General features: G+C 62.2%; 340 protein-coding genes, 2 tRNA genes, 1 other RNA gene, 3 pseudogenes and 2 riboswitches (1 of these 348 running past the window's edge). Of the genes and pseudogenes, 183 read left to right on the top strand and 163 right to left on the bottom strand.

Features of this window, described 5'->3' with window-relative positions:
• Positions 1-119: 119 nt before the first annotated feature.
• From ACF8FG_RS08215 to ubiE, 11 genes and pseudogenes are all read right to left on the bottom strand, one after another.
• Positions 120-833, bottom strand: a complete 714-nt coding sequence (locus ACF8FG_RS08215; RefSeq protein WP_371924162.1) for a methyl-accepting chemotaxis protein — start codon at positions 831-833, stop codon at positions 120-122.
• Between the two features lie 141 nt (positions 834-974).
• Positions 975-1,919: pseudogene (locus tag ACF8FG_RS08210) on the bottom strand (methyl-accepting chemotaxis protein); the annotation flags it as partial.
• A 218-nt stretch (positions 1,920-2,137) separates the two neighbouring features.
• Complete coding sequence (locus ACF8FG_RS08205) at positions 2,138-2,845, bottom strand: 16S rRNA (uracil(1498)-N(3))-methyltransferase (protein WP_318079930.1); 708 nt, start codon at positions 2,843-2,845, stop codon at positions 2,138-2,140.
• Positions 2,842-3,630: a twin-arginine translocase subunit TatC gene (gene tatC / locus ACF8FG_RS08200; RefSeq protein WP_010955577.1), complete on the bottom strand. Its 789-nt coding sequence runs from the start codon at positions 3,628-3,630 to the stop codon at positions 2,842-2,844. The genes ACF8FG_RS08205 and tatC overlap by 4 nt, the downstream gene beginning before the upstream one ends.
• Entirely contained in the window at positions 3,627-4,013 is a 387-nt protein-coding gene (gene tatB, locus ACF8FG_RS08195; protein WP_014592672.1) for a Sec-independent protein translocase protein TatB, read from the bottom strand. Before tatB ends, tatC begins: the two co-directional genes overlap by 4 nt.
• A gap of 3 nt (positions 4,014-4,016) precedes the next feature.
• A complete protein-coding gene (locus tag ACF8FG_RS08190; protein WP_010955575.1) occupies positions 4,017-4,289 on the bottom strand; it encodes a twin-arginine translocase TatA/TatE family subunit in 273 nt (90 codons plus the stop codon).
• A gap of 81 nt (positions 4,290-4,370) precedes the next feature.
• Positions 4,371-4,706, bottom strand: coding sequence for a phosphoribosyl-ATP diphosphatase (locus tag ACF8FG_RS08185; protein WP_003249283.1), 336 nt, complete (start codon positions 4,704-4,706; stop codon positions 4,371-4,373).
• A 1-nt stretch (position 4,707) separates the two neighbouring features.
• On the bottom strand, positions 4,708-5,100 hold the full coding sequence (hisI, locus tag ACF8FG_RS08180; protein ID WP_003249284.1) for a phosphoribosyl-AMP cyclohydrolase: 393 nt from the start codon (positions 5,098-5,100) through the stop codon (positions 4,708-4,710).
• 72 nt (positions 5,101-5,172) lie between these two features.
• Positions 5,173-6,795: a ubiquinone biosynthesis regulatory protein kinase UbiB gene (gene ubiB, locus ACF8FG_RS08175; protein ID WP_014592670.1), complete on the bottom strand. Its 1,623-nt coding sequence runs from the start codon at positions 6,793-6,795 to the stop codon at positions 5,173-5,175.
• Entirely contained in the window at positions 6,792-7,415 is a 624-nt protein-coding gene (locus tag ACF8FG_RS08170; protein ID WP_014592669.1) for an SCP2 domain-containing protein, read from the bottom strand. The genes ubiB and ACF8FG_RS08170 overlap by 4 nt, the downstream gene beginning before the upstream one ends.
• Positions 7,415-8,185, bottom strand: coding sequence for a bifunctional demethylmenaquinone methyltransferase/2-methoxy-6-polyprenyl-1,4-benzoquinol methylase UbiE (ubiE, locus tag ACF8FG_RS08165; RefSeq protein WP_004576729.1), 771 nt, complete (start codon positions 8,183-8,185; stop codon positions 7,415-7,417). Before ubiE ends, ACF8FG_RS08170 begins: the two co-directional genes overlap by 1 nt.
• A gap of 124 nt (positions 8,186-8,309) precedes the next feature.
• Here ubiE and ACF8FG_RS08160 point away from each other — a divergent pair, with 124 nt between their 5' ends.
• Positions 8,310-8,585 (top strand): polyhydroxyalkanoic acid system family protein, encoded by a 276-nt coding sequence (locus tag ACF8FG_RS08160; RefSeq protein ID WP_003249289.1) that lies wholly within the window; start codon positions 8,310-8,312, stop codon positions 8,583-8,585.
• Between the two features lie 18 nt (positions 8,586-8,603).
• Here the strand turns inward: ACF8FG_RS08160 and ACF8FG_RS08155 are convergent, their stop codons facing one another.
• On the bottom strand, positions 8,604-13,364 hold the full coding sequence (locus ACF8FG_RS08155) for a DUF6543 domain-containing protein (RefSeq protein ID WP_318077956.1): 4,761 nt from the start codon (positions 13,362-13,364) through the stop codon (positions 8,604-8,606).
• A 179-nt stretch (positions 13,365-13,543) separates the two neighbouring features.
• Here ACF8FG_RS08155 and ACF8FG_RS08150 point away from each other — a divergent pair, with 179 nt between their 5' ends.
• Together ACF8FG_RS08150 and ACF8FG_RS08145 are read left to right on the top strand one after the other, a co-directional pair.
• Entirely contained in the window at positions 13,544-13,963 is a 420-nt protein-coding gene (locus ACF8FG_RS08150) for a phasin family protein (RefSeq protein ID WP_014592667.1), read from the top strand.
• A gap of 10 nt (positions 13,964-13,973) precedes the next feature.
• On the top strand, positions 13,974-14,750 hold the full coding sequence (locus tag ACF8FG_RS08145) for a phasin family protein (RefSeq protein ID WP_019438717.1): 777 nt from the start codon (positions 13,974-13,976) through the stop codon (positions 14,748-14,750).
• A gap of 121 nt (positions 14,751-14,871) precedes the next feature.
• Here ACF8FG_RS08145 and ACF8FG_RS08140 read toward each other — a convergent pair whose 3' ends face one another.
• From ACF8FG_RS08140 to gshB, 14 genes are all read right to left on the bottom strand, one after another.
• On the bottom strand, positions 14,872-15,486 hold the full coding sequence (locus ACF8FG_RS08140) for a TetR/AcrR family transcriptional regulator (RefSeq protein WP_019437385.1): 615 nt from the start codon (positions 15,484-15,486) through the stop codon (positions 14,872-14,874).
• Between the two features lie 12 nt (positions 15,487-15,498).
• The gene (phaC, locus tag ACF8FG_RS08135; protein ID WP_023390258.1) at positions 15,499-17,181 is read right to left on the bottom strand and encodes a class II poly(R)-hydroxyalkanoic acid synthase; all 1,683 of its coding nucleotides are present in this window, start codon (positions 17,179-17,181) and stop codon (positions 15,499-15,501) included.
• Positions 17,182-17,230: 49 nt separating this feature from the next.
• Positions 17,231-18,082 carry a poly(3-hydroxyalkanoate) depolymerase gene (gene phaZ, locus ACF8FG_RS08130; RefSeq protein ID WP_014592663.1) on the bottom strand — a complete coding sequence of 284 codons (852 nt, stop codon included), beginning with the start codon at positions 18,080-18,082 and terminating at the stop codon, positions 17,231-17,233.
• Positions 18,083-18,144: 62 nt separating this feature from the next.
• On the bottom strand, positions 18,145-19,824 hold the full coding sequence (phaC, locus tag ACF8FG_RS08125; protein WP_318077960.1) for a class II poly(R)-hydroxyalkanoic acid synthase: 1,680 nt from the start codon (positions 19,822-19,824) through the stop codon (positions 18,145-18,147).
• Between the two features lie 268 nt (positions 19,825-20,092).
• On the bottom strand, positions 20,093-20,470 hold the full coding sequence (locus ACF8FG_RS08120; RefSeq protein WP_003249306.1) for a gamma-butyrobetaine hydroxylase-like domain-containing protein: 378 nt from the start codon (positions 20,468-20,470) through the stop codon (positions 20,093-20,095).
• Between the two features lie 165 nt (positions 20,471-20,635).
• Positions 20,636-21,979 carry an ATP-dependent protease ATPase subunit HslU gene (gene hslU / locus ACF8FG_RS08115; protein WP_003249308.1) on the bottom strand — a complete coding sequence of 448 codons (1,344 nt, stop codon included), beginning with the start codon at positions 21,977-21,979 and terminating at the stop codon, positions 20,636-20,638.
• 76 nt (positions 21,980-22,055) lie between these two features.
• Positions 22,056-22,586 (bottom strand): ATP-dependent protease subunit HslV, encoded by a 531-nt coding sequence (gene hslV, locus ACF8FG_RS08110; protein ID WP_003249309.1) that lies wholly within the window; start codon positions 22,584-22,586, stop codon positions 22,056-22,058.
• A 211-nt stretch (positions 22,587-22,797) separates the two neighbouring features.
• A complete protein-coding gene (locus ACF8FG_RS08105; RefSeq protein ID WP_134697814.1) occupies positions 22,798-24,069 on the bottom strand; it encodes a dihydroorotase in 1,272 nt (423 codons plus the stop codon).
• Positions 24,066-25,070, bottom strand: coding sequence for an aspartate carbamoyltransferase catalytic subunit (locus tag ACF8FG_RS08100; RefSeq protein ID WP_003249311.1), 1,005 nt, complete (start codon positions 25,068-25,070; stop codon positions 24,066-24,068). The genes ACF8FG_RS08105 and ACF8FG_RS08100 overlap by 4 nt, the downstream gene beginning before the upstream one ends.
• A gap of 12 nt (positions 25,071-25,082) precedes the next feature.
• Positions 25,083-25,601 carry a bifunctional pyr operon transcriptional regulator/uracil phosphoribosyltransferase PyrR gene (pyrR, locus tag ACF8FG_RS08095; protein WP_014592661.1) on the bottom strand — a complete coding sequence of 173 codons (519 nt, stop codon included), beginning with the start codon at positions 25,599-25,601 and terminating at the stop codon, positions 25,083-25,085.
• Positions 25,602-25,650: 49 nt separating this feature from the next.
• The gene (ruvX, locus tag ACF8FG_RS08090) at positions 25,651-26,076 is read right to left on the bottom strand and encodes a Holliday junction resolvase RuvX (protein WP_003249316.1); all 426 of its coding nucleotides are present in this window, start codon (positions 26,074-26,076) and stop codon (positions 25,651-25,653) included.
• Positions 26,076-26,645, bottom strand: a complete 570-nt coding sequence (locus ACF8FG_RS08085) for a YqgE/AlgH family protein (protein ID WP_003249318.1) — start codon at positions 26,643-26,645, stop codon at positions 26,076-26,078. The genes ruvX and ACF8FG_RS08085 overlap by 1 nt, the downstream gene beginning before the upstream one ends.
• 171 nt (positions 26,646-26,816) lie before the next feature.
• Entirely contained in the window at positions 26,817-27,722 is a 906-nt protein-coding gene (locus tag ACF8FG_RS08080) for an energy transducer TonB (RefSeq protein WP_119713225.1), read from the bottom strand.
• Positions 27,723-27,813: 91 nt separating this feature from the next.
• Positions 27,814-28,767 (bottom strand): glutathione synthase, encoded by a 954-nt coding sequence (gshB, locus tag ACF8FG_RS08075; protein WP_014592659.1) that lies wholly within the window; start codon positions 28,765-28,767, stop codon positions 27,814-27,816.
• A gap of 238 nt (positions 28,768-29,005) precedes the next feature.
• Between gshB and ACF8FG_RS08070 the strand changes: the two genes are divergently transcribed.
• The 7 genes from ACF8FG_RS08070 (at position 29,006) to ACF8FG_RS08040 (ending at position 38,687) form a co-directional block, all read left to right on the top strand.
• Positions 29,006-29,407, top strand: a complete 402-nt coding sequence (locus ACF8FG_RS08070) for a PleD family two-component system response regulator (protein ID WP_010955560.1) — start codon at positions 29,006-29,008, stop codon at positions 29,405-29,407.
• Between the two features lie 47 nt (positions 29,408-29,454).
• Positions 29,455-29,820: a twitching motility response regulator PilH gene (gene pilH / locus ACF8FG_RS08065; RefSeq protein ID WP_014592657.1), complete on the top strand. Its 366-nt coding sequence runs from the start codon at positions 29,455-29,457 to the stop codon at positions 29,818-29,820.
• Positions 29,817-30,371 (top strand): chemotaxis protein CheW, encoded by a 555-nt coding sequence (locus tag ACF8FG_RS08060; protein ID WP_010955559.1) that lies wholly within the window; start codon positions 29,817-29,819, stop codon positions 30,369-30,371. Before pilH ends, ACF8FG_RS08060 begins: the two co-directional genes overlap by 4 nt.
• Positions 30,372-30,418: 47 nt before the next feature.
• The gene (locus ACF8FG_RS08055) at positions 30,419-32,443 is read left to right on the top strand and encodes a methyl-accepting chemotaxis protein (RefSeq protein WP_223279128.1); all 2,025 of its coding nucleotides are present in this window, start codon (positions 30,419-30,421) and stop codon (positions 32,441-32,443) included.
• Positions 32,444-32,455: 12 nt separating this feature from the next.
• Positions 32,456-37,396 (top strand): Hpt domain-containing protein, encoded by a 4,941-nt coding sequence (locus ACF8FG_RS08050; protein WP_019436735.1) that lies wholly within the window; start codon positions 32,456-32,458, stop codon positions 37,394-37,396.
• The gene (locus tag ACF8FG_RS08045; RefSeq protein WP_003249336.1) at positions 37,389-37,862 is read left to right on the top strand and encodes a chemotaxis protein CheW; all 474 of its coding nucleotides are present in this window, start codon (positions 37,389-37,391) and stop codon (positions 37,860-37,862) included. Before ACF8FG_RS08050 ends, ACF8FG_RS08045 begins: the two co-directional genes overlap by 8 nt.
• Before the next feature lie 207 nt (positions 37,863-38,069).
• The gene (locus tag ACF8FG_RS08040) at positions 38,070-38,687 is read left to right on the top strand and encodes a hemolysin III family protein (protein WP_318077982.1); all 618 of its coding nucleotides are present in this window, start codon (positions 38,070-38,072) and stop codon (positions 38,685-38,687) included.
• On the opposite strand, the gene ACF8FG_RS08035 is transcribed toward ACF8FG_RS08040, so the two are convergent.
• Complete coding sequence (locus ACF8FG_RS08035) at positions 38,688-39,407, bottom strand: 16S rRNA (uracil(1498)-N(3))-methyltransferase (RefSeq protein ID WP_019436737.1); 720 nt, start codon at positions 39,405-39,407, stop codon at positions 38,688-38,690.
• Positions 39,408-39,555: 148 nt separating this feature from the next.
• Positions 39,556-40,962 (bottom strand): adenosylmethionine--8-amino-7-oxononanoate transaminase, encoded by a 1,407-nt coding sequence (locus ACF8FG_RS08030; protein WP_003249342.1) that lies wholly within the window; start codon positions 40,960-40,962, stop codon positions 39,556-39,558.
• Between the two features lie 372 nt (positions 40,963-41,334).
• Here ACF8FG_RS08030 and ACF8FG_RS08025 point away from each other — a divergent pair, with 372 nt between their 5' ends.
• The 3 genes from ACF8FG_RS08025 to ACF8FG_RS08015 all read left to right on the top strand — a co-directional run bounded on the left by ACF8FG_RS08025 (position 41,335) and on the right by ACF8FG_RS08015 (position 44,551).
• Positions 41,335-43,194 (top strand): flavin monoamine oxidase family protein, encoded by a 1,860-nt coding sequence (locus ACF8FG_RS08025; protein ID WP_014592652.1) that lies wholly within the window; start codon positions 41,335-41,337, stop codon positions 43,192-43,194.
• Between the two features lie 194 nt (positions 43,195-43,388).
• Complete coding sequence (locus ACF8FG_RS08020) at positions 43,389-43,940, top strand: cytochrome b (protein WP_014592651.1); 552 nt, start codon at positions 43,389-43,391, stop codon at positions 43,938-43,940.
• Between the two features lie 32 nt (positions 43,941-43,972).
• Entirely contained in the window at positions 43,973-44,551 is a 579-nt protein-coding gene (locus ACF8FG_RS08015; protein ID WP_003249350.1) for a YceI family protein, read from the top strand.
• A 140-nt stretch (positions 44,552-44,691) separates the two neighbouring features.
• On the opposite strand, the gene ACF8FG_RS08010 is transcribed toward ACF8FG_RS08015, so the two are convergent.
• The 5 genes from ACF8FG_RS08010 to ahcY all read right to left on the bottom strand — a co-directional run bounded on the left by ACF8FG_RS08010 (position 44,692) and on the right by ahcY (position 51,328).
• Entirely contained in the window at positions 44,692-46,572 is a 1,881-nt protein-coding gene (locus tag ACF8FG_RS08010) for a DEAD/DEAH box helicase (RefSeq protein ID WP_070384423.1), read from the bottom strand.
• Between the two features lie 218 nt (positions 46,573-46,790).
• A complete protein-coding gene (locus ACF8FG_RS08005) occupies positions 46,791-47,579 on the bottom strand; it encodes an ABC transporter substrate-binding protein (RefSeq protein ID WP_041167103.1) in 789 nt (262 codons plus the stop codon).
• A gap of 169 nt (positions 47,580-47,748) precedes the next feature.
• Complete coding sequence (locus ACF8FG_RS08000) at positions 47,749-48,825, bottom strand: hypothetical protein (RefSeq protein WP_019436744.1); 1,077 nt, start codon at positions 48,823-48,825, stop codon at positions 47,749-47,751.
• Between the two features lie 93 nt (positions 48,826-48,918).
• Positions 48,919-49,764 (bottom strand): methylenetetrahydrofolate reductase [NAD(P)H], encoded by an 846-nt coding sequence (metF, locus tag ACF8FG_RS07995; RefSeq protein ID WP_014592647.1) that lies wholly within the window; start codon positions 49,762-49,764, stop codon positions 48,919-48,921.
• A gap of 154 nt (positions 49,765-49,918) precedes the next feature.
• A complete protein-coding gene (ahcY, locus tag ACF8FG_RS07990) occupies positions 49,919-51,328 on the bottom strand; it encodes an adenosylhomocysteinase (RefSeq protein WP_014592646.1) in 1,410 nt (469 codons plus the stop codon).
• 20 nt (positions 51,329-51,348) lie between these two features.
• Positions 51,349-51,445: riboswitch (S-adenosyl-L-homocysteine riboswitch) on the bottom strand.
• Positions 51,446-51,623: 178 nt separating this feature from the next.
• Between ahcY and ACF8FG_RS07985 the strand changes: the two genes are divergently transcribed.
• A complete protein-coding gene (locus tag ACF8FG_RS07985) occupies positions 51,624-52,025 on the top strand; it encodes an acyl-CoA thioesterase (protein ID WP_003249362.1) in 402 nt (133 codons plus the stop codon).
• A 112-nt stretch (positions 52,026-52,137) separates the two neighbouring features.
• Here the strand turns inward: ACF8FG_RS07985 and ACF8FG_RS07980 are convergent, their stop codons facing one another.
• Positions 52,138-53,373 (bottom strand): sodium:proton antiporter, encoded by a 1,236-nt coding sequence (locus ACF8FG_RS07980; protein ID WP_014592645.1) that lies wholly within the window; start codon positions 53,371-53,373, stop codon positions 52,138-52,140.
• Positions 53,374-53,655: 282 nt separating this feature from the next.
• On the opposite strand from ACF8FG_RS07980, the gene ACF8FG_RS07975 reads away from it, so the two are divergent.
• On the top strand, positions 53,656-54,489 hold the full coding sequence (locus ACF8FG_RS07975) for an EamA family transporter (protein ID WP_076402332.1): 834 nt from the start codon (positions 53,656-53,658) through the stop codon (positions 54,487-54,489).
• A 28-nt stretch (positions 54,490-54,517) separates the two neighbouring features.
• The gene (locus tag ACF8FG_RS07970) at positions 54,518-54,904 is read left to right on the top strand and encodes an MAPEG family protein (RefSeq protein WP_010955544.1); all 387 of its coding nucleotides are present in this window, start codon (positions 54,518-54,520) and stop codon (positions 54,902-54,904) included.
• Between the two features lie 50 nt (positions 54,905-54,954).
• On the opposite strand, the gene ACF8FG_RS07965 is transcribed toward ACF8FG_RS07970, so the two are convergent.
• Positions 54,955-56,106: a murein transglycosylase A gene (locus ACF8FG_RS07965; RefSeq protein WP_014592643.1), complete on the bottom strand. Its 1,152-nt coding sequence runs from the start codon at positions 56,104-56,106 to the stop codon at positions 54,955-54,957.
• Between the two features lie 119 nt (positions 56,107-56,225).
• Between ACF8FG_RS07965 and ACF8FG_RS07960 the strand changes: the two genes are divergently transcribed.
• A complete protein-coding gene (locus tag ACF8FG_RS07960) occupies positions 56,226-56,684 on the top strand; it encodes a cytochrome c (protein ID WP_014592642.1) in 459 nt (152 codons plus the stop codon).
• A 188-nt stretch (positions 56,685-56,872) separates the two neighbouring features.
• Here the strand turns inward: ACF8FG_RS07960 and ACF8FG_RS07955 are convergent, their stop codons facing one another.
• From ACF8FG_RS07955 to ACF8FG_RS07940, 4 genes are all read right to left on the bottom strand, one after another.
• A complete protein-coding gene (locus tag ACF8FG_RS07955) occupies positions 56,873-57,265 on the bottom strand; it encodes a DUF1090 domain-containing protein (RefSeq protein WP_003249372.1) in 393 nt (130 codons plus the stop codon).
• A 132-nt stretch (positions 57,266-57,397) separates the two neighbouring features.
• Positions 57,398-59,098, bottom strand: coding sequence for an NAD-dependent DNA ligase LigB (gene ligB / locus ACF8FG_RS07950; RefSeq protein ID WP_318077996.1), 1,701 nt, complete (start codon positions 59,096-59,098; stop codon positions 57,398-57,400).
• A 228-nt stretch (positions 59,099-59,326) separates the two neighbouring features.
• Positions 59,327-60,517, bottom strand: a complete 1,191-nt coding sequence (metK, locus tag ACF8FG_RS07945; protein WP_003249375.1) for a methionine adenosyltransferase — start codon at positions 60,515-60,517, stop codon at positions 59,327-59,329.
• 18 nt (positions 60,518-60,535) lie between these two features.
• Complete coding sequence (locus tag ACF8FG_RS07940) at positions 60,536-61,528, bottom strand: metalloregulator ArsR/SmtB family transcription factor (RefSeq protein WP_003249377.1); 993 nt, start codon at positions 61,526-61,528, stop codon at positions 60,536-60,538.
• Between the two features lie 251 nt (positions 61,529-61,779).
• Here ACF8FG_RS07940 and tkt point away from each other — a divergent pair, with 251 nt between their 5' ends.
• The 9 genes from tkt to ACF8FG_RS07895 all read left to right on the top strand — a co-directional run bounded on the left by tkt (position 61,780) and on the right by ACF8FG_RS07895 (position 71,175).
• Entirely contained in the window at positions 61,780-63,777 is a 1,998-nt protein-coding gene (tkt, locus tag ACF8FG_RS07935) for a transketolase (RefSeq protein ID WP_318078815.1), read from the top strand.
• A 151-nt stretch (positions 63,778-63,928) separates the two neighbouring features.
• Positions 63,929-64,987 carry an erythrose-4-phosphate dehydrogenase gene (gene epd / locus ACF8FG_RS07930; RefSeq protein WP_014592639.1) on the top strand — a complete coding sequence of 353 codons (1,059 nt, stop codon included), beginning with the start codon at positions 63,929-63,931 and terminating at the stop codon, positions 64,985-64,987.
• 12 nt (positions 64,988-64,999) lie between these two features.
• On the top strand, positions 65,000-66,163 hold the full coding sequence (locus ACF8FG_RS07925) for a phosphoglycerate kinase (protein WP_014592638.1): 1,164 nt from the start codon (positions 65,000-65,002) through the stop codon (positions 66,161-66,163).
• Positions 66,163-66,414: a hypothetical protein gene (locus tag ACF8FG_RS07920; protein WP_014754651.1), complete on the top strand. Its 252-nt coding sequence runs from the start codon at positions 66,163-66,165 to the stop codon at positions 66,412-66,414. Before ACF8FG_RS07925 ends, ACF8FG_RS07920 begins: the two co-directional genes overlap by 1 nt.
• A gap of 78 nt (positions 66,415-66,492) precedes the next feature.
• On the top strand, positions 66,493-66,822 hold the full coding sequence (locus ACF8FG_RS07915; protein WP_003249387.1) for an MliC family protein: 330 nt from the start codon (positions 66,493-66,495) through the stop codon (positions 66,820-66,822).
• 100 nt (positions 66,823-66,922) lie between these two features.
• Positions 66,923-67,987: a class II fructose-bisphosphate aldolase gene (fba, locus tag ACF8FG_RS07910; RefSeq protein WP_010955535.1), complete on the top strand. Its 1,065-nt coding sequence runs from the start codon at positions 66,923-66,925 to the stop codon at positions 67,985-67,987.
• 212 nt (positions 67,988-68,199) lie between these two features.
• A complete protein-coding gene (locus ACF8FG_RS07905; RefSeq protein WP_076402329.1) occupies positions 68,200-70,326 on the top strand; it encodes a bifunctional diguanylate cyclase/phosphodiesterase in 2,127 nt (708 codons plus the stop codon).
• A gap of 39 nt (positions 70,327-70,365) precedes the next feature.
• A complete protein-coding gene (locus ACF8FG_RS07900) occupies positions 70,366-70,866 on the top strand; it encodes a M48 family metallopeptidase (protein ID WP_026031844.1) in 501 nt (166 codons plus the stop codon).
• A gap of 12 nt (positions 70,867-70,878) precedes the next feature.
• Entirely contained in the window at positions 70,879-71,175 is a 297-nt protein-coding gene (locus ACF8FG_RS07895) for a helix-turn-helix domain-containing protein (protein WP_003249396.1), read from the top strand.
• Between the two features lie 25 nt (positions 71,176-71,200).
• Here the strand turns inward: ACF8FG_RS07895 and ACF8FG_RS07890 are convergent, their stop codons facing one another.
• A complete protein-coding gene (locus ACF8FG_RS07890; protein WP_318078817.1) occupies positions 71,201-71,653 on the bottom strand; it encodes a GNAT family N-acetyltransferase in 453 nt (150 codons plus the stop codon).
• 153 nt (positions 71,654-71,806) lie between these two features.
• On the opposite strand from ACF8FG_RS07890, the gene ACF8FG_RS07885 reads away from it, so the two are divergent.
• The gene (locus ACF8FG_RS07885; RefSeq protein WP_318078819.1) at positions 71,807-72,544 is read left to right on the top strand and encodes a transporter substrate-binding domain-containing protein; all 738 of its coding nucleotides are present in this window, start codon (positions 71,807-71,809) and stop codon (positions 72,542-72,544) included.
• Positions 72,545-72,562: 18 nt separating this feature from the next.
• On the opposite strand, the gene yccS is transcribed toward ACF8FG_RS07885, so the two are convergent.
• From yccS to ACF8FG_RS07850, 7 genes are all read right to left on the bottom strand, one after another.
• On the bottom strand, positions 72,563-74,746 hold the full coding sequence (gene yccS / locus ACF8FG_RS07880; RefSeq protein WP_003249401.1) for a YccS family putative transporter: 2,184 nt from the start codon (positions 74,744-74,746) through the stop codon (positions 72,563-72,565).
• Between the two features lie 83 nt (positions 74,747-74,829).
• Positions 74,830-76,011 (bottom strand): NAD(P)/FAD-dependent oxidoreductase, encoded by a 1,182-nt coding sequence (locus ACF8FG_RS07875; RefSeq protein WP_026031845.1) that lies wholly within the window; start codon positions 76,009-76,011, stop codon positions 74,830-74,832.
• A gap of 121 nt (positions 76,012-76,132) precedes the next feature.
• On the bottom strand, positions 76,133-77,470 hold the full coding sequence (gene dbpA, locus ACF8FG_RS07870; RefSeq protein ID WP_230065385.1) for an ATP-dependent RNA helicase DbpA: 1,338 nt from the start codon (positions 77,468-77,470) through the stop codon (positions 76,133-76,135).
• A gap of 112 nt (positions 77,471-77,582) precedes the next feature.
• The gene (gene mdtD, locus ACF8FG_RS07865; protein WP_014592628.1) at positions 77,583-79,010 is read right to left on the bottom strand and encodes a multidrug transporter subunit MdtD; all 1,428 of its coding nucleotides are present in this window, start codon (positions 79,008-79,010) and stop codon (positions 77,583-77,585) included.
• A 109-nt stretch (positions 79,011-79,119) separates the two neighbouring features.
• Positions 79,120-80,439: a TldD/PmbA family protein gene (locus ACF8FG_RS07860; RefSeq protein WP_318078821.1), complete on the bottom strand. Its 1,320-nt coding sequence runs from the start codon at positions 80,437-80,439 to the stop codon at positions 79,120-79,122.
• The gene (locus tag ACF8FG_RS07855; RefSeq protein WP_014592626.1) at positions 80,439-81,881 is read right to left on the bottom strand and encodes a TldD/PmbA family protein; all 1,443 of its coding nucleotides are present in this window, start codon (positions 81,879-81,881) and stop codon (positions 80,439-80,441) included. The genes ACF8FG_RS07860 and ACF8FG_RS07855 overlap by 1 nt, the downstream gene beginning before the upstream one ends.
• Before the next feature lie 31 nt (positions 81,882-81,912).
• Positions 81,913-83,715: an acyl-CoA dehydrogenase gene (locus ACF8FG_RS07850; RefSeq protein ID WP_318078822.1), complete on the bottom strand. Its 1,803-nt coding sequence runs from the start codon at positions 83,713-83,715 to the stop codon at positions 81,913-81,915.
• Positions 83,716-83,857: 142 nt separating this feature from the next.
• Here ACF8FG_RS07850 and ACF8FG_RS07845 point away from each other — a divergent pair, with 142 nt between their 5' ends.
• Positions 83,858-84,541 carry a hypothetical protein gene (locus tag ACF8FG_RS07845; RefSeq protein ID WP_019437554.1) on the top strand — a complete coding sequence of 228 codons (684 nt, stop codon included), beginning with the start codon at positions 83,858-83,860 and terminating at the stop codon, positions 84,539-84,541.
• A gap of 533 nt (positions 84,542-85,074) precedes the next feature.
• Here the strand turns inward: ACF8FG_RS07845 and putA are convergent.
• Together putA and ACF8FG_RS07835 are read right to left on the bottom strand one after the other, a co-directional pair.
• On the bottom strand, positions 85,075-89,028 hold the full coding sequence (gene putA / locus ACF8FG_RS07840; RefSeq protein ID WP_019437555.1) for a trifunctional transcriptional regulator/proline dehydrogenase/L-glutamate gamma-semialdehyde dehydrogenase: 3,954 nt from the start codon (positions 89,026-89,028) through the stop codon (positions 85,075-85,077).
• A 64-nt stretch (positions 89,029-89,092) separates the two neighbouring features.
• Positions 89,093-89,311: a hypothetical protein gene (locus ACF8FG_RS07835; RefSeq protein WP_134697803.1), complete on the bottom strand. Its 219-nt coding sequence runs from the start codon at positions 89,309-89,311 to the stop codon at positions 89,093-89,095.
• Positions 89,312-89,383: 72 nt separating this feature from the next.
• Here ACF8FG_RS07835 and putP point away from each other — a divergent pair, with 72 nt between their 5' ends.
• From putP to ACF8FG_RS07790, 9 genes are all read left to right on the top strand, one after another.
• On the top strand, positions 89,384-90,862 hold the full coding sequence (putP, locus tag ACF8FG_RS07830) for a sodium/proline symporter PutP (RefSeq protein ID WP_041167205.1): 1,479 nt from the start codon (positions 89,384-89,386) through the stop codon (positions 90,860-90,862).
• Between the two features lie 106 nt (positions 90,863-90,968).
• Positions 90,969-91,805, top strand: a complete 837-nt coding sequence (locus ACF8FG_RS07825) for a 23S rRNA (adenine(2030)-N(6))-methyltransferase RlmJ (protein ID WP_010955521.1) — start codon at positions 90,969-90,971, stop codon at positions 91,803-91,805.
• 192 nt (positions 91,806-91,997) lie between these two features.
• On the top strand, positions 91,998-93,755 hold the full coding sequence (locus ACF8FG_RS07820) for a carbamoyltransferase (protein ID WP_003249431.1): 1,758 nt from the start codon (positions 91,998-92,000) through the stop codon (positions 93,753-93,755).
• Positions 93,739-94,869, top strand: a complete 1,131-nt coding sequence (locus ACF8FG_RS07815) for a glycosyltransferase (RefSeq protein WP_076402327.1) — start codon at positions 93,739-93,741, stop codon at positions 94,867-94,869. Before ACF8FG_RS07820 ends, ACF8FG_RS07815 begins: the two co-directional genes overlap by 17 nt.
• The gene (locus ACF8FG_RS07810; RefSeq protein WP_014592620.1) at positions 94,869-95,765 is read left to right on the top strand and encodes an antimicrobial resistance protein Mig-14; all 897 of its coding nucleotides are present in this window, start codon (positions 94,869-94,871) and stop codon (positions 95,763-95,765) included. The genes ACF8FG_RS07815 and ACF8FG_RS07810 overlap by 1 nt, the downstream gene beginning before the upstream one ends.
• Entirely contained in the window at positions 95,762-97,165 is a 1,404-nt protein-coding gene (locus ACF8FG_RS07805) for a PIG-L deacetylase family protein (RefSeq protein ID WP_070384415.1), read from the top strand. The genes ACF8FG_RS07810 and ACF8FG_RS07805 overlap by 4 nt, the downstream gene beginning before the upstream one ends.
• A 48-nt stretch (positions 97,166-97,213) precedes the next feature.
• Entirely contained in the window at positions 97,214-98,170 is a 957-nt protein-coding gene (locus ACF8FG_RS07800; RefSeq protein ID WP_003249439.1) for a glycosyltransferase, read from the top strand.
• Positions 98,171-98,235: 65 nt separating this feature from the next.
• A complete protein-coding gene (locus tag ACF8FG_RS07795; protein ID WP_010955517.1) occupies positions 98,236-99,009 on the top strand; it encodes a glycosyltransferase family 2 protein in 774 nt (257 codons plus the stop codon).
• 37 nt (positions 99,010-99,046) lie between these two features.
• A complete protein-coding gene (locus ACF8FG_RS07790) occupies positions 99,047-100,138 on the top strand; it encodes a glycosyltransferase (RefSeq protein WP_019437559.1) in 1,092 nt (363 codons plus the stop codon).
• A 3-nt stretch (positions 100,139-100,141) separates the two neighbouring features.
• Here the strand turns inward: ACF8FG_RS07790 and ACF8FG_RS07785 are convergent, their stop codons facing one another.
• Entirely contained in the window at positions 100,142-100,747 is a 606-nt protein-coding gene (locus ACF8FG_RS07785) for a toluene tolerance protein (protein ID WP_076402325.1), read from the bottom strand.
• A gap of 100 nt (positions 100,748-100,847) precedes the next feature.
• On the opposite strand from ACF8FG_RS07785, the gene ACF8FG_RS07780 reads away from it, so the two are divergent.
• From ACF8FG_RS07780 to hldE, 3 genes are all read left to right on the top strand, one after another.
• Positions 100,848-102,023 (top strand): O-antigen ligase family protein, encoded by a 1,176-nt coding sequence (locus ACF8FG_RS07780; protein ID WP_318078823.1) that lies wholly within the window; start codon positions 100,848-100,850, stop codon positions 102,021-102,023.
• Positions 102,024-102,038: 15 nt separating this feature from the next.
• Positions 102,039-103,847 (top strand): lipid A export permease/ATP-binding protein MsbA, encoded by a 1,809-nt coding sequence (gene msbA / locus ACF8FG_RS07775; RefSeq protein WP_014592614.1) that lies wholly within the window; start codon positions 102,039-102,041, stop codon positions 103,845-103,847.
• Positions 103,848-103,977: 130 nt separating this feature from the next.
• Entirely contained in the window at positions 103,978-105,399 is a 1,422-nt protein-coding gene (hldE, locus tag ACF8FG_RS07770; protein WP_003249449.1) for a bifunctional D-glycero-beta-D-manno-heptose-7-phosphate kinase/D-glycero-beta-D-manno-heptose 1-phosphate adenylyltransferase HldE, read from the top strand.
• 81 nt (positions 105,400-105,480) lie between these two features.
• On the opposite strand, the gene ACF8FG_RS07765 is transcribed toward hldE, so the two are convergent.
• From ACF8FG_RS07765 to ACF8FG_RS07750, 4 genes are all read right to left on the bottom strand, one after another.
• On the bottom strand, positions 105,481-106,449 hold the full coding sequence (locus tag ACF8FG_RS07765; protein WP_014592612.1) for a hypothetical protein: 969 nt from the start codon (positions 106,447-106,449) through the stop codon (positions 105,481-105,483).
• 58 nt (positions 106,450-106,507) lie between these two features.
• The gene (locus ACF8FG_RS07760) at positions 106,508-107,320 is read right to left on the bottom strand and encodes an aldo/keto reductase (protein WP_318078799.1); all 813 of its coding nucleotides are present in this window, start codon (positions 107,318-107,320) and stop codon (positions 106,508-106,510) included.
• Positions 107,317-108,492 (bottom strand): FAD-binding oxidoreductase, encoded by a 1,176-nt coding sequence (locus tag ACF8FG_RS07755; protein WP_014859637.1) that lies wholly within the window; start codon positions 108,490-108,492, stop codon positions 107,317-107,319. Before ACF8FG_RS07755 ends, ACF8FG_RS07760 begins: the two co-directional genes overlap by 4 nt.
• Before the next feature lie 88 nt (positions 108,493-108,580).
• Entirely contained in the window at positions 108,581-108,913 is a 333-nt protein-coding gene (locus ACF8FG_RS07750; RefSeq protein ID WP_004577390.1) for a multidrug efflux SMR transporter, read from the bottom strand.
• A gap of 86 nt (positions 108,914-108,999) precedes the next feature.
• Here ACF8FG_RS07750 and ACF8FG_RS07745 point away from each other — a divergent pair, with 86 nt between their 5' ends.
• Positions 109,000-109,890 (top strand): LysR family transcriptional regulator, encoded by an 891-nt coding sequence (locus ACF8FG_RS07745; RefSeq protein ID WP_003249460.1) that lies wholly within the window; start codon positions 109,000-109,002, stop codon positions 109,888-109,890.
• Positions 109,891-109,901: 11 nt separating this feature from the next.
• Complete coding sequence (gene waaA, locus ACF8FG_RS07740) at positions 109,902-111,173, top strand: lipid IV(A) 3-deoxy-D-manno-octulosonic acid transferase (RefSeq protein WP_070384412.1); 1,272 nt, start codon at positions 109,902-109,904, stop codon at positions 111,171-111,173.
• A gap of 114 nt (positions 111,174-111,287) precedes the next feature.
• Here the strand turns inward: waaA and ACF8FG_RS07735 are convergent, their stop codons facing one another.
• Entirely contained in the window at positions 111,288-112,721 is a 1,434-nt protein-coding gene (locus ACF8FG_RS07735) for a TolC family outer membrane protein (protein ID WP_019437565.1), read from the bottom strand.
• Between the two features lie 160 nt (positions 112,722-112,881).
• Positions 112,882-112,988: riboswitch (TPP riboswitch) on the top strand.
• A 153-nt stretch (positions 112,989-113,141) separates the two neighbouring features.
• Here ACF8FG_RS07735 and thiC point away from each other — a divergent pair.
• The gene (thiC, locus tag ACF8FG_RS07730) at positions 113,142-115,022 is read left to right on the top strand and encodes a phosphomethylpyrimidine synthase ThiC (RefSeq protein WP_019437566.1); all 1,881 of its coding nucleotides are present in this window, start codon (positions 113,142-113,144) and stop codon (positions 115,020-115,022) included.
• 144 nt (positions 115,023-115,166) lie between these two features.
• Positions 115,167-116,450 carry a putative hydroxymethylpyrimidine transporter CytX gene (gene cytX, locus ACF8FG_RS07725; RefSeq protein WP_041167102.1) on the top strand — a complete coding sequence of 428 codons (1,284 nt, stop codon included), beginning with the start codon at positions 115,167-115,169 and terminating at the stop codon, positions 116,448-116,450.
• On the opposite strand, the gene ACF8FG_RS07720 is transcribed toward cytX, so the two are convergent.
• Positions 116,419-117,165, bottom strand: a complete 747-nt coding sequence (locus tag ACF8FG_RS07720) for an RsiV family protein (RefSeq protein ID WP_019437568.1) — start codon at positions 117,163-117,165, stop codon at positions 116,419-116,421. The two genes, cytX and ACF8FG_RS07720, sit on opposite strands and share 32 nt — an antisense overlap.
• A 185-nt stretch (positions 117,166-117,350) precedes the next feature.
• Between ACF8FG_RS07720 and ACF8FG_RS07715 the strand changes: the two genes are divergently transcribed.
• From ACF8FG_RS07715 to ACF8FG_RS07675, 9 genes are all read left to right on the top strand, one after another.
• Positions 117,351-117,968: an NUDIX domain-containing protein gene (locus ACF8FG_RS07715; RefSeq protein ID WP_003249478.1), complete on the top strand. Its 618-nt coding sequence runs from the start codon at positions 117,351-117,353 to the stop codon at positions 117,966-117,968.
• The gene (locus ACF8FG_RS07710) at positions 117,959-118,411 is read left to right on the top strand and encodes a DUF1249 domain-containing protein (RefSeq protein WP_003249480.1); all 453 of its coding nucleotides are present in this window, start codon (positions 117,959-117,961) and stop codon (positions 118,409-118,411) included. Before ACF8FG_RS07715 ends, ACF8FG_RS07710 begins: the two co-directional genes overlap by 10 nt.
• An 85-nt stretch (positions 118,412-118,496) precedes the next feature.
• Positions 118,497-119,297: a 3',5'-cyclic-AMP phosphodiesterase gene (gene cpdA / locus ACF8FG_RS07705; protein WP_014592606.1), complete on the top strand. Its 801-nt coding sequence runs from the start codon at positions 118,497-118,499 to the stop codon at positions 119,295-119,297.
• A gap of 131 nt (positions 119,298-119,428) precedes the next feature.
• Entirely contained in the window at positions 119,429-120,037 is a 609-nt protein-coding gene (locus tag ACF8FG_RS07700) for a YqiA/YcfP family alpha/beta fold hydrolase (protein ID WP_003249484.1), read from the top strand.
• 35 nt (positions 120,038-120,072) lie between these two features.
• On the top strand, positions 120,073-121,977 hold the full coding sequence (parE, locus tag ACF8FG_RS07695) for a DNA topoisomerase IV subunit B (RefSeq protein WP_003249486.1): 1,905 nt from the start codon (positions 120,073-120,075) through the stop codon (positions 121,975-121,977).
• Positions 121,974-122,960 carry an esterase-like activity of phytase family protein gene (locus ACF8FG_RS07690; protein ID WP_014592604.1) on the top strand — a complete coding sequence of 329 codons (987 nt, stop codon included), beginning with the start codon at positions 121,974-121,976 and terminating at the stop codon, positions 122,958-122,960. The genes parE and ACF8FG_RS07690 overlap by 4 nt, the downstream gene beginning before the upstream one ends.
• Complete coding sequence (locus ACF8FG_RS07685) at positions 122,957-123,475, top strand: TIGR02281 family clan AA aspartic protease (protein WP_010955495.1); 519 nt, start codon at positions 122,957-122,959, stop codon at positions 123,473-123,475. The genes ACF8FG_RS07690 and ACF8FG_RS07685 overlap by 4 nt, the downstream gene beginning before the upstream one ends.
• Positions 123,476-123,485: 10 nt before the next feature.
• Positions 123,486-125,744, top strand: coding sequence for a DNA topoisomerase IV subunit A (parC, locus tag ACF8FG_RS07680; RefSeq protein ID WP_014592603.1), 2,259 nt, complete (start codon positions 123,486-123,488; stop codon positions 125,742-125,744).
• Positions 125,745-125,916: 172 nt separating this feature from the next.
• The gene (locus ACF8FG_RS07675) at positions 125,917-126,627 is read left to right on the top strand and encodes a membrane integrity-associated transporter subunit PqiC (protein ID WP_019437569.1); all 711 of its coding nucleotides are present in this window, start codon (positions 125,917-125,919) and stop codon (positions 126,625-126,627) included.
• A 262-nt stretch (positions 126,628-126,889) separates the two neighbouring features.
• Here ACF8FG_RS07675 and ACF8FG_RS07670 read toward each other — a convergent pair whose 3' ends face one another.
• Positions 126,890-128,347, bottom strand: a complete 1,458-nt coding sequence (locus tag ACF8FG_RS07670; RefSeq protein ID WP_004576414.1) for an AhpA/YtjB family protein — start codon at positions 128,345-128,347, stop codon at positions 126,890-126,892.
• A 134-nt stretch (positions 128,348-128,481) separates the two neighbouring features.
• Here ACF8FG_RS07670 and serB point away from each other — a divergent pair, with 134 nt between their 5' ends.
• Entirely contained in the window at positions 128,482-129,696 is a 1,215-nt protein-coding gene (gene serB / locus ACF8FG_RS07665; protein WP_019437570.1) for a phosphoserine phosphatase SerB, read from the top strand.
• A 76-nt stretch (positions 129,697-129,772) separates the two neighbouring features.
• Here serB and asd read toward each other — a convergent pair whose 3' ends face one another.
• The 3 genes from asd to ACF8FG_RS07650 are packed head-to-tail and all read right to left on the bottom strand — an operon-like array spanning position 129,773 to position 133,035.
• Positions 129,773-130,636 carry an archaetidylserine decarboxylase gene (gene asd, locus ACF8FG_RS07660; protein ID WP_392518677.1) on the bottom strand — a complete coding sequence of 288 codons (864 nt, stop codon included), beginning with the start codon at positions 130,634-130,636 and terminating at the stop codon, positions 129,773-129,775.
• 9 nt (positions 130,637-130,645) lie between these two features.
• On the bottom strand, positions 130,646-131,455 hold the full coding sequence (locus ACF8FG_RS07655) for a rhodanese-like domain-containing protein (RefSeq protein WP_053868173.1): 810 nt from the start codon (positions 131,453-131,455) through the stop codon (positions 130,646-130,648).
• Between the two features lie 44 nt (positions 131,456-131,499).
• On the bottom strand, positions 131,500-133,035 hold the full coding sequence (locus ACF8FG_RS07650) for an HDOD domain-containing protein (protein WP_014592601.1): 1,536 nt from the start codon (positions 133,033-133,035) through the stop codon (positions 131,500-131,502).
• 130 nt (positions 133,036-133,165) lie between these two features.
• Between ACF8FG_RS07650 and motA the strand changes: the two genes are divergently transcribed.
• Together motA and motB are read left to right on the top strand one after the other, a co-directional pair.
• A complete protein-coding gene (gene motA / locus ACF8FG_RS07645) occupies positions 133,166-134,017 on the top strand; it encodes a flagellar motor stator protein MotA (protein ID WP_003249507.1) in 852 nt (283 codons plus the stop codon).
• A gap of 3 nt (positions 134,018-134,020) precedes the next feature.
• Positions 134,021-135,061, top strand: a complete 1,041-nt coding sequence (gene motB / locus ACF8FG_RS07640) for a flagellar motor protein MotB (RefSeq protein WP_014592600.1) — start codon at positions 134,021-134,023, stop codon at positions 135,059-135,061.
• Between the two features lie 173 nt (positions 135,062-135,234).
• On the opposite strand, the gene rsgA is transcribed toward motB, so the two are convergent.
• Positions 135,235-136,266: a small ribosomal subunit biogenesis GTPase RsgA gene (gene rsgA / locus ACF8FG_RS07635; RefSeq protein WP_014592599.1), complete on the bottom strand. Its 1,032-nt coding sequence runs from the start codon at positions 136,264-136,266 to the stop codon at positions 135,235-135,237.
• Positions 136,267-136,418: 152 nt separating this feature from the next.
• Between rsgA and orn the strand changes: the two genes are divergently transcribed.
• Together orn and ACF8FG_RS07625 are read left to right on the top strand one after the other, a co-directional pair.
• Positions 136,419-136,961 carry an oligoribonuclease gene (orn, locus tag ACF8FG_RS07630; protein ID WP_003249514.1) on the top strand — a complete coding sequence of 181 codons (543 nt, stop codon included), beginning with the start codon at positions 136,419-136,421 and terminating at the stop codon, positions 136,959-136,961.
• 91 nt (positions 136,962-137,052) lie between these two features.
• Complete coding sequence (locus ACF8FG_RS07625; RefSeq protein ID WP_003249516.1) at positions 137,053-137,664, top strand: trimeric intracellular cation channel family protein; 612 nt, start codon at positions 137,053-137,055, stop codon at positions 137,662-137,664.
• A 140-nt stretch (positions 137,665-137,804) separates the two neighbouring features.
• Here ACF8FG_RS07625 and queG read toward each other — a convergent pair whose 3' ends face one another.
• Positions 137,805-138,869 (bottom strand): tRNA epoxyqueuosine(34) reductase QueG, encoded by a 1,065-nt coding sequence (gene queG / locus ACF8FG_RS07620; protein WP_014592598.1) that lies wholly within the window; start codon positions 138,867-138,869, stop codon positions 137,805-137,807.
• Positions 138,870-138,934: 65 nt separating this feature from the next.
• Between queG and ACF8FG_RS07615 the strand changes: the two genes are divergently transcribed.
• From ACF8FG_RS07615 to ACF8FG_RS07550, 14 genes and pseudogenes are all read left to right on the top strand, one after another.
• Entirely contained in the window at positions 138,935-139,795 is an 861-nt protein-coding gene (locus ACF8FG_RS07615) for an NAD(P)H-hydrate dehydratase (RefSeq protein ID WP_014592597.1), read from the top strand.
• Positions 139,783-140,256, top strand: a complete 474-nt coding sequence (tsaE, locus tag ACF8FG_RS07610) for a tRNA (adenosine(37)-N6)-threonylcarbamoyltransferase complex ATPase subunit type 1 TsaE (RefSeq protein WP_003249523.1) — start codon at positions 139,783-139,785, stop codon at positions 140,254-140,256. Before ACF8FG_RS07615 ends, tsaE begins: the two co-directional genes overlap by 13 nt.
• Positions 140,257-140,267: 11 nt before the next feature.
• Entirely contained in the window at positions 140,268-141,698 is a 1,431-nt protein-coding gene (locus ACF8FG_RS07605; RefSeq protein ID WP_014592596.1) for an N-acetylmuramoyl-L-alanine amidase, read from the top strand.
• Entirely contained in the window at positions 141,698-143,596 is a 1,899-nt protein-coding gene (mutL, locus tag ACF8FG_RS07600) for a DNA mismatch repair endonuclease MutL (protein ID WP_019437572.1), read from the top strand. Before ACF8FG_RS07605 ends, mutL begins: the two co-directional genes overlap by 1 nt.
• Before the next feature lies 1 nt (position 143,597).
• Positions 143,598-144,569, top strand: coding sequence for a tRNA (adenosine(37)-N6)-dimethylallyltransferase MiaA (gene miaA / locus ACF8FG_RS07595; RefSeq protein ID WP_014592594.1), 972 nt, complete (start codon positions 143,598-143,600; stop codon positions 144,567-144,569).
• Positions 144,570-144,663: 94 nt separating this feature from the next.
• Positions 144,664-144,924, top strand: coding sequence for an RNA chaperone Hfq (gene hfq / locus ACF8FG_RS07590; protein ID WP_003249532.1), 261 nt, complete (start codon positions 144,664-144,666; stop codon positions 144,922-144,924).
• A 12-nt stretch (positions 144,925-144,936) separates the two neighbouring features.
• Positions 144,937-146,238, top strand: coding sequence for a ribosome rescue GTPase HflX (gene hflX, locus ACF8FG_RS07585; RefSeq protein ID WP_012274456.1), 1,302 nt, complete (start codon positions 144,937-144,939; stop codon positions 146,236-146,238).
• A gap of 96 nt (positions 146,239-146,334) precedes the next feature.
• The gene (gene hflK / locus ACF8FG_RS07580; protein ID WP_014592593.1) at positions 146,335-147,516 is read left to right on the top strand and encodes an FtsH protease activity modulator HflK; all 1,182 of its coding nucleotides are present in this window, start codon (positions 146,335-146,337) and stop codon (positions 147,514-147,516) included.
• Positions 147,516-148,385 carry a protease modulator HflC gene (gene hflC, locus ACF8FG_RS07575; RefSeq protein WP_014592592.1) on the top strand — a complete coding sequence of 290 codons (870 nt, stop codon included), beginning with the start codon at positions 147,516-147,518 and terminating at the stop codon, positions 148,383-148,385. The genes hflK and hflC overlap by 1 nt, the downstream gene beginning before the upstream one ends.
• 301 nt (positions 148,386-148,686) lie before the next feature.
• Complete coding sequence (locus ACF8FG_RS07570) at positions 148,687-149,874, top strand: ATP phosphoribosyltransferase regulatory subunit (protein ID WP_318078797.1); 1,188 nt, start codon at positions 148,687-148,689, stop codon at positions 149,872-149,874.
• Between the two features lie 56 nt (positions 149,875-149,930).
• The gene (locus ACF8FG_RS07565) at positions 149,931-151,223 is read left to right on the top strand and encodes an adenylosuccinate synthase (RefSeq protein WP_003249542.1); all 1,293 of its coding nucleotides are present in this window, start codon (positions 149,931-149,933) and stop codon (positions 151,221-151,223) included.
• Between the two features lie 673 nt (positions 151,224-151,896).
• Positions 151,897-152,589: pseudogene (locus tag ACF8FG_RS07560) on the top strand (methyl-accepting chemotaxis protein); the annotation flags it as partial.
• Between the two features lie 21 nt (positions 152,590-152,610).
• A complete protein-coding gene (locus tag ACF8FG_RS07555; protein WP_371923992.1) occupies positions 152,611-153,495 on the top strand; it encodes a methyl-accepting chemotaxis protein in 885 nt (294 codons plus the stop codon).
• Positions 153,496-153,669: 174 nt separating this feature from the next.
• Positions 153,670-154,137: a DUF2867 domain-containing protein gene (locus ACF8FG_RS07550; protein ID WP_014592590.1), complete on the top strand. Its 468-nt coding sequence runs from the start codon at positions 153,670-153,672 to the stop codon at positions 154,135-154,137.
• A gap of 82 nt (positions 154,138-154,219) precedes the next feature.
• On the opposite strand, the gene ACF8FG_RS07545 is transcribed toward ACF8FG_RS07550, so the two are convergent.
• The 4 genes from ACF8FG_RS07545 to ACF8FG_RS07530 form a co-directional block, all read right to left on the bottom strand.
• Entirely contained in the window at positions 154,220-155,785 is a 1,566-nt protein-coding gene (locus tag ACF8FG_RS07545; RefSeq protein ID WP_003249548.1) for an iron ABC transporter permease, read from the bottom strand.
• Entirely contained in the window at positions 155,785-156,798 is a 1,014-nt protein-coding gene (locus tag ACF8FG_RS07540; protein WP_003249550.1) for an extracellular solute-binding protein, read from the bottom strand. Before ACF8FG_RS07540 ends, ACF8FG_RS07545 begins: the two co-directional genes overlap by 1 nt.
• A gap of 240 nt (positions 156,799-157,038) precedes the next feature.
• Positions 157,039-157,125 (bottom strand) — tRNA-Leu (locus ACF8FG_RS07535).
• An 88-nt stretch (positions 157,126-157,213) separates the two neighbouring features.
• Positions 157,214-157,300, bottom strand: a tRNA-Leu gene (locus ACF8FG_RS07530).
• A gap of 272 nt (positions 157,301-157,572) precedes the next feature.
• On the opposite strand from ACF8FG_RS07530, the gene rnr reads away from it, so the two are divergent.
• The 9 genes from rnr (at position 157,573) to ACF8FG_RS07485 (ending at position 167,712) form a co-directional block, all read left to right on the top strand.
• Positions 157,573-160,146 (top strand): ribonuclease R, encoded by a 2,574-nt coding sequence (gene rnr, locus ACF8FG_RS07525; RefSeq protein WP_003249552.1) that lies wholly within the window; start codon positions 157,573-157,575, stop codon positions 160,144-160,146.
• Positions 160,143-160,889 carry a 23S rRNA (guanosine(2251)-2'-O)-methyltransferase RlmB gene (rlmB, locus tag ACF8FG_RS07520; protein ID WP_019437577.1) on the top strand — a complete coding sequence of 249 codons (747 nt, stop codon included), beginning with the start codon at positions 160,143-160,145 and terminating at the stop codon, positions 160,887-160,889. The genes rnr and rlmB overlap by 4 nt, the downstream gene beginning before the upstream one ends.
• A gap of 289 nt (positions 160,890-161,178) precedes the next feature.
• On the top strand, positions 161,179-161,604 hold the full coding sequence (gene rpsF / locus ACF8FG_RS07515; protein WP_003249557.1) for a 30S ribosomal protein S6: 426 nt from the start codon (positions 161,179-161,181) through the stop codon (positions 161,602-161,604).
• 28 nt (positions 161,605-161,632) lie between these two features.
• Positions 161,633-161,863, top strand: coding sequence for a 30S ribosomal protein S18 (gene rpsR / locus ACF8FG_RS07510; protein WP_003249563.1), 231 nt, complete (start codon positions 161,633-161,635; stop codon positions 161,861-161,863).
• 33 nt (positions 161,864-161,896) lie between these two features.
• On the top strand, positions 161,897-162,760 hold the full coding sequence (locus ACF8FG_RS07505) for a hypothetical protein (protein WP_003249565.1): 864 nt from the start codon (positions 161,897-161,899) through the stop codon (positions 162,758-162,760).
• 20 nt (positions 162,761-162,780) lie between these two features.
• Positions 162,781-163,227, top strand: coding sequence for a 50S ribosomal protein L9 (gene rplI, locus ACF8FG_RS07500; protein WP_003249568.1), 447 nt, complete (start codon positions 162,781-162,783; stop codon positions 163,225-163,227).
• 113 nt (positions 163,228-163,340) lie between these two features.
• Positions 163,341-164,738 (top strand): replicative DNA helicase, encoded by a 1,398-nt coding sequence (dnaB, locus tag ACF8FG_RS07495; protein ID WP_010955472.1) that lies wholly within the window; start codon positions 163,341-163,343, stop codon positions 164,736-164,738.
• A 146-nt stretch (positions 164,739-164,884) separates the two neighbouring features.
• Positions 164,885-165,127, top strand: a complete 243-nt coding sequence (locus ACF8FG_RS07490) for a DUF3077 domain-containing protein (protein WP_042161673.1) — start codon at positions 164,885-164,887, stop codon at positions 165,125-165,127.
• Between the two features lie 284 nt (positions 165,128-165,411).
• Entirely contained in the window at positions 165,412-167,712 is a 2,301-nt protein-coding gene (locus ACF8FG_RS07485; RefSeq protein WP_014592586.1) for a YgiQ family radical SAM protein, read from the top strand.
• Positions 167,713-167,848: 136 nt separating this feature from the next.
• Here ACF8FG_RS07485 and ACF8FG_RS07480 read toward each other — a convergent pair whose 3' ends face one another.
• Positions 167,849-168,436 carry a TIGR00730 family Rossman fold protein gene (locus tag ACF8FG_RS07480; RefSeq protein ID WP_019438728.1) on the bottom strand — a complete coding sequence of 196 codons (588 nt, stop codon included), beginning with the start codon at positions 168,434-168,436 and terminating at the stop codon, positions 167,849-167,851.
• A gap of 348 nt (positions 168,437-168,784) precedes the next feature.
• Here ACF8FG_RS07480 and azu point away from each other — a divergent pair, with 348 nt between their 5' ends.
• Positions 168,785-169,234 carry an azurin gene (gene azu / locus ACF8FG_RS07475; RefSeq protein WP_003249580.1) on the top strand — a complete coding sequence of 150 codons (450 nt, stop codon included), beginning with the start codon at positions 168,785-168,787 and terminating at the stop codon, positions 169,232-169,234.
• Between the two features lie 111 nt (positions 169,235-169,345).
• Here azu and nadE read toward each other — a convergent pair whose 3' ends face one another.
• Both nadE and pncB read right to left on the bottom strand, forming a co-directional pair.
• The gene (gene nadE, locus ACF8FG_RS07470; RefSeq protein WP_053868172.1) at positions 169,346-170,173 is read right to left on the bottom strand and encodes an ammonia-dependent NAD(+) synthetase; all 828 of its coding nucleotides are present in this window, start codon (positions 170,171-170,173) and stop codon (positions 169,346-169,348) included.
• A 3-nt stretch (positions 170,174-170,176) separates the two neighbouring features.
• Positions 170,177-171,382 carry a nicotinate phosphoribosyltransferase gene (gene pncB / locus ACF8FG_RS07465; protein WP_014592583.1) on the bottom strand — a complete coding sequence of 402 codons (1,206 nt, stop codon included), beginning with the start codon at positions 171,380-171,382 and terminating at the stop codon, positions 170,177-170,179.
• Between the two features lie 512 nt (positions 171,383-171,894).
• On the opposite strand from pncB, the gene ACF8FG_RS07460 reads away from it, so the two are divergent.
• From ACF8FG_RS07460 to ACF8FG_RS07435, 6 genes are all read left to right on the top strand, one after another.
• A complete protein-coding gene (locus ACF8FG_RS07460; protein ID WP_003249588.1) occupies positions 171,895-173,031 on the top strand; it encodes a branched-chain amino acid ABC transporter substrate-binding protein in 1,137 nt (378 codons plus the stop codon).
• Between the two features lie 154 nt (positions 173,032-173,185).
• Positions 173,186-174,100 (top strand): branched-chain amino acid ABC transporter permease, encoded by a 915-nt coding sequence (locus ACF8FG_RS07455; protein WP_014592581.1) that lies wholly within the window; start codon positions 173,186-173,188, stop codon positions 174,098-174,100.
• Between the two features lie 2 nt (positions 174,101-174,102).
• Complete coding sequence (livM, locus tag ACF8FG_RS07450; protein ID WP_019437192.1) at positions 174,103-175,404, top strand: high-affinity branched-chain amino acid ABC transporter permease LivM; 1,302 nt, start codon at positions 174,103-174,105, stop codon at positions 175,402-175,404.
• Positions 175,401-176,276 (top strand): ATP-binding cassette domain-containing protein, encoded by an 876-nt coding sequence (locus ACF8FG_RS07445; protein WP_010955466.1) that lies wholly within the window; start codon positions 175,401-175,403, stop codon positions 176,274-176,276. The genes livM and ACF8FG_RS07445 overlap by 4 nt, the downstream gene beginning before the upstream one ends.
• Positions 176,273-176,989: an ABC transporter ATP-binding protein gene (locus ACF8FG_RS07440; RefSeq protein ID WP_004576969.1), complete on the top strand. Its 717-nt coding sequence runs from the start codon at positions 176,273-176,275 to the stop codon at positions 176,987-176,989. The genes ACF8FG_RS07445 and ACF8FG_RS07440 overlap by 4 nt, the downstream gene beginning before the upstream one ends.
• Before the next feature lie 593 nt (positions 176,990-177,582).
• Positions 177,583-178,347 (top strand): SDR family oxidoreductase, encoded by a 765-nt coding sequence (locus tag ACF8FG_RS07435; RefSeq protein WP_003249597.1) that lies wholly within the window; start codon positions 177,583-177,585, stop codon positions 178,345-178,347.
• 49 nt (positions 178,348-178,396) lie between these two features.
• On the opposite strand, the gene ACF8FG_RS07430 is transcribed toward ACF8FG_RS07435, so the two are convergent.
• The 4 genes from ACF8FG_RS07430 to ACF8FG_RS07415 form a co-directional block, all read right to left on the bottom strand.
• Positions 178,397-178,645, bottom strand: coding sequence for a hypothetical protein (locus ACF8FG_RS07430; RefSeq protein ID WP_064492504.1), 249 nt, complete (start codon positions 178,643-178,645; stop codon positions 178,397-178,399).
• Positions 178,646-178,750: 105 nt separating this feature from the next.
• On the bottom strand, positions 178,751-179,851 hold the full coding sequence (locus ACF8FG_RS07425; protein ID WP_014592577.1) for an AGE family epimerase/isomerase: 1,101 nt from the start codon (positions 179,849-179,851) through the stop codon (positions 178,751-178,753).
• A 52-nt stretch (positions 179,852-179,903) separates the two neighbouring features.
• Positions 179,904-180,539, bottom strand: a complete 636-nt coding sequence (locus tag ACF8FG_RS07420) for a TetR family transcriptional regulator (protein WP_003249603.1) — start codon at positions 180,537-180,539, stop codon at positions 179,904-179,906.
• Positions 180,540-180,661: 122 nt separating this feature from the next.
• Positions 180,662-181,159, bottom strand: a complete 498-nt coding sequence (locus ACF8FG_RS07415; RefSeq protein ID WP_039612255.1) for a hypothetical protein — start codon at positions 181,157-181,159, stop codon at positions 180,662-180,664.
• Between the two features lie 339 nt (positions 181,160-181,498).
• Between ACF8FG_RS07415 and ACF8FG_RS07410 the strand changes: the two genes are divergently transcribed.
• Positions 181,499-183,565 (top strand): AsmA family protein, encoded by a 2,067-nt coding sequence (locus ACF8FG_RS07410; RefSeq protein ID WP_392518673.1) that lies wholly within the window; start codon positions 181,499-181,501, stop codon positions 183,563-183,565.
• A 39-nt stretch (positions 183,566-183,604) separates the two neighbouring features.
• Here the strand turns inward: ACF8FG_RS07410 and ACF8FG_RS07405 are convergent, their stop codons facing one another.
• A complete protein-coding gene (locus ACF8FG_RS07405) occupies positions 183,605-184,135 on the bottom strand; it encodes a bacterioferritin (RefSeq protein ID WP_004576962.1) in 531 nt (176 codons plus the stop codon).
• A 42-nt stretch (positions 184,136-184,177) separates the two neighbouring features.
• Complete coding sequence (osmE, locus tag ACF8FG_RS07400; protein ID WP_014592574.1) at positions 184,178-184,519, bottom strand: osmotically-inducible lipoprotein OsmE; 342 nt, start codon at positions 184,517-184,519, stop codon at positions 184,178-184,180.
• A 123-nt stretch (positions 184,520-184,642) separates the two neighbouring features.
• Here osmE and ACF8FG_RS07395 point away from each other — a divergent pair, with 123 nt between their 5' ends.
• On the top strand, positions 184,643-185,533 hold the full coding sequence (locus ACF8FG_RS07395) for a triacylglycerol lipase (protein ID WP_012053841.1): 891 nt from the start codon (positions 184,643-184,645) through the stop codon (positions 185,531-185,533).
• Position 185,534: 1 nt separating this feature from the next.
• On the opposite strand, the gene ACF8FG_RS07390 is transcribed toward ACF8FG_RS07395, so the two are convergent.
• Entirely contained in the window at positions 185,535-186,416 is an 882-nt protein-coding gene (locus ACF8FG_RS07390; RefSeq protein ID WP_014592573.1) for a DMT family transporter, read from the bottom strand.
• Between the two features lie 225 nt (positions 186,417-186,641).
• On the opposite strand from ACF8FG_RS07390, the gene ACF8FG_RS07385 reads away from it, so the two are divergent.
• The 3 genes from ACF8FG_RS07385 (at position 186,642) to ACF8FG_RS07375 (ending at position 188,858) form a co-directional block, all read left to right on the top strand.
• On the top strand, positions 186,642-187,430 hold the full coding sequence (locus ACF8FG_RS07385) for a helix-turn-helix domain-containing protein (protein WP_014592572.1): 789 nt from the start codon (positions 186,642-186,644) through the stop codon (positions 187,428-187,430).
• A 63-nt stretch (positions 187,431-187,493) separates the two neighbouring features.
• Complete coding sequence (locus ACF8FG_RS07380) at positions 187,494-187,781, top strand: PsiF family protein (protein WP_014592571.1); 288 nt, start codon at positions 187,494-187,496, stop codon at positions 187,779-187,781.
• Positions 187,782-187,850: 69 nt separating this feature from the next.
• Positions 187,851-188,858 carry an AI-2E family transporter gene (locus tag ACF8FG_RS07375; protein WP_014592570.1) on the top strand — a complete coding sequence of 336 codons (1,008 nt, stop codon included), beginning with the start codon at positions 187,851-187,853 and terminating at the stop codon, positions 188,856-188,858.
• A 201-nt stretch (positions 188,859-189,059) separates the two neighbouring features.
• Here the strand turns inward: ACF8FG_RS07375 and ACF8FG_RS07370 are convergent, their stop codons facing one another.
• Positions 189,060-190,331 (bottom strand): Hsp70 family protein, encoded by a 1,272-nt coding sequence (locus tag ACF8FG_RS07370; RefSeq protein ID WP_012053839.1) that lies wholly within the window; start codon positions 190,329-190,331, stop codon positions 189,060-189,062.
• Positions 190,332-190,495: 164 nt separating this feature from the next.
• Here ACF8FG_RS07370 and cbpA point away from each other — a divergent pair, with 164 nt between their 5' ends.
• Both cbpA and ACF8FG_RS07360 read left to right on the top strand, forming a co-directional pair.
• Positions 190,496-191,455, top strand: coding sequence for a curved DNA-binding protein (gene cbpA / locus ACF8FG_RS07365; protein WP_019437188.1), 960 nt, complete (start codon positions 190,496-190,498; stop codon positions 191,453-191,455).
• A gap of 2 nt (positions 191,456-191,457) precedes the next feature.
• On the top strand, positions 191,458-191,763 hold the full coding sequence (locus ACF8FG_RS07360) for a chaperone modulator CbpM (protein WP_003249630.1): 306 nt from the start codon (positions 191,458-191,460) through the stop codon (positions 191,761-191,763).
• A gap of 142 nt (positions 191,764-191,905) precedes the next feature.
• Here the strand turns inward: ACF8FG_RS07360 and ACF8FG_RS07355 are convergent, their stop codons facing one another.
• The 17 genes from ACF8FG_RS07355 to ACF8FG_RS07275 form a co-directional block, all read right to left on the bottom strand.
• Positions 191,906-192,421: a GNAT family N-acetyltransferase gene (locus tag ACF8FG_RS07355; RefSeq protein ID WP_014592567.1), complete on the bottom strand. Its 516-nt coding sequence runs from the start codon at positions 192,419-192,421 to the stop codon at positions 191,906-191,908.
• Positions 192,422-192,452: 31 nt separating this feature from the next.
• On the bottom strand, positions 192,453-193,151 hold the full coding sequence (gene urtE, locus ACF8FG_RS07350) for an urea ABC transporter ATP-binding subunit UrtE (RefSeq protein ID WP_003249634.1): 699 nt from the start codon (positions 193,149-193,151) through the stop codon (positions 192,453-192,455).
• 153 nt (positions 193,152-193,304) lie between these two features.
• Entirely contained in the window at positions 193,305-194,162 is an 858-nt protein-coding gene (gene urtD, locus ACF8FG_RS07345; protein WP_144180699.1) for an urea ABC transporter ATP-binding protein UrtD, read from the bottom strand.
• On the bottom strand, positions 194,159-195,238 hold the full coding sequence (urtC, locus tag ACF8FG_RS07340; RefSeq protein ID WP_019437186.1) for an urea ABC transporter permease subunit UrtC: 1,080 nt from the start codon (positions 195,236-195,238) through the stop codon (positions 194,159-194,161). Before urtC ends, urtD begins: the two co-directional genes overlap by 4 nt.
• Positions 195,238-196,725, bottom strand: coding sequence for an urea ABC transporter permease subunit UrtB (gene urtB / locus ACF8FG_RS07335; RefSeq protein WP_014592563.1), 1,488 nt, complete (start codon positions 196,723-196,725; stop codon positions 195,238-195,240). Before urtB ends, urtC begins: the two co-directional genes overlap by 1 nt.
• Positions 196,726-196,851: 126 nt before the next feature.
• Positions 196,852-198,117 (bottom strand): urea ABC transporter substrate-binding protein, encoded by a 1,266-nt coding sequence (gene urtA / locus ACF8FG_RS07330; RefSeq protein WP_003249642.1) that lies wholly within the window; start codon positions 198,115-198,117, stop codon positions 196,852-196,854.
• Between the two features lie 249 nt (positions 198,118-198,366).
• Complete coding sequence (gene cycA / locus ACF8FG_RS07325; protein ID WP_014592562.1) at positions 198,367-199,773, bottom strand: D-serine/D-alanine/glycine transporter; 1,407 nt, start codon at positions 199,771-199,773, stop codon at positions 198,367-198,369.
• Between the two features lie 204 nt (positions 199,774-199,977).
• The gene (locus tag ACF8FG_RS07320) at positions 199,978-201,345 is read right to left on the bottom strand and encodes a PepSY domain-containing protein (RefSeq protein WP_144180697.1); all 1,368 of its coding nucleotides are present in this window, start codon (positions 201,343-201,345) and stop codon (positions 199,978-199,980) included.
• A 55-nt stretch (positions 201,346-201,400) separates the two neighbouring features.
• The gene (locus tag ACF8FG_RS07315; RefSeq protein ID WP_070384401.1) at positions 201,401-203,467 is read right to left on the bottom strand and encodes a TonB-dependent copper receptor; all 2,067 of its coding nucleotides are present in this window, start codon (positions 203,465-203,467) and stop codon (positions 201,401-201,403) included.
• A gap of 66 nt (positions 203,468-203,533) precedes the next feature.
• On the bottom strand, positions 203,534-203,965 hold the full coding sequence (locus tag ACF8FG_RS07310) for a DUF2946 domain-containing protein (protein WP_014754592.1): 432 nt from the start codon (positions 203,963-203,965) through the stop codon (positions 203,534-203,536).
• A gap of 22 nt (positions 203,966-203,987) precedes the next feature.
• Positions 203,988-204,473 (bottom strand): copper chaperone PCu(A)C, encoded by a 486-nt coding sequence (locus ACF8FG_RS07305; RefSeq protein ID WP_014592558.1) that lies wholly within the window; start codon positions 204,471-204,473, stop codon positions 203,988-203,990.
• Between the two features lie 47 nt (positions 204,474-204,520).
• On the bottom strand, positions 204,521-204,910 hold the full coding sequence (locus tag ACF8FG_RS07300) for a DUF2946 domain-containing protein (RefSeq protein WP_144180695.1): 390 nt from the start codon (positions 204,908-204,910) through the stop codon (positions 204,521-204,523).
• A gap of 120 nt (positions 204,911-205,030) precedes the next feature.
• On the bottom strand, positions 205,031-205,885 hold the full coding sequence (locus tag ACF8FG_RS07295; protein ID WP_014592556.1) for an SPFH domain-containing protein: 855 nt from the start codon (positions 205,883-205,885) through the stop codon (positions 205,031-205,033).
• A 26-nt stretch (positions 205,886-205,911) separates the two neighbouring features.
• Positions 205,912-206,349 (bottom strand): NfeD family protein, encoded by a 438-nt coding sequence (locus ACF8FG_RS07290; RefSeq protein WP_014592555.1) that lies wholly within the window; start codon positions 206,347-206,349, stop codon positions 205,912-205,914.
• A 128-nt stretch (positions 206,350-206,477) separates the two neighbouring features.
• Positions 206,478-207,197, bottom strand: a complete 720-nt coding sequence (locus ACF8FG_RS07285; RefSeq protein WP_014592554.1) for a cobalt-precorrin-6A reductase — start codon at positions 207,195-207,197, stop codon at positions 206,478-206,480.
• The gene (locus tag ACF8FG_RS07280; RefSeq protein WP_019437005.1) at positions 207,194-208,288 is read right to left on the bottom strand and encodes a cobalt-precorrin-5B (C(1))-methyltransferase; all 1,095 of its coding nucleotides are present in this window, start codon (positions 208,286-208,288) and stop codon (positions 207,194-207,196) included. The genes ACF8FG_RS07285 and ACF8FG_RS07280 overlap by 4 nt, the downstream gene beginning before the upstream one ends.
• Positions 208,281-209,492, bottom strand: coding sequence for a bifunctional cobalt-precorrin-7 (C(5))-methyltransferase/cobalt-precorrin-6B (C(15))-methyltransferase (locus ACF8FG_RS07275; protein ID WP_014592553.1), 1,212 nt, complete (start codon positions 209,490-209,492; stop codon positions 208,281-208,283). The genes ACF8FG_RS07280 and ACF8FG_RS07275 overlap by 8 nt, the downstream gene beginning before the upstream one ends.
• 243 nt (positions 209,493-209,735) lie before the next feature.
• Between ACF8FG_RS07275 and cobG the strand changes: the two genes are divergently transcribed.
• The 7 genes from cobG to ACF8FG_RS07240 all read left to right on the top strand — a co-directional run bounded on the left by cobG (position 209,736) and on the right by ACF8FG_RS07240 (position 216,294).
• Positions 209,736-211,067 carry a precorrin-3B synthase gene (gene cobG, locus ACF8FG_RS07270; protein ID WP_172830942.1) on the top strand — a complete coding sequence of 444 codons (1,332 nt, stop codon included), beginning with the start codon at positions 209,736-209,738 and terminating at the stop codon, positions 211,065-211,067.
• Entirely contained in the window at positions 211,060-211,686 is a 627-nt protein-coding gene (locus tag ACF8FG_RS07265; protein ID WP_014592551.1) for a precorrin-8X methylmutase, read from the top strand. The genes cobG and ACF8FG_RS07265 overlap by 8 nt, the downstream gene beginning before the upstream one ends.
• Entirely contained in the window at positions 211,686-212,417 is a 732-nt protein-coding gene (locus ACF8FG_RS07260) for a precorrin-2 C(20)-methyltransferase (RefSeq protein ID WP_144180733.1), read from the top strand. The genes ACF8FG_RS07265 and ACF8FG_RS07260 overlap by 1 nt, the downstream gene beginning before the upstream one ends.
• Complete coding sequence (gene cobJ / locus ACF8FG_RS07255) at positions 212,405-214,102, top strand: precorrin-3B C(17)-methyltransferase (RefSeq protein ID WP_144180693.1); 1,698 nt, start codon at positions 212,405-212,407, stop codon at positions 214,100-214,102. The genes ACF8FG_RS07260 and cobJ overlap by 13 nt, the downstream gene beginning before the upstream one ends.
• Positions 214,103-214,220: 118 nt before the next feature.
• On the top strand, positions 214,221-214,904 hold the full coding sequence (locus tag ACF8FG_RS07250) for a hypothetical protein (protein ID WP_014592548.1): 684 nt from the start codon (positions 214,221-214,223) through the stop codon (positions 214,902-214,904).
• 51 nt (positions 214,905-214,955) lie between these two features.
• Positions 214,956-215,645, top strand: coding sequence for a hypothetical protein (locus ACF8FG_RS07245; RefSeq protein ID WP_318077850.1), 690 nt, complete (start codon positions 214,956-214,958; stop codon positions 215,643-215,645).
• Complete coding sequence (locus tag ACF8FG_RS07240) at positions 215,638-216,294, top strand: hypothetical protein (RefSeq protein WP_014592546.1); 657 nt, start codon at positions 215,638-215,640, stop codon at positions 216,292-216,294. Before ACF8FG_RS07245 ends, ACF8FG_RS07240 begins: the two co-directional genes overlap by 8 nt.
• Positions 216,295-216,334: 40 nt before the next feature.
• Here the strand turns inward: ACF8FG_RS07240 and ACF8FG_RS07235 are convergent, their stop codons facing one another.
• The 9 genes from ACF8FG_RS07235 to ACF8FG_RS07195 all read right to left on the bottom strand — a co-directional run bounded on the left by ACF8FG_RS07235 (position 216,335) and on the right by ACF8FG_RS07195 (position 227,432).
• Entirely contained in the window at positions 216,335-216,931 is a 597-nt protein-coding gene (locus tag ACF8FG_RS07235) for a MarC family protein (protein ID WP_014592545.1), read from the bottom strand.
• Between the two features lie 75 nt (positions 216,932-217,006).
• Positions 217,007-219,778: a response regulator gene (locus tag ACF8FG_RS07230; RefSeq protein ID WP_318077852.1), complete on the bottom strand. Its 2,772-nt coding sequence runs from the start codon at positions 219,776-219,778 to the stop codon at positions 217,007-217,009.
• Between the two features lie 135 nt (positions 219,779-219,913).
• Positions 219,914-221,209, bottom strand: a complete 1,296-nt coding sequence (gene purD, locus ACF8FG_RS07225) for a phosphoribosylamine--glycine ligase (RefSeq protein ID WP_003249685.1) — start codon at positions 221,207-221,209, stop codon at positions 219,914-219,916.
• Between the two features lie 146 nt (positions 221,210-221,355).
• A complete protein-coding gene (purH, locus tag ACF8FG_RS07220; protein WP_014592543.1) occupies positions 221,356-222,963 on the bottom strand; it encodes a bifunctional phosphoribosylaminoimidazolecarboxamide formyltransferase/IMP cyclohydrolase in 1,608 nt (535 codons plus the stop codon).
• An 81-nt stretch (positions 222,964-223,044) separates the two neighbouring features.
• The gene (gene fis, locus ACF8FG_RS07215; RefSeq protein WP_012274390.1) at positions 223,045-223,365 is read right to left on the bottom strand and encodes a DNA-binding transcriptional regulator Fis; all 321 of its coding nucleotides are present in this window, start codon (positions 223,363-223,365) and stop codon (positions 223,045-223,047) included.
• Positions 223,362-224,375, bottom strand: coding sequence for a tRNA dihydrouridine synthase DusB (gene dusB / locus ACF8FG_RS07210; protein ID WP_003249695.1), 1,014 nt, complete (start codon positions 224,373-224,375; stop codon positions 223,362-223,364). The genes fis and dusB overlap by 4 nt, the downstream gene beginning before the upstream one ends.
• A gap of 207 nt (positions 224,376-224,582) precedes the next feature.
• A complete protein-coding gene (locus ACF8FG_RS07205; protein ID WP_014592542.1) occupies positions 224,583-225,938 on the bottom strand; it encodes a DUF3426 domain-containing protein in 1,356 nt (451 codons plus the stop codon).
• A gap of 43 nt (positions 225,939-225,981) precedes the next feature.
• Positions 225,982-226,860 carry a 50S ribosomal protein L11 methyltransferase gene (gene prmA / locus ACF8FG_RS07200; RefSeq protein WP_003249700.1) on the bottom strand — a complete coding sequence of 293 codons (879 nt, stop codon included), beginning with the start codon at positions 226,858-226,860 and terminating at the stop codon, positions 225,982-225,984.
• A 116-nt stretch (positions 226,861-226,976) separates the two neighbouring features.
• Positions 226,977-227,432: a MaoC family dehydratase gene (locus ACF8FG_RS07195; protein ID WP_014592541.1), complete on the bottom strand. Its 456-nt coding sequence runs from the start codon at positions 227,430-227,432 to the stop codon at positions 226,977-226,979.
• A 143-nt stretch (positions 227,433-227,575) separates the two neighbouring features.
• Between ACF8FG_RS07195 and ACF8FG_RS07190 the strand changes: the two genes are divergently transcribed.
• Genes ACF8FG_RS07190 through ACF8FG_RS07180 form a run of 3 tightly spaced genes read left to right on the top strand, consistent with a single transcriptional unit; the run spans position 227,576 to position 229,251 of the window.
• Positions 227,576-227,938 (top strand): CidA/LrgA family protein, encoded by a 363-nt coding sequence (locus tag ACF8FG_RS07190; RefSeq protein ID WP_014592540.1) that lies wholly within the window; start codon positions 227,576-227,578, stop codon positions 227,936-227,938.
• Positions 227,935-228,651 (top strand): LrgB family protein, encoded by a 717-nt coding sequence (locus tag ACF8FG_RS07185; protein ID WP_004576852.1) that lies wholly within the window; start codon positions 227,935-227,937, stop codon positions 228,649-228,651. Before ACF8FG_RS07190 ends, ACF8FG_RS07185 begins: the two co-directional genes overlap by 4 nt.
• Positions 228,652-228,660: 9 nt before the next feature.
• Positions 228,661-229,251: an LON peptidase substrate-binding domain-containing protein gene (locus tag ACF8FG_RS07180; protein WP_003249708.1), complete on the top strand. Its 591-nt coding sequence runs from the start codon at positions 228,661-228,663 to the stop codon at positions 229,249-229,251.
• Positions 229,252-229,381: 130 nt separating this feature from the next.
• On the opposite strand, the gene ACF8FG_RS07175 is transcribed toward ACF8FG_RS07180, so the two are convergent.
• Together ACF8FG_RS07175 and ACF8FG_RS07170 are read right to left on the bottom strand one after the other, a co-directional pair.
• On the bottom strand, positions 229,382-230,698 hold the full coding sequence (locus ACF8FG_RS07175; RefSeq protein WP_014592539.1) for a bifunctional DedA family/phosphatase PAP2 family protein: 1,317 nt from the start codon (positions 230,696-230,698) through the stop codon (positions 229,382-229,384).
• A 2-nt stretch (positions 230,699-230,700) separates the two neighbouring features.
• Positions 230,701-231,369, bottom strand: coding sequence for a DNA-3-methyladenine glycosylase (locus ACF8FG_RS07170; protein ID WP_010955424.1), 669 nt, complete (start codon positions 231,367-231,369; stop codon positions 230,701-230,703).
• A gap of 304 nt (positions 231,370-231,673) precedes the next feature.
• Between ACF8FG_RS07170 and ACF8FG_RS07165 the strand changes: the two genes are divergently transcribed.
• The 13 genes from ACF8FG_RS07165 (at position 231,674) to ACF8FG_RS07105 (ending at position 244,057) form a co-directional block, all read left to right on the top strand.
• Positions 231,674-232,945: a glutamate-5-semialdehyde dehydrogenase gene (locus ACF8FG_RS07165; RefSeq protein ID WP_004576854.1), complete on the top strand. Its 1,272-nt coding sequence runs from the start codon at positions 231,674-231,676 to the stop codon at positions 232,943-232,945.
• Positions 232,914-233,606: a nicotinate-nucleotide adenylyltransferase gene (gene nadD, locus ACF8FG_RS07160; protein ID WP_014592538.1), complete on the top strand. Its 693-nt coding sequence runs from the start codon at positions 232,914-232,916 to the stop codon at positions 233,604-233,606. Before ACF8FG_RS07165 ends, nadD begins: the two co-directional genes overlap by 32 nt.
• 43 nt (positions 233,607-233,649) lie before the next feature.
• Positions 233,650-234,069, top strand: coding sequence for a ribosome silencing factor (gene rsfS, locus ACF8FG_RS07155; RefSeq protein ID WP_009685825.1), 420 nt, complete (start codon positions 233,650-233,652; stop codon positions 234,067-234,069).
• Positions 234,070-234,079: 10 nt separating this feature from the next.
• Positions 234,080-234,547, top strand: a complete 468-nt coding sequence (rlmH, locus tag ACF8FG_RS07150) for a 23S rRNA (pseudouridine(1915)-N(3))-methyltransferase RlmH (protein WP_003249722.1) — start codon at positions 234,080-234,082, stop codon at positions 234,545-234,547.
• 16 nt (positions 234,548-234,563) lie between these two features.
• Positions 234,564-236,453: a penicillin-binding protein 2 gene (mrdA, locus tag ACF8FG_RS07145; protein WP_019437047.1), complete on the top strand. Its 1,890-nt coding sequence runs from the start codon at positions 234,564-234,566 to the stop codon at positions 236,451-236,453.
• Between the two features lie 38 nt (positions 236,454-236,491).
• Positions 236,492-237,595: a rod shape-determining protein RodA gene (rodA, locus tag ACF8FG_RS07140; protein WP_003249727.1), complete on the top strand. Its 1,104-nt coding sequence runs from the start codon at positions 236,492-236,494 to the stop codon at positions 237,593-237,595.
• A gap of 17 nt (positions 237,596-237,612) precedes the next feature.
• Complete coding sequence (gene mltB, locus ACF8FG_RS07135; RefSeq protein ID WP_014592536.1) at positions 237,613-238,623, top strand: lytic murein transglycosylase B; 1,011 nt, start codon at positions 237,613-237,615, stop codon at positions 238,621-238,623.
• Positions 238,623-239,624 carry a septal ring lytic transglycosylase RlpA family protein gene (locus tag ACF8FG_RS07130; protein WP_014592535.1) on the top strand — a complete coding sequence of 334 codons (1,002 nt, stop codon included), beginning with the start codon at positions 238,623-238,625 and terminating at the stop codon, positions 239,622-239,624. The genes mltB and ACF8FG_RS07130 overlap by 1 nt, the downstream gene beginning before the upstream one ends.
• Before the next feature lie 220 nt (positions 239,625-239,844).
• The gene (locus ACF8FG_RS07125) at positions 239,845-241,005 is read left to right on the top strand and encodes a D-alanyl-D-alanine carboxypeptidase family protein (RefSeq protein WP_014592534.1); all 1,161 of its coding nucleotides are present in this window, start codon (positions 239,845-239,847) and stop codon (positions 241,003-241,005) included.
• A 73-nt stretch (positions 241,006-241,078) separates the two neighbouring features.
• Positions 241,079-241,354 carry a DUF493 domain-containing protein gene (locus ACF8FG_RS07120; protein WP_003249736.1) on the top strand — a complete coding sequence of 92 codons (276 nt, stop codon included), beginning with the start codon at positions 241,079-241,081 and terminating at the stop codon, positions 241,352-241,354.
• Positions 241,354-242,001 carry a lipoyl(octanoyl) transferase LipB gene (gene lipB, locus ACF8FG_RS07115; protein ID WP_003249738.1) on the top strand — a complete coding sequence of 216 codons (648 nt, stop codon included), beginning with the start codon at positions 241,354-241,356 and terminating at the stop codon, positions 241,999-242,001. Before ACF8FG_RS07120 ends, lipB begins: the two co-directional genes overlap by 1 nt.
• Before the next feature lie 2 nt (positions 242,002-242,003).
• Positions 242,004-243,020 (top strand): lipoyl synthase, encoded by a 1,017-nt coding sequence (gene lipA, locus ACF8FG_RS07110; protein ID WP_003249742.1) that lies wholly within the window; start codon positions 242,004-242,006, stop codon positions 243,018-243,020.
• A 98-nt stretch (positions 243,021-243,118) separates the two neighbouring features.
• Complete coding sequence (locus ACF8FG_RS07105; RefSeq protein WP_392518664.1) at positions 243,119-244,057, top strand: LD-carboxypeptidase; 939 nt, start codon at positions 243,119-243,121, stop codon at positions 244,055-244,057.
• A 33-nt stretch (positions 244,058-244,090) separates the two neighbouring features.
• Here the strand turns inward: ACF8FG_RS07105 and ACF8FG_RS07100 are convergent, their stop codons facing one another.
• The 5 genes from ACF8FG_RS07100 to leuS form a co-directional block, all read right to left on the bottom strand.
• Entirely contained in the window at positions 244,091-245,407 is a 1,317-nt protein-coding gene (locus tag ACF8FG_RS07100; RefSeq protein ID WP_014592532.1) for a lytic murein transglycosylase, read from the bottom strand.
• Positions 245,408-245,467: 60 nt separating this feature from the next.
• A complete protein-coding gene (arfA, locus tag ACF8FG_RS07095; protein WP_014592531.1) occupies positions 245,468-245,632 on the bottom strand; it encodes an alternative ribosome rescue factor ArfA in 165 nt (54 codons plus the stop codon).
• A gap of 215 nt (positions 245,633-245,847) precedes the next feature.
• A complete protein-coding gene (gene holA / locus ACF8FG_RS07090) occupies positions 245,848-246,885 on the bottom strand; it encodes a DNA polymerase III subunit delta (protein ID WP_014592530.1) in 1,038 nt (345 codons plus the stop codon).
• A gap of 39 nt (positions 246,886-246,924) precedes the next feature.
• Positions 246,925-247,530 carry an LPS assembly lipoprotein LptE gene (lptE, locus tag ACF8FG_RS07085; RefSeq protein ID WP_014592529.1) on the bottom strand — a complete coding sequence of 202 codons (606 nt, stop codon included), beginning with the start codon at positions 247,528-247,530 and terminating at the stop codon, positions 246,925-246,927.
• 61 nt (positions 247,531-247,591) lie between these two features.
• Complete coding sequence (gene leuS, locus ACF8FG_RS07080; protein WP_010955412.1) at positions 247,592-250,198, bottom strand: leucine--tRNA ligase; 2,607 nt, start codon at positions 250,196-250,198, stop codon at positions 247,592-247,594.
• Positions 250,199-250,425: 227 nt separating this feature from the next.
• Here leuS and ACF8FG_RS07075 point away from each other — a divergent pair, with 227 nt between their 5' ends.
• Positions 250,426-250,740 carry a hypothetical protein gene (locus ACF8FG_RS07075; RefSeq protein ID WP_010955411.1) on the top strand — a complete coding sequence of 105 codons (315 nt, stop codon included), beginning with the start codon at positions 250,426-250,428 and terminating at the stop codon, positions 250,738-250,740.
• Between the two features lie 134 nt (positions 250,741-250,874).
• Positions 250,875-251,636, top strand: coding sequence for a YdcF family protein (locus ACF8FG_RS07070; RefSeq protein ID WP_014592528.1), 762 nt, complete (start codon positions 250,875-250,877; stop codon positions 251,634-251,636).
• Between the two features lie 146 nt (positions 251,637-251,782).
• Here the strand turns inward: ACF8FG_RS07070 and lnt are convergent, their stop codons facing one another.
• The 4 genes from lnt to ACF8FG_RS07050 are packed head-to-tail and all read right to left on the bottom strand — an operon-like array spanning position 251,783 to position 255,638.
• Complete coding sequence (gene lnt / locus ACF8FG_RS07065) at positions 251,783-253,300, bottom strand: apolipoprotein N-acyltransferase (RefSeq protein WP_110160098.1); 1,518 nt, start codon at positions 253,298-253,300, stop codon at positions 251,783-251,785.
• A gap of 8 nt (positions 253,301-253,308) precedes the next feature.
• Complete coding sequence (locus ACF8FG_RS07060; protein ID WP_003249762.1) at positions 253,309-254,148, bottom strand: HlyC/CorC family transporter; 840 nt, start codon at positions 254,146-254,148, stop codon at positions 253,309-253,311.
• Between the two features lie 25 nt (positions 254,149-254,173).
• A complete protein-coding gene (gene ybeY, locus ACF8FG_RS07055) occupies positions 254,174-254,647 on the bottom strand; it encodes an rRNA maturation RNase YbeY (protein WP_076402298.1) in 474 nt (157 codons plus the stop codon).
• Positions 254,640-255,638, bottom strand: coding sequence for a PhoH family protein (locus ACF8FG_RS07050; protein WP_014592526.1), 999 nt, complete (start codon positions 255,636-255,638; stop codon positions 254,640-254,642). Before ACF8FG_RS07050 ends, ybeY begins: the two co-directional genes overlap by 8 nt.
• A 232-nt stretch (positions 255,639-255,870) precedes the next feature.
• Here ACF8FG_RS07050 and ACF8FG_RS07045 point away from each other — a divergent pair, with 232 nt between their 5' ends.
• Positions 255,871-256,197 (top strand): DUF1820 family protein, encoded by a 327-nt coding sequence (locus ACF8FG_RS07045; protein ID WP_003249769.1) that lies wholly within the window; start codon positions 255,871-255,873, stop codon positions 256,195-256,197.
• Positions 256,198-256,200: 3 nt separating this feature from the next.
• On the opposite strand, the gene ACF8FG_RS07040 is transcribed toward ACF8FG_RS07045, so the two are convergent.
• The 4 genes from ACF8FG_RS07040 to ACF8FG_RS07025 all read right to left on the bottom strand — a co-directional run bounded on the left by ACF8FG_RS07040 (position 256,201) and on the right by ACF8FG_RS07025 (position 259,725).
• On the bottom strand, positions 256,201-256,746 hold the full coding sequence (locus ACF8FG_RS07040; protein ID WP_014592525.1) for a tetratricopeptide repeat protein: 546 nt from the start codon (positions 256,744-256,746) through the stop codon (positions 256,201-256,203).
• A gap of 244 nt (positions 256,747-256,990) precedes the next feature.
• Positions 256,991-258,274 carry a glutamate-1-semialdehyde 2,1-aminomutase gene (gene hemL / locus ACF8FG_RS07035; protein ID WP_003249773.1) on the bottom strand — a complete coding sequence of 428 codons (1,284 nt, stop codon included), beginning with the start codon at positions 258,272-258,274 and terminating at the stop codon, positions 256,991-256,993.
• Between the two features lie 16 nt (positions 258,275-258,290).
• Entirely contained in the window at positions 258,291-258,914 is a 624-nt protein-coding gene (gene thiE / locus ACF8FG_RS07030; RefSeq protein ID WP_004576913.1) for a thiamine phosphate synthase, read from the bottom strand.
• Positions 258,915-258,927: 13 nt separating this feature from the next.
• Complete coding sequence (locus ACF8FG_RS07025) at positions 258,928-259,725, bottom strand: hydroxymethylpyrimidine/phosphomethylpyrimidine kinase (protein WP_019437044.1); 798 nt, start codon at positions 259,723-259,725, stop codon at positions 258,928-258,930.
• A 265-nt stretch (positions 259,726-259,990) separates the two neighbouring features.
• On the opposite strand from ACF8FG_RS07025, the gene ACF8FG_RS07020 reads away from it, so the two are divergent.
• The 4 genes from ACF8FG_RS07020 to ACF8FG_RS07005 all read left to right on the top strand — a co-directional run bounded on the left by ACF8FG_RS07020 (position 259,991) and on the right by ACF8FG_RS07005 (position 266,051).
• Positions 259,991-261,979 (top strand): hybrid sensor histidine kinase/response regulator, encoded by a 1,989-nt coding sequence (locus tag ACF8FG_RS07020; protein ID WP_076402297.1) that lies wholly within the window; start codon positions 259,991-259,993, stop codon positions 261,977-261,979.
• Between the two features lie 211 nt (positions 261,980-262,190).
• Entirely contained in the window at positions 262,191-263,843 is a 1,653-nt protein-coding gene (locus ACF8FG_RS07015) for an acyl-CoA dehydrogenase family protein (protein ID WP_110160096.1), read from the top strand.
• Positions 263,844-263,948: 105 nt separating this feature from the next.
• Complete coding sequence (gene amn / locus ACF8FG_RS07010) at positions 263,949-265,412, top strand: AMP nucleosidase (RefSeq protein WP_014592520.1); 1,464 nt, start codon at positions 263,949-263,951, stop codon at positions 265,410-265,412.
• 6 nt (positions 265,413-265,418) lie between these two features.
• Positions 265,419-266,051, top strand: coding sequence for a pseudouridine synthase (locus tag ACF8FG_RS07005; protein ID WP_119713261.1), 633 nt, complete (start codon positions 265,419-265,421; stop codon positions 266,049-266,051).
• Between the two features lie 112 nt (positions 266,052-266,163).
• On the opposite strand, the gene ACF8FG_RS07000 is transcribed toward ACF8FG_RS07005, so the two are convergent.
• A complete protein-coding gene (locus tag ACF8FG_RS07000; protein ID WP_003249787.1) occupies positions 266,164-266,367 on the bottom strand; it encodes a DUF2788 domain-containing protein in 204 nt (67 codons plus the stop codon).
• Positions 266,368-266,421: 54 nt separating this feature from the next.
• Complete coding sequence (locus tag ACF8FG_RS06995) at positions 266,422-266,898, bottom strand: Lrp/AsnC family transcriptional regulator (RefSeq protein WP_003249795.1); 477 nt, start codon at positions 266,896-266,898, stop codon at positions 266,422-266,424.
• Between the two features lie 395 nt (positions 266,899-267,293).
• On the opposite strand from ACF8FG_RS06995, the gene ACF8FG_RS06990 reads away from it, so the two are divergent.
• Positions 267,294-268,130 carry a DUF6515 family protein gene (locus ACF8FG_RS06990; RefSeq protein WP_014592518.1) on the top strand — a complete coding sequence of 279 codons (837 nt, stop codon included), beginning with the start codon at positions 267,294-267,296 and terminating at the stop codon, positions 268,128-268,130.
• Positions 268,131-268,287: 157 nt separating this feature from the next.
• Here ACF8FG_RS06990 and ACF8FG_RS06985 read toward each other — a convergent pair whose 3' ends face one another.
• Both ACF8FG_RS06985 and ACF8FG_RS06980 read right to left on the bottom strand, forming a co-directional pair.
• Complete coding sequence (locus ACF8FG_RS06985; protein WP_019438905.1) at positions 268,288-269,160, bottom strand: cation diffusion facilitator family transporter; 873 nt, start codon at positions 269,158-269,160, stop codon at positions 268,288-268,290.
• Positions 269,161-269,182: 22 nt separating this feature from the next.
• Entirely contained in the window at positions 269,183-269,602 is a 420-nt protein-coding gene (locus ACF8FG_RS06980) for a hypothetical protein (protein ID WP_014592516.1), read from the bottom strand.
• Between the two features lie 116 nt (positions 269,603-269,718).
• On the opposite strand from ACF8FG_RS06980, the gene hrpB reads away from it, so the two are divergent.
• On the top strand, positions 269,719-272,247 hold the full coding sequence (gene hrpB / locus ACF8FG_RS06975; protein ID WP_076402294.1) for an ATP-dependent helicase HrpB: 2,529 nt from the start codon (positions 269,719-269,721) through the stop codon (positions 272,245-272,247).
• 69 nt (positions 272,248-272,316) lie between these two features.
• Here the strand turns inward: hrpB and ACF8FG_RS06970 are convergent, their stop codons facing one another.
• Together ACF8FG_RS06970 and ACF8FG_RS06965 are read right to left on the bottom strand one after the other, a co-directional pair.
• A complete protein-coding gene (locus ACF8FG_RS06970; protein ID WP_076402293.1) occupies positions 272,317-272,835 on the bottom strand; it encodes a hypothetical protein in 519 nt (172 codons plus the stop codon).
• Positions 272,836-272,921: 86 nt separating this feature from the next.
• The gene (locus tag ACF8FG_RS06965) at positions 272,922-273,578 is read right to left on the bottom strand and encodes a YciC family protein (RefSeq protein WP_076402292.1); all 657 of its coding nucleotides are present in this window, start codon (positions 273,576-273,578) and stop codon (positions 272,922-272,924) included.
• A 167-nt stretch (positions 273,579-273,745) separates the two neighbouring features.
• On the opposite strand from ACF8FG_RS06965, the gene ACF8FG_RS06960 reads away from it, so the two are divergent.
• The 5 genes from ACF8FG_RS06960 to ACF8FG_RS06940 all read left to right on the top strand — a co-directional run bounded on the left by ACF8FG_RS06960 (position 273,746) and on the right by ACF8FG_RS06940 (position 278,213).
• Positions 273,746-274,504, top strand: a complete 759-nt coding sequence (locus ACF8FG_RS06960) for a DUF2076 domain-containing protein (protein ID WP_119713262.1) — start codon at positions 273,746-273,748, stop codon at positions 274,502-274,504.
• A gap of 161 nt (positions 274,505-274,665) precedes the next feature.
• Complete coding sequence (locus ACF8FG_RS06955) at positions 274,666-275,145, top strand: NYN domain-containing protein (RefSeq protein WP_004576858.1); 480 nt, start codon at positions 274,666-274,668, stop codon at positions 275,143-275,145.
• A 9-nt stretch (positions 275,146-275,154) separates the two neighbouring features.
• On the top strand, positions 275,155-275,766 hold the full coding sequence (locus ACF8FG_RS06950; RefSeq protein WP_014592488.1) for a PolC-type DNA polymerase III: 612 nt from the start codon (positions 275,155-275,157) through the stop codon (positions 275,764-275,766).
• 139 nt (positions 275,767-275,905) lie between these two features.
• The gene (gene yedA / locus ACF8FG_RS06945; RefSeq protein WP_014592487.1) at positions 275,906-276,826 is read left to right on the top strand and encodes a drug/metabolite exporter YedA; all 921 of its coding nucleotides are present in this window, start codon (positions 275,906-275,908) and stop codon (positions 276,824-276,826) included.
• 55 nt (positions 276,827-276,881) lie between these two features.
• Positions 276,882-278,213, top strand: a complete 1,332-nt coding sequence (locus ACF8FG_RS06940; protein ID WP_104887013.1) for a DEAD/DEAH box helicase — start codon at positions 276,882-276,884, stop codon at positions 278,211-278,213.
• A 105-nt stretch (positions 278,214-278,318) separates the two neighbouring features.
• Here the strand turns inward: ACF8FG_RS06940 and ACF8FG_RS06935 are convergent, their stop codons facing one another.
• The 3 genes from ACF8FG_RS06935 to ACF8FG_RS06925 form a co-directional block, all read right to left on the bottom strand.
• Positions 278,319-279,557 carry a TIGR03862 family flavoprotein gene (locus tag ACF8FG_RS06935; RefSeq protein WP_019438913.1) on the bottom strand — a complete coding sequence of 413 codons (1,239 nt, stop codon included), beginning with the start codon at positions 279,555-279,557 and terminating at the stop codon, positions 278,319-278,321.
• Between the two features lie 148 nt (positions 279,558-279,705).
• Positions 279,706-280,620 (bottom strand): histone deacetylase, encoded by a 915-nt coding sequence (locus ACF8FG_RS06930; RefSeq protein ID WP_026031969.1) that lies wholly within the window; start codon positions 280,618-280,620, stop codon positions 279,706-279,708.
• A gap of 207 nt (positions 280,621-280,827) precedes the next feature.
• Complete coding sequence (locus tag ACF8FG_RS06925) at positions 280,828-281,514, bottom strand: histidine phosphatase family protein (RefSeq protein ID WP_070384383.1); 687 nt, start codon at positions 281,512-281,514, stop codon at positions 280,828-280,830.
• 179 nt (positions 281,515-281,693) lie between these two features.
• Between ACF8FG_RS06925 and ACF8FG_RS06920 the strand changes: the two genes are divergently transcribed.
• The 4 genes from ACF8FG_RS06920 to ACF8FG_RS06905 all read left to right on the top strand — a co-directional run bounded on the left by ACF8FG_RS06920 (position 281,694) and on the right by ACF8FG_RS06905 (position 285,044).
• Positions 281,694-282,263: a GNAT family N-acetyltransferase gene (locus ACF8FG_RS06920; protein WP_019438917.1), complete on the top strand. Its 570-nt coding sequence runs from the start codon at positions 281,694-281,696 to the stop codon at positions 282,261-282,263.
• Between the two features lie 149 nt (positions 282,264-282,412).
• Positions 282,413-283,282, top strand: coding sequence for an acyl-CoA thioesterase II (gene tesB / locus ACF8FG_RS06915; RefSeq protein WP_014859384.1), 870 nt, complete (start codon positions 282,413-282,415; stop codon positions 283,280-283,282).
• Positions 283,279-283,869: an HAD family hydrolase gene (locus tag ACF8FG_RS06910; protein ID WP_014592481.1), complete on the top strand. Its 591-nt coding sequence runs from the start codon at positions 283,279-283,281 to the stop codon at positions 283,867-283,869. Before tesB ends, ACF8FG_RS06910 begins: the two co-directional genes overlap by 4 nt.
• Positions 283,870-284,033: 164 nt before the next feature.
• On the top strand, positions 284,034-285,044 hold the full coding sequence (locus ACF8FG_RS06905) for an NAD(P)-dependent alcohol dehydrogenase (RefSeq protein ID WP_014592480.1): 1,011 nt from the start codon (positions 284,034-284,036) through the stop codon (positions 285,042-285,044).
• Between the two features lie 88 nt (positions 285,045-285,132).
• Here the strand turns inward: ACF8FG_RS06905 and ACF8FG_RS06900 are convergent, their stop codons facing one another.
• Entirely contained in the window at positions 285,133-285,834 is a 702-nt protein-coding gene (locus tag ACF8FG_RS06900; protein ID WP_003249857.1) for a FadR/GntR family transcriptional regulator, read from the bottom strand.
• A 259-nt stretch (positions 285,835-286,093) separates the two neighbouring features.
• Between ACF8FG_RS06900 and ACF8FG_RS06895 the strand changes: the two genes are divergently transcribed.
• The 25 genes from ACF8FG_RS06895 to ACF8FG_RS06775 all read left to right on the top strand — a co-directional run bounded on the left by ACF8FG_RS06895 (position 286,094) and on the right by ACF8FG_RS06775 (position 314,024).
• Complete coding sequence (locus ACF8FG_RS06895) at positions 286,094-287,446, top strand: MFS transporter (protein ID WP_070384380.1); 1,353 nt, start codon at positions 286,094-286,096, stop codon at positions 287,444-287,446.
• Between the two features lie 19 nt (positions 287,447-287,465).
• Positions 287,466-288,821, top strand: coding sequence for a glucarate dehydratase (gudD, locus tag ACF8FG_RS06890; RefSeq protein ID WP_119713264.1), 1,356 nt, complete (start codon positions 287,466-287,468; stop codon positions 288,819-288,821).
• A 770-nt stretch (positions 288,822-289,591) separates the two neighbouring features.
• On the top strand, positions 289,592-290,983 hold the full coding sequence (locus ACF8FG_RS06885; RefSeq protein WP_014592477.1) for an amino acid permease: 1,392 nt from the start codon (positions 289,592-289,594) through the stop codon (positions 290,981-290,983).
• 920 nt (positions 290,984-291,903) lie between these two features.
• On the top strand, positions 291,904-292,170 hold the full coding sequence (locus ACF8FG_RS06880; RefSeq protein ID WP_119713265.1) for a hypothetical protein: 267 nt from the start codon (positions 291,904-291,906) through the stop codon (positions 292,168-292,170).
• Positions 292,160-292,924, top strand: a complete 765-nt coding sequence (locus ACF8FG_RS06875; RefSeq protein WP_014592476.1) for a DotI/IcmL family type IV secretion protein — start codon at positions 292,160-292,162, stop codon at positions 292,922-292,924. The genes ACF8FG_RS06880 and ACF8FG_RS06875 overlap by 11 nt, the downstream gene beginning before the upstream one ends.
• A gap of 2 nt (positions 292,925-292,926) precedes the next feature.
• Positions 292,927-293,940 carry a DotH/IcmK family type IV secretion protein gene (locus tag ACF8FG_RS06870; protein WP_014592475.1) on the top strand — a complete coding sequence of 338 codons (1,014 nt, stop codon included), beginning with the start codon at positions 292,927-292,929 and terminating at the stop codon, positions 293,938-293,940.
• Entirely contained in the window at positions 293,937-295,364 is a 1,428-nt protein-coding gene (locus tag ACF8FG_RS06865) for a DotG/IcmE/VirB10 family protein (RefSeq protein ID WP_014592474.1), read from the top strand. The genes ACF8FG_RS06870 and ACF8FG_RS06865 overlap by 4 nt, the downstream gene beginning before the upstream one ends.
• Positions 295,365-295,374: 10 nt before the next feature.
• Complete coding sequence (locus tag ACF8FG_RS06860; protein ID WP_014592473.1) at positions 295,375-295,998, top strand: hypothetical protein; 624 nt, start codon at positions 295,375-295,377, stop codon at positions 295,996-295,998.
• Positions 295,999-296,013: 15 nt separating this feature from the next.
• A complete protein-coding gene (locus tag ACF8FG_RS06855) occupies positions 296,014-296,598 on the top strand; it encodes a hypothetical protein (protein ID WP_014592472.1) in 585 nt (194 codons plus the stop codon).
• A 37-nt stretch (positions 296,599-296,635) separates the two neighbouring features.
• Entirely contained in the window at positions 296,636-297,016 is a 381-nt protein-coding gene (locus tag ACF8FG_RS06850) for a hypothetical protein (protein ID WP_014592471.1), read from the top strand.
• A gap of 73 nt (positions 297,017-297,089) precedes the next feature.
• Positions 297,090-297,836: an HNH endonuclease gene (locus tag ACF8FG_RS06845; protein ID WP_014592470.1), complete on the top strand. Its 747-nt coding sequence runs from the start codon at positions 297,090-297,092 to the stop codon at positions 297,834-297,836.
• A gap of 63 nt (positions 297,837-297,899) precedes the next feature.
• Positions 297,900-300,962, top strand: coding sequence for a type IV secretion system protein IcmB/DotO (locus ACF8FG_RS06840; RefSeq protein WP_019438927.1), 3,063 nt, complete (start codon positions 297,900-297,902; stop codon positions 300,960-300,962).
• An 11-nt stretch (positions 300,963-300,973) separates the two neighbouring features.
• A complete protein-coding gene (locus ACF8FG_RS06835) occupies positions 300,974-303,925 on the top strand; it encodes a type IV secretion protein DotL (protein ID WP_318077915.1) in 2,952 nt (983 codons plus the stop codon).
• A gap of 116 nt (positions 303,926-304,041) precedes the next feature.
• Entirely contained in the window at positions 304,042-304,659 is a 618-nt protein-coding gene (locus ACF8FG_RS06830; RefSeq protein ID WP_014592467.1) for a hypothetical protein, read from the top strand.
• A gap of 2 nt (positions 304,660-304,661) precedes the next feature.
• The gene (locus ACF8FG_RS06825; protein ID WP_014592466.1) at positions 304,662-305,186 is read left to right on the top strand and encodes a transglycosylase SLT domain-containing protein; all 525 of its coding nucleotides are present in this window, start codon (positions 304,662-304,664) and stop codon (positions 305,184-305,186) included.
• An 81-nt stretch (positions 305,187-305,267) separates the two neighbouring features.
• Complete coding sequence (locus tag ACF8FG_RS06820) at positions 305,268-305,768, top strand: DotD/TraH family lipoprotein (protein ID WP_223279199.1); 501 nt, start codon at positions 305,268-305,270, stop codon at positions 305,766-305,768.
• A gap of 14 nt (positions 305,769-305,782) precedes the next feature.
• Positions 305,783-306,676, top strand: coding sequence for a type IV secretory system conjugative DNA transfer family protein (locus ACF8FG_RS06815; RefSeq protein WP_230855413.1), 894 nt, complete (start codon positions 305,783-305,785; stop codon positions 306,674-306,676).
• Positions 306,673-307,872, top strand: coding sequence for an ATPase, T2SS/T4P/T4SS family (locus ACF8FG_RS06810; protein ID WP_014592463.1), 1,200 nt, complete (start codon positions 306,673-306,675; stop codon positions 307,870-307,872). The genes ACF8FG_RS06815 and ACF8FG_RS06810 overlap by 4 nt, the downstream gene beginning before the upstream one ends.
• Positions 307,873-307,975: 103 nt before the next feature.
• Positions 307,976-308,194 carry a hypothetical protein gene (locus ACF8FG_RS06805; protein ID WP_019438931.1) on the top strand — a complete coding sequence of 73 codons (219 nt, stop codon included), beginning with the start codon at positions 307,976-307,978 and terminating at the stop codon, positions 308,192-308,194.
• 55 nt (positions 308,195-308,249) lie between these two features.
• A complete protein-coding gene (locus ACF8FG_RS06800) occupies positions 308,250-309,560 on the top strand; it encodes a hypothetical protein (protein WP_014592462.1) in 1,311 nt (436 codons plus the stop codon).
• Positions 309,561-309,693: 133 nt separating this feature from the next.
• Positions 309,694-310,662, top strand: coding sequence for a hypothetical protein (locus ACF8FG_RS06795; RefSeq protein WP_019438932.1), 969 nt, complete (start codon positions 309,694-309,696; stop codon positions 310,660-310,662).
• Between the two features lie 12 nt (positions 310,663-310,674).
• A complete protein-coding gene (locus tag ACF8FG_RS06790) occupies positions 310,675-311,469 on the top strand; it encodes a hypothetical protein (RefSeq protein WP_014592460.1) in 795 nt (264 codons plus the stop codon).
• A 249-nt stretch (positions 311,470-311,718) separates the two neighbouring features.
• A complete protein-coding gene (locus ACF8FG_RS06785; protein ID WP_026031970.1) occupies positions 311,719-312,561 on the top strand; it encodes a hypothetical protein in 843 nt (280 codons plus the stop codon).
• Between the two features lie 5 nt (positions 312,562-312,566).
• On the top strand, positions 312,567-313,139 hold the full coding sequence (locus tag ACF8FG_RS06780) for a hypothetical protein (protein ID WP_223279197.1): 573 nt from the start codon (positions 312,567-312,569) through the stop codon (positions 313,137-313,139).
• A 36-nt stretch (positions 313,140-313,175) separates the two neighbouring features.
• Positions 313,176-314,024: a hypothetical protein gene (locus tag ACF8FG_RS06775; RefSeq protein WP_014592457.1), complete on the top strand. Its 849-nt coding sequence runs from the start codon at positions 313,176-313,178 to the stop codon at positions 314,022-314,024.
• A gap of 97 nt (positions 314,025-314,121) precedes the next feature.
• Here the strand turns inward: ACF8FG_RS06775 and ACF8FG_RS06770 are convergent, their stop codons facing one another.
• Together ACF8FG_RS06770 and ACF8FG_RS06765 are read right to left on the bottom strand one after the other, a co-directional pair.
• On the bottom strand, positions 314,122-314,475 hold the full coding sequence (locus ACF8FG_RS06770; protein WP_014592456.1) for a hypothetical protein: 354 nt from the start codon (positions 314,473-314,475) through the stop codon (positions 314,122-314,124).
• 10 nt (positions 314,476-314,485) lie between these two features.
• Complete coding sequence (locus ACF8FG_RS06765; RefSeq protein ID WP_026031971.1) at positions 314,486-315,031, bottom strand: hypothetical protein; 546 nt, start codon at positions 315,029-315,031, stop codon at positions 314,486-314,488.
• 962 nt (positions 315,032-315,993) lie between these two features.
• Between ACF8FG_RS06765 and ACF8FG_RS06760 the strand changes: the two genes are divergently transcribed.
• The 5 genes from ACF8FG_RS06760 (at position 315,994) to ACF8FG_RS06740 (ending at position 322,472) form a co-directional block, all read left to right on the top strand.
• On the top strand, positions 315,994-318,978 hold the full coding sequence (locus tag ACF8FG_RS06760; protein ID WP_019438935.1) for a DotA/TraY family protein: 2,985 nt from the start codon (positions 315,994-315,996) through the stop codon (positions 318,976-318,978).
• 169 nt (positions 318,979-319,147) lie between these two features.
• A complete protein-coding gene (locus tag ACF8FG_RS06755; RefSeq protein ID WP_014592453.1) occupies positions 319,148-319,534 on the top strand; it encodes a hypothetical protein in 387 nt (128 codons plus the stop codon).
• A 90-nt stretch (positions 319,535-319,624) separates the two neighbouring features.
• Entirely contained in the window at positions 319,625-320,077 is a 453-nt protein-coding gene (locus ACF8FG_RS06750) for a hypothetical protein (protein WP_014592452.1), read from the top strand.
• Between the two features lie 28 nt (positions 320,078-320,105).
• Positions 320,106-321,929, top strand: coding sequence for a phospholipase effector Tle1 domain-containing protein (locus tag ACF8FG_RS06745; RefSeq protein WP_019438937.1), 1,824 nt, complete (start codon positions 320,106-320,108; stop codon positions 321,927-321,929).
• A gap of 111 nt (positions 321,930-322,040) precedes the next feature.
• The gene (locus ACF8FG_RS06740; protein WP_241791621.1) at positions 322,041-322,472 is read left to right on the top strand and encodes a hypothetical protein; all 432 of its coding nucleotides are present in this window, start codon (positions 322,041-322,043) and stop codon (positions 322,470-322,472) included.
• Between the two features lie 108 nt (positions 322,473-322,580).
• On the opposite strand, the gene ACF8FG_RS06735 is transcribed toward ACF8FG_RS06740, so the two are convergent.
• The gene (locus ACF8FG_RS06735) at positions 322,581-323,834 is read right to left on the bottom strand and encodes a DUF6685 family protein (RefSeq protein ID WP_119713267.1); all 1,254 of its coding nucleotides are present in this window, start codon (positions 323,832-323,834) and stop codon (positions 322,581-322,583) included.
• 38 nt (positions 323,835-323,872) lie between these two features.
• Positions 323,873-324,406: a hypothetical protein gene (locus ACF8FG_RS06730; protein ID WP_076402283.1), complete on the bottom strand. Its 534-nt coding sequence runs from the start codon at positions 324,404-324,406 to the stop codon at positions 323,873-323,875.
• Between the two features lie 291 nt (positions 324,407-324,697).
• Here ACF8FG_RS06730 and ACF8FG_RS06725 point away from each other — a divergent pair, with 291 nt between their 5' ends.
• Positions 324,698-325,189 (top strand): hypothetical protein, encoded by a 492-nt coding sequence (locus tag ACF8FG_RS06725; RefSeq protein ID WP_014592447.1) that lies wholly within the window; start codon positions 324,698-324,700, stop codon positions 325,187-325,189.
• Positions 325,186-325,839, top strand: a complete 654-nt coding sequence (locus ACF8FG_RS06720; RefSeq protein ID WP_014592446.1) for an OmpA family protein — start codon at positions 325,186-325,188, stop codon at positions 325,837-325,839. Before ACF8FG_RS06725 ends, ACF8FG_RS06720 begins: the two co-directional genes overlap by 4 nt.
• A gap of 18 nt (positions 325,840-325,857) precedes the next feature.
• Here ACF8FG_RS06720 and ACF8FG_RS06715 read toward each other — a convergent pair whose 3' ends face one another.
• Positions 325,858-326,205, bottom strand: a complete 348-nt coding sequence (locus ACF8FG_RS06715) for a hypothetical protein (protein WP_014592445.1) — start codon at positions 326,203-326,205, stop codon at positions 325,858-325,860.
• A gap of 115 nt (positions 326,206-326,320) precedes the next feature.
• Here ACF8FG_RS06715 and ACF8FG_RS06710 point away from each other — a divergent pair, with 115 nt between their 5' ends.
• Together ACF8FG_RS06710 and ACF8FG_RS06705 are read left to right on the top strand one after the other, a co-directional pair.
• The gene (locus tag ACF8FG_RS06710) at positions 326,321-326,932 is read left to right on the top strand and encodes a hypothetical protein (RefSeq protein ID WP_318077930.1); all 612 of its coding nucleotides are present in this window, start codon (positions 326,321-326,323) and stop codon (positions 326,930-326,932) included.
• A gap of 85 nt (positions 326,933-327,017) precedes the next feature.
• The gene (locus tag ACF8FG_RS06705; RefSeq protein WP_014592443.1) at positions 327,018-327,434 is read left to right on the top strand and encodes a hypothetical protein; all 417 of its coding nucleotides are present in this window, start codon (positions 327,018-327,020) and stop codon (positions 327,432-327,434) included.
• 151 nt (positions 327,435-327,585) lie between these two features.
• Here ACF8FG_RS06705 and ACF8FG_RS06700 read toward each other — a convergent pair whose 3' ends face one another.
• The 10 genes from ACF8FG_RS06700 to ACF8FG_RS06655 form a co-directional block, all read right to left on the bottom strand.
• Positions 327,586-328,014, bottom strand: a complete 429-nt coding sequence (locus ACF8FG_RS06700; RefSeq protein WP_392518650.1) for a hypothetical protein — start codon at positions 328,012-328,014, stop codon at positions 327,586-327,588.
• 15 nt (positions 328,015-328,029) lie between these two features.
• A complete protein-coding gene (locus ACF8FG_RS06695; protein WP_070384371.1) occupies positions 328,030-328,455 on the bottom strand; it encodes a hypothetical protein in 426 nt (141 codons plus the stop codon).
• 74 nt (positions 328,456-328,529) lie between these two features.
• Positions 328,530-329,918 carry a hypothetical protein gene (locus tag ACF8FG_RS06690; RefSeq protein ID WP_014592440.1) on the bottom strand — a complete coding sequence of 463 codons (1,389 nt, stop codon included), beginning with the start codon at positions 329,916-329,918 and terminating at the stop codon, positions 328,530-328,532.
• A gap of 27 nt (positions 329,919-329,945) precedes the next feature.
• A complete protein-coding gene (locus ACF8FG_RS06685) occupies positions 329,946-331,082 on the bottom strand; it encodes a M23 family metallopeptidase (RefSeq protein WP_014592439.1) in 1,137 nt (378 codons plus the stop codon).
• A gap of 13 nt (positions 331,083-331,095) precedes the next feature.
• Positions 331,096-332,271: a hypothetical protein gene (locus ACF8FG_RS06680; protein ID WP_014592438.1), complete on the bottom strand. Its 1,176-nt coding sequence runs from the start codon at positions 332,269-332,271 to the stop codon at positions 331,096-331,098.
• Between the two features lie 7 nt (positions 332,272-332,278).
• Positions 332,279-333,415 (bottom strand): hypothetical protein, encoded by a 1,137-nt coding sequence (locus ACF8FG_RS06675; protein WP_318077366.1) that lies wholly within the window; start codon positions 333,413-333,415, stop codon positions 332,279-332,281.
• Position 333,416: 1 nt separating this feature from the next.
• On the bottom strand, positions 333,417-334,172 hold the full coding sequence (locus ACF8FG_RS06670) for a hypothetical protein (RefSeq protein ID WP_014592436.1): 756 nt from the start codon (positions 334,170-334,172) through the stop codon (positions 333,417-333,419).
• 11 nt (positions 334,173-334,183) lie between these two features.
• A complete protein-coding gene (locus ACF8FG_RS06665) occupies positions 334,184-335,035 on the bottom strand; it encodes a hypothetical protein (RefSeq protein ID WP_019438943.1) in 852 nt (283 codons plus the stop codon).
• On the bottom strand, positions 335,028-335,546 hold the full coding sequence (locus ACF8FG_RS06660; protein ID WP_014592434.1) for a hypothetical protein: 519 nt from the start codon (positions 335,544-335,546) through the stop codon (positions 335,028-335,030). Before ACF8FG_RS06660 ends, ACF8FG_RS06665 begins: the two co-directional genes overlap by 8 nt.
• Before the next feature lie 350 nt (positions 335,547-335,896).
• The gene (locus tag ACF8FG_RS06655; protein ID WP_144180681.1) at positions 335,897-336,667 is read right to left on the bottom strand and encodes a nuclease-related domain-containing protein; all 771 of its coding nucleotides are present in this window, start codon (positions 336,665-336,667) and stop codon (positions 335,897-335,899) included.
• Positions 336,668-336,837: 170 nt separating this feature from the next.
• On the opposite strand from ACF8FG_RS06655, the gene ACF8FG_RS06650 reads away from it, so the two are divergent.
• Together ACF8FG_RS06650 and ACF8FG_RS06645 are read left to right on the top strand one after the other, a co-directional pair.
• On the top strand, positions 336,838-339,231 hold the full coding sequence (locus ACF8FG_RS06650; RefSeq protein WP_064490868.1) for a TonB-dependent siderophore receptor: 2,394 nt from the start codon (positions 336,838-336,840) through the stop codon (positions 339,229-339,231).
• Between the two features lie 161 nt (positions 339,232-339,392).
• Positions 339,393-340,130 (top strand): hypothetical protein, encoded by a 738-nt coding sequence (locus ACF8FG_RS06645; RefSeq protein WP_003249871.1) that lies wholly within the window; start codon positions 339,393-339,395, stop codon positions 340,128-340,130.
• A gap of 101 nt (positions 340,131-340,231) precedes the next feature.
• Here the strand turns inward: ACF8FG_RS06645 and ACF8FG_RS06640 are convergent, their stop codons facing one another.
• Complete coding sequence (locus ACF8FG_RS06640; RefSeq protein WP_014859377.1) at positions 340,232-341,107, bottom strand: WYL domain-containing protein; 876 nt, start codon at positions 341,105-341,107, stop codon at positions 340,232-340,234.
• A gap of 119 nt (positions 341,108-341,226) precedes the next feature.
• Here ACF8FG_RS06640 and ACF8FG_RS06635 point away from each other — a divergent pair, with 119 nt between their 5' ends.
• Both ACF8FG_RS06635 and ACF8FG_RS06630 read left to right on the top strand, forming a co-directional pair.
• The gene (locus ACF8FG_RS06635; RefSeq protein ID WP_134697942.1) at positions 341,227-341,487 is read left to right on the top strand and encodes a hypothetical protein; all 261 of its coding nucleotides are present in this window, start codon (positions 341,227-341,229) and stop codon (positions 341,485-341,487) included.
• 304 nt (positions 341,488-341,791) lie between these two features.
• Positions 341,792-342,472 carry an EcsC family protein gene (locus ACF8FG_RS06630; RefSeq protein WP_003249877.1) on the top strand — a complete coding sequence of 227 codons (681 nt, stop codon included), beginning with the start codon at positions 341,792-341,794 and terminating at the stop codon, positions 342,470-342,472.
• A gap of 313 nt (positions 342,473-342,785) precedes the next feature.
• Here ACF8FG_RS06630 and ACF8FG_RS06625 read toward each other — a convergent pair.
• From ACF8FG_RS06625 to ACF8FG_RS06550, 16 genes and pseudogenes are all read right to left on the bottom strand, one after another.
• Positions 342,786-342,974 (bottom strand): annotated as a pseudogene (locus ACF8FG_RS06625) (WYL domain-containing protein); the annotation flags it as partial.
• 340 nt (positions 342,975-343,314) lie between these two features.
• Positions 343,315-344,103, bottom strand: a complete 789-nt coding sequence (locus tag ACF8FG_RS06620; RefSeq protein WP_392518649.1) for a M48 family metallopeptidase — start codon at positions 344,101-344,103, stop codon at positions 343,315-343,317.
• The gene (locus tag ACF8FG_RS06615) at positions 344,100-347,375 is read right to left on the bottom strand and encodes a type I restriction endonuclease subunit R (protein WP_392518648.1); all 3,276 of its coding nucleotides are present in this window, start codon (positions 347,373-347,375) and stop codon (positions 344,100-344,102) included. Before ACF8FG_RS06615 ends, ACF8FG_RS06620 begins: the two co-directional genes overlap by 4 nt.
• Before the next feature lie 168 nt (positions 347,376-347,543).
• A complete protein-coding gene (locus tag ACF8FG_RS06610) occupies positions 347,544-348,380 on the bottom strand; it encodes an HAD family hydrolase (RefSeq protein ID WP_392518647.1) in 837 nt (278 codons plus the stop codon).
• Positions 348,380-349,585, bottom strand: coding sequence for a restriction endonuclease subunit S (locus ACF8FG_RS06605; RefSeq protein WP_392518646.1), 1,206 nt, complete (start codon positions 349,583-349,585; stop codon positions 348,380-348,382). The genes ACF8FG_RS06610 and ACF8FG_RS06605 overlap by 1 nt, the downstream gene beginning before the upstream one ends.
• Positions 349,575-351,098, bottom strand: coding sequence for a type I restriction-modification system subunit M (locus ACF8FG_RS06600; RefSeq protein WP_392518645.1), 1,524 nt, complete (start codon positions 351,096-351,098; stop codon positions 349,575-349,577). The genes ACF8FG_RS06605 and ACF8FG_RS06600 overlap by 11 nt, the downstream gene beginning before the upstream one ends.
• Positions 351,099-351,101: 3 nt before the next feature.
• Positions 351,102-351,674: a restriction endonuclease subunit S gene (locus tag ACF8FG_RS06595; protein ID WP_392518644.1), complete on the bottom strand. Its 573-nt coding sequence runs from the start codon at positions 351,672-351,674 to the stop codon at positions 351,102-351,104.
• A 46-nt stretch (positions 351,675-351,720) separates the two neighbouring features.
• Positions 351,721-352,002 (bottom strand): hypothetical protein, encoded by a 282-nt coding sequence (locus ACF8FG_RS06590; protein WP_392518643.1) that lies wholly within the window; start codon positions 352,000-352,002, stop codon positions 351,721-351,723.
• Between the two features lie 324 nt (positions 352,003-352,326).
• Complete coding sequence (locus ACF8FG_RS06585) at positions 352,327-352,617, bottom strand: hypothetical protein (RefSeq protein WP_392518642.1); 291 nt, start codon at positions 352,615-352,617, stop codon at positions 352,327-352,329.
• A complete protein-coding gene (locus ACF8FG_RS06580) occupies positions 352,614-353,591 on the bottom strand; it encodes an integrase domain-containing protein (RefSeq protein ID WP_392518641.1) in 978 nt (325 codons plus the stop codon). The genes ACF8FG_RS06585 and ACF8FG_RS06580 overlap by 4 nt, the downstream gene beginning before the upstream one ends.
• Before the next feature lie 947 nt (positions 353,592-354,538).
• Positions 354,539-355,795 (bottom strand): integrase domain-containing protein, encoded by a 1,257-nt coding sequence (locus ACF8FG_RS06575; protein ID WP_392518640.1) that lies wholly within the window; start codon positions 355,793-355,795, stop codon positions 354,539-354,541.
• A 187-nt stretch (positions 355,796-355,982) separates the two neighbouring features.
• Positions 355,983-356,374, bottom strand: a transfer-messenger RNA (tmRNA) gene (ssrA, locus tag ACF8FG_RS06570).
• A 99-nt stretch (positions 356,375-356,473) separates the two neighbouring features.
• Positions 356,474-356,761: a hypothetical protein gene (locus tag ACF8FG_RS06565; RefSeq protein WP_014592419.1), complete on the bottom strand. Its 288-nt coding sequence runs from the start codon at positions 356,759-356,761 to the stop codon at positions 356,474-356,476.
• Between the two features lie 624 nt (positions 356,762-357,385).
• Positions 357,386-360,196, bottom strand: coding sequence for an FAD-binding and (Fe-S)-binding domain-containing protein (locus ACF8FG_RS06560; RefSeq protein ID WP_318077394.1), 2,811 nt, complete (start codon positions 360,194-360,196; stop codon positions 357,386-357,388).
• A gap of 75 nt (positions 360,197-360,271) precedes the next feature.
• Positions 360,272-361,417, bottom strand: coding sequence for an FMN-dependent L-lactate dehydrogenase LldD (gene lldD, locus ACF8FG_RS06555; protein WP_119713280.1), 1,146 nt, complete (start codon positions 361,415-361,417; stop codon positions 360,272-360,274).
• Positions 361,418-361,479: 62 nt separating this feature from the next.
• A complete protein-coding gene (locus tag ACF8FG_RS06550; RefSeq protein WP_041167080.1) occupies positions 361,480-363,150 on the bottom strand; it encodes a lactate permease LctP family transporter in 1,671 nt (556 codons plus the stop codon).
• Positions 363,151-363,406: 256 nt separating this feature from the next.
• Here ACF8FG_RS06550 and ACF8FG_RS06545 point away from each other — a divergent pair, with 256 nt between their 5' ends.
• Positions 363,407-364,174, top strand: a complete 768-nt coding sequence (locus ACF8FG_RS06545) for an FCD domain-containing protein (protein WP_010955371.1) — start codon at positions 363,407-363,409, stop codon at positions 364,172-364,174.
• A 163-nt stretch (positions 364,175-364,337) separates the two neighbouring features.
• On the opposite strand, the gene smpB is transcribed toward ACF8FG_RS06545, so the two are convergent.
• The gene (smpB, locus tag ACF8FG_RS06540; RefSeq protein WP_014592415.1) at positions 364,338-364,820 is read right to left on the bottom strand and encodes an SsrA-binding protein SmpB; all 483 of its coding nucleotides are present in this window, start codon (positions 364,818-364,820) and stop codon (positions 364,338-364,340) included.
• A gap of 163 nt (positions 364,821-364,983) precedes the next feature.
• On the opposite strand from smpB, the gene ACF8FG_RS06535 reads away from it, so the two are divergent.
• A complete protein-coding gene (locus tag ACF8FG_RS06535; protein WP_014592414.1) occupies positions 364,984-365,418 on the top strand; it encodes a type II toxin-antitoxin system RatA family toxin in 435 nt (144 codons plus the stop codon).
• Positions 365,419-365,481: 63 nt separating this feature from the next.
• On the opposite strand, the gene ACF8FG_RS06530 is transcribed toward ACF8FG_RS06535, so the two are convergent.
• Entirely contained in the window at positions 365,482-366,018 is a 537-nt protein-coding gene (locus tag ACF8FG_RS06530) for an outer membrane protein assembly factor BamE (RefSeq protein ID WP_023390041.1), read from the bottom strand.
• 97 nt (positions 366,019-366,115) lie between these two features.
• On the opposite strand from ACF8FG_RS06530, the gene fur reads away from it, so the two are divergent.
• The gene (gene fur, locus ACF8FG_RS06525; protein ID WP_003249922.1) at positions 366,116-366,520 is read left to right on the top strand and encodes a ferric iron uptake transcriptional regulator; all 405 of its coding nucleotides are present in this window, start codon (positions 366,116-366,118) and stop codon (positions 366,518-366,520) included.
• Between the two features lie 189 nt (positions 366,521-366,709).
• Here fur and recN read toward each other — a convergent pair whose 3' ends face one another.
• Positions 366,710-368,383 carry a DNA repair protein RecN gene (gene recN, locus ACF8FG_RS06520; protein ID WP_318077410.1) on the bottom strand — a complete coding sequence of 558 codons (1,674 nt, stop codon included), beginning with the start codon at positions 368,381-368,383 and terminating at the stop codon, positions 366,710-366,712.
• 192 nt (positions 368,384-368,575) lie between these two features.
• Here recN and grpE point away from each other — a divergent pair, with 192 nt between their 5' ends.
• From grpE to carB, 6 genes are all read left to right on the top strand, one after another.
• Positions 368,576-369,133: a nucleotide exchange factor GrpE gene (grpE, locus tag ACF8FG_RS06515; protein ID WP_010955367.1), complete on the top strand. Its 558-nt coding sequence runs from the start codon at positions 368,576-368,578 to the stop codon at positions 369,131-369,133.
• 101 nt (positions 369,134-369,234) lie between these two features.
• Complete coding sequence (gene dnaK, locus ACF8FG_RS06510) at positions 369,235-371,160, top strand: molecular chaperone DnaK (protein ID WP_010955366.1); 1,926 nt, start codon at positions 369,235-369,237, stop codon at positions 371,158-371,160.
• Between the two features lie 197 nt (positions 371,161-371,357).
• The gene (dnaJ, locus tag ACF8FG_RS06505; protein WP_010955365.1) at positions 371,358-372,485 is read left to right on the top strand and encodes a molecular chaperone DnaJ; all 1,128 of its coding nucleotides are present in this window, start codon (positions 371,358-371,360) and stop codon (positions 372,483-372,485) included.
• A gap of 13 nt (positions 372,486-372,498) precedes the next feature.
• Positions 372,499-373,302 (top strand): 4-hydroxy-tetrahydrodipicolinate reductase, encoded by an 804-nt coding sequence (dapB, locus tag ACF8FG_RS06500; RefSeq protein WP_012053753.1) that lies wholly within the window; start codon positions 372,499-372,501, stop codon positions 373,300-373,302.
• 326 nt (positions 373,303-373,628) lie between these two features.
• The gene (gene carA, locus ACF8FG_RS06495; RefSeq protein WP_119713282.1) at positions 373,629-374,765 is read left to right on the top strand and encodes a glutamine-hydrolyzing carbamoyl-phosphate synthase small subunit; all 1,137 of its coding nucleotides are present in this window, start codon (positions 373,629-373,631) and stop codon (positions 374,763-374,765) included.
• Positions 374,766-374,870: 105 nt separating this feature from the next.
• Positions 374,871-377,166: the 5' portion of a carbamoyl-phosphate synthase large subunit gene (carB, locus tag ACF8FG_RS06490; RefSeq protein ID WP_010955363.1), read on the top strand. The gene runs 926 nt beyond the window's last position; 2,296 of the gene's 3,222 nt are visible here — the first part of the coding sequence; the start codon lies at positions 374,871-374,873; its stop codon lies off the right edge, out of view.

Below are 377,166 nucleotides of genomic sequence, written 5' to 3'. Positions count from 1 at the left end.
GGAGATTGGCCAGCAGGGCCGGCCCATTCGCGGGTAAACCCGCTCCTACGACGGCCTGTGCATGTGTAGGAGCGGGTTTTACCCGCGAAGAGGCCCGACCGGGCGACCGCTCGTTCAGATCACAGCCTGAACCGCCCAACCAACCCTTGCAAATGGGTACCCAACCGCGCCAGTTCTATGCTGGAGCTGGCGGTCTCCTCACTGGCCGCCGAGGTCTGGTCGGAAATATCACGCACATTCATCACGCTGCGGTTGATCTCCTCGGCCACCGCCGTCTGCTCCTCGGCCGCCGTGGCAATCTGCTGGTTCATCGCCTGGATCGACGACACCGTGCGGGTGATGGTTTCCAGCGAGCTGCCGGCGCGGCGGGTCAGCTCGACGCTGCTGTCGGTCAGTTGGCGGCTGTTGTCCATCACGCTGGCCACCCGTTGGGTGCCGCTTTGCAGGCCGGCAATCAACTCTTCGATCTCTTCGGTCGACTGCTGTGTGCGTTGGGCCAAGCTGCGCACTTCGTCGGCAACCACGGCAAAGCCACGCCCGGCCTCACCGGCGCGGGCGGCTTCGATTGCCGCGTTGAGGGCCAGAAGGTTGGTTTGCTGGGCCACCGATTTGATTACGTCGAGTACGCTGCCGATCTTGTCGCTTTCGGCCTTGAGCAGGTTCATCGCTTCGCTGGAGTTGACCACTTCGCTGGCCAGGCGCTCGATCTGTGCCACTGCCTCGCCCACCACGCGATCACCCTCGCGGGCCTGCTGGTCGGCCATCAAGGCGGCTTCCGAAGCCTGTTCGGCATTGCGTGCCACTTCGTGCACGGTGGCAGTCATCTGGTTCATCGCAGTCGCCACCTGGTCGGTTTCGACCTTCTGGTTGTTGACCCCGGCGCTGGTCTGTTCTGTCACCGCCGACAGCTCCTCGGCAGCGCTGGCGATCTGCGTGACGCCGTCGCCAATGCCGCCGATCAGTTCACGCAAACCTTGGGTCATGCGATGCATGCTGGCCTGCAATTGGCCCAATTCGTCGCGGCGTTGTACCTGCAGGCTCTGGGTCAGGTCTCCACTGGCCACTCGCTCTGCGGCGCGCAGTGTTTGGCGCAGCGGGATGATGATTTGCCGGGTAATGGCCCAGGCGGCCAGCAGGCCAAGGGCCAGTGCCAGCACGGTGGCAGCTGTGAGCAGTGTTTTGGCCTGCGCGGCAGCGGCATCGCGCACCTCGGTTTGCGAGGTGGTCATCATCTGGCTGGCCTGCAGCAGTACAGTGCCTTGTTCAACCATGCGTTGCAGCGCTTGCTCGCTGGCCAACTGGGCATTGCCGAACTGGGTCACCGCATCGCGGTAGCCGCCCATGGCCGTGGCGGCATCATCCAGGCTGGCAGCATGTTCGGCTGGCACTTTGGCCGGCAGTGCACGCAGCTCGGCCAAGGCCTGGTCGATGGCTTTTAGTGCCGTTTGCTGGTAATCGGCATTGCCGCTGTAGGTGTAGCCACGCACCTGGAAACGCGCTTGTTGCAGCAGGGCGCTGACGTCCACCGCGTACTGGTACTGGTTGATGTTTGCGCCTTGCAGCAGGCTACGCTGTACGTGGCCTATCAACTCCACGGCTTTATCGGCGCTGCTCCCCAGTACATCACGGCTGGCTTCGCGGCGTTGGTCGGCTTGCTTAAGCTCGTTGAATGCCTGCTGGTAGGTGCGCACTGCCTCGCGTTGCTGTTCGAGGCGTTGGCGGTCGGCGGGCTGTTCGATCTGGCCAAGCATCAGCTGCACCTGGCGGTCAAGGTTGCTCAGGGCTTTTTCCAGTTCTGCCAGCGAAGCGTCGTCGCGGCGGCGATCATACTGCTGGCGGGCGATGCGCAATTCCTGGGTGTATTGCTGGATGACAGAGATGTTTCCCAGTTTGTCGCCACGGTCGATGATGCTGTCCATGCCGTGCCAGCCGGTCAGGGTAATCGCCAAGGTCAACAGCAGCACCAGGCCGAAACCCAGCCCCAGTTTGCGATTGACGCTCACATTGCCCAGCGATTGGGCTAACCATTGATACATGTTCGACTCCCCGGCGGCTTGGCAGCACAAATAATTGTATTGTTGCCAAGGCCATCGGCCCGTGAGAGGGAAACTTGATGGGCGAAGAAGGGGTGTTTGTGTCAGAAAATACGCGAAAGCAGCGCGGTGACGGCGGTCTCCACCCGCAAGATGCGATCACCCAGCTGTACCGGCGCCAGGCCTGCCTTGCCCAGCAGGTCGATCTCGTAGGGGATCCAGCCACCCTCGGGGCCAATTGCCAGGGTAACGGCTTGTTCTACGGCGCGCGGACAGGCTGGGTAAGGGCCGGGGTGGCCGACCAGGCCTAGGGTGCCAGCGGCGATGGTGGGCAGGCGGTCTTCGACAAAAGGCTTGAAGCGCTTTTCGATGATCACCTCGGGCAGCACGGTGTCGCGCGCCTGTTCCAGGCCCAGGATCAGGTTCTCGCGAATGGTGTCGGGCTGCAGAAAGGGCGTTTGCCAGAAGCTTTTCTCGACCTTGTAGCTGTTCAGCAGGATCAGCCGCGGCACGCCCAGCGTGGCCACGGTCTGGAACAGCCGTCGCAGCATTTTTGGCCGAGGCACCGCCAGCACCAGGGTCAGCGGCAGCTTGGCCGGTGGCTGCTGGTCGAAGGCCACTTCAAGTTCGGCTTCGTGCTTTTCCAGGCGCAGCACCGTGGCCCTGCCCATCAGGCCGTTGATACGGCCCACGCGCAGGTTGTCGCCCACTGCCACGCGGTGGATTTCCTGCATATGGGTGAAGCGCCGATCAGCAAGAACGACGCGGTTGGCCGAGACGAAGTCGGCCTCTTCAAGAAGCAACAGGTTCACGGTTGGGTCGCTGGTGGCTGGTCGTTATGGTCGTCGGCGGTTTCGTCGTGGGCGCTGCGCTTGCGGATCAGGCTGCCGCACAGCACGCCGATCTCGAACAGCAGCCACATGGGCACGGCCAGCAGGGTCTGGGAGAAGATGTCCGGTGGGGTGAGGACCATGCCGACCACGAAGCAGCCGATGATCACATACGGGCGGACTTTCTTCAGATACTTCACGTCGACCACGCCGATCCACACCAGCAGCACCACCGCCACTGGGATTTCGAAGGCCACGCCAAAGGCGAAGAACAGCGTCATCACGAAGTCGAGGTAGCTTGCGATGTCGGTCATCATCGAAACGCCTTCTGGTGTAGCGCTGGCGAAGAAACCGAAGATCAGCGGGAATACCAGGAAATAGGCGAAGGCCATGCCGGCATAGAACAAGAAGATGCTCGACACCAACAGTGGAATGGCGATGCGCTTTTCATGGCGGTACAGCCCTGGCGCGATAAAACCCCAGATCTGCTGAAGGATGAACGGGATGGCCAGGAACAGCGAGACGATCATGGTCAGCTTGAACGGCGTGAGGAACGGCGAGGCCACATCGGTGGCGATCATCGTTGCATTGGCCGGCAAGTGCTCGCGCAGTGGCGCGGAAACCAGTGTGTAGATCTGCTGGGCGAAGGAGAACAGCCCGGCAAAGATCAGGAAAATGACGGCAACGCAGCGCAGCAGGCGGGTGCGCAGTTCGGTCAGGTGCGAAACCAGCGGCATTGGCTGGTCGTGTTCCGGGTTCTCGCTCATGGGGCTCGCGGCGGTTGAGGCGGTTGAGGCGGTTCAGACGGTGCGGCCGGGGCAGCGGGTGCTTCGACCGGCTTGGCTTCGAGCCCGGCAGGTGGCTGCACGCTGGCCGTGGTGACCGGCGGCTGCGCGGGTGGCGTCATTGGGTTGAGGATACGCTTGGCTTCCTCTTCCATCTGCAGGATGTGCTCGTTATGCAGTTGGCGGCGGATGTCGTCGGCGCCTATTTCGCGCTCCACTTCCATCTTGATGCTGTTGAAGCTGCGTTTGAGCCGGCCGATCCACAGCCCTGCCGTGCGCGCGGCACCCGGCAGGCGCTCGGGGCCGAGCACCAGCAGGGCGACCAGGCCGACGAGCAGCAGCTCGCTGAAACTCATGCCGAACATGGGTCAGTCTTTCCGCTGCGGCTCTTGGACCGGGTGGGCCTGGCCTTCGATGGTGTGGCCTTGCTGCGGCTGCGCGGTGTTTTGCACCGGTGGCACAGGCTGCGCAGGCGGCGGAGTCTGCTCGGCCGGCTTGGTCTCTTCTTCGTTCATGGCCTTGCGGAAGCCCTTGATCGACTCGCCCAGGTCGCTGCCGAAGTTCTTCAGCTTCTTGGTGCCGAACACCAGGACCACGACGACCAGCAGGACGATCCAGTGTTTCCAGTCAAAGATACCCATTTCGTACTCCTGAAAATTGTGTGTACAGCATATCGATGTGGCAACCCGGCGCCTGTGGGAGCGGGCGTCCCCGATAAAACATCAGGCAGATGGCTGGCGTGCGGCCTTTTCATCATGCCCGGAAAGCCCGAAGCGGCGTTCCAGTTCATCCAGCACGGCTTGCGGATGCTGGCCCAGCGCGCTGAGCATCACCAGGCTATGAAACCACAGGTCGGCGGTTTCGTAGATGACATCGCTGTAATCCTTGCTGATCTGGGCATCCTTGGCCGCAATGATCGTTTCGACCGACTCTTCGCCGAGTTTTTCAAGGATCTTGTTCAGGCCCTTGTGGTACAGGCTGGCCACGTAAGAGCTGTCAGGCGCCGCTTGCTTGCGTTCTTCAAGCACTTCGGCCAGGCGGTTGAGGGTGTCGCTCATGTCAGTGTCCTGCGCTGTAGATAGCATCCGGGTCCTTCAGAACCGGGTCGACGATTTTCCACTGGCCGTCTTCATAGACGCGGTAGAAGCAGCTTTCACGACCGGTATGGCAGGCGATATGGCCCAGTTGCTCGACCATCAGGATGATCACGTCGGCGTCACAGTCCAGGCGCAACTCATGCAGTTTTTGCACATGCCCGGATTCCTCGCCTTTGCGCCACAGCTTGCCACGCGAACGCGACCAGTAGATGGCACGCTGCTCGGCGGCGGTCAGGGCCAGCGATTCACGGTTCATCCAGGCCATCATCAGCACGCGTCCGGTCTTGTGGTCCTGGGCGATCGCCGGTACCAGGCCATCGCTGTTCCACTTGATCTCGTCCAGCCAGTCTTTCATCGTCGACTCCAAAGCGGGCCCGCTCCTGTGCCGGGCCCTTTGCGCTAGTGTGCCAGCCACAGGCGCGGCTGGCTATTGGCGCACGATCAGGTAAAGGCCCGCAGCCAGCATCAGCCAGGCGGGCCAGGCGGCCGGGGCGGCCAGGCTGGCGGTTTCGGCAGCGCCTGCGGCCAAGACTGCGCCACCGCCGAGCAGACCGGCGCCCAGCAGGCGCAGCGCCCAGCGGTCGCCCTGGCGGCGCCGTTCCGGCAATTGTGGATTGTGCAGGTGAGGCTGCGACAGGCGTTCGAGCAGGTCGCGGGTCATGCCAGCCAGGTGCGGCAGTTGCTCTACCTGACTGTGCAGGTTGCCGAACACGGCCTTGGGGCTATAGCGGTCGCGCATCCAGCGTTCGAGGTACGGCTTGGCGGTGCTCCACAGGTCCAGGTCGGGGTACAGCTGACGGCCCAGGCCTTCGATGTTGAGCAGGGTTTTCTGCAGCAATACCAGCTGTGGCTGCACTTCCATGTTGAAGCGCCGTGCAGTCTGGAACAGGCGCATCAGTACCTGCCCGAAGGAAATATCTTTTAACGGTTTCTCGAAGATCGGCTCGCAAACGGTGCGTATCGCTGCTTCGAACTCGTTGACCTTGGTGTTTGCCGGCACCCAGCCCGAGTCGATGTGCAACTGCGCCACGCGGCGGTAGTCACGCTTGAAGAAGGCAAACAGGTTGCGCGCCAGGTAGTCCTGGTCCTCGGCGGTGAGGCTGCCGACGATGCCGCAGTCGATGGCAATGTACTGCGGGCTCCACGGTTTGACCGTGCTGACGAAGATGTTGCCGGGGTGCATGTCGGCATGGAAGAAGCTGTCGCGGAACACCTGGGTGAAGAACACTTCCACGCCGCGCTCGGCCAGCAGCTTCATGTCGGTGCGCTGGTCGGCCAAGGTGGCCATGTCGGTCACCGGTACGCCGTAGATGCGCTCCATCACCAGCACCTTGGGGCGGCACAGATCCCAGTACACCTGGGGCACGTACATCAGCTCGGAGTCTTCGAAGTTGCGCCGCAGCTGGCTGGCGTTGGCAGCCTCGCGCAGCAGGTCGAGCTCGTCGTAGATGGTTTTTTCGTAATCGCCGACGATTTCCACCGGGTGCAGGCGACGGGCATCCGCCGAGGCGCGTTCGGCGGCCTTGGCGATCAGGAACAGCCAGGCCAGGTCTTGGGCGATGACCGGCTTCAGGCCCGGGCGCACCACCTTGACCACCACCTCTTCGCCGGTTTTAAGGCGTGCGGCGTGCACCTGGGCCACCGAGGCCGAGGCCAGTGGCTCGACGTCGAAGCGGCTGAACACCTCGCCGACCTTCGCACCGAGCTGTTCCTCAATCAAGGCCACGGCTTGTTTTGGGTCGAACGGTGGCACACGGTCCTGCAACAGCATCAACTCGTCGGCGATGTCGGGGGGCAGGAGATCGCGGCGGGTGGACAGCAGCTGGCCGAACTTGATGAAGATCGGCCCCAGGTCCTGCAGTGCCAGGCGCAGGCGCGCGCCACGGCTGAGTTCGGTGGGCTTGCGTGGCAGCCAGCGCCACGGCATCAACAGGCGCAGGCTGGCCAGCCACCAGGGCAGCAAGGGTTGGTCGAACAGCAGGTCATCGAGGCGGTAGCGGATCACCACACGCTGGATGCGAAAAAGACGTCGGACGGCGAGCAGCTTCATGCGTTATCGCTGGTATCAAGGGATCGGGACAGGCGCCTGAGGCGCGCTTCGAGGCGTTCTGTATCAAGCTTCAAGGCATCGAGCTCGCTGAAGGCGGCTTCGGCCTCGCGCTTGCCGACCAGGGTACGGGATTCTTCGGCCAGGTACTCGGACAGGTTCTGGCTGAAACGTGCCAGGCCTTGGCGAGTCCAGCGAGCGCGCAGGCGGATATGACCGGCCAGCATTGCCGTGGCGACCGGGCCAAGCCAGCGTTGCAGCTCGTGCTCCCAGTCCAGCTCCAGGTCCTGCAGCACACCGAACAGGTCGAGCAGTACGGCGCTGTCGCCGTGCAGTTCGACCTGCGGGCTGTGCAGCACGGCGGTCTTGTCCTTGGCCAGGGCCAGTTGCGCCAGGCTACCGGCGGGGGCGCGCAGGCTGCAGTCGACCTCGCCCTGCCAATGGGCGGCGAGCATCAGGCCCTGCTCATCGGGCAGGATGAACACCTGCAGGGCCGGTTGGCGGCAGTCGATTTCGATGACCTTGCCTTCCAGCGCGGCCAGCCGCGGCAGGGCCGTGCTGTCCAGGCGCAGGATGCGGTTCAGGCCATGTTCGACGCTGGCGAGCAGCCCGGCCAGCAACATCAGGGTTTGATTCCCCGGTGCACGGCAACGATGCCGCTGGTCATGTTGTGGTAGGTGACGCGGTCGAAACCGGCCTCGACCATCATGCTCTTCAGGGTTTCCTGGTCAGGGTGCATGCGGATCGACTCGGCCAGGTAACGGTAGCTCTCGGCGTCATTGGTGATCAGCTTGCCAGCCAGCGGCATGAAGGCGAACGAGTAGGCGTCGTAGGCCTTGGACATCAGCTTGTTGGTCGGCTTGGAGAACTCCAGGATCAACAGGCGGCCACCGGGCTTGAGCACGCGCAGCATCGAACGGATGGCGGCGTCCTTGTGGGTGACGTTGCGCAGGCCGAAAGCGATGGTCACGCAGTCGAAGTGGTTGTCCGGGAACGGCAGCTTTTCAGCGTCGGCCTGGACGAACTCGATGTTGCCGGCCACGCCACGGTCAAGCAGGCGGTCTCGGCCAACCTTGAGCATCGAATCGTTGATGTCGGCCAGCACCACTTGCCCGGTCGGCCCGACAAGACGGGAGAACTTGGCCGCCAGGTCACCGGTACCGCCGGCGATGTCCAGCACGCGGTTGCCGCTGCGCACGCCCGACAGCTCGATGGTAAAGCGCTTCCACAGGCGGTGCATGCCGCCGGAAAGCACGTCGTTCATCAGGTCGTATTTGGCTGCCACCGAGTGGAACACTTCGGCGACTTTCTTCGCTTTCTGGCTTTCAGGCACGTCCTGATAGCCGAAATGGGTGGTGGGTTCGGCGTGGTCGCCTTTGCGCTGGTCGTTCATATCGCTTCACCGAAAAAAATTACCGCCATTCTAGGGCGAACGGGCGGATTTGTCTTGGCGGGGTGTGCCAGTGGGCAGGGGCGGGCATAATGCTCATTATGTCTACATCTTCAGGAACGCCCGCATGACCCAGATCAGCGTCGAACGCAAACACTCCCTCGGCCGTGATGCCGCCCGCGCCAAGGCCGAAGCGCTGGTCGACAAGCTCAGCCGCGAGTACGACCTCAAGGCCACCTGGAACGGCGACCGCGTGGACGTTGCGCGCAGTGGCGCCAATGGCAGCGTGCACATTGGCGACGACAGCATCCGCGTCGAATTGAAGCTGGGCATGATGCTGTCGATGATGAGCGGCACCATCAAGGGTGAAATCGAGCGGGCGCTGGACAAGGCCCTGGCCTGAGCCGGCGCCGCTCTCTGGCTACTGCGGCGCGTCCGTCGGGAAAGGAATGATGCCAATTACCTGCTCTAGGTGCAGATCGCCGCGGTAGATCGCGATGCGCTCGTGTGCGTCTGCGGCCTGCTCGAGCATGGCCTTGCGGCCCCTTACGCCTGCATCCCAGAACTTGAGGTGGCCCTTGACGAAGTCATGCCCTCTCGCTTCGAGGCTGGGATAGTGAAAATGCGCCTCCCACAGTAACCGCTGTGGCGCTTGCACATCGCGAATCTCGTAGACGTCGAGGTAATCATTGGCGTGACGTAGCTGCCGGCGAATCACGGTCTGCCTGATCCGAATCCGCTTCTGCTCAGCCAGGAAGCGAAGGGCCTTGCCGTCGGGATGGCGGGTGTTCAGATACGCGTCGGTGAGCAGCCGAAGCCTTTCGTGATGGATGCGGTCTACCGCTGCCCGAAGGAGGTCGACCAAGCTGGAATCCAGTGGATTGTTCAGCGCGGTCAGTTGCTGCTGCACTTCGCGCATGTCACCTGCTGGCCATTCCAGAAAGTCGGCCAGGCTGTTGGGCTCATCGGCATAGTGCGCGGCGAAGGCAATTTTCCCATCCACCTCTGCCAGCAGGCGGTTCGCTCGTTGGCGCACCTGGGCCCGGTCACGTTGGGTGGGCCGCGCTTGCTCAGGCACGGCATGCCACACCCCGTCGCGTTGCGCGAAACTGCCCGCAGGCTCCTGGTTGAATGCACTGCGCTGGATGGCCCGGTTGCCCATTTGGTCGATTTCCACCAGCAGCGGTCGACCTCGGTCAACACGGATGACCCGGCGCCTGATCGTTGCGGGGCGATGATAGGACGCTGGCGAGGGGGGACTGATGCCGCTGTCGAGGTTGGTCAAGGTCGCGCTCAGTTGCTGCTCCGTGATCTGGGTAATGGTGGACAGTTCGCGTATGTATTCGTCCAGCACGTCAGCGACCAGCGCAGGCGAGTCCAGTGTCCTCATGTATTGGGCGCGATCCAGCACGGTACGGTATTTCTGAAGGATATCCTCAAGCAGTTCGGCTTTGACCTGGGCCGTCTCTTCGGTGGCTGCCAGCCCGTCGTGGCTCCAAACCGTTCGGCTAAATTCGATGCCGCTGAGCGGCGCGCGCATCGCAAGCAAATGCTCGGCCGTGTCCGCAGAGAGCCGGGTCTTGTCCACGGCGAGGTAGGCCAGGTCACTGAGTAGCTGGGCCCGAATGACCAGTGTCGAATACGTCCTGCGTCGAATGGTCTGGGCGAGTTTCGTGGCTTTATTGGGAAAATCGATCTTGGGGTCCTGCAGTGCTTCCGCCAGGGTCCGGTCCAGCCGCTGGCTGACGACAAGCAGGCGGCGGCTGGCGTGGCTAGAATCGCGGACCCGTTCGCGATAATCGAGGTATTGCTGTATCTGCTCGGCAGTCTCTGGAACGCGGGGCAGCCCGATGGACTGTGCGCTCAGTGCCTGGTGGTCGACCTGTTCCAGCAAGCGGCGGCACAGCAGCATATCGTTTTCGATGGCTGCACCGTACCAATTGCCGTATCGGCGTCGACTCGGGGCACGGGTGTCGAATTTGCTGAATCGTGGTTCGGCCATCTCCTTGAATACTTCGATATTCCCATGCAGTAGCGTGCTCTGCCGTTCCAGGTAGAGTGCGGATGCCCTGATTTCCGGCAAGTGGCGCAGGCGCTGGGCTTTGAGTGCCTGCTTCTGAAGCTGCAATGCTGGCGGCGGTGTAGCACGCTCATGTGCAGGTAGTGCATCGACAGCCAGGCTGTATTCCAGAGCGAGGTCGTCATAAGCCTGCAGTTGTACTTGGCTGCGTTCCATAAGTGGCGCCATCTGATTCAGCTCTTGTTGGTTCGCCGCGGCGGTTGTAGTCAACGTGTCGAACCGCTGGCGGTTTTCAGCGTTGATGGATTGCCTGTTCCTTGGCATGCCGCCAGAGAGTTTCAGATTCAAAGTCCATTGGCCATTCCAGCGCGTCAACCAAGGGCCTTTTTGGCGTTCACGACCAACGATATGGTAGCCGTCCCGGGCGCCATCCCATTGGGACACCCATTCGCTGCTGCTCGGCTCGGGGCCGATGATCTGCATGCCGTTCCAGGTCTCGATGACTTCATAGGCGCCATCGCCCAGTTTGACGTAGTAACGGCCGGCGATATTGAACAACCCACGCAAACGGCCACTTGCCAGTGGTGCGTGCCCTTCCAGTGGCTGCAAGGCTTGCAGCTGTGCCAGTGACTGGCGCTCCTGTACTGACAGGTTGCTCAGGCGCTGCTCGTCATGCCAGCCATCTACACGCGCGCGCGTGGGCTGCTGCGCCTCGACGGGGGCCTGCCACGGTTTCTCCTGTGGCTGCTCGAGCGCTGGGGGCGGGGATTCTTCCTTCGGCGCAGGGCCTGAAAAACGCAACGTAACGGCCGCTTCGCTGTTGGCAGGTGGCGTTGCGGGGCGGTGGGCAAGGAGCAAGGCCATGTTGGTGAGCAGGTCTATGGCGGCGACGATCTTATCGTCACCGCTGCGCTTGATCAGCGCCTCCACGTCTTCCCTGGCCGCCGACAGCGCCACGACCAGCCATACCAGGGTGGTCATCGGGCCATGCCAAAGCTGGGTGACGGTATTGAAGATCGCCCAGGCAGCCTCCTTCACCAAAGCCCGCACTTCCTGGGCATTGGAGACGCTGTTGCTGGCTGAGGCCAATAACATGGTCTCGATGCGGGCATTGAACAGGTGAGTGTCCAGATCATCCGTCCAGGCCTGGAACGAGGCCTGGACCGGGCGTATTAGTCGTTGCAAAAGACCGTCCAGCAGCTCGACCGGCACATTGAGCAGGTGCGTCAGCGTGGTAATGTTCGGGTGCAGGTGCGGGTGCTTGAACCCGTCGTTCTGGTAAATCGGACGCGCGTCATCGTCGAGCCAGGCCAATACGCTCTCTTGCAGTTCGCCCCTGCGGCGGATTGCGTCCATCAGCAATTCGAGGGTCGGAAACTCCTGCAACGCCCTGTCGACATAGAAGGGGCGGTACAAGACCCAGCTGCCGCTTGCCGGTATTTCGATAATGAACATCCCGTGCGCCACATCGCTTGCCGAAGCGCCAGGTGCGCAAAGAAACGCCAGGGGGGCGATGCGCAGAAGGTCCGCGCCATTGTCCATGCCCTGGCAGAACCTTAGCATTGCCTGGCTTGCCGTTTCGCTAAGCTGACGCTCGATCTTGGCCTTCAGGGTGCTGAAGCGAAGGGCGTAACGCCACTCCCTGGCATGTTGCCTGATTCGTTGGGACCTGCGCGGTTCGGCTCTTACTTGATCTTGCAGGTAAGTGGCGTAGTGACCGCCGATATCGACCTGATGAATCAGCGCCCTGATCTGCTCGATGCTTAGCCAGTCCTTCACGGGCGAGCCATCCTCGAAACTGAGCCCGGTCATCACCTCGCCAGCCTCAAGGCGCAGGCGGGAGATCGCCAGGTCGGTCAGGGATACCGTGTGCAGGAACAGGGATTGCCCTTGCGTGCCAGGGCCGATGATGGCCTGGGAGATGCGGATGTGCACTTTGTCCGGGTCGTGTACCGCCTTGTCTGGATGGCTGGCCTGCAGTTGCTCGCGCAAACGGCGAGCGGCGTAGCGACGGATATCTTCGACATCCGCCAGCGATGTCGAGCCGTTCGACTGACCTTGGTTCGCCGCCAGGTCGAGCAGTGCGGTGTGATAGGCGTAGCGGTCCTCAGCGCTGGCATTGAGCAGCCATCGCGGCGGGCTGACAGCGGGTGCGGTTCGTTCCTGCGAAGGCAGGTCGAAGAAGTAAGCTGACGGGTCGCTCACCTGGCGCAGTTGTCGCTCTAGCTCGTCGACGGTTGCCAGGCCACCAAGACGCAGGTGTCCGATGTCGTCAAGGATATCGTTCAGCAGTTGCCTGGCCTGGAAGGCGAAAGGGCGTCCGATCACCGGTGTGTGCGCCCAGGACAACGCTTCGAAGCGATAGCGTTGCGCTAGCTGCCGTTGCAGCGCAGTGGCAAAGCTGGGCAGGTCGACATGGCGACGAACCGAACCGCAGGGCTTGCATTGCAGAACCAGGTTGCGGGTGCCACTTGTAGTGATGAGCAACAGATCCGGTAGGGTGACGGTGCGTGCCTCGCCATCCGTTCCGAGCGTGACTTGTATCGCCTCGACAGCCAGGCTGTCGAATACCCCGTCGAGCAGGGCGTACATTGCAGCTTTTTCATCATCTGCAAGGCCTTGACGAGGGAGGTTCTCGAGTAATGCGGCCTTGATGGTGTGTTCCAGCCAGAGCATGCGCGAGACTTGGCTGTCTTCGTCGAGTCCGTTCCAGAAGCCGATCTGGGCTTGCTGGAAGGCGGGTATCAACGCGCCAAGCACTGTATCGAAGTCATCGTTGAGCTTCGTCAGGTCCGGGATGATTTCGGGTTGGCGGATGTTGTCCTGGCCTTGCTCCTGAATTTTAAACACATGGGGCGGGCTGATGCTCAGCTTGTCTGCGGCGCTTGGTTGCGCACGTTCCTTGGCCAGAAAATGCCTGAGAAGCTCGTCCAGCAACCCGCTCTGACGTGGGAGATCACCTGTGCTGGCCGGTGCATGCAGGATGACGAAAGGATCGAGCGATGTGATGTGAGGGTGGTTGCGGTGCAACCATGGATACCGGTCGTTGAAAATCTGGAATGCTTCTTTTGATAAAACGTCCCGCACGCTGGGTCGTTTGGAGAAACAGGCTGCCACGCTTTGCTTGAACGTCAGCCTGGGTGGGTTTGCTACAGCAGTCATGGCGTCGATGTCCGTGAGGTGAAGCCTGCGACGCTAGCGCGATGGTCAACGGGGCTTGCGGTATATAGATGCGACAACGACGACCTTAGGGTGAGGTTTCTAATTTTCTTCCCTACCTTATGCTCAAGCCCAGCCTCAATGGGCGGTTTTCCACCACTCATGAGCATGAGGTACACAGCATGGCCAAAGTGATTGTGAAGAAAAAAGACGAAGCCCTGGGCACGCTTGGCGAGGTGCGCGGCTATGCGCGCAAGATCTGGCTGGCCGGTATCGGCGCCTACGCCCGCGTTGGTCAGGAAGGCTCTGACTACTTCAAAGAGCTGGTCAGGGCGGGTGAAGGTGTCGAGACGCGCGGCAAGAAACGCATCGACAAAGAGCTCGATGCCGCCAACCACCAGCTTGACGAAGTCGGTGAAGAAGTGAGCCGCGTACGCGGCAAGGTAGAAATTCAACTCGACAAGATCGAAAAAGCTTTCGACGCACGGGTCGGTCGCGCCTTGAATCGCCTGGGTATTCCGTCTAAACATGACGTTGAGGCGTTGTCGATCAAGCTTGAACAGTTGCATGAGCTGCTTGAGCGCGTCGCGCACAAACCATAAGGAGAGCAGGATGGCTGGCAAGAAGAACACCGAAAAAGAAGGCAGCTCCTGGGTCGGCGGGATCGAGAAATACTCCCGCAAGATCTGGCTGGCGGGGCTGGGTATCTATTCGAAGATCGACCAGGACGGCCCGAAGCTGTTCGACTCGCTGGTGAAGGATGGCGAGAAGGCCGAGAAGCAGGCGAAAAAGACGGCTGAAGATGTTGCCGAGACTGCCAAGTCTTCGACCACTTCGCGGGTGTCAGGCGTGAAGGACCGTGCGCTGGGCAAGTGGAGCGAACTTGAAGAAGCCTTCGACAAGCGCCTTAACAGCGCCATCTCGCGCCTTGGCGTGCCGAGCCGCAACGAGATCAAGGCACTGCACCAGCAGGTGGACAGCCTGACCAAGCAGATCGAGAAGCTGACCGGTGCTTCGGTTACGCCGATTTCGTCGCGCGCTGCAGCAACCAAGCCGGCTGCAAGCAAGGCTGCGGCCAAGCCACTGGCCAAGGCAGCGGCAGCCAAGCCTGCGGCAAAAACGGCAGCGGCGAAACCCGCAGCCAAAACCGCAGCGGCAAAACCTGCAGCCAAGCCTGCAGCAGCCAAGCCTGCAGCAGCCAAGCCTGCGGCGAAGCCGGCAGCGGCCAAGAAACCTGCGGTGAAGAAGGCTCCGGCCAAACCGGCAGCCGCCAAGCCAGCCGCCCCAGCGGCCAGCGCTGCGCCTGCTGCGACCACAGCACCGGCACCTGCCGCCACCCCGGCCGGCAGCACGCCATCGGCACCTACCGGCACCGGTACCCTGATCTGATACCGCGTTGCCCTCTTCGCGGGCTCGCCCGCTCCCACAGGTACAGCGCAGATCCGAAAATCAGCGCAGACCCTGTGGGAGCGGGCATGCCCGCGAAGGCCCCACCACGGATCTGCTCGGCCTAGCTCTCCAGGTACTTCACTGCCAGCTGCTCCGCCGCCGCCCGGGCCTGAGCCTGCAGATGCGGGGCCACCAGCATCATCACCTGGTACACCACGATCCCCACATCCCCCTCGCGCCCCAGCACACGCTGGTAATCCAGCGAGAACATCAGCGTCAGTGTGATCTGCTCAACCAGTTGCCCCAGCGCCTGGGTATCACTCTCCACCAGCCCTTGGCTCTTGAGGCTGGCCAACAGCGCCGCCAGCGTGCGTTTGATTGCATTGATCAGGCTGCGCATGCCTCGGGCGAGCTTGGGCAGGCGCCCGGTCAGGTTGGACAGGTCCTGGAACAGGAAGCGGTACTGAGCCATGCGCTCGACGATCAAGTGCAGAAACAGCCAGTAATCCTCTGCGTCCAGCCGCACCTCCAGCGGCGGGTCCAGCAACGGCATCAACGCTTCTTCAAAACGCTCGAACAAGCCCAGTACCAAGGGCTCCTTGCCATGGAAGTGGTAGTACAGGTTGCCTGGGCTGATGCCGAGTTCGTTGGCAATTTCCAGGGTGGATACGTTGGGTTCGCCCTGCTGGTTGAACAACTGCAGGGCGCATTCAAGGATACGGTCGCGGGTTTTCATCCAGTCAGCAGCTCATCGGGTCAGCACGTAGGTGCCTGGCGCGGGGCCTAGCGGTGGATAAGTGGCGTTGCCCAGTTCAGTGCGCGGCGTCTTGAGCAGGCCGGAGCGGGCGGTGATCCACTCCAGCCACAATGGCCACCAGCTGCCTTCGCTGCGCTTGGCGTCGTGGAACCAGGCGCGTGGGTCGCTGCTCAGCTTGGGGTTGGCCAGGTAGTAGGCCTTGGGGTTGCCTGGCGGGTTGATGATGCTCTGGATATGCCCGCTGTTGGCCAGCACGAAGCGCCGCTCGCCACCCAGCAGCAAGGCCGAGCGGTACACCGCGTCCCATGGCGTGATGTGGTCGTTGCTGCCGGCCACGGTAAAGCTGTCGATATTGACCTGCTGCAGGTCGATCGGCGTACCGCACACCTCCAGCCCGGACGCGTAGGTCAAGGGGTTGAGCTTGAAAAACTCCAGCAGGTCGCCATGCAGCGCGGCGGGCAGGCGCGTGCTGTCGGCATTCCAGTACAGGATGTCGAACGCCGGCGGTGTCTTGCCGAGCAGGTAGTTATTGACCCAGTAGTTCCAGATCAGGTCGTTGGGCCGCATCCAGGCGAAGATCCGCGCCACTTCGCCACCATCCAGCACGCCGCGCTGATAAGAGCGGCGCTTGGCCGCTTCGATGGTCTGCTCATCGGCGAACAGGCTGGCCGGGCTTTCGAACTTGCTGTCCAGCAAGCTGACCAGGTACGTGGCACTGCGCACCCGGCGCAATTGCTTCTTGGCTTGCAGGTGGCCTTGCAGTGCGGCCATGGTCAGGCCGCCGGCACAGGCGCCCATCAGGTTGGGGTCGCGGTTGCCGCTGATACTGCGGCAGGCATTGAGCGCTTCCTCCAGGGCTTGCACGTAGCTGGAAAGGCCCCATTCACGGTGGCGTGGGTCGGGGTTGCGCCAGCTGACCATGAACACCTGCAAGCCGCTTTTGAGCATGTACTGGACGAAGCTGTTGGTGGCGCTGAGGTCGAAGATGTAGAACTTGTTGATCTGAGGCGGCACGACCAGCAGTGGGCGTGCGTGTTGCTTTTCGCTCATCGGCGAGTACTGGATCAGCTCCAGCAGCTCGTTGCGAAATACCACTGCGCCAGGGGTTGCGGCCAGGTTAACGCCCACTTCGAAGGCGCGCTCGTCCACCTGACGCGGCAGCCCATCGTTGTGACGCAGGTCGTCGAGCAGGTGGGCCACGCCGCGCACCAGGCTCTGGCCGCCGGTGTTGAACAGCTCCTTGACCGCCAGCGGATTGAGCAGTGAGTTGCTGGGGGCCAGCGCATCGTTGATCAGGTTGAACAGAAAGTGGGCGCGGGCTCGATCATCGTCGTTCAAATGGCTTTCATCGATCCACTGGCGTGTCTGCTTCTGCCAGGCCAGATAGGCCTGCAGGCCGCGGCGGTAGAACGGGTTCTGGCTCCAGGTCGGGTCACTGAAGCGTGCGTCACGCGGGTTCGGCTGGTAGGGCGTGTCCCCCAGCATCACCCGCCCCAGCTGCCCGCCAAGCGCCAGCAGATGATGCGCGGTATGCAGCGGGTGGCGCAGGCCGTGGCGGCCGACGTTGCGCAGCGTGGAAAGCAGGTCGCGGCCGCGCAGGCCGAGGATGGCGTTCTGCACGTTCATGCGGGTGCCGGGGAGCGTTGTCGATCCTTTGGCCGGTTTGTCTGTCATGGCAACACTCCCTCGTCTGATCCATTTCCCCTGTCAGGCCGCAGCTGTTTCACCCCCCCGAGGCCGGGCGGGGGTGCATGACCGCTCGCTGACGTTCTTCCTGCAGGAACTTCATGATGATCGGGGCGACGGCTTCGGCACGGGTGATCAGGAACAGATGGCCGTCGTCGATAATGTGTAGCTGGGCATTGGGAATACGCCAGGCCAGCAGGCGCATGTTGATCAACGGGATCAGCGGGTCGTCGTCGCCGGCCAGTACCAGGGTGGGCTGCTGGATCTTGTGCAGCCAGTGGATGCTGGTCCAGCCCAGCCCGGCGAACAGCTGCCAGTAGTAGCCCAGCTTGCCGCCGGAGCGCACCTTGGCGGCATGGTGCATGGCCAGGTCGGGGTCACGTCGGAAGCCGCCGCCATAGATCATCGGTGCAATGCGGATGACATGCGACGGCTGCACGTAACGCCGGGGGCTGGCCATCATCCACAGCACCTTGGGCTTGCCTGGCACCATTACCGCGCCAGCAGCAGTGGCGGCCAGCACCAGCTTCTTGCAGCGCTCGGGGTAATCGTGAGCAAACTGCTGGGCCAGGGCGCCGCCCCAGGAAACGCCGATGACGTTGACCTGACCGTAGTCGAGGTAGTCGAGCATCCGCGCGGTCAGTTTGGCCAGCCCGGGGAAGCGATACGGGTGGCGTGGTGTGGACGAGCCGCCGACCCCGGGCACATCGAAGGCGATGACTTCCAGGTCCTGGTCCAGTGCTTCGATGAACGGGAACACCAGCTCAAGGTTGGCGCCGATGCCATTGAAGATCAGCAACGGCGTCAGGTGCGGCTTGCCCGGGCGAACGGCGGTGCGGATTGACTGGTTGTCCAGCTGGACGGTCCTGAAAATATAGGGTTGCGGCATGCACGTGACTCTTGGGTGAAGTAAACACCGTGGCGCCCCACAGGCCGCCACGGCGCTGTAACTCAACGCTCGTGAACGTAGGTGCCTGGGGAGGCTTCGCCGGCGGTGTAGGCACGGTTGCCCAGGCGGGTCGGTGCCTTTTTCAGCGCGCCGGCGCGCTCGCCCAGCCAACTTTGCCAGTGCAACCACCAGGAGTCTGCATGCTTGGTGGCGTTTTCCTGCCAGGCCGCCGGGTCACCCGGGCGGTCGGCTCCGGTCATGAAACGTGCCTTCGGGTTGCCCGGCGGGTTGAGGATGCTCTGGATATGCCCGCTGTTGGACAGTACGAATTCGATCTTGCCGCCGAACAGATGTGCCGAGCGGTAGCATGACGGCCATGGGGTGATGTGGTCATTGGTGCCGGCGAGGCTGTAGATGTCGCATTTGACCTGTTTCAGGTCGATCGCGGTGCCGCACACTTCCAGGGCGTCGGGGCGGGTCAGCGGGTTGCTCTTGAACATTTCGATCAGGTCGCCGTGGAAGGCGGCCGGCAGGCGCGTGGTGTCGTTGTTCCAGAACAGGATGTCGAACACGGGGGGCTCATTGCCGAGCAGGTAGTTGTTTACCCAGTAGTTCCAGATCAGGTCGTTGGGGCGCATCCAGGCGAACACCTTGGCCATTTCGCTGCCTTCCAGCACGCCCGCCTGATAGGAGTGGCGCTTGGCGGCCTCCAAGGTCTGCTCGTCGACAAACAAAGCAACCTGGTTGTCCATGGTGGTGTCCAGCACGCTGACCAGCAGGGTCAGGGCGTTGACCTTGTTCTCGCCAATGGCGGCATAGTGGCCCACCAGTGCGGTACAGGTGATGCCACCGGAGCAGGCGCCGAGCATGTTCAGGTCCTTGCTGCCGGTAATCGACAGCACCGCGTCGACGGCTTCTTTCAGCGCATCGATGTAGGTGGACAGGCCCCATTCGCGCTGGGCCTTGGTCGGGTTGCGCCAGCTGATGATGAAGGTCTGCTGCTGCGAGCGCAGGCAGAAGCGCGCCAGGCTCTTTTCCGGGCTGAGGTCGAACACGTAGAACTTGTTGATCTGCGGCGGTACCACCAGCAGCGGACGGGCATGCACCTGTTCGGTGATGGGGCTGTACTGGATCAGTTCCAGCACATCGTTGCGGTACACCACCGCGCCTTCGCTGGTGCCCAGGTTCTTGCCCACTTCGAAGGCATCCATGTTCACCTGGCTGGGCATGCCGCCGTTGTTGACCATGTCCTTGGCCAGGTTGGACAGGCCATCGAGCAGGCTCTTGCCGCCGGTTTCGAAGAAGCGTTTGACCGCAGCCGGGTTGGACAGGGTATTGGTCGGCGCCATGGCCTCGGTCATCAGGTTGATGACGAACTGGCCGCGGCTGATGTCCTGGGGGGACAGGTCGCTGCTGCTCACCCAGTCCTGCAGCTCCTTGCGCCAGGCCAGGTAGGTTTGCAGGTAGCGGCGGTACAGCGGGTTGTTGCTCCAGGCCGGGTCATTGAAGCGACGGTCGTCGCTGTCCGGGGCCAGGCTGGATTTGCCCAGCAACACGTTCTTCAGCTCCAGGCCAAAGTGAGCCACATGCTTGGCGCTGTGCAGCGGTTGGCGCACGGCCTGGCGCAGCACGGTGCGTGCCGAGCTCAAAAGGTCCTTGCGGCGGATGCCGATGACCGGGTTCAGCCCCAGGGTGTTTTCCGAGGCCTGCCGCTGCAGCTCATCGTTGTTCTTGTTACTCATCTACGACGCTCCGTTGTCCTGAGACGAGTACCGGTTGCTGTGGTGGGTGCACAGCCCTGAGCCCGGTACTGCTACTCGGGTGACCAGTGATAAGGAACAGCGGTGCTGCGTGGGTTCTGACGACCTGCAAAGTCATGCAGGGAACTTGCCACACCCATTGGTTACCCGACTTTCGTGTAATGCGCAAGACAGCCCTTCACTGGGCTGTCTGCAAGTCATTCAAACAGATGAATTTAGAAAATGCGCTCTAAACCCCGCAGGCCTTGCGCTAGAGCATGAGCTTGACCACAGATTCGGCTGGGTCGCGGGATTTGCCGGCCTTGTGCAACTCGTCGAGGTATTCCGCCCACAGTTGTTCCTGGCGCAGGCACAGTTGCTCAAGGTATTCCCAGGTGAACAAGCCGCTGTCATGGCCGTCGTCGAAGGTCAGTTTCAGTGCATATTGGCCGGCAGGTTCCAGGCCACTGAGGCCAACGTTGATCTTGCCGAACTGCAGGATGGGGTTGCCGTGGCCCTGGACCTCGGCGGAGGGAGAGTGCACGCGCAGGAATTCGGCGGGCAGGTGGTAGACCTCGCCGGGCGCGTAGGTGAGGCTGAGGGTTTTGGAGGCTTTGTGCAGGTTGATGGCGGTAGGCAGGCGGGCCATGGGCAGAATCTCTCGGGAGCTGATGAAGCACAGCTTCCAGCTTATGGGGGAGGGATTCAAGGCCTCTTCGCGGGCAAGCCCGCCCCTGCACGGATCACCACAGGCCCAAGGGATGGGGTGACATGTGCAGGAGCGGGCTTGCCCGCGAAACTGTCAGAACCGGTCTTACAGGATGTAACGCGACAGGTCTTCGTTCTGTGCCAGCTCACCCAGGTGGCTGTTCACATACGCCGCGTCGATCTGGATCGGCGCTTCGTCATGGGTGCTGGCCAGGTCGCCCGCACTGAACGACACCTCTTCGAGCAAGCGCTCGAGCAGGGTGTGCAGGCGGCGAGCACCGATGTTTTCGGTCTTCTCGTTGACCTGGTAGGCAATCTCGGCCAGGCGCTTGATGCCGTCGGCGAGGAATTCGATGTTCAGGCCTTCGGTCTTCAGCAATGCCTGGTACTGCTCGGTCAGCGACGCGTGCGGCTCCTGCAGGATACGCTCGAAGTCTTCCGGGGTCAGTGCTTTCAGCTCGACACGAATCGGCAGACGGCCTTGCAGCTCGGGCACCAGGTCGCTCGGCTTGCTCAGGTGGAACGCACCCGAGGCAATGAACAGAATGTGGTCGGTCTTGACCATGCCCAGCTTGGTGTTGACGGTGCAGCCTTCGATCAGCGGCAGCAGGTCGCGCTGTACGCCTTCACGGGACACGTCGGCACCGCCAACGTTGCCACGCTTGGCAACCTTGTCGATTTCGTCGATGAACACGATACCGTGCTGTTCGACTGCTTCCAGGGCCTTGGCCTTGAGCTCTTCCTCGTTGACCAGGCGGCTCGCTTCTTCATCGCGAACCATCTTCAGCGCTTCTTTCACCTTCAGCTTGCGCGCTTTGCGCTTGCCCTTGCCCATGTTGGCAAACAGGCTCTGCAGCTGGTTGGTCATTTCTTCCATGCCGGGCGGCGCAGCAATTTCGACACCGACGGCATCGGCCACTTCAATCTCGATTTCCTTGTCGTCCAGCTGGCCTTCGCGCAGGCGCTTGCGGAACAGCTGGCGGGTGTTGGAGTCGCTGCTGGTCTGTGCGGCTTCTTCGCTGAAGCTGGTGACGCGTGCCTGGGGCAGCAGGGCGTCGAGGATGCGGTCTTCGGCGGCGTCTTCGGCGCGGTGGCGCACGCGGATGATTTCCTGCTCGCGCAGCATCTTCAGCGCGGCATCGGCCAGGTCACGGATGATCGACTCGACGTCGCGGCCCACGTAGCCCACTTCGGTGAACTTGGTGGCTTCGACCTTGAGGAACGGCGCGTTGGCCAGTTTGGCCAGCCGGCGGGCGATTTCGGTCTTGCCGACGCCGGTAGGGCCGATCATCAGGATGTTCTTGGGGGTGACTTCGGCACGCAGCTCTGCAGGGAGCTGCATACGCCGCCAGCGGTTGCGCAGGGCAATGGCCACGGCGCGCTTGGCGTCGTCCTGGCCGATGATGTGGCGGTTGAGTTCGTGGACGATCTCGCGGGGGGTCATGGACATGATCAATACGGTCCTTGGGCAGGTGAGTCAGCGTGGAAAAGCCCCTTCACCGGGAAGGGGCGCCAGAACAGCTGAATCAGTCGGCCAGGTCCTGCTCCTCGATGGTCAGGTTGTGGTTAGTGAAGACGCAGATGTCGCCGGCGATGTTCAGGGCGGTCTCGGCGATTTCGCGGGCCGAGAGGTCGGTCTTGTTCAGCAGGGCACGGGCTGCGGCCTGGGCATAGGCGCCGCCGGACCCCATGGCGATCAGGCCATCTTCGGGTTCGACCACATCACCGTTGCCGGTGATGATCAGGGATGCATCCTTGTTGGCCACGGCCAGCATGGCTTCCAGGCGGCTCAGGGAGCGGTCGGTACGCCATTCCTTGGCCAGCTCGACGGCGGCGCGTACCAGGTGACCCTGGTGTTTTTCCAGCTGACCTTCAAAGCGCTCGAACAGGGTGAAGGCGTCGGCAGTAGCGCCGGCGAAGCCCGCGATGACCTGGCCGTGGTACAGGCGGCGCACCTTCTTGGCGTTGCCTTTCATCACGGTGTTGCCAAGGGATACCTGGCCGTCGCCGCCCATGACGACTTTGCCGTTACGGCGGACAGAAACGATTGTGGTCAAGGGGAGAGTCTCCACGCAGCGGGGCGAAAGTGCCTGATGCAGACTCATATGGGGGTGGGGGGAAGGATTTCAACCGGGGGGGATGAATGGTCGCGCTTGGCGGGGTGGCTATGTGAAGGCATTCGCGGGCACGCCCGCTCCCACAGGGTTACCACATACCTTGGAATTGTGGTGATCCTGTGGGAGCGGGCGTGCCCGCGAAGCATGTTACTCAGGCCTCGTGGCAGATGTGCCCATCGACCAAGGTATAACGCACCGCGCCCGGCAGGCAGTGGCCGATGAACGGGCAGTTCTCGCCACGGGAGAACCATTGTTCGCCAGCAACGGTGGACGCTTGCGGGTCGAACAGCACCAGGTCGGCCGCGCCACCCACTTTCAGCTCACCGGCCGGCAGGCGCAGCGCGGCAGCCGGGCCGCTGCTCAGACGAGCCAGCAAGGTCGGCAGGTCGAGCAGGCCGTCCTGCACCAGGGTCATGGCCAGTGGCAGCAGCAACTCGACGCTGCTGATACCCGGCTCGGTGGCGCCGAACGGGGCCAGCTTGGCGTCGCGCTCGTGCGGCTGGTGGTGGCTGGAGATGGCCTGGATCACCCCCGACTTCACCGCCTCGCGCAACCCGTCACGGTCGGCAGCGGTGCGCAGCGGCGGCTGCACGTGGTACAGGCTGGAGAACTCGCGCAGCGACTCGTCCGTGAGGATCAGCTGGTACAGCGCTACATCGGCGGTTACCGGCAGGCCCAAGGCCTGGGCCTGGGCGATCAGCCGCGCGCCACGGGCGCTGGTGATCTGGCTGAAGTGCGCACGCACGCCGCTCTGTTCCACCAGCAGCAGGTTGCGCGCCAGGGCCACGGTTTCGGCGCTTTCCGGGATGCCCGGCAGCCCGAGGAAGCTGGCCATGGCACCTTCGTGGGCCAGGCCGCCCTGGGCCAGATCGCGGTCCTGGGAGTGGAACACCACCGTCAGATCGAAGGTGGCGGCATACTCCAGGGCGCGGGCCAGGGTACGGTTGTTGGGGATTTCCTTCAGGCCGTTGCCAAACGCTACGCAACCGGTGTCACGCAGGGCCACCAGTTCGGCCAGTTGCTCGCCCTCCAGGCCCTTGGTCAGGGCGCCGACCGGGTAGACCTTGCTGTTGGCGGCTTCGCGGGCGCGGTCAAGGATAAGTTCGGCTACCGCCGAGGTGTCCAGCACAGGCTTGGTCTGTGGCGGGCAGCACAGGCTGGTGACACCGCCGGCAACGGCAGCGCGGGTTTCACTGGCGATGTTGCCTTTACGGCTGTAACCCGGCTCGCGCAGGGACACGCCCAGGTCGACCAGGCCGGGCGCAGCGACCAGGCCATTAGCCTGGATCGTGCGGCTGGCGCTGAAACCGGCCGGTGCGGCGCCGATGGCGACAATGCGGCCGCCGTCCAGGTGCAGGTCGGTGACCTGGTCCAGGCCGCTGTTGGGGTCGATCACCCGTGCGCCGAGAATACTGATGGTCACTGGGCGTTCTCCTGGTCCAATTGACGTTGCGCGTTCTGCCCGCTCATGGCCATGGACAGCACGGCCATGCGCACGGCGATACCGTAGGTGACCTGGTTGAGGATCACCGAGTGCTTGCCATCGGCAACCGCCGACTCGATTTCCACGCCACGGTTGATCGGGCCCGGGTGCATGACGATGGCGTCAGGCTTGGCCCCGGCCAGGCGTGCAGTCGTCAGGCCGAACAGGCGGTAGAACTCGCCTTCACTGGGCAGCAGGCCACCGGCCATGCGCTCACGCTGCAGGCGCAGCATGATCACCACGTCGACGTCTTTCAGGCCTTCGGCGAGGTCGGTGTAGACCTTTACGCCGTACTGCTCGATACCGATCGGGATCAGGGTTTTCGGCCCGATCACGCGGATGTCCGGGCAACCCAGCGCTTTGAGCGCGAGCATGTCGGAACGGGCCACACGCGAGTGCAGGATGTCGCCGACGATGGCCACGGACAGGTTTTCGAAGCTGCCTTTGTGACGGCGGATGGTGAGCATGTCGAGCATGCCCTGGGTCGGGTGCGCGTGGCGGCCGTCACCGCCGTTGATCACGGCCACTTCCGGGCACACGTGCTCGGCGATGAAGTGCGCGGCGCCGGAGTCGGAGTGGCGTACGACGAACATGTCGGCGGCCATGGCTTCGAGGTTGCGCAGGGTGTCGAACAGGGTCTCGCCCTTGCTGGTCGAGGAAGTCGACACGTTCAGGCTGATCACGTCGGCCGACAGGCGCTGGGCTGCCAGCTCGAAGGTGGTACGGGTACGGGTTGAGTTCTCGAAGAACACGTTGCACACAGTCTTGCCGCGCAGCAACGGGACTTTTTTCACAGCCCGGGCACCGACTTCCAGGAAGGAGTCGGCGGTGTCGAGGATCTCGGTGAGCAGTTCGCGGGGCAAACCGTCAAGCGAGAGGAAGTGGCGCAGCTGGCCCTGATCATTGAGCTGCAGCGGGCGCTTGGCGTCGATTGGCGTCATCGCGGGGGACTCTTAAAGGGCGGAAGCGGAGGCGAGGTCCTGGCGCTCGAGGGCGAGCGGTGCGGGTCCGGTCAATTTTACCCGTTCATGGGCGCCCAGCGACAGGGTGGCGCCGAGCACGTTCGGGCGAATCGGCAGTTCGCCGGCATCCAGGTCCAGCAGGCAGACCAGGGTGACGCTGGCCGGGCGGCCGTAATCGAACAGTTCGTTGAGCGCCGCGCGGATGGTACGACCGCTCATCAGCACGTCATCCACCAGCACCAGATGCTGGCCTTCGACCTCGAACGGCAGCTCGGACGGGCGCACTTGTGGGTGCAGGCCGTTCTGGCTGAAGTCATCGCGGTAGAACGAGACGTCCAGGGTACCCATGGGGCTGGTGTCGGCCATGGCATCCTGCAGGGCCTGGGCAACCCAGACGCCGCCGGTGCGGATACCGATGTAACGGGGCTCGGTGATTGCCCGGCGCGCCAGGTGGGCACGAAGGTCGACAGCCATCTGCCGGATCAGCTCGGCGGGATTGGGTAGGCTCATTGCGGGCTCCTCGGAAGGGTGCGCCGGGTGGGCCCGGCGGCAAAGATGATCAGGTATTGGCCTCCAGCCAGCCTTGCAGCAGCAAGGCAGCGGCAATGGCATCGACCGGGTTGTCGCGGTAGCTGCCACGCTGGCCGCCACGGGCCATGCGCTCGCCTTTGGCCTCGAAGGTGGTCAGGCGCTCGTCGTGCGTGTGCACGGGCAGGTTGAAGCGGCCGTTCAGGCGGCGGGCGAACTTTTCGGCGCGGGCGCTCATTTCGCTGGGCGTGCCGTCCATGTTCAGCGGCAGGCCGACGACAATGGCATCTGGCTTCCATTCGGCAATCAGCTTTTCCACCTGGGCCCAGTCCGGTACGCCGTTCTGCGCCTTCAGGGTGCACAGTTCGCGGGCCTGGCCGGTAATCACCTGGCCGACGGCCACGCCGATCTGTTTGCTGCCATAGTCGAAGCCCAGCAGCAGGCGTAGCTCAGCCATCAGGCGTGGCCCGCCTGGCTGGTCAGCAGGTGCAGGTTGATCCCCAGGCTGGCGGCCGCAGCCTCAAGGCGCAGGTCGCTGGCCATGCCGAAGACGATTTCCGGGTCGAACGGGCAGTTCAGCCACGCGTTGTCGGCCAACTCCGCTTCCAGTTGGCCCGCTTCCCAACCGGCATAGCCCAAGGTGATCAGGCTCTGCTTCGGGCCCACCCCGGCGGCGATAGCCAGCAGTATGTCCTGTGACGTGGTCAGCGACAGCCCTTCCAGTGCCACGCTGGCCTGGAAACTGCACTCGCTGCTGTGCAGCACGAAGCCGCGGTCGGTTTGTACCGGGCCACCCTGGTAGATCGGCACCTGCAAGGTGCTGGCCGGCGGCGTTTCGTCCGGGCGCAGTTGCTCGAGGATGTCGGCCAGGCTCAGTTCCTGTGGTCGGTTGACCACCAGGCCCATGGCGCCATGCTCATTGTGCTCGACGATATACGTGAGGGTCTGGGCGAAGTTCGGATCGGCCATGTGCGGCATGGCGATCAGGAACTGGTGCTTGAGGTAGCTGGGTGCGAGGGTTTTCATGGGGGATAGTGTGGCGCCAGGTGGCGAGACTGACAAGGTGGGCTTTGTGTCGCTGGTGCCGGGCCCTTCGCGGGGATGCCCGCTCCCGACAGTACGCCACAGGCTTCATGGCCGGCGAGCAACCTGTGGGAGCGGGCGTGCCCACAAAAAGAGGCCGGCACAGGCAGAAAATCAGTTACTGGACAAACGGTCCCCACGGGCAAACCGCCAGGTACGAATGATCTCCAGCCGGTCAAACTCGGCCAGATCCCCGGTAAACGGTGCAAACGGCGCGGCCAGCCGCACGATGCGTTGCGCCGCCTGGTCCAGCACGGGCTGCCCGGATGATTCCAGTACCAGCACCTCGTACAGCGAGCCATCGCGGTTGATCGACACCATCATGCGCAAGTTGCCGTAGATTTGCTGTCGGCGTGCTTCGTCGGGGTAGTTGAGGTTACCCACGCGCTCGACCTTCTTGCGCCACTCTTCCTTGTACCAGGCGCCCTTGTCGCGCATGGTCGACGCGGCGTTCAGGCGATGGATGCGCGGGCGCTTGGCGTACATTTGCTGCTCGTTGGACAGCTCCGCCTCCAGGCTGGCGATCTGGCTGGACAGCTGCGAGCTGTCGAAGTCCGGTGCCGGTGCGGCTGGCTTGGGCTGCGCTTTGCTTTCCTTGGGTTTGGGCTCGACCTTGTGCGGCTTGGACGCCGTCGTCACCACTGCCGACTTTTTCGGGGGAGGGGGTGGGACTACCTCGGGCCTGGCCGCAGGCGGTGGGGTGATCTTGTTGATCTTGCTGTCCTGGAACGGCGCCAGCTCGGTGGTCTTGGGCACCGCTTTCTTGTCCAGGGTGCCGCTGCCTTGCTGGTTGTCCTGGGCCTGGAAGTCAGCCTTCTCGGGCGGTTTCTCGCTCTTGAAGGTGGCCAGGGTGATGTCCATGGTGTGGCGGATTTCGGCAGGCTTGACGACGGTGAAGCCGACGCCAAGGATCAGCGCCAGGTGCACCAGCGCAGCCAGGAACAGGGTGAAGCCAAGCCGGTCCGCAGGGCGAACACGGGGAGGCAGCAGGTCGGCAGGGACGTCAGCGGGGTGCGTCATCAGGTATCCAGCAACCGCAGGGCGGGGCAGCAGCTCAGTCGAATAGGACCGGCATCATACCCCACTCTACGGCTTTACTTCGCGTTGGCTGTCAGCGTGCCTTTAGCTTGCGATCAATGGCATCCATCAGCTTGCCACCGATATCGGTGTTGTAGGCGGCATCGATTTCGCGGATACAGGTGGGGCTTGTGACGTTGATTTCGGTGAGGTAGTCGCCGATCACGTCCAGGCCAACGAACAGCAGGCCCTTCTCGCGCAGCGTCGGGCCGACCTGGGCGGCGATCCAGCGGTCGCGCTCGGTCAGTGGGCGGGCTTCGCCACGCCCGCCCGCGGCCAGGTTGCCACGGGTTTCGCCGCTGGCCGGAATGCGTGCCAGGCAATAGTCCACTGGCTCGCCATCGATCATCAGGATGCGCTTGTCGCCGTCCTTGATTGCCGGCAGGTAGGCCTGCGCCATGATCTGCTGGGTGCCCAGTGCGGTCAGGGTTTCCAGGATCACCGACAGGTTGGGGTCGCCAGCCCGGTGACGGAAGATCGATGTACCGCCCATGCCATCCAGTGGCTTGAGGATCACGTCGGCATGCTTGGCGGTGAATTCGCGAATGATGTCCGGGCGGCGGCTGACCAAGGTCGGGGTGGTGCATTGCGGGAACAACGTGGCGAACATCTTCTCGTTGCAGTCGCGCAGGCTTTGCGGGCGGTTTACCACCAGTACGCCATCGTTCTCGGCCTGTTCCAGCAGGTAAGTGCTGTAGACGAACTCCATGTCGAAGGGCGGGTCCTTGCGCATCAGGATTGCGTCCAGCTCTGCCAGCGGGCTGTCCTGCTCCTCGCCCAGTTCGAACCAGCGTGCAGGGTCGGCAAACACCTTCAGCGGGCGCATGCGGGCGCGGGCCTTGCCTTCGCCCTGATACAGGTCTTGCTGTTCCATGTAGAACAGGCTCCAGCCGCGTGCCTGGGCGGCCAGCAGCATGGCCAGCGAGCTGTCCTTCTTGTAGGAGATGGACGCGATGGGGTCCATCACAATGCCGAGGCGAACGCTCATGGGGGGTCCTCTTGGCGGCAGGTGGCCGCAGTGGATCGAAAGAAAAGTGGCTCAGGGTGGCGCCGCGAACGCCGACGGTCAAGGGGCGCGGCAGATGGAATGGCCACCCGGAGTATGCTAAAAATGCAGCTGCAAGCCTTGAGCTACAAGCCTCAAGAAAAGAGCATCCATGCGCCGAGCTGCTTTCTTGCAGCTTGCCGCTTGCAACTTGCGGCTTCAATCCTACTGGTAGGCGTCTATGGAACAACCCCTGAAGGTGATGGTGATCGACGATTCCCGCACGATCCGCCGCACCGCGCAGATGTTGCTCGGTGAAGCGGGCTGCGAGGTGATCACCGCCAGCGATGGCTTCGATGCCCTGGCCAAGATCGTCGACCATCAGCCCAGTATCATTTTCGTCGATGTGTTGATGCCACGCCTGGACGGCTACCAGACCTGCGCGGTAATCAAGCACAACAGTGCCTTCAAGGACACCCCGGTTATCCTGCTGTCGTCCCGCGATGGCCTGTTTGACAAGGCCCGTGGCCGGGTGGTCGGTTCCGATCAATTCCTGACCAAGCCGTTCAGCAAGGAAGAACTGCTCGACGCGATCCGCGCCCATGTGCCCGGGTTTGCCGCACCTCAACAACACGCACCCTGACCGAGCCCCGCCATGGCGCGGTCCTACTTTCCTGATGGGGAAACAGCATGGCCCGAGTTCTGATTGTCGACGACTCGCCGACAGAGATGTACAGATTGACCGAATGGCTGGAAAAGCACGGCTACCAGGTGCTCAAGGCCAGCAACGGTGCCGACGGCGTGGCCCTGGCCCGGCAGGACAAGCCCGACGCGGTGCTGATGGACATCGTCATGCCTGGCATGAACGGCTTCCAGGCCACCCGCCAGCTCAGCAAGGACCCGGAGACCAGCGCTATTCCAGTGATCGTGGTAACCACCAAGGACCAGGAAACCGACCGTATCTGGGCCACGCGCCAGGGTGCCCGTGACTTCCTGACCAAACCGGTGGAAGAGGAGGCGCTGATCGCCAAGCTCAAAGAAGTGCTGGGGGCTTGACCACCCGCCCGCAAGGTGCGTCGCTGACCGCCTTTGAGTTGTTGCTGGACATCGACCGGCGCTGTCGCCTGCTGGTCGCCGACCAGCCGCCGCAGGACAACCGCGTGCAGCAGTGGAGCGGCATTGGTTTTCGCATTGCCGGGCAGTGGTTCGTCGCGCCCATGGGCGAAGTGGCCGAGGTGCTGCGCGAACCGCGCAGTAGCCGCGTCCCCGGCGTGCAGCCGTGGGTGTGCGGGGTGGCCAACCTGCGTGGCCGGCTGTTGCCGGTGATGGACCTGAGCTGCTTCTTCGGCCTGGGTCACGCCGCACCGGGCAAGCAGCGGCGAGTGCTGGTGCTGGATCACGACGACCTGTTCGTCGGTTTGCTGGTCGACGAGGTGCTGGGCCTTCAGCACTTTGCCCTCGATAGCCTGCAGCTGTCGCCGCCGCAGCCGCTGATCCCTGCCGCTGCACGCTTTGTGCAGGGGTATTTTCCGCGTGAACGTAACTGGGCGATCTTCAGCCCCTTCGCCCTGGCCCAGGCGCCGGGCTTTCTCGATGTGGCGTTATAGGACCTGCGAACGTGAACAAGCCTGCCACCCCCGTCACTGCCACTACCGTGAGCCCACGTACCCGCAGCATCGCGCAGATCACCGTGCTGTTCCTGATCCTGATCCTTTCGATCATCTTGCTGTTCGCCAACTTTGCTTACCTGAATACCCAATCCAACTACGACAAGCAGTACATCGGCCATGCCGGCGAGCTGCGCGTGCTGTCGCAGCGTATCGCCAAGAACGCCACCGAGGCGGCCACCGGCAAGGCCCTGGCCTTCAAGCTGCTGTCGGATGCACGCAATGATTTCGAACGGCGCTGGGGCTACCTGCGCCAGGGTGACAAGTCCACTGGCCTGCCGCCCGCGCCACCTTCGGTGCGTGACGAGATGGAATCGGTACGCCGCGACTGGGAAAACCTGCGCAAGAACACCGACATCATCCTGGCCAGCGAGCAGACCGTGCTGTCGCTGCACCAGGTGGCAGCGACCCTGGCCGAGACCGTGCCGCAGTTGCAGGTGGAATACGAAAAAGTGGTCGAGATCCTGCTGCAGAGCGGTGCCCCGGCCAATCAGGTTGCGGTGGCCCAGCGCCAGCTGTTGCTGGCCGAACGCATCCTTGGCTCGGTTAACACCGTGCTGGCCGGTGACGACAGCGCCGCCCAGGCGGCCGATGCCTTCGGCCGTGACGCCGGGCGCTTTGGCCAGGTGCTGGAGGGCATGCTCAATGGCAATGCGACAATCCAGGTCACCCGCGTCGAGGACGCCGACGCGCGTGCGCGGCTGGCCGAAATCGCAGAGTTGTTCCAGTTCGTTGCCGGTTCGGTGGATGAAATCCTCGAAACCTCGCCCGAACTGTTCCGTGTGCGGGAGGCTGCGGGCAACATCTTCAGCCTTTCGCAAACCCTGCTCGACGAAGCGTCGCACCTGGCGAACGGTTTCGAGAACCTGGCTGGCGGGCGCACCCTCGACACCGTTGGCGGCTATGTCCTGGGGCTGCTGGCGCTGGCCTCGATCATCCTCATCGGCCTGGTCATGGTGCGCACCACCAACCGACAACTGCGCGAGACCGCAGAAAAGAACGAACGCAACCAGCAGGCCATCATGCGCCTGCTCGACGAAATCGAAGAGCTGGCAGATGGCGACCTGACGGTGACCGTATCGGTGACTGAAGACTTCACCGGTGCCATTGCCGACTCGATCAACTATTCCGTGGACCAATTGCGCGACCTGGTCGCCACCATCAACCACAGTGCAGTGCAGGTTGCTGCCGCCGTGCAGGACACGCAGAACACTGCGCGGCAACTGGCCAAGGCCTCCGAGCACCAGGCTGCACAGATCAGCGAGGCGTCCGAGGCGGTGGGCGACATGGTCGAGTCGATCGACCGGGTATCGGCGCATGCCTACGAATCGGCCAAGGTGGCCGAGCGTTCGGTGGCCATCGCCAACAAGGGCAACGAGGTGGTGCACAACACCATCAACGGCATGGACAACATTCGCGAGCAGATCCAGGACACCGCCAAGCGGATCAAGCGTCTGGGCGAGTCCTCACAGGAAATCGGCGACATCGTCAGCCTGATCGACGACATTGCCGACCAGACCAACATTCTTGCCTTGAACGCCGCCATCCAGGCCTCGCTGGCCGGTGAGGCCGGCCGCGGGTTTGCCGTGGTTGCCGACGAGGTGCAGCGCCTGGCCGAGCGCTCATCGTCTGCCACCCGCCAGATCGAGGCGCTGGTGCGTACCATTCAGGCCGATACCAACGAAGCGGTGATCTCCATGGAGCAGACCACCGCCGAGGTGGTGCGTGGCGCACGCCTGGCCCAGGATGCCGGGGTGGCGCTGGCCGAGATCGAAGGGGTATCGCAGAACCTCGCCGACCTTATCCACAGCATTTCCGACGCTGCCCAGTTGCAGACCTCGTCGGCCGGGCAGATCTCCCACACCATGGCGGTGATCCAGCAGATTACCGCACAAACCTCCGCCGGCTCCGGTGCCACCGCCGACAGCATCCGCCATTTGGCCCGCATGGCCAGCGAGATGCGCCGTTCGGTGTCCGGTTTCACCCTGCCACCCCCTACCGAGCCGCGTTAAGGAATAGTGACCATGGCTTCTGCAGTAAGCCCCGAACGTCACGAAACAGTGGCGCTGGCCTGGACCAAGGCCGCCATCCTCGATTGCCTGGGCCAGGCACGGCAGGCGCTGGAGCGCTTTGCCGGCGAGACGGGCGACCTGTCGATGATGGCTTTCGTGGTCGACAACCTGCACCAGGTGCACGGCTGCCTGCGCATGCTCGAACTGCGCGGCGCCACGCGCCTGGCCGAGGAGTTGGAGCTGTTTGCCAGGGCGTTGGCCGACGGCCAGGTCAGCCCCCGGGGTGATTGCCTGGGTGCATTGTTCCGCGGCCTGGAGCAGTTGCCCTCGTACCTGGAGCGGTTGCGCGGTGCTCGCCATGACCTGCCACTGGTGATGCTGCCGTTGCTCAACCAGCTGCGCGCCTGCCGGGGGGAGGAACCGCTGGCCCAGGCCAGCCTGATGACCGGCGCCGCCCAACGCTTTGCGGGTGACGATGACCTTGCCAACCTCGACCTGTCGCTGGGCAACTGGCGTGACCAGCTGCAGGCCGGGTCGGGGCGCGATGCGCTGCGTTCAGTGGTGACTGCACTGTGCGACGACTTGATGCGCATCAAGGAGCGCCTGGACCAGTACGGCCGCGGCGACCGTCAGCACCGCGAGCAGCTCGATGCGCTGCTGGCACCGTTGCGCCACGTGGCTGACACCCTGGCGGTACTGGGCTTTCAGCAACCGCGGCGGGTGATCATCGACCAGGTGCTGGCGTTGCAGGCATTGGCTCAGGGCGAGCGGGCGGTGGACGACGCGGTGTTGATGGATGTGGCAGGGGCCCTGCTGTACGTGGAGGCCTCCCTGAACGGCATGGTCGGCCCTTTGGAGGAAAACGGCCAAGGTAGCCTGCCGGGCTCGGACCTGGCCGAGATACGCCAGCTGGTGCTGAATGAATCGCTGAACGTGTTGCAACAGGCCAAGGATCTGATCGGCGATTACCTGGAGTCCGACTGGCCGCGGCAACGCCTGCAACCCTTGCCGGGGCTGCTGCAGCAGATCCGCGGGGCACTGGCCATGTTGATGCTGCCCGCTGTGGCCGAGCTGTTTGTCGGCTGCGCAAGCTATGTGCAGCGTTGGCTGCAGCACCTGGAGGAAGAGCCGCCGATTGATGAGCTGACGCACTTGGCCGAGGCACTGAGCGCTGCCGAATGCTACCTGCAATGGCGAGCGGCAGACCCGCTGGCCGATGGTCAACCCTTTATCGAGATGGCACGGGCCAGCCTGGCGGCGCTGGGTGTGCAGTGCGCGGTGGTCGGGGCCAGCCCAGACCAGTACGGCAATGGCGATGGCATCGATGACGAGCTTCGCCAAGTGTTCCTTGACGAGGCGGGCGAACTGCTGCCGGAAATCGAGCGCCACTGGCTGCGCTGGCGTGCCGACAACCAGCAGCGCGAGGCACTGGGCGAAGTGCGTCGTGCGCTGCATACACTCAAAGGCAGCGGCCGCATGGTGCATGCCGAGGCGGTGGCTGAACTGGCCTGGGGCGCCGAGCACCTGCTGAACCGGGTGCTCGAGGGCCGCAGCGTGCTCAGCCCGGAAGGGGTTGTAGCGCTGCAGCAGGTGTTCGTTCACCTGCCTGACCTGCTGGCCGACTTTGCCGCCGGCCAGTTGCCGCAACTGACTGAAATCGAGCAATTGGCCGGGCATCTACACAGCCTGGCCGAAAACGATGCCCCGGCGGCTGCCGGTGTCGATGGCCTCGATCCGCAGTTGCTGGGCATTTTTCGCACCGAGGCGCAGGGTCATCTGGCCAGTCTTGAGGTTTATCTGCAAAGCGCCGGCGGCCACGACACGCCGGTCAGCGATGACTTGCAGCGTGCCTTGCATACACTCAAAGGCAGTGCCGCCATGGCCGGTGTGATGCCGGTCGCCGAACTGGCCACCGCCTTCGACCGCCTGGCCCGTGAATACAAGGGCCATCAGCTGCCACTGCAAATGGCCGAGATGGAGTGGCTGGAAGCTGCGCGCTCGTTGTTCCATCTGGGCTTGGCGCAACTCGATAGCACGCCCCTGGCCGCCATCCCCGGTGCCGCGGAACTGATCGAGCAGGTGGGCCAGGCCGTGGACAGCCGCCTGGCCAGCCTGCATGAAGACCCGCACCAGGCCGGCCGCAGCAAGCGTGATCCGCAGTTGGTCGCCAGCTTTCTGGCCCAGGCCATGGACATCCTGCTCGATGCAGAGACGTTGTTGTCGCGCTGGCAGCAACAGCCCGGCCAGCGTGCCGCACTGGATAACCTGCTCGACCAGATGACCACCTTGGGGCACGCCGCGCACCTGGCCGACCTGTGGCAGATGGATGAGGTGTGCGAGGCGTTGCTGGACCTGTATGGCGCGGTGGAGGAAGGCAGCCTGCCTGCCGATTCCCGCTTCTTCAGCCAGGCGCAGCGGGCCCATGAAGCGTTGCTGGACATGCTGGACGAAGTGGCGGCCGGGCAGGATATTCCACCGCGCCCGGAGCTGGTCGAAAGCCTGCGCAACCTGCTGGACCAGGCCCTGGCACCGGATGCCACCGGCCTGGTGGGCATCGATACGGTCACACCGCTGCATCCGGACATGGACCTGGCCGATACCTTGGGGTTGCCACACCCGCCGTTGCAGCCGCAGGTGGCCGAGCCGCTTGCCGAGGAGGCGGAAAGCCCTGGCGAAGAGCTGCTGGAAGTGTTCCTGGAAGAAAGCTCGGACATCGTCGAGAGCGCCGCGGCGGCTCTGGCGCGCTGGCAGGCCGACCCGCGCAGCAGCGTCGAGGTGGACAACCTGATGCGTGACCTGCACACCCTCAAAGGCGTGGCGCGCATGGTCGAAATTACCCCGATCGGCGACCTGGCCCACGAACTGGAGTTCCTCTACGAGCTGTTGGCTGCAGGTAGATTGCCGCCAAGCGCGCCGCTGTTCGCACTGCTGCAGAACTGCCACGACCGGCTGGCGCATATGCTTGACGCTGTGCGCCTGGGGCAGCCGCTGCATGCCGCTACAGCGCTGATTGACTACATTCGCAACTTCAGCAGCGCCGCACTGACAGACAGTGCCGCGGGCCAGGGGCCGCCAGAAGCTGCAACTGCCGAAGTACCGGCAGTAGCGCCAGAGCGGGCACCGGGTGACATGGTCAAGGTCGACGCCGAGCTGCTCGACGACCTGGGTAACCTGGCCGGCGAGCACTCGATCATCCGGGGGCGCATCGAGCAGCAGGTCAACGACGCGCAGTTCGCCCTTAACGAGATGGAAACCACACTCGAGCGCATGCGTGATCAGTTGCTGCGTCTGGATGTCGAGACCCAGGGGCGAATCTCCAGCCGGCAGCAGTTCGAAGGCGATGCCTATGACGACTTCGACCCGCTGGAAATGGACCGCCACTCCCAGCTGCAGCAACTGTCACGGGCCCTCTTCGAGTCTGCCTCGGACCTGCTCGACCTGAAGGAGACCCTCGCTCAGCGCGCTCAGGAGGCCTACAGCCTGCTGCAACAGCAGGCGCGGGTGAACAGCCAGTTGCAGGAGGGCCTGACGGCCACTCTGATGGTGCCGTTCGAGCGCCTGGTGCCGCGCTTGCAGCGCGTGGTGCGGCAGGTAGCCAGCGAGCTGGGCAAGCAGGTGGAATTGGTGGTTGGCAATGCCGAGGGCGAACTGGACCGCAGCGTGCTGGAACGTATGGTGGCGCCGCTGGAGCATATGCTGCGCAACGCCGTTGACCACGGCCTGGAAAGCCGCGCAATGCGCCTGGCCGCCGGCAAGCCGGAGCAGGGCACCATTCACCTGAATTTGCTGCATGAGGGCGCCGATATCGTCATCGAAATGACGGATGATGGTGCCGGCGTGCCCTTGGAGGCGGTGCGGCGCAAGGCCATCAAGCGCGGCCTGCTGGACCCGCAGGCGCAGTTGAGTGACCACGAGATCCTGCAGTTCATCCTGCGGCCAGGCTTTTCCACCGCCGAAAAGATCACCCAGATTTCCGGGCGTGGGCTGGGCATGGATGTGGTGCACGAGGAGGTCAAGCAACTGGGTGGCTCGATGAGTATCGAGTCGGCGCAGGGCAAGGGGGCGCGTTTCCTGATCCGCCTGCCGTTCACCGTGTCGATCAACCGTGCGCTGATGGTGCACCTGGGCGAAGAGCAATACGCCATTCCGCTCAATACCATCGAGGGCATCGTCCGTGTGCCACCTGCCGAGCTTGCGGCGTGCTACCAGCTGGACTCGCCCCGCTATGTCTATGCCGGCCACGAATACGAGCTGCGCTACCTGGGCGAGTTGCTGCAAGGCCTGCCGCGCCCGGCGCTGCTGGGGCAGAGCGTGCCGTTGCCGGTGCTGCTGGTGCATTCCAAGGAGCAGTCGTTCGCCATCCAGGTCGACAGCCTGTCGCCCAGCCGCGAGATCGTGGTGAAAAGCCTGGGACCGCAGTTTGCCGCGGTTGCCGGGTTATCGGGGGCGACACTGCTAGGCGATGGCCGGGTGGTGCTGATTCTTGACCTGCTGGGCCAGCTGCGCGGCCAGCAGCGACGGCTGGCCCGCCTGCCCGGTGGTGGTAGCCAACGCCAGTTGCTTGGCCCGGCACCGCGCCGTGCCTTGCTGGTGATGGTGGTGGACGATTCGGTAACCGTACGCAAGGTGACCAGCCGCCTGCTGGAGCGTCACGGCATGAGCGTGCTTACGGCCAAGGATGGTGTCGATGCCATGGCCCTGCTGGAAGAGCACCGGCCTGACGTGTTGTTGCTGGACATCGAAATGCCGCGCATGGACGGCTTCGAGGTGGCCACACGCATTCGCCGTGACGCACGGCTGAAAGACTTGCCGATCATCATGATCACCTCGCGCACCGGCCAAAAGCACCGGGACCGCGCCATGGCCATCGGCGTCAATGAATACCTGGGCAAGCCGTACCAGGAATCGCTGCTGTTGCAGAGCATCGCCCATTGGAGCCAGGCCCATGCTTGAACTGATTTCCGGCCAGCGCAGCAGCCTGACCGGGCTGTTGCTGCCGTTGGGCGACCGCACGCTGGTGTTGCCCAACGTGGCGGTGGCCGAGTTGAGCGGGCAGCGTAACCTGGTGTGCCAACACGGCGACCCCGCCTGGCACCTGGGGTGGATCGACTGGCGTCAGCAACGCCTGCCGTTGATCGGTTTCGAGGCCGCATGCGGTGGTGAGACGCCCTGCGGCGAGCGGGCTCGCGTGGTGGTGCTCAATGCGTTGGGCGATACCGGTTTGCGGTACCTGGCGCTGTTGCTGCAGGACATTCCGCGCTCGTGCAAGCTCGACAGCCAGCTTAACTACGTGGATGTGGCGCTGGGCAGGTTGGAGCTGGCAGCGGTGCAGGTGGGTGAGCAGGTGGCGCGGGTGCCGGACCTGGTCGCATTGGAAAGGCTGGTGCGTGACGCGGATCTGCAACCTGACCTTGGTTAGGATGTGAAGCGCAGGGTCTGGTGGTCTGGAGTGGGAGCGGCCTTGTGTCGCGATAGGGCTGCGCAGCAGCCCCGGCGGTTCATGCAGTGGCAATGAAAGCCTGGGGCCGCTTCGCGCCCCTTTCGCGACACAAGGCCGCTCCCACAAAGAGCGAGGTCATCAACATCACAACAGGAACCCAGCCCACCTCAGGAGGTCTGTGTTTGCATGTATTACGGTGAACGCTTCAACGCCTGGACCCACCTGGTCGGTGCTGTCCTCGCTGCTATTGGTGCCATCTGGCTGATTGTGGTCGCGGGCCTGCAAGGCGACCCGTGGAAGATCGTCAGCTTCTCCATCTACGGCGGCACGCTGCTGTTGCTGTACAGCATTTCCACCCTGTACCACAGCACCCGTGGGCGGGCGAAAGTGATCATGCGCAAGCTCGACCACCTGTCGATCTATCTGTTGATTGCCGGCAGCTACACGCCGTTTTGCCTGGTCAGCCTGCGCGGCCCTTGGGGATGGAGCCTGTTCGGCGTGGTCTGGGGGCTGGCGATCATCGGCATGTTGCAAGAGATCAAGCCGCGCTCCGAGGCGCGGATCCTGTCGATCATCATCTATGCGGTAATGGGCTGGATCGTTCTGGTGGCAGTCAAGCCACTGCTGAACTCGCTGGGCACTGCCGGCTTCGCCTGGCTGGCTGCCGGCGGCGTGTTCTACACCGTCGGCATCATCTTCTTCACCTTCGACAGCCGCTTCCGCCACTGGCATGGCATCTGGCACCTGTTCGTGATCGCTGGCAGCCTGATGCACTTCGTGGCGGTGTCGCTCTACGTGCGCTAGTTAAAAATCGCCCCACAACTGCTGTGCCACCGACAGCGCCACCACCGGTGCGGTCTCGGTGCGCAGCACGCGCGGGCCAAGGCGTGCTGCGTGGAAGCCGGCGGCTTTGGCCTGCTCGACCTCGGCTTCGCTCAGGCCGCCTTCGGGGCCGATCACGAAGGCCAGGGTGGCGGGCTTTTCATGGCTGGTGAGCGGCTCGGCCACCGGGTGCAGGACCAGCTTCAGGTCAGCCTTGGTGCTGCTCAACCATTCGGCCAGGGTCACGGGTGGGTGGATGACGGGCAAGGTAGAACGCCCGCATTGTTCACAGGCGCTGATCGCCACTTGGCGCCAGTGGGCCAGGCGCTTGTCGGCGCGTTCGTCTTTCAGGCGCACTTCGCAGCGTTCGCTGACGATCGGGGTGATTTCGTTGGCACCAAGCTCGGTGGCCTTCTGGATCGCCCAGTCCATGCGCTCGCCACGCGAGAGGCCCTGGCCCAGGTGCACATGCAGCGGTGAATCGGCCTGGCCGGCAAAAGCCTGGTCAAGGCTGACGCGGACAGTTTTCTTGCCCACCTCGAGCAACTGACCACGGTATTCCTGGCCGCTGCCATCGAACAGCTGCACGGCGTCGCCGGGGGCCATGCGCAGCACGCGGCCAATGTAATGGGCCTGGGCCTCGGGCAGGTCGTGCTCGCCAAGGCTCAGGGGGGCGTCGATGAAGAAGCGGGACAGTCTCATGGGTTTGCTCGGTAAATAGAGAGACGCAGATCCCCTGTGGGAGCGGGCGTGCCCGCGAATCAGGCGCCGCGGTGCCTGGCAAGGGCTTCGCCCTTGTTCGCGGGCTCGCCCGCTCCCACAGGAAAAGTGGTGTGGCGAATTGCCGGGCCTAGCCCGGGTCGCGGAAGTCGGGGTGGAAGTTGGCCGGTACTGCGACACTGACGCTGTCGCGGGTGGCGATATCGATGCCTTCGCTGGCCACTTCGGCAAGGAAGTCGATCTGCTCGGGGGTGATCACGTACGGCGGCAGGAAGTACACCACGCTGCCCAGCGGTCGCAGCAGGGCGCCGCGGGTCAGGGCGTGCTCGAACACCTTCAGGCCACGGCGCTCCTGCCAGGGGTAGGCCACCTTGCCTGCCTTGTCTTGAACCATTTCGATGGCCAGGGCCATGCCAGTCTGGCGTATTTCGGCAACATGAGCATGATCGGCCAAATGTGCAGTGGCTGTGGCCATGCGCGTGGCCAGGGCCTTGTTGGCCTCGATCACGTTGTCCTGCTCGAAGATATCCAGGGTCGCCAGCGCTGCAGCGCACGCCAGCGGGTTGCCGGTGTAGCTGTGCGAGTGCAGGAACGCGCGCAGTGTCGGGTAGTCGTCGTAGAACGCCTGGTACACCTTGTCGGTGGTCAGGCAGGCGGCCAGCGGCAGGTAGCCGCCGGTCAGGGCCTTGGACAGGCACAGGAAATCCGGGCGGATGCCGGCTTGCTCGCAGGCGAACATCGTGCCGGTGCGGCCGAAGCCTACGGCGATCTCGTCGTGGATAAGGTGCACGTCATAGCGGTCGCAGGCCTCGCGCAACAACTTGAGGTACACGGGGTGGTACATGCGCATGCCGCCGGCACCCTGGATCAGCGGCTCGACGATCACGGCGCTGATCGAGGCGTGGTGTTCGGCCAGGGTCTGCTCCATGGCCTGGAACATATTGCGCGAGTGCTCCTCCCAGCTCATGCCCTCGGGGCGCAGGTAGCAGTCAGGGCTTGGCACCTTGAGGGTGTCGAGCAGCAGCGCCTTGTAGGTCTCGGTGAACAGCGGCACATCACCCACCGACATGGCGGCAATGGTTTCGCCATGGTAGCTGTTGGTCAGGGTGACGAAGCGCTTCTTGTCCGGTTTGCCGATGTTCTGCCAGTAGTGGAAGCTCATCTTCAGCGCCACTTCGATGCACGACGAGCCATTGTCGGCATAGAACACACGGTCGAGACCGGCCGGGGTCATGGCGACCAGGCGTTCGGACAGCTCGATCACTGGCTGATGACTGAAACCGGCCAGGATCACGTGCTCGAGCTGGTCGACCTGGTCCTTGATGCGCTGGTTGATGCGCGGGTTGGCATGGCCGAACACGTTGACCCACCAGCTGCTTACCGCATCCAGGTAGCGTTTGCCCTCGAAGTCTTCCAGCCACACGCCTTCGCCGCGCTTGATCGGGATCAGCGGCAGCTGCTCGTGGTCTTTCATCTGGGTACAGGGGTGCCACAGGACCTTGAGGTCGCGTTGCATCCACTGATCATTGAGGCCCATGGGCACTTCTCCTGGCTTTGCGGCGTGGTTCGACCGCGTAAGCCTAAGCAATGCCGCAGGGCAGGACAACCGCTGCCGTTCAATGGCTGTGGGTGCCGGTCCATTCGAGCCTGCTGCCATGCACAGAGCAAAGCCCTGCAGGATGTGTTGCCGGAGTGAAGGCTCAGGCCTGAGGCTGTGCGAAGTCACCAGCCTCATGCAGAGGTCCCCTGCTACTGTGTGCCATAGCTACCGACAAAAATATGAGCTGCCAAAAGGACTTGATGTCACTGCGCTGGCAGGGTGCTCGGACCTGACGTATTCTTAACGCATCTTCCTGGGGCATTCCTGCCTCTCCCCGTTTCTGTAACCTCTGACTCGGAGTTCGCCGACATGGCTGCTGCTTGGGTGCGCCTGTGCGCGTTGGTATTGATTGGTGTGTCCAGCGGCGCTGCGCTGGCAAAAGACAAGACGCCCACGGCGATTGTCGTGGGGGGTGGCCTGGCAGGCCTGACGGCAGCCTACGAGCTGCAGAACAAAGGCTGGCAGGTGACCCTGCTGGAGGCCAAGGCGGGCATGGGCGGGCGTTCGGGCCTGGCCACCAGCGAGTGGATCGGCAACGCCAAGGCACAGCCGGTGCTCAACCAGTACCTCGACCGTTTCAAGCTTGAAACACTGCCGGCGCCCGAGTTCGTGCGAACCCCGGGTTACCTGATCGACGGCGAGTACTTCAGCGCCAGCGACCTGGCCACCAAGCAACCGGCCACTGCCGAGGCGCTCAAGCGTTACGAGAAAACCCTCGATGACCTGGCCCGTTCGATCGATGACCCGCTGAACCCGCAGGCAACCAGCACGCTGTTCGCCCTTGACCAGATCAACGTCTCCACCTGGCTGGACAAACTGCAACTGCCGGCCACCGCCCGTCAGTTGATCAATCAGCAGATCCGCACCCGCTACGATGAACCGTCCCGCCTGTCGCTGCTGTACTTCGCCCAGCAGAACCGCGTCTACCGCGGCGTCAGCGACCGCGACCTGCGCGCTGCGCGCCTGCCCGGTGGCAGCCCGGTGCTGGCCCAGGCTTTCGTCAAGCAGCTGAAAACCATCAAGACCAACTCTCCGGTTACCGCCATTGTCCAGGACAAGGATGGTGTCACGGTAAAAGTCGGCAGCCTCGGCTACAAGGCGGATTATCTGGTCATGGCCGTGCCCCTGCGCGCACTGGCCAAGATTCAGATGACCCCTGGCCTGGACAGCCAGCACCTGGCGGCGCTCAAGGGTACCAACTATGGTTGGCGCGACCAGATCATGCTCAAGTTCAAGAAACCCGTTTGGGAAAGCCGTGCACGCATGTCGGGCGAAATCTACAGTAACGCCGGCCTCGGCATGCTGTGGGTCGAGCCGGCGCTCAAGGGGGGGGCCAACGTGGTGATCAACCTGTCCGGCGATAACGCTCGCCTGCTGCAGGCCTTTGGTGAAAAGCAGATGGTCGACCAGGTGCTGATCCGTCTGCATGCGTTCTACCCCCAGGCCCGTGGTGCTTTCACCGGTTATGAGGTCAAGCGATACAGCGCGGACGCTGGCATGGGTGGTGCCTACCTGGCCTACGGCCCAGGGCAGATCAGTAAATACTGGCGCCTGTGGGAACGTCCGGTGCAGCGCATGATCTTTGCCGGTGAGCACACGGATGCCCTGTACCCGGGCACCCTGGAAGGCGCCCTGCGCAGTGGCCAGCGTGCGGCCAGCCAGGCACAGGACCTGTTGGCCGGCAAGTCGTTCGACCCGGCCAAGGCGCTGCCGGTTGCGGCGGCGGCAGGTGCGGTGGCCGCCAAGGAGAGCAAGGGCGGGTTCTTCTCCAATATGTTCGGCGGTTCGTCCGACAAGGGCGACAAAGCTGACAAAGCGCCGGCCAAAGCTGAGCCTAAGCAGGCCGAAGAGGCCAAGCAGGACAAGCCAGGCTTCTTCAAGCGCCTGTTCGGCGGGGCGCAAACGCCAGAGGCGAAGGCTGAGCCAATAGCCAAGGCTGAGGAAGTGGCGTCTGCACCTGCGCCCGCTCCACAGGCAGCTCCGGCTCCTGCAGCGCCTGCGCCTGTGGCCAAGGAAACGGCGGCCAAGCCTGCGGCAACCAAAGCCGCTCCCGCCAAGCATGCGCCCGCGCACAAGCCAGCCCACAAGCCTGCCGAGACGAAGAAGGCGACAGCCAAGACCGACCCAGCGAAGAAGGCTGTAACCACTACCCAGGCCAAGGCGGGCTGATTGATCGACAGTGCCGGCCTGATCGCAGCCTAAGGGCCGGCACTGCCAACTCTCCTACTATCGTTAATGTTTTCTTAATGGTCAGCTAAGAGAATAAATATCGGATTCCTCGATAATCCAAAGCAATTTTTTCCGCTTTTCTTCGATACGTTACGCGTTAGTCTGTGCATAGCTTTCACGGGGAAACACGCAACATGCAACTGCGCAATTCACCTTCTCGCTACGGCGTGGTCAGCATCATCCTGCATTGGGGCGTGGCGCTGGCAGTTTTCGGCCTGTTTGGCCTGGGCTTGTGGATGGTCGGCCTCGACTACTACAGCCCTTGGCGCAAAGCTGGCCCGGACCTGCACAAGAGCATCGGCCTGGTGCTGCTGGCGGTGATGCTGCTGCGGCTAGTCTGGCGTTTCATCAGCCCGCCACCATCGGCACCAACCAACCATGGTGCGGTCACACGCCTGGCGGCCAAGTTGGGCCACCTGGCCCTGTACCTTGGGCTGTTTGCGGTGATGGTTGCCGGTTACCTGATTTCCACCGCCGACGGCGTCGGCATTCCGGTGTTCGGCCTGTTCGAAGTGCCGGCACTGATCAGCGACCTGCCTGACCAGGCAGATGTGGCGGGTGTGGTTCATTTGTGGCTGGCTTGGGGGCTGGTGATTTTTGCCGTGCTGCATGCCCTTGCCGCGCTCAAGCATCATTTCATCGACCGTGACGCGACCCTGACTCGCATGCTGGGCCGCAAAGCTTGACTCTCAACCTCAATTACACAGGAAGGAACAGGATGTTGAAAAAGACTTTTGCCGCTCTGGCGCTCGGTACCGCTCTGCTCTCTGCTGGCCAGGCCATGGCTGCCGAGTACAAGATCGACAAGGAAGGCCAGCACGCGTTCGTTGACTGGAAAATCAGCCACCTGGGCTACAGCTTCATCCACGGTACTTTCAAGGATTTCGACGGCAACTTCAGCTGGGACAGTGCCAAGCCTGAAGCCAGCAAGATCAGTGTCGACTTGAAAACTGCCAGCCTGTGGTCGAACCACGCCGAGCGTGACAAGCACATCGCCAGCGCCGACTTCCTGGACGTGAAGAAGTACCCGGACGCCAAATTCGTCTCCACCAGCGTCAAGTCGACTGGCGACAAGACGGCTGATGTGACTGGCGACCTGACCATGCACGGTGTCACCAAACCGGTGACGTTCAAGGCTACCTTCAACGGTGAAGGCAAGGACCCATGGGGTGGTGAGCGCGCAGGCTTCAACGCCACCACGACGTTGAACCTGAACGACTTCGGCATCAAAGGCCCAGGCGCTACTTCGCAGACCCTGGACCTGGATATCAGTGTCGAAGGTGTGAAGCAGAAGTAATTTCTGCTAGCTGAAGACCGAGGGGGCCGCTTTGCGGCCCTATCACGACACAAGGCCGCTCCTGCAGAGATCAAGAAATTCTCTGCAGGCGCGGCCTTGTGTCGTGATAGGGCCGCGAAGCAGCCCCCTCGGTATTTCTCTCAGCCCTTGCGGGTCAGCAGCGCCGGGCGCTCACCGCGTGGGCGGCTTGGCAGGTCATCCAGTTGCTCAGGCGTCGGGAAGCGGTCCAGTTTGGACTCCTTGCGAATGATCACTGGCTGTTTTTCCGGCTGACGCGTGTTGCGCACGGCCGGCTCTTGCCGGGCAGCATCGTCACGCGCAGGGCGACCACGGCCACCGCCGCCATCACGACGGGCACCGCCACCGTTGTTGGCGCGGGGCGGGCGTTTTTCTCCGGCACCACTGCGTGGCTGGCCGCCATTGCGGGCTTGGCCCTGGCCGCCAGCGTTGCTGCGTTGGCTATTGCCTTGCCCCTGACCTTGGCCAGCACCACCCGGGCGGCGGTTGCGGCCCTGGTTCTTGCCCTGGTACGGGCTGACATAGTCGGCGCGGTTACCGAAGTTATCGAGCTCGTCGTCCAGGAATTCTTCCGGGTCGCGGTCTGCCGGCGGCTTCGGAACGCTGTTACTGCTGGCTTGCTGCGGGCGTGGCTTCTTGTCACGCGGCTTGCGCGGTTGCTGCTTGTCGCCGCTCTTTTCCTTGTCGTCCGGCTTGGCCGCAGCTTGCTGCCTGGCTTTGCCTTTGTCCTTGCCTTTGTCCTTGCGGCCGCCGTTGCTGTCTTTACCACCTTCGCCACGGGCTTGCTGGTTGCGGCCGCCGCGGCCGTTGTTCTGCGGGCGCTCGCGTGCTTCGGGCTTCTCGGCTTCTACCTGGCTGGCGTCGAAGCCCATCAGGTCGCCATCCGCGATGCGCTGCTTGGTCACCCGCTCGATGCTCTTGAGCAGCTTCTCTTCATCTGGCGCGACCAGGGAAATTGCTTCGCCCGAACGACCGGCACGGCCGGTACGGCCAATGCGGTGGACGTAGTCCTCCTCGACATTCGGCAGCTCGAAGTTGACAACGTGGGGCAACTGGTCGATGTCCAGGCCGCGGGCAGCGATGTCGGTGGCGACCAGTACGCGCACGCTGTTGGCCTTGAAGTCGGCCAAAGCCTTGGTGCGGGCGTTCTGGCTCTTGTTGCCGTGGATCGCGGCGGCGGTCAGGCCTTGCTTTTCCAGGTACTCGGCCAGGCGGTTGGCGCCATGCTTGGTTCGGGTGAACACCAACACCTGTTCCCAGGCGCCCAAGGTGATCAAGTGCGCCAGCAAGGCACGCTTGTGGCTGGCAGGCAGGCGATACACCCGCTGCTCGATACGCTCGACGGTGGTGTTCGGCGGGGTGACCTCGATACGCTCCGGGTTGTGCAGGAGCTTGTCGGCGAGGTCGGTGATGTCCTTGGAGAAGGTGGCCGAGAAGAGCAGGTTCTGGCGCTTGGCCGGCAGGCGGGCGAGGACCTTCTTGACGTCGTGGATGAAGCCCATGTCGAGCATGCGATCGGCTTCATCAAGTACAAGGATTTCCACGTGGGCCAGGTCGACCTTGCCTTGACCGGCCAGGTCGAGCAGGCGGCCTGGGCAGGCGACCAGCACATCAACGCCTTTGGCAATGGCCTGGATCTGCGGGTTCATGCCAACGCCGCCGAAGATGCAGGCGCTGACCAGTGGCAGGTCACGGGCATAGACCTTGAAACTGTCATGCACCTGGGCTGCCAGTTCGCGGGTCGGTGTCAGGACCAGCACGCGAGGCTGGCGTGGGCCGTGGCGCTGCGATTTGTCGGGATGGCCGGCCGGGAACAGGCGCTCGAGAATCGGCAGGGCGAAGCCGCCGGTTTTACCCGTACCTGTCTGTGCGGCAACCATCAGGTCGCGGCCTTGCAACACGGCGGGAATAGCCCGCTGTTGCACGGGGGTCGGCTGGGTGTAGCCCGCAGCCTCGATAGCGCGGACAAGAGCCTCGGAGAGACCGAGGGAAGCAAAGGACATGGGCGATCCTGTTCTCGTGTGGGCTGGGCCCGTTGGGATGTTCTGCCTGGCGCGACGGGCATCGGTGAAATGCGATCGCGTCCGGTCCAGCTGGGCTTTCACTGCACATCCGGGAAACGGAGGCTGGACGCGAAGGGGCGTCGGTACCGATCGGGATGCCTGTTGCGAGGCCGAGCGTCCGGGCGTGAGCCGGGCGGGAAGGCCCGAGTATAACAGAGCTATCGCGCTGTGCTGCTTTCCTGCTGCTCAACGGCGTTGAGAATGTTTCCAGTGTCGCTTGTATAGCGGTTGCTGATCGCTGCATAGGCCGGTTCCTGCTTGAACCGCTGCAGCTCTTCAGCAAAGGCCACGGCCAGTGCCTCGCGTCCAGGCTTGCGCACCAGGCCCAAATACTGCGCCTGGCGGCTGACTACCAGCGGCAGTTCTTCGACTTGCTGTTGCAGGCCGAGCTGGCGGAGCAGGTAATGCCCGACCCTGCGGTCGGTGATCGTCAGGTCGATACGGCCCAGCACCAGCTTGCCGAAGTTGGCTTCGTGGGTGGGTGCGGCTTCGCGCTTGAAGTGCGGGGCCTCGGTGAACTCTTTACCGTAGGCGTAGCCTGGCGATGTGCCGACGGTGAGGCCGGCGAGGTCGTCCAGGTGGGTGACGGCATGGCGGCGCGTGCGGCTTTGGAACAGGACGAATTCGACCTCCGACATGGGTTCGGAGCCGTACACCATGTAGGGTTGGCGCGCATCCGTCTGGAAGATGTCGAGAATGCCATCGGCCAGGCCCTGCTCAGCCATCGCCAAGCAGCGCTTCCAAGGCAGGAATTGCCACTCCACCTCGACGCCGAGGCGTGCGAAGACCTGGCTGGCGACTTCGTAGTCGATGCCGCGCGGTTGGCCGTTGTGCTGAAACACATAAGGTGCCCAGTCGTCGGTTACCAGGCGCAAGCGTTCGCCCAGAGCCAACGGGCTCAGGCAAACGAGCAGGAGGATCCAGAATAGACGGGCGATATGTGGCATGGCCGGAGATTACGCGCTCGGCCGGTGTACGGTAAAGGCATGCACGATCGATGTGGGAGCGGGCGTGCCCGCGAACACCGGCGAAGCCGGTGCCAACGATCGGGTTGCTCTCTTCGCGGGCACGCCCGCTCCCACAAGACCGCGCAAGGCAATGAGTTTTGCGGGCACATCAGGCTTGAGTGGTTCGCAGCAGATGCGCCTCGATATCCTTGCGCCGCTCGCCCAGCGATAGCCGTAGCCCCGGATGGCGCAGGCACTGACGCAGCCGCTCGGGCTCCACGTGGCCGTAGCGGTCATTGAGGTTTTCCAGGGCCTTGTCCCACCAGGCGGACGCACAGGCGCGATCGAACTCATTGGGGTAGGGGTAGCAGCCATAGAGCAATTCGCGGGCGAACTGGCGCTCGTGGCTTGGCAGGGTCAGGCTCAACGCCTTGTAACCCAGGCGGTGCAGGGTGGGTGGCCGCGGCAGTTGGTCGTTGACCCGCGCAACGTCGGCCAGGGCCGAGGGGCTGAGTGGGTCGTGGTCATGCTTGCGCAGCCAGGCCTGGATCTTGGCGCGGAACTGCGCCTTCCGGCTCCAGTAGTGATGGATGACATCGGTACACTCGGCCAGCTCCAGGTTGCGGTAGGCCGCTACTGCCAGGCAGAACTCCTCAAGGGTATAGGCCTCTCGAGCCAAGGGGTAGAATTCGTCCATCATGGCGATGGAGCGGTCCAGGGTGTCGGAGTTCTCGGCAGTGAGGCCGATAACGCCGGAATTGACGAGTGGCATCTGGCAGTCGGCCAGTCCCCGGGACTCGAGAATGGCCAGCAGGTTCTTGTACAACAGGCACTTCTGGTCAGCGCCGTAGCGCGTGCCGATGGCGTTGCACAGCAGGCGGTTGGGCGCCACACGGGCGAACAGATGCAACGGCGAAGTGCGGAAGAAGGTGTCGGTGTCGATCAGCACTGCAAGCGGGTGTTGCTGCAGTACCTGGCGCAACAGCACATGCTTGCTGCGAAAGTGATAACCGTGCGGGGCATTCCATGCCTGGCGCGTGGCCTCGTCCAGCAGGTGGACGGTGACGGGCAGCCTGGCGTAGGGCTGCGCATTGTCGGTGTAGACCTGGATGTCCATGGCCTCGCCGGCTGCGCTGCCTAGCTGGGCGAGGGCGCTGACGATGCTGAAGCAGGCTTCCTGATGGTAGGTTGCCGGGCCAAAAGCCAGGTATACAAGCTGTGGGCGCGAAGGTTGGGTGTGCTGCATGGCAGGCAAGACCTGTTTAACCCGAAAATGAATAAGGCTTTAGTCTATGACCAAAGCCTTAATCATTTCTTAAGCAGACTTTGCCAAAAGATTTCAGCGCGGCAGCTTCAGGTTGTTCCAGATCGCCAGGCTCGGTTCGGCCTGGTTCAAGGTATAGAAGTGGAGCCCCGGCGCGCCGCCTTGCAGCAGCTGTTCGCACATGTGGGTAATCACTTCTTCGCCGAAGGCCTGGATGCTGGCAGTGTCGTCGGCATAGGCTTCCAGCTGCTTGCGGATCCAGCGCGGGATCTCGGCGCCACAGGCATCGGAGAAGCGGGCCAGCTTGCTGTAGTTGGTGATCGGCATGATGCCCGGTACCACCGGAATGTCTACGCCCAGCTTCTGTGCACGCTCGACGAAATAGAAGTAGCTGTCGGCGTTGAAGAAGTACTGGGTGATGGCGCTGTCGGCACCGGCCTTGACCTTGTGCACAAAGTTGGCCAGATCCGCCTCGAAGTTGCGCGCCTGCGGGTGCATTTCCGGGTAGGCAGCCACTTCCAGGTGGAAGTGATCAGCGGTTTCCTGGCGGATGAACTCGACCAGGTCACTGGCATAGCGCAGTTCACCACTGGCCATGCCCATGCCCGACGGCAGGTCACCACGCAAAGCGACAATGCGTTTGATGCCGGCGGCCTTGTACTCGGCCAGCAGGGAGCGCAATTCGGCCTTGGTGTCGCCCACGCACGACAGGTGCGGCGCGGCAGGTATCTTCACTTCGCTTTCCAGCTGCAGCACGGTATTGAGCGTGCGGTCGCGGGTCGAGCCACCGGCACCGTAGGTGCAGGAGAAGAAGTCCGGGTTATAGGTGGCCAGCTGGCGGGCGACGCCCATCAGCTTTTCGTGACCGGCATCGGTCTTGGTCGGGAAGAACTCGAAACTGTAGCGGCGTTCTTGTGACATCAGGCGTTCCTCTGGCAACAAGCGTCTGGCGGCAAGCTGCAAGTAAAAGCCAGATCGGTGATGGCCGGTCTGGCTTGGGCGTCGTTCAAGATCTGTGTTTCCGGAGCTGCAAGTGGCAACGGCACGTCGCCGCTTGCAGCTTCAAGCTTGCCGCTTAGTAGCGGTAGGCGTGCGGCTTGAACGGGCCTTCGACGGTCACGCCGATGTAGTCGGCTTGCTGCTTGGTCAGCTGGGTGACCACGCCGCCGAAGCCGCGGACCATTTCCAGGGCCACTTCTTCGTCGAGTTTCTTCGGCAGCACTTCAACGGTCAGGCGCTCGGCTTTCTTTTCGGCCGGCAGGTCAGCGAACTTCTGCTCGAACAGGAAGATCTGTGCCAGAACCTGGTTGGCGAACGAGCCGTCCATGATGCGGCTTGGGTGGCCAGTGGCGTTGCCCAGGTTGACCAGGCGGCCTTCGGCCAGCAGGATCAGGTAGTCGTCGTTCTGCGGGTCGAAGCTGCCAGCGCCGGTACGGTGGATCTTGTGAACCTGCGGCTTGACCTCTTCCCAGGCCCAGTTCTTGCGCATGAAGGCGGTGTCGATCTCGTTGTCGAAGTGGCCGATGTTGCAGACTACGGCACGCTTTTTCAGGGCCTTGAGCATGTTGGCGTCGCAGACGTTGACGTTACCGGTGGTGGTCACGATCAGGTCGATCTTGCCCAGCAGGGCCTTGTCGATGCTGGCTTCGGTGCCGTCGTTGATACCGTCGATGAACGGCGAGACCAGCTCGAAGCCGTCCATGCAGGCCTGCATGGCGCAGATTGGGTCAACTTCGGAAACCTTGACGATCATGCCTTCCTGACGCAGGGACTGGGCCGAGCCCTTGCCCACGTCACCGTAGCCGATCACCAGGGCCTGCTTGCCCGACAGCAGGTGGTCGGTACCACGCTTGATGGCATCGTTCAGGCTGTGACGGCAGCCGTACTTGTTGTCGTTCTTGCTCTTGGTGACCGAGTCGTTGACGTTGATCGCCGGGACTTTCAGCTCGCCCTTGGCCAGCATGTCCAGCAGGCGGTGTACGCCGGTGGTGGTCTCTTCGGTCACGCCGTGCACGCGGTCCAGTACCTGCGGGTACTTCTTGTGCAGCAGTTCGGTCAGGTCACCACCGTCGTCGAGGATCATGTTGGCGTCCCATGGCTGGCCATCTTTCAGGATGGTCTGCTCCAGGCACCACTCGTACTCTTCTTCGGTTTCACCTTTCCAGGCGAACACCGGGATACCGGCGGCGGCGATCGAAGCGGCGGCCTGGTCTTGAGTCGAGAAAATGTTGCAGGACGACCAGCGCACTTCGGCACCCAGGGCAACCAGGGTTTCGATCAGCACGGCGGTCTGGATGGTCATGTGGATGCAGCCCAGGATCTTCGCACCCTTGAGCGGTTGCTCGGCCAGGTACTTGCGACGCAGGCCCATCAGCGCAGGCATTTCCGATTCGGCAATGATGGTTTCGCGACGGCCCCAGGCGGCCAGGGAGATGTCGGCGACTTTGTAATCGGTAAAACCAGCAGGCATGTTTGCAGCGCTCATGAGAGCCTCCATTCGTAATGTGCGAATGGGCGCCGTTGTGCGTTAAGCGCTCGCGGGAGCGAGCAACGCCCCATCCGAGCCTGACAGGCCTAGCCTGCTGCAGCGCCCCTCGGACAGGTGGCGGGCATGGCACCGCTGTGGGCAACCATGTAAAACGGCGCAGATTATAGCTGCCCCCGCCGGCTTGCCCAAGGTTTTCCGTCGATTAATCGCGACGATAGTCGATGTTCAATGGAGCGAAGGCAGCCGCTCTGCCATCATTGCTACACGTTAGCCAAGCAGGTCAGGAGTACAGATGAACTTTCACACCCGCAAGTGGGTTAAACCTGAAGATCTCAACCCCAATGGCACCCTGTTCGGTGGCAGCCTGTTGCGCTGGATCGATGAAGAGGCGGCGATCTACGCCATCGTCCAGTTGGGCAACCAGCGTGTGGTGACCAAGTACATGTCGGAAATCAACTTCGTCAGTGCTTCGCGTCAGGGTGACATCATCGAGCTGGGCATCACCGCTACCGCGTTCGGCCGCACCTCGATCACCCTCAAGTGCGAAGTGCGTAACAAGATCACCCGCAAGAGCATTCTGACTGTCGACAAGATGGTGTTCGTCAACCTGGGTGAGGATGGCTTGCCGGCAGCCCATGGGCGCACCGAGATCAAGTACGTGCAGGACCAGTTCCCGGATTCGGCAGTCGAATAGGCCCTGGTTGCCAGTGTCGGCCTCTTCGCGGGTGAACCCGCTCCTACAGGGGGACGCGAACCTGTAGGAGCGGGTTTACCCGCGAATGGGCCGCAAAGCGGCCCCGGCATTCTCAAGGCTGGGCGCTGACCTTGCGCACCACCCGCCCAATGCTCAACCCCTGCACCAGAATCGACGACAACACCACGATGTAGGTGATCGACAGCAGCAGGTCCCGTTCATCGCCCAGTGGTAGCGACAGCGCAAGTGCCACCGACACGCCACCGCGCAGGCCACCCCAGGTCAGCACCCGCACCGTGCCTTTGGGCACCGGGCGCCAGCGCCGCAGCAGCACGATCGCCGGGGCCACCGTCAGCAGGCGCGACAGCAGCACTGCCAGCGCCAGCACGCCGCCGGCCGCCAGGTGCATCCAGTTGAACGGCAGCAGCAACAGCTCCAGGCCGATCAATGCGAACAGCAGCGCATTGAGCATGTCGTCGATCAGCTCCCAGAAACCGTCCATGTAACGGCGGGTCATGTCATTCATCGCCAGGTTGCGCCCCAGGTTGCCGATGATCAGGCCTGCCACCACCATGGCGATCGGTGCCGACACATGCAGCTCGTAGCACATCGCCGAACCACCGATTACCAGCGCCAGGGTCAGCATGACTTCCACCTGGTACTGCTCGACGCTCTTGATCATGCGGTAGGTGGCGTAGCCGATCAGGCCACCGAACACCACACCGCCAATGGCCTCGCGGGCGAACAGGATCGCCGTGTCGGTCATGCTCGGTGTTTCACCCAACTGGATGATGCCCAGCAACACGGTGAATACCACAACTGCCGTGCCGTCGTTGAACAGTGACTCGCCGACGATGGTGGTTTTAAGCGGTTTGGACGCATTGGCAGTACGCAGCGCGCCAAGCACGGCAATCGGGTCGGTCGGTGAGATCAGTGCACCGAACAGCAGGCAGTAGATCAGGGGGACCTGCCAGCCGAACAGGGCAAACACCCAATGCGCCAGGTAGCCGATGACCATTGTGGCAATCAGCACGCCCAAGGTGGCCAGCAGGCCGATCGGCCAGCGGTAGCTGCGCAGGTCGCTGAGGTTGACGTGCAGAGCGCCGGCAAACAACAGAAACGCCAGCATCCAGTGCATGAGCAGATCGTTGAAGTCGATCTGGTTCATCAGCCCTTCGACGCGCTCTTCCAGGCCAGGGAAGCCGATAAGGCTCAGGCCTTGCAATATCAGGGAAAACAACAGCGCCGTAACCATCACGCCGATGGCGGGGGGCAGGCCGATGAAACGGTAGTTCACATAGGTCAGAAGTGTGGTGAGGCAGATAAACGCGGCAACTAATTCAAGCATCCCGAATCCTGTAACAGTGGCTTCCAAGTCGTTACCCGAGTGACTCGGGCAGTTCTTTGATGACCTGGCACGGGGTTCGGGGCACAGGGTTTGACCGAATTAGTCCAAATCGTTCCCGTGACAGTCTGCACTGGTTACCCTGTGGGAGCGGGCGTGCCCGCGAACACCGGCAAAGCCGGTGCCATACACCGAGTTGCATTCTTCGCGGGCATGCCCGCTCCCACAAAGCCCCCCTGAACGCTATATATTCACAGCCATGAAAAGCCATAAGGACAAGAAGGCGTGTTGGCAACATCTCTGGTGCTGGTTGCCGCCCTGCTGCATGCAACCTGGAATACCCTGATCAAATTCAGTGGCGAGCGCTTGCTGGTCATTGCCAGCATGGACACGGTAGCGCTGGCCTTCGCGGTGCTGGCGGTGCCCTTCGTGGATATTCCGCCTGCTGAAATCTGGCCCTGGTTGGTAGCTTCGGCACTGGCTGAGCAGTTGTACCGTTATCTGCTGATCCAGGCCTACCGCGTGGGCGATCTGGGGCTGGTCTATCCTCTGATGCGCGGGCTGTCACCGCTGGTGGTGCTGGGGCTGACCCTGGCCTTTGCCGGGGAGTCGCTGAGCCAGCAGCAGATCATCGGTATCCTGTTGATCCCCTGTGGCATGGCCTGCCTGTTGTGGCAGGGCGGCGGCGGTGACCGGCTACCATGGTCGATGCTGCCGGTAGTTGCCTTGATTGGCCTGTGCATTGGTTGCTACACCTGGTTCGACGGCCAGGCCGTGCGCCTGTGGGGCAAGCCGTGGGATTACCTGGTCTGGCTGACCCTGCTCAGCGCCTGGCAATTCCCGTTGTTGGCGGGCGTAGCGCGGCGGGCGCCATTCGTACTGTTCTGGCGAAGCCAGTGGCGCCTTGGGTTGGCGGTAGGGTTCTGCGTATTGTTCAGCTATGCCCTGGTGCTGTGGGCCATGCACCTGGGGTCTGTGGCCGAAGCGGCGGCACTGCGGGAGTTGAGCGTGATCCTGGTGGTGGTGCTGGGTATGCGCTACCTCAAAGAACCTTTTGGCGGGCCGAGACTCCTAGCTTGCGGGCTGGTGTTGGCCGGCATGCTGGTAATGAAGCTTTGACCTGAAGACTGAACAAGGAGTCCTGTCCATGACTGTTGCCCTGTGGTGCATCCTGATTGCGCTGCTGTTGAACCCGCTTTGTGCCTTGATCGCCAAGGCGAGCAGTGGCCGCTTCGGCCTCAAGGACAATCACGATCCGCGAGCCTTCCTCGATACCTTGTCGGGCCTGCCGCGGCGTGCTCATGCTGCGCAGCAGAATGGCTACGAAGCGTTTCCGGCATTTGCTGCGGCGGTGCTTGTGGCGGATATCGTCGGCAATGCCGAGCAGGTGACCCAGGATGTGCTGGGGGTGATGTATATCACCAGCCGCTTGCTTTACATCATCTGCTACCTGGCCGACTGGGCTGCCTTGCGGTCGCTGGTGTGGTTTGCCAGCCTGGCACTGATCGTGTCGTTCTTCGTGGTTTCCATCTGAAACCGGCTGGCCATCTTCGCGGGCAGCCCCCGCGAGGATGGCCACAACGATCACGGTACCTTGGGTACCTCAGGCAGTGGCTGGCCCTTGGGCCACAGCATCCAGATCTGCCCTTGCTGCTTCATGTTCCCGGCCAGTTCGCCGGCTTCCGGGCCGGTGCCCCAGAACAGGTCGGCACGCACTTCGCCGGTAATCGCCCCGCCGGTGTCCTGCGCGCCAACCGGTCGTACCACCGGCGAGCCGTCCGGGCGTGTGGTAGACAGCCACAACAAGCTGCCCAGGGGAATCACCTTGCGGTCGATGGCCACGCTGTAGCCGGCGGTAAGCGGTACGTTCAGCGAGCCGCGCGGGCCTTCGTTACTGTCCGGGCGGGTGCTGAAGAATACGTAGCTGGGGTTGCTGGCCAGCAGCTCTGGTACGCGCTGCGGGTTGGCCTGGGCCCAGGCATGAATGGCGCCCATGCTCACTTCTTCTTTTTTCAGCTGACCCTGCTCCACCAGCCAGCGGCCGATCGGCCGATAGGGGTGGCCGTTCTGGTCGGCGTAGCCCAGGCGCAGTTGACGACCGTCTTCCAGTTGCACCCGGCCAGACCCCTGGATCTGCAGGAATTGCAGGTCCATCGGGTCGGTCAGCCAGGCCAGCACCGGTGCCTTGACGCCGTTACGGTTGATGACTTCGGCCGTGTCGTAGGGCTTGAGCACCCGACCCTCCAGACGGCCGCGCAGGCGTTTGCCCTTCAGTTCGGGGTACACGCTGGCCAGGTCGACCACGATCATGTCATCAGGGATGCCGTAGACCGCCACATGGTTGGTTGCCGATTGGCTCAGGCTGCCTGGGTAGACCGGCTCGTAGTAGCCGGTAATCAGGCCGTTGGCATTGTTCTGTGCAGAGCGCAGGCCGTACACCTGCAGGTTCTGTTCAAGGAAGGTTCGCACTTGGGCGGCGCTGGCTGTGGCGCTGCCGGCCGCTTCGCAGGTGGCGGCCCACACCGGGTCGCGCTTGAGTTTTTCGCAGCCGTTGCGCCATGCATAAAAGCCTGCCAGCAGGTCTTCATCGCTGACGGCCGGCAAGTCTTTCCAAGTGGCCGGGGCATAGGTGGCGACAGCGTGGGGCTCGGGCTTGGCGCTCTCGCCGCCGTTGCAGCCGGCCAGCAAAGCCAGCACCGGCAGTGTCCAGGCCAGGTGGCGCAGGGCAGATTTCATGTGTGCATTCCTGTCATGAGCGAACATGAAGGTTCGCCCCTGTCTTTTATGTGGCTATTGGTGTTTGGCCCAGGGGCAGCGATACTGGCCGCCCATTTGCGTAGGCCGAAGTGAGCGTGATGTTTAAGCGATTGACCGTTGTTCTGCTGGCAGCACTTGCCCTGGGAGGGGCTCTGACGGGTTGTGACCGGGTTGACCCGAACTCGCCGCTGGGCAAACGCAAGGTGATCTTCAAGGACATGCTCAAGACCAGCGAGGACCTCGGCGGCATGCTGCGTGGCCGGTTGCCGTTCGACGGGGTGAAGTTTGCCGACGGTGCGCTGAAGCTGGACAGCCTGTCGCATCAGCCGTGGCAGCATTTTCCACAGGTGCGCGATGGTGGTGACAGCGCCGCCCGTGCCGAAGTGTGGGAGCGCCAGACGCGGTTCCATGACCTGGCCCGGCAGCTTGAGGGCGTCACCGGCGAACTGGTCGATGTCACCCGCAACCAGCCACTGGATGCTGCGCAACTGAAGGCACCGATGGACAATGTCGAGGCTGCGTGCAAGGCCTGTCATAGCGAATTTCGTAATCATTGAATGGCTGTGCTGTTCGCGCAAACCTTCGGGGCTTGTACAGATTCCTGTGGGAGCGGCCTTGTGTCGCGATAGGGCCGCTCAGCGGCCCCAGGATTTCAGCAAAAATGCATGCATAGCTGGAGCCGCCGCGCGGCCCTATCGCGACACAAGGCCGCTCCCACAAAGACCAGGCTTGCCGGCCAGATGCCTTAGCGGTCGAGATCGTCGACCGCTTCCTGCAGCTCTTTACGCGACTCGGCCAGCTTGTCCTTGCGCTTGTTGATCTTCTCGGCGTCGCCTTTCTTCTCTGCCTTCTTCAAGTCCTTTTCCCGCTGCGCCACTTCGTGACGCGCATCGAGCACCTTCTGCTCACGTTCCTTGCGCAGGCTGGCGTCGGTGCAGTTGTCCACACCGCGCAGGGCTTCCTCCAGCCCTGCCACCTGGTCGCTGTTGCCGTGGTCACGGGCAATTTTCAGCTGGTTTTCGATGGCGCTGCGCTTGGCGGCGCAACCGGTCAGGCCGGCATCGGGCTGGGCAGCCTGAGCAGTACCCGCGGCCAGGCCCAGTGTTGCGAGCAGGAAAAGAGTCGAAATACGTTTCATGAAAAGCCTCCCTAACGGGGCGGGGCAGCAAAAGTTGGGGGAAATCCTGCCTTGGTTTTGCCCATTTAGAAACCCTTGGTGAGGTTTTCTGCCGGAGTCTCGGGTTTTTCCTACGCACTATTTGGTAAAAAATCATTGCTCAATGCGCTGGGGTGGGGTCCGGAAACCTTCTATGCCGGCGTCGGCCAACTGTGCGGCAATGGCTTGCACCTCGGAGGCCGCGAAAAATTCCACAAGTTGGTGCGAGCGTTTTGCGCCGATGCCGGGCACGGTTTGCCATTGCTCGGCATTGCGTGAGGCCAGCGCCTGCCAGTCGCCAGTCAGTGGCAAATGCTTGCCAATGGGCACGCCAAGGGCGCGCAGCCACTGATCGACTGGCCGTGAGCGGGCTTCGTCGAAACTGCCCATCAGGTGTGCTGCAGTGAGCCTGCTGATGCCGGGGGCCTGCTGCAGGCGTTCGGCATCGAGTTGCAGCCAGTCGGTCATGGACGTTACCAAGCCAGCTTCGACCAGCCGACGCCATGTGCCGGGCCCGGTGCGTGGCAAGGCCAGGCCCTGTTTACCGCCAAGCCAGGTAAGTCGGGCAATGAACTGCTCATCACAGCCCTCGCTGGCCCGCCAGCAGCTGTGGGCATGATGCTGGTCGGGTGCTGGTGCGGTTATCGGTTGGCGCTCTACAGCGCGGTGCACGACGTGTTCGAGCCGCGGAATGGTCAGCCCGGCAAGGCTGATGGCCACCTGATCGCCGGGGCGAATATCCAGGCGTTGCCAGCGCGCCAGCGACCCAAGGCTGACTTGGGTAATGCGCCGGTCATCGAGGGTAACGGGTTGCACGTGAAGAACGGGCGTGACCCTGCCAGTGCGGCCGACCCGAAAGCGCACGTCGCGTACTTCGGCCAAGGCTTGTGCATAGGGGTACTTCCAGGCCGCGATCCAGTAGGGTGCCTTGGCCTGCCAGCGCTCGGCAGGTGGCCGACTGCCCTGGCGCAGGATCACACCGTCGGTGGCGAAGGGCAGAGCAGAGCGATACCAGTGCTCGCGCCAGTGTGCTGCATCCTCCAGCGTGTCGATGGCGATGCTGTAAAGCTGGCTGTCCGGAAACCCCAGCAGTGCCAGTTGGGCGAGGCGTTCGGCCTGTTGCTCGGGGCCGTGCGGCCAGCCCCACACGAACAGGCCGATAGCGTTGCCTTGTTCGCCAGTCAGTTGCTTGCGTGCGAGCAGCCCTGCCACGGTACCCCGGGCGTTGGCACTGCCGGCCTTGGCTTGTACATGATCGTTCAGGCGCAGATACAGCTCACCTTGCAAGTGCAGGTCGACCGCCTCAGGCAACTGCCGGGTGACAGCGCCGAGCTGTTTGATGTGTCGGCTCCAGTCATGGCCGTGTACACCGTCCCCCCGGCTGGTCAACTGCACCAATCGGCCCTGTTGGTAGGTGAGGGAAACGGCTACGCCGTCGACCTTGGGTTGTACCCACACGCCGGTCTTGCCGGCCATCCATCGCGCCACGGCCTGGCGGTCTGCCAGCTTGTCGACGCCGGTATGCGGTACGGGGTGGGGGACCGGGCCGCGAGCACTGGCCAGGGGAGAGGGGCTGGTGCCAACCGCGAAGCACTGCTGCAGGTGGTTCAGGCGCTCGCGGCTCTGGTCGTACAGTTCGTCGGCCACCAGAGCTATGCCCTGGCGATGGTAGTGCTCGTCCCATCGGGCAAGCGTGGCGCGCAGTTGCGCAACTTCGGCCTCGGCCTGTTGCGGGTTCCAGTGTGGGCATGAAGCAGCCCTGGCCAATGGGGTGTTCAGCACAAATAGCAGGGCGAACAACAACAGGTACGGCATGGCCTGGCATCCTTGCATGGCGGGGAAGCGCTTAGCGTAGGCGGGTGGCGGGGCGGGCGGCGCGTGCAGTTGTCAGGTGATATTTCGCTGGTGCTCGTCTCCAATCCCGAGGCGGAGCAAGAAACGAGCGCGGCGCTCGATCTCACGGGCGATGAAAATGCCGTGACAGGCACAAAAAAGCCCCTGCCGATCGCTCGGCAGGGGCTTTCGTCTGGCGCTGCAGGACGCTTACAGGCCGGCAGCGTCACGCAGCGACTGGGCGCGGTCGGTGCGCTCCCAGGTGAAGGTGGTGAAGGTGTCGTCGCCGACAGTCTTCTGCTGCGGGGTGCGGCCGAAGTGGCCGTAGGCAGCGGTTTCCTGATACATCGGGTGCAGCAGGTCGAGCATGGTGGTGATGGCGTACGGACGCAGGTCGAAGCATTCGCGCACCAGCTGGATGATCTTGTCGTCGGAGACCTTGCCGGTACCGAAGGTGTTGATCGAGATGGACGTCGGCTGGGCCACGCCAATGGCGTACGACACCTGGATCTCGCAACGCTCGGCCAGGCCGGCGGCGACGATGTTCTTGGCCACGTAGCGGCCGGCGTAGGCGGCGGAACGGTCGACCTTGGACGGGTCCTTGCCGGAGAACGCGCCACCCCCGTGACGGGCCATGCCGCCGTAAGAGTCGACGATGATCTTGCGGCCAGTCAGGCCGCAGTCACCCACCGGGCCACCGATGATGAAGTTGCCGGTCGGGTTGATGTGGTACTGGGTGCCTTTGTGCAGCAGTTCGGCCGGCAGGGTGTGCTTGACGATCAGCTCCATCACGGCTTCTTGCAAGTCTTTCTGCGAAACCTCCGGGTTGTGCTGGGTCGACAGCACAACGGCGTCGATACCGACCACTTTGCCGTTCTCGTAGCGACAGGTGACCTGCGACTTGGCATCCGGGCGCAGCCATGGCAGCAGGCCGGACTTGCGCGCCTCGGCCTGGCGTTCTACCAGACGGTGCGAGAAGCAGATCGGTGCAGGCATCAGGACTTCGGTTTCGTTGCTGGCGTAGCCGAACATCAGGCCCTGGTCACCGGCGCCCTGGTCTTCCGGCTTGGAGCGGTCCACGCCCTGGGCGATGTCTACCGACTGTTTGCCGATGATGTTCATCACGGCGCAGGTGGCGCCGTCGAAGCCGACGTCGGAGCTGTTGTAGCCGATGTCGATGATGACTTTGCGCACCAGGTCTTCCAGGTCGACCCAGGCCGAAGTGGTGACTTCGCCGGCGATGATGGCGACACCGGTCTTGACCAGGGTTTCGCAGGCTACGCGGGCGTATTTGTCCTGAGCGATGATGGCATCAAGGACGGCGTCCGAAATCTGGTCGGCGATCTTGTCCGGATGCCCTTCGGACACGGACTCGGAGGTGAAAAGGGAGTATTCGCTCATCTCGAAGGTTCCTGAAATTTACCGATGGTGTATGTCGCCAGCCGTCCGCTGAAAATGGCGGACCTGGATCTGGAAACCGTTACGCAAGCCCACGTACAGGCTGTCCGCATGGGCCAGCCCGGCAGCATTGGCCCAGCGCGCCAGGTCGTCCTGTTCGAAGCCCAGCCAGAGGTCGCCGCAGGCTTCGCGCGCCCACCCCTGGTCATGGCTGCACAGTTCGGTGACCAGCAGGCTGCCGCCTGCCTTCACCCGTTTGGCCAGCTGGCGCAAGGCCAGGGCCGGGTCGCTGAAATGGTGCAGCACCATGTTCAGCACAACGCAGTCGGCGGCCACATCCGTTGCACCCAGTGCATCGGCCAACTGCAGGTTCACGTTGTCGAGCCCTTCGCGCTGGCACACCTGGCGCGCAAGCTCGAGCATGGTAGGGCTGTTGTCCAGGGCGGTGACCTGGGCGAAGCGCCGGGCCAGGTCGGGCAGGAAGCCACCGTCGCCGGGGCCGACTTCCAGCGCGCTGGCAGCCGGGTCGAAATGCAGTTTGTCGAGCAGCGCCAGCAGGCTGTCGCGGTACTGCGGAAGGCCGGCGATCAGGTCCTGCTGGGCACGGAACTTCTCTTCCACGCGCAGGAAGAAGTCCTGGCTGGTGGCTGCCCGTCGCTGCTGGACATGGGCTATGCGCGCCTGCACATCGGGCGGCAGGGCCAGGTCGTCGACTTCTTCGAGCAGCGCCGCGTGCAGCCGGCCACCCAGGCGCAGGCCATCGGGCAGGGCACGGCGGTAGAAGATGGCATTGCCTTCGCGGCGGGTTGCCACGAGGTCGGCCTGAGCCAGCACCTTGAGGTGATGGCTCATGCCCGACTGGCCGATGTCGAAGATCTGCGCCAGCTCCAGCACGCCGAACGAGTCGTTGGCCAGGGCGCGCAATACGTTCAGGCGCAGCGCATCGCCACTGGCTTTGCACAGGGCGGCCAATGTTTCGCGTTGCTCGGGGATCGATTGCGCACGCAGATTCATGGGGCGGCAGTCTAGACAGGCATCGATGCCCTAGCAAGGCCAATATCAAAAAGTTTTGATATTGGCGATGAGCTGCAAGCCGAAAGCCACAAGTTACACGCTTTGGGGCGCCCCGAGTCGCGCTCTGCTTCTTCAGTTGCGGCTTAAAGCTGGCGCTTGGCGCTTAAATGTTTGCCCCAAGCGCCCCCAGTGGGCGAAAATGGCCGCCTTTTTCGTGACACCACCTATTCAAGCCCCCTAGGAGATCAGCGATGCCCAGCCGTCGTGAACGTGCCAACGCCATTCGTGCCCTCAGCATGGATGCCGTGCAAAAGGCCAACAGCGGCCACCCAGGTGCCCCCATGGGCATGGCGGATATCGCCGAAGTGCTTTGGCGCGACTACCTGAAGCACAACCCGAGCAACCCGAGCTTCGCCGACCGTGACCGCTTCGTGCTGTCCAACGGCCACGGTTCGATGCTGATCTACTCGCTGCTGCACCTGACCGGCTACGACGTCACCATCGATGACATCAAAGGCTTCCGCCAACTGCACAGCCGCACCCCGGGCCACCCGGAGTACGGCTACACCCCAGGCGTCGAGACCACCACCGGCCCGCTCGGCCAGGGTATCGCCAACGCCGTGGGCTTCGCCCTGGCCGAGAAAGTACTGGCTGCCCAGTTCAACCGTGACGGCCATACCATCGTCGACCACAACACCTACGTGTTCCTCGGCGACGGCTGCATGATGGAAGGTATCTCCCATGAAGTCGCCTCGCTGGCCGGCACCCTGGGCCTGAACAAGCTGATCGCCTTCTACGATGACAATGGCATCTCCATCGACGGCGAAGTGCACGGCTGGTTCACCGACAACACCCCGGCGCGCTTCGAAGCCTACAACTGGCAGGTGATCCGCAACGTCGACGGCCACGATGCCGAAGAAATCAAGATGGCCATCGAGACCGCCCGCAAGAGCGATCGCCCGACCCTGATCTGCTGCAAGACCACCATCGGTTTCGGTTCGCCGAACAAGCAGGGCAAGGAAGACTGCCACGGCGCCCCGCTGGGCAACGACGAAATCGCCCTGACCCGCCAGGCCCTGAACTGGAACCACGGCCCGTTCGAAATCCCGGCCGACATCTATGCCGAGTGGGATGCCAAGGCCGCCGGTGCCAAGGCTGAAGCCGAGTGGAACCAGCGCTTCGACGCCTACGCCAAGGCCTACCCGGAGCTGGCTGCCGAGTTCAAGCGCCGTGCCAGCGGCGAGCTGCCGGCCGACTTCAGCGAAAAGGCCCAGGCCTACATCAACGAAGTGGCTGCCAAAGGCGAAACCATCGCCAGCCGCAAGGCCAGCCAGAACGCCCTGAACGCCTTCGGCCCGCTGCTGCCCGAGTTCCTCGGCGGTTCGGCTGACCTGGCCGGCTCCAACCTGACCCTGTGGAAAGGTTGCAAGGGCGTCGAAGCCGGTGACGCCAGCGGCAACTACGTGTTCTACGGCGTGCGCGAGTTCGGCATGACCGCCATCATGAACGGCGTTGCCCTGCACGGTGGCCTGGTGCCTTACGGCGCGACCTTCCTGATGTTCATGGAATACGCCCGCAACGCCGTGCGCATGTCGGCCCTGATGAAGCAGCGCGTGATCCACGTGTACACCCACGACTCCATCGGTCTGGGCGAAGACGGCCCGACGCACCAGCCGATCGAGCAGCTGACCAGCCTGCGCAGCACCCCGAACCTGGACACCTGGCGCCCGGCCGACGCGGTGGAATCCGCCGTGTCCTGGAAAAACGCCCTGGAGCGCAAGGACGGCCCATCGGCGCTGATCTTCTCGCGCCAGAACCTGCAGCACCAGGACCGCGATGCACAGCAGATCGCCGACATCAGCCGCGGTGGCTATGTGCTCAAGGACTGCGCCGGCGAGCCCGAACTGATTCTGATCGCCACCGGTTCCGAAGTGGGTCTGGCTGTTCAGGCCTTCGACAAGCTGACCGAGCAAGGCCGCAAGGTGCGCGTGGTTTCCATGCCGTGCACCAGCGTGTTCGATGCCCAGGACGCTGCCTACAAGCAGTCCGTGCTGCCGCTGGAAGTCGGTGCGCGCATCGCCATCGAAGCTGCCCACGCCGACTTCTGGTACAAGTACGTCGGCCTGGAAGGTCGTATCATCGGCATGACCACCTACGGTGAGTCGGCGCCGGCTTCGGCTTTGTTCGAAGAGTTCGGCTTCACCCTGGAGAACATCCTCGGTACTGCCGAAGAGCTGCTGGAAGACTGATTTAAAGATCTGCGGGCGGTGTCGCCTTCATTCGCGGGCAAGCCCGCTCCCACAGAGGTTGCATGAAACCCTGTGGGAGCGGGCTTGCCCGCGAATGCCACACCGCAAATTCCGCAGGCTGACGACAATTGAACTGTCTCGTGAGCCCCGAATGCCCCACCGTCCCTACAAAGTTGCACTCAACGGTTATGGCCGTATCGGCCGCTGTGTCCTGCGCGCGCTGTTCGAGCGGGGGGCAAAGGCCGGTTTCGAGATCGTCGCGCTGAACGATCTGGCCGATCAGGCCAGCCTGGAATACCTGACACGCTTCGACTCCACCCACGGGCGTTTTCCCGGCGAGGTCAAGGTCGACGGCGACTGTCTGCACATCAATGGCGACTGCGTGAAGGTAATGCGCAGTGCCACCCCCGAAGGCATCGACTGGGCTGCGCTGGGCATCGACCTGGTGCTGGAGTGTTCCGGTGCCTATAACACCCGTGCCGATGGCCAGCGTTTTCTCGACGCCGGTGCGCCAAGGGTGCTGTTCTCGCAGCCCATGGCCAGCGAGGCCGACGTTGACGCCACGGTGGTCTATGGCATCAACCAGGCCTGCCTAACCGGCAGCGAGCGCCTGGTGTCCAACGCCTCGTGCACCACCAACTGCGGCGTGCCGCTGCTGCGTGTGCTGGATCAGGCGTTCGGCATCGAATACGTGCAGATCACCACCATTCACTCGGCGATGAACGACCAGCCGGTGATCGATGCCTATCACCACGAGGACCTGCGCCGCACGCGCTCGGCCTTCCAGTCGGTGATCCCCGTGTCCACTGGCCTGGCGCGTGGCATCGAGCGCCTGCTTCCGGAACTTGCCGGGCGAATCCAGGCCAAAGCGGTACGTGTACCGACCGTCAACGTCTCGTGCCTGGACATCACCCTGCAGACCGCCCGCGACACCAGTGCGGCCGAAGTCAACCGAGTGCTGCGCGAGGCCGCGCTGGAAGGTCCGCTTAAAGGCTTGCTGGCTTACACCGAGCTGCCGCACGCCAGCTGTGATTTCAACCATGACCCGCATTCGGCGATCGTCGATGCCAGCCAGACGCGTGTTTCCGGGCCCCGCCTGGTAAACCTGCTGGCCTGGTTCGACAACGAATGGGGTTTTGCCAACCGTATGCTCGACGTTGCCGAACACTTTCTGCACGTCGTTCACCCAACCCGCACCAAACAGCCCTGAAGGACTGCATTCATGACCGTGTTGAAGATGACCGACCTCGACCTGCAAGGTAAGCGCGTACTGATCCGCGAAGACCTCAACGTGCCTGTGAAGGACGGTGTGGTAGCCAGCGATGCGCGTATCCAGGCAGCGCTGCCGACCATCAGGCTGGCCCTGGAGAAGGGCGCAGCGGTAATGGTCTGCTCGCACCTGGGCCGCCCGACAGAAGGCGAATTCTCTGCCGAGAACAGCCTCAAGCCGGTCGCCGATTACCTGAGCAAGGCCCTGGGCCGTGACGTGCCGCTGGTTGCCGACTACCTGGACGGTGTCGCGGTACAGGCCGGTGAACTGGTGCTGTTCGAGAACGTGCGCTTCAACAAGGGCGAGAAAAAGAACGCCGACGAGCTGGCGCAGAAGTACGCTGCCCTGTGCGACGTATTCGTCATGGACGCTTTCGGCACCGCACACCGCGCCGAAGGCTCGACCCATGGCGTCGCCAAGTTCGCCAAGGTTGCCGCTGCCGGCCCATTGCTGGCAGCCGAACTGGATGCCTTGGGCAAGGCCCTGAAGGCCCCGGCCAAGCCAATGGCGGCCATCGTTGCCGGCTCCAAGGTTTCCACCAAACTGGACGTGCTGAACAGCCTGAGCAGTGTTTGCGACCAGCTGATCGTCGGTGGCGGTATTGCCAACACCTTCCTGGCCGCTGCCGGCCACCCGGTGGGCAAGTCGCTGTACGAGCCTGACCTGGTCGATACCGCCAAGGCCATTGCCGCCAAGGTCAGCGTGCCGCTGCCAGTCGACGTGGTGGTTGCCAAAGAGTTCGCCGAGAGCGCCGAAGCTACTGTCAAAGCCATTGCCGATGTAGCTGCCGACGACATGATCCTGGACATCGGCCCGCAGACCGCGGCCAACTTCGCCGAGCTGCTGAAGTCGTCGAAAACCATTCTGTGGAACGGCCCGGTTGGCGTGTTCGAATTCGATCAGTTCGGCAACGGCACCAAGGTACTGGCCAAGGCCATCGCCGACAGCGCCGCGTTTTCCATCGCCGGTGGCGGTGACACCCTGGCAGCCATCGACAAATATGGCGTCAGCAATGAAATCTCCTACATTTCTACCGGTGGTGGCGCCTTCCTCGAGTTCGTCGAGGGCAAGGTCCTGCCAGCTGTGGCAATCCTGGAAGAGCGGGCCAAGGCCTGATGACGTCGGCGCTTGGCAAAGGGAGTGGCCTGGTGGTCAAACAATTGCCTGTGATGATGCTGGCCGGTCTGCTGAGCGCTTGCGCGGGCAGCCCGGCCTCGGATGCCGACCCGGCGCAGTCGCACAAGGGCGGTTGCTACCAGTCCGAATGGCAGGCCGAGACTGTGCCGGTCATCGGCAAGCGCGTGGGCCCGGAAGGCCTGGAAAAGTACGACGAAGACCACCAGCGCAAGGCGCCGGGTTGCCCTTGATCGGGTAATAGGCAACCTGAACGTTGATTTGTGGTCTTGAGGAAGGGCTGCACAGCAGCCCCAAATCGAGGAAACTGAATGAAAGCGCTTTTGGCCGTGACGGCCCTGGCGACACTGGCAGGATGCTCACTGCTGCAGCCGACGCAACCGGCCCCGGCAGACAACTGGACCCGTTGGGTCTGCGACACCCAGGCTGAGGTGCTTTGGCGCTTCGCCGATGCGCAACGTGACCAGGTTGACGTGCGCCTTGGCGGCGGCGACCAGGTGTACCGGCTCAAGGCTGAACCGGGTGCCTCGGGTGCGCTGTACAGCGATGGCATGCTGGCCTTCCACACCAAGGGCGAAGAAGGCCTGGTGTATTGGGTGGCAACCAACGATCTGATTGGGCGGGGCTGCAAGGCACCGTGACTGGCCGGGCCGCGAGGGTGGCCCACACTACTTGAACAGCAACCGCCCCTGCGGCAGGCTTGCACGAAACAAACGACGCTTGTCGGGAGAGAGATACACAATGGCACTCATTAGCATGCGCCAGATGCTGGACCACGCCGCCGAGTTCGGCTACGGCGTACCAGCTTTCAACGTCAACAACCTCGAGCAGATGCGCGCCATCATGGAAGCGGCCGACAAGACCGACTCCCCGGTGATCGTTCAGGCTTCGGCCGGTGCCCGCAAATACGCTGGTGCGCCATTCCTGCGCCACCTGATCCTGGCTGCCATCGAAGAGTTCCCGCACATCCCGGTGTGCATGCACCAGGACCACGGTACCAGCCCTGACGTCTGCCAGCGCTCGATCCAGCTGGGCTTCAGCTCGGTCATGATGGACGGCTCGCTGGGTGAAGACGGCAAGACCCCGACCGACTACGAGTACAACGTCCGCGTTACCCAGCAGACCGTTGCCATGGCTCACGCCTGCGGCGTTTCGGTTGAAGGCGAACTGGGCTGCCTGGGTTCGCTGGAAACCGGCATGGCCGGTGAAGAAGACGGGATCGGCGCCGAAGGCGTGCTGGATCACAGCCAGATGCTGACCGACCCGGAAGAAGCCGCCGACTTCGTCAAGAAGACCCAGGTCGACGCCCTGGCGATCGCCATCGGTACCAGCCACGGTGCCTACAAGTTCACCAAGCCACCAACCGGTGACGTGCTGGCCATCGATCGTATCAAGGAAATCCACAAGCGCATCCCCAACACCCACCTGGTGATGCACGGTTCGTCCTCGGTACCGCAAGAGTGGCTGGCGATCATCAACCAGTACGGCGGCGACATCAAAGAAACCTACGGTGTACCGGTCGAAGAAATCGTTGAAGGCATCAAGCATGGCGTGCGCAAGGTCAACATCGATACCGACCTGCGTCTGGCCTCTACCGGTGCCATGCGCCGTCTGATGGCGCAGAACCCGAGCGAGTTCGACCCACGCAAGTTCTTCGGTGAAACCATCAAGGCCATGCGCGACGTGTGCATCGCACGTTATGAAGCCTTCGGCACCGCAGGCAATGCTTCGAAGATCAAGCCGATCTCTTTGGAAGGTATGTACCAGCGCTACCTGAAAGGTGAACTGGCCGCCAAGGTCAACTGATCGACAGGTAACCCTGAAAAGCCCGCAGTGATGCGGGTTTTTTTATGGGCGATGGAAACCTGTCCATATTTACGGCAGACCGACCGTTAGTCGGCTACCGTACAGTTTGACCATTGATAGCGTTCTGATTGCATTGCTTGTTGCAGCCTCAGGTCTAGAGTACTAATGGATCCAACCGTATTTTGAAGTCGGTCACATAACAGAGAAGCAGCATGGATGGCGCTCACCCTCAACAGCAGCCACTGGATGGCAGCTCAGTTCTTCTGGTGGTAGACGACTACCCCGAGAACCTCATCAGCATGCGGGCCTTGCTGGCTCGGCAGGATTGGCAAGTATTGACGGCAAGCTCTGGGATAGAAGCCTTGAGCGCGTTGCTTGAATACGAAGTCGACCTGGTGTTGATGGATGTACAGATGCCGGAAATGGACGGCTTTGAAGTCGCCCGGCTGATGCGCGGCAATCAGCGTACCCGACTGACCCCGATCATTTTCCTCACCGCCAACGAACAGTCCGAAGCGGCCGTGCTCAAAGGCTACGCCAGCGGCGCCGTGGACTACATGTTCAAACCGTTCGACCCGCAAATCCTCAAGCCCAAGGTCCAGGCGCTGCTCGACCAGCAGCGCAACCGGCGCATGCTGCAGCAGCTGAGTCGCGAGCTGGAGACGGCCAGGGCATTCAATGCGTCCATCCTGGAAAATGCCGCCGAAGGCATTCTGGTGGTTGATGCCCATGGCATCATCAGTTTTGCCAATCCGGCCATTTCCCGTTTGCTGGCGGCACCGGTGCAACACCTGCAGGGCACCCAATTGCTCGACGTTGTGCAACTGACCAGTACCAGCCTGTGGCGCGAGTCGGACTTCTACAAGGCCTACCAAGGGCGGCAGATCTTCCGCGTACACGATGCCCAACTGCGTACCCAAGGCGGTGAGCTTGTGCCGGTGGCGCTGTCCTGTGCGCCGTTGCCTGCCGACCAACAGGCGATGGTGGTGACCGTGCTGGACATGTCGGTAGTGCGTAACTTGCACCAACAGCTGGAATACCAGGCCATTACTGACCCGCTCACCGGCCTGCTCAACCGCCGTGGTTTCTACCAGGCGGCTGAAGGTGCTCTGTTGCGCAACGAGCGCTCGGACAAGGCGCAGGCGCTGATGTACATGGACCTGGATGGCTTCAAGCGCATCAACGACTCGCTCGGCCACGACGCGGGCGATCGGGTGTTGCGCTGGGTGGCCGAGCAGCTCAAGGACTGCCTGGGCAGTGAGGCCTTGCTGGCGCGTATGGGCGGCGATGAGTTCACTGCACTGTTCGACAGCTTGCCCTACCCGGAGCAGGCCGGGCGTTTTGCCGAACGGTTGCTCGAGCGTGTTTCCATCAGCCATGAGGTCGACGGGCTCGATGTGTGCCTTGGGGTCAGCATCGGCATTGCCACCTACCCGGACTGCGGCGCCAATGTTGAAGGCCTGCTGCGTTCGGCCGATGCAGCGATGTACGCAGCCAAACAAGCGGGGCGTCAGCAATACCGCTTCTACGACCAGGAACTCAACGGACGGGCGCGATCGCGATTGATGCTCGAGGACAGCGTGCGCACGGCCATCGAGCAGCAGGACTTTACCTTGGTGTACCAGCCACAGGTCGCCTTCCACGATGGTCGCCTGCGTGGTTTCGAGGCCTTGCTGCGCTGGCAGCACCCCAGCGTTGGCGATGTGCCGCCGGGGCTGTTCATCCCGTTGCTGGAAGAAGCGCGTCTGATCAACCGTCTGGCCAGCTGGATCTACCGCCAAGGGGCCGCCCAGCGGCAGGCCTGGTACGACCGGTTTCCGCCCGACCTTGTGCTCGGCATCAGCCTGAGCCGCGCGCAGTTCGTCATGCCTGGCCTGGTCGAAGAACTGCAACGGGTCATCCAGCTTTACCAGCTTGTCCCGACGCAGTTGGAGGTGGAAGTGGCGGAAACGTCGCTGATGTATAACATTGATGCGGCCGTCAAACAGACCCACCGCTTGCGTGAGCTGGGCGTGAGGGTGGCCCTGGATGACTTCGGTGCGGGTGACTGTTCGTTGCGCATGCTGCGCGACCTGCCTATCGACACACTCAAGCTCGACCGTCATCTGGTGGCGCGTCTGCCCGATTCGGCGGTAGATGCTGCGTTGGTTCGCAGCGTGATCGGCCTGTGCGCCGACTACCGTATCACGGTGATCGCCGAGGGTGTGGAGACCCCGGCGCAGGCAGCCTGGCTCAAGGCCAATGGTTGCGAATACGTTCAGGGTTTCCTGGTGGCTTATCCGATGACCGCGACTGATGCTAGCGGCTTCCCGGCAATTTTCTCCTGGCCAGGGCTGTGATTGGCTAGAATCGGCATTCGTTACGCCGAATACAGCGCCATGACCGTACTACGTTACTTGCAAGCCTACCCCCCGCACCTGCAGGAGCAGGTGCGGAAGATGATCGACAGCGACCGCCTGGGTGAATACCTGCAGCGCCGTTACCCTGACCGCCATGACGTGCAAAACGACAAGGCGTTGTATGGCTATGCCCAGGATCTGCGCCAACAGTACCTGCGAAGTGCGCCAAACCTGGACAAGGTGCTGTTCGACAGCCGCCTCGATCTGACGCATCGGGCCCTGGGTTTGAACACGGCGGTGTCGCGGGTGCAGGGCGGCAAGCTCAAGGCGAAGAAGGAAATCCGCATTGCCTCGCTGTTCAAGGAGGCCGCGCCACAGTTCTTGCGCATGATTGTTGTGCACGAGTTGGCGCACCTGCGCGAGCGAGATCACAACAAGGCGTTCTACCAGCTCTGCCAGCACATGGAGCCGGACTATCACCAACTGGAATTCGACCTGCGCGTCTACCTGACCTACCGGGAGCTGCCAGGCAACCTCTAAGGAACATGCAGCATGGAAGTGAGCAAGACCAAGAGCAGCTTCTACCGCCGCCTGTACGTGGCCTGGCTGATCGATAGCCAGACCGCGACCAGCGTGCCCGCCCTGATGGAGGCCACCGGCATGCCCCGTCGCACCGCTCAGGACACTATCGCCGCGCTGGCCGACCTGGACATCGTCTGCGAGTTCGAACAGCAGGAGGGCGCACGCAACCACGCCGGGCATTATCGCATTCATGACTGGGGGGCGATCGACAAGCAGTGGATCATCCGTCACTTGCGGCAGATCCGCGAAGTGCTGGGTTACCCCTGATGTGCAAAGCCCGCACAGGGCGGGCTCATCCCTTGCGCATTCCAATAGATGCGATGCCGTTCTCCAAAGACTCCTCGCTCACCACCGCAAACCCATGGTGGGCATAAAACGCCTGTAAATGCGCCGGAGCCGACAGATAAACCGGCACCCCCGGCCAACAATGTTCCGCCGCCTCCAGCCCCTTGAGCAGCAAGCTTTCTTCGAGCTGCAAACCTCGCGCCTGCGCTGATGTCACCACTCGTCCGATCACCACATCCCCACCTTGTGACTGCGGATCCAGCAGGCGCAGGTAGGCGACCAGCTTGTCTTCCTGCCAGGCCATGAGGTGCAGGGTATCGCCAGTCAGGTCCTGACCATCGACTTCCTGGTAGGCGTGGCGCTGCTCCACCACGAGTACTTCAGTGCGTAGCTGCAAAATGGCATAGAGCTGCTCCTTGCCGAGGTCGGTGTGGTGCTTGCAGATCCAGTCGATTGACATGGGAACGGACTCCTTGGATGGGGCTCGATCATCGCATGCTGCATGTGCTTCGGCCAAAATAGAGGCTAAATGACACTATTGGCCGCTGCCCTCGGCAACCGCTTTGTGTAATCTCACTGGCAGTGTTGCCCTCCATTGCGAAAGGACGTGAGCATGCGGCCACTGCTTTGTGTTCTGGGTTTACTGGCAACGATGCTGGCAACACCTTCCCCGGGTCACGCCAAGCTGCGCCTGGTGGCCGACAACTGGCCACCGTTCACCGATGCCAAGATGCCGGGCGGCGGCCTTGCGACCAGCATCGTTACCACGGCACTGGCGCGCGCCGGCTACGCCAGCGGCTATGAAGAGGTGCCGTGGGCGCGTGCGTTGCTGGGGGTAGGTGAAGGGCGCTACGACGTGCTGATCAACGCCTGGTACAACGACTCGCGCGCCAGTATCGGGCAGTTTTCCAACGCCTACCTGAGTAATCGTATTCGCCTGCTGCAGCGTAAGGGCGAGGCGTTTAGCTACAAGCGTCTGTCTGACCTTTATGCCTATAGCATTGCCGTAGTGCGTGATTACGCCTATTCACCGGAATTCGACAGGGATCCCCGTCTGCGCAAAGTGCCGGTGCGCAACTTTTCTTCTGCGGTACGCATGTTGGCGGCAGGGCGGGTAAGCCTGGCGGTGGAAGACGAGTACGTGGCCCGCTACAACCTGCAGCGTGAGCCGCAGGACGTGCGTGATGGGGTGATGCTGGTGGATCCGCCGCTGGGGGAGAACACCCTGCATATTCTGGTCAGCCTGAAGCACCCGGAGCGTGAGCGGATCGTCGAGCGTTTCGAGCAGGCGATAGCGGCGATGAAGGCCGATGGCAGCTATGCCCGGCTGCTGCGTCAGTATGGCTTTTGAGCACAGGCAATAAAACGATCAGGCCGGGGCATTTTCCTTGATCAGGTGTGCCGCCAGGGTCCGCAATGGCCCCAGTTGCCGGCATATCAACGCCAACTGTGTCTGCACCAACCGCTGATGCTCATCCAGATCTTCCGGCATCTGCTCCAGGGCATTGGCCAGCGCTTCTTCGGCATCACTGTGAATCGCCACCGGCAGCCGTGCGGCCAGGCCGTTGGCAATCTCGTCCAGGCTGCTGGCCAGGCTTTGCCCGGCGCCTTCGATCAACTGCTCCTGCACCTCCGCTGGCAACGCCGTGTCGCGGTGCGCGCCTAACCCCGAGAGGTAGCTGAGCAACGTGTGCGACAGCACCAGGAAACGAAAGCCAACGTCGGCCTCCTTACGGAAATGCCCTGGCTCCATCAGCATGTTGGCCAAGGTGGTGGACAGCGCCGCGTCAGCGTTGTGGGCATTGCGCCGGGCCAGGCGGTAGGCCAGGTCGTCGCGCTTGCCGTGGGCATACTGCTGCATGATCTGGCGCAGGTACACGCTGGCGCAGGCCAGGGTATTGGCCAGCGCCTTGTTCAGCCGTCGGCCCTGCCAGTCGGGCAGGAACAGGAACACCGCTAGGATGGCAATCAGGCTGCCCACCAGGGTATCGAACAGGCGTGGCAGGAACAGGCCGTAGCCATCGCCGATCTGGTTGAAGCAGAACAGCACCATCAGGGTGATCGCCGCAGTGGCCAGGGTGTAGCGGGTGGTGCGGTTGACGAAGAACACCACCCCGGCAACCACGGCGAACAACGACTGGATGACCGGGTTGGGAAACAGGTCGAACAAGGCCCAGCCCACTGTCAGGCCAACGGCAGTGCCGAAGATTCGCTGCACCAGCTTGCGCCGCGTGGCCCCGTAGTTGGGCTGGCACACGAACAGCGTGGTGAGGATGATCCAGTAGCCCTGGGTCGGGTGAATCAGGTGCACCATGCCATAGCCGATCGACAGCGCCAGCGGCAGGCGCAAGGCATGGCGGAACAACAGCGAGGTCGGTGTGAGCTGGGTGCGCAGGCGCGTCCACACGTCCTTCAGCGAGCGCGGTGAGCGGTCGAGCAGGCTGCTGTCGCTGGCGTCGGCCAGGCTATCCGGGTTGCTGGCGGCACTGAGCAGGCGGTCCAGTGTTGCCAGGTTGGCGGCGAGTGCTCGCAGCGAGCGCAACAGGCCGCGCCAGGCCGGGTTGCTCTGGATGCGCAGGTGCTCCAGCGAGGCGTTGAGGTCCTCGAGGGCTTCTGGATAACCGCTGGCCAGCACGAATGGTTGGCGCAGGCGGATCGAGCGGGCCAGTTCCTGGCAGGATGAACCCTGTTTACGCAACAGGCGCTGGCAGCGGAACATGACGTCGCTGTGGAAAAACGCCTCGGTCAGTGCGTTGTAGGGGTAGTGCGAGGCACTGACACGCTCGTGGATGTCCTGGGCCAGGAAGTACAGCTTGAGGTAGCGGCTTACCTTCGAGTTTGGCTGGCTGTTGCCTACCCGGTGCAGGATGATCTCCTTGGCTGCGTTCAGCGCGGCCACCACCTTGCCGTTCTGCTGGGCCAGTTCCAGGCGCCGTGCCTCGACGTCGAGCGTGCGGACCGGTTCAAACAGGCTGGCCTTGAGCTTGAGGTAGCTGCCCAGCTCGAAAAACAGTTTGGCCAGGCTCTGTTGTACCGGCTGGTTGGAAAACAGAGCCTGCCACAGCACCGACAGCAGCCCGTACCAAGCCGCACCTGCCACCAGCAGCAGCGGTTCGTGCCAGAAATCGGTGACCTGGCCGCCGCGCTGGTCCACACCGATCATGGTGTAGACCGCAGTGATCAAGGTGGCCGAAGCGATGGCGCCGTAGCGCTCGCCCAGCGCCCCGAGCATGGTCAGGCCAAAGGCAGCCAGGGCCAGGGCAATGACGAAGATCCAGGGGTAGGGGAACAGCAACTCGACTGCCAGTGCAGCGATGGCGAAGCACACCAGGGTAACGGCCAGGGCGCTGAGGCGGCCCTGCCAGCTGTCGTCGGTTTCGGCCAGGGCGCTGGCGATGATGCCGAGGAACAAAGGAATCAGCAGGGCCATCTCATTCTGGTACCAGCACAGGGCCAGGCTGCCGGTGAGGGCAATGGTGACCCGGATGCTGTAGCTGAACTTGTCTTGGCCCCACAGGCGACGCAGTGACTGACGGAACGAGCTCGATGACATGATGGCCTGCCAGGCGGTGAGCGAAGAATGCACTGCAGCACGGGCCAGCAAGAAGCGTTCCGTGCTGCTGAAAGGATTCTACTCTACACGAACTGCGCGGCGGCGTTCGCCGATGCCCAGGCCCACTGGAAGTTGAAACCGCCCAGGTGGCCGGTGACATCCAGCACTTCACCGATGAAGTACAACCCCGGGCTTTTCAGCGATTCCATGGTCTTGGACGACACCTCTCGGGTATCCACGCCGCCCAGGGTCACTTCGGCGGTGCGGTAGCCTTCGGTGCCGGCCGGTACTACCTGCCAGTTCGCCAGCTTTTCGGCGATTTGCGCCAGTTCCGCCGGGGTGTACTGCTTCATTGGCTTTGACTCGAACCACTGCTCGGCCAGCAAGTTGGCCAGCTTGCGGGTGAACACCTCGCCCAGCACGGTCTTCAGTTCGGCGTTGGCGCGTTCGGCCTGCATCTGTTGCAGCCAGGAAAGCGCATCGCGGTCGGGCAACAGGTTGATCTCGACGGTATCACCGGCTTCCCAGAACGAGGAGATCTGCAAGATCGCCGGGCCGCTCAGGCCGCGGTGCGTGAACAGCAGGTTTTCGCGGAAGCTGGTGCCATTGCAGCTGGCGGTGCAGTCCAGCGAGGTGCCGGACAACTCGGTGCACATCGCCTTGAGTTGGGGCTCGGTGATGGTGAATGGCACCAGCCCGGCGCGGGTTGGCAGCAGGGTGTGGCCGAACTGGCGGGCCACCTGGTAGCCGAAACCGGTGGCCCCCAGGGTCGGGATCGACAGGCCGCCGGTGGCGATGACCAGCGACTGGCAGGCGAACTGGCCGCCGCTGGTCTGCAGCAGATAGCCGCTTTCGGTCTTCTCGATCTGTTCGATGCTGGTGTGCATGCGGATCTCGGCACCGGTCTCGTCGCACTCGGCCAGCAGCATGTCGAGGATGTCGCTGGCCTTGTTGTCACAGAACAGCTGGCCGAGCTTCTTCTCGTGGTACGCCACGCCGTGCTTGCACACCAGCTCAATGAAGTCCCACTGGGTGTAGCGGGCTAGTGCCGACTTGCAGAAGTGCGCGTTGTGCGAAAGGAAGTTGGCCGGCTCGGTGTACAGGTTGGTGAAGTTGCAACGCCCGCCGCCGGACATGAGGATTTTCTTGCCTGGCTTGTTGGCGTGGTCGAGCAGCAGTACCCGGCGGCCGCGCCGGGCGCTGAGCTGGGCGCACATCAGGCCGGCGGCGCCGGCGCCAAGGATGATCACGTCGGTGGAGTGCACGGTATGAACCTTCAGATTTGAAATGCTGAACCCTGTGGGAGCGGGTTCACCCGCGATGCGATGGTGCATTCACTGCCGCATTCGCGGGTAAACCCGCTCCTACAGGGGGCTTTGCCTGGCTTTAGATAATGCGGACTTTCAGGGCGCGACCCTTGATCTTGCCGCTGTTCAGCCGCTGCATGGCCTGCTTGGCCAGCGCCCGCTCCACGGCCACAAACGCCTGGAAGTCGAAGATGGCGATTTTGCCCACTTGCTTGCCTGGGATGCCGGCATCACCGGTCAGGGCCCCCAGGATGTCGCCAGGGCGCAGCTTGTCCTTGCGGCCAGCGGCAATGCACAGTGTGGTCATTACCGGCAGCAGGGGCTCGCCGCCCTTGTTTTTCAGGCTGTCCAGCTGGTCCCAGCGCAGCGGGCTCTTCTGCAGCGCTTCGATGGCCTGGGCGCGGTGGCCTTCGGCCGGTGCCACCAGGCTGACCGCAACGCCTTTCTCGCCGGCGCGGCCGGTACGGCCCACGCGGTGTACGTGGATTTCGGCATCACGCGCCAGCTCCACGTTGATGACCATGTCCAGGCCATCGATGTCCAGGCCGCGCGCGGCCACGTCGGTAGCCACCAGCACCGAGCTGCTGCGGTTGGCGAACATGGTCAGCACCTGGTCACGGTCGCGTTGCTCCAGGTCGCCGTGCAGGGCCTGGGCGACGATGCCCTTGGCGGTCAGGTGGGCAACCACGTCCTCGCATTGCTGCTTGGTGAAGCAGAACGCTACGCACGACTGCGGGCGGTAGTGGCCAAGCACGCGGGTGACGGCTTCCAGGCGTTGCTGCGGGTCAATCTCGATGAAACGCTGCTCGATCTGGTTGTCGGTGTGCAGGCTTTCGACCTTGACCTGCTGCGGGTTGCGCATGAAGTCGGCGGCCAGTTGCTTGATGCCGGCCGGGTAGGTGGCCGAGAACAGCAGGGTCTGGCGGCGCGACGGGGTCTTGCCGATGATGCTGGCGATGGCGTCGAAGAAGCCCATGTCGAGCATGCGGTCGGCTTCGTCCAGCACCAGGGTGTTCAACCCATCCAGGACCAGGGTGCCTTTGTCCAGGTGCTGCTGGATGCGCCCTGGGGTGCCGACGATGATGTGCGCGCCGTGCTCCAGCGAAGCGATCTGTGGGCCCAGCGAAACGCCGCCGCACAGGGTCAGGATCTTGATGTTGTCCTCGGCACGGGCCAGGCGGCGCAGCTCTTTGGCCACCTGGTCGGCGAGTTCGCGGGTAGGGCAGAGCACCAACGCCTGGCAGCCGAAGTAGCGCGGGTTGATCGGGTTGAGCAGGCCGATGCCGAAGGCGGCAGTCTTGCCGCTACCGGTCTTGGCCTGGGCGATCAGGTCCTGGCCTTTGAGGATGACAGGCAGGCTCTGGGCCTGGATCGGCGTCATCGAGGCATAGCCGAGGGCCTCCAGGTTGGCCAGCATGGCAGTGGACAGCGGCAAGGTGGCAAAGGCGGTGGATTCGGTGGTCACGAGGCGGGCCTGCGGTGCGAAGCGAAAAATGCCGCATAGTCTACCAGCCTCGTGGCCATTCGCCCTACGACTCCATGTGTTGTTCCGGACGACGGGCACGCCTTCCGTCCGTCGGCGCCAGCTGCAGGAAGATCGCCGCTGCCAGCATGGCCATTACACCGATGGTGACGAAGGTCAGCTGGAACGCGCCCAGGGTGGTTTCCACGCCTTCGGCGCTGCCTGCCGCAGTAAAGCCGCCCAACAGTGCGCCGGCGCAGGCCACACCCAGGCTCAGCGACAGTTGCGCGACCACCGACAGCAGGCTGTTACCGCTGCTGGCGCTGGCGTCGTCGAGATCGATTAGCGTCACTGTGTTCATCGCAGTGAACTGCATGGAGTTCACTGCGCCCAGGAGGCCAAGTTGCACCAACAGCAGCCAATAAGGGGTCTGCTCGTCCACCAGGCCCAGGCTTGCCAGCAGGATACCCAGCAGCAAGGTATTACAGGTGAGGATGATGCGATAGCCGAACCGTTCGATCAGCGGTCGGGCAATGGATTTGGCCAGCATGGCCGCCGCCGCCAGCGGGATCATGCTCATGCCAGCCTGGGCGGGTGAGTAGCCCAGCGCGACCTGCAGCAACAACGGCACCAGGAACGGCAGCGCGCCGCTGCCCAGGCGAGCGAACAGGTTGCCGAGGATGCCGATGGCGAAGGTACGCACGCGGAACAGGCTTGGCGAGAACAGCGGCTCCGGGTCGCGCCCGGCGCGCAGCCAGTACGCGGCCAGGCAGGCCATGCCGGCGAACAGCAGCAACATTACCCGCAAGTGCGGCAGGTGCAGCTCGCCCAGGCCTTCCATGGCAATGGTGATCAGTACCATCGCTGCGCCGAACAGCAGGAAACCAGGGCCGTCGAAGGTGGTGCGCTCGGCGCCGCGCAAGTCCGGGATGAACTTCCACACGGCAATGCAGCCAAGCAGGCCGACTGGCAGGTTGAGCAGGAAGATCCAGTGCCAGCTGAGGATTTCCACCAGCCAGCCACCGACCGTTGGACCCAGCAATGGCCCGAGCAGGCCGGGGATGGTGATGAAACTCATGATCCGCACCAGCTCGCTGCGTGGGTAGGCGCGCAGCACCACCAACCGCCCGACCGGCAGCATCAGCGCACCGCCCAGGCCCTGCACTACGCGGGCGAAGATCAGGAAGCCAAGGCTGTTGGCTGCTGCGCACAGCAGCGAGCCAAAGCTGAACAGCAAGATGGCGCTGAAGAAGATGCGCTTGGTGCCGAATCGGTCGGCGATCCAGCCTGAGGCAGGGATCAGCAGGGCCACGGTGAGCATGTAGGCAATGATCACACCCTGCATGCGCAAGGGGTCTTCGGCCAACGAGCGGGCCATGGCCGGCAGTGCAGTGTTGAGGATGGTGCCGTCCAGGGACTGCATGAAGAAAGCGATGGCCACCACCCAAGGGATCCAGCGGGCGGTGACGGGGTCCAGCGGGGTGCGTTCGGGCATGACTTCCTCGTTTGTCAGTGCCGGCCCTTTCGCGGCTAAAGCCGCTCCTACAAGGGTTACGCGTTCCTTGTAGGAGCGGCTTTAGCCGCGAAGGGGCCGGCAAGTCCAGTCACAATGTCAGGGTCAGGCCTTTGACCAGTGCCCCGGGCAAATGACTCGACCCGGTACTGCGCTGTCCATAAGTACTGGTCGACAGAATCATCTCGCGCTCCTGGGTCAGGTCCTCCAGCTGGCTGCCCAGCAAGCTGTACAGGCTGTCATCGAAGCGCATGGTACTCACCGGCCCCTGGATCTGCCCGTCTTCTACCCAGAAAGTGGCGAAGCGGGTCAGCCCTGTCATGCGCGCCGCTGGCAGGTCCGAGTAGTTCAGGTACCACAGGTTGCTGACGTACAGCCCGGTGCCTAGACGCTCAAGGATCTGCGCACTGGCCAGATTGCCCGGCGCCAGGCTGAGCGCACAGGGCGACTCGTAGCCGTCGGCGCCATTGGCCTGCAGCTCGAACTCGGCTGCACTGCGTGCACTGATCAACCGCTGCCGGGCCTCGCCTTGCTGGATCAGCGGCACATCCAGGCGCGGCGCACCTTCATCGGAAAATGCCGGGCTAAGCGAGCCGCTGACCTGCTCGGTTAGACTGACCAACGGGCTAAGCCGCGCATCGCCGTTGTACAGGCGCTGCAAGGCACTGTTGCCAGTCGCCAGGGCCTGCGCGGAAAAACCGCCCCAGCACAACATGCCGGCGATCTCGTCCATCGCTGCCGGCGCCAGGAAAGCGCGGTAGCTGCCTGGCTTGAGGGTCACCGCCGGGCGCCCAAGAAAGCCCAACTGCTCCCGCGCCTGGCGCAGGCGTGCGCTGAAGTCGTCGGCGTTCCACAGCTGACCGGCATAGTTGGCTTTCACCGCTTCGCCGTTTGGGTGGAACAAGCTCCAATCGAAGTTGAAGCTGTTGGCCTGGTGCCAGCCGAACGCGCCGTACGAGCTGGCGAAGCCCCGGCAGACTGGGCCAGCGGCGTATATACCGACCAGGTCCAGGTCACCGGCATTACGCTCCAGCAGTGTCAGCACTTCGTTCAGGTCTGGCAGCGCCTGCGCTTGCTGGCTATGGCTGTGCCAGGGGCTCTCGTCCAGGCGCAGATAAGGGTCGACGGCGAGTAGCGGCAGTGTCTGGCGCAGCTGCTCCAGGGCATCCGCCAGGCGCTGGCGATCCAGCTGCGCATCGCCACTCAAGGTCACTTGCTGTTCAGCCTGGCGGCCATCGTGGATCAGCCGCAATTGCACAGTGGCCTGGCTCACTTCGCCGGCCTGGCGCACCTTGGCATGGTTGAAACGCACGAACTGCGATTGCTCGGCACTGTAACCGAGGGTGAACTGCTCGCCCGCCTGAAGGGCGGTGCGCACCTCCCCGACCAGGGTTTCGAAAGCCTGTTTCATCACGCGTCTCCTCCGAATACATCGATCTGGCGGAACACACAGGCAGGCGAGGCGTGGCCGACCCGCACCACCTGATTGGGTTCGCCCTTGCCACAGTTGGGCGTGCCCAGCACCTGGAAGGTACTGTGGTCGCCAACCGCCGACAGGTTGCGCCAGAACTGCGCGGAGATGCCGCGGTAGTTGGGGTTCTTGACGATGCCCTTGAGCTCGCCACTTTCAATCAACTGGCCCCATTCGCAGCCGAACTGGAACTTGTTGCGCGCATCGTCGATGGACCAGGATCGGTTGGTACGCATCAGGATGCCGTGCTCGATGCCTCCGATCAGTTGCTCGAAAGACTGGTCGCCCGGCTCGATGTTGAGGTTGGCCATGCGGTCGATCGGCGCGCGGTTCCAGCCGCAGGCACGGCTGTTGGCCACGCCGTCCAGGCCAGAGCGGAACTGAGACAGCGCGCCACCCAGCGGGCGCAGCAGCAGGCCGTCGCGTATCAGGAACGCTTTGCTGGCCGGGGTGCCGTCGTCGTCATGACTGTAGCTGGCCAGCTCTTCGCCAATGGTCGGGTCGAAGGTCACGTTCAGCAGGCTGGAACCGTACTGCAGGTGGCCGAAGTCGCTGGCTTTGACGAAGCTGGTGCCGGCGTAGTTGCGCTCGTCACCGAGAATGCGGTCCATCTCCAGCGGATGGCCGATGGATTCGTGAATCTGCAGCATCATCTGGTCTGGCATCAACAGCAGGTCACGCGGGCCACTGGGGGTGTTCGGCGCCAACAGCAGTTGCAGCGCTTCGTCGGCCACCCGACTGGCCGCGCCGACCAGGCCGCAGCGCTCGATGATCTCGAAACCACCCTGTTGGCCGAAGTTGTCGCGGCCCAGGCTGCGGCTTTGGCTGTCCTGGCCGTCGCTGGCGGTCACCCCCAGGCCCGGGAACAGGAAGCGCTGGGCATGGCGCAGTTCGGCGCCGGCCGAGTTCAGGTAGGTTTGCTCGACCAGGCTCAGCCCCAGGCTGGCCTGCCAGTCCACCAAACGGCTGTCCTTGGGCACGCTGGCCGATTCGGTGGCGAGCAGGCCAAGGCAGTCGGCGAGGTTGGGCACGGGTTGGTCGAAGTTGGGCGAAACATGGTCGTGGCGTGCACTGGTCACGGCTTGTTCGCGCAGGTCCAGCAGGCTGTGCCGGGCGATTTGCCGCGCCAGCGCCTCGGCTTGCTCAAGGGCGCGCTGCAGGCCAGCCTGGGACAGGTCGGCGGTGGCAGCGTAGGCCTCCACGCCATTGACCCGCACGGTGAGCATGGCGCCCTCATCCTGGCTGAAGAAGGGCGGTTCGGCAACGTTGCGTCGCACCGAAAGCGCCTGGTGCGACTGTTTCACATGGCGCAGGGAAAACAACTCGGCCGTACTGCGCAGCGCAGCAAAGCGCTGGCGCAGCAGGGCGCTGGAATCGAACATGCGGATGCCTCCGTGTACACGGTGGCTCCCCCTAGAACCACCCGTCTTGCATGCCGAGGCAGGTATCGTCGTGTGCTTCGAGCAATGCCAGCTCATTATGGCAGCCCGGTACTTCCCAGGTCAGGAAATAACGCGCGGCCTGCAGCTTGCCCTGATAGAAGTCGCGATCGGCAGGGTGACCTTTCTGCAGGCCAAGCTCGGCGTGAATGGCCTGTTCCAGCCAGCGCCAGCCGATTACGCAGTGGCCGAAGGCCTTGAGGTACAAGGCCGAGTTCGCCAGGGCGCCCGCGACCTTCCCTTGGACCATGTCGCCTAGCAGGGCCAGTGTGACGCCCTGCAGGCGGTTGACCAGTTGCTCCAGCGGCTGGCGCAGTGGGTCGAGTTCAGGGTGGTGGCTTGCACGCTCGCCGGTTGTGGCGATCAGGCGGATCAGTTGCTTGAGCCCGGCACCTTGGTTCTGGGCCAGCTTGCGACCGAGCAAGTCGAGCGACTGGATGCCTTCTGTACCCTCGTGGATCGGGTTCAGGCGGTTGTCCCGGTAGTACTGCTCTACCGGGTATTCGCGGGTGTAGCCGTGACCACCGAGAACCTGGATTGCCAGTTCATTGGCCTTGAGGCAGAACGTCGAAGGCCAGGACTTGACGACCGGGGTCAGCAGGTCGAGCAGCGCCTGCGCTTGGTTGCGCGACGTTTCGTCGTTGGCGGTCTGGGTATCGTCGAACAGGCGCGCTGCGTACAGGCCCAAGTCGAAGGCGCCTTCTACATAAGCCTTTTGTGTCAGCAGCATTCGTTTCACATCGGTGTGCGCGATGATCGGTACTGCCGGGCTGAGCGGGTCTTTGCTGTCCGGCAGCCGGCCTTGCGGTCGCTGGCGGGCGTACTCCAGCGAATACAGGTAGCCGGCGTAACCGAGCATGACCGCCCCCATGCCAACGCCGATACGTGCTTCGTTCATCATCTGGAACATGCAGGCCAGGCCTTGGTGCGGCTGGCCGACCAGGTACCCGACGCACTGGCCATTGTCGCCGAAGTTCAGGGCTGTGGAGGTGGTGCCGCGCCAGCCCATTTTGTGGAACAGCCCAGCCAGCAGCACATCGTTGCGCGGGCCGCGGCTGCCGTCCGGGTTTACGTGGTACTTGGGCACGATGAACAGCGAGATGCCCTTGACCCCGGGCGGGGCGTCCGGGAGCTTGGCCAGCACCATGTGCACGATGTTTTCCGACAGTTCGTGGTCGCCGCCGGAAATGAAGATCTTGTTGCCTTTGAGCCGGTAGCTGCCGTCGCCTGCTGGTTCGGCGCGGGTGCGTATGTCGGCCAGCGACGAGCCGGCGTGGGGTTCGGTCAGCGCCATTGTGCCGAAGTAGCGGCCGTCGATCATCGGTTGCAGGAACAGGCGCTTCTGTTCATCGGAGCCGAAGCTCTCGATCAGGTTGGCCGCACCCATGGTCAGGAACGGGTAGGCCGTGGTGCCGGCGTTGGCGGCCTGGAAGTGGGCGAAGCAGGCTTGCGAGACCAGGCTGGGCAGCTGCATGCCGCCGACCTCGAAGTCCCGGTTGGCGTTGAGGAAGCCGGCTTCGAGGAAGGCATCGACGGCGGGCTTCACTTCGGGGATCAGCTCCGCGCGGCCGTCCACGTAGCGTGGCTCGTTTTCGTCGGCCTTGCGGTTGTGCGGGGCGAAATACTTTTCGGCGATGGTGCGGGCGGTCGTCAGTGCCGCATCGAAGGTTTCACGGCTGTGCTCGGCGAAGCGCGGGCGCTGGGTCAGGGCTTCGGCGTCGAGGACTTCGTAAAGCTCGAAGGCGAGGTTGCGGGGGCTGAGCAAGGTCTCGGGCATGGTGGCGGTCCTGAGGCGGGATGCTGCGAGTGTAGGAGCGTGGTGAGACTGGGGACAGGTTAATAGGTTTGCGTGATATGGGTTGAGAACGCCGGGAAGCCTGCCGGTTATTGGTGAAACCAGCGCAAGGTCAGGTCGTGTAATGCCTGCTCGGGACAATATAGAGACGTTTCCCACATTCCCGATCGGAAATGAACTGCTGCGGATCGAATGTCAGTTGGCCTTGAATGTGCGTTTTGGTGTTCACAAGGAAACGTTTCAGATGAGTGATGCCCATCACGCTGACTTGGCTGAGGCCAACGGCAACCAGGTTCCCTTCTTCGTAGTCTCGCCCATGAAATTTGGTGTAATGACTTTCTTTACCTTGGGCTTCTACTGGGTTTATTGCTTCTATCAAAGTTGGAGTCTGCATAGAGAGAAAACGGGAGAGCGCGTAAGTCCGCTCTGGCGAAGCGCTTTTGCAGTGTTCTTCATCTATCCATTATTGAGAAGGGCAAATGACCATATTCGCGACTCAGGTAAAACTTATCCGTGGTCCATCCTGGGGCTCACGCTGGGCTATTACGGTTTTTGCGTTGTCTGGGTGGCTGCCAGCGTCGTGTTGGAAGGCCAGCTGTGGCCGGCCTATTTTGCGGGCTTAGCCATTCAGGCAGCTTGGCTGATCATTCTGGTGTTCATGCAGAAGGGCATCAATTTCAGTGCGGGTGACAAAGAAGGGAAGGCCAACAGCCGGTTCACGCTGGCAAATTGGCTTTGGATGCTGTTGGGTATTGGGCTTATGGCAGCACAGTTGTTTGCTTTGATTGCGCTTTCACCAATGGTTTGAGCAACTTTTGGCCGGAGCTCTGTCTGAGGGGAGCTCCGGATAGTCCCCGATCCACCCCGCGTTTCCACTTTCCTTGAAGACAATACGATGTTGGGGTAGGAGCCTGCTGCAAGGCTTTTTTGATAAGTCTGTCTGGACGGGTCCTTTCGCGGGAAAACCCCACAGCGGCCTGTGTCCAACCCCCAATGTGTGTCCACCAGAGCGGGTTTACCCGCGAGTACGGTGGTGGCGGCAACGGTGAACGGCGGGGGGAGATTGGCCAGCAGGGCCGGCCCTTTCGCGGGTGAACCCGCTCCTACGACGGCCTCTATCCAACTGTCCGTCACCGTGGTAGGAGCGGGTTTACCCGCGAAAGGACCGGCCCAGGCAGCCGAGAATTTCCAGGGGATAAACGGTAACAACAGAAGACACCCAGTCAGCGTTGGCATGACCACGTTCTGGTGAGCACCTGTTAGTCCAGCCCCTGCTTCAGGACATGCACGCATAAAAAAGGAGAGCCGAGGCTCTCCTTCTTCTTCAACAACCCTCAGCCATTAGCCGATGGTCATCAGGCTGGCGTTACCACCCGCCGCTGCAGTGTTCACGCTCACCGCGCGCTCGATGACCAGGCGCTCCAGCGCAATCTGGTGATCACCGCTGGACAGCCCGTGCACCCCAACGATCGCCCCGGCACGCTTGGCCACCTGCTGGCATACGCCGCGCAGCTGGTCCGAGTCGCCATGGTGGATTACTGCGTCGAACGCCACTTCATCCTTGTTCCAGTCCGCGACCAGCTTCACCTTGGCCTGCAGCTCACGCGGCAGGCGGGCGCGCAGAGCCTTGCCCGGTTCACCGTCAACCCACACCGCCGAGCTGCCAACGGCCAGTACCGCGGCGAACTGCGCCAGCAGGTCGGTTTCGTTGTCTGCCAGGCACAGTACGTGCTCCCGCGGCAGAATGGTGTAGCTGTTGCGCTCGCCGGTCGGGCCTGGCAGCAGGCGAGCGATGCCGCTCTGCGACTGGCTGGCGAACTGGCTGCACAGCGCGGCCAGGTCGGCAAGCTGGTTGTTCTCGGCCCAGGCCTTCAGGCCGTGCAGCGGCTTGATCAGCTGTTCGTGCAGGGTGCGGTCTGGCTTGCCTTCGCCGTCCTGCTGCTGGAAGTGGCGGCCAATGGCGTCGGCCGGGCGGGTCGACAGCAAGCGGTAGAGGTACAGCGGGCCGCCGGCTTTCGGGCCGGTGCCAGACAGGCCTTCACCACCGAACGGCTGCACGCCCACCACTGCACCTACAATGTTGCGGTTGACGTACATGTTGCCGGCGTTGGCGGTTTCCACCACCTTGGCGATGGTCTCGTCGATACGGGTGTGCACGCCGAGGGTCAGGCCGTAGCCGGAGTTGTTGATCTGCTCGATCAGCTGGTCCAGATTGCGGCGGTTGTAGCGCACCACGTGCAGCACGGGGCCGAAGATTTCGCGCTTCAGCTCGTCGAAGCTGTCCAGCTCGATCAGGGTTGGCATGACGAAGGTGCCGCGCTTGATCTCGGCAGCATCGGCAATCGCGACCTGGTAGACCGGGCGGCCTTTCTCGCGCATGCCCTGGATGTGCTTCTCGATGCCGGCCTTGGCTTCGGCATCGATCACCGGGCCGATGTCCACGGCCAGGCGGTCCGGGCAGCCCAGGCGGCTTTCAGCCATGGCGCCCTTGAGCATTTCGATCACGCGGTCGGCGGAGTCTTCCTGCAGGCACAGCACGCGCAGGGCCGAGCAACGCTGGCCGGCACTGTCGAAGGCCGAGGACACCACGTCGATCACGACCTGTTCGGTCAGTGCCGAGGAGTCGACGATCATCGCGTTCTGGCCGCCTGTTTCGGCGATCAGCGGGATCGGCCGGCCCTGGTTGTCCAGGCGGCCAGCGACGTTGCGCTGCAGCAGGCGGGCCACTTCTGTGGAGCCGGTGAACATCACGCCTTTGACGCGCTCGTCTCCGACCAGGCCGGCGCCGACGGTTTCACCTCGGCCCGGCAGCAACTGCAGCACGCCTTCTGGGATGCCCGCTTCCAGCAGCAGGCGCACGGCCTGGGCGGCGATCAGCGGGGTTTGCTCGGCAGGCTTGGCCAGTACCGGGTTGCCGGCAGCCAGGGCTGCGGCCACCTGGCCGGTGAAGATCGCCAGCGGGAAGTTCCACGGGCTGATGCACACCACCGGGCCCAGTGGGCGGTGGGCGTCGTTGCTGAAGTCGTTACGTGCCTGCACCGCGTAGTAGCGCAGGAAGTCCACGGCTTCACGCACTTCGGCGATGGCGTTGGCGAAGGTCTTGCCGGCCTCGCGAATGAGCAGGCCCATCAGCGGCTGGATCTCGGCCTCCATCAGGTCGGCGGTGCGCTCCAGAATGGCAGCACGCTCGGCTGGCGGGGTGGCCTGCCAGATCGGCGCGGCGTTCAGTGCGCACTGGATGGCGTTGTCCACGTCGGCAACGGTGGCCTCCTGCACATGGCCGACTACGTCGCGGTGGTCTGCCGGGTTCAGCACCGGTGCGGCAGCGCTCTCGCTGGCGGCGCAGGCCAGCAGCGGGGCAGCCTTCCAGTCATTGTGAGCGGTGGCCAGCATGGCGCAGGACAGCGATGCCAGGCGGTGTTCGTTGGCCATGTCGATGCCGGCCGAGTTGGCTCGTTCAGTGCCATACAGATCGCGCGGCAGCGGGATGCGTGGGTGCGGCAGGCCGATACTGCCTTCCTGGGTACCCATGCGCTCGATGCTGGCCACCGGGTCGGCGACCAGTTCCTGGATGGAAATCGAGTGGTCGGCGATGCGGTTGACGAACGAGGTGTTGGCGCCGTTTTCCAGCAGGCGGCGCACCAGGTAGGCCAGCAGCGTTTCATGTGTGCCGACCGGTGCATACACGCGGCACGGGCGGTTCAGCTTGCCATCGGCAATCTTGCCGACCACTTGCTCGTACAGCGGCTCGCCCATGCCGTGCAGGCACTGGAACTCGTACTGGCCCGGGTAATAGTTCTGCCCGGCAATGTGGTAGATGGCCGACAGGGTGTGGGCGTTGTGGGTGGCGAACTGCGGGTAGATGGCTTCTGGTACGGCCAGCAGCTTGCGGGCGCATGCGACGTAGGACACGTCGGTGTACACCTTGCGGGTATAGACCGGGTAGCCTTCCAGGCCTTCGACCTGGGCACGCTTGATCTCGCTGTCCCAGTAGGCGCCTTTTACCAGGCGGATCATCAGGCGGTGGCGGCTGCGCTTGGCCAGATCGATGACGTAGTCGATCACGTACGGGCAGCGCTTCTGGTAGGCCTGGATAACGAAGCCGATGCCGTTCCAGCCAGCCAGGGATGGCTCGAAGCACAGGCGTTCGAGCAGGTCCAGCGAAAGCTCCAGGCGGTCGGCTTCTTCGGCGTCGATGTTAAGGCCGATGTCGTACTGCTTGGCCAGCAGGGTCAGCGACAGCAGGCGCGGGTACAGCTCTTCCATCACGCGCTCGTACTGGGCCCGGCTGTAGCGCGGGTGCAGTGCCGACAGCTTGATCGAGATGCCTGGGCCTTCATAGATACCACGGCCATGCGAGGCCTTGCCGATCGAGTGGATGGCCTGCTCGTAGGACGCCAGGTACTTCTGCGCGTCGTGTTCGGTCAGTGCGGCTTCGCCGAGCATGTCGTAGGAGTAACGGAAGCCTTTGGCCTCGAAACGGCTGGCGTTGGCCAGGGCTTCGGCAATGGTCTCGCCGGTGACGAACTGCTCACCCATCAGGCGCATGGCCATGTCGACGCCCTTGCGGATCATCGGTTCGCCGCTCTTGCCGATGATGCGGGTGAGCGAGGAGGTGAGGCCGGTTTCGTTATGGGTGCTGACCAGCTTGCCGGTCAGCAGCAGCCCCCAGGTGGCGGCGTTGACGAACAGTGACGGGCTGTTGCCCAGGTGCGGCTGCCAGTTGCCGGTACTGATCTTGTCGCGGATCAGGGCATCACGGGTACCTTTGTCGGGGATACGCAGCAGGGCTTCGGCAAGGCACATCAGCGCCACGCCTTCCTGGGATGACAGCGAGAACTCCTGCAGCAGGCCCTGGACAATACCGGCACGGCCGCCGGCGCTTTTCTGGTTGCGCAGTTTTTCGGCAATGCCTGCGGCCAGCTTGTTGGTGGCGTCGGCCAGCGGCGCGCTCAGGCGCGCCTGCTCCAGCAGCATTGGCACCACTTCCTGCTCGGGGCGGCGGTAGGCAGCGGTGATCGCCGAGCGCAGTACCGACTGCGGCAAGATGCTTTCGGCAAATTCGAGGAAGCACTGGTGGCTGTGATCGGCCTGGATTTCACCGGCATCGTCGGCCGGGTTGCTGGCATGACCGTTGAGTTCGGTCAGGGTGGCGCCACCCTCGAGCTTCTCCAGATAGTTGAAGATCGCTTGCTTGATCAACCAGTGCGGCGTGCGGTCAATGGACTGCGCAGCTGCTTTGAGTCGCTCACGGGTCGGGTCGTCGAGTTTGACCCCAAGGGTGGTAGTCGCCATTTCTTATCCTCGTTATTGCCACGGTTGTGGCCTAAGCTGGCGTCAAGAGTATCTGTAGGACAATTCAGGTGCAACCAGGTGCAACCCGAATTTTTCGTGTGAAAGGTGCAACTCGTCCGACAGCTATTCCCATACCCTGAAAAGGGGCGCTTTCGGTGCGATTTATTCTGAAAAAGCGGTTTTTTGCTCCCGAAAGGAGCAAGAAGTGGGCTTTGTCGGAAATTGCACGGGCAGGTGCAACTTGCAAAAGAAAAATGGTTGCACCTTCTTTGCGTTGTTGCATAGCATTCGCCGCCTGGGTGCAACCGCCAACGATGTGGTTGCGCATGATAAAAACAAACGCCAGGGCACACGCATGGGCAATCCACTAACGATCACCTTCGTGATCTACATCGCAGCAATGGTGCTGATCGGCTTCGCCGCCTATCGCGCTACCAACAACCTTTCCGATTACATTCTGGGTGGTCGCAGCCTCGGTAGCGTGGTTACCGCGCTGTCTGCCGGTGCCTCCGACATGAGTGGCTGGCTGCTGATGGGCCTGCCCGGTGCCATCTACTTTGCGGGCCTGTCCGAGGCCTGGATCGCCATCGGCCTGACAGTGGGTGCCTACCTGAACTGGCTGTTTGTGGCCGGCCGGCTGCGCGTGCAGACCGAACACAACGGTGACGCGCTGACCCTGCCGGACTACTTCTCCAGCCGTTTCGAAGACAATAGCGGGCTGCTGCGTATCATTTCCGCCATCGTCATCCTGGTGTTCTTCACCATCTACTGTGCCTCCGGCATCGTGGCCGGTGCCCGTCTGTTCGAGAGCACCTTCGGCATGTCGTACGAAACCGCTTTGTGGGCTGGTGCAGCGGCGACCATCGCCTATACCTTCGTTGGTGGCTTCCTGGCGGTGAGCTGGACCGATACCGTACAGGCGTCGTTGATGATCTTCGCGCTGATCCTGACCCCGGTAATCGTGCTGATCTCCACCGGTGGCTTCGACCAGACCTTCGCCGCTATCGAGGCGGTGAACCCGGCGAACTTCGACATGCTCAAGGGTGCCACCTTCATCGGCATCATCTCGCTGATGGGCTGGGGCCTGGGTTACTTCGGCCAGCCGCATATCCTGGCGCGCTTCATGGCCGCTGATTCGGTGAAGTCGATCGCCAAGGCGCGCCGCATTTCCATGACCTGGATGATCCTGTGCCTGGCGGGTACCTGTGCCGTTGGCTTCTTCGGCATTGCCTACTTCTCGGCCCATCCTGAACTGGCAGGCCCGGTTAGCGAGAACCACGAACGTGTGTTCATCGAGCTGGCCAAGATCCTGTTCAACCCATGGATTGCGGGTGTCCTGCTGTCGGCCATCCTGGCCGCAGTCATGAGTACCCTGAGCTGCCAGCTGCTGGTGTGCTCCAGCGCCCTGACCGAAGACTTCTACAAAGCCTTCCTGCGCAAGAATGCTTCGCAGGTCGAGCTGGTGTGGGTCGGCCGTCTGATGGTGCTGGCCGTGGCCCTGATCGCCATCGCCATGGCCGCCAATCCGGAAAACCGCGTGCTGGGCCTGGTGGCCTATGCCTGGGCTGGCTTCGGTGCCGCCTTCGGCCCGGTGGTGCTGATTTCGGTGCTGTGGAAAGGCATGACCCGTAACGGTGCGCTGGCCGGTATCGTGGTGGGTGCGCTGACGGTGATCCTGTGGAAGAACTTCGACACCCTCGGGTTGTACGAAATCATCCCGGGCTTCCTGTTCGCCAGCATCGCCATTGTTCTGGTGAGCAAGCTGGGCAGCCCTTCGCAGACGATGGTCAAGCGCTTCGAAGCGGCTGATGCGGCGTATCACGCCGACAAGTAACATCCGTTGAATTGGCGGCGCCTGCTTTGCGGGTGCCGCCAATCAGCAGCCAGGCCTGACTCCGCCTGCAAGGCAAGGTAAACTTGCCGCCTTCGCAGGAGTTGCCATGAACTATCGTCACGCCTTCCACGCCGGCAACCACGCCGACGTCCTCAAACACATCGTGCTGACCCGCCTCATCGCCCTGATGTCGCGCAAGGAGCAGCCGTTCGCCTATATCGATACCCACGCAGGGCTCGGTCTGTACGACCTGCAAGGCGACCAGGCAAGCCGTACCGGCGAGTACCTGGAAGGCGTAGCCCGCCTGTGGAATCGCGATGACCTGCCGGCCATGGCCGACGACTACCTGCGCATCATCAAGCGCCTGAATGCCGATGGCGAGCTGCGCTACTACCCGGGGTCGCCCGAACTGGCCCGTCGCCTGATGCGCCAGCAGGACCGCGCCCTGCTCAACGAGAAGCACCCCGAAGACGGGCCGCTCCTCAAAGAAAACATGAAAAAAGACCCGCGCGTGACCGTGCACCTGGGTGAAGGCTGGCATGTGCCCCGGGCCTTGCTGCCGGTGCAGGAAAAGCGCGCGATCATGCTGATCGACCCGCCGTTCGAGCAGGCCGATGAGCTCAAGCGCTGCACCACTGCCATGAAAGAGGCGATCGGCCGCATGCGCCAGACTGTTGCGGCCATCTGGTACCCGATCAAGGACCAGCGCTCGCTGACCCGCTATTACCAGGACCTGACCAGCACCGGCGCGCCGAAACTGTTGCGGGTTGAGCTGTATGTGCATCACCAGGACAGCCCGCAGGGGCTGAACGGCTCTGGCCTGGCCATCGCCAACCCGCCGTGGGGGCTGGAGGATGAACTTAAGGAGCTGCTGCCATGGCTGGCCAAAGAGCTGGCACAGACCGCCGGTAGTTACCGCATGGACTGGCTGATCGCCGAGTAAACCTGTAGGCGCGGGTTTACCCGCGAACACCGGCTACGCCGGTGCCATCCACCGCGTTGCCTGCTTCGCGGGTGAACCCGCTCCTACAAGGGGGCGGTGTGCCTCCAATGTTTGCGTTATAATCCCGCCCTTTAGCCGCCATCCGCCCACGAGGCCGCTGGCGCATTTTTACCGAATGAAGAGGCTAATCCCTTGGCATTGACGATTCTTGGCCTGTCCGGCGCCCTTAGCCATGACCCTTCCGCGGCCTTGTACATTGACGGCAAGCTGATTGCCGCCGCCGAAGAAGAGCGCTTCGTGCGTGACAAGCATGCGAAGAACCGCATGCCCTACGAGTCGGCGAAGTTCTGCCTGGAACAGGCAGGCATCAAGCCGTCCGACGTCGACGTGGTAGCCATCCCGTTCGCCCCGATCAGCCTGTTCGGCAAGGCGCGGTGGCACTATGCCAAGCGCTATTGGTACGCCCCGGATCGTGCACTCGATGCCATCCTGATGGGCAACCGTCGCTACAAGCGCTATCGCAAGAAGATCGTCTGGTGCCTGGAGCAACTGGGCTTCGACCCGAAAAAGGTCAAGATCGAGCCGGTCGAGCACCACCTGGCCCACGCTTCCAGTGCTTATCATTGCTCGGGTTTCAAGGAAAAAACCGCAATCCTCGGCATTGACGGCAAGGGCGAGTACGCCACCACCTTCTTTGGTTACGGCGAAAACGGCAAGATCCACAAGATCAAGGAATTCTTCGACCCGGACTCGCTGGGTGGCCTTTACGGTGCCATCACCGAGTTCCTGGGCTTCGAAATGCTCGATGGCGAGTTCAAGGTCATGGGCATGGCGCCGTATGGCGACGCCAGCAAGTATGATTTCTCGCGTCTGGCCAGCTTCGAAAACGGCGAGTTGGTGATCAACACCGAGTACGCCAACGTTATCGGCCTGCGCCGCTATAAAGAGAAGGGCAAGGGCTTCTACTTCTCGCCAAAGCTGATCGAATGGCTGGGCCCCAAGCGCGAAGGCGACATCGCCGACGAGCCGTACATCCATTACGCCGCCAGCATGCAGGCGCTGTTCGAGAAACTGGCGCTGCAGATGATCGACCATTACCTGGGCGACACCCTGCGTGAAACCGGCAAGCTGGCCTTCGCCGGCGGCTGTGCGCTGAACGTCAAGCTCAACCAGAAGATCATCGCCCGTCCGGACGTGAAAGAGCTGTTCGTCCAGCCGGCCTCCGGTGACGCCGGGACTGCCGTTGGCGCCGCCGCCTATGTTTCCCACGCCCGTGGCGTTCCGGTCGAGAAGATGGAGCACGTCTACCTCGGCCCGTCGTACTCCAACGAGGACGTGATCGCCGCCTGCGCCCGTCACCCGAACCAGCCAAAGTGGCGCAAACTCGAGAACATGCCGCAGCAGATCGCCCAGATCATGGTCGATGGCAACCCGGTAGCCTGGTTCCAGGGCCGTATGGAGTTCGGGCCGCGTGCCCTGGGTGGCCGATCGATCATCGGTTGCCCAAGCGTGGAAGGCGTGGCTGACCGCATCAACCACCAGATCAAGTTCCGTGAACGCTGGAGACCTTTCTGCCCGTCGATGCTCGACACTGTCGCCCCGCAGATGATCAAGGTCGACCATCCCGCGCCGTTCATGACCTTCACCTTCGAAGTCGCTGAAGAGTGGAAGACCCGCGTGCCGGAAGTGGTGCATGAGGACGGCACTTCGCGTGCCCAGGTGCTCAAGCGCGAGTACAACCCGCGTTACTACGACATGATGAAGGCGCTGGAAGACCTGACTGGCAACGGTGTGTCGCTGAACACCTCGCTGAACCGTCGTGGTGAACCGATGATCTGCTCGCCGACGGATGCCCTGAACATGTTCTTCGGCTCGGACCTGCAGTACCTGATCATGGAAGACATCCTGGTTGTGAAGGACGGCGCGGCCCCGTATGACCAGCCGCTCTGAACCGCGCATCCTGCAGTTCTGCCATGGCTATGACGGGCCGTTCCTGGACTGCGCCCGTCAGTACGCCAGCCTGTTTCAGGGGCGTGGGTACCAGGTGACCACGGTGTTCCTCACTGGCGCCGCCGATGCGCAGGTGGCGGCTGGCTGTGCGTCGGACGAGGTGCTGTTCCTTGAGTTCAGTTCCAAGGCCGTGCGTGGCCTGAAACTCGGCGCCATCCGTGCATTGCGGCGCATTGCGGCCGAGCGCAATTTCGCTTTCTGCATCGCCCACCGCTTCAAGCCGATCTACGTTGCCCTGCTTGGGACCGGCCTGCCGGTGATTGGTGTGCACCATGCCTTTGGCGACTACCAGCGCAAAGGCCGCCGCCTGTTCGCGAACCTGTTCAGCAAGCGTCTGAGCCTGTTGGGTGTTTCGGACGCGGTACGTGACGATATGCGCCGTTGCTTGCCGCAGTGGCCGGCCGAACGCATCCAGACCCTGTACAACCGCATCGACATCGACGCCCTGCAAGCAGCCCTGGTGCCGCGCACTGACGCACGCCAGGCCTTGGGCCTGGATCCCCAGGCGTGGATCGTCGGCAATGTCGGGCGCCTGCACCCGGACAAGGACCAGGCCACCCTGTTGCGCGGTTTTGCCCAGGCACTGCCGGGGCTGCCGGCTGGCGCCCGCCTGGCAATTCTCGGCAAGGGGCGTCTGGAGGCGAGGCTCAAGGCGTTGGCTGCCGAGCTTGGCATTGCCGGGCAAGTCGACTTTCTTGGCCAGATACCGGATGCGCGCCGTTACTTCCAGGCGTTCGACGTGTTCGCTTTGAGTTCCGATCACGAGCCGTTCGGCATGGTCCTGCTCGAAGCGATGGTTGCCGGTGTGCCGGTGTTGGCCACGGCCTGTGGCGGAGCCCGCGAAGTGGTCGAGGGCGTTGGCGTGCTGTTCCCGCTGGGCGACGCCGCGCAGTTGGCCCAGGGCCTGCAGCACATGGCCGTACTGGATGCTGGGCAGCGCCAGGCCTGTGCCAGGCACATGCTGCAACGCCTGGGTGAGCGTTTCTCTGACCAGGCGGTGCGCGAGGCCTTCTGGCAACTCCCACAGGTGCGCGCGTTGGTGGGGCAGGCCTGATGCTCAATCGTATCCAGGCCTTCCGCGAACGCGGTTGGCAAGCTATCGATGCCAAGGCTTATGCCCAGGCGTGGGCGCGCTTTGGCGGCAGTGTCGCCACCCATCCGCTGGTTGTCGAGCAACTGGCGGACTTGGCACAGATCCCGGTGCGTTACCTGGGCTGGCACCAGGCTGGCGAGCTGAAAGCCGCCATCCCGGCCTGGGGGCGTCACCTGGCGCTGTCCAAGGACGTGCTGAAGCGTACTGGCAAGAAGGCCCTGTTCGACCTCGGTAATGCCGAGATCATTCTGCCGGCGGCGTCTGATGCCGCTGCGCCGTTGCGCCATACAATGCGTTACCTGTCCGAACTGAACCAGGGCCGCTTCAGCGGCCTCAAGGCGCAGAAGGAGCAGTTGGCCATGGCCCGGGCGCCTGAAGACCTGTCGAAGAAGTTCCGCTACAACCAGCGCCGTGAACTGCGCCTGCTGGAAGAGGCGGGTGGTGTGGTACGCCCGATCAGCGACTTCAGTGCTCAGGAAATCGCCAGCATGTACTGCGACCTGTTCCTGCGCCGCTGGGGGTTTCCGGCCACCGGTGCCGAGCGTATGGCCGATGTGCTGGAGCGCCTGCGTGAGCTGCTGATCGGCTCGGTGTTGCTGCTGGACGGTAAGCCGATTGCCATCCAGCTGGTGTACCGCGTAGAAGCGCCGGAGTGGATCAGCGTCGAGTACATCAATGGCGGCGTCGACCCTGAAACCAAGGCCTTCAGCCCAGGCAGCGTGCTGAGCTTCCTCAATACCCAGGCCGCCTGGGAAGACGCCCGGTCGCGCAACAAGCCGCTGCGGTTCTCGTTCGGCCGTGCTGATCGTGAGTACAAGGACCGCTGGTGCAACCCTGTGCCGGTGTATCAAGCGTGAGCCGCAAGCAGCAGTTGCTCAAGCGCCACCGGCGCAACAAACGCCTGGGGCTGCTGGCGGGCCTGGTTGCGCTGGTCGCCCTCGGTGTTTTCAGCTGGTGGTGGCTGCCACTGCTTCTGTTGCCGCTGCTTTGGGCTGCCCATGAGGCCTGGTTTGCCGACCACCTGTTCTATGCACCGGGTGAGGACTATGCCTACGACTTCGGCGATCAGGTGCAGCAGGTTCCTGCCAGCCTGCACGATGGCTGGCTCAAGGCTGATTGCACGTTGCAGGGCGACGAAACCCTGGTGCTTGAACTGCGGCTAAAAAGCAGCTGGTTGGGCCGCTTTCTCGATCCTCGGGTCGAGCTGCTGGCTGGCGAAAAGGCCGATCGGCAAGCGTTCGAGCGTGGCGTTGATGGCGTGCGCTTCCTTAACCTGACGGGTCTTGCTGCGCCACTGCAGGCCGGTACGTTGCGACTGCGCGGCCGGCATTGCCGGCTGCAGGGCCAGTTGCGTCTGTGGATAACCCCCTCGGTCGAGCTGCAGCAGCGCCGGGTGATGGTGATCGCGCCACATGCCGACGACGCCGAGTTGGCCGCGTATGGGTTGTACAGCCAGGCCGACGAAAGCTGGGTGGTGACCCTGACCGCCGGTGAGATAGAGGCCGAGCACTACCAGCAGATGGGCCTGGCAAAGGCCGAGGCCGCGCGCCTGAAGGGGCGCCTGCGTGCCTGGGACAGCATCGTGGTGCCGCGTTGGGCCGGCGTGCCGGAGTCGCGTTGCATACAGCTGGGCTACTTTTGCCTGCAGCTGCCTGCCATGCAGGCAGCACCCGACCAGCCGGCCGCCTCACGTGAAGCCGACCTGGCCGATATCCGCGTGTTCCGCCAGTTCAACCCGTTCCCGTTACCGGGCGACCGTGATGGCGCACCCACCTGGCACAACCTGCTGGCCGACCTGCGAGCCTTGCTGGAGCTGGCCAAACCAGAGGTGCTGGTGATGCCGCACCCGCAGCTAGACCCCCATCCGGACCATATCTGCGCTCAGGCGGCGGTATTGGAAGCCTTGCAAGGCATGACCTGGCAGCCACAAACCTTGCTGTGCTACGCCAACCACCTGCACGATAACGACCGCTGGCCGATGGGCGACAGTGGCGATGGCGTGGCTTTACCGCCGCAATTGAGCGCTGCCCAGGCCTGGGCACCCTGCAGCCTGGTACTGGACTGCGCGACTCAGCGCGATAAGGCGATGGCCCTGGGCATGATGCACGACCTGCAGCCGCCGGCACCGTTCAAGCGCCGCCTGCGCCGTCTGCTGCAACGCTGGCTTGCCGGGCGACAGCCATCGCCTTATGGGGAGAACGAATTCTTCCGCAAGGCCGTGCGCCGACACGAACTGTTCTGGCGGCGTGACCTGTAAGCACGCCCCATGGTTGACCGCGAAGGCGCAGAGCGCCCAAGGAAAGCAATGAAAGTCCTATTTCTGGTGCAGAAGGAACAGCGGGCGATTCTTGACCGCCTGTACGATGGCGTCGCGGCCAACTGCGAGTGCGACCTGCGCTGGCTGACCAGCCAGGATCAGCGCAACCTGCGCCGTTACTTCAAGCGTGAGGTGCAAGTCGAGCGCTATGACCGCATCGTGTTCTTCCTGCGTTTCAAGCAGGAGATCCGTCAGGTGGCCTTCATCCGCACTGTGCCGAACCTGGTGATTCTCGAGCACGACGCCTACCAGAACTACATCCCGTGCAAGTACACCGGCAAGTTCAGCGCTCATTATCGTCAACTGCCATGGGCACGGGTGATCAGCTCCGGCTACATGGTCAGCGAGCGCTTGCGCCAGGAAGGTTTCGACGCGGTGTTCGTGCCCAAGGGCTATGACGAGCAGTTGCTGGCCGACCAAGGGCGTGAGCGTGATATCGAACTGGCCTTTGTCGGTAGCGTCAACAGCGTGGCCTACAGCGGCCGCAAGGCACTGCTGGACGAGTTGGGGCAGGTCGAGAACCTGTTGGTAACCCGTACCAAGTCGGGCGAGGACTACTGCAACACGCTCAACCGTATTCGTTTCTTCGTCAGTGCCGATGTCGGCATGGGCGAGTACATGATCAAGAACTTCGAAGCCATGGCCTGTGGCTGTGTGCTGCTGGCATACGACCAGGGCGAGGAAGAGAACCGTGCGCTGGGCCTGCAAGACATGCACAACGTGGTGTTCTATGACAACATCCCGACCCTTCAGGAAAAGCTCCGTCGTTTGCGCGCGAACCCCGAGCTAGCCCGGCAGATTGCAGAAAATGGCCGCCATCTGGCGGTTTCCCGTTTTAGTTTCGGCGCAGTTGGACGTAGCATCGTCGACCACATGCGCCCGGCGCTCAGGCCCCACCCGCCATTGTCTGCATGGCAGCGGCTGCGTCTGAAGCTGGGCATCTAAACAAGAGCTTTCACGCCCAGGAGCGGGTTGTTGAAGGCCGATAGTCGTAATGCGGAGGGAATCCGGTGCGCTTTTCAAATGAGAGTGACGTCACGCTCGTCGTGACCAGTTGTGGGCGGTTCGATCTGCTCAAAGACACCCTTGAGAGTTTCGATCGCTACAACACCGCGCCCATTCGCGAGGTATTCATCACCGAAGACTCTGGCGACGATGCTGTGCATGCCGCTGTGCCGGCGCACTGGAAGCCGCACTGCAAGGTGTTCGTCAACCGGCCCAAACTTGGCCAGTTGCCGTCTATCGACCTGGCCTACAGCCAGGTCAAGACGCCGTACATTTTTCACTGCGAAGACGACTGGCAATTCTATCGCCAAGGCTTTGTCGAAGACTCGCAGGCCATCCTGGATGTCAGTCCAAACATCTTGCAGGTCTGGTTGCGCAGCCATGCCCACGACCTGGCCATCCACAGCCCGTACATCCACTTGGGCGATCGCCAGGTGATCGCCGGGGTGCCGTGCTATCCGCTGCTGTCCGACAAGGCTGAGTGGCAGGCGTTCTCGCTCAACCCTGGGCTGCGCCGATTGAGCGATTACCAGCGCTGTGCGCCATTTGCCGCCTATGCTGGAGAAAAGGCGCTTTCCCGTCGCTACGCTGAGTTAAATCTGACAGCGGTCACCTTGGAGGGTGATGCAGTATTGCACACTGGATTCGGCAATCACGTGACCTTGCCCATTGAAGTGGAGCGTAAGGCCAAGCGTCGTCAACGTGATCGGTTGAAGCTGGCATTGACGCTGGTTGCGGGGGCCTTGATCGGCATGGGAATCACCATTTTTGTTCAATGAAGTCGCTGTCCCACCTGACTTGAGCGGGAGAGGGCCCATGAACATCGTCAATATGATGTGGGCGGGTGGAACGCCGTACATGTCCATCCACAAGGTGCACCGGCAGGTCTTGTCGAACGCGGGTGCCGATGCCCGGATCAGTAACTGGCTGCTGCTGGGGAGCGGGCTCTGCTGTGGGCTCGGTTCGACCCGGGAATGGCATATGCCCTCACGTGCGCTCAAAGGGCGGCATTTGTGGCGCTTGCTGCGCCCGTGGCTGCGCATGCGCTTGCGCAAGGCACTGGCCGAGGCCGGGGCAGAAGTGGTGCTGCTCGATGGTATTGGCGTCGCCCGGTTGGTGCTGCCATTGTTGCAGCGCATCGGGCACGTACGTGCCAAGGTACTGTTCCATGGCAAGACGCGTCTGCATGCCAGCGATATCCGCTTGTTGCAGATGTTTCCGTCCGAGCGTCTGAGTATCGCGGCGGTATCACAGACGTTGGCCGAGTCGCTGGAGCGTGACCTGGGCAGGCCGGTGCAGACGCTGCGCATGGCGCTCGACCCGCTTGCATTCGTCGAGCCTTTGCTGAGCCGGGACCAGGCCAGGCAGGCACTGAAGTTGCCTCAGGGCGCCGAGGTGATGCTGGGTGCGGTAGGGCGATTGGTAGAGAGTAAAGGCTTCGAAATGCTGATCGAGGCATTCGCCAGGGCCAGTGCACGGCAACCGGGCTTGCAGCTGGCGATCATTGGCGAGGGGCCGCAGCATGCCGTGCTGCAGCAGCGTATCGACGCGTTGGGCCTGGCCGAGCGCGTTCATCTGCGCGGTCACCGCGAAGACCTGCAGCAGCTGTATCGGGCATTCGACTGGCTATTGGTACCTTCGCGTTCCGAAGGCCTGGGGCTGGTGGTGCAAGAGGCGGTGATGGCCGATGTACCGGTGGTGTGCAGCGACCTGGAAGTGTTTCGCGAGCAGTTGCGCGACACGGGGGGCTACCTGCCGGTTGCCGACGAAAGCGCCTGGGCTGAGGCGATTGAGCGCTGTACGGCGCTCAGTGCATCGACGATCGCCGCGAAGCAGCGCCAGGCACTGGCACCGGAGCAGGCCTGGCAGGCTTTCTGCAGCGGCTCGCAGAGCCTGTTGCGCAGCTGACCTTCAGCGTGTCAGCAAGGCTGCCTCGAAGGCGGCAAGGGGGAACCGGTCGCCCAGGTTCTCCCGCTCGATATAGCGCACCATGTGCTGCACATTTCGTCGAATCATGCGGGCCGACAGTGGCGGGCGCAGAAAGCGCATGTCGGCCACGTCGATCAAGCCCAGACGCTGGTCGGGGGTGACCACCACGTTGCCCAGGTGCAGCGAGCGGAAATAAACGCCGCTGCGGTGCAACTGACGGATCAGCTCGATCAGGCGTGGCAGGTAAGTGTCCCAGCTGAAGCCGTCATCGCGCGACATCTGCAGCAGCGTTCGCCCGGGTAGCGGGCGATACAGCACCGCAGTGCGGCCCGGCAGGTCGAGCTTGTGCTGGCTGATCACTTCGAGGGTTGGGATGCCCAGTTGCGTCAGGCGCGCGGCGTTATCGACGAAGCGCTGCGAGTAAGGACGTAGCAGTGCAGATGAAATCAGACGCTTCCTACGAAAAACCTTGAGGAAATTTCCATCTGTGAGCAGGTAGACTTTGGCGCCATGGCTGTCTGCCTCAAGCACCTGTGCGCCGAGTGTCAGCTGATCGAAGTCGACCTGGGTGAGCCGGGAGCATTGCATGAATAGAGCCTTGTCGTCTGGCGAGCAAAATGACCGGCAATAATGCCGAAAATAATGCTGTAGCACCATGGATGGTGTTTCTGATTCATCGGGGGAAAGGATGTTGTATCAAAAAAACTGGGCACAAGCGTGGTTAGGTTTGGGCCTGGTCTGGTTCCTGGCGGCGATTGCCCTGGCACCCAGCAACAAGGTTTATCAGCAAGGTCTGGTGTTGTTCTTGTGGCTGCCAACGCTGGTATTGGCCTGGTCGGCCCGAGGTGTGCTGGTGCAAGCCTGGAGGCGGCAACCGGCGCTGTGGGGGAGTGTGCTGCTGTTGTTGGCCTGGAGCGGGCTGAGCCTGGCATGGTCGCCCGCCGAGGAGCCCCTGCGCGAGCTCAAGCGCTTGCTCTACATCCTGGTATTCCTGCTGGCGTTTCCGCTGTTGGCCCAGCTTGGCCAAGCCCGCATTCGTCAGTTATTGCTGCTTGGCAGCGCGCTGCTGGCCATCGCTGCGTTGGTCTCCATCATCAAGTTCTACGGGGTGCAGCGTGCGCCCCTGCTGTTCAGGCTGGCGGGTATCGGTGAGATATCCCACCCCATCCTGGGGGCTTATGTCATTGGTTCGGCCTTGCTCTTGATGCTCTACGAGCCTCCTCGGCAACGTGGCTTGCAGTTGTTGTGGCTGGCGGCACTGGCTTGCCTGGGGGCCTTCGCCATGCTCAGCCAGAGCCGTGGTGCGGTTCTGGCACTGGTGATTACCGTGGTGATGGCGCCGTTGTGGTTCCGTGACCGCCACAGCCGGGTGTTCTCTGTTCTGGCACTGCTTGCCACCGGCCTGGCCTTTTGGGCCGTGTACGACGTTATCGCCCAACGGGGCTCGTCCTACCGGCCGGAAATTTTCCATGCCGTTCTCCAGATGATTGCCGCGCACCCTTGGACTGGTCTTGGCCTGGGGGCTGATTACGAAGTGAGCGCCGTCGGCATGCACTTCGATCACACCCACAACATGTTCACCCATGTTGCCGTTGAAATGGGCTTGCCCGGCATGTTGCTGTGGGTAATGGTGTGGCTGTTCACGCTGGGCGAAATCGTGCGCGCCCGTGGCACCCTGTTCGGCAATGTGCTGCTGGGCTTCTGGGTCTACTCGACCCTGGCCATGCAGTTCGATGCCGCCAGCCTCACCGGTACGCCACGTGCCGAATGGTTCATCAGCTGGCTGCCGGTGGGCCTTGCCATGTTGCTGCCATGGGGGCGTGCCGAAAATGACGCCTGTGGTAAAATTGCCGGTTCAACCTGAACAGCGAGCTCGATAATGGCCGAAACACCGCGACCAGCGGAGCACACCTCCAGCCTGAAGATCTACTTCCGGCTGTTGAGCTATGTGAAACCCTATGTCGGCATTTTCCTGCTGAGCATTGTCGGTTTCGTGATCTTTGCCTCGACCCAGCCAATGCTGGCCGGCATTCTCAAGTACTTCGTCGATGGGCTGAGCAACCCCGAAGCGGTATTGTTCCCCAACGTCCCCTACCTGCGTGACCTGCAATTGCTGCAGGCGGTGCCGCTGCTGATCATCCTGATCGCTGCGTGGCAGGGCCTGGGCTCGTTCCTCGGCAACTACTTCCTGGCCAAGGTCTCTCTGAGCCTGGTGCATGACCTGCGGGTGGCACTGTTCAACAAGCTGCTGGTGTTGCCCAACCGCTATTTCGACAACCACAACTCCGGGCACCTGATTTCGCGCATTACCTTCAATGTGACCATGGTCACCGGCGCCGCTACCGACGCCATCAAGGTGGTGATCCGCGAAGGCCTGACCGTGGTGTTCCTGTTTGCCTACCTGCTTTGGATGAACTGGCACCTGACCCTGGTGATGGTCGCCATCTTGCCGGTGATTGCGGTTATGGTCAGCATCGCCAGCAAGAAATTCCGCAAGCAGAGCAAGAAGATCCAGGTAGCCATGGGCGACGTCACCCACGTTGCCTCGGAAACCATCCAGGGTTACCGCGTGGTCCGTAGCTTCGGTGGCGAGGCCTACGAACAGCAGCGATTCGGCCAGGCCAGCCAGAGCAACACCGACAAGCAACTGCGCATGACCAAGACCGGCTCGCTGTACACGCCGATGCTTCAGCTGGTGATCTACAGCGCCATGGCTGCGCTGATGTTCCTGGTGCTGTTCCTGCGCGGGGACTCCACTGCTGGTGACCTGGTGGCTTATATCACCGCTGCCGGCCTGCTGCCCAAGCCGATTCGCCAGTTGTCGGAAGTCAGCTCGACCATCCAGAAGGGCCTGGCAGGTGCCGAGAGCATCTTCGAGCAACTGGACGAAGCGCCTGAAGTGGACACTGGTACGGTCGAGAAGGAACACGTGGAAGGGCGCCTGGAAGTGCGTAACCTGAGCTTCACCTACCCGGGTACCGAGCGTGAAGTGTTGAGCGATATCAGTTTTGTCGCAGAGCCCGGGCAGATGATCGCCCTGGTCGGCCGCTCCGGCAGTGGCAAGTCTACGCTTGCGGCCCTGATCCCGCGCTTCTATCACCACGACAAGGGGCAGATCCTGCTCGATGGCGTGGAGATCGAGCACTATCGCCTGCGCAACCTGCGTCGCCATGTTTCGCAAGTCACCCAGCATGTCACCCTGTTCAACGACACCGTGGCCAACAACATCGCTTATGGCGATCTGGCCGGTGCGCCGCGCGCAGACATCGAAGCCGCCGCGGCCGATGCCTATGCCAAGGAATTCGTCGACCGGCTGCCAAAGGGCTTCGATACCGAAGTGGGTGAGAACGGTGTACTGCTGTCCGGTGGCCAGCGCCAGCGTCTGGCAATTGCCCGTGCGCTGCTTAAGAACGCGCCGTTGCTGATCCTCGATGAAGCGACTTCGGCGTTGGATACCGAGTCCGAGCGGCATATCCAGGCCGCCTTGGATCACGTGATGCAAGGCCGTACCACGCTGGTGATTGCCCATCGGCTGTCGACCATCGAGAAGGCTGACCAGATCCTGGTCATGGACCAGGGCCGCCTGGTCGAGCGCGGTACTCACACCGAGCTGCTTGCGGCTAATGGCCATTATGCCCGTCTGCATGCCATGGGGCTGGATGAGCCGGCCAAGGCCGATATCACCTGAACCCTCCTTGATCGGGGCCGTCATGGCCCCGATTGTCACGGGAATTTTCCAGGGATGATCTGGCCATAAAGCCATTGACTACCCTGTGCTAATATCCTGCCCCTGTTCATTATTTCCATATGGGTTGCCCATGAAGTTGTCCATGCCGCGTTTCGATCAAGCCCCGGTACTGGTGGTCGGCGATGTCATGCTCGACCGCTACTGGCATGGCGGTACTTCGCGTATTTCGCCTGAAGCGCCAGTCCCGGTGGTCAAGGTCGATCAGATCGAGGATCGCCCCGGCGGCGCGGCCAACGTTGCCTTGAACATTGCTGCGCTGGGCGCGCCGGCTTCGCTGATCGGCGTCACCGGCCAGGATGAGGCTGCCGACAGCCTGGCCAACAGCCTGCAGGCTGCCGGTGTCCGTTCGGTGTTCCAGCGCATCGCGCACCAGCCGACTATCGTCAAGCTGCGGGTCATGAGCCGTCACCAGCAACTGCTGCGTATCGATTTCGAAGAGCCGTTCGCCACCGACCCACTGTCGCTGGGCGCGGAGGTCGACAGCCTGCTCGAAGGCGTCAAGGTGCTGGTCCTGTCCGACTACGGCAAAGGTGCACTGAAAAATCACCAGAACCTGATCCAGGCGGCGCGGGCCAAGGGCATTCCGGTGCTGGCCGACCCCAAGGGCAAGGACTTTTCCATCTACCGTGGCGCCAGCCTGATTACCCCGAACCTCAGCGAGTTCGAGACCATCGTTGGCCGTTGCGTCGATGAGGCCGAACTGGTTGCCAAGGGCTTGCAGTTGCTGCAGGACCTGGACCTGGGCGCCCTGCTGGTCACCCGTGGCGAGCATGGCATGACCCTGCTACGCGTTGGTCAGCCGGCGTTGCACCTGCCAGCGCGGGCACGCGAAGTGTTCGATGTGACCGGTGCCGGCGATACTGTCATTTCCACCCTTGCCGCGGCCATTGCCGCGGGTGAGGACCTGCCCCATGCGGTGGCCCTGGCCAACCTGGCGGCGGGCATTGTGGTCGGCAAGCTGGGTACGGCTGCCATCAGCGCCCCTGAGCTGCGCCGGGCCATCCAGCGTGAGGAAGGCTCCGAACGCGGCGTGCTGGGCCTTGAGCAACTGCTGCTGGCCATTGATGACGCTCGGGCCCACAACGAGAAGATCGTCTTTACCAATGGCTGCTTCGACATCCTGCATGCCGGGCATGTCACTTACCTGGAACAGGCGCGGGCCCAGGGTGATCGCCTGATCGTTGCGGTAAACGACGATGCTTCGGTCAGCCGCCTGAAAGGGCCGGGCCGACCGATCAACAGCGTTGACCGGCGTATGGCCGTGCTGGCCGGTTTGGGCGCGGTGGACTGGGTGATCAGTTTCCCGGAAGGCACCCCGGAAAACCTGCTGAGCCAGGTCAAGCCGGATGTGTTGGTCAAGGGTGGAGACTATGGCATCGACCAAGTGGTTGGCGCTGATATCGTCAAGGGCTATGGCGGCACCGTGAAGGTGCTGGGGCTGGTCGAGAACAGCTCGACCACGGCGATTGTCGAGAAAATTCGCAAGAACTGATCTGACCTTGGGGCCGCTGCGGCGGCCCTCTGCAGGGGCGGGTTTACCCGCTCCGGCAAGCAGGTGAAAGCTTTCGGGATGTCACTTGTTCAGCGAGGTCCGCGCCCGCTCCAGCAGCGCTCGCGCCTTGTCGCCAAAGCGTTGCAAGTGCGACGCCCGTGCGGGCTTGCTTTCCACCAAACCCTGCTGCTTCACCCAATCCTTCCAGCGTACCCGTTCATCTGCCACCACCCAGCCTTCCTGCCGGGCAAAACTTTCTGCCAGGTACAGCCCACGCGTACTCGCCGGCACCAGTTCATCCTTTTTCAGCGTGTACAGCTCGGCCAGTGGCTGGCCGTCCTTCAATGGCATCAGGTACAGGTCGGGCCGTTTGCGGTTGAGCCGCGCCACCAGCTGGTCGCCCTCCAGCCGCTCGTCAACGTGGAACAAGCTGAGTTTCTTGGCGTCACGGGGCACTTGCAGGCGCATGTCATAGATCAGCTGTAGCGAAGCGGTGGGCAGGTGCACATAGGCCCGTGGGCGCTCCAGTAGCATCAGCTTGCCGCAATGCACCGGTCGTGCGGCACCGGACTCCGGAGCCAGCACGAAGTGGGGTGTTTCGCGGTAGTGCAGGGCGGCGGCGTAGGGTACGGGCAGCCAGGTGTCGTTGAAGCGCCCGCCCAGCCAACCTTCCGGGGTTTCCAGCAGGCACTCCTCGGCCACTTCCTGTACGGCCGTGTGCAGCGGCAGGTTCAGCTCCTGCGCCGGTACATAACCGGAAATCAGTTTCAGTACCACATCGCCACGGTCTTGGCGGCGCTGACGCACCAGTACCCAGTAATCGCGGTTCTGCCAATGCAGCGTGAGGCGCACCGACACGCCCAGGTTGGCCAGTTCGACCACGAAGTGTTGTGTGTCGGGTAACTGGATGGCCTTGCGCCGTTGCTGAGTCTGGGCAAAGTTCAGCGGCATGCCGATGCTTTGGTAGATCAAGCCTTCGGTCGTGGCCTCGACATGCAGTGGCAGTGTCTTGAAGTTGCTCGGGTTCTTGCGGATCAGCGTTCGCGCCACGAGGCTCCTCCTTGCGTCGGGTCAGTCTCCAGTCCCTGAGTCGGGAGCCTGAGGTAACTCAATGCTGGCCCAGGATGCGGGCGACGGTGGCCACGTTATGGGCCAGGTGCAACGGGTTGATGGTGCCGACAATAGCACTGCTGACGCCCGGGTGGGCGAACAGCAGCTCGAAGCTGGCCTGCACCGGGTCGACGCCCGGGGCCAGGCAGATATGCCCGCTCGCCAAGGCCTTCTTTACCAGGATGGCCTTGCCGTGTTCGGCAGCGTAGTCCAGCACCGGGCGTTCTGCCTGTTCGTTGAGGTTGTAGGTGACCATGGCGCAGTCGCCTTGCTCCAGTGCCTTCAGGCCGCCGGCGACGGTCTTGCCGGACAGCCCGAAACCGAGGATCTTGCCCTCCTGCTTGAGTTCGGCCAGGGTCTGGTAGACCTCCTGCTGTTCGAGGATGGCCAGGTCGTTGCCGTCGGAATGCACCAGCACCAGTTCGATGCGGTCGGTTTCGAGCCGGCGCAGGCTGCGCTCCACCGAGCGGCGGGTGTGGGCGGCGCTGAAGTCGAAATGCGATTGGCCTTCCTCGAACTCTTCACCGACCTTGCTGACGATTACCCATTCATCACGTTGGCCGCGCAGCAGCGGGCCCAGGCGTTCTTCGCTACGGCCATAGGCCGGGGCGGTGTCGATCAGGTTGATGCCAAGCTCGCGGGCCTGGGCCAGTAACAGGCGGGCTTCCTCATCGCCGGGGATCGTGAAGCCAGTGGGGTACTTCACGCCCTGATCGCGGCCCAGCTTGACCGTGCCGAGGCCCAGTGGAGAGACCGTGAGGCCGGTGCTCCCCAGCGGGCGATGGAACGCATGCAGGGTTGGCAGGCTCATGGCAGCAACTGCTCCCAGGCCGGTACGCTCAGTGGAGGGCGTGGGAGGTCGGCCAGGTCGGCCTGTGCTTGTGGACGAATGCCGTCGCGCTCCAGGTGGCTGATTACCCGGTCGCTGAAGTCCGGTGCCAGTGCCAGTTTGGTCGGCCAGCCCACCAGCAGGCGCTGCTGGTCGGCAAGGAAGGCGTTGTCCGGACGTGCCAGGCCAGATTGTGCAGGCTCAGCGCGGTCGACGCGCAGTGTGGCCCAGCGCACCAGGCTCTGATCGACCCATGGGAGCAGGTTGGCGATTTCCTTCTGCGCTGCAGCAATCTGCGCTGCAGGCTCGCGCGCCACGCCATCGGCTTCGGCCAGGTCCCCACCGAGGTACCAGACCCACTGGCCATCGGCTGCCGGATGGGTGGTCACCGTTACCCGCGGCTTGGGCCCGCCGCCGAGGCAGTGGGCGTACAAAGGTTTCAGGTTCGGGCCCTTGGCCATGACCATGTGCAGCGGGCGGGTTTGCATGGCCGGCTGATCCAGGCCCAGCGCCTGCAGCAAGCCTTCGGTGCCGGCTCCGGCGCTCAACACGATGCGTTGGGCACGGATTTCCCGGTCGTCCACGCGCAGGCCGACCAACGCATTACCTTCACGCAAGGGTTCGATGCGTTCACCTGCCAGCAAGGACTCGCCGGCCAGCTCGGCCAGGTTGGCCAGCAGGCTTGGGACATCGACCACCAGTTCCGCCAGGCGGTACACCTTGCCCTTGAACGCGCGGTCCTGCAGTGCCGGTGGTAACTGGTCACCCTTGACCTGGTCGACCCGGCCGCGCACGGCCTTGCTGGCGAAGAAGCTTGTGAGGTTGCCGGCCAAGGTGCCCGGCGACCACAGGTAGTGGGCATCGGAGAGCAGGCGGGTACGCCCGAGGTCGAGTTCGCCGTTGCCGGCCAAGGCCTCGCGCCAGCGGCGCGGCATGTCGGCGATGGCTTCCGATGCGCCGGTCAGGGCGCCATGCAGGGCGTATTTGGTGCCGCCGTGGATGATGCCCTGCGACTTGATGGTCTGCTCGCCGCCAAGGCTGGCGCGCTCCACCAGCACTGTCGAGTAGCCCAGGCGGCGCAGGCGGGCATTGAGCCAGAGGCCTGCGACCCCGGCGCCGACGATCAGCACGTCAGTGGAAATGGCAGATGGCATGGCGGTACCTCGAAGACTGGGACAGCTGGCAAGTATACAGGCTATACCTGAGATGGCCCTATCGTCGGCGAGCCCCGCACAAGGGCTCTCAATGCCCAGCGGTCTTCGAGAACAGCTGAATCACCACCACGCCACCCACGATCATGGCCATGCCAAGCATCGCCGGCATATCCAGCTTCTGCCCATAGATCACCAGCGCCGCCACACTGATCAGCACAATCCCCAGGCCCGACCAGATGGCGTAGGCAATCCCCACCGGAATGCTGCGGACCACCAGCGTCAGCATCCAGAACGCAATGCCATAGCCAACCACCATCAACAGCAGTGGCAGCGGCGTGCTCAGGCCTTTCACCGCCTTCATCGAGGCGGTGGCGATGACTTCGGCGCAGATGGCAATGGCGAGGTAGGTGTAGGCATTCATGGCGGGATCCTCCGTTACTGAGCGGGCATTCTAGACGTTGCCTGGATGGGGTAAAGTCATTACCTATCAATTTGGGAGATAGGTTGATGGCCGAGCAGTGGAACCTTGAACAATTGCGTACCTTTCTGCGCGTTGCAGAACTGCGCTCGTTCTCCGCAGTGGCACGTGAGCAGCACAAAGCCCAGTCGGCGATCAGCAGTGCCATCGCGCTGCTCGAAACCGACCTAGGGGTCACCCTGTTCGAGCGCAGCAGCGGCCGGCAACCGAAATTGACTGAAAACGGCAGCGCCTTGCTGGAAGACGCCCGCGAATTGTTACGCCAGTGCGAACGCCTGGATGGCCGCGCCCTGGCCCTGATGCGCGGGCAGGAGGCCTTGCTGCGGGTCGCGCAGGACGAAGCCATGCCGTATCAGCCGGTGATCGACAGCCTCGACGAACTGGCTAGCCGCTACCCGTTCCTGGAGGTGCAACTGGCCAGCGGAGCCCAGGGCGATGTGGCGCGCAAGCTGGTGGAGCGGCGCGCCGATCTGGGCCTGTTCTTCCTCCACGAAAGCATCCCGGCTTCCTTGGAACGCCGTGCGTTGGGCAGCGTGGAGATGGTCACGGTGTGCGCGGTCGGCCACCCGCTGGCGGGCGAAGGCCGGGTCACCCGCCAACAATTGGCCCGCCACCGGCAGTTGCTGATCACGCCACAACAAAGCGGTTACCCCGGTGGCGAAGCGATCAGCCCACAGGTATGGCGTGCCGATAGCTTCTACGCCATGGCCGAACTACTGATGCGCGGCCTGGGCTGGGCCTGGTTACCCCGGCATGTGGTGCAGTACCCGACCTATCAGGCGCACATGGTCGAACTGGACAGCGATTGGCGGCCGCCGGCCTTGGTGGCAGAGCTGGCCTGGCGCCGCGATGAACCACTGGGCCCGGCCGCGCAATGGCTGGCCGAGCGCTTTGCAGTGCACCTTCGCGCGATCGGGTAGACTTAGCCGCCATGAACAGAACTCTCTATACCTTGCTGTTTCACCTGGGCCTGCCGCTGGTTGCGCTGCGCCTGTACCTGCGCGCGCGCAAGGCGCCGGCCTATGGCCAGCGTATCGGCGAGCGCTTTGCTTTCAAGCTGCCGGCCATGCGCCAGGGTGGTATCTGGGTACATGCGGTATCGGTGGGCGAGAGCATTGCTGCCGCACCCATGGTGCGTGCCTTGCTCAAGGCTTACCCGGAGCTGCCGATCACACTGACCTGCATGACCCCTACTGGCTCTGAACGCATTCGCGCCCTGTTCGCCGACGAACCGCGCGTGCAGCATTGCTACCTGCCCTATGACTTGCCTTGGGCGGCGGGGCGTTTTCTCGATCATGTACAGCCGAAGCTGGGCATCATCATGGAAACCGAGCTTTGGCCCAACCACATTCATCAGTGTGCCAGGCGCGGCATTCCGGTGGCGCTGGCCAATGCGCGCTTGTCCGAGCGCTCGGCCCGTGGCTATGGGCGCTTTGCCAGGCTTACCCGGCCGATGCTGGCCGAGATGAGCCTGATTGCCGTGCAGACCGAAACCGAGGCCCAGCGCTTCCGTGACCTGGGCGCACGCCCTGAGCGCGTGCAAGTCACCGGTTCGATCAAGTTCGACCTGACGATCGACGAACAGCTGCTGCCGCGCGCCAGGGCATTGCGTGAACAGTGGGGGGGCGGCCAGCGTCCTGTGTGGATCGCCGCCAGCACCCATGAAGGGGAAGATGCCTTGATCCTGCAGGCGCATCGGCAGTTGTTGCAGGTGCATGGCGATGCCTTGCTGATCCTGGTGCCGCGCCATCCCGAGCGCTTCAATGCAGTGCATGCGTTGTGCAGCGAGCAGTTCACCACCGTGCGCCGCTCTGCCGGCACACTGGTCGATGCGCAAACGCGGGTATTGCTGGGCGACACCATGGGCGAACTGCTGTTCCTGTATGCCCTGGCCGACATTGCCTTCGTCGGTGGCAGCCTGGTGCCGACCGGTGGGCACAATCCGTTGGAGCCTGCGGCGCTGGCCTTGCCGGTGCTCATGGGGCCGCATGTGTTCAACTTCCTCGAAATCAGCGCGATGCTGCGCGAGGCAGGTGCGTTGCAGCAGGTGGATGATGCTGACGGGCTGGCCGGTGCGGTACGCCGCCTGGTGGAACTGCCGCAGGATGCCAAGCGCATGGGCGAGGCGGGCAGGGCGGTGATGCGGGCCAATCAGGGGGCTTTGCAGCGATTGCTCGAGGGTCTGGGTGCGCTTATCCGCTGATTTTTGCATTGGCTCCTTCGCGGGCTCGCCCCCTCCCACAGGATGGATGCATGGCTCGAGGGCTGCGCTATCCCTGTGGGAGCGGGCGAGCCCGCGAATGGTCCAGCCCCTACCTCAAGGCCTGCGCTCGAAGTTCTTGGCCGCTGCTGCCGCCAGGTCCGGCGGCAGGAAGTCCTTGTCCGGGTTGTAGTCAGGTTTCAGGTAGCGCTTCAGGTCCTGCAGGTCTTGCGGGCTCAGGGTGCCGGCTGCCTGCTTCAGGCTCAGGTTGTCGAGGATGTAGTCGTAGCGGCTATTGTTGTAGTCGCGTACCGAGGTGTACAGCTGGCGCTGGGCATCAAGCACGTCGACGATGTTGCGGGTACCGACCTGGTAGCCGATTTCGGTGGCTTCCAGCGCGCTCTGGTTGGAAATGATCGACTGCTTGCGCGCCTGTACCTGTTCCACATCGGTGTTCACAGCGCGGTGCAGGTTGCGGGTGTTTTCCACGACCTGGCGGCGCAGGCTTTCACGCTGTTGCTCGCTCTGGCTCAGGCGCTGGTAAGCCTCGCGTACCTGCGAACTGGTCAGGCCGCCGCTGTAGATCGGGATGTTCAGTTGCAGGCCAACGCTGGTCTGCTCGACGTCGCCGCTGTAGCGCACCCCCAGTTGCGATGGGTTGGTGAAGCCAAGGCTGTCGTTGTCACCCTTCTGGTACTTCGCCACGGCGTCCAGGGTCGGTGCATGCCCGGCCTTGCGCTGACGCAGGGTCTCTTCTGCGGCAGAAACCGCGTAGTTGGTGGCCAGCAGGTTGAGGTTCTGGCGCCCGGCGGTTTCGACCCAGGCTTTGGCATCGTTGGGCGTTGGCACTTGTACCGGCAGGCTATGTACCACGCCCTGGATAGCGGTGTACTCACGGTTGGTCAGGGTCACCAGGGCCTCGAAGGCATCCTGCACCTGGCGTTCGGCAATGATCCGGTTGGCCCGTGCAGTGTCATAACTGGCTTGGGATTGCAGCACGTCGGTCTTGTCCGAAAGGCCCACGTCGAAACGCTCGTTGGACTGATCCAGCTGGCGCTTGAAGGCGGCTTCTTCTGCCTTGGTGGCGGCCAGGTTGTCCTGGGCGCGGAGGACGGCGAAGTAGTTTTGCGCGGTTTGCAGAATCAGGTTTTGCTCGGTCGCCGACAGCTCCAGTGCTGCCTGTTCGTTGACTGCTTCGGCGGCTTGCAACTGGAACCAGCGATCAGCGCGGAAGATCGGCTGAGCCAGGGTCGCGCTCCAGGAGTTGCCGCTGCGATTGGACGTGATGGATGGCTCGTCCAGCTTGGTGCGGGTGTTCATCATCTCGGCACCGGCCGACAGGTTTGGCAGCAACCCGGCGCGGGCCTGCGGCACCACTTCGCGGCGCGCCCCGTAATCGGCGCGTGCTGCAGCCAGGTCGGCGTTGTTGTCCACTGCTTCCTGGTAGACGCTGACCAGATCGGTTTTGACTGTCGAGGGCACGTCCGCTGCCCAGACCACTCCGTTGGACGCACAAGACACGGCTATCGCCAGTGAGAGTTTGCGCAGCATAGAGGCAATCCTTGTACGAAATTTAATTACTGAACTGTTGAGTATCGAGCGATGGGCCAGTGTAGTGCCATGCGCACCCGGCAACAATCGCTCGGTGTGCCTTTCATCATCCGCGCATTTACCTGCTTGGCTTTGCTGACCACTCCAGTCTAGACTGCGCATGTTCTTGTCGGGGTGCCTTGAAGCAAAGGCTGAGATCGCAGAGGTGCGGATCCCGTTGAACCTGATCAGGTTAGCGCCTGCGTAGGGAACAAGATTGCTCGCCTTCCCGGGGAGCCTCTTGTGCCAGGTCCGGGATTGTCACAGCTGCATACAGCTTCAGGCACCCCATGTCCGGCACTGCACCCAAAGAGGGTGCGTCCGCGCGTTTCAGGTTCACCCCGACATTCCACTGCTAGGAAGCCGTCAGGAGAGCCTGTGATGACCAAACAAGAAAAAGCGATCAACCTCAGCGAATCGGCACAAGTCGATCAGCAGTCCGTGCAACCGTTCCCGCGTTCGCGCAAGATTTATGTCGAAGGCTCGCGCCCGGACATCCGCGTTCCCATGCGTGAAATCAGCCTGGATGACACCCCGACCGATTTTGGCGGCGAGTCCAACGCCCCGGTGCTGGTGTATGACACGTCTGGCCCGTACACCGACCCCGACGTGATCATCGACGTGCGCAAAGGCCTGCCCGATGTGCGTTCGGCGTGGATCGAAGCCCGCGGTGACACCGAGCGCCTGGAAGGCCTGAGCTCCGACTTCGGTCAGCAGCGCCTGAACGATGCAGAGCTGGCCAAGCTGCGTTTCGCCCATGTGCGCAACCCGCGCCGGGCCAAGGCCGGCGCCAACGTCTCGCAGATGCACTATGCCCGTCAGGGCATCATCACCGCCGAAATGGAATACGTGGCCATCCGCGAGAACATGAAGCTGCAGGAGGCCCGCGCCGCCGGCCTGCTGAATGAGCAACATGCCGGCCACAGCTTCGGTGCCAACATCCCGAAAGAAATCACCCCTGAATTCGTCCGCCAGGAAATCGCCCGTGGCCGCGCGATCATTCCGGCCAACATCAACCACCCGGAAGTAGAGCCGATGATCATCGGCCGCAACTTCCTGGTGAAGATCAACGGCAACATCGGCAACAGCGCCCTGGGTTCCTCGATCGAGGAAGAGGTGGCCAAGCTGACCTGGGGCATCCGCTGGGGCTCGGACACGGTCATGGACCTGTCCACCGGCAAGCACATCCACGAAACCCGCGAGTGGATCATTCGCAACTCGCCGGTGCCGATCGGTACCGTGCCGATCTACCAGGCCCTGGAAAAGGTCAACGGCGTGGCAGAGGACCTGACCTGGGAACTGTTCCGCGACACCCTGATCGAGCAGGCCGAACAGGGCGTGGACTACTTCACCATTCACGCCGGTGTGTTGCTGCGCTATGTGCCCCTGACCGCCAAGCGGGTCACCGGCATCGTCAGCCGCGGTGGCTCGATCATGGCCAAGTGGTGCCTGGCGCACCACAAGGAAAACTTCCTGTACACCCACTTCGACGAAATCTGCGAAATCATGAAGGCCTACGACGTCAGCTTCTCGCTGGGCGACGGCCTGCGCCCTGGCTCGATTGCCGACGCCAACGACGCCGCGCAATTCGGTGAGCTGGAAACCCTCGGCGAGCTGACCAAGATTGCCTGGAAGCACGACGTGCAATGCATGATCGAAGGCCCCGGCCACGTGCCGATGCAGTTGATCAAAGAGAACATGGACAAGCAGCTGGAGTGCTGCGACGAGGCGCCGTTCTACACCCTCGGCCCACTGACCACCGACATCGCGCCGGGTTACGACCACATCACCTCGGGCATTGGTGCGGCGATGATCGGCTGGTTCGGTTGCGCCATGCTCTGCTACGTCACGCCGAAGGAGCACCTGGGCCTGCCGAACAAGGACGACGTCAAGACCGGCATCATCACCTACAAGATCGCCGCGCATGCCGCCGACCTTGCCAAGGGCCACCCGGGTGCACAGATTCGCGACAATGCCCTGTCCAAGGCGCGTTTCGAGTTCCGTTGGGAAGACCAGTTCAACCTGGGCCTCGACCCGGACACCGCCCGTGCTTTCCACGACGAGACCCTGCCGAAGGAATCGGCCAAGGTCGCGCACTTCTGCTCGATGTGCGGGCCGAAGTTCTGCTCGATGAAGATCACCCAGGAAGTGCGTGAGTACGCTGCCAAGATCGAGGCCGTGGATGTGACGGTCGAGCAAGGCATGCGTGAGCAGGCCGAGCGGTTCCGCCAGGAAGGCAGCCAGCTGTACCACAAAGTCTAAACCGCAGCACCTTACCCTGTGGGAGCGGGCTTGCCCGCGAAGCAAGCACTGCGGTGCATGGCACCGGCTTTGCCGGTGTTCGCGGGCAAGCCCGCTCCCACAGGGTGGTGTATGCCACTTAACATCACTCCTGCGGACATGACCATGACATCACCCAGCCAGTTCTCTCCCGACCATCCAATCCCCATCCAGCAGCGCATCTTCGGTGCTCGCGACCTGTTTTCACTGTGGTTTTCCCTCGGCATCGGCCTGATGGTGCTGCAGGTCGGCGCCATGCTGGCGCCAGGCCTGGGCCTTGCTGGCGCGGTGCTGGCCATCGCTCTGGGCACCGGTGTCGGTGTGCTGTTGCTGGGGGCGGCGGGGGTTATTGGCAGCGACACCGGGCTGTCCGCCATGGGCACCCTGAAACTCAGCCTGGGCAGCCATGGCGCGCGCTTGCCGGCGCTGCTCAACTTGCTGCAACTGGTGGGTTGGGGCGCTTTCGAGATTATCGTCATGCGCGATGCTGCCAGCTTGCTGGGTGCGCGAGCGTTCGGTGAGGACAGTGCCTGGAACAGCCCCATGCTCTGGACGCTGTGCTTCGGTGCCCTGGCCACCCTGCTGGCTGTCAGCGGGCCACTGGCCTTCGTACGCAAGGTGCTGCGCGCCTGGGGCATCTGGTTGTTGCTGGGCGCCTGTCTGTGGCTGACCTGGAACCTGTTCGCCAAGGCCGACCTGGCGGAGCTGTGGAACCGTGCCGGGGATGGTTCGATGTCGCTGGCGGTTGGCTTCGATATCGTCATCGCCATGCCGCTGTCCTGGCTGCCGCTGATCGCGGACTACTCACGCTTTGCCCGCAATGGCAGGCATGTGTTCGGCGGTACGGTAGTGGGCTACTTCATCGGCAACACCTGGCTGATGAGCCTGGGCGTGGCGTACACGCTGGCGTTCGCCGCCAATGGCGAAGTCAATGCCTTGCTGCTGGCCCTGGCGGGCGCCGGCATGGGGATTCCGCTGCTGCTTATTCTGCTGGACGAGTCGGAAAAGGCCTTCGCCGACATCCACTCGGCGGCGGTTTCCACCGGTGTGCTGCTACCGCTGAAGGTCGAGCACCTGGCGTTGGCCATTGGCGTGTTGTGCACCCTGATCGCCCTGTTGGCGCCACTGGCACAGTACGAAAACTTCCTGTTGCTGATCGGTTCGGTGTTCGCACCGCTGTTCGGCGTGGTGTTGATGGACCACTACGTGGTCCGTCGACGCCGTCTGCCAGCACAGGTCAATGGCTTGCACTGGCAGGCGTTGGTGGCCTGGTTTGCCGGGGCGGTGGCCTATCATCTGATTGCCGCCAAGGCGCCTGAACTGGGCGCTACCCTGCCCGCATTGCTGCTGGCAGGTGTGCTGCATGGGCTGCTAAGCCTCAGCCGCGGCCGGGAAACAGTTCAGGCTTGAGTACGCCATTCAGGCGCGGGTAGGGGATCTTCAGTTCCACGTGGCCCATGGAGTAGGGCGCGATGGCATAGACCTCGTACTTGACCACTACCGCGCCGTACGTCAGGGCGACGTGCGGCGATTTCTTGAACGGCCAGGTCTTGACGAACTCGGCATCCTTGTCCATACCCACGCTCATCAGCCAGGCACGGTGCGATTCTTCGACGGTTTTCCAGAAGGTGTCTTCCTGGCCGGGCACCAGCATGTCCTGCAGGGTCAGCACCTTGTCCAGTTTGCGTGAATAGTTGATGAAGCCGCGCCCGGGCATGCCGTGGGCGCCACCGCTGTCCAGGTAGCTGGACAGCTCGATGATCACCAGCCCGTCATGCTGCTCGCGTACCTTGGCTTGCAAGTAGCTGCTGTTACGTTTGTCGGCATTGGCCAGATATTGCTGTTCGTAGGCCTGCAGGGTGCCTGGTGCGGTGCCATGCTGATTGTCTTCGGTCAGTTGCAGCAGGCGTTTTTCGACGATGCCGTCGAGCTTGGGCAGGGCCGGGAAGTGGATCATGTCGATGTTCACCAGCGGGCAGTCGCTCTCGCTGCAGCCGGGTTTGACATGCTCCCAGGCGTCGCGCTTGACCTCGAGCGGGGCCCGGTAGTTGGGCGTGAACAGGCTCTGGCAGGCGCCCAGAGCGAGTGCCAGCACGGCCACGGAAGTCAGTTTGACAAGTGTCATGATGATCCTTGCAGAACAGGGAAAAGTCGGCCTTTGACCGTCTGCGCGGCCTTCGGTTCGCCACTAAGCTAACAGAGTGAAGGGCTACTGTCCCGAGTGCGCCAGCGGTTGCTGGAAAGGGATGAAACCAAAAGGCGTGCGGAGTAGGATGGCGCGAAGCAGTATTCGAGGTAATGAGGATTTCCATGTCAGACGCGTTGAACGCCGTGCCCAAGGGCTTCGAAATCATCGAGCGGGCCAATTGCTTCCAGGGCTTTTACAAGCTCGACAAGTTACGCCTGCGCCACGAGCTATTTGCCGGGGGCATGGGGCGCGAGATCAGTCGCGAACTGTTTGTGCGCCACGATGCGGTATGCGTGCTGCCGTACGACCCTGCGCGCGACGAAGTGGTGCTGATCGAACAGTTCCGCGTGGGCGCACTGGACAAGGTCGCCAACCCTTGGCTGATCGAGATGGTTGCCGGGCTGATCGACAAAGACGAGCAGCCCGAGGAAGTCGCCCATCGCGAGGCTGAAGAAGAAGCCGGCCTGACCTTCAGCGCCCTGTGGCCGATGACCCGCTACTTCCCGTCGCCTGGCGGCAGTGACGAATACGTTCACCTGTTCCTCGGCCGTTGCAGCAGCGAGGGCGCGGGAGGGCTGCATGGCCTGGAGGAAGAGGGCGAAGACATTCGTGTACGCGTGTGGGCGTTCGAGGATGCCCTGCAGGCGGTGCGCGACGGGCGCATCTGCAATGCGGCCACCATCATTGGCCTGCAATGGTTGGCGCTGAACCGTGACGAAGTAAGAGGTATGTGGAAGTGAACCTGCTGCGCGAGCGCTATCGAGTTGACCTGGTCGGGCTGCAGGCAGCCTGCGAGGCCAACTATGCCCGGCTGATGCGCTTGTTGCCCGACATGCGCACCACCCAGAGCTCGCGCCGCATCGGCATGACCCAGGGTGACCAGATGCTTGGCGTGCTGGTGCTCGACGTGGTGCTGGCCTGCCCGTATACCACCACCCTGCATGTGCGGCAGGAACACAGCCTGCCGTGGTTGCCAGTGCCACACCTGGAAGTGCAGGTGTATCACGATGCACGCATGGCCGAAGTGGTCAGCGCCGAACACACCCGGCGCCTGCGCAGCATCTACCCGTATCCGAACGACGCCATGCATCAGCCGGACGAAAAGGCCCAGCTCAACCTGTTCCTGGGTGAATGGCTCAGCCACTGCCTGGCCTGCGGCCACGAACTGGCAAGTGTTCGCTGAATTGTGACGTGAGTCGGTTGCGGGTGTTTGCTCGTCACCGTCGCACAGCCATAATTCCCGCTGAATCCATTCGAGGAGATGGCCGTTGTCGCCGCCAGACCAATCCCGCCCCGTGCATGTGGTGCAACTGACCGATGCCCACCTGTTCGCCGACCCGGCTGGCAGCATGCTGGGCCTCAAGACCCGAGACAGCCTGCGCCACGTGGTGGCCCAGGTGCGGCGCGAGCAGCCGCTTGTCGACTTGCTGCTGTGCACGGGCGACCTGTCCCAGGATGCCAGCGTGGCATCCTATGAAGCGTTTCGGGAGCTGACCGCACCGTTTGGCGTACCCACTCGCTGGCTGCCGGGCAACCATGACGAGGCTCAGGTGATGGCGCAGGTGGCGCCGGAACTGGTGCAGGCGGTGACCGATATCGGCGCGTGGCGGGTGGTCATGCTCAATACCGCCGTGCAGGGTGCTACCCACGGGTTTCTGCAAGATGACCAGCTGGCCGTACTGGAAGCCGCCTTGAAAGAGGCCGGCGAGCGGCATTGCCTGGTGTGCTTCCACCATCAGCCAGTGGACATCGGATGCGCCTGGATCGCGCCGATCGGCTTGCGCAATGCCCAGGCGCTGTTCGATATCGTTGAAGGATATCCACAGGTACGGGCTTTGCTATGGGGGCATGTGCACCAGGAATGGGATGAGGTCCGAGAGGGGAGGCGCCTGTTGGCCACGCCGTCGACCTGCATTCAGTTCGCGGCGCGCAGCGAAGACTTCCAGGTGAGCGAAGAGCATCCGGGGTACCGCTGGTTGCGCCTGCATGCCGACGGGCGGCTGGAGACCGGGGTGGAGCGGGCGCTGGATTTCGAGGTGAAGCTCGACTTCGATAGCCCAGGGTATTGAGCAGGCCGCGTCGGCCTGCCGGAAATGTATTGCGAAATCCGTGGCACTGCGTCAAAACCCGGCGAACGCGCTACACTGCGCGTCCCTGCGCCCGCATTATCAGGCGCGAAGCCACAGATTCCGGGGGCAGCATGTCGGGTTCCATCCTCTATATCCATGGCTTCAACAGCTCGCCGCTTTCGACCAAGGCGCGTCAGCTGGAGGCAGTCATGCAGCAGCTCGGCCTGGCCGACCAGCTGCGAGTGCCGGCCCTGCACCACCACCCACGGCAAGCCATGGTCCAGCTCGAAGCGGCCATCGCCGAACTGGGGGCGCCACTGCTGGTGGGCAGTTCGCTCGGCGGCTACTATGCCACCCATCTGGCTGAGCGCCATGGCCTCAAGGCCCTGCTGGTCAACCCGGCGGTAACCCCGCACAAGCATTTCGACGGTTACCTGGGCACCCAGCGCAACCATTACAGCGGTGAAACCTGGGAGCTGACCCACGATCACGTGCAGGCCCTGGCCGAGCTGGAAGTCGCGGCCCCGGCCGATGCCGACCGCTATCAAGTGTGGCTGCAGACCGCCGATGAAACCCTGGACTATCGACATGCCGAGCGCTATTACCGTGCTTGTGCCCTGCGTATCCAGGCCGGTGGCGATCACAGCTTCCAGGGCTTCGCCGAGCGCCTGCCGGCACTGCTGGCCTTCGCCGGCATTGCCCGTGGGCAGTATGCGGCGCTCGATTTTTCTGTATTTTGACTTTTTTGCATTCACCAGACTGACGACGAGACCCTATGGCCAATCCCAGCGCTAGCGCCTATAACGCAGACGCCATCGAAGTCCTCTCGGGCCTTGATCCGGTCCGCAAGCGGCCGGGCATGTACACCGATACCAGCCGCCCCAACCACCTGGCCCAGGAAGTCATCGACAACAGTGTCGACGAAGCACTGGCCGGCCACGCGCGTTCGGTGCAGGTCATCCTGCATGCCGACCACTCGCTAGAAGTCAGCGACGACGGCCGCGGCATGCCGGTGGACATCCATCCGGAAGAGGGCGTGTCCGGGGTCGAGCTGATTCTCACCAAGCTGCACGCCGGCGGCAAGTTCTCCAACAAGAACTATCAGTTTTCCGGCGGCCTGCACGGGGTGGGTATCTCGGTGGTCAACGCCCTGTCGACGCAGGTGCGTGTGCGCGTCAAGCGTGACGGCAATGAGTACCAGATGACCTTTGCCGATGGCTTCAAGGCCAGCGAGCTGGAAGTGGTCGGCTCGGTCGGCAAGCGCAACACCGGCACCAGCGTGTACTTCAGCCCCGACCCGAAGTACTTCGACTCGCCCAAGTTTTCCATCAGCCGCCTCAAGCACGTGCTCAAGGCCAAGGCGGTATTGTGCCCGGGGCTGCTGGTCAGCTTCGAGGACAAGGCCAGCGGCGAAAAGGTGGAATGGCACTACGAGGATGGCCTGCGCTCCTACCTGGTCGACTCGGTCAACGAATTCCAGCGCCTGCCCGACGAGCCGTTCTGTGGCAGCCTGGCGGGTAACAAGGAAGCGGTTGACTGGGCTTTGCTGTGGCTGCCCGAAGGCGGCGACAGCATTCAGGAAAGCTACGTCAACCTGATCCCCACCGCCCAGGGCGGCACCCACGTCAACGGCCTGCGCCAAGGCTTGCTGGATGCCATGCGTGAGTTCTGCGAGTTCCGCAACTTGCTGCCGCGCGGGGTGAAGCTGGCACCAGAAGACGTTTGGGAGCGCATCACCTTCGTACTGTCGATGAAGATGCAGGACCCGCAGTTCTCCGGGCAGACCAAAGAGCGCCTGTCATCACGCGAGGCCGCCGCGTTCGTCTCCGGTGTTGTCAAGGATGCTTTCAGCCTGTGGCTCAACGCCCACCCCGAACTGGGCATGCAACTGGCAGAACTGGCCATCAGCAACGCCGGGCGCCGCCTCAAGGCCAGCAAGAAGGTCGAGCGCAAGCGCATCACCCAGGGCCCGGCATTGCCCGGCAAGCTGGCCGATTGTGCGGGCCAGGACCCGATGCGTGCCGAGTTGTTCCTGGTCGAGGGTGACTCGGCCGGTGGTTCGGCCAAGCAGGCGCGGGACAAGGAATTCCAGGCCATCCTGCCGCTGCGCGGCAAGATCCTCAACACCTGGGAAGTGGACGGTGGCGAAGTCCTGGCCAGCCAGGAAGTGCACAACATTGCCGTGGCCATTGGCGTCGATCCGGGGGCAACCGACCTTGCGCAGCTGCGCTATGGCAAGATTTGCATCCTCGCCGACGCTGACTCCGATGGTCTGCACATCGCCACGCTGCTGTGTGCGCTGTTTGTTCAGCACTTCCGGGCACTGGTCGAAGCTGGGCATGTTTATGTGGCCATGCCGCCCCTGTACCGCATCGACCTGGGCAAGGAAATCTACTACGCCCTCGACGAAGCCGAGCGTGACGGCATCCTCGACCGCCTGGTGGCCGAGAAGAAACGCGGCAAGCCGCAGGTAACACGCTTCAAAGGCCTGGGCGAGATGAACCCGCCGCAGTTGCGCGAAACCACCATGGACCCGAACACCCGGCGCCTGGTGCAGCTGACCCTGGACGACGTAGAAGCCACCTGCGAGCTGATGGACAAGCTGCTGGCCAAGAAGCGCGCCGGTGACCGCAAGAGTTGGCTGGAAACCAAGGGTAACCTGGCCGAGGTCATGGTTTGATTCGGCAAGTACTTGCCGTTTGCCTGACGCTGGTTGCCCTGCCTTGTCTGGCGGGCAACTGGCCAGAGCTGAAGATGACAGCCGAGCACCCGATCGACGGTATGCGCGGTGGCAACCTGTCGGGCCTGGTGGAATGCCGGGGCGGGTTGTGGGGCGTGTCCGACCGTGACGACGACCGTATCTACCGCTTCGATCAGCAGAGCCCGACCTGGCGCGCGCAGCCGCTTACCTTCACCCCGCCGGCTGTCCCTGAAAGCGGCCTGCCATGGGGGTTGAAGTCGCGCAACTGGGCGGCATCGTACATTCGCGGTGGCGAGCTGGATTTCGAAGGTATCACCTGTGATCAGGCGGGTAACCTCTATCTGGTCAGCGAGGCGCATGCCGCGGTGCTGCAATTGCCGCTGGAAGGCGAGCCGGACTGGTTGAGGATCGACTCGGCCATGGTGCGCCAGGCCCGGGCAAGCGGCATGCTGCTGAACTTCAATGCCCTGTTCGAAGGCCTGGCGATCAACCCGGCGGGTGACCGCCTGTGGCTGGCTGCCGAGCGTGAGCGCCGTGGCCTGGTGGCCATCGAGCGCCAGCAGTCGGTCTGGACCTGCGGGCGTGGTTGCGTGCTGCTGAGCGAGGCGGGGGTCGAAATGCAACCCGCACAGATGCCCAATGCCAGGGCACTGTCGCGCGACTTCGCTGACCTGGCCTGGTTCGAGGGCAAGCTATTTACCCTCGAACGTAACGCCTACCGGGTGTGCCGACGTGATGTCGACAGTGGCAAGGTTGAGCGTTGCTGGTCGTTCGCTGCAGATGCGCTGGTCGAGTCACGGCGCTACGCGCAGCCGTTTGGCCTGGCTGAAGCACTGGTGATCGATGCCAAGGGCGCCTGGATTGGCCTGGACAACAACAACGGCGCCCGTGCCGACGGTGAAACCCGCCCGGTCGTCTGGCGCTTCGACGCACCGGAAGGCGGCTGGAGCGCCAAACCATGAGCCAGGCGCCGGGCAAGCGCGCGGGCAAGTTACTGATGATCGTCGCCTGGGCGGCGGCGCTGTTTCTTGCCACGCGCTTTTTCGGCCAGTGGGAAGACAGCCAGCGTAACCCCAACCGCCAGGTGCAATCCGAGCATGGTCAAGGCTTTATCGAAGTGCGCCTGCTGAGTAATGGCCAGGGCCACTTCGTGGTGGATGGTGCCATCAACGGCCAGGTGGTGCATTTCATGCTCGACACCGGCGCCACCGACGTGGCGATCCCGGAGGCGTTGGCTCATGAACTGAGCCTGGAGCGCGGTAGCCCGGTGCTACTGAGCACCGCCAACGGCCGCACCGAAGGCTACCGCACGCGCCTGACCAGCCTGCAACTGGGCGATATCCGCCTGCAGAACGTGCGCGCCATCGTGGTGCCGGGCCTGGATGGGTCCACCGTACTGCTGGGTATGAGTGCCCTGCAACAACTTGAATTTACCCAGCGCGGTGGCACCATGCTGCTGCGCCAGAACCTGAAATGACGAGGCCCGCATGAGCGACTCACTGGAACTCAGCCTGGACGGCGTAGAACGCCGCTCGCTGGCTGACTTCACCGAACAGGCCTACCTCAACTACTCCATGTACGTGATCATGGACCGTGCCCTGCCGCACATCGGCGACGGCCTGAAGCCGGTGCAGCGACGCATCGTCTACGCCATGAGCGAGTTGGGGCTCGATGCCGATGCCAAGCACAAGAAGTCGGCACGTACCGTCGGTGACGTGCTCGGCAAGTTCCATCCCCATGGCGATTCGGCCTGCTACGAGGCCATGGTGCTGATGGCGCAGCCGTTCAGCTACCGCTACACCTTGGTCGATGGCCAGGGCAACTGGGGTGCGCCGGATGATCCGAAGTCGTTCGCCGCCATGCGCTACACCGAGGCGCGGCTGTCGCGCTACGCTGAAGTGCTGCTCAGCGAAGTCGGCCAGGGCACCGTGGACTGGGTGCCGAACTTCGATGGCACGTTGCAGGAGCCAGCCGTGCTGCCTGCGCGCCTGCCCAACATCCTGCTCAACGGTACCACCGGTATCGCCGTGGGCATGGCCACCGACGTGCCGCCGCACAACCTGCGAGAGGTGGCCAGTGCCTGTGTGCGACTGCTCGATGAGCCCAAGGCAACCGTCGAGCAGTTGTGCGAGCACATCCAGGGGCCGGATTACCCGACCGAGGCCGAGATCGTCACGCCGCGGGCTGAAATTCTCAAGATGTACGAAAGCGGCCGCGGCTCGATCCGCATGCGCGCCGTGTACCGCGTCGAGGATGGCGACATCGTCGTCACTGCGCTGCCGCACCAGGTCTCCGGGGCCAAAGTGCTGGAGCAGATTGCCGCGCAGATGCAGGCCAAGAAGCTGCCGATGGTCGCCGACCTGCGCGACGAGTCGGACCACGAGAACCCGTGCCGTATTGTCATCATCCCGCGATCCAACCGCGTCGATGTCGACGAGTTGATGCAGCACCTGTTCGCTACCACCGACCTGGAAAGCACCTATCGGGTCAACGTGAATATCATCGGCCTGGACGGCCGGCCGCAGTTGAAAAACCTGCGAACCATATTGGTGGAGTGGCTGGAATTCCGTACCAATACCGTTCGTCGCCGCCTGCAGCACCGTCTGGATAAGGTCGAGAAGCGTCTGCACCTGTTGGACGGTTTGCTCACCGCATTCCTCAACCTGGATGAAGTGATCCACATCATCCGTACTGAGGAATACCCCAAGCAGGCCCTGATCGAACGTTTCGAGCTGACCGAGATCCAGGCCGACTACATCCTCGAGACCCGCCTGCGGCAGTTGGCGCGCCTGGAAGAGATGAAGATCCGCGGTGAGCAGGATGAGTTGCTGAAAGAGCAAGCCAAGCTGCAGGCCTTGCTGGGGAGCGAGGCCAAACTGCGCAAGCTGGTGCGCAGCGAGCTGATCAAGGATGCCGAAACCTATGGCGATGATCGTCGCTCGCCGATCGTAGCGCGTGCCGAAGCCAAGGCGCTGTCGGAAAACGAGCTGATGCCGACCGAGCCCGTCACCGTGGTGCTGTCGGAGAAGGGCTGGGTGCGCTGCGCCAAGGGCCACGATATCGACGCCACTGGCCTTTCCTACAAGGCCGGCGACGGCTTCAAGGCTGCTGCTGCGGGGCGTTCCAACCAGTTTGCCGTGCTTATCGATTCCACCGGTCGCAGCTACTCGCTGGCGGCCCACAGCCTGCCATCGGCGCGTGGCCAGGGCGAGCCGCTGACTGGCCGTCTGACGCCGCCACCGGGGGCGACTTTCGAATGTGTGTTGTTGCCTGACGACGATGCGCTGTACGTGGTGGCTTCGGATGCCGGTTACGGCTTCGTGGTCAAGGGTGAAGACCTGCAGGCCAAGAACAAGGCCGGCAAGGGCTTGCTCAGCTTGCCCAACGGGGCCAAGGTCATGACCCCGCGTCCAGTGGCTGATCGCGAGCAGGACTGGTTGGCGGCGGTGACCACCGAAGGCCGCCTGCTGGTGTTCAAGGTCAGCGACTTGCCGCAGCTGGGTAAAGGCAAGGGCAACAAGATCATTGGCGTGCCGGGTGACCGGGTGGCCAGCCGTGAAGAATTTGTTACCGATCTGGCCGTGATTCCCGAAGGCGCGACCCTTGTATTGCAGGCCGGCAAGCGTACCCTGTCTTTGAAGGCGGACGACCTGGAGCACTACAAGGGCGAGCGCGGTCGACGCGGCAGCAAGCTGCCACGCGGGTTCCAGCGCGTCGATGGGTTGCAGGTGGAAGTGCCGACATAACCGGTTGTAATGTCTGGAACGGCAATTTCAACGCCGTTTCGGGCAGAAATGCTGGAGTCGGACGGTTATTTCGCGGATGATATGCCCCTTGCGGTGCCGGCGTTGCCGTGTGCCCGTTTGAATCTACATGTATCACTGCGGTGTGCCTTGTGGCAGCCGCCTGGATGGGATGATGAAATTTCTGCGCCTTCCATTTGCGCTGTTGATGACTGGCCTGCTGGGCCTTGGCGGGTGCACCATGCATCAGCCGGTTGCCCTGTATCAGCTCGACAGTGGTGATCCTGGCCAGCCGTCGCAGAGTGCGGGCATGGCCGTGGTGCTCGGCCCGGTATCGGTGGCCGATTACCTTCAGCGTGAGACATTCCTGCAGCGTCAACCTGATGGCAGCCTGAGCGCGGCGACCGACGGTCGTTGGGCTGGCAGCCTTTCATCGGATATCGACCAGCTGCTGGTGCGTCAACTGGCTTGGCGTCTGGACAGCCAACGCGTAGTACTGGCCCCGGCGACTGCAGGCTTCAGCCCGGACGTGCAAGTGCTGTTGTCGATTACACGCCTGGACTCGGGCAAGAACCAGCCGGCCATCCTGGATGCCCAGTGGCGTCTGCTTGACCGCCGTGGCCATGTGCGTGACAACCGTATCATCCACCTCGAGCAGCAGCACGAGGGCAGTGAGTCGTCGCAGGTACAGGCTCAGGGCCAACTGCTGCAGAAGCTGGCCGAACAGCTGAGCACAGCGGTGAAGCCGCTGGCCAACCAGCCGGCGATTGCCGAAGAGGCACCGAAAAAGCCCGCTGCACCGACGCAGGTGAAGAAGGGGCCGGAGAAACCCAAAATCCCGATGGCCTCGCCGATTCGCACCGATATGGAAGTTTATCGGTTCTGATCAAATGGCCAGATACGACAAAGCCCGCATTCGCTGCGGGCTTTTTTGTATCTGCCGGTCTCCGTAGGAGCGGGTTTACCCGCGAAGAGGCCGGCCCTGCTGGCCAATTTCTACCTGCCGTTCACCGTTGCCGCCGCCACCGTATTCGCGGGTAAACCCGCTCCTACCGGGGGGCGCTATTGGCTGCATCTTGCGCCAGGCAGGTGGTCGCAAGGAAACCAGCCTGGCACAAGACATGCGCTGTAGATGCAGCGTATGCCTGTCAGGCGCGGTGCTCATGCATGCGCGCCAGTTGCCGTTCCAGCATTGACGGGTAGGGCTCCATCAGTCGCTCCACACAGCAGGCGCCTTCGGGGCTGGCGATCGGGCGAATACGTGCACGCTGGCGAATCAGGGCGTCATCGTTGATCTGCCGCTCCACCAGCAACAGGTTACGGCTGTGCTGCGACAGTGCCAGGGCATCCTGGACCTTCTCGGCCATCAGCAGGTCAACCAGTTCCAGCCCATGCAGGTCGTTGCCCAAGACCAGGCCTAGCTGCAGTTGCAGGGTAATGCCGCTGTCAGCTACCTCAATCTGCAGGGCGTGGCCCAGGGCGCGCAACAGTTCGCCACAGCAAATGGCGTTGGTCAGGTAGTCCTCGCCACACTCGCGGCTGTGGAACAGCACCAAGGTGCTGCCGTCGTTCAGCGTGTGGGTTTCACCGTCGTAGAGCGAGGCTGCGTGCTCCAGGCAATCGCGGTAGCGCTCGGTCAGCTCGGCCAGGCGTGTGCGTGGCAGGCGACGCAGTTGCTCCTGCGAGCCCAGCTGCACGGCAAGTACGGCGCTGTACTGCGGCTCGTCGGACTCGACCTCTGCGGCGGCCTTGGGTGCAGTGTCGTCGTCCAACAGGCCGGCGAAGGCCTCGTCGTCATCCTCGTCTTCCAGGGCAGCCTTGGCGCGCGGTACGGCCTTGGGTGCCGGGGCAGCGGCGGGCAGGTCGTCGAACTGCTCGTCGTCTTCTTCCTCAGGCTCCGGCTCCGGGGGCGGAGGCGGGGCCAGGCGTGCATGCAGCTGGCGGGCGATGTCGCCAATTTCGTCCTGGCGGTCGGTGGCCGGGGTATAGGGCTGCGGGTCGCGCAGCCATACCCGCAGCTGCAGCAGTGGCAGGGTGATGAAGCGGCCCTGACGCAAGCTGAGGGCCAAGGCCAGGGCCAGCAGGATAGCGGCCAGAATGCCCATGCTCTGCAGGCTGATCAGCATCGGTTGCTGGAACTGGCTCATGTCCAGGCTTATGCGCAGCTGCCCGGCCGTCACGTCCTGGAACGTGATTTTGGTCTGGTACAGGCCTTCGGCCTCGCCCAGCAGGCTGTTGCGCGGGCGCTGGCCGGCTTCGGCGAGGATGCGGTTATCCACGCTGTAGATTGCCGCATGGGCCACCAGCGGGTTTTTAACCAGGTTGCCCAGTAGCACGTTGAGGCTGAGGATGTCATTGGACACCAGCAGCTCGGTTGCCGATGTGGCCGTCTGGGTGGTCAGGCTCTGGCCCAAGGCATCGGCCTGCTCATGCATGGCCTGCTTGAACTGCAGGCCCATCACGCAGGCGTAGATCACCAGCGCCAGCGCCACCAGGAAAATGTTGGTGCAGGCGATGCGCAGTGCCAGCGGCACGCGACGTTGACTCAGGGCGCGATAGATCATCAGGAAGAAATTGTCTGGTTTGACTGGCGTGGGCCGGTTCACAGAGCTCGGCTCTTAATGGCATGAAAGTGGGGGGAGTATAGCGAGCCGGGTTTTGTCGGCAAAGTATCGTTGGCGCCCGATGGTCATGGAAAATCGGTAGAATGCGCATTTTTCATCGAAGTCGGAGCCAGGTTGTGCGCGAAATCGTCCTGATCAACATCACCGGTGAGGACCGTCCCGGTCTCACTGCGGCTATCACCGGCGTCCTGCTGCAGGGCGGTGTGAGTATCCTCGACATCGGCCTGGCGGTCATGCACGGCACCTTGTCGTTTGGCATCCTGGTCGACATCCCGGACAACGAAGTGGCTACCGCGCTGTTGCAAAGCGTGCAGGCCAAAGCCCACGAACTGAACCTGCAGGCCCGTTACACGCCAATTTCCGAGGCGGACTACCAGCATTGGGCCGATGGGCATGGCGAAGCGCGACACATCGTTACCCTGCTCAGCCGCAAGATCACTCCCGAGCAGCTGCAGCGGGTGAGTGCGGTGATCAGCCAGTACGGCCTGACCATCGAGCGTATCGAGCGCCTGTCGGCCCGGGTGGCACTGGATGCTGAAATCGACAAGGGCAAGGCAGCCGTCGAGATCTCCGTGCGTGGCGTGCCGAGCGATGCCCAGGCCCTGCGTGCCGACTTCTTTGCCCTGGCTGAAGAGCTGAGCGTCGACATCGCCTTCCAGAAGGACGATCTGTTCCGCCGCAACCGCCGCCTGGCGGTGTTCGACATGGACTCCACGCTGATCGAGGCCGAAGTCATCGACGAACTGGCCAAGGCGGCGGGTGTGGGTGAGCAGGTGGCGGCGATCACCGAGCGCGCCATGCGCGGTGAACTGGACTTCCGCGCCAGCTTCAAAGAGCGCATGGCGCTGCTCAAGGGCCTGGATGTGGGGGTGCTGGACGAGATCGGGGCATCGCTGCGCCTGACCGAGGGTGCCGAGAACCTGTTTGCCGAGCTCAAGCGCCTGGGATACAAAACCGCGATTCTGTCCGGTGGCTTTACCTACTTCGCTCGTCAGGTGCAGGCGCGCCTGGGTATCGACTATGTATTCGCCAACGAACTTGAAGTGGTCGATGGCAAGGTGACCGGCGTGGCTGTTGAGCCGATTGTCGATGCCCAGCGCAAGGCCGATTTGTTGAAGAAGCTGGCCAGTGACGAAGGCTTGCAACTGGAGCAGACCATCGCCGTGGGCGATGGCGCCAATGACCTGCCGATGCTGTCGCTGGCCGGGTTGGGCGTAGCGTTTCGTGCCAAGCCGCTGGTGCGCCAGTCGGCCAAGCAGGCGATTTCCACCTTGGGGCTGGACGGGGTGCTGTATCTGCTGGGCCTGCGTGATCGCGACGCCCGCGGCTGATCCGTGAATCCGGGGCCGCAGGGCGGCCCAACGAAAAAGGCCCTGCATATGCAGGGCCTTTTTCATATGGCTCGAATCAAGCCTGCACAGGCGCCGCCAGCTGCTGCCCCATGCGCACTGCAGAGCCCGCACCCAGGCTCTCAGCCCACTTCACCTGCTCCGGCCCGAACAGCACGATGGCGGTCGAACCCAGCTTGAAGCGGCCTAGTTCGGCACCTTTCTCCAGGTGGATCGGCGTGCGGCTGGCTTCGTCGTAACGGAAGGTCTTCAGCTCACGTTTGGGCGGCGTGACCAGCCCGGCCCAGACCGTTTCGATCGAGGCGACGATCATCGCGCCGACCAGTACCACAGCCATTGGCCCACGCTCTGTATCGAACAGGCAGACCACGCGCTCGTTGCGAGCGAACAGCTCGGGGACATTCTCTGCGGTGGTCTGGTTGACCGAGAACAGGCGGCCCGGCACATAGACCATTTCGCGCAGGGTGCCGGCCAGCGGCATGTGCACGCGGTGGTAGTCCTTGGGCGACAGGTAGATGGTGGCAAACTCGCCGCCCATGAGCGGCGCGGCCATGGCCGGATCACCGCCCAGCAGCTCTTGCGCGCTGAAACCGTGGCCTTTGGCCTGGAAGATACGGCCGTGCTCGATCGGGCCGAGCTGGCTGACCGCACCGTCGGCCGGGCACAGGATGGCGCCCGGGGTTTCGTCCAGCGGACGGGCGCCAGGTTTCAGGGCGCGGGTGAAGAACGCATTGAAGTGCTCGTAAGCACTCAGGTCTTCGACCAGCGCCTCGCTCATGTTGACCTGGTAGCGCTTGGCGAACCATGCGGTGAAGGCGTTCTTGAACCAGCGCACGCGGCACTCGGCGATGCAGCCGGCCAGCCGCGACAGCAGGTGGTGCGGCAGCAGGTACTGGATGATGATGAACAGACGGGATTTCATGCAGGTTCCTTAGACTTCTACAGGCGTGTCCGGGTGGTTGCCCCATTCGCTCCACGAGCCGGCGTAGGCCTTGACGCGTGGGTAGCCGAGGGCCTTTGCCACCAGGTAAGTGAAACCGGAGCGGCGGTGGGTCTGGCAGTGGGTGATCACCTCTTTGTCAGGGGTGATGCCCAGTTGCTCGAGGACTTGTTTGATGTCCTGGCGAATGCGCAGGTGGTCGTTGAGGTCCATGCCGGCGGTCCACTCGAAGTTGATCGCGCCGGGGATGTGGCCGCCTTTGGCTGCCAGCACTTTTTCGCCGCTGAATTCCTGCGGGCCGCGCGCGTCCCAGATGACCAGGTCATCGGCGCCCAGGCGGCTTTGCAGGTACTCGCGGGTGGCTGTGGGTGCGGCGTCGATGTGCAGACGGACCGGGGCGTTGCCACTGGCAGGCACTTCGGTGGATAGTTTGTCTGCCGGCCAGGCCTGGATACCGCCATTGAGGTAGTGGTAGCGCTTGTGGCCGATGACATCGAGCAGCCAGATGAAGCGCCCGGCCCAGCCGCCGCCTTCATCGTCGTACACCACATACACGGCATCGGCGCGGTGGCCGAGTTCGCTGAACAATTTTTCGAGCTCGCCCAGGGCTGGCAGCAGGCCGGGCGCCGGGGGCTGGCCGAGCTGGGTGCGCTTGCCTTCGACGAAGCGCGCGCCGGGGATATGCCCGCTGACATAGCGGTTGGCGCTGCTCAGGTCGACCAGGATCAGCTGCGGCGAATCCAGGCGTGGCAGCAGGTCTGCAGCTTCGATCACCAGGGGCAGGCCGGAAAAGTCGGTCATCCACGGTCTCCAGTGTGGAAAGAGGGGCGATTGTAGCGCAAGGCTCAACCCTTGCGGTTGGTAAACACCGACAAGGCCCGCTCGATGCATTGCGCGGTCTTGCCGAAGGCTTGCACGCTGATATCGGCCAAAGGCCGGCAGCCCTGGTCGGCCACCAGCAGCATCAGCACCTGGTCGTTCGCAGCCAGCGAGCGAAGCAGTACATGTTCGCTGCGGAACAAGGTGCGCAGCGGGGCGGGCAACAGCGCCGAGAACTGGCTGTGGTTTTCCGGTGTGATGCGCAGCTGCCCGGCCTGACTCAGCAGCTTTTGCAGCAACTTGTTCTGCGATACCTGCAGGGCCAGAGCACCGGCCTCCTTGGGCAGGCCGGCAATTTGCTGCACGCGCAGGTAGTCGCTGGCTTTGTCCAGGCTAAGCAGCATGATGCGTTGCATGCCACAGGCCAGCAGGGCTTCTTGGGCCTGAGTGGCCAGGTGCACGGCGTTGGTGAACGGGCTGGGTTGGGCCAGCAGGTGCTGGCACAGCGTGCGCCAGCGTGCCAGGTCGTCGCTGCTGGGCGGTGGCGGGGCCAGCATGTCCGGGTGAGGGCGGCGTTGGTGCCACGGCCAGATCAAGGCCTCGGCCGGGTGGAACAGGGCGTGCCTGGCGTGGCGGCGGGCGCTGGCGGCAGCCTGCTGGTGCACCTGCTGCTGCACGTCTTCCAGCGAGGTTTGCAGGTACAGCGCGGTCAGCAGTTGCCAGCGCAGCAGGTGCGGGTTGTCCCAGCCGACCTGTGCCGCCAGGGCCAGGTTGTTGGCCAGCAGTACGGTATTGGCCGGCTGGTTGAACCAGCGCCGCAGGCCGGGCTCGGCGTCCAGGCGGTGTTGCTGGCTGAGCAAGTCTTCGTCGCGGGCGATATTCAGCACCAGGGCCAGTTGCTCGCGCTCTTCCAGCAGCAGGCGATAACCCTGGGTGACCCACTGGGGCAGGCGCCAATACTCGGCCATGGTCTGGCACAGCGCCATGATGCGCACGCCAAACAGTTCTTCCTCGACGTGGGCGGCGTCTTCACCTTTGTGGATAACCCGCAGCTCCCAAGTGTCGAGCAGCTTGGGGTAGGCCAGTGCCAGTGGCCAGAGCGGCGACAGGAACAGCAGGCTGCCCCAGTGAATCTCTTGCCACAGCCGTGCCAGGCGGCTGGCGAACAGGCCGCTGGCCTGCTGTGCCGCATGCTGGCTGATCATCTGGAACTGGCACAGTACCGGCGGAATTTCCTCCACGGGCAGCGCCGGCAGGCGTTTGAGAAGCTGCTCGCTGCGCTCCAGGCCCAGGCGGTTGAGAGCGACCTCCAGGCTTTCGGCGGGTTCGGCGAGGCTGGCATTGGTGGGGTGATTGGCTTCGCGCATCACTGACAGCACCAGTGCCGGGCTATCCTGCATCAGTTCGGCGATGTCGCGCAGCGAGCGGCGGCTATCGTGGATGGCAGCCATGACCCGGTCGTAGCTGTGCTTCGGCACGGGGATGCGAACACTCTCGAGCAGCTTTACCCAGGCCTCTAGCGTACGCGGGGCCTGAGTGGGCACCTTGGTTTCAATTGGCATTTTGACATCAGTCCGAACTGGCTTTTCGCATTGAGTGGCTATAGTCTGGCGCAGTTCTGCCGATAAGTAGAAGAAGAGTTTTAAAGCTCCCGTCTCTTCCCCTGACCACGACAGCAAGTGCTTTGAACCTATGGCTAAAATTATCGGCATCATCGTCGTATTCGCGAGCGTGCTCGGCGGCTACGTGCTCTCCCACGGCAAGATCGCAGCGCTGATCCAGCCGTTCGAAGTACTGATCATCGGCGGTGCGGCCTTTGGTGCATTCCTGCAGGCCAACCCTGGCCACATGACCATGCACGTCATCAAGAAGTCGATGAAGATGTTCGGCTCGCGCTTCAGCCATGCCTTCTACCTGGAGGTGCTGGGCCTCGTTTACGAAATCCTCAACAAGAGCCGTCGCGAAGGCATGATGGCCATCGAGGCCGACATCGAGGACGCCGCTGCCAGCCCGATCTTCGCCAAGTACCCGACGGTACTGGCCGATGAGCGCATGACCGCGTTCGTCTGCGATTACCTGCGCATCATGTCCACCGGCAACATGGCCCCGCACGAGCTCGAGGGCCTGTTCGACATGGAACTGCTGAGCATGAAGGAAGAGCTGGAGCACCCGTCCCACGCGGTGACCGGCATCGCCGACGGTATGCCCGGCTTCGGTATCGTTGCGGCGGTACTGGGTATCGTGGTGACCATGGCCTCGCTGGGCGATGGCGATCAGGCGGCCATCGGCATGCACGTAGGTGCGGCGCTGGTGGGTACCTTCTTCGGTATTCTGGCGGCTTACGGTTTCTTCGGCCCTTTGGCCAAGTGCCTGGAGCACGATGCCAAGGAAGAATTGAACCTCTACGAATCGATCAAGGCTTCGCTGGTGGCCTCGGCGTCGGGCATGCCACCTTCGCTGGCGGTCGAGTTCGGGCGCAAGGTGCTGTACCCCAAGCACCGCCCAAGCTTCGCCGAACTGGAACAAGCGGTTCGCGGTCGCTGAGTCATGGAGAACAATCAGCCCATCATCGTCAAGCGCGTCAAGCGCTTTGGCGGCGGCCACCATGGTGGCGCCTGGAAAATCGCCTTTGCCGACTTCGCCACGGCGATGATGGCGTTCTTCCTGGTGCTGTGGCTGTTGTCCACGGCCACGCCTGAGCAGAAGATCGCCATTGCCGGCTACTTCCAGGACCCTATTGGTTTCTCCGAGAGTGGCACGCCTTATGTCATCGACCTGGGGGGGTCACCGGAGATGGCGCCGGACAAAACCATCAATCCGGAAGTGAAGACCGAGCCGACGCAGCAGTCGCCCACTCAGCTGAGCAAGGACCAGGTCGAGACCATGGCCGAGCAGGTCGAGCGCGAGCGTCTGGAGCTTTTGCTGCAGGAACTGCAGAACAAGGTGGAAGAGAACCCACAGCTGCAGAAGTTCAAGGACCAGATCCTGTTCGAGATCACCCAGGACGGCCTGCGCATCCAGATCATGGATGCCGAGAACCGGCCGATGTTCGACATCGGTAGCGCGCGCCTGCAGCCTTACTTCGAAGATATCCTGCTGGCCATGGCTGACACCATCAAGGCGGTGCCGAACAAGATCAGCATCAGCGGCCATACCGATGCCAAGCCGTATGCTGGCACTGGCGAATACGGTAACTGGGAGCTGTCGGCCAACCGCGCCAACGCCGCGCGGCGTGCCCTGGTGGCGGGTGGTTACCCGGATGGCCAGGTGGCACGGGTGGTGGGGTACGCCTCGTCGTCACTATTCGACCGCAAGGACCCGTTCAACCCGGTCAACCGCCGTATCGACATCATCGTGCTGACCAAGAAAGCCCAGCGCAATATCGAAGGTGAGCAAGGGGCGCCGGAAACGCCGCCAGCTGCGCCAACTGCACCTGCAGCGCCAGCCAGTGGTGCTGCGCCAGGGGCTTCGGCACCGGCTGACCCAGGGGCAACTGAACAGCCACCGATGCAACCGCGCGAGCTGCGCCAGAAGCTGAACATCTTTGAAGATGGCACGCTGAAGATGGATGAAGCCAAGGAGCAGTAAGCGGCTTTTTGGTGCGGGCAACTGTGCTACCCAACACCTGAACGCTGGCGCGATCACTGTAGGAGCGGGTTTACCCGCGAAGCCTCCAGTGCGGTGAATGGCACCGGCGTTGCCGGTGTTCGCGGCTAAAGCCGCTCCTACAAGGGATCGCGGCAACTTTCATTTCGAGCGTTTCAGTAGCTGTCTTCTGCCAGGCTGGCGATGATCGAGCGGTAGCTGTTCATGCGCTGCGGCTTGATGCGCCCCTCTTCCAGTGCCTTGAGCAGCGCGCAGCCCGGTTCGCGGTCATGCTTGCAGTCGCGGAAGCGGCAGGTGCCGAACAGGTCGCGGAACTCGATGAAGCCATCCTCCACGTCGTCGCGGCTGACATGGCCAAGGCCGAACTCGCGGATACCCGGCGAGTCGATCAGGTCGCCGCCGTTGGGGAAGTGGTACAGCCGCGCCGTGGTGGTGGTGTGGGTACCCTGGCCTGACCATTCCGACAAGTCGCCGACGCGGGTGCCGGCGTCTGGCAGCAGGCTGTTGACCAGCGACGACTTGCCCACCCCCGACTGGCCGACGAACACGCTGATATGGCCGTCGAGTTGCTGCTGCAGGCGCTGCATGCCGTCGCCCTGGTGAGCCGATACTTCCAGCAGCGGGTAGCCCAGTTCGCGGTAGACCTCCAGCAGCGCATGCAGGCCGGGGCCGTTCTCGTCGTTGATCAGGTCGGCCTTGTTCAACAGCAGCAGCGGGCGCAGGCCGGCGTGCTCGGCCGCTACCAGATAGCGGTCGATCAGGTTCGGGTGCGGCTCCGGCGCCGGGGCGAACACGATCACGATCAGGTCGACGTTGGCTGCCACCGGCTTGAGTTGACCATGGTTGTTCGGCCGGCACAGCTCGGTGCTGCGCGGCATCTGCGCCACGATCACGCCGATGCCCTGGTTACCCGCACGCCACACGACACGGTCACCGGTGACCAGTGCTGGCAAGTTGGCGCGCAAATGGCAGCGGAACACCTGGCCTGCGGTTTCGCCATCCTGAGCTTCAACTTCTACCTGCACGCCGAAGTGCGCGATCACCAGGCCCAGTTGTTCCGGCCCCAGGTCGCCACCTTCCAGTTCCTGCAGTGCATGCTGCTCGCGTTTGGCCGCGCGAGCGGCGCGCTCGCCCTGGATTTTTTCGATCCGCCAGTTTTGGCGGCGATTGAGCTGGCGTTTGGCCATGAAGGTACCGTAAGAGAGGCCCGGCGTGGGGCATTGAAAACGGCAGGCAGTTTAGCACGCCCGCCGCTGGACTATTCTGCTCACCTTTGTGCCGTGAATGGGCGTGCCTTGGCCACTAGGCTAATATGACCGCCTATATGAGGAGCCCCTGCATGCAAAACCCACAGAACCTGATCTGGATCGACCTGGAAATGACCGGCCTGGATCCGGACAGCGATGTCATCATCGAAATGGCCACCATCGTCACCGACAGCGAGCTCAATACCTTGGCCGAAGGGCCGGTGATCGCCATCCACCACAGTGACGAAGTGCTGGCGCGCATGGACGAGTGGAACACCCGCACCCATGGTGCTTCGGGGCTGACCCAGCGCGTACGCGAGAGCAAGGTCAGCATGGCTGAAGCCGAGGCACAGACCATCGCCTTCCTCGAGCAGTGGGTGCCTAAAGGCAAGTCGCCGATCTGCGGCAACAGCATCTGCCAGGATCGTCGTTTCCTCTACCGCCACATGCGCAACCTGGAAAACTACTTCCACTACCGCAACCTGGATGTCTCCACCCTCAAGGAACTGGCCGCGCGCTGGGCGCCGGACGTGCGTGACAGCTTCAAGAAGGGCAATACCCACCTGGCGCTGGACGATATCCGCGAATCGATCGCCGAACTGCGTCACTATCGCGAGCACTTCATCAAGCTGTGAGTCGAAATGGCGCAGATATTGTATCTGCGCCCCCTTTTGGTGCCTTGGGCAACTGGTTAGACTGCGCGCCTTTCCTGCACGGACCCGCACCATGTTGTTGATGCTCTACCTTATCGCCATTACCGCCGAAGCCATGACTGGCGCGCTGTCTGCCGGGCGTCGCGGCATGGACTGGTTTGGCGTGGTGCTGATCGCCTGCGTCACTGCGCTTGGGGGCGGTTCGGTGCGTGATGTACTGCTCGGGCACTATCCCCTGACCTGGGTGAAGCACCCTGAGTACCTGGTGCTGACCAGTTTTGCGGCGCTGCTGACCATTTTCATCGCGCCGATGATGCGCCGCCTTCGCTCGCTGTTCCTGGTGCTCGATGCCCTGGGGCTGGTGGCGTTTACCTTGATAGGTTGCATGACGGCGCTGGAGATGGGGCAGGGCATGCTGGTGGCGTCGATCAGCGGGGTGATCACCGGGGTGTTTGGCGGGATCCTGCGGGATATCTTCTGCAACGACATCCCGCTGGTGTTCCGCCGTGAGCTGTATGCCAGCGTGTCATTTGCCGCGGCCTGGTTCTATCTGGGATGCGTGTATTTCAAGGTGCCGGCGGAGCAGGCGATGTTGCTGACTCTGTTTGGCGGCTTCCTGGTACGTCTATTGGCGATACGCTTCCACTGGGAAATGCCCAAGTTCCACTACAACGACCAGCAGTGACGCGATTTACAAGCGCAACATGGCCCATGTGGGAGCGGGCGTGCCCGCGAACACCGGCGAAGCCGGTGCCATTCCCTGTGTTGCCTGCTTCGCGGGCGCGCCCGCTCCCACAAGGATGGCGTATGCTCTGAGGCTGGTCGCTATTGAGCTCCGTGTCGGGCCAGCGCCCACTCCACATGCTCACGCACCAATTCCGATTCATCGTCACGCCTGGCCTTCAGCGCCTCGATCACGGGAATCGTGGAGGGCGCATTGCCCAACCCCACCGCCAGGTTGCGCAAGAACCGCTCGTACCCCGCCCGCCGCAAAGGCCCGCCCTCGGTCTTGCGCAGGAAGGTGCGTTCATCCCACAGGAACATCGCCGCCAGGTCGGTATTTTCCAGCCCGTGCCGTGGCTGGAAGTCCTGCTCCTGGCTGTGCTTGGCAAAACGGTTCCAGGGGCAGACGATCTGGCAGTCGTCGCAACCGAACACTCGGTTGCCCATCTTTGCGCGTAACTCGACAGGGATCGCGCCCCTTAGCTCGATGGTCAGGTACGAGATACAGCGCCGCGCATCCAGCACATAGGGCCCCACAAACGCCTGTGTCGGGCAGATGTCCAGGCAGGCCTGACAACGCCCGCAGTGCTCGCTGGTGGTGGCTTCGTCCACCGGCAGCGGCAGGTCGACGAACAGTTCGGCAAGGAAGAAGTAGCTACCCGCCTTGCGGTTGAGCAACAGCGTGTTCTTGCCGATCCAGCCCAGCCCGGCCTGTTCGGCCAAGGCTTTTTCAAGTACCGGGGCGCTGTCTACAAAGGCGCGGTAGCCGAACGGGCCGATGGCCTCCTGAATGCGGTCGGCAAGGAATTGCACGCGCTTGCGCACCAGCTTGTGGTAGTCCCGGCCAAGCGCGTAGCGCGACACGTAGGCCTTCTCCGGCTGGGCCAGGCGCTGCGCCATCTGCGTGTCGCCGGGCAGGTAGTCCATACGTAGCGAGACCACGCGTACCGTGCCGGGGATCAGCTGGTCGGGGTGTGACCTTTTGCTGCCGTGGGCGCCCAGGTATTCCATTTCACCCTGATAACCGGCGTCGAGCCAACGCTGCAGGTGGTGTTCGTGTTCGCCAAGGTCGACCCCGGCGATGCCAACATGGGCAAAACCGAGTTCCTGGCCCCAAATCTTGATCGATTGGGCCAGTTGGGCGAGGTCAGGTGCAGAGGCGGACATGGATGGGCAAGGCAATACGGGCTCAGGTGCGTATAATTCTGCCAGACATTGGAGCCTTTGACCCCATGCCGCAGACCAAACACCCTAGTAATGCCCCACAATTGCTCAGCAGCGTGACGGTTGCCCGCCTGCCGGCACGGCATGCGCATGCCCACAAAGGCGACTTTGGCCACGTACTGGTGGTCGGTGGCGATCTTGGTACCGGAGGCGCTGTATTGCTCAGCGCCGAAGCCGCCCTGCGTTGCGGCGCCGGGCTGGTCAGCGTGGCAACCCGGCCCGAGCACGTGTCGGCCAGCCTGGCGCGCCTGCCCGAGGTCATGTGCCTGGGTGTCCGTTCGGCCAACCAGCTGATGGGCGTGCTGGAGCGCGCCTCGGTACTGGTGGTCGGGCCCGGCCTGGGGCAGGCGGCGTGGGGCCGCAGCCTGCTGTCGGCGGTGGCCAACGCCGAGCGGCCGCAAGTGTGGGATGCCGATGCCTTGAATTTGCTGGCGCGCACCCCGCTGGCCCTGCCCAGTGGCAGCATCCTTACTCCGCACCCGGGGGAGGCGGCGCGGCTGCTGGGCATTGCCACCGAGGCCGTGCAGGCCGACCGTCCTGGTGCCGCGCGAAAGCTGGCGCGCCGTTATAACAGCGTCTGTGTACTCAAAGGTGCCGGCACACTGGTGGCAGCCCCGAGCGGGCAGCTGGCGTTGTGCGAGCGCGGGCACCCGGCGATGGCCGGCGCCGGCCTGGGCGATGTGCTGACTGGCGTGCTGGCAGCCCTGTTGGCCCAAGGCCTGGATGCCTGGGGCGCGGGCTGTCTGGGGGTGTGGCTGCACGCCTGTGCCGGCGAGCGCCTTGGGAAAAAAGGTAGAGGCCTGGCGGCCAGTGATCTGGCGCCGGCCATTCGTGAGTTGTTGGAGGAGCATTCTGCGTGTCTGGCTTAAATCTGTTTCTGGCCGATGAAGAGGCCACGGTCAAATTCGGTGCAGCACTGGCCGAGGTGACCGGCGGTCGCGGCGTGATTTTCCTCGAGGGCGACCTGGGCGCGGGTAAAACTACCCTGTCGCGTGGCCTGATCCGCGGTCTGGGCCATACTGGTGCTGTGAAAAGCCCGACGTTCACCGTGGTCGAACCCTATGAAATTGGCGAGGTCCGAGCCTTTCACTTCGACCTGTATCGCCTGGTCGACCCGGAGGAGCTTGAGTTCATGGGCATTCGTGACTATTTCGAGGGGGACCCGCTGTGCCTGTTCGAATGGCCACAAAAGGGTGCGGGCGTTTTGCCAAAGCCTGACCTGACCATTACCATAAGCCCCCAAGCGAGTGGACGCTCGCTGAACCTTTCGCCGCAGGGGGCTCGCGGCGAGGCCTGGTGCGTGGCACTGGCCGAACACTATAAACAGTAAGTGGGGTAGGTATGCGCATACGCGCACTGGTCGCCATCGTTGGGCTGCTGCTGACAACGGTGACCGTTGAGGCTCTGGCCGTCACTCAAGTCAAGAGCATGCGCCTGTGGCGCGCACCGGACAACACGCGGCTGGTCTTCGACCTGTCTGGCCCCGTGCAGCACAGTGTCTTCACCCTGAGCGCACCCGATCGACTGGTCATCGACATCAATGGTGCAACACTGGCCGCGCCACTGAATGTGGCCACCTCCAACACGCCGATAAGCAGTGTGCGTTCGGCCCAGCGTACTCCGACCGATCTTCGGGTTGTGGTCGACCTGAAAAAGTCGGTTACCCCGAAAAGCTTCACCCTGGCGCCCAATGCACAGTACGGCAACCGCTTGGTCGTCGACCTGTATGACCAGGAAGCTGACGCTATCGCGGCCAGCGCGCCGCCGCCTGCACCGGCCCCGGTACAAACGCCTGCGACTACGCCGGCGGTGCCAGTAACGCCGGCCCAGCCGGCGATCAAGCTACCACCGGTACCCAGTGGCAAGCGCGACATCGTGGTTGCCATCGATGCCGGGCACGGCGGCGAAGACCCTGGCGCTTCCGGCTCGCGTGGCCAGCACGAAAAAGACATCGTGTTGCAGATCGCCAAGGAACTGCAGCGTCAGATCAACAGCGAAAAAGGTTTCCGTGCAGAGCTGACCCGCACCGGCGATTACTTCATCCCGCTGCGCAAGCGTACGGAAATCGCCCGCAAGAAAGGCGCCGACCTGTTCATTTCGATTCACGCCGACGCGGCACCGTCGCGCGCAGCCTTTGGCGCCTCGGTGTTCGCCCTGTCCGATCGTGGTGCCACCTCCGAGACTGCACGCTGGCTGGCCGACACGGAAAACCGTTCTGACCTGATCGGTGGTGCGGGTAACGTCAGCCTCGACGACAAGGACCGCATGCTTGCTGGGGTGCTGCTTGATCTGTCGATGACAGCCACGCTCAGCTCCAGCCTCAACGTGGGGCAAAAGGTATTGGGCAACATGGGGCGCGTCACCTCGCTGCACAAGCAGCGCGTGGAACAAGCCGGTTTTATGGTGCTGAAGTCGCCGGATATTCCGTCGATCCTCGTTGAAACCGGGTTCATCTCGAACAACAACGAAGCAGCCAAGCTGGCCACCGCCAGCCACCAGCAGGCCCTGGCCCGATCGATCCGCACCGGGGTGCACCAGTACTTCCAGCAGAACCCGCCACCTGGCACCTATATCGCCTGGCTGCGTGACACCGGCAAGATTGCCGCCGGCCCGCGTGAACACATCGTGCGCCCTGGTGAAACCCTGGCGATGCTCGCCGTGCGTTACCAGGTCAGTGTGGCCAGCCTGCGCAGTACCAACAGCCTGAAGACCGATGAGCTGAAGGTAGGCCAGCGCCTCGATGTACCCGCCACAACCCTGGCCGCGCAATAATGAGTGGTGGTTCGCGAATTCAGCTGCTCAGCCCGCGGCTGGCCAACCAGATTGCTGCCGGCGAGGTTGTAGAGCGGCCGGCATCTGTAGCCAAGGAACTGCTGGAAAACAGCCTGGACTCCGGTGCCCGGCGTATCGATGTCGAAGTAGAACAGGGCGGCGTCAAACTGCTGAAGGTGCGGGACGATGGCAGCGGTATTTCTGCCGACGACCTGCCGCTGGCCCTGGCCCGACACGCCACCAGCAAGATCCGCGAGCTGGAAGACCTTGAAGGGGTATTGAGCCTGGGCTTCCGTGGCGAGGCTTTGGCCTCGATCAGTTCGGTGGCGCGCCTGACCCTGACCTCGCGTACCGCCAGTGCCAGCGAGGCATGGCAAGTAGAAACCGAAGGCCGCGACATGACGCCGCGGGTGCAGCCCGCGGCGCACCCGGTCGGTACCTCGGTGGAAGTGCGTGATTTGTTCTTCAATACCCCGGCCCGGCGCAAGTTCCTAAAGGCCGAGAAAACCGAGTTCGATCACTTGCAGGAAGTGATCCGCCGGCTGGCGCTGGCCCGTTTCGATGTCGGCTTCCACCTGCGCCACAACGGCAAGAGCATCCTCAGCCTGCACGAGGCCCACGACGAAACCGCCCGTGCGCGGCGGGTGGGCGCCATCTGTGGCCCGGGCTTCATGGAGCAGGCGCTGCCGATCGACGTCGAGCGCAACGGCTTGCGCCTTTGGGGCTGGGTCGGTTTGCCGACGTTCTCGCGCAGCCAGGCAGACCTGCAGTACTTCTTCGTCAACGGCCGGGCAGTGCGCGACAAACTGGTCGCCCATGCCGTGCGTCAGGCCTACCGGGACGTGCTGTTCAACGGCCGCCACCCCACTTTCGTGCTGTTCCTGGAGCTGGAGCCCAACGGCGTCGATGTGAACGTGCACCCTACCAAGCATGAAGTGCGATTCCGCGAAGGGCGCTCTGTGCACGACTTCCTGTATGGCACCTTGCACCGTGCCTTGGCCGATGTACGCCCGGAAGACCAGTTGGCTGCACCTGCTGCCGTGCCTGAGCTGGTTCGCCCCACTGGCCAGCAGGCCGGTGAGTTCGGGCCCCAGGGTGAAATGCGCCTGGCCTCGCCGGTGCTTGAGCAACCTCGAGCCCCACAGCAGTCGTTTTCCAACAGTGGCAGTGGCGCCGGTTACCAGTATCAGTACACTCCGCGCCCTTCGCAGCCGCTGCCGGCTGCAGAGGCGCAGGCGGTGTATCGCGAGTTCTACAAACCGCTGGAAACCGGTGCGGCGCCTGCGACGGCATTGCCCGAAAGCCAAGGGGACATTCCCCCGCTAGGCTATGCCCTGGCGCAGCTCAAGGGTATCTACATACTGGCCGAGAATGCTGTTGGCCTGGTGCTGGTGGACATGCACGCCGCCCATGAGCGGATAATGTACGAGCGCCTCAAGGTGGCCATGGCCAGCGAGGGCCTGAGCGGCCAGCCGCTGCTGGTGCCGGAAACCCTGGCCCTCAGCCAGCGTGAAGCCGACTGTGCCGAAGAGCATTCACAGTGGTTCCAGCGCCTGGGCTTCGAATTGCAGCGCCTGGGCCCCGAGACCTTGGCGATTCGCCAGATCCCGGCCTTGCTCAAACAGGCCGAAGCCAACCGCCTGGTGCAGGACGTGCTTGCCGACCTTATGGAGTACGGCACCAGTGATCGCATTCAGGCGCACCTCAATGAACTGCTCGGTACCATGGCCTGCCACGGTGCCGTGCGCGCCAACCGGCGCCTGGCAATTCCCGAGATGAACGCCCTGCTGCGCGACATGGAAAACACCGAGCGCAGCGGCCAGTGCAACCATGGCCGTCCCACCTGGACCCAGATGGGCCTGGACGATCTGGACAAACTTTTCCTGCGCGGTCGATGAAATGAGCGGCAAGCCCCCTGCAATATTCCTGATGGGTCCGACGGCGGCCGGCAAGACCGACCTTGCCATCGAACTGACCACAGTGCTGCCGTGTGAACTGATCAGCGTCGATTCGGCACTTGTCTACCGCGGCATGGACATCGGTTCGGCCAAGCCGTCGAAAGAAATCCTCGCCGCCCACCCGCACCGGCTGATCGATATTCGCGACCCGGCCGAGAGCTATTCGGCAGCGCAGTTCCGTACTGACGCCCTGGGGGCCATGGCCGAGATCACCGCGCGCGGCAAGATCCCGCTGCTGGTCGGCGGCACCATGCTCTATTACAAGGCGTTGATCGATGGCCTGGCCGACATGCCGGCCGCCGATGCGGCGGTGCGCGCCGAGCTGGAAGCGCAGGCTGAAGCCCTGGGCCTGGCCGAACTGCACCGCCAGTTGGCCGAAGTCGACCCGGAGTCCGCGGCACGTATCCACCCCAATGACCCGCAGCGGCTGATCCGGGCGTTGGAGGTGTACCGGGTGAGCGGCGAGAGCATGACAGTTCATCGTCGGCGTCAATTCGCGGAAAGTCGCGGCGCAGACGCAGGCGCCGGCGGACATTTGCCCTATACTGTCGCCAGCTTGGCGATTGCTCCTACAGATCGTCACATTTTGCATCAGCGAATTGCGTTACGATTTTCGCAGATGCTGGAACAGGGCTTCGTTGACGAGGTCCGATCGCTGCGAGCCAGAAGTGACTTGCACGCCGGGCTGCCGTCTATACGGGCAGTGGGGTATCGGCAAGTCTGGGATTACCTGGATGGCAAGCTGACTGAGAATGAGATGCGTGAACGCGGTATCATTGCTACCCGGCAGCTGGCCAAGCGGCAGTTCACCTGGTTGCGTGGCTGGCCTGAAGTGCACTGGCTTGACAGCCTGGCCTGCGACAATCTGTCCCGCACCTTGAAATACCTTGGGGCCATCTCCATATTGAGCTGAGTCCCTGCTGATTGCCGTCTATTCTTGCGAAGGGGCGGCCTAATTTATCGATTTTATTGATTTTCTATTATTTATCCTTACAGGAGTGCGGCATATGTCAAAAGGGCATTCGCTACAAGACCCTTACTTGAACACCTTGAGAAAAGAAAAGGTCCCGGTATCCATTTACCTGGTCAACGGTATCAAACTGCAGGGTTCGATCGAATCGTTCGACCAGTTCGTGGTATTGCTGAAGAACACCGTCAGCCAGATGGTCTACAAGCACGCCATCTCGACCGTAGTTCCGGCCCGTCCGGTCCGCCTGCCAAGCCCGACCGACAGCGAGCACGGCGACAGCGAGCCAGGCAACGCCTGATAGGAGCCTGCATTGTTCTTTGAGCGCCACGGTGGTGGTGAGCGGGCATTGCTCGTTCACTTGGAAGGTCAGAACCCTGAGGCGCGCGAAGACCCGCAGGAGTTTCAGGAGTTGGCATTGTCGGCCGGTGCCGACATCGTCTCGCTGGTCACGGTGACAAGGCATCAGCCTTCCGCCAAATACCTGATTGGCAGCGGCAAGGTCGAAGAGCTGCACGACCTGGTCCATGCCGAACAGGTAGACCTGGTGATTTTCAATCACACCCTCACGCCCAGTCAGGAGCGCAACCTTGAACGTGTGTTCGAGTGTCGTGTGCTCGACCGTACCGGGCTGATCCTCGATATCTTCGCCCAACGGGCGCGTACCCATGAAGGCAAGCTGCAGGTCGAATTGGCCCAGCTGGAGCACATGAGCACGCGGCTGGTGCGCGGCTGGACTCACCTTGAGCGACAAAAAGGTGGTATCGGCCTGCGCGGCCCGGGTGAAACCCAGCTGGAAACCGACCGCCGCCTGTTGCGGGTGCGTATACGCCAGATCAAGTCACGCCTGGAGAAAGTGCGCAGCCAGCGTGAGCAGGCGCGTCGCGGGCGCAAGCGCGCGGATATCCCCTCGGTGTCGCTGGTGGGTTATACCAACGCCGGCAAGTCCACGCTGTTCAACGCCCTGACCGAATCCGAGGTGTATGCCGCGGACCAGCTGTTCGCCACCCTCGACCCGACCCTGCGCCGGCTCGAGCTCAACGACCTGGGGCCGATCGTGCTGGCCGACACCGTAGGCTTCATTCGCCACCTGCCGCACAAGCTGGTCGAGGCATTTCGGGCTACGCTCGAAGAGTCGAGCAACTCCGACCTGTTGCTGCATGTGATCGACGCCCATGAGCCTGAGCGCATGGAGCAGATCGAGCAGGTGCTGGCGGTGTTGGGCGAGATCGGTGCCGAGGGGTTGCCGATCCTGGAGGTGTACAACAAACTCGACTTGCTCGAAGATGTCGAGCCACAGATCCAGCGCAATGCCGATGGCAAGCCGGAACGGGTCTGGGTATCGGCACGCGATGGGCGTGGCCTGGAGCTGGTTGGCCAGGCGGTTGCCGAGTTGCTGGGGGATGATCTGTTTGTCGGTACCCTGTGCCTGGAGCAGCGTTTTGCCCGCTTGCGCGCGCAATTCTTTGCCTTGGGTGCCGTGCAGAGTGAAGAGCATGATGAAGAAGGGCGCAGCCTGCTGAGCGTGCGACTGCCCATGGTCGAACTGAATCGCCTGGTCAGCCGCGAAGGCATGGAGCCGCAAGTGTTTGTCGAGCAACACACTTTGCAATAAATGCTCGTCGAGGTCGCCGGGCAGCAGTGACAGGCATTCTGTAGCATTGGACGGCGCGCCGTGGGCGCGTCTTTGCTTTATCAGATGGAGAGCGCTATGGCTTGGAACGAGCCGGGTGGCAACTCGAACAATCAGGATCCCTGGGGCGGCCGCCGTGGTGGCGGTGGCGGCGGTGGTGACAAGAAAGGTCCACCGGATCTGGACGAGGCCTTCCGCAAACTGCAGGACAGCCTGAATGGCATGTTCGGCGGCAGCAAGAAACGTGGCGGCGGTGATCGCAATGTCGGCAAGGGCGGTGGCCTGGGCCTGCTGGGCATCGGCCTGGCGGTGCTGGCTGCAATCTGGCTGTACAGCGCCGTGTATGTGGTCGACGAGCAGGAGCAGGCGGTTGTGCTGCGCCTCGGCAAGTACTATGAGACGGTCGGTCCCGGCCTGAACATCTACTTCCCGCCGCTTGATCGCAAGTACATGGAAAACGTCACGCGTGAGCGTGCCTACACCAAGCAGGGCCAGATGCTGACCGAAGACGAGAACATCGTCGAGGTGCCGCTGACCGTCCAGTACAAGATCAGCAACCTGCAGGACTTCGTGCTCAACGTCGACCAGCCTGAGGTGAGCTTGCAGCACGCGACCGAGAGTGCACTGCGTCACGTGGTGGGTTCCACTTCGATGGACCAGGTGTTGACCGAGGGTCGTGAGCAGATGGCCGTGGATATCCGCGAACGCCTGCAGCGCTTCCTCGACACCTACCGTACCGGTATCACCGTTACCCAGGTGAACGTACAGAGCGCGGCAGCCCCGCGTGAAGTGCAGGAAGCCTTCGACGACGTGATCCGCGCCCGCGAAGACGAGCAGCGTGCCCGCAACCAGGCCGAGTCCTATGCCAATGGCGTGGTGCCGGAAGCCCGTGGTCAGGCCCAGCGCATCATCGAGGACGCCAATGGTTACCGCGATGAAGTCATCGCTCGCGCCAAGGGTGAGGCAGACCGCTTCACCAAGCTGCTTGCCGAGTACCGCAAGGCACCTGACGTAACCCGTGAGCGTCTGTATCTGGAGACCATGCAAGAGGTCTACAGCAACTCGAGCAAGGTCATGGTGGCAACCAAGGACGGGCAGAGCAACCTGCTCTACCTGCCACTGGACAAGATGGTCGAAGGCAGCCGCAAGCCGTCCATGCCAACCACCAGCGCGTCGCCATCGGCTAACGATGCGGCCGCCCGTGCCGCGCAGGACATGCAACAGCAACAGCAGCCGCTGCGTACTAGGGAGAGCCGCTGATGAGCAATAGATCGCTGATCGCCCTGATCGCCGCCGTGGTCCTGGCCATCGTGGCCTGGAACAGCTTCTACATCGTGTCCCAGACCGAGCGTGCGGTACTGCTGCGCTTCGGTAAGGTGGTCGAGGCGGATGTTCAGCCAGGCTTGCACGTGAAGATTCCATACGTTAACCAGGTGCGCAGGTTCGACGCCCGACTGATGACCCTCGACGCTCCGACCCAGCGGTTCCTGACCCTGGAAAAGAAAGCGGTGATGGTCGACGCCTATGCCAAGTGGCGTGTCAAGGACGCTGAACGCTTCTACACCGCCACGTCCGGCATGAAGCAGATCGCCGACGAGCGTCTGTCGCGTCGTCTGGAAAGTGGCCTGCGCGACCAGTTCGGTAAACGGACCCTGCACGAAGTGGTTTCCGGTGAACGTGACGCGCTGATGGCTGACATCACTGCATCGCTGAACCGCATGGCGAGCAAGGAACTGGGCATCGAGGTGGTCGACGTGCGCGTCAAGGCCATCGACCTGCCGAAGGAAGTCAACCGCAGCGTGTTCGACCGCATGAGCACCGAGCGTGAGCGTGAAGCCCGCGAGCACCGTGCCAAGGGTAACGAGCTGGCTGAAGGTATCCGTGCCGATGCCGACCGTCAGCGCCGTGTGCTGCTGGCCGAGGCTTATCGCGAAGCGGAAGAAACCCGTGGTGATGGTGATGCCCAAGCGGCTGCTATCTATGCCAAGGCCTACAGCCAGGACGCTGATTTCTATGCGTTCCACCGTAGTCTGCAGGCATACCGCGAGAGCTTCTCGAGCAAGAGCGACGTGATGGTCCTGGACCCGAAGAACGAATTCTTCCGTTACCTGGACAAGAGCAGGCCTTGATGCTCAGGCCCTGATTTTCATGCAGCGGCACCCCGCCTGGCAGCTAATGCACCAGGCGGGGTGCATCCTGAATGAAAAGGGGTGTATGATGAGGCAGCCGGGAAATTTCCCGGCTTTTTTGCGTCTGCAAGGTTGATTGGCTCAGCGCCGGTTGACAGTTTGGTCAGCTCGCAAGGCAATTTGAGGGTGTCGGGTACGGTGGCTGCGCTGGGATCAGTGCTGCCCGCTGCTGTGCGCGATACCGGCTTTTCTGACGGTTTGCCTGCTGGCAAGCCGCCCGGACCAGAGGGGAAATGGCGTAATGGCAACGGTAGACCGCTGGCTGCTGCCAGATGGCATCGAGGAAGTACTGCCACCTGAGGCTGCGCGCATCGAGATCGCGCGCCGCCAGGTGTTGGACCTGTTCCAGAGTTGGGGCTACGAACTGGTCGTCACCCCGCATATCGAGTACCTGGAGTCGCTGCTTACCGGCGCCGGCCAGGACCTGGATCAGCGCACCTTCAAGGTAGTGGACCCGCAGTCCGGCCGCCTGATGGGCTTCCGCGCCGACTTCACCCCGCAGGTAGCGCGTATCGATGCGCACACACTGCGCCGTGAGGGCCCGAGCCGCCTGTGCTATGCCGGCAGCGTGCTGCACGCCCAGCCGCGTGCCCTGTCCACCTCGCGCAGCCCGATCCAGCTGGGTGCCGAACTGTACGGCGATGCCAGCCCTACCAGCGACGTCGAAGTCATCAGCCTGATGCTCGCCACGCTGCAACTGGCCGATGTGCCGGATGTGCACATGGACCTGGGCCACGTCGGTATTTACCGCGGCCTGGCCCGTGCCGCCGGCCTGTCTGGCTCGGTCGAACAGCAGTTGTTCGACGCCATGCAACGCAAGGCTGTCGATGAAGTGCAGGCGCTGACCGCCGACCTGCCGAAAGACCTGGGCAGCATGCTGCGCGCTCTGGTCGAGCTATGCGGTGGTCGTGAAGTACTGGCTGAAGCCCGCGTGCGCCTCGGTCGCGCCCCGGCCAGCGTGCTGGCGGCGCTGGACGACCTGCTGGCAATCGCTGATCGCCTGGCGTCGCGCTACCCGGACCTGCCGCTGTACTTCGACCTCGGCGAGCTGCGGGGTTACCACTACCACACGGGCGTGGTGTTCGCCGTGTTCGTGCCAGGCGAAGGCCAATCGATCGCCCAGGGCGGTCGCTACGACGATATCGGCGCCGACTTTGGCCGGGCACGCCCGGCTACCGGCTTCTCCACGGATTTGAAGACCCTGGTCACACTGGGGCGAGCGGAGGTCGTATTGCCAACTGGCGGCATCTGGATGCCGGACAGTGGCGACGCGGCCCTCTGGCAGCAAGTCTGCCAGTTGCGCAACGAGGGCCAGCGTGTGGTCCAGGCATTGCCTGGCCAGCCGTTGAGTGCTGCTCTCGAGGCGGATTGTGATCGGCAATTGATTCAGCAAGACGGGCGCTGGCAGGTTCTGCCGCTGGCCCAGTGAGTTTCTGCGTCGGCAACAGGCCGGCAACCAAGTTTGCGTGAATGAGGACCAATGTAATGGGTAAGAATGTCGTCGTCCTGGGCACCCAGTGGGGTGATGAGGGCAAAGGCAAGATCGTCGATCTGCTGACCGAACATGCTGCCGCCGTAGTGCGCTACCAGGGTGGCCACAATGCGGGTCACACCCTGGTGATCAACGGTGAAAAGACCGTTCTGCACCTGATTCCATCCGGCATCCTGCGTGAAGGCGTACAGTGCCTGATCGGTAACGGCGTGGTCGTTGCCCCGGATGCACTGATGCGTGAAATCACCAAGCTGGAAGAAAAAGGCGTACCGGTGCGCGAGCGCCTGCGCATTTCCCCGGCTGCGCCGCTGATCCTGTCGTACCATGTGGCCCTGGATCAGGCCCGCGAAAAAGCCCGTGGCGAAGCCAAGATTGGCACCACCGGCCGTGGTATCGGCCCAGCCTACGAAGACAAGGTTGCCCGCCGCGGCCTGCGTGTGGGCGATCTGTTCCACCGCGAGCGTTTCGCCGCCAAGCTGGGTGAGCTGCTGGACTACCACAACTTCCAGCTGGTGAACTACTACAAAGAGCCAGCCATCGACTTCCAGCAGACGCTGGACGAGTGCATGGCTTACGCCGAACAGCTCAAGCCGATGATGCTCGACGTCACCGCTGAGCTGCACAATCTGCGTCGCGCCGGCAAGGACATCATGTTCGAAGGCGCCCAGGGCTCGCTGCTGGACATCGACCACGGCACCTACCCGTACGTCACCAGCTCCAACACCACTGCTGGCGGTATTTCCACCGGCTCCGGCGTCGGCCCGATGTACCTCGACTACATCCTCGGCATCACCAAGGCCTACACCACTCGCGTGGGTTCCGGTCCGTTCCCGACCGAACTGTTCGACGAGACAGGTGCTACCTTGGCCAAGCGTGGCCACGAGTTCGGCTCCACCACCGGCCGTGCCCGTCGCTGCGGCTGGTTCGATGCCGTGATCCTGCGTCGCGCCATCGACGTCAACAGCATCTCGGGCATCTGCCTGACCAAGCTGGACGTACTGGATGGCCTGGAAACCATCAACATCTGCGTTGGCTACAAGAACGAGAACGGTGCCGTCATCGACGCGCCTTCCGATGCCGACAGCTACATTGGCCTTGAGCCGGTGTACGAAGAGATGCCAGGCTGGAGCGAGTCGACTCTGGGTGTGAAAACCCTGGAAGAGCTGCCGCAAGCTGCGCGTGACTACATCAAGCGCATCGAAGAGCTGGTTGGCGCGCCGATCGACATCATTTCGACCGGCCCGGACCGCAACGAGACCATCGTGCTGCGTCACCCGTTCGCCTGATCTGCCCTCCAGCTGATCTGACGCCGCGGCCCTGAGAAGGGCCGCGGCGTTTTCATTTGTGGGCATGTCTGTGCTGGCCAATATCCACCGGCAATCCACCGTTGCCGCCGCTACCGTATTCGCGGGTAAACCCGCTCCTACACTGGGTGTGGGGCACACAACGGCGGTGGGGGGAGGGCCGTTGTAGGAGCGGGTTTACCCGCGAATGGGCCGGCACACGAAACCCCATTGCTAGACCTTGGCGCATTTCCCTGCTGCCTACGGCACAACCCTTGCTGTAAGAAGTTTCTGTAGATGCCATCAAAATAGTGGCGCCAGAAAACACGAGGGTTACACCGTGTCTGCCATCCTCTCACTGTTACGAAGCCGCCTCTTGCGGCCTGTGTTTGTTGCCCTTGGTATCGCTCTTTTGGTGCAGGTGCTGGTTGCCGTTGCGCTCACCCGAAGCACGGTCACCGCCCTGGAGGCCGACCTTGGCGAACGGCTGGGTAATGACAGCCGCCAACTCGCAAGCGATCTGGAGCAAGCCGGGCAAGATGTGCGCTCTGGGCTCGACGGCCTGTCCAGCAGTACCCGCCAGCGCCTGAGCGCAGGGTTGTCGGAGCGCCTGCAAAGCGAACAGCAGCAACTGCGCAGCACCTTGGAAAAGAACCTCAAGGACTCCGCCAACGACATGGCCGAGTTGCTGGCTTCGGTTGCACCGCGGGCGATCTGGGACAACGATGTGCCAGTGCTCTCGGATTTCGCACGACGCGCGCAGCGCAATCCGAGCGTGCTGTTCGTGGTGTACGACGACGCTCAGGGTCAGCACCTGACTCGCTACCTCAACCGGCAAAACCCGATCAACCAGGCCTTGATGGAAAAGGGTCAGGGCGAGCGTGCGCTGGACAAGGTGATTGATGCTGCCCGGCGTGACCCGGCGGTGTACTTCGTCGAAGCCTCGATCAGCCCCAATGGCACGGAAATCGGTAAGGTGGTGATGGGGGTTTCCACTGCCGGCATCGACCATGAGCTAAAGGCGCTGGACCAGCGCTTCGCGGCGCTGATCGCTAGCGGAGAGCAGTTGGTTGGCGACAGCCTGGTCGGAGCTGCTGCTGATAGCGGCAAGACCCTGCGTGAGCGCCTGGAGAAGGCGCAGGGCAGTGCTGCCGCCATGCAGGCCAATACCGCGCAAACCGTGCGCGATGCCGCTGCAGAGCTGCGCTGGCGTATCGGTCTGGGCCTGGTGCTGGTCGGCCTAGGGATGCTGGTGGTGGTGGCACTGGTGCTAGGCCGCCGGGTACTGAGCAAGCTACGCCTGTTGATTGCCGCCCTCGATGACCTGGCGGCCGGCGAAGGTGACTTGACCAAGCGCGTGCCGCTCGACAGCCGAGATGAAATCGGCGACATGGCCTCGGCAGTGAACCGCTTTGTCGACAAGTTGCAGCCGATTGTGCGCGAAGCCGGCGAGGTGGCGCAGCGCACGGGTGTGGAGATTGGCGCGATGGCCCAGCGCAACGCCGGCGCAGATGCTGCCGCCGCATTGCAGCGCGATGAAGTGGCCGCCAGCCTGCGCGACCTGTCGAGCATGGCTGATGAAGCACAAGCCGAAAGTCATGCGATGCAGGCGGCGTTGCAGCAAGTGGTGGATATCCGCCAGGCGACCGATGAAAACAGCCGCACCTCGACCCAGCTTGCCGGTTTGATCGAGAACCTGGCTGGGCAGGTGGATGCCGGCTCCCAGGTGATCGAGCGCCTGGCCAAGCAGAGCGAGCAGATCGAAGTGGTGCTGACGGTGATCCACGGTATCGCCGAGCAGACCAACCTGTTGGCCTTGAACGCCGCCATCGAGGCGGCCCGTGCTGGCGAAACCGGGCGCGGCTTTGCCGTGGTGGCCGACGAGGTGCGCGCACTGGCGAGCAAGACGCAGAGCTCCACCGGGGATATCCAGGCCCATATCGCTGCGTTGCAGAAGGGCGCCAAGGAAGCCGTGGCCACTATCAGCCAGGCTGGGCTCAAGGCTAGCGAAGGCTTGCTGGTGCTGCGTGACAACGAACGCCGCCAGCAGTCGGTGCAGGCGGCCGTGGAACAGGTGCATGCGGCCATAGGCCTGGCAACGCGGGCGGCCGAACAGCAGGCGAGCGGTGCGCAGGCGGTGCGTGGGCGGGTAGAAACCATTCATGCCCAGGCCGAGCGCTCGGCCGAGGTGGTGATGCAGACTACGGCCAGCAGCAAGGTGCTGGATGAACTGGCAGCGCAGCTGCGAGCCAGCCTGGGCCAGTTCAGGGCCTGACCCGGTTCTTGTAGGAGCGGCTTTGTGTCGCGATGGGCTGCAAAGTAGCCCCGGCAATTCATAGGTTGTCGCCAATACCCAGGGGCTGCCTCGCAGCCCATCGCGACACAAGGCCGCTCCTACAGAGGGCGCTGTTGCTATGATGGCGACGACACATGGCAAAGGGAGTTGTTCATGTCTGCCCAACTAGTCGCCGCCCCGGCCGAGCTGGATTTTCTTCATTGCGACAGCGTGCACATCGCTGCAACCATGACCGCGCTTCAAGCCTACTGTGCGATGACCTCGGATGTCCCCGGCTGGCTGGCCCAGGCGTTCCGCTTGCGCGACTTCATCTCGCGGCGCTTCAACGTCACTGCCATTCACGGTTTCTCATCGCGTAGCCCCGAGCGGGTGCCGGTAGTGGGTGAGCATCTGGACTTTTTCAGGGTCGAGGCCATCAGCGACCAGCAACTGGTCCTGACCTCGCGTGATACGCACCTGGCTGTAATGGTGAGTGTGGATCTAGATGATCAGGGGGAGGGGTGTCAGCGCTTGAGCGTGACCACCTCGGTGCAGTGCTTCAACACCTTCGGCCGGCTTTACATGTTGCCGGTCGGCAAGGCCCATGGGCCAATTGTGCGGCGCATGCTGCGTAACATCTGATGGCCGGCAAGCCCCCACAGGTACAGCGCAGGTCCTGAGTACGGCGCTGTGCTTGTGGAAGCGGGCAAACCCGCGAAGAAGTTCATGCCTTGTTCAGATACATCCGCGTAGTCAGCAAGTAAACCGGCAACCCCGACACCACGATCAGCAACGCAGCATAAGGCGCCGCTGCCGCGAACTCGACGTTGGCTGTGTGTGCCCACACCTCGGTGGCCAAGGTGGTCATGCCGGTCGGGCTGAGCAGCAGGGTAGCCGTCAGCTCTTTCATGGCATCCAGGAACACCAGCGCAAAGGCTGCCGCCATGGCCGGGAAGATGATCGGCAAGGTCACCCGGCAGAATGCGGCAAAGCTACTGGCGCCAAGGGTGCGCGCAGCTTCTTCCAGCGTTGGTGAGGCCTTGTTCAGTGCGGTGCGCACCGGCGACTGGGCCAGCGGCAGGAACAGCAGTGCATAGGCCAGCAGCAATAGTGCCGTGGTCTGGTACAGCGCCGGCACGTAGTGCAGGGCGAAGAACACCAACGTCAGGGCAATCACCAGGCCGGGCAGGGCGTGCAGCAGATAGGGCAGACGCTCAGCCCAAATCGCCAGGCGGCCTTTGTAGCGCACCACCAGGAAGCTGATAGGCAGAGCCAGCAGCACACAGAAGCCGGCACCGCCCAGCGACACCGACAGCGAGGTGAACAACGCCTTCGAGATGGCCGCCACCGGGAATGCCGCCGACGAACCCACGCTCAGCCAGTAACCGAGCATCGCCAGCGGAATGCCGCTGCCCAGCACCGCCAGGCCCACGCAGAACAGTTGAGCCAGCACCGCCCAGCCGCGCAGCCGCACCGGTTGCGCACGACGCGCTACGCCCTGGCCGATACGTACATGGCGGGCTTTGCCGCGCACCCGCAGTTCCAGCCACAGCATTGCCAGGCACATCGCCAGCAGCACGGCAGACAGCATGGCCGCGTTCGCGTTGCTGAACTCCAGTTCGAACTGCTGGTAGATCGCCGTGGTAAAGGTTTGCAGGCCGAGGATCGACAATGCGCCAAACTCCACCAGCATATGCAGGGCAATCAGTAGCGCACCGCCGAGCATCGACGGCCACAGCAGTGGCAGGGTGACTTTGCTGAACACACCCCAGCGGCTGCAACCCAGGGTGCGTGCCGATTCCTCCAGCGAGGTGTCGAGGTTGCGCAGGGTCGCGGCAACGGGCAGGAACACCAGTGGGTATTTGGATAGGGCCATGACCATGATCGCGCCGCCCAGGCCTTCAAAGTCCGAACTCAGCGACACCCAGGTGAAGCTGCTGACGAACGACGGCACGGCGAATGGCAGGCACAGCACCACGCCCCACAACCGGCGGCCGGCCAGGTTGCTGCGCTCCAGCAGCCAGGCCAGTGCCAGGCCGACCACCATGCAGGTCAGCGTCACCCCGACCATCAGCATCAGGGTGTTGCGCATCAGCCCCCAGACAAAGGGCCGCCACAGCAGGTGCAAGGCTTCGCGCCAGCCGGCCTCCCAGGCTTTGATGGCGACATAAGCCAGTGGCAGCAAGCTCATTGCCACAAGGAACAGCACAGGCAGCACTACCCAGATGGAAGGGCGCTTGCGGCGCGGTACGAAGCGTACCGGCACCGGTTCGGACAGGGCGGCAGTCATCAGAGCAGGCCGACCTCACGCTCAAGTTCGATGGCTTCCTCGGCATTGCCCAAGTCAGCTGGCGAGATCTTCGGCGGGCGCAGCTCGTCGAATGGTTTCAGGCCGCGGTCAGAAACCATACCCTTGTGCAGCGGGTACTCGGCGGTGGTCTGGGTGATCACGCGCTGGCCTTCTTCGCTGGCCATCCAGTTGAGCAGGGCCTGGGCTTCTTTCGGGTGTTTGCTCGCCTTGACCACGCCTGCGCCGGAGATAGTGACCAGGTTGCCAGCATCGCCGTCGGCCAGGTAATAGAGCTTGGTGTCCAGCTTGCCGCGTTCGCGTTCAAGCGCGTACCAGTAGTAGTTGTTAACCAATACCGCAGCCACTTCACCTTTTTCCACGGCTTTGAGGGCGACCATGTTGTTGGTGTAGGTCTTGCCGAAGGCTTTCAGGCCAGTCAGCCATTCTTCGGTGGCTTCGCGCCCGTGCATCTTCAGAATGGCCACGGCCTGCTCCTGGAACGCACCGCTGGTGGGTACGTAGCCGACGCGGCCTTCCCACTCAGGGTTGGCGAAGTCCATCACCGTGGTCGGCAGGTCTTTCTCGTCGACTTTCTTCGGGTTGTACACCACGATGCGCGTACGGGCGGTGATACCCATCCAGGTGCCGTTGGCGCCAACGTACTCCTTGGGCATCATGTTCAACGTGGCGTCGTCAATCTTGGCCAGCAGGCCCAGCTCGCCCAGGTTGTTCAGGGGCGGGGATTCTTCGGTGTAGATGATGTCGGCCGGCGAACGATCACCTTCCTCGATGATCTGGCTGGCCAGCTGGTTGCTGCTGCCTTTGCGGATGTCGATGTGAATGCCGGTCTTGGCCTCGTAGGCCTTGGCAATGGCTTCGCCGATTTCCTTGTGCTGACCGTTGTACATGGTCAGCGTGACCGGTGCGTCTGCCATGGCGGCCGGAGCGCCGATGACCAGGCTCAGCACTGCGGCGGCCAGGGTACGCATCAGCGGTTGCGGACGGATCGTCATGCGGGTACTTCCTCGCTTACGGCTACATATTTGGAAACAATGGTAAACGAAATTGTTTCTCAAGTGGCCGGGTGACGAGAAATTCATGGTCAGACCATGGTGCAAGGGGGCTGGGCGTGTGTTGCCTGTACGGGCCTCTTCGCGGGTGCACCCGCTCCTACAGCGTGCGCGTGTCGGGGAGGGGGGGCACAAAAAACGCAGGCAAGAAAAAACCCACTAGCAAGCTAGTGGGTTTTTGTATGGTGCCCAGGAGAAGACTCGAACTTCCACGACCTTGCGGTCACTGATACCTGAAACCAGCGCGTCTACCAATTCCGCCACCTGGGCAAAGCTTTACATCATCTGCAGAAGGCGACTATCGTTCGCTTTCACACAGTAGTAACAGATCCTTGGTCATCTGTTACTTGAAAATACTTGGTGCCCAGGAGAAGACTCGAACTTCCACGACCTTGCGGTCACTGATACCTGAAACCAGCGCGTCTACCAATTCCGCCACCTGGGCACACATTCGAGGTTACTTGATGCTTTACAGCATCGTTCATCTCTACTACAACTTCGGGGTTGTCCGTCGTTGTGGTGCGCACTATACGGACGCTCCCCAAGGCTGTAAAGCCCCCAATCGAAAAAAAATTCAAAAAATTCAACTTGTTGATTCCACAAGCCTATTTCTGCTGTTTATGCACTGCAGCGGGGGCTGTCCAAGGCAGACATTTCCGGTTTCAATACGCCTATGCCAGAATTCCTATCTATATACCCCAAGGTGAACCCCTTCTGATGGCCGATTGGCAATCCCTCGATCCCGAGGCCGCTCGCGAAGCGGAAAAATACGACAACCCCATTCCCAGCCGTGAGCTGATCCTGCAGCGTCTCGCCGACCGAGGCGAACCTGCTGCCCGCGAGGAGCTGGCAAAAGAGTTCGGTCTGTATGAAGAAGACCAGATCGAAGCCCTGCGCCGCCGCCTGCGTGCCATGGAGCGCGATGGCCAGCTTATCTATACCCGGCGCGGCACTTATGCCCCGGTAGACAAGCTGGACCTGATCTGTGGTCGCGTCTCCGGCCACCGCGACGGCTTCGGCTTCCTTATTCCCGATGACGGCAGCGAAGACCTGTTCCTCAGCCCGTCGCAGATGCGACTGGTGTTCGATGGCGACCGCGGCTTGGCCCGCGTCTCCGGTGTCGACCGCCGTGGCCGCCGTGAAGGCGTGCTGGTCGAAGTCATCTCCCGTGCCCACGAAAGCGTGGTTGGCCGCTATTTCGAAGAGGGCGGCATCGGCTACGTGACCCCGGACAACCCGAAGATCCAGCAGGAAGTGCTGGTGACCGCCGGGCGCAACGGCGGTGCCAAGATCGGCCAGTTCGTCGAGATCAAGATCACCCATTGGCCAACGCCGCGCTTCCAGCCGCAAGGCGATGTGGTCGAAGTCATCGGCAACTACATGGCACCGGGCATGGAAATCGACGTTGCCCTGCGCAGCTACGATATTCCGCACGTCTGGCCCAATGATGTGGTCAAGGAGGCACGCAAGTTCCGCTCCGAAGTCGAGGAGAAGGACAAAGAGAAGCGTGTCGACCTGCGCCATCTGCCGTTCGTCACCATCGACGGTGAAGACGCCCGCGACTTCGACGATGCCGTTTATTGCGAACCGCTGGGCAAGCTGCGTCTGTTCTCCGGTGGCTGGCGCCTGTACGTGGCCATCGCTGACGTCTCCAGCTACGTGCGTCTGGGCTCTGCCCTGGATGTCGAAGCCCAGCAGCGCGGCAACTCGGTGTACTTCCCCGAGCGCGTGGTGCCGATGCTCCCCGAAGAGCTGTCCAACGGCCTGTGCTCGCTGAACCCGCATGTCGACCGGTTGGCCATGGTCTGTGAAATGACCATGAACAAAGCCGGCCAGATGGTCGACTACCAGTTCTACGAAGGCGTGATCCACTCTCATGCCCGTCTGACCTACAACAAGGTCAGCAGCATGCTCGAGCACTCGCGTACCCGTGAGGGCAAGGCGCTGCGCGAAGAGTACAAGGAGGTCGTGCCGGACCTGAAGAACCTGTACAACCTGTACAAGGTGCTGGTGGAGGCGCGTCACACCCGGGGTGCAATCGACTTCGAGACCCAGGAAACCCGCATCATCTTCGGTGACGAGCGCAAGATCGCCGAAATCCGCCCGACCGTGCGCAACGACGCCCACAAGCTGATCGAGGAATGCATGCTGGCGGCCAACGTGGCCACCGCCGAGTTCCTGCAGAAGCACGGCGTACCGGCCCTGTACCGTGTGCATGACGGCCCGCCGCCGGAGCGCTTGGAAAAACTGCGCGCCTTCCTCGGCGAGCTGGGCCTGAGCCTGCACAAGGGCAAGGACCCGTCGCCGAAGGATTACCAGGCCCTGCTGGCGAGCATCGCCGGTCGCCCGGACTTCCACCTGATCCAGACGGTGATGCTGCGCTCGCTGAGCCAGGCCGTATACAGCACCGAGAACAACGGCCACTTCGGCCTGAACTACGAGGCGTACACCCACTTCACCTCGCCGATCCGTCGTTACCCGGACCTGCTGGTGCATCGCGCCATCCGCAGCATCATCCGCTCCAAGGTCGATACCCCGCACGTCAAGCGTGCCGGCGCCATGAGCATCCCCAAGGCGCGTATCTACCCGTACGACGAAAACACCCTGGAGCAACTGGGCGAGCAGTGCTCGATGACCGAGCGCCGGGCCGACGAAGCCACCCGTGACGTGGTCAACTGGCTCAAGTGCGAGTTCATGAAGGACCGCGTGGGCGAGACCTTCCCGGGTGTGATCACTGCGGTGACCGGTTTCGGCCTGTTCGTCGAGCTGACCGATATCTATGTAGAGGGCCTGGTGCACGTCAGTGCGTTGCCAGGTGACTACTACCACTTCGACCCGGTACACCATCGCCTGGCCGGCGAGCGCACCGGTCGCAGCTTCCGCTTGGGCGACACCATCGAAGTCAAGGTCATGCGTGTCGATCTGGATGAGCGCAAGATCGACTTCGAAGTGTCGGAAAAGACCCTCGCCGCACCGATCGGCCGCAAGCAGCGTGGCGCCGCGCCGGTTGCCGAAAAAGCCGAGCAGCAGCCGGCAACCGAAGCGAAAGCCACGCCCAAGCCGCGCAGCCGCAAGAGCGAAGCATCCGAAGCGTACTTCCCCAAGGATGCTGTGCAGCGTAATGCTGAAGTGCGTAAAAGCCGCGAGATGAAGAAAGCGCTGATGACCGACGCGCGCAGCAGTGCTGGCAGCAAATCGGAGAAAGGTGGCAAGCCGTCCGGCAAACCGACCAAGCACCGTAAAGGCCCGCCGAAGTCCGGCGCACCACGCAAAAACAAGAGCAATTCATGAGTCAGCTGGAAAAAATCTACGGCGTACACGCCGTGCAGGCATTGCTGCAGCACCATCCAAAGCGGGTCAAGCAGATCTGGCTGTCGGAAGGGCGCAGTGAGCCACGCCTCGAAACCTTGCTGGCGCTGGCCGCGGAAAACCGCGTGCCGGTCGGCCAGGCCGAGCGCCGTGAGATGGATGCCTGGGTCGAAGGCGTGCACCAAGGCGTTGTAGCCGAGGTCAGTCCGAGCCAGGTGTGGGGCGAGTTGATGCTCGAAGAGTTGCTTGAACGCACAGAAACGCCGCCGCTGATCCTGGTGCTGGACGGCGTGACCGACCCGCACAACCTCGGCGCTTGTTTGCGTACCGCGGATGCGGCCGGTGCCACGGCAGTGATCGTGCCCAAGGACAAATCCGCAACGCTGACGCCGGTTGTGCGAAAGGTGGCTTGTGGGGCGGCAGAAGTCATTCCGCTGGTGGCTGTGACCAATCTGGCGCGTACGCTTGAGAAGTTGCAGCAGCGTGGCCTTTGGGTAGTGGGTACCGCTGGCGAGGCCGAGCAGGAGATCTACCAGCAGGATCTGACCGGGCCGCTGGTGATGATCATGGGGGCGGAAGGCAAGGGCATGCGTCGGCTCACCCGTGAGCATTGCGACTTCCTCGTGAAGTTGCCGATGGCGGGTAGCGTCAGCAGTCTTAACGTGTCGGTGGCGACCGGGGTTTGCCTGTTCGAAGCCGTGCGTCAGCGTCAAGGCAAGCGCTGATTCTCAGCCTGTTCCGGCCTCTTCGCGGGTGAACCCGCTCCTACAGGGTGATTGCGTTCCCCTGTAGGAGCGGGTTCACCCGCGAATGGGCCCGCAGCTTGTGAATATGTTTCAGGCTGTTCAAATATTCACCAATCACCTTGCTTGTGCGCCCCGGCTTCTCTACAATTGCGCCCCTTGCCGAGCTGGCAGGCGCTCATGTGCCTCCCCTCCGTGCAAGACATACAGTGTCATTCACTCCTTGTCTGACCAGATTCACTGGCAGACTACTAACCCGTAAGGAGCATTCATGCGTCATTACGAAATCATCTTCCTGGTTCACCCGGACCAGAGCGAACAAGTCGGCGGCATGGTTGAGCGTTACACCAAGCTGATCGAAGAAGATGGTGGCAAAATCCACCGCCTGGAAGACTGGGGCCGTCGTCAACTGGCCTACGCAATCAACAATGTTCACAAGGCTCACTACGTGATGCTGAACGTTGAGTGCACCGGCAAGGCCCTGGCCGAGCTGGAAGACAACTTCCGCTACAACGATGCCGTTATCCGTAACCTGGTCATCCGTCGCGACGAAGCCGTTACCGGCCAGTCCGAGATGCTGAAGGCTGAAGAGAACCGCAGCGAGCGCCGTGAGCGTCGCGAGCGTCCTGAGCATGCTGACTCCGCCGAAGGCGACGACAGCAATGACAGCGACTCCAGCGATAACGCTGACGAGTAATCCACGGACCTTTAGAGGAGCCTATTAAATGGCACGTTTCTTCCGTCGTCGTAAATTCTGCCGCTTCACTGCTGAAGACGTGAAAGAGATCGACTTCAAAGATCTCAACACCCTGAAAGCTTACGTATCCGAAACCGGCAAGATCGTTCCAAGCCGTATCACCGGTACCAAAGCTCGTTATCAGCGTCAGCTGGCTACCGCTATCAAGCGCGCCCGCTTCCTGGCCCTGCTGCCCTACACCGACAGCCACGGCCGCTGAGACCGGGTCGTCGACAAGCAGTAAGGGATTAGCATGCGAGCGTTAGCAAGTTTCATCATGCGCGGTCGTGTGCAGGCCACCCTCGTGGTGGTCATCAGCGCGGTACTGCCGCTGCTGTTCTGGTTGAGTGCCGCTGCCGGCAGCCTCGTGCTGCTGCGGCGTGGGTTCAAGGATGCTACATCGGTCATCGCCGGCGGCTTGCTGGCCGGGCTGGCCGTGTGGGTCATGGGCGATCCCATCACCTTTCTGGTGATTGCGGGTGCCTTGGCCTTGGCCGCCATGTTGCGTGCCGAGCACCCCTGGAGCCGGGTGTTGCTCGCCAGTGCCGTGTTCGCCGTGGCTTTCAGCCTCGTGCTTGATCTGGCGCTGGCGCAAACCTTCGATGTGCTGGCCAAGGCGTTTGCCGAAGCCATGCCGAAAATCGAAGGGCAACCGGTGCTCTCCGGTGAGCTGATCCGCCCTGTGCTGGTCGCTTCCACAGCAGTGACGGTGCAATTGTTCAGCGTGCTGGCGTTGATGCTGGCGCGCTATTGGCAGGCAGCGTTGTACAACCCTGGAGGCTTCGGTCGCGAGTTTCGCGAACTGAAGTTGCCGAAACAGACCATGGCGGTCTTGGTGGCAGTGATGGTGGTGGCGCCGTTTATCGGCCCGCAGTTCATCATCCTGGCATCGGCTTCCAGCCTGGTACTGGTGCTGGCCGGCATCGCCTTGATGCACGGGCTGGTGGCACAGGGCCGACTGGCCGGTTTCTGGCTGGTGGGGATGTACGTAACGCTACCGCTGATCATGCAGCTGATTTATCCGTTGCTGATGGTTCTGGCCATTGTCGACAGCCTGATTGATTTTCGCGGTCGCAAGTCCCCTCCGGGGAAAGACTCCGCGAACGGTGAAGGTTAAAAGTTAAGAGGTTTTACCAAATGGAACTGATCCTGCTGGAAAAAGTCGCTAACCTGGGCAACCTGGGCGACAAAGTAAAAGTTAAGGCTGGTTACGGCCGTAACTTCCTGCTGCCATTCGGCAAGGCCACCGTTGCCAACGCCGCCAACCTGGCTGCGTTCGAAGAGCGTCGTGCCGAGCTGGAAAAAGCAGCCGCTGACAAGAAAGCTTCGGCTGAAAGCCGTGCTGCCCAACTGGCCGAGCTGGAAGTGACCATCACTGCCACCGCTGGCGACGAAGGCAAGCTGTTCGGTTCGATCGGCACCCACGACATCGCTGACGCCCTGACCGCCTCCGGCGTTGAAGTGGCCAAGGCTGAAGTTCGTCTGCCGAACGGCACCATCCGTCAGGTTGGCGAATACGACGTAGCCGTGCACCTGCACAGCGACGTTGAAGCCACCGTACGCGTGGTCGTTGTAGCTGCCTAAGCTGCGCTAACTGGCTGGCTCCTTGCGAGTCAGGCAGTTAACATCGGGCACGGTCCTGTTTTCGACAGGCCGTGCCCTTTGTCTTTTTCATCCTCCAGAATTCTTTCGTGGCCATGAACGAGATCACCACCTCCGAACAGCTTGACCTGCAAACCGCAGCCCTGAAGGTACCGCCGCATTCCATCGAGGCCGAACAGGCCGTGCTCGGTGGCCTGATGCTGGACAACAATGCCTGGGAGCGGGTGCTGGACCAGGTGTCGGACGGCGACTTCTACCGGCATGACCACCGGCTGATCTTCCGCGCTGTGCACAAGTTGGCCGACGCCAACCAGCCATTCGACGTGGTGACCCTGCACGAGCAGTTGGACAAGGAAGGCCTGTCCTCGCAAGTCGGCGGCTTGGCCTACCTGGCCGAGCTGGCCAAGAACACCCCTTCGGTGGCCAACATCAAGGCCTACGCCGCGATCATTCGTGAGCGGGCCACGTTGCGCCAGCTGATCAGCATCAGTACCGACATCGCCGACAACGCGTTCAACCCGCAGGGGCGCAACGCTGCCGAGATTCTCGACGATGCCGAACGGCAGATCTTCCAGATCGCCGAGGCGCGGCCTAAAACCGGCGGCCCGGTGGGCGTCAACGAGCTGTTGACCATGGCCATCGACCGCATCGATACGCTGTTCAACTCCGACAGTGACATCACCGGTATCTCCACCGGTTACACCGACCTGGACGAGAAGACCAGCGGCCTGCAGGCAGCCGACCTGATCATCGTCGCGGGTCGTCCGTCGATGGGTAAGACCACCTTCGCCATGAACCTGGTGGAAAACGCCGTACTGCGTACCGACAAGGCGGTGTTGGTGTTCTCCCTCGAGATGCCAGGTGAGTCGCTGATCATGCGTATGCTCTCGTCCCTGGGGCGTATCGACCAGACCAAGGTCCGCTCCGGCCAGCTGGACGACGACGACTGGCCGCGCCTGACCTCGGCAGTGAACCTGCTCAACGACCGAAAATTGTTCATCGACGATACCGCGGGTATCAGCCCCTCGGAAATGCGCGCGCGTACCCGCCGCCTGGCCCGTGAGCATGGTGAAATCGCCATGATCATGGTCGACTACCTGCAGCTGATGCAGATCCCGGGGTCGGCCGGTGACAACCGTACCAACGAAATTTCCGAGATTTCCCGCTCGCTCAAGGCCCTGGCCAAAGAATTCAACTGCCCGGTCATTGCCCTTTCGCAGCTGAACCGCTCGTTGGAGCAGCGCCCGAACAAACGCCCGGTGAACTCCGACTTGCGTGAATCCGGTGCAATCGAGCAGGACGCCGACGTGATCATGTTCGTGTACCGCGACGAGGTGTACCACCCCGAGACCGAGCACAAGGGCGTGGCGGAAATCATCATCGGCAAACAGCGTAACGGCCCCATCGGTTTCGTGCGTTTGGCGTTTATCGGCAAGTACACCCGGTTCGAGAACTTGGCGCCGGGGATGTACAACTTTGATGATGATGAATAACCCATTGAGCTAGCAAGGCCGTTCCTACAAGGTTTGCGGTGCGCCTGCTAGCTCTGAAATCTGAGCGATGTTCGTTTGCCCTTGGCTGATGATCCGCCCCTCGCTCAGGGTGATCACCCGGTCAAACCCGCTCCTACAGGTTCACCATAGGCTTCAAGAGTTGCACCGTACCTGTGGGAGCGGGTTTACCCCACCCGTTGTTCCGCATCGAGCCCGGGATCCAGTGTAGAGACGCCCGCGAGCAGTCTTCGGAGTTGATGGGCTATGTGCGCGAACTGACCATCACCGGGTTGATGGATGAGAAGCCGATGATGATCTGGGCTGCCCATTACCTGAGTGCGATGGCCAAGGCGCTGATGGATGATGCTGAACTGTGGATGAGGCAGTGAGGGGTTGGCTTCAGGTTGCATGAAGGCCGCCAGGAGTTCGCCGCAACAGTTTCAGCGCCTGTGAGATCGAGCGCCGCCCGCGCGGCGCTTGATCTCACAGGCGCTGCAAGGATTCTGTCGAACACCTGGCAACCCCACTACCCCCCTCAAGCCAACCACCTGCCACGTCCATCCCCCAACCGTCGCCCCGCCCACCAATCCCCACGAATCCAGTCGGATTTGGTCAAAATTTGTGCTATATTCCGCGCCCGCGATTTCCCTGCACACCAGAACCGGTCACTGACATGCAAGCAGCCAAACCACTCTACGACTATCCCAAGTACTGGGCCGAATGCTTCGGGCCAGCACCTTTCCTGCCAATGAGCAGGGAGGAGATGGATCTGCTCGGCTGGGATTCCTGCGACATCATCATCGTGACCGGTGATGCCTACGTCGACCATCCGTCGTTCGGCATGGCCATCATTGGCCGTCTGCTGGAAGCCCAGGGCTTCCGCGTGGGCATCATCGCCCAGCCGAACTGGCAGTCGAAAGACGACTTCATGAAGCTCGGCGAACCGAACCTGTTCTTCGGTGTGGCCGCCGGCAACATGGACTCGATGATCAACCGCTACACCGCGGACAAGAAGATCCGTTCCGACGATGCCTACACCCCTGGTGGCCTGGCCGGCAGCCGTCCGGACCGTGCCAGCCTGGTGTACAGCCAGCGCTGCAAGGAAGCCTACAAGCATGTGCCGATCGTGCTCGGCGGCATCGAGGCTTCGCTGCGCCGCATCGCCCATTACGACTACTGGCAGGACAAGGTTCGTCACTCGATCCTGATCGACGCCAGCGCCGACATCCTGCTGTTCGGCAACGCCGAGCGTGCGGTGGTCGAGGTGGCCCAGCGCCTGTCCAACGGGGAGAAGATCGAGACCATCACCGACGTGCGCGGCACCGCCTTCGTGCGCCGCGATACCCCGCAGGGCTGGTACGAGATCGACTCCACCCGTATCGACCGCCCGGGGCGCGTCGACAAGATCATCAACCCGTACGTGAACACCCAGGACACCCAGGCCTGCGCCATCGAGCAGGCCAAGGGCGACCAGGAAGACCCGAACGAAGCCAAGGTGGTGCAGATTCTCGACAGCCCGGCCGTGACCCGGGAAAAGTCGGTGATCCGCCTGCCATCGTTCGAAAAGGTGCGTAACGACCCGGTGCTCTATGCCCATGCCAACCGCGTGCTGCACCTGGAGACCAACCCGGGCAACGCCCGTGCGCTGGTGCAGAAGCATGGCGAAGTGGATGTGTGGTTCAACCCGCCACCCATCCCCATGAGCACTGAGGAAATGGACTACGTGTTTGGCATGCCTTACGCCCGTGTGCCGCACCCGGCCTATGGCAAGGAGCGCATCCCGGCCTACGAGATGATCCGTTTCTCGGTGAACATCATGCGTGGCTGCTTCGGTGGCTGTACCTTCTGCTCGATCACCGAGCACGAAGGCCGCATCATCCAGAACCGCTCGCACGAGTCGATCCTGCACGAAATCGAAGAGATGCGTGACAAGGTGCCGGGCTTCACTGGCGTGGTCTCGGACCTTGGCGGGCCGACTGCCAACATGTACCGCATCGCCTGCAAAAGCCCCGAAATCGAGAAGCACTGCCGCAAGCCGTCGTGCGTATTCCCGGGTATCTGCGAAAACCTCAATACCGACCACAGCTCGTTGATCGAGCTGTACCGCAAGGCCCGCGCCTTGCCGGGTGTGAAAAAGATCCTGATTGCTTCCGGCCTGCGCTACGACCTGGCGGTGGAATCGCCGGAGTACGTCAAGGAACTGGTCACCCACCACGTTGGCGGCTACCTGAAGATTGCCCCGGAGCACACCGAGCGTGGCCCGCTGGACAAGATGATGAAGCCGGGTATCGGCACCTACGACCGCTTCAAGCGCATGTTCGAGAAGTTCTCGAAAGAAGCGGGCAAGGAGCAGTACTTGATCCCGTACTTCATTGCCGCGCACCCGGGTACCACCGACGAAGACATGATGAACCTGGCCCTGTGGCTGAAGGGCAACGGCTTCCGCGCCGATCAGGTACAGGCGTTCTACCCGTCGCCAATGGCCTCGGCCACGGCCATGTATCACTCGGGCAAGAACCCGCTGCGCAAGGTGACCTACAAGAGCGAAGGGGTGGAGATCGTCAAGAGCGACGAGCAACGCCGTCTGCACAAGGCGTTCTTGCGCTATCACGACCCGAAGGGCTGGCCGATGCTGCGTGAAGCGCTGCAGCGTATGGGCCGCGCCGACCTGATCGGGCCGGGCAAGCACCAACTGATCCCGCTGCACCAGCCGCAGACCGATACTTATCAGAGCGCGCGCCGGAAGAACTCGACCCCAGCAGGTAGCCACAAGGTGGGCAAGGATCAGAAGATCCTCACCCAGCACACCGGCCTGCCGCCGCGTGGCAGCGATGGCAGCAAGCCGTGGGACAAGCGCGAAAAGGCCAAGGCCGAGGCGTTTGCGCGTAACCAGCAGGCGGCCAAGGAGCGCAAAGAGGCGAGCAAGGGCGGCAAGGGCAACAAGAAGCCGCGTCAGCCTGTCATTCCGCGTTAACTGATCGATTTTTGGGGGCTGCTTTGCAGCCCATTGCGACACAAGGCCCACACACATTGATCGGCATACGCAGTGCCTATGTGGGAGCGGCCTTGTGTCGCGAAAGGACCGCGAAGCGGTCCCAAAAATCTCAGCTTCAATCAGGCTGCTTGTCGACCCACTTCGGCACCACCGGCGCGATAAAACGGTCCATCCCTTCCAATAGCTCGTCCGGCTGCTGCCCCAGCAGTAGCATCGCCCGGTGTTGCGGGCGCACGAAGCCTTCTTCGACGATATGGTCGAGGAACCCGCCCAGCTTGTCGTAGAAACCGATCACATCCAGTAGCCCGAGTGGCTTGGCGTGATAGCCCAGCTGCCCCCAGGTCCACACTTCGAACAGTTCCTCCAGCGTACCCAGCCCTCCCGGCAAGGCAATGAAGGCATCGCTCAGCTCGGCCATGCGGGCCTTGCGCGCATGCATGCCATCCACCACTTCCAGACGGGTCAGGCCTTTGTGGCCGACTTCAGCGTCCAGCAGGCTCTGCGGAATGATCCCGACCACTTCGCCGCCGGCCGCCATGGCCGCGTCGGCCACCACGCCCATCAAGCCGACCGCGCCACCGCCATACACCAGGGTCAAACCACGGCGGGCAATGGCCTGGCCTAGCGCGACGGCTGCTTCACGGTAGGCAGGGTTGGCGCCCATGCTGGCGCCGCAGAACACACAAACGGAACGTACGGGCATTGCTCATCTCCTGTTACTCAGGCGCACAGGGTACGGCGCATGCCCGTCGCTTCCAAGGCCGGTTCATTCTGGTCGGGAGAATTCGCAGATGGCTCCTGTGGCCCCGTGGGCGTAGGCGGCGAGCAGGCTATTGAGGAAGTTGGAGATGGGCATTTGGTATTGCTCCTAAATGAGAGGTTGTCCCATCGTCTAATAAAAGGGCATGATGTGCCCTTAAATTGGTTGTATACAATCCATTGAACAATTCTACTGGCTGACCGCTTGACACCCCCTTGACCCATATCAGCAAGGGGCTGAACGGTTTCAGGCAGTCTCGCAATTGATAAAACCCTGCCAAGGAGATTCATGATGTTTGCGAAAGCTGTAGCGGTATCCCTGCTGACCCTCGCCAGCGCTTCTGTCTTCGCCGCCGAGTGCTCGGTCACTGTCGACTCGACTGACCAGATGTCCTACACCAGCAAGGAATTCACTGTCGACAAGAGCTGCAAGGAATTCACCGTCAAACTGACCCACTCCGGCAACCTGCCGAAGAACGTCATGGGCCACAACCTGGTGATCAGCAAGACTGCCGACATGCAGGCCATTGCCACCGAAGGCATGAGCCAGGGTCTGGATAAGGACTACCTGAAGGCTGACAACGCCGCGATCATCGCCCACACCAAGATGATCGGCGCGCCTGAGAAAGAAACTGAAGTGAAGTTCGACACTTCCAAGCTGGAAGCCGGTGGTGACTACAGCTTCTTCTGCACCTTCCCGGGCCACATCTCGATGATGAAAGGCAAGGTCATCGTCAAGTAATCAAAGGCTGACGGCGAACCCTGTAGGAGCGGGTTCACCCGCGAATGCGTCGGTGGGTTCACCATCGTATTCGCGGGTGAACCCGCTCCTACAGGTCTTTCTATCGCCTTATCAAGGGGCGAACGGCAGTTCGCGCTTGTGCTGGGTCTTGCGGTAGGTGGCGACGATGATGTCGAACGCTGCCTGGTCAACCGGCTGCCCATGCAGGAAGGCATCGATCTGCGCGTAGGTCACGCCATGTGACGCCTCGTCCGGCTTGCCCGGCTCCAGGTCTTCCAGGTCGGCCGTTGGCACCTTTTCCACCAGTGACTCCGGCGCACCGAAGCTGCGCGCAATCGCCCGTACCTGATTCTTCACCAGCCCACTCAACGGCGCCAGGTCGCAGGCACCATCACCAAACTTGGTAAAGAAGCCCATCACCGCCTCGGCGGCGTGGTCGGTTCCGATCACCAGACCTGCGCGAGCGCCAGCGATGGTGTACTGGGCGACCATCCGGGTGCGTGCCTTGACGTTGCCAACCACGAAGTCCACCAGCGTCGGCGAGCCGTTCTTCAACGCCGCCACTTCAGCTGCCAATGCACGCACTGCCGGGGCGATATCCACCGTGTGAACTTCATCTGCCTTGATAACTTCCAGGCATGCCTGAGCGTCATGCTCGTCATGCTGTACCTGGTACGGCAGGCGCACGGCAATGAAGGTGTAGGCCTTGTCGCCGGTCTCTGCGCGCAGCTCGTTGATGGCGCGCTGGGCGAGCAGGGCGGCAGTCAGTGAGTCGACGCCACCACTGATGCCCAGCACCAAGGTCTTGAGTCGAGCGTTGGCCAGACAGTCCTTGATGAACGCCACCCGCCGGGCGACTTCGGCCTCGAGCGCTGCCGAGTCGGCGAACGGCGGCTGTACCTTCAGCGCCTGGGCAATCTCTTGCTGAACCGCTTGCATGGGTTACTCCTTGCTGGGGACTTTGAATACGTGGCGCATGTAGGCGACGAAGTTCTCGTCGCGGCACTGGGTCTTGGCGGCTTCATCAGAAATCTTGGCCACCGGCGCGCCGTTGCAGTCGGTCATTTTAAGCACGATGTTCATCGGTGCCACACCTGGGATGTCGCAGGTCAGGTTGGTGCCGATGCCAAAGCTGACGTTGATGCGTCCGCGCAGGGCGCGGAAAATTTCCAGCGAGCGGGTCAGGTTGAGGCCGTCGGAAAACACCAGGGTCTTGGTCATCGGGTCGATACCCAGTTTCTGGTAATGGGCAATGGCCTTTTCCGCCCAGGCTACCGGCTCGCCCGAATCATGGCGCAGGCCGTCGAACAGCTTGGCGAAGTACAGGTCGAAATCGCCGAGGAAGGCATCCATGGTGATGCAGTCGGTCAGGGCGATCCCGAGCAGGCCGCGGTACTCGCGTACCCAGCAGTCCAACGCCGCGATCTGGCTGTCGATCAGCCGTGGGCCGAGCTGCTGGTGGGCCATGATCCACTCGTGGGCCATGGTGCCCAGCGGCTTGATATCCAGTTTCCATGCCAGGTCGACGTTGCTGGTGCCGACAAAACGGCCGGGGAAGTCGTCGCGCAGCACCCTTGCCACTTCCTCCTGCACGCGGCTGGAAAAGCGCCGGCGGGTGCCGAAGTCGGCCACCTGCAGTTCGGCCAGCTCGTCGTCGCTGGCATGCGCACGCAGCCAGTCGAACTTGCGGTACAACTGGTCCCGCGCCTCGGCCAGGCGCATGTGCGGGTGCAGGTTGCGGTTACGTACTTCGCTGATGATGGCCAGCAGCGGCACTTCGAACAGGATCACATGCAGCCACGGGCCTTTCAGGCGCAGGAACAGCTGATCATTTTCGATGCCGACGTGCACGTAACGCAGGTTGAAGCGGAACAGGCGCAGAAAGCGTAAAAAGTCGGGCTTGAGGAAGCTGATGCGTTCGAGGAAGGCCAGCTGGCCATCGTCCAGGGTGAGGTCGCCAAGCCGTTCGAGCTGATTGCGAATTTCGCCGAGGTAGGGGCGCAGGTCCTCCCCGTTGCGGCAGCGGAATTCCCATTCGACGTCGGCGTCCGGGTAGTTGTGCAGCACACCTTGCATCATGGTGAGTTTGTAGAAATCGGTGTCGAGCAGGTTGTGCACGATGCGCTCGGCGAATGCGCTTTCGCTCATCAAGGGGGCTCCGGAAGCGGCGATTGGCGGACATTGTGCCAGCCTTTTCCACCTTGTGTGGCTGTTCCGGCCTCTTCGCGGGCACGCCCGCTCCTGCACGGTGCGGGTACTTGCTCCTGTTGTAGGGGCGGGTTTGCCGGCGAAGAGGCCGGAACGGCCAAAACAGAGGTGTTTTTCCGTGCACCAGCTAGCCTTGAAACGGTGCCGCCTGTAGCAGTCGCGCACCAGCAGTGTGCAGTTCGGTGACGTCCGCTGTTACAGGGCGGTTGCACGTAAACACTTGCCAGGGTTGCAATGATGGCACTCGACGGTTGCTCCTTGTCTGTACGTGTGGTGGCGCCTGCCGCGTGGCAGACGGTTGCACGCTCAATAAAGAAAAGGCCGCCCGTCGGCTGCAGGCACCCTTCACAGTGTGTTTTCCCGGAATACAAAACCGATGGCACGGCCCTTGCTCTGAGTACCGGGCTGAGAAGTTGTAGTGCCAACCAAAAAAACTCTAGGAGCACCACCTCATGTCGCAGACGTTTTACAAGAAAGGTTTCCTGGCTCTGGCCGTAGCTACGGCACTGGGTGTTTCTTCGTATGTTCAGGCCGACGTCAAGATCGGTGTAGCGGGCCCCATGACCGGTGCCAACGCAGCGTTTGGCGAGCAGTACATGAAAGGTGCGCAGGCAGCGGCTGACAAGATCAACGCCGCCGGTGGCGTGAATGGCGAGAAAATCGTCCTGGTCAAAGGCGATGACGCCTGTGAGCCGAAGCAAGCGGTGGCCGTGGCCAACCGACTGGTCGACCAGGACAAGGTGATTGGCGTGGTAGGCCACTTCTGTTCTTCCAACACGATCCCGGCCTCCGAGGTATATGACGAGGCGGGCGTGATCGCCATCACCCCAGGTTCCACCAACCCACAGGTCACTGAGCGCGGCCTGAGCGCCATGTTCCGCATGTGCGGCCGTGACGACCAGCAGGGGATCGTCGCTGGCGACTACATCGTCGACGTGCTCAAGGGCAAGAAGGTCGCGGTGTTGCACGATAAGGACACCTACGGTCAGGGCTTGGCCGACGCGACCAAGGCGCAGCTGGAAAAACGCGGCGTGAAGCCTGTGCTGTACGAAGGCCTGACCCGTGGCGAGAAAGACTTCAGCGCGGTGGTCACCAAGATCCGCTCTACCGGTGCCGACGTGGTCTACTTCGGCGGCCTGCACCCGGAAGCCGGCCCGCTGGTACGCCAGTTGCGCGAGCAGGGCCTGAAGGACGTCAAGTTCATGTCCGATGATGGCATCGTCACCGACGAACTGGTGTCCACCGCCGGCGGCGCGCAATACGTTGACGGCGTGTACATGACCTTCGGTGCCGACCCGCGCCTGCTGCCAGACAGCAAGGCGGTGGTGGAAGAGTTCCGCAAGGCGGGCACTGAACCTGAGGGCTACACCCTGTACGCCTACGCTTCGCTGCAGGCCCTGGCTGCCGCGTTCAATGGCGCGAAGTCGAACAAAGGCGAAGACGCTGCCAAGTGGCTCAAGGCCAACCCGGTGCAGACCGTCATGGGTGAGAAGAAGTGGGACAGCAAGGGCGACCTGACCGTGTCCGACTACGTGGTCTACCAGTGGGACAAGACCGGTAAATACCACCAGCTGGAAAAACAAAAATAACAACGGCCCGCGGCCCGGGCGTTTGCTCGGGCCCAAGCCCCGCGGTACCTGTCTTTATTCGTAGATCTGCACAGTTCTGCGCTGCGAGGGCCCCGCACAGGTGGCCCGCGCCGTGGTCGGCGCTCGTGCAATCTCAATCAGGTGAGATTGCGTTATGGATGGTATTTTCCTGCAGCAACTGGTCAACGGCCTGACCCTCGGGTCGGTCTATGGCCTGATCGCCATCGGCTACACAATGGTCTATGGCATTATCGGCATGATCAACTTCGCGCACGGCGAGGTGTACATGATCTCCGCTTACCTCGCGGCGATCAGCCTGGCATTGCTGGCTTACTTCGGTGTCGAATCGTTCCCCCTGCTGATGCTGGGCACCTTGTTGTTCACCATCGTCGTCACCGGCGTTTATGGTTTCACCATCGAGCGCATCGCCTACAAACCGCTGCGTAACTCCACCCGCCTGGCACCGCTGATCAGTGCCATCGGCATTTCGCTGATCCTGCAGAATTACGCGCAGATCAGCCAGGGCGCCCGCCAGCAAGGCGTGCCAACCCTGCTGGAAGGCGCCATGCGTGTCGAAGTCGGAACCGGCTTCGTGCAACTGACTTATACCAAGATCTTCATCCTGGTGGCGGCCTTCGTCGGCATGGGCCTGCTGACCTACGTGATCAAGTACACCAAGCTCGGCCGCATGTGCCGTGCTACCCAGCAAGACCGCAAGATGGCCTCGATCCTGGGTATCAACACCGACCGGGTGATTTCCTACGTGTTCGTCATCGGTGCGGTGATGGCCGCCCTGGCCGGCGTGCTCATCACCATGAACTACGGCACCTTCGACTTCTACGCCGGCTTCATCATCGGTATCAAGGCGTTCACTGCCGCAGTGCTCGGGGGTATTGGCTCGTTGCCGGGGGCCATGCTCGGCGGGATCATCCTGGGCATTTCCGAGTCGCTGTTCTCAGGCTTGATCAACTCCGACTACAAGGATGTGTTCAGCTTCTCGCTGCTGGTGATGATCCTTATCTTCCGCCCACAAGGCCTGCTGGGTCGCCCGCTCGTGGCTAAGGTGTGAACATGTCCGTTGCCAAAACTGCCTCTCTTAGCGAAACCAAGGGTTTCGACCTTAAACGCAGCCTGCTGGAGACCATTGTCGCTGGCCTGCTTGCACTTATCGTGTTTGGCCCGGTCGTTGGCGTGGTGCTCGACGGCTACACCTTCAATGCCGAGCCGCGCCGCGTGGCCTGGCTGGTCGGCGGTGTGATGGTGGGGCGCTTCCTGCTCAGCCTGTTCCTGCAGACTGCCCCCGGGCAGCGCATGCTCCTGGGCTTCGACAGCGGTGGCTCGGGCGTGCATGTGACCGCACCGGACTACAAGTCGCGCCTGCGCTACATCATCCCCGCGCTGATCGTGATTGCCATCGTTTTCCCGATCTTCGCCAACAAGTACCTGCTGACCGTGGTCATCCTCGGCCTGATCTACGTATTGCTGGGCCTTGGCCTGAACATCGTGGTCGGCCTGGCCGGCCTGCTCGACCTGGGTTACGTGGCGTTCTATGCCATCGGTGCCTACGGCCTGGCGCTGGGTTACCAGTACCTGGGGCTGGGCTTCTGGAGCGTGCTGCCGCTGGCGGCCATCGCTGCGGCGCTGGCCGGGTGCATCCTCGGCTTCCCGGTGTTGCGCATGCACGGTGACTACCTGGCGATCGTGACGCTGGGCTTTGGCGAGATCATCCGCCTGGTGCTGAACAACTGGCTATCGTTCACCGGTGGCCCCAACGGCATGCCGGCACCTTCACCCACCTTCTTCGGCCTTGAGTTCGGCCGCCGGGCCAAGGATGGCGGGGTGCCTATCCACGAGTTCTTCGGCTTCGAGTACAACGCCAGCCTCAAGTTCGTGTTCATCTACGCGGTCCTGTTCATGGTCGTGCTGGCAGTGCTGTACATCAAGCATCGCCTGACTCGCATGCCGGTCGGCCGGGCCTGGGAAGCGCTGCGCGAAGACGAGATCGCCTGCCGTTCGATGGGCCTGAACCACGTGCTGGTCAAGCTGTCCGCCTTTACCCTGGGCGCCTCGACTGCCGGTCTGGCCGGGGTGTTCTTCGCCACCTACCAGGGCTTCGTCAACCCGTCGTCATTCACATTCTTCGAGTCGGCGCTGATCCTCGCCATCGTCGTGCTGGGTGGCATGGGCTCGACCGTGGGTGTGGTCATCGCGGCGTTCGTGCTGACCGTGGCGCCGGAACTGCTGCGCAGCTTCTCCGAGTACCGGGTGCTGCTGTTCGGCGTGCTGATGGTGCTGATGATGATCTGGCGACCGCGTGGGCTGATCCGCATCAGCCGTACCGGTGTGACCCCGCGTAAAGGAGTGGCGCCATGAGCGACGATATCATTCTCTCGGTCGACAACCTGATGATGCAGTTCGGTGGCATCAAGGCGCTCAGCGACGTCAGCCTGAAGGTTCGGCGCAACCAGATCTTTGCCCTGATCGGCCCCAACGGCGCCGGCAAGACCACGGTGTTCAACTGCCTGACCGGCTTTTACAAAGCCAGTGGCGGACGTATCGAACTGAACGTGCGCGGCAGCCACACCAACGTCATCCAGCTGCTCGGCGAACGCTTCCAGGCGGCCGACTTCGTGTCGCCTGCGCGCTTTGCCAACCGTATGTACTACAAGATGTTCGGCGGTACCCACCTGGTCAATCGCGCCGGCCTGGCGCGCACCTTCCAGAACATTCGCCTGTTCAAGGAAATGTCGGTGGTGGAGAACCTGCTGGTGGCCCAGCACATGTGGGTCAACCGCAACTTGCTGGCCGGGGTGCTCAACACCAAGGCCTACCGCAAGGCCGAAAGCGATGCACTGGACCACGCCTTCTACTGGCTGGAAGTGGTCGACCTGGTCGATTGCGCCAACCGCCTGGCCGGCGAGCTGTCGTACGGCCAGCAGCGGCGCCTGGAAATCGCCCGGGCCATGTGCACGCGGCCGAAGATCATCTGCCTGGACGAACCGGCGGCGGGCCTTAACCCGCAGGAAACCGAGGCACTCAGCCGCATGATCCGTGTGCTGCGTGACGAGCACGATATCACTGTGGTGCTGATCGAGCACGACATGGGCATGGTCATGAGCATCTCCGACCATATCGTGGTGCTGGACCACGGCAACGTGATTGCCGAAGGTGCGCCGCAGGACATCCGCCACAACCCGACGGTGATTGCCGCCTACCTGGGTGCAGACGAAGAGGAACTGGTATGAGTGCACCCATTCTCGAGCTGAAGGACCTGGACGTGTTCTATGGGCCGATCCAGGCGCTGAAGAAAGTCTCGATGCACATCAACGAGGGCGAGACGGTAAGCCTGATCGGCGCCAACGGTGCCGGCAAGTCGACCCTGCTGATGTCGATTTTCGGTCAGCCGCGGGCGGCATCCGGGCATATCGTGTACCGCGGCACCGACATCACCCGCAAATCCTCGCACTACATCGCCTCCAACGGCATTGCCCAGTCGCCGGAGGGGCGCCGGGTGTTTCCCGACATGACCGTCGAGGAAAACCTGATGATGGGTACCATCCCCATCGGCGACAAGCATGCCGACGAAGACATGCAGCGTATGTACGAGCTGTTCCCGCGGTTGAAGGAGCGGCGTAACCAGCGGGCCATGACGATGTCCGGTGGCGAGCAGCAAATGCTGGCGATTGCCCGGGCGCTGATGAGCCGGCCGAAGTTGCTGTTGCTGGACGAGCCCTCGCTGGGGCTGGCGCCGATCGTGGTCAAGCAGATTTTCTCGACCCTGCGAGAACTGGCCAAGACCGGGATGACCATCTTCCTGGTGGAGCAGAACGCCAACCATGCGCTGAAACTGTCGGACCGGGCCTATGTGATGGTCAACGGGCAGATTCGCATGACCGGGACCGGGCAGGAACTGTTGGTCAATGAGGAAGTGCGTAACGCTTATCTGGGCGGGCACTGAGTTGTATGCAGGGGCTGCAATGCAGCCCCCTTCTCAATGTGGAAAACTTGTCGTCCCCTTCTCCCGAAACACACCCATATTCCTTCGCAAGCCATTGTTTCCACAGGCCGGTTCTTTTCCACGGATAGTGTGGAGCCGCCTGTGGAAAACATGGTGGCATATCGCTCAAGCCCTTTAGTATCAAGCCCTGTAGCGATTTGATCAATTTTTGTTCATATCCCGGTTGTGGATGATTTTCCCAAGCTTTCAAAATCTCTGCCTGCACTTAAAGTGCCGCGACAACCCTGTGGATAACTCTGTGTAAAAACCTTGGACAGACCGCTGCAGGCGGCATGTTTGAAAGCCTTGCGCCATCACCGCCAAGATATCCACCGACCACAACCTGCTGAAAGGGTTCCGTGCAGTGGACAAGTTGCCCCCAATCTGTGGGGAAAGCCTTGTGGATAACATGCGCATACCTGGCGGCGAGCCCTCTGCCGCAAGGGTTTGCAGAATATGAACAAAAAATGAACAGCCCCTGAACGGCTTGCTGCCAAGGCCAGGCGCGGGCATGCTGCAAAGCTGCCATGACAACCTACCGTGAGGAACACAGCATGACGTCCACCGTATTCATCACTGGCGCGACTTCCGGTTTCGGCGAGGCCACCGCCCGCCGCTTTGCAGAAGCCGGCTGGAAGCTGGTACTCACTGGGCGCCGCAAAGAGCGCCTGGACGCCCTGTGCGCTGAACTGTCGGCCAAGACCGAAGTGCATGGCCTGGTGCTGGACGTGCGTGACCGCAAGGCCATGGAGCAGGCTATTGCCAATCTGCCGGCCGGCTTTGAAAAAATTCGCGGTCTGGTCAACAACGCCGGCTTGGCGCTGGGTGTGGATGCTGCGCAGAACTGCAGCCTGGATGACTGGGAAACCATGGTCGACACCAACATCAAGGGCCTGATGTACACCACTCGCCTGCTGCTGCCACGGCTCATCGCCCATGGCCGCGGCGCGTCGATCCTGAACGTCGGGTCGGTGGCGGGCAACTACCCGTACCCGGGCAGCAACGTGTATGGCGGCACCAAGGCCTTCGTCGGCCAGTTCTCGCTGAGCCTGCGTTGCGACCTGCGCGGTACCGGTGTGCGTGTGAGCAACATCGAGCCGGGCCTGTGCGAGAGCGAGTTCTCGCTGGTGCGCTTCGGGGGTGACCAGGCCAAGTACGATGCTACCTACGCGGGTGCGGAGCCGATCCAGCCACAGGATATTGCCGAGACCATCTTCTGGATCCTCAACCAGCCGGCGCACATCAATATCAACAGCCTGGAACTGATGCCGGTGAGCCAGGACTGGGCAGGGTTCTCGATCGACCGATCAAAAGGCTAAGCACGAGGCGCGAACCGGAAAGATCCGGTTCGCGAAGCAACCGCATCGCTCAGTTGATATAGTAAAAGCCGGTTCTTTCTTTAGGGATGATGCCTAACGCTTGAAGGACATCGTTGATGGCGTCATGCCGGCCCATGTCCTCGGCCGTTGCTTTGCAATTGATGACACGGCGCAAGCTTAGCAGGTAGCTGAGTTTGCCATGGGAGTGCTCGTCATAGCGGTGGCCGTGATCGATTATCTTCTGTGCCGCTCGGTTGATCTGCTCTTCGACAAATGCCTTGAAGGCTTCTGCTTCCATGTTGGTTACTCCTGAACGTTCGAGAAAGGAGTACCAACATAGGCGTGGGGAGATGCTTCCGGCAGAGGGAAACGCTCACCCCTGACAGGTTCGTTGGATGGACAGTCAGAGGCTCGACTGATTCAGCCCTTCCAGGCAGGTAGCCAAGTGATAAGGCGTGGTCGATGGCATGTCATCCCTGCTCACCGCGCCGTCACCCCCTCGGCACTCATACCAGCCGGCGTCACGCAGGAATCGTGCTGAAAGGGCGCCCAACTGCCCCGCGAGCTTTGCTTCACTGCCTTCACGCAATGTAAGCGCCCGCAGGTACTCGGCCTGCGCCCAGATACGCTGGGAGGCATCTAGCACCCGGCCATCCACATTGAGCATGGCCAGTACTGCCGCATCCTTCACCCCGAATTGCTCGGCAAAGCCGAAAGCCCGGTCTATTGACGCATGCAGCGGCGTGTCACGCAGCAGCGGGGAGGTATGCAGCAGATAGAACCACTCGAACTGGTGCCCAGGCTCGAACCAGTTATCCACAGCCCCGCGTGGCTTTTCCAGCATCAGGCCATGGGCCGGTTCAATGAAATGCGCCTCGAGCGCCTGACACAATTGCAGCAGCGACTGGCGGACATGTTCGTCGTCACGCACAGCCATTACTTGCAGGAACGCTTCGGCCAGGTGCATCTGCGGGTTTTGCAGCGGGCCACTGCCGAGGTCGGCCCAGTCTTCGCCCAGGCAGGCTTCGTACAGGCCATCGTCACGGGCGAACTGCTGGTCGATGATGTCCAGCGCAGCATTCAACGTGGACTCCACCAGGTTTTCGCGCACTTTGCCCCAGTAGTGCGCGCAGGCGAACACGATGAAGGCGTGGGTATACAGGTCCTTGCGCCGGTCCAGCGGCTTGCCGTGGGCGTCGATGCTGTAGAACCAGCCCCCGTGCTCGGCATCATGGAAGTGCTTTTGCAGCGAGCGAAACAGGGCTGCGGCGCGTTCGGCGGCGCCCGGTTGGCCGATACGGCTACTGAACACGTACAGCTGGCGTGCACAGGCCATGGCCCGGTAGCGCTGCACCGGCAACGGTTGGTGCTGGGCGTCCAGCGCTTCGTAGGGCAGGGCCATGTCGGCGTTCCAGCCCGGGCCTTGCCACAGCGGCACGATGCGTTCGGCGAAGTGCTGGTTGAAGCGGGCCAGTTCGGGCAGGGTGGGGCGGGGGTCGGACATTTGGGCGCTCGTCGCTGTCGGGCAGGGCGCCATGGTAGCAGAAGTGGGGTTTTCAGTAGCCTGGGTTGCCGAGCCCCTGCCAATGCCGCGCCCCGACAAAGATGAAGCGCAATTGCTGGGTGATCTTTTCCTGCGGCGTCAGGGCCTGTGGATAACCCGCTTCCGGGTTGTCGATAAGCTCGGGCAGGGTGGCGAACACGGTCTTCACCACCAGGTCGGCCATCACCGCAAGCGCGGCGCTGTCCAGGTGTTGCCAGCGCTTCATGCGCGCAAGGTCGGTGGCAAGGTCGTCGCTGATATCCTGGCGCAGGCGGGCAATGGCCTGGCGCACGGCCTGTGCACCGCCGTACTGCTCGCGGGCCAGGAACAGGAACTGCGCGCGGTGGGCGGCTACCACGTCGAGGAAGATGCGCACCGAGGCGTCGGTGATGCCGCCCAGTTCGAATTCGTTCTGGCGCACCAGGCGGATGGTTTGGCGGAAGGTGGTGTCGATTTCGGCGACAAGGGCCAGGCCCAGGGCGTCCATGTCGGAGAAATGCCGATAGAAGCCGGTCGGCACGATGCCAGCTGTCTTCGCCACTTCGCGCAGGCTGATACTGCCGAAACCACGGCCACTCTCCATGAGCAGGCAGGCGGCATCGAGCAGGGCCTGGCGGGTCTGTAGCTTCTGTTCGGCGCGCGGCAGCATGATGCGGGCTTCTGTAACGGTCAGGCTGGGCACTCTAGATAAAAAAACAAAGCCCGGTCAATGGACCGGGCCTGGAGGGGAGCAAGCGTTGTGACAGAAGTTGTTCTTTTCGGCCATGGCGATCAGCTCACACGGCTGAGTTCAACCAGGCGATCCGAGCCACCTTCAGCGACACGGCCAGCTTGTTCGATCAGACGATCGGAGCCACCTTCTGCGACACGGCCAGCTTGTTCGATCAGACGATCGGAGCCACCTTCTGCGACACGGCCAGCTTGTTCGATCAGGCGATCGGAGCCACCTTCTGCGACACGGCCAGCTTGTTCGATCAGGCGATCGGAGCCGCCTTCGGCAACACGGCCAGCTTGTTCGATCAGGCGATCCGAGCCACCTTCGGCAACACGGCCAGCTTGTTCGATCAGGCGGTCCGAGCCACCTTCGGCGACACGGCCAGTACGTTCGATCAGTCGATCGGAACCACCTTCAGCTACGGTTTTCAGCGGCTGGGCAATTTCGGCTGCACTGGAGCGCGCTTCGGATGTCAGGTGTTGCTCGGACGCAGGCAAGGCGAAAGCGTTGGCGGCCAGAAGGGACAGGGTCAGGGTCAGCAGATGGCGTTTCATGATTTCGGTGCTCCTCTCGGGGGCTGGAAAGTGGGTACGAAGCCAATGCTACGCCGCGTAACGCCAGAGAGAAGTTCATACGGGTAATGGTAACAATCGACCATATTGATAGAGGTTTTCAGGGCGTCTATTCCGGCCATTGCAGCCATGCAGGCAATCCGCTTGCCCGGTTGGCGGTGGGTAACATGTGCAGTCTGGTGAGACAAATTTCTGAGCAAGAGGCCAGGAAAAACTTCGCTATCATGGCGCCATCGATAAAACCTCACGGGTTTTCATCAGTCGGAGTTATGAGGCCATCGCTGCGCCTGTTTTCTGTCATGCCGCAAGGAGAAATACGCAATGACGCGTCCCGTCAGAATCCTCGTCTGGACCCTCGCCAGCCTGCTTACCGTGCTGGCGATCCTGGTGGTAGTGATTGCCACCTTCGACTGGAACCGCGTCAAGCCACTGCTCAATGAGAAGGTTTCCGAAGCCTTGCATCGGCCCTTCGCGATCAACGGCAACCTCGCCGTGCACTGGCGTACCGAGCCCGAAGAGGGCGGCTGGCGTGCCTGGGTGCCTTGGCCGCACTTCATTGCCGAAGACCTGACGCTGGGCAACCCCGAGTGGCTCAAGGAGCCGAAGATGGTCGGCCTTGAGCGCGTGGAGTTTCGCCTGGCGCCGCTGCCGCTGGTGTTCCAGCAGATCAGCATACCCCGCATCAACCTCACCAAGCCCACTGCCAGCCTCACTCGCCTGGCCGATGGCCGCGCCAACTGGGTCTTCGACTTCGGCCCCAAGGATGAGAACGCTGAACCTTCCAAATGGCAGCTGGACATCGGCGCCATCGGCTTTGACCAAGGCAACGTCAGCTTCGACGACCAGACCCTCAAAACCAGCATGAAGGTGCAGATTGACCCGCTTGGCAAGCCAATCCCGTTCAGTGAGATTGTCGGCAAGGCCAGCGCCGAGAAGGCCGGCGGTGCGCAGGACTATGCCTTCGCCCTCAAGGCTCAGGGCCGCTACAAAGGCCAGCCAGTGTCCGGCACCGGCAAGATCGGTGGCCTGCTGGCCCTGCAGGACGCCAGCCAGCCGTTCCCGCTGCAGGCCGACGTGCGCATCGCCGACACCCATGTGGTGCTCGCCGGTACCCTCACCGACCCGCGCAACCTTGGTGCCCTCGACCTGCGCCTGCGTTTGTCGGGTGCCAGCCTGGGCAACCTCTACCCATTGACCGGCGTCACCTTGCCTGACACCCCGGCCTATTCCACCGACGGCCACCTACGCGCCAACCTGCAGGCGGCGCAAGGGGCGTCGTTCAATTACCAGGGCTTCAACGGCAAGATCGGCGACAGCGATATCCATGGGGACCTGGCCTTCGTTGCCAGCCAGCCACGGCCCAGACTGTCCGGCAACCTGGTATCGAACCAGTTGCTGTTCAAGGACCTGGCGCCGCTGATCGGTGCCGACTCCAATGCCGAACAGAAGGCCCGTGGCGGTGCCAGCAAGCAGCCTGCAGGCAAGGTGCTGCCAGTGGAGGCGTTTCGCACCGAGCGTTGGCGGGCAATGGACGCTGATGTCACCTTTGCAGGCAAACGCATCGTGCACAGCGCGCAACTGCCGTTTACTGACCTGTCGGCCCATGTGGTGCTCGAAGACGGCCTGTTGCGCCTGGAGCCCCTGCGCTTTGGCGTGGCCGGCGGCAGCCTTGCCTCCAACATCCGCCTGGACGGGCGCAGCGTGCCCTTGCAGGGGCGCGCGAAGTTGACTGCGCGGGGCTTCAAGCTCAAGCAACTGTTCCCCACCTTTGCGCCAATGCGGACCAGCTTTGGTGAGCTCAATGGCGACGCCGACATCAGCGGCCGTGGCAACTCGGTAGCCGCCTTGCTGGGTACCGCCAGTGGCGACCTGCGCATGCTGATCAACGATGGCGCCATCAGCCGTAGCCTGATGGAAATCGCCGGGTTGAACGTGGGCAACTATGTGGTCGGCAAGCTGTTTGGTGACGAGGACGTGAAGATCAACTGTGCGGCAGCCGATGTAGGCATCAAGGATGGCCTGGCGACTACGCGGCTGTTCATCTTCGATACCGAGAACGCGATCATCTACATCGACGGCACGGCGAATTTCGCTTCCGAGCAACTGGATTTGAACATCACCCCGGAATCGAAAGGGCTGCGGTTGTTCTCGCTGCGTTCCCCCCTGTATGTGCGCGGACCGTTCGCCAAGCCGAACGCCGGTGTGCAGGCATTGCCGCTGGCGTTGCGTGGCGCAGGGATGGTTGCGCTGGGGGTGGTGGCAGGGCCGGCGGCTGGGTTGCTGGCGCTGATTGCGCCCAGCAGCGGGGATGACCCTAACCAGTGCACACCGTTGTTGCAGCAGATGAAGGCAGGCAAGGCGCCGGCGGCGGTGAAAGCGCGGAAATAGCAAGGGGCCGCAAAAGCGGCCCCTTGAGGGTGTCAGAAATCAAAGGCCTTGCAACAGGTCGGACATATCGTCCGCGTGCTCCTCTTCCTGCGCCAGGATATCTTCGAAGATACGACGGGTAGTCGGGTCTTTATCCCCGATGTACTGAATGATCTCGCGGTAGCTGTCGATGGCAATCCGCTCTGCCACCAGGTCTTCCAGCACCATCTCTTTCAACGAGTTGCCGGCCACGTACTGGGCATGCGAGTGCTTGGTCAGGTTGTCAGGGTTGAAGTCCGGCTCCCCGCCCAGTTGTACGATACGCTCGGCCAGCTTGTCGGCATGTTCGGCTTCCTGGTTGGCATGTTCCAGAAATTCCTCTGCAGCCACACTGGCTTTGATGCCGCTGGCCATGAAGTAGTGGCGCTTGTAGCGCAGCACACAGACCAGCTCGGTGGCCAGCGATTCATTAAGCAGGCGCAGGATCTGTTCACGGTCGGCGTGGTAACCCTCGGTCACTGCGCCTTGCTCCACATGCTGGCGTGCACGCTCGCGCAGGGTTTTCACATCGGTCAGTTCAACATTGCTCATGGTTATCTCCAGCAGGGGTCAGGGTCGGGTCGGAACACAGGCTTATGCGCCATGCAGGGCGTCGCTGTCCTCCTGGCGTTGCTTGCAGGTCTTGAAGCCTTTGGCATCGACATGGCCGGTGGCATCGAAGCGCACGTAATAGGGCTGCTGCTTGCCGTCGCGGTTGAGGATGTAGTCGTTGCAGGTGCCCCCGTGCGGCAGGTCGATCACGCTCGACGGACTGCCGCCAATGGCGATGACCTTCTGCATGGTCATACCGTTCTCCACCTGCTTGACCAGCGGCTCATCGCGGTAGGTGACGTAATCCACCGGGTTTTCCGGGCGGCTGCCGCAGGCGGCCAGGGTGGCGCTTGCCAGAAGGATTGCCAGGGTCTGCTTGTACATGGTCCCGCTCCTTGCAAAGGGTCTGTGTGGTTTTGAACCACAGCGCGCGCCAGGAGTTCGATTGCGATGGTCATGATGGCCGCTGTAGTGTTGGCTCGTCGTACACGCAAAGGAGCTGCGGCAATGCAGCAGGATTTGGCAACGCGATACCCGCTGGTGCTGGTGCCGGGCATGCTCGGGTTTGTCCGGATGGTGCTCTACCCCTACTGGTTCGGTATTGTGCCGGCCTTGCGCAAGGGCGGGGCCCAGGTGTTTCCGGTGCAGGTTTCGCCGCTGCATTCCAGCGAGGTACGCGGCGAGCAGTTGCTGGCGATCATCGACGATATCTGCCAACGTACCGGCGTCGACAAGGTCAACCTCATCGGCCACAGCCAAGGAGCCCTGAGTGCGCGTTACGCAGCGGCCAAACGGCCCGGGCGAGTGGCTTCGGTCACCTCGGTGGCCGGGCCCAACCATGGTTCTGAACTGGCCGACCACCTGGAACGCACGGCACCGGGCGATTCACCCCAGGGGCGCATCCTCAAGGCCGTGCTGCATGGGTTTGCCGTGCTGCTGGTGTGGCTGGAAACCGGCTGGCGTCGCGACCCGCTGCCGGTAGATGTGCACGCCTCGCACCAGTCGCTGACCAGCGCCGGGGTGGCACTGTTCAACCAGGCTTATCCACAGGGCCTGCCGCAAACCTGGGGTGGGGAAGGGGCCTATGAGGTCAATGGCGTCCGCTATTACTCCTGGTCTGGCACCTTGCAGCCCGGCCTGACAGACCAGGGGCGCAACCGCTTCGACGGCAGCAGCCGCTTCTGCCGCCTGTTCGCACGCAGTTTCATCAAGGAAAAGGGCCATTGCGACGGCATGGTCGGGCGTTTCAGTTCGCACCTGGGGCAGGTGATCGGCGACGATTACCCGCTCGATCACCTGGACATCGTCAACCAGTCGCTCGGTGCCGTGGGCAAAGGCGCGGAGCCGGTGCGGCTGTTCACCGAACATGCCGCCCGGCTCAAGGCGGCGGGGCTTTAGCTCAAGTGCCTTGGCGGCGGATCGGCGTGGTCCAGCGTTCGGCCAGCACTACGCCGGCCAGGGTCAGCAAGCCGCCGACCAGGTGGTAACTGGCCAGTTGTTCGTCGAGCACCACGGCGGCGATCAGCGCGGTGACCAGCGGCAGCAAGTTGAAGAACAGTGTGGTGCGGCTGGGCCCCAGGCGGTGCACGGCCTGCATCCACACCAGTGGCGCGATCATCGAAGCCAGGACGCAGGCATACAGGACCAGGCCGATGTTGTGGCTGTTCAGGCCGGTCTTGTCTGACAGCACGAACAACGGCAGCAACACGACGATGGCCACCAGCACCTGCAGGTACAGCAGCTGCATCGGCGGCAGGCGCAGCTGCCATTTCTTCAGCAGGAAGCTGTACAGCGCATAGGCCAAGGTTGCCACCAGCATCAACAGGTCGCCGCTGTTCAGCCCTTGCTGTAGCAGGCTGGCGGGGCGGCCGGCACTGACCACTTCAAGCACGCCAAAGAATGACACCACTGCGCCCAGCAAGGCACCGTAGCTCAGGCGCTGGCCCAGCCAGGCGATGGACAGCGCCAGTGACATCAGCGGCATCAGCGAGAGGATGATGCCCATGTTGGTGGCACTGGTGATGCCGGCGGCGAAGTAGGCCAGGCTCTGGTACATCGCCATGCCCAGCACGCCGAGCACGAACACCTTGGCCAGGTGCGGGCGGATGGCTGCACGGTTGCGCCACACGGCGGGCAGCAGGAACGGCGTAAACAGCAAGGCGGCCAGCAACCAGCGGTAGAAGCCGATCTCCGCAGGGTGGATGGCACCGGCGGACATCTTGGTGACCACGGTGTTGCCGGCCCAGATGAGGATGGCGGTGAGGGGGAACAGGTAGTTCATGCAGCAGGATACTCGTTGGGGGCTGGATTGGGGCTGCTTTGCAGCCCTTCGCGGGTGAACCCGCTCCTACGGGGGGACACGGGCCTGGAGGCTGGCGCAGATCCTGTGGGAGCGGGCGAGCCCGCGAGGGCCTGCAAGGCAGGCCCTCGATAGGCCTGTATTATCGAATGTCTGTTAACAAGCCTATACTTCTATCCAGACAATCGACCCTGCAAAGCAGACAGCATGCCGCGCAAATACCTTGATATCCCCCAGTTCACCCAACTGCCGGCCCCGGTGTACTTCCGCCACGACGAGTTCGTTGCCGACACCCACAGCGCCGTGCACCAACACGCTTGGGGCCAGCTGAACTACACTGCCCACGGCGTAATGCATCTGGATGTGGCCGGCCAGCGCTTCCTGTCACCGCCGCACTACGCCGTTTGGGTGCCGCCCGATACCGAGCACGGCTGCTACAACCCCCAGGCCATCGTCTACCGTTCCATCTATCTTGACCGCAGCCTGTGCGCAGCGCTGCCACCGCACCCGTGCAGCCTGATGATCAGTGACATCCTCAAGGCCATCCTCGGTGACTTCGCCCGGCGCAATCTCAAGGTGGCCGAGGACGAGCGTGACCAGCGCCTGGTACAGGTACTGCTTGACCAGTTGCTGCTGGCGCCCACCCTGGCCTGCTACCTGCCGTTTGCCCACAGCGATGGCTTGCGCCAAGTGCTCGACGCGCTCAGCGCCGAGCCGGGGGACAACCGCCCGCTGGCCGACTGGGCCGCACGCGTACACGTCAGCGAACGCACCCTGGCCCGCCAGTTTCTGCGCGAGCTGGGCATCAGCTTTGGCGAATGGCGCCTGCGCCTGCGTTTTCTGCGTGCCATCGAAGCGCTGGAAGCCGGCCTGCCGATTCAGACCATCGCCTTCGACCTTGGCTACAGCAGCGCCTCGGCGTTCATCGCCATGTTCCAGCGCCAGGCCCGGTGTACGCCCGAGCAGTACCGCCGGCAAGCACGGGCGGGGCGCTGAACATTCTTGGCTACACTCAGCTCGACCCCCGTGCATCGGGCGCGGAGCCAAGGAGACCACTCCATGAAAGTGCTGCAAATCCCGTTACTGGCGCTGGCGGTGTTGTTCAGTGCCCAAGGTTTCGCTGCCAATACCGCGCAGCAGGAAAAAATGAAAACCTGCAACGCCGACGCCACTGCCAAGGCCCTCAAGGGCGATGAACGCAAAGCGTTCATGAGCACGTGCCTGAAAAAGGATGTGCCACAAACCCAGCAAGAGAAAATGAAGACCTGCAATGCTGACGCCACCACCAAAGCCCTCAAGGGGGATGAGCGCAAGGCCTTCATGAGCGATTGCCTGAAGAAGAAATGACCTGCGCCTATGCCTGCGCCGCCAAGGCTGGCAGACTGCGGCATTCCCGCCGTCTGCCGTCGAGCCTGTATGACCTTTACCCCCCGTCAGATCACCCTGGCCAGCCTGATCATCGTCATGGCCGGGCTGCTGCTGGCTTTGCCCCTGAAGTTGCTGCCCAGCCTGCTGGCCGGTCTGCTGGTGTTCGAACTGGTCAACATGCTGACCCCGCGCCTGCAACCGCTTCTTGCTGGCCAACGCGCGCGCTGGCTGGCCGTGGCGCTACTCGGCACGCTGGTGGTCAGCACCCTGACACTGCTGATTGCCGGTGCCTTCAGCTTCCTGCTGCACGAGGCGGAAAACCCCGGCGCCTCGTTGGACAAGTTCATGGCCTTGGTCGAGCGAGCCCGCAGCCAGTTGCCCCCTTTCATCGAGGGCTACCTGCCTGCCAGTGCCGCAGAGTTCAAGGTGGCCATCGGCGACTGGATCAAGAGCCATCTGAGCGATTTGCAGCTGGTGGGCAAGGGCATGGCGCACATGTTCGTGACGATGCTCATCGGCATGATCCTCGGCGCCATCATCGCTTTGCAGCGCATTCCCGATATTTCCCGGCGCAAGCCCCTGGCGGCGGCGCTGTTCGAACGTCTTAGCCTGCTGGTGAAGGCGTTTCGCAACATCGTGTTCGCGCAAATCAAGATCTCGCTGCTCAATACAATCTTCACCGGCATTTTTCTGGCCGTGGTGATGCCACTGTTCGACGTACACCTGCCGCTGACCAAGACGCTGATCGTGCTGACCTTCCTGCTGGGCTTGCTGCCGGTGATCGGCAACCTGATGTCCAACACCTTGATCACCATCGTCGGCCTGTCGCTGTCGATCTGGGTGGCGGCAGCGGCGCTGGGTTACCTGGTCGTCATCCACAAGATCGAGTACTTCCTCAACGCGCGGATCGTGGGTGGGCAGATCAGTGCCAAGGCGTGGGAATTGCTGCTGGCGATGCTGGTATTCGAGGCGGCGTTCGGGCTGCCTGGTGTTGTGGCGGGGCCCATCTACTATGCCTATCTGAAGAGCGAGCTGAAGCGGGCGGAGCTGGTCTGATCATGTATTGGCCTGTACCGGCCCTTTCGCGGGTAAACCCGCTCCTACGACGGCCTGCGGTCAATCACCGATGTGTGTCCCCCCCGATCGGTGTGTAGGAGCGGGTTTACCCGCGAATACGGTAGCGGCGGCAACGGTGAACGGCGGGTGGAGATTGGCCAGCAGGCCCGGCCCGTTCGCGGCTACAGGCTAAACGACAAATCAGGCCGCGCCGTAACGCTTGCGCGCCTCGATGGCCAGCCCGCTACCAATGCTGCCAAAGATGTTGCCTTCCACATGCCGCGCATTCGGCAGCATCGCCGAAACACTGTTGCGCAGCGCCGGAATGCCGCTTGAACCACCGGTGAAGAACACCGTATCGACTTGGTCTTCGCTTACCCCAGCCTTGGCCAGCAGTTCGGTCACGCTACCGCGCACGCGCTCCAGCAGGCCTTCGATCGCCTCTTCGAACAGCGCGCGGGTCAGTTCCGCAGTCAGCTCGGGCTCGACGCGGCGCAGGTCGATGTGGCGGCTGTCATGCTCGGTCAGCTCGATCTTGCTGGCTTCCACTTCCATCGCCAGCCAGTGCCCGGCGCGTTGTTCGATCAATTTGAACAGGCGATCGATACCGAAGCTGTCCTCGATGTCGTAGCGCATGCTGCCCAGCGCCAGCTGTGACTTCTGCGAGTACAAGGCGTTGATGGTGTGCCAGGTGGCCAGGTTGAGATGGTAGCTGGTCGGCATCAGCGCACCGCTCTTCATGCGGCTGCCGTAGCCAAACAACGGCATCACGCCCTGCAGGCTCAGTTGCTTGTCGAAGTCGGTACCGCCAATGTGCACACCGCCGGTGGCGAGGATGTCGCTTTGGCGCTCGGCGACCAGATGGCGCTCGGGCGACAGGCGGATCAGGGTGAAGTCCGAGGTACCACCGCCGATGTCGACGATCAGCACCAGTTCTTCGCGGCTGATGCTCGACTCATAGTCGAAGGCCGCGGCAATCGGTTCGTACTGGAACGACACGTCCTTGAAGCCGATTTTGCGCGCCACTTCGGCCAAGGTGTCCTCGGCCTCCTGGTCGGCAGCCGGGTCTTCGTCGACGAAGAACACCGGGCGGCCCAGCACCACCTGGTCGAATTCACGGCCAGCGGCGGCCTCAGCGCGCTTCTTGAGCTCGCCGATGAACATGCCCAGCAGGTCCTTGAACGGCAGGGCGCTGCCCAGCACGCTGGTGTCGTGCTTGATCAGCTTCGAGCCCAGCAGGCTTTTCAGCGAGCGCATCAGGCGGCCTTCGTAGCCTTCCAGGTACTCGTGCAGCGCCAGGCGGCCATACACCGGGCGCCGCTCTTCGATATTGAAGAACACCACCGAGGGCAAGGTGATCTTGCCGTCTTCCAGGGCTATCAGCGACTCGACGCCAGGCCGATGCCAACCGACGGTGGAGTTGGAGGTGCCAAAGTCGATGCCCAGGGCGCGGGCCGGGGATACGTCAGACATGGGAAATGGGCTTCCGGAGGCAAAACGGCCGCGCAGTGTATGCCAGTTGGCTACAGAATCAAGACCAGTCGTCTGCCTTGAAGCAAACCCAAGTCGGTCTTGAAAGGCTATGCTTGACCCCTATCTTCAGTTGCAACATGCACATTCACATTGGTGATCCATAAATGGACTTCAAAGACTATTACAAGATACTCGGCGTAGAGCCCACTGCGGACGACAAGGCGATCAAGGCCGCGTACCGCAAACTGGCGCGCAAGTATCACCCCGATGTCAGTAAGGAGCGCGACGCCGAGGAGAAATTCAAGGAGGCCAACGAGGCCTATGAGGTGCTGGGCGACGCGCAAAAACGTGCCGAGTTCGATGAAATCCGCAAGTACGGCGGCCAGCATGGCCGGCCGTTCCAGGCACCACCGGGCTGGGAAAACCGCGGCGGTGGCGGCGGCTTCGAAGGCGGCGACTTCTCCGACTTCTTCAGCTCGATCTTCGGTGGGCGCAGTGCGGGTGGCAACCCCTTCGGTGGCGCCCGGCAGCAGCAACGCAGTGCCGGCAGGCGGGGGCAGGACGTGGAGCTTGAACTGGCAGTGTTCCTTGAAGAGACCCTGAGCAAGGAGTCCAAGCAGATCAGCTTCCAGGTGCCGCAAACCAATGCCATGGGCCAGCGCACCGGCTTCACCACCAAGACCTTGAACGTGAGGATTCCGGCTGGGGTGACCGACGGCGAGCGCATCCGCCTCAAGGGCCAGGGCGCGCCGGGCAGCGGTGGCGGGGCCAACGGTGACCTGTTCCTGACCATCCGCATGGCACCGCACCCGCTGTTCGATGTCGAAGGTCATGACCTGATCATCACTGTGCCGTTGGCACCGTGGGAGGCGGCCTTGGGCGCCAAGGTGGCGGTTCCGACCCTGGATGGCAAGATCAACCTGACCATCCGTCCTGACAGCCAGAGCGGCCAGCGCCTGCGTGTACCGGGCAAGGGCCTGGCGAACAAGCAAGGAGAGCGCGGCAACCTTTATGCGCAGCTCAAGGTGGTCATGCCGCCCGCGTCTGACGAATCTGCCCGCGAACTTTGGACCAAGCTTTCCGAGAAAGCTGCGTTCAACCCGAGGACACAATGGAGTAAGTGATCATGAGCAGCACCCTGATCGTTCAACTGGACATGCGTACCCTGTGTCAGGAAGCCGATGTCACGGCTGAATGCGTGATCGAAATCGTCGAACACGGCATTGTCGAACCTTCCGGGCGAACGCCGGAGGACTGGCTGTTTGACGATCAGGCGCCGTTGGTGACCAAACGAGCGGTGAAGCTGCACCAGGAGCTGGAACTTGAGTGGGAAGGGGTGGCGCTGGCGCTGGAGCTGCTGCAGGAAGTGCAGCAGTTGCGCAGTGAGAACAACATGCTGAAGCAGCGGCTGGGCCGGTTTATCCAGATGTAAGTTGCCTTGCCGGCATCTGTGGGAGCGGCCTTGTGTCGCGATGGGCTGTGCAGCAGCCCCAGATCTTTGCTCCACCGCAAAATTGCCGGGGCTGCTTTGCAGCCGTTCGCGACACAAGGCCGCTCCCCCAATGGAGCGCATTTCAGGTTGGTTCGGCGCCCGGGTTCAGCACCAGTTGCATGAAGGTCAGATCAAGCCAGCGGCCAAACTTTACACCCACCTGCGGCATCTGGCCGGTCACCACGAAGCCCAGCCGCTCATGCAGGCGCACCGACGCTGCATTGCCACGCTCGATCGCTGCCACCATCACATGCTTGCCACATCCGCGCGCGCGTTCGACCAGCGCCGCCATCAACTCCGGCCCGAGCCCTTTGCCACGCTGGTCGCTGCGCACGTACACCGAGTGCTCAACGGTCAGGCGAAAGCCCTCGAAAGGCCGCCAGTCGCCAAACGAGGCATACCCCAGCACGCCGGTTTCATCGACCGCCACCAGAATCGGGTAGCCCTGCTGCGCCCGCGCTTCAAACCAGGCCTGGCGGTTGCCGAGGTCCACCGGGGTTTCGTTCCAGATCGCCGTGGTGTTGAGCACCGCGTCGTTGTAGATGTCGAGTATGCCTGGCACATCGGTGGGCAGGGCATCGCGGATTTCGTAGCTCATGACAGCGTCTCGCAAGGTCGTTGCTCGCAGATTAAATGGTTACCAGCCCGCGTACACCTTCGGCTTGCATGTTTTCGCCGCGACCGCGCTGGATGATTTCGCCTCGGGCCATGACCAGGTACTGGTCAGCCAGCGCTTCGGCAAAGTCGTAGAACTGCTCCACCAGCAAAATCGCCATGTCGCCACGCTCGGCGAGGCGGCGGATAACCGCGCCGATTTCCTTGATCACCGACGGCTGGATGCCTTCGGTCGGCTCGTCGAGAATCAGCAGGCGCGGGCGGCTGGCCAGGGCGCGGCCGATGGCCAGCTGTTGCTGCTGGCCTCCAGACAGGTCGCCACCGCGGCGCTGTTTCATCTGCTCCAGCACAGGGAACAGTTCGTAGATGAAGGCCGGTACCTCGCGGGCTTCACGGGCGGGGAAGCGCGACAGGCCCATCAGCAGATTTTCCTCGACGGTGAGGCGCGGGAAGATCTCGCGGCCCTGGGGCACGTAGGCGATGCCGGCCTGTACCCGTTGCTGTGGTTTGAACGCGGTGATCGGCTTGCCTTCCCATTCGATGCTGCCATCGCGGGCGGGCACCAGGCCCATCAGGCAGCGCAGCAAGGTGGTCTTGCCCACGCCGTTGCGGCCCAGCAGGCAGGTCACTTCGCCGACCTTGGCTTCGAAGGACAGGCCTCGCAGGATGTGGCTGCCGCCGTAGTACTGGTGCAGGGTGTCGATCTTGAGCATGTGAGAGTTCCTGAAAGGGATGCTGTGCCTGGCCCGGCCTCTTCGCGGGTAAACCCGCTCCTACAGTGGGCGTAATGCCAGGGGGCGGTTCCCGTCGTAGGAGCGGGCTTGCCCGCGAAGAGGCCGGCACAGGCGCCAAAAATTCAAATCCGGTCACCGGCCCAGATACACCTCGACCACCCGCTCATCTGCCTGCACCTGCTCCAGCGAGCCTTCCGCCAGCACGCTCCCCTGGTGCAGCACGGTCACATGGTCGGCAATGCTGCCGACGAAGCCCATGTCATGTTCCACCACCATCAGCGAATGCTTGCCGGCCAGGCCCTTGAACAGCTCGGCGGTAAATTCGGTCTCGGCATCGGTCATGCCGGCCACCGGTTCATCCAGTAGCAGCAGTTGCGGCTCCTGCACCAGCAGCATGCCGATCTCCAGAAACTGCTTCTGCCCATGCGACAGCAAGCCGGCCTGGCGCTGGGCCAGCGGCAGCAGGCGTAGGGTGGTCAGCACTTCCTCGATGCGCTGGCGCTGGTCACCGCTCAGGCGCGCGGCCAGGCTGGCCCACACCGACTTGTCGGTCTTCAGCGCCAGTTCCAGGTTCTCGAACACGGTCAGCGCTTCGAACACTGTGGGCTTCTGGAACTTGCGGCCAATGCCGGCCTGGGCGATCTGGTATTCGCTCATGCGGGTCAGGTCGAGGGTGTCGCCGAAGTAAGCCGTGCCGCTGTCGGGGCGGGTCTTGCCGGTGATTACGTCCATCATCGTGGTCTTGCCGGCGCCGTTGGGGCCGATGATGCAGCGCAGCTCGCCCACCCCGATGTACAGGTTCAGCGTGTTGAGCGCCTTGAAGCCATCGAAGCTGACGCTGATGTCTTCCAGGCTCAGCACCGTACCGTGCCGGGTATCCAGGCCGGCCTTGCGGCTGTGGCCCAGGCCGATGGCATCGCGCCCGGCGCCGAGGTTGTCGAATACCGGTTCCAGCATGAACTCCGGGTGGACTGGGGGCACGCCTCTCATGGCTGGCTCCTTTTCTTCAACAGGCCGACCACGCCCTTGGGCAGGTACAGGGTAACGAGGATGAACAACGCGCCGAGGAAGAACAGCCAGAACTCGGGGAAGGCCACGGTGAACCAGCTTTTCATGCCATTGACCAGGCCGGCACCGAGCAGCGGGCCGATCAGCGTGCCGCGCCCGCCCAAGGCTACCCAGACGGCGGCTTCGATCGAGTTGGTCGGCGACATCTCGCTGGGGTTGATGATGCCCACCTGCGGCACGTACAGCGCACCGGCCAGGCCGCACAGCACGGCGCTCAGTACCCACACCAGCAGCTTGAAGCCGCGCGGGTCGTAGCCACAGAACATCATGCGGTTTTCAGCGTCACGCACCGCGGTGAGCAGGCGGCCGAACTTGCTGCGGGTCAGGCACCAGCACAGGTACAGGCTGGCCAGCAGCAGGCCCACGGTCAGCAGGAACAACACCGCGCGGGTGCCCTGGGCTGCAATGTCGAAGCCGAGGATGGTGCGGAAGCTGGTGAAGCCGTTGTTGCCGCCGAAGCCGGTTTCGTTGCGGAAGAACAGCAGCATGCCGGCAAAGGTCAGGGCCTGGGTCATGATCGAGAAGTACACGCCCTTGATCCGCGAGCGGAAGGCGAACCAGCCGAACACCAGCGCCAGCAGCCCGGGCGCCAGCACCACCAGGCACAGGGCCCAGGCGAAATGCTGGGTACCGGCCCAGTACCAGGGCAGCTCGGTCCACGACAGGAAGGTCATGAACCCGGGCAGGCCTTCGCCGGCGGCCTGCCGCATCAGGTACATGCCCATGGCATAGCCGCCCAGGGCGAAGAACAGGCCATGGCCCAGGGACAACAGCCCGGCATAGCCCCAGACCAGGTCCAGAGCCAGGGCGACGATGGCGTAACAGAGAATCTTGCCGACCAGGGTCAGGGTGTAGGCCGACACGTGCAGGGCATGATCTGCCGGCAGCAGTGAGCACAGTGGCAAAGCCACCAGCAGCAGGACGACGACGGCACCGATGGCAAGGGTCAGGCGTGGGCCGGCCTTTTGCGTAGCAGTGACAAGCAGTGGCTGGTTCATCAGTCGATTACCCGTCCCTTTAGGGCGAACAGGCCTTGCGGGCGTTTCTGGATGAACAGAATGATCAACGCAAGGATGAGGATCTTGCCGAGTACGGCACCGATCTGCGGCTCCAGCAGCTTGTTGGCGATGCCCAGGCCGAACGCGGCCCAGAGGCTACCGGCCAGTTGCCCGACGCCGCCGAGCACCACCACCAGGAATGAATCGATGATGTAGCTCTGGCCCAGGTCCGGGCCGACATTGCCCACCTGGCTCAAGGCCACGCCACCGAGCCCGGCGATGCCCGAGCCAAGGCCAAAGGCGAGCATGTCGACGCGCCCGGTGGACACGCCGCAGCAGGCGGCCATGTTGCGGTTCTGGGTGACTGCGCGCACGTTCAGGCCCAACCGGGTACGGTTGAGCAGCAGCCAGGTGAGCAGCACCACGGCCAGGGCGAAGCCGATGATGACCAGGCGGTTGTATGGCAGCACCAGGTTGGGCAGCAGCTGGATGCCGCCGGACAGCCAGGCCGGGTTGCTCACCTCGACGTTCTGCGCGCCGAACAGCAGGCGAATGGCCTGGATCAGGATCAGGCTGATACCCCAGGTGGCCAGCAGGGTTTCCAGTGGGCGGCCGTACAGGTGGCGGATAACCGTGCGCTCCAGCGCCATGCCTACCCCGGCACTGACGGCGAAGGCCACCGGCAGGGCAATCAGCGGGTAGAACTCGATGGCGCCTGGGGCAAAGCGCTGCAGCAGTACCTGGACCATGTAGGTACTGTAAGCGCCGAGCATCAGCATCTCGCCATGGGCCATGTTGATCACCCCAAGCAGGCCGAAGGTGATCGCAAGGCCCAGCGCTGCCAGTAGCAGGACCGAACCCAGCGACAGGCCGCTGAAGGCCTGGCCGAGCAGTTCGCCTACCAGCAGTTTGCGCTTGACCTGGGCCAGGCTCGTTTCGGCGGCTGTGCGCACGCCCGGGTCGCGTTCCGCATCGGGCTGCAGCAGGGCTTCGAGGCGGGTGCGGGCCAGCGGGTCGCCAGTTTCACCTAACAGGCGCACGGCGGCCAGGCGCACTGCTGGCTCGCTGGCGCCCAGTTGCAGGTTGGCCAGGGCCAGGCCGAGGGCGGCCTGTACGGCGGCGTCCGGCTCGGCGGCGAAGCGCCGGTCGAGGAAGGCCATTTGCGCGGGTTGTGCGCTTTTCTGCAATTGCTGGGCGGCGGCCAGGCGGGTGTCGATGTTGTCGCTGAGCAACTGATGGCTGGCCAGGGCGTTGTCGATCAGGCCGCGCAGGCGGTTGTTCAGGCGCACCTTGCGGGTGTCGTCGGCAGCGATGCGGCCTTGGCGCAGGTTTTCCAGCAGCGGCAGGCGCGCAGCATCGGGTTGTGCTGCCCAGCCTTCGAGCAGTCGGCCTTGCTCGGCGGGCTTGGCGGTGAGAAAGAATTCGCCCTCGCTGGCGTGGGTTGCCAGGGGGATTAGCAGCAGGAGGGTGAGCAGGAGTCTGAGCATGCGGGCAATCCTGGGAATCGGTGTTGGATTCTTCGCGGGTGAACCCGCTCCTACAGGGATTTCACCGGTGGGGATCCTGTAGGAGCGGGTTCACCCGCGAATGGGCTGCAAAGCAGCCCCATGCACTCAGTTACCTTTCACGGCGTAATCTGGCCGCTTGTCATTGCCCGGAATGAACGGGCTCCATGGCTGCGCCCGCAGTGGCTGCTCGGTTTCCCACACCACGCTGAACTGCCCGTCATCCTGAATCTCGCCAATCATCACCGGCTTGTGCAGGTGGTGGTTGGTCTTGTCCATGGTCAGGGTGAAGCCCGACGGTGCCTCGAAGCTCTGTCCGGCCAGTGCTTCACGCACCTTGTCGACGTCGGTGGACTTGGCTTTCTCCACCGCTTGCGCCCACATGTGGATGCCTACATAGGTGGCTTCCATGGGGTCGTTGGTCACGGCCTTGTCGGCACCTGGCAGGCCCTTGGCCTTGGCGTAGGCCTTCCAGTCGGCGACAAACTTCTGGTTGACCGGGTTATCCACCGATTCGAAGTAGTTCCATGCCGCCAGGTGGCCCACGAGCGGTTTGGTGTCGATGCCGCGCAGTTCCTCCTCGCCCACCGAGAAGGCCACGACCGGCACGTCGGTGGCCTTCAGGCCCTGGTTGGCCAGTTCCTTGTAGAACGGCACGTTGGAGTCACCATTGACTGTGGAAATGACAGCGGTCTTGCCGCCGGCAGAGAACTTTTTGATGCTGGCGACAATGGTCTGGTAATCAGCGTGGCCAAACGGTGTGTACACCTCTTCGATGTCCTTGTCGGCCACGCCTTTACTGTGCAGGAATGCGCGCAGGATCTTGTTGGTGGTGCGCGGGTAGACGTAGTCGGTGCCCAACAGGAAGAAGCGCTTGGCGCTGCCGCCGTCCTCGCTCATCAGGTATTCCACGGCCGGGATCGCTTGCTGGTTCGGGGCGGCGCCTGTGTAGAACACGTTCGGCGACATCTCTTCGCCCTCATACTGCACCGGGTAGAACAGCAGGCCGTTGAGTTCTTCGAACACGGGCAGAACGGACTTGCGCGACACGGAGGTCCAGCAGCCGAACACCACGGCCACTTTGTCCTGGGTCAGCAGTTGGCGGCTCTTTTCAGCGAACAGCGGCCAGTTGGACGCCGGGTCGACCACCACCGGTTCCAGCATCTTGCCGTTCACGCCACCCTTGGCGTTGATCTGCTCGATGGTCATCAGCGCCATGTCCTTGAGCGATGTCTCGGAAATGGCCATGGTCCCGGAAAGCGAATGCAGGATACCGACCTTGATGGTCTCGGCGGCCTGGATACTCCAGCTCAGGCCCATCGCCGCAATCGATGCGCTGAGGGTAAGGGCCTTGATCAGACTGCGACGCTTCATGTGCTCTCTCCGCTGAGTTTTTTATGGTGTTGGGCAAGCGGGGAGGGCGTTGCAAGGGGTGTGCCTAGTGGCGAAAGGTGCGGTTTAGAGGGGCTGTGCGAGGTGTTGGGGCGTTGGTTGGATCCAGGTTGGTGCCTGATGGATTTGTGTGCACAAGATTGGGGCCGCGGTGCGGCCCATCGCGACACAAGGCCGCTCCCACATCGGACGGTGTACACCGTGCCTTCTTGGGAGCTGCCCCCGAGGCCATCAGCCGTTGCGCACGGCCGTGCGGGGATGGCGCCTGCTGCGTACGAGCTGGTAGGTCACTGCCAGCACGACAAACCAGATTGGTGTCACCACCAGCGCTGAACGCGTATCCGCTTCCAGGCTCAGCAACACCAGGATGAACGCAAAGAACGACAGGCACACGTAGCACATGAAGCGCCCGCCCGGCATCTTGTAGTTCGATGCCTGGTGCAGCGCCGCGCGGTTTTTGCGGTACTTCAGGTATGACAGCAGGATCAGCGTCCACACGAACATGAACAGTACCGCCGACACGGTGGTGACCAGGGTGAACGCCTCGACCACGTTCGGCACCAGGTAGATCAGCACTGCACCGAGCAACAGGCAGGTGCACGAGAAGTACAGGCCGTTGGCCGGCACCGAACGGCTCGACAGTTTTTCAAAGGCCTTGGGCGCGTCACCTTCCTGCGACAGGCCGTAGAGCATGCGGCTGGTGGAGAATACGCCGCTGTTGGCCGACGAAGCCGCCGAGGTCAGCACCACGAAGTTGATGATGCTCGCTGCCGCCGGCAGGCCTGCCAGCACGAACAACTCAACGAATGGGCTCTTGCCTGGCACCACGTCGCGCCACGGGGTCACGGCCATGATCGCGATCAGCGCCAGCACATAGAACACGATGATGCGGATCGGGATCGAATTGATCGCCCGCGGCAGGGTGCGTTCCGGGTTCTTCGCTTCGGCGGCGGTGGTACCCACCAGCTCGATGCCGACGAAGGCGAACACGGCGATCTGGAAACCGGCGAAGAAGCCCATCAGGCCATGGGGGAACATGCCGCCGTCATTCCACAGGTTGGCCAGCTGGGCGGTGCGCCCGCTGGGCGAGGTGAAGCCGGTGATGACCATGTACAGGCCGGTAGCGACCAGACCGAGGATGGCAACGATCTTGATCAGGGCGAACCAGAACTCCATTTCGCCGAACATTTTCACTGTAACCAGGTTCAGCGACAGCAGCAGCCCTACGCAGGTCAGCGCCGGTATCCACTGCGGCAGGTCGGGGAACCAGAACTGCGTGTAGGCGGCGATCGCGACCACGTCGGCAATGCCGGTGACCACCCAGCAGAACCAGTAGGTCCAGCCAGTAAAGTAGCCGGCCCAGGGGCCGAGCAGATCGGCGGAAAAGTCGATGAACGATTTGTAGTTCAGGTTCGACAGCAGCAGTTCGCCCATGGCGCGCATGACGAAGAACAGCATGAAGCCGATAATCATGTAGACGAAGATGATCGATGGCCCGGCCAGGCTGATGGTCTTGCCTGAGCCCATGAACAGACCGGTACCGATCGCGCCGCCGATGGCGATCAGCTGGATGTGGCGGTTGGTCAGGTTGCGTTGCAGGTGCGGTTCATCTGTCGCTATGGGTGAGGTTTGCGTCATAGGCTGCAGTCTTCTTGTCAGAGGTAGCCGGCTAGGCTAACACGCGCGTTCCAGATCGGGGCGCGACAGATCGACTCTGCATTTTCGGCTCAGCATTTCGCCTGTACCGGCCTCTTCGCGGGTAAACCCGCTCCTACAAAGGCAACACGGTCCCTCGTAGGAGCGGGTTTACCCGCGAAGAGGCCAGCACAGGCAATACAAGGCTCAAGCGCTGGCCAAGACCCGGCGGCGCCTCACCACCAAACTATCCACCCCCCACATCACCACCATCGACACCCCCACCAGCGGGAACATCACCCCCAGTACCAGCATCACTGCCACCGCCGCCTTCCAGCGTGGCAGGTCATGACGCAAAGGCGGTACGCCCAGGCCGCCTTCAGGCCGGCGCTTCCACCACATCACCAGCCCGCTCACCGAACCCAGCAGAATCATCAGGCACACCAGCAGAATGATGATCTGGTTCAGCGCCCCGAACATCTTGCCTTCGTGCAGCATCACGCCCAGTTCGGTGGCGCGGGCGACCGGGCTGTAGTCGTGCCAGCGCACATCGGCCAGAACCTTGCCGGTGTATTGGTCGACATGCAGGGTGGCGTCGTTGCGCGGGTCGTCGGCGAACACGGCAATGGTGAACACCCCGTCGGCAGTGGTGGGCAGGGTAATGCTGTAGCCCGGCTCGACCTGACGCGAAGTGGCAATGTCTTCGACGTGCTGCACGCTCACCTGGGGCGCTGCGGGCATGTCCGACATCATGTGGTGCCCGGCGTGCTCGGCGTGTGCACCGGACTGTGGCATCGGCGTGTTTTCCATGGCCCAGGGCACGGTCTGGCGGTGTGCGCTGTTCAGCTCACGCGCCTGCTGGTCCGACTTGGGCACGTCGTTCCACATGGCTGCCGGGAAGCGGTTCCACAAATCAGCGTACTGCTTGCCCCACAAGCCGGTCCAGGTCATGCCGCTGATCAGCATCAACAACAGCAAGGCCGCACCCCAGAAACCGGTTACCGCGTGCAGGTCACGCCAGAGCAGCCGGCCGCGTGCCGTCAGCCGCGGCCAAAGCACGCCAGCGCCACTGCGCCCGCGCGGCCACCACAGGTACAGGCCCGATACCACCAGCACGATGCCCCAGCCCGCAGCCAGTTCCACCAGCCGGTCACCGACCGTGCCGACCATCAGCTCGCCATGCAGGGCGCGGGCGATGGCCTGCAGGTTCTGCTTGCCGTCCTGTTCGCCGAGGACCTTGCCACTGTATGGGTCGACGAACACGTTCAGTTCGCGCCCGCCGTCATGCACCACGAACTGCGCACTGCGCTCGGCGTTCAGTGGCGGCAAGTACTGGGCGATGTGGCCCTTTGGGTAGGCTTGGCGCACTTCAGCCAGCATCGTGTCTGCGCCCTGCCGGTGCTGGCCGGCCTCGACCACCATCAGGTCGCGGTACAGCAGCGGGTCGAGCTGGGGCTTGAACAAGTAGATGATCCCGGTGATTGCCAACAGGATCATGAACGGGGCCACGAACAGCCCCGCATAGAAATGCCAACGCCAGGCCAGGTTGTAGAAAGAGACGCGTGTTCCTCTCATGGGAACCTCCTTTTTGACCAGCTGAAAGGCGCAACCGAAGCTGCGCCCGTTGTTGTCAGAAGCTGAAGTCGACCTTGGTCCAGAAGGTCCTGCCTGGCTCGTTGACCGGCTGTGGATCTGTAGCCGGGTAGCCGAACCCGGCGTTCCCGGCCAGGTTCAAGTGCTCGGCGTAGGTTTTGTCGAACAGGTTGTCGACCCCTGCGCTTAGCTTGAGGTTGTTGTTCACCTTGTAGGCGCCGTTCAGGGAGAACACGCCGAAGCCGGCGCTCTTGTCGTAGTCCTTGCCGACGACGTTCCCTTGGTTTTCGGCAATGCGGTTCTGTGCCGCCACCAGCCGCCACAGTGCGCCGACGCTCCACGCATCGCGGCTGTAGGTCAGGCCCAGGCGGCTTTCCAGGGGAGGCATTTGAGGTAGCGCCTTGCCGTCACTGCTGTTCTTGCCCCAAGCGTAGGCAAGCGTGGCGTCGGCCTTCCAGTTGTCAGTCAGCTGGTAGGCGGCGCCCAGTTCGCCACCCATGATGCGGGCGTCGATGTTCTGCGCCTGCGAGGTGCTCATGCCCATCATGCCGGTGCGGTAGTCGAACAGGATGTAGTCGCGAATCTGCCCGACATAGCCCGAAGCCCAGGCCTCCAGGCGCTCGGTGCGGTACTGGATGCCGAAGTCGAGCTGGGTGGTTTTCTCTGGCTTGATGCCGTCGAAGGCGTTGGCTGCCCCGGCGGGTGCCAGCTTGGGTGAGAACAGCTCCCAGTAGTCGGGGAAGCGCTGGGCGTGGCCGAGGCCGATGTAGGTGGTGGCCGCAATGGCTGCCAGGTCGTGCTCGTAGCGGATGAAGCCGCTCGGCAGGGTGTCGGCACGGGTGTCGCCTCTGGTGGCGCTGGTTTTGCGGAAGTCACGCGCCGAGGCGCGGTCCAGGCGGGCGCCGGTTATCAAGCGGTCCTCGCCGCTGACGTACCAGGTCAGTTCGCTGAAGGCGCCGTAGTTGTGGAAGTCAGCGTCCTTGGTCCAGGCCTGGCCCTTGTGTGCGTCCACACCCATACCGCCACGCTGGCGATGTTCGTTGGTTTGCGCGTCTATGCCGCTGATCAGCTGCACGTCGGCCCAGCGCCAGGTGGCTTTGATGCGTGCGCCCATGGTGCGGCGGTCGACGTTGCTGACCATCGGCATGCCCATCATGCCGCTACCCGACGGCGTGCGCAGGCTGTAGTTATCCATCACATGGTCGGCGTAGTTGTAGTAGACCTGCGCCTCGACCTTGTCCAGCACCTCGCCGAGGTTGGACTTTTCAAAGCGCAGGCCCAGGCTTTCGCGCTTGAACTGCGAGCCGTCCATGCCGCGCCCGGCGTAGCGGGCTTCGCCATCACCCTTGCCGGCAGTCAGTTCCAGCAAGGTGTCCTGGTCGGGTGTCCAGCCGAGGGCGACATCGCCGTTCCACTTCTCCCAGCGCGACGGCACGGTGTCGTCGTTGCCGTCGTGGTAGTCGTCCGAGCGTGACTGGTTGCCGACGAAGCGGGCATAGGCCTGACTGTTGCCGGCAGCGGCATCCAGTACCTTGTCGAAACGGCCGTTGGAGCCGGCCAGCAGGCTTGCGTTGACGCGGCTGCCGAGGGTGCCGAATTTCTCCGGTTCGCGCTCGAAAAGGATGGTGCCTGCCGAGCCGCCGGGCCCCCAGATGACGCTCTGCGGGCCTTTGATCACGGTCAGGCGGTCGTAGGTTTCTGGCGAAATATAGGACGTGGGCGCGTCCATGCGATTGGGGCAGGCTCCAAGCATCAGGCCACCGTTGGTGAGGATGTTCAGGCGCGAGCCGAACATGCCGCGCAATACCGGGTCGCCGTTGGTGCCGCCGGCACGGATCGCCGAGAAGCCGGGGATGGTCTTCAGGTAGTCGGCGCCGTCGCTGGCCGGCACTGGCTGGCGCGGGTCTTTCGGGTTGGTGACCACGGTCAGCGGCGAACTCGGGGCCACGGCGGTGATCACCGTCGGGCTCAGCTCGGGTGCGTCGTGCATATGGTCTTCATGGCCAGGGTCGGCGGCCAGGGCCATGGGCGCGAGCAGCGAGCCGCACAGGGCGGCGATGGTCCCACGCAGGGACAAGGCAAAAACAGGGGTGCAGCCGGACATAATGATTCCAGTCGATCAGTCATGAGTTAGCGCGAAGCCTCCTGGCTTCGTGCGCAAAATGTGGTTTCAGACGTTGATCGAAGAAGGCGGGGCGCGGCTGCGCGCACCAGGGAATACAGCCTGCCGGGCATGGCCCTGGTGCGTTGGCGCAAGCAGGTGGGTGGTGGGGACGATGCTGCCGGCGCTGAGCGGGCTGAGGGCCTGGGGCAGGGCCGGGCAGTTGAACAACAGGCTGCAGTAACCGCACTTTTCCCACATCACATGCAACTGGCCATCGCCGCCGTGGCCGTGATGGGCGTCGCCGCCATGCTGATGGGCAGCCGCCATCGGCATGTCCATCGGCATGTTCATGCCCGCGTGGTGGTCCATCGGCATCGACTGGGAAATCAGCGGGCCGATGAAGATCATCCACATGGCGAACAGGCTCAGCCATCCGCCACCGGCGCGCCTGAGGTCAGGGCGGGTGGTACGGCCGATGCTGTGGCGCGGCAGGCTCATGGCGCGTGCCTGTCAGCAGGTATCAGTGCGCGTGTTCGTGGGCTTGCGGCTGGTCCGCAGGCGCCTGCTTCTGCACGGCCACTTCGACGGTGATGTCGCCGGCCTTTTCGAAGTGCAGGGTCAACGGGAAGCGTTTGCCTTCGCTGAGCAGGCTACGGTCCTTGGGCTGCATCAGCATCACATGGTAGGCACCGGGGGCAAAGGTCAGGTCCTTGCCGGCAGGCACTACCACGCTGGGCACCTGTTGCATCTTCATGGCGCCAGTGGCGCTCATGGCATGCTCATGCAGTTGCGCATCATCGCTGATGGGGCTGTCGACGCTGAGCAGGCGGTCATCAGCCTGGCCATTGTTGTGCACCACGAAATACGCGGCGACGTTAGGCGCGTTGGGTGGCAACTGCAGCGACCACGGGTGGGCAATGTGCAGGTCACCCACGCTGTATTCGTGGGCATTGGCAAAGGCGCCCGGCAGCAGCAGGGCGGCCATGACGAGGGCGTGCTTGAGCATGGTGAATCTCCGTTTCCGTTCTGGTTCAGGCAGACAGCATGATGAACTCAGGCTAGTGGAGAGGCACGAGGGTTTAGCCCAGGCCAGAGCTGGCGGGGCGTGGGTGTGTACTTGGCAGGTGGCGGCAGCAGCCCGCTGAGCAGTGTCGGCGGGTTGTGCAACTGTGGCGGGTAGCCGGGCAGGGCCAGCAGCGGCACGGCACCGGAGCAGCACCAGCAGTTCATCATGCCGACGCTGTCGTCACTTTGCGGGCCTAGGTCGATCTTGGCCAGGGCCTGAACGTCGACGTTGGCCTTGTTGGCCATGCTGGAACAGAAAGCCCCCCACAGCAACTGCTCGGCCGGGCCCTTGGGCGCAGCAGAAGACAGCGGCATGGCCAGCAGGTTGAACAGCACTGCAAGGCAGGCTATCCAGGCAATGTGCCGACGTGGGGGCATGGAGAGATCCGGTCAGGAATCGTGGTGGCTATTGTACGGCGGAGTATAGGTAAAAATGCCGGGGTGCGGTGAAGTGACGCAGGTGGTCTGGTAATGGGGCGCAAAGCGCCCCCAGCATTTTCAAGCCTTGCCGCGCCCCATAAGCCCACGCACGGTCTCCTGCAGATCCGCGGGCAACACCACCACCTTGGCATTGCTGCTCCCCGCCAGGTTCTCCATCGCGCCCACATAGCGTTCGCCCAATAGGTACATCGCCGGTACGGTCTCGTTGCCCACCGCTTCCTTCACCAGCGAAATCGAGCGCGCCGAGGCCTCGGCCAGGCTGATCTGTGCCTCGGCATCCAGCCTGGCCGCCTGCAGGCGCGCTTCTGCTTCGAGGATCGCCGCCTGCTTGGCCCCTTCGGCGCGGGTAACGTCGGCCTTGCGCTCACGTTCGGCCGCGGCCTGGCGTTCCATGGCCAGCTGCATGTTTTCCGAAGGTTTGATGTCTTGAATCTCCACCGAGCGTACGGTCACGCCCCAGTCTTCGGTCTGCTCGGACATTGCATCGCGCAGACGAGCCTTGATCTGCTCGCGGCTGGATAGCGCCTCGTCGAGGTCCATTGCACCGACGATGGCGCGCAGCGAGGTCATGGTCAGGCTGGTGACGGCGAACGAGAAGTCCTGCACGCCATACGAGGCTTTCTGCGGGTCGACTACCTTGGCGAAACACAGGGCGTTGGCGACGATTACCGCGTTGTCTTTGGTGATGATTTCCTGCTGCTGCACATCGAGGATGATGTCCTTGGTCGGCAGGCGGTAGGCGACCACGTCCATGTAGGGGATGACAATGTTCAAGCCCGGCTTGAGGGTGCTGTGGTAGCGGCCCAGGCGCTCGACGATCCACTCCTCGCCCTGGGGCACGATGCGCACCCCCTTGAACACGGTGATCAGGACGAACAGGGCGATGGCGCCGACGACGATGAGGCTGGTCATGTTGCAAAATTCCTTTTAATGCGGATTCAGGCCCGGATAACGCGGGCGGTGTTCCCCTCAATGGCGGTCAGGCGTACCCGCTCGCCGACGGCGATCTGGCTATCGGCGACGCAGGTCCATTCTTCGTTGCCGAGGATCGGCTTCTGAAAGCGTACGCGGCCTTTCTGGAACTCCGACACGGGAGCGGTCAGCAGGCCCACTTCGCCGATCACGCTGTCGGCAGTCCAGCGCACATCCGGTTGCTTGCGCCGGAACACTTTGAACCACAGTACGGTGGTGGCCGACGATAGCAGTACCCACAGCAGGACCTGCATGTCCAGTTGCAGGCTGGGTGCGGCGAGCGAGATCAGCGAGACCAGCACGGCGCCGATGCCGAACCAGAGTATGAAGAACGTTGGCAGGACCAGTTCAAGCAGGATCAGCGCGATGCCGAAGACCAGCCAGATCCACCATTGCATTTCCATATGGGTGAAACCTTCCGGGGGAGGGGCGTCGAGTTTAAGGCAGCAGAGCGGCAACGGGCCACTGGGTTGGTTGGAAGAAAAGTCTGAAGTCTTTGTAGGAGTGCCTTTGTGTCGGGAAAGGGCAGCGCCTAGAGGGCGAGCGCTGTTGCCAGGTCCACCAGTGAGTCGAATGTCCGGTCCACCTCCGGTAGTGTCGGACGTTTCAGGACGAGCACCGGCACGCCAAGCTCCCGCGCCACTTCCAGCTTCGGCTCGGTCGCCACACTGCCGCTGTTCTTGCTGATCAACACATCGATGTGGCGGCGCTGGAACAACGCCCGCTCATCCTCGATATGGAACGGCCCACGTGCGCCAATCACTTCACAGCGCTCGTTGCCAGGGCACGCCTCCAGCGCACGCAAGGTCCAGAACTGCTCTGGCGGAATCTCGTCCAGGTGCTGCAGCGGCTCGCGTCCTAGCGTGAACAGTGGCCTGCGGAACGGCTTCAGTGTTTCGATCAACCCTGCCCAATCCTCGACTTCTCGCCAGTCGTCCCCCGCTTGCGCCTGCCAGGCGGGGCGGCGCAAGGCCCAGCACGGGATGCCGGCGTTGCGTGCGGCGCTGGCGGCATTGCGGCTGATTTGCGCGGCATAGGGATGGGTGGCGTCGATCAGCAGGGTGATGCCCGCTTCGCGCAGGTAGCGGGTCAGGCCCTCGACACCGCCATAGCCCCCGACCCGCACCTGGCATTCCAAGCCCTGCGGCACGCGGCCGATACCGGCCAGGCTGTAGACATGTCGAGGCCCGAGCCGGCGGGCGATAGCCAGGGCTTCAGTGACCCCCCCCAGCAACAGGATGCGCGCAGTCATTGCACACCCGCCTGGCCGACGATGCCGCCTTGGCGGTCGATGGCGAACACTTCCACGTGCACCTGCGCCGGCACGACGCTACGGGCGAAGGCCAGGGCGTGGGCACACACCGCGTCACCCAGGGCAATGCCGGCCGCATGAGCCAGGGCGAGCGCTTGCTGGCTGGTGTTGGCGCTGCTGATGGCAGCCTGCAACGCCTCGTCAGCGCCAATGTCTGCGGCCCAACCTGCCAGTTGCGGCAAGTCGATGCTGGAGTGACGGCTGTGCAGGTCCATGTGCCCGGCGGCCAGTTTGCTGATCTTGCCGAAGCCGCCGCACAGGGTCAGGCGCGGCACCGGTACCTTGCGCAGGTGCTTGAGCACCGCGCCGACGAAATCGCCCATTTCGATCAGGGCGATTTCCGGCAGACCGTAGACGCGGCGCATGGTGTCTTCGCTGGCATTGCCGGTGCACGCGGCTATGTGCGTGTAGCCATTGGTGTGGGCCACGTCGATGCCTTGGTGGATCGAGGCAATGTAGGCCGCGCAGGAGAACGGCCGCACGATGCCGCTGGTGCCGAGGATCGACAGCCCACCGAGAATGCCCAGACGCGGGTTCATGGTTTTCAGGGCCAGTTGCTCACCACCTTGCACATTGACCGTGACCTCGAAGCCGCCAAGGTAGCCGCACGCGTCGGCAAGGTGTTGCAGGTGTTCACTGATCATGCGCCGAGGCACCGGGTTGATGGCCGGTTCACCCACCGCCAGCACCAGCCCCGGCCGGGTCACCGTGCCCACGCCGCTGCCGGCGACAAAACCAATGCCAGGTTCTGCCAGCAGGCGCACCTGGCTATAGAGCAGGGCCCCGTGGGTCACGTCCGGGTCGTCACCCGCATCCTTAAGGGTGCCGGCCTCGGCGCACTCGCCGATCAGGCGGCAGAATTCCAGGCGCATCTGCACAACCTTGCCTTTGGGCAGGGTGATGTCCACTGCATCATCACGCTGCCCGGTGAGCAGCAGCTTGGCCGCTGCCAGGCTGGTGGCGGTGGCGCAGCTGCCGGTGGTAAGGCCGCTGCGCAGAGGCGCGGGCTGTTCGCGGGTTTCTTCACGCATCGGCGGGTTTCAGCACTTCCAGAAGGGTGATCGGCAGCGCCTGGCGCCAGGTGTCGAACGCACCCAAGGGCTGGGCATGAGCGACATGGATACGGGTCAGCTCACCACCGTGCTGTTCGCGAAAGTGCGCCAGGGTCAGTTCGCTTTGCAGGGTGACGGCGTTGGCCACCAGGCGGCCGCCGGGGCGCAGGCTTGCCCAGCACAGGTCCAGTACACCTGTGCGGGTAACGCCGCCTCCGATGAAGATCGCATCCGGTTGTTCCAGGCCTTGCAGCGCCGCTGGCGCTTGGCCGCGAACCAGTTGCAGGCCGGGTACACCCAGTGCATCGCGGTTATGCTCAATCAAACCCTGGCGACCTTCGTCGGCCTCGATGGCCAGGGCACGGCATGACGGATGGGCGCGCATCCATTCGATGCCGATCGAGCCGCAACCCGCGCCCACATCCCACAACAGTTCGCCAGGCTGCGGTGCCAGGCGCGCCAGAGTGATGGCGCGGACATCACGCTTGGTCAACTGGCCATCGTGCCGGAATGCGGCGTCCGGCAACCCGGCCAGCCGGTGCTGGCGGGGGGCATCCGGTGTAGCCAGGCATTCGATGGCGACCAGGTTGAGCGCCGCGATACCGGTGTGCGGCCAGTCCTGGGCGGTGCCGGCCAGTGCACGTTCGTCCACGCCCCCCAAGTGCTCGAACACCTGCAGGCGGCTTGGGCCGAAGCCGTGCTCGCGCAGCTGCGCGGCAATTGCCGCCGGGCTGTCGCCATCGTTGCTCAGCACCAGCAGGCGCATGCCGCTGTACAAGTGGGCATTGAGCGCCGCCAGGGGGCGGGCCACCAGCGACACCACCTGCAGGTCCTGCAGCGGCCAGCCCAGGCGGGCAGCGGCCAGGGCGCTGGAAGAGGGCATCGACAGCACGCGCATTTCTGCAGCAGGCACCTGGCGCGCCAGGCTGGCGCCGACGCCGTAGAACATAGGGTCACCGCTGGCCAGTACGCACACCGGCTCGCCGCGCAGGTTCAACACCGGGGCCAACGAGAACGGGCTGGGCCAGGCCAGCTGTTCAGCGGTCACGCAACGTGGCAGCAAGGCCAGCTGGCGCGGGCTGCCGAAGACCCGCCCAGCGCCCAGCAGGGCGCGCCGGGCCTGTTTGCCCAGGCCGCTGAAGCCGTCTTCGCCGATGCCTACTACTGTCAGCCAGGGTGTCATGTATTTCGATCCGCCATTTTTGGGGCCGCTTCGCGCCCCTTCGCGGGCAAGCCCGCTCCTACAGATACCGGGCAGCCTGTGCAGCCTGCAGTGATCCTGTGGAAGCGGGCGAGCCCGCGAAGAAGGCGACGCGGTCCTGAATTTCTACTTAATCGCCGAGGATGCTCGACCACCGGCTTTTCATGCCACCGGACAAAGCAGGCATAATACCGCGCCTTCTACACTCAAGCGCACTTTCACAGATTGCCGGACACCCCATTGACCCAGGCCGAAGCCCCCACTGTCATCCCTCGTCCCTCGGCCTGCCCGGGGTTGTGGCGTATCGTCAGTGCCCGTGATGGCGGCATCTGCCGTATCAAGCTGCCGGGTGGCCTGCTGCTGGCCGAGCAGGCCGAAGCCGTGGCGGCGGCGGCCGAGCGCTTTGCTGGCGGCGTGATCGAGGCCACCAACCGTGGCAACCTGCAGATTCGCGGCATTGGCAGCGAGCATCGCGCTTTGGTCGAGGCACTGCTCGCAGCTGGCCTGGGACCACGCGATGCCGCGGGTGACGATGTGCGCAACGTGATGCTCAGCCCGCTGGCCGGGCATGACCCGCTCATGCTGCTGGACGCCAGGCCGCTGGCCGGGCAGATCCTCGACCTGTTGGAAGGCACCCCGCGCTTTCACCAGCTGTCGGCCAAGTTCGCTGTGCAGCTGGATGCAGGCGAGCGCCTGGCGATGCTCGAGCACCCTCATGACCTGTGGCTGTCGCCCCTGCACCTGGACCAGCAGACCTGGCTGGCGTTTGGCCTGGCAGGTTGCCCGGCAGAGGGCCAGGCGCTCGGTGCGGTGCCGCTGGCGCAGGGCCTGATGCTGGTGCGCGCCGTCCTGGAGCACTTCCTCGATCTGGCATCCCCCACGCACACGCGCATGCGCCAGCTGCTTGAGGTGTACCCGACAGCCGATTTTGTCGCTGGGCTCGGCCTGGATATCCGCCGCGATGCTGCCGTGCTCACCTGGCGGCGTGAACCGCACCGCGCCTCGTGGTTGGGCAGATTGCCCCAGGCGCAGGGTATTGCCCTTGGCGCTGCCCCGCCGCAAGGCCGCCTGACCCCCGCGATGCTGCGTGGCGCCGCACGTATTGCCCGTGAACTGGGCGATGCCAGCATGCGCCTTAGCCCTTGGCAAAGCCTGGTGCTGACCAACCTGCAAGCGCAGCACATCGATCAGGCCCTGGCCGAACTGTCTGCGTTGGGGTTGCTGTGCCACGACCATGAACCCCTGGCGCGTATCAGCGCCTGCACCGGTGCCAGCGGCTGCGCCAAGGCCCTTGCCGAGACCAAGGCTGACGCCGTTGTCCTGGCCGCGTTGTTGGGCCCTGGCGTGCCTGCCAGCGTGCACCTGTCCGGCTGCCCCCGTTCCTGCGCCGTGGCCCATGTTGCCCCGGCCACCTTGCTGGCCCGTTCGCCGGGCCGTTACGACCTGTACCTGCGTGATGCGCGCCAGCCGGGTTTCGGTGCCCTGCGCGCCACCGACCTTACCTTGAATGAAGCAGGCGCCATGCTCGACCTGCCGACGGAGCACCTTGATGATTGACTACATCCGCGATGGTCAGGAGATCTATCGCAATTCCTTCCGGATCATCCGCGAGGAAGCCCGACTCGAGCGGATCCCCGCAGACCTCGAAAAGCTCGCCGTGCGCGTGATCCACGCCTGTGGCATGGTCGATGCCATCAATGGCCTGCAGTTCTCCGAAGGTGCCGGCCGGGCCGGGCGCGAGGCGCTGCTTAACGGCGCGCCGATCCTGTGCGATGCGCACATGGTGGCCGAAGGCATCACCCGGGCCCGCCTGCCAGCCGACAACAAAGTCATCTGCACCCTGCGCGACCCAAGCGTGCCGGGCCTGGCCAAAGATGCCGGCAACACACGTTCGGCCGTAGCCCTGGAGCTGTGGCGCCCGCACCTGGAAGGCAGCGTGGTGGTAATCGGCAATGCCCCTACCGCGCTGTTCTATCTGCTGGAAATGCTCGACGCCGGTGCGCCCAAGCCGGCGCTGATCCTCGGTTTCCCGGTCGGTTTCGTCGGGGCTGCCGAGTCCAAGGCCATGCTCGCCGCCGACAGCCGTGGCGTGCCGTTCGTGATCATGCAAGGCCGCCTGGGCGGCAGCGCGATGGCCGCCGCGGCGGTCAACGCCCTGGCCACGGAGGTGGAATGATGGCCCCGCGCGGACGACTGCTTGGCCTGGGCGTGGGCCCTGGCGATCCTGAACTGATTACCCTCAAGGCCCTGCGCCTGTTGCGTGAGGCACCGGTGGTCGGCTACTTCGTGGCCAAGGGCAAGCGTGGCAATGCCTTCGGCATTATCGAGGTGCACCTGCAGCCCGAGCAGACCTTGCTGCCGCTGGTCTACCCGGTCACCACCGAAGTGCTGCCGGCGCCGCTGTCCTATGAGCAAGTGATCAGCGACTTCTACGACGAGGCCAGCGTCCAGGTGGCCGAGCACCTGGATGCCGGCCGCGACGTGGCGGTGATTTGCGAAGGCGACCCGTTCTTCTATGGCTCCTACATGTACTTGCATGACCGCCTGGCGCAGCGCTACGAGGCAGAAGTGATCCCCGGTGTCTGCTCCATGCTCGGTGGCGCTTCGGTGCTGGGGGCACCGCTGGTGTACCGTAACCAGAGCCTGTCGGTGTTGTCCGGCGTGTTGCCCGCTGAAGAGCTCAAGCGCCGTCTGGCCGACGCCGATGCAGCGGTGATCATGAAACTTGGGCGCAACTTCCCCAAGGTGCGCGAAGTGCTGGCCGACCTGGGCCTGGATGGGCGTGCGCTGTATGTGGAACGGGCGACCATGGCCAACCAGAAGATCGTGCCGCTGGACCAGGTCGACCCGCAGTCGTCACCCTACTTCTCGCTGATCATCGTGCCGGGGGAAAAATGGCAGGGCTGAACATGCGCAGGGCACCGGCCATCGTCATTCTCGGCCCGGGCAGCCTGGCGACGGCGCAGCGTATCCAGGCCTGTTATCCACAGGCCACGATCCATGGCCTCGAGGGGCGTGTCGAGGGTGCGGACCAGTCGTACGCGTCGTTCGGCGATACCCTGCGCGGGTTGTACCAGCAAGACACGCCGATCATTGCGTTGTGCGCCGCGGGTATCGTCATCCGCAGCCTGGCCAGCCTGCTCAGCGAGAAGGGCAGCGAGCCGCCGGTACTGGCCGTGGCCGAGGATGGTAGTGCGGTAGTGCCGTTGCTCGGAGGCCTCGGCGGGGTGAACGTGATGGCACGCGAAATCGCTGACGCACTGGGCGTTTCCGCCGCCATCACTACCAGTGGCGAGTTGCGCTTCGGGACTTGCCTGCTGAACCCGCCGCAGGGCTATGCATTGGCCGACATCGAGCAAGGCAAGCGCTTTGTATCCGACCTGTTGGCGGGTGAGTCTGTGCGCATCGAAGGTAACGCCCCGTGGTTGCAGCTGGCGCAGTTGCCCGCCAGCGAAGCGGCGCAGCGCACCATCCATGTGGGGCATCAGGCGCGCCCGGCCAACCGCGACGAGCTGCTGATCCACCCGCGCCTGGTGGTCGTGGGCGTTGCAGGTGGCAATCTGCACAGTATTCGCGCAGCACTGCAGCAGGCCGGCATTGCCGAGCCCTCGGTAGCCTGCGTGCTGGCCGACGAGCGAACCATGGCCGACAGCGCGTTGCAAGAAGCTGCGCAGGCCCTGGGTGTCCCCTTGCGCTTCGCTACCCGCTCTGGCGATGTGGCCAGCATGGTCGCTGCGGCGGTGCCCGATGCCGAGTTGATAGCGCTTGAAGAAGTCGTGGTCGCGGTGGCGCCTGCCCCGGTCGACGTAGCGCAGGTCGGCCGCCGTCGCGGTCGCCTGGCGGTCATCGGCCTTGGCCCAGGTGCGGCGGAGCTGATGGTGCCGGCGGTCAAGGCCGAACTGGCGCAGGCCGAAGATGTGCTCGGTTACGAAACTTACGTGCGCATGGCTGGCCCGTTCCGCCGCGACCAGGTGCTGCACTGCACCGACAACCGCGAAGAGATGCAGCGTGCCAGACATGCCTTCGAACTGGCGGCCCAAGGCCGTTCGGTGGTGGTGGTCTCTTCGGGTGACCCGGGCGTTTTCGCCATGGCTGCTGCGGTGCTCGAAGCATTGCACGAATCCAGCGACCCCACCTGGCATCGCGTTGACCTGCAGATCTTGCCGGGGGTTTCAGCCTCGCTGGCAACCGCCGCCCAGGCAGGTGCACCGCTGGGGCATGACTTCTGCGTGATGTCGCTGTCGGACAACCTCAAGCCCTGGTCGATCATTGAAAAACGCCTGGACCTGGCTGCCCAGGCCGACCTGGTGCTGGCCTTTTACAACCCGATCTCCAAGGCCAGGCCACACCAGCTCGGTGTGGCCCTGGAGGTTGTGCGTCGACACCGTGACGGGAATACGCCTGTAGTCCTAGGCCGTGACATCGGTAGGCCGGGGCAGACGCTGAAGGTAGTCACCTTGGCCGAACTGCTGCCAGAAATGGTCGACATGCGCACCATGGTGCTGGTTGGATCTTCCACTACCTGCACTTTCGACCGCGCAGCTGGCGGGGTTTGGGTGTATACCCCGCGCTGGTATGGCGCAAAGCCGTAAGCGGCGGTAGCGCGGGCAGATGAGGAACTGCTTCGTGGCAGATTGAGGTAAAGGTCGTAGGTAGGTTTGCGGCTGGAGCTATTTGGCTCCGACCGTACCCTTCCTGGAGACCTTTCCCATGACGACCGATAAAGAGAAGCTGCAGCTTCAGGTTCTGCCGGACAAGAATCTGTTCGTGTTCCCCGACCTGATGGGTGAGCAAAACCGCGATGCTGCAAAGGCTTGTCATGCCCTGGCAACGCAAGGTGCCAACAAGCAGCATGACCCTATCCGTGAAACGCAACTCTGGTTCAAACACTACATCTACCTGATGTCCAAGATGGGCTGGGCGCCGACCAATGTCGATGTACAGCAGGTCACTGAACGCAATATGCGCCTTGAGATCAGCAACTTGCTGGGCAAGGGCCTGCAGGCGGCATATGGCGTTTTCACTGGTGATGTGGCAACCGCCCTGGACAATCTCGGCAAAACGGTTGTTTCAGCCTTGGCCGCCAGCACCAAAAACGTCGAGTTGCTCGACCGCAGGTCGGTTGAAGATGACCGAACCGGGCTGAGCCTTACCAAGTGCGAGCAGACGGACGGCGGCCAAGTGGCGATGCTGGTCAGTGCGATCCAAACCGACGCCAAGCCTGACAAGGCTGCCAACTATCTGCTGTTCAAGTGGGAAAGCAACGGTACTTCCAACTTTGCTTGTGGTGCGGTGTTGAATTTCGATAAGCGCCAATATGACAAAGTTCGCGCCATTGTAGAAACCAAACTTGACGACAATGCCCTGCAGGTCCTGCTTGCACTGGAACTCTGACCATGAAGTTGGCCTGTCGACACGGCGTCGACGGGCTTGGAGGGCATACTGATGCAAGCCAATTACACTTTGTGGTTGAACGGCAATAGCTTGGTATTGATCAACAACAATGTCAGTGCTTCACGAGCAGAAGCACTGTTGGATGTTCAGCTGGCAGCCTACCTGACCGCTAACAAGGGGCACGCCATTCAGGACGCTGATTGGCACAAGGACTATCTGCGAATTCAGGGTAACTTCGGCTGCACTGTCGCGACCTTGCATTCCGGCGCCGTGCCTGCTGCAACCGCAGTGGCCTGTGAACCGTGGAGCATGCTGCGGGCCAAGCTCTTGGCAGGTGTGCCCAGCGCCCTGCAGGGGCCGGTAGCCAGATGCCTCGACGCCTACTCCGACCAACCAGACGATGCCATGGAACAGTTGTTATGGGCGGAATGTGTTCGGCCCCCGGACGATGAAGGCGTGAGCCATGTGCGTATGGAGTTGCGCCTGATACTGGCCGATTCAGGCGTCATCAGTACCGAGTTGGGCTTTAGCACAGCAGAGCATCTGGCGATGGATTGGCTGTGGCAGCCGCTGAATCTTTCAAGAGCCCATGCCACTCAGCAGTTCGATGCCAATTATTTCACCCATGAAAAAGTGATCAGTTCGATAAGTCCGGGCTTGCATGATGCTATCAAGGTCAAGCAATTGCAGTACCGCAGCCAGGTCAAACTTGCCACAACATCAGGAGTCGAAAATGAGTGAGTTCAATCAAGGTGTCGCCAGTGGCAAACTCGTCCACAGCAGCCTGCTGTCATTCTTGCCAGGTGTTAGCCGCGAAGCCCGTGACGACATCCTGTTGGCCAATGCGTTTGCCCAGCAAGTAGCCTGGGGGGACTTTAACGAAGGCCTGGAGCCGGACTGGTTCAGGAACTACTGGCGTAACCTTGCGTTTCTGGGCTTTGATGGCAAGCTCGCGCCCACTGCGACTCGACCGGGGCCCGACAGGGCCAGCCTTGCCGAGCAGGCGCTTGCCCAGGTTCGCCAGAAAGGCTCCGCCGGTCATTATCAATCTGCCCAGTCGTCGCTTCAGGCGCTGCGCAATGACAGCCAGGCACTGACCGCGTTTGAATCCAGGGCAGTCTCCAAAGCGGTCGGGCGCTTTCAGTTGCTGCCATGCTCACAGCAGTCGAGCGGCTTCATCGACATGGTGTTGGTCCACATGGAAATGTCGATGAAAAAGACCTCCAGGGACTTCCTGTTCATGCAGTTGAACAGTGAAGTAAAAATCCTGGACATGCGTGTCGAAGTGATCCACTTCAACTTGCAGGGGTTCCGCGAAGACTACCGCAAGCGGGCCCAGGCCAGTGTCGACAAGCAAAATGGCAAGGCTATCCTTGAGCTGCAGTTGTAGGCCTGCGGCCTACCGATCTGGACAGCTTAGGCTCTGCCCCCTAGGGCAGCAGGTAACCGCGAATCCCGGTAAAGATGATCTGTGCTGCCAGGGCGCAGACGAATAGGCCCATCAGGCGGCTGACGATTTGCAAACCCTGGTCACCGAGCAGGCGCTCGATACCGTGCGATAGATACAGCACCAGCCCTACGGTGAAGCTGGCCAGGGCAATGCTGACGATGGCCAGCAGTTTTTCATCCCAGTGTGGCTGGCTCACCCCCATCACCAACAGGGCACCGATGGTACCGGGGCCAACGGTCAGCGGAATGGTCAGCGGGACGATGGTCACATCCTGCTGCACGTTGTCGGCTTGTACCGCCGGCTTGCCCTGGGCCATGCCCAGGGCCGAAATGAACAGCACGCTGCCGGCACCGATGCGGAAGGCATCGGCGGTGATGCCGAATATTCCGAAGATCGCGCGCCCGAACAGGTAGAGCATCACGCTGGCGACCAAGGCTGCGAACGCGACCTTCCAGGCCAGTTGCTTGCGCTCCTTGCTGGAGTGGCCGCGGGTCAGGCTGATGAAACACGACAGCACGAAGAACGGGCTGTAGAGCACGAGCATTTTCAGGTAGACGCTGAACAACTCATGGAGCATGAGCAGTGTTCCTTGGGTTTATGCCGGCGCAGCCTTGTGTCGCGAGGCCGCTCCTGCAAGAGCATTGGATATCGGTCAGGACGTATGTGCCGGGTCCACCTTGGCTTCCCGGTGATTGGCCCAGTATTGAATCAGCTCACGCAACTGCGACAACTCCACCGGCTTGGCCATGTGTCCGTCCATGCCTGCCAGCCGCGCGCGCTCCTTGTGTTCGGCCAGTATGTGCGCTGTCAGTGCCACCACCGGCGTGCGCTGGCGCTGGTTTTCAGCTTCCCAGGCCCGCAACTGCTGGGTGGCCGAGAAACCGTCCAGTATCGGCATCTCGCAGTCCATCAACACCAGGTCATAATGCTGCGCTTTCATTGCCTGCAAGGCCTCTTCGCCATTGCAGGCGGTATCGGGCTTGAGGTTGAGCTTGCCGAGCATGCTGCGGATCACCTTGGTCGAGATGCTGTTGTCTTCGGCGACCAGCACGCGGAAGTCGCCTGGCAGGTCCAGCGCCTGCGGGATGCCAGGCAGGCTGGCAGGCATCGCCTGTTCGCGGCCGCGCTGGGCCAGCTCCTCGGCCAGGGTGGTCTTCAATGTATAACCAGCCACCGGCTTGGCCAGTATTCGCTTGACCCCGGCGTTGCGCGCGATGACTTTGCTCGGTGCATTGCTGATGCCGGTGAGCATCACCACCAGGATGTCGTGGTTCAGGCTCGGGTCTTCCTTGATCTTGGCGGCCAGCTGCATGCCGGTCATGCCGGGCATGTTCTGGTCCAGCAGCACCGCGTCGAAGTAGTCGCGCAGGTGTGCCTTGGTGCGCAAAAGGGCCAGAGCCTCCTTGCCGGACGGCACCGCGCTGACGTTCATGCCCCAGGCGCTGCACTGCTGTACAAGCACCTTGCGGCACGTGTCGTTGTCGTCCACTACCAGCACGCGGGCATCGCGCAACGGGCTGTCGAGGTCCGCCGGTGGCTGTTCCAGGCGTGAAGGGTCCAGCGGCAAGGTCAGCCACAAGGTGTTGCCCATGCCGGTGCTGCTCTTGATGCCGAACTCGCCCTGCATCAGACCGATCAGCTGTTTGGCGATGACCAGCCCCAGGTGGCCGCCCAGCTTGTTGCTGGAAAGGAAGTGGTGGCTGTGCAGCTCGGCCTGCAGCAAGGCTTCACGGTCGGCGGCGGGCAACGGCTCGCCGCTGTCCTGCACGGCGATACGCAGGCGTGGCACCTCGCCGCGTTGATCAAGCGCAACCACCAGCAGGATCTCGCCCTGGTCGGTGTTTTTCAGGGCGTTTTCCAGCAGGCTCGACAAGGCCTGGCGCAGGCGCGTCGGGTCTCCGCTGATGACCCGCGGTACTTGTGGCTGGGTGAAGCTGATCAGCTCGATGTTCTGTTGCTCGGCCTTGGCGCGGAAGATGTTCAGGCAATCTTCGATCAGCGCGTTAAGGTCGAACTGCACATCATCCAGCTCGATCTGCCGGGATTCCAGCTTGGAAATGTCCAGAATTTCGTTGATCAGCGTCAGCAGCTCGTTGCCCGCGCTGTGGATGGTCTGCACATAATCTCGTTGCTTCACCGACAGCGGTGTGCCCAGCAGCAGTTCAGTCATGCCGAGCACGCCGTTCATCGGGGTGCGGATTTCGTGGCTGATCTTGGCCAGGAACTCGGCTTTGGCGTTGATTTCTGCATCGCTGGCGGCCAGCGCACGGCTGGCGCTGAAGCGCTCCTCGCTTATGCGCCGCAGCCGTTCACTGACCGCCAGGTTGAGCAGCAGGCCGCTGACCACGGTCAGGCCCAGCAGGATACACAGCAGCCAGGGTGTCGAGGTGCGTGTCAGGCCCAGCAGGGCTGGCAGCAGTACCAGGCCTCCGAGGTTGAACACCACCATGGCCAGGCTGAACAGGCGACCGGGTGCATAACCCTTGTACCAGTGGTAGCTGCTGACCAGCAGCATGCTCACGCTGCCCAGCGCCATCAGGGCGTAGGTCATCAGGTTCAGTGGCAGGGTATCGATGAACAGCAGCACCAGCCCACTGAGCCCGACAATCAGCATCTCACCTTGCAGCAGGCGGTTAAGCCGGGGCGAATTGCACGGCGAAAAGAAATGTTGGGTGAAATACAACCCGGACAGGCCGGCCAGGACCAGCGTCAGATAGGCGGCAGGCGTTTGCGCACTGTGCCACACATGCCACCAAGGGCCGCTGAGGTTCAGCAGGATCAGGCCGCTGAGCAGCATCAGGCCGTGGTACAGCGCCAGGATCAGGGTGGTGCTGGAGCGGGTGTAGAGGAAGCGGATCAGGTTGTGCATGATCAGCATGATCAGACCGCCGAACAGCATGCCGAACAGCAGCGGCTGGCGTTGGTCAGAGGCTGCCTCGGCCGCAGGCTCAAGGCTGATGGCCGGACGCAGCTGGTGCTCTGAGACCAGGCGCAGGTAGATGTCCAGCGGTTGCCTGCTGTTGGGCAGGGGCAATACATGGTCGCTGCCTCGCAGGGTCGGGCTGGCATTGCCGGCCTGGTGCCCGTGGTGCAGCTGACGCAGAAGTTGTTCGCCTTCGAGGGCATAGAGGTCCAGGCCAGAAAGGTCCGGGGCAAATACCCGCAGCAGTTGCTCCTGGTCACCTGGTGCCAGACGATAGTGCAGCCACAAGGCCTGTCCAGCCGGGGCAGCATCAAGGTCGGCGAGAGGCAGTGGGCTGAACTGGTTGCGATAGCGCTCGGAGCGCACATCGCTCAGTTGCAGGTTGGCCTGTTCGTCGAGCAGAACGGTCCAGCCACCGTCATGTTCGGCCGCAGCCGGAAACATGCAGAGCAGGGTCAGCAAGCTGACGATCAGAGCTGAGGCAATCCGAAGCCGACGCACTACGAAATCCCTTCTTGGCCGATGTGCCGGGTACTCACTATGCGCGGCGCGCCAAGTCGAAGGCAAGGCCCATTCCGGGCCCTGTCGACGAGCCGGATGCCGCAGGCTGAAACCGCTACGGCATACCGGTAGTACTTACTGCTGGTGCTCACCGCGCTCGCGGGCGATGGCCCGATAGCCGATGTCGGAACGGTAGAAGCTGCCGTTCCAGCTGACTTCCTTGGCCAGGCGATAAGCCTGCTGCTGCGCGTCGGCAACGGTGCTGCCCATGGCGGTGGCACACAGCACGCGCCCGCCGTTGGTGGTTACCTTGCCATCCTTGAGCGCAGTACCGGCATGGAATACCTTGCCTTCGATCTTGGCGGCAGCGTCCAGGCCGTTGATCACGTCGCCCTTGGCGTAGTCGCCCGGGTAACCGCCCGCGGCCAGGACCACGCCCAGGCTCGGGCGCGGGTCCCACTGTGCTTCGACCTTGTCCAGTGCCTTGGCGAATGCAGCTTCCACCAGCAGGACCAGGCTCGACTCCAGGCGCAGCATGACCGGCTGGGTTTCCGGGTCGCCGAAGCGGCAGTTGAACTCGATGACCTTGGGGTTGCCCGCCTTGTCGATCATCAGGCCGGCGTAGAGGAAGCCGGTGTAGACGTTGCCTTCCTCGGCCATGCCGCGCACGGTTGGCCAGATCACCTGGTCCATCACGCGCTGGTGCACGTCGGCGGTAACGACCGGGGCAGGGGAGTAGGCGCCCATGCCGCCCGTGTTCGGGCCGGTATCCTGGTCGCCGACGCGCTTGTGGTCCTGGCTGGTGGCCATGGGCAGCACATTGTGGCCGTCGACCATGACGATGAAGCTGGCTTCCTCGCCGTCGAGAAACTCTTCGATCACGACACGCGAACCTGCTTCACCGAAGGCGTTGCCAGCCAGCATGTCACGCACGGCGGCTTCGGCTTCTTCCAGCGTCATGGCGACGATCACGCCCTTGCCAGCCGCCAGGCCATCGGCCTTGATCACGATTGGCGCGCCTTTTTCCTGCAGGTAGGCCAGCGCTGGCTCGATCTCGGTGAAATTCTGGTAGTCGGCGGTCGGGATCTTGTGACGCGCCAGGAAATCCTTGGTGAAGGCCTTGGAGCCTTCCAGCTGGGCCGCGCCCTTGGTTGGGCCGAAGCAGTCCAGGCCGCGGCTGCGGAACAGGTCGACCACGCCGATAACCAGCGGTGCTTCCGGGCCGACGATGGTCAGGTCGACGTTTTTCTCGGCGAAGTCGGCCAGTTGCTCCAGGGCACACACGTCGATGGCGACGTTCTCGCACTTGGCTTCAATGGCGGTACCGGCGTTGCCCGGGGCAACGAAGACTTTCTCGACGCGTGGGTCCTGGGCGACTTTCCAGGCCAGGGCGTGCTCACGGCCGCCGCTGCCGATGATCAAAACTTTCATGTCAAAACCTCGATTCAAGTGATCCCGTGGCTTGCGCCGAACACTGTGGGAGCGGGCTTGCCCGCGAATGCGGCGGTGAATCCACCATCGTATTCGCGGGCAAGCCCGCTCCCACAGGATCTCGACTCGCCTCGGGATCCGCGTAATTAGTGGCGGAAGTGACGCATGCCAGTGAAGACCATCGCGATGCCGGCCTCGTCGGCAGCAGCGATGACTTCAGCATCACGCATCGAACCACCCGGCTGGATCACGGCGCTGATACCCACTTTAGCTGCATTGTCGATGCCGTCACGGAACGGGAAGAATGCATCCGACGCCATGACCGCGCCCTGCACCTGCAGGCCAGCGTGCTCGGCCTTGATTGCAGCGATGCGGGCGGAGTTGACGCGGCTCATCTGGCCGGCGCCGACGCCGATGGTCTGGCGCTGCTTGGCGTAGACAATGGCGTTGGACTTGACGAACTTGGCCACTTTCCAGGCGAATACCAGGTCGTGGATCTCTTGCTCGGTCGGGGCACGCTTGGTGACGATCTTCAGGTCATCGGCGGTGATCATGCCGATATCGCGGCTTTGCACCAGCAGGCCACCGTTGACGCGCTTGAAGTCCCAACCGGCAGCGCGCTCGGCTGGCCACTCGCCGCACTCCAGCAGGCGTACGTTCTGTTTGGCAGCCACCACCTCGCGGGCGGCCTGGGAGATTTTCGGGGCGATGATCACTTCGACGAACTGGCGGTCGACAATGGCCTTGGCGGTTTCGCCGTCCAGTTCACGGTTGAATGCGATGATGCCGCCGAACGCCGATTCGGTGTCGGTCGCGTAGGCCAGGTCGTAGGCTTTGCGGATGCCGCCTTCGTCTTCCGGTACTACCGCCACGCCGCACGGGTTGGCGTGCTTGACGATGACGCAGGCCGGCTTGACGAAGCTCTTTACGCATTCCAGCGCGGCGTCAGTGTCGGCCACGTTGTTGAATGACAGTTCCTTGCCTTGCAGCTGGACAGCGGTGGAAATGCTGGCTTCGCCTTTCTTGGCTTCTACATAGAACGCCGCGCTCTGGTGCGGGTTCTCGCCATAACGCATTTCCTGTGCCTTGACGAACTGGCTGTTGAAGGTGCGCGGGAATTCGCTGCGCGCCTCAGTGCTCAGGGTGTCCTTGGCCTGGTCGATGGTGCCCATGTAGTTGGCGATCATGCCGTCGTAGGCGGCAGTGTGCTCGAACGCCTTGAGCATCAGGTCGAAGCGCTGGGCATAGGTCAGGCCACCGGCCTTGAGGCCTTCGACGATGCCGGCGTAGTCGCTGGCGTTGACCACGATGGCCACGTCCTTGTGGTTCTTGGCTGCCGAACGGACCATGGTCGGGCCGCCGATGTCGATGTTCTCGATGGCGGTCGGCAGGTCACAGCCAGGCTTGGAAATGGTGGCTTCGAACGGGTACAGGTTGACCGCAACCAGGTCGATCGGCTTGATGCCGTGCTCGTTCATGATGGCGTCGTCGGTGCCACGACGGCCGAGGATACCGCCGTGGATCTTCGGGTGCAGGGTTTTGACCCGGCCATCCATCATTTCGGCGAAGCCGGTGTAGTCGGCCACTTCCACCGCGTTTACGCCGTTGTCCTTGAGCAGCTTGTAGGTGCCGCCGGTGGACAGGATCTCGACACCGAGCTGCTGCAGCTCACGGGCGAATTCGAGGATACCGGTCTTGTCGGAGACGCTGATCAGGGCGCGGCGGACTGGCAGGCGGGTAGTCTGGTCGGTCATTTCGGGTTCCAATAACGCGGTGGAGTCAGCAAAAAAGGCGCCTCTGTTCAGGGAGTCGCCTTTTCTGGATGGGATTCTGGCTTACAACAAGTCGTACTGCTTGAGCTTCTTGCGCAGGGTGCCTCGGTTCAGCCCGAGCATCTCGCTGGCCTTGGTCTGGTTGCCCTTCACGTAGTTCATCACGCTTTCGAGCAGGGGCGCCTCGACTTCGGAGAGCACCAGGTTGTACACGTCCGTCACGGTCGCGCCTTCCAGGTGGGCGAAGTAGTTGTGCAGCGCCTTCTCGACGCTGTCGCGAAGGGTCTGGCCCTCTTCGCTCGGCGTGTTGAGGTGCTGTTTCAGGTTGGCGTTGTCGCTCACGGGCGTTGTTCCACTCACAAATGTCTCGGTCATCATCGTCATGCGGCCACCCCTTGTCCGTCCTCTGTCTCAAGGCTCTGTCGACGTTCGCTGAAAAACGCGCGAACGTTGGCGCACTGCGCTTGTGTGTCTTCCAAAGCGTTGAACCGGGCGCGAAACTCCTTGCCGCCGGGTCGTGTTGCCAGGTACCAGCCAACGTGCTTGCGGGCGATACGTACGCCCATCACATCGCCATAGAAGGCATGCAGCGCGGCCAGATGCTCCAGCAGGATGCGTTCCACTTCGTCCAGTTGCGGCGCTGGCAGATGTTCGCCAGTGCGCAGGTAATGCTCGATCTCGCGAAAGATCCATGGCCGCCCCTGGGCAGCCCGGCCAATCAACAGGCCATCGACCCCGGTGGTTTCCAGCACCGCCCGGGCCTTTTCTGGCGAGGTGATATCGCCGTTGGCAAAAACCGGGATTGACACCGCCTGCTTGATGGCAGCGATGGTGTCGTACTCGGCTTCGCCGGTGTACAGGTCGGCACGTGTGCGGCCATGCACCGCCAGCGCCTGGATGCCAGCCTGTTCGGCGATCTTCGCCACGTTCAGGCCGTTCTTGTTCGCCCGGTCCCAGCCGGTGCGGATTTTCAGGGTCACCGGTACGTCCACGGCGCTGACCACGGCGTGGAGGATCTCGCTGACCAAGGCTTCATCTCTCAATAAAGCAGAGCCTGCGGCTTTGTTGCAGACTTTTTTTGCCGGACAGCCCATGTTGATGTCGATGATCTGGGCACCTGCTTCGACATTGGCCTTTGCCGCCGCTGCCATCATCTGCGCATCACCGCCGGCGATCTGCACCGAGCGTGGCTCGGGATCACCTTCATGGATGCGGCGCAGGCTCGACTTGCGGCTGTTCCACAGGCTCATGTCGCTGCTTACCATTTCCGACACCACCATGCCGGCGCCCAGGCGCTGGCAAAGTGTACGGAAAGGCTGGTCCGTGACCCCGGCCATGGGCGCGAGGATCAGGTTGTTACGTAGTGTGTATTGGCCGATGCGTACCGCCGACATAGGTGATCCCTGTTGTGGGGCCGAATCTTGGAGTTCGAAAAAGGGTTGGCATGATACCCGCTCTCGATGACTGGATAAAGATGGATTTGGATAAAATCTGAACAGTTGTCGGCTTATGCCTTTGCGCTTCAAGCAGCAAGCGACAAGACGAAAAGCGGTCACGGTTGGGGCTTCTTGTCTTGTCGCTTGCTGCTGGCCGCTTGCCGCCTACTCCGGCGAACGGAAGCTCAGGCTGTAATTCACGGCCTTCGGCCCAGGGTCGAGGATGTCCAGGGCAATGTGGATTGGCGTCTGGCTGGGCATTTCGCCACGCCCTGCCAGTTCGCCCGACAGGTACTCGCTGGGCTTGAAGCGACGGCTGGCGATCAGTTGGCCATTGAGGTCGGCGAAGCGCAGCTCCAGCAATGGGAACGGCTGGGCGAACGGTGCGCGGTTGTAGATGATCGCGTCGACAATGAGTGCGCCCTTGAAGTCCGGGTGGCTGCGCACCACCAGATTGCTGCTCTTGATGCGTGCAATATCGACGCGGGTAGGCACCTGGCAACCGACCATCGGGCAGATCTGCTGGAAAATCGGCCGATACTGGTCCTGGCGGGCCATTTCGTCGAAATGGAACCACACGTACTGGAACGCCAGCAGGCCGGCAGCCAGCAGGGTCAGAAAGCCCCACAGCAGGCGCTTGCCCCAGTTGGGTGCGGGTTTTTCCCAGCCTAGCTGCAGCGGGTCGTCGACCACGTCGACCAGCGGCTCCTTGCGCGAGGGGCGCTCGGGTTTGCTGGCAAAGCCTGGTTCCAGGCGCTCTCCGGGCAGCGGCTCGACGGGTTCGTCGTCATGCGCCGACAGGCGCAGCGCCAGTGGTTCATCGTCGCGGGCGCTCAGGCCTTTTTCCGGGGTTTCGTCATCGCTGATGCGCAGCGGTTCGCTGAATGCGGGCTGGTCATCGCGTACGGCCGCACCGTGCACGGGGGGCTCGCCATCGATGTCCAGGTCAAGGTTGCTGCCCAGGGTAGGCTCGGTGCGTTCGCCGGGTGCAGGCTCCAGGTCGAGCTCCAAAGGTTCCGGTTCCAGCAGCACCGGGGTAGGCTCTGCCGGTTCCTGCGGCACGTAGGGCTCATCGGTAGCCGTGCCGAAAAGGTCTTCTGCGTGCTCGTCCGGGTGAAGTTCATCGCGCCGGGCCTGCAGGTTCTCATCCTGGCTGGCCGTGCGGGCCGGGGCCGGTTGGCCGCGACGCTCCAGGCGCTCCAGTTCCTTGTCGAGGTCGAGCTCGTCCAGCGCCTGGGCAGTCAGCGCCCAGTCCTGGTCAGGAGGGGTGCCGCGTACGCTGTCGGCGGGCTCTTGCGCCGGCTCGGCCAGTGGGGCGGCAGGCGCTGGAGGTACCGGTGCTGGCACCACGGGGGCGCTGGTGGTAGCGGCACGGTTTTGCTCCAGCAGCTGCTTGGCGGCATTGAATACCTGCAGACAGTGACCGCAGCGCACCACGCCACGCGCCACGCCCAACTGGTGGTGGGTGACGCGAAAGCTGGTCTGGCAATGCGGGCACTGGGTGACGAAACTGTCGGTCATGCGGCGATCCGGGGAGCTGTGCAGAAAAGTATTCTAGGCCCGCTTAGCGACGCCGACCACTGATGCGCACCCAGCCGTCGCGCACGACGATCGGGTCCAGTTCAAAGTCGGCGGCATAAGCGGCGGCCACGTCTTCACCTTGCTCGGCGAGGATGCCCGAAAGCGCCAGCAGACCACCTGGGCGAACCAGGCCGGACAACTGTGGCGCCAGCGACACCAGGGGGCCGGCGAGGATGTTGGCAACCAGTACGTCGGCCTGCATCGCCGGCATGTGCTCGGGCAGGTACAGCGCCAGTTTCTCGTCGGCAATGCCGTTGCGTTGGGCGTTGTCGCGCGAAGCCTCGATGGCCTGCACGTCGATGTCGGTACCTACCGCTTCGCGAGCGCCCAGCAGCAGCGCAGCGATGGCCAGGATGCCCGAACCGCAGCCAAAGTCCAGCACCTGGGTGCCTTCAAGCTGCTGGCCGTCGAGCCATTCCAGGCACAGGGCCGTGGTGGGGTGGGTGCCGGTGCCAAAGGCCAGGCCCGGGTCGAGCAGCAGGTTCACGGCGTCCTTTTCCGGGGCATCGTGCCAGCTGGGCACGATCCACAGGCGGCGGCCGAAGCGCATCGGCTGGAAGTTGTCCATCCAGCTGCGTTCCCAGTCCTGGTCCTCGATCACCTCGGCCTGGTGCTCGGGCAGCTCGGCGCCGGTCAGCAGGCGCAGGTGGGCGAACACCTGTTCAGGGTCGGCATCGGCCTCGAACAGCGCCAGCAGGTGAGTATGCGACCACAGCGGGGTGGTGTTGAGGTCTGGTTCGAAGATCGGTTGATCTTCGGCATCCATGAACGTGACCGAGACGGCGCCTACTTCAAGTAGCGCATCTTCATAGGTTTCGGCTTGTTCCGGGCTGATGGCCAGGCGTACTTGCAGCCAGGGCATGGCGGGCACCTTTGATAAATCGACAGGGGCAGCCCTAGGCTGCGCGAAGGCTGGCAGTTTACGCGAGTGCGGGGGATTTGTGGATCGGGGGCTGCACAGCAGCCCCCGGGCATGTATCAGACAAAACAGAGTGACAGCGACTCGGCTATATAAGCAGGTTTGTCTTCACCCTCAATCTCCAGCGTGGCAATCGCCTTGAGTAGCCACTGCCCCGGCTTTTTCTCCACCACCTCGCCCAGCTTTACCTTCAGCCGAACCCGGCTGTCGACCTTGACCGGCTGAATGAAGCGCACGCTGTCCAGCCCGTAGTTCACCACCATCTTCAACCCTTGCGGCAGGACGAGGATGTCCTCGATCAGCTTGGGGATCAGCGACAAGGTCAGGAAACCATGGGCGATCGTGCCGCCAAACGGGGTTTTTGCCGCCTTCTCAGGGTCGACATGGATGAACTGGAAATCGCCGGTCGCCTCGGCGAACAGGTTGATGCGCTGCTGGTCGATCTTCAACCACTCCGAGTGGCCCAGCTCCTTGCCAACGTACTGCGAAAGCTCTGTAACCGGTACATGGGGCATCGCGGACTCTCCGGGCTGTCAATTGGTACGAAAGTACAAGATCAGCACGGCGAACCGTTTCAGTCAAGTTGCCCGCTTTTCGGCGAATATCGGTCTGAAGCTGTGCGTGCTTATAATGGCGGCCATGCCCGAGGGAGATGCTTATGCTGTTGCGTGGTTTGACCTGGCTGGTCCTGTTCCAGCTGCTGGGGACGGCGATCAATCACCTGTTTGTGCCGTTTTTGCCCGGGCCGATCATCGGCCTGTTGTTGCTGCTGCTCTTCCTCATGGCCCGCGGTGAGGTCGGCAAGCCGCTGAACGAGGCCGCCAGCAGCTTGCTGCGCTATCTCCCGCTGCTGCTGGTGCCGCCGGCAGTCGGGGTGATGGTATATGCCAAGGACATTGCTGCCGACTTCTGGGCGATTTCCGGGGCCTTGCTGATCTCCTGCCTGGTGACCCTGGTATTCGTCGGTGTGCTGATGCAAAAGCTCATCCAGCGCCAGGGCAAGCGTGAGGAGCAGCCATGATGCTCGATTGGCAGGGCGCGCTCGATGCGGTCATTCATCACCCATTGTTCGGTATCGGCATCACGCTGGGGGCCTATCAGGTAGTGCTGGCAGCCTACGAGAAAACCCGCTGGATCTTCCTGCAACCTGTATTGGTATCGATGCTGCTGGTGATCGGTGTGTTGCTGCTGTGCGGCATCGATTACAGCGAGTACCGCAAAAGCACCGAAATCATGAACATCCTGCTGGGGCCCGCTACCGTGGCCCTGGCTGTGCCGCTCTATCTTAACCTGCGTCGCATCCGCCAGCTGTTCTGGCCTACATTTACTACGCTGGTAGTCGGAGGCCTGTTCGCCACGCTCTGCTGCCTGGTGCTGGGCTGGTGGTTCGGTGCCGAGCACATGATCCTGATGACCATGGCGCCGAAGTCCGTCACCTCGCCGATCGCCATGCTGGTGGCTGAGCAGATTGGCGGCGTGGCGGCCCTGGCCGCGGTGTTCGTGTTGATTACCGGGGTGATCGGGGCGATCTTCGGCCCGGCGTTGCTGAGCCGCTTCGGCGTGCACAGCCCTGAGGCGCGCGGCATGTCGCTGGGCGTGACCGCACACGCAGTGGGCACTTCGGTGGCCCTGCAGGAAAGTGACGAATGCGGCGCCTTTGCCGCGCTGGCGATGAGCCTGATGGGAGTGGCTACAGCGGTGTTCCTGCCGCTGGCAGTCAGCCTGGTGGCTTGAGGAATTGTGATGACGCTACCGCTGTTTCCGCTCAATACCGTGCTGTTTCCTGGCTGCTTTCTCGATTTGCAGATTTTCGAGGCGCGCTACCTGGACATGATCGGGCGCTGCATGAAGCAGGGCGAAGGGTTTGGGGTGGTGTGCATCCTTGAGGGCGAACAAGTCGGCAAGGCACCGCCGGTGGTCGCCTCGATCGGCTGTGAAGCGGTGATCCGCGACTTCGTGCAGCAGGATAACGGCTTACTGGGTATCCGCGTCGAGGGCGTGCGGCGCTTCAACCTGGAAAGCTCCGAGGTGCAGAAGGACCAGTTGCTGGTGGGCCAGGTGCAATGGCTGCCGGAGCAGGCAGACAGCCCATTGCTGGAAGCCGATGACGACCTGTTGGCGCTGCTGGTGGCTCTGGGTGAGCACCCCATGGTCGAAGCGCTGGGCATGCCGCGCCCGGTGGACGGGCGTCAGGCGCTGGCCAATCAGCTGGCGTATCTGTTGCCGTTCATGGAAGAGGACAAGCTGGACCTGCTGACCCTCGATTCGCCGCAGCAGCGGCTGGGGGAAATCCAGAAGCTGCTGGAGCGGATTCAGGGTGAATTGTTCGCCTGATGGTGCTGTATTGCCGGTGCCGGCCCCTTCGCGGGTAAACCCGCTCCTACAACGCGCGTAATACCCTGTGAACCACGCGATACCCATTGTAGGAGCGGGTTCACCCGCGAATAGGCCGGCACAGGCAACATCAATACTGATACCTGGCCAACGCCTGCGGCAACGCATGCATGGCGAAGAACGCCAGCAGCGCCACACATGCCGGCAACACCAGCCACCACACCCGTAGCGGCAGGGCTGGCAGGGGCTGCTGGCGTTGCACCAGTGTCAGGCTGAGTGCGCATACGCAACAGGCCAGAAGGGCCCCAGCCAGGATATCGGTTGGCCAGTGCGCCCCCAGGTACACCCGCGACAGGGCAATCGCCAGCGCTGGAATGCACCCCAGCATGACCCAGGTCAGGCGCATCCGGGGTGGCTGCCCACGCCCTGCCAGTACGGCCATTACCAGGAAGAACGCGAACGATGCCGAGCTGTGCCCGCTGGGCATGCTGTAGCTGGTCAGTGGATCGGTCAGTACTTCCGGCCTGGCTCGGGCAAATAGCCATTTCAGTGTGCCGTTGGCGATCGCCGTGCCCATCAACGCGCCCGCCGCGAAAAATGCGTGTCGCCACTGACGGGCAAGCAGCAGCAGGCCGGTCAGCAGGGCGCCGAGGAACAACTGGGTGCGGAAATCGCCTAGCCGTGTCACCAGCACCACGGTGCTGTCGATGGCCTGGCTGCGATGCTCCTGGACCAGTGTCATCACGCCTTGGTCGAATTCATGGAAGTAGCGCCAGCCGAGGAATACACCGGCCAGGGTGATGAAACTGAGCGCGGCAACCAGCCGGGTGCCGTGGCGCTGGTCACGCAGGCTGGTATTCAGGCTCAGGCCGATCAGCACCGCGAGGGCGCCGGCGATGATCCCGGCGTCCAGCCAGAAACCTTCCGGCAGGGGCAGGCGCATGGCGGCGCCGGTGGCCCAGCCGGGTAGCAGGTAGGCTACCGACCAGCCGGCGCCCGCCAACAGGCTGACGGCGATGAAGCGCGGCAGGGGCATGTCGAACATGCCGGCGACCATTGGCAGCATCGGCCGCAGCGGGCCGATGAAACGGCCTACCAGCAGGCTGGCGATGCCATAACGCTGGAAGTAGCTTTCGGCGCTGCCGATCCATTCCGGATGGTGGCGTAGCAGCGGCAGGCGGCGGATGTTCTGGTGGAAGTACTTGCCCACTGCGTAAGACAAGGCGTCGCCCAGCAGGCCGCCGAGAAAGCCGAGGAGCAGCGTTTCGCCCAGGCTGAACGTGCCGTTACCGGCCAGTACGGCAACGGCGAACAGCAGTACGGTGCCCGGCACGATAATGCCGGCGATGGCCAGGCATTCGATGCAGGCCACCAGGAAAATCGCCAGGCCAAGCCACTGCGGGTTGGCGCTGAGCCAGCCGGTCAGACTGTCGAGCCATTGGCCCATGTTCAGCTTCCTTGTTCGAGAATGAAGAAATCACGGCCTTCGACTTGGCCGCGACGTAACGGGTTCCGTGTGCAGAAACGGGCGTACTCGGCATCGACGAAGCGGTATGGCAGGTGCTCGTCGCGCCCGTGCGGGATGCCCAGGCGAGCAGCCTGGATCACCCGGGGCACGGCGTTGCCGCAGTCCTCGACGTACAGGCGTTCGGCGTCGAAACGCTGGGCGTCCCAATGCGGCACTTTCAGGCCCAGGGCCCGGCATAGCAGGGTCTGGCCGGCGCACAGGCGCTCTTGCGGGCGGATATTGCCGCTTGCATCGGGGTTGTTCAGTTGCATCTGCGCCAGGCTGTCGGGCCCCGAGAGGGTGTCCTGCCAAGGATAGGCAGACTTGATCAGCACCGCGTTGCCCGGCCCGTGGGCGCTGAAGTTCAGCGAATCGCCGCCGCGGGCGTAGTACATGTAGATGTGCCCCCCATCCAGGAACAGCGCCTTGCGTTTTTCGGTGTAGCCGAGCGAAGCGTGGCTACCTTTGTCGGAAAGGTAGTAGGCCTCGGTCTCGATGATCCGCGCGGCCAGCCACAGGTCGCCGTGGCGGTGACGGATGACCTTGCCCAGCAGGGCCTTGGCCAGGGTCTGGGCGTCGCGGTCGAAAAAGCTGTCGGGCAGGGCTGGCATGCGGGCAGTTCGTGGCTGGAGAGGCGGGGATGATAGCAATGAATGGCTTAATCGAGGCTGAATTGGAGGGTGAAGTTGGCAGTGCCGGCCCTTTCGCGGGTAAACCCGCTCCTACACAAATCCCTGTGGAAGCGGGCGCGCCCGCGAAAGGGCCGCAACAGGAGGTGGAAATCTCGATAACCCCGGTTACATCTTTCCTACACATTGCCCCATCCATTTTCTACCATCCGCCACCCGCCGCTGGGCGTACACCTGCGCGGCAGTTATAATCAGCCGATTTCCCCTTCGCCAAGACACCGAACCCATGACTGAGTCCGTTCTTGACTACATGACCCGCTTGGGTCGCGCTGCCCGTGAGGCTTCCCGGGTGATTGGCCGTGCCAGCACTGCGCAGAAGAACCGCGCCCTGCAAGCCGCCGCCGACGCGCTGGACGCTGCCCGTGCCGAACTCACCGCTGCCAACGAGCTGGACCTGGCCGCCGGCCGCGCCAGTGGCCTGGAGCCCGCACTGCTCGACCGTCTGGCGCTGACCCCGGCGCGTATCGACGGCATGATCACCGGCTTGCGCCAGGTGGCCAGCCTGCCGGACCCGGTCGGTGCCATCCGCGACATGAGCTACCGTCCATCGGGCATTCAGGTAGGCAAGATGCGTACCCCGCTGGGGGTGATCGGGATCATCTATGAATCGCGCCCGAACGTGACCATTGATGCCGCCAGCCTGTGCCTCAAGTCGGGCAATGCAACCATCCTGCGGGGCGGTTCCGAAGCCATACACTCCAACCGCGCCATTGCCACCTGCATTCAGCGTGGCCTGGCCGAAGCCGGCCTGCCGGCGGCGGTGGTGCAGGTGGTCGAAACCACCGACCGCGAAGCCGTGGGCGCGCTGATCAGCATGCCGGAATTCGTCGATGTCATCGTACCGCGCGGAGGCCGTGGCCTGATCGAGCGCATTAGTCGCGATGCCCGCGTGCCGGTGATCAAGCACCTGGACGGCATCTGCCACATCTATGTCAGCCAGCATGCCGACCTGGACAAGGCCTGGAATGTGGCTTTCAACGCCAAGACCTACCGCTACGGCATCTGCGGTGCCATGGAAACGCTGCTGGTCGACCAGCAAGTGGCTGAGCGCTTTTTGCCAGAAATGGCCCGCCGCTTCGTGGAGAAGGGCGTGGAGCTGCGCGGTTGCGAGCGTACCCAGGCTATCATCAGCGCCAAACCGGCCACCGAAGCCGACTGGCACACGGAATACCTCGATGCGATCCTGTCGATTCGCGTGGTCGACGGCCTGAACCAGGCCATCGAGCACATCAACCACTATGGCTCGCACCACACCGACTCGATCATCAGCGAACACCAGGGTGAAGCCCGTCAGTTCATGGCTGAGGTCGACTCGGCGTCGGTCATGCTCAACACCCCGACCTGCTTTGCCGATGGCTTCGAGTACGGCCTGGGTGCGGAAATCGGTATTTCCACCGACAAGCTGCATGCCCGCGGCCCTGTCGGCCTGGAAGGCCTGACCTGCGAGAAGTATGTGGTGATCGGCGATGGCCAGTTGCGCGGCCAGGGGTCCTGCTGAGTTGAGCAAGGCCCAGGCAGTCCGGCGTATCGGCATTCTAGGTGGTACCTTCGACCCCGTGCATATCGGCCACTTGCGCAGCGCGCTGGAAGTGGCCGAGTTCATGGGGCTCGATGAGCTACGCCTGCTGCCCAATGCCCGGCCGCCGCACCGCGACACGCCACAGGTGGCCGCGCAGGATCGCCTGGCCATGGTCCGTGAAGCGGTGCAGGGCGTCGCTTGCCTGAGCGTCGATGCCCGCGAGCTGGAACGTGACAAGCCGTCGTACACCATCGATACGCTGGAATCGATCCGCGCCGAGCTGTCCGGCAACGACCAGCTATTCCTGGTGCTGGGTTGGGATGCCTTCTGTGGCCTGCCCGCCTGGCATCGCTGGGAAGAATTGCTGCAACACTGTCACATCCTGGTACTGCAACGTCCGGATGCCGACGTAGAACCCCCTGACGAGTTGCGCAACCTGTTGGCTGCGCGCTCGGAGAGCGATCCCACCGCCATGTCCGGCCCGGCGGGAAATATTTCGTTCGTCTGGCAGACGCCGCTTGCGGTGTCGGCTACACAGATCCGACAGCTGCTGGCCAGCGGCAAATCGGTGAGGTTCCTGGTGCCGGACGCCGTACTGGCCTATATCGAGGCGCACGAACTGTATCGTGCGCCCAACTGACGGTGCCTCTGGCGCCTCATCCAACGAGTTGAACGAGTTTTATATGACCAAGCAGAAAATTTACGGCGAAGAACTGGTCGCAGTGACCAAGGCAGCGCTGGAAGACGTCAAGGCCCAGGACATCCAGGTCATCGACGTGCGCGAGAAGCACAGCCTGACCGACTACATGATCATTGCCACCGGTACCTCCAACCGCCAGATCAACGCGATGGCCGAAAAGGTCCGTGAAGCAGTCAAGGCCAAGGGCGCCCAGCCACTGGGTGAAGAAGGCAAAGGCGACAGCGACTGGGTGCTGCTGGACCTGAACGACGTCATCGTGCACATGATGACCGCCGCTGCCCGCCAGTTCTACGACCTTGAGCGTCTGTGGCAGGGTGCCGAGCAAAGCCGTGCCGCCGATGGCAAGCACCACAGCCCGGACCATGCTCACGAGTACTCCGACAAGCTCAAAGACCGCGAATAAGGAAAGCGCTGTGCGTCTGCGCCTGATTGCGGTCGGCTCGCGCATGCCGAAGTGGGTCGAGGAAGGCTGGCATGAATATGCCAAGCGCCTGCCCGCCGAGCTGTCGCTGGAGCTGGTGGAAATCCCGCTGAACACCCGTGGCAAGAATGCCGACGTCGCCCGACTGATCCGTCAGGAGGGCGAAGCCATGCTGAGCAAGGTGCAGCCTGGGGAACGCATTGTCACCCTCGAGGTCCATGGCAAGCCCTGGAGTACCGAGCAGCTGGCCACCGAGCTGGACCGCTGGCGCCTGGATGCGCGCACGGTGAATTTGATGGTGGGCGGCCCGGAGGGCCTGGCGCCTGAGGTTTGCGCGCGCGCCGAGCAACGTTGGTCGCTGTCGCCGCTGACTTTGCCGCACCCGTTGGTAAGGATACTCATCGGCGAGCAGATCTACCGCGCCTGGACCGTGTTGTCCGGGCACCCTTACCACAAATGAGCCTGTAAGCAGTCCGATGTCGCAGCCGATCCGTCTCAAGGACCACGAGAAAGACGCCCGCCTGGTGCGCAACCGCGTCGTGGTCGGCGCAGTGGCGATCATGCTGCTTGTTTGTGTGTTGATCGCACGGCTGTACTACCTGCAGATCATCCAGTACGACTACCACTCCACGCTGTCGGAGAACAACCGGGTGCATGTGCAGCCGATCCCGCCAACCCGCGGGTTGATCTTCGACCGCAACGGGGTGATCGTTGCCGACAACCGGCCCAGCTTCAGCCTGTCGATGACCCGCGAACGTGCGGGTAACTGGCAGGAAGTGCTGGATACCATTGTCGAAGTGCTTGATCTCACTGCTGACGACCGTGCCCTGTTCGAGAAGCGCATGCGCCAGGGCCGCCGGCCATTCGAGCCGGTGCCGATCCTGTTCGAGCTCAACGAAGAGCAGATCGCCCGCGTGGCGGTAAACCAGTTCCGCCTGCCGGGTGTGGAAGTGGTGGCACAGTTGGTGCGGCATTACCCGCAGGGTGCGCATTTCGCCCATTCGGTGGGTTATGTAGGGCGGATCAACGAGAAAGAGCTGAAAACGCTCGACCCGGTGAACTACAGCGGCACCCACCATATCGGCAAGACCGGCATCGAGCGCTTCTACGAGGCCGCCCTGCATGGTCAGGTGGGTTACGAGGAAGTCGAGACCAACGCCCGTGGCCGGGTGCTGCGGGTGCTCAAGCGCACCGACCCGAAGCCGGGCAAGGACATTGTGCTGAGCCTGGATATCAAGCTGCAGGAGGCCGCTGAAGCCGCGCTGGGAGGCCGGCGTGGTGCAGTGGTTGCGCTCGACCCGCGAACCGGCGAGGTGCTGGCGATGGTGAGTCAGCCTAGCTTCGACCCCAACCTGTTCGTCACCGGCATCAGCTTCAAGGCCTATGCCGAATTGCGCGATTCGATCGATCGGCCGCTGTTCAACCGCGTGCTGCGTGGCTTGTACCCGCCGGGGTCGACCATCAAGCCGGCGGTGGCTATTGCCGGTCTGGACAGTGGCGTGGTGAATGCCAGCAGCAGGGTGTTCGACCCTGGCTACTACCAGTTGCCCAACTACGACCATAAATACCGTAACTGGAACCGTTCCGGGGATGGCTGGGTCGACTTGGACACCGCCATCATGCGCTCGAACGACACCTACTTCTATGACCTTGCGCACAAGATGGGCATCGATCGCTTGTCCAGCTACATGAACAAGTTCGGTATTGGCCAGCGGGTTTCCCTCGATATGTTCGAGGAGTCTGCCGGGTTGATGCCGTCGCGCGAATGGAAGCGTGCCACCCGTCGCCAGGCTTGGTTCCCTGGCGAAACCCTGATTCTCGGCATCGGCCAGGGCTATATGCAGGCTACGCCGCTGCAACTGGCCCAAGCCACTGCACTGATCGCCAACAAAGGTGTGTGGAACCGCCCGCACCTGGCCAAGACCATCGAAGGCCTGCCGCCGGTAGACGACAACCCCATGGAAGACATCGTGTTGCGTGACAAGTCCGACTGGGCCAAGGTCACCCATGGCATGGAACAGGTGATGCACAACGCCCGCGGTACCGCGCGCAAGGCAGCTGCCGGAGCCCAATACCGCATTGCCGGCAAGAGCGGTACCGCCCAGGTGGTGGCGATCAAGCAGGGCGAGAAGTATGACCGCAACAAGCTCCAGGAGCGCCACCGTGACCATGCCCTGTTCGTCGCGTTTGCCCCAGCCGAAGCCCCGAAAATCGTGGTTTCGGTGATGGTCGAGAACGGTGAGTCCGGCTCGGGTGTCGCCGCTCCGGTGGTACGCCAGATCATGGACGCCTGGCTGCTCGACGAAAATGGCCGGCTCAAACCCGAGTTCGCGCCCGCCACCGTTACCCAGGAATCGGCCCTGTGATGAACAATTTCGATCGCATGCTCTCCAGCGAGGATGTGATGCGTCGGCGTGCGAGCTTTCTGCAACGCATCCATATCGACGGCCCCTTGCTGATCATTCTGCTGACCCTTGCAGCCGGCAGCCTGTTCGTACTGTATTCGGCCAGTGGCAAGAACTGGGACCTGCTGCTCAAGCAAGCCACCTCGTTTGGCATCGGTCTGGTGTCGATGTTCGTCATCGCCCAGCTGGAGCCGCGCTTCATGGCGCGTTGGGTGCCATTGGCCTACCTGGCCGGGGTGCTGTTGCTGGTAGTGGTCGACGTAATGGGCCACAACGCCATGGGGGCCACACGCTGGATCAACATTCCTGGGGTGATCCGCTTCCAGCCCTCGGAATTCATGAAGATCATCATGCCGGCGACCATCGCCTGGTACCTGTCCAAGCGCACCTTGCCGCCCCATTTGAAGCACGTGGCGATCAGCCTGGTGCTGATCGGCGTGCCGTTCATGCTGATCGTACGTCAGCCCGACCTGGGGACCGCGCTGCTGATCCTGGCCTCCGGTGCCTTCGTGCTGTTCATGGGCGGCTTGCGCTGGCGCTGGATCCTCAGCGTGCTGGCGGCAGCCGTGCCAGTCGCGGTGGCAATGTGGTTCTTCGTCATGCACGACTACCAGAAGCAGCGGGTATTGACCTTCCTCGACCCTGAAAGCGACCCGTTGGGCACCGGTTGGAACATCATCCAATCCAAGGCAGCGATCGGCTCGGGCGGGGTGTTTGGCAAAGGCTGGCTGCTTGGCACGCAGTCGCACCTGGACTTTTTGCCGGAAAGCCACACCGACTTCATCATCGCCGTGCTCGGCGAGGAATTCGGCCTGGTCGGCATCTGCCTGCTGCTGATTGTCTACCTGCTGCTGATCGGCCGTGGCCTGGTGATCACCGCCCAGGCGCAGACCCTGTTCGGCAAGCTGCTTGCGGGCAGCCTGACCATGACTTTTTTTGTATACGTGTTCGTCAATATCGGAATGGTAAGCGGCCTTCTGCCCGTGGTGGGCGTGCCGTTACCTTTCATCAGCTATGGCGGAACATCGTTGGTGACGCTGCTGTCAGCGTTTGGCGTTTTGATGTCGATCCATACGCACCGCAAATGGATCGCGCAGGTTTGAATAAGGTGAACAATTTCATGCAAGCAGTGCGTAACTGGGCTGCCCGTTGTGCGCCTTGGATCGGTGCGGTGGGCCTGTTCGGCGCTGTACAGCTGGCCCATGCCGGCGAATACGACGGCTCGCCCGAGGTAGCCGCGTTTGTTGGCGAAATGAGCCGCGACTACGGTTTTGCGCCTGAGCAACTGATGGGTGTGTTTCGTGAGGTGCAGCGCAAGCAGTCGATCCTCGACGCCATATCGCGCCCGGCCGAGCGGGTCAAACCGTGGAAGGACTACCGGCCGATGTTCATCACCGATGCACGTATCGCTCGCGGTGTGGATTTCTGGCGTCAGCACGAGGCTGTATTGGCACGTGCCGAGCAGGAGTACGGCGTACCTGCGCAGTACATTGTCGCGATCATTGGCGTGGAAACCTTCTTTGGCCGCAATACCGGCAACTACCGGGTGATCGACGCCCTGTCGACGCTGGGCTTCGACTACCCGCCACGGGCCGAGTTCTTCCGCAAGGAGCTGCGTGAGTTCCTGCTGCTGGCCCGTGAGGAACAGCTCGATCCCTTGACGCTCAAGGGCTCGTACGCCGGCGCCATGGGGCTGCCGCAGTTCATGCCAAGCAGCTTCCGCAACTACGCGGTGGACTTCGACGGGGACGGCCATATCAATATCTGGAACAACCCTGACGATGCCATCGGCAGCGTGGCCAGCTACTTCAAGCGCCACGGCTGGGTGGCCGGCGAGGGTGTGGTCAGTCGCGCCTGGGTGGAAGGTGAGCGCGCCGACGAAGGCCTGACCACCGGCATCGAGCCGGTGAAAACGGTAGGGGAGTTGCGTACGCTTGGCTGGTCGGTTCATGATTCGCTGCGCGATGATCTGCCGGTTACCGCCTTCCGTCTCGAGGGCGAGAGCGGCCCCGAGTACTGGATGGGCCTGAAGAACTTCTACGCGATCACTCGCTACAACCGCAGCGTGATGTATGCCATGGCGGTACATCAGCTTGCGGAACAGCTGGTTCAAGTACGGGGCGTCAAGTAATGCGCGCAATCATCTCTGCCAACGCTTTCAAGCTGCTCACCTGCCTCGCCGTCGGTGTGGCGCTGGCCAGCTGCTCTTCCAACCGCCCGGCCCCGAAAAGCAGTGGCAACGTCGTGCGCAGCCAGCCGGGCCTGGACATCAACCGGGCGCACAAGGACGGCGCGCCGTGGTGGGACGTGGATGTGAACAAGATCCCCGATGCCACCCCGACCGTGCACACCGGTAACTACAAGGCCAACCCGTACACAGTGCTTGGCAAGACCTACTACCCGATGCAGGACTCGCGCAACTACCGCGCCGAGGGTACGGCATCGTGGTACGGCACCAAGTTCCACGGGCAGAACACTGCAAATGGCGAGCTGTACGACCTGTATGGCATGAGCGCAGCGCACAAGACCCTGCCGCTGCCAGCCTATGTGCGGGTGACCAACCTGGCGAACGGCCGCAGCGTGATCCTTCGGGTGAACGACCGTGGCCCGTTCTATTCCGACCGAATCATCGACTTGTCCTATGCTGCCGCGAAAAAGCTTGGCTATGCCGAGATCGGCACCGCGCATGTGCGCGTCGAGGGTATCGACCCGCAGCAGTGGTGGGCTCAGCGCGGCCAAACGCCGCCGATGGTGCTGAAGGAGCCGCAAGTGGCGCAGACCCAGGCAATACCGGCCAGTACCGGGCGGGTCGAGCAGTGGACCCCGCCGCCACAGCAGCACGCAGCGCCCGTGGTACCCGTGCAGGTGGGTGGCAACAACGTGCCCGGTGGTAACGGTGGCAGTTTCTTGCAGGTAGGCGCGTTCGCCAACCCGGACGCTGCCGAGTTACTGCGCGCCAAGCTCAGCACCATGGTCAATGCACCCGTGTTCATCAGCTCGATCGTGCGTAACCAGCAGACCCTGCACCGCGTGCGCCTGGGGCCGATCGGCAGCCAGGGCGAGATCCAGCAAGCACAGGACAGCATTCGCCTGGCGAACTTGGGGCAGGCAAAGCTGGTCACAGCAGACTGACTGTGGGAGCGGGCGCGCCTGCGAAGACGGCAACACCAAACTATCGGTTTTGTCATGAATTGCCGGTCGCGGCCATGTACAATGACCGCTTTTGCCCGCAGCGACATAAAGCCGCACATTCGCGGGCCAGGCCATTGGCCATAAAACTAGACTGACTGGCGCTGGGCACATGATCTTGCCCAGGGAACATCTCAGACCATTAGCGATTTTCGAGAGACGGATGAACATCACCAACCTTGCCAAACGACTTTGCCTGCCTGTACTGCTGCTGATCACGCCTGCCGCCTTTGCGGCGGAGCAGATGACGCCGGCGCCACCGCAACTGGCAGCCAAGTCCTACGTACTCATGGACGCGTCCAGCGGCAACGTGCTGGTCGAGAACAACGGTGACGAGCGCCTGCCGCCAGCCAGCCTGACCAAGCTGATGACCGCCTACATCGCCACCCTGGACATCCGCCGCGGCCAGATCGGTGAAAGCGACCCGGTTACTGTCAGCGAAAACGCCTGGCGTACCGGCGGTTCGCGCATGTTCATCAAGGTTGGCAGCCAGGTAACGGTCAGCGACCTGCTGCACGGCATCATCATCCAGTCCGGTAACGACGCCTCGGTCGCCCTGGCCGAGCACATCGCCGGCAGCGAAGACGCCTTTGCCGACATGATGAACAAGACGGCTGCCGACCTGGGCATGACCAACAGCCACTTCATGAACCCGACCGGTCTGCCGCACCCCGAGCATTACTCGTCGGCACACGACATGGCGACCCTGGCCCGTGCGATCATCAACGTCGACCCGGCCCACTACGCCATCTACTCGCAGAAAGAGTTCTTCTGGAACAATATCAAGCAGCCTAACCGCAACCTGCTGCTGTGGCGTGACAAGACCGTCGATGGCCTGAAAACCGGTCACACCGACGAAGCCGGCTACTGCATGGTGGCGTCGGCCGTTCGTGACGGCCAGCGCCTGATCGCAGTGGTGTTCGGTACCAACAGCGAACAATCGCGTGCTGCCGAAACCCAGAAGCTGCTGACCTACGGTTTCCGCTTCTTCGAAACCCAGACCTTCTACCAGAAGGGCACCGAGCTGACCCAGGCCCCGGTCTGGAAGGGCGCTACCAGCCAGATCAAGGCTGGCCTGGCTGACGACCTGACCATGACTATGCCTAAAGGCCAATTGAAGCGTCTGCAGGCTTCGATGACCATGAACCCGCAGCTCACCGCACCGATCGCCAAAGGTGACGTGATCGGCAAAGTGGAAGTCAAACTGGACGAGAAAGTGGTTCACAGCGCCGACCTGATCGCCCTTGATGGCGTCGAGGAAGGTGGTTTCTTCCGCCGTATGTGGGATAGCATCCGTCTATTCTTCTACGGGTTGTTCAACTGATACGTGACCTGCATGCCCCCGCGCCTACCGCGGGGGTGTTGTTGTTGCCACGGCTTACGAGGCCGTTTCCGCCATGAGCGAACCAGACGTCAAGTCGCACAAGATCGAATTCCCTTGCGACGATTACCCGATCAAGGTCATCGGTGACACCGTTGTCGGTTTCAAGGACACGGTGATCGAGATTCTCAGCAAGCACGCCAAAGTCGACCTTTCCACCCTGGCCGAACGCCAGAGCAAGGAAGGCAAATACACCACCGTGCAATTGCACATCGTTGCCGAAAGCGAGAACCAGCTGCACGATATCAACAGCGCCCTGCGCGCTACCGGCATCGTGAAAATGGTGCTTTGATGTCCGCCTGCCTCGGTTTTCGCGAGCTTGGCCTGCAGCCCTATGAACCGGTGCTGGAGGCCATGCGTCGTTTTACCGAGCAGCGCAGCCCGGACAGCCAGGATGAAATCTGGCTGGTCGAGCACCCTGCGGTCTTCACCCAGGGGCAGGCCGGCAAGGCCGAGCACCTGCTGGTGCCGGGCGACATACCGGTGGTGCAGACCGACCGCGGCGGTCAGGTCACTTACCATGGCCCCGGGCAGTTGGTGGCCTACCTGCTGCTGGATGTGCGCCGGCTGGGCTTTGGCGTGCGTGAGCTGGTCAGCCGTATCGAGCTGGCCCTGATCGACCTGCTCGCCAGCTATGCTGTTCAGGCGTCTGCCAAGCCCGATGCCCCGGGTGTCTATGTCGACGGAGCGAAAATCGCCTCCCTCGGCCTGCGAATTCGCAACGGCCGTTCGTTTCACGGCCTTGCCCTGAACGTGGACATGGACCTTGCGCCATTCCGCCGAATCAACCCCTGCGGCTATGCGGGGCTGGCGATGACCCAGCTGCGCGACCTGGCAGGTCCGATCGAACTCGACGAGGTCAGGACAAGGCTGCGCGGACAGCTGGTCAAGCACCTCGACTACGCTGAGCAGACGACCCTCACGGGCGGAATCGACTGAATATGACAACTGTGCAAGAAGCCGTGCCGAACCTGATACCTACCCAGGATGCCACCCCGCGCCCAGCGCCGAAGAAGGTGGAAGCTGGGGTCAAGCTGCGTGGTGCCGACAAAGTCGCGCGCATCCCGGTGAAGATCATCCCTACCGATGAGCTACCCAAGAAGCCCGACTGGATTCGCGTGCGTATCCCGGTGTCGCCCGAGGTTGACCGCATCAAACAACTGCTGCGCAAGCACAAACTGCACAGCGTGTGTGAAGAGGCCTCCTGCCCGAACCTGGGCGAGTGCTTCTCGGGTGGTACCGCCACCTTCATGATCATGGGTGACATCTGCACCCGTCGTTGCCCGTTCTGCGACGTTGGTCACGGCCGACCGAAGCCGCTGGATCTGGACGAGCCGAAAAACCTGGCGGTTGCCATTGCCGACCTGCGCCTGAAGTATGTGGTGATCACCTCGGTGGACCGCGACGACCTGCGTGACGGTGGTGCCCAGCACTTCGCTGACTGCATCCGCGAAATCCGCGCGCTGTCGCCGGGCGTGCAGTTGGAGACCTTGGTGCCGGACTACCGTGGCCGTATGGACGTTGCCCTGGAAATCACCGCGCAAGAGCCGCCGGATGTGTTCAACCACAACCTCGAGACCGTACCGCGCCTGTACAAGGCCGCGCGCCCGGGTTCGGACTATGACTGGTCGCTGGACTTGCTGCAGAAGTTCAAGCAGTTGGTGCCGCACGTACCGACCAAGTCGGGCCTGATGCTCGGCCTGGGCGAAACCGACGAGGAAGTGATCGAAGTGATGCACCGCATGCGCGAGCATGACATCGACATGCTTACCCTCGGCCAGTACCTGCAGCCGTCGCGCAGCCACTTGCCGGTGCAGCGTTTCGTTCACCCGGACACCTTTGCCTGGTTTGCCGAGGAAGGTTACAAGATGGGCTTCAAGAACGTTGCTTCTGGCCCGCTGGTGCGTTCTTCGTACCACGCCGACCAGCAGGCCCACGAAGCCAAGATCAAGCTCTGAGCTATGCTCTAGCCTAGAGCAGAGCCACAGATGCCGATGCGCGCCCAAGGGCGGCATCGGCATTTTTGTTTGTGTCCCATGCGCTGCAAGGAGCCGCGATGTATTGCGCCAAAACCTTCCAACCCACCCTGCCAGCCGCGCTGCCGGCCAACGCATGTTTTGCCATTGTCGCCCCGGCGGGCGCGGCGCGGCTTGATGCGCACAAGGTCAGCCAGTGGTTCGTTGACCGCGGCTACCGTTGCCATATCTACCCGGGTGCCCTGCAGGCGCAGGGCTACTTGGCGGGGCCGGACCAGCAACGCCTGCAGGACTTGCATGCAGCGTTTGCCGATCCGGCCATGGACGCCATCCTGTGCATGCGTGGCGGCTACGGCAGCATGCGCCTGCTTGACCAGCTCGACTTTGAACTGATCCGGCGCAACCCCAAGCCGCTGATCGGCTACAGCGACATCACCGCGCTGCATACGGCGATCTACCGGCATGCCGGACTGGTGACCTTCCATGGGGGAATGCTCAATGCCGACCTGTTGGGGGCCAAGTTGCCACCGACCGAGTCGTCGTTGCTGGCGCAACTGGGTGGGCATGTGAGGGCAGGCGAGCAGGTCGCGCACCCGGCGGGTTTCGCTTTGGGCTGCGTGCTGCCGGGGGCGGCCAGCGGGCTGCTGCTGGGGGGCAACCTGTCGATGCTGGGTGCGACCATGGGGACGCTTGCCGAGCTGGATACCCAGGGCTGCATCCTGTTCATCGAGGATGTCAACGAGCCGTTGTACAGGGTGGATCGGCTGCTGACCCAGTTACGCCTGGCAGGCAAGCTGGAGGGGATCAAAGGCGTGCTGGTGGGCGACTTTGCCGGTATTACCACAGCCGCGCTGACACCATTGCTGGAGGATACGTTTGCACCGCTGGGTGTACCGGTGCTGGCGGGCTGGCGCAGCGGGCATTGTGACCCGAATGTATGTTTGCCCCTGGGGGCTCGGGTGACGCTGGATAGTGTTCAGCAAACACTGGTGCTGGAGCAGGATCTGTTCAGGGCGTGAAACTACCGGGGCCGCGCAGCGGCCCCGAAATGCTTACTGCTGCCGCAGGCTCTCAAGCAGCTTATGGGTCGGGTAGCCATCCGCCGGCCAGCCCAGCCCTTGCTGGGCATTGCGGATCGCCTTGCGGGTATTGGCCCCGATAATGCCATCGGCATTACCCGCATCATGCCCGCGGCTGTTCAACAGGTTCTGCAACTCCATGCGCTCGCTGCGGCTGAGCGGCAAATCCTCTTTCGGCCAGCTGCCGGCTATGAAGCCCCAGCCGCTGAAGCGATCCCCGAGCAGGCTCACCGCCAAGGCATAGGACGACGAGTTGTTGTACTTGAGGATGGCGCGGAAGTTGTCCAGCACCAGGAACGCCGGGCCGCGTGCACCGGCCGGCAGCAGCAGGGCGGCAGACAGCTGGTTGCTACCTGCCGGCAGCTGGGTGCCTGCTGGCAGTTTCACGCCCATCGCCAGCCATTCACTCACTGGTTTGCGCAGTGCGCCATCGGCTTGCCAGAAGTCGAAGCCCGCCGGCACCTGTACCTCGAAGCCCCACGGTTGGCCGCGTTTCCAGCCCGAACTCTGCAGGTAGTGCGCTGTTGAGGCCAGGGCGTCTGGTGTGCTGTTCCAGATGTCGCGGCGGCCATCGCCGTCGAAGTCAACGGCATGGGTGTTGTAGGTGGTCGGGATGAACTGGGTCTGGCCCATGGCGCCGGCCCACGAGCCACGCATGGCTTCAGGCTGGATGTCACCATGCTGGATGATCTGCAGCGCGGCAATCAGCTGATCCTGGGCGAACTGTGGGCGGCGGCCCTCATAGGCCAAAGTGGCCAGCGAGCGGATTACCGACTTGCTGCCCTGGAACTGGCCGAAGTTGCTTTCCATGCCCCACACCGCGACCAGCACCTGGCGGTCCACGCCATAGCGTTGCTCAAGGCGAGTCAGCAGCTCGGCGTTCTGCTCCAGCAGCTTCTTGCCGTTGCGCACACGCAGGGGCGACAGGGCGCCTTCGAGGTATTCCCACACCGGGCGAGTGAACTCCGGCTGGCTACGGTCTGCCTTGATCACGTCCAGGTCGGGGGTGACACCGAGGAAGGCACGGTCGAAGGTGCTCGGCGAAATGCCGGCTTGCAGGGCCTGCTCGCGGAAGCCCGCTTGCCATTGGGCGAAGGTTTGCAGGGGCTGGATGTCAGTGCTGACGTCGGGCGTTGCGCCGGGCACGGTCACCACGGGATTGGGTTGGGCAGGGGCCAGCGGCAGCGCGTCGGCGGCGGTGGGCTTTTCCGCACAGGCCACGAGCAGAATGAAGCTGGAGGCCGCGATCAGCTGGCGGGTTTCCCAGCGGGGGATAAGACGGAAGAGCATGCACAGATCCAGAGTTGCAGGTCAGGTGACGACCATACCATGCCTGCGCTTGCGATGCTTTCATGCAGCCAAAAAGTAGGAAGCCTCCCAATCTCTCGATTGGAAGGCTTCGCGGCGGTAGCTGCCTTTGCCCTTGTTCGGCTGTTCCTGGCGGCAGCGGAACAGTGGCTGGGCAACGATGGACTTGGCCTTGTTGGGGCCGTGCTTTTTCAGCTTTTTGCTCATGGCGGGCTTCCCGGGTTGGGTGGGTTTCGCGGCGCACTGTAGGCCCCCCGAGGGGTGGGGGCCAATTGATTGTGTATATGGTCGAGGCGCTGGTGCCTATGTAGGAGCGGGTTTACCCGCGTATACGGTAGCGGCGGCAACGGTGAACGGCGGGTGGAGATTGGCCAGCAGGGCCGGCCTCTTCGCGGGTAAACCCGCTCCTACAGTGGCCGCAGTTACTCGGGAGGCAGGGCCAGGCGTTGGCCAGCCATCAAAAGCGACAGCCGCGCCAGGCCAATCCACGGCGAACCTTCAGCCTGCCCTTTGATCTGCGCATCGATTCGCTGGGCATCCTGCAGCAGTTGCGCCCAGCGTTGCGCCGAGAGGCGCTGCAGGGCCTTGCTGACCAGCGGTCGGCGTTTGTCCCAGATGGGCGGGCGGGCCTGGCTGAACGCTTTGTCCAATGGCACGCCTTGGCTGAACTGCTGGGCTAGCCCCGCCAGTTGGCGCAGCTCACGGGCCAAGGCCCAGAGGATGACTGGCGGCTCCACACCTTCACCGCGCAAGCCTTCGAGCATGCGCAGGGCATGCGCAGCCTCGCCGTTGAGAATGGCATCGACCAGGCCGAAGACATCGAAGCGGGCACTGTCGGCGACGGCAGCCTGCACGGTTTCCACGGTGATCTGGCTGCCTTCGGCCAGCAGCTTGAGTTTTTCGATTTCCTGCGCGGCTGCCAGCAGGTTGCCTTCCACGCGCGCGGCAATCAGGTCGACGGCATCACGCTGGGCTGACAGGCCGGCCTGTTGCAGGCGCTGGTTGATCCACTGAGGGAGCTGGTGCACATCCACCGGCCAGATCTGGATGAACTGGCAATGGGTGCCTTCGATCAACGCCTTGCCCCACTTGGTCTTCTGCGCACTGCTGTCGAGCTTGGGCAGGCTGATCAGCAGCAGCGTGTCTTCGGCGGGGTTGGCGCAGTATTCCATCAGCGCAGCGGCACCCTTGTCACCGGGCTTGCCCGAGGGCAGGCGCAGTTCCAGCAGGCGGCGCTGGGCGAACAGTGACAGGCTTGCACCGGCCTGGAGCAGGGTGCCCCAGTCGAAGTTGGCGTCGGCACTGAACACCTGGCGTTCATCGAAACCTTGCTGACGCGCGGCATTGCGGATGGCGTCGGCAGCTTCCTGGCACAGCAGCGGGTCGTCGCCGCTGACCACATAGACCGGTGCCAGGGCGCCTTGCAGGTGCTTGTTGAGTTGGGCGGGGGCGAGTTTCATGGGGAGCAAGCGGGGCGCCCGAGGGCGCCCCTCACGGGCTTAGTTGCCCGGTACTTCCAGTGGCGATTGCTGAGGCGTCTCGGCTTGCTGGCGGCGGGCAGCCTCCAGCGCGGCAGCTTCGGCTTGGGCGCGCTCGTCGGCTTTACGCTGCAGCTCATCCAGTTGGGACGGGGACAGCATTTGCAAACGTACGACCATGGCGTTGACCAGGTCGCGGCGCATTTCTTCGCGGGCGCGTTTGGCTTCCTGCTCGGAGCCGGTGATGTTCGAGCCGTCACGCACGTAGACCTTGCGCACCTCCAGCTTGTCGCTCATCAGCTCCAGGTTGTTCAGGCCCAGAATGCTGTAGTCCAGCTTGGTGGTCAGCTCGTACTCGGCGGTACGGTTGCCGCTGTTGTAGGTCGCCGAGCGCTCGCGCTCCTGTTCGTTGGTCAGCACCAGGCGATACGGTGCGCCAGCGTGCACGTTGACGCCGCTACGTTCCAGCACTTCACGCAGCTGGACCACGGTCGGGCCATAGGCATTGCGCGCGCTGACGTCCATTTCCTTCACGCTCAGCTCGGTGGCGCCGGTGCCGCGCAGCTGGAAACCGCAGGCGCTGAGCATGACCGCCAGGCCGATTACCAGCAAATTGCGTTTGATCATGTTGTTGCTCCCTTTTGGGCCTGTTCCGCCCACCCGCAGCCAATGCGGGTGGGCGTTTTCATCAGTTGGCGACGATGTTGACCAGCTTGCCCGGTACCACGATGACCTTGCGGATGGTCAGGCCATCGATGAAGCGCAGGACATTCTCGTTGCTGCGGGCAGCGGCTTCGACTTCTTCGCGGCTGGCAGCGGCAGGCATCTCGACCTGGCCGCGCAGTTTACCGTTGACCTGAACCACCAAGGTAATGGAGTCCTGCACCAGCGCCTGTTCGTCGACGCTTGGCCAGGCGGCATCGATCACCGAGCCTGCGTGGCCCAGGTGCTGCCACAGCGCGTGAGAGATGTGCGGAGTGATCGGCGCCAGCAGCAGGGTGACGGCTTCCAGGCCTTCCTGCAGCAGGGCGCGGTCCTGTTCGGTGGCTTGCGGGGCCTTTTCCAGCACGTTCATCACGGTCATCACCTGGGCGATGGCGGTATTGAACTTGTGGAACTGGCCCACGTCGGTGCTGGCCTGCTTGATGGCCGCATGAATGGCGCGGCGGATGACCTTTTGCGCGTCGTCCAGGGCGGCAACATCCAGCTTGCCTGGCAGGCCCTGGCTGACGTGAGCCTGAGCCAGGCGCCAGACACGGCGCAGGAAGCGGCTGGCACCTTCGACGCCGGAGTCGGACCATTCCAGGCTCATGTCGGGTGGCGAGGCGAACATCATGAACAGGCGGCAGGTGTCGGCGCCGTAGGCTTCGATCATGGACTGCGGGTCGACGCCGTTGTTTTTCGACTTCGACATCTTCTCGGTGCCACCGATTTCCACCGGCAGGCCGTCGGTCTTCAGGCGGGCGCCAATGATCTTGGCTTTGGCATCACGCTCGATTTCGACATCGGCCGGGTTGAACCAGTCTTTGCCGCCGTTGCTGGCAACGCGGTAGTAGGTTTCGGCGACCACCATGCCCTGAGTCAGCAGGTTCTTGAATGGCTCGTTCGAGGTGACCAGGCCTTCGTCGCGCATCAGCTTGTGGAAGAAGCGCGCGTACAGCAGGTGCAGGATCGCGTGTTCGATACCGCCGATGTACTGATCTACCGGCAGCCAGTGGTTGGCGGCTTTGGGGTCGACCAGGCCTTTGTCGTAGTTTGGCGAGGCGTAGCGGGCGAAGTACCAGGACGACTCGACGAAGGTGTCCATGGTGTCGGTTTCGCGCTTGGCCGCAGCACCGCATTTCGGGCAGCTGCATTCGTAGAATTCAGGCATGCGCGCCAGTGGCGAACCGGCGCCGTCCGGCACCACGTTCTCCGGCAGGGTGACCGGCAGCTGGTCTTCCGGTACTGGTACGTCGCCGCAGGACGGGCAGTGGATGATCGGGATCGGGCAGCCCCAGTAGCGCTGGCGGCTGATACCCCAGTCGCGCAGGCGGAACTGGGTACGCGATTTGCCCAGTTCCTTGCGGATCAGGGCCGCTTCGATGGCGTCGAAGGCGCCAGCAAAGTCCAGTCCGTCGAACTCGGCGGAGTTGATCAGCTGGCCGTGCTCGCCATAGGCGGCCTGCCACTCGCTGCCGACTTCATCGCCAGCGCTGGTACGCACCACGGCCTTGACCGGCAGGTTGTACTTGTGGGCGAACTCGAAGTCGCGCTCGTCGTGGGCCGGCACGGCCATTACCGCGCCATCGCCGTAGTGCATCAGCACGTAGTTGGCGACCCATACTGGCAGCTTCTCGCCAGTGAGCGGGTGCTCGACCAGCAGGGAAGTGGCCATGCCTTTCTTCTCCTGCGTGGCCATGTCGGCTTCGGCAACGCTGCCGCTCTTGCACTCATCGATGAACGCCTGCAGCGCCGGGTTGCCCTGCGCAGCCTGGGTGGCCAGCGGGTGCTCGGCGGCGACGGCGACGTAGGTGGCGCCCATCAGCGTGTCCGGACGGGTGGTGAAGACTTTGAGGGTGCCTTCGTGGCCGATGCTGGCCTTGTCGTACGGGAACTGGACTTCCATGCCGCGCGATTTGCCGATCCAGTTGCGCTGCATGGTCTTGACCTGTTCAGGCCAGCCCGGCAGCTCGTCGAGGCTCTCCAGCAGCTCGTCGGCGTAATCGGTGATGCGGAAGTAGTACATCGGGATTTCGCGCTTCTCGATCAGCGCGCCCGAACGCCAGCCACGGCCGTCGATGACTTGTTCGTTGGCCAGTACGGTCTGGTCTGCCGGGTCCCAGTTCACGGTACCGTTCTTGCGGTAGATGATGCCTTTTTCGAACAAGCGGGTGAACAGCCACTGCTCCCAACGGTAGTAGTCGGGTTTGCAGGTGGTGACTTCACGTGCCCAGTCGATGGCCAGGCCCAGGCTCTTGAGCTGGGTCTTCATGTAGTCGATGTTTTCGTACGTCCATTTGGCCGGGGCGACGTTGTTTTTCATCGCCGCGTTTTCCGCGGGCATGCCGAAAGCGTCCCAGCCCATCGGCTGCAGGACGTTCTTGCCCAGCATGCGCTGGTAGCGGGCAATCACGTCACCGATGGTGTAGTTGCGCACGTGGCCCATGTGTAGCTTGCCGCTCGGGTACGGGAACATCGATAGGCAATAGTAGGTGTCTTTGCCTGGCTGTTCGGTAACAGCGAACGATTGTTGCTCGTCCCAGAACTTCTGGGCGGCGGCTTCGATATCACGGGGCGTGTATTGTTCGTGCATGGCTACTTTTGGCTGAGAGAGAAGAGACCTTGTTCCAGGCAGCGGAACCTCGCTGCGTCCGGCACTCCGGTGTCGTTTAGAGTGAACGCCGTAGCATACAGCAGCGCCGCGCATCGTGGGAAACCTTCGTTGCGAATGCCCGCTGGTCGCGGCGCACGGCTGCTTTTTGCAACGACGCTAAGCTCAGGTGTGGGGGGAGATATTCTTACCTTCAATGAGGTGAACGGATGGGAGAGACGCAGCTACCCGCAATCAGACCGGAGCTTTACGAGCGCCTGATCGACCGGCTTGGCCTGGCACTGGAAACGGCCAGGACCTCGGTGCGATTGCGCGACGAGATGCCAGCTGAGCTTGAGTTGCGTGGCCTGAGCCACGCAGAGTTCGAAGTGATCAAGGCCTACCTGGAATCCCTTCCGGAGCGCCACAATGCCCCTGTCGGCAGTTACCCACAAGCGGAGCCGACATCGGCCAAGATCATCTGGCTCAAGGACAAGAAACGCCCCGCCAGTACGGCGAGATCCAGGACGCTGCCACATCGCTAGCCGTTCAGGACGCCAGGCGCAGGCTATCGCGCGCCGGTTCTTCACTATCACACAACTCAAGATCGACGCCGGTACGCACTTGTTGACCGGCGTCGATCCTTCTAGGCTGCACGCCTGCCAAGGAGGTGTGGCCGATGCCGATCCGATTCTTCATCAAACAATGGCTGATGCCGCCGGGCGTGCTGTTCTTGCTGCTGCTTGCGGCATGGTGGCTGCGTACGCGTCGGCCCCGGTTGGCGGCGCTTTGCTTTACCGTAGGGCTGGGTGGCCTGTGGTTGATGAGCCTGCCGCTGGTGGTGCAGGAAACAGCCCGTGTGCTGGAAAGTGAGCCGCCGCTGGCCGTGAGCGACTGGGCCGGCCTGGCGCGCCGGGCGGATGCCATTGTGGTGCTGGGCGCCGGGCGCGAGCGCGGGGACCCGGCCTGGGGTGGCGGTGACCAGCCCACGGCCACGGCACTGGAGCGTATGCGCTTTGCCGCGCGGCTGGCCAAGGCCTCGGGCCTGCCAGTGTTGACCAGTGGTGGACTGCATTACGGCACGCCGCCCAGCGAGGCGAGGCTGATGGCGGAGCGCCTGCATGAAGATTTCGCTGTCGAGGTGAAATGGCGCGAAGAGGCCAGCCGCACGACCTGGGAAAATGCTCAGCTGACGGCCAAGGTGCTGCAGCCTTTGGGGTTTCGCCGGGTGGTGCTGGTGACCCAGGCCTGGCACATGCAGCGCTCACGCTGGAGTTTTGAACAGGCGGGGTTCGAGGTGGTGCCGGCGCCGGTGGGGTTCCTTGGGCGCGATCATGCGCGGCCGTTTGGCGGTCTGCTGCCAGAGAGCCGGGCGATGTGGCAGAGCGGGCAGTTGTTCAATGAAGTGGTGGGGTTAATGGGGTATCGGGTGTTCTACTGATTCACCGGCTTACATAATCCCCTGTAGGAGCGGGCTTGCCCGCGAAAGGGCCTGCCCTGCTGGCCAATCTCCACCCGCCGTTCACCGTTGCCGCGACTACCGTATTCGCGGGTAAACCCGCTCCTACAGTGGCCGCGTATCGCCAATCAGACGGTTTTTGCAATACGCCCTGCCAGCAACGCCCAGCCCAGCAGCAATGCACAGACAATCGCCAGCGGCCATGAGCGCCATTGCAGGTAAGGCGTCAGCTGCTGCATTGGCACCACCTCGCCATACAGCACGGCCTGCTGGAACTGCGGAATTTGCGTGGTAATGCGGCCAAACGGGTCGATCAGCGCGGTCACGCCGTTGTTGGTGGCGCGGATCATCCAGCGGCCGGCTTCCAGCGCGCGCATCTGCGCCATCTGCAGGTGCTGCAAGGGGCCGATCGATTTGCCGAACCAGGTGTCGTTGCTGATGGTCAGCAGCAGGTCGCTACGCGCAGCCAGGCCGGCGGCGAACTCGGGGTAGACCACCTCGTAGCAGATGTAAGGGGCAATCTGGTAGCCCTTGGCCTGCAGCAGCGGCTGGTCTTCCGGGCCGCGGGCGAAGTCGGACATGGGCAGGTTGAAGAACTCGATGGCCCCACGCAGCACGTCTTGCAGCGGCACATACTCGCCAAATGGCACCAGCTTCTGCTTGAGGTAGGTGCCATCGCCCTCGCCAGTGACGGTGATGCCGTTGTAGTAGCGGCGCTGGTGGTGCACTTCTTCACGCACCGGCACGCCCGTGATCAGCGCCGAGTGGCGCTCGGCGGCGAAGCGGCCCATCACGTCGATGTAGCCCTGGGCCTGGTCCTTGAGCACCGGAACGGCGGTTTCCGGCCACACCAGCAGGTCCACCGGCCTGGAGCTGAAGCTCAGGTCGCGGTATAGCGCCAGTTGCGCGTCGATGTGCGCGGGGTCCCACTTCAGGTCCTGCTCGACGTTGCCCTGGATCGCCGCCACTTTCAGCGGATCGCCTGCCGGAATGGTCCAGGCATGGCCCTTGAGCGCCAGGCCCAGCACCCAAGGGGCCAGCAACAGCACGCTGGCCACGGCCAGGAACGAGGGGCGGGTGCGCAGGCGGTGCAGGTTGCACAGCAGGGCGGCGGTGAGGGCGAGGGTGAAGGAAATCAGCCATACCCCGCCCAGCGGCGCAAGGCCGGCCAACGGGCCGTCCAGTTGGCTATAGCCGGCGTAGAGCCAGGGGAAGCCGGTCAGGAACCAGCCGCGGAAGGCCTCTTGCAGTAGCCAGAGGGCGGCGAAGCACAGGGCGTCGGCCAGTGGTGCTTCGTTGCGCCGTAGCCAGCGCGCCCACAGCCAGGTGGGCAGGGCGAAGAACCAGGCCAGTGCGGCGAAGAACGCCAGCAACAACACGATTGCCAGCAGCGGCGAGGCGCCGCCGTAGGTGTTCATGCTGACGTAGATCCACCAGGTGCCGGCGCCATACAGGCCAAACCCAAACCACCAGCCACGCCACATGGCCTGGCGCGGGCTGAGCTCGCGCAGGCCAAGGTAGAGCACCGCGATGGACAGCACCGCCAACGGCCAGATGTCGAACGGCGCCAGGGCCAGGAGGGTGGAAGCACCGGCCGCCAGGGCCAGCAGATTACCGGGCCAGCCGGGGCGGGTGATCCAACGCATGTTTGTCCTTAACGGGTGATCGGGGTCAGGCGCAGCAAGTGTATCCGCCGGCTGTCGGCGTTGAGAATACGGAACTTGTAAGACCCGATCTCAGTGGTTTCGTTGCGCTTGGGCAGGTGGCCAAAGGCGCTCATCACCAAGCCGCCGACCGTGTCGAACTCGTCATCGGAGAACTCGCTGTCGAAGAACTCGTTGAAGTTCTCGATCGGGGTAAGCGCTTTGACCAAAAAATCACCGCTGGGCAGCGGTTTGATGTAGCTGTCTTCCTCGACGTCGTGCTCGTCTTCGATATCGCCGACGATTTGCTCCAACACGTCCTCGATGGTGACCAGGCCCGCCACGCCGCCATATTCGTCGATGACGATGGCCATGTGGTTGTGGTTGGCGCGGAATTCACGCAGCAGCACGTTCAGGCGCTTGGACTCGGGTACGAAGGTGGCCGGGCGCAGCAGGTCCTTGATGTTGAAGCTGTCGCCGTTCTCCTTGAGGATCAACGGCAGCAAGTCTTTGGCGAGCAGGATCCCGAGCACATCGTCATGGCTTTCGCCAATTACCGGGTAGCGCGAGTGCGCGGCGTCGATCACTGCCGGCAGGAACTCGCGAGGCGACTGGCCGGCTTTGATGCTGTTCATCTGCGAACGCGGCACCATGATGTCGCGAACTTGCAGGTCGGCGACCTGAATGGCGCCTTCTACGATGGTCAGCGCTTCGCTGTCCAGCAATTTGTTCTGATGGGCTTCGCGCAGCAGCTCAAGCAGCTCCTGGCGGTTTTTCGGCTCATGGGCAAAAGCCTGGGTCAGTTTACCCAGCCAGGACTTCTGCCCGTTGCTCGATCGATCTTCGCTCATGGCGGTTCTCGTGATCCTTCGTGTATCAGTGTGTGATTGAGTCGGTTTCATCATCGGCATACGGGTCAGGGTGACCCAGTTCTGCCAGCAATTCCCGTTCCAGGCTTTCCATTTCCTCGGCCTCCTCATCCTCGATGTGGTCATAGCCGAGCAAGTGCAGGCAACCGTGGATGACCAGGTGCGCCCAGTGCGCTTCCAGCGATTTGCCTTGTTCGGCCGCTTCGCGCTGGACCACCGCTACACAGATGACCAGGTCGCCCAGCAGCGGGATATCGAGCAGCTCATCGGGCACATCGGCCGGGAACGACAACACATTGGTCGCGTAGTCCTTGTGCCGGTAGGTGTGGTTCAGCTCGCGGCCTTCGGCTTCGTCGACCAGGCGAATGGTCATTTCCGAGTCGGCGCTGCGCTGGCGCAACGCCAATTCGCACCAGCGGCGCAAGGCGGCGTCTTCTGGAGTGGCAGCATCCGTGGCCCGTTGGATATCAAGTTCAAGCATCTTTGCCGGGCGCCTCGGGCTTGGGCTGGCGGGCTTCGAAGCGGTCATAGGCTTCGACGATACGCTGAACCAGTGGGTGACGAACCACATCCTTGGGTTGGAAATGGGTAAAGCTGATCCCCGGAACGTCCTTCAGCACCTCGATGACGTGCGCCAGGCCCGACTTGGTGCCACGGGGCAGGTCGACCTGGGTGATGTCACCGGTGATCACCGCAGTTGATCCGAAACCGATGCGGGTAAGGAACATCTTCATCTGCTCGAGCGTGGTGTTCTGGCTTTCGTCGAGGATGATGAAGCTGTTGTTCAGGGTGCGGCCACGCATGTAGGCCAGAGGGGCGATTTCGATCACCTGGCGTTCGATCAGCTTGGCCACGTGTTCGAAGCCAAGCATTTCGTACAGGGCGTCGTACAGCGGGCGCAGGTACGGGTCGATTTTCTGTGCCAGGTCGCCAGGCAGGAAACCGAGCTTTTCACCCGCCTCGACCGCCGGGCGCACCAGCAGGATGCGGCGCACCTGTTCGCGTTCCAGCGCGTCCACGGCGCAGGCTACGGCCAGGTAGGTCTTGCCGGTACCGGCCGGGCCGATGCCGAAATTGATGTCGTTGGCCAGGATTTCCTTGACGTAGCGCTGCTGGTTGAGCCCGCGCGGGCGGATGTTGCCCTTGCGCGTGCGCAGCGACACGCTGACCTCGTTGACGGCCGGGTTGTCGATGTTTTCGACAGCCGACTCCTGCAGGTACAGGTGCACGGTTTCCGGTGACAGGTCGGTGGCCTTGGTCTCGCGATAGAGACGGCGCAGCAGCTGTTCGGCAGCGGAGGTGGTCCTGGGTTCGCCGATCAGCTCGAACTGATTGCCACGGTTGCGGATCTCGATGGCCAGGCGCTGTTCGATCAGGCGCAGGTGCTCGTCGAACTGGCCGCACAAGTTGGCGAAACGGTGGGCCTCGAAGGGTTCGAGGATGAAACGATGGGGTTCTATGGGTGCGTTCAAGGTCGTTTTTAGCCGCTCGACGGCGATGGAGTTGAACTCAAGAATAACCCTTGAATGGCAGTGGCGAAAGCACTGAAACGTTCAACGGTATGTACGGGCTGTTCTGGCCTCCCCGCGGGTCAACCCGCTCCTGCAAGGCTGGTGGGGATCCTGTGGGCGCGGGTCCACCCGTGAACAGGCCAGAACAGGTATCATGCCTACCTTTTCTTACGCATGTGTTATCTGGCCGAACATGAGCAAACGCGAACCCGCCATCTATAAAGTGATCTTCCTGAACCAGGGTCAGGTCTTCGAGATGTACGCCAAGCAGATCTACCAGAGTGACCTGTGGGGTTTTCTGGAAATCGAGGAGTTCGTGTTCGGAGAGCGCTCGCAACTGGTAGTGGACCCGAGTGAGGAGAAGCTCAAGAGCCAGTTCGACGGAGTGGTCCGCAGTTTCGTGCCGATGCACTCGATTGTGCGCATCGATGAGGTGGAGCGCCTGGGCACGGCGAAGATCAGCGAGGCCAAGGGCGGCGGCAATGTGATGCCGTTCCCGATGCCAATGCCGGAAAAGTGACCTTCAGGGAAGCGGCGAGAACGGCGTGCGCCCTTCGGCGTTCTGCAGTTCGAGCAGGTACTTGCGGAAAATCTGGCCGAGCACCTGGGTGGCATGCTCCAGTTCGTCGCGGGGCATTTGCTCGGTCACTTCGTCGGCCATGTCCAGCGCATCTTCGGCGCCATTGACCGCAGCCATTTTCAGCAGGATGTAGGCCTGCACGTTGTTGGCCTTGACCCCTTCGCCATGGAAGAACATGGCACCCAGACGGTATTGGGCGTCGGCTTGGCCCTGCAGCGATGCCTTCTGGAACCAGTCCAGGGCTTTGCCCAGGTTTTTTGGCGTTTGCGTGTAGTAATACTCGCCCAGTTCGAATTGCGCCTGGGCATCCCCCGCAGTCGCCGTCTGCTCGCAGGCCTTGAGGGCGTTTGCCAGGTCTTCAGGCTGAACGTTCAAGGTGCAGCGGCCCGCCGCCGGAATCAGCAACGAGTTACCGCCCTCCGCCAGGGCCAGCAGGGGCTGAAGAAGCAACAGGCAGCCCAGGGTCAGGGCGCGGCCGGTGCGGTTCATGGGGATCGACTTACCTCTGCAAAGCTGCGGCCAATGTCTCTGGTGGCACATTATGGGATAAGCAGCGCCAACCTTACAAAGTTTTACTCGAATTTCTGCTTGGTTGGGGAAGTCAGCTGATTGTGCGTGCGTAATTATTGCCTGTGCCGGCCTCTTCGCGGGTGAACCCGCGCCTACAAGGGGGTGTCGCTTTCATGAGTGTAGGCGTGGGGTTGCTCGCGAAGAGGCCGGTACAGGCTGGCCATCACTTCAGGGCAGCAAAGGCTTTCTCAGCCGCATCCAGGGTGATCTGCAGCTCTTTGTCGCCATGGGCGATGGAGGTGAAGCCCGCCTCGAATGCGCTCGGTGCCAGGTATACACCACCGTCGAGCATCAGGTGGAAGAAGCGCTTGAAGCGCTCGGCATCGCTGGCCATCACGTCTTCGAAGGTGACGATATCGTCGGCGCCGCTGAAGTACAGGCCGAACATGGCACCGGCCTGGGTGGTGACGAATGGCACGCCAGCGGCATCGGCGCGTTGCTGCAGGCCGTCAAGCATGCGGCTGGTGTAGTCGGTCAGCTCGGCGTGGAAGCCTGGGCGGCTGATCAGCTTGAGGGTGGTCAGGCCGGCGGCCATGGCCAGCGGATTGCCCGACAGGGTGCCGGCCTGGTAGACCGGGCCGAGCGGGGCGATGCAGCCCATGATTTCACGCTTGCCGCCGAAACAGCCGACCGGCATGCCGCCACCGACGATCTTGCCGAAGGTCGACAGGTCCGGCTTGATGCCGTAATGGCCCTGGGCGCCGCCGAGCGAGACGCGGAAACCGGTCATCACTTCGTCGAAGATCAGCACCACGCCATGCTTGTCGCATTGCTCGCGCAGGCCCTCGAGGAAGCCCGGTGCCGGTGGTACGCAGTTCATGTTGCCGGCCACCGGCTCCACGATGATGCAGGCCACGGTCTGGCCAACTTCGGCCAGGGTCTTCTCGACGGCGGCGATGTCGTTGAACGGCAGGGTCAGGGTGTGCTTGGCGAAGTCCGCTGGCACGCCTGCCGAGCTTGGCACGCCTTGGGTCAGCAAGCCGGAGCCGGCTTTTACCAGCAGGCTGTCGGAGTGGCCGTGGTAGCAGCCTTCGAACTTGATGATGGCGTCACGGCCAGTGTAGCCACGGGCCAGGCGGATGGCGCTCATGGTGGCTTCAGTGCCCGAGCTGACCATGCGCACCATTTCCATCGACGGTACGATCGAGCAGACCAGGTCGGCCATCTCGGTTTCCATGGCGGTGGGCGCGCCGTAGGACAGGCCGTGCTCCAGCTGCTTGCGTACCGAGTCCAGCACGTCCGGGTGGCCGTGGCCGAGGATCATCGGGCCCCAGGAGCCGACGTAGTCGACGTAGCGTTTGTCGTCCTCGTCAACGACATAGGCGCCTTCGGCATGCTTGAAGAACAGCGGCGTGCCGCCAACGCTCTTGAAAGCGCGGACCGGCGAGTTGACGCCGCCAGGGATGTGCTTCTGGGCTTGGGCGAACAGGGCTTCGGAACGGGACATGGAAGTATCTCTCGAATCAGGATGCGAACAAGGCGTTGAAGGCGCGGGCGCGGCGGGTGACTTCCTGCGCGCTGTCGGCACCGAACAAGCCGTGGATCACCGCCAGCAGGTCGGCGCCGTGGGCGACCAACGGGGCGGCGTTGTCGAGGGTGATGCCGCCGATCACGGCGATCGGCAGTTTCACCTGGGCGCGGGCCTGCTCGAGCAGGCCGACGTTGGCAGCGGGCGCGCCCGGCTTGGTGACAGAATTGAAGAAGCGGCCAAAGGCCACGTAGCTGGCGCCTTCGCTGGCAGCCTGGGCGGCCAGTTCGAGGCTGGCGTGGCAGGTGGAGCCGATGATTGCCTGGCGGCCGAGCAGTGCGCGGGCCGGGGTCAGCGGGCCGTCGGTCTGGCCCAGGTGCACACCGACACCCAGGCGGGCGGCCAGTTCGGCGTCGTCGTTGATCAGCAACTGGGTGCCGTAACGCTCGCAGAGCTTCATCAGCCCTTCGGCTTCACGCAGGCGGCGCGCTGCATCGTCGCTCTTGTCGCGGTACTGCAGCAGACAAACGCCGCCTTCCAGGGCCGCCTCGACATGGGACAGGAAACGGCCGGCGAGCAGCTGGCTGTCGGTGATGGCGTACAGACCGCGTAGCTTCATTGAAAGCCTCGTATCAGGAGCAGAAGTCCAGGGGCAGGCGGCGCGGCACGTATTGGCCCTTGCCCAGTTGCTCGGCGTCACGCAGGGTGCGCCAGGTGTAGTCCAGGGCGGTGCGCACGGCGCTTTCCAGCTGCTCGCCGAGCGCCAGGCGGCCGGCCAGGGCACTGGCCAGGGTGCAGCCCGAGCCATGGTAGCTGCCCGGCAGGCGCTGGCAAGTCCAGGTGAAGTGCTGGCCTTCCTGGGTGTACAGGCGGTTGTGGATTTCGTCTTCGTCGCCGTGACCGCCGGTAATCAGCAGGTGTCTACAGAACGGCAACAGTTTCTCGGCACATTCGTCAGCGGTGCCCTCGGGCAGTTCGGCGAGGATGCGTGCTTCGGGCAGGTTCGGTGTGGCGATGGTCGCCAGCGGCAGCAACCGTTCACGCAGGGCGTAGCCCACTTCGTCCTTGCCCAGGCGGCCACCGCCACCAGCACGCAGCACCGGGTCGCAGACCAGCGGCAGGTGAGGGTGGGCGGCCAGCAGTTCGGCGACGGTGTCGACCATCTCGATCGAGCCGAGCATGCCCAACTTGACGGCGGCCACCGTGGAGTCGGCCAGCACGGCGTTGGCCTGGGCCAGCACCCACTCGCGGTCGAGCACGCGGAAGTCGGAAACGTTGACGGTATCCTGCACGGTCAGGGCGGTCACTGCAGGTGCAGCGTGGCAGCCTTGGGCGATCAGGGCTTCGATATCTGCCTGCAAGCCGGCGCCGCCACTGGGGTCGTGGCCGGAGAGACAGAGGACAACGGGGCGGGAGCTGTAGATATTCATGGTCGGCGAGCTTACCACCAAACCTGTTTGGGCGGATCGTCCGACAAACGAGTTTTACTGATCGATCGGTCAAGTTGTCGATTGATTTTCTATTGAAAGCATTGATTTAGAGCCTTTTCTTTGTGTTTTTATGTGGCCGATTGCCAGGTTGTGAGGCTATGCTAGAGTGCTCGGATAACTCGATAAACGGGTTCTGCAGGATCACGTCGTCTCAAACGGATGGGAGGCTACCGCGACGCGACCGGACAGGCCATGCTGGGGCTGTATGCGCTATTTGCTGATTGTGCTTCTGGGTTTGCTGCCCGTGCTGGCCGGAGCGGTCGATTTCGACGACGCTACCCGGCATCTTCCACTGGGCAAGGCCATGCAGGTTTATGAAGACCCCGATGGCAATGCCAGCATTGCTCAGATCAGTGCCCCCGGTTTCGCCAAACACTTTCAGCCCCACCATGAGGATGTGCTGAACGCCGGTTACTCCACCTCGGTGTTCTGGCTCAAGCTCGAACTGCGCCCCACTGCCGCGCCCAACGCTGCCCCGAGGTCATGGCTGCTGGAGTTGGCCTACCCGCCGCTGGATCACCTCGAACTGTATCTGCCTGACAGCAGCGGCTTGTACCGCCTGGCGCAGCGCACCGGCGATGCCTTGCCTTACGACAGCCGGCAGATCCGGCAGAACAACTACTTGTTCGAACTGCAATTGCCGCCTGGCAAGGTGACCACTGCGTACCTGCGGCTGCACAGCCAGGGTTCGGTGCAAGTGCCGCTGGCGCTATGGTCCCCTGAAGCCTACCTGGAAGAGCAGCCCACGCGCTTGTATGTGCTGGGGATTATCTACGGCGTGTTGCTGGTGATGCTGGTGTACAACCTGTTCATCTACCTCAGCGTGCGTGACGTCAGCTACCTCTATTACATCCTTTACATCGCGTCGTTCGGCCTTTATCAGGTCTCGGTGAACGGCGCCGGTGTAGCCTATTTCTGGCCAGACAGCCCTTGGTGGGCGAATGCCTCCACGCCTTTGTTCATTGGTGCAGCCGGGCTGTTCGGTTGCCAGTTCGCCCGGCACTTCCTGCAATTGGGCAGCATCAACCGTGGCTTTGATCGCCTGTTGCAACTGCTGATGCTGGGGGGGGCGCTGGTCATGGTACTGGCGGTGAGCATGCCCTACGGCATTGCGCTGCGCATGGCCACGCTGCTGGCGCTGCTGTTCACCATAAGCGTCTTCAGCGCCGGCCTGTATGCCTGGTGGCGCGGCTTGCGAGTGGCGCGCTGGTTCATCATCGCCTGGACGGCGTTCCTGCTTGGCGGGCTGGTCAACACCTTGATGGTGCTGGGCTACCTGCCGAACGTGTTCATCACCATGTATGCCAGCCAGCTGGGTTCGGCCTTGGAAGTGGCCTTGCTGTCGCTGGCGCTGGCCGACCGCATCAACAGCCTGCGCGAGCAGCAGGCGCAGACCTTGCGTGATACAGGGCGTACGCTGGAGCAACTGAACCTGCAACTGGCCAGGAGCAATCGCCTGAAGGACGAGTTCCTGGCCAGCGTGACTCATGAACTGCGCACCCCGATGAATGGTGTGATTGGCTCGCTCGAGCTGATGCACACCCTGCCGATGGGGGCTGAAATGGCTCAGTACCATCACACGGCAGTGGGGTCTGCCCAAGGCATGATGGATATGGTCGATGCCATTCTTACCCTGTCCGAATTGCAGGCCGGCCGCCTGCGGGCGCAGCCGGCACCGTTCAGCCTGCGCGCCCTGTTGCAGGGCTTGCGCGCCGGTTATGCCGGGCAGGCGCTGGGCAAAGGCCTGTACCTGAGCCTGGACATTCCGGCCGACCTGCCGGACGGGTTGCTCGGTGACGGGCAGAAGCTGGCGCACTGCCTGGGTTGTCTGGTGGACAACGGTTTGAAGTTCACCCATCAGGGCGGTGTGATGATCCAGGTGCGCGGCCGCCGGGTGGGGCCGAATGATCTGGCGTTGACCTTTACCGTCAGCGACAGCGGTATCGGTTTCGATGATCTGGAGCAGTCGATCCTGTACCAGCGGTTCTTCCAGGTCGATGGTTCGATGACCCGGCGGTATGGCGGTTTGGGGATTGGGTTGTCGATTTGCCGGCAGATGGGGGAGTTGCTGGGGGCCAGATTGGCACATGAATCGACGCGCGGGTTGGGTAGCCGCTTCGAGTTGAGTTTGAACATGGCGATTTCGCAGGCGCAGATGAGCCCGCACATGTTGCAGGCGCGGCGCTCGCTGTAGGAGCGGGTTCACCCGCGAAAGGGCCGGCCCTGCTGGCCAATTTCCAGCCGCCGTTCACCGCTGCCGCCACCACCGTATTCGCGGGTAAACCCGCTCCTACGCGCGCGCACACGCCAGCAACCACACGTTTAGTCATTAATACCCCTTTGACTACCCCGCAAGCAGTGCTTCACTGGGTCTCTCAAGCCTACCCGGATTCAGGAGCCCCCCGATGAGCCTGCACCAGTACGCTGAAACCCACGAAGTCACCAACCAGCCACCGCCGCTCGACGGCGCCAACCTGTACCGCCTCGACCTGCCATTGCAAGAATGGTCAAGGCGTTTTGGCGCGGGCTGGGCCGAGTCGCGGATCGACGCCTATGGTGCCCTGGCCGGCGGCCCGCTGATGCAGGCAGGCTTCCTGGCCAACGCGCACAAACCCGAGTTCAGCAGCCACGACCGCTATGGCCATCGCATCGACCTGGTGGAGTTCCACCCGGCCTACCATGAGCTGATGCGTACCGCCGTCGAACATGGCCTGCCTTCTTTACCATGGGCCGAACCCCGTGCTGGTGCCCATGTTGCACGGGCTGCGATGACCTACCTGCACAGCCAGGCCGAGGCCGGCACCGGCTGCCCGCTGACCATGACGTTTGCCGCCGTGCCGGCATTGCGCCTGCAGCCTGAGCTGGCGGAATACTGGCTGCCGAAAATCCTTGCCTGCGAATACGACCCGCGCAACGTTGGCGACCGGCACAAGGCCGGGGTCACCCTGGGCATGGCCATGACCGAAAAGCAGGGCGGCACCGATGTACGCGCCAACACCACCCGGGCCTATCCGGTCGGTGCGCCGGGCCCGGGTCAGGCTTATGAGCTGGTTGGTCACAAGTGGTTCTGCTCGGCGCCGATGTGCGACGCTTTCCTGACCTTGGCGCAAACCGAAAAAGGCCTGAGCTGCTTCCTGCTGCCGCGCCACCGCCCCGATGACAACCGCAACCAGTTCTATATCCAGCGCCTGAAAAACAAGCTGGGCAACAGCTCCAACGCCTCCAGCGAGGTGGAGTTCCGCGGTGCGCTGGCGTGGATGATTGGCGAAGAGGGGCGCGGCGTGCCGACCATCATCGAGATGGTCGCCATGACCCGATTTGACTGCATGGTCGGCTCCAGCGCGCTGATGCGCCAGGCGTTGACGCAGGCGGCCCACCATTGCGCGCATCGCAAGGTCGGCGGGCGGGTGCTGAACGAGCAGCCATTGATGCAGAACGTGCTGGCCGACCTGGCCCTGGAAAGCGAGGCTGCGCTCGCCCTGAGCTTGCGCATGGGCCAGGCGCTGGAGCAACTGGACGACCCGCAACAGGCGCATTTCGCCCGACTGGTCACGGCGGTGGGCAAGTACTGGATCTGCAAACGTGCGCCGGCCATGATCAACGAAGCCGCCGAATGCCTGGGTGGCGCGGGTTATGTGGAAGACAGCATTCTGCCACGGCTGTACCGCGAGGCACCGGTCAACTCGACCTGGGAGGGCTCGGGCAACGTGCAGTGCCTGGATGTGCTGCGGGCCTTGTCCAAGGAGCCGGGCGTACTCGATGCACTGTTTGTCGAGCTGGGTGACGGGCATGGTGACCCGCGCCTGGCGGCGCATATCGGCAACCTCAAGGGGGCGTTTGCCGACACCGGCGACATGCAGTACCGCGCGCGGCAACTGACCGAGGATATTGCCCTGGCGTTGCAGGCCAAGCTGCTGCTGGAGGCCGGGAATGCAGACGTCAGTGATGCGTTTATCGGCAGCCGCTTGGCCGGTGGTGGCCGGGTGTACGGGGCGCTGCCGCGAGGTGTGGATGTGATGGCATTGGTCACAAGGGCTACGCCTGCCTGGCCGCTGTAGCAGCGGGCTTGCCCGCGAATGAACCCAACACCGATCAATGGGGGTGTATTTAACCAAGAAGGCAGGCAAGATGGATCACATGCATGTCCAGACAGGAAGCACAGTGTGAGCCACGCTTTTGTAGTCGTTGATACCCCCGAACAGGCCGTCGACCGTCTGGCGGCCTTGCATGAACAGGCCACAGGTGCCCTGAGTCAGGCCCTGAAGCGTTACCTGAAGGACCGTACCGAGCCCGATACAGATGAGCGCGACCTGTTCCGCTACCCGGCACTGCGCCTGACCTACTACAGCCATGGCGAAGTCGCCGCCACCACCCGCGCCTATGCCAAGGTCCAGGTTGCCGGCACCTACAGCGTCACCGTCACCCAGCCCGCTGCGTTCCGTGGCTACCTGCTGGAGCAACTGCGCCCGCTGATGCATGACTACACCGTTACGGTAGAAGTCGGCGTCAGCGAGCAGAACATCCCTTACCCCTATGTGGTCGACCAGGGCGACGAGCTGGCCGGTAGTGGCATTACCGCTGCGCAGCTGGCGCGGGTGTTCCCCAGCACCGACCTGTCGGCGGCCACCGACAACATCGCTGATGGCCTGTACGACTGGGACCGTGCTGAAATCATGCCACTGGCGTTGTTCGATGCCGCGCGCGTCGACTTCTCGCTACGCCGCCTGGTGCACTACACTGGCAGCGACTGGCGCCATGTACAGCCGTGGATCCTGCTGACCAACTACCACCGCTATGTCGACCAGTTCATCAGCCATGGCCTGGAACAACTGCGTGACGACCCACGCTTCGTGCGTATGGTGCTGCCAGGCAACGTCGTGATCGAAAAGGGCATGGACCATGGCGAAACCCAGGCCCTGGTGGCCAGCGTGGTCTGGCACCGCTACCAGATGCCGGCCTATCACCTGATCGCCGCCGACGGCGATGGCGTTACGTTGGTCAACATTGGTGTGGGCCCGTCCAACGCCAAGAACATCACCGACCACTTGGCCGTGCTGCGTCCGCATTGCTGGCTGATGATCGGCCACTGCGGCGGCCTGCGGCAGTCGCAGACCATCGGCGACTACGTGCTGGCACACGCCTATATGCGCCGTGACGGCATTCTGGACCGGGTCGTGCCGCCGAATATCCCGATCCCGGCCCTGGCCGAAGTGCAGATGGCCTTGCAGGAGGCCGCCGCGCAGGTCACTGGCGAGCGTGGCGAGCAGTTGAAAAAGCGCCTGCGCACCGGCACCGTGCTGACCTACGACGACCGCAACTGGGAGCTGCGCTGGGCTCAGGAACGCCCGCTGATCAACCTGTCGCGTGCCGTGGCGGTGGACATGGAAAGCGGCACCATTGCTGCCCAGGGCTACCGTTTGCGCGTGCCTTACGGCACCTTGCTGTGTGTGTCCGACAAACCGCTGCACAGCGAGATCAAACTGCCAGGTTCGGCCAACGCCTTCTACAACCGGGCGGTCAGCCAGCACCTGAAGATCGGCATTGCTGCCCTCGACCTGCTGCGCACCGAGCTCAACTCGCTGCACTCGCGTAAACTGCGCAGCTTCGATGAGCCGCCGTTCCGCTGAGGATTCATGTCACTGCCACCCCGTAACAAGCCGCGCCGCCCTCAGGCGCGGCCTGCCGCCGGCCCGCGTCGCCAGGCCAAGGCGCCACCCGCCGAGCCGCGCCTGGTCCTGTTCAACAAACCGTTCGACGTGCTGACCCAGTTCAGCGATGGTGAAGGGCGCGCGACGCTCAAGGACTTCATCGACATTCCGGGCGTATACCCGGCCGGGCGTTTGGACCGCGACAGCGAAGGTCTGCTGTTGCTGACCAATGATGGTGGGCTACAGGCGCGGATCGCCGACCCGAAGCACAAGCTGGCCAAAACCTACTGGGTGCAGGTGGAAGGCGAACCGAGTGACGAGCAGTTGCAGCGCTTGCGTGATGGCGTGGAGCTGAACGATGGGCCGACCTTGCCGGCCGAGGCGCGGCGCCTGGAAGAACCCGAACTGTGGCCGCGCAACCCGCCGGTACGGTTTCGCAAGAGCGTGCCGACCAGCTGGCTGGAGCTGGTGATTCGCGAAGGGCGTAACCGCCAGGTGCGGCGGATGACGGCGGCGGTGGGGCTGCCGACCTTGCGCCTGGTGCGCGTGCGCATTGGTGACTGGGCGCTGGATGGGCTGGCGCAGGGTTGCTGGCGGGAGGTCCCTGCCAAGCTTTAGTTCAGGTCAGGGGCATGTTCGCGGGCACGCCCGCTCCCACAGGGACGTCGCAGTACTTGAAGGTAGCGCCAACGGTTGAAGTGGGCGTGCCCGCGAATGGCCCTGAAATGTTTTATACGCCTTCCAGAAACCCCACCACCACGCTTTTGATGATGAAGGCCAGCACCCCCAGGCCCAGCACGAAGAACAGGATCAGCGTCCCGAACTTACCCGCCTTTGACTTTTTTGCCAGGTCCCAGACGATGAAGCCCATGAAACCGATCAACACGGTGACCAGAATGATCATCATCCATTCTTCGAATACGGCGGGATCCATCGGTGTTCTCCAGGCGGGTTGAGCGTCCGATTATACGTCGGCTGGCGTAAGCATTTAACGCAGGTGGGTCAATGGCAGCTCGGTGCTGGCCAGTACCTGATTGAGCACGAAGCTCGAGCGCACGCTGGTGACGCCTTCGATACGGGTCAGGCTGCCGAGAAGCAGTTTCTGGTAATGGTCCATGTCCGGCACCACCACTTTCAACTGATAGTCGGCATCCATGCCAGTGACCAGGCTGCATTCGAGCACCTGTGGCAGGTTGCGGATGGCGGCCTCGAATGTTTCAAAGCGCTCCGGGGTATGGCGGTCCATACCGATCAGCACATAGGCGGTCAGGCTCAGGCCCAGCTTCTTGCGGTCGAGCAGGGCCACCTGGCGCGAGATGTAGCCGTCGTCCTCCAGTTGCTTGACCCGACGCGAGCATGGCGATGGCGACAGGCCGATGCGTTCGGCCAATTCCTGGTTGGAAATGCGCGCATCGCGCTGCAATTCGGCGAGGATGCTCAGGTCGTAGCGGTCAAGTTTGCTCATGGCATTTGCCTTTTCTGTTCGAATTGCTGCGAATTATCAATCCAGGGTGAAAAATTGCGCAAGTGCTATTTATCTGAGCAATCTTCGCAATCCTCTGTCGTAGCCTGTCCGGTATCTTTATCACCAGAATCACTGCCCGGACATCAGTCCACGGCGACGCGCCCTAGGCGGGCGGTCGCGGCCAGCCATCCAACAGGATCTGCAGGCCCCCGGGCTACACAGCTTCCAGAAGACGCTGTGAGGTGAGCCGGCGCCACAAGTGCCGAGCACGGACGACAATTCCTGAAGGGAGGCCCTGTGGCCTCCCTTTTTTCATGTCGGGAATTTTAATTGGCCTGTGTGGTGGGCGCGGTAGACTGGCGTTGGTTGCAGTTTTTTCTACCGAGAGGAACACCATGACGTCGCGCATCTGGCAGTTGGCAGGTGTTGGTTTGCTGGGTTTGAGCATCAGCCTTGGGGCCTTGGCTGAAGGGCCCGGCGAAGGGCCCGGTGAACGTGGCCAGCAGGTGCAAGGTGAGGGGGGGCCGGGGCGCTCGCTCAACTCGCGCGACGAAGTGCGCCAGACCCAACCGCCGCGCCAGGGGTATTACCAGGACATTCCTCGCCGCCACGGTGATGATCACCATTGGCAAGCCGGTGGCCCGGGGCAACGGCCCGGTGGCGACTGGCACGGGCGCCCGGATGGCCACGGCAATGGCTGGGGGCCTGGGCCGCAGTATCGACCAGGGCACACGGTGGACCATTTTTCTGACCGCTATTGGAAAGTACCCTACCGGGGCGCTGACTATTTCTACTCGGGGGGTTACTGGTACCGCCCGCACGGGGGCAGTTACATCGTGGTGACCCCGCCGTACGGCGTACGGGTCAATTACCTGCCGCCTTATGCGCGGGAAGTGTGGTTGGGTGGCGCGCTGTTCTTTCTGGTGGCCGATACCTATTACCAGTACCTGGCAGACAGCCAGGAATATGTGGTGGTCAACCCGCCGGTCGGCGTGCCGTCGCCCGTGCCGGTGGCCCCGACAAATGGCGGGTATGACGTGGTGGCTTATCCGATGTATGGCCAGGGTCAGGAACAGCAGGAACAGGACCGCTACCAGTGCCATCGCTGGGCGGTGAGCCAGTCAGGCTTCGACCCGGCGACGGCGACGTACGCACCGGCGGCCACGGTGCTCAGCCACTACCAGCGGGCGCTGGGGGCTTGCTTCAGTGGTCGGGGTTACAGCATCAACTGATCCCTGCACGGAACTGTGTAGGAGCGGGTTTACCCGCGAATACGGTAGCGGCGGCAACGGTGATCGGCAGGTGGAAATTGGCCAGCAGCCCCGGCCCTTTCGCGATGAACCCGCGCCTACAAGGGATTGCGTAATCGGTGGGGCATGGGTGGTTACCTCATACCGGGTCGGCGTGCACCATCACATCCGCCTGTGGGTAACGCTGGCGGATTACCCGCGAGGCCTCCACGCACAAGCTATGTGCCTCATGCAGCGGCAGTTGCCCCGGCAGTTCCAGATGCAGTTGCACAAACCACTGGTTGCCCGACACGCGCGTGCGCAGGTCATGCACGCCTTTCACGCCTGCAACGGCCAGCACCAGCGCAGCCATGTCCTCGCCAACGTCGCTGGGTAACGCTTTGTCCATCAGGATCGCCGTACTTTCGCGGGCAATTTGCAGCGCGCTCCAGAGGATGTAAAAGGCGATGCCCAGGCCGAACAGCGCATCCAGCTGCGGCCAGCCAAAACGCGCCAGCAACAGGGCCAGCAGAATGCTGCCGTTGAGCAATAAGTCAGAACGGTAGTGCAGGGAATCTGCCCGTACCGCAGTAGAGCCGGTGAGCCGGATTACCTTGTGCTGCAGTGCCAGCAGGGCGACCGTCAGCACCAGCGACAGCAGCATCACCGCGATACCGATTGAGGTATCGCCCAGCGGTTGCGGGGTGGACAGGCGCTCGACCGCCTGCACCCCGATCAGCACCGCACTGCCACCGATGAACAGCGCCTGAGCCATACCGGCCAAGGCCTCGGCCTTGCCATGGCCGAACCGGTGATCGTCGTCGGCCGGGCGCAGGGCGTAGTGCACCGCCAGCAGGTTGAGGAACGAGGCCACGGCGTCCAGTGCCGAGTCGGTCAGCCCGGCCAGCAGGCTCACCGACCCGCTCAGCCACCAGGCCAGCGCCTTGCTCAGCACCAGGATGCTGGCCACCGCCAGTGACGCGCGCGTGGCCAGGCGGAGCAGGCGCTGGTGTTCAGCCGGGGTAGTGATCATCCGTGGTCAGTGTCCGTGTGGCTCAGGCTGCCGGGACCAGGCCCAGGCTGGCCAGTTGTTCGATGCTGCCTCGATGCTGGATAAGCCGTGGGTCGTTCAGCGGCAGGCGCTGGCCCAGTTCGCTTTCCAGAATGGCCTGCAGCTTCAGGTTGTCGACCTTGCCATCCGGGCTGACGGCTTCTTGCAGTTTGGCCGGGTCAACCTGGGCAGTGCGGCCACCTGGGTAGTAGATGGCGCCGGTGGCGAAGTCGATACCGAAGGCAATCAGCCCCGGGATTACATAGAACAGGATGCCAATGGCATCCATGGCGGCAACCACAGGGTCGATCTTGCCGCCGATCTGGCCGCGCCGGTCCGGGTAGAAAATGGTGCCGCAGGCCGTCAGTTGTGTCAGCAGGGTGGCGATGAGGGCGCCACCGATGACGCGGGTCGAGATGCGCATGTAAATCTCCGAAAAGGTGTTCAGCAGGACAAGCGAAGCGCCTGCACCTGATGTTAAGACCATGATAGAGCAGGCTGGGTTCGCCGTTATACTCGCGAGACTGTTCGAGGACCACCATGATTTCATTACCCATTGATGCTGCCTTGCCCGCCCTGCGCCAGGCTCTGCAAAACCGTGACGAAGCGGTGCTTGAAGCGCCGCCCGGCGCTGGCAAGACCACCCGCGTGCCACTGGCGCTGCTGCACGAACCATGGCTGGCCGGGCAGAGCATCCTCATGCTCGAGCCACGGCGCCTGGCTGCGCGGGCAGCGGCCGAACGGCTGGCCAGTGAGCTGGGCGAGCAGGTTGGGGAAACCGTGGGTTACCGCATCCGCCTGGACAGCAAGGTCGGGCCGAAAACCCGGATCGAAGTGGTGACCGAAGGCATCCTCACACGCCGCCTGCAAGCCGACCCGGCGCTGGAAGGGGTGGGCCTGCTGATCTTCGACGAATTTCACGAGCGCAGCCTGGATGCCGATCTCGCACTTGCGCTGAGCCTTAACGGCCGCGAGTTGCTGCGTGACGACCCGCCACTGAAGATTCTGCTGATGTCCGCGACCCTGGAAGGCGAACGCCTGTCGCGGTTGCTGGACGATGCCCCGGTGGTCAGCAGCGAAGGCCGCATGCATCCGGTGGATATCCGCTGGGGGCGGCCGTTTCAGCCAGGCGAGTTCATCGAGCCACGGGTGGTGGACTGCGTGCTGCATGCGCTGGCTGACCAGGCCGGCAGCGTGCTGGTGTTCCTGCCTGGGCAAGCCGAGATCCGCCGGGTTCACCAAAGCCTTCAGGAGGCGCTGGGCGCGCGCCCCGAGATTCTGCTGTGCCCGCTGCATGGCGAGCTCGACCTCAATGCCCAGCGCGCCGCTATCGACCCGCCGGCCAAGGGCCTGCGCAAGGTGGTGCTGGCCACCAACATCGCCGAAACCAGCCTGACCATCGATGGCGTGCGCGTGGTGATCGACGCAGGCCTGGCCCGGGTGCCGCGCTTCGACCCCGGCAGCGGCATGACCCGCCTGGACACCCAGCGCATTTCCCGCGCCAGCGCCACCCAGCGCGCGGGGCGTGCCGGCCGCCTGGAGCCCGGCGTGTGCTACCGCCTTTGGTCCGAGGCCCAGCATGACCAGCTGGCCGCCCATGGCAGTGCCGAGATTCTCCAGGCCGACCTGGCCGGGCTGGCCCTGCAGCTGGCGCGCTGGGGTGTAACGCCCGAGCAGTTGCGCTGGCTCGACCAGCCACCGGCTGCAGCGTTCGCCCAGGCACAGGACCTGTTGGCGCGACTCAGCGCCTTCAAGCCGGGCAGCCGCGACACCCTCAGCGAACATGGCCAGGCCATGGCCGAACTGCCGGCTCACCCACGCATCGCGCACTTGTTGCTGCGCGGCCAGGACCTGGGCCTGGCACAGATGGCATGCGATGTGGCTGCACTGCTGGGGGAGCGGGACATTCAGCGTGGCGGTGGTGCTGACTTGCACAGCCGGCTTGCGCTGGTCAGCGGTGAGAGCAAGGCTGAGCGTGGCGGCCAGGGGGGTGTGCAGCGTGCTCGTCAGCTGGCCCGGCAATACCGTGGCCTGTTGCGTGGCAAGGTCGGTGCGCCGGTCGCCGACCCGGACCACCCACGCTGGCTGGGCGCCCTGCTGGCGCTGGCCTACCCTGACCGGGTCGCCCAGCAGCGCCGGGCGGGTGGGGCGGAGTATCGGCTCGCCAACGGCCGTGCGGCCCTGTTTGGCGAAGTCGATGCATTGATGAAGTGCCCATGGCTGGTGATCGCCGACCTGGGTAGCCGCCAGGGGCAGCGTGAGGAGCGGATCTATCTGGCAGCCGAATTCGATCCGGCGTTGCTCGAGGGTGTACTGGCCGAGCAGGTCGAGCGGGTCGATATCCTCGATTGGGACGAGCGCGAGCAGGTGTTGCGCGCCGAGCGCCAGGTGAAGGTTGGCGAACTGGTCCTCAGCCGCGAGCCGTTGCCCGGGCTGGATGATGAAGCCAGGGCCCGAGCGCTGCTTGGCCTGGTCCGGCGCAAAGGTTTGAACCTGCTGACCTGGACGCCGGAACTGCGGCAATGGCAGGCACGTGTGGCGCTGCTGCGTCAGCTCGACCTGCAGAAGGATGGCCACAGCGAATGGCCTGACCTGGGGGACGAAGCCTTGCTGGCCAGCCTGGAAGACTGGTTACAGCCTTACCTGAGCAAAGTATCGCGCCTCAGCCACTTTGCTGCGCTGGACTTGCCGTCGATGCTGCGCAACCTGCTGCCCTGGCCGCTGCCGCAACGCCTGGAAGAACAGGCCCCGGTGCATTTGGCCGTGCCGTCCGGCTCGAACATCCGCCTGGATTACAGCGAAACCCCGCCGATTCTCGCCGTGCGTCTGCAAGAACTGTTCGGCCTTGCCGACACCCCGCGCATCGCCAATGGCCGGCAGCAGGTCAAGCTGCACCTGCTGTCACCGGCGCGTCGGCCGGTGCAGGTGACCCAGGACCTGGCCAGTTTCTGGCGCACGACCTATGCCGAGGTTAAGAAAGACCTGAAAGGGCGGTATCCGAAGCACTACTGGCCGGACGACCCTCTGGTGGCCGAGGCTACCGCCAGGGCCAAGCCGAGAGGGCGCTGATGCACACCACCGAGTGCGGCAGGCCGAAAAAATCATGCTCTGGTCACCACGTGTCAGTGGTGGTGCCATTCATCGTATTGCACCCGCCAGTGAAGCTCGATCTGCCTGCCTCAATAGGAAAGTGATCACTTCGCCTTCCTCGACGTTGAGCCAGGCTACCCACTCCCCACTCCTGTGCGGCGTATCCGTGAGGGCGCCGACCCTGTAGCCCCGCTGGTCGCGCAGATGGCAGACAAGGCCTTCATCTGTCAGCGCCAGCGGCTCGATTTTCCAGTATTCGCTAACGTCTGCATGCCAGTAAAAGCCCAGATAGCCATTGCGGCTGACCCCTAGTTTCTTGGTCCCCGGGCGCCCAGGCATGCTGATGCGGTAGTGCAGGCGATCGTTGGTCCGCGAGTGGTAATGAAAGTCCATCACCGGCGAGTCCTGCCTTCCCCCCGCCTGCAACCAGTCATCCTCGGGGGTAATGCCCCAGCCGAACTTGTCTGAACTGCGGCTGAGGCGTAGCGGGATGTCCCGGTCGACGGCGCGCATGTACAGCTTGCCGCGAAAAGACCTGGCGTACCCGGCCTGAATGGTTTCGTTCATGGTGCACTCCTTGAACAGCATTGAGGATGTGCACTCTGGCGCCAGGGCTGGGCAGCCCGGCAGGTCGAAAACATTCCCCGGTGGCCTCAGCTGCTGGCTTCACCTTCCAGCAACATGAACAGGCGGTACAGCACCACGGTGCTGAACAGCTGCAGGAAGCCGCTGAGGCTGTCCATGGCCAGTTCCATGCCAGGTGATGGCTCGGGGAAGGCCATCAAAAGCAGCCCGTCGATGAGCCAGATCGGTGCCAGCACGCCTAAAACGCAGATCATGATGCGCATGAAATGCCCGGTGGTCATGCTTGCGCTTTCGCGCATCGCCTGCACCACCGGCCGGCCGCGCAGCACCAGCAGGTACTCGGCGAACACCAGGTTGATCATGATCCACACCCCCGGGAAGATGAACAGCGCAAGGCCGGCCATGATCAGCAGCGAGCTGATCAGGATCAGCAGAGCCAGTTGCGGCCACAGCTGCAGGGCGCGGGCGAACAGGTCGCGCTTGGCGATTTCCTGGCCGTTGCTGCGCGTGTCCAGGTACAGGATCAGGGCTGCGCTGTACAGCGGGTAGAACAACAGGCTGACCAGCATGCCGTAGGCCGGTGATGCCTGGTCGCCCAACTGCCGGTCCAGCAATTGGGTGAGCAGGGCTTCCACCACCACCAGCGGCAGGCACAGCTGCAGGATGTTTGGCAGGTGACGGCGGAAGAAGTACAAGGAGTCGCGCAAAACGCTCAGCGGATTCATCAGTCAACATCGCATGGCAGTAAAAACAGGGGCCTAACTTTAGCCCAAAGCAGGCCTGGGGCTGTCACTTGCTGAAAAAAGTTTCACCGCAGCAGTGATTGAATCCCGCGCCTGTACGCCCCATCTTTGACGCTGTCCGATGTCCCGCTACCCCACGAGGTCGCCCCATGAACACTGAAGAACAAACCCTGATCGACGGCCTGTTCGGCCGCCTCAAGCAAGCCGAAGACCCGAGCCAGCCGCGTGACGCGCAAGCCCAGGCGTGCATCGAGCAGCACGTGCGTCAGCAACCGGCGGCGCCTTACTACATGGCCCAGGCGATTTTGGTGCAGGAGGCTGCAATCAAGCGCCTCGACGAACAGAACAAGCAGCTGCAAGCCGAGCTGCAGCAGGCCCGTGCCCAGGCTCAGGCGGCACAAGCCGCCAGCAGTGCGCCGAGCAATGGCGGGGGTGGCTTCTTGTCCAGCATCTTTGGTTCGGGTGGGCGCAACGCAGCCCCGGCGGTGCAGCCACAGCGCCCTTCGGCGCCCCCTGTAGCGTCCGGTGGTGGCTGGCGCGAGCCGTCGGCACCTGGTTTTGGCCAACCTCAGACGCCGCAGCCTGGCTATGGCGCCGCGCCTGCGCGCAGCGGGGCCAGCAGCTTCCTTGGCGGGGCCATGCAGACCGCCGCCGGTGTGGCCGGTGGTGTGCTGCTGGCGCAGGGGATCAGCAGCCTGTTCAACCACAACTCGCAACCGGAAGAAGTGGTCGAGGTCATCAAGGAAGAGCCGGCGCCAGCCAGCGACAGTGGCGGCTGGAACGACCAGGGCGGGCAGGAGCAAGTGGCTGACAACGGTGGCTGGGGCAGTGACCAGGGTGGATACGCCGACGGTGGTTTTGGCAGCGATGACGGCGGGTTCTTCTCGGACGACGATTCTTACGTCTGACAGGTCTGGCATACTGCTGGCATTTCCGGGGGCGCTTTGCGCCCCTTCGCGGGCACGCCCGCTCCCACAGGTGTACGCGCGATACCTGTGGGGGTGGGCGTGCCCGCGAAGGGCTGCGCAGCAGCCCCCGCAGCACTCCAGGCCAAAAATGAGGTTCCCAGGTGAAAAAGATCGCGTTGTTCGCCGATGTGCAGAACCTCTACTACACCGTGCGCCAGGCCCACGGCTGCCACTTCAACTACACCGCCCTGTGGGCCGATGTCAGCCGCGAAGGCCAGATCGTCGAGGCCGTGGCTTATGCCATCGACCGTGGCGACAGCAAACAGCAGCAGTTCCAGCAGATCTTGCGCAACCTCGGTTTCGATGTGCGCCTCAAACCGTTCATCCAGCGCAGCGATGGCTCGGCCAAAGGTGACTGGGATGTGGGCATTACCCTGGATGTGATCGACGCGGCCAGCCGGGTCGACCAGGTGGTGCTGGCCTCCGGCGACGGTGATTTCGACCTGCTGCTGGAACGGGTAATCCAGCGCCATGGCACCGAAGCGGTGGTGTATGGCGTACCGGGGCTGACGGCGTTGTCACTGATCCGTGCTGCCACCCGCTACGTGCCCATCGAAGGCGCGCTGTTGCTTAAACACTAAGGTCTTTTCATGGAACGTATCGCTGTCATCGACTTTGAAACCACCGGCATTTCCCCCGGTACCGGCTGCCGTGCCACCGAGGTGGCGGTGGTAATGCTTGAAGGTGGGCGCATTGTCGAGCGCTACCAGAGCCTGATGAACGCTGGCGTGCCGGTGCCGGCCTTCGTCGCAGGGCTGACCGGCATCACCACCGCCATGCTGCGCAGTGCGCCGCCGGTGGAGAAAGTGATGAACGAGGTGGCCGAGTTCGTCGGTGGCACCCCATTGTTGGCGCACAACGCTGCTTTCGACCAGAAGTTCTGGGACTACGAGCTAAGCCGTATTGGCCGCAGCCGCAGCCAGCCCTTCGCGTGTTCCCTGTTGCTGTCACGGCGCCTGCTGCCCGCGGCGCCGAACCACAAGCTGGGCACTTTGACACGCTGGGCTGGGTTGCCGGACACGGGGACTGCGCACCGGGCCATGGCCGATGCCGAAATGGCCGCCAACCTGCTGCAGCATCTGGCGGGTGTGTTGCGCCAGGACCACGGGGTTCAGCAACTGTCGCACGAGCTGCTTTGCCGGCTGCAGAAGACCCCGGCTGCGAAGCTGCGCGAAGCGCTGGCCAAGTACTGCAGGGATTAGCAAGTGAACGTCTGGGGAACTATCGCCTGCGTCGAACGCACCAGAATTGTGCCGCTCATTTGCACCCGTTCTGTAACGTCCCTTCACCCAGGCAGGCCGTTAAACTGAGTCACCCGTAAACGGATTTCGAGTTTTCCCCATGCCTGCCTCCCGTCGTTTCCCGCTGCTGCTGATTGGCGCCTTCCTGGCCCTGTATCTGGTCTGGGGTTCCACTTACCTGTTCATTCGCATCGGCGTCGAGAGCTGGCCTCCGATGCTTATGGCCGGTGTGCGCTTCCTGATCGCCGGGGGGCTGCTGTACGGCTTCCTGCGTTGGCGCGGCGTGCCGGCACCTACCTGGCCGCAATGGCGGGCGGCAGGGGCGATCGGTTTCTTGTTGCTCAGCTGTGGCAACGGCGGGGTGACCGTGGCCGAGCATGCCGGCGTGGCTTCGGGCGTGGCGGCTTTGGCGGTGGCGACGGTGCCGCTGTTCACCTTGCTGTTCGGCCTGTTGTTCGGGCACCGCAATTCGAAGCTGGAGTGGGCGGGGATAGCCCTTGGGCTGGTGGGCATCGGCCTGCTGAACCTGGGCTCCAACCTGCAGGCAAGCCCGATAGGTGCGGCGCTGATCATCTTCGCGGCGGCGTCCTGGGCGTTTGGCTCGGTGTGGAGCAAGACCTTGCCGCTGCCCCAGGGGCCGATGGCCAGCGCAGCGGAAATGCTGGTCGGGGGTGCGGTGCTGTTGCTGGGCAGTGTGCTATCGGGCGAACGCATGACACAGCTGCCGACCGCCGCTGGCTGGGGTGCGCTGGCCTACCTGGTGTTCTTCGGTTCGATCCTGGCGTTCAGTGCCTACATGTACCTGCTCAAGCATGTGCGTCCGGCAGCGGCCACCAGCTACGCCTACGTCAACCCGGCGGTGGCGGTGCTGCTGGGGATCGTCTTTGCCGGTGAGCAGATTGGCGCTGAAGAGTGTGTGGCGATGGCAGTGATCATCGGCGCGGTGGTGCTGATCGGCTTGCCGCAGTGGCGCAAGGCGCCTGAACCTGTGCCACCGTTGAAAGGTGAAATCTGCAAGTAGGCAGGGGCGATGCGGTAAACTTGCCGCCTTCGCTGAACCCCCTGACGGTATTGCCATGAATTTCGCCAAACTCGGCCTGATCGAACCGCTGCTGCGCACGCTGCAGCAACTGGACTACACCACCCCGACCCCGGTGCAGGCCAAAGCCATCCCCGCCGTGCTGGCCGGCCGCGACCTGATGGCCGCAGCCCAGACCGGTACCGGCAAGACTGCAGGCTTTGCCCTGCCTGTGCTGCAGCGCCTGGCGCTGGAGGGCGAGAAGGTGGCCAGCAACTCGATCCGCGCCTTGGTACTGGTACCCACGCGTGAGCTGGCCGAGCAGGTGCACAACAACGTGCGCGAATACGCCGAGAACCTGCCGTTGAGTACTTACGCGGTGTATGGCGGGGTCAGTATCAACCCACAGATGATGCGCCTGCGCCGGGGTGTCGACCTGCTGGTGGCTACCCCCGGCCGCTTGCTCGACCTGTTCCGGCAGAACGCCGTGAAGTTCAACCAGGTGCAGACACTGGTGCTGGATGAAGCCGACCGCATGCTTGACCTGGGCTTTGCCGAAGAGCTGCAGTCGGTGTATGCGGCACTGCCACGCAAGCGCCAGACGCTGCTGTTTTCCGCCACCTTCTCCGATCAGATTCGCATGCTGGCGGGGCTTGCGCTGAATGACCCTCTTAGTATCGAAGTCAGCCCGCGCAACGCCACGGCCGCCAGCGTCAAGCAGTGGCTGGTGCCTGTGGACAAGAAGCGCAAGGCCGACCTGTTCTGCCACCTGCTGCGCAAACAGCGCTGGAAGCAGGTGCTGGTGTTCGCCAAGACCCGCAATGGCGTCGACCAACTGGTGGAGCGCTTGCTGGCTGAAGGCGTGAATGCCGACGGCATCCACGGTGATCGCCCACAGGCGACCCGCCAGCGTGCGCTGGACAGCTTCAAGGCCCGTGAGGTGCAAGTGCTGGTGGCGACCGATGTGGCGGCCCGTGGCCTGGATATCGATGACTTGCCGCTGGTCGTCAACCTCGACCTGCCGATCGTTGCCGAAGACTACGTGCACCGCATCGGGCGTACCGGGCGGGCGGGCAACAAGGGCGAGGCGATTTCGCTGGTGTGTGCGGATGAAGTGCAACTGCTGGCGGCTATCGAGGTGCTGACCCGGCAGACCCTGCCGCGTCATGAAGAGCCGGATTTCATCCCCGAGCACCGGGTGCCGATGACCGATGCCAGTGGGCAGGTTATCAAGAAACCGAAGAAGCCCAAGAAGCCGAAAGAAAACAGCGCCAAGCGCGGGCTGGGGCGCTGGATGGACAGCACTGAAGCCGGCAGTGCGGAACCGGCGGTGAAGGCTGTACGCAAGGTGCCGAGCTTCAATGGTGGGCCGCGCAAGCGCAAGCCTTGAGGTTTTGGGGCCGCTTTGCGGCCCTTTCGCGACGCAAGGCCGCTCCCACATGGGCTGCACAATCTGGATTGACGCAGTACTTGTGGAAGCAGCCCCGGCAAGCTGTCAGGAAGCCCGCACCCAATCTGCCGCTGCCCGCCCGGCGCGCAAGCCGCTGGCAAAGCACGCCGTGAGCAGATACCCCCCGGTCGGCGCCTCCCAGTCCAGCATCTCGCCGGCACAGAACACCCCCGGCATTCCCTTGACCATCAACCCCTCATCCAGGCCCTCGAAGCGGACCCCGCCGGCACTGCTGATCGCTTCATCCAGCGGCCGCGTGCGTACCAGGGTGATGGGCAATGCCTTGATGGCCCGGGCCAAAGCATCAACGTCGGCAAAGGTCGCCTGATCGGTCAGTTCGCGCAGCAGTGCCGCCTTGACCCCATCAATCCCCAGCTGGCTGTGCAGGTGCTTGGCCATGGAGCGTGAACCGCGCGGTTTGGCCAGTGCCTGGGCAATCTTGTCCACAGGCTTGTCCGGCAGCAGGTCGAGCAACAGTACCCCGCGGCCTTCACGGTGGATGGCCTCGCGTACCGGTGCCGACCAGGCATACACCAGGCTGCCTTCCACACCTTGGGCGGTGAGGATGAACTCGCCCTTGCGCGGTGCGCTGCCCGGGACGCTGAGGGCGATGTTCTTCAGCGGTGCGCCCGCGAACTTGTCCTTGAGCAGCGCGCTCCAGCCCTCTACTTCAAAACCGCAGTTGCTCGGCTGCAAAGGCGAGATATCCACAGCCCGTTCTGCCAGCAGCGGTTGCCAGCTGCCGTCAGAACCCAAGCGCGCCCAGCTGGCGCCACCCAGCGCCAGCACCACGACCGAGGCTTTCACCTGCCGTTCGCCCTGTGGATAAGCAATTCGCAAGCTGCCATCGGTGTTCCAGCCCAACCAGCGATGGCGGGTGTGGATAACTACCCCGTTGTCGCGCAGGCGCTTGAGCCAGGCACGCAGCAACGGTGCGGCTTTCATGTCGGTAGGAAACACCCGGCCCGAGGTTCCGACGAAGGTTTCGATGCCCAAACCATGAATCCACTGGCGCAACGCGTCCGCATCGAAGTCGCGTAGCAGGGCCTCGATTTCGCCCTGGCGTTCGGCATAGCGTGCCACGAACGCCGGGTAGGGCTCGGAATGGGTGATGTTCATGCCGCCGACACCCGCCAGCAGGAACTTGCGGCCCACTGAAGGCATGGCATCGAAGACCTCGACCGCCAGGCCTGCCCTGGCCAGTGCTTCGGCAGCCATCAGGCCGGCGGGGCCGCCACCGATGACGACAGCGGGGGGAGGGGATGCGGGGGTCAGATCGGGCATGGTGGGCAGCAGGCTGTGGAAAAGAGGCGCATTCTACCGCAGCGCTGCCCATGGAAGCACTGGTCAAAAAATAGCCAGTGTCACGCAGGCCTTGCCAGTAAAGGGCTGCAGCGCCTTTCGCGCAGGTTATCCACAAGCGGTTCCACAGTCATTGTGAACAACCTATGACACGTGCCGCGCTGTGGTGAAGGATGCCGTGGCGTCTGGCCAAGGCTGTGCGGTCCTTGCTGTAGCCTCCGCCGATCACGCCCATCACCGGGATATCGCGGCCCAGGCAGTGGCGCAGCACGGCTTCGTCACGGGCGGCAACGCCTGCGTCGGTCAGCTGCAGGTAGCCCAGGGCGTCGTCCTTGTGCACGTCGACACCGGCGTCATACAGCACCAGGTCGGGTTGATAAAGCGGCAGCAGGTAGTTCAGGGCGTCGTCCACCACCTTCAGATAGGCTGCGTCGCCCATGCCTCGGGGCAGGGGGATGTCCCAGTCGCTTTGTGCCTTGCGGGCAGGGAAGTTCTGCTCGCAATGCAGCGACACGGTGATGGCCTCGGGCGTGTCGTGCAGGATGCGCGCGGTGCCGTCACCCTGGTGCACATCGCAGTCGAAGATCAGCACCCGGTGTACCCGGCCTGCTTCCAGCAGGTATCGGCTGATCACCGCCAGGTCGTTGAAAATGCAGAAGCCGGCGGGGTGGTCGTAATGGGCGTGGTGGGTGCCACCGGCGAGGTGGCAGGCGATGCCGTGCTGCAGCGCCATCTCGGCAGTCAGCAGTGAGCCGCCGACGGCGCGCACGGTACGCCGAGCCAGGGCCTCGCTCCAGGGCAGGCCGAGGCGGCGCTGGTCCTCGCGCGACAGCTCGCCGTTCATGTAGCGCGCGATGTAGCTGCGGTCATGGGCCAGGGCGAGGATGTCGTTGGGGCAGATGTCCGGGCGCAGCAGGGCCTGGTCGGTGGTCAGCCCGCTGCCGACCAGGTGGTCGTGCAACAGGCGGAACTTGTCCATCGGAAAGCGGTGTTCAGCGGGGAACTCCGGGCTGTAATCTTCGTGGTAGATCAGCGGCAACGGCATGGATGGGGTCGCAATCAGGGCCAGTGCTGATCTTGCCATGACGGGTGACTGCAATGGGAGTTCCTGTTTCTTGCGCCGGTACCGGCCCTTTGTGCGGCCTTGTGTCGCGATTGGGCTGCGCAGCAGCCCCAGCAATGTGTGCATCTGCGCTGAAATTTTGGGGCTGCTGCGCAGCCCAATCGCGACACAAGGCCGCTCCCACATAGGCTATTTTCCTGTGCTGGCCAATACGCGTTGCCAGTCAGGTTCGTTCAGTCGCCCGAGGATGCGTGCTTTGCCATTGCCATCCACCGATACGAACAGGGCGCTGGCATAGTTGCTTTGACGTTCGCCGCCGGCAACGTGCTGCTGGCGGGCAAAGTGGTCGATGCAGCCGTTGTGAGTCACCAGCACCAGGTTGTGGCCCGCGCGTTTGTGTGCAAGCGCTTCGTTGGCGAACTGGCTGTCGCAGCTTTCGAGCCAGTCCTCGCTGGCCACCGCCTGGCCGAGGATGAAGTGCGCGGTTTGCCGGGTGCGCAGTTTCGGGCTGCTGAGCAGGTCGGCTTTGTTCAGGCCCAGCTGGTGCAGCCCTTGGCCCACGCGGGCAGCGGCCTGGCTGCCGCTCAGGGTGATCCCCGTGGGGTCGTCCAGGCAGGGGCCGGGGGCGCTGTCGCAGCGTTCGGCGTGGCGGATCATCACCATCACCGCACCGTCGGCCCAGTCCTGCAGCAGGCCGCTGTCACTCAGTTGTTGCTCGTTGCCAAGGTCCACGATGTGCGTCCTCGTCACCAGCCAGGTGGTCAACGCCGCCACGACCATGCACAGGCCCAGGGCGGCTCCGACGGCTTTGCGAGCCAGGCGTCGCTTGCGCCGGGCATGAATGGCAGGGTGCCCCAGGGTGTTGCTCGATAGCATGCGTTGCTCCGTTGGCAATACCGCGGCTGGCGCGGTGGTGGATGGCGGCATCCTGCCAAGCGGCCTGTCGGGGGCCGGTGAAGGGCGTGTGAAAATTGCATTTGGCGGCTGCCGGCTGGGTGAAACCCGCGCCCGCGCCTACGCTGTAAACTGCAAGGCGGTAAACCGGAGCAGGCCCGATGACCCCCATCCTTGAACTGGAAAGCGCACGGCTGGTGCTGCGCCAATGGCATGACGATGACTTGCGCGAGTTCGCCGCACTGTGCGCCGACCCACAGGTGATGCGCTACTTTCCGGCGCCGCTGACGCGCGTTGAGGCGGCTGCGTTGATCGGCCGCGTGCGTGGGCATTTCAATGAGTACGGTTTTGGTTTGTGGGCCCTGGAGCGCAAGGACAGTGGCGCGTTCATCGGCATGACCGGGTTGCTCAATGTCAACTTCGACGCGCCTTTTGCCCCGGCGGTGGAGATCGGCTGGCGTCTGGCACGCCGTCACTGGGGCCTTGGCTTTGCCAGCGAAGCGGCGTGGACCTGCCTGCGTTGTGCTTTTGCCCAGTTGCGCCTGGAGGAGGTCGTGTCGTTCACCAGCGAATGCAACCTGCCGTCGCAGAAGGTGATGCAAGCCATCGGCATGCAGCAGGACCTGCAAGGCAGCTTCGAGCACCCCCGCCTGCCCATCGGCCACCCGCTGCGCCCGCATGTGCTGTACCGGATCGATCGCGCGCACTGGGAGCGCACTCTGCGCGCCTGAATGCACAGCCATGCCCGGCGCGAATGACAAACGCTGTATCATTTGCCTACTTGGAAGGCGCTTGCCCGTAACACGATCAGCGCCTGTGAAATCGAGCGCCGCTCGGGCGGCGCATCGCGAGCTAGGCTCGCTCCTACGGAGAACCGCCGATGAGTCATGTGTTGGACGACCTGGTCGACCTGTTGAGCCTCGAATCCATCGAGGAGAACCTGTTCCGTGGACGTAGCCAGGACCTGGGCTTCCGCCAGCTTTACGGTGGCCAAGTGCTGGGCCAGTCGTTGTCGGCTGCCAGTCAGACAGTCGAGGACGCGCGCCATGTGCATTCGTTGCACGGCTACTTCCTGCGCCCGGGCGATGCCAGCCTTCCAGTGGTGTACTCGGTAGACCGCGTGCGCGATGGCGGCAGCTTCAGTACGCGGCGGGTGACGGCGATCCAGAAGGGCCAGACCATCTTCACCTGCAGTGCATCGTTCCAGTACGACGAGGAAGGCTTCGAGCACCAGGCGCAGATGCCTGACGTGGTCGGCCCGGAAAACCTGCCTACCGAGGTCGAACTGGCCCGTGCCATGGCCGACCAGTTACCCGAGCGCATTCGCGACAAGGTGCTGTGTGCCAAGCCGATCGAGATCCGCCCGGTCACCGAGCGCGACCCGTTCAACCCCAAGCCGGGCGACCCGGTGAAATACGCCTGGTTCCGCGCCGACGGCAACCTGCCTGACGTGCCTGCCCTGCACAAGTACATGCTGGCCTACGCCTCGGACTTCGGCCTGCTGACCACGGCGTTGCTGCCCCATGGCAAATCGGTGTGGCAGCGCGACATGCAGATCGCCAGCCTCGACCATTCGCTGTGGTTTCACGGCAACCTGCGCGCCGACCAGTGGCTCCTGTACGCCACCGATAGCCCCTGGGCCGGCAATTCCCGTGGCTTCTGCCGCGGCAGCATTTTCAACCAGGCCGGGCAACTGGTGGCATCGTCGAGCCAGGAAGGCCTGATTCGCCATCGCAAGGACTGGGCATGAGCCTGGGCGAGGTGCGCAACTGGGTGTTCGACATGGACGGCACCCTGACCGTGGCCGTGCACGACTTTGCCGCCATTCGGGTGGCGCTGGACATCCCGGCCGAACACGACATCCTCACCCACCTGGCGGCCTTGCCGGCAGAGGAAGCGGCGGCCAAGCATGCCTGGTTGCTGGAGCACGAAAGGGACCTGGCAACGGCCTCCACGGCGGCCACCGGGGCGGTGGAACTGGTGCGTGAGTTGGCCGGGCGCGGGTGCCGGCTGGGTATTCTGACCCGCAATGCGCGTGAGCTGGCGCATGTAACGCTGGAGGCCATTGGCCTGGCGGACTGCTTCCCGGTGGAACACATTCTCGGGCGTGACGAGGCTGCGCCGAAGCCTAGCCCTGATGGGCTGCTGAAGATTGCCAGCGCCTGGGGCGTGACGCCGAGCGAACTGGTGATGGTGGGGGATTACCGCTTTGACCTGGACTGCGGGCGGGCGGCGGGGGCGCGCACGGTGCTGGTGAACCTGCCGGACAACCCCTGGCCGGAGCTGGTGGATTGGCATGCAGAGGATTGCCGGGCGTTGAAGGTGATGCTGGGCTGACGCTTGTGTTGGCAATGCGGGCCTCTTCGCGGGCATGCCCGCTTCCACAGGTATTGCGCACGTCTCGGGCCCTGTGGTGCCCCTGTGGGGGCGGGCGTGCCCGCGAAAGGGCCGGATCTGTCTATGCTGAACCCCATTCTTTGCTCTGATACGGAGACCCACCCATGAGCAGCAAGGCCATCTACGTACAACCCGGCGGCGGCTACGACAAGGTCCAGGTCGGCACCTGCGAGGCCCAGGCCCCCCAGGCCGGCGAGATTACCGTGCGCCTGCACGCCAGTTCCCTCAACTACCACGATTTCGCCGTGGTCAGCGGCATGTGGGGCCCGAGCGAGCGACGCATCCCCATGGCCGATGGCGCCGGCGAGGTGGTTGCGGTGGGGGATGGCGTCACTGAGTTCCAGGTCGGCGACAATGTGGTCAGCACCTTCTTCCCGGACTGGCTCGATGGCCAGGCCAATGTCGAGGGCTTTGCCCGAGTGCCCGGCGACGGCATCGATGGCTACGCCCGCGAGCAGGTGACTGCCCGCACCACCGCCTTCACCCTGGCACCCCAGGGTTTCAGCCATGCCGAGGCTGCCACCCTGACCACCGCCGGCCTTACCGCCTGGCGGGCGCTGATGAGCGATGATCACCTCAAGCCCGGCGACACGGTGCTGGTGCAGGGTACCGGCGGTGTGTCGATTTTCGCCCTGCAGTTCGCCAAGCTGGCGGGCGCGACCGTGATCGCCACCTCGTCCAGCGATGCCAAGCTGGAGCGCCTGAAGGCCCTGGGTGCCGACCACCTGATCAACTACAAGAGCACCCCGGCCTGGGGTGAGAAGGTGCGCGAGCTGACTGGCAACCGCGGTGTCGATCATGTGATTGAAGTGGGCGGCCCGGCGACACTGGAGCAGTCGATGATTGCTGCGCGCATTGGCGGGCATGTTTCGCTGATCGGCATCCTTACCGGGGTGGCCGGGCAGTTGCCGCTGGTACAGGCGCTGGTGCGGCAGATTCGGCTGCAAGGGGTACTGGTTGGTAGCCGAGCGCAGCAGCAGGCGATGGTGCGTGCGATTGATGCCAACGGCCTGCGGCCGGTGGTGGACAAGCATTTCGAACTGGAACAGATCGTCGAGGCGTTCCGTTACCAGGAGAGCAACCGGCATTTCGGCAAGATCTGCCTGACCTGGTGAAGTGAGGGCAGGGTAGCTGTATGTAACGGCCACCCTGCACGCCACTCTGTTCGTAGCATCAAGCCCGAGGCCTTGCACTGCCTGACAGTCAGTCCGGCAGTAGCCGGTCTCGGCTGTTGGACAGGTGCAGGCACACTGCCGCCCGTGCGGCATCCGGGTCTTGTCGGCGGATGGCATTGAGGATCGCCTCATGCTCCAGGTTGGCCAGGTACGCTTGCCGCGCCAGCTTGGCCCCCGCGCGCTCGGCCAGGGCCATGCGGTTGCGCGGTATCAGGCCGTTACCCAGTTGCAACAGCATCTCGGTGAAATACAGATTGCCGGTGGCCTCGGCAATCAGCAGGTGAAAGCGCCGGTCGGCTTCGATGCAGCTGTCGCCGGCAGCGGCCAGGTCCTGATAGTCATCCAGCGCCTGGCGCATGCGCGCCAGTTGCCCCTCATCACGACGCAGTGCGGCCAGCGCGGCAGCCTGGCCCTCAAGGCCAATACGCAGCTCCAGCAGATCGCGCACATTCGCCGCGCTCTCCGCCGCAACGCGCAGCCCGGCCTGGGCCTGGCGCTCCATCACGAACGTACCGATCCCGTGGCGCGGCTCCACCAGCCCAGAGGCCTGCAGCTTCGACAAGGCTTCGCGAACCACCGTGCGGCTGACCCCGTGCTCGCGCACCAAGGTGTTTTCCGAAGGCAGTTTGTCGCCTGGTTTGAAGGTGCCCAGCAGAATCTGCTGGGTCAGGCTGGAAACCAGGTCATGGGCACGGCTATGGCCGCGTTTGCGAGCGTGTTCGGGTTCCATGTGGGATCCGCTTCTTGATTTGCTTGTACGACAAGTTAATCGATAGAAAAATTTTTCGCCGATTTTTCGCGCATCCAATTCAGCATGTAATTGATCTGTTTTTGCACGTTAGGATCAAATTAGCATTGTGACAGCTTGTATTTTGCTATTTTGCCGACGTTAATGATCTTGTCGTACAACCTCGCTGCGAATAAGCTCCTCCCCACTGCCATGTCAGACAACCCGACCCGCACAAAAACAATTAGTGGGAGATCCGCAAGTGAACGACACCCTCGCTCCGTCTGCCCGGCATGAAGGCGACGCGTTGGCCAGTGCCGTGGCCAAGGTCAAGCGCCACGTCCTGCCGCTGTTCGTCATCATGTTCATCGTCAACTACCTTGACCGCGTCAACATTGGCTTCGTCCGCCCGCACCTGGAAAGCGACCTGGGCATCAGCGCTGCGGCCTATGGCTTTGGTGCCGGGCTGTTCTTTATCGGTTACGCGTTGTTCGAAGTACCTTCGAACATGCTGCTGCAAAAGGTCGGTGCCCGGCTGTGGCTGACCCGTATCATGTTCACCTGGGGGCTGGTGGCCACGGCCATGGCCTTCGTGCAGAACGAAACCCAGTTCTACGTGTTGCGTTTTCTGCTTGGGGTGGCCGAAGCAGGCTTCTTTCCTGGCGTGATCTACTACTTCACCCGCTGGCTGCCGGCGGCAGAGCGCGGCAAGGCCATTGCCATCTTCCTCAGTGGCTCGGCCCTGGCTTCGTTGATTTCCGGGCCGCTGGCCGGGGCGTTGATGCAGATCCAGGGCCTGGGCCTGCATGGTTGGCAGTGGATGCTGTTCATTGAAGGCATGGCCTCGGTGGCGCTGTGCTTCTTTGTGTTCTTCTGGCTCGACTCCAAGCCGCAGGACGCCAAGTGGCTGAGCAAGGCCGAGCAGGACGCGCTGGTCGCCACCATCGACCGCGAGCAGCAAGCGCGTGAGGCCATCGGCGCGGTCAGGCCGTCGGCCTGGAGCCTGCTCAAGGACCGCCAGATCGTGCTGTTCTGCCTGATCTACTTCTGTATCCAGCTGACCATCTATGCCGCCACCTTCTGGCTGCCCAGCATCATCAAGCGGATGGGCGACCTCAGTGACATGCAGGTCGGTTTCTTCAACTCGATCCCTTGGCTGATCTCGATCCTGGCCATGTACGCCTTCGCCGCCGGTTCCGCTCGCTGGAAGTTCCAGCAGGCCTGGGTGGCGGGCGCCCTGCTGGTCGCTGCCACGGGCATGTTCATGTCCACCACGGGTGGGCCGGTGTTCGCCTTCGTCGCCGTGTGCTTCGCCGCGATCGGCTTCAAGTCAGCGTCGTCACTGTTCTGGCCAATCCCCCAGGGCTACCTGGACGCCCGCATCGCTGCGGCGGTGATTGCCCTGATCAACTCGGTCGGCAACCTCGGCGGCTTCGTTGCCCCCACCACCTTCGGCTTGCTGGAGCAGCAGACTGGCTCGATCCAGGGCGGGCTGTACGGCCTGGCGGTGACCTCGGTGCTGGCGGCGATTGCCATCTTCTTCGTACGCACTCGCCCCAAGGGCGTCCCTTCCGATGACCTCAAGGCCCCTTCGGCCTTGGGCCAGACCCACTGATGACTGCGAGACAACAACCATGAATATGCAGACCAATCCCGCCGTACATGCCAGCACCCCGGTGGTCACCGACCTGCGCGTGGTCCCCGTGGCCGGCCATGACAGCATGCTGCTCAACCTCAGTGGCGCCCATGGCCCGTTCTTCACCCGCAACGTGGTGGTGCTGCGCGACAGCGCCGGCAATACTGGCCTGGGTGAAGTGCCCGGTGGCGAGAAGATTCGCCAGACCCTGGAGGACGCCCGCAGCCTGGTTGTCGGCCAACCGATCGGCCATTACCAGCGTGTGCTCAATGCCATGCGCCAGACCTTCGCCAACCGTGACTCGGCGGGCCGCGGTCTGCAGACCTTCGACCTGCGCATCACCGTGCATGCGGTGACGGCCATTGAGTCGGCATTGCTCGACCTGCTCGGCCAGCACCTGAATGTGCCGATGGCAGCATTGCTGGGCGAGGGCCAGCAACGTGATGCGGTGAAGATGCTCGGCTATCTGTTCTACATCGGCGACCGCCAGCAGACCGACCTGGCCTACCGCAACGAAGCCGACAGCGATGACGACTGGTTTCGCCTGCGCCATGAAAAGGCCCTGACCCCGGCAGCAGTGGTGCGGCTGGCCGAGGCCGCCAAGGCGCGCTATGGCTTCAGCGATTTCAAGCTCAAGGGCGGCGTGCTGCGCGGTGAAGAAGAGATGGAGGCTGTGACAGCGCTGGCCGAACGCTTCCCCGAAGCGCGCATCACGCTCGACCCCAATGGCGCGTGGTCGCTGAAGGAGGCCATCGCCCTGTGCCGCGACAAGCACGATGTACTGGCCTACGCCGAAGACCCGTGCGGCGCCGAGAACGGTTATTCGGGCCGCGAGGTGATGGCCGAGTTCCGCCGCGCCACCGGCCTGCCCACCGCGACCAACATGATCGCTACTGACTGGCGACAGATGGGCCATGCCATTCAGTTACAGTCGGTGGACATTCCGCTGGCCGACCCGCACTTCTGGACCTTGCAGGGTTCGGTACGGGTGGCGCAGATGTGCAACGACTGGGGGCTGACCTGGGGTTCTCATTCCAATAACCACTTCGACATTTCGCTGGCGATGTTCACCCAGGTGGCGGCTGCGGCGCCGGGTGAGATCACGGCGATCGACACCCACTGGATCTGGCAGGATGGCCAGCGCCTGACCCGTGAGCCGCTGCGCATTGTCGACGGGCATGTGCGAGTGCCGGCGCGGCCGGGCTTGGGTGTGGAACTGGATGAAGACCAACTGGCCAAGGCCCATGAGTGCTACCGCAACATGGGGCTGGGTGCGCGGGATGACAGCGTGGCGATGCAGTTCCTGATTCCGGGTTGGAGCTTCGATAACAAACGGCCTTGCCTGGTGCGTTGAGGCTGCGGGCCTCTTCGCGGGCAAGCCCGCTCCTACATCAACCGGTGGCGTCGCCCCACACCGTCGTAGGAGCGGGTTCACCCGCGAATAGGCCGGACCTGCCGCCCAATACCCCCAGTCATTCACCGCCGCACCCGCCACCGCATTCATCAATCGGCACCATCGCCACGTACCGTTGTAGGAGCGGGTTCACCCGCGAATAGGCCGGACCTGCCGCCCAATACCCCCAGTCATTCACCGCCGCACCCGCCACCGCATTCATCAATCGGCACCGTCGCCACGCCCCCTTGTAGGAGCGGGTTCACCCGCGAATAGGCCGGACCTGCCGCCCAATACCCCCAGTCATTCACCGTCGCACCCGCCACCGCATTCGCGGGCAAGCCCGCTCCTACATCAATCGGTGGCATCGCCACGTACCGTTGTAGGAGCGGGTTCACCCGCGAAAGGGCCGGCACAGGCAACACACATTCAAATGAAAAACAAAAGCTCCATTTGGGCCTGTGGCGCGATCGGATATGCCATTCGCGACATCTGGCGTTGATGGAAATGCCCTGTCGTGATCGAACAGTTCCGTGGCGTTCTCGTGTAATTCCCCACAGCCATGCGGGGATTAAATGAACCCCGAACCGCACTGACACCTTGCTCTGTGACGCGTGCCAAATATCAACAACAGCGCGCGAACAACGTGTCGACTTATTGATTTCAAAGGAGATATTTTTCGCCTACGCCTGCCCGTCCTTCCTTGTGTCAGCAAAAAGAGAACAACATCAATGAACACCGTGGGATCTGATGGCAACCTTGCACAAGGTTTCAAGCCACGTCACGTAACGATGCTGTCCATCGCCGGCATCATCGGCGCCGGACTTTTCGTAGGTTCTGGCCATGCCATCGCGGCAGCCGGGCCAGCAACCATAATTTCCTATTTCGTGGCCGGGACCCTGGTGGTACTGGTCATGCGCATGCTCGGCGAAATGGCCGTGGCACACCCCGACACCGGATCGTTTTCCACCTATGCCGACCAGGCCATTGGCCGCTGGGCCGGCTATACCATCGGCTGGTTGTACTGGTGGTTCTGGGTACTGGTGATTCCTATCGAAGCATTGGCCGCCGGGCATGTGTTGAACGCTTGGTTCCCACAGGTGGACAGCTGGATCTTCGCCCTGGCTTCGGTGTTGCTGCTGGCCGGTACCAACCTGTTCAGCGTGGCCAAGTACGGCGAGTTCGAGTTCTGGTTCGCCATCCTCAAGGTCACCGCCATCCTGGGCTTCATCGGCCTGGGCTTCGCCGCGCTGATGGGCTGGCTGCCCAACCGCGAGGTCAGTGGGTTGAGCGGGTTGATGGCCGAATACGGCGGCTTTGCGCCGAAAGGCTGGTCGGCAGTGGTGGGGGCGTTCATCACCGTGATGTTCAGCTTCATCGGCACCGAGGCGGTGACCATCGCCGCGTCCGAGTCCAGCGACCCGTCGCGCAACATCGCCAAGGCCACTCGCTCGGTGATCTGGCGTATCAGCACCTTCTACATCCTGTCGATCTTCGTGATTATTTCGGTGGTGCCGTGGAACGACCCGCAGCTGGCGGTGGTGGGTTCGTACCAGCGTGCGCTGGAAATCATGAACATCCCCAACGCGGCATTCATGGTCGACCTGGTGGTTCTGGTAGCCGTTACCAGCTGCATGAACTCGTCGATCTACATCGCTTCGCGGATGATGTTTTCGCTGGCCAAGCGCGGTGACGCCCCGGCCTTCCTCAACAAGACCTCCAAGGTCGGTGTACCGCGTGCTGCAGTATTCGGCAGCACCCTGATCGGTGCGGCCATCGCGGTCCTCAACTACTTCGCACCGAAGGGTGTGTTCGAGTTCCTGCTGGCCAGCTCTGGCGCCATCGCCCTGTTGGTGTACATGGTTATCGCCATCTCCCAGCTGCGCATGCGCCGCCGACTGGAGCGCGAGAACACCGAACTGAAGTTCCGCATGTGGCTGTTCCCGTACCTGACCTGGGCGGTGATCATCTTCATTGCCGGGGCGCTGGCGGTGATGATGTACACGCCTGAGCATCGGGCGGAAGTGAGCTCGACATTGGGCCTGGCGATCGTGATTTCCTTCCTGGGGATCGTGACGTCGAGGGGCCATGCGCAACCGGTGGGCGCGCGATCGATGGGGTGATTCAGTTCACCTGGCTGTAAGGCAAAGGGCACCCGAGGATGGGTGCCCTTTTTTTTCGGGCGTGAAATAGCGGCGGCGCTGAAGGGTGTTTGTCGCAAGTTTTTTATCGTCCATGAGATCGAGCGCCGCCCCGGCGGCGTTCGATTTGCAGGGCACCCAAACATGTGACGCGTGCTGGCAGTTTGATATCAAAAAGCCGTTATCGCGGAATATTGTGTATTTGTTGGAAAATCACGTTTTAGTCATGCTGGGTCGTTACCCTGGCGTTGGGCTTATCCGCCTCGGTCGGATTTTATCCGCCGGTTCTGCGGTTGCGCTGCGCAACATGCCAAGCGGCAGAACGCGCTTTTTAAGTGCCGCTTCCCTTGATTTAAAAGGGTTTTTAATCCGAGGTGTGTGGGTGTAGGCCCTCGGTGAAGGTCAGGGAGGAAGGCTGGAGCAAGTTCTAGGAGTGTTATGGCGAAAGTGTTGCAACTCCCCCCGTCACCAACCTGGAAGTATGGCCCTCTAAAGCCCCTGTAAGCCACGAAATTCGTGGGTTATACAGTTTCTCAAAGGCTTTTCAAAGCAGGCTGGTTTGGCCTCTGCACATGACTGAATGGTCAGGTTTATAGCATCATAATAATCTGAAGGCCTTCATTTTTTAAAACCTGCAGTACTCAAGTGCTCAGTCGAATCTGGTGGCTGGGCGCTCAATCTCAACATTCTGATTTTATTAGCATTTATTGGATAAAAGCCCTGTTTTGGGCAGGGTTTTGTTTGGCTGCGCGCTCGTGTGATCTGGCCCATTTAGCGTCAAAGGCTCGGGTGCTGGCGTGTCAAAATGCGTCGCGGATTGCAGGTATTATCTCAATCTGTCAAAATTTCGCTGTTGCAGCTTTCTAAGTTTTGGATGAAAATGCCGCCGCATGGAGCGAGATATGGATGAGCTGGGGTCTATCACTACGTCATGGGGCAGCGGTGCAGCGCAGGACGTGGATGTTCGCGCACTGCGACGCTACAACCGCTTGCTTGGCGTGTTGCTGAATGTTGGCGAGTGGGCGTGCATAGGCCTGCTGCCGTTTGTTGCGGTTGCTGCCATCTGGCTGGTGACTCAAACCAACTTTGAAAATGTCGTGTTCTACGACGGAACCGACTCGATTTGCATCTACGACGGAACGACAGGGGAAATCCGCAATGTCGAGTAAGGAAACCCAACACGGAACCCCTGGTGGCGAAGCGCAGGAGACTCGGCGGGGCACGGACGAAGAGAAACTGCTGGAGCTGGCGCTGGATGAAACGCCGGGTGAAGCAGCGGCCACCGTGCGTGAAGTCAAGCGCCTGCAGCTGGAATGCCTCGATCTCAAGCGCCGCAACAAGCGCGTATGGGGCCAACTGTTGGCGCTGACTTGCGTATTTGGCGTCACCATCGCTGCGGTGGTGTTCTGGTACCCAAAGTACCGCTGGATCCCGACCACTGACAATCACGCGATCTGTGAAGTCTCGACCGAGAGCAATCCGCGCGTAACCCCGGCCACCCTTGCCGAGTATGCCAAGGATGCCGTGGTCAATTCGTACTCCTACGACTATGTGAACTACCGCTCCAACCTCAATTCTGCGGGCGCCCGCTGGTACACCGACGAGGGGCGCAAGGCTTTCCTGAAGACCCTGGACGATTCCGGCAACCTGGAGCGCGTGCTCAAGGGGCGGATGATCCTGCGCGCCATGGCCACCCAGGTTGCCCAGGTCGAAGAGGCTGGTGTGCTGGCCAGCGGGCAGAACTACTGGCTGGTGCAGGTACCGATTGCCATCGAATTCTATGTCGGCGGTGACCAGCAGGCGCGCTCGCGCCAGGACTTCCTCGCCGCCGTGACCATCGTCCAGATCCCCGCCTCGGCCACCAACATCAAAGGCATTGCCGTCGATTCTGTTCAGCTGTCGCCGTACACCTCAAGGAAGTGACCATGAAGAAGCATCTGATCGCATCGTTGCTTGCGAGCGCTATCGCTTTGCCTGCATTTGCCAACGAGGCGCCAACTGCGCCCGCTGCCGAGGGTGGCGCAGGGCAGGTTGACGCGGCGCAAGGAAGCGAGGCTCCGCCCCAGCCGCCGATGAATGGCCTGGGCCGGCAGGTATCCAGCGCTGCTCAAGTGGTCTATCCGCGCCCGGAGGATGTCATCAGTGACACGGTCAACGACGTGCAGGACTCGCAGCTGACATCGTCGCAAGTCGAGTTGATCAAGCAGCTGTGGCTGGAGCGGGAAAAGCAGAAGGCAACCGCCTATGTCAGCCCGGCCAAGCCGGTGACCCGCACGTTGGCACTCAACCTCGACCCGGGGGTATCGCCCCCCATCGTTCGCCTGAGCAAGGGCCAGCAGTCATCGATCGTGTTCTCCGACTATGCCGGGCAGCCGTGGATGATCCAGAACGTGTCGATCAACCGCGAGCTGTTCAGCGACGGTCGCGAGCGAGGTGGGCAGAACGGTCAGAACGGTACTGCCGCACCGACCAACATCCTCACTCTGGACCCCGCCACAGCGGCGGCCTACGGCAACGTCACCGTCACCCTGCGCGGCCTGGCCACGCCGATCATCCTGATCCTGGCCGCCGGCCAGGAAGAAGTGGACATGCGTGTTGATGCCAAGGTGCCGGGGCGCAACCCGGATGCGACAGCGAGTGTGGCGATGTTGCGGATGCCGTCGATCGACGATGCGCTGACCTACTTCCTGGATGGTGTGCCGCCGAAAGATGCCAACCGCCTGAAGGTGACCGGGCTGGAGGGCGTCGAGGCCTGGAGCTATGGCCCGAACATGTACGTGAAAGCCAAGGCTGATGCGCAATATCCGGCCTACACCAACGCAGCGCGAAGCACCACCGGTGTGGCGGTGTATCGCTATGCGGGCCTGCAGAACAGCGTCACGTTCACGACTGGCGGGCAAGCCGTAACCGTCTTCATCGAGCAAGGGAATCTGCAATGAGTGATAACAACATGCCGCCGAACGACTCGGGCTTCGATGAAGAGGACGAGCACCTGGTAGCCGACCGCGACGGGCCGGCTGGCCCGCAGGAGAGGAAGGCGCGCAAGTCCGATGAGATGCAGCGCAACTTGCAGGCGGTGTTCGGTTCCGGTGTCGGCAAGGTCTCGCTGATTGCTGCCGGGTTGGTCGTGCTGGCGCTGGGCGCCCTGGCCTACAACGGCATGTCTTCGAAGGATGCGCCTGCGGGCAAGGCGTCCACGGTGGACGTGCCGAATGCGCCGCAACCTGAAGTGTCGATCGACCCTATTACCAAGGCCGAAGCAGAGCGCCGTGCGCAGCGCAGCATGTTGGAGGCCGAACAGGCTGCCGAGCGCGGGATGTCCTATCAGCCTGGCTTCGATCCGAACATCGTGCAGTCCACCGGGCGGGATCTGGCTCGTGGCCAGGGCGCGCAGTTCAACGTGCCTGGGCAGCCTTACAATGACGGCAATCAGCGTTCGCCCGAGATTTACATCGGGGCGGGTATGCCGCCTCGTGACTCAGCCCAGGTTTCACAGCGGCCTGGTGTGGCCAGCGCCCAGTCCCAGGAGCAGGAGCGCCGGCGTCTGGAGGAGGAGCTGAAAAAGGCCGAGGAGCAGCGCGACCAGTACGTCAGCGAGCTGAAAAGCGAAACGCTGAAGTCGATCAAGCAACTGATGGGCGAGTCTGAAAGTGCCAAGGGCTTCGCTGAGAGAAGCAGCTTCAGCACCGTCAGCTACTACCCGACCGAGCGCGCTGGCGGCAGTGTCACAGGCCCCGCAGTACGGGCTGCCAAGGACAAGGACCCCAATGCCATCGAGGCCGTGGGTGACACCGACCGGGCGATGCTGATCAAGACCGGTACCATCATGTACGCCACGCTCGATGCCGAGGTCAACACCGATGATGGTGGTGACGTGCTGGCGACCATTCGAGGCGGCAAGTGGAACGGTTCCAAGCTGATCGGCAAGATCGAGCAGGCGCCCGACAACATTCGCGTGAAGTTCACCATTCTTGCGCCACCGGTCAACGACCCTCGTCCGACCATGCGCATCAGCGCTGTGGCATTGCGCGAGGATGATGCCAAGCAGGGCATTGCCGAGACCAAGGACCACCACACCATGGAGCGCTATTTCGCCCTGGGTGCCGCCTCGCTGTTGTCCGGCTACGGTCGGGCTTACCAGCAGACAGCGGGTACCACTGTCATCAGCCCGAGTGGCGTTGTGGCACAGACCACTACCGAGCCCTCGACCAAGCAGGTGATCGGCTCGTCGGTCGGTGAAATGGGCACCGCCATCGCCGGCGAAGTGCGCCGCGGCTTCAACCGCCCGGCCACCTACGCAACTCCTGCGAACAAAGGCTTTGGCCTGTTCTTCCTGCAAGACGTTCACGATCAATCTCGATAAGGAGTTCGACATGAAGAACTGGTCGTTCGGAAAACTCATTGGCGTTTTTGCCGGCAGCTTCCTGGCGCTCATTGTGCTCGCCGTGGTCGTGATCAAGGCGACCTCGTCGCCAGCGGCCAAGGCCAGGCGCATCCCGCAGTCCCAGGCACAATTGGCGCAACAGCCACGCATGGATGTGCTGAGCATCGAGCTGGCCAAGTCCCGGGAGCAGGCGCAGGCGGCGCTGCAGGCCCAGGAAAACAGCGAAAAACAGCTGAAGATCGTGCGCGAGGAATCGCAGCGCAATACTCAACTGCTGTTGAGCCAGATAAAGGCCTTGGATAACAACCTGTCCGGCCTGCAGCAGCGCATGCAGTTCTACGAAGACAGCCGTCAGCGCGTGGAGGTGATCAAGCCACCGCGTCGGGAGCCGGCGCCCGTTGCCTCGCAAGGATACACCAGGCGCGCTCACCCGATCCCGCAGTCCTCGGGCTACAAGGTGCAGGCGGTGGTCGGGCACCGGGCCTGGGTGAAAAATGGCGATAGCGAAGACAGCGTCAAGGCCGGCGACCCGTTGCCACCGGTGCAGCGCGAATTGAAAGTGCTTGCCGTCGATCGCGACAGCGGCATCGTGGTTACTTCACCCGCTCTTTAAAACAGGGACGTTGTCATGGCGGCCGGATTTGCCGATCTAGTAGATGTAATGGTCAATATCGGGAAGGTCATCCCGACAGCGATCATGATGTGCCAGGGTATTGCCGTGCTTATCGGCCTCTATCTGACCGGTGCGGCGTTGATCGAGTTGTGGGGCGTGACCCATGACAACGCATTGAAATATGTGGCCGGAAGACAGCGTTTTTCTGTCGGCTCTGCCTGTGTGCAATTGGTGATCGGCTCTATCTTGCTGGCGATCGGTACGCTGGAGTGGATGGGCATCATGTCGCGAACCCTGACCGGGGATTATGCCAATTCGCGCATGTTGTCCTATTCCTCGACCGGGACGACTTTGCAAGAGCAGGCACAACTGGCAACCCTGGCCCTGCTGGGCATCATGCAGGTTGTCGGCTTTATCGCCATGGTGAAAGGTTGGTTGACGGTAAACGGTTATTACAACAATCAAACTCAAGCCGGCCTCGGCACCGCCAGCGGCTGGATCATCGGCGGCGTCCTGGCATGGAACTTCAAATGGTTCAGCGATGTACTCAATAACACAATCGGATTCAATCTGGTTGGCCTCTTCACGCCGTGGTCGTAACGGCTTTTCGAAACATGAAATATAAGGAGCGTCACTTATGAAAGCACTCAAAACTCTGAAAGCTGCATACGATTCGGCCAAGGTTCGTGCAACTACCGCTGTTATCGGGGCCCTGGCGGCACCGTCGGCTTTTGCCATCGACAAAACCGACCTGACCCAGGACAAGTCGGGTGGCAAGACGGCCAGTGATGTCATGAGCAACATCGACGACACTGCTCAGGGCGGCGCCACGCTGCTGATCTCGTTGGTGTCGGTTGGTGGTTTCGTAGTTGTTGCCATCTCCCTGTACACCCTGTGGAAAGCCTCCAAGGATGAGCGTGAGAAGCCGATGTCGGCGATTGTCGGCCTGTTCATCGGCGGCCTGATGGCGGGTGTCGGTACCGTGATGTGGATCATGCGCAACACTTTGGTCAACTAACGCTGCACGCCGCTGAACCTATTGCGGGGCGTCATGCCCCGCACCTCAAGAACAGTTTCGGGAATATTCGGACGTGAGCGAAACAAACGCTTCTGAACGCGGGGCAAACACTGTGCCCACGTTGTCGAGTGGCTATCTCAGTCGAACTGCCAACCAGCCGGTATTTGGCGTGCGTCGGCCGCTGTGGCGCTCGGACGATGACCAGCGCAAACTGTTCAGCGATGAAAACAGCAAACTTCGCACTTCGGTGTGGCAGCGCGACAATTACACCTGCCGCTTTTGCGGGTTCAAGTCTGCAAAGTTTCAGGAACTTCATGCACTGGACGGCAATGCCGACAACTGCACCAAGGAAAACCTGATCACCGCCTGCAACCTGTGTCGTCAGGTTCATCATCTTGGCGCCTGCGCCATGAATGACACCGGCTTTTTCGTCGCCGTGCAGGAACTGACGCAAACCGAGATCAATAACATTGCCCGCTGTATCTACGTTAATGAGTTGCTCGATGACGTGGCGGCCAATGAAAAGCTGGCCAGCCTGCTGGCGGCTTTCAAGTTTCGTGGTAATGACACGCTGAAAGAAATATTCGGTGGCGAAGTCATCACCGTGCTTGGCGTGGCGGAAACCCTCGCGAGCAAGCAACTTGTCAGCGATGAAGAATTTAGCAAGCGCGCTGAATGGTTGGCGCCGTTACGGCTGTTCCCAACCAAAAGCGCGTTCAAAGATGGACAACTCGAATACTACGCGGCCAATAACCGTGCGGTGTTTTTGCCAGCTAACTGGTCGGCATTGACCGGCCAGTTACTGAAGAATTTTGCTTGATGCAGCCGCTCGTACTGCTGCTCAGTCTCGCCGTTGAGAGCGTTGGCAAGGGAGAACAAGGAAATGTTTAACAAACTCGAGGCGGTGATCCTGACGGTGCTGAGCCAGCTCAAGGCAGACGTGCAGGACTATTGCGACCTGGAAACGGTCGATGGCGGGCAGGCCATCGTCGCAAACGACGGTTCGCTGGCTTCCATCGTGCGCTTCAACGGCACCAAGAGCGTGCTTGGGCGCGAACAGTTCGAACGCCTGGTCAGCCTGCTGGAAGCGTCGCTCTCGGTGTACTTCAAGGTACGCGGCCACCACCTGCAGATTGTCTTCAGCCGCGACCTGGATGCGACCGCGCCGCTGGAGCAGAACGCCTTGCAGCAGGCAGCAACCGCCGAGCGGCTGAACCTCAACGTGCGGCACCTGATCAACGAAGGTGTCAGCAAGTACGCTCAGTATGTGTATGACGAAGAATGCTACCTCGTGTTCTGGTCGCGGCCCGCGCTGCTCGACCAGACCGAAAGGTCGATGGCGCGCGAGGCGCTGAACGAGTTCAGGAAGGAATCGGAGTGGCCGGCCACCGCCGAAGCGCAGAACCTGCTGCGGCCTATTTCCTACCTCAAGGACCGCCACCTTTCATTTGTCACCAAGATTTCCGAAGACCTGACGTCCCCTGAGTTCGGTTGCTCGGCGGATGTGCTCGACGTCAGTGAAGCGATCCGCGCCATCCGTGCGAAGGTAAACCCCGACATCACGCCGCGTACCTGGAAGCCCTATATTCCGGGTAGCGCCATTCCCATGCGCTGGAAGACCAGCAAGCGCAATGGCGACATGTCGGAGTTCATGTACCCCACGCTGCCCAGCCAAATCATGGTCACTTCGGCTGAAATCGGCAGTGGCGAGCGCACCAGTCTGCTGCCGGATCCTACCAGTGTGCGGGTTGGCTCGCGCGTGTATGCGCCGTTGTTGATGTCGATTCCACCGGCAGAGCCGCAATACTTCAACACCCTGTTCAACAGCCTCAACCGCGCGGAAACGCAAGAGAACGGTGTGTCGCGCGCTTTGCCGTATTCGGTGTCGATCATGCTGTCCTCCGACGGCATGAGTGTGCTGGCCTGGAAGAGCCTGTTCGCCCAACTGCTGTCGGTCACCTCCGAGCAGAACCGCAACATCAACCTCGCCACCAAGGAACTGCGCGAGCGCGTGCGTGACGGTGAATGCATGGTCAAGCTGCAAGTGGCCGCGATGACCTGGGCCAGCCCGGACGAAAAGGGCGTGAAGGAACTGGCGCTTCGCAAGTCGAAGCTTTGGCGCACCCTGGAAGCCTGGGGCCAGCCCGTGTTCATCGAACGTACCGGTAACCCGATGCAGGCGTTTCAGTCCAACTGTCTGGCCCTGACCACCAAGCACCTGGGCGACCCGGCCGCTGCGCCGCTGGGCGATGCCGTGGCCATGCTGCCGCTGACCCGGCCAGCTTCGCCGTTCCAGGAAGGGTCGACCATCTACCGCAGCCTGGATGGCAAGATCCTCAAGTACCAGCGTTTTTCCTCGCAGCAGACCACCTGGATCACCCTGATTGCAGGCAAGCCAGGCTCGGGCAAGTCGGTGTTGATGAACAACAACCACTTCGAATCGTGCCTGATGCCGGGCCTGACCGGGTTGCCCTACATCGGCATCACCGACATCGGTATTTCTTCGTCCGGTTTCTGCGACCTGGTGCGCGACAACCTGCCACCACGGCTGCATCACCTGGTGGTGTACAAACGTTTGCAGAACGCTCGCAAGGACTGCATCAACCCACTGGACACTCCGCTTGGCCAGCGTTACCCGCTGCCGAAGGACCGCGAGTTCAACAAGAACTTTCTCACTATCCTGGTGACGCCGCCCGAACGCGAAAAGCCCTATGAAGGGATGAGCAACTTCGTCGGCCGCATGGTTGACCTGGCCTACCGGCGCAAGGACGACAAGATCGAGAGGGCCAGCCCGGAAACCTACAAGCCCGGGCACAACGACGTGGTCGACGGCGCCGTGGCGGCGCTGGGCTTCCGCATTCTGCCGGCCACCACCTACTGGGAACTGGTCGATGCAATGTTCGATGCCGGCATGGTGTACGAAGCGGAAGTCACCCAGCGCTATGCGGTGCCTACCCTCAACGACCTGGTGGCGGTGGCATCCACCGAAGAGGTGCGTGCCGAGTACGAAGGCTCCGGTGAGGTAGGGCGCAGCCTGGTCGATGCGTTCATTCTCGGCATTCGCGAGGCGGTCGGCGACTTCCCGGTGTTCGCCGACCACACCCGTTTCGACGTCGGCAGTGCCCGCATCGTTGCCCTCGACCTGCAGGACGTGGCGCTGCAGGGCTCTGCTTCGGCGAAGAAGCAGACTGCCTTGATGTACATGATCGCCCGCCAGTGTTTCATGAAGAAGGTGGCATTCTCGAAGGAGGACTTCCCGTTCTTCACCGAGAAGTACCTGCCGTTCTACGAGCGCCTGGTGGCCGACCTGGTGGATGAATACAAGGTCATGTGCATGGACGAATTCCACAAGACCGGTGGCCACGTGGGCTTGCAGGAGCAGATGCAGACCGATGGCCGCGAGGCCCGTAAGTGGAACATGGAGATCATTCTGGCTTCGCAGTTGATGGAAGACTTCGGCCAGCTGACCAAGATCGCCACGGCCACCTTCATCCTCGACTCGGGCACCAAGGAAACCCGCGACTGGTTGCGGAAGAACATCGGCCTGTCTGACACCGAAGAGCATGCGCTGGTCAACTTCGTGCACGGTGCGAACAAGCATGGCTGTACCTTCCTGGCCCGCTTCGAGACCAAGAATGCCACTTACAGCCAGCTGTTCACCATGTCTGCCGGGCCGATGCGCCTGTGGGCACTGACCACGACCGCCGAGGACCGCAAGCTGCGCACCATGCTCTACGAGCACATGCCGCGCCCCGATGCGCTGGCCCTGCTGGCCCGGCGCTTCCCTTCAGGGGGGTGCAAAGACATGGTCGAACGCTTGAAGCGAGAGACGTTCAAGGACGTCGAGTTCGTCGATGACGACATGGAGCAGTCGGTGATCGCGCGGATCGCCAAAGACCTGGTGGCTGACTACATCAGCGCCAGTGCATTCGAAGACGTAGTGTGAGGGAGTGACAGATGGCTCAGTACAAGGGCGCATCCCGTCAGCATGAAATCAGCAGCAGCCGCAGGCGCAAGGATACCCGCCTGGCCGGGCAGCGCTTCAGTGATTTCTTCCAGTCGGCCGACGGCGCGGTTTTCGGAACCTTCGCGCTACCGGTCCTGGCGCTGATTTCGATCAAGGTGCCCTTTTCCGGTGAGCTGCTGTTGCTGCTGGCCTGGGCGTTCAAGCGCAAGTTCGTCGACGTCGACAATCGCACGTTCGATTTCCCTTATCGGGTGCCTAAGCTGGCGGACGTCAATGACGGCTCGTACAAGGGCAAGAAGAAAGGTGAGGGCGTGACTCTCTTCGGCAATGACCTGGAGAGCAAAGAGCAGATCTACGCCGGCGACAGTGACCTACGCACCCACCAGTTGGTGCTGGGCACCACTGGCTCCGGTAAGCCGCAGCCCAAGCATGCCAAGGTGCTGACTCCGGGTGGCTGGGTGGAAATGGGCCGCATCCGGGTCGGCGACAGCGTGTGCACGCCCGATGGCAAGCAGGCTGCGGTGCTGCGGGTGATTGAGCAGGGCATCCAGCCGATCTGGACCGTGGCCACGCGTGACGGGCGCCGGGCGCAAGCCACGGGTGACCACCTGTGGCGGGTGCTTACCCGCGGGCAGGATGGCAGCGAAGAAGCCCATACCGTGACCACCGACGCCATTCGCGAGTTGATGGGGCGCGGCATCGTGGTGATGCTGCCCAAGGTGCGCAAGAAGCGCGGCTCGGCCAAGTTCAATGGCTGGGCCGAGGTGTGGAAAGTGACGGCTGCCGGCCAGGCACCTTGCCAGTGCATCGAGATCGATCACCCGCATCACCTCTACATCACTGACGACAGCCTGGTCACCCATAACACCGAGCTGTTGCTCGGCATCGTCTTCAACGCCTTGGTGCAGAACACTGGTTTCATCTACGTCGACGGCAAGGGTGACCCCAAGCTGCAGAAGGAAATCTTCCGCCTGTCGCGCTACCTGGGCCGCGAAGATGACCTGCTGATCATCAACTTCATCACCTCTGGCCGCGACTTCGTCGAGAAGCAAGTCGACAAGGTGACCAACAACATGAACATGATGGGCAACACCTCGTCGGGCATGTTGATCGAGCTGATTGTGTCGCTAATGGATGATTCCGGCGGCGGCGGTGACATGTGGAAGGGGCGGGCGATCATGTTCGTGGCAGCCCTGACGCGGCCGTTGACCTACCTGCGGGACAAGGGGCACATCAACCTGTCGCCCGAGAAGTACCTGGAATATTTCGAGCTCAACGTCATCGAAGATCTGGTGTGGGAGCACGGCGGCAAGTACGGTGAGATGTTCGACGTGATCGTCGCCCCGCTGCGCTCGTACCTGCTAACGCTGCCAGGCTACCAGAAGGCGAAGTTCAAGAAGCAGGAAACCAAGACCCTGGAGCAGCACGGCTACATCGTCATGCAGTTGGGACGGATCTTCAACGACCTGACCTTCAACTACGGCCATATCTTCAAGACCCGCGTCGGTGACGTGGACTTCTATGATGTGGTGATCAACCGCCGCTTGCTGGTGGTGCTGCTGCCGGCGCTGGAGCGTGCACCGGACAGCATGCGCATGCTTGGCAAGATGATTGTAGGCAGCATCAAGCAGATGATGGCCGGCTGCCTGGGCAACCGGGTCGAAGGGGTAGTGCGCGAAATCATCGACAGCCGGCCGACCGGCTCGAAGTTCCCGTTCTATACCATTCTCGACGAATATGGCTATTACGCCGTGGTCGGCTTTGCCGTGGCCCCGGCCCAAGCGCGTAGCCTGGGCTTCAGTGTCACCTTCGCGGCGCAGGACTTTTCCTCGCTGAAGAAATCCAGCGCCGAAGAAGCGGATGCCACCTGGGAAAACACCAACATTCGCGCCGTTGGCCGCCTGACCTCGGGCACCGAATCGGAAACCTGGCGGCGCGTGCAGGGTGCGGCGGCCGAGTCTTCGCAAGCCATGCTGGGCAACTTCGAACGTGTTGTGGGCAACGAAAAATTGCGGCAGTCGGACAACATTGCCATCGAGCAGCGCAGCCGGTTGAACTACGACGACGTCGCCATGCAGGAGAACGGCGAGTTCACCTTCCTGATCGGCAAGAAATCGCAAAATGGCAAGACCGGTGGCGTGGCGCTTATTCGCGGCCTGGGCTTCTACACGGCCGGCCCGGCGCCGAAGGAAATGCGCATCAACGATTTCATTCCGGTCGAGCCGCCTGAGCCTTCGGACCTGCCGCAGAACCGGCAGTCGCGCCAGGCATTCGTCGACAGCCTGAAGGATGGCTCTTTCGCCAAACGGGTACGCGCGGTAGTGAAGGGTGACCCAACTCTTGCCCGCATGCACAGTGTGTTCGAGCATAACTATGCCGACCCTGACCGGCCTTTGCTGGGCCGGTTGGACACCTCGCTCGGCGTGCTTGGGGCGTATTTGTCCGGCGACCTGAAGAAGCCGGCTCCAGCAGCACCACTGGCAGAAAAACCGGCGCCGCAGGCCCCCGCCGATGTGCCGGATGCGGTCATGGTTACAGCAGCTTCAGTGCCCGCACCACAAATTGACCCCATGAGCCCGGAGGGGATCCAGGCAAGCATCCTCGCCGTTGCCGACCTTTTGGCCGTGACGCCAGTGACGCCAGCCATTGCACCGGTAGACGAGCAGGAACTGGACGATGAATGGGCACGTGAGCTGGCCATGGTCGTGCCTCAGCAGATGCTCGACATGCAGCTGATGGCCAGCGGCGAAGGCTTTGCATCGCTGTCGGACAAGTGGGCCGCACAAGAGCGGATCGAGCAAACCTGCGCAGAAATTGCCCGGCAAACGGACTACAGCGTTACCCCTGAGCCCGCTGCTCAGGGTGTGGCCGGCATGCGCGAGCGGCTGAATGACCTGCAGGCCAAGTGCCGCCTGATGATGAAAGAGCAGCCGCCCAAGTAAGACCGGGCGTCAGAGCCCTAGATCGGCGTGTGATTCTATTTTTTGTCATAAATTGACGACGATAGATATCTGACAGATAATCAGAAACAAGAATTTTTGCATGCTAAGGTGAGGCGATGGGGTTGTTCAGTTCAGGGAAGAAAGCTGCGAAGTTCGCGTTCATCACCATGCCGATGGCGGTGCTTGGCGTGAATCAGCTGCGCATGGGCAACCAGCACATCAAGGCACTCTGGCGTTCCAACTTCAGCCCAGCGTGCCCCGAGTGCGAGCGGGGTGTGCTGCTAAAGACGGAAGGTGACCATCAGGAGTTCGAGCAGGGGCCGAAAGGCAAGATGCGTGTGCTGCACAGCTGGGGTTGCAACAACTGCGGCTTCGCCTTGCTTGAAGAGGATGACGTCAAGAAGGTCAAGGAGCATGCTGCGCGCTACCGCAACGAGCGAGTCAAGGCGCAGTTGACCACCATCGAACGTGACGAGATCGACCGGATTGCCCGTAGCCACCGCTTGCACTCGAGGGCGTTCTTCATTGCCAGCGCTGCTGCGATTGCCGGGTTCATCTACATGCTGGCGACCGGCGCGGGCATCCTGATCGCCCTCAACTGGCTGTCGATCGGCTTCGCGCTGTGGGTATTCGGCATGAAGAAGTCCTATCGTAGCTGGCAGGTCTCGACCGGGCAGCTGTTCGTCGAGGGCGCGTTCTGGTTCTGGTTCCAGCACCAGAAATGGATCATCTGACCATGATGCGCAAACGGCCCCAGTGGCTGTTCATCGCCCTGATGTGCTGCGCCGTGCAGGCACTGGCCGATGACTTCTATGCCGTGCGGCCTGCGGATATCGACTGCGTCGTGCAGGCCGCCCAGCGCCAGGGTGTGCCGGCCAACGTGCTGTTGGCCATCTCCAGCAAGGAAAGCGGCAAGAACGGCCAAAGCGTGTCGAACCGCAATGGCACCTTCGACCTTGGCCACTTCCAGATCAATACCACCCACTGGGGCCCGAAAGGCGTGTTTGCCGCATACCCGGCGATCACCAAGTCCGATGTTGCCTGGCGCGGTTGTTACAACGCGGAGTTGGCGGCATGGCTGCTGCGCCAGAAGCTGGACGAGAACAACGGCCAGGACTTCTGGACCCGCGCCGCCAATTACCACTCGCGTACCCGCAAATTCAACGACATCTACAAGAAAGACCTGATCCCGCTGGCGGTGAAATGGGGCAAGTACCTCGAGCGGCAGCGCCACGCCAGGCTGGTGGTCAGCTACCAGTAACGCAGGTCGCCGCAGAATGCCAAGGCTTCTGGGCAAGGGTTACCCCGGGTCGATGAACAAGACAACTTCAGGAGTTTTTACATGAAAGGAATACGCATGGGTGCACGCGCCTGCAAGGCTGGCGGTGTGCTGGTGGCACTGGTTGCGCTGGGTGGTTGTGCCAGCTCTGCCAAGCCTACTACCGAAGACACCGAGGCGTTTGCCAGCCGGATCATCGCCGACAAGGTGTCGGTAGCGGTCAATTCTCAGCACACCTACGTTTCGCGGCTGAACGCCGACCGTGTGCAAGCTGCTTCGCGGCAGGCTGCAGTAGACACCGACCAGGTCGACATCGACTTCATTGGCAAGCCTCAGGAGCTTCTGCAGACCTTCGCCAGCCGTTATGGCTACGCCTATGTCGAGAGCGGCAAGCGCGTCGATCTCAAGCCCATCAACGTGTGGGTGCGCAAGGCAACGCCGATCAATGTGCTGAAGGATGTGGGTGCACAGATCGATACCGGTGCCGATGTGGTGCTGGACAAGAGCACCAACACGCTGCGCTTGATCTACAAGCCGGTACCGCTGGCGCTGGGGAGGGGCTGAACATGGCGATGGACATGCCTCCGATGACCCTCGAGGACGCCGAGCGCCTCTATGACAAACCCGCCTACGTGCAGCAGCAGAGTGACGCCGGCGATGCCAGGTCGGCTATCGAGGCCATGCGTGACGAGAAGAACCAGGCATCGGCCGCGCGCGGCGAAGCCATTCTCGATGCGGCATTGCAGGTGGGGGTGAAGGCTGGCCTGGCGTGGCAGCTGACCAACATCAACAAAGCCCTGAAGCTGCGCGAGCGTGAGTTCGACACCGTCTATGACTTCAGTAGCCTGATGATCCAGGATCGCGTCGTGCCGCCGGTCATCACCGAAGCGCGCCACCTGTACAACCAGGACGGCGACTACACGCTGCGCCTGTCGGGGGCGGCCTACAAGATCGAGTCGCAGGCACGCTTTTCCTCCGTGCCGCCCAGCTGGCGCGAATACCTGAACTTCCCGCCGCCCACCTTCGACCGCACCTCGTTGGTTTCGGCACTGGTGCCGCGTTCCGACGAGGAAGAGCGGGTGTGGAAACTGGCCGTGCGCGAGGGCTGGCAACAAGGTGTCGAGCAGGCCAACCTGATGCTGACCTACGGCTTCGACCGGATGAACCGCGATATCGATGGTATGCGCCGTTTCAATGAGTTTGCCCGTCATGGCCAGGTCACCATGCCGATCATCTCCGGTGCGGAGATCCCGGTTACCCGGGAAGGGCGGTCGATGGCGGTGGACGAAACCCTGCTGCGCATCACCGCCTTGCCCGAGTTCAACGAAAACATGAACGTGTGGCGCAGTTCGATCGCTACTTCGACCATTGCCAACCCTCCGCGCCGTGCGCCGGTAACCGGCGCTGGCAGCCCGGCGTCATCGCCTGCTGCAGCCCGACAGCCCGCGGGTGTTGAAGGCGGGCGGCAATGAAGCAGGACTTCCACGACGACGTGATGATGCTGGAACCGGGTGCGATGATCGAGCGCCTGGAGCGCCTGACCAGTTACGAAGACCCGTTTCGTTTCGATCGCGCTGACCAGTTCAAGGCCATGATGCTGGAAACCCTGACCCATGGCGTCAGCGACATTTTCATCCAGCCCGCATTGCCGGTGGTGGTGAAGAAATATGGGCGGATGTATGCGGTCACCCGGCGTGCGCTGGATGTCGGGGAAGTCAACGAACTGCTGAAGATGGCGGCCAATCGGGACACCGCCACCACCGATATCGTCTCCGGCACGGCGGTCAACGAGCGTTACGAGTTGTTCGACCCGGAGCGCAAGGATGCCCGCGGTGCGCGCCTGCGTTATGCCTACCGGGTAAACGCCTCGCCCATCGCCTGCCATGGCGATACCTCGTGCCAGATTGTCATCCGGGCCATTCCCGATGACCCGCCACGCATCCAGGACGTGGGCCTGAGCGAGGAAATCGTCAGAATGGCCACGCCGCGTGATGGCATTGTCTATGTGGCCGGTGCCACCGGCCATGGCAAGACCACCACCTTTGCCGCCATCAACCGCTTCATCCTGGAAAACGACACGCCGATCAAGGGCAACCTGATCAGCCATGAAGAACCGATCGAATTCACCTACGACAAGGTCCAGAGCAAGCACTCGATCTTCGTGCAGTCGCAGATTCCCACGCACTTCAAAGACTTTTACCGGGCCAACCGCGAGGCCATGCGACGTGCGCCTGGCCTGTGCGTGATCGGCGAGCTGCGCGACCAGGAGACCATTCGCGCGGCGGTGGAGCTGTCGCTGACGGGGCACCCGGTGTTTGGCACGGTGCACGCCAAGGATGTGGCGGCGATCATGCGCCGGATGATTTCCCGCTTTCCGGAGCAGGAGCGTGCCACCGCCATCTACGACCTCGTCGATACCAGCCGCTTCATGATGGCGCAGAAGCTTGTGCCGACGGTGGATGGCAAACGCACCGCTGCGCGATCGTGGCTGAGATTTACCGAGCAGGTGCGCGACACCTTGATGGACCTGACCGACATGGGCCGGGTAACCCAGCGGGTTGCCGAGTTCGTGCGTGAAGAAGGGCATACCTTTGCTGCCGAGGCGGATCGCCTGCTGGCCGCAGGCCTGATCAGCGAGGCGACTGCCCGCGACCTGCGCCACGGCTGAGGTGCGGGCTGCCCATTAATGCTGACTGCAACGAGTTTACGGAGAAGTTATGGCAACAGGACGGTATCACTGGAGCAGATGCGCTCCCCCCGCACGTTTTTTCGTGATCAACGCAAGTGCCGCCTTGCCGTGGTTGATGTTGCTGCTGGTACCGGCGCTGTGGAAGTTTCTGCTGCCACTGGCGCTGTGCATGACGATTGCCCTGGTCTACATCGAGGTGGTGAAGAAAATGACTGTGCGGGCGGTTTGCCGCCGAGCCGCAGTGTTCATGGTGGGGCGAGTGCGTACCACGCACAATTTGCTCAAGGAACTGGCCAGGTAGTTGGCAAGACAGACATGACCGGCAGAGTCTTTGTGGCGGCCAGAGGAGGCGTTGAATGAAGCAACAGGGAGGTGGGCAGAAGAGCTTTACCTGGGATGACCCCGCCATTTTGCTCGGGATCATGGCAGTGCTTTACCTCGGGGGGTGGGGTGCCTGGTACTTCGCTCACGACAAGATTGCCAAGGTGTACACCTACATTCGCTACGTCGAGCTGTGGTTGCCAAGTGTGCTGGGCGACTTTGCCGCGCTGCCAGGTATTGCCTCGATCAACCAGTGGGTCGGGCGCATGTGTGCGCCGGAAGGCATCATCGGTGCCTGTCAGCGAGATTTTTCCAGCGTGGCGTGGGGTGAAATCACTTCGTCGTCGCTGCTCATGAATGGTTTTTTCCTGCTGTTGATGGTGATCCTGTCGGTGCGCATGTTCCTGCGTATCAACAAGACCCACCCCAAGCTCAGGTTCACCAAGACGCACAATATCAAGAGCTTTGTGCAAGAGAACAAGGCGCAGTACCCGCACCTGCGCATGTTCGCCGAGCTCGACCTGATCGCCCAGCCGCTGGACCACCCAGTGTTCGGCATGTCGCAGACCTCCCGCCAGTTTGCCTACCGGCACTTGCTGATCAGTGGTTGGCAGGAGCAATCGGATCGCAGCTGGGCACCAACCCTGGATCGCGAGAAAACCACCGAGGTGATGCGTCGCCAGTTGGGCCAGCACTGGACCCGGGTTGCCAATCTGACGCCGGCAGAAACACTGCTGGTGGCGATAGCGTTGCCGCGGGTGGTCGCCACTGATACGGCGTTGGATGACAATGCCTTCAAGGCGGCAATGGCCGACAGCGACTACATGGTTGCCTGGTGCTGGGATCAGTTCAAGGCACCTGCCGGCAAGGCCAAGCAGCAGGGCGACCCTTATGCCTGGCTGAAGCCCGAAGTGCCGCTGGAAGAGCCTCGGGCGATCATCCAGAAGTACATCAAGCACCCCAATGCCAGTGCGATCCTGCACGCGCACGCATTCGTCCGCACCATCATCTTTGCCATGTTCTTCCAGGCGCGCCGCCTGGGTGTGCTGCCACCCGCAGAAATGCGCTGGATGCGTTTCTTCGACCGTGACATGTGGTATGCCCTGCAGACGATCGGGCGCCAAGCCGGGTTCCCGGAAGCGCCGGGGATCCTGTCGCATTTCCTGTATGAGTGCAAAGCGGGGATGTCACTGGCGGAGCCCCAGCTGGACAAGGCGGTCAACGGTCTTGAGCTGGCGATGTCGGCGTACAAGTATTCCGAAGCCGACAAGAAGCGCTATGAGGCCCTGCAGCAGGAGAGGTATGCCGCGGCACAAGGGGCAGCGCTCGATGAAGGGGCTGCCTGAAGCGCAGTCTTGAAGGTTTGGATAAAAGCAAATGGCCATCTAAGTAGATGGCCTTTTTTTGTTTTTTTGGTGCCTTTTTTTGCTTTTTTGTTAGAATACGGTCGTATTGGATTCTTAATAGGGACATCGAGCCATGAAGGGTGTGATTGCAAGACCTGTCGCCGTGCTGGCGGCGCTTGCGGCGGGTATTTCCGTCGCCCATGCCGCCCCGGCACAACCGGCGGACCTCTCTGCCTTCATCACCGCTCAAGGTGCCGCACAGGTTAACCCTGCCCAGCAGGAGCTTGATGACCTGACCGCGCAACGGGTGTCGCGCTATGGGCGTATCGTCAGCGCCCGACCGGTCGGCCTCGGCGGGTTGACCGCCTGGACCGTTGAGAAGAACGGCCATCAAGTGGTGCTTTTCAGTACGCCGGACTCTGCGGTGCTGTTCACCGGCGTGGCCTGGAATGCCGAAACGGGCAGCAATATCTCCGATGCCTTCCTGCCTGGCGTTGCCCAGGCCATCGTCGCACCGCCTGTTACTGCCCCGATCGCGGCCGCGCCAGCTGCGCCGCAGATGTCACCCGTTGAGGCGCCGAATGTGCGCGAAGCTGCAGCCATGGACGGCACCTTCAAAGGCGCGATCCCGGAGTCGATGAAAACCGTCGACTCCCTGGCAGGCATCAAGGAAGGCAAGGGCGGCATCGGCGATACCGTCTACATCATCATCGACCCGCGTTGCCCGTACTGCCGCGAAGCCTACAACCTGACAAGGGCCTACGCAGCAAAGGGCCATTCGATCAAGTGGATCCCGTCTGCAGCACTGGGTAACCCGGCGGATGGCGTGCCGTTGGCCGCCACCATCCTGCAGACCAAGGACCAGAAGATGCTGGCGCGGGTACTGGGCAACCACGAACAGGTCCGCTCCGAGCCATCGCCGGAAACCGTCGAGCAGCTAAGCACCAACCTGGCGTTTCTGTTCGCCGCATTCGAACACAACGGCAAGGAACAGGCGGGTGTGCCGGCTGCATTCTTCATCGATCACCGTACAGGGAAGCCAAGGATGATGACCGGCCTTTCGCAGGCGGTCGTGCTTGAAGACATCTTTGGAAAACTTTAAGGAGCAAAGTACATGAAAGCCAAAGCGCCGAACTTCGAGTTCGACCCGAGTATCCGCCTCTTCGGTTCGGGCGAGCACCTGCTGGTGGTGTTCGACAGCCAATGCCCCAATGACGCACAGCGGGCGACCCGTACCGTGCGTATCGCCAGGGCCTTCCAGCAGCTGTCGCTGGTAGTGGCCGGCTTCGACGCGGCCGAAGACGATGGCCATCAGCGGGTGCTCAGCGGCAGCGTCAGCCTGGCGATCGAGGGCGATGCCGGGGTGCAGGCCAGTCACGAACTGGCGGCCCTGCAGCTGGTGTTCCATGCCGAGGCAGACCGCAAGGGTGCGCTTACCCATATCGAGCCTGCGCTGGTTGCCTACAAGGTGCGCCAGGCCCTTTCGGAATGCCTGAACGAGGCCCTGAACGACTACTTCCAGCGCGAAGAAGCGCAAAGGACGGCAGTGCCTGCAGAGGCCCTGCGCCCGGTTCCTGTGACTGCCCCGCAGTACCAGGGCGCGGCACCACAGCCTTCGCGCAAGGCCCTGCGCGAGCAGGCCGCAAGCAATGCCGAGCGCCAGGCCAGGTCGCGCCGGCGCAAGACCGCAATGGCCTGGCTGGTGCCGCCTTTGGTGGTAATTGCTGTGATGGCGACCATGTCTCATCTTGCTTCCTCCCAGTCGCCGATTGAAAATGCTGTCGCGCAGCAGATGGCGAACGACCCGGAGTCGATCAAGGCGCAGGTGGAATTGACCAAGCAGACCCTGCAGTCAATGGGGCTTGATCCAGGTCAGGGTGGTGACATCGGGTGCTTGGCGCCGCAATGATTGCCATTGCTTCCTGCTTCATGGATGGGGTATGCCTTTCGCTGGTTTGCGGGCGCGTAGAATGGCGGGGAGCCCTCTCGCGTTGCCCGAATGCTGCCTTGTGGTGCCGAAGGAGGATCTTTTCCAGGATTGGAGAATGAGAGCGGGCCCGGCCTACGAAGCTTGGTGCTGCTGTTCTGCTTGAGCGGAGTGTGTATGCCTGCGCAGGCACTTTAAGACTATTTTGGATTGGAAATCTTAGGTACGTATATGCGACCAGCGAATGAAGTTAAAGACGGGGCCAAGTTATTGTCCCTTGCCCAGGGCCTGAGGTCGCTGCTGGTCCCCTCGCCAGATGTACTGGCCGACACCGTCAAGGAGTTGCACCCGTTGGTCAACCTGTCCGACAAGGTGCTGCCTTTGAAGTCGTATTTCAACATGGTTCAGGACATCCAGCGGGCCAAGCATACCCAGGCCGCGATGCGCGCTGCCGACGAGCCGCTTAGCCGCGAGGCTATTCAGCAGGGTGTGTCGCGCAAGCTCTGTACCGAAGACATCTTCATGGTTGCCTGTTCGTTCCTGGAAGTGGAAATCGCCAAGCAAGGCTCGGTGTACTACCTGAGCGGCGAATCACCCGATTTCAAGGAAACCAAGAAGAACCGAAACCCGCTCGACTTGTCCGATGAGGTCGTACTGAAGAACCTCTCCAGTGGCCTGGCGCGCCCGGACACCGATCGCGGGGCTGTAGAGCGGGGGCAGATCGACAGCGGGTTCAACCACCTGGTGCGGCTGAACCAGTTGCATAACCTGATGGTGGAGTCTGTGCGGCTGATGAAGGCGGACGAGCGACTGACCAAGGTCGACATCCGCAAGAAATTCAACATTTCGCACACGGACTACGAGCGCATGATGTCGATGGCGCGGCGTTCCGGGCTGATTTCGTTCCGCAACCGCAAAAAGGACCCGTCCAACTCCTACACCTTGCGCAATGACAACCATGAGCGGGTGTCGGAGCACGCCAAGAATTTTGGCCACACGCCGCAGAAGATGTTGAACAAGATTCTGGATGACTTCTTCGCAATGCTGGAAAAACGCAAAAAGCACGAGGACTGATTTACATGGGGATCCAGGGCCATAAGGACGTCGGGCCGGCAATAAGTGCAGAGGAGCGGGCCCGTGTAGCGCGGGCGGCCAGGCAGGTGGTGGCGTATGCCAACTTTCTGCGCTGGACGGCGAACTTCAAGCGGGACGAAGTGCTGCGCCATCCTGAACACGACCGCGTGATACTGCTCTCGCCCATGCAAAGTGGGCGTTTCAGCTTTGCCCTGGAAGGCGACACCTTGTATGTGGGCGTCCAGCCATTCGAGGCTGCCTGGGCTTCGTGCATGCCTTTCGAGGCTGCCTACGTCTCTGACCGGCTGTACCTGTCTGTCGAGGGCGTGAACTTCATGGATTCGCGCATGCCACCGCTGGCGCTGGGCATATTCGTCGACGAGGGTGAAAAGCGTGCGCGAATGGCCGCTGCTCGTTTCGTCCAGCTCATCCAGGTGTCGGTGTGTGACGGCTACGTGGTCGAGGTGGGCGAGCCGTGTGGCGATCCTGTCGAGATGCGCCCGGGTGACGTGGTGCGCCAGCTCCGCGAGACCCGTCAAACGAAGGTGCAGCAGCAAGACATGGGGCGGTTCTTCTGATGCGCTCAAGCAGACTTTACAAGTAAGGATACGTGCATGACCAAGTGTAAATTCATCCTGCCCGTGCTGGCTGCCGTGGCAATGGCGGGCTGTGTCACGACCGAGCAGATGCCGGACGGGACAACCAAGATTCGTTTCTCGGACGAAACGGTCAGCTCGCTGACTTCAATGATGCCCAACGGCCTTGTGACCGGTGTTGCTGGTGGTGCAGGTAGCGGCGGGCTCGACCTGATACCGACCAAGAGCCCTGTTGGTAATGGGCAGTACCTGTATTTCAACGGCCAGTATGACTACACCTGCGCGTCCGCGTTGCTGTACAGCGCCAAATCTGGCAAAGAACTGGATCGCGATGTCAACGAAGAGTGCCGTGACCGTTACTTCCAGCGGCAACTGGCGCTGAAACTTGCGGGCAAGCCGTACGACAGGGCGGCACCTGCCTATGATGCAGACAATCCGCCCGATGCATACTGGGCCAGGTTGAAAGGGCAGACCCTTGCTCGGTTGGCGGCCACGCAGCAGTTCGCCACGCGTTTTGGTGGTCTCCCGCGTGTCGATCGCAACGGTAACATCACTATCAGCGTAGGCTTCATGGGGGTGGGCAGTGGGCAGCATGTGGCTTTGACGACCACGCCTCAGCGTATCCCGGTTGTCATGGAAGATGCAGGGTTTGCTGCGCAGATGCGCACGCAGTCGGCCAAGCAGAATACCGAGGTTGGCGACTGGACAACGTGTGATGCCGTACTTGCCTACAATTCGGTGGCTGACAGAGGCGCGCGTCCGGCCAATATCGCGCCTGGTGACTATATGCAGTACGTGGTGCGCTTCACTGTATCGTCGCTCTCGTGCAAGGATGCCTTGCACGGGTACAAGAGCGCTTCGCGCTAAGCAGTGGGGTGCCCTGCGCCGGCGTGGTGAATAAGCGCCGAGTCGCCGTGGCACCCGGCCCTTCTTTCAGGCTGGGAGGCGATGCAGGCTGGGGGTATCACTGAGCCGCATTCCATATATCGTCAGCCGCTGCCACCGACTCGTCGATACCGGCCGCATGCGCGTCGGCCGCGTTCAGCCAGTTCTGATTAAGGTTCGCCTGCTGAGCCGCATGTTCATGGGCGAACTCGCGTTGCAGGATGGACGCTTCGATGCTGCTGAGCAGCGTGGGCGAGGCAGCGCCATATTCTGCGAGCAGTGCTCGCGACGCCTCCGGCGCAAGCTGATTGACTGCACCGCGCAACTCCTGACCGTACTCGGCCAGCACCGGCTGCTTGGCAATAACGATTTCCGCCGCTTGTGACGGGAATACGGAGGCTGTGAAGCTCTGGAAGTCCTGGGCAGTCGGCATGGTCTCGTCCTTACATGCTGTTGTCGTTGAGGTCCTCGCTGCGCGACAGCGATGGCTTGGTGTAGCGGGCGAATGTCTTGTCCAGCTCGGCAGCCAGGTAGGCCTGTTCGCTCTGGCGCAGCGCTTGTTTCATGAAGTCGCCGTCAGAGGCTGCGGACACCACCTGGTCTCGCAGGCTGCCCAGCAGCCCTTCACGATCCGCTCGCGAACCTGGGGTATTGTCGATCGCATCGATAGCACGGGTCAGTGACTGGCGCAGGCCGGATTCTGCATGGGGCTTTTCGGTGGGGGTGGCAACCTCAAAGGCAATGGCACTGATCACGGCGCAATGAATGGCCGTGAAAGCGTTGGCTTCGGCTGCCCTGCTTTGCATGATCCGGTCGGTGCGCAGGGTGTGCGGCGGCGTGCTGCGCAGCCATGCCGACTCATGTTCGGCAAGGGTGTCGATGGTCTGCCGGACTTTCTGGCCGTCAGGGCCCTCGCGCAGCGCCGCTTGCGCTACGTTCTCAAAGCTGATTGCCGGATTGCCTGAGGCCTCTATGGCTCTCTCGCGCATTAACCCAGCACCGATCACGAATCGGCTGGCATCACGTATTGATAGCTGCATCTATGTCCATCATTTATTCACAGGGCTTGAACGCGCCCAACCAGTCGGCATTCAGCATCGTCTGCTTCCCTGCGCGGCTCGCCGCGTCGCGTAGGCCTGATGCGGATATCCACTGATCTCCGCTGACGTGCTGGATAAACCCTTGCGAACCCTATGGGTTCATCGATTCGCTTGACCTTAGCATTTTTGCTTTCGCATTTCTTGGGCCTGCCCCGAAATCATCGTTTTTTTGGTTACTTTAAGTATCCCCGCCGAGCGAGTCGGGGCGTACTAAGCCAAGATCGCTAATGCCAAATTGCCACTGCTGCCGAATTAGCTCAACTGCCCGTAAAACAGCCTTTTCGTCAGGGTCTGGCTACGCCGTCACCCTTCTTCTGCAGGCGCTGCGCAAGCGCGCCATTCATTCTTGCTTCAGGGAGAAAGCGCGCGATGTCGTGCTTTTGGCGCCTGAAAACCGACTTCAAAACCTGTGAAAGCACCATCTGAAGAATGATCCATTGCGCGCTAGGGGTTTTCCGCGGAATGCGAAGGTTATCACGCTAATTCGGTTATTTATCCATCGTTTGATGGCTAAATGCCAATATTTACACGACTTTACATTTTGCCTCGGTCTAGCGTCGCTATCAAAAATTTCAGGTAGCTAGCATCCTAATGTCAGTTCTTGTTAGTTTTCTTACATAACAATATTTTGATAATTAGGCGATTTCTGGTTTAAGATTAGCGCGCTTTCGCTATCCTGGCAGTCAACGTTGCACGGGTAGCGCCATGGCTTGGGCTCGACGCATGCCTGGGCCCTGTGGCTTGCCGGGTTGGATGACAGCCCAATTCAAGGACGACGGAGCATTCCAAGGGAATTCGTCGCGAACGATTCAGATCAACCGTCCGCAACTCGATTCAGGTAGGTATTCACAATGGCTCAAATGCCGTTTTCACCGTGCAGCGACCCGAGCGACTGCTCCGATCAATCGGTCAAGATGCTTGGCAGAATTTTCGGGCCAGTGATCGATAGCCTGGTTGCAGGTACTGACCCTAACGCTGTGGAAGCCGGCGCGAACATCCTTGCCACCATGTTCAGCTTCTTCAACAGCGGCATCCTGATCATCGGGTCGCTGATCGTCTCGTATGTGGCAGTGATGGGGGTAACAAACACGGCCAACGACGGGGAGGCAATGGGCAAGAGTTGGTCGTCCTTGTGGACGCCGGTGCGGATCGTGGCAGGCGGTGCCGTATTGCTGCCGACGACCAGCGGCTACTCGTTCATCCAGTTGATCGTCCTGATGTTCGCCCTCTGGGGTATCGGCTTTGCCAATGGCACCTACAAGGCCGGCATGGCGATTGGCGTGCTGTCGTCGGACGGGATCGTTCAGGGTGTCAACCAGGCGGGTAACTTCTACGGCTTGCGTGACTTTGCGCGGCAATACGTTGCTGTTTCCTACTGTGCCAGGGCAGCAAACGCCATCTACGCCAACAGTGGGTCTGGTAGCCAGCCCGCTGTCCAGTCCAAGAGCACGAGCCTGGGCAATGGACAGGTCGAGCAGGTCTATGACAAGCAGACGTTTGTCGATGGGCGTACCGAATACACGTTTTTCCTCAAGGATCGCAATGCGGTAACCAACCTGGCCGGTGGCGAGCCATTCTGCGGCACCGTGAAGCTGTCTACCTACGCGGCACAGACCAAGACCGACCCCATTCCCCAGGCGTTGGAGAAGGTGCATGAACAAACTCAGTTAGCGAAGGTGAAAGCGGCTGGCAAGTTGATGGGCGAGCTGGACAAGTGGGTCAACTCATGGCCAGCGACCATCAACGATCCCGGTTGGGACAAGGTCGATTCAAACCGCTTCAATACGATTGTCAGGACGCAGGAAGACCAGATTGCGACGAACCTCGTCAAAGAGGTCACTGACGGCCAGAGCGACGTCGATAGTGGCTTGAAGGGTTTTCTGGATACGCTCACGAAAGATGGCTGGGCTGCGGCTGGGGGCTGGTTCCAGCGAGTCGGCATGGTGCGAGGGCAGATCGCCAACGTGCTTGCCGAACCGGTGGGCTCGGTGGGTGCGCCATCCCTTGCGGGGCTGCCCTCGGATGCGCGCTTCTCGTTGCTGAGCAACAGCCTCACCACTGTGACCGAGGCAATCGACAAGAAGGCTGAAGAGAAAGACGCGTACAACGGTGCAAAGCCCGCCAAGGCCGATGATCTGGCGAGCCTCATCCCCAAAGATCCGCAAAGCGATATCAACGTAGGGTCATTGAGGGCGGACATGGACAGCAAGATGTCCTCGTTCGTCAACGGCATGATGCAGAACGTGGTCGAGCTTGCCACGGGGGCGGGCAGTAACGGGCAGACGCCACTGTGTGGCACGGCGGGGCAGATGGGGGGCTCGCTCAACCGCATGAAGTGCGTGGGCGATTACCTGAGCGTTGCCCGTGGCGGCATACTGCTCGCCGATGTTGCCATCAAAAGTGCTGCGACGGCAGTACGGGTGCTGGCCGGTACTGTTTCATCGGTCAAGGCGCTGGGTAACGGGCTGGATCTCGACAAGATTGTCATCCCGCTGTGGGACTGGGTCATGGAGGTGCCGATCAAGCAGCTCGCGCTGCTGGCGACCTATATTGAACCTCTGGCCTTCTACTTTGGCGTATTCCTTCCCAGCTTGCCCTACACGCTGTTCATGATCGTGTTCGTCGGCTGGGTGCTCGCCGTGTTGCAATCCATCATTGCTGCCCCGCTCTGGGCCGTGATGCACATGACACCCGATCGGACGTTCGTGGGTTCGCAGACGCAGGGCTACCTGTTGCTGCTGTCGCTGTTCGCTCGCCCGGCACTGGCCGTTCTGGGGCTGTTTGCCGCGATATTGGTATCCGACCCTGTGATCGACTACATAGCGCAGGGCTTCTTCGCCATGCGGGGGGCGGTCGTTTCCTCGAGCGGGGGCGTTGGGGTCATTGCCGAGTTCCTGACCTTTGCCTGGTGGTTCATGGTGTTCGGCCTGACACTTCTGCCGGTGCTGTACATGATCTTCGGTCTGCCTCAGACCTTGCCTGACGAGGTGCTGAGGTGGATCGGCGGCGGCCTCGGCAGCATGGGTGAAACCAGCGCAACAGCGGAAATGCGCGGCGGCGTCGCCTCTGTGGGTTCGAGGCTGCACGGGAGTGGCTCGGGTATGCGCCTGGGTGGGGGACAGAAGCGACTGACATCCCAGGGCGGCGGTTCTCCTGATGGTGGCCCTGAGGGTGGTGGCCCAGAGGGTGGTGGGCCGAGGGGTGGTGGGCCGCGCGGTGGTCGCGGGGGCAAGACGCCACTGCTCAGCGCGAACGGTCAAGGCGCGGGCGGTGCAAGCCAAGGCAGCGATAACAAGGGTGAGACTGCGTCGACTGACAATCGTACGCTCGGCGAGAAGCGCAGCGAAGCGGCTGGCGTCGCCCTCGGGCGGGCGGTCGCCGGGGGGGCTGCTGCAACAGGCAGGGCCATGCGTGGCGCGGGCAGTGCTGCATTGTCTGCGGGGCGGTCTGGCGTGGAATCTTTGCGCAACTCGGGTTCTGCGTCCCTGGGTGGCCGGGTGCGTGACGCAGTATCGGCTGGCGCGCTGACTGCAGGTGCGGGTTTAGCCGCTACTGCAAGTGCCGCTGGGGCCGAGTACAAGCAAGCCTTTTCGACAGCGATGTCTGAAGGCAAAGCGGCCTACCATGAAGGTGCAGGCGCCCGGATCGACGCGTACAAGGCTTCGCTGACCGGTGGGGCGCCACCTGCCGGCAGCGACAAGGCCCAGGAGCCGCCTGCCTCGCCTGATGCGGGTGCAGAACATTCAGCGAGCCAGAATCACGCGTTCAACGACGCTGCGCTTCCAGCCGGAAGCGGCTCGGCAAGCGACAAAGACGGCGATGATGAAAGCCGCTGAACCACGGCGCTGTCCTGCCGCACATGGCTTGGCGCTGTCAGGTGCAACAATGGTCTGGCAATTTGCCAGTGTGGGCGGAATTTTACCCGCGCCAGGTTGTCTTGGACGGTGACGCGCAATCGTGTGCGTATCTTGATACCTGACTCGGATCGCTTGGCGGAGGCTTGGCATGGATGACAATCAACTGGAAGACCAGCTTCGACGGCTTCTGACCGGCCTGGCGGACCAGGCCATCGTGCGTGGTGAGCAGTTTATCTACGATGGTGGTGAACTGTATGCTGACGATGTGGCGGAAATCGGGCTGGTGGCGGTGCTGTGCATCGCCCAGGCGCTGTCCGAACGCGCGGGGTTGGGCGGGTTTGGTTATCAGTTCCAGCTGGCGGCGCCGGCCAATCCGGTCTTTCCGATACATGCCAGCGCTCCGGAAGTGCTGCCGGACTTTTTCAAGGTGGCGCCTTTTGTGTCGGCGGTTTTTCACAATGAAGTGATGGGTGCCAGGCAGGATCTGACAATTCTTTACCATGCTGCTGCTCAGCGCTTGCAGCAAGCTGGCTAGTTGGGCGATGACTAGTCGAGCGGGGCAATCCTTCAAGTACTGGAGCAGCCTCGGTAATCTGGATTTGGTATGTTGCATGAGGATGTTCATATGCAAGACGAAGACAACTTGGGCGACAACAAGGGCACGGGTGTTGAGTTGCCTCCCGGCGTATTTCCACCGATGCCCGGCTACACCACTGGGGACCTTCTGGCAGTTGCCAACGCTCCAGTGGAGGCGCTGCTTGAAGCGCACAATATTGATCCCGGTCTGATCCGCGAAACTGTTATCGCGCTGGCCGAGCATCTGTACCGGGCATTTGAGAGGGACGACATTCCATACCAGATCGCCACGTGGTATCAGAAGCCGTATGACGAGCCCTGGATGCGCAAGCGTAGTGTCGAAATAATTGCCGAGCAGTTTGCCATTGTCACCGTGGAGGCGGCTGCGGATTCCTTGGACGGCTCACCGTTGCGGGGCTTGGGCAAGGCGTTTTTCGGCGACTTTATCGAACGGGCCGGTGCGGCCATAAAGGCCCATATTCTGAAGTTGAATGAAGGCTGACGCTTGCAGTTGTTCATAGGGATATGACATGAGTAAGAATGTATACTTTAGCGTGTACTTTGACGGTACGGCTAATAGCAAGGACAACGACAAACCTTTGGGCACCCACACTAACGTGGCCCGTCTTTATGAGTGTGATGCGGCGAAAGGTACCAACCTTTCCCGAAACTCCGGCCATGAGGCCGTCGCCTATGATCCCGCACATTACCTGGGCCTCTCAGAAAAGCTCTACTTCGACGGGGTGGGTAGCCATCAGCGCAGCACACCGACTGCCCTGGTCGAGCGTGGTACCGGGCGCGGTAGCGAGAGCCGTATCGAGCAAGCCTACGAGGCCGTTGTCGCGTTTTGTAACAAGAACCAGGATCTGCAGGTCGACCTGAACCTGATCGGCTTCAGTCGCGGCGCAGCGCAAGCGCGTGCCTTGGCGAACGAGATCATTGATCGGGGTGTACCTAAGCTTGATAGCCAGTGGAAAGCGACCCGGGAGTACCTGATTCCGCCTGGTCAGGCGCAGGTGAACAAACTCGCCATATTCGACACTGTTGCCTCCTACGGCTTGCCCATAACTGAAAGCCACCCTGACAAGAACCTGGAAATAAGCAGGAACGTAAAGTCGACCACTCACCTGGTGGCAATGCATGAGTATCGTACGACGTTTCCGCTGACCAGCGCGTTGCGTAACGACGACAACTCAAGAGTCGAAGAGGTGAAGTTCGCAGGCGCGCACTCTCAAGTTGGGGGCGGCTACCGCAACGATCTGCTGGCTGCTGGTCCACTGGCCTTCATGTACGATCGCCTGAAGTCTGCAGGCGTCGAATTGGCGCCGTTGCCGCCGGAAGAAATGAAGCGCATCGAACAATACAACGCCTTGATCAAGCACCCTGACCGGTTGCAGGATGCGTTGATCGATTCTCGATTGCTCAAAGGCAATGAGGCATTCAGGCGCGAGGCGAACGGTTCATGGACAGTGCTCAACAATCGACCGTTTCCGACGGAGCGTGGTACGGCTAATGTGCTGGGGTGGAAGATCCTGGGGCGTCTGGAGTGGCAGAAACAGCCCTTCGATCACGCGGTGAGCGGCCGGAAAGTCATATTTGAAAATGATGGTTCGCGCGGCGAGCCAGTTATCCGACGTATCGGCAAGGAGCTAGGTCAGAACTTCTTCGGGTGGAGCGACAAGGCCGAAGGTTTTTCGTCGTTGCCTGACTACCAGCCCGATAGCAGCTTCAGCAGCACAGTAGAGGCTCGACAAGAACGCTTCGAGGCAGAAGAGGCTGCGCAGTCACGGAAGCAAGTGGCTGAACTCTCGTTATTGCTCGCGGGCTCGAAACCAGAGATAGAGCACATTCAACGGCTCGGCCTTGAAGAGGTGCCGCTGCCAACCCCGAACATACCGCCGAAGTATGCAGTGCTTCGGATCGACCGCGAAGGCTCATCGGCCTTTGCTGACCTAGGCTTCGAGTACGAGGCCAGCCGTATTGTCGAAGATGCCGGTGACTATGTCCGCAATCGAGGCCCCCTGAGTATTGGTGACCCCATCATGCTCCACGACACCAACGGCAACGTGGTGGGCGGGCTGGAGGCTGCTTATGAGGCGCCGACGTTCGCTGGTGAGTGCGGTGTCCTGATCGCAATCGACATGCGGCAGGTGGCACAAGATGCGCAGGCGGGTTTCCTCCATGATGGCCTCAAGCAGGCCGCGCAATGGATTGCCGAGCGGCCGGAAGGCAGTTTGACGGATGATTACGAAATTCCCGGGGAAGATGGCAAGCCGCTGGTGCGTGCGATGGTTGCCCGCCCAGCCGCCCACGAGTTGCAGCGAACTGTTATCTGGCAAGCTCCCGAGCCCTGACGGTCAGGCTGAGTTTCGCTAATCACAGTAGTAAGGCTTTTTGCTGCCTGCTTGCTTAGAATGCACCTGTTGCCGGCGGTGGTCGGCCATTCAATCGGTAAGGGCGAGAAGATGAAAATCCACAAATACCAGCCAGGCACCTTCATCGAGGTCGATGACATGGCGGGTGGTCGCCGTGTGGGAATGGTCTGCAAGGACGGCGTAACGTTTTGGGATTTGCTCGATTCCGAACGCTGCACACCGCTGACGATTCATCCTTCAATGAATCCGCAGGCACTGGGTACATTGGTCCAGTTCAGTCAGGACAAGGGATTGGTCAGTGCGACCCAGGCGCTAGTTACTTACCTGCAGGCCTCGGGAGATACGCGACTGACTGAAGACCCGCTGTTTGTCATGCGCGCCCTGTGGTTTATCGCAAAAAAGGCGATCACCGAGGATTTTCCTGATTCGGCGACGCTGTCATGGGCTTGCGAGCAGGCTCGCGCTCAGGAGCAAACGGCTGCGCGCATTCATCAGCTGGCTGCGCAGTACTGCTCTGGTTGAGCTGATTTTTTATGGCAACTTTGCATGTTGAAAAATTGATTTTCGGCGTTTCAACAGGGCCGCATTTCCTGCTCTCGACTGTCAGCTGACCTGCCACCGGGCAAGCGTTCAGTCGGGGCTTGGTGCCTCGGGTGCAGGCAGGTTGGCCAATTGGCGCTCATGCAGCGCCGCGTAGCCATCGACTGTGGCGCGCAGTGTTCGCAGTGAATGCCTCGAAACGGCGCCTGGGCTATGTTGGGCGAGCGCTTCGTAGACACTTTGGGCGTCGAGCTGGTGAATGCCGAAGGCTTCATCCAGGGTGGCCTGCTCTACGGTTTGCCAGTCCACTTGTGTCACCAGTTCATCACGCAGGGCGGCTGCCGCGTGTGTGCCGAAGAGGTGTGCCACGCCGGCTTTTGCTTCCAGCCCTGGCAGGGCCTCAATGCGCGCGCGTATCTCTTCCTGGCGCGCCCGGCGCTCCACAGCCGCATTCGGCGACGCCAGTTCCACCAGCATTTCACCTACATCGGTGAAGCCTTCGCTGGCGAAGATTTGCGCAACCTTGCGTGAGCGCGCTTCTTCTCTGGGCAGGAAGATCGCCATGCCGTTGTTATACGGCTGCGGCAGGTCGCCCCAATAGTGAGTGGCCTTGAAGTCGCGCAGGGCATCGAGTGCATCATTGAAGAACGCATCCTTGTTCACGGCATAGATGGCGTATTCATCGTTCAACTGAGCGGCGGCCTCGGCATCGAGGCCGTTGCGGACCAGGCGACCCTGCAGCGTAACCGGTTGCTGCAACTGCGTGGCGATATGCCGGGCGGCGACGAAGTGGTGCGAGCCGCCGTTGTTGGCCAGGTACAGGCCAACATCCCAGTCGTAGCGCACCATGAAGTCGCTGCCGCCATGCACGATGCCGATCTCCGGCCAGCCCAGGTTCTGCGCAAGCCCCTCCTGGCTCATGTCGCGAGTGAAAGCCTGGCAGGCTTGCTCGGCCATCTGTTGCAGGGAGAAAAACCGGTACAGCTCGGATTTGGAGGCGGACAGGCCAGTCACATCACCGATGTCACAGGCGAATTCATGCAGGGTTTCGGTTTTGCCCAGCCGCGCCAGTGCGGCGATCTGCCGATGCTCGCTGTGGTAATGGCCGTCGCTAGCGCGCCAGCCCCTGACCTGACCGTTCTGTTCGCTGCCCTGGCCGAAGCCGATACGCTGCGACCACTCATGCCAGCGCACCACGCTCGATGAGGCAATGACGGCGGCGGTGTCATCCACCCTCATGCGCAGCTTGGGAGTGTCGGCGATGACCCGGCGTAAACGGGCAGGGATGCCCAGGTCGTCCTTGACCGCTTCCAGAAACTTCGCAGCCAGTGTCCTGAAGCTCATGGCGTGACTCCTTTCAGCGTATACAGGTTCGCAAGGCGTTACTGGGTGGCGCGCTGTACCGCATCCGCTGCCTTGCGAGCTGTGCTCTTGATGGTCTTCACCACTGTGCGCATGTCGTACGAGCAGCTGATGTACGTGCTGTTGCCATCTTCATACAGCCACAGGTCGTGGTTACCGACTTCTTTCTTGTACTGGCCGAATTCGTCTTTGGGAATGTCGGCGAGCTTGGCCACTGCCTGGATGCTCTCGCCGGTGAATACGCCGGAGTAGGTATCGAAGTCACCTTCACCATTGGAGCCTGGGTGCATTGCAAGCTTGGTCACGGCGCGGCCGTAAACGTCCAGTGGGTTAGGCACGGTGTACTCGCCGTCGGACAGGTCCGAGGCCTGCACGATGGCCTTGCCGTTGGCGGCCTTGACCAGCGCCTCGAATTGGTCAGGGGAAACGTTGCGCTTGCAGGTGAGTGCCTGGGTGATGCGTGCATTGGCTTCGGCCTGATCGATTTTTGCGGCGTATGCCGATGTGCAGGCGAGCGAAACCAGCAGCGGCAGGGCGAGGTGCAGGGCTTTCATGCGTCAGATCCTTCTGGATGACAAAGTGCTATTAATTCGTGTTGTTAGAAAAACGTTTTTTACATGCATCGAGTGTGCGCTACGCCCTGTGCTTGGTCAAGTGAGTGCCTGCCCGTGACGAAGATTCAAACCTTGACGGCAAAAGGCCCCAAATTCATACTCGCCATCAATTTCTACATTTTTCTAACAGGTCATTTTGATAGATGACAGGGTGTCGAACGTTGGCTGGCACGCAGCGGCAGTTCTTCTGAATCTGGCCGCCCGGCTGACCCTTACAAGGAGTTTCCAGGCATGTCCTACGCATTACCTCCACCTGCCGTGAAGCCAGGCTTCAGGGCCGTGGGCGATCGTCGCGCAGCCCTGTGGCTGCTGTCGGTGCCTCTGCTGGTGGCGCTGGTCGCTTTTACCATCGCGGTGGTTGCGACCCTGATGGGTGAAATGGCCCAAGGGTCGCCGCGCTTCTACGCCGCGGCATTGTCCTTTTCAGCCCTGTTGCTGAGCGTCATGTTGCTGCCTGCCTACCTGCTCAGCCTGGGTTGGTACGCATGGTGGACGCGCGGGGGCGACCATCGCCAGTTGCGCCTTGGCCTATGGCTCGCACCGCTGGTGGCGCTGCTGTTCGCCTGGTTCCCGGCCACGCTGGTTCCCGGGCTTCAGCCGCTGGGCCAGGATGCCATGGACCCGCTGCGTACCTACTTGCTGGCAGGCATCCTGGTAATGCTGCTGGGGTATGCCTGGTCGAGCATCGTTTTCGTGATCCTGCGATATTGGAGAGATGTATGAGCACCTTCGTTTCCACCCCTCGCAGGTTGCTGCCGCTGGTACTGGCTGCCCTCTCGGTGGCACTTGCCCCGAAGGCTTTCGCAGGGTTCGAGCTGGTGGAGAGCCCCGCCGCCCCGGTGCCCTATGTAGCACCCTCGGCGCAAGGGCAGAACACCGCGCAAATGCAACAGACCATCAATGCCCTGAACATCGAGATCCAGAGCTTGCGGGTGCGGTTGGCTGCGGCTGAAGCCGACGCCAATGGCAGTCGTCAGGAGCTTTTGGCAATCAGGGCGCGACAGGACCAGATCCAGACTTCGATCAACCACATGACGCTCAATTTTGCGTTCGGCCACTCACGCTTCAGCCCCAGCGCCGAGGATGGCGACGTGCTGGTGCGCTCGGCGCAGGACGCGCTGCAGGTGAAGATCGTGGGCTTTACCGACAGTGTGGGCACGGTGGAGGCAAATCGCCGGGTTGCCTTGCTCAGGGCGCAGGCGGCGAAGATGTACCTGGTTCGGCGTGGCGTACCAGCGGCGAAAATCAGCGCCGAGGGGCAGGAGGGCGACTACATCGCTGCGAATGACACCCCCGCTGGCCGTGCAGCCAACCGCCGGGTTGAATTCGAGTTCTTCGGTCAGTACCACGCGAGCACGGCCCTCGCTCGCTAGTTAGCAAGGGCTGTCAGGTCAGGCCTGCAGGCGCATGTTGTCAAGGAACAAGCGCGCCTCGGCGGCGGCGGCGATGGTGGCGTCGGCAGGCGCCTCCCAGGCTACCCCGTTGTAACGCAGGCTGTAGCTTTCGCGGCAGGGGTGAAAGCCGATATGCGCCCAGTCGATATCTTCACTGCCCACCCACTCACCAAGAATCTCTGACCTGGCTACGCCGGCCGCCCGGCGCTTTTCGATCTGCCCGACCACATTGGCGAACAGGCAGAGGTTTTCCAGGTCGATGCTGACCGAGGCAGGGCCGATGTTCAGCACGCCACCGTCATTGCCCGGCGCGGGATGAAATGCACAGTGAAACTGATGGGTCATTGGTACATCCTTGAAGTTTGGGCTGCAAACATACAAAACACGAACGACTGAGGTTTTTGGACCTGTCAGCAGGTTTAAGTTCAGTCTAGTCGAGCCGTTGTGCGGGAGTGGGACCATGTATTCGTTGTGTGAACTCGAGGCTTTCGTGGCGCAGGCCATCAGTGGCGATGTTCTCGCCCAGGCGGGTGGCGGCTTCGTCAGTGTGATGGCCAAGAGTGCGCCGGCCATCCAGAAGGACATTCCGGCAGCTTTCGAGATGTACACGCTGCTGGAGCATTTCCTCAAGTCGCTGCCCATTCGCCAGGCAGCGCTCGGCTTTGACGCGGAAACGCTCGATCTTGAGCCGGGTATTGTCGTTGATCATGACGGGAACAAGGTCGTTGCCCTGTTGCCGATCCGGGCCGGCCAGCTTGGCGAAGTGGCCTTCTGGCTGGCGGACGCGCTGCCCAGCCGGGAGGTCAAGACCCTGCCTGGTATTCTTGCGTTGGTGTTCAGCGTGGAAACCCACGAAGATATAAAACACTTGCTGCCCGAATGGACGGCTGCTTTTTATGTCCAAGGCCTGGCAAGGCACTGTGTGCCGATCCTGGCGCTAAAGTCGGTGCTGGAGGACAAGCGTTTCGGTGGCGATTGGGTAGCGGTTGCGCTGCATCGGCTGGCCAGTTTTGCCTTGCCTCAGGCCGAAGCCCAGCAAGCAGCTGGGAGCGAGGTAAAGACTACGCGTTGAACCCGGCCGACAGTATCGGGTTTGGCATTGACCACAATCTAGCGGCGCATGCTCCGGGAAAGCGCCGATCCGGGGAGATGGCGAAATGGACGATAACTGGGCTGCACGCAAGGGCAACATGAGTCTGGATGGCGGTTACAACGGCTCTGTCCAGCAGGCCATTGCCAACCTCCATGTAGGCCGCGACCAAGGGCGGCAGGAAGGGCTGCAGGAGGGTTATCAGGCGGGCTACCAGGAAGGCTTGGGGCAGGGTCGCAAGGAGGGTTTCAGGAAAGGGCGCTCCCATGGCTATGCTGAAGGCTGGGATGCCGGTGTGGCGCAAGCCAACGAGAAGCTGGAGCCCTTGCGTGGGTATGTGCGCCAGTATTTTGAAGAAACCGTTCAGCTCAGGGCCGAAGCAGAGCGCCTGCGCGAACTGATTCAGCTGATGCACGGACAGATGGCGAAGATGGCGCAGTCGTCAGCAACGCCGCAGGATGACGCGCCCGACCCGAAGGTGTGAGTGTTGGCCTGGTAAACATCCAGCCACCAGGGGCGGCAGCAGCTTAGACCTGACGTACCAGCAATTGCCTCAGGTCGCCGGCGCGGCCAAGCGCGCCAAGGCTAAACCGACGGCGAGCGAGTCCGAAGTTGCAGAGCTCAGCACCCTTGGGCTAGGGGGCTGGCTGTTGCGCTTGTGGGGCTGTCGAAGGCGGTTGGAGCGACTCGTGGCCCGGGTTGTCCGGGCCGCCAGCAGCCGAGCCCTCGACGGGCATGCAAACCAAGGCCGTGCGCACCTGGGCGGGGTATTGCTGCATCTCGTAGCCATAGGCGGGCGGCTGCCGCATTTCCGGTGCCTGGCATGTGCCTTCGACCACTCCTTGGCGAGGGGTGGAGAAATCGCAGCGCTCACCTTCGTAGCGGTTCGAGCACGAACGATAAGCTGCAACCGGCGTGACCTGCTTGGGCACCGGCACGTAGATGGTGGTATTGCGCGGTAGCTCCTGCCATTGCTCCTCGGCCACGGGGGCTTCCTGGGCCTGGGCAGTACTCGCCAGAGCCGACATACCGAAGGCCAGCATGAGTGAAATGGTCGCTTTCACAGGTGCCTCCCGGCGTCACATGCCCGGCTCGTAGTCCGAGCCGCTGCGGTTCTTTGGTACAGGGTCGCTGTGGTCCAGCCCGGCATTCACTTCCACGCCGCGCTCTTTCATCTCGCTGATCATGTACTCATAGCCGACCATGAAGTGGGCCAGGTCGTAGCCTGGGTCAGCCTCCTTGATCCTTGAAGTCAACTCGACGATCTCGAGCTTCACCGGGTCGGGCGTCTCGTCGGTGTCCCAACCGTTCGAGTTGGCTTCCAGTTTGTTCAGGTGGAAGGCTTGGCTGAAGGCCTTGCCTTCCACCGTGATTTCCTTGGACAGTTTTTCATACAGGTTCCGGCCACCCAGGCCTTCTTCCAGCTTGCCGTCGATCACCCGCAGGAACTCCAGGTGGGCTTCCGGCGTGGCGGTGATTTCTTTCCAGTTGCTGTACTCGGTCATTCCATTCTCCTTGCGTGGATGATTACGTGCGCCTTCATGGCTCCCTCTGGGAATCGGCTGAGCTGGGGGCTGTCTCAAGGGGTGAAGTCATCGCCCTGTGAAGGGCCCGAAGGCTTGCCGCGAACCAGGCTGACGATGCCTTGCACCATTTCCTTCAGGCGTTCGCCAATACGCTGCATCACTTCCCTCAGGCGCTCCAGATGCGACTGCGTTTCGCCCGCGAAAGCCGGCATGCTGCCCGCATTGCGGTGCATGCTCTCGCTGGAGCTTTCCAGCCGGTTCTTCAGCTTGTCGTAGTGCGGGTTGTCCTGGGTTTCCGGGTTCAGCAATTCTTCCTGGGCGCGCCCGTACTGCCGGGCCCAGCCGGTGAGGGCCTTGTCCATGGCTTTTTTGCTGTTCTGGGCGTCGGGGGACTCACCTACGGCCTGGACGAAGCTTTCGTGCAGGTCGGTGTATTCGCCGTCGGGTTTCATCTTCTCGATCACTTCGGGAACGCTCAGGCCGGTTTGCTCGGCGCGGGTTTCGATCTGCTCGCGCACCTGAGGCAGGCTCCCAGCGTTCCAGAAGGCCGAGTGGGCTTTTTCGTAGTTGGTCGCGGCCTTTTCAACCTGATCTACCCGGTACTCGGAAAGGCGCGGCAACACCTGCACGCGTCCGGTCATTTCTTCGGCCGAGCCGGGCTCAACCGCCGCGCTGTGTTTTTCCGCAGTGGCCGATTGCGCTGAGGGCACCTGTGCATCCTGAACTTGCCCATCCCCACGCAGGGCAGAGGCCAGGGCACTCGCGCCCTTGCCGATACCTTGCATGGCGGCGCCGGTGAGCGAGGCTACGCCCCCCACCAGTTGGGCGCCGCCCCTGAGCAGTGATTCGGCACCGTTGGCGTCCCGCGGGTGCTGTGGCTCCTGTTCTGCCGGTTCTGCGGGTTTCGGTGGCTCTGCAGCGTTGCTCGCGTTGTCGAGAAGGGCTGCGTTGATGCGGCGTACTTCATCAGGGTCGAGGGACGATCCTTTGGGTTTCACCTCCCCGGCAACCTTCATGATGGCGTCAAATACGCTTGGGTCGATATCTGGCGCGGCGCCTGGCGACGGCCTGGCGTTTGTTTGCTGGCCGCTATTGTGGGCCTGCAGGGCAGCCGTATCGATCGAATGCACGCTCCAGCGACCTTGTGTCGACTGTTCGCTGCCGGCTTCGGCGCCACCTTGGTAATCCAGTTGCACGGGTTTGCCGACGGCGGGTGCTGTTTCGCGCATGGCCTGTTCAAGGCCTGCCCCCCAAAGGGTCTGTGGACCGGCAGGTGTTTGCAGGGTTACGTAGTAGCTACCCTGCTTGGCAGGGTCGTTTTGATAGGGTGCTGCGCCATGATGGACCAGGATGCCTGCATAACTCCGCCCTGGCTGGGCTGTTTGCCCGGCAGCAGAATCAGCGAAGGCTTGATCAGGCTTATCGAGTTCTTTGGGTTCCATCTGTGTTTACCTTTCGTGGGCGCCGCGTTATTCAATGGATCTGGAAACAGCTCCTCTCTGGGCTCGCTGCTGGGCCCTGTCGGTCTGCATCCGTTGACCTGCCAATTTCTGCGACGCGTAAACGGCAAGCAATGCTTCAACTTTTTCCTTCTTGCGATAAATCGCTTCCGACAAATAATTACCGACACCGACCGCCCGGTTGTAGTCGACCCACAGGGCTCGGCTGGAAACATGGGTGATACTGTTGTTCCACTCGGCATCGCTGAAGCGCCGGCTGGCTTCAGTCGCCAGCATTTCTGAAACCGACATGGTGTCGTAGCCACCGATCGGAGCGGTGGGCAAGGCACCATAGCCATCAGCGTCGGACAAGTACATCGCAGGCGTCTTGCCATCCGCTTCGGCCAGCGCTGCATCGGCGTTGGCTGCTGCCACCTGGACAGGCTCAGCCGTGGAGTCTGGCGCAACCCCGCCCGAAGGTACATTACCGAAAAGGATCTGGTGCTGCGCCTTGGTGTCTTTGCCGAGGATTGGATAATGCTCGGGATGACCATCCTGGATGGCGTAAGTTTGGCAGAAATAGGGGGCCGGGTCAGTCTTCCAGCCAATGTCAACCTGCGGTTTGACCAAAGGGGAGGGCAACTGCGCCGGGTTGAAGGGCCCTCGATGAGCATTTTCCCTGAACGCCTTGGCCCTGGCCTCGTCTTTTTTCGTGGTGCCGTAGGTAAAATGCAAGTGTTTCGTCATGGACGTGCTGGGGGTGTTGCCTGACAGGCCAAGCTGCTGCCCCGGCTTGACCGTGACGCCCTTCTTGATGCCGTTGGCAAAACCGCTGAGGTGGTAGTAGGCGACGATATCGCCATTGGCCCGCTGGATCAGTATCGTATTACCCGCAGATCCGCGAGAGCCGGCGAAAGTGATCTTGCCCTCGGTGGTGGCGTATACCGGTTGCGATGTACCGCTGGTGGAAAAGTCCAGGCCATCGTGCATGTGCGCCTTCTGGTTGGCCGAACCATGGTTGGCCGCGCCGCCACCCCGGAACTTGCCGAAACGACCGGAAACAATTTCCTTGTCGGTGGGGGACACCATGCAGGTGTCCGCAATGGCGCCGTGGGCACACGCCAGCAGGCTCAGGCCGGCGAGGCCGCGCAAGATCGTTCTGTTCATCCCTTGCGCTCCGTCACTGCACGCTCTGCTGTACGTTCTGCCTGGCGGCATTTTCCGCTGCCCGGGTGGTCTGGGTTTGCGCACCCGCGGCAGTTACCGACATGGACACCAGCGAAGCGAGTTGGGCCTCCATGCTTTCGTACTGGCGATATTGTTTTTCCAGTATGGCCAGGTCCAGCGCCTTGATCTTCAAGATCTCGATCAGCGCCCCTCGCTCGTTCTGTGCGGCCATGACCCGGGCCCAGCTGTCATATTGAGGCGTATTGCCCGAATAGCGTTTGACCTCGTTGCGAAAGTGCACGGCCAGTGGCAGGTCGGTGCCTGTTTCCGTGCCTTCCACGCCGGAATAGTCGAGCTGGATTGCTTTCAGGCTGGCCAGTGCCGGCGATACCAGCGCATCCTTGCGGGCCTTGGAAAGCGCGTAATCTTCGGTGGCTGCGGATTTGCCTGCCGATGCTGGCACCGGGCCGTCCGGCAGGCCGGCTACGTTATTGACGAACCCGACTTTCGCCTGGTACAGCGGCTCGTTTTCCATGACGGGTTCGAACAGGGTGGCCACGGTCAGGTCGGCGCCCGGCAGCGAGCCGACCGATTCGCACAAGCCTGAATCTGCCTGGTCCTGGGTGCAGAACTGCTTGCGCGCCTTGACCAGTGCAGCCTGGGCGCTGATGGGCTCGGCGTAGGTGCCTGGTGCAGCCACGATCTCGGACTTGACCCGCTGGCGCACTTCGGTGCCCATGTCGGCATCGCGGGCACTGATCAGCGTTCGTGTCGCATAGACCGAGCAAGGCGAAAAGCCTTGGCCGAATTCGCCACCGTAGTCGAAGCGTGACTGCTTGACCCGCTGGGTCTGGGCCAGCACCTTCAGCCCCGTCGCCGTTTGCTGGGCAGCATTGTGCCCAGCTTCCGCGATCTGGTTTGCCGCCAGGGCTTTCTGCTTGGTCAGGATCGCGATGGCCGAGGTCAGGCGCTGGCTCTCGGTTTCAAGCAGGGCCGACAGCGAAGCATCTACCCCGGACACCAGGCCGTTGAGTGTCTGGGTGGCCGCAGTGAATGCCGGCGCTACGGTATTTTCCTGATACTGGGGTGGGCAATAGGCCCAAGCCAGCGTAGAGGTCAGCACAAGCGAAGCACCCAGCGAGACCTTCCATTTGCGCGCTTCACGCGCTGCGTCGAAATCCTTTTTCATGGGCACCTCACTGTACCGACTGCGCTGCTGTTTCAGACAACACTTTCTGGTAGCGCGCTTCCAAAGGGGCGTCCAGGCCGTCAGAGGAGGCGATTACCAGCGTTGCCAGGTTAGCGAGCAGCCGTTGGTTCTGCTCGTACTGCTGCTGATGAATCCAGACTTCGAGGCCACCCATCTTGGCAGCCTCCACCAGCAACCCGCGTTGGGTCTGGCGGGCCAGGTTGCCCGACCATTGTTGCGCTTCCTTGCCACCGAAGTACTGGTTCACGCGCAGCTTGAGCACTTCATTGGGGGACTTGCCGCCGAACTCCGTGCTGCGGGTGTTGGCGGCATTGATCATCGACAGGCTGTAGGCCGGTACAGACAACATCGAGTCCTTGCGGTTTTTCTGCACCATGTAGGTTTCGCCGGCGGGCGTAGCGCCAGCGGCCTTGACCAAGGCTTCGTCCGGGGGGCCGATCACGTGCTGGATGTAGGCGGTACGCGCTTCGGTGGCCAGCGAGTCAGCATCCGCGGCTTCGAACAGCAGGGCGGCGTTGGTGTCACCACCGGGTAGCGTACTGAGCGTGCACAGCCCGGCGTCTGCCTCTGCGGCGGTACAGAACTTGTCGCGGTGCTCTTGCAGGCGTTGCTGCATCGCCTTGCCTGTGGAAGCCACCAGCCGACCTGGAGAGGCATCCAGCTCACCGACAGCTGCCTTGGCCTTGGCTGCCATGCTGGTGAATGCGATGTCCATCGACTTGTTCTTGATCACGGTGCCGCAAGGGTCGAAACCTTGGCCGGTCGCTGCGTTGAAGTCGAGGTAGGCCTTGGTCGCGGCCGCGTTCTGTTGCTGCGCGCGGCTGGCATTGATCAGTTGCTCAGCGGTTTGCCTGCTGTTGTCCGCGATCACACTCGCTGACAGTGCTTCCTGCTTGGTGGCTACGGCCACGGCCGAGATGATCTGCTCGAACTTTATGGTCATCTGGTTACCGAAGGTCGTGCCGAACGTGGTGATGTTGGTGCCCACGGATGCTGACAGCGCGCTGATCTGCGCAGCGGTCCACATCTCGGCAGGGCCGAAACCGTAAAGCGCCCCGTAGGAAACACCCGAGAGCATTGTCGAGCCCACGACAATGCTGGCTAGCTTGAGCCGAAAATTCATATCACTGCCCTGTGAGCATTGGCACGCGACGGTCCGTCACCTGCCCTACGAGAGAGTTGGCAGCCATCGCGGTCATGGCCGAGGCGGCGAGTTGCTGCGACTGGGCAGCATTGCAGGCGACCGTGGTGCAGTCGATGTATGCTTCCGCACGTTGATCCGTGATCATGGCGGTATACGCATACGCTGCGGTCTCGCCTTCCGGGGCGAGGGTCATTTCGCTGAACGGCCCGGCGTAGTCCACATCCCAGCCCTGCATACCGTTGGCGTTGAGCGTGCACATGCCCTGCCTGGCTTCGGACACGCTGCAGTAGTTGTCGCGGTGCATGGCCAGGGTCTCACGGTCGGCCACTGCCCTGGAGCCCACCCGTTGCGAGGAATAGGTTGCCATCAGGCGCGCCGCGTCCTTGTCACGCTGTGACACCGCTTCGACCATCAGCTTGCCCTGCTGCTGGGCAATGCACTTGCTGGTGACCGGTTGCCCCACCGCGGAGTCGAACGAGGTCACGGCCGCCATCGCCCGGTCGGACATCTCGATGGCGCCAACTGCGTTGGCAAGCTGCTTTTTCGAATCGTTATCCATTTGCGAGATCACGTTGGCGGACAACGCGGTCTGCTTGACGGTCACCGACCAGGCACTCATCTCGCTCTGCATGGTGCTGATGAATGTCAGCACCGAAGCCCAGGTCAGTGCTTGGGCCGGAAGCGCCGTAGCGCCCAGGCCTAGGCCAACGGCCAGAACTGCCGCGACTTTCTTCATCGTCAGCCCCCTTAGTTGAACAGGCCTGCAGCCGAGCCGGACGACCCGCTGGCTGACCCGGACGACGAACGGCTGGTATTGCTCGAAGTTCTCGAAGATGAGTTGCTCGCTGCGGGCGCCACGGTGCGGGTGGTGGCTGCACTGCTGGTGGTGGTGCCAGTACCGTTACCAGTGCTGGCGCCGCCGCCGAAGTCAGTCTGTATGTAGTTGAACGGGTTGACGTCGACGGTGTAGGTGGCCTCGTAGCCGGCGGGTGTGCTGTGGTAACTGCTACCCAGTTCCGGGTCGAGTGTACTCATGCCCTTGCTGACCAAGCCATTGGTCAGCCCGTTCAGGTCCGCCAGTGAAGTGCCGCTGCTGACCTTGCCGATCGCCTGGTTGATGGGGGTGGTGACCATCGATGAAACCTGCTGTATCGCCGTACAGACCTTCTTCTGCGCGTATTTCAATACCGCTTGCTGGGCTGCCGCGAAAATGGAGCCCAGGCTCGGGATCGAGCCGGAGAGATCGAACAGGCTGCCCAGGCCCCCAAAGCAATCCGCGGTGGCGCTGAATAGCGACTCGACATTGGGCGTTGCGGCAGCCAGTTCAGTATGGATTCTCAACGCGTCGTTGATGGAGGCACCGATCGTCCCCTGCTTGGTGCCGTCGGCGCAGTCCTGCGCATCGGCCTTGATGGCCTCGGCCACCACGGAGCTTTGCTCCGAGAGCAGCGTACTCGACGAGGAGCCCAGGCTGCTGGTGGCGGCGAATGCCGGCCCGGCCAGCAATAGCCAGGCACCCAGCACACCACCCATCACCGCGCGCTTGCCCACAGATTTGCCCACCGCCACAGCGACAGGGTTCAGTCGTCCGTCATACATCTGCGTAACTCTCCATGATCTGTGAAATCTCGCGCAGCCGCTCGGCAGAGAAAATCTCGCTGAGCAGGTGAGCTTTGCTGAAGGCATCCAGCCGGCGGCGAAATACCGTGAGGTCAGCGAGTTGCGACAGGTCGCCAGCCAGCAGCGGCGCCAGCGCACCGCTAAACGCGTCGTTGTGTTGCGCGACATAACGAGTTAGGTACATGCAGCGCGAAGAGGTGAGGTGGGTCAGCAACTCGGCAAATGCCTGTGGAACCTGATGCAGGACGCGTGCATAGGCCTCGACGAACGACTGCAGCTCCTGCATCAGCAACTGGATCTCGAACTGATGCGTCGAGGCATCCTCTTCGAAGTCCACCGTCCAGCGGTCCAGGCGGTCCATGCTCACCAGAAACTTCACCAGTTGGGCATTGCGCGACGATTTCGCGAAATGACCAAGGACGCCGTGTGCCGTGAGGTCCAGCGAGTCGATGGGCGGTATGTGCGCACCGGCGGTTGTGTATTCGTCCATTCCCTGCACTCGGTTAAAGCATACTGAAATACGCTAAAATGCATCCTTTTTTTAATTCTGTATCAAAAATGCTGGCGTATCAACTTTTTGACATGGGAATTACAAGTGCGCGATGTTGGCAAATGGCCACTGCGCAGCGGGCGGTTCGCGCCTGAAGATTCAGTTGGATGCCTTGATTGGCGTGGCTTGCGCGGTGAAGGGTGGCCGCTGATACGCTGCGGACCTTGCTCACTCGGGAGCGGCTCGTGGTGCGTAATCAGCGGCTGGTGCGCAGGGTTTGCGCGAGGTGGGAGAAGGGAGGCCCCGGTCAGAAGGAGGGCGGGCCTGGCCCTACGGCGTGAAAGGCTGCCTCAGAGACTTTGCATGATTCGGCATTTGGGAAATGCCGAGCAGCCCCAGAATTGTTGGCCTGCCTTGTTGCCCGACTTGTAGCTCCGAACCAGTAGGGCACTGCCGCATTTCGGGCATTGTCGCTCGATTGTCGGGTTGCTGCGGCGCTTGAGGTTTTGCACATGCTCGCGATGGGTGGCAAGCGTCGGCGCGCGGCGTCCTGCCTGCAGGGCTTCTAACATGGCATCGACTTCGGCCTCGCTGAAAACCGCTTCATCGTACGACTTCATGTAGCGAATGAATTTGCTGCCTTGGGTGACGTTGGCCGGCATTGCGGTCTTGAACGTGCTGTCACCCACGAAGGTGATGACCGAATGCAGGTGCTTGGCGTCAACGCCTAACGTTGCCTCCAGCGCCTTGAGGTGCTTGTAGTTCTGCCGCAATGGGTTCTGGAACTTGAAAGTGCGCTTGTAGAGTTTCTGCGTCCACTGCGCCTGCTTTTCACTGCCGAAGATCCAGCCGCTCATGTTTTTTGTTTCCAGCACGAAAATGCCGTACACCGAGATGAACACATGATCAATCTGAGTGGTGCCGTCCGGGGTATCCAGAGTGATGTTGTGCAGGCTGCGATAGACCTGCTCGTCCAGCTTCAGCCAAACGAAGTAGCGCACCAGCAGCTCGCCAAGATACCCCTTGGTCGTGGGCTGCTTGAGTACCATCAGGAGTATGACGAGCGGGACGAACCAGCTCAGGGTGCCCGCGTTCTGGCTGATAACTGCGAAGAAGTCCATTTCTAGTTGCTCCAAGGTTCCATGGGGCTGCGGACTTTACCGAAATTGACGTGATAGCACGATGGCATTGCGCAGCATCGAAAAATAAATGAGGTGCTTTATCATTCTCGTTCGACCTGTGGATAAGGCCGGAATACAGGCCAGTTGCCGACCCTCCACGGAGCTAGAGAATGAGTTCGACACCGGTACCACAGCGCCATCCATTGAATCGTGCCTTGCACGCAGCAATTCTGGGTTTGGTAGTGAGCAGCTATGCATTGCCGTCGCTGGCGCAAACCTCGGGCGCTGATCAGAACACCCAGATGCAGCAGTGGAATATCCCTGGCGGCCCATTGGCGCCGGCGCTGGACCGCTTTGCCCGTCAGGCAGGTATCAGCCTATCCTTCGATGCGCAGAGCGTGGCAAATCGCACGACCCAAGGCGTGCAGGGCAGCCTGGCGCCATCGGCAGCACTGTCGACGCTATTGCAGGGTACCGACTTGCAGGTAGAGCAGCAGGGCCCGAACGCCTACCTGGTCATCCCCCAGGCAAAGCCTGCCGGCCCGCTGGAACTGGGCGCGACCGAGGACTACCGCCTGGCGCCTGTCATCATCAATGCCAAGGTCAAGGCCAGCGCCGACGATGACGCCAACTCGGTGGTTGCCAAGGAGTTGTGGGTAGGGGGCAAGGTGGCGACCAGCATCCTCAACACGCCCGCGTCCGTGTCTGTGGTGACCAACAAGGAAATGCAGCAGCGCAGCGTCAGCACCACCGAAGAGGCGCTGCAGTACACCCCCGGCGTGGTCAGCGACTACTACGGTTCGGACGACCGCAACGACTACTTCCTGATCCGCGGCTTCCAGGCCACCACCTACCGAGACGGCCTGACCCTCAGCTCGATGCGCGGTGTGCGCGAAGACCCTTACGCCTACGAGCGTATCGAAATTCTGCGGGGTGCCAACTCCACCCTGTTCGGTCCGGCAGACCCGGGTGGCTCGGTCAACTTCGTGACCAAGCAACCGCGCTTCGAGAAGTTTGGCCAAGGCTACGTGACCTACGGCTCCTATGACCATGCCGAAACCGGGATTGATGTAGGCGATGCGCTGAACGACGAACAAACCCTGGCCGGTCGCTTCACGGCCAAGATGCAGAACAGCGACCGCGAGTACGACCACTCCCAGGACGACAACCGCTTCGTGATGGGCGGCCTGACCTGGGCGCCGACCGACTTCACCTCGGCCACTGTGGTGCTGGATTACCTGAAGACCAACAGCTCGCCGAACAGCGGTGGCTACCCGCTGGACAAGGAGTACGACCGCAGCGACTTCTACGGCGAGCCCGGCTACAACTTCCACGATGTCGAGCGCACCAGCCTGAGCGGCAACATTACCCACGACTTCGACAACGGCTTCACCCTGCGCAGCAACCTGCGCTACAGCGAGCTGACCGATGACTTTGGCTACGCCTACCTGAGCGACAACGCCTCGCGTGTTGGCACCACCATTCCACGCTACGTCTTCGGCACCGACAGCGATGCCGACCAGCTCAATGGCAACTTGATGCTGCAGTACGATGCCCAGTTCGAGCACATCGACAGCAGCACGCTGGTGGGCGTCGAGTACCTCGACTCGACGACCAAACAGAGCTCGGTCTACGGCCTGGCGCCCTCCATCGACATCGCCAACCCGGTATTCACCGGCGTGCCAGGTGGCATCACGCCCTATACCCGCAAAAAGAATGACGCCACCACCAAGGCGGTTTTCCTGCAGCAGAACCTGTCGTTCTTTGACCGCGTCATCGCGACCGCAGGCGTGCGTAACGACTCGATGGACCTGTCGAGCAAGGAATACATCGGTGGCGAGCAGACGGAAAAGGACAACTTCTCCGAAACCTCCTACCGCGCGGCACTGACCTATATCGTCAACGATGAAGTGTCGACCTACGTGAGCATGGTGGAGTCCGTCTCGCCCCCGCAAGTGGGCGTTACCCCGCAGACCGGCAAGCAATACGAAGTGGGCATCAAGTATTCGCCCATGGGCATGGACGCACTCTTCTCCGCCGCTGTTTACGACCTGACCCAAGAGAACGTCACCATTGCCGTGGTGTTGCCAAGCGGCATCATCGAGCAGCAGACGGTGGGCGAGTCACGCGTGCGTGGCCTTGACCTGGAAGCCAAGGCACAAGTCACGCAAGACATCAGCGTGATTGGTGCTTACTCCTACATGGAGTCCGAGGTGCTGCGCGGGTCGCTGTATGACGGCTCTTCCTTGAAGGGCAATGAGTTCACCACGGCGCCCAAACACACCGCATCGCTGTGGAGCTACTACGACATACCTGGCACTGATGTGAGTGTCGGCCTGGGCGCGCGGTATGTGGGGGCGTACTACATGGATGCTGCCAATACCAAGAAGAGCGATGGGACCACGTTGTTCGATGCGGCGCTGAACTACAAGATCGCCAAAGGGACCGACCTGGCGCTGAATGTGAGCAACCTGTTTGACGAGCAGCATGTGGTGGGGTCGGGGACGGCGAATTACTACAACCCGGGGCGTGAGGTGACGGCGAAGGTGAGTTATAGCTGGTAGGGGAAATGTGTACCGGGTGGACGCTGGGCATTCGGCCAGCCTCCACCGTATTCTGATCAGCTAAATAAGGTAGAATAAAGGCTATTTGCCATTATCTGCCTGGCGTGTCCTGGGCATTGCTAACGCGGCGCAAGCCATCAACAACTCCCAGGAAGGAATAAATGCGCACACAGGTAATTATTGAGGATCATGTCCTGCCGCAGTTGCTTACTTCGGCGATCGAGGCGTACGAGGTGTCGCACAGGGCGCACGCGCGGGGACGAAGCAACAAGAAGCTCGAAACATTCGGCTTGCTGTGGGGGTATGCCTTACCCGTGCGCAACAACCTTCCTGCCCGCCTGGTTGCGGTGGTCGCCACGGTCGAAACTTCGGCACTCAGGCACTCGGAATGGGTAAAACCTGATTTCGAATCCATCGCGATGAAGCGCGACTTCTTCGCAGAGTACTGGCCGCAGTTGGAGCTCATCGGCACGTTCCATTCGCACCCCTACGAAGACCTGAGCGAGGTCAACGATGCGAAAGGTTGGCGCGCTTCTGACGCCGATATGGAGTTTTGGCCAGCGTTTCATGAGTTCGTCTGCCCAGACATGGATGAACTGGCGCATCTGGTCATTGCCATTACCGCCCTTGGCCGTAAAGGCTCTGCGGAGCCCCAGCGCCTGCTGGGTAGTGAGTATTCTTCCGGCTATGTGGTCAGTGCAGAAAAGCGCAAGCTTTGGATCAAGGGCTACACCTCGTCGCTCTACGAGGAAATCGATGATGATGCTCCGTTCGATGAAGACTTCATGGCCGGAAACATTGAAATGGAACGCTCCTACGATGTGTGGGAAGACGAAGATGTGCTGCTTGAAATCCCCTCGCTGGAAGCACGTTTCAGGCACGAATTGCTGCGCAAATGAGCCCTGATAACCCCAGCAAGCGCTGGAGCAGGTGGTCGTAGCTGAGCGCGGGTGCCGGGCTGAGACTTGCGGCAGCAATTCTCGGCCCCGGCATTCAGCAATTAGTCATTCATCAACCACTGTTTCAATTCCTTGAGGTTGCTCACCACCAGTTGCTGGGCCTCGGGCAGTATCGCCATGTTGCGGTGGTCGATCTGATACCGCTGCAACACATACTTCACCAACGCCCTGCGGCTGGGTACCACCAATTGCCCATCCGTCATGCCGAAGTCGGTTTCGATGATTGCCTTCTGCGCCGCGTTCAACCGCCCATCAGGCTCGAAGATGACAGGCACTTCCACATTCCAGTCTTCATCCTGCTCACGCGTGTTCGGCGATGCGTCGAGCAAGTCCGGCTGCCCGCGCAAGCGGCTCAGCACGAAGTCGCGGTACTGGCCGTTCTTTTCGCAATAAGCCCGCACGTGCCAGCGCATGCCGGTGTACACCAGCGTGTGCGGGGCGATCAGGCGTACCTCGACGTTGGGGGTGTTGAAGGACACGTATTCGGTTTCCAGGCGCAGGCCTTCGCGGCAGGCCTTGAGCAAGGGGCGCAGCACCTCTGGCCGAATAGGGCGATCGGGTACTTCCAGCACCCGGGTGTGTGCATAGGCCAGTGCCAGCCCGTCGATGTGCGGGGCGCGCTCATTGTTCTGGTACAGCAGGTGCAAATAGGCGCTGGCGCTGTTGTCGATGAACCGCGGCTCGAACTGCTCGCTCGGTACATAGCCCTTGATCTGCTTGTCATACGTCAAGTTTTCGGGCGCATGTTCGGTGATGTAGGTATTGATGTCCTTAGACGCCTGCTGGCGGCTGATGCCAAAGCTCTGCATCAGGTGCCCCGTGGTCAGCCGGCCTTCCCACCAGGCAACGGTCTCGATCAAACGATAGCGAAGTGCCAGGTCCCAGCGTACCTGCTCGATGGATTGCTTGCGTTTCATACCCTCTCCATGTGCGCGATTACTTTACCTGTATAAGTCTACATTCTAGACGTGTAGTTTTTCATTACATACCTTTGGCTCGCCTTCGGAATGCATCGGAGGCATCAAAGGACATGAACATGACGATGCCGGAAGTGGTTGCGACGGGGGCCTTGGTGGCAATGGGGATCATCCTGCTGGTGCTGATCCAGCAAGGGTTGAAGCTGGGGGAGCTTGACAAGAAGGTGGAGCACTGCCAGCGGGATTTGCGTTGGTTGCAAATTTGGGAGATGGAGAACCGCGAGCTACGGTCAGCGTTGCGGGCGGAGCGAGAGCATGTTGCGCAGTTGCAGCGCAAGGTGGTCATTTTGCAGGACATGGCTGTGACACAAGGCCGTTAAGGGAGGCTTTTGAATAGGCCGCTGCTTGGGCAGGTGCAGTGCTGAATGCCTACGGAACGGTTTAAAACCGATTTCACCTGGCCCGGTGGAGACTTACAATCAAATGATGGCATTATGCCTCATCAGCCATGCGGCTTCTTGAGCGCTAAGGGCTGCTTCAACCCTGCGCGGGGCACGGACCTTTAGCGGCGCAGCCAGTATCGGATCGTGTGAGACCCTGCGCCAGACGCCATGTTGACCGCCTTGATACCCATGCTTCGCTTTTGCGGGCAGTTGGCAAACCATTTTACGAACGGAATCCGGCATGACCACTGAAGTAGTAGAAAGCAGCTCGTCGTTGATGAAGATGGTGGAAGCCATCGCCATTAGTCCCCAAGATGCGCGGGAGCTGGTCGCCCAGTACCAGGCGCAGGCGCGCAAGGCCTCGCCGTCTGCCTCGGAGCAGAAAATCGAGGACACGGTGGTCGACAAGATTATCAGCCGCTACTCAAAATTGGCCGCCACCTCTGGTGCTGCCACTGCACTGCCGGGTGTTATCCCGGGTATCGGAACCGCGGTGAGTGCTGTGGGCGGCGGGCTGGCGGACATTTCGGTGTGCATGAAGCTTCAGATTGATATGACGATGTGCCTGGCGGTGGCGATCAACGGGAAGATGTCCAATGAGGACGCCAAGCACATGTCGTACATCATCGCCCTCTACGGTTCGCTGGAGCAGATGGGGACTACGGGAACGACCCGAATCGCCAGCAAAGCCGGGGTGCGGATGGTCAAGAAGTACCTCACGGGGCCGGTTTTGCAAGTGATCAAGGACTTGTTCAAGAAGATCGGGATTACGTTCACCCAGAAGGCTGCCGCTAAAGTGATTCCTTTTGGGATTGGGGTTGTAGTGGGTGGCACGGCGAATTATGCGTTGACGAAATATGTGGGGAAGACTGCTCGGGATACGTTTCGGCTGAGCCTTAAAGAAGAGGGCGTTATGGAGTGAGGGTTGGGGTTTGGGTGAACGGTTAGAGGTGTGCTTGTCGGTGGAGGGCTGGATAGAGGCTGGGCGTCGGTTAGTGCTGTATTTTTTGGTGTCTAGTGCCGGGGTAATCTGAAACAAGTCGGTATATGTCTGTTTTTATTAGTAAATAATTTTTTTGTTAACTTGCATGGAATACCAGTTGGAACGCTGCGTGGCCTGGATTCCGATGGACGGTGCTGTTAGAGCTACGCGCCATAAACGAATCGGCATCGAATCTATGAAAATATCGGCCGCCCGGGCCGCCCTGGGCCTAGCTGGGTCAGTCGTTCATCAGCTAAGGGCGCAGTTCCTTGAGATTTTTGACCACGATCTGCAGGGCTTCGGAGCTGGTTGCGAGGTTGCGAGGGTCGATGTGGTAGCGCTGCAGCACGTATTTCATCAAGGCCTTGCGGCTTGGTACCACAAGCTGCCCATTAAGCATGCCAAAGTCGGCTTCGATGATCGCCTTCTGCGCCTCGTTTAGAAAGCATAGAGTTGGCGGATACTGGGTTACCTTTTGCACCAGGCTCAGAAGCTGCACTGACCGAGTTACCTGCGACGTTCATTCTTTCGGTTCAGGGATGAACCATGACGTACTCCACCACTGTGATCACACTTCTTGAGCACAGGCATTCGCTCCCACGGGATATTGCAGCCGCGACATGCAAGCCCACGGCATGGGGGACTGGCACGTTTGCGTGCTGCTCGATTGCATCGCTTCTCTGTCTCAGCTAAACCCGCAGGCGCTGAATGAGAGGGATTACGCTGGGCATACCCCGCTGGACATTGCATATCAGTCGAACCGTACAGCGCTTATTCGCAAATCAAAGGCGGTCAGCCGCGCCGTTTAGCAAAACAGCTGCCATTCCATCCAGCCGCTTTTTGGTCTTTTCCCATTGCGGCATCACCTGGTGCATAAGCCGGTAAAACCGCTCGCTGTGGTTGTGTTCGGCGATGTGACAAAGCTCATGCAAGATCACATAGTCGATGCACTCGCGGGATGCTTTAACCAAGTGGGGGTTGAGCGTGATACGGCCCGCAGGTGAACAACTGCCCCACTGTGTCTGCATGCTTAAGATGCGCAGTGGGGGCTTGGATGCAACCCAAAGTGCTTGTTGCAAGGCAGCTTCTAGACGTCGATCAAATACCTCACGGGCGCGCGCTTTGTACCAGGCGTGAAGGAGTTCGCGAATCCTCTCTGCCGACTTCACCCGGACAGACACCTCTAGCTTGCCTCGCAACAGGCGCACCTGCTGTAGCTCACCAGACGCTTCTACAACCTTGAGCACGTACTGCTTGCCTAGGTAGTAGTGACTTTCCCCGCTGATGTACTGCCTTGGGCGGACGTGTGTGAGCTGCGCACGAAACTCACGAAGCTGCTCATAGATCCAGCGGCCGCGTCGCTTCAGGGCGGCCAATACCTGTTCATCGCTAGCCCCATCCGGCGCACTGACGCGCACGCGACAGTCGGGGTCAACCTTGATCAGTATGCGTGAGACCTCGCGCGCCCTTCGCGCCCTCTCAACCAGAATCAACTCGTCGGCATAGTGGAAGCTCAGCCAGCTCGATACTGCGGAGGCAGAAGGAGCACTCATGACAATGGGCACACTCATAAGCCGGACAAGCCTACCCGCGTGATTTGCACCACCCACTCAACCATTGCCTTCGCCTGATCCATACCAGCGCCCACCGCTTTGCATTCCTTGAAGAGCAACGGCAGTAGCTTCTTACGGATATCGCTTTCGATGTTCTGCGGGTTGATTGAATGTTCGGCCACGGAGGTCATGACCATTTCATCCAGGCTGAAAGCCAGTTTTACCCAGTGTCCCTGTACCTGCTCATCAGCTGAATTGAGGGCGTCAGGAAGGCTTTTCTTGAAAATACCGAAGTACGCCTGGGCATGCCGGTTACTCGCAAAAACATCAGGCAGTTCATCAAGCTTACGGGCCTGCACCTGCCGCTCAAATTCGTGGAATAGGAGGTACTGCTTGAGCGGATGATCAAATAGCTTTGCCGCCTCTTCGATGGCTTGGCGCAGCAGTTTGGAGAACGCTTCCTGAGCATAGGGATCGTCACGAAGCTCCTGCTCAATCATCTTGCTGACACGGGTCTTGATGATGTCGGTTTCGTTGCGCGTCTTGTCTTCACTCCACTGCTCGGGTTTCTGTTGCCCCATCCTGCCGACTTCGTAAACGCCGCCAGGGTCTTTTACCTCCACGCCTACTACGTGCTTATTTAGCAGCTTGCGCACCTGTTCGGCGTACTGGTCATAGTTCACCGTTTCGCCGGCATCCTGTCTGGCCAGTTGGCGCAGGCTGGAGAACTGCTTAAGGGTTTCCTTGTAATGGGTGCGGTCGGCATCGCTGAAACTGGTGTCTTCAAAGAAGGACGCGGACTGCAAAGCTACTTTGAGGCAGCTGGCGAACTCGGTTAGCGCCTCGTAGAAGTCATCGCGCACCTTAAGATTTACATCAACCAACTCGCCGTCACGCTCCTGCATTTTGGGCACCAGTACCTGGCGCAACTGCTCGATATCCCCTTTGTTTTTCACATCGGAGAAAATCGCCCAGAGGTTTTTGTGCAGCTGAGGTAGCCGTTTGTACTCGCTGCTCATTTGGTTGTAGAGCCCAGCGATGTCATTGATGTCATAGCCGCCCTGGGTGCGCGAAGCCAGATCCTGATACTTCTGGATCGTGGTATCCAGCTCCGAAAGAATGCCCCGGTAGTCGATCAGCAGACCGAATTTCTTTAGCGGATGTAGGCGGTTTACACGAGCAATCGCCTGGATCAGGTTGTGCTCCTTAAGTGGCTTGTCAATGTAGAGCACGGTGTTTTTCGGCTCATCGAAACCCGTCAGCAGTTTGTCCACCACTATCAAAAGCTTGAGCGATTCATCTTTGTCGAAGCGCTCGATCAGGTGCTTGGTGTAGGTTTGCTCATCGGTGCTGCCAACGTTTTTCTTCCACCATTGGGTTACCTCAGGTGATGCCGCTTCATCCACATCGGTGTTGCCCTCACGGCTATCCGGTGGGCTCATCACAACGGCGCTTTCGAACAATCCTGTCTCATCTAGATACTGTTTGTACTTGATTGCTGAGGCCTTGCTGTCACAGGCCAGCTGGCCTTTGAGGCCCTCGTCGATGTTCTTCACGAAGTGGTTGGCGATATCCAGAGCAATCAGACGAATACGGTCATCAGCGCTGTATATTTGGCCTTTCTTGGCGAACTTGCGTTTGAGGTCGGCCTTCTGTTGCTCGTTTAGCCCTTCAGTGATGCGCTCAAACCAGCTATCGATAGCGCGCGCATTCACATCCAGATCGGGAATGCGCTCCTCATAAAGCAACGGCGTCACGGCCTGATCTTCCACCGCGCGCTGCATGGTGTAGGCATGCACGATGGGTCCAAACTTGTTCGTCGTCTTGTCATCCTTGAGCAGCGGCGTGCCGGTAAACGCGACAAAGGCCGCATTGGATAGCGCCTGCTTCATACGGATATGGTTTTCACCGCCTTGGCTACGGTGGCCCTCATCGATAAGCACGATGATGTCGGCGCTGGTATTCACGCACTGCGGCAGCTTGGTAGCACTGTTGAACTTCTGAATCAGAGTAAAAATTATGCGCTCGTTGCCCTTGCCGATTTGTTCAGCCAAGCGCGTCCCAGAAGTGGCCATGGCCACCTCGCGGTCCTTCTTGCCAGCCAGCTCGCCACCGGAAGCAAATGTCTTGCTCAGCTGGCTTTCCAGATCAACTCGGTCAGTGACCACCACAATGCGGCACTGCTTGAGTGAGTCATGCAGGATCAGCGCCTTGCTCAGAAAAACCATCGTGAATGACTTGCCCGAGCCAGTCGTGTGCCAGATCACCCCGCCCTCACGGCCGCCATCTTTGCGTTTGTGGCTAATCCGCTCGATCAACCGTTTGATACCGAAAACCTGCTGATAACGGGCAACGATCTTGCCGGCCTTCTTATCGAACAGCGTGAAGTAGCGAGTCATCTCCAGCAGTCGGACAGGGGAAAGCAGGCTGATAAGCAACTGATCCTGGCCAGTCAGCGCCAGCTCTCCACCGGCTATCAGGGTTTCATACCACTCCAGGTCACGAGCAGGGCGGTGACTAAAGATTGAGGTTTTCTGCGCTGCAGTTAGTTGGCGATTCTTCAACGCATACAAGTCAGCAGTGGCGATATCTTCCTCACGCCAGGCTGCCCAGAATTTCGCAGGCGTGCCGCAGGTGGCGTAGCGCCCATCTCTACCATTGATCGACAGCAACAATTGGCTGTACGCGAACAGCCTGGGGATCTCATCGTGACGCTGGTTGCGCAAACTCTGCGAAACGCCTTCGTCGATGCTCGGGCCTTTCTGCGCATTGCTATCGGGACGCTTGGCCTCGATTACTGCTAACGGGATACCGTTGACGAGGCAAACAATATCCGGCCTCCGCGACTCCACACCACCGCTGCGCAGCACGCGAAACTCTTCGGTGACGATGAAGCTGTTATTCGCGGGGTTGTTCCAGTCGATCAACGCCACGGTCGGGTTAGCTTTTTTACCATCCACGAACTCCGTCACCGAGATGCCATACAGCAAATGGTTGTACATCCGCTCGTTGGCAGCCTGTAGCCCTTCGTTAAGCGCCGGGCTGCATATTTCACTGATCAGGTTGTCGATGGCTTTGGCCGATAGTGGATATTCATTCCCGCCAAACAAGAAACGCCGCTTGCTCAGTTGCTCGCGCAACACATCACGCAAAACCACCTCGTCGCTTTTGCCGCTCCTTGCTGTTAGTGCCTGCTCGGGCGAGAGGAACTGCCAGCCGAGGTTGCACAGAAGAGCCAGAGCCGGAAGTTTCGCACTGTATTCTTCCTGGAATTTAGGTGTTGGTGTCATCCGCCGTAGTTCTCCAAGCCGCCCGCCAGCTATTGCTGGTACCAATCAGCTCATCAATTTATTTGCTATATGGGTCATTGACCCACTCATGGTCGAGCATCCATTTCGCGCAGGGTGAGCTGTGTAAGACCATCATCTCCATAGAGAATCAGATAGCTACCTGTGATGTCAGCCATTAGCCTCTGCGATTGTGCGATCCGCTACCACCTTGTCGATCATCGCCTTCACGGCGCGATCAATATCCGAACCATCGGTGTAATCGGCAGTGGTCGCCAGGTTGGTCCGCCCTTCCTTGACCAGCTTGAGTGCCTTATCGCGGGCGCCACGTTTGCCCTTGCTATACACGGCAATCGAATGGCCGCCTTGGTTCTTGACCAGGCGCATGGAGGGAATGTCGGTCTCACCGTCGCCGATAAATACCATATTGCTGAACGGCACAGGCCGTTCGGCGTGTTCGACGAATTTGTTGATTACCGAGTTATCATGCACATCCAGGCTGCCCTTGTTGATGCGGAACAGATACTGGGTCTTGGTTGTATAGTTCACCGCTAATGCTGGCCAGTGCGCGACGTCGTTATGGTCATACATAAAGCCTGAGGCATAGACACGGGTGAAATGCTTGTTAATCGGAGTGCCCTCAATCATCTCGCGGAGCCCCGAGGAGATAATGAAATGCTCTACCCTGACGCCCTTGATACGGCCATATTCATTGATACGTTTGAACCAGTCGATCACGCCAGGAAACAGTTGAATGTGCGCTCCGAAATTGGCAAAGTTCATTTTGCGCACTGGCACCCTTGCTGCCTGGGCTTTTTCGATCATTAGCCGCATATAAGCAAGGATCTCGTCCGCCTGCTGCTCCTGAGCCATGGTTTTGGCTTCGCGCCAGAATTCAGCCGGCTTGATACCCAATGCCGGCACAAAGTTGTATTCCTGCATATTACCCGGTGACAGGGTGCCGTCGAAGTCATAGGCAATCACAAACGGGACGTGCTTCTTGGCCATCAGGCGACCTCCAGTTCATCAACTCTGACCCGGCGCTTGCCGCTAAGTAGTTGCTGCATCAAACCCCTTTTCTCTTCTTTGAGATAGTCGAGTTTGGCTTGTAGGATTTTAATTTCTTCGTCGGGGATGGTGAGCACGTCAGCAATTGCCTTTTGCTCTAGAACATCGGGGACAAAAACCTTTAAGCCAAAGAAATCACTGGGTTTGACGTTAAGTAGACCATGGGCGCGTCCGCCTTCGTTTGCAATCTTGCTCAAGCCTTTATTGAGTAAGCCAGATTCGAAATAGTGCTCAAAAAAAACTGAGCTATTGATGCGTTCGTCGCTGGTTTCAAAGCAGATATAGAGCGTAGTTACCACACCTTTTTCGTATTTGTTTAGGCGCTTTATAGCACCCATTGGATAGCCGTTGGAGTAACTTTTGTTATAGGCAAACTGACCTTTTTTTAGCAGGTAATAGTTATCTAGAATCTCTGAAGCAACCGTTTTGTTAAAGAAGTCCTCCTGTCGAATCAAACCATGTTGAGCTGAAATGGTCACCACGTTACTGTTTGCTTCAGTGTTTTTTGCGGTAACTCTGGAGAAAATCTGTTCAAGCCGAAGCTGTTTCCACTCTGTTTGAAATCCAGGGAGACGTTTATTTCCAGTTAATAATTTCTGCATCAGCGCCTTTCTCTGCTGCTGGCTGCTCTTCAGCAGTCGTTCGGTGGCGGTGATGGCCAGATCCCAAGTTGAGAAGATATTGGCTATTTTCTTTTGTTCTGAAATTGGAGGTAGATTTACCACCTGCTCGGTTATATCGGCTTTCTGCACGTGCACTAGGGTCGATTTAAATCCGTGAGCCTGATTTTCAATTTTCTCTGTAACGGTTCGAAGCTCTTCATACAGCCAGTCTGTATTTACTTCAATCTTTGGCGATACTTTGAAGATATGCTGATTTAGTACCCCTTGTGGACCATTCCAGCGTTTTGCACCGAATGAAACACCTTTAGTTCCTGCCCAAGCAAACAGTATGTCTCCAGGATTGACCAGCCAGCGAGGATTCACCTGTCCAGAAAAATAATTGAACTCCGCTGATCCGTTTAAATTTTGAATTCGAATTATGGGGAGGCCTTTATCCGACCATTCGGATGATTTAAATCCATTTCCATTAATGAAGTCGCATAGATCACCAACGGTAGTACGCTTCCACCCCTCAGGCACCATAACCCAACTCCTTTAGGTAACCATCCATCTGTACTTCCAGCTTGGCCAATTGCGCTTTTAGCTGCTCGCGCTCGGCACGGACGGCTAGTAAATCGATTTCCTTCTCCTCCTCGAAGGCGTCTACATAGCGCGGAATATTCAGGTTGTAATCGTTGTCACGAATTTCCTGTAGGCTAGCGCGATAACTGTACTTGTCCGAGTTTATGCGATGGCGATAAGTGATCAGAATATTATTGATCTGCTCACTACCCAGAATGTTCTGGTTCTTACCGGATTTGAAGTCTCGACTGGCGTCGATAAACAGTACACTTTCATCGGCCTTGGCTTTGCTGAAAACCAGGATCGCTGCCGGGATACCAGTGCCGTAGAAGAGTTTTTCCGGCAAGCCGATGACCGCATCCAGCAGATTTTCTTCGATCAGTTGCTGGCGGATTTTGCCTTCGCTGGAGCCACGGAACAGAACTCCGTGGGGCACGATCACGGCCATGCGCCCGGTCTTGGCTTTTAGTGTTTCGATCATGTGCAGGATAAAGGCGAAATCGCCCTTGGTTTTCGGTGGGATACCGCGCTTGAAGCGGCCAAACTGATCGTGCTCGGCTTCTTCATGACCCCACTTGTCCAGCGAGAACGGCGGGTTGGCGGTAACGATATCGAATTTGAGCAGTTGGCCATTCTGGTCAAGCAGCTTGGGGTTGCGCAGGGTGTCGCCCCACTCGATTTTGTGGTTGTCCTCACCGTGTAGAAACATGTTCATCTTCGCCAGCGACCAGGTGGAGCCGATGGCTTCCTGGCCATAGAGTGCATATTGCTTGCTGTTGTGATGTTCGCGCACCTTGCGCCCGCACTTCATCAGCAGCGAGGCCGAGCCGCAGGCCGGGTCGCAGATGGTGTAGCCAGGTTGCGGGTCCAGCAGCTCAGCAATCAGTTCGGAGACTTCCGGCGGAGTGTAGAACTCACCGGCCTTCTGCCCGCCGCTGGCGGCGAAGTTCTTGATCAGGTACTCGTAGGCGTTGCCGATCACATCCAGGCTGCCGACGCGGGACGGCTTGAGGTTGAGTTCGGCCCCGGCAAAGTTTTCCAGCAGATGACGCAGGATGGTGTTCTTCTGCTTTTCTTCGCCGAGCTTGTCAGTGTTGAAGGAAATGTCCTGGAACACGCTCTTTCCGGCATCCTTGAGTTTGGTGCCATTGGCTTCCTCGATGGCGTGCAGCGCCTGGTCAATTCGCTCACCGTTACCTGGCTCATGGCGTTGATCGTAGAGGGCGTAGAAACTGGCATCACGCGATAGCACGAAACGCTCATTCTTGAGCATTTCCTCGATCAGCTCCGGTTCGTCACCGTACTCCTTTTTATATTTGTCGTAGTGATCCTGCCAGACATCACTGATGTACTTGAGAAACAGCATGGTGAGGATGAAATCTTTGTACGTGTCTGCACTGATGGTGCCGCGGAAGGTATCGCAGGCTGCCCACAGCGCTTTGTTGATATCGTCTTGGTTTACTTTGTCGTTCATGGGTCAAGCCTTAATAAGGTGCTGGTAAATGCCTTGTAGCATCTGCTCTTTATTGGTTTGCAGGCGCGCGATCAGTGCATCCTCTTCATCCCACACCGCTTGCAGGGCAATCAACTTCTGCTGGGTCGCGAGCGATGGGAGGGGGATCTGCATGTCCATTAAGGACGCTTTGCCGATGGCTTGAATCGCACTGCCGTTGCGCTCAAGGCTGCGTTGGCTTTGCGGCAAGTTGATCAGCCAGCACAGGTATGCCGGCAGTATTTCTGACCGTCTAGCTGTGATAATAAAAAACTGGCTGGTCGCTACAACCGATTGCTCGCCTGCATAGAGTACGGCCTTGTTGCTATCACCGCGGGCGATCACGGCGATGTCGTTTGGCTGAAGCAAAGGCGGAGCGGTACGCGCGTCCCAGGTAACGGCAATCAGCATATTGGGTTCAATCGCTGCGTTTTGGCGTAGATCCTTGATCTGCAGTACGCGAACGTCGCCAAATGGGTCATGCTCCAGCGCACCGCGGAAGGTGTATCCGGAACGGACATCAGCCAGTTCGCTCAACTTGAATAACTGGGTTGGCATAAATTGCTCTGGGAGAAAAGCGCCATCCTTGGCGCAACAAGAAAAGTCAGACTTCGCAGCGCTGGTACTGGTTCTGCAGCCATTTGGCTTGCTCGGTCGCAAGCCCATACCATGCTGCGTCGCCCTTAAGACGGGTTACAAGCAAGCCGTCATCGGCATCCATTACTGCTTTAAGGTAATCCCGTACCTGAGCTGCAGTTTGGGTCGTAGCAACAATCCAGGTGGACTCCAGCGGCCGGCACCAAGTGCCGTAGGCTTTGATGCGCTCATACAGGGATTGGTAGTCACGTTTCTTACGCAGGTCATAGGTAATTTGGTACAGTTTCATAGCTCTAGCTCTCCTAACGAGTCAGTTATTGCAATAGCGGCAGGCTGCAACCTGCCGCGCCTCATTTTTTTCTCCGTACAAGACGTACTGAGTAGATGGCGAGAGCAATATGTCCCCGTTTGCTCCGGCTGTCAAATTCTTTTTTCTCAGTAGAGCTTCTATAGAGGATGGTCCGCATTGAGATAGCTATCCACACTAGCGTGGAAATCGTGGTGGCTGGGGTGGCGCTATACATCTTCGTGATGCGAGCCACCAGTGTGTCGCCTAGCGCTGTGAAGGCGCTTTCCATCTCGCCGCTGCTTGCAATCAGCCAGCAGGGCGGTCTCAGTTTTTCTTGCTTCTTTCTTGTGTAAGCCCAGGTTTACCAAGCCGCTTTATAATCAACCACTCGGTTAGCTGGTAGTAGTACCTCGTCGCCGGGCTGCGGGACTTCAGGTGTTGCTCCTCAAACCACCGGAAATGCTTGAGCTGCCAACTCCACGGATTGTCTCGGCCGAAGCGCTTTCGAATGGCCTTTTGTATTGTTTGGGCCTGTCTAATGTGGCGCTGCCGCGAGGCATGGGAACCGGTGAGTACGGCTCCAAGAAAAAGCGTCATGTCGAAGGACTTAGTCATCGCCGTCCTCCTATGTAGGTTGCGATCACGTCAATGCGGTTATGGCCTAGCTCCAGACTGATTTGGTGGCGTGCTGTCAGGTCCGGCTCACGGTTTTCCTGAAAGCAGGTGCTATCGTTGATCGGCGCTGCATAGCCAGTAAGTTGTTTGTAACGTTCGCAGGCGTATGCGGCGCGCAATTCGTGGAAGCCTTTCAAGCCATGTACGTGCAGGATCTCGCGTGTCGGTTTCACAGTTTGCTGCAGGAAGGTCCTGTAGCTTTCGTCTTGGGCGAGCAGGTTGTTGCTGCCAGTGGGCGAAGCGTTACGGGCTGCCTGCAGTGCGTCCCGCACGTTCTTAGTCGCTGTTATCCATCTTGGCGCATATGCACCTGAACGACCTCCCTTGGTGCCGTCTTGGATGTTGATGCGGCCGAGTCGCTCGGCTTCGCGATGCAAACGTGGCAGGTTGGCTAGAATCGCTTCGCGCAGACGCATGCCAGTGGCACGTGCCAATTGTGCGATGGCGGCGACACGCGGATGCTTTTCGCGGAGCGCGTCGACGATGCGTATCATCTGCTCGTGATCTTGGCCCTGAGGATTTGTCGTGCGCACGGTGCTGCGCTGCGTTCCCAACGCCTTGCTCGGACTCGGCACTTTCACATAGTGATCACCGCGAAGCGCGGCCATCGTCCGGTTGACGCTGGACAATCGGTTTTGCGCGGTGGCGATGGTGAGCTCACCTTGGTCAACTTGCAGGCGCAGATGCCCGGCGTAGTCAAGCAAGGTCTGCCGATCAATTTGTCGCGCATCGTTAAAACCCGGCCCATTCTCCGACCGACACCAGCGCACAAATGCTTGCCACCGATCACTATGTGCTTTGACGGTCCCGTAATGCCCACCGTCAAACAGATCTTTCAGTGCTTGCGGTCCGGCATAACTCAATTGCCGGCCATAGCCGAAATTCCGTCCATCCCGTCTGCCTACCAACGCCATGATCAAACTCCTCTCGAAGCCAACCTTTGAAACCGACCCCACGTCATCCCGCCAAGAATGCTGAGTGTTATCAGGGATCAAGGCCCCTGCGACCTGTGGGGAATGTCCACTACGCGGGACTGACGGCTCCTTACAACCGGGAGCAAGGGCATCTCATGATCTGGCCTCCTGAGCACCGTTGCCGGTGGGCGGGTGGAGGCTGCATTGGTTGACGAGACCAGTGCCGCGAGATCCTGAGCCATGTGCAAGCAGCAATGCGATGACCGGGGCATGCCTGACTGTCAGTCAGGTGCAGTCCATTCCTTGGTCTGCGGCACCATCATCTACAGCGCTGTTGCTGGTGACATCGGCGTTTGTCACGCCGATTGTCACGAGGGGAATTGCCGCAAAGCCATGTGCGATCTGGGCTGCAGCAGTGATAGAAGTGCCCGTCTCTTTCCAGAAGAAAGAGACGGGCACAGGTTGGCGCAATATTTGGCCAAGCGGATAGGTTGCTGCAGGGCAGCGAGGTACGGTGTATTTGGCGCACGAGCGCTATATGTGTAAGAGCATCCATCACATGGGTAGTGACCGGGCGAGCTGCCGGATGCGAATCGCCCTTGGGGAGAACCACCGCGAGAGCGGCGTGACCTTTAAGGTTCGGGTCACCTGGGGTGCTGTCATCGACAGCGTTTGCACGGTCAGTTCTACGCCTGTGGGTAAACCCGGTCAAGGGACGAAACTCAGCGCTGTTGGGGACGTGAAAAGCGGTTATCCATTGGTGGAATTCCGTGGTAAATCCCGGACAACGTCGTGGCTTTTAGCTCTTCAAAGTGAGGTCCATCCAAACAGGGCGGCTTTGCAGCCCTGTTTGGATGGACCCGTGTTCAAAAGCGGATAAGCGAGGCTGCCTACCCCGATTCTTGAGCGCTCAAATGTTGCTGCTGCCATTCTTGCGCTGTACGGAGCTAGCGGATCGGCACCCCCTTCTTGTCTCTGGCTTGGCCGTATGCAGAGGCGAGCAGACTGCCGGTGGCGGCTTTCTGGATGTACTCACTCCACCAGGCCATCATCGGTCGACGGCGCTCTATGTAGTCGGCCCGGTTGTAGGCGCTGCGCACCTCATCCTTGTCGACATGCGCCAGTGCGACCTCAATGAGTTCGGGGTCCCACCCATGTTCATTCAAGATGGTGCTGGCCATTGAGCGCATGCCGTGGCTGACCAAGCGATCCTGAAACCCCATGCGTTTCAACGCCATGTTGGCCGTTTGGCTATTGGCGTGGGTGCGTGGATTTCTGTCTGCCGGGAAGACGTATTCGCGATGGCCGCTGTGAGTCTTCAGTGATTCCAGCAGCGCGACAGCGTGATCACTCAACGGGATGCTGTGTGGGCGGCGCTTCTTCATCCGCTCCGGAGGTATAGTCCAGACACGCCTTTCAAAGTCGATGTCTGCCCAGCGAGTAGTCGCCGCCTCGGCGGGGCGAGTCATCGTGTGCAACTGCCATTCGATCAGACAGCGGGTGATGCGTTTGATGCTGGCGTTCGCGATCTCCAGCATGAGCTCGGGGAGCTCTTCGGGCGGAAGCGCAGCCATGTTTTCTTTCTTGGGCTTCTTGAATACTGCCCTGATACCGCTGAGTGGGTTGGCGAATATCAGCCCGGAGTTCACGCCGTAAGTCATGATCTCGTTTAGCCGCTGGCTAAGGCGCTTCACCGTCTCCAAGCTGCCTTTCGCTTCGATTGGACGAAGCAATGCAATCACCATCGGTGCGGTGATTTTCGTAAGTGGTGTCGTTCGCAAGTCAGGGAACACGTGCAGCGTGAGCGACCGCCAAATGTCCTCGGCATAGGCTGGGGTCACCGAGTCTTTCTTGAGCTCGAACCAGGCGGTGGCCACGTTCTCGAAGGTGTGTTCCGTTTCTGCGCGCTTGGCTTCATTCACCGTATTGCGCTGCACCTTCGGATCAATGCCCTGAGCGAGCAGCTCACGCGCATCGACTGCCATCTTTCGTGCATTCGCCAGTGACAGTTCGGGATAGGTCCCAAAGCCGATGTTGATGCGCTTTTTGGTCACCGGTTCGCGGTAGTTGAAATTCCACAGCAACGAGCCGTTGCTGCGTACGCGGAGCTGCAAACCGTCACCGTCAGTGAGGACATAATCCTTGGACGCGGGTTTGACTCCCTTGAGCTGTCGATCGGAGAGGCGGAGGTTTTGAGCAGGCATGAGATTGTCCTCAAGCACTGATTCGGTATTCCAAAGATTAGCACCGGGTGAGCTGGAATACCGTCTGGAATACCAGAACGGCTGGAACTCAATAACTCTCAAAAGACCGCAAAAGCGCTGGAGGCCGCGTATTTGCTGGGTTTCAGGCACAAAAAAAGACGTCCGTGGACGTCTTTTTTTGATCATTTGGTGGAGCCGGGGGGATTTGAACCCCCGTCCGCCAGTACTCCGCTGTCGGTACTACATGCTTAGCCGTGTCTACTGATTTAATCCGCAGCCGCCCGACGGGCAGGGTGCTTTGGATGAGTTGTGTAAGTTTTAGTCACTTCGCCCACAACGTGCTACGCGACGATCCTGTTCTGTATGACAATCATTTCGGGTTTACAGGCATCCCCTAGTGATTGCTGGAGCCGAAGCTACCAGAAGCAAAGGTCACTTACGCTGCGAGAGCGTAGGATTCCTCGCCGTAGGTTTCGTCATTGGCAACTATAGAAGTTGCAACAGTGGATTTACGAGTTCTGTTACCAACTCGGCATGCACCTAGAGTTTCGCTACCGGCGTCGAATCCTAATCGGCCCCGCACTAGCTCTTGGCTAACGCACCTTACGGCGCGTAGGACGGAGTATACGCCATTGCGCGGGCGACGTCGACAGCCGGTCCAGTCGCCCGCTTTCGGGCTCATGCGCCGCCGTTGCCACTACTGCCTTTCTCGGTTTTTTCCAGGCGCTCCAGCACTTTGCTGGTAATGGCGATGCACTCCTTGGTGTCGCCCGAGGCCTGGGCGGCCTTGGCTTTGTCGACGTGCTCGGTGATGGCCTTGTCCAGGCCTTCGGAAGTGGCGCCAGCGGTGGCCATGCTGTCGTCGATCTTTTGCAGGTTGGTGGTGCAGAGGTCATCGGCGGCGAACACCGGCGAAGCCAGCAGGGTGGCGGCCGCGAACAGGGCCGAAAGTGCGGTACCTTTCATGGGTGTCTCCTCTTGGGCCTCTGGAAGGTGGGCCTGTAAGGTGGACTGTGGGGGATTGGCGGGGGTTCAATCGGGATGGTGGCGGGGCGATATTGAGGTGGGGATGGCACCGGCGTTGCCGGTGTTCGCGGGTGAACCGGCTCCTACGGCGGGCTGTGTACAGCCACCGATGTGTGGGCACCACCAATCGGTGTAGGGGCGGGTTTACACGCGAATATGGTGGCGGCGGCAATAGTGAACGACGGGTAGAAATTGGCCAGCAGGGCCGGCCTCTTCGCGGGTAAACCCGCTCCTACGGGGGGGCTGTGTACAACCACCGATGTGTGGGCACCACCAATCGGTGTAGGAGCGGGTTTACCCGCGAATGCGGTGGCGGCTGCGACGGTGGACGACGGGTAGAGATTGGCCAGCAGGGCCGGCCTCTTCGCGGGTGAACCCGCTCCTACACGACGGGCTGTGTCCAATCACCAATGTGTGTCCACCTCCAATCTGCGTAGGAGCGGGTTTACCCGCGAATACGGTGGTGGCTGCGACGGTGGACGGCGGGTGGAGATTGGCCAGCAGGGCCGGCCTCTTCGCGGGTAAACCCGCTCCTACACAGCGCTCCCCACCTATATCAACGCGTTAAAGGCTGCGTGGCCGGGTGACGCGGTCTACCAGGTAGACCAGGCCGTGGTAGTCGATGCCGCTGTGGCTCGACAGGCCTATCTCGCAGGTGCGGCTGGTGGAAATGCCTTCGCTGCAATACTGCACGGCGTCCTTCAGGCTGCGCAGCGAGTGGGCGTTCAACTCGGGGGTGGTAAAGCCTTTGTCACCGGCAAACCCGCAGCAATGAATGCCTTCCGGGATCACCACCTGTTTGCTGCAACGCCGCGCCAGGTCGATCAAGGCCTGGCTTTCGCCTAGGTGCTGGGTGCTGCAGGTTACGTGCACGGCTACAGGTTCGTCCTGGGGGGTGAACTCCAGTCGGTCGAGCAGGTGAGTGCGGATGAAGCGCACGGGGTCGTACAGGTCCAGCCGGGTGTCGCCCAGGTCCTGCACCAGGCGCAGGGTGCAGGGGCTGGTGTCGCAATAGATCGGGTCGAGGCCGCCGCGGCTGGCGTGCAGCAGGGCGGTGATCAGCTCCTGGCGTTTGTGTTCGGCCTGCTCGGGGTAGCCCTTGGAGGCGAACGGTTGGCCGCAGCACAGGCTGTCAGCGTTGTCGGGGAACACCACCTGGTAACCGGCCTTTTCCAGCAGGGCGCGGGTTTTGTCCAGCAGCGAGCTTTGCTCGCGGTCGGCATAGGCCGGGCCCATTACCCGGGAGACGCAGGCGGCCAGGTACACCACGCGGGGGCGGGCGTCGTTGCTGGTGGCGCCGAAGGCCAGCGGGCGCAGCGGTTGCGGCATGGCCGGGGTCCATTGGGGCAGGCGGCCTTTGCTGGCTTTGCTCAGCGAGGCGCTCAGGCGGCCCAGGCGCGGGGCGCCTAGCAGCTTGCGTGCGGTATTGGCGGCGGTCAGGGTCAGGCGCGCACCGCTTAGGGCGGTGTGGAAGTGCTCGGCTAGCCAGTCGGCGGCTTTATCGTGGTCGGCGGCCTGGCTGCGCAGCTTTTTCACCAGTTCGCCGGTGTTGATGCCGACCGGGCAGCGCTGGGCGCACAGGCCGGTAGCGGCGCAGGTGTCGATACCCTGGTACTGGTAGCTTTGCATCAGTTCACGGGTATCGATGCCGGCGCGCTGCTTGGCCTGGATGTCACGCCACATGACGATGCGCTGGCGCGGGCTGAGGGTCAGGCCCTTGGACGGGCACACCGGTTCGCAGAAGCCGCACTCGATGCACTTGTCGACGATTTCGTCGGCGGCAGGCAGCGGCTTGAGGTTTTTCAGGTGGATATCCGGGTCGTCGCTCAACACCACGTCGGGGTTGAGGATGCCGTTGGGGTCGAGCAGGCGCTTGAGCTTCCACATCAGCTGGTAGGCGTCGTGCCCCCACTCCAGCTCCACGAAGGGCGCCATGTTGCGCCCGGTGCCGTGTTCGGCCTTGAGCGAGCCGCCAAACTCCACCGCCACCAGTTGCGCCACGTCGTCCATGAACGCCTGGTAACGGGCGACTTCTTCGGCGCTGTTGAACCCCTGGGTAAAGACGAAGTGCAGGTTACCTTCCAGCGCGTGGCCGAAAATGATCGCTTCGTCATAGTGATGCTTGTCGAACAGCTGGATCAGGCGGTTGACGCCTTCGGCCAGTTGCTCGACGGGGAAGGTCACGTCTTCGATGATGACCGTGGTGCCGGTCTGGCGCACGGCGCCGACGGCGGGGAAGGTGTCCTTGCGGATTTTCCACAGCTGGTTGTACACGGCCGGGTCTTCGCTGAAGTCCACCTGTTGTTCCAGCGGGAAGTCGGCGATCGAGGCCATGATCTGCTGCAGTTGCTCGTGCAGCAGGCTCTGGCTGGCGGCGCGGGATTCGATCAGCAGGGCACAGGCATTGTCCGACAGGCCTTTTACCCACAGCGGCATGCCGGGCATGTTCTGCACCGAGCGCAGGCTGCGGCGGTCGAGCAGTTCCACGGCCGAGACCGGCTGCTGCTTGAGCACGGGTACCGCGCGGCAGCAGCTTTCGACGCTGGGGAACACCAGCAGGGCGCTGGCCTTGTGCGGGTGGTCGGGCACGGTGTCGTAGGTGACGGCGCTGATGAAGCCCAGGGTGCCTTCCGAGCCGACCAGCAGGTGCTGCAGGATGTCCAGCGGCTGGTCGTAGTCCACCAGCGCGTTCAGTGACAGGCCCGTGGTGTTCTTCAGCCGGTATTTGTGCCGGATGCGTTCGGCCAGCGCGGTGTTGGCGCGGGTTTCGCGGCCCAGGCGGGCCAGTGCTTCCAGCAGCCCGGCGTGGCTGCTTTCGAAGGCGGCGACGCTGGCCGGGTCTTCGCTGTCCAGGCGGGTGCCGTCGGCCAGCACCAGGCGCAGGCCCGCCAGGGTGTGGTAGGTGTTCTGCGCGGTGCCGCAGCACATGCCACTGGCGTTGTTGGCGACGATGCCGCCGATCTTGCAGGCGTTGATCGAGGCCGGGTCGGGGCCGATCTTGCGCCCGAAGGGGGCCAGCCAGGCGTTGGCCTGGGCGCCGATCACGCCGGGTTGCAGGCGAATCTGCTCACCCTGGCGACGGATTTCGCGGCCGTTCCAGTTATCGCCGAGCACGATCAGCACCGAGTCGCTGATGGCCTGGCCAGACAGGCTGGTGCCGGCAGCGCGGAAGGTGACCGGCACCCGCTCGCGCTGGGCCAGTTTGATCAGGCCGACCACTTCGTCCTCGGACTCGACGCGCACCACCAGCTTGGGGATCAAGCGGTAGAAGCTGGCGTCGGTGCCGAAGGCCAGGGTGGAGGTGGGGTCGTCGAAGCGGCGTTCGGCGGGGATCAGGCGCTCGGCATCACGCAGGAACGCGGCGGGCAGGCTCATGCAGTCTCCTCGCGGGGCTGTGGCGTCTGTGCGCTACATGCCCCGGGTCATTCAGGCGGTGGTTCTTGCAGGCGTTCAGGCGCCCAGTTCGCGTACCAGCGAGTCGCGGGTGATCTCGCTGATCGACTTGGCACCGGTCAGCACCATGGCCACGCGCATTTCCTTTTCGAACAGCTCAAGCAGGTTTTTCACGCCGGCCTGGCCATGCACGGCAAGGGCGTAGAGGAAGGCGCGGCCGATCAGTACGGTGTCGGCACCCAAGGCGATCATGCGCACCACGTCCAGGCCACTGCGAATGCCCGAGTCGGCCAGAATCTTCAGGTCGCCTTTGACCGCGTCGGCAATTGCCGGCAGGGCGCGGGCGCTGGACAGCACGCCGTCGAGCTGGCGGCCGCCGTGGTTGGACACCACGATGCCGTCGGCACCGAACTTGACCGCATCGCGGGCGTCGTCGGCATCGAGAATGCCCTTGATGATCATCGGGCCGTCCCAGAATTCGCGGATCCACTCCAGGTCTTTCCAGGAAATGGACGGGTCGAAGTTGTTGCCCAGCCAGCCGATGTAGTCGGCAAGGCCGGTGGGGTTGCCACGGTATTTGGAGATGTTGCCCAGGTCATGCGGGCGGCCCATCACGCCCACATCCCATGCCCACTCGGGGTGGGTCATGGCTTGCAGCACGCGGCGCAGCGGGCCGTGCTTGCCGCTCATGCCAGAGTGGGCGTCGCGGTAGCGAGCGCCGGGTACGGGCATGTCCACGGTGAACACCAGGGTCTTGACGCCGGCGGCCTTGGCCCGCTCCAGGGCGTTACGCATGAAGCCGCGGTCCTTGAGCACATACAGCTGGAACCACATCGGCCGGTCGATGGCGGGCGCCACTTCTTCGATCGGGCACACCGACACGGTAGACATGGTGAACGGGATGCCATGGGCGGCCGCCGCGCGCGCTGCCTGCACTTCACCGCGACGGGCGTACATGCCGGTGAGGCCGACCGGGGCCAGGGCCACCGGCATGCTCAGGGTTTCGTCGAACAGCTTGGTTTCCAGGCTGAGCTCGGACATGTTGTTCAGCACGCGCTGGCGCAGGGCGATGCCGGCCAGGTCCGACACGTTGTGGCGCAGGGTGTGCTCGGCGTAGGCGCCGCCGTCAGCGTAGTGGAACAGGAAGGGGGGCAGCTTGCGTTGGGCCGCGGCGCGATAGTCGGTAGAGGCAGAAATGATCATGGATTCTCGCAGCGTTGCTTGTGGGAGTGCCGGGCGCGCGATGGCGCCCGGCCCCTTTCACTTTAGTGATGGACCAGCATGCCGGTCAGCCAATAAGCCTGGACCAGGGTGATCAGGCCGACGATGGTGGCGAAGAACAGGCTGTGCTTGACGGTGAAGCGGAACAGGTCGGATTCCTTGCCGACCAGGCCGGTAGCGGCGCAGGCCACGGCGATCGATTGCGGCGAGATCATCTTGCCGGTTACGCCGCCGCTGGTGTTGGCCGCCACCAGCAGGGTGTCGTTGACCCCGATCTGGTGTGCGGTGGTGGCCTGCAGCGAGCCGAACAGGGCGTTGGACGAGGTGTCCGAGCCGGTCAGGAACACGCCCAGCCAGCCGAGGAACGGCGAGAAGAACGGGAACGCGGCGCCGGTACCGGCCAGCACCAGGGCCATGGTCGAGGACATGCCCGAGTAGTTGGTGACAAAGGCAAAAGCCAGCACCATGCCGATCGACAGAATCGGCCAGCGCAGTTCCCAGAAGGTTTCTTTGAAAGTGGTAAGACCAGTTTTGAAGTTGATCTTCAGCACCGCCATCGAGATCAGCGCCGAGAGGAAGATCGCGGTGCCGGTGGCGGAGATCGGGTCGAGCTTGAACACCGCCGGCATGGCGGTCGGCGCGGCAACGATCGGTGCGGTCTTGATCACCAGCTGGTCGAGGTGCGGGATGGCGAAGTTGAACACGAAGTTGTACATCGCGCCGCCCGGAGCGAAAGCCGCCTTGAACGGCTTCAGGGTCCAGATGGTGACCAGCACGGTGAGGATCAGGAACGGCGACCAGGCCTTGAAGATCTCGCCAAAGCTGTACGGGCTAGGCTGGCTGCCGCTTGGCTGCACAACGGCTGCGCCGACACTGCCCTTGGCCTCGCTGAACGCACGCTTGGGCTGCCAGACTTTCAGGAACAGGGTGAGGCTGATCAGGCTGGCCAGAGCCGAGGTGATGTCTGGCAGTTCCGGGCCGATGAAGTTCGAGGTGAAGTACTGGGTGACGGCAAAGCTCAGGCCGGCGACCAGGGCGGCAGGCCAGGTTTCCTTCACGCCACGCAGGCCGTCCATCATGAACACCAGCCAGAACGGCACGAACAGCGACAGCAGCGGCAGCTGGCGGCCGGTCATGGCGCCGATGTGGAAGGCGTCGATACCGGTAACCTGGCCGGCCACGATGATCGGGATGCCCAGGGCGCCGAAGGCCACTGGCGCGGTGTTGGCGATCAGGCACAGGCCGGCAGCGTACAGCGGGTTGAAGCCCAGGCCCACCAGCAGTGCGGCAGTGATGGCCACCGGTGCGCCAAAGCCTGCCGCACCTTCGAGGAAGGCGCCGAAGCAGAAGCCGATCAACAGCACTTGCAGGCGCTGGTCGTCGGTAATCGACAGCACCGAGCTGCGGATCACCTCGAACTGGCCGCTCTTGACCGTGAGTTTGTACAGGAACACCGCGGCAACGATGATCCAGGCAATTGGCCAGAGGCCATAGAGGAAGCCGTAACCCGCGGCGGCGAGGGCCATGTCGACAGGCATCTGGAAGGCGAAGATCGCCACCAGGATCGACAGCGCGAGGGTGATGCTGCCCGCTACGTGGCCCTTGAGGCGGAACACGGCGAGGGCCAGGAAGAAGAACACGATAGGGATGACCGCCGCCAGTGCGGACAAGCCAAGACTACCAAGCGGGCTATAGAGTTGTTGCCAGGTTTGCATATGGGGTGGCCCCTAATTGTTGTTGGTCAGGCACTGGCATTGGATAATTGGTAAGACCAATTTACAATGGCTGGGCGCTAGGTTAAAAGCGCTGCCGTGGGTGTGTCAATTTGTCCCGTGCAAAACTTTGGTCGCGTGCCGATGAGCGGGCGTCTGATGTGCTCGGAAAATCGCGGCTTGATGGGTGTTTGCGTGGCCTGGATCGGCGAGAATAGACACCCCCTGAAATTTGCCGGGGGTTTGTGGAGAGCATGTGATGGTTTTTGATCAGGTACGCCAACGGCGCCTGTCCGACGACATTGTCGATCGGCTGGAAGGGATGATTCTGGAAGGCACGCTGACCTCGGGGCAGCGGCTGCCGGCCGAGCGCGTCCTGGCCGAACAGTTTGGTGTGTCCCGCCCGTCACTGCGTGAGGCGATCCAGAAGCTGGTGGCCAAGGGGCTGTTGGTCAGCCGTCAGGGCGGGGGCAATTTTGTGGCGGAGTCGTTGGGGTCCACCTTCAGCGACCCGTTGCTGCAGTTGCTCGAGCACAGTGCCGAAGCGCAGCGTGACCTGCTCGAATTCCGCCATACCCTGGAGGCGTCCTGCGCCTATTACGCTGCCCAGCGTGCCACCGAGCCGGACCGGGCACGGTTGAAGGCGGCCTTCGATGCGCTGCAGGACTGCTATGCCAGGGTCGATGAGGTGACCCGTGCCGAGGAGGGCGCGGCTGATGCGCGCTTCCACCTGGCGATCGCCGAGGCCAGCCATAACGCGGTGTTGCTGCACACCATCCGGGGGCTGTTCGACCTGCTCAAGCGCAACGTGGTGACCAACATCGGCGGCATGTACCAGCAGCGCACCGAAACCCGGGACATGCTGATCAGTCAGCACCGGGAACTGTACCTGGCGATTGTCGAGGGCAGGGCGGAGGATGCGCGAGAGGTGTCCAGCCGGCACATTTTGTATGTGCAGGAGGTGCTGCATGAGGCGCACGAAGAAGCGCAGCGGGTGGCGCGGGCGGAGCGGCGCAGCGGGCGCTGAGAGCACGCTCTTTGTGCTGTAACGCGGGGCTTGTGGGAGCGGCCTTGCGTCGCGAAAGGGTCGCAGAGCGACCCCAGGATCGGCGTCGATGCGCAGATTGCTGGGGCTGCTTCGCAGCCCTTTCGCGACACAAGGCCACTCCCACAGCGGCCAGGCAGGCTGGTTAGTCTTCCTTGCCCTTGTTCCGCACAGCCCGCTGCAGCTCGCGGTTGGAATCGCGTTCGCGCATGGTGTCGCGCTTGTCGAATTCCTTCTTACCCTTGCCCAGTGCGATTTCGCACTTGATCAGGTGCTTGCTCCAGTACAGCGCCAAAGCCACACAGGTGTAGCCTTTTTGCGCCACGGCCGCTTCCACGCGCTCGAGTTCGCGCTTGTTCAGCAGCAGCTTGCGGGTGCGTGTAGGGTCGGCGATGACGTGGGTGCTGGCCGTGGTCAGCGGGGTGATGTGGCTGCCGAACAGCCAGGCCTCACCGTCCTTGAGCAGCACGTAGCTGTCAGTCAGGTGCGCCTTGCCGGCTCGCAGGCTTTTTACTTCCCAGCCGGACAGGACCAGCCCGGCCTCGAACTTGTGTTCGATGAAGTAATCGTGTCGCGCTTTCTTGTTTTGCGCGATGGTCCCGGTCGGATGTTTTTTTTGCTTAGCCATAGGGGCGGCATTATAGGCAAGTCCGCGCGTCGTCCGCTATGGGATTTCGGTGTGCTTGAGCCACTGGAATGAATACCGGACAATACAAACCCTGTCATACGCACAGAACCTGTTTTCGGCACGCTGCGAAGCGCCGCCACCCAGCCTTGGAAGTGACGCCTGGATGACTACCCATATTCAACGCTCCGCCCTGCTGCCATACCCCGCCCAGGCGCTTTACGATCTGGTCAACGATGTGGCCAGCTACCCTGAGTTTTTGCCGTGGTGCTCGGCCTCGACGGTGATCGAAACCAGCGATACACACATGCGTGCCAAGCTCGAAGTGGCCAAGGGTGGTATGAGCCAGCACTTCGTGACGCGTAACGTGCTGGTGCCGGGGCAGTCCATTGAGATGAACCTCGAAGAAGGGCCATTCACCCAGTTGCATGGTGTGTGGGTGTTCAAGGCGCTGGGTGAAAAAGCCTGCAAGATCAGCCTGGACCTTTCCTTCGATTACGCTGGGCCGATTGTGCGCGCCACGTTGGGCCCGCTGTTCAATCAGGCGGCCAACACACTGGTCGATGCGTTCTGCCAGCGCGCCAAGCAATTGAATGCCTGACGGATAAGGCGCAAACAAAAAGCCCGGACCAGGTCCGGGCTTTTTTGCATCTGCTGTTCCCGCTTAGCGGGTTTCCAGCGGTGCCGGCGTCGGGACCGGGGTGGTCTCGATGGTGTCGATCTCGCGCTGGATGGACTCTTCGGTCGAACCAGGCTTGGCCGGTTTTTCTTCAGGTTGCGCTGCCGGCTGTTCGGCCTGGCCTGGCTCGGTGGCTGGGCTGACGGTGGTGTCGCTGCTGCCGCCGAGGATTTCCTGATCGCGGCTTACGCCTGGCATGAAGTCGCCAGACAGGCTGACCAGTTGATCGCTTTCGTTGAAAAATACACTCATGCGTTCTTGCTGACGTTTACCGCCACCAGGCTGCAGGCTGTACAGGTAATCCCAACGATTGGTGTTGAAGGTGTCCTGAATCAGCGGGTTGCCCATGATAAACCTTACTTGCCGGCGGGTCATTCCCGGGCGTAATTGGTCTATCATGTCTTGCGTGACGACATTGCCCTGCTGGATGTCGATTTTGTAAACCCCGGGAAACGAGCAACCGGCGAGTGCGAGCAGTCCCACTAGGGTGAGGCTGGTTAGCAAGAGCTTGGTGTTTTGCATCGGTGGGCGACTTCCACTATCTTGGCTGGACAACGTAAACCCCGATCATACCCGTATTAAGAGAAGCTGCGAAGCAGCATCGGCGAGAAAGCTGACCATGGTTGAAAATAGCGAATTGCGCAAAGCCGGTCTCAAGGTGACCCTGCCTCGAGTCAAGATCCTTCAGATGCTCGACTCTACCGAGCAGCGTCACATGAGTGCAGAGGATGTCTACAAGGCGCTGATGGAGGCTGGCGAGGATGTAGGCCTGGCCACCGTCTATCGCGTGCTGACCCAGTTCGAGGCGGCGGGTCTGGTGGTTCGCCACAACTTCGACGGCGGTCATGCAGTGTTCGAGCTGGCTGATGGCGGTCACCACGACCACATGGTGAACGTGGATACCAGTGAAGTCATCGAATTCATGGACGCCGAAATCGAGAAGCGCCAGCGCGAAATCGTAGCCGAGCATGGCTTCGAGCTGGTGGACCACAATCTGGTCCTGTACGTGCGTAAGAAGAAGTAACGATTTTTCGTTATGGATAGCAAAGGCGACCTTCGGGTCGCCTTTGTGCTTTCTGGGGCTAAAAGATGTGTTGTCCGTGCCGGCCTCTTCGCGGGCGCGCCCGCTCCCACAGGTACACCTCAGGTTTCACATCCTGTGATCACCCTTTGGGAGCGGGCGTGCCCGCGAATCGTCCTGGAAAAGAAGGGCTCAGGCCTTGCCGCTCACCACCATCTTGCGTGCATGGGCCAGGGATTCCTTGGTCAGGTCGATACCGCCGAGCATCCGCGCCACTTCTTCCACGCGCTCACGCTTGCCAAGGCTAGCCACGGCGGTGTGGGTGGTTTCGCTGTTGCGCACCTTGTGCACGAACAAATGGTGATGCCCCTGCGCCGCCACCTGCGGCAGGTGGGTCACGGTCAGTACCTGGCCGCGCTCGCCCAGGCGCCGCAGCAGTTGGCCGACGATTTCTGCCGTTGGCCCGCCAATACCCACGTCGACTTCGTCGAACACCAGGGTAGGAATGCGCGAGGTCTGCGCGGTAATGACCTGGATCGCCAGGCTGATGCGCGACAGTTCGCCACCCGACGCCACCTTGGCCAGGGCCTTGAGCGGCTGGCCTGGGTTGGCACTGACCAGCAGTTCGATCTGCTCCAGGCCATGGGGTGACAGGTCTGCGCCTTCGTTGGGTGTCAGCTCTATGCAGAAGCGCCCGCCAGGCATGCCCAGGCGCTGGATTTCCTGCTCCACCGCGCCTGCCAGCTGCTGCGCCGCTTGCTGGCGCAGGCCGCTGAGTTCGCGCGCCTTCTCTTTATAGTGCTGGGCGTAGGCGGCAAGCTCTTCGCCCAGCCGCTCGATCGACTCGTCACTGGCGTTAAGGCCTTCCAGCTCCTCCATCAGTTGCTGTTGCAGGTGGGGCAGCTCGGTGGGGTGCACCCGGTGTTTGCGCGCCAGGGTGTAGATGGTGTCCAGGCGCTCTTCCAGGGCTTGCAGGCGCATCGGGTCGGCGTCGAAGTTGTCGAGGAAGCGGTTGAGTTCGCCCACGGCTTCCTCGACCTGAATCTGCGCGCTGGCGATCAGGTTGGCCGCTTCACTCAGTGCCTTGGGCGAGTTGGTGGCGGCACCCAGGCGGTTGAGGCTGGAGGTGAGGGCGCTGAGCACATTGCCCGAATCACTCTCGCTACACTGGTCGATGACCTGGCGGCAGATGCCGAACAGGGCTTCGGCGCTGGTCAGGTTCTTGTGTTCCTGCTCCAGCTGCTCCAGTTCGTGCTCGCCCAGGCCGAGGTTGTCCAGCTCTTCCAGCTGGTAACTGAGCAACTGGTGGCGGGCGCGCTGCTCGTCGCCCGAGTTGGACAGGCGCTCCAGCTCCAGGCGGGTCTGGTTCCAGCGCTTGGCTGCAAGCTGTACCTGGCGGGCCAGGTCGACGGCACCGGCATACTCGTCAAGCAGGCGACGGTGGGTGTCGGTCTTGAGCAGGGACTGGTGCTCGTGCTGGCTGTGGATATCGATCAGCAGTTCGCCCAGCGCCTTGAGGTCGCCGAGCGGGCAGGGCGTGCCGTTGATGTAGCCGCGGCTGCGGCCTTCGGCGGTGATCACCCGGCGCAAGATGCACAGGCCTTCGTTGTCCAGGTCGCGCTCGGCCAGCCAGGTATGCGCTTCGGGAATGTCCACCAGGTCGAAGGTGGCCAGGATGTCCGCCTTGTCGGTGCCGGGGCGCACCACGCCGCTGTCGGCACGGTCGCCCAGGGCAAGGCCGAGGGCGTCGAGCATGATCGATTTGCCGGCACCGGTCTCGCCGGTGATGACGGACATGCCACGGGCGATTTCGAGGTCGAGGTGCTCGACGATGGCGTAGTTGTGAATGGACAGGTGCACCAGCATGGGGGCGGCTCCCGGAAATCAGGTCTGGTTATTTATACAGTACTTTTTTCAGGCCTGCCAATGCCCCTTCGCAGATTCTGTTGCAGCCTCGAAAACCACCTTGCCCCTTGAACCTGGTTTTTCCGGCCCCATATAGCCGACATCCAAGGCGAGCCTGGCTCGCAGTCCACAAAATTGCGCAGGAGAGACCCCATGGCTGATGAGCAGCTGAACGAGAAAGACCTTAACGTGGAAGAAACCGGTGCAGGCAATGCAGCTGATACCCGTGTTCTGGAGCTCGAGGAACAGCTGGCCGCAGCCAAGGACCAGGCGCTGCGCGCCGTTGCCGACCTGCAGAACGTACGCCGTCGTGCCGAGCAGGATGTGGAGAAAGCCCACAAGTTCGCCCTGGAGAAGTTCTCCAGCGACTTGCTGCCGGTGATCGACAGCCTGGAACTGGCCCTGGCTCACTCCAGTGCCGACGATGAGCACGTCAAGCAGATCCGCGAAGGGGTCGAGCTGACCCTGAAGATGTTCCAGGACACCCTCAAGCGCTACAACCTTGAAGCTGTCGACCCGCACGGCCAGCCGTTCAACCCTGAGCACCACCAGGCCATGGCCATGCAGGAAAACGCCGAGGTCGAGCCAAACAGCGTGCTGAACGTGTTCCAGAAGGGCTACCTGCTGAACGGCCGCCTGCTGCGCCCCGCCATGGTGGTGGTCAGCAAGGCGCCGAGCGCGGCGCAACCCTCGATCAATGAAAAGGCTTGAAATCCTTCGGGGCATCCCCATCTAGGTGTCAAGCCTTCAAGTATTACCGCAGTTGGCCAAAGTAGTCGCTGCTACCAAATTCAAGTTTCGGGAGAGTTAACATGGGTAAAATCATCGGTATCGACCTGGGGACCACCAACTCGTGCGTCTCCATTCTGGAAAACGGTAACGTCAAAGTCATCGAAAACGCCGAAGGTGCGCGTACTACCCCTTCGATCGTGGCCTACGCCAACGATGGCGAAATCCTGGTCGGCCAGTCGGCCAAGCGCCAGGCTGTCACCAACCCGCACAACACCCTGTTCGCAGTGAAGCGCCTGATTGGCCGCCGCTTCGAAGAAGATGTCGTGCAGAAAGACATCAAGCTGGTGCCGTACAAGATCGTCAAGGCGAACAACGGTGACGCCTGGGTCGAGGCTGCTGGCAAGGAAATGGCTCCGCCGCAGATCAGCGCCGAAGTTCTGAAGAAAATGAAGAAGACCGCCGAAGACTACCTCGGCGAGCCAGTCACCGAAGCGGTCATCACCGTTCCGGCCTACTTCAACGACAGCCAGCGCCAGGCTACCAAAGACGCCGGCCGCATCGCTGGCCTGGACGTAAAACGCATCATCAACGAGCCGACTGCCGCTGCACTGGCTTACGGTATGGACAAGGCCAAGGGCGACCACACCGTCATCGTTTATGACCTGGGTGGTGGTACCTTCGACGTTTCGGTCATCGAAATCGCCGAAGTCGACGGTGAGCACCAGTTCGAAGTACTGGCTACCAACGGCGACACCTTCCTGGGTGGCGAAGACTTCGACATGCGCCTGATCGACTACCTTGTCGACGAGTTCAAGAAAGAGTCGGGCATGGACCTGAAGAACGATCCTCTGGCCCTGCAGCGCCTGAAAGAAGCCGCAGAAAAAGCCAAGATCGAGCTGTCGTCCGCTCAGTCGACCGACGTCAACCTGCCGTACATCACTGCAGATGCCACCGGTCCTAAGCACCTGAACGTGAAGATCTCCCGCGCCAAGCTGGAGTCGCTGGTCGAAGACCTGGTCAAGCGTACCATCGAGCCTTGCCGCATCGCCCTGAAAGACGCCGGCATCGACGCCAGCAAGATCGACGACGTGATCCTGGTCGGCGGTCAGACCCGCATGCCGCTGGTGCAGAAAGAAGTAGCCGACTTCTTCGGTAAAGAAGCGCGCAAGGACGTCAACCCGGACGAAGCCGTCGCCATGGGCGCTGCCATCCAGGGTGCGGTACTGGCCGGTGACGTGAAAGACGTCCTGCTGTTGGACGTAAGCCCGCTGACCCTGGGTATCGAAACCATGGGTGGCGTGATGACCGCGCTGATCGAGAAGAACACCACCATCCCGACCAAGAAGTCGCAGGTGTTCTCGACTGCCGACGACAACCAGAGCGCCGTGACCATTCACGTGCTGCAAGGTGAGCGTAAGCAGGCTGCGCAGAACAAGTCGCTGGGCAAGTTCGACCTGGCTGACATTCCGCCAGCACCGCGTGGCGTGCCGCAAATCGAAGTGACCTTCGACATCGATGCCAACGGCATCCTGCACGTAGGTGCGAAAGACAAGGCCACCGGCAAGACTCAGTCGATCGTGATCAAGGCCAACTCCGGCCTGTCGGACGAAGAGATCGAGCGCATGGTGCGTGACGCCGAGGCCAACGCCGAGGAAGACCGCAAGTTCGAAGAGCTGGCTGCTGCCCGTAACCAGGGTGACGCGCTGGTGCACTCGACCCGCAAGATGGTCGCTGATGCAGGTGACAAGGTTACCGCTGAAGAGAAAACCGCCATCGAGGCCGCCGTTGTTGCCCTGGAAGCCGCTGTCAAAGGCGACGACAAGGCTGCCATCGACGCCAAGGTTGAGGAGCTGTCCAAGGTCTCTGCCCCGGTTGCCCAGAAGATGTACGCCGAGCAGTCGGCTGAACAGCCTCAGGGTGGCGCGCAGCAGGCCGAGCCGGAAGCCAAGCACGATGACGTGGTTGACGCCGAGTTCGAAGAAGTGAAAGACAACAACAAGCAGTAATCCCTGCATGTTGTCGGCCAGTTCCCCGTCGTTTGCCGGGGAGCTGGTAGGATGTCGCCGCGCGGGGGCTTGCTCCCGCGTTGGCGTATCTGGAATTCGAGAATTTTTACAGCATCTGTCAGCGGCTCTTGAGGGTCGCGCGCGGGTGCTGATGGCGTGGCGCAGATGCCACACGCCCAACAAGGTGCAAATGACCTATGTCCAAGCGTGATTATTATGAGGTCCTGGGTGTCGAGCGCGGCGCCACTGAAGCGGACCTCAAGAAGGCTTACCGCCGTTTGGCGATGAAGTACCACCCGGACCGCAACCCGGGCGATAAAGAGTCGGAAGACAAGTTCAAGGAGGCCAACGAGGCCTACGAAGTGCTGTCGGACGCGAGCAAGCGTGCGGCCTTCGACCAGTATGGCCATGCGGGTGTCGACCCAAGCATGGGTGGCGGTGGTGCCGGCTTTGGTGGTGCCAACTTCTCCGACATCTTCGGTGATGTGTTCAGCGACTTCTTCGGCGGCGGTGGTCGCGGTGGCGGTCGAGGCGGTGCCCAGCGCGGCAGCGACCTGCGCTACACCCTGGAGCTGAACCTGGAAGAAGCGGTGCGTGGCACCACGGTCAGTATCCGCGTGCCCACCCTGGTCAACTGCCAGCCGTGCGACGGTTCCGGTGCCAAGAAGGGCTCGACCCCGTCGACCTGCCCGACCTGTGGCGGCATCGGCCAGGTGCGCATGCAGCAAGGCTTCTTCTCGGTGCAGCAGACCTGCCCGCGCTGCCATGGCCAAGGCAAGATCATTACCGACCCGTGCACTTCGTGCCATGGTGAAGGTCGTGTCGAGGAATACAAGACGCTGTCGGTCAAGGTGCCGGCAGGTGTCGATACCGGCGACCGCATCCGTCTGTCGGGTGAGGGCGAGGCTGGTACTCATGGTGGCCCGACTGGCGACCTGTACGTGGTGATCAGCGTGCGTGAGCACGAGATTTTCCAGCGCGACGGCAAGCATTTGTACTGTGAAGTGCCGATCAGCTACACCGATGCTGCCTTGGGTGGCGAGCTGGAAGTGCCGACCCTGGATGGTCGCGTGAAGCTGAAGATTCCGGAAGGCACCCAGACCGGTAAGCAGTTCCGTCTGCGTGGCAAGGGCGTTGCCCCGGTGCGTGGCGGTGGTGCGGGTGACCTGCTGTGCCGTGTGGCCGTAGAAACCCCGGTCAATCTCAGTCGCCGTCAGCGCGAGCTGCTCGAAGAGCTGCGTGATTCGCTGGAAGGTGACAGTTCCCACTCGCCCAAGGCCAGCGGCTGGTTCGATGGTGTGAAGCGCTTCTTCGGCGATCTCTGACAAGGAACAGGTTATGCGACGTATTGCAGTGATGGGCGCGGCGGGGCGGATGGGCAAAACCCTTATCGAAGCCGTGCAACAAACATCGGGCGCGGGGCTGACTGCGGCGATCGATCGCCCTGACAGCTCGTTGGTCGGGGCTGATGCCGGAGAGCTGGCGGCACTTGGCCGAATTGGCGTGCTGCTGTCCGACGACCTGGCCAAGGTTGCCGACGAGTTCGATGTACTGATCGACTTCACTCACCCCTCGGTGACCCTGAAGAACCTCGCGTTCTGCCGCAAACACGGCAAGGCGATGATCATCGGCACGACCGGTTTTACAGTCGAAGAGAAGCAGCTGTTGGCCGAAGCTGGCAAGGACATTCCAATCGTGTTCGCCGCCAACTTCAGCGTGGGTGTCAACCTTAGCCTCAAGCTGCTGGATATGGCTGCGCGGGTGCTGGGCGATGATGTCGATATCGAAATCATCGAGGCGCACCACCGGCACAAGGTCGATGCGCCATCGGGTACCGCACTGCGCATGGGTGAAGTGGTTGCCAATGCGCTGGGCCGTGATCTGCAGGAAGTGGCCGTATATGGCCGTGAAGGGCAGACCGGCGCGCGTGATCGCAAGACCATCGGTTTCGCTACCGTGCGTGCCGGCGATGTGGTGGGCGATCACACCGTGTTGTTCGCTGCCGAAGGCGAGCGCCTGGAAATCACCCACAAGGCTTCCAGCCGCATGACCTTCGCCAAGGGTGCCGTGCGTGCGGCGCTGTGGCTGGATGGGCGCGAGCCGGGGCTGTACGACATGCAGGATGTGCTTGAGCTGCGTTAAGCCGTGAGTGTGGTGTTGGCTTCTTCGCGGGCTTGCCCGCTCCCACAGGTGCGGCGTTGCTCTTGGGCTGGTGCGATCCCTGTGGGAGCGGGCAAGCCCGCGAAGAAGCCAACACAGATGTCAGTCTGTCGCATTGATGTGTTTTAGAGACACATCCACGGTAGACCGAAAACACACTTTTCTGTAAGCTACAGCTTTAGTGTGTCCACTAAAAGCGCGCAGCGAATTGAATTCAGCACATGAAAGCGGGGTGACGTGTCCATACGTCACTCCGCTTTTTTGCAACCTGCGATCGCCCTTTCATGCTTGATTTACGGGAGGTCTTCTTGACAAAGCCAGCCATACTCGCCCTTGCCGACGGCAGTATTTTTCGCGGTGAAGCCATCGGTGCCGACGGTCAGACCGTTGGTGAGGTGGTATTCAACACCGCTATGACCGGCTACCAGGAAATCCTTACAGACCCTTCCTACGCGCAGCAAATCGTTACCCTGACCTACCCGCACATCGGCAACACCGGTACTACTCCGGAAGACGCCGAGTCGAACCGCGTCTGGTCCGCTGGCCTGGTCATCCGTGACCTGCCGCTGCTGGCCAGCAACTGGCGTAACACCCAGTCGCTGCCTGAGTACCTCAAGGCCAACAACGTCGTTGCCATCGCTGGCATCGACACCCGCCGCCTGACCCGTATCCTGCGTGAAAAAGGCGCCCAGAACGGTTGCATCCTGGCCGGTGACAACATCAGCGAAGAAGCCGCCATCGCCGCCGCCCGCAGCTTCCCAGGCCTGAAGGGCATGGACCTGGCCAAGGTAGTTTCCACCAAGGAACGCTACGAGTGGCGCTCCAGCGTGTGGGAGCTGAAAACCGACAGCCACCCGACCATCGACGCAGCCGACCTGCCTTACCATGTGGTCGCCTTCGACTATGGCGTCAAGCTGAACATCCTGCGCATGCTGGTTGCCCGTGGCTGCCGCGTGACCGTGGTGCCGGCCCAGACCCCTGCCAGCGAAGTGCTGGCACTCAACCCGGACGGCGTGTTCCTGTCCAACGGCCCTGGTGACCCTGAGCCGTGCGACTACGCGATCCAGGCGATCAAGGAAATCCTCGAAACCGAGATCCCGGTATTCGGCATCTGCCTCGGCCACCAGCTGCTGGCCCTGGCTTCCGGCGCCAAGACCGTGAAAATGGGCCACGGCCACCACGGTGCCAACCACCCGGTCCAGGACCTGGATACCGGTGTGGTCATGATCACCAGCCAGAACCACGGCTTCGCCGTTGACGAGGCGACCCTGCCGGGTAACGTTCGCGCCATTCACAAGTCGCTGTTCGACGGCACCCTGCAGGGTATCGAGCGTACCGACAAGAGCGCGTTCAGCTTCCAGGGCCACCCTGAAGCGAGCCCGGGCCCGACCGACGTCGCGGCTCTGTTCGATCGTTTCACCGATGCCATGGCCAAGCGCCGCTGAGCATCCTGCTTCAAGGCCCCGGGCCGGCACACGCCGCGCCCGGCAGCGCCTGACCCAGATTGTTCAAAGCGGCTTGCCGACTGACCCCGGATTTGAGTGACCACCATGCCAAAACGTACAGACATCAAAAGCATCCTGATTCTCGGCGCTGGCCCGATCGTGATCGGCCAGGCCTGCGAATTCGACTACTCCGGCGCCCAGGCCTGTAAAGCCCTGCGCGAGGAAGGTTTCCGCGTCATCCTGGTGAACTCCAACCCAGCCACCATCATGACCGACCCGGCCATGGCCGACGCCACCTACATTGAGCCGATCAAGTGGCAATCGGTGGCCAAGATCATCGAGAAAGAGCGCCCGGACGCCGTCCTGCCGACCATGGGTGGCCAGACCGCCCTGAACTGCGCCCTGGACCTGGAGCGCCACGGCGTTCTGGAGAAGTTCGGCGTAGAGATGATCGGTGCCAACGCTGACACCATCGACAAGGCCGAAGACCGTTCGCGCTTCGACAAGGCCATGAAGGACATCGGCCTGGAATGCCCGCGCTCTGGTATCGCCCACAGCATGGAAGAGGCCAATGCGGTCCTCGAGAAGCTTGGCTTCCCGTGCATCATTCGCCCGTCGTTCACCATGGGCGGCACCGGCGGCGGTATCGCTTACAACCGTGAAGAGTTCGAAGAAATCTGCACCCGTGGTCTGGACCTGTCGCCGACCAAAGAGCTGCTGATCGACGAATCGCTGATCGGCTGGAAGGAATACGAGATGGAGGTGGTCCGCGACAAGAAGGACAACTGCATCATCGTCTGCTCGATTGAGAACTTCGACCCGATGGGTGTGCACACCGGTGACTCGATCACTGTTGCCCCGGCACAGACCCTGACCGACAAGGAATACCAGATCATGCGCAACGCCTCGCTGGCGGTGCTGCGTGAAATCGGTGTGGAAACCGGCGGTTCCAACGTCCAGTTCGGCATTTGCCCGAACACCGGCCGCATGGTCGTCATCGAGATGAACCCGCGCGTATCGCGTTCGTCCGCCCTGGCCTCCAAGGCCACCGGCTTCCCGATCGCCAAGATCGCCGCCAAGCTGGCCATTGGTTACACCCTCGACGAGCTGCAGAACGACATCACTGGCGGTCGCACCCCAGCGTCCTTCGAGCCGTCGATCGACTACGTCGTCACCAAGCTGCCACGCTTCGCCTTCGAGAAATTCCCGAAAGCCGACGCCCGTCTGACCACCCAGATGAAATCCGTGGGTGAAGTCATGGCCATCGGCCGTACTTTCCAGGAGTCCCTGCAGAAAGCCCTGCGCGGCCTGGAAGTCGGCGCCTGCGGCCTCGACCCGAAAGTCGACCTGGCCAGCCCGGAAGCCGCCAGCATCCTCAAGCGCGAACTGACCGTGCCGGGTGCTGAGCGTATCTGGTATGTCGCCGATGCCATGCGTTCGGGCATGACCTGCGAAGAAATCTTCAATCTGACCGGCATCGACATGTGGTTCCTGGTGCAGATGGAAGACCTGATCAAAGAAGAAGAGAAGGTCAAGACCCTGGCCCTGTCGGCAATCGACAAGGACTACATGCTGCGCCTCAAGCGCAAGGGCTTCTCGGACCAGCGCCTGGCAGTACTGCTGGGTATCACCGACAAGAACCTGCGTCGCCACCGCCACAAGCTGGAAGTGTTCCCGGTGTACAAGCGCGTCGACACCTGCGCCGCCGAGTTCGCCACCGACACCGCCTACCTGTACTCCACCTACGAGGAAGAGTGCGAGGCCAATCCGTCGACCCGCGACAAGATCATGATCCTGGGTGGCGGCCCGAACCGTATCGGCCAAGGTATCGAGTTCGACTACTGCTGCGTGCACGCAGCCCTGGCGCTGCGTGAAGACGGTTACGAGACCATCATGGTCAACTGCAACCCGGAAACCGTCTCCACCGACTACGACACTTCCGACCGCCTGTACTTCGAGCCGTTGACCCTGGAAGACGTGCTGGAAGTCTGCCGCGTCGAGAAGCCGAAAGGTGTGATCGTTCACTACGGCGGTCAGACCCCGCTGAAGCTGGCCCGCGCTCTGGAAGAAGCTGGCGTGCCGATCATCGGTACCAGCCCTGACGCCATCGACCGCGCCGAAGACCGTGAGCGCTTCCAGCAGATGGTTCAGCGCCTGAGCCTGCTGCAGCCGCCAAACGCCACCGTGCGCAGCGAAGAAGAAGCCATCCGTGCTGCCGGCAGCATCGGCTACCCGCTGGTCGTGCGTCCGTCCTACGTACTGGGCGGCCGTGCCATGGAGATCGTCTACGAGCTGGACGAGCTCAAGCGCTACCTGCGTGAAGCGGTACAAGTGTCGAACGACAGCCCGGTACTGCTCGACCACTTCCTCAACTGCGCCATCGAGATGGACGTGGATGCGG

This window comes from Pseudomonas sp. YQ_6, from assembly GCF_043103245.1.
Taxonomy (GTDB): Bacteria; Pseudomonadota; Gammaproteobacteria; order Pseudomonadales; family Pseudomonadaceae; genus Aquipseudomonas; species Aquipseudomonas alloputida.
This window is presented reverse-complemented; position numbering and strand designations above follow the sequence as displayed.

What these genes read in the sequence shown, in the direction of transcription:
- ACF8FG_RS08215 (WP_371924162.1), bottom strand. Translation starts at nt 833, where the DNA reads ATGAACCAGATGACTGCCACCGTGCACGAAGTGGCACGCAATGCCGAA.
- tatC (WP_010955577.1), bottom strand. Translation starts at nt 3,630, where the DNA reads ATGAGCGAGAACCCGGAACACGACCAGCCAATGCCGCTGGTTTCGCAC.
- tatB (WP_014592672.1), bottom strand. Translation starts at nt 4,013, where the DNA reads ATGTTCGGCATGAGTTTCAGCGAGCTGCTGCTCGTCGGCCTGGTCGCC.
- ACF8FG_RS08190 (WP_010955575.1), bottom strand. Translation starts at nt 4,289, where the DNA reads ATGGGTATCTTTGACTGGAAACACTGGATCGTCCTGCTGGTCGTCGTG.
- ACF8FG_RS08185 (WP_003249283.1), bottom strand. Translation starts at nt 4,706, where the DNA reads ATGAGCGACACCCTCAACCGCCTGGCCGAAGTGCTTGAAGAACGCAAG.
- hisI (WP_003249284.1), bottom strand. Translation starts at nt 5,100, where the DNA reads ATGAAAGACTGGCTGGACGAGATCAAGTGGAACAGCGATGGCCTGGTA.
- ubiB (WP_014592670.1), bottom strand. Translation starts at nt 6,795, where the DNA reads ATGAAGCTGCTCGCCGTCCGACGTCTTTTTCGCATCCAGCGTGTGGTG.
- ACF8FG_RS08170 (WP_014592669.1), bottom strand. Translation starts at nt 7,415, where the DNA reads ATGTTGCTGGCCGGGCTGCTCGCCAGCGTCGAACATGGCCTGAACCGC.
- ubiE (WP_004576729.1), bottom strand. Translation starts at nt 8,185, where the DNA reads ATGAACGACCAGCGCAAAGGCGACCACGCCGAACCCACCACCCATTTC.
- ACF8FG_RS08160 (WP_003249289.1), top strand. Translation starts at nt 8,310, where the DNA reads ATGACCCAGATCAGCGTCGAACGCAAACACTCCCTCGGCCGTGATGCC.
- ACF8FG_RS08155 (WP_318077956.1), bottom strand. Translation starts at nt 13,364, where the DNA reads ATGACTGCTGTAGCAAACCCACCCAGGCTGACGTTCAAGCAAAGCGTG.
- ACF8FG_RS08150 (WP_014592667.1), top strand. Translation starts at nt 13,544, where the DNA reads ATGGCCAAAGTGATTGTGAAGAAAAAAGACGAAGCCCTGGGCACGCTT.
- ACF8FG_RS08145 (WP_019438717.1), top strand. Translation starts at nt 13,974, where the DNA reads ATGGCTGGCAAGAAGAACACCGAAAAAGAAGGCAGCTCCTGGGTCGGC.
- ACF8FG_RS08140 (WP_019437385.1), bottom strand. Translation starts at nt 15,486, where the DNA reads ATGAAAACCCGCGACCGTATCCTTGAATGCGCCCTGCAGTTGTTCAAC.
- phaC (WP_023390258.1), bottom strand. Translation starts at nt 17,181, where the DNA reads ATGACAGACAAACCGGCCAAAGGATCGACAACGCTCCCCGGCACCCGC.
- phaZ (WP_014592663.1), bottom strand. Translation starts at nt 18,082, where the DNA reads ATGCCGCAACCCTATATTTTCAGGACCGTCCAGCTGGACAACCAGTCA.
- phaC (WP_318077960.1), bottom strand. Translation starts at nt 19,824, where the DNA reads ATGAGTAACAAGAACAACGATGAGCTGCAGCGGCAGGCCTCGGAAAAC.
- ACF8FG_RS08120 (WP_003249306.1), bottom strand. Translation starts at nt 20,470, where the DNA reads ATGGCCCGCCTGCCTACCGCCATCAACCTGCACAAAGCCTCCAAAACC.
- hslU (WP_003249308.1), bottom strand. Translation starts at nt 21,979, where the DNA reads ATGTCCATGACCCCCCGCGAGATCGTCCACGAACTCAACCGCCACATC.
- ACF8FG_RS08100 (WP_003249311.1), bottom strand. Translation starts at nt 25,070, where the DNA reads ATGACGCCAATCGACGCCAAGCGCCCGCTGCAGCTCAATGATCAGGGC.
- pyrR (WP_014592661.1), bottom strand. Translation starts at nt 25,601, where the DNA reads ATGAGCCTACCCAATCCCGCCGAGCTGATCCGGCAGATGGCTGTCGAC.
- ruvX (WP_003249316.1), bottom strand. Translation starts at nt 26,076, where the DNA reads ATGGCTGAGCTACGCCTGCTGCTGGGCTTCGACTATGGCAGCAAACAG.
- ACF8FG_RS08085 (WP_003249318.1), bottom strand. Translation starts at nt 26,645, where the DNA reads ATGAAAACCCTCGCACCCAGCTACCTCAAGCACCAGTTCCTGATCGCC.
- ACF8FG_RS08080 (WP_119713225.1), bottom strand. Translation starts at nt 27,722, where the DNA reads ATGACGCACCCCGCTGACGTCCCTGCCGACCTGCTGCCTCCCCGTGTT.
- gshB (WP_014592659.1), bottom strand. Translation starts at nt 28,767, where the DNA reads ATGAGCGTTCGCCTCGGCATTGTGATGGACCCCATCGCGTCCATCTCC.
- ACF8FG_RS08070 (WP_010955560.1), top strand. Translation starts at nt 29,006, where the DNA reads ATGGAACAACCCCTGAAGGTGATGGTGATCGACGATTCCCGCACGATC.
- pilH (WP_014592657.1), top strand. Translation starts at nt 29,455, where the DNA reads ATGGCCCGAGTTCTGATTGTCGACGACTCGCCGACAGAGATGTACAGA.
- ACF8FG_RS08050 (WP_019436735.1), top strand. Translation starts at nt 32,456, where the DNA reads ATGGCTTCTGCAGTAAGCCCCGAACGTCACGAAACAGTGGCGCTGGCC.
- ACF8FG_RS08045 (WP_003249336.1), top strand. Translation starts at nt 37,389, where the DNA reads ATGCTTGAACTGATTTCCGGCCAGCGCAGCAGCCTGACCGGGCTGTTG.
- ACF8FG_RS08040 (WP_318077982.1), top strand. Translation starts at nt 38,070, where the DNA reads ATGTATTACGGTGAACGCTTCAACGCCTGGACCCACCTGGTCGGTGCT.
- ACF8FG_RS08035 (WP_019436737.1), bottom strand. Translation starts at nt 39,407, where the DNA reads ATGAGACTGTCCCGCTTCTTCATCGACGCCCCCCTGAGCCTTGGCGAG.
- ACF8FG_RS08030 (WP_003249342.1), bottom strand. Translation starts at nt 40,962, where the DNA reads ATGGGCCTCAATGATCAGTGGATGCAACGCGACCTCAAGGTCCTGTGG.
- ACF8FG_RS08025 (WP_014592652.1), top strand. Translation starts at nt 41,335, where the DNA reads ATGGCTGCTGCTTGGGTGCGCCTGTGCGCGTTGGTATTGATTGGTGTG.
- ACF8FG_RS08020 (WP_014592651.1), top strand. Translation starts at nt 43,389, where the DNA reads ATGCAACTGCGCAATTCACCTTCTCGCTACGGCGTGGTCAGCATCATC.
- ACF8FG_RS08015 (WP_003249350.1), top strand. Translation starts at nt 43,973, where the DNA reads ATGTTGAAAAAGACTTTTGCCGCTCTGGCGCTCGGTACCGCTCTGCTC.
- ACF8FG_RS08010 (WP_070384423.1), bottom strand. Translation starts at nt 46,572, where the DNA reads ATGTCCTTTGCTTCCCTCGGTCTCTCCGAGGCTCTTGTCCGCGCTATC.
- ACF8FG_RS08005 (WP_041167103.1), bottom strand. Translation starts at nt 47,579, where the DNA reads ATGCCACATATCGCCCGTCTATTCTGGATCCTCCTGCTCGTTTGCCTG.
- ACF8FG_RS08000 (WP_019436744.1), bottom strand. Translation starts at nt 48,825, where the DNA reads ATGCAGCACACCCAACCTTCGCGCCCACAGCTTGTATACCTGGCTTTT.
- metF (WP_014592647.1), bottom strand. Translation starts at nt 49,764, where the DNA reads ATGTCACAAGAACGCCGCTACAGTTTCGAGTTCTTCCCGACCAAGACC.
- ahcY (WP_014592646.1), bottom strand. Translation starts at nt 51,328, where the DNA reads ATGAGCGCTGCAAACATGCCTGCTGGTTTTACCGATTACAAAGTCGCC.
- ACF8FG_RS07985 (WP_003249362.1), top strand. Translation starts at nt 51,624, where the DNA reads ATGAACTTTCACACCCGCAAGTGGGTTAAACCTGAAGATCTCAACCCC.
- ACF8FG_RS07980 (WP_014592645.1), bottom strand. Translation starts at nt 53,373, where the DNA reads ATGCTTGAATTAGTTGCCGCGTTTATCTGCCTCACCACACTTCTGACC.
- ACF8FG_RS07970 (WP_010955544.1), top strand. Translation starts at nt 54,518, where the DNA reads ATGACTGTTGCCCTGTGGTGCATCCTGATTGCGCTGCTGTTGAACCCG.
- ACF8FG_RS07965 (WP_014592643.1), bottom strand. Translation starts at nt 56,106, where the DNA reads ATGAAATCTGCCCTGCGCCACCTGGCCTGGACACTGCCGGTGCTGGCT.
- ACF8FG_RS07960 (WP_014592642.1), top strand. Translation starts at nt 56,226, where the DNA reads ATGTTTAAGCGATTGACCGTTGTTCTGCTGGCAGCACTTGCCCTGGGA.
- ACF8FG_RS07955 (WP_003249372.1), bottom strand. Translation starts at nt 57,265, where the DNA reads ATGAAACGTATTTCGACTCTTTTCCTGCTCGCAACACTGGGCCTGGCC.
- ligB (WP_318077996.1), bottom strand. Translation starts at nt 59,098, where the DNA reads ATGCCGTACCTGTTGTTGTTCGCCCTGCTATTTGTGCTGAACACCCCA.
- metK (WP_003249375.1), bottom strand. Translation starts at nt 60,517, where the DNA reads ATGAGCGAATACTCCCTTTTCACCTCCGAGTCCGTGTCCGAAGGGCAT.
- ACF8FG_RS07940 (WP_003249377.1), bottom strand. Translation starts at nt 61,528, where the DNA reads ATGAATCTGCGTGCGCAATCGATCCCCGAGCAACGCGAAACATTGGCC.
- tkt (WP_318078815.1), top strand. Translation starts at nt 61,780, where the DNA reads ATGCCCAGCCGTCGTGAACGTGCCAACGCCATTCGTGCCCTCAGCATG.
- epd (WP_014592639.1), top strand. Translation starts at nt 63,929, where the DNA reads ATGCCCCACCGTCCCTACAAAGTTGCACTCAACGGTTATGGCCGTATC.
- ACF8FG_RS07925 (WP_014592638.1), top strand. Translation starts at nt 65,000, where the DNA reads ATGACCGTGTTGAAGATGACCGACCTCGACCTGCAAGGTAAGCGCGTA.
- ACF8FG_RS07920 (WP_014754651.1), top strand. Translation starts at nt 66,163, where the DNA reads ATGACGTCGGCGCTTGGCAAAGGGAGTGGCCTGGTGGTCAAACAATTG.
- ACF8FG_RS07915 (WP_003249387.1), top strand. Translation starts at nt 66,493, where the DNA reads ATGAAAGCGCTTTTGGCCGTGACGGCCCTGGCGACACTGGCAGGATGC.
- fba (WP_010955535.1), top strand. Translation starts at nt 66,923, where the DNA reads ATGGCACTCATTAGCATGCGCCAGATGCTGGACCACGCCGCCGAGTTC.
- ACF8FG_RS07905 (WP_076402329.1), top strand. Translation starts at nt 68,200, where the DNA reads ATGGATGGCGCTCACCCTCAACAGCAGCCACTGGATGGCAGCTCAGTT.
- ACF8FG_RS07900 (WP_026031844.1), top strand. Translation starts at nt 70,366, where the DNA reads ATGACCGTACTACGTTACTTGCAAGCCTACCCCCCGCACCTGCAGGAG.
- ACF8FG_RS07895 (WP_003249396.1), top strand. Translation starts at nt 70,879, where the DNA reads ATGGAAGTGAGCAAGACCAAGAGCAGCTTCTACCGCCGCCTGTACGTG.
- ACF8FG_RS07890 (WP_318078817.1), bottom strand. Translation starts at nt 71,653, where the DNA reads ATGTCAATCGACTGGATCTGCAAGCACCACACCGACCTCGGCAAGGAG.
- ACF8FG_RS07885 (WP_318078819.1), top strand. Translation starts at nt 71,807, where the DNA reads ATGCGGCCACTGCTTTGTGTTCTGGGTTTACTGGCAACGATGCTGGCA.
- yccS (WP_003249401.1), bottom strand. Translation starts at nt 74,746, where the DNA reads ATGTCATCGAGCTCGTTCCGTCAGTCACTGCGTCGCCTGTGGGGCCAA.
- dbpA (WP_230065385.1), bottom strand. Translation starts at nt 77,470, where the DNA reads ATGCTGGCCAACCTGGAGGCCCTCGGCTATGCCTCGATGACGCCGATC.
- mdtD (WP_014592628.1), bottom strand. Translation starts at nt 79,010, where the DNA reads ATGCCCGAACGCACCCCGCTGGACCCCGTCACCGCCCGCTGGATCCCT.
- ACF8FG_RS07860 (WP_318078821.1), bottom strand. Translation starts at nt 80,439, where the DNA reads ATGAAACAGGCTTTCGAAACCCTGGTCGGGGAGGTGCGCACCGCCCTT.
- ACF8FG_RS07855 (WP_014592626.1), bottom strand. Translation starts at nt 81,881, where the DNA reads ATGTTCGATTCCAGCGCCCTGCTGCGCCAGCGCTTTGCTGCGCTGCGC.
- ACF8FG_RS07850 (WP_318078822.1), bottom strand. Translation starts at nt 83,715, where the DNA reads ATGCCCGAGACCTTGCTCAGCCCCCGCAACCTCGCCTTCGAGCTTTAC.
- ACF8FG_RS07845 (WP_019437554.1), top strand. Translation starts at nt 83,858, where the DNA reads ATGCCTGCTCGGGACAATATAGAGACGTTTCCCACATTCCCGATCGGA.
- putA (WP_019437555.1), bottom strand. Translation starts at nt 89,028, where the DNA reads ATGGCGACTACCACCCTTGGGGTCAAACTCGACGACCCGACCCGTGAG.
- ACF8FG_RS07835 (WP_134697803.1), bottom strand. Translation starts at nt 89,311, where the DNA reads ATGCAACAACGCAAAGAAGGTGCAACCATTTTTCTTTTGCAAGTTGCA.
- putP (WP_041167205.1), top strand. Translation starts at nt 89,384, where the DNA reads ATGGGCAATCCACTAACGATCACCTTCGTGATCTACATCGCAGCAATG.
- ACF8FG_RS07825 (WP_010955521.1), top strand. Translation starts at nt 90,969, where the DNA reads ATGAACTATCGTCACGCCTTCCACGCCGGCAACCACGCCGACGTCCTC.
- ACF8FG_RS07815 (WP_076402327.1), top strand. Translation starts at nt 93,739, where the DNA reads ATGACCAGCCGCTCTGAACCGCGCATCCTGCAGTTCTGCCATGGCTAT.
- ACF8FG_RS07810 (WP_014592620.1), top strand. Translation starts at nt 94,869, where the DNA reads ATGCTCAATCGTATCCAGGCCTTCCGCGAACGCGGTTGGCAAGCTATC.
- ACF8FG_RS07800 (WP_003249439.1), top strand. Translation starts at nt 97,214, where the DNA reads ATGAAAGTCCTATTTCTGGTGCAGAAGGAACAGCGGGCGATTCTTGAC.
- ACF8FG_RS07790 (WP_019437559.1), top strand. Translation starts at nt 99,047, where the DNA reads ATGAACATCGTCAATATGATGTGGGCGGGTGGAACGCCGTACATGTCC.
- ACF8FG_RS07785 (WP_076402325.1), bottom strand. Translation starts at nt 100,747, where the DNA reads ATGCAATGCTCCCGGCTCACCCAGGTCGACTTCGATCAGCTGACACTC.
- ACF8FG_RS07780 (WP_318078823.1), top strand. Translation starts at nt 100,848, where the DNA reads ATGTTGTATCAAAAAAACTGGGCACAAGCGTGGTTAGGTTTGGGCCTG.
- msbA (WP_014592614.1), top strand. Translation starts at nt 102,039, where the DNA reads ATGGCCGAAACACCGCGACCAGCGGAGCACACCTCCAGCCTGAAGATC.
- hldE (WP_003249449.1), top strand. Translation starts at nt 103,978, where the DNA reads ATGAAGTTGTCCATGCCGCGTTTCGATCAAGCCCCGGTACTGGTGGTC.
- ACF8FG_RS07760 (WP_318078799.1), bottom strand. Translation starts at nt 107,320, where the DNA reads ATGAGCCTGCCAACCCTGCATGCGTTCCATCGCCCGCTGGGGAGCACC.
- ACF8FG_RS07755 (WP_014859637.1), bottom strand. Translation starts at nt 108,492, where the DNA reads ATGCCATCTGCCATTTCCACTGACGTGCTGATCGTCGGCGCCGGGGTC.
- ACF8FG_RS07750 (WP_004577390.1), bottom strand. Translation starts at nt 108,913, where the DNA reads ATGAATGCCTACACCTACCTCGCCATTGCCATCTGCGCCGAAGTCATC.
- ACF8FG_RS07745 (WP_003249460.1), top strand. Translation starts at nt 109,000, where the DNA reads ATGGCCGAGCAGTGGAACCTTGAACAATTGCGTACCTTTCTGCGCGTT.
- waaA (WP_070384412.1), top strand. Translation starts at nt 109,902, where the DNA reads ATGAACAGAACTCTCTATACCTTGCTGTTTCACCTGGGCCTGCCGCTG.
- ACF8FG_RS07735 (WP_019437565.1), bottom strand. Translation starts at nt 112,721, where the DNA reads ATGCTGCGCAAACTCTCACTGGCGATAGCCGTGTCTTGTGCGTCCAAC.
- thiC (WP_019437566.1), top strand. Translation starts at nt 113,142, where the DNA reads ATGACCAAACAAGAAAAAGCGATCAACCTCAGCGAATCGGCACAAGTC.
- cytX (WP_041167102.1), top strand. Translation starts at nt 115,167, where the DNA reads ATGACATCACCCAGCCAGTTCTCTCCCGACCATCCAATCCCCATCCAG.
- ACF8FG_RS07720 (WP_019437568.1), bottom strand. Translation starts at nt 117,165, where the DNA reads ATGACACTTGTCAAACTGACTTCCGTGGCCGTGCTGGCACTCGCTCTG.
- ACF8FG_RS07715 (WP_003249478.1), top strand. Translation starts at nt 117,351, where the DNA reads ATGTCAGACGCGTTGAACGCCGTGCCCAAGGGCTTCGAAATCATCGAG.
- ACF8FG_RS07700 (WP_003249484.1), top strand. Translation starts at nt 119,429, where the DNA reads ATGTCGGGTTCCATCCTCTATATCCATGGCTTCAACAGCTCGCCGCTT.
- parE (WP_003249486.1), top strand. Translation starts at nt 120,073, where the DNA reads ATGGCCAATCCCAGCGCTAGCGCCTATAACGCAGACGCCATCGAAGTC.
- ACF8FG_RS07685 (WP_010955495.1), top strand. Translation starts at nt 122,957, where the DNA reads ATGAGCCAGGCGCCGGGCAAGCGCGCGGGCAAGTTACTGATGATCGTC.
- parC (WP_014592603.1), top strand. Translation starts at nt 123,486, where the DNA reads ATGAGCGACTCACTGGAACTCAGCCTGGACGGCGTAGAACGCCGCTCG.
- ACF8FG_RS07675 (WP_019437569.1), top strand. Translation starts at nt 125,917, where the DNA reads ATGAAATTTCTGCGCCTTCCATTTGCGCTGTTGATGACTGGCCTGCTG.
- asd (WP_392518677.1), bottom strand. Translation starts at nt 130,636, where the DNA reads ATGAAATCCCGTCTGTTCATCATCATCCAGTACCTGCTGCCGCACCAC.
- ACF8FG_RS07655 (WP_053868173.1), bottom strand. Translation starts at nt 131,455, where the DNA reads ATGACCGACTTTTCCGGCCTGCCCCTGGTGATCGAAGCTGCAGACCTG.
- ACF8FG_RS07650 (WP_014592601.1), bottom strand. Translation starts at nt 133,035, where the DNA reads ATGCCAATTGAAACCAAGGTGCCCACTCAGGCCCCGCGTACGCTAGAG.
- motA (WP_003249507.1), top strand. Translation starts at nt 133,166, where the DNA reads ATGGCTAAAATTATCGGCATCATCGTCGTATTCGCGAGCGTGCTCGGC.
- motB (WP_014592600.1), top strand. Translation starts at nt 134,021, where the DNA reads ATGGAGAACAATCAGCCCATCATCGTCAAGCGCGTCAAGCGCTTTGGC.
- rsgA (WP_014592599.1), bottom strand. Translation starts at nt 136,266, where the DNA reads ATGGCCAAACGCCAGCTCAATCGCCGCCAAAACTGGCGGATCGAAAAA.
- orn (WP_003249514.1), top strand. Translation starts at nt 136,419, where the DNA reads ATGCAAAACCCACAGAACCTGATCTGGATCGACCTGGAAATGACCGGC.
- ACF8FG_RS07625 (WP_003249516.1), top strand. Translation starts at nt 137,053, where the DNA reads ATGTTGTTGATGCTCTACCTTATCGCCATTACCGCCGAAGCCATGACT.
- queG (WP_014592598.1), bottom strand. Translation starts at nt 138,869, where the DNA reads ATGTCCGCCTCTGCACCTGACCTCGCCCAACTGGCCCAATCGATCAAG.
- ACF8FG_RS07615 (WP_014592597.1), top strand. Translation starts at nt 138,935, where the DNA reads ATGCCGCAGACCAAACACCCTAGTAATGCCCCACAATTGCTCAGCAGC.
- ACF8FG_RS07605 (WP_014592596.1), top strand. Translation starts at nt 140,268, where the DNA reads ATGCGCATACGCGCACTGGTCGCCATCGTTGGGCTGCTGCTGACAACG.
- mutL (WP_019437572.1), top strand. Translation starts at nt 141,698, where the DNA reads ATGAGTGGTGGTTCGCGAATTCAGCTGCTCAGCCCGCGGCTGGCCAAC.
- miaA (WP_014592594.1), top strand. Translation starts at nt 143,598, where the DNA reads ATGAGCGGCAAGCCCCCTGCAATATTCCTGATGGGTCCGACGGCGGCC.
- hfq (WP_003249532.1), top strand. Translation starts at nt 144,664, where the DNA reads ATGTCAAAAGGGCATTCGCTACAAGACCCTTACTTGAACACCTTGAGA.
- hflK (WP_014592593.1), top strand. Translation starts at nt 146,335, where the DNA reads ATGGCTTGGAACGAGCCGGGTGGCAACTCGAACAATCAGGATCCCTGG.
- hflC (WP_014592592.1), top strand. Translation starts at nt 147,516, where the DNA reads ATGAGCAATAGATCGCTGATCGCCCTGATCGCCGCCGTGGTCCTGGCC.
- ACF8FG_RS07570 (WP_318078797.1), top strand. Translation starts at nt 148,687, where the DNA reads ATGGCAACGGTAGACCGCTGGCTGCTGCCAGATGGCATCGAGGAAGTA.
- ACF8FG_RS07565 (WP_003249542.1), top strand. Translation starts at nt 149,931, where the DNA reads ATGGGTAAGAATGTCGTCGTCCTGGGCACCCAGTGGGGTGATGAGGGC.
- ACF8FG_RS07555 (WP_371923992.1), top strand. Translation starts at nt 152,611, where the DNA reads ATGGCCTCGGCAGTGAACCGCTTTGTCGACAAGTTGCAGCCGATTGTG.
- ACF8FG_RS07550 (WP_014592590.1), top strand. Translation starts at nt 153,670, where the DNA reads ATGTCTGCCCAACTAGTCGCCGCCCCGGCCGAGCTGGATTTTCTTCAT.
- ACF8FG_RS07545 (WP_003249548.1), bottom strand. Translation starts at nt 155,785, where the DNA reads ATGACTGCCGCCCTGTCCGAACCGGTGCCGGTACGCTTCGTACCGCGC.
- ACF8FG_RS07540 (WP_003249550.1), bottom strand. Translation starts at nt 156,798, where the DNA reads ATGACGATCCGTCCGCAACCGCTGATGCGTACCCTGGCCGCCGCAGTG.
- rnr (WP_003249552.1), top strand. Translation starts at nt 157,573, where the DNA reads ATGGCCGATTGGCAATCCCTCGATCCCGAGGCCGCTCGCGAAGCGGAA.
- rlmB (WP_019437577.1), top strand. Translation starts at nt 160,143, where the DNA reads ATGAGTCAGCTGGAAAAAATCTACGGCGTACACGCCGTGCAGGCATTG.
- rpsF (WP_003249557.1), top strand. Translation starts at nt 161,179, where the DNA reads ATGCGTCATTACGAAATCATCTTCCTGGTTCACCCGGACCAGAGCGAA.
- rpsR (WP_003249563.1), top strand. Translation starts at nt 161,633, where the DNA reads ATGGCACGTTTCTTCCGTCGTCGTAAATTCTGCCGCTTCACTGCTGAA.
- ACF8FG_RS07505 (WP_003249565.1), top strand. Translation starts at nt 161,897, where the DNA reads ATGCGAGCGTTAGCAAGTTTCATCATGCGCGGTCGTGTGCAGGCCACC.
- rplI (WP_003249568.1), top strand. Translation starts at nt 162,781, where the DNA reads ATGGAACTGATCCTGCTGGAAAAAGTCGCTAACCTGGGCAACCTGGGC.
- dnaB (WP_010955472.1), top strand. Translation starts at nt 163,341, where the DNA reads ATGAACGAGATCACCACCTCCGAACAGCTTGACCTGCAAACCGCAGCC.
- ACF8FG_RS07485 (WP_014592586.1), top strand. Translation starts at nt 165,412, where the DNA reads ATGCAAGCAGCCAAACCACTCTACGACTATCCCAAGTACTGGGCCGAA.
- ACF8FG_RS07480 (WP_019438728.1), bottom strand. Translation starts at nt 168,436, where the DNA reads ATGCCCGTACGTTCCGTTTGTGTGTTCTGCGGCGCCAGCATGGGCGCC.
- azu (WP_003249580.1), top strand. Translation starts at nt 168,785, where the DNA reads ATGTTTGCGAAAGCTGTAGCGGTATCCCTGCTGACCCTCGCCAGCGCT.
- nadE (WP_053868172.1), bottom strand. Translation starts at nt 170,173, where the DNA reads ATGCAAGCGGTTCAGCAAGAGATTGCCCAGGCGCTGAAGGTACAGCCG.
- pncB (WP_014592583.1), bottom strand. Translation starts at nt 171,382, where the DNA reads ATGAGCGAAAGCGCATTCGCCGAGCGCATCGTGCACAACCTGCTCGAC.
- ACF8FG_RS07460 (WP_003249588.1), top strand. Translation starts at nt 171,895, where the DNA reads ATGTCGCAGACGTTTTACAAGAAAGGTTTCCTGGCTCTGGCCGTAGCT.
- ACF8FG_RS07455 (WP_014592581.1), top strand. Translation starts at nt 173,186, where the DNA reads ATGGATGGTATTTTCCTGCAGCAACTGGTCAACGGCCTGACCCTCGGG.
- livM (WP_019437192.1), top strand. Translation starts at nt 174,103, where the DNA reads ATGTCCGTTGCCAAAACTGCCTCTCTTAGCGAAACCAAGGGTTTCGAC.
- ACF8FG_RS07445 (WP_010955466.1), top strand. Translation starts at nt 175,401, where the DNA reads ATGAGCGACGATATCATTCTCTCGGTCGACAACCTGATGATGCAGTTC.
- ACF8FG_RS07440 (WP_004576969.1), top strand. Translation starts at nt 176,273, where the DNA reads ATGAGTGCACCCATTCTCGAGCTGAAGGACCTGGACGTGTTCTATGGG.
- ACF8FG_RS07435 (WP_003249597.1), top strand. Translation starts at nt 177,583, where the DNA reads ATGACGTCCACCGTATTCATCACTGGCGCGACTTCCGGTTTCGGCGAG.
- ACF8FG_RS07430 (WP_064492504.1), bottom strand. Translation starts at nt 178,645, where the DNA reads ATGGAAGCAGAAGCCTTCAAGGCATTTGTCGAAGAGCAGATCAACCGA.
- ACF8FG_RS07425 (WP_014592577.1), bottom strand. Translation starts at nt 179,851, where the DNA reads ATGTCCGACCCCCGCCCCACCCTGCCCGAACTGGCCCGCTTCAACCAG.
- ACF8FG_RS07420 (WP_003249603.1), bottom strand. Translation starts at nt 180,539, where the DNA reads ATGCTGCCGCGCGCCGAACAGAAGCTACAGACCCGCCAGGCCCTGCTC.
- ACF8FG_RS07415 (WP_039612255.1), bottom strand. Translation starts at nt 181,159, where the DNA reads ATGAAACGCCATCTGCTGACCCTGACCCTGTCCCTTCTGGCCGCCAAC.
- ACF8FG_RS07410 (WP_392518673.1), top strand. Translation starts at nt 181,499, where the DNA reads ATGACGCGTCCCGTCAGAATCCTCGTCTGGACCCTCGCCAGCCTGCTT.
- ACF8FG_RS07405 (WP_004576962.1), bottom strand. Translation starts at nt 184,135, where the DNA reads ATGAGCAATGTTGAACTGACCGATGTGAAAACCCTGCGCGAGCGTGCA.
- osmE (WP_014592574.1), bottom strand. Translation starts at nt 184,519, where the DNA reads ATGTACAAGCAGACCCTGGCAATCCTTCTGGCAAGCGCCACCCTGGCC.
- ACF8FG_RS07395 (WP_012053841.1), top strand. Translation starts at nt 184,643, where the DNA reads ATGCAGCAGGATTTGGCAACGCGATACCCGCTGGTGCTGGTGCCGGGC.
- ACF8FG_RS07390 (WP_014592573.1), bottom strand. Translation starts at nt 186,416, where the DNA reads ATGAACTACCTGTTCCCCCTCACCGCCATCCTCATCTGGGCCGGCAAC.
- ACF8FG_RS07385 (WP_014592572.1), top strand. Translation starts at nt 186,642, where the DNA reads ATGCCGCGCAAATACCTTGATATCCCCCAGTTCACCCAACTGCCGGCC.
- ACF8FG_RS07380 (WP_014592571.1), top strand. Translation starts at nt 187,494, where the DNA reads ATGAAAGTGCTGCAAATCCCGTTACTGGCGCTGGCGGTGTTGTTCAGT.
- ACF8FG_RS07375 (WP_014592570.1), top strand. Translation starts at nt 187,851, where the DNA reads ATGACCTTTACCCCCCGTCAGATCACCCTGGCCAGCCTGATCATCGTC.
- ACF8FG_RS07370 (WP_012053839.1), bottom strand. Translation starts at nt 190,331, where the DNA reads ATGTCTGACGTATCCCCGGCCCGCGCCCTGGGCATCGACTTTGGCACC.
- cbpA (WP_019437188.1), top strand. Translation starts at nt 190,496, where the DNA reads ATGGACTTCAAAGACTATTACAAGATACTCGGCGTAGAGCCCACTGCG.
- ACF8FG_RS07360 (WP_003249630.1), top strand. Translation starts at nt 191,458, where the DNA reads ATGAGCAGCACCCTGATCGTTCAACTGGACATGCGTACCCTGTGTCAG.
- ACF8FG_RS07355 (WP_014592567.1), bottom strand. Translation starts at nt 192,421, where the DNA reads ATGAGCTACGAAATCCGCGATGCCCTGCCCACCGATGTGCCAGGCATA.
- urtE (WP_003249634.1), bottom strand. Translation starts at nt 193,151, where the DNA reads ATGCTCAAGATCGACACCCTGCACCAGTACTACGGCGGCAGCCACATC.
- urtD (WP_144180699.1), bottom strand. Translation starts at nt 194,162, where the DNA reads ATGAGAGGCGTGCCCCCAGTCCACCCGGAGTTCATGCTGGAACCGGTA.
- urtC (WP_019437186.1), bottom strand. Translation starts at nt 195,238, where the DNA reads ATGAACCAGCCACTGCTTGTCACTGCTACGCAAAAGGCCGGCCCACGC.
- urtB (WP_014592563.1), bottom strand. Translation starts at nt 196,725, where the DNA reads ATGCTCAGACTCCTGCTCACCCTCCTGCTGCTAATCCCCCTGGCAACC.
- urtA (WP_003249642.1), bottom strand. Translation starts at nt 198,117, where the DNA reads ATGAAGCGTCGCAGTCTGATCAAGGCCCTTACCCTCAGCGCATCGATT.
- cycA (WP_014592562.1), bottom strand. Translation starts at nt 199,773, where the DNA reads ATGACGCAAACCTCACCCATAGCGACAGATGAACCGCACCTGCAACGC.
- ACF8FG_RS07320 (WP_144180697.1), bottom strand. Translation starts at nt 201,345, where the DNA reads ATGAGAGGAACACGCGTCTCTTTCTACAACCTGGCCTGGCGTTGGCAT.
- ACF8FG_RS07315 (WP_070384401.1), bottom strand. Translation starts at nt 203,467, where the DNA reads ATGTCCGGCTGCACCCCTGTTTTTGCCTTGTCCCTGCGTGGGACCATC.
- ACF8FG_RS07310 (WP_014754592.1), bottom strand. Translation starts at nt 203,965, where the DNA reads ATGAGCCTGCCGCGCCACAGCATCGGCCGTACCACCCGCCCTGACCTC.
- ACF8FG_RS07305 (WP_014592558.1), bottom strand. Translation starts at nt 204,473, where the DNA reads ATGCTCAAGCACGCCCTCGTCATGGCCGCCCTGCTGCTGCCGGGCGCC.
- ACF8FG_RS07300 (WP_144180695.1), bottom strand. Translation starts at nt 204,910, where the DNA reads ATGCCCCCACGTCGGCACATTGCCTGGATAGCCTGCCTTGCAGTGCTG.
- ACF8FG_RS07295 (WP_014592556.1), bottom strand. Translation starts at nt 205,885, where the DNA reads ATGACCAGCCTCATCGTCGTCGGCGCCATCGCCCTGTTCGTCCTGATC.
- ACF8FG_RS07290 (WP_014592555.1), bottom strand. Translation starts at nt 206,349, where the DNA reads ATGGAAATGCAATGGTGGATCTGGCTGGTCTTCGGCATCGCGCTGATC.
- ACF8FG_RS07285 (WP_014592554.1), bottom strand. Translation starts at nt 207,197, where the DNA reads ATGACTGCGCGCATCCTGTTGCTGGGGGGGGTCACTGAAGCCCTGGCT.
- ACF8FG_RS07280 (WP_019437005.1), bottom strand. Translation starts at nt 208,288, where the DNA reads ATGCGTGAAGAAACCCGCGAACAGCCCGCGCCTCTGCGCAGCGGCCTT.
- ACF8FG_RS07275 (WP_014592553.1), bottom strand. Translation starts at nt 209,492, where the DNA reads ATGACACCCTGGCTGACAGTAGTAGGCATCGGCGAAGACGGCTTCAGC.
- ACF8FG_RS07265 (WP_014592551.1), top strand. Translation starts at nt 211,060, where the DNA reads ATGATTGACTACATCCGCGATGGTCAGGAGATCTATCGCAATTCCTTC.
- ACF8FG_RS07260 (WP_144180733.1), top strand. Translation starts at nt 211,686, where the DNA reads ATGGCCCCGCGCGGACGACTGCTTGGCCTGGGCGTGGGCCCTGGCGAT.
- cobJ (WP_144180693.1), top strand. Translation starts at nt 212,405, where the DNA reads ATGGCAGGGCTGAACATGCGCAGGGCACCGGCCATCGTCATTCTCGGC.
- ACF8FG_RS07250 (WP_014592548.1), top strand. Translation starts at nt 214,221, where the DNA reads ATGACGACCGATAAAGAGAAGCTGCAGCTTCAGGTTCTGCCGGACAAG.
- ACF8FG_RS07245 (WP_318077850.1), top strand. Translation starts at nt 214,956, where the DNA reads ATGCAAGCCAATTACACTTTGTGGTTGAACGGCAATAGCTTGGTATTG.
- ACF8FG_RS07240 (WP_014592546.1), top strand. Translation starts at nt 215,638, where the DNA reads ATGAGTGAGTTCAATCAAGGTGTCGCCAGTGGCAAACTCGTCCACAGC.
- ACF8FG_RS07235 (WP_014592545.1), bottom strand. Translation starts at nt 216,931, where the DNA reads ATGCTCCATGAGTTGTTCAGCGTCTACCTGAAAATGCTCGTGCTCTAC.
- purD (WP_003249685.1), bottom strand. Translation starts at nt 221,209, where the DNA reads ATGAAAGTTTTGATCATCGGCAGCGGCGGCCGTGAGCACGCCCTGGCC.
- purH (WP_014592543.1), bottom strand. Translation starts at nt 222,963, where the DNA reads ATGACCGACCAGACTACCCGCCTGCCAGTCCGCCGCGCCCTGATCAGC.
- fis (WP_012274390.1), bottom strand. Translation starts at nt 223,365, where the DNA reads ATGACGATGATGACCGAGACATTTGTGAGTGGAACAACGCCCGTGAGC.
- dusB (WP_003249695.1), bottom strand. Translation starts at nt 224,375, where the DNA reads ATGTCGGCGGTACGCATCGGCCAATACACACTACGTAACAACCTGATC.
- ACF8FG_RS07205 (WP_014592542.1), bottom strand. Translation starts at nt 225,938, where the DNA reads ATGACCGACAGTTTCGTCACCCAGTGCCCGCATTGCCAGACCAGCTTT.
- prmA (WP_003249700.1), bottom strand. Translation starts at nt 226,860, where the DNA reads ATGCCCTGGCTGCAAGTACGCCTGGCCATCAGCCCGGAACAAGCCGAA.
- ACF8FG_RS07195 (WP_014592541.1), bottom strand. Translation starts at nt 227,432, where the DNA reads ATGCCCCATGTACCGGTTACAGAGCTTTCGCAGTACGTTGGCAAGGAG.
- ACF8FG_RS07190 (WP_014592540.1), top strand. Translation starts at nt 227,576, where the DNA reads ATGCTGTTGCGTGGTTTGACCTGGCTGGTCCTGTTCCAGCTGCTGGGG.
- ACF8FG_RS07185 (WP_004576852.1), top strand. Translation starts at nt 227,935, where the DNA reads ATGATGCTCGATTGGCAGGGCGCGCTCGATGCGGTCATTCATCACCCA.
- ACF8FG_RS07180 (WP_003249708.1), top strand. Translation starts at nt 228,661, where the DNA reads ATGACGCTACCGCTGTTTCCGCTCAATACCGTGCTGTTTCCTGGCTGC.
- ACF8FG_RS07175 (WP_014592539.1), bottom strand. Translation starts at nt 230,698, where the DNA reads ATGGGCCAATGGCTCGACAGTCTGACCGGCTGGCTCAGCGCCAACCCG.
- ACF8FG_RS07170 (WP_010955424.1), bottom strand. Translation starts at nt 231,369, where the DNA reads ATGCCAGCCCTGCCCGACAGCTTTTTCGACCGCGACGCCCAGACCCTG.
- ACF8FG_RS07165 (WP_004576854.1), top strand. Translation starts at nt 231,674, where the DNA reads ATGACTGAGTCCGTTCTTGACTACATGACCCGCTTGGGTCGCGCTGCC.
- nadD (WP_014592538.1), top strand. Translation starts at nt 232,914, where the DNA reads ATGGCCAGTTGCGCGGCCAGGGGTCCTGCTGAGTTGAGCAAGGCCCAG.
- rsfS (WP_009685825.1), top strand. Translation starts at nt 233,650, where the DNA reads ATGACCAAGCAGAAAATTTACGGCGAAGAACTGGTCGCAGTGACCAAG.
- mrdA (WP_019437047.1), top strand. Translation starts at nt 234,564, where the DNA reads ATGTCGCAGCCGATCCGTCTCAAGGACCACGAGAAAGACGCCCGCCTG.
- rodA (WP_003249727.1), top strand. Translation starts at nt 236,492, where the DNA reads ATGCGTCGGCGTGCGAGCTTTCTGCAACGCATCCATATCGACGGCCCC.
- mltB (WP_014592536.1), top strand. Translation starts at nt 237,613, where the DNA reads ATGCAAGCAGTGCGTAACTGGGCTGCCCGTTGTGCGCCTTGGATCGGT.
- ACF8FG_RS07130 (WP_014592535.1), top strand. Translation starts at nt 238,623, where the DNA reads ATGCGCGCAATCATCTCTGCCAACGCTTTCAAGCTGCTCACCTGCCTC.
- ACF8FG_RS07125 (WP_014592534.1), top strand. Translation starts at nt 239,845, where the DNA reads ATGAACATCACCAACCTTGCCAAACGACTTTGCCTGCCTGTACTGCTG.
- ACF8FG_RS07120 (WP_003249736.1), top strand. Translation starts at nt 241,079, where the DNA reads ATGAGCGAACCAGACGTCAAGTCGCACAAGATCGAATTCCCTTGCGAC.
- lipB (WP_003249738.1), top strand. Translation starts at nt 241,354, where the DNA reads ATGTCCGCCTGCCTCGGTTTTCGCGAGCTTGGCCTGCAGCCCTATGAA.
- lipA (WP_003249742.1), top strand. Translation starts at nt 242,004, where the DNA reads ATGACAACTGTGCAAGAAGCCGTGCCGAACCTGATACCTACCCAGGAT.
- ACF8FG_RS07105 (WP_392518664.1), top strand. Translation starts at nt 243,119, where the DNA reads ATGTATTGCGCCAAAACCTTCCAACCCACCCTGCCAGCCGCGCTGCCG.
- ACF8FG_RS07100 (WP_014592532.1), bottom strand. Translation starts at nt 245,407, where the DNA reads ATGCTCTTCCGTCTTATCCCCCGCTGGGAAACCCGCCAGCTGATCGCG.
- arfA (WP_014592531.1), bottom strand. Translation starts at nt 245,632, where the DNA reads ATGAGCAAAAAGCTGAAAAAGCACGGCCCCAACAAGGCCAAGTCCATC.
- holA (WP_014592530.1), bottom strand. Translation starts at nt 246,885, where the DNA reads ATGAAACTCGCCCCCGCCCAACTCAACAAGCACCTGCAAGGCGCCCTG.
- lptE (WP_014592529.1), bottom strand. Translation starts at nt 247,530, where the DNA reads ATGATCAAACGCAATTTGCTGGTAATCGGCCTGGCGGTCATGCTCAGC.
- leuS (WP_010955412.1), bottom strand. Translation starts at nt 250,198, where the DNA reads ATGCACGAACAATACACGCCCCGTGATATCGAAGCCGCCGCCCAGAAG.
- ACF8FG_RS07075 (WP_010955411.1), top strand. Translation starts at nt 250,426, where the DNA reads ATGGGAGAGACGCAGCTACCCGCAATCAGACCGGAGCTTTACGAGCGC.
- ACF8FG_RS07070 (WP_014592528.1), top strand. Translation starts at nt 250,875, where the DNA reads ATGCCGATCCGATTCTTCATCAAACAATGGCTGATGCCGCCGGGCGTG.
- lnt (WP_110160098.1), bottom strand. Translation starts at nt 253,300, where the DNA reads ATGCGTTGGATCACCCGCCCCGGCTGGCCCGGTAATCTGCTGGCCCTG.
- ACF8FG_RS07060 (WP_003249762.1), bottom strand. Translation starts at nt 254,148, where the DNA reads ATGAGCGAAGATCGATCGAGCAACGGGCAGAAGTCCTGGCTGGGTAAA.
- ybeY (WP_076402298.1), bottom strand. Translation starts at nt 254,647, where the DNA reads ATGCTTGAACTTGATATCCAACGGGCCACGGATGCTGCCACTCCAGAA.
- ACF8FG_RS07045 (WP_003249769.1), top strand. Translation starts at nt 255,871, where the DNA reads ATGAGCAAACGCGAACCCGCCATCTATAAAGTGATCTTCCTGAACCAG.
- ACF8FG_RS07040 (WP_014592525.1), bottom strand. Translation starts at nt 256,746, where the DNA reads ATGAACCGCACCGGCCGCGCCCTGACCCTGGGCTGCCTGTTGCTTCTT.
- hemL (WP_003249773.1), bottom strand. Translation starts at nt 258,274, where the DNA reads ATGTCCCGTTCCGAAGCCCTGTTCGCCCAAGCCCAGAAGCACATCCCT.
- thiE (WP_004576913.1), bottom strand. Translation starts at nt 258,914, where the DNA reads ATGAAGCTACGCGGTCTGTACGCCATCACCGACAGCCAGCTGCTCGCC.
- ACF8FG_RS07025 (WP_019437044.1), bottom strand. Translation starts at nt 259,725, where the DNA reads ATGAATATCTACAGCTCCCGCCCCGTTGTCCTCTGTCTCTCCGGCCAC.
- ACF8FG_RS07020 (WP_076402297.1), top strand. Translation starts at nt 259,991, where the DNA reads ATGCGCTATTTGCTGATTGTGCTTCTGGGTTTGCTGCCCGTGCTGGCC.
- ACF8FG_RS07015 (WP_110160096.1), top strand. Translation starts at nt 262,191, where the DNA reads ATGAGCCTGCACCAGTACGCTGAAACCCACGAAGTCACCAACCAGCCA.
- ACF8FG_RS07005 (WP_119713261.1), top strand. Translation starts at nt 265,419, where the DNA reads ATGTCACTGCCACCCCGTAACAAGCCGCGCCGCCCTCAGGCGCGGCCT.
- ACF8FG_RS07000 (WP_003249787.1), bottom strand. Translation starts at nt 266,367, where the DNA reads ATGGATCCCGCCGTATTCGAAGAATGGATGATGATCATTCTGGTCACC.
- ACF8FG_RS06995 (WP_003249795.1), bottom strand. Translation starts at nt 266,898, where the DNA reads ATGAGCAAACTTGACCGCTACGACCTGAGCATCCTCGCCGAATTGCAG.
- ACF8FG_RS06990 (WP_014592518.1), top strand. Translation starts at nt 267,294, where the DNA reads ATGACGTCGCGCATCTGGCAGTTGGCAGGTGTTGGTTTGCTGGGTTTG.
- ACF8FG_RS06985 (WP_019438905.1), bottom strand. Translation starts at nt 269,160, where the DNA reads ATGATCACTACCCCGGCTGAACACCAGCGCCTGCTCCGCCTGGCCACG.
- ACF8FG_RS06980 (WP_014592516.1), bottom strand. Translation starts at nt 269,602, where the DNA reads ATGCGCATCTCGACCCGCGTCATCGGTGGCGCCCTCATCGCCACCCTG.
- hrpB (WP_076402294.1), top strand. Translation starts at nt 269,719, where the DNA reads ATGATTTCATTACCCATTGATGCTGCCTTGCCCGCCCTGCGCCAGGCT.
- ACF8FG_RS06970 (WP_076402293.1), bottom strand. Translation starts at nt 272,835, where the DNA reads ATGAACGAAACCATTCAGGCCGGGTACGCCAGGTCTTTTCGCGGCAAG.
- ACF8FG_RS06965 (WP_076402292.1), bottom strand. Translation starts at nt 273,578, where the DNA reads ATGAATCCGCTGAGCGTTTTGCGCGACTCCTTGTACTTCTTCCGCCGT.
- ACF8FG_RS06960 (WP_119713262.1), top strand. Translation starts at nt 273,746, where the DNA reads ATGAACACTGAAGAACAAACCCTGATCGACGGCCTGTTCGGCCGCCTC.
- ACF8FG_RS06950 (WP_014592488.1), top strand. Translation starts at nt 275,155, where the DNA reads ATGGAACGTATCGCTGTCATCGACTTTGAAACCACCGGCATTTCCCCC.
- yedA (WP_014592487.1), top strand. Translation starts at nt 275,906, where the DNA reads ATGCCTGCCTCCCGTCGTTTCCCGCTGCTGCTGATTGGCGCCTTCCTG.
- ACF8FG_RS06940 (WP_104887013.1), top strand. Translation starts at nt 276,882, where the DNA reads ATGAATTTCGCCAAACTCGGCCTGATCGAACCGCTGCTGCGCACGCTG.
- ACF8FG_RS06935 (WP_019438913.1), bottom strand. Translation starts at nt 279,557, where the DNA reads ATGCCCGATCTGACCCCCGCATCCCCTCCCCCCGCTGTCGTCATCGGT.
- ACF8FG_RS06930 (WP_026031969.1), bottom strand. Translation starts at nt 280,620, where the DNA reads ATGCCGTTGCCGCTGATCTACCACGAAGATTACAGCCCGGAGTTCCCC.
- ACF8FG_RS06925 (WP_070384383.1), bottom strand. Translation starts at nt 281,514, where the DNA reads ATGCTATCGAGCAACACCCTGGGGCACCCTGCCATTCATGCCCGGCGC.
- ACF8FG_RS06920 (WP_019438917.1), top strand. Translation starts at nt 281,694, where the DNA reads ATGACCCCCATCCTTGAACTGGAAAGCGCACGGCTGGTGCTGCGCCAA.
- tesB (WP_014859384.1), top strand. Translation starts at nt 282,413, where the DNA reads ATGAGTCATGTGTTGGACGACCTGGTCGACCTGTTGAGCCTCGAATCC.
- ACF8FG_RS06910 (WP_014592481.1), top strand. Translation starts at nt 283,279, where the DNA reads ATGAGCCTGGGCGAGGTGCGCAACTGGGTGTTCGACATGGACGGCACC.
- ACF8FG_RS06905 (WP_014592480.1), top strand. Translation starts at nt 284,034, where the DNA reads ATGAGCAGCAAGGCCATCTACGTACAACCCGGCGGCGGCTACGACAAG.
- ACF8FG_RS06900 (WP_003249857.1), bottom strand. Translation starts at nt 285,834, where the DNA reads ATGGAACCCGAACACGCTCGCAAACGCGGCCATAGCCGTGCCCATGAC.
- gudD (WP_119713264.1), top strand. Translation starts at nt 287,466, where the DNA reads ATGAATATGCAGACCAATCCCGCCGTACATGCCAGCACCCCGGTGGTC.
- ACF8FG_RS06885 (WP_014592477.1), top strand. Translation starts at nt 289,592, where the DNA reads ATGAACACCGTGGGATCTGATGGCAACCTTGCACAAGGTTTCAAGCCA.
- ACF8FG_RS06880 (WP_119713265.1), top strand. Translation starts at nt 291,904, where the DNA reads ATGGATGAGCTGGGGTCTATCACTACGTCATGGGGCAGCGGTGCAGCG.
- ACF8FG_RS06875 (WP_014592476.1), top strand. Translation starts at nt 292,160, where the DNA reads ATGTCGAGTAAGGAAACCCAACACGGAACCCCTGGTGGCGAAGCGCAG.
- ACF8FG_RS06870 (WP_014592475.1), top strand. Translation starts at nt 292,927, where the DNA reads ATGAAGAAGCATCTGATCGCATCGTTGCTTGCGAGCGCTATCGCTTTG.
- ACF8FG_RS06865 (WP_014592474.1), top strand. Translation starts at nt 293,937, where the DNA reads ATGAGTGATAACAACATGCCGCCGAACGACTCGGGCTTCGATGAAGAG.
- ACF8FG_RS06860 (WP_014592473.1), top strand. Translation starts at nt 295,375, where the DNA reads ATGAAGAACTGGTCGTTCGGAAAACTCATTGGCGTTTTTGCCGGCAGC.
- ACF8FG_RS06855 (WP_014592472.1), top strand. Translation starts at nt 296,014, where the DNA reads ATGGCGGCCGGATTTGCCGATCTAGTAGATGTAATGGTCAATATCGGG.
- ACF8FG_RS06850 (WP_014592471.1), top strand. Translation starts at nt 296,636, where the DNA reads ATGAAAGCACTCAAAACTCTGAAAGCTGCATACGATTCGGCCAAGGTT.
- ACF8FG_RS06840 (WP_019438927.1), top strand. Translation starts at nt 297,900, where the DNA reads ATGTTTAACAAACTCGAGGCGGTGATCCTGACGGTGCTGAGCCAGCTC.
- ACF8FG_RS06835 (WP_318077915.1), top strand. Translation starts at nt 300,974, where the DNA reads ATGGCTCAGTACAAGGGCGCATCCCGTCAGCATGAAATCAGCAGCAGC.
- ACF8FG_RS06830 (WP_014592467.1), top strand. Translation starts at nt 304,042, where the DNA reads ATGGGGTTGTTCAGTTCAGGGAAGAAAGCTGCGAAGTTCGCGTTCATC.
- ACF8FG_RS06825 (WP_014592466.1), top strand. Translation starts at nt 304,662, where the DNA reads ATGATGCGCAAACGGCCCCAGTGGCTGTTCATCGCCCTGATGTGCTGC.
- ACF8FG_RS06820 (WP_223279199.1), top strand. Translation starts at nt 305,268, where the DNA reads ATGAAAGGAATACGCATGGGTGCACGCGCCTGCAAGGCTGGCGGTGTG.
- ACF8FG_RS06815 (WP_230855413.1), top strand. Translation starts at nt 305,783, where the DNA reads ATGCCTCCGATGACCCTCGAGGACGCCGAGCGCCTCTATGACAAACCC.
- ACF8FG_RS06810 (WP_014592463.1), top strand. Translation starts at nt 306,673, where the DNA reads ATGAAGCAGGACTTCCACGACGACGTGATGATGCTGGAACCGGGTGCG.
- ACF8FG_RS06800 (WP_014592462.1), top strand. Translation starts at nt 308,250, where the DNA reads ATGAAGCAACAGGGAGGTGGGCAGAAGAGCTTTACCTGGGATGACCCC.
- ACF8FG_RS06795 (WP_019438932.1), top strand. Translation starts at nt 309,694, where the DNA reads ATGAAGGGTGTGATTGCAAGACCTGTCGCCGTGCTGGCGGCGCTTGCG.
- ACF8FG_RS06790 (WP_014592460.1), top strand. Translation starts at nt 310,675, where the DNA reads ATGAAAGCCAAAGCGCCGAACTTCGAGTTCGACCCGAGTATCCGCCTC.
- ACF8FG_RS06785 (WP_026031970.1), top strand. Translation starts at nt 311,719, where the DNA reads ATGCGACCAGCGAATGAAGTTAAAGACGGGGCCAAGTTATTGTCCCTT.
- ACF8FG_RS06780 (WP_223279197.1), top strand. Translation starts at nt 312,567, where the DNA reads ATGGGGATCCAGGGCCATAAGGACGTCGGGCCGGCAATAAGTGCAGAG.
- ACF8FG_RS06775 (WP_014592457.1), top strand. Translation starts at nt 313,176, where the DNA reads ATGACCAAGTGTAAATTCATCCTGCCCGTGCTGGCTGCCGTGGCAATG.
- ACF8FG_RS06770 (WP_014592456.1), bottom strand. Translation starts at nt 314,475, where the DNA reads ATGCCGACTGCCCAGGACTTCCAGAGCTTCACAGCCTCCGTATTCCCG.
- ACF8FG_RS06765 (WP_026031971.1), bottom strand. Translation starts at nt 315,031, where the DNA reads ATGCGCGAGAGAGCCATAGAGGCCTCAGGCAATCCGGCAATCAGCTTT.
- ACF8FG_RS06760 (WP_019438935.1), top strand. Translation starts at nt 315,994, where the DNA reads ATGGCTCAAATGCCGTTTTCACCGTGCAGCGACCCGAGCGACTGCTCC.
- ACF8FG_RS06755 (WP_014592453.1), top strand. Translation starts at nt 319,148, where the DNA reads ATGGATGACAATCAACTGGAAGACCAGCTTCGACGGCTTCTGACCGGC.
- ACF8FG_RS06750 (WP_014592452.1), top strand. Translation starts at nt 319,625, where the DNA reads ATGCAAGACGAAGACAACTTGGGCGACAACAAGGGCACGGGTGTTGAG.
- ACF8FG_RS06745 (WP_019438937.1), top strand. Translation starts at nt 320,106, where the DNA reads ATGAGTAAGAATGTATACTTTAGCGTGTACTTTGACGGTACGGCTAAT.
- ACF8FG_RS06740 (WP_241791621.1), top strand. Translation starts at nt 322,041, where the DNA reads ATGAAAATCCACAAATACCAGCCAGGCACCTTCATCGAGGTCGATGAC.
- ACF8FG_RS06735 (WP_119713267.1), bottom strand. Translation starts at nt 323,834, where the DNA reads ATGAGCTTCAGGACACTGGCTGCGAAGTTTCTGGAAGCGGTCAAGGAC.
- ACF8FG_RS06730 (WP_076402283.1), bottom strand. Translation starts at nt 324,406, where the DNA reads ATGAAAGCCCTGCACCTCGCCCTGCCGCTGCTGGTTTCGCTCGCCTGC.
- ACF8FG_RS06725 (WP_014592447.1), top strand. Translation starts at nt 324,698, where the DNA reads ATGTCCTACGCATTACCTCCACCTGCCGTGAAGCCAGGCTTCAGGGCC.
- ACF8FG_RS06720 (WP_014592446.1), top strand. Translation starts at nt 325,186, where the DNA reads ATGAGCACCTTCGTTTCCACCCCTCGCAGGTTGCTGCCGCTGGTACTG.
- ACF8FG_RS06715 (WP_014592445.1), bottom strand. Translation starts at nt 326,205, where the DNA reads ATGACCCATCAGTTTCACTGTGCATTTCATCCCGCGCCGGGCAATGAC.
- ACF8FG_RS06710 (WP_318077930.1), top strand. Translation starts at nt 326,321, where the DNA reads ATGTATTCGTTGTGTGAACTCGAGGCTTTCGTGGCGCAGGCCATCAGT.
- ACF8FG_RS06705 (WP_014592443.1), top strand. Translation starts at nt 327,018, where the DNA reads ATGGACGATAACTGGGCTGCACGCAAGGGCAACATGAGTCTGGATGGC.
- ACF8FG_RS06695 (WP_070384371.1), bottom strand. Translation starts at nt 328,455, where the DNA reads ATGACCGAGTACAGCAACTGGAAAGAAATCACCGCCACGCCGGAAGCC.
- ACF8FG_RS06690 (WP_014592440.1), bottom strand. Translation starts at nt 329,918, where the DNA reads ATGGAACCCAAAGAACTCGATAAGCCTGATCAAGCCTTCGCTGATTCT.
- ACF8FG_RS06685 (WP_014592439.1), bottom strand. Translation starts at nt 331,082, where the DNA reads ATGAACAGAACGATCTTGCGCGGCCTCGCCGGCCTGAGCCTGCTGGCG.
- ACF8FG_RS06680 (WP_014592438.1), bottom strand. Translation starts at nt 332,271, where the DNA reads ATGAAAAAGGATTTCGACGCAGCGCGTGAAGCGCGCAAATGGAAGGTC.
- ACF8FG_RS06675 (WP_318077366.1), bottom strand. Translation starts at nt 333,415, where the DNA reads ATGAATTTTCGGCTCAAGCTAGCCAGCATTGTCGTGGGCTCGACAATG.
- ACF8FG_RS06670 (WP_014592436.1), bottom strand. Translation starts at nt 334,172, where the DNA reads ATGAAGAAAGTCGCGGCAGTTCTGGCCGTTGGCCTAGGCCTGGGCGCT.
- ACF8FG_RS06665 (WP_019438943.1), bottom strand. Translation starts at nt 335,035, where the DNA reads ATGTATGACGGACGACTGAACCCTGTCGCTGTGGCGGTGGGCAAATCT.
- ACF8FG_RS06660 (WP_014592434.1), bottom strand. Translation starts at nt 335,546, where the DNA reads ATGGACGAATACACAACCGCCGGTGCGCACATACCGCCCATCGACTCG.
- ACF8FG_RS06655 (WP_144180681.1), bottom strand. Translation starts at nt 336,667, where the DNA reads ATGGACTTCTTCGCAGTTATCAGCCAGAACGCGGGCACCCTGAGCTGG.
- ACF8FG_RS06650 (WP_064490868.1), top strand. Translation starts at nt 336,838, where the DNA reads ATGAGTTCGACACCGGTACCACAGCGCCATCCATTGAATCGTGCCTTG.
- ACF8FG_RS06645 (WP_003249871.1), top strand. Translation starts at nt 339,393, where the DNA reads ATGCGCACACAGGTAATTATTGAGGATCATGTCCTGCCGCAGTTGCTT.
- ACF8FG_RS06640 (WP_014859377.1), bottom strand. Translation starts at nt 341,107, where the DNA reads ATGAAACGCAAGCAATCCATCGAGCAGGTACGCTGGGACCTGGCACTT.
- ACF8FG_RS06635 (WP_134697942.1), top strand. Translation starts at nt 341,227, where the DNA reads ATGACGATGCCGGAAGTGGTTGCGACGGGGGCCTTGGTGGCAATGGGG.
- ACF8FG_RS06630 (WP_003249877.1), top strand. Translation starts at nt 341,792, where the DNA reads ATGACCACTGAAGTAGTAGAAAGCAGCTCGTCGTTGATGAAGATGGTG.
- ACF8FG_RS06620 (WP_392518649.1), bottom strand. Translation starts at nt 344,103, where the DNA reads ATGAGTGTGCCCATTGTCATGAGTGCTCCTTCTGCCTCCGCAGTATCG.
- ACF8FG_RS06615 (WP_392518648.1), bottom strand. Translation starts at nt 347,375, where the DNA reads ATGACACCAACACCTAAATTCCAGGAAGAATACAGTGCGAAACTTCCG.
- ACF8FG_RS06610 (WP_392518647.1), bottom strand. Translation starts at nt 348,380, where the DNA reads ATGGCCAAGAAGCACGTCCCGTTTGTGATTGCCTATGACTTCGACGGC.
- ACF8FG_RS06605 (WP_392518646.1), bottom strand. Translation starts at nt 349,585, where the DNA reads ATGGTGCCTGAGGGGTGGAAGCGTACTACCGTTGGTGATCTATGCGAC.
- ACF8FG_RS06600 (WP_392518645.1), bottom strand. Translation starts at nt 351,098, where the DNA reads ATGAACGACAAAGTAAACCAAGACGATATCAACAAAGCGCTGTGGGCA.
- ACF8FG_RS06595 (WP_392518644.1), bottom strand. Translation starts at nt 351,674, where the DNA reads ATGCCAACCCAGTTATTCAAGTTGAGCGAACTGGCTGATGTCCGTTCC.
- ACF8FG_RS06590 (WP_392518643.1), bottom strand. Translation starts at nt 352,002, where the DNA reads ATGAAACTGTACCAAATTACCTATGACCTGCGTAAGAAACGTGACTAC.
- ACF8FG_RS06585 (WP_392518642.1), bottom strand. Translation starts at nt 352,617, where the DNA reads ATGACTAAGTCCTTCGACATGACGCTTTTTCTTGGAGCCGTACTCACC.
- ACF8FG_RS06580 (WP_392518641.1), bottom strand. Translation starts at nt 353,591, where the DNA reads ATGGCGTTGGTAGGCAGACGGGATGGACGGAATTTCGGCTATGGCCGG.
- ACF8FG_RS06575 (WP_392518640.1), bottom strand. Translation starts at nt 355,795, where the DNA reads ATGCCTGCTCAAAACCTCCGCCTCTCCGATCGACAGCTCAAGGGAGTC.
- ACF8FG_RS06565 (WP_014592419.1), bottom strand. Translation starts at nt 356,761, where the DNA reads ATGAAAGGTACCGCACTTTCGGCCCTGTTCGCGGCCGCCACCCTGCTG.
- ACF8FG_RS06560 (WP_318077394.1), bottom strand. Translation starts at nt 360,196, where the DNA reads ATGAGCCTGCCCGCCGCGTTCCTGCGTGATGCCGAGCGCCTGATCCCC.
- lldD (WP_119713280.1), bottom strand. Translation starts at nt 361,417, where the DNA reads ATGATCATTTCTGCCTCTACCGACTATCGCGCCGCGGCCCAACGCAAG.
- ACF8FG_RS06550 (WP_041167080.1), bottom strand. Translation starts at nt 363,150, where the DNA reads ATGCAAACCTGGCAACAACTCTATAGCCCGCTTGGTAGTCTTGGCTTG.
- ACF8FG_RS06545 (WP_010955371.1), top strand. Translation starts at nt 363,407, where the DNA reads ATGGTTTTTGATCAGGTACGCCAACGGCGCCTGTCCGACGACATTGTC.
- smpB (WP_014592415.1), bottom strand. Translation starts at nt 364,820, where the DNA reads ATGGCTAAGCAAAAAAAACATCCGACCGGGACCATCGCGCAAAACAAG.
- ACF8FG_RS06535 (WP_014592414.1), top strand. Translation starts at nt 364,984, where the DNA reads ATGACTACCCATATTCAACGCTCCGCCCTGCTGCCATACCCCGCCCAG.
- ACF8FG_RS06530 (WP_023390041.1), bottom strand. Translation starts at nt 366,018, where the DNA reads ATGCAAAACACCAAGCTCTTGCTAACCAGCCTCACCCTAGTGGGACTG.
- fur (WP_003249922.1), top strand. Translation starts at nt 366,116, where the DNA reads ATGGTTGAAAATAGCGAATTGCGCAAAGCCGGTCTCAAGGTGACCCTG.
- recN (WP_318077410.1), bottom strand. Translation starts at nt 368,383, where the DNA reads ATGCTGGTGCACCTGTCCATTCACAACTACGCCATCGTCGAGCACCTC.
- grpE (WP_010955367.1), top strand. Translation starts at nt 368,576, where the DNA reads ATGGCTGATGAGCAGCTGAACGAGAAAGACCTTAACGTGGAAGAAACC.
- dnaK (WP_010955366.1), top strand. Translation starts at nt 369,235, where the DNA reads ATGGGTAAAATCATCGGTATCGACCTGGGGACCACCAACTCGTGCGTC.
- dnaJ (WP_010955365.1), top strand. Translation starts at nt 371,358, where the DNA reads ATGTCCAAGCGTGATTATTATGAGGTCCTGGGTGTCGAGCGCGGCGCC.
- dapB (WP_012053753.1), top strand. Translation starts at nt 372,499, where the DNA reads ATGCGACGTATTGCAGTGATGGGCGCGGCGGGGCGGATGGGCAAAACC.